Genomic DNA, 461,373 nt, shown 5'->3' with positions numbered 1-461,373 from the left:
CCTACTAAACGCACCAGACATAGTGACGGTGACAGCCTCTCCTTAATTCATGATCCTAAAGGCTCGCTTTATTGGGTAATGTCTTATCGCTACCAATCTGACAAAGATATTCAGCCAAAGCAAAAAACTTATCATATAGGTACTTACAAGCTCTCCTCACAAGTGATAGATACTAATTTCAAGCCCGAAGTTTCTTTGAAACAAGCAAGGCTTGAGCGTGATAGTGCCAAAAAACTAATTAATGATGGTATTGATCCCAACGAGCATAAGAACAGACATAAAAACAGCTACGAACAAAAAGATTTATTCGAAGTCCTAGCTAGAAGCTATATGTCAGAAAAATCAAAAACTACATCAAAGAACGTACAAAAGCTGCAAGGGTTTCTAGATAACCATATTCTAAAGCATATAGGTGAATATCCTATTGGTGCAATCACAGCGCAAGATATTATTAAGGCAGGACTTGCTATTCAAGCCACTTTTGAGCAGCAAGGCAAACATACCTCTGAAACCGCTCATAAATGCATGGGACTTATCAGCTCAATATTTGACTATGCTATTAACACGCTAGGTTATGACATTGTTAACATTGCCAGCGGACGTAATAAAGCATTACGACCTCATAAAGCTGAGCGCATGAAAGCCGTTGAGCAGCATCAATTCCCTGAACTACTTCGAAATATTGACAGCTATATAGAAAATCATCCAAACGGTCATCAACAAACTGTCGCTGGATTACAGCTAATGACACTATGTTTTGTTAGGACTAAAGAATTGAGGTTTTTTGAGTGGTCAGAAATTGATTATCATAAAAGCGTTTGGCGTGTACCAGCTCATAAAATGAAAATGCGTCAAGATCACATTATCCCGCTGTCATCCCAAGCAATGGCAATTATTGAAAGCTTAAGGCCACTAACAGAAAGTACTGGCTATGTTTTCTATAACTTTGAGTCAAACAAGCCATATAGTGAAGCATGGTTCAATCAGGCGTTGAATAGAATGGGCTATAGTGGCGATCCCTACCCTAAAATGACAGGTCATGGATTTAGACAGCTTGCCAGCACCGGCTTATACGAACTACAATTTTCCGAAAGCATTATCGAAATACAATTAGCACACCTTGAGCAATCGAGCGTTAAAAAGCGTTATGATCTGTCAGCACACTTAGCCCAACGTCAAGTAATGATGAATAAATGGGCGAACCATTTAGATGACTTGCGAGCTGGCAAGGCGGTCAGCTTTGACTTACTGACCCCTAATGAACTCGCCAAAGAAATGGATAGCCGTAACGAGCAAGCCACTGATATCGCGCTGCATGATAAAGATATATTGATAAACAGCTTACGGGCACAAGGCGTATCTCAACAGGTATTAGCCAAACTTGCCGAGCAACTTTAACAACACCGATTTACTAATTATCGTCAGCATTAGGCTGGCAAGCTAATATTGATAGCGTTAATCGCTGTCATAATCGATTGCAAGGCTAGGATTAATTACCCGAACGACAGCAATTGCACCCTTAGCTGTCAGCGCCTTGCTCCTTTTTTGCTTTAGGGGTGTGAGGGTGCGAGTCATGGGAATTATTTACGAAAAAATGCGAAATAATGAAGGAACGGAAAAAATTTTAGGTATAGAAGAAACTTACAAATTCATTAATTTTTATAATTTTATTGAGTTATTAAAACTTTATGCAGATGACAGCAAAGAAGTAACTATTAATTATTTAATTAATGATGATGATTTTCTCAAGCTAGATTTCTACCATTTAATAGAGGCAATGGCCGATAAAAATGGAGTTGTGCCTGATGAAGAAAGTATGTACGAAGACTACTCTACTAAGATCAAAGATTTTCCTTATACTAAATTGTTACATATTCATCGCAGCTATGACGACTATGCAACTGACGACCCAGTGAGCTACCCAACAGAAGATTTTTTAGAACATCTTTTAGAAGATACTCTAGACGATAATTTTATTGATATGTACTGGAAAGTTGAAGACATATTAGAGCTAGCGTGTATAGTCAGCATAGAGTTAAATGCAGAGATTTTTGAAGAATATATTGCAGCATTCAATAGTGACGCTCGTGAAACAGTCAGTTATATTAGACAAATAAAAAATCTTAAAGAAAAACTAACAGTAGAACAAGAAAAATCAGCTCAAAGCCAAAATTTTGATGCTAATGCGTATGATACTGCCATCAAAAAATTAGCTGAACAAAACAATCAAATCAAAGACTTACTAAGCAAAATAGAGAACTTGGAAAAAAAATCTATACCAAATAACGATAAGACAATGCATCCAAGAACGGCTAATGTTGCGAGTAAAATAATAGCTGCTCTTACCAGTGAACTTTTAAAAATGGACTTAACACAACCTTTTACCGCTGATACCAATGGAAGGATAAAAGAAGCTATCGAAAGACAAGGTAATACAGTAAGTAAAGATGTGATTGCACACTGGCTAAAACTTGCCCATGAAAATAGTATTTAATTCTAACTAGGTTCTAGTTAGAACTTCTATTTTTCTAACTAGAACTATCGAAAAGTGCCACCCCGTATTATCCACTCCATAGCAAAGCCAATTACTGGCTATAACCAACCATGCTATGGAGTGAGTCACAATGAAATTAAATGATCAATACCTAAGAATGGCAGACCTTGCCAACCAGCCAGCGCGTACCGCTAAGACCTACACTACAAAGTCAGGCCAAAAGCGCACCGTCACCGCCAAAACCGCTACACGCGGTATCACAGGCTTTAGTGCTAAGCACATCTATCATCTAATTAATGAAGATCAATTCCCCACGCCAATTAAAATTGGGCGCGCCAGCCTATGGCGCTTGTCTGATATAAATAGCTGGCTAGATAGCCACAACACTACTAATAGCCGCGAGGTATAAGCTATGACCACCTCAAAGCAACCTACCAAGAAAACTTATAGCCAAATAATACTCAATCACTTGCTGGCAGGTAAGAGGCTTTCAAATATGGAAGCTTATGACCAGTACGGCATGACTTGTTGCTTGAAACGCATTAGTGAATTACGGGCCAAAGGTATAGTCATTCAAGATGAAATGATTAAAAAAAATGGTAAGCGATACAAATCGTATTGGATAGAACAACCCGTCACCATGACTAATAATGACCACAATACGCAAGGCACACTCAAGGCAGGTGATACCCGTCTATGCCCAATCGTCTACGAGGGGGACTAGATGAATACTACCTTAACAGATATACATGAAAAAGCCCGTGCTGTGAACATGGGCGCTGACACTATATTACAAGGCTGCAAACCAGCCACACGGGAGCAACTGGTAGGCGATACTTTTTTAATCAAACTGTGTGACATATTAGAACCTGAACGGCTGATATCCGTTACAGACAATACTACTATATATCATGGTAATGAGATTGGCAAAACCGAATTAACCGCTGGCACGATAGCCCTACGTTTGCACGATAAACAAGGCGATATAGTAGGCGCGGTATTCTACACACCAAACAGCAAAGCAAAGCCCATTGTCATTGATCCTACAGGGTATGGCGCTATCGTCATTGGTGAACCAAACAAAACCAGTGAAGTAATAGCCTTTAACGATCCTGATAGCGGTATTGATGTTTACAGCTACCTGATGGACAGTGATAAGACAATCATTGTTAGCCCTCATAAAACAAAGCAATGCCTTAAAAAGATGGTACAGCACTGGAGCAGCGGATCACAGGTTACTGTACCTATGACACTTGATGACAAGGGCTTAATCAACCTATTAGCAGGTGTGAGGGCGCAAGCATTGGTCACAGTGGCTCATATCGTCACTATGCTACAGCATGACAGCTATGAAGCGATACTGTCCGCTGATGACACCCAGCTAGTTAATTTACAAGACACTGCCTATTATCCTGAGTGGCGCGATGATCCCCAGCTGAATGAACCAATGATCTACAGCGATGGGCGGTTTGAGCTTTACCATGATGGGCTATTTTTCGTGAAGTATAACGATGACGACCCAGCAAACATAACTTTCAAGTTTAAGGCGTTTGTTTGTTCACCACTTGAGGTTATCGCTAAGACACGGGACACAGGCAGCGGTACATGGGGGCGGTTATTACAGTGGCGTGATGATGATGGTGTGTTGCATACGTGGTCAATGCCTTTAGCACTACTGCAAGGTGATGCCCGTGAATACCGCAAAGAGCTGGCTAGTCAAGGCTTGAACATTACCACCAACCCCAAACAGCGCAGCTACTTAGACACCTATATTCAAAACTACCCTATTCACAAACGGGCGTTATGCGTGGATAAGTTGGGCTGGCATGATAAGCAATATATATTACCTGACAGAGCCATAGGCAGCGATGGTAAGCAGCTTATTGTCTATCAGTCTGCAAACAGCATTAACAGCACCCTAACCCAGCAAGGAGAGCTAGCACAGTGGCGTGATAACTTATGCAAACCATTAGCAGAACAAAGCCGTTTTGTTTTCTCTATTGCTTGCGCGTTTGCAGGGCAATTACTGGAGCTACTAGAATATGACGGGGGCGGTTTTCACCTCTTAGGCTCATCAAGCATGGGCAAGTCATTATCGCTTAAATTGGCTGCTAGTGTATGGGGCAACCCTGACAGGTACGTTAAGACATGGCGTAGCACTGATAACGCACTGGAGGGCACAGCAAGCGAGCACAACGACAGTTTTTTACCACTTGATGAGATTAGCGAATGTGATCCCAAAATAGTCGGTAAAACCGTTTATATGCTTGCTAATGGTCAAGGTAAAGGACGTAGTACCACCACGGGACACAATCGTATAGCCAAAACATGGCGCATTATCTTTTTGTCCAATGGTGAGGAGTCGCTACAAAACTTCATGGCGCAAGCAGGACAGAAAACTAATGCAGGTATTGAGGTTCGAGTGGCGCATATAGATGCTGATGCTGGCAAAGGGTTAAAGACGTTTGATAGTTTGGTACTGGCAGACACCAGTGAAGCCCAAGCCGATACGATCAACGAGTTATCACACGCTTACTATGGATCAGCTGGCATAGCATGGCTAGAACATATCACCAGTGACAAAACAGCGACCACAACCAACGCTGGGCAGCTTGTCAGTAGCTTTATGAGTCAGTACAGCGACCTAACAGCGCAGGCGCATAGAGTGGCTAAACGGTTCGCTATTGTAAGCGCAGCTGGAGAACTGGCAACACAGGCAGGTATAACAGGTTGGCAAGCAGGACAAGCAACTAAAGCCGTGATGACTTGCTTAGATAATTGGCTTGATAACTATGGGCGTGATGGTGAGCATGAGCAGCGCCAAATCATAGATCATATCAAAGCATTTATTGAACAACATGGAGCGAGTCGCTTTCAACCTTGCTATAAAAACACGCGCTTGAACTTTGAGGAGAGGACACCAAACCGCGTAGGCTATCGCAATATGGACACGGGGGATTATTATTTTTCTAAAGAAACTTTTGATAGCGTATGTGCGCCTTTTAGTAAAAAGAAAGTATTACAAGTGTTAGAGGAAGTCGACCTACTACTGCTCAATCAAGGTGATCGTAAAACCTATAAAACATCTGATACTTTATTTAATGGCAAGCACCGTCCATCTGTTTATGCGGTTACTGCCAACATACTTTCTTGTGAATCTATGAAAAAGAACGGGACAGACGGGACGAACGGGACAGGCTATATGCGTTAAAGGATTTCGCTGTCCCATTGCTAGAAACCGTAACGGGTCGAACGGGACAGGATTTTATATTTTGGCTTTTCTGTCCCGTCTGTCCCATTGCTAAAAACCGTGACGGGACGGCTGTAAGCTATACCAATTAAGTGCTGTCCCGTCTGTCCCGTTTGTCCCGTTTGTCTCAAGTAAAATAGCGAAGCGTAGAAAAATCAGGAAGCTTTATAAGTTATTCTGATAACAAAACCCCTCTACTCAGTAATATGGTAAATTTTTTAGATTATAAGTATAGGTTGTGAGATGGCTTGACTGTATTCTAAACCCAAGAGTTACATGCTATTAAACCCAACTTTTTTTAGCTAAAATATCAAATACATAAGTACGAAATTGTATTTTTTCTCTGTTTCTCTTCAGAATCTTACCAAATATATGGAAACAGGCTTGGAAACAAAACGCAGTAAACAGGAAAAAACGGAAACAAGATACCCCCACCTCTAAGTAAGATGGAAACAAGAAAAATTGACTCTTAGACCAAATAAATCAAGCCCCTTGATGGAAACAAAGATGGAAAAAGCAAAGGAAACGGAAACACAAAATTTTGAAAAAATCAATTTATTAATCATATTCTACAATGCCTAAGAGCCTCTTCAAAATACCTATTTCACATCCAAACACCTAAATTATTATTAAACATAAGTATATTAAAACTTAAAAAGTGATTCGGATTTGGCAGTAAGAGCAGTATCATTTTTTATGTGATCCTACCTATTTTTAATAGTATTTAACCAACTGTATAACTTTTGACCAAAATCCTTATTTTTGGGGGAGATTCAATTTTTGTGAACCGTTAATATATTGGTTGTAGGCAGTAAGCAACTGACTATATAACCTAAACACTTAACGGAGTAACAACTATGAAAATTTATATGAATAATAGTAGTCAAGGTGCAGGCTTTCCGAGCACAACAGACAATCCATCAGGTGGTGGTCGTGACAACAATCCACCCAAGGGTAAATAAACCAACTAATAATAAGGAGATTCAAATGTCTAAAAATATAGATAATAAATCGCGTCCTCAATACCCAGATAACAAACCTAGCATGGAAGAGTTTGAAAAATCAGGTAAAGGCCGTAGTAACAAGCCAACTTCCAAATAGTCTCTAATCTCGTTTTTCAACTCAAGCCACATGTTCAATACGTGTGGCTTGCTTCTTTAAATAATCTGGCCATTCGACACGTGGATTGTTTACATGTGCACTGACCATCTTCTCGTACTTAGCTGTCATAGACTCCCACAATCCATAATACTCATCACAGATAAAACAATGTTGTTCTTTGGTCTGCTTGTTAAGCTTATCCGTGTGCTCATAAATACTTTGAAAGAAAGCATATATGAACCATGTCATGCCTTCAGCAGTAGGAGGAAGTCCACCAAGTTCATTTATATTTGCACTTTTTATATATTTAATAAACGATTTCTGAAAATTAACCAATACTTTGTCAGGCTCATCTTCTGGAGAGTCTTCCATACCCAACAACCAATAAAACTCTTCAAGACTAATCCAGTTTCTCTTACTATCACGTTCGCTTTTTCTATCTAAAAAACTATACAGCTGACCTTCCTCATCATTTGTCTTCCAATTTATCTTACCTCGAAGACGATAGATGCTTTTTGGCATCTTTTTAGGTTTTAAGTTTTTATGAGAACCAGAGAAACAAAGATCTGTTAATATAAAGTGTATGAACGATCGTGAGGTACAAGTGAAAGGATTACCATTTTTGTTAGTTAGCTTGTATTTTTTAGTTACTGTGTCATATTCCCATTTATCTGGATCTCGCTTATGCATAAACAACCAACCCAGACTAATCGGCATAATATCTTTTGAGTAAAAATTAGCATGAACCACAACATCAAGATTAGCGATAAAACTAAGCACTATAAACGAATAGAAATCCCCTACTGGCATGTTTATATTAAGTACCTCATCTTCATAGTTAAAAGTCTTAAATAAGTAAGTCTTAAAATTTGTAATAAGCTTACTATTAAATTTCTGACTCAAACAGTCATCTACAATTCTAGCATGCTCAAGTAAGTGAGTTGATTTTTCAGCACCGAACGTACGTACCAATGACTCATAAGGATGGCTAGATAGCCCCCCTTCCTCTAATTTTATATCTTCTGGTTTAATACTTCCTTTTTCCTGCGTCGTAGCTATATTATCAAATATATCTGCAATCTGTATTTTCTGCTTTCTAGGTATTTTAGACAGCCCTTTTGTCAGCTTTCTCATTAAACCTTTGCCTTCAGGCATACCTTTCTTCAAAAGAAGCAAGGACGGGAACATACTGATGTTATAACGCAACTTCTCATCTTCGGTATCACAAAGGTTAATATTCTTATCTGTCATGCCATGTACCCTTTATTCTCTGTATGACCTATCCTAAAACTTCATCACCCAGCTTCGTATCAAGCATCAATCGAATAAACTGCTTAAACTGATTCGGGTTAGACAGTAGATGCATGGTCATGTCTTCAAACGTACCCTTGGCATCAAACATAGCGTCCTCGGCAGCATTGGGATAACCGCCCAGCATAATCTGATCAACACTGTTATTGGTGAACTGTTTGACCACGATCTCGTTCTCCGTGACTTTATCCCAAATGGTATTCATAAAGTTCACTTTATCTTTATCGGTAAAGTCCTCACCAGCAAAAACCTCGTTTAATCTATCAATAATCTGAGACAGCAGCGCTTCTTGTTTGTCTTTAGGTGTGGCCGTTCCCGCTCCACTGCCACCATCTAATTGATACTCAGACTTACCCTCTTGCAGCTTTAAGTCCTGCTGATGCAGCTTTGAGACGCGATAATGACTCATGACGATGTTACTTAGATCGACGTCTTCTTCATTGTCCACGCTTTCACGTAGCATCGGCTGTAGGTTACGCGCGTATAGGCTTAGTTTCTCTAGCTCTTTGTCGTCATAGTCCACGATTTGCGACATAAACTCATACTGGCGGGTAAAGGTACCTAAGTCCTTTTTAAAGATTTCCAGCGCGTCTTGATCGGCCTTAAAGCCTTTGTAGTCATTCTCAGCATTGGTCATCAGTACCACATCGCCCGTCACTTTAGTACGCTCAAGCATCACCTTGGCGTGCTGTGCTTGCTCACGTGCCAGCTTATAGCGCTTCTGCCAACGCTCGACCGCTGGCTTGCAGATATTACTGATGGCGGCGTTAGACTTGTTCTTACTATAGAAGGCCTCAACAAATTGCTCAACCTCATGCCATAAGAAAATTTGAGGTGCACGCAGTCTTTCAGAAAGATCAAACACCTTATCAGGGTCAGAGACATCCGCTAAGGTTGCGTTCTCATAGTATGGCTGGAAGGCTTCAAGAATATCGTTAGGATCATTAAAGAAATCGAGCACAAACGTGCCGCTCTCTGCTTTGCCCTTATAGGTACGGTTCAGCCGTGAGAGGGTCTGTACGCAATCCACGCCAGTTAGCTTTTTATCGACATACATGGCGCAGAGTTTAGGCTGATCAAAGCCTGTCTGGAACTTGTTAGCCACCAGCATCACTTGATAGTCGTCACTATCAAAGGCTTTACGTAGATCGCGGCCTTTTAACCCGATATTCATATTGTGCTCGGTGAACTTCTCGCCAAGTAATGCGCCGCTATCAGGATCATTATCGTTAAAGGTGACTTCCCCTGAGAACGCAACCATGGCGTTGATACGATGATAGCCATTCTCTGCGATATAGTTATCAAAGGCTAGCTTATAGCGTACCGCTTCTTTACGTGAGCCTGTTACTACCATCGCTTTGGCTTGGCCACCCAGTAAGCCTTTAATGTTGTCATTAAAGTGCTCAATGATGATCTTAACCTTCTGCGCAATATTGTGCTCATGGAGGCGCACCCAGTTATTAAGCTTAATCTTGGCGCGGCGTGCATCGACTTCATCATCAGCGGCGGCCAGCTTTTGCTTGAGCTGATAGACCACTTTGTAGTTGGTGTAGTTTTTAAGCACATCTAGGATAAAGCCTTCTTCAATGGCTTGACGCATTGAGTAGACATGATAAGCGGCTGGCAGGTTATCTTTAGAGGCTGGCAAGTCAGGGTTAGGCAGCCTTCCAAACAGCTCAATGGTTTTTGGCTTCGGCGTGGCAGTAAAGGCGTAATAACTTAGATTTGGACTGCTACGGCGTGCGGCAAGCGTGGCATCCAAGATGTCTTCGCTAGATAGTGGCGCGTCATTCTCAGTAGTATTATTCTCTGTATCACCTGAGACCAACACTTCTTTGAGCTGGCGTGCGGTAGAGCCTGTTTGTGACGAGTGTGCTTCATCGGCGATGATGGCATAGCGGCGCGACTTGAGCACGCTTGAGTCTTCGATCGCTTTAAGTACAAACGGGAAGGTTTGAATGGTCACAATAATGATTGGCTGCGAGTTTACCAATGCGGCCGCAAGCTGTTCAGACTTTGAGCCATCGCTCTCTTTTCTATTGATCTTACCGACCACGCCATCGGCATGTTCAAACTGATAGATGGTATCCTGCAATTGATCATCAAGCACGGTACGGTCGGTGATGACGATGACTGAATGAAACTGTTTATCGCCATCGCTGTTGTATAAGGTGGATAGCTGATGGGCAGTCCATGCAATAGAATTAGACTTACCCGAGCCAGCACTATGCTGAATGAGGTACTTTTGACCAGCGCCTTCAGTAATGGCCGCATTAACCAATTTGGTCACCACATCCCACTGATGATAGCGCGGGAACATCATGGTTTCTTTCTTAGACTTGCGTCCAATAGCGTCCTCTTCCTCATCGATCTGCAAGTGCATAAAGTGGCCGAGGATGGCGAGTAAGTTCTCTGGTGTGAGTACTTCATTCCATAGATAGTCAGTGGCATATTGGCTGATATCGTCAGGGGTATCATTACCCGCGCCGCCGTCACTGGTGCCTTTGTTAAACGGCAAGAAATAAGTACTGTCACCTGCCAGCCTAGTGGTCATATAGACTTCATATTGACTGACCGCAAAGTGAACCAGTGCGCCGCGCTTAAACGTCAGTAGCGGCTCAGGTTTCTTAGTATCAGGGTCTTTAGGCAGGCGTGTCCTCTTATACTGAGTAATAGCGTTTTGTACCGATTGCTTAAACTCAGACTTTAGCTCCATCGTCGTCACGGGTAAGCCATTGACGAATAAAACCACGTCAATACGGTTACGCTTAGCGACCTTGCCGTCAGTGCTGTCTTTTAAACTAGCATGCGGGCTATACACCACCTCAGGAACGACACGGCAGATATTGGCCTTATAGCGTGCCATAATTTCAGGATTGAGGCTATGCTCAGGCTTAAACTGGCAGAGAGAGAAACGAGCATTACGAATCTTTAGGCCATGACGTAATACACCAAGCGTGCCATAAGTGCGCGATGCTCTATCGGTGGCGTGCTCATCGGCTTTATTGAGCTGCTTAACCAGCGCGGTGATAAAGTAGCGCTCTGAATCGATAGGAAAGGTACGGCAAAACTTCTCCCACTCTTGTGGCTGGGTCGTCTGCACAAAGTCCAGCACATCTTGCTCATACAGCGCAGTCTCTGCCTGATAGCCGCTGGCATGACCCAATTGCCAGCCATGTGCCTGCATCTGGTCGATGATATCGGCTTGGAAGACAGATTCGTAAGCGATATCGTGGGCGTTGGTCATGTTAAGTCCGTTTAGTTTTATTATTATTTTGCTTAAAATAATTAGGTCGAAAGCGCTATAAGGTCTGAATACTCTCTAGCAAATATAAAAAGCAGCACTAGCAGAAACGTTAATAGTAGCGTTCTATATTTCTCAGCGACTGCTCTTTTGGAAGTAAGTGCCTTATAAGAAATAAACAGATAAGGAATAATTACAATCCAAACATAGGGAATCCAAAGGAACATTAAAGTAATGGTAATATCGTCCAGCATATACTTAGCGGTACTACTAAAAAACTCTAAAGAAACAGTATAATTCGAGTCGTGCTTTTTGTACCCGCTGTAAGTTAAGTAAGCATTTATTAGATAAGCAATAATAGGGCTATAAATGAGCGCCCAGAATAGCTGCTTGTAGCACTTAGTAATTGGATCGGGATGATTCATAATTATATCTATTAATATGCGGAAGTCATTTTAAGGCATATTTAACAGTTTAGAGCCAAGACATGATTGCAAGTCGCCATTGCCACAGCCTTTATCAAACCATTCCTTAGCCTGCACGTTGTCTTGCTTTACCCCTTGCGCCTTCATATACATCAGCCCCAGATTACGCGGGGCGAACGGATGATTTTGGGCGGCAGCTTGTTTAAATAACGTCATGGCGCGGGCATAATTTTGCGGTACGCCATTGCCCTCTAAGTACATCACAGCAAGGTTGTTTAGACCAGCAGCTTCACCTTGATTGGCAGATTGTTGTGACCACTCAAAGGCTTTAACATAGTTTTGCTCAACGCCTTGACCACTATAGTATGCCCAGCCCAAACCGCCCATACCCAATGCATTGCCATGGTTGGCAGACTTTTCATACCATTTAAAAGCCTCGGCATAATCACGCGCAACCCCATTACCGTTCTCATACATATAGCCTAAATTATTTTGCGCCAAATCATCACCTTGCGCGGCGGCTTTTCGTAGCCAATACAGTGCTTTGGTATAATCCTGCGTCACACCTAAGCCTTTTATATAAAACTGTCCAATATTGTTTTGGGCAATTGCATGTCCTTGATCGGCAGCCTTTTGATACCATTTGGCTGCTTCGCTATAGTCTTGCGTCACGCCTAAGCCTGCTTCATACATCACGCCGATGTTATTGTGAGCGTCAAGATCTCCTTGCTCAATGGCTTTTTGATACCAGTCATAGGCTTTGGTAAAATCCTGATCGACCCCAATGCCGCTTTGATACAACAAGCCCAAACTGTACTGCGCCATCACATTATCTTGTGCGGCGGCGCGTTGATACCACTCGACCGCTTTGGCATAGTCAGGCGTCACGCCCAGTCCTTCTTGGTACACCGCGCCCATGCTATATTGCGCGAATGGCTCCTCTTGATTGGCAGATTTCTCGAACCATGCGAGCGACTTGGCATAATCTTGCTCTACCCCTAAGCCTTCTTGATACATCGCGCCAAGATTATATTGCGCTATGCTGTCGCCTTGATTGGCAGCCTTTTGGAACCATTCTGCGCCGGTAGCATAATCCTGCGGCACATACTCGCCTGTCATATATATCGCGCCCATATCGTATTGCGCTGCCGCCACGCCCTGATCAGCGGCTTTTTTATACCACGCTACCGCTTTATTAGGGTCTTGGGGCACACCATCGCCCATCTCATACATCGCGCCCATGCTATATTGAGCGGCGGCATGACCTTGTTCCGCCAGCGCTTTGGTACTGCTAAAACTGGTTGCATGCGCGGATAACGATAGCGCTAAAGCAGCGCTCAAAGCTATTACTTTGTGTCTGATTCTTAGCGGTACGATTGACACTTTCATTTTGTCCTCTACATATTAGGGCGGAATGGATATAGGGTATTTTATTTATATCAAGTTATTGTATAAGGGCATTCCCGTTGCTTAATACTATAGTCATAAACCGCTGGCATGACTCAACTGCCAACCTTGCGCCTGCATTTGGCTGACAATATCGGCTTGAAAGACAGATTCGTAAGTGATGTTATGCGCGTTAATAGCAGTACTTGTCTGAGTCATGGTGAGATTCTTATTATTAAGTTATGAATTGGGCTTATGAGATCAACCACACTTTATCGATTTCAACGATCTGTTGCTCCTGCCCTTCAATGCTTTCTTTTCTTAAAAATCTAATAGGGTCAATGTCTTGCAACATCTCTACATCTTCTTCATCAGCCATATCATAATAGTCAAGCCTTCGATAAAGTTTCCATTCAAAATGATCTAAGTATTCAGCGGTTTTTGAATTATAGTGAATAGAGCTTTGAATACCATTTTCGGGCTGCTCATCTATTGGCTCAAACGTATTTTGATAAAAGTCTTTGTAATCCTCTATCGCACAAACTACTTGTGAGCGACTGATGTACGTTTCAAATAACCAGATTTGTAAATAATACGGGGTTTGCAACTTTTCTAGCGAATCTTTCCATGACTGATAGATATTTTGCACATTTTTAATCAATAGATATTCACAGTCGCCCATTGGCTCAGGATAGATACTATTAATCAAAGACAAGCGTGACCATGGAGCTACCAAAAACTTAACGTAATCTCGCTTTTCTTGATTTAACAGATCAACATCAAGAACTTTATTAGCTTCGCCCCATTTTTCAATAGCGCGCTTACGGCGGTTCAGGCCTCTTATTTTGCGATATTTTATGACATTATTTTTCATAGCTCACTCTATTTTTTGATACGCTTAAACCAACTCTACGGTTCCTCACACACCATCGTCAGGCTCTTACCAAATAACGTCTTATTCAGCGCTTGAGAGTCTTTAAAGACTTTTTCAGAGTCAGCATGATAAACCTGATCATTCACGCAATTACCAAAGCCAAAAGTTATCAAGTTTATTCTGGCATACTTAGCAGAGCTACTTACCTTTTCTTCCTGATAGCGCTGGGTCGCAATTTTACGATATCGTTCTAGTTCATCAGCCCCATACTCGCTTGTTTCCAGAATTTGCTCTTCAACAAACTGTTTCCATCTATTTTGCACCGCCGCTTCGTTCTGCATGAAAGGTTCAATATAGTTTTTACACATCTGAGGGCTTTGTTTGAGGGCTTCACTAGGGTTTAGATAGCCTAAAATGACTAATCGATCTTTTTCATACTCTGCGTCAATCGTTTTGAGTAAGTTTCGTTTATAGCCTTTCGCTTCAGGTACAACATCAAGACGCTCAGTATCACGCTTTACTTGCTTATACTCTTCGGTCGAGACATCTAAGTCTTTCATAGATAGTTTATCTAGCGCATCAACACTCATGGGTGAAGAGAAGCTTTCCAGATTTAATCTGGTTAAACGATCCAATACGAGATGGGAATTTTTGATTTGCTTGGCAGTGTATTTTTTATTATTAAAATCCCCCTTTATATCGCATAGTTCATCTTGCCATTTATAGACTTCGGCTTGGACAATGGTGGTGACTGTCATTGAGACAAAAATGGCGGTTATGATCATTGCTTTCATAAAGTAAGTCCTTTTATTAACTTCCTTAAACGCAAAGTACGATTGATATCTATTTACGACAACTCAGGTACTTGTCAGCCTTGCAAATTATTACCCGTAATCACTGATTACAATGCTAAGACTTAGGTCATTAATCCTTCTTTATTCGCCTCTAATAACATTTCAAACTGTTCCACACTCGTTAATATCCTTTGGACTTTGACTTGATCAGCCCTACTATCGAGCTCTTTAGCTGTTTGACTAATAGTCAGCGCCGTTTCATAGTCATCAAGTTCAACACATACAATCAGAATCTCGGTAAGGGCATGTAGAACATTTTCTAAAACATCAAAGTTCTTACTTTTACGATAGCGACTGACCATTTGATTAAACACAGCCAATCTATCATTGATATTATAGTTTTTTAATTTAAAGATGTCGGCTTTTAACAATAGGATCTTAGATGTTGTATATTCTATGCCATCATGTGTGTGAGTAATATGGTCGTCTACAACTGAGTCTATGAGTAAAAGTGCTTTGTCATATTCTTCTAAAGCATGAAGTGCTTCTATCTTGCTTCTAATCATCTGTTTAATATAAAAATCAAATTCAACTTCTCTTTCTATATCTTCAGATAGTTTGCTATCTGTAAAAACTTTGATAGTGTGGTCAGCGTGTACTATGACTTCTCTATATCTACCAAGCAAAAATAAACCTGGCGTCTTTCCTACTAGAGCAAGTCTAGCATGAGAACGTTCCTGTTGATCTTCACTATTAATATATTGGCTATACAGCTTATCAGCTACTTTAATAGCAGCTTCATGCTTTCCAAGTCTATTTAGTTTTAATAATTTTTTTGCCATTCTTGTAGCTTTATATTTTGCAGACCAGAACATTATTTATCCTTGTTGGTATAGAAACATTCGTTAGAATATAGAGGATCTTTTTTGAACCAAAGAGCGCTTCATTACATCAGTGATTAGGCGTTAGAAAAATATTATTTTCCTTACTATAGTCGAGATAAATCAGCTTCGACAATGGTATCAAAATAATACACAATTGACGAGATACATAGAAAGCTATCCTTAGTTATTAAGCAAAAAAGGCCTAACCTCATCATGATTGATAAGATTAGGCCTTTCTATCCGCTAAATTTAATATTGGTAGCGCGTGAAATACCTTTTGAGAACTGATTCAGCTACCAGCTTTGCGCTTGGATTTGAGTGACAACGTCAGTTTGGAGTACAGATTCTTAGGTGACGTCTCGGCTCATGGCATTTTCTTATTTTTACTTTTGTTAAACGGTATATAAATATAGCAGACAAAATATCAGCTAGCGCTGGCAAAACCCTTTGTATGTTCCATATATTATATATAGCCGATAACTGCTATTTCTATTCTTTAAACGATTCTTCAAATTTATCTATGTATGATAGAAAAGCTGGAACCTCTTCAGATTTTGATCTGATACTAATATTTTCAAGAATACGACGGACAATATGTAGGTTTTTAATATCCTTAAGTGTTATAAATATAAGCATCATGTCTCTAACGACAGGAATAACTTGCTCCAAAATTTTAGGGTTATCACTCAGCTGAAAACGAAAAGATATTTTATTTAGTACTATCAATCTATTAGAAAGATTCGGATCCATTTGAAGAATCTCATACTTTAATAATAATGCTTCAAGTACTGCAACCTCTGTCAATTCATCGGTACAATCAATCCCTTCATCCACTACTGAGTCTATAATTTTTAAAGATTTATTGTATTCTTTCAATCCATATAGTGCTCTGGCTTTATCAGTATATGCCGCTCTTATAATTTTTTTATTATAGCCATCATGAATATCTTCAGGAAGATTTCCATGAGTATAAATATCAATAATTTTTTCACAAACTGATATAGCATTTTGATATTCTTCAAGCATAATAAGGCTTGTTGTTTTCCATGTTAAAGCAGCTTTGGCATGGGCGCGCTCTTGTGAATCTTCGCTATCAATGTATTGACAATATAAGTTATCAGCCAGCTCAATAGCCTCATGATAACTATCTTTAAGAAAAAGTTTTTGAACATTTCCTGCCATTTTGGCAGATTTAGATTTTAAAAACCAAAACATCATCTAGCCTTTTTATACAGTCTATTTTTTCAATAACCAATAATATGTTAGTTGCTATATCATCTAGCATCTTTGGTATAAAAGCATGCTGGACGATGCTAGCATAAAAACAAAACAATTGTACATTAAGAATAAAAAATCATCCTACCTTTTGGGTCGATTATCTAACGCTATGTGCTTACCATAGAATATGTTATGTCTCATTGCTTTACTTTAATCAACCACACTTTATTCACTTCTGCTATTGTGTGTGGGCGTCCATTAATAACCACGTTCATTTAATCGTCTATATTGATCACAGCCATATTGATGACCCTTGTCACACGTTTTCCCGTACCATTCCTTTGCTGTAGATCGGTTTCGCTTAAGACCACCAAAACCTTCTTCATAAAAGTATCCAAGCATCCCTTGACCTTGTATGTTTCCCTGTTTTGCTGCCTTTTGAAACATTTTTCTTGCTAATACAAGATCTTGACGGACGCCTTCACCTTTGTAATATATTATACCAACCTTAACTTGGTACTCTTCATTACCTTGGTTTGCCCATTTTTTCATATCAGCCAAACTATCCTTAGCATCAGAGTATTTATTCTCATAAGATACATGGCTATTTAGCGAGGCAAGTTGATATTTTTGTTGCTTTGCATGAGCACTTAAATTATCAATCGCTTTACTGATTTCTTCATTAGTATATATATATGATCACCGCTCTTAGTGCTATAGAGATTGCGACTAGAACCATAACTTGCAGAAGTAGAATCATTGCTAGTCGTGTGGGTCAAAGTGTTATTTGGTTGAAAGGTAGTTTCGACAGCGCCACTCGCTTGGGCTGTACCTATTCCTAATAGTATCAATAGTAATCTTTTCATAACTTTCATACCTATGCCAGTCAACTTTAATAAAGTACTCTTATAGCTCGTAATTTTAGTCGTACATTACGAAGTTTTATTGTCAGCTGCCCTCCAACCCCTCACATCAATCTTACCCGTAACCGCAGCAGATATTAAAGCGGTGCGGCGTTCTTTAAGCAACTCGACTTGCTGTTCTGATTTGATGGATAAATTTTGAAAAACTGTTTCACTATTATTCAGAAAATCAACTATTTCAACCAATTCATTTTTAGGTGGCATAGGCAATGCCACTGACTCAATCCCTTCACCAGAAATATTAGGCTGATTGGTAATAGTCATATTATTTTTGAACTGTGCTTTAAAGCTGCTACTTAATGAAGAATACAAGATAAAATCGGCTAACAGCTCTGATTTGAGCTTTAAAAAACCCACTCTCTGATTAACTAAAGGCATAGCTTCTAGCTTCGGTATTTTTGCAACTTTTATGCCTCCTGAAATAATAGGACGAGTCATAGCAAAAACCAAATCGTTCTCTTCAACTTTATACTCTAAATGCTTTTCTACAAAGGATAACGGCAGAAAAGACTCATCATCAAAATTCAGTTGAAGATGTGACACATTTGATATTTTTAAAACAGGATAACCTGAGTCAATAAAATCATCGCTTTTGAAAGCAAAACCTCCCATAATTTTTCCATAATGTTTAATTCTTTTAACCTCCCAATGCTCCGGCACGCTCCCCAACCATTCCACACCCGAATCTTTCATCGGTGCATCAGGATTCAAGCCTTTGGTCACCGCATGACTAATCACGGCTTGGCGCTTTTCTTTTAACAATTGGATAAGGGTTTGCTGTTTTTCGATTAAGGTATCGATGTGGGCTGTTTCATGGTCGAGGAAGTTGGCAATTTGGGTTTGTTCATTAATGTCAGGAACAGCTATCGGATATGTATTAATGGTCTCAGCAGGAACACGTCGCAATCCTCCAGCACCTGTCATAGCAGCTGTAGCTACACTAATAAATATGGTTTCTAGTAAACGATAGAATAGGTAACGGTTATTAACCTTATCATTAACTCGTAAAACGAATATTTCAGACGATCCAAAACCAACCCCGTTGATAAGGTCGTTAGCTATAGTAGTGTTATTATTTTCAAAACACGGAGTCACTTTTGCAACTAGAATATCTCCATTTTCAAAATAGGTATAACCGTCATAAACGTCTTTTATGACTTTTTTTTCATCTAAAACAAGACTGTTGAATTTAAGCTTTTCCATTGGCACAAAACTACATTCATCAGACATTAAATCTTGAGATAGCGTAGACTTTTTTGGATTAAGAATTGCTAGATGTTTTATAGGTACAACGTCCCAATGACTTGGTATCCTCCCCAACCACTCAACCCCAGAATCCTGATATTCTGCATACTGCTCGTATTTCGCCATTACGAGTGCACCTCACCCAATAACTGCATAATCTCGCTACTGACCGCATCCAAGTCCGCATCAATCTCGGCAAGCGCGCGCGGTGGCTCATACACATAGAAGTGACGGTTAAAAGGGATTTCAAAGCCCACAATGCCGACCTCTTCATCGATAGCATCTGTCTTATCGGCGTTAATCCACGCATCTGGTACATGCGGCTGCACTTCACGAGCGAAGTAACTTTCAATCAGCGCGGTGGTGGTCATGCTTGGATCAAGCGGCACGTTTTCATAATCGCGTAGGTCGCTATCGGTTTGGAACTCAACGATTTTGGCAGGCTTGTCTGCTTTTTGATTAGTCGTGGTAGGTTTATAACTAAACGCACCATAGAGCGGATTAGCAACCTTGACCGCTTTTTTGATGACCGGTTCTGCTTCAGGATTTTTCCAAGTGATCGCATCTAGTAGTTGTTTCTTTTCTTTAGCATCCAAATTCACATCAGTATCTTTTAATGCTTGTTTAAAGACTTTATCGAACTCATTAAAGTCATCGGATTGGCGGTCACCAATAGCCGCTTGTAATGCCTTGGCTTTATTCATCAGCGTAAGTTGCGTTTGCCATATCTTGACATCAAGCACGTCTTTGACTTGGGCTTCTTTCAGCTCGCTAAAGTCCGCCTTTATCATCGCACGCGCATCAACCGTCACCGCTGATAAATCACCATAGCTATTGTTATCGCTGTCACTGTTATTATCAGTAGCCCAGTCGCTACCAAACTTCTCATATAGCGCTGGCATGACCATATCAAAAGGTTTAGCTGCATAGCGTAGGCTTTCAATGGCGTCATCAGATAGCTTGGCAGATAAACGCAATGGACGCTCAATAGTGATACGGCGATAGCCAAACTCATGGGTGGCAAATATCTTACTAGCAAAGGTTTTGGCAGGCTCAGCTTTAGGATTGGCAGATTGACGACCACGGTTCGATTTTACTTCCTCTGGTTTATCGAGTACGCGCGCATCGACCACCTCAAAGTTACCGAAGCTTTTGGTAATGGTTTTAATATCGTCTTCACTCATCTCATTACGCTTAGAGCCCAGTGATTTACGCATCTTGCTGTATAGATTGCTACCATCGATTAATTGCACCTTGCCACGGCGCTCATCCGCTTTCTTATTGCTTAGCACCCATACATAGGTGGCAATGCCCGTGTTATAGAACATATCGGTCGGTAGGGCTATAATGGCCTCAAGTAAATCAGCCACTAAGATGTAGCGGCGAATCTCACTCTCGCCACTGCCTGCGCCGCCTGTGAATAGCGGTGACCCATTTAAGATAATACCGATACGGCTGCCTTGATTGCTGTTTGCGCTGTTTAGAGTGCTGCTATCAGCCGCTTCATTCTCGCCTTGTCCAGTACTGACAATCGGACGCATCTTGCTAATCAGATGCATCAAGAACAATAGCGAGCCGTCAGACACGCGCGGCAAGCCCGCCCCAAAGCGACCATCAAAGCCTTTTTGTGTATGCTCGTCGTTGATCTCACCTGATATCTTTTTCCAATCCACCCCAAACGGCGGATTCGATAGCATGTAGTCAAACTTCTCAGCGACCAGCTGATCACTAGACAAGGTATTGCCCAGTTTAATGTTATTCACCTCTTGCCCTTTAATCAGCATATCGGCTTTGCAGATGGCATAAGACTCAGGGTTGAGCTCTTGCCCATAGGTACGCATGACCGCATCAGGGTTAAGCTCTAGCACGTATTCCATACCAGAGGATAGGAAACCGCCCGTACCTGCCGTAGGGTCATAAATGGTGCGAATAATGCCGTCTTTGGTCAGCGCATCATCATCTTCCATAAACACCAATGAAGTCGTCAGGCGAACGATATCACGCGGAGTAAAATGCTCCCCTGCAGTTTCGTTCGAGCTCTCAGCAAAGCGGCGGATCAGTTCTTCAAACACAAAGCCCATTTCATGGTTAGAGATAGCGTTAGGGCTAAGATCGGTATTGGCGAACTTCTGCACCACTTTATATAGCAAATTGGCATCCGCCAGCTGACCGACAAACTCTCCAAACTTAAAGTGCTCAAATATCTCACGCGCGTCTTTTGAGAAGGATTGCACGTAAGTATTTAAGTTGTCTTTAATATCGCTCTGACCCATCTTGCTCAAATCCATGGGCGAAGTATTATAAAACGCATGCTTGCTGGCACGAATGATGAACTTCTCTTGTGCTTCCTCTGGCAGACCTTTTTCAGCGATACGCTCACTCTCAGCAACTACAGCAGCTTTGGTGTCCGCTAATACGCACTCTAGGCGGCGCAGTAGTGTGAATGGCAAGATGATACGGCCGTATTGAGATTGCTTAAAGTCACCACGTAATAGATCAGCGACAGACCAGATGAAAGCCGCTGTTTGAGAGAAGTTTTTGGTCGTCATAGGAGAGTCTTATTATTTGAGGCTGATAAAGTAAAACTTATAAGGATAAACCAAAATATAGGAATACCGATAAAACGCTTGGGATTATATCAGTTCCATAGGTGAGTTATAAGGATGTCAGGTAATGAGTATAGAAGCTTATTATAGATAATAGCCCAATTCGCTAATAGCTCGGACACCAGTTGCACCTTACTCCAGAATTGCCATTATTGTGCTCGTTGTTGCGCGCCCTTTGCCCCATTTTCGCGCGCAATAAAAGTTTTTTATAATTTAATAGCTAATAAATACAATGACTTATATTTTTATTTTATTTAAAAAAGGTAAAAACGCGCGAAAATGAGCAATAATGTGCGCGAAGCGAGCACATTTGCGCGATAGCAGATATATTCACTTATCATTTTCAAAATTATATTAGGATTACTCTATGAAAAGAATTGGCTTCACCCTATCTTTAGTGACTGCCCTTTTATTATCAGCTTGTGATAGTACCAGCAATCAAACCGATAATAGCCGTAACGATCAAGCGCCTGAAAAAAGCGAAATTCAAGCTAATAATAAGGTGAACACACCAACTCTTGAAAAAATTGAAAACGCTCCTGAAGAACCAGCTGAAACAGTTAGTAATGATAATCATAAAAAAGACATCATTAAATTTTTATATCGCGATGCTGTGCTTTCGTTAAAAAATAACCCTAACGCTGAAGACTTAGATACGTTATTTGCTTACGCAGATAAAGACTTACAAAATGCGATTGCTCTTGTTAAAGCGGATTCTATGAATACTTATGATGGGTATGCTGATGAAATTTCAGACTGTAGTGAAGTTCGTTATATCTTGAACTTGAGCGTGGGGAACGGCTATTCAATAGATGAAGCGGCTGATGTAAAATATAAGGTGCTAGATAATGGTAATGTGCGCGCTAGTATCTTGCTTGACGGTGATGAAGATATTAGAGACAGTGAATTTAACAACTACAAGGACTTTTCATTGAAGTGTTCTGATGAAGGCTGTCAGATTACTGATATGCTTGATAGTTATGGAGACTCCGCATTGCAAGCAGTAGAATTAGCTTGCAGATAAAGAATAATAAGTTAGCGAAGATTCTCTACAGAAGACATCATGATAAATACATTTATATATCTAATGAACGCCTACTTCTATCAAAGTTGGTGGGCGGAGTATTCTGATCTAAAAGTGAATGACGCAGATGTTCTCATTCATTTTGCGAGTAAGGAAAATCTAGATATCTTAAATAGCTTAGTTCAAGACCTCGAGTATATATTGGCCAATGATTTAGCAAAAAAAGTTTTTGAAAACAATACTTTTGATTTCGATCCATTATTCAATGGTTATGCTAGTGAGCAAGCATGGATTGAGTCAGCTTATAAGACGCTAATGGCTGAAATTAGATAATTGACTTTCATCAGCATAATTATTTTGTAAGTAGCTATGAGTAAGCTTCCAAGTTATAAGCCGAGAGTAACGATATTAGAATGTTGTACATAACGTTGTACATATAATTAATAATTTATTTAAAACTATTTAATATCAAATACTTACCATAAATGATTGACTCCCGCCGAGCGCACCAATCATCGTATTTATAATATTTGTTTTATCCTTCCTTAGCATTACCCTAAATCTTGAATATCTATCAAATCCGCGCTCAAAATGTTTGCGGATTTCGCCGTGCATGCTCGTCTATTGATAGACACTTTTCTTATATGATGGGTATTTTGCTTATAACACTCGCCTATTCTGCTTGCTGCAAATTAGCTGCTAGCTGGGCACGGTTAGGCACACGATGATAATTAATCACGGGCACGTTACCCAACAGGCGCTGACCTGAAGCAATTTTCTTATCCATCGTAATCATTGCAATTTTTTTATCTTGTTTACTGAGCAATAAATGATTGGTCTTGCGTGTGACTCGATAATCAGGAAAATACTGTTTGATCAGCACGGAGGTTTTTTGCAGGTCGTCATTAATAGGTTTTTTCACGCTTTTAGACGATTTATTATGAATTGTCTCACCCACTTTTACGCCGCGTGACTTTGCCAACAACCATAAAGCGGCAATAACGGCAAACAATATGACAAGCCACCAAATTCCATCTATCATTAGAAGAGATATCCATTATTAGCAAGGGTTGGCTCATGTTAGCAGAATTATCACCAGCGTTAATAGCAGAAGTAGAACTTGCTGCTAAATTATTGACATCCAAACAGCATATTTGCATCTTAACGGGTGCAGGGATTTCAGCCGAAAGTGGCATTCCAACTTTTCGAGATAAGCAAACAGGCTTGTGGGAAAACTATGGTGTCGAAGACTTGGCGACACCTGAGGCTTTCACTCGTGATCCAAAACTGGTGTGGTCATGGTATCAATGGCGCAGGCAATTGGTCGCAGATAAAAAACCGAATCCTGCACATGTTGCCTTAGCGCAGTGGCAATACCATACTCAGTCGTCCAACCAATCATTAACGCTTATCACTCAAAATGTTGATGATTTACATGAGCAAGCTGGCAGTACGGTAACTCATTTGCATGGCAATCTGTGGCATAACCGCTGTAGTCAATGCGAGACAGTCTGCCAAAGTCAATCGAGGGGTTCGTATCATAGCGAGGATACAATCAATTTTGATGACACACTGATGACCTGTCGCCATTGCGATGGCTATATCAGACCAGATATCGTTTGGTTTGGCGAAGCATTACCAGTACAAGCATGGCAAACGGCAGAAGATGCGGCGGCGAACTGCGAGGTATTTATCAGCATTGGCACCTCCAGTCTCGTCTATCCTGCCGCTGGACTCGCACAGTTAGCGACGCAAAATGGTGCCAAAATTATTGAGATAAATCCCAATCCCACGCCGAATACTATTGTGGATATCCCCTTAGCAGAAAAAGCTGGTGTGATTATGCCGTTATTAATCCAGAAAATCACTGCGCTGTAGTCGCTTAAACTTAAGTCGCTTGAACCTAAAAAGCATACCGTGTAAAAAAGAAAAGGCTTAACGATTGATATCAACCGTTAAGCCTTGAATACTAAAACCTAGTCATAGTTGATTTACTTTAGTGCCAGATCAACTTTCGCCAAATATGCTGCTTTTAATTCATCACTAATAAATGAGGCATTAAAGGAGTTCTTTACCAAAGTAACAACATCATCTTCTGTTAGCGGTAAATTTTCGCATATATTTATAAAGTTCTGATTCATATAACCTTTGAAATAGGCTGGGTCGTCTGAGTTTATGGTGATATTTAGACCATAATCTAGCAGCTCTTTGATATTGTGTTCTTTGTAATGATCAAAGACTTTCAGCTCAATATTTGAGTTCGGGCAAACGGTCAGCGGCATTTGCTCATCTTTCAGTCTTTGCATCAACTCTGGGCTTTTTATCGATTGCACACCATGATCGATTCTATTGATATTTAATAAGTCCAGTGCTTCATAAATGTACGAAAAATCTGCCTCTTCACCAGCATGGGCGACCAGCTTAAAACCTGCTTCTTTAGCTTTTTTGAAGACATCTTTGAATTTCGATGGTGGATTGCCCAGCTCTGACGAATCAAGACCGACACCGATGATGTCATCTTTGAATACCAGTGCTTGCTCTAAGGTCTCAAACGCTTCTTCTTGCGATAAATGCCTTAGGAAACACATGATAATACAAGAGGTGATACCATATTTTTCTTTGGCATCTGCAAGCGCTTCTTTGATGCCTGTTATCACCACTTCAAAAGGTATGCCTCGTTCAGTATGCGTCTGCGGGTCAAAAAATATCTCTGTGTGAATGACGTTATCTTCAACACACTTAAGTATATATTCCCACGTTAAATCATAAAAATCATCTTTAGTGATCAGGACATTTGCGCCTGCATAGTAGATATCTAAAAAGGTTTGCAAGTTGGTGAAGTTGTAGGCGTTGCGCACATCTTCTATGTTTTTATAGGGAATCTCTATCTGGTTCTTTTTGGCCAATCTAAACATCAGCTCAGGTTCTAGTGAGCCTTCAATATGTAAATGCAGCTCAGCTTTTGGTAATTTCTTTATTAAATCAATCATAGGATTCCAGTGACGGCTTTTTGTAGTAGAGTACTTTTGAGAAGTGCTTTTGAGAAGTGCCTTTATAAAGGCAAAGCCTGTATAGACGCTTGAGCAATATATCAGTCACCCTCGATTTCTAGAGGCGCTATTATATTGTAATTGATGCCGAAACCCTATAAAAGAACACGATGCTAGCAAAATAACAAGCCATCAGATTCCCTCATCAACGCTACTTCAGAAACACCACAGTATCAGACAACTCGTTACCCGCTGGATCCTGCTCCAAATGATAATACTGACGCAGCACTTGCCCAACTTCATCTAACAATTCAGCTAGGCTTTCTTCGGTTTTTTGATTGGCAATACCCGACACAGCCTTATCACACATTGCCCGCCAAACGGTGGGGCTGACATGAGCACTGATACCACGATCAGCTACAATCTCTAACTGATGCTCGCAAATATTGACATACACCAAGACGCCCGTATTCTCTTCAGTATCCCAAACTCGATACTCACTAAACAGCTCAATCGCACGTTCGCGACAGCCAATATAGTACGCCTCTTGAATCGGCAGATGGTTTTCTACAATCAAAAACACCTCACCGCGATGCCCTCGCTCTGCACGGGTCACCTCGTCTGTCAAACGTGCTTTGGCCGCTGCTGTTAACCATTTACTATGCAATATAGGAATAAATAAGACTTGACGCCACCAGCGGGCAAAACTGGGATTTGACGCGTTGTTTTCTGACATTTTACTATTTCCTCAAATACGTCATTGCTGACGGTCGTTTAGTATCCGTTCTTACTTAAGCATCTACCAAGCGTCTACCACGAGCCACCAGCACCGCCGCCGCCAAAACCGCCGCCTCCACCACCGAAGCCACCGCCGCCAAAACCACCACCGCCAGAGCCGCCGCCACCGCCCATACCAGGTAGGAATATCATACCGCCGCCTCTACGACCGCCTCCAGATCCACCTTTACCACCACCGCCGCCACCTCGTGAAATCAAAAATAGCCATAAGAAGATAGCCATGATAACGGTCATAAAAAACCCACCGCCTAAGGCTAACGATCCCGCAAAAAACCCACCAGCAGTAATAATAGAACCAAATACACGACCAAAAATACTGGTAATAAAGCTTCCAAATATCATTGCCATGATGAATAAAAATATGGGCGATGGTAGCTCGTCTGAACCTTGTTGTGCACTACGCTCGGCTGCTTGCGCATCGGCACGAGCCAATACCTCAGGATCAGCAGTCAGCCGCGTTTTGAGCGCGTCAACGCCAGCTATTATCCCAGCGCCATAGTTATTTTGCTTAAATAACGGCGTGATATCTTCACGAATAATACGATTGACGGCAGCATCTGGTAAGACACCTTCTAGTCCATAACCCGTCAAAATGTACATATCACGGTCATTGACGGCGACTACCATGAGTAAGCCATCATCGATGTCTTTATTGCCCAGCTGCCACTTCTCAGCTACTTGTAGAGCATAGTCAAAGATAGGGACGCCATGGGTCGTAGGCACGATAACCACCGCTGCTTGGGCAAGACCTTGCTGATAAATATTTCTAAGCTGCGCCTCTAGACGCTGTTTTTCTTGCGGATTTAGAATATTAGCCTGATCAACGACAGGGTTATTTAATATGAGTTTATCGGCATCGACACTGGGTGCATTTGACTGTATAGGAGAAGGATTCGTGGCTGTTGACCCAACTGTTGCCTCATTATTAGCCACATTAGGGTTGATCGCCTCATTACCTAAAATGGCATCATTAATGGCTTCGTTACCCAATACAGCGTCATTGATCGCTTCATTAGACTCGCCCGCTTTGGCAATCGCTACCAAATCCTCAACACTACGACTTTGCATGTCTGAGGTACTATCAATGGCTTCATTAGGCGCAGCATACAACACAGACGCACTACTGATGCTGAGTGTGAATAGTAATACTGATAGGATTGCTTTTGAATTGTTCATCTAATCTATACCACCTCAAGTGACATCTGTACTGAGTGAATCTACGTGAGACCATTCACAAAAATTAGCATAGCAAAAAAACCAAATTTGACATAACTAATCGTACTTTTTGGATTTGATATTCATTTAATAGGCATTCATATCCATCAATACCTTTAAAAATGTGGCTAAGCAAACTAGTGGCTAACTAAGCTAAACGATAAAAATGTAAACAAACAGAGCGGCAAATCCCGCTCTGTTTTCATCTCTATTTAATCATCACTACTCAGCTGTCGCTGACTTATCATCACCGAAGTCAACACTTGGTGCGGTTGAAATAGCGTCTTCATTCGCCACGCTAAAGTTTGGCTTGGCATTCATACCAAATACTTTTGCTGTAATGTTGGTTGGGAATTGGCGCACCGTCGTATTATAGCTTTGCACTTCTTGAATATAACGGTTACGAGCGACGGCAATACGGTTTTCAGTGCCTTCGAGCTGGGCTTGTAAGTCTTGGAACAAAGCATCTGACTTTAACTCAGGATAACGTTCAGAGACAGCCATCAAACGTGATAATGCACCTGTCATCTGTTCCTGTGCCGCTGCATAACGCTCCATCGCTTCTGGATCATTCAGTACTTCTGGCGTCACCGTAATGCTACCAGCACGAGAGCGTGCCTCAGCTACTTGAGTAAACACTTCTTGTTCTTGCTCAGCATACTGCTGCACGACTTTGACTAAGTTTGGTACCAAATCAGCGCGGCGTTGATATTGGTTCACCACTTCTGACCACGACGCGGTAACTTGCTCATCTTGAGCTTGCAGGTTGTTGTAGCCACAACCGCTTAGACCGACGGTAGACGTCGCTAACACGGCCGCGAGCAATATGGGTTTTACAATTGATTGACGCGTCATCATTGTTTCTCCTAATAATGGTAAATAATAAATAACCAGTAACACTTTTTTAATAATTTTTTAAAGCTTGTATTTTGAAGCTGATAAATGAGGTCATGCAAATGTATATCTATTTATATTGAAGCCTTATATTTTTTATAATAAAGGCACATCACTTATATTAAAGCCACACTAAACATAAAAAAAGCAGTTAATGAGTACGATAGCAATCGTATGCCGCCCTATGATCTCGTCTTATCAACGAAACGAAACTATAGGATAAGATATCTTACACAATGATGGCGCTATCTCAGTATTTTTACAATTAGCCGTTACTAAAACACAACCGCAAAACCACACTGCTAGCCCATGACTATTGCTTGTTTTTATTATCTATCATTGACAACATCTACCTCACAAATATCATCGAACCACTGGCATTATCTTTAGTGCATACCTTATCCAGTATAGAGGAGTGACAGATAAGCGATGAATGACTGCTCTGTTTTTGTGTAGTCGATGTGGCTTTATCTATTGTTTCGATATCTAACAACGGTCAAAACATGCGATATTTTATCGTTATTTATAGTCATATCTGCCTGACTCAATATGAATATATATGCTTCTGTACAAAGAAAATTCTAGTAATTACTACAAAAATATGGCAAATTGCAGTTACGTAGCCGTACGGTTTGAATACATTTGGTAGTGGACTTATGGCTTGATTAGTATTAGCGAGTTGTTGATTTCTATGTAAAATATTACTCAATTATTAGAGATTCGCTTAATCGTTTCAATCAGCCACACCAACCCTGTAGTCAATCGATACCGCTCACAAAAAGTTGAATGCTATCGGCATGATAAGTATTTAATATTATAACCGCCTGTTTTATCCATTGGTCTACTGAACATTCATCTCAGATATTAAGTGATAAGATAAATGTCGCAGTAATTGAGACAGCTTACGCCTTGCAACTATGCTGATACACATATCATCGGTAATAAGCATAAGCAAACCGTCAATATTACTGATAAACCAAGCGGATAACTACAGACAACTACAGTCCATTCTTAGTGGCTAAGCGCGTATGAGACTTAACGGATATACATGAGTCAATGTAGATAATTTAACTGCTTAACTTAAATAAGTAAGTTAACCAGTTAGCTTACTCCTAGCATACAGAGCCACTTTGAGACAGTACTAGGAATATACATATGGAAGGTTTAGTTAACTTAGTAAACGGAATTATCTGGAGCCCCGCACTGATCTATCTGTGCTTGGGCGCGGGCCTATTTTATTCCATTATGACGCGCTTCGTACAAGTGCGTCTGTTCGGTGAAATGATCAAATTACTCTTTACTGGTAAATCTAGTGATCAAGGTATTTCATCATTTCAGGCACTTGCCGTATCACTCGCAGGACGCGTGGGTATGGGTAACATCGCTGGGGTAGCTGCGGCTATCGGCTTCGGTGGCCCAGGTGCCGTATTTTGGATGTGGGTCGTGGCCTTCTTAGGCGCATCTACTGCTTATGTTGAGTCTACGCTCGCACAGATTTACAAAGAAAAAGATGTCATCACTGGCGAATATCGCGGTGGCCCAGCTTACTATTTTGAGCGCGCACTTGGCCAAAAATGGTATGGCATTCTCTTTGCAATCTCATCTATCCTCGCTTGTGGTATATTTTTACCAGGTGTACAGGCAAACGGCGTTATCAATGCTTTCGCACAGGTAATGGGCGAAGGGTCTGTTATGAGCATTGGCGCCTTAGAAGTTGGCTCAATGCGTCTAGTAGCCTTAGCCATTATCCTTGTGGTATTAGGTATTATCATTTTTGGTGGTATCAAGCGTATCGCAACGTTTACCGAGTATGCCGTTCCTTTTATGGCATTGGGCTATATCGTTCTTGCACTGATCATCATGTTTACTAACTTTGATATGATTCCACAAGTATTCGGTCTAATCGTTAGCGATGCATTTACTGCTCAAGCAGGTTTTGGTGCAGCGATTGGTTGGGGCGTAAAACGTGGTATTTACTCAAATGAAGCAGGTCAAGGTACAGGTCCTCATGCTGCTGCTGCTGCTGAAGTTGAGCATCCATCACAGCAGGGTTTGGTTCAGGCATTCTCAGTATATGTCGATACCCTATTAGTATGTTCTGCTACTGCCTTCATGATCCTAACCATGGGTACCTATAACATTCAAGGTACATTACCAGACGGTCAGTTCATCGTACAGAATGTCGCTGCTACCACTGAAATCAACGCCCCTGCATTCACGCAAATGGCGATGGAATCTGTTTATGGTGGTTTTGGTAACACCTTTATCGCTATTGCTGTCTTCTTCTTTGCCTTTACCACTATCTTGGCTTACTACTACATCGCCGAAGTGAACGTTGCTTATCTAACGCGCTTTGTCGGTCGCAGTGCCAACAAGACTGGTCTATTCTTAGTCAAAATCTTAATCATGGTGATGGTTGCTTACGGCGGCCTAAACTCAGCTGGCTACATCTGGGCTATTGGTGATATTGGTGTTGGGCTTATGGCTTGGTTGAACATCGTTGGTATTTTGGTCATCTTCATTGTGGCTCGTCCAACACTTACCATGCTAAAAGACTATGAAGCACAGCGTAAAGCAGGTGTTGAGCGCTACAGTTTTGATCCTGCAAAATTCGGCATCAAAAACGCCCCTTATTGGGAAGAGCGTCATCTAAAAGAGCAACAAAGAATGGCAGCAGATCCACTACGTAAAGAGCATAAGTAATATTCTATAACGTAGCTACTATTCTTTAACATAATTGTTATTCAAACCTCCAAAACAAAAGCCCGAAACAATCGTTTCGGGCTTTTTTGTTTCAAACCTTTGCATTCATAAGCCTTCAATAGATATCTTACATAAGTCATCATTACTCTTTAGACTTGCATTAGTGTGAACCAATGAGAGGCTATTTATCTTACTCTCCACTACATTGAACCGTTTTCATGCGACTGACTTATATCAATGCTATGGTAAACATTAGGTATCCCCCAAACGCAAAAAAGCCCAGCTCAATAGCTAGGCTCCTTCGACGTCATTATTTAAATAATTCATTAATCATCAATAAAGAGGCTATAGAAACAACTTACTCAGGCATCAATACTGCATCGATAGTGTGAACCACACCGTTCGTTGCCATGATATCTGTACCAGTAATATTAGCCGTGTTACCAGTCGCATCAGTGATGACATTAGCATCGCTAATATTGATAGTAGCACCATTTACAGTAGCAACATCAGTACCATAAGGAATGTCAGCTGCCATAACGACCATAGGCACTACGTGATACGGAAGTACTTTTTTCAGTAGATCTGTATCGGCTAATAGCTCTTCTTTAGTAACGCCTAGCTTCTCTAAAACAGGAGCAAATGCATCATCAGTTGGTGCAAATACCGTATAAGTCCCAGCATCCATCATCATTGTATCTAAGCCAGCAGCTTGTAATGCAGCCGTTAGAATCGTTAGATTTTCGTTGCTAGCTGCTATTTCAGCAATGCTTTGCGTCGCAGCAGTATCGGCCATTGGATCAGATTCAGTCATTGGCTCAACTTCGGCAACGGGCTCTACAACCACTTCTTCAGTAGTCACTTCAGGCTCAACAGGATCAGTAGCTGCTTCTTTATCATTACAAGCGGCTAATGACATGGCAGCTGTAACGACAGCAATAGAAAGTAAGTTTTTCTTCAACATAAGTATTTCCTTATAAAGGGATGGTCTGTTAAGTGACTCGTTTAACAAATAACTTAACCCAGTTAATGTATATAACAGCGAACCACTTATCTGTTGCAAATGATAGCAACTAAACAATAGTAATAATGTCACCTCTGCTATACCAATAACTATAATTTTAACTGATTAATTTCGGATTAATGCTTACTTAGGTAGCAACACTGTATCGATCACGTGTACAACTCCATTGTTCGCTTGTATATTCGCTGTCACGATATTAGAGGTACGATTTCTCTCGTCGGTAATTTGTTTTTTAGCGTCAAATGTGATGCTGCTGCCTTCTAGCATCTCTTGACTGCCTGCCATAATTTCAGAGGCAAAGACGCGATCGTCTTCAATCACGTGATAGGTGAGCACTTTCGTCAACAACGGCTTATCTTGTAATAGCTGTTCTTTACTTATCTCAAGTTCAGCTAATAATTTAGCAAAAGCGGCATTGTTTGGTGCAAAGACGGTAAGGTCAGCATCTTCATCAGCCAGGGCATCAGCCAATCCTGCTGCTACCACTGCTTCTTTGAGGATACTGAGATCCTCTGTGGCAACGGCTAGATCCACTATAGACTTGTCAGTAGGTAACAGTACGTCGTCAATGAGGTGAATGACGCCATTAGTGGCTAATACATCTGTTTTGATAATTTTAGAGGTATCCCCACTTGCATCCATAATGACATTGGCATCACTAATAGAGAACGCTTGACCATTGACTGTTTCGATACTGTCGCCATAAGGAATGTCAGCAGCTTTGACTGTCATATTGGGGATAACATGATAAGTTAAGACCATGGTTAATAGCTCTTTGTCAGCCAATAACTCTTCTGATGTCACATCGAGCTCTTCCAATAATTCAGCAAATGCAGCATCAGTAGGTGCAAATACAGTAAATTCGTCCTCTGATGACATCAAAACTTTATCAAGTCCAGATGCCTTTAACGCAGCATTAAGAATGGTTAGATCTTTATTTTCAGCAGCAATTTCTGCAATATTTTGTGTTGGCGCTTCTACAACAACTGAAAAATCATTGTCGTCGTCATTACAAGCGGCTAGCGGCAAAACGGTCATGGCAAGCGCCAGAGATAATAGGGTTCTTTTTAGCATGAGTATATCCTTATGTATGAGTTCAGATGAACCATCTACTTTGTCAGTAGCATCCGTCGAATGATTGAAATTGTTAAATGATCAAAGCTTTCAACAAGAAACAAAGATGACTGTCGTTTATTGTCGTAGTGTTAAACAATAATGATGACACGCTTAAAAAATATCTCAAACATTCTAAATGCCAGCAGTGTCATCTAAAGGAGATTCATCTAAGACAGTTGGCAATTAAAATAGCGTGTATTTAACAATCATGTCATCAAAGACGGTAGCTGGTACTCATACCAACTGCATCATACAAAGTAATAGGGATATAATTCTTTAGCTGTAATTTTGAGATCAATCTTATTTGGGCAGTAATACTCTATCGATAACATGTACTACGCCGTTATTAGCAGCAATATCGGTTTTTATGATATTGGTAGCACGACCATTTTCGTCCATCAATTTGCCCTGATTGGTGACCATCAGAGTATCTTTACTAAACATAGTAATATTGCCCGGTTTAACGTCTTTCGCATATACTGGCGCAGCACCGTTAATCACGTGATAGCCTAAAATCTTAGTCAATAGTGGCTTGTTGGCAAATAGTTGTGCTTTGCTCATGCCTGTTTCTTGCAGAACTTGTACAAATGCGGCATTGGTCGGCGCAAATATTGTATAGTTTGCATTCGGGTTAGACAAAGCACCCGCCAAATCTGCCGCTACGACGGCTTCGACCAGTAGCGAGAAGTCAGGATTACTTTGGGCAACTTGTACCACATTCATTTTTGCCATAGATTGACTGTGCATAGGTGCTTTCATCGCTGCGCTTTTGCTTGGCATCATATTATTACAAGCGCTCAAACCAGCGATTGAGAGTGCTAATGTACCGATGGTAGCAATTTTAGTAAGCTTCATAACATTATCCTTAATGATTAAGTATTTATTGACTTTTCTATAACTGTCTTGCAGATTAGATCGTCTTCCCTTATAGCAAATACTAGCGCTAATAATAGTGATAAATGTTAGATGTCACTAATACAACTATTAACATTTACTAGTAAGTATTGCTTACGAAACACCAATACTTCTGAAATTAAATTAACATATAACCAAGCTTTATCAATTCCTCTTTACGCAACTTTTTGTAGTACAGGTGTAAACTCTGTCTGACTTTTAAGCACAATCGTTGTGCTTTCATTTATAGAAACAAAGCTTTATGTAATCTTTAAGCGAAATGATATTCATTTGTTCCTAATCGCTTAATGGCATAAACTTTGAACATCATGCTCACTCAATCAACAGGCAGATTTTTTGTCCAACATATTGCCAAAGAGGAATAAGTACTGTCCCACGTGAGATATGATTTTCATGCTAGAATAATGCGGATTTGCCCACGCCTTTTATGAATGTTGCACGCTATTTATTATTCTTATTCTTATTACTTCCCCTTTTATAACATTGACGATATAAGCAGCGCTCCTATGACTCAAACGATGACTTCTCAATCTGATCCTACTTCTAGTCCATCATCCGCTGATGACTTTATTTTAACGCCACCTGCCGCGTTTCCTTATAAAGAGCAGCAACTGACGGCACGTGCACGTATCACCGAGCAAATGGCATCACGCATCTTGATGTTAGATGGGGCGATGGGTACACAGATTCAGACCTATAAATTAGAAGAAGCCGACTATCGTGGTGAGCGTTTTGCCGATATCAATCAAGACGTACGCGGTAACAATGATTTATTGGTACTGACACAGCCGCACATGATTAAAGACATTCATCACGATCATCTGCTAGCTGGTGCCGATATCATCGAGACTAATACCTTTAACGGTACGCGTCTGTCGATGGCTGACTACGATATGCAGTATCTAGTGCCAGAGCTGAATAAGACAGCAGCCAAGATTGCCCGTGAAGCGGCGGATGAATTTACGGCAAAAACGCCTGAGAAACCGCGTTTTGTCGCTGGTGTCGTAGGGCCAACCTCACGCACGTGCTCGCTATCACCGGACGTCAATGACCCAGCTTTTCGTAACATTACCTTTGACGAATTGGTACTAAATTACCGTGAAGCGACCTTATGTCTGATAGAAGGCGGTGTCGACCTGATATTGATTGAGACCATCTTTGATACGCTAAATGCCAAAGCCGCAATCTTTGCCATTACGGGTGTGTTTGATGACATTGGTTTTGAGTTACCGATTATGATTTCGGGCACCATTACCGATGCCTCAGGTCGAACGCTATCAGGTCAAACCGCCGAAGCCTTTTATAACTCAATTCGCCATGCCAAGCCATTATCGGTTGGCTTTAACTGCGCATTAGGCGCTGATGCACTGCGTCCGCATATCCAAACACTGTCGAACATTGCTAATACCTATGTGTCAGCGCATCCGAACGCAGGTCTGCCCAACGAGTTTGGTGAATATGATGAAACAGCCGAACAAACCGCCGCCCTGCTCGAAGGCTTTGCCAAAGCGGGTATTTTAAACATCGTGGGTGGCTGTTGTGGTACGACGCCTGAGCATATCCGTCAAATCGCTAAAATGGTGGCAAATTATCCACCGCGCGTCATTCCAGATATCCCACCTGCCTGCCGTTTATCGGGGCTTGAGCCATTTACTATTAATTCTGATAGCTTGTTTGTCAACGTGGGTGAACGTACCAACGTGACAGGCTCTAAAAAGTTTTTACGCTTGATTAAAACCGAAGCCTATACCGAAGCACTCGATGTGGCGCGAGATCAGGTCGAAGGCGGCGCACAAATCGTCGATATCAACATGGACGAAGGCATGCTCGACTCCAAGCAAGCGATGATTCATTTCGTCAACCTCGTGTCTGGCGAGCCAGATATCAGCCGCGTACCGCTGATGATTGACTCGTCTAAATGGGACATCATCGAAGAAGGTCTTAAGCGTATCCAAGGCAAGTCCGTCGTCAACTCTATCTCATTAAAAGAAGGTCATGCTGAGTTCGTTGAGCGTGCCAAGCTTTGTATGCGCTACGGTGCCGCCGTGATCGTCATGGCATTTGATGAAGACGGTCAAGCCGATACTTACGAGCGTAAGATTCAGATTTGTCAACGCAGCTATGATGTGTTGGTCAACGAAGTGGGTTTCCCATCAGAAGACATTATTTTTGACCCGAACATTTTTGCCGTTGCCACTGGTATCACTGAGCATAACAACTACGGTGCGGACTTTATCAACGCCACCAAATGGATTACCGATAACTTGCCCAATGCGATGGTATCGGGTGGTGTCTCTAACGTCTCGTTTAGTTTCCGTGGTAACCCTATCCGTGAAGCCATCAACTCCGTATTCCTCTATCATGCGATTCAGAATGGTCTGACGATGGGTATCGTCAATCCTGCCATGCTTGAACTGTACGATGATATTCCAAAGGAAGCTCGTGACGCCATCGAAGATGTGATGCTCAACCGCAACCAAGGTGAGAGCGGTCAAGACGCCACCGAACGTCTGATGACTGTGGCTGAGAACTACCAAAACGGTGGTAAGAAAAAAGACAGCACCGTTGATATGAGCTGGCGCGAAGGCACAGTAGAAGAGCGCATCGCTCATGCACTGGTCAAAGGCATCACGACCTTTATCGAGGCCGATACTAAAGAAGCATGGGAGAAATACCCCAAGCCGCTAGAAGTCATCGAAGGGCCACTCATGGACGGGATGAATATCGTCGGTGACTTATTTGGTGCCGGTAAAATGTTCTTACCTCAGGTCGTGAAATCTGCGCGAGTGATGAAACAATCCGTTGCGTGGCTAAATCCGTATATCGAAGCAGAAAAAGTCGAGGGTGAAAAGAAAGGCAAAATCCTCATGGCAACGGTCAAAGGCGACGTCCACGATATCGGTAAAAACATCGTCGGCGTGGTGCTGGGCTGTAACGGCTATGATATCGTTGATCTGGGTGTCATGGTGCCGTGTGAAAAAATCCTCGATACCGCTATCGCAGAAGAAGTCGATATCATTGGCTTGTCAGGTCTGATTACCCCAAGTCTCGATGAGATGGTCTATGTCGCCAAGCAAATGCAAGAGCGCGGCATGACGCTACCCTTGATGATTGGCGGTGCAACGACCTCCAAAGCGCATACCGCGGTCAAAGTCGAGCCACAATACCAAAATGATGCCGTCATCTATGTATCTGATGCCTCACGCTCAGTCGGTGTAGTCACCAAACTGCTCTCCAAAGAACACCGTCAAGCGCTTATCGATGAAACTCGCGAAGAGTATGTCAAAGTACGTGAACGCCTTGCCAAGCGTCAGCCAAAGGCGGCGAAGGTCACGTATGCCGAATCGGTCAAAATTGGCTTTCAGTATGATTGGGAAAACTATGTACCACCAGTCCCCAATAAGCTGGGGCAAGTGATATTTGATGACTATCCAATCGCTAACCTACTGTCTTATATCGACTGGACACCATTCTTTATCTCTTGGGGTCTGGTCGGTAAGTATCCGAAGATATTGCAAGATGATGTGGTGGGCGAAGCGGCACGCGATTTGTTCGATAATGCCAATGAGCTGATGCAAAAGATGATTGATGAAAAATTAATCGTCGCTAAAGGGGTGTTTAAACTCATGCCAGCTCGCCGTACGGGTACCGATACTGTCACTGTCTATGACCATGCTACTAAAGGCGGCGCAGCAGAATATCAATTCGAACACTTACGTCAGCAAAGCGATAAAGCCAGTGGCAAGCCGAACTTTAGCTTGGCGGATTTCATCTCGCCATCAGAGACGCATACCGATCACTTGGGCGGTTTTACTGTCTCTATCGTCGGTACAGAAGCACTCGCTGAGCAATATAAAGCAGCAGGCGATGACTATAATGCCATCATGGTACAGGCGCTGTCTGATCGCTTAGCAGAAGCATTTGCCGAGCATTTACATGAGCTCATCCGTAAAGAATATTGGGGTTATCAGCCAACTGAATCACTCACCAATGATGAGATGATCAAAGAAAAATACGTCGGCATCCGCCCTGCACCTGGCTACCCTGCTTGCCCTGAGCATACGGAAAAAGGTAAATTGTTTGATTGGCTCGGTACGGTAGATGCGATCGGTACAACGCTAACTGAAAGCTATGCGATGTGGCCTGCGTCATCGGTCAGCGGATTTTATTACTCGCATCCTGATAGTGAGTATTTCAATGTCGGTAAGATAAGCCGTGATCAGTTAGAGAGTTATGCTAAACGTAAAGGCTGGGATATGAAAACGGCTGAGAAGTGGTTGAATCCGAATTTGTAGGGTTAGTTTTGGCTAAGATTCTATAAAAGTTACTTGAAGCGGTATTGGTTTTTATAGCCAATCCCGCTTTTGCTTCTATCTGCCAGTCTAGGTTAGGCGATGGTTAATTTTTGAGCCGTTCCTGTTTCCTCGATACCGTCTCAAAACGATCCATCGCAACTCGCCAAGCCCGTCAGGATATCCGCGACAATCGGGGCTAGCGGCAGCATCTTGTTCTTGCTACTATCCATCGCAACTAAACTTTAAATACTCCAATGGAACGACAAAATGATTGATAAAAATAATTTTCCAGATGTACTGAGGTTTTTAGGCTTTGAAGAACATAATAATGTTTTTCTCAATCAATACGATAGCAATGCTTATTTGAAAGTTGACTTCAATACTAAACATTTAATTTATCCAGAAGATCAAGGTCTGACTGTTAACGAGCGTCAAACTTGTAACTTTTCGCAGAATGAAAACTTTGTCGTCTTTGAATGTGTACATCGTTTGCTTGTCCAAGGATATAAACCTGAACATATTGAGCTTGAACCAAAATGGCAAGTGGGTCACGGTGCAAGTGGCGGTCGCGCGGATGTTTTAATTAAAGACAATCAAGGCGATACGTTGCTTATTATTGAATGTAAAACCGCTGGTTCCGAATTTAACAAAGCATGGAACCGTACTTTACAAGATGGCGGACAGTTATTTAGTTACGTCAAACAAACAAGTACTACGCAATTTATTTGTCTGTATGCCTCGAACTGGATTGATAATCACATCAAACCTGATTATTACCTAATCTCATTAAATGATAATAACAAGCTCCTACAAGAATTAAGAGAAGTTAGTGACGAGCCAATATTGTCTTATGCTGACAGTAAATCACGGAATGTAGAAGACATATTTGATACTTGGAAAGAGACTTATCAGCAGGACTATACAACGCGAGGTTTATTCGAAGACGATATTCAGCCATATTATATTGGTAAGGAAAACTACTCATTAAATGACCTTGTGACCATTAGTAGCAGCGATATTCAAGGCAAATATAATGAATTTGCAACTATTATGCGTCAGCATAATGTCTCTGGTCGAGAAAACGCCTTCGATAAACTGGTCAATCTATTTTTATGCAAGATTGTTGATGAAACTAATAACCCACAAGATCTAAAGTTTAACTGGAAAGGTATCAGCTACGATAGTCCTTTTGATCTTCAAGATCGTCTGCAAGCACTGTATCAACAAGGTATGAAAAAATTCCTAGATGAAGAAGTGACTTATGTACGAGATGATGAAGTTGAAACAGCTTTTCGATTTTATAAAAATGACCCTGTGGAAACCCAAAAAGCTATTAAGGCTATGTTTAGGCGTTTAAAATTTTTCACCAATAATGACTTTGCTTTTGTTGATGTACATAACGAAAGGCTGTTTCAGCAAAACTCAGCTGTCCTTCTTAAAATAGTAAAAATGCTACAAGATATTCGCCTCAAGACTAATGAAGGAAATCAATTTTTAGGAGATATGTTTGAAGGCTTTCTCGACCAAGGAGTAAAACAGTCAGAAGGGCAGTTTTTTACCCCGATGCCGATTGTAAAATTCATTATGAATGCGCTACCTTTAGATAACCTCATCGCTACTTCAGAAGACATTCCTAAAGTCATCGATTATGCTTGCGGTGCTGGGCATTTTTTAAATGAGTATGCAACGACAATAAGACCCACTATTGAGAGTGGTCCTGATAAAAACCTATCAGAATATTATGACAATATTACAGGCATCGAAAAAGAATATAGACTGTCAAAAGTTGCTAAAGTATCTGCTTTTATGTATGGGCAAGATGACATCAATATTATTTATGCAGATGCTCTAGGAAATAACGAAGATATCAAGAACAACAGTTATTCAGTATTGATTGCCAACCCGCCCTATAGCGTCAAAGGCTTTTTGGATACGCTAAAACCTAGCGAACGTAAGCAGTTTGAGCTGCTCAAGTATATTGAGGAAAAAAGCTATACCGTCAATAATAGCATTGAAACCTTTTTTATCGAACGTGCCAAGCAGTTACTCAAAACGGGCGGAGTTGCCGCTATTATTGTGCCGTCCTCTATTTTGACCAAAGGTAAAGCCAGTAGTACCTCATCATCTAAAAATATATACGTCGCTACTCGTGAAATCATATTAAAACACTTCGATATCGTGGCTATAGCAGAATTTGGTAGCGGTACTTTTGGCAAGACAGGTACGAATACTGTCACTTTATTCTTGCGACGCAAAACAACGGATGCGCCTGTTGAAGCTGACCACTATGCACAGAGAGTAGATAACTGGTTTAATCCTGTTCAAAATAGTAGCTTATCTTCGAATGAGGTTGTAGATACTGGTGCGGTATTTGCTGACAGTCACTTTATTGATGATTACTGTGCGCATCTTGAATTAGATGCTGATGATTATAAAACGCTACTGGCTGGTACTCCTAATGAAGCGCTGCTGAATAGCGAATACTTTGCAAGTTATGTCAAAGAGTTTGATAAATGGACAGAGATTAAAAGGCTAAAAAACAGTAAAACGTTTAAAGCATTCTCTAAAGATAAGCAAAAGGCAGAGTTAGATAGACGTTTGGTAAATTATCTAAAAGCGACTGAAAAAGACAAAGTGTATTATTTTGTCCTAGCCAGCCTAAACCCGCAACCTGTGCTTATAATAAAAAGCCCAAGCAAAACCAAAGAGATGAAAGCCTTTTTGGGGTATGAATGGAGCAGCGCCAAAGGTAATGAGGGTATTAAATATTTAGGCGGTTTCAAAATGGATGACCTAGAAGCAGTCGATGAGGACAGCGGAGAGGTGGCGATAGAAGAAGAGGACAAAAGAGTACTAAGTAACCTATATAATTTGGATAATATCAATACACCACTCTATAACCCTAAAGATAAAAGTGACGATACTAAGATTAATTATTTGATTAGCCAAAACTTTCAGAAAGAGAACTTCTTGATTCCAGATGAACTAGAAAGTTTTGTAACCCAATCTAGTTTGGTTGATATGTTAGATTTCAAAGTCGTAGATTTTAACAAAGCAATAAGTTTAGCTCCTAAAATAGATTTAAACATTGATACACAGTGGAATATTAGCTATTTAGGTGATGTAGTCGATGTGTTGATCGGTGGTACGCCTTCAAGAAGCAATAATAGTTATTTTGATGGTAATCACCTATGGTTATCAATTTCAGAGATGAACGGTCATACCATTATTGATACTAAAGAGAAGATCACTGATTCAGGTATTGCCAATTCAAATGTCAAACTTATACCCAAGGGTACAACTTTGCTTAGTTTTAAATTATCTATAGGTAAAACAGCAATAGCAGGACAAGATTTGTATACTAATGAAGCTATAGCAGGACTTATACCCAAGGATAATGCCAAGTTACTAAACAGTTTTATTTTTCAAATATTTAATGCAGGTATTATTCCATTAACTAAAAGTGGTTTAAATACTTTTGGACAGAGTTTAAATAAATCATTCCTCGATAGTAATGTCAAAATTCCATTACCTCCAATAAAAGTCCAAGAACAGATTATAAATGACTGTCAGATAGTAGACAACGAAGCTGAACAGGCTAAAGATCAAACTGAAGAATTAAGAAATGAGATTGATAAGATTATTAATGAATCAGCCAACTCTCTTAATAGCCAAAAAACTAAAATAGGTTCAGCATTAGATTTGAAAGCTGGAAAATTTATTTCTGCCTCTGATATAACTAATAATTATCACGAATCATTATACCCTTGTTATGGGGGTAATGGTTTGCGCGGATATACTAGAACGTTTACTCACGAAGGAGATTATTGTCTTATAGGTAGACAAGGCGCATTATGTGGCAATATTACTCGCGTGTCAGGCAAGTTTCACGCTACTGAACATGCTGTAGTCGTTACTCCTTTGATAGATATAAACGAAACTTGGCTATATTATAAGTTAGTCAATTTGGATTTAAATCAATATGCTACAGGCGTTGCACAGCCAGGATTATCCGTCACAAATATAGATAATATCGATATAGTTATTAACACTATTGAAGAGCAAAACAAAATAGCTAATGACATAAAGGTTTTAGAACTCAAGCTCGAAGAAGCTCAAGCTATCATTGATACAAGCACAGATAAAAAACACGCAATTATTAAGAGCTATTTATAGTTTCGTAGGGTGATTTTCATCGTATCGATAATGTAGATGTTTTTTAAGATTATGATTAGTGCGCTGGGCGCACTCTACTCCAACTTTTGCAGTGCGCGTGTTATTTGAAAGTTTGGTTTTTTGTAGGTTGGTGTCGAGGTACGAGACCCAACAATTCATTAGACTAGATTCTTAACTCAAAATCGTTGGGTGTCGCAAGCTCCGCCCAACCTACTCGAACCTTTTCTATAGAAAAATTCATTTGTTATTTAATGGCTGTTTTAGGGTGCGGTTTAGCCCTGATTGTAGCGGTTATCCTGCTTGGCTGAGCAAGTTGCAATGGCTTGGTTTGGGGTGGCGCGCGGAGCAAGTAACACATCAAACCTTGGCTAGTGATTCGCATAGATAAGTTGATACGAGCTAAAAGCAGGATTAGCTGTCTACTCATTTCGTCCTAGTTTAAACTCAATCTGCTTTACCTTTAGTCCGACGACACCGCTCAGAACAATAAATCACCTGCTCCCAGTCTTTCTCCCATTTCTTACGCCACGTAAATGGGCGCTGACAGACGGGGCAAGTTTTTTGCGGTAGGTTTACCTTTTTATGTGCCATCGTCTGCTCTCTTATGTCGATATAGCTCTACTTCATTACTAACGACTACTTGTCTTCTTTTTGATGATCCAGCCCTTCATACTTTTTAACGCGGCGGCATTGATCGGAGCAATAGACCATGCTCTCCCAGTTTTTATCAAGCTTCTTAGTCCAGCTAAACTCGCGCTCACAGACAGGGCAGAGTTTTTTGCGGACGTTCTTCTTTTTATGCGCCATAATTCTCTCATTGGTTTGTTTAATCTATAGTCGATTCACTACCATCGGATACGGTATTAGGCTTGATTGACCTACTGTTTGTAGCAACTTTATTCGCCGTCATCGTACCTAAAGTAGCTGTTGCCGACTATATTACCACTGTCTCTTACTCATCAGTCCTATTTATAGTGCTATTCATCAGCATTGCTCATAAGCGTTAATAATTAATCATTAGTTGTCAATCGTCAGCTATTAATCATATCTATTAGTCATAATCATCAAAGATTTTATTAAGTCTGTTGAGGCTATTGACGATTAGCTTGCCTGATTGATCGGTACTGCTATCGATGAGTAATTTCTCATCCATCCGCATCGTTAGCGGTGCAAGCGCCTCTTTTAATGCGTTTGCCATCAGCGCAGTCTGCTGAGTGATGTCAGGCACATCACTATCTACGGTTTGATGCTCTTCATTTTTAATCAGACTTTCAGTCAGACTACTAGACAAGCTACTCGCCATTTTCTGTGCCAGTTGTTCAACGGCATTGACTAGTTGCACCATGAGCTGTTTTTGTACCTCTTGATTTTTCTTGAAGTACTCGCCTTCCGCTTTTTCAGCATTGTGATCATGCTTATATATTTGCATCAGCTGATTCAGACTTTTCTCAAAGCCATTATCGATACTGTCGCTGACGACTTTGGCATTATTGAGCACGCTATCGGCAAGGATTTTCTGCGCTTCTAATTGGCTGTTTAGCTGGGCATCGAGTTGCGCTTGCTGCCCTGCTTCTCGTAAACGAGCAATTTGTTCAGGATCATTTTTTGTTAAGTATGTCTCAAACTGGCTACTGATGGCATTGAAGCCACTGGCCAAATCGACCAACTGGGCAACGATACGCGCGCCCGTATCGCCATCTTCACCGCCCATGGCTTTGTTACGTAAGAAGTCGGCTTTAATTTGCGCCCAACGCTCTGTTTCTGCTTCAGTCAATACGCCGCGCATCTCACCAAGCTTGAGCAAGTTGCTCTCTGCGCCTTGGGTCAATAGCTGCGACTCTCCCAAATAGTGATCGTCTATCAGCTGATTAAGCTCACTCTTATTCATGACCGCCGACAGCTTTTCGGTCATCTTATTCATATTACGATAACTGCCTTGCAGCTTAAATATTGGCTCAATACGATACTTGTCATCTTGCGAGGCGGAGGCAATATAGGCTTGGTTGACGTCTAAAATGACCTCTTGCACCCTAAACATATGGCGCAAGATAGCGATAATCTCGTTAACTTCTGAAGTGCTATACGGATACGTCAAATCGCCGCTTTGAGCTTGGGCAAGATTGGCATTGTCCGCTTTCGCCATTTTGATGAGACGATGGACATCCGCTAAGTCACGGTTGGCTAGTGGCGCGAGAACGGTGTTAGAAGTCAGCGAGTTCTCTATATAACTGAGCGCAAATACTTCTTCCATACCGCTCATGATATCGCCTAGGTTGTAGATATCGGCACGGTTGGCGAGCATGTCTGGCACTTTAAAGGCCTCGCCGCTCTCGGTATATGGGTTACCTGCCATGACCACACAGAACTTTTTGCCACGCATGTCATAGGTTTTCGTTTTGCCTTGCCAAACACCATCGATACGGCGCGTACCATCACCGAGTGAGATAAATTTCTGTAAAAATTCCGCATGCGTATGCTGAATATCATCGAGATAAAGCATGACGTTATTGCCCATCTCAAAAGCTAAGTTGATTTTATTCAGCTCTTCTCGTGCGGTGGCATTGGGCGCTTTTTCTGGATCTAAAGACGTCACATCATGACCGAGTGACGGACAATTAATCTTCATAAAGATTAAGCCCAGACGGTTTGCCACATACTCCATCAAGGTGGTTTTACCATAACCTGGTGGCGATATCATCATAAGGATACCCATCAAATCGGTACGCTTATCCTCGCCGACCGTGCCCATCTGTTTGGCAAGGTTGTCACCGATGAGCGGCAGATAGCTCTCATTAATCAGCCGGTTACGCACAAATGAAGACAATGGACGTGGCATAAACTCGTCCAGTCGCAACGTCTCTTTTGAATCATGCAAAATCTCTGAGCGCATGGCCAGATAACGTCTATAGGCAGGGATAACTTGGGTATCATGATGATGCAGACGATTTAAGAAGTCATCGACGGCAAAGGTTAAGGTCTGCTGATGAATACGCGGATGCTCACCCAGTAGGTAATTCACTTGTATTTCAAGCGATACCTTACCCGTGCTACGCTCAAAGCTTTGCACTTGATTGAGCGGATTATTAATACTGGTCAATGAAGGCGTTGACGTAGCCGACGAGGTAATTGAGGAAAATGATAAGGCAGATGGCGTGGCACTTGCGCCTGTACTGTTTAAACCTTGATTACTCAGATTTTTATTACCTAGCCTTTTAACACCTAATCCTTTATCGAAAGTCGCACCTGAATCAATCAGTCGTTGCACCAAAGCTTCACGCTGGGCATCGTTCAATTGAGTAAGTAAAACAGCAATCGCCTCCGGCACATAATGACGGCCACTTTCTAGCTGTTGCTTGCGTAGCGCCTCTTTTTCCTTACTCTCAGCAAGCTGCGCTTCACTGAGTGTCTCGCCTGCCTCATCTCTGCCATCAGCTGATGCATTATCTGACTCATTACCACCGTAAGTCTTATCAAGCAATGCATGAAACCAGGTTGCCAATAGCTCATAGGCTGATTTGGGCTGGAATCCAAGTTTGCCAATTGAAGACTGTAGTTGGTCAAAACTGGCCGTCGCTTGCATACTACCTGAAGCACTATTTAGCGTTTGGCTTAGCTGCTCACACAACTGCTGCGCTTGTTGGCTGGTTTGCCAATTTATTGTGCTGTTTGCGCCTGCACTTGTTTCAGCCGACTGCCCCATGACACTCACCAAATATTCACAAGCAAGCTGAACGTAGCTTGGTTTGAAGATGTTGGCGTTGTTATCAACGCTACCATCTTTATCACCGCTAGCACTTCCATCATGATAAGCAGCGACAAAGTCACGCATCACTTGGCTCATATCTTCGACCAATAGCGATTTGGCCATATCACTGCCCAATGCACGGCGCAGTTGCTCGGCAGTCGCGGCTCTATCCGTCCAGTTGCTCGCGCGCGTCAGCACGGATTCATTTAACCAAGCGTCATAACCGAACTGGCGTAAGCTGTCTAAGCCCAGCGCTTGTACGATATTGAGCTGCCAATAGAATAATTGCGCCAGCGCACGTACTTGCGGGGTATAAATGAGCAGTCCTGCCTCGCGCAAAGTCGGCAATATTTGCATCAATAATAGCGTGGCATCATGGTCATGAATGCCTTTGTCATAGCCGAGCTGGTAGCGAGGGGTGGCGTAAGCTTTGACCAGTTTGGACAAGGGGCTGTCGTTATCAATATCGCCATTAATATCGAGGGTAATGACCGTCGCATCGTATGCTTGATATAAACGCGCTTCGGTCAAACCCTCTTTGCTATTCTTAGCACTCTCGATAATGCTATAGGCTAAGTACTCCGCGCGGTAAACGGTATCGGACTCAGAGGCGATATTCATGTCCCAATACGGGCGCAAGGCGTTCAGCTCAGCATTATTAAGCACTTCATAATAGTCTGTGCCCGTTAGATGTAGATTTAAAACACGATTGCCATCTGACTGCTGACGGCTCAATAAGGTCAAATCTAATGGCTGAGTATTGACCGAAAAACGGTGCTTGCCCAGTTTAATAATCTGACCACCATCTTCAAACAAGTCCGACTTATCTTTTAGACTCTTATAACTCTCGATTTGAATGGCTTTTAGGCGGGCATCGATGTCATCGGCTTTGACACTAAAGCCCATCGCTTGTAGCTCTTTTGCAATATTACGAACTTTTTGTACCAGACCATCAGCCGCAAAATACGTATTTAGCGCCTCTTCCTCTGTAAAGCCTGTGACACCAGTGCTTTGCGTGCGTTTTTTAATACTCTCAAGCATTCGTAGCGCGCCATCACCTAAGTTTTGCGCTTTGCGATTGCGGGAATCGAGTAATTGCTGCTTATGATTTTCGAAGGTCTCGTAAATCTCTTCACGCTTACTGATGATATCGGCTAAAAACTGATCGCCACTATTGGTCTCTGGATCAGCGAACTGACTTTCTAATTCTTCTAGCTGCACCAATAGCTTAGCCATTTGCTCATCTGATTTCTCAGGCGTATTGGCAATAGATAATGCATTGGCAATAGATTGACCGAACAGCTTAAACTGCGCACCAAATTGTGCGACGGCCTCCGCTGAGCCTAGATTTTTGCGTTTGTGATTAAGCTTGGCTTTGCTCTGGTTCAGGCTGGCATAAATGGTCGATATGTCATCGATAATTTGCGTACGTACCGTGGCATCGGCTACATCTAGCGTCCCTAATAGCTCGGTTAATAAATCTAACCCTTGCGCCGTCTCATCAATTTTTTCTAATACAGGTTTTAGCTCGGCATTGGTTTCAGCGGTGTTTAAACGCTCACTGACATCGACCAATATACCTTCGTAACTTGATAGCGCCTCTTCACCACTTAAGAACAGCACAGTCTTTTCAGCCAGCTCGCTTTCGGCTTCTTCTAACTGCTTTTGCAATGCTTGTAGTTTATCGGCATCTAAATAACGCAACTCTTCTAAGCTAACCAAACTGCCTTTTTGACGTCTTAACGCTGACAACTGATCGACATAATCACTGGCAGACTCAAAGCTAGTGACGCGTATCTGCCGCAAAATCTCACTTTGCTGCGTATCAGCATCGGCTAGTGCGGTTTGGGTTTGCTTTTGAATACTTTGTACTTTGGCGAACTCATCAATCACCAGTTCAGCCGTGGCCGTTACTTCTTTAATACTACTGGCGACTTCGCTTAGCTCAGGCTCAGACAACCAGTAATAGCTGTCAAAGAGTCGGCTGGTATTATTGGTAAGCTCTTCATAGAGCTTTTGAGAGACGCTTTGATTGTCAATGAGACGCGTGATGCTATAAAGGTCTGAAATACCGCGTACCAGTTCTTTATTACCAATCTTGCCATAAAAACTCGTGCTCTCTGGCAGCTCACTCACATACTCGTGTGAGGCATAAGGCGTGTGCCATATCTGCATTGGATGAATACGAGACGGCTCGCTTTGGTCACTAAACAGCACCAAACGGCCATTCTCAGCCAAAGCCATGCCGTTACAATAGATAGGATTTGCCAATTGCTTTTTAATCAGGTTATAAGGGAACAGCCCCGTGACGCCCAAGTCTCTATCGTAAAATAAGAATAGAACATCTTCCCCATTCGGCGATACAATTTTACGCTTAAACCGTAAGTCAGTAGCACCAACGTTATTGGCCTCAAACAGCTTATACTCACCCGTCTGTAGATAATAACCACCCGGAAACATGATGCCGTGGTCTTCTGGTAGCTGGACACACGATTGACCAATCGCATCCAAACGCAGCACCGCTTCGGTCAAGGTGTTATAAACGAAATAACGGTAGTCCTCTTCACGATAAGGCAATATTTTAAGCAGTATTAGACTGCCGACTTTGGCATAAGCAATCTCAGCATCCGTCAGCGACTGAGTACGGTCATTGACTGGTTCGCTATAAATACCCTGACCGGACTGCGTATTGTCCTCAATCTTGATGGTCAAATCGCCACCGACCGTTTCCACAAATATCGTGTCTAAGATATTCATATGCGGATATTTGCCATTCACCATTTGATCGCGGGTGGTATCAATCCAGTCAAAATCATAAGCAGGCGGCAGCTCAATATCACGCTCGCCTCGATTGTCCACATAAGCGACTTGCGCCGACTCTGGTGTGCCTTGGCTAAAATCTAACGCAAAACGGAACACTCGAATATCGGTGATACGCTCGCCAATTTGAAACGCCAATAGCAATTTGCTGTCTTTAACCGTTATTTGGATCAGGCGCGTTTGCTTGTAGTATCGATACAGCTCATTGAAATCTTGGACAAAGGCGTCTTGAGCCAAAAAAGTCCCTTTTAGGTCTACTTCTTCGAGCTGATACTCTTCTTCATTACCAACTGGCTCGTTCAGACGATATAACGACAATACGTCCTTAATATTACTCGCGCGTTTGAGCCCCATAAAAACGTTGTAGCCAAACAGCAAATAATCACCGACCTGCACCATATCTTGCGCCACACAGTTGTGCTCGGTACGAATACGAGTACGGGCAATGACTTGCATCTGGGTGCTGCCAAACTCTTCGAGACGCGCATTATTTAGCGTCTGCGTTTGAGCCTCTAAACGACCGCCTTGTTCCGTCAGACGTTTTTTGATGAGCTCATAAGTATTGCCTGAAGCAACTGCCTGATCGGTCTGGTTGGCTTGATTAGCGTTATCGTTGCTTTCTGAATTTGTTGAGTTTTGCGTGTCCGCCATCGTTACTCGTCCGTTTCTGTTTTTACTTAATAAGAGAATTTTGGGCAATAAAGAATCATTGAAAGTAAAGAAGCACTTGGCTAATCTAAAAAAAACGAGTGGTCACTGCTGTTTTTTTAGATTAACCAACTCATCATGATTCGTCATTCCGAATCACCCTGAGTTAGCAAAAAAATCTGCCGCCTACACGACAGATTTTTTATTTTAGAAAATATTACTCATTCACACTGTTAGATAAAAACTTGCTCACTAATATTTGCCCATTAAGACTAGGCATTTTGACCCTATTAATAAGTCGTTTTATCATCATTTTGCTGGTTTGATTTCATGGCTTGACTGGCCATCACACCATTGATGATACCGCTCAATGTGTCCGACTTACCCGCTAGGCCATCAATGGCTTTACCGATAGACAGTGACTTGGCAAAGTTGTCAAAGAAATGCGCTTCGCCGCCAACAATATCGATTTTGGCTTTCTGTAACGCAACTGCTAATACTTCAGCATTCTCTTTCGCAATCTCTTTACCAGCATCGATTGAGGCAAGCGCTTCTTGCAATGCTGTTTCAAGACTCATGCGGAACTCTTCGTGCTCACGTGCCTCTTTGCTCATGCTACCCATGGCATTGAATTTCTCGACCAGACCATCTGCTTCGGCTTGGAAATGTGCACGAGTAACTTCGGCTTTTGCCAATCCAACTTCGCGTTCTGCTTTGGCGTTTGACTCACCGCGAGCCGCGATGACTTGAGCATCTGCCATGCCTTTTTCACGCTCAGCTCTGGCGGTAGATTCACCGCGAGCGGCGATGATTTCTGCATCGACCATACCAATATCACGCTCAGCTTTTGCCTTGGATTCGCCACGAGCCGCGATAACCTCAGCATCTGCCATGCCTTTTTCACGATCTGATTGTGCTTCAGCTTGTCCGGTCGCTTTGATAACATTGGCTTTCGCAATGCCTTCTTTTTCCAAAGACGCCGCTTTGACTTCTTGGATAGCCGCTTCAGCGAAGCCATGTGCTGACTCTTCTGCTTTGGTACCTTCAGCCATTTTAATTTTGGCTTCTGAATCTTTAGCGGATGCTTCAAGATTCGCAGCGGCAAGCGTGGTAATTTCGACGGCTTTATGCTTGGCTGATAACTCTTCAGCTTCGGCTTTTTTCACCTGACGTACTTTGATTTCTTCCGCATCGGCTTCTGCTGCAAGGACGCGCGTTTGCTTAGAACGCTCAGCTTCGCTAATTTCGCGGACTTCTTTGATACGCTCTTCTTCTTGCGCAACGGTTTTGTCCACTGCGATACGCTCACGAATGACGTTGGCGATTTCTTTTTTCTCAAGCTCAATTGCACGTTCAGCTTCGATGCGTTGCAAGTCAACTTCACGCTCACGAGAGACGATTTCTAAATCACGAGCACGCGTGACTTTTTCTTCTTCGATGACGACTGCACGCAGACGATTTTGACCTGCTACTTCGATTTCACGCTGCTGATTCTCACGCTGAATCGCCAAATCCTGCTCAACCGAGATAACAGCCGTTTCAGACTTTTTACGCTCTTCTTCTTCAATCTTGCGGGTTTCAGCCGTTTCGCGTGCAATCACTGACGAGATTTCACGTTGCTGTTTGGCTTCAGCATCAGCTTGCTGACGCTCTAGCTCTAGCATCGCCTCTCTGGTTTCAACATTCTTTTTCTTAACGGCTAGCTCTTCGTCACGCTCAAGCTCGTTGGTGATGACGTTCTGAAAGGCCGTTAATTGGGTAATCTTTTTGATACCTTCAGCATCTAAGATATTACTTGAATCTAATGACGCTTTTGGCGTTTGCTCTAAATAATCAATCGCCACATCTTCTAAGACATAGCCGTTCAGATCGTTACCGATTTCTTGAACGATGCTGTCACGAAACTCGCTGCGGTTTTCAAACAGTTTGACGAAATCAATCTGTTTACCAACTGTTTTTAAGGCTTCTGAGAACTTAGCATTAAACAGCTCGTTGACAGCGACTTTATCTGATGCACGCTCAACCCCAACCGATTTGGCGACTTTTAGCACATCCTCTTCGGTTTCATTGACGCGTAAATAAAATGCCACGGTGATATCAGCACGCATGTTGTCTGCGCAAATCAAACCTTCTTTACCGCGTCTGTCCACTTCTAAGGTGATAAGCGAGATTCTCATCAATTCTTTTTTGTTGATGACTGGCCAAACAAAACCACCATCAAAACGTACGGCAATTTTACTCACACCGTTAATAATGAGTGCTTTGCCCTGCTCGACCTTAAAGTAAAAGGCCTTGAGCATCAATAGTGCGACCATCATAAAAACAAACGCCAGCACTACAACCACGCCGACGATAATGAGTGTGTCCATATCCATTCCTTTAATTAAAACATTCCATAATCCATTCAATATAAATCAGATACGCTATCAGGCCTACTAAATCCACTATTTATGGCACTGTTTATAGCAAGTGTGCTTTATAGCCCTGTCATTCGCCTTCGATATATCTGAATTACCTTGAACCGACTATAATCAAATTTAAAACGATTCGTACTATTTCTAAAAACTTGCTATTTCTGACAATCAATTACTTCTAAAACAATTAGCTCTATTCATACTTTTACAATATTTTTTTATCTTCGACGACAGCAACTCGGTAGGTATTGGCTTCGTCTAAATACTCTATCAACATCACTCTATCACCTTGTTTTAGCAAACCATCATTGGTGTCTGAACGAATTTTGAGTATCAATCCTGCGCCGCCATCATTTAGCTCTGCTTCGCCATGCTTATCTGTGACACTAAGCGTACGCACAACAGCGATCTTACCCACATTATTAGACGAATTACGTTTGGGAATTTTGGCGATATTTTTGCGAATCGGCGAAATAATAATACCTGTCAACCACATAGAGACGACCAATACGAAAATGAGCGCCCCTGTACCGAATAAATAATACAGAACGCCAGTATCGAAATATTGGTGTAAAAAGCTGGTATATAAATAGCTGAGCAACCAACCGATCAAGCTAATTAAGCTTAGTATGATGATTAAAGGGACACCGTAAAGACCAAATTTGAGCATGAGACCGGTAAAAAAACCAGTCGATGATAAGGTAGAGACATCAGCATCACCGCCTGACTCACCAAGGTCCACGCTATCCATATCTGCCATGCCGAGTAAAGACACAACCCAATATAAAGTGACGAACATCACAAGCCCCGTAAAAATAATCGTGGGATATAAACTGATTTTAGTGATAAAGACTAAAAAAGCTTCTTGCATTGTGCGTATTCTCCTTTTGCTCACCCAATCTATTAGCTCAATGAATTGGTTATACAAATTGGTATTATGTGGATGATGCTCACTCGAATTAATGCTGCCAAGTTTACATTTTTTAAATCAACTTATGTTGCTTTATCAAGGATTATATATACATTCCATTACATAATACATAGGTTTTACCTTTAGCGTCCCCATATCGGCGAGCGTACAACTCCGCCCACCTTACTGCCAATGGCATAACTTGTATTACCAGATAATGAGTGAATGACCAAACTTCCACCATTTTGACCGCCCACTTGTGAAAGCTTTGTCGGATAGACAGCATACTGTGCAGATGGTGACAGACGCGCTGGTTCATCAAGTCCAGTCTCTGCTAGATTGATAACTTGCCCTGTAGCCAGCGTCATCACCGCAGCCTTACGACCATTGAGATAGGCCATGCGCTGACCGTCCAAGCTCAGTTGCGGACTGGCGACATAGCCACTTGTTAGCACAGGCGTGGCACTAGCAGTCTCGAATTTATAGCGATAGATACGTGGGCGTCCAGCGCGGACTTTATCACTGGTATAGACAAAACTTTGCCCATCACTGGCGTAGCTTGGCTGCACTTCCGTGCTCGGTAACGTAGTGAGCTGTGTGGTCTTACCGTCGCTCAGACGCATCTCATAGATATCAGCATTGCCGCCGACCGTTGAGCTATAGAGGAGTTTTTGACCATTAGGTGAGAACGACGCTGACATATTGCTGCCTTCAGTATTTACCGCAAGGTTACGGATGTTGCTTTTGCGATCATAGATATAAATCTTAGGATGCTGGCGCGGCGCTTGTTTACTATATGCCAGCAGTTGCCCATCAGCTGACCACGCTGGCGCATAAATATAACCATTAAGCTGATCGATTAACTGACGATCACTACCATCAGGACGAATGCTATAAAGCGTCGACATCTTTGCAGCTCCGACTCCTTGCTCCTCGACATAGGCAATGCGCCCATGCCGATCTATCGCTGACATCCGCGCCGTTAGTGGATTGCTCGCACTCATATTATTAGCAGGCGCTTGCATCGTTTTAGACATCGTACTAGGCAAGGTCTGACAACCCGTCAACAGAATAAAAGTCGTTAGTGCGGTGATATTACTTATCGTTCGTATATTGACGGATGATTTTGATACAAGCATTTTTGACATAAAATAACGTCCAATAAAGTATTGATTATTGCGTACTGAGAATCTTGACAATCAAGGCTAAAAGATTGAGTGCATTAAAATATCCTAGCCTAAAGACTTTACTTAATAGCAAATGACAGTGTAGCGTAAACCATGCCAAATTTTGGACAAAAAAATACCCCACTAGATAGTGAGGCGTTTTTAAAACTAAATCTGACTTTTATAAAAAAAAGCTTTTAGCGAATACTATTTAAAAACCATCTGTAATGATTGAATTATTTAGAAACGGCTTTGAAATGGGCAACTTGATTGCTATTGGTAATGGTCAAGATAGGCGTGTTATTGGCATTTTTACTGATGCTATATTTACCTTGTACGGTCGCTAAAGTCGCAGTATCAAAACTTGCTTGTGGCTCAGGGCATGCCATCATAGTAGATAAAACGTTGCCTAATACGACATTGCCATTCACAACCTTGTAGTCAGCGCCCATGTTATTACAGGTGTTCATAAAGGTCACACGGTCACTGCCGCTGTCTTTGAAGAACTTTAGCGTCAACGGCTTCGCTGGATCAAAGAACAATTGACTAACCTTATCGCCATTGCTGCGTTTGGCGTCAACTAGCTGCCAGTCATATGCTTGTAGCGTATTAGAAGTAATTGGTTGAGTCACTGGCGCTGTTACGCTGGGGGTGGTTTGGCAACCAGCAGCCAACGTACCTGTACCTACCGCAAGTGTCGCTGCCATCATCATTTTAGTCATGTTTTTCATATAAGCTCCTATAGTGGTTTTTTTAGAATAAAAAATAGCTCTTATCCTAAACATTCGTTTTTATTATGATTAATTTACTGTTTTATTCATTACTCTCAATAATGCGGTCATTATGCACAACTGGAGCTTAACTGTCATTATAGATTGAGTGTATGATTACCCTGTTATTTGTTGCGCTCTATAGTCTTTTTGCTAACCTCTATTGTTAGACGTTACATTAACTGCTAACACTTTTTCTATAACTTCTTGAATATACCCTGAAAACCGACAGTTTCTCGTTAAAATTACCGTTTTACTCATTTATGCTAGGTATTACTTTAGATTGGCGCTGTTCTGTTTTTGCAAAGCAGCATAGCCTACCAAACGCTTGCGTTCAGCCTCACTAAATAGCTGCTGTTCGATTTGATTGATTTGGGTTTGTGCTTGCGTTTTATCTGCACTTTGACTCAATAAGCGCTGTTTTTGGGCTTGATATTGGTCGAAACGTTGAGCAAAGTTAGCATCTTCTGCATCAACTTGCGCGAGGCGTGCGGCGGCTGGAGCACCTACCAGATCACGACGCATGTTATACAGTTCCTGAGCCGTTGCCCCTTTTGCTTGCATCTGTTTTGTGCGATTCATCAGCTCGTTCAGATTGGCTTGCTGGATGATACCGGCTTTGAGCGCATTATCTGGCATACGGCTAATGTAGTTCTGCCGTGTTGCCTCTTTTTGCACATCCGTTAGCTGCTGGTTTTGGTTAATTCTGACCATCTCCATACTATAATCATCATACTCCTCTTCTGCACCAAAGAAGGCGGTAATGGTTTCTTTAGTAAAATACTGCTGACGCAACTTGACTACATCTTGCTTTTGCTGCGCGACGACATTTAGATCCAGCTCACCGCTTTTTGCCGCTTGTAATTGCAGATTACCGTAACGTTGTTCTATTTCAGAAATGGCTTTAAGATAGGTAATATATTGGTCAAATATAGCGACCGCTTGACTAGCGGCTGGCTCTGGCGTGTGGTGACGAATATAGCTTTCAACACGGGCATAAATAACCGCTTCATCTTCTTCACCCAGCGCCGACAAAAAATAATCGAATAAACGCCGCAGACCTTCAGTGACGACCAACTGCTTATTTTCATCAATGATGATTTCGCCGTCAATTTGCGTGCCTTGTAATGAGCGCGGCAAACGCTCCAATCCAGTGACAAATAGAGACTGGTTTTGGGCGGCAGTTGTTTGCACTACTTGGCCATTATCCAGCGCATTTGATAGGCTAGCATTAGCCTCATTAGTGAGGGCACTGGATACTGGTTGCTCTGTAGCCATACGTGTATTATCAGGTTTGAACCACATAATCACCGCCGCCGTTATGGCTATGCTAACCAAGGCGATTATAACTATTGGTAGATAGGCTGGGCGGCGATTATTCGACATAGATGAGGGTTCTTTTTATAAGTCAGCTTAAAGGCTTATGTTTTTAAAAGCGTATGTTATTAAAGGTTAGCGTTTTTAAGACGATTGACCTGAGTACGATAGATAGATTTTGGCTCAGAATCGCCCCATGCCGTCAGACCCAATACTTGATCGGCTGAATCCAAATGATTCATTCTATAATTATCCCGAATCACATAACCAAGACGACTTGAGCAAGCAGACACCAACCCATCATTAGACTCGCCTGCAAACGGCACGCTCGTTGCTGCCAATAAATAATCACTAGGATCAAGTGCGCTTGTTATTTGCCCAACCCCGCTGAACGAATAGTATTTGATACCATTGATAGCAGTACTGGTCGGCTGACCACAATAGTTTTTTGGCATTGCCGCAGGAAATTTGGCATTGAACTTAGCCGCACCATCGGTTGATAGAGCTACGAGCGCTTGCCAGCCATCTTGCTCTTGTATCTCTTTAAAACTGATACCTGAACCAACGTCTGTAAAGCCACCAATCAAATTGAACACGCCTGAGACTAGCTGTGTTGTGACATTGGATGGATTACCTGTGGTGTTGTTTGGCTCAAGGGTGTTTTTGACAAAATCTGCCGTTTTTGACCCTTGTTCTGGGCTTGAGACTGCCGTAACTGATGCGACATATTTTGGCGCGACGCCAGCAACATAGCGGATATCTATACCGCCTTGACTGTGTCCAAATAAATTGACTTTAGCCTCACCTGAAATGGCAGTGATGGTTTTGACTTGTTGTAGCAGTTGCTCTCCGCGAATCTCACTGTTATTGACGGCTGACGTTTTGGTGGTGTATACCTCTGAGCCGCCTTTCATCAACTCTTGAGGAATGCCATTGAAGTAGTCGATAATCCCAAACAAGTTAGTGAAGCCGCCAAGACCATGTGCCATAACAATTGGGTATTTTGTATCAGTATGATTTGACGTCCAGTATTTGTTGCTGACCAGCTTACATCCGGTTGAATTGGCACAATTATAGTATTGACCAGCAGCTTGAGCTGAGGTGGTTTGTAAAGCCATTAAAAGTACACCGGCACCGATAACACCAAGTGAGGGGAGAAATGCGCTGGGCGTGAAAGCCGAAGCTAGAGAAAATTTTAGCGTCATAATAACGTCCTTGTTATCATTAATTTTGATTATCTTTACCTGATAATATCGGCAAAGATTGCTGCTAATTCCTTTAGCATGCAAAATTACATTACTTATATCTTCTGTAACATTCAACTAAATTGTCAAAATATGAATATATTATCGTGACTAGAGGGTCACAACTGCCCCTACTTCGCTGTAAAGCAATTATTATCAATAATAATGATAGGTTCACTATCACTTAACGTAAAACAGCGGCGTCTTCATTTATGTTATAATTCAAGCCATTAATTCCATAACTATAAGTAATATAATGATGACTAAAAAATCCCTTATCCAGTCCCCAGAAGCCATAGAAAAAATGCGCGTGGCCGGTAAACTTGCCAGTGATGTCCTTGTCATGCTCGATGAGCACGTTCGAGTTGGCATCAGTACCGAGGCACTTAACCAAATCGCCCATGACTATATCGTTAATGTGCAACAGGCTATTCCTGCACCGCTTAACTATAATGGCTTCCCAAAATCAATTTGTACCTCGATTAACCATGTGGTTTGTCATGGTATTCCAGCCGAAAACAAGCTACTCAAAGATGGCGATATCATTAATATCGATGTGACTGTGATAAAAGATGGCTACTATGGCGATACCTCAAAAATGTGGATCGTTGGTAACGGCTCTATCATGGCACAGCGTATCTGCAAAGTGGCACAAGACGCTCTTTATGCTGGTATGAGTGTCGTCAAAAATGGTGCGCGTCTAGGTGATGTCGGCGCTGCTATCCAAGCAGTGGTCGAGCCTGAGCGTTTTAGTATCGTTCGCGAGTTCTGTGGTCACGGCATTAGTAATGAGTTTCACCATGAGCCGCAAGTCATGCACTATGGCAAAAAAGGTACAGGCTTTGAGCTAAAAACAGGCATGACCTTTACCATCGAGCCGATGATTAACCAAGGTACATGGCAAACCAAGATTTTGCCTGATGAATGGACGGCGATTACTAAAGACCGTAAGCTGTCAGCACAGTGGGAGCATACGATGGTCGTGACCGATAATGGCTGTGAGGTGTTTACCACTCGCCCTGAAGAAGATTTGAGTTTTTTGACCCAGTAATATCAAAAAAGATCGCCTAGGCGGTCTTTTTTTTGGCCAATAATTAGGTCATATTGAGTATTGTGCTCACCCGCTTTTTATCTTTATACTCTGATGACTTAATAACTTATATTGGTAACTTCTATTTGTGAATTTTGTCAGCTACCAGCACACTGGTGATTCTACGCTTTTCAGCTGAAACGTTTTATTTTAAAACTCTTAACGGGATAACACTCATGTTTACTTGTGATGTCGCTTCTATCGATCTGACACCTTTACCTCTATTATCAAAGGATATAGCGACAAACGCGTCACTGCTAGCGGACACCCCTGTCACTGAAAAGTCGCTACTGGGTATTCCTCACTGGTTGACTCAAATTAATCAGGATATGAACCGTGCACTTGAACGCGGTGTCAATATTCGTCAATTGGTGGCGGCACGCTCTGGTGCGATTGACGAATTGCTGATTGCCTTGTTTAACTGGTTTGAGCTGGATAAGACAGATTTGGCTTTATTTGCCACAGGCGGTTATGGTCGCGGCGAGCTGTCGCTTTATTCAGACATCGACATTTTATTGCTCTCCCCTGATGAGATTGGCGCTGATGCCAGTGGGAAAATAGATCGGTTGGTGGCGCTATTGTGGGATATCGGATTAGAGCCTGCTCTCTCGGTACGTAGTGTTAATGACGCTTTAGAGGCGTCCCTTGATCACACCATTGCCAGTGCCCAGCTAGAAGCTCGGCTATTAATCGGTAATGAGGCTTTACAGGATGTGCCGGTTCAAATTGTCAATAAACAGTGGTCGCCGCGTGAGTTTTTTGAAGTAAAAATCGCAGAAGCTAAAGCGCGATACTTACAGCACAATGCCACCGAGTACAACCTTGAACCCAATATAAAAACCGCCCCTGGTGGTCTACGCGACATTCATATCATCGGCTGGGTGACCAAACGCTATTTTCGAGTGGGTAAGCTGTATGACTTAGTACAACAAAACTTTTTGACTGAAAAAGAGTTCGATGAGCTGAACTTTGCAGAAGGTTATTTATGGCAAATACGTCATTATCTGCATGTATTGACTGGTCGCAACGAAAACAAGCTGCTGTTTGATTATCAGCGTGAGATTGCCCAATTGATGGGTTATGAGACGCAGCCAGACGATCAGCCAAATGCCGCCGTCGAGCGTTTTATGCGCGACTATTATCGCTGTGCCATGCAGATATCAACGCTGTCTGAGATGCTGACCAATCACTACTACGAGACGATTATAGAGCCGCAGTTACCTGATGATGAGCGTCCAAAAAAGCAGCCAATCAATGCGCGCTTTAACCAAGTTGGTGACCAAATCGCCATGGCGCATCATCGGGTTTTTGCTCAGCACCCTGATGCTATCCTAGAGATGTTTTTACTGATGGGTCAGTACGGTATCAAAAACGTGCGTACTCATACGTTGCGTGCGCTAAAAATCGCCGCGCGTGGCATCGATCAAGTCTACCGTGATAACCCCGCTCACCAAGCGCTCTTTTTAGCCAATTTAAAAGAGCAGAATTATCTGTTTCATCGCCTGCGTGCCATGAATCGCTATGGCGTCTTAGGCAGCTACATTCCTGCGTTCGCCCAAGTGACCGGTCTAATGCAATATGATTTATTTCACCGTTATACGGTTGATGCGCATACCTTATTTTTGATTCGGATTTTACATCGCTTCACCGACCCACGGTTTTATGAAGATTTTCCACTGGTCAGCTCTATCTTTCAGCGTATCGAGCGCAAGGAAATCTTGGTACTGGCCGCCATGTTCCATGATATTGCCAAAGGTCGCGGTGGCAACCATAGTGAGCTTGGACAAACCGAGTCGACTGAATTTTGTTTGGCGCATGGTATGAGTCTGGCAGATGCCAATTTGGTCGGTTGGCTAACTCGCTATCATTTATTGATGTCAATGACTGCTCAGAAAAAAGACATCTCAGATCCAGAAGTGGTCACTATTTTTGCCAATTTAGTCGGTAACGTCACCCACCTCAATCATTTATATGTGCTCACTGTTGCGGATATGAATGCGACCAATCCACAGTTGTGGAACAGCTGGCGTGCCACATTAATGAAACAGTTATACTCACAAACTCGGCGCATTTTGCGCGCTGATATCGATGCACCTACTAATCGCCAAGATATGATCAGTGCCACACGTACCCAAGCCTTAGCGATGCTCGATAGCGTCAACAATCAACACATGAATCGCGATGAAGTCTTGAGGCTATGGGATGATTTGGGTGATGAATATTTCTTGAGAGAAATTCCTGAAGACATCTTATGGCATACCGAGGCCATTTTGAACCATCCACCGATTGGTCTTGCTTCTAATGCAGATAGCCCGCCATTGGTAGTACTGCGTGAGCATCGTGAGTTGGCCCTTGATGCGGTACAGGTCTTTGTTTATACCCAAGATCAGACGAACCTGTTTGCAGTCACCATGGCTGTATTCGATCAAATGAACTTGGATGTTTTAGACGCCCGTATTATTACTGCTACCCGCGATTTTGCTTTGGACTCCTATGTACTGCTTGATCCCAGTGGCACATTATTGGTCGATGAGGACAGTCAACAAGAGCTCAAACAGCGCTTAATCAATGCCTTTAAAGACCCGACAGTATTGAAGCTTACCAATAAGCGTATACCGCGTCAGCTTAGACACTTTGAAGTGACCACGGTGATTAATTTTGAGTTTAATGAGGCTTCTGATCAGCATATTATGAGCTTAGAAACCCTTGATCAGCCGGGGCTACTGGCAAGAGTAGGACAGGTGTTTTTGCAGGAGAAAATTGAGGTACATGCGGCGCGTATCACCACTTTGGGCGAACGTGCAGAAGATATGTTTTATATCAGCGATCAAAATGATGAACCGCTATCTGCTGCTAGACTTGAAGCGCTACGATCCGCCTTGATGGCAAGTCTCAGTATGCAAAGAGAGCAGCCTGCTGCTTACAGCAAATGTGATTGAACAAATGGGCTTACAAGATAAGTCTAAGATAAATATTCAGTGTGTATCATCCATTCATTGATGGCATGCTTTGTATTTTTTAACCCATTAATATCAAAAGCACCTTTTATAAGGTGCTTTTATATATCATTTCGCTAGCGTGCTCATTGAGCTCATCATCCGCAAGATCTGGTGGCAGAATCTCTGCTTCAATCTGTTTTTGCGTCAGTATTAAGCGCCCAGCGTTGACCTCTTTTTGCAGCAAACAATGCAAACTTGCTAAATGAAAATCTCTGCCAAAACACTCATAGATTTGTCTTAGAGAAATAGGCGATTTGGCATGCACATCGGGATAAAGGCTGTCCTCTGCTAAGATAATCATCTCATTCAGTGCCTCTTCGCGCATCAACTCATCTTTATCAATTTTACGTTGCAAGCTGTCTGCCATTCGACTTTTGGACGCGAGCATGGCCACAAAAATTACTGTCTGTACGACAAACAAGGCAATATATTGCCATAAGGGTAGTAAAATACCGAGCTGATTGCTAAGCAACATCAGCACCATCGCAACGATCACGTAACTGACCAGTTGCCACAGTAACCACATCATCAAGCTGTTTTCACCGTACCAAAACATTTTTCGTTCTTTATGGCTAATTAATTGCTGGCGAGCTTGCCACCAGCTTTGCTCCCGCTGTTTTAATAGCTCGTACAATTTGGCTCGCTGTTGCGCATCATCAAAATTTTCATCTTGAATGTCTGTCGCGTTAAGATCATTAGTTTTTGAGATACTAGGCATATCAAATTATCCTCGCCATAATCTATCATTAGGGCTGACAGCAGTTTTTTGTATTGTTATAAGTTATCAATTGATAAGCTTTTTTTAGGATTTTTAAATCTGTGACGGCTTCATTAGTTATTATAATTTATGGTTAAATAGCTAAGCAGCTTGAGCATGAGAAGTAAAAGACAAAAAATAAGAGAAGTGCTACACTGCTTAAATGTAATTTTTCTTTATAACTTTATTATTAATTGTCTATTATAGTTACCCTACTTATGAATCACAACTTAACGTACCTGCATCCTTATCCTTTTGCAAAGATGGCGACATTGCTTGCTAACAGTGTGCCAGCCCATGACTACAGTGAAATCAAGCTCGGTATTGGTGAACCAAAACATGAGCCACCAGCGTTGGTGCTGGACGTACTACGTGAAAATTTGGACAAAATAAGTCGTTATCCAACGACTAATGGCATGTTTGAGCTGCGCCAAACCATCGCGCATTGGCTAGAAAAACGCTTCTTTTTGAACCATGTCGATGCCAATACGCAAGTATTGCCAGTAATGGGCACACGCGAGGCTATTTTTAGTCTGGTACAAGCAGTCGTGGATCATAAAGTAAGCGATACAGAGAGTAGTCCTCTATCTGTCTCTGACCCGTTATCTGCCGTTTCTCCTATGGCTGCTCCTACAATAGTCATGCCCAACCCTTTTTACCAAATATATGAGGGTGCAGCGATACTGGCGCAAGCCAAGCCTTATTTTGTGCCTTGCACACTGGACGATGACTTTAAAGGTAACTATCGCGCCGTACCAAAAGATGTTTGGGCGCGCACGCAGTTGCTGTTTGTTTGTAGTCCGAACAATCCGACGGGCTCGGTCATGACGATGGAGGATTGGGAATATCTCATTCGTCTGTCAGATCAGTACGATTTTATTATTGCCAGTGACGAGTGCTATAGCGAGCTGTATTTTGATACGGCACCGATTGGACTATTGCAAGCCTGCGCTGCCCTCGGTCGTCATGATTTCAAAAACTGTATTGTCTTTCACTCTTTATCTAAGCGTTCAAATCTGCCTGGTTTGCGCTCAGGGTTTGTGGCAGGTGATGCCAATATTTTGCAAGCTTATCTGCAATATCGTACTTATCAAGGCTGTGCGATGCCGATACCACATCAGCTCGCCTCGATCGCTGCATGGCAAGATGAAAAGCATGTGGCACACAATCGCGCTCTGTATCAAGAAAAGTTTGCCTTGTGGATGTCTGAGCTTGGTGAACTACTAGAGTTACGAATGCCTGAGGCTGGATTTTACTTTTGGATAAAGGTCCCTGAGCCATTCGATGGGGATGATGAGCGGTTTGTCAAAGCACTGTACGAGCAGGCCAATATCCACGCACTAGCAGGGCGCTATCTGTCACGTGATATTGATGGCAAAAACCCTGGGCAAGGCTATGTGCGCATTGCGCTCGTTGCGAGTGTTGATGAAAGCCGTGAAGCAATAAACCGTATTCGAAAATTACTAGGCGCATAAGCAGTCGCTTTATACACAAAAGCTTTCAAAAAAACAGCAACCTCTAATAGCCACAATATTACTGTGGTTATTAGAGGTTTTTTGCTTTAATAATGCTATAGTAAAGTATCTTTTATCATCAATTATCTTTTACTCAATATGCCATCAAGGATGATGCCATGCCCCATCTTGATTTTACCCAGCCGCCCTTTGACGTATTGAGTCTGGCTGAACGCCAAAGCATCAGGAAAAATACTCAAATCCGCTACCTCGCCAAAAATGAGAATCTAACTGCCGAAGAGTTGCAATATCTGTATGTGGTCATTAAAGGGCAGATTGAGCAATTGCTTGATGATGAGTTTGTTGCCTCTTACTTGGGTAGTAATCACTCCGACCATCTCAATAATAACGACTGGTTCGACAGCCGTCGTCTGCCTGAATCATTGACTGAAAATAGCCTTAATACTAAAGCCCTGCAGACCTATCAGTTTCGAGCCGCTGAGGATACCTTGCTGCTCCAAGTCGCTGGTAGCGCAGTCGATAAAATCAGCGCCCAAAATCATCTAGTGCGCCAAATGCTGTCAGACAAATTGCCCGAACGGCTAAAGGCATTACAGCAGCGCCGCAATAATAAATCCATAGTCTCTGCTAGCTACAATGATCAACAAGAAGTGCAGCAAATCATGTTGCAGCCCGTCATTGACGTCAATCTATTGCCAGTCCATATCGTCAACGCCAATAACAGCTTGTACGAAGCCGCGTCTATCATGACGAAAGCGGGGCTAAAACATGTACTGGTGCAACCCTTAAACCACCTAAAAAACGAGGGCGAGGTGCAATATGGTACTGGTCATCTATTGGGTATTTTGACCGATACCGATATTTGCCGCGCCGTGAGTGACCAGCAAGATCCAGCCACTACCCCCTGCCAGCGCTATGCTAATTTCAACTTGCGTACCATCAAAGCCGGTGATGAGATTGGCGATGCATTATTGACCATGACCCGCTATCGTATCCATCGGCTACCAGTGATTGATCAAAATGGAGATGTCGTCGGTATATTGGGACAAAGCGATATGCTTGCGCATATTGGTCATCATTCACAGCTCATTAGTATCCAAATCGAGCAAGCAAAAGACTTATCGAGCTTAGATACTGCCGTCGAGCTTATCGGTCGTTACATTCGCGCCCAACATCAAAACGGTGTCAAAATCGGTAATATCAGCCGCATGGTACAGACCTTGAATGCACAGGTATTTACTAAGCTCTGGCAACTTATCGTGCCTGATGAGGTCATGACAAATACCTGCCTGATCGTGATGGGCTCCGAGGGGCGCGGTGAGCAAATCATGCGTACTGACCAAGACAATGCGCTCATCTTACGTGACGGCTATACTCACCCTGATCTACCAGAATTTGCGGATACTTTTAATCAGCATTTAGCAGACCTCGGTTATCCACTGTGCGATGGTAATATCATGATGACCAACCCTATGTGGCGACAGCCGCTAAAACAGTTTAATGCCCAGATTGGTTTATGGTTTAGAAATACGGATCCCATGCATGGTATTTATTTGTCCGCCATACTCGATGGCGAATATGTCTGCGGAGATGAGTCATTATTGACTCAGGTGCGTCAACATTTAAAGGTTGCCCACAGGCAGTCAGACCCTATGTTTGTACGCCAGTTCGCGCGCGCCGCGCTACAGTTCGGTGATGTCAATCAGTGGTGGCAAAAGTTCGTGCCTTTGCTTGGTGGTAAATCCGGGTCAGAAGACATTGACCTAAAGAAAGCCGGTATCTTTCCACTGGTTCATGGCATTCGTACCTTGGCATTAGAAAACGATATCTTAGAGCTGCCCAGTAGTAAAAATCGTCTGAAAGCTTTGGTACAAGCGCGCGCCTTGACCCAAGAGCGAGCGGATACTTTACTAGAAGCCTTGGAGTTTTTTATGGCACAGCGCCTATCAGTCGCCCTATCAACCGATGATAAACATGCACGGCAAGTCAACCCAATGACCTTGACCGCGCTTGAGCGCGACTTATTAAAAGAATGTTTGGCCGTTGTTAAAAGCTTTAAAAACCAGCTACGTCAGCATTATCAACTAGAGCTCGCATAAGTACAACAATCGCATAAATGGATGAGCGACAACTATGAGTTGGCTAACACAGTTATCCTGCGCTTGGCAAAAAACGCAGCTACAGCGCCCAGAATTGGCATCGATGTTTACCAAACCTGTGGCTAAGCAATGGATAGCGATTGACTGCGAAATGACGGGACTCAATCCAAAAAATCACCATTTATTGTCTGTCGCCGCGATTCATATCAATGACAATACAATCGACACTGGCAATGGCATGCATATCGTATGCAGACCACCTGTGATGCCAGACCGTGACACCATTGTGATTCACGGTCTACGTACTGCCGATGTTGAGCATGGTATGAGCTACGATGAGATGCTGGCGCTGTTGTTGCCATTTATAGGTAATCGCCCAATTGTGGGGTTTTGTACGAGTTTAGACACAGCGTTTTTAAACCCTCTGGTCAAACGCTATATGGGCACAGCACTGCCCAACGAAGTCATCGATTTACGCCATTTATATAGTCGGCGCATGAGTGGTCAAACCCAAGGGCTATCTAGCCAAGCGCAGCATCTGACCAATATTTTAGCGAACTATAATATACCCGATCTAGGCGCTCACGATGCTTATAACGATGCCATTATGACCGCCATGGCATTTTTACATGTGCGCTAGCGTGTGTGCGTATTTTAAAAATTCAGATAAAAACAGGTTTTCATCTACGCCTGCCATCTACGCGAAAACGGCAACTCATGTTACCATAGGCTGTTTTTGCCACCTGATGAAAGATGCTCATGCGACCCACCTCTAAACTCCGTCATTCCTCTGCTTTTACTGCCAAATTATTCCCTTTTTTTCGTTATCTGCGACCGTCGAAGCCGCCTGCTAAATACGCACCTATCATGGCGTTATTAGCAACGGCGACAATACTGCCCATCCATGCGCAAGCAGCACTACCAAAAGCCATCGAAGCAGCATTATCACGAGCCGATTTAACAGAGGCTGATATTAGTATTATCGTCACACCAGTCGGTGATAAAAATGCCAGTCACCTGCCCACTCCCATTCAGGTTATTGATAGCAGCAGCACGCACCGCTCACCTAAACCCGCTCTTCAGCCAAAACCGACTGCCAATATAAATGCTGATATAAAAAGTAATTCTCAAAAAACCACGCAAAATAATAATGACAAAACCAATAATAACCATGTGCGCCAACAGAGTACGCTGATTACTATTGAACAGCGTACCATTGAAAAGCATGAGAAAAAACTGCATGCCTACACCGATGATCCTTATACTTATCAAAGCTTAGAAAGCATCCCAACGATATTGGGTAATGAGGCAAAAACAGCTGTCATTAACGACAACAACGCCAGTAACAGTAACAATAAAACTGGTGACATCAGTACTGATAATACCTCCATAAAAATTTCATTTTCACCATTACTGAACCATCAAGCTGATATCGCTCGCACGCCTGCCAGCACCATGAAACTCGTTCCCAGCTTTATTGCTTTAGACACTCTAGGCGCTGATTTTTTTTGGCATACTCGTGTCTATCATACAGGCCTTGTCATCGGTGACCGTCTGCATGGCGATTTGATTATTCAAGGCAGCGGTGATCCAAAAATGACCCACGAGCGTTTAAAACAGCTCCTTTATAAAGTACAGTCGTCCGGTATCCATCATATCGACGGTGATATTATCATTGACAGTGGCGTCTTTAAAAATGTCAGTAAAGACCCTGCCGCCTTTGACAATTCGCCACTGCGTCCTTATAACGCCAGTCCCGATGGTTTTTTGGTGAATTTTAGTACCATCGGTATCAAAAGCTATCCGTTAAACGATGACCAAGCAAATCTGACTTATACACCAAAATTAGCAAATTATGCTTTGCCCAGCATCATAAATACGCGTTCGGCGGCCTGTGGACAAGCGCGTTATAGTCTCGCACCTGAGTGGCAAACAAAACAATTGGTGTTAAATACTCATTTGCCAAACAGCTGCCAAGAGCATGCTTTTTATGTGGCTTATCCTGACGCCAAAGATTTTGCGGCACGCGTTATTGCCGCAAAATGGCAAGAGCTAGGCAATACGCTGAGTGGTAGTGTCATCACTCAAGAAGCATCTTACACTACAACGAAAAGTACCAAATCAATGCATGGTCTGGCAGCACTACCTATCTCACCGTTACCTATTGTCAGCTACCCATCATTGAATTTGACGCAGCAGATTTACGATATCAATCACTTTTCAAACAATGTGATGACTGAGCAAGTGGCGTTATCGATTGGTGTTTATGATAAAATTGATAATAAAACACTCGATAAAGTTATTAGTAATTCACATAGCTTGTATCAATTTGGCAAGCCGACTGCGACGAGCTATCCTGTCGCATTACAAACTATTAATCAATGGTGGCAGACCAATCTAAGCACACAGCCGCCCTATTTGACCAATGGTTCAGGACTCTGCCGCGACTGTACCATCACAGCTGCCAACCTAAGCGAGCTATTAACTTATGCTTATAGCCATCCAAGTTTTGACGCTTACGTCAACTCGTTAGGTATCGCTGGCGTCAGTGGCACCATTACCGCTCATAGTGAACGCCTACCAGAATCAGCAGCCATTGGTCGCGCGTGGATAAAAACAGGTACCTTAAACAACGTCACTTCGATGGCAGGCTATGTCAAAGGATTGTCGGGACAGGATTATGTCGTGGTTGGACTCATCAATAGTGAGCAAGCACATAACGCTTATACAGCCAGACCCGTGCTAGATGCGATGCTTGATTGGACGGCGCAGCATTAAGTGTTTTTCAAATCCTATTTTCCACCTTTATAAAGGTTCACTTATGTCACGCAAGACAACCAATCTCAATAAATCCAAGACTCATTCAGGTGGCGAGCCGCTGCCGAAGAACCATGAGTCAGCGCAGCCTAAACTGACACAATATGTAGGATATTTCGCGATAGGCTATACGCTTGCCAGCGCAATATTTATGATGATTCAAACCAAGCTTGCTGTGAATTCGCAACTGGTAACGGTGTTGTCTATCATTATCGGGGCTTATATCGCGGTTCATAAATTTGTCAAACATCAGCAGCGCGCATTGAATAGCGGTGAAATCAATCGCTTAATGTTTGGCGGTGTCGCGGTGGTCTGGCTACTGACTGTCATTTACTTCTTAGCCATATGGTTTTGGTTGTTTGATGCGGTAAATCGCGAAGTCTTACTAGAGATGGCCGTCCAGCAACCACTGCCATTGGTCTCATCGCTGGTGATGATATTGGTGCTGACACTGGTCAGTGCTCGCATCAGTCTTTGGGCGATCAATCGCCTGCTTGACCCTAAACGCAAAACTATGTGAGCGAGGAAACCTCAGCCGAACCTCTACAAGGTGCTACAAATTTTTCTCCCTATTAATACATAAAATCCGTTAGGCTAACTTTAATGAGTAACCTTTTGGATGATTGTGGGTGATTAACGGTTTTATATTTTAATAGGAGCATTTATCATGGACATGGTTTTTTTTGACAATATAGACAAGCTTGGACGCATTGTTTTGACGACTGTCATGGTTTATGTGTTGATCGTACTGGTGACCAAAGTCTCAGGTAAACGCTCCACCTCGCAGCTCAATAATTTTGATTGGATCGTCACCGTGATGATCGGTTCACTTGGTGCCAGTACTATTCTGCTCAAAGACATTCCCTTTGTCGAAGGGATTTCATCGATTTTAGTACTTTATCTATTGCAGTTTTTAGTCACCAAATACGCCTCTATCTCACCGCAATTTAGCAGTTTCATTTTGTCAGAGCCGCGTATTGTTTTCTATCAAGGGCAGTTTTTGCCAGATGCCATGCGCGCTGAGCGGCTAACTCGTCAAGAGATTGAATGTGCGATGCGCTCTGAAGGAGTGCATCGTTTTGATGATGTTGAAGCCATCGTTTTTGAATCTGATGCCAAGCTTACTATTATTCCAAAACCCAGCCCAACTGATGCGAGCGGTAATGACCAAAATACAGAAGATAGTGTCTCGCAAACCATACAGCCTTTGATGTAATACCTATTGCTTATCGAAGATTAGTAAAGCATAAAAAAAGCTTCGTAAAATCTTGTTTGTTACGTTCACTTCAGCGTAAAATTCTTTTGTTACATTTGACTAATGAATAAAATTAAAGTGGTACTGGCTATGAAAGTAAGGATTTTAACCGTCGGTAATAAAATGCCTAAATGGGTACAGACGGGGTTCGATGAGTATTTTAAGCGTATCCAGCCTATGCTCAGTACAGAAATCGTGGAAATTGCTGCCGCAAAGCGTGCAAAAAACCCTTCTGATGCCAATTTGGCACAATACCGTGAGCAAGAAGGACAGTCAATACTAGCCGCTCATAATGCCTCAGGGCGTGAGCAACTATGGGTATTGGATGTCAAAGGTAAAATGATTTCAACAGAAGGACTGGCTGATAAATTAGCTGATGGCATGCAACAAGGCGATGATATTGCACTGGTGATCGGTGGTGCGGACGGCGTATCACCAGAAGTATTAGCCAAAGCTGATGTAAAATTGTCACTATCAGCGCTGACATTACCGCATCCGCTGGTACGTGTTGTACTAATGGAACAGTTGTATCGCGCAATGAGTATCAACAACAATCATCCTTATCATCGTGGCAATTAAGCAGTCGTTAAACACTGCCATACTCTGTGCTAATATTTTGTGCCGATATTCTGTGCTGATAGTTTATGGGCAACAATATCAATGATAGAAGCAATTGAAAAATCGCGGTGCGCCCTAATAAACGCTACATGAAATATCCAAAACATGCGACACCTAACGCCCCTCATGCAATTCATCAGCCTGATGACTCGTACTCTCATTCGCCAACGCCTATTACAGCGACTGGCGTTTGGACAGATGCGCCTATTTTAAAATCAAATGTGGCTAAGCTACCAGCATTGTTTATCTCGCATGGCGCACCCACGCTTGCCATTGAACAATCTGCCACGACCAGTGCACTGAGTCGTATCGGGCAAAACTTACCAAAGCCACGTGCCATCCTGATTATGTCAGCGCATTGGCAATCCGCCAAACTCGAAATAAGCAATAATCCGCAACCCAAGACTTGGCACGATTTTTCAGGTTTTCCGCCTGAGCTATATGAGCTTCAATACCCTGCATCTGGTCAACCAGCACTTGCTGAATCCCTTGCCCAGCAGCTCACTGCACGCGGTATTACTTGTAGTGTTAATCCAGTGCGGGCTTGCGATCATGGGGTGTGGGCGCCGCTCAGGCACTTATATCCAGAGGCTGAGATACCTATCGTACAGGTTTCTCTACCGCAGCATTATGACAGTATCGCCTGTTATCAATTGGGTGCGCAGCTAGCGCGCCTACGTGAGGAACAAATACTGATCATTGGCTCAGGTAACATTACCCATAATCTGCAAGCATTACGCTGGCAAGCAGATAGTGTTGACCAAACGGCTAAAGCATTTAAGCAATGGCTGCTACAACAGCTCAAAACAGACATTCCTAGTGCTTTAGATTGGCAGCAATACCCTGACTATAAAGATATTCATCCGAGTGACGAGCATTTGTTGCCATTGTTTTTTGCCTTAGGTACAGGTCAGCGTGTCTCAGTTGTTCATCAAAGCATGGCGCATCATAGCTTGGGTATGGATATTTATCGATTTGATTAAGTAATCATTACTTAATCGATAGAATACACACCTACTTCTCAAAGGCTGCCTTGGTAAACAACCCTACTCGTTCCATCTCCCCTGCCACACTGAATAATGTCGCTTCATCATTCATACGCCCAATCAGCTGCATCCCAATTGGCAAACCTTTTTTACTCATTCCTACCGGTAATGACATCGCTGGCAATCCCGTGATATTACCCAGTAGTGTAAAGGCCATTTTGCTCAGCACAGGCTGACTAAGCTTTTCGATCATACCTGAGCTAAAGGCATACTTACCCATATCGATGCCCTTATTGAGCAATCCTGCGCTACGCATGAGCATTTCATCCATACGACTTGGTGGCAGTACACCATGCTTAACTGCAGGTGTCGGCACGGTCGGACATAAAATCATGTCATAGGTTTCAAGTAGCAAGCCAGTTTGATACTGACTGTGATGCCAACCATGCTTAGCATGCGCCAAATCAACGGCTGATAACGAGCGACCTAGCAATGCCATATTGTAGGTTTGCGGTTCTAGGTTTTTGATATGTTCTGCCCCAAAGTCACGCTCGATATTATCAATGGTAAAAGCGGTATGGGTGCAGACCACCACCATAAAGTCATGCCAAAACTGCTCGATATTGATATTCGGCTCAGCGGGTATGACACGATGACCCATGGCTTCTAGCTGCTTAGCCGTTTGCTCTAATACGGCTAACACTTCTTTATCCACCACAGTATTGGCAATCAATGGCTGTTGATGCAAGGCAATGGTTAACGGCCTTGGTGCGCGCATCGCTGCTTGCAAAAATGTACCCTCAGGTGGCGCGATGACATAAGGCGCACCAATCTCTGCGCCATTTGTAGCGTCGAGCATCGCGGCACTGTCACGTACGCTGCGGGTAATCACGTGATCTGCGACTGCACCTTCCCAGCCTTCCCCGAATTTAGGGCCTATTGGGTTACGACCACGGCTGGGTTTGAGTCCAAACGCGCCGCACCAAGCAGCAGGGAAGCGTATCGAGCCACCACCATCACCCGCGCCCGCCATCGGTACGATACCGCTCGCTACTGATGCTGCACTACCGCCCGATGAACCGCCAGAGCTGTAACCTTTTTTAAAAGGGTTATGAGTCGCACCATGGGCTTTTGGTTCAGTGGTAATAATTAAACCAAATTCTGGCGTATTGGTTTTGCCAAAAGTATTCACGCCTGTGGCTTTCATGCGCTTGACGATTTCACTGTCGCTCTCAGAGATGATATTAACACTACGACTGCCCATCGTGATTGGCTCATTGGCAAAGCTAAATGACAAATCTTTGAGCAAATAAGGCACACCATTGAATATACCTGAGGGTAATCCCGCCTGTGCAGCATGATAAGCACGCTCATCGAAACGATGGATGATGGCGTTTAATTTGGGATTGAGTGTGTTGGCTTGATAGACGGCAGCATCTAACACCTCTTTAGCGCTGACTTCACCTGCATTGACCCATGCCGCCAATGCTATGGCATCATATTGAGTATATTCTTTAAACATAACCTGCATCCTTGCTGAGTAATGAACCTAAGATTTCTGAAAACTGAGTGATATTTATGCTATCAACAAAGGTCAGTTTAGTATAAAAAACGAGTGCTGATAATTGATAAAAAAACTGATTGGTCATTCAGACATGAGCGTTATCATATTTTTTCAATAAAAAAGACGAACCACTCTCGTGACTCGTCTTTTTTATTGTCTAATATAATCTAAACGCTACATTAATAGCTCACGCTTACCGCTTTTGCCCATTGAGCTGACCAACCCCGCGTCCTCCATAGAATCTACGATACGTGCGGCACGGTTATAGCCGATGCTAAATTTACGCTGAATACTAGAAGCAGAAACTTTCCGCGTCTCCATAATAAAGGCCACAGCATCATTATAAAGGTCGTCGTCCTCACCAGAGGCGTTAGCCGTACTACCACCGCCACTAGGACTAGATAGTTCAAAGTTGCCTGCCATATTATCAATATAATCAGGCGCACCGCGTTCGCGCCACGCGTCACAGACACGGTTGACCTCTTCATCGCTGACATACGCACCATGCACACGATCTGGCTCAATTTGCCCAGGTCCTAGAAAGAGCATATCACCATTACCCAGCATGTCTTCGGCACCACCACTGTCCAGAATCGTCCGCGAATCCACTTTTGAGTTCACACGTAGTGCCGCCCGCACGGGAATATTGGCTTTAATCAAACCCGTGATGACATCGACCGATGGACGCTGGGTAGCCAGCATTAAATGAATCCCTGCTGCCCGCGATTTTTGTGCAAGACGGGTGATAAGCTCTTCGGCTTGCTTACCAACCTGCATGATCATATCGGCAAACTCATCCGCGACAATGACAATCATCGGTAAGGTTTTTAGCTTCGGTGCTTGGCTGATACTCACACTGTCATTAGGTCGCCATAAAGGATCAAGCATCGGATTGCCCGATTTTTCAGCAGCAATGACCTTTTTATTAAACTCATTAAGCTTACGCACTTTGAGCAAACTCATCAGTTGATAGCGACGTTCCATCTCTGCCACGCACCATGACAAAGCACTGGCCGCTTCAGTCATATCGGTGACGACTGGTGTTAATAGATGTGGAATATCATTATAGTTGGCAAGCTCGAGCTGCTTTGGATCAATCAAAATGAGACGCAGCTCATTTGGCGTATATTTGAGTAGCATCGATAGTAGCATCGAGTTGACCAATACCGATTTACCCGAACCTGTCGTACCAGCAACCAACATATGCGGCGCGCGCGCAAGGTCAGTAATGATGGCATTACCACCGATATCCTTACCCATCGCCATGCTGATTTGGGCTTTAGGATCTTGGAATTTTTCGGTATTCAATAGCTCAATCAAACGTACCATTTCGCGCTGCTTATTGGGTACTTCGATACCGATATACGGCTTACCCGGAATCACTTCAACCACACGCAAAGACGCCATCGATAGCGAGCGCGCTAAATCACGTGAAATACCGGTAACCTTACTGGCTTTTACACCAGCAGCAAGCTCCACTTCAAAGCGGGTAACAACAGGACCCGGAATGGCGTTGACCACAGTCGCCTTTACATTAAACTCTTGTAACTTAATCTCTAGTAACTCTGATAATTGCTCAAGCTCGGCGACGGTATAACTGGGCTTACGATCAGGGTCTGGCTTATCCAAAATAGAAATCTCTGGAATAGGCGTTAGGCTACTGCGATAGGCAGCCGTTTGCATCGAGCGTGATTTTTGACTGAAGGCGGCATCATCACTAATATCTGGCATAACGGGCGCATTGACATCCTCAGCGCTATCATCCTCTGGCATCATGTCAGTGATATGATTGCTACTATCGCCCTCAGGTACCGCAAAACTTACCGTTGGTTTAGGCAAAACTATTGGTTCAATAGCTGATGCTGTGACGCGGGTTTCTACCGTAGGCGGCAGTTTAGGATTAGACGGTGGCGTATTGGTCGGCGTCATATCAGCGACTGACGCAACTGGTTCAACCACGTCTACTGCTTTGGCGACACTCGCTTCATTAGATATATAAGAAGGTTCGAAATCCTCTGACAGTTCAGGCTCTTCATCAAACCATTTATCAGTAAAGTCGTTCATTTCACTATTAGATGAGTCTGTCGCAGGCGCTGTGACTGCTGCTTGTCTGGGCAGCTCAGTCCTATTGGCTGCTTGCACTGTTTCTGAAGGTTGCCCTGTTTCTGCAGGCTGCATAGCTGTAGATGTTGAGACATCCGCATGCTCTGCCAACCATGCATCGGCCAGTATATCAACGGCCTCCACTTTATCCTCTAACTCGAACGATTTAGGCTCATTATCCGTTTCGTCAGCCGTCTCACCGTATACCAGCTCATTTATTGATGGCTGAGCTATTGACGGCAAGTTCTCTGTTGATTGAGCTTCGGACATCTCTACGGCTGATATCGCTGTAGAGTCTAGCACCACTGTCTCTAACGACTCAGTATTGCTATCAGCAGATACAGAAGTAGTAGCAGCTGAATCAGAAGTGTTCATATTATTAGCGTGATAAGCCATTTGCTCGCTGGCTAACAAGTCATCGACAGTATTGGCGTCATTCCAAGCAAAGCTTGGCTCGACTTTACGGATAGCAGTCATGGCAGGACTTGACGGCGTCGATGTATTCGTATGACTTGCTAGATTTTGAACAGTACTGCTAGGTGTTTCTACTGAGACAGGGACAGGCTCACTATTCTCACGACTAGATTTAGCAGCTGAATTAGGCGTCGCCGCTTGTGTTACGGCAACTACAGACGCTTTAACGCTCTCAGCCAACCCTGACGTTGCCAAGAACTCTGACAACACATTGCTGAACCGACCGCTGTTGTCTACGGCTTGAGCATTGCCAGCAACTTGCAATTCAAGTGGTAACTGCTCGTGATCGGCTGCGTCTTTTTTCGCGTTACTCTTAGCTATGTTTTCATCATTTTGCTTGGCATTGATATTTTCTGGCGTGGTTGACACACTATCATGCATCCTACCCTGACGCTTCACCCCTGAGCCAAGCCACGATAGCGCCTTAACCTTCTCATAAATTGCTAGCCAATGAATATTAAAGGCAAAAGTCGCGGTAATAATGACGAATGCCGTCAAGAAAATCACACTCCCCCACTGCGATAAAAGCTGTGCCAAACGCGCCTGTAATTCAAACCCAATTATGCCACCAGCCACGCTTTCCAGCCCTAGCGTTCCTGGATTGGTCAATTGCTGTACTAACGCCACCAATTGTGCAAACAACGCACTGGCACTTAATAATAAAAACACATAAGCAACCACTCGCATCAGCCAAAACGTTGGCTTGTTGTCCCACCAAATAAGGATAGACTCATAAACCACAAATGCCAGCAGCCACCATGCACCAAAACCAAAGAAGCTATAAAGCAAGTCAGATAACCAAGCACCCGATTCGCCGCCTACATTATTAATCGTGGTCATATCGCTACTGATATGCGACCAACTAGGATCATTACTGGTATATGTCATCAAAATGACAAATAGATAAACGGCCAGTATTAACCCAAGGAGGGTAAATATTCCCTTTTTTAAATACTCAATAAGCGGTGCTGATATCACGTAAGATCTGCCTTGTTATTAATACTAAATGGTCGCCAATGCATGACTAAGCCTAATCATGCTGACATAAAGCGCTGATAAAGGGTTGGATATAAAGTGCTGATACAAACGCACTTAGCGAAGTGTACAGAAAACATTGTCTATTATAAAAGCGATATACAACAGCCTTCTTTTTGCCTTTGGCACACTTGGCATAACTTCTTATAATAACAAATACATAGGGATAGTGGCGACCGTCTTACAAAGAAAGCGTGCAATAAAATCAGTCTGTATACGGTTTAGGCAAAAATCATACGGTTTAAGCAAAAACCTATGTCACTCGCAAAATATAACGAATAGAACAAGGACAGTCATATTAGATAAGACCTATAAAATACCAGCGGTTTCTAACCATAATATTTCAAGAGAAATATACTTTGATTGTAATCATACCTGTGTTTGTTTTAGCAAACTTGTACTTTTCGTCCAATGCCCTTATGTTATTATCACGCAGCGATTAGAAAATCCCATTAGCATCAATTTTGAAGACTGTTTTTTATTATATTGCTCACTCGTATTTTTAACATTTATATTTAGCAAGGAACAACTCATGGCAACTGACAATACCGCTCCACGTCACGAAAAACTCATTATCCTAGGCTCAGGCCCTGCTGGTTATGCAGCGGCTGTGTATGCAGCACGTGCCAACCTGAAACCTGTCATGGTCACGGGCATGGAAGTAGGTGGACAGCTAACTACCACCACTGAAGTCGATAACTGGCCGGGCGATGCGCATGACTTAACAGGTCCTGCATTGATGGATCGCATGAAAGCCCATGCCGAGCGCTTTGGTACTGAACTGGTTTATGACCATATCAATGAAGTCAATTTAAACGTGCGCCCTTTTGAGCTGACGGGTAATAACGGTAGCTACACTTGTGATGCGCTTATTATCTCGACTGGCGCATCAGCACAGTATTTGGGGTTGGAGTCAGAAACCAAATTCCGCGGTCTTGGCGTATCAGCGTGTGCAACTTGTGATGGTTTCTTTTATAAAGATCAAAAAGTTGCTGTCATCGGTGGTGGTAATACTGCTGTTGAAGAAGCCCTATATTTATCTAACATTGCCGCTGAAGTGACCTTGGTGCATCGCCGTGATAGCTTACGCTCCGAAAAAATCCTCCAAGATAAACTGTTTGAAAAGGTCAAAAACGGTAATATTAAAATCGAGTGGAATCATAAAGTCAAAGAAGTCGTCGGCGATGACATGGGCGTCAATGGCGTAATCATCGAATCTATGATTGATGGCAGCACTAAACAATTAGACGTGTTCGGCATGTTTGTCGCGATTGGTCATAAGCCGAATACAGACTTATTTAAAGGTCAGCTGGATATGAAAGACGGCTATCTTATTGTCAAAAGCGGCTTAGACGGCAATGCCACACAAACCAGCATCGAAGGTGTATTTGCCGCAGGTGATGTCGCAGATCATGTCTATCGTCAAGCAATCACTTCTGCTGGTACGGGCTGTATGGCCGCGCTAGATGCTGAAAAATACTTGGATGCGATTGGCGAAGCTACAGCCGCTGACCATACTTATGCGTCAACATTGACTGCTGATAAAGAAGCCTAAATGGGTAATTTCTCTCAATATAACAATGAGCACATCACGCCTGAGACCTTAAAAAGTCTTGGGCGTTATGACTTTCCTGACCCTTTGATGGTTGATCCTGACGGCATTGGTATCGTCGCTGTCGGAGGAGATTTGGCAGCCGAAACATTGATTTCTGCTTACGCGCAGGGTCTGTTTCCTTGGTTTAATGAAGATGAACCAATTGCATGGTGGTGCCCTGAACCGCGCTGTGTGATGGTGCCAACCAATTATAAGCCAAGCAAGTCGCTGCGTAAGCAAGCCATCCGCGAGCGTTGGCAATTAACCTTGAATCAAGCTTTTGATGACGTTATTCATGCCTGTAGTTTACCGCGCAGTGATCGCCTCAATAATGAACAGCCCGAGGGCGAACATACTTGGATTCATGATGAAATGATTGAGGCTTATACCGAACTGCATGCACAAGGATTTGCACATAGCATTGAAGTTTGGAATGATAAAGGGCAACTCATTGGCGGGCTTTATGGTCTAAAAATAGGTAGCATTTACTTTGGCGAATCGATGTTTCATATCGCCTCTAACGCCTCAAAGTTCGCATTTTGGGGTTTAATGCGCTTATGTGAACAAAGCCATGTGGCGCTGGTCGACTGTCAGCTACCAAATGAGCATTTGATGAGCTTGGGTGCAACCACGCTACCGCGTGCTGAATTTCTCACTCAATTGGATCTCTTAACGGCTAATAATATTGTCAAATGGCAAAATAACTCTCATAAACCACTCGCCGTATCGTTACTTGATACCATAGAACCTTGGCAGCTTATCTTAAAATAAATACGATGACGAAGTGATTGATGGCTTATGTCTGTTTGTTAATCGCTACTTTATTAACTCGTACCTTATCAACTGCTACCTACCGACGAGGTTATCATGGCACCCGACACATCGTTCTTACTGATTGGAACACTGGCAACAAAAGCTCAAACAACCAAAGACACCGTGCGTCATTATGACCAACTGGGCTTGCTAAAATCTCGTAAGCGTCAGGCAGGCTCGCGTTTATATACCGAGTTTCATCCAGAATGTATCGAACGTATTGAGCTAATCAAAAGTGCGCAAGCGATTGGCTTTACACTCACTGAAATCAGAGACAGCTTGAATGATTATTACGATGGTCAATTGGATGTTGATTTACAACTGATGCTTACTCAGCAAAAATTGGCGCAAATACAAAAACAGCAAGCCAATATCAGCCTCATGGTAGAGCTATTAAGCGAACGTATCGATGTTCTTGAGCGTATGAAAGTAGATAATGACTATAAACTCAATATTGAAATCTGCAAAAAGAAAATACCCACTCAATAATAATAAAAGTGCCGACCCATCTACTATTCTGCGGGTTTATTTGGTTCCATTCGATACCCTTCATTATTCTCGGACGTACAGGCGCTGCATAATCAGGGCATCAATAGCTGGTTGATGTGGAGTTTGGTAATACCCTTTACGCTTATGAATTAGAGCAAATTCTTGCTGCTCATATAAGGCTATCGCAGGCGCATTATCTGCGCGCACTTCTAATAAAAGGCTCTCCACCTGATGCGTTCTCAATTCTGTATTCAATCTGGCAAAAATTTGTGAGGCAATACCTTGACGTTGATAATCAGGATGGGTGCCAATACGTAAAATCTCCGCTTGTTCAAAAATCACTTGATATAGACAATAGCCTGTCACAGTATTATTAATAATAATATTGTCTTTTTGCTCATAAACGATCAGCAGATGCATGCTATCTTGTTTGAGTGATTCCACCAATGTCTGATAGCCCCAAGCATCTTGCGGTTGAATGATGGCTTCAATATCCGCTACTGCTTGCAGCACTTGCTCAAAATCTGCACTATGGGTTGATAAAATCTTTATCATCAACATTATGTATCCTCTTATTATTATTTATACAAACCCAAATACCATAGCACTTACTGTATTTCAAATATTTATCATTACAATATTGATTATGCCATTACCTTTTTATAGCCAAAAAAAAGCCACCCTTATTCAAGGATGGCTTTTTTATGACTAACTTACAATCTCATTACTGAGACTGATAGATTAGTTTAGTACGTTAGCAACAACACCAGCGCCTACAGTACGGCCGCCTTCACGAATTGCGAAGCGAAGACCTTTGTCCATAGCGATTGGGTGGATAAGCTCTACGCCCATCTCAACGTTATCACCAGGCATTACCATTTCAGTACCGTCTTGTAATTGGATTGCACCAGTTACGTCAGTAGTACGGAAGTAGAACTGTGGACGATAGCCGTTTAGGAATGGTGTATGACGACCACCCTCTTCTTTGCTCAACACATATACTTCAGCGTCAAACTTGGTGTGAGGCGTGATTGAACCTGGCTTAGCTAGTACTTGGCCACGTTGTACGTCTTCACGCTTAGTACCACGTAGTAGTACGCCACAGTTTTCACCTGCACGACCTTCGTCAAGCAGTTTACGGAACATCTCTACACCAGTACAGGTGGTTTTTTGAGTGTCACGGATACCGACGATTTCGATTTCGTCGCCTACGCGTACGATACCAGATTCAACACGACCTGTTACAACAGTACCACGGCCTGAGATTGAGAATACGTCTTCGATTGGCATTAGGAATGCTTTGTCAACGTCACGCTCTGGCTCTGGGATGTAGGTGTCAAGAACGTTAAGAAGTTCTACAACCGCTGGTTGGCCGTATTTTTCTTGTGAGCCTTTTAGGGCTTCAGTCGCTGAACCATGGATGATTGGGGTATCATCACCTGGGAAGTCGTAGTCATTAAGAAGTTCACGAACTTCCATTTCTACGAGTTCTAGCAATTCTTCGTCATCAACAACATCACATTTGTTCATGAATACGATGATGTACGGTACGCCAACCTGACGTGAAAGCAGGATGTGCTCACGGGTTTGTGGCATTGGGCCGTCAGTTGCTGATACGACTAGGATTGCGCCGTCCATCTGAGCGGCACCAGTGATCATGTTTTTAACATAATCGGCGTGACCTGGGCAATCGACGTGAGCGTAGTGACGTGCTGGGGTGTCATATTCTACGTGTGAGGTGTTGATGGTGATGCCACGTGCTTTTTCTTCTGGTGCTGAGTCAATAGACGCGTAGTCTTTGGCTTCGCCACCTGAAGTGATTGCTGCTACAGTTGCGATGGCAGCTGTTAGGGTTGTTTTACCGTGGTCAACGTGTCCGATTGTACCGACGTTGACGTGTGGCTTTACGCGTTCAAACTTGGCCTTTGCCATGGGTATTTCCTCTTTTTTTGGTGAATCTTTATCAATCAAAGATCGGTGAATAGCTGTTTGACGGCTCATGATGCATACAGAACCATCAAACCGTTGACGCTATGGCTTATCTACTAAAACTGTTTGATCACTTTACGACTGTATATATGTGCTCAGATCATGCATTTCAATGCTGCACATATAGGTTTAAGCATTATACGTATTTTTTAATCTAGTCAACATTACAAGATATTATACATTATCGCTGTTGCACTACTTTATCTTAGTGTAAATCATTAATAATATTGGAACCTGCCGAACCTAGATACTTTTATCTTAGATACTTACTCATGTATTGATAACTTAATAAATTGACAGCACTAAAAGGCAACACCTCAGTGTCACCCTTAAATATTATTTGCTACACTGTAATTTATAATTTTCAATATTTTGTAATTTCGATATCGACACAAACTGTTTAAAGATGGCAAAGCAAACACAAGAGGTTTAAACAATAAATGGAGCTCATATTGAGAATTGAACTCAAGACCTCTCCCTTACCAAGGGAGTGCTCTACCGCTGAGCTATATGAGCATGTTTTTAATAACCACAAAAAACAACTTATGGATTTACTAAAAAAAATATCACGATACAGCAATACTAAAACTGACTGTCGTGATGATTTATTGGTAATCTTTGCGATGTTGTATATATGGAGCGGGTGGCGGGAATCGAACCCGCGTCATTAGCTTGGAAGGCTAAGGTGTTACCATTATACCACACCCGCAATTACTCTTATTCAAGAAGACTCTAATCGAGAGTCATGAAGTATAAAGAGTATGCTTGGCGCTATGACAAACTTAAAAAATATGGTGGTGGGAGAAGGATTCGAACCTTCGAAGCTTTCGCGACAGATTTACAGTCTGTTGGGTTTGACCGCTCCCCAATCCCACCTTAGGTTGCTTTAAACAAAAATGGCTTTAGTTTAAGACAGATTCATAAAAAGCTACTTTAAGAGAGATGGTGCCGACTGCCGGGATCGAACTGGCGACCTACTGATTACAAGTCAGTTGCTCTACCAACTGAGCTAAGTCGGCTTGTTCTCTTAAAGTGGTGGCTATTCTATCAAATTTTTTGAAAGACGCAAGCCCTTTTTTGCCTTTTTTATGATTATTTCAATAAAAAAATATAACTAATTGATTGTAATGATGTTTTTTTAAATAAAAAATAGGCTGTTTTTCCACAATAACCGCATACTGTGTGTTTATGACTGGAGTCCCTATCGAATCCGTAAACCATTACACGCCATTTTTACCGCTTTGACCAACGCTAATGCTTTTTTGTTGGTCTCTTCCCACTCTGCTTCTGGGATAGAGTCAGCGACCACCCCAGCGCCCGCTTGGATATGAATTTTACCACGGCGCATCACGGCAGTACGAATAGCAATGGCGGTATCCATGTTGCCATGCCAGCCTAGATAACCCACTGCGCCACCAAAGACGGTTCGACGGACTGGCTCTATCTCGTCAATGATTTGCATGGCGCGTATTTTGGGCGCACCTGATAGCGTACCAGCGGGGAACGTCGCACAAAAAACATCCAACGCATCCTTATTGGGCAATATCGTCCCTTCAACATTAGAAGCAATGTGCATCACTTGCGAATAACGCTCGACAAACATCTTTTCGGTGACTTTGACACTGCCATATTCACAAACGCGGCCAATATCATTACGACCCAAATCGATAAGCATCAAGTGCTCGGCGATCTCTTTTTTATCATTCAACAGCTCTTTTTCAAGCGCTAAATCTTCCGCTTCATTTTTTCCACGTCTACGAGTACCCGCCAATGGTCGTACCGTCACTTTGCCATTGTCGATACGTGATAATATCTCAGGGGATGCTCCAATAATGTCGAAACGCTTGTGATTATCGAGGGTGTAACCATGCACCAGAAACAGATAAGGCGATGGATTTAAAAATCGTAGGGCACGATAAACTGCTAATGAGTCGCCAGTATAATCGGCCGTCAAACGCTGCGCAGGAACGACTTGCATGACATCGCCTGCTAAAATGTAATCCTTTATTTTATTGACATCATGACAATATTTCTGCGCGCCTGTTTGTGAGGTAAATGTCGGCGTCGGCATTACGGGTGCGCTCAGATTTGGCATTTCTGCCAGTTTTTCTTCAATTTTTTCTAGCTCGCGGATGGCGTTGCTATAGCCATCTTCAGTGTGACAATCAGCATAAACGATGATAGATAACGTATTTTCTAAACTGTCAAAAACAATCACGCTCATTGACAGCATCAGCCACATATCCGGCATTGTCATCGGATTGGGGGCGTCTGACAAACCCACGCTTGGCTCGATAACCCTCACCATGTCATAGCCAAAGTAACCTACTAAGCCGCCGCTAAAGCTCGGTAGCGTTGCAATATCCTCGACTGTTGGCATCTTATATTGCGCCATTAGCTGACGGATATAGTCAAACGGGTCAGCGACTGCATCGACATCGGTATGGTCATTTTTTTTGACGGTCATATTACCATCGGCATACTGCAAAATGAGATCACTACCTAAACCAATCATCGAATATCGTGCCCAACGCTCCCCGCCTACGACAGACTCAAATAAATATGCAGAGCCGCTTAAATCACGTACTTTAGAAAATACAGATACTGGTGTCTGTGCGTCCATTAGACGTTTTTTTATCAGTGGAGCATGACTAAAGCCACGGTCTTTAAAAGCTTGATATTCTTCAAAGTTCATCATAATAATGCTCTCTTAACAAAATATTGGCAAAAGATAAAACAGCAGACTGTTAAATAAAATAAGCGTCAACACTCTATTGAATGTTGACGCTATCAAAGTGGCATATTCGTGAGAGTTACTAGACTATTAGCCGATAGTAGCTAACAATTGGCTAATAATTATATCAAAACCCGCTTGGATTAGAGCATCTCAAACGCACTGGTCAGTACTTGGTTACGCACCGCCCATGTTAAATAACCACAATGCTAACGCAATAATAATGACGGCAATAAACACCCAAATAAACCAACCACCGCTTGGTTTTTTCTCTGCCTGTCCTGCATTGGCTGAATTACTGATAGCCTGATCCATCGCATTATTACCTTCTGTCCCAACATCACGAGATTGATCTAGATTGGCAGTGCCAGAAAATTGTGCGGTTGCCGCCTGCTTAGCTCGTAGAATATCGGGATCTGCTTCTTCTTGTAGAGCAGTTTTAGTCGTTTTGTCATGCTCTGATTCAACTGCTGGCTTTTCATGTACAGCTGACTGCTCTACTAATAACGTATCATGAGCAGGTGCTGTCGGTGCCGCCTCTGTCGCTGTGACGGCTTCTGGCTGACTTACAGCAGGTTGTGCATCTGCTACAGTTGCAGCAGCGACTGGTGCCGCGTCAGTTATGTCGGACACGGTATTGTCTATAGCCGTCAAAACTTCATCGACGCCAGTTTGTTTCACAATCGGCTCCTGAATTGGCTCCTGTAAGACTGGTTCAACTGTTTCATTAACACTGGTCTCAGTTACCCCTACTGAGTCTGCTACTCTATCCAAGGCGGTATCAACAGGTACTGTCTTCACATCAGCTATCACAGGCAGAATAGCTTCGATGCCCGTTTGCTTAACAATCGGCTCTTTTACTACTGATTCATGAACAACAGGTTCACTCACTGTCGAGTCTTCGACAGCCTGTGTTTCGGCAGTCGTTTCAGCAACCACTGTCTCAGTCTCAACCACTGACTCCTCTACTGCTACGGGCGCTAATACATCAGTATCTGTAGCAGCAAGTGGCGCGTTTACCTGAAAGCTGAAACTGGCAAATCCAATGGTATCATCTACCTGTAAAAGGCTCGATGTATTACCTTCGATACGCTGCTCGTTGATAAATGTACCGTTCGATGAGTCTAAATCTTTGACATACAATCGACCATCTAAGATCCTTAACACCGCATGATTACGCGATACTTGCTTGCTACCAAGTACCACGTCATTGTCGCTGCCACGACCAACAGACAGGCTGTCATTGACCGTCAACGTTAGGTCACCAAGCGCTTCTGTTAATGCATTAAGTTGCCAAGTCTCTGTGTCGACTGTCGCCTTCATACTATCTGTATTGTTCGTCATGCGGTAACTCCTTATTCTTTTATTAAATTTCAAATGGTTTTAGATAAATCATTGCCAATTTTTTAAGAGATTTTACGATTTTTTTAATATAAACCGTAATAAGTTATGCAATGACCCTCCGAACTATTTAGGTATAAAGTGCGGCTTTATGACGCCGTCGAGCTTACTGTACGGAATACTAAGTACCGGCATGCCATAAGCATATGGGCCGATAGAATAATGCTGATAACGGATATCGATGCCTTTGTCCGTCAGTGTCACATTGTCACTTAAGGTAAATGGCCAGTTTTTCTCATAACTGCTGACATCGTCGTCAACCGTTTTGACCCACGTTTTATAAGCATCATAAGCAAGCGCTTTAAAACGTGATTCCTTGCCTGATTGAAGCATATCCTCAAGCTTGATTTGTTTTTTGGTGCCAAGGTCAAATATTAAGTATTCGCTATAAGGCATGCCATGAGCGCCACCAGTAAAGACATAAGTATTGATTTCAAACAGTTCAAAATCACTGACATGACCTAAATACTCAGGCGTTACCATTAAACTATAAGCCCATGAACTGCCCTCTGGCATATCTATGAACTGTGAGCTGGCAAAGTCATCAATGGCGGCTTTCACCATTGTCTGATTGACATTCGTTTTGATAGGCGCAGATTCAGTCGGTTTACTATTGACAACTAAATTATTAATACGCGCATTGGCGATATCATTGATCCAACCGTGATTGGTCTTCAGATATTTGATGTCAATCTCTGGACAGTTATCGCGCTCAACACACTGTGCTTGCACTTTTTTAGGCAGCTCATATTCTAGATAATCCGTGCTACTGATGAGATTACCTGCATTGGCAGGCATCGCGATGCTACCTAGCAGTAAACTGCCGGCAAGCAGTCTCAGCAGACGACTACGACTTGCTGTCATCGATAAATGCGGATTCATTATTGGCTGATTGATATCAATTTGATTCGCAGCGTTCATATATCCTCTTTTATAAACATAAGATGTTACTTGATATTCTACCGTAACAATTACGATGTATTGTAGGAACACTGTTTGTGTTTTTAGGATTTTGCTGTCTCCTGCTAACGAATAGCTACCTACCCTCTCTCGTTTAATGCCTAAATCTAAGCTAATAAAAAAGACACGGCTGGCGTGTCTTAAAAGATAAACTAACTCGTGAAATGATGGATTTTAATGCTCACGAGTATTACTAAAAGTGACTTCTGGATAGCGATCTTGCATCAGCTGCAAGTTGACCCGTGATGGGGCTAGATACGTTAAATAACCACCGCCATCTAGCGACAACTGGTCATGGGCTTTGCGTTTGAATTTCGCCAATGCCACTTCATCATCACAATGAATCCAGCGTACGGTGGCAATCGATACCGGCTCAAAGATACACTGTACTTTATACTCTTCTTTGAGACGATGCGCGACCACTTCAAACTGTAGTACACCAACCGCACCCAAGATTAAATCGTTGTTAATCTGCGGCATAAAGACCTGTGTCGCGCCCTCTTCGCTTAGCTGCTGTAGCCCTTTTTGCAAGGCTTTCGATTTGAGCGGATCTTTTAGAATGACACGGCGGAACAATTCAGGCGCGAAATGCGGAATACCCGTAAAATTCAGCTCCTCGCCTTCGGTAAAACTGTCACCGATAGAGATGGTGCCGTGATTATGCAAACCGATGATATCACCCGGATACGCTTCTTCTAACGCTTCGCGATCCCCTGCCAAAAAGGTCAGTGCATCGGCAATACGTACATCTTTACCCAAACGCACATGCTTTAGCTTCATGCCTTTTTCATACTTGCCTGAACACACGCGTAAAAATGCAATGCGATCACGATGGCGTGGGTCCATGTTGGCCTGAATTTTAAAGACAAAACCACTAAAATCTGTTTCTGTTGCCGCTACTTCACGCTCATTGGTCGGATGCGACTTGGGTGGCGGTGCATATTTTATCAAGGTATCAAGTACCATGTTTACGCCAAAGTTGCCCAATGCTGTACCGAACAATACTGGCGTCATCTCACCCGCTAAGAACGCCTCAACGCTAAATTCTTCTAACGCCATTTGTACCAGCTCAAGTGACTCTTCGAAGGCATCAAACATCAATTGACCCAAACGCTCACGGATATCTGGATAATCATAGCCCGCGCGGGTCTCAGAGACTGTCATCTTGCCGCCATTACCTTTTTCATAAAGGTAGGTCTTATTTTCGGTCAGATGGTAGACACCAACGAAATCTTGTCCCATACCGATAGGCCAAGTCACTGGAATACATTTAATTTTTAACACTGCCTCAATCTCGCTAAGCAGCTCAAGTGGCTCACGAATTTGACGATCCAGCTTGTTGACAAATGAGATGATTGGCGTGTCGCGCATGCGGCAGACTTCCATCAGCTTGATCGTTCGCTCTTCGACCCCTTTAGCCCCATCAACCATCATCAGCGCGCTATCCACAGCGGTCAAGGTGCGATAGGTGTCTTCACTAAAATCGGCGTGACCCGGTGTATCCAATAGATTGACCACATGGTCTTGATAAGGAAACTGCATGACAGAAGTGGTGATCGAGATACCACGCTCTTGCTCCATACTCATCCAATCTGATGTCGCATGGCGATCTGTTTTGCGGCCTTTGACCTCACCTACTACCTGAATTGCCTGACCCCATAACAGTAACTTTTCAGTCATGGTGGTCTTACCTGCATCGGGATGCGAGATAATGGCGAAAGTACGGCGTTTAGCCACTTCTTTGTTTAATTTCTTTGGATCTACGCTCATAATTTTTGGCTTCAACCTTAACTTCAAAAAGGCTGTCTTTTAGACAGTAATCTAACTAAATAGAATAAATAATGAGCGTATTGTAGCGGATTTAGCGTCAAGGTGCAGAATTAGCGCATAAAAAAACACTCCCTAGATAGTCAAATAGAGAGTGTTAGTCATTTTTTTAACATGATGCGTTTTTAAGATTAATAGTAGCGTTTGATTTGTGCGGCCAAGAAATCTCCTGCGACTTCATTGACTATCGTACAATCCACCACACCGCGAATACTGTTGGTATTCGGATTTATCACACCTTTGGCAACATAGTTTGCTTCATAAATAGCATTTTTATCATCCGTGCTATCGTTATATTCGACCCCATTGTACTGATAAGCAGGCTGATTCCGGTATTCAAAGAACGTCACTTGTGCCGCTTTTTGCTTATTGCCTATGCCTACACCAAACTCAGAGGTTCTGTAGCCTCTATCATCGCTAAAGCGGTCTTCAGCTGCATCAATCCACTTATCGAGCGATGTATATCCCGTCTTGTTTTTGTCGTTAAAGGCTAAAAACGAGCGTTCGCTCTCGACTACTGGAATATAGCAAACAGAGCCTATTGGAAACTCTGCATTAGCTGGAATCTTAGGATAATTATTTAAGTCGGTGAGAATACCGCGACTGTTATTTATGTTGGTACCAGCGCTATAACTGTTTGCCTGCAAGCCTGATAGATTAAGCGTCTTATAAGTGGTTTCGTAGTCTAGCTTGTTATTACTGTCTTTTTCATAGATAGGACGTTTGACAGTGCGGTTATCAACTTCAATATTTTTATTATCCAGTCGCCCTTCAAAATTGTCTGATAATACCGTTCTGTCCAAAGTATTCAAACCTTGATTACTATAATTATTAACGATATTTTTTATCTTTATTTCACGCTCACCAGTACGGTAGGTCTCATCGATGCGTGCAATAGCACTATCTTTCGCTTGCTTATCATAGCTATTGTCAAAGCTGGTCAGCGTAATCTTATTACTACCCGAACCATAAATACCATCATCCTCCCCACCGCAGCCAGCAAGGGTAAATGTTAGCAAAGAAAGTGCAATAGGTAACACCATTGATTTATTCATCGAATAAGACCTTTATTGGTTAGATTTTTTATCATCTATTTTGATAACTTTATTTTTTACAGCTATATTCCTATATTACATTAATACTTCTGTTACTTATAGCGATTAAGCTTTTCTTGCGATAGTTAAATGCAGCTAAAGATTCTACTAACAGTTCACTTACAAATCCACAGTATATACTTACGACTGACCTATATTGCTCATGCACTGGTTTGTTATGCTGAATCCCCTATCAAAATTTATTGCTAAAACATAAAAACTCACAACAAAGGATATGTTATGAAAACACTATATTCCACCAAAGCAACAGTTACTGGCGGCCGTACAGGTAATGCCAGTCTGCAAGACAGTGATTTGACGATTAATATGGTCGCGCCGGGTTCCAGTAAAGACGGTAATAATCCAGAGCAATTATTTGCGATGGGCTATGCCGCTTGCTTTGATGGCGCACTTGCTGCGGTCAAAGGGGCAGAAAAAGCAAAGTTTGACTCTACCACTGAAGTATCCGTAGATTTAATGAAAGGTGAAGGCTTAGATTTTCAATTAGCCGTGAAAATTCATGTTACTGCTGAAAACACAGAGCTATCAGCGGATGAGTTCCAAAAGTTGGTCGAAAAAGCCAATAAAGTTTGCCCATATTCTAAAGCGACTCACGGTAATATCGATAGTGAAGTGACTTCAGAAGTGAGATAGATTTTTAACAATAACAATGTCGGCTTTATCTATAAGAGAGCTCAGTGAATACTGGGTTCTTTTTTTATGAGCGTCTGTCAGCAGTAGAAATATCATAACTATCGAGAAGTTCGGCAAGGTCTGATTTTATCGTTATAATGGAAGCATCGTTTTATCTGATATTTACTCTATCTGATACCTAATAATAAGTGACCTTTATGACTGACCATATGACCGACTCCTCCGCAGACAATAACCACAACTCGCATCAAGCGCTTGACCCTAAAGCCTTACCAAATTTTGATGCCATGCCCAACGTAGCGACTATGGACACCAGTCACGTGGACAAAAATCAGCCACCTTTTATTTTGGTTGATGGCTCTTATTATCTGTTTCGCACGTATCACGCCTTGCCAAAAACCATGCAAAACTCGCAGGGGCTGATAACGAATGCCATCCGTGGCACGCTCAATGCGCTACTAAAACTGATGCGTCGATATCATCCTACTCACATGGCGGTCTGTTTTGATACCAAGTCACCCACTTTTCGCCATCATATGTCTGCTGATTATAAGGCGGCGCGTCCACCCATCGACATAGAGCTGGTGGAGCAAATTCCTTATATCCATCGCTTGGTAACCGCTTTGGGCATTCCACTGTTACGCATCGAAGGTGCAGAAGCGGATGACATTATCGGCACACTGGCGCACCGTGCGGTCGAGCAAGGTCATCATGTGGTTATCTCAACCGGCGATAAAGACATGATGCAACTGGTCAATGACTGCGTCATATTGGAAGACAGCTTCACGGGTAAAGTAACGGACACCCAAGCGGTCATCGAAAAATTCGGTATTAATCCAAACCAAATGATTGATTTTTTGACCTTAATGGGTGATGCTTCTGACGGTATTAAAGGCGTGCCCGGTATCGGTAAAAAGACGGCGAAAGACTTGCTCGTTGAGTACGGTGATATCGACAATATGTTAAAGCATATTGGCTTTATTAAAGGACGCGGCGCTAAAGGTTTGATTGAGCACGCCGATGATATCCCGTTTAATGCAAAACTGGCCACTATCGTGACAGACTTAGATATCGGTCAAGATTGGAACGATTTAAAAATCGATACTGATCCTTGTGCCCATATAGATGAATTGCGCGAGTTATATAGCGAGCTTGAGTTTAGAAATGAGCTTGCTTCTCTTGACCACCCAAACCATCCAGCCAATGCTAATGGGAACGGCGCACAAAGTGTTGCAAGTAGCCAAGCAGATGCTGAATCACAAGCACAAGTTGCCAAATCTCTGCAATCATCCAATATTGAAAATGTCCAAAACGGTAAACAGCATGATAGAGCGTGGCATACTGTGCTCGACGAACCAGCTTTTGAGAGTCTGGTTCATTTACTCGAGTCTGCACCACATTTTGTCATCGATACCGAAACCACTAGCGTCCATTGGCGTCAAGCACAAATCGTCGGTTTGTCTTTTGCGGTACAAACGCATGAAGCCTATTACATACCACTGACACATGCGCTAGAGGGTGACGAGCTGACGGCTAAACAGCTCGACCGCGATAGCGTTTTAACACGTCTAAAACCTATTTTAGAAAACCCAAATATCGGTAAAATCGGTCAGCATTTAAAATACGATGCGCATATCCTCAGTCATTATGATATCGACCTCATAGGTGCATTACACGAGCAGCCCAATAACTGGGCAATGGATACCATGCTTGCCAGCTACGTGATTAATGCCGCTATCACTCGTCATGGCATGGATGATTTGGCACGCCATTATCTACAAACCCAAACCATCAGCTATGAAGATGTCGCTGGTAAAGGCGCTAAGCAAGTTACCTTTGATCAAGTCGCCATCGATATTGCTAGCGACTATGCTTGTGAAGATGCTGACATTACTTATCAGCTATTTGAGGTGTTCAGCGTTGAGCTGGCGAACGATGCCAATAATGCCAAATTACTACACGAGCTAGAAATACCAACCGCCGAAATACTTTGTCAAATGGAAGCAAGCGGCATTCTTATTAAGCGCCCATTTTTAAATGAGCTATCGAAACGCTTCGATGAAGAAATTATCGCGCTAGAAAAACGCGCTTATGAAGTGGCAGGAGAAGAGTTTAACCTCGGCTCACCGAAGCAGCTTGGTGAGATGCTATTTGAAAAACTCGGCGTTCCGGGTGGCAAAAAGACCAAATCAGGTCAATACTCTACTGGTGAAGCCGTACTGTCAAAAATCGATCACCCATTGGTCGATATCACCTTAGAATATCGCGGTCTATCTAAGCTCAAAAGCACTTATACCGATGCGCTTGATAATGTCGCAGATAGCGAAACTGATCGCGTCCATACCAGCTATCATCAAGCACTGACCAGTACTGGGCGTTTGTCTTCGACTGATCCCAATTTACAAAATATTCCGATTCGTACTGCGACTGGGCGCTTGATTCGTCAAGCCTTTATCGCCCCAGAAGGTCGCGTTATTTTAGCGGCGGATTATTCACAAATTGAATTGCGTCTCATGGCACATTTCTCAGGCGATAAAAACTTAACTGACGCCTTTAATGAAGGGTTAGATATTCACGCTGCGACTGCTGCTGAAGTACTTGGCAAAGATGTCGCAGACATCACGCCAACTGAACGCCGTAATGCCAAAGCCATTAATTTTGGTCTGCTATACGGTATGAGCGCCTTTGGACTTGCCAAGCAATTGCAAATGAGCCGCAATGAGGCACAAGATTATATCGATATGTACTTTGATCGCTATCCGGGTGTCAAAAACTATATGATTAATACTCGCGCCAGTGCTCACGAGCAAGGCTATGTCGAGACGATATTGGGTCGTAAGCTCTACACGCCTGATATCACTCATAGCAACCGTATGGTCAAGCAAGGCGCTGAACGTGCTGCGATTAATGCGCCACTCCAAGGCTCAGCGGCAGATTTAATCAAGCTGGCTATGATTGCCGTCGATAAAGTACTGCCAAAAGCGCAAGCCAAAATGCTGCTACAAGTCCATGATGAATTGGTGTTTGAAGTGGATAGTGACAAGGTAGATGAGATTAGCCAACTCATTACTAATGCAATGCAAGACGTCTTGACGACCACTGCCGTTGAAAAAGGCTGGAATGTGGACTTTGCTGTGCCGTTATTGGTTGAGACGGGTGCTGGCGAGAATTGGGATGAGGCGCATTAAGCGTTTTTGTATAATAAAACAGCTCAAGACCTAACGTTTTTATTTTATAGGATATGGGCTGTTCTTTAGATTGCCCATATCATACCCAATCGATAGTATCTAATTCGTAGGAGCTGACGTTGATAACTAAGGATTCTGTTATCAAACAATTATTGACCACACTCATCCTAGCTTTTAGCTTGTCTTTAAGTAATTACGCAATAGCATGCGGATTATTGCCAGGATATAAGTTGTCGAAGGGAGTAAGTTGGGGTGAGCTATGTGACTTCAATGAAGGTTTAGCAAGTGCTCAGAAAGATGGGAAATATGGTTTTATTGATAAATAAGCCAATATCATCGTTCCATTCAGTTATAACTTTACTGCTGAGTTTTCTGAAGGACTCGCCATCGTTAAAAAAATGAACATCATGGATACATCAACAAAAAAAACCAAGTCATTATTCCGATAATATATGATGATGTCAGACCTTTTTCTGAAAGTAAGGCGGCTGTTGAATACGAGGGTAAATGGGGTGTTATTAATGATACTGGCGAACTTACTATTCCATATCAGTTTGACGAAATCAGGTATTTCTCAGAAGGACTAGCACCTGTAAGAAAGGATGAACTGTGGGGTTATATTGATAGCAGTGGAAAGACTGTTGTACCCTTAAACTATCTGAATGCTGGTTCGTTTCATAATGGCTTGGCAGTCGTGGTAAAAGAGAATGGTTATGGCATGATAAATAAAGATAATAAAATAATCGTACCAACGGAGTATGATATGCCTATTTTCACTGGTAATGATTACATAGATACTTTTAAATTTATGAAAGGCAATAATTTTTACTATTTTGATTCACAAGGCAATCTTTTAGCTGTTAGCAATTACCTCGACACAACACCTAAAATGATACGTGTTCGGCAAATATTAAAACAGTAAACACTCAATATAATAAGTACTTTTCATCTTAACTTTTATCATCTGGCAAGTTAAACGTCTGTGTCTGCTCGTTGAACTCTACAATAAAGCTATCTGTACCTTTATCCAGACTAGAGGGTATTGGCTCGTAGTTGTTATCATAAAGACCGTGTTCGTAATCGACAGTGACTTTTAAGGGATAAAAGCCTTGAGTCATAACCCCACCTGTATTGATACTAACATCACTTTCAGCTTCACCATATGACGATTTACTCATAAGCTCATACGAATAATCTAAATCCAATCTTGCCACTTCTTCGACTTTACCACTTGTCATAGCAGCGTACATACTCCAAAAACAATTGGTTTGACCACCTGCACCGGAGCCACAAAACTTACCTACCCAACCGTACCTATCAGCACCCACTTCTCTTAAATCGAAACCTATCAGCTGACTTCGACCTGCTCCACCATTTCTTATGTAAGGCTCGCTTGCAGATACTACCCAAGAATTGCCTAATTTATAAAGTATGAATAAACCGCCAAATCCTGGTGTCACTCGTGCACCATCTTCCACCGTATCACCAGAAACCAAAACATATAAAGTATCTACTCCCTCGATGTTTTTAAATTCATAATGCTTAGGAGCAAGGCAATAGGTTTCTGAGCCGTCGTCATATAAGGTACAACCACGCAACTTATCATAGCTTGAACTGTAATAAACACTCATAATTCTTTCAACAGCTTGCCTGACATCAATAGATATTTCAGCATGTGCTGAAGACAAGACCATCAGAAACAAGCTTACAATGATTAAAAATTTCATATAATAGCGCCTCTATATGTATGTGCTTAACGACCTATGGCATAATACTTTTGTTTGTCCTTTTTAGCTACCCAAAGTAATTGAAGCTCTCCATGATTAAACCAGCAAATCTCAACACCATTACCCTTTACACACTTGCCAGCTTAAGTTTATGCACGCAAGCATGGGCGGATACTACGCCCACCACAGAGCCGAAAGTCGAACCGCTAAAATCTGACACAGCTTCGTTATCTCATGACGCTAACGCTAATCGAGATGAAAACCTCAATCAATTTGGCTATCTACCTCAATCTACCGAGCAGTCTGCTCCATCAGTACAAGGAGCACAAAACTGGACGGACGAACGCCGTGAAGATGTCCAAGAACAGCTGCATGAATGGGCACACAAAATGGACGGTTGGGTCGGCGAACCGGATCCCAAAAAACCCGCCAAAGCCAGTTTACGAGTTGTACTAGATACCCGCTGGGTCAACAATCCACAATCAGGCAGTGACGTGAGCGTTGAACCTAGAATTCGCGGCCGTTTACGATTGCCAGTGTTAGAAAAAAGATTGAGCCTGATTATCGGTGATGAGGATTTAGATGAAGATACTTTCTTAAAACAGAATGTGACGGGCGATACTTACCAAGCAAGTACCAATAACCAAGACGGACTCGTCAACAGGAGAAAAACGCGAGAAGACAATGGTTCTATCGCCCTTCGTTGGTCACGTTTTAGTCATGAGGTTGAGCAGCAGTTAGGGGTCAAAACAGATATCGATGTCGGGGTTCGCTCGCTCGATGACTTATACGTAAAAGTAAGCGTCGATAAAGACTGGTATGACAACAAAAAATGGACTGTCACTAGTGATAGTTACTATCGTTATGGACTCGATAGTGAGCACTATGCAAAAGGCGGGCTAAATCTGCAATATGGCACAAATGCTGAGCGGTTCATCAATAATCGCACCGCCATCCGTTATCGCAATCAAGACAATGAAGAAAGCACAGACTGGAGCAATGATCTCAGACAAGTGCACTATTTGGGCAATGAAAAACAGCTGGCTTATGGTGTCTCTACTGGCGGTTACTTTGACCATGAAAAATCAACATTAAACAGCTATGGCCCTGCTATAAGCTACCGCCAACCCGTTTGGCGAGAGTGGCTTTATGTACAAACAGAGCTAAATTATTACAATGATAAAACAGCGGATAAGGACCATTACCCGTCAGCATTATTACGGATGGAAGCCTTATTTTAACCCTACTATCTATTGAATTGGTTGTATCGTCATAGGTATAAATAGCCGATAGCAATGTGCATAATAAAGGGCATTTGTTTGCTATTGTTAACAATGACATATGACTTATTAGTTATATTAAATAACGTTATAGCGCTGACATTGGCGTTATAATAGCGGCTTATTGCGTTATATGTCATTGGATAATGTTCGGTCTAAAGTGAGCCTTTGTGCTCACTTTTTTTATTTTAAAAAATCAGGAGGTTTTTATTTTGAGTTCAGATGGCATCATTGAAATCCCTGGCATTATTATTTTATTCGCCTGTCTGCTACGTTGCGTGCAGTATTTACGACAGAGCTCTGCCACAAATACATTTAAAAAGATTCGAGCTTTTTGGTTGGCAGCGGTGCTGGTATTCTTTGCTGTGATACGCCGTGAGTTAAATTATCTACCAGACTTATTGGTTCCCACTGACTTTGTGTTGTTCAGCCATTCTTATGACTGGTGGGAAGACCTCGTCCTGACCATCGTTTATGTGCTGATCGTTGGTTTATTGGCTTATTCATGGCGTTATCTTTGGGCAATATTAAAAAAAGTACCCGTTTCTTTGTATGTTAGCGTCGCTTCCTTGGCATTATTAGAATATATGGGCGAAAACGCCATTATGATTCCCGAAGCTTTGGGCGTCATTACAGAAGAGCTGTCAGAGACTGCTATTTATGGCATTGCCTTGATTTATTTGTGGCGCTTAAACTTAAACGAGTACGACTGTCAAGTAGAAGAGACGAGCGAGCTGCATTGTCAAACGGCTTCACACTAACGCAGAGTGTCTCTGCTAACAGTGATAAATACTCGTTATATTAATTACCATGCGCTCTACATCAATAGTTATACTCTCTAGCAAAATATATTTAGACGAATTTGTTATACTACAGTCGGTTCAATTTAAAAATAGTACAAGGCAACCGAGTGTAGATGTATATTTAATACCTCAAGCGAGGCTAACGCAGTAATATTATTATAGTGGAATGACTATAATAATAAGTCCGAGGGATAAGCATCCTAATATACGACCTCGATTTACTCATGATTAATAACGATTAAGTCACTTATTATGAATATATTGATTACAGGCGCATCACGTGGTATCGGCTTGGCCACCGCCAAAAAGCTGGCGGAAAAAGGCCACAATATTGGGTTATTTGCGACCAATACTGCCACACTTGAAAGCGCCATTAAAGACAAATCTTTTAAGAAAGCCGTCAAACAACAGCGTGTTATCACAGGTCAGCTGGATGTCACCCAGCCTGACTCGTGGGACAATGCGATCAATCAAATGATTGAACATTTCGGTGGTATTGATGCACTCATTAATAATGCTGGGGTGCTAGTCAGTGGCGCATTACCAACGACCAACTTGGATGAGCAGCTGGCTTTAATTGACGTCAACTGTAAAGGTGTTTTGATTGGCTGTCATAAACTGGCGCCTTATCTGGCTGATAGCAAAGACGGCAAAATTATCAATGTGTCCTCTGCTTCTGCTATCTATGGTCAACCCGAAGTTGCGACTTATGCGGCCAGTAAGTTTTTTGTGCGAGGTCTCACAGAAGGCCTTAATATTGAGTACGAAAAATTGGGTATCAAGGTGATCGATGTGATGCCGCTGTGGGTCAAATCTGACATGACTGCCGATATCGAAGTGACCAGTATGGATCGCTTGGGCATCCATCTAACGGTCAACGATGTCGCCAAAACATTGTGTAAATTGACGACCAGTCCCAATCGTAAACTCAAAAGTACGCATTACTCTGTGGGCATGCCAGCAAAACTCTTTCAAGCAGTCTCGCAAGTCACGCCAGATTCTGTAATCCGCTGGGTCAATACCAAGGTTGGTGCGTAATAACAACATCACCTATTCGTTATACTGTTGTTTACCGATAACGCTTATTTAATATAAAACCACACTTACGGCTGCTCAATATGAGTAGCCGTTTTGCTTGCCTCACGAATTTTTATGGCTTGCTCAGCGCTCTTATCAATAAAAACATTATTTTTAATAACGGTATTTTTTATCGCCCCTGCTGCGCTGTCTTCCCGAATTTCAGAACCGACATAAATGGGCAAACGCACATTCGCTGCAAACTTATTGCCAGCTATTAGCGTGCCGTCATCCTCTACGATGATGCCCTGCTCGACTTGCTCAAATCGATTATCGATGATCTGATAGTCCTTAGCACTGTCTAAATGATAGCTGGCAAATGGCGTTTGCTTAAGCAAATAAGCGCCGCATTCAAAACCTTTGAGATTGCGTGACTGTCTTGATGCGACCCAAACCCCGACTGGCTCGTCGTTAAAAATATTGCCACGAATTATATTGTCTCGGCTCGACTCGGTACGCTTAAAATGATTGCCCCGCGTACTGTCATCGGCATGCTCAAAGCAATTGCGATACAGCAAAATACTGCCTGCCCCATTATGGATAAATTGATTGTTTTCGATACGGTTATTACTCGACGAATCAACTGCTATCGCCTCACGATTGGGCTTAAAGGTACGGAAACCATTACCGACAAACACCGAATTTTTAATCACGTTATCGCGGCTACCAAATTCCAGATATAATCCAACGGTGCCTGCATTTTGAATACGTACTTTATCAAAGCTCACGCCATGCACATGATCACCGACGAACATGCCACTATTGATACTGTTTTGACTACTCACATTAATCACACGAATATCGCTTGGTGCAAGCGCACGATTGGCAGCAGGGTCTATCAAGCCGCGCGCATAACGCTGGTTGGGCTGGCTATATTGGCGAATATGTAGCGCATGACCATAGCCATCCACATGACAATTGGCAACGGTAATATCTTCGATAGCGCTATCTGTTTTGGGCTTAATCATAATTGCGCTGGCCGTTGACGCATCATCAGTACTGGTACTGAGTAGTGCGCCCTGACAGTCAAGGGAGCTGTGCGAATCATTCAACTCAAAGCGTATCGACTTGGCTGTTAAATCACAGCTTGCACTGAGTACGCTGTGACCTTTTACCTTAACTATTTGCTTCGGCGTTAATTGTGCGCAGTCTATGGCTGTCGTGTCTTTTGGCAGTTTGGCATCGATAATTAACGGCTGTTTTAAATCAGCATTATCCAAGCTGCTATGGGCGCTGCTACCAGAAAAAGGTACACCTTCACAAGCAGTCAAACCTATTGTGGCACTGATTAAGGATATTGTGACGAACAACCTACTACTTGATACCATCGTATATTTCCTATTTTTATGTCTATCTTGTACTTGTCTTACATTTTTTGAACATCCTGTGACACCTTACTACTATTAGCAAGCGTCATAACACGTCACAATGTTTTTAATAAAGTCACAATGCTTTTAATAAATAAATCTTAATAAGTAAAATCAGTCACATCCATTAATAATAACTATCAATAATAAGGAAACCATGATGGACCATTCAAAAAGCCCATTACCAGAAGTAATGGATCACATTGAAGGTGATACGGACATCAATAATAACAGCCAAGAAATTGATTTGGCTGACCCTATGTTGCATACCATTGATAATGATGATGTCATTGACAATAGCGCAGGATTCGACAACTCACAAGCCGGAAGTGATGCAATTCAAGGGCTAACCCCTATCCATCATCAAAATATAGACGAATCGCGAATCGATGAAGTATTAGTGGACGATAATTTGGATGACAGCGATTACCCAGATATTGTCGATATCGCTGATAGAGATGCGGCGGAACGTAGTAATGATGACGATTTTTAACCACGCTCTTTCATGATAAAAAAGCTTTCAAACAATAAAAAAGCACGCTCGATATAATGGGCGTGCTTTTTTATTGTGCCTACTGTACTTCTGATACTAGGGTCTGTTAAACAACCAACTATAGCGCTGACAATGGCTGATCTGTCCAAACGTCTCGGTAACTGGTGTAGTAGGTAATCATACCTATTGGAAGCAGTGCTAACATACCTAGTCCTAGTGTAAAAACTACCATCAATATCATTATTATAGGAGCAATTAACCAAAAAACGAAAAATGGTAAGATATTTTTTAAACATCCTTTAAAACTCATTTTCATTGCCTGAACAGGCTCAGTGTTGTGAAGCACAATTAAAGCAGGTGCAAACCAGATAGCCATAAGTACAGGAAATAATAGTACAAAAACCAATAAAACACCCAATACCATACCTGCAATCGCAACGTCACTTGACTCCTGAGCTAAAGACAAAGCCATACCACCGAATATAATCAGCATAGGTATCATTGCAACAATAACAGCTACTAAATACAAGACGAATAAAATAACTAATGGCTTGAGATGCGTATAAAAAGCTGAAAAAAGATGGTCAAACCTCAGCTCATTACCTATAGCTTGATCGGCACAACCTTTTATTATTCCACCAACAAAAACAAAGGAAAGAAAAGGAAAAATGAAATTTATCACGGGTACGCTACTACCAATCATAGCAATGATTAAATAAACAACACCAATAGCTAACCATAATAAAAATTGATCTTTAAATATTGCAAATGCTTTGGTAATCCAACTTATACCCCATCCTGCTTGGCACATTCGAGGTTCTACCAATAACTGCGGTAATAGGCCGCCATACTCGTCAGTGGGCGGTAAGTTCGGTGGTTGACCGTTAGGTTTTTGTAGAGACACAGAGGGTTGTGAATAATTGGAGCTGGACATATTTATCCTCAAAAATAAAGTTAAGCAAACGTAAAATTGACAATGACACAAAAGTTTATTTGGCATAGTTTTACATATCAGTCACCAAAAATCCCAACTTTATTCTATTTTAATCAAATTCATTAAAATCATTTAGTCAAAAAAATACCGAACATGATATCCGGTATTTTTTTATGATTTAAAAAAAATGCTATTACGCCCAACCATCTAGCGTTCCCGCCCAGCCTTTGACCAATGGCGCACTGAGCGCTTCGAGCAAATCAATGTGCGCCTCATCCAAGTTCAATGCGGGAATATAGTGATATTCTTGTCCACCCGCGTGAAGAAAGTTTTCACGATTTTCGATGGCCAGCTCTTCTAGCGTTTCCAGACAATCAGCAGAAAAAGCTGGACTAATGACTTGTACCGAGCGCACACCTGACTTGCCCCAATCTTCTAGTACCACATCGGTATAGGGCTTGACCCATTCTTGCTTGCCAAAGCGTGATTGAAAACTGATAATCCATTCGTCATCCTTTAGACCAAGCGCGTGAGCCACTTGCGCGGCGGTACATTTACAACGCTTAGGATACGGATCACCTTTATCAGCATAAGGCTGCGGGATACCGTGGAAGCTAAACATCAGCTTGTCAGGCTTGCCATGCTCTGCTTGAAAGCGGCGAATCGAATCAGCCAATGCTTGAATGTACAGCGGATGCGCAAAGTAATCTTTGACAATAGTATAGTTCGGCAAATTGCGCTGCTTGAGCGTCCACTTCGTCAGTGCATCGTAAACAGCGCCACCAGAGGAAGCAGAATACTGTGGAAATAATGGCAAGATAACAAAGTGATCAACGCCTTCACCGCGCAAGGTATCCATCACATCAGGCAAACCAGGATTGCCATAGCTCATCGCCGGATGGACAGAAACCCGAAATGGTGCGGCACTATTTGCAAGCCGTGGTTCCAATAGCTCCACTTGGCTCTTTAGTATCTTACGAATCGGTGAGTCGCCTTCCCAAATACTGGCATAGGCTTTTGCCACACGTTTAGGGCGGCTTGGCAATACAAACAAATTGAGAATAATCGCCCACAAGAATTTCGGAATCTCGATGACACGGGGGTCAGACAAAAACTGTTTTAAGTAACGACGTACGGCAGGCGCTGTTGGCTCATCTGGCGTACCTAGGTTCACTAATAGGACGGCAATACGGGGAGGCAGTTCAGGTTTCATAGCAGCACTATTTTATTATTAGGTTAGTTAAAGAAGAATATGCGATAAAAGATTATTAAGTCATGATTGATTAAATGCTTTATTAGTGTAGCATTTTATCCATTAATAACGCATGGTAAAAGCACCCTTATACAATTTGATACTTAGTTGCTATTTATTGCTATTTATGGATAGTCATCAATCATTGATTCACCCTAACTCTTCTCTACCTACCACCCATCGTCCCTAAGAACCATGCTTAAAAGACTATGCTCAAAAGACTCGCTCGACGGTTGTACTCCTACGCGCATCACCATACAATAGGCAAGCACATTGTAAGAAAAACATTTAAAAAACAGTGTCGGCAAAGCAGTATTGGCAACACTGCCTATCGACAGTTTGCCCTTTTTATTTTATTGATAATTGTTGTCTTGCGAGGTAGCTTTGAACGCACGCCCTAATAATACCAGTGACCAGTCCCCGACAGATACGCTTCATTCGGCCAGCTTAGTGAATACCGTGGACTCAGTCGGTTCAGTCGGAATTATCACGCCTCAGATTTTTCATTTCGCTGAGCCGTTGACGTTAGAATGTAATCGTACTTTGCCATCGTTTGATTTAATCATCGAAACTTATGGCACGCTAAATAGCGACAAATCAAACGCGGTACTCATTTGCCACGCCCTATCCGGCAGTCATCACGCGGCAGGTTTCCATAGTGCTGATGATAAAAAGGCTGGCTGGTGGGACAATATGATTGGCCCTAATAAAGCGATCGACACCAATCGGTTTTATGTCGTATGTGTCAACAACATCGGCAGCTGTTTCGGCTCTACTGGTCCAACGACCATTAATCCAGATAGCAATGAACCGCAAGTTTATGGTCCTGACTTTCCGCTCGTCACTATTAAGGACTGGGTAAAAACCCAAGCGATGCTCTCAGATCGTCTCGGTATTGACGTTTGGCATGCCATTGTTGGTGGTTCTATGGGTGGTATGCAGGCGCTGCAATGGTCAGTTGATTATCCAAATCGGTTAAAACGCTGCGTGGTCATTGCCAGCACGCCAAAGCTCTCAGCACAGAATATCGCCTTTAACGAAGTGGCGCGGCAGTCGATATTGTCTGACCCTGATTTTAAAGAGGGACGTTACTTACAAGCAGGCACCTACCCTCGTCGCGGGCTAATATTGGCTCGGATGGTTGGGCATATCACTTACTTAACCGATGACGCGATGAAGGCGAAATTTGGTCGTGATTTAAAGTCTGGCAAATTTATGTATGGCTACGATGTTGAGTTTCAAGTGGAAAGCTATTTACGCTATCAAGGCGAGCGCTTTAGCGAAAATTTCGATGCCAATACTTATTTGCTTATGACTAAAGCTTTAGATTATTTTGATCCAACACGTGACTATCCATCAGCCATGGCAACAGATTCGACAGAATCAGCAGCACAGCTTAAGGACTCGATTGCCACATCAGTGGAATCTAGTAAACAAAGCACGCAACCTGCGTTAGAAGATACGGTGGCAACGATAGATGAGAGTGAACAGAATCGTCAGCTAGAGCTTTCTGCGCTCAAAGCGGCCTTTGCCCATACACAATGCCAATACTTGGTGGTCTCATTTACCACGGATTGGCGCTTTGCACCGGAGCGCTCACAAGAGATTGTCGATGCGCTGATGGCGACTGGCAAACCAGTTAGCTACATCAATGTCGATGCGCCGCATGGTCATGATTCTTTTTTATTTGATATTCCTCGTTATATGGGTGCCGTCCGAGGATTTTTGACTGCGCCATTTATCACCGACAGCAAATCAAAACAACCAGCACAAAGCACAAATCAAAGCAGCCAGCAAAAATCAGGAGCACGCTCATGAGAATGGATCATCAATTGGCTGAGCGCTGGATTGCGCCGCACTCACATGTACTGGACTTGGGCTGCGGCAATGGTGAGCTACTCGCGCATTTACAACAAAATCGCGGCGTCACTGGCTACGGACTTGAGATTGACGAAGAAAAAATCAACGATGGTATCGCCAAAGGCTTATCTATCATCGAGCAAGACTTGAATGATGGTCTGGCACGTTTCGCTGATAACAGTTTCGACACCGTCGTCATGGCACGGGCGCTGCAAGCGGTGAAATCGCCTGATGTGCTCTTACTTGACATGCTACGTGTTGCTCGCGAAGCCGTCATCACCTTCCCTAACTTTGCTCATTGGCAAAACCGCATTCATTTAGGACTTAAAGGGATGATGCCTGTCTCAGAGGCATTGCCTTATGAGTGGTATAACACCCCAAACATTCATCTGTGTACGTTTAAAGATTTTGAGCAGCTTTGTGCACAGCATGATATTCATATCGTCAACCGCTTTGCCGTCAGCGATTCTGAAAAAGGTCATACGCCACTTATGAAAGCATTGATACGCCAAGCACCCAACCTATTGGCAGACGTCGCTATCTATCGTGTCACCAAACAAAAATCTGAATAATAGGGTTATCTACTTAGGGCGTGTCTTTATTTTAAAAATGGTGATAAAAATGAGATAAATTGCCGTCAAACAAGGAAAGTAGCGCAAATAATATCGAGATATTGCTAAGCTATTTGACGATATTTGGCAAAATTTAACCATTTTTGCCCATTTAGAGGATAATGGATTGAATTGAGGACACGCCCTAACATTGATTGAAAGCGATAGCACAGCTCATAAATACAAATTTTAACCTTAATAGCTGGTTAATTTATTCTTACGCTTAAGTAACTCTATGATTTTATTGAGGACAATGAGGTATGAATACGCATTAAATCATGTAATTAGTATTTGAGTTTCGTAAGTTTGGGTGTTAAGCTAGCAAAATAGCGTCAATCGCACCCTGATTCTGACCGTTTATCGGTTCGATTAAAGGAATTTGCCACACTACATCGATTAATTATATTGCTAATGATTAGGTAAGTTGGTATCGCAAGATTTCACCTAATTGTTATCGCCATCTAAATTCTTTTAGCGGTGCAACTTTTTTTGCTTATTAACTGCCTAATTTTGGAGCTGCTATGAAATTATTAAAAGCTGCGTTGTTTACTGCCTTATTTTCTTGTGCAGGTCTAGCAAACGCTGAGTTAATATCAAACGTGCCACTTGATACGTCACGTTTTGAGCTAATGCCAGTCAGTGAGCTGTCTAACCGCGCTGCCCAAGGTAACGATCACGCTCAGTTTTATTTAGCCAAGCGCTTACAGAAAGGCGAAGGCATTGCAAAGAATACCCAACAAGCTATCCAGTGGTATACCAAAGCGGCTCAGCAAGGCGTTGCCCCTGCTCAGTTGAATCTTGCCATCATGTATTTGCGTGGTGAAGGTGTGCAGCCTAACTTGCAACAAGCGAAAGTTTGGTTAGAAAAAGCCGCTATGCGTGGCGATAACCGTGCCAGCTATACCCTTGCATTGCTCGATGAAAAGCAAAAAAATCTCGTCGATGCTTATAAATGGTACGATTTGGCTGCCCGTGATGGTATGCTTGATGAAAAAGTACGTAATAAAGCACGCGGTAAAATTGGTCAGTTGGCATTGAACTTGTCAAGTTCAGACATCGCTAGCGCTCGTAGCAAAGCCGATACTTGGTTCCAGAGTAAGTAAACACTAATTTTGCTTTACGCAGTGAATATAAAACAAGCTCAGTATTTTACTGGGCTTTTTTGTTGTCTATTTTTATTATCATTATCACCTATATCTGGCTTAAGAACGATAAAACCTCCAAAACTTCCCTAAAATTTGCTACACTACGCCCGCATTAGCCAATTCCACAATCGCGCTAGTGTTATAGCATTACCAATTAATTTCAACTGTTAATTTTAAAAAGCACCTTAAACCCAATGCACTAGGTTTGCGACCTAGCCAGCAGGAGAAAAACATGAGTACCATTCAAGACCATAATACAGCTAGCAATATCCAAAACAGCACTGTCACCGACAACAAATCAGCCCCAGCCTACGATAGCGTCACCAATAACATCGTCGTTGCCGCTCTATATAAGTTCACGCGTTTTGCTGACTTTGAGCAATACCGCGAGCCAATTTTAAATAATATGCTCGATAATGATGTCAAAGGCACGTTATTGATTGCTAATGAAGGCATTAATGGTACGATTTCTGGCACACGCCAAGGTATCGATAACGTCCTTGAGTATCTGCGCAGTATCGAAGCGATTGGCAGCTTTACCTTTAAAGAATCTTATACCGATGCTCAGCCTTTTTATCGTACCAAAGTGAAGCTCAAAAAAGAAATCGTTACCATGGGCGTTGAAAATATCGACCCATTGCAATCAGTTGGACGCTATGTAAAACCAAGCGAATGGAATGCGTTAATCTCAGACCCTGACGTCATTCTTATCGACACCCGTAATGATTATGAAGTTAAAATCGGCACGTTCCAAAATGCCGTCAATCCAAATACAGAGACGTTCCGCGAGTTCCCAGAATACGTCGCAAAAGAGATGGATCCAGCCAAACATAAAAAAGTCGCGATGTTCTGTACCGGTGGTATACGCTGTGAGAAGTCTACTGCTTATATGCGTGAGCAAGGCTTTGAAGAGGTGTATCATTTAGAGGGCGGCATCTTAAAATATCTAGAAGAAATTCCAGCCAGCGAGTCTATGTGGCAAGGCGATTGCTTCGTTTTTGATAACCGCGTGTCGGTCAATCATAACTTAGAAAAAGGCAACTATGAGCAATGCTTCGCCTGCCGTATGCCCATTACTGTCGATGACATGCAAAGCCTTGCTTACATCAAAGGCGAGTCATGCCCACACTGCATTGATAAAGCGACCGACGAGCAAAAAGCCAGATTTCGCGAACGTGAGCATCAAATGCAGCTGGCAAAGAAACGTGGCGAAGCGCATATTGGTAGCGATGTGATTGATGTGATTGAGAAACGCAAAGCCGCTAAAATTGAAGCACGTCGTTAAGCAGAGGAAGCCAATAAAGCTAACGCTGAATAAGTTTAAGATGGATAAAAGCAAAAAGGACGCCCCAATCAAATATTTGATTGGGGCGTCCTTTTTTGCTTTATTAGTACTGACTTATGACTTACTTAGTACGTAATATGGCTTAGCTATCGCATATGGATTAGCTACCGCGGTAAGTGCTATAGCCGTATGGAGACAAAGTGATTGGCACATGGTAATGGTTATCGCCTTCGATATTGAAATTGACTTCAACATACGGATAGAAAGACTCTAGACCTTGATTTCGGAAATAAGGAGTCGTCTCAAAAATCAACTTATAAGTACCATCATGCTCAACGCCGTCTTGATTCGGTAAGAAGTTGCCGATACGACCATTATTATCAGTCTTTTGCGCATCAAGCAATTTCCAGCTACCAGTTTTCTCTTGCATCATCAGTTTTACATTGACGTTTGGTGCTGGTTTGCCTGTACTAATGTCTAAAATATGACTAGATAATTGATATTTATCTTGATCACCAGCAGCATGGCTAGCCGTTGCAGTCATAGCTAATACGCTACCAAATGCAGCTGCCTTGAGTAAGTTGTTTTTCATGAATCATCCTATTCAGTCAATTGTATGTGTTAAATGAATTATCTTCTTCAGCAAGCTATTTACCATTTGTAAGTATGCCTGTCCGTAGAAAATAACCGTGATTTACCTCAAAAACATAGTTAATCATGTTGTTCATTAAAAATATATTCATCATTATAGGCTTAATGTACTGGTGTAGTTTAAATTGTTAATAAGACCGTATAATTAAGATAATGTTAACTTATATAAAAATGAGTATAGCGAATGTAAAACTTACATTCTCTATAATTTGGGTTACTCATAAATAAAAAGCATTAATGCCATGATTGAACATTGCAATTGCTTGATTTAAGACAAAAAAATAGCAGACTATCTGAATGATGGTCTGCTACTGTTACGCTAAAATTATGCTTACATGCAAATATTATTTAAAACAAAATACGCACGCGAATCGTCTCTTCTACGTCTTTTAACTGATCTAGCGCGGCAGTTGAATCATTGTAGTCAACATCCATGACCAAATAACCGACATCGCCTTCTGTCATTAGGCTCTGTGCTAGGATGTTAATTCCTGCTTCTGCAAACAGACGGTTGATCTGAGACAACACGCCTGGCACGTTTCTATGAATATGTAACAGACGATGCGAGTTTTCTTTGAATGGAATAGAAACTTCTGGGAAGTTCACGGCTGTCGCTGTGTCACCTTGGTCAGAGTATCTAACAAACTTATCAGCGACTTCAAGTCCGATATTGGCTTGTGCTTCTTGAGTTGAACCACCGATATGCGGCGTCAAGATGACGTTATCAAATTTACGCAGTGGTGATTCAAACTCTTCATCAGCTGATTTTGGCTCTTTCGGGAACACGTCAATCGCTGCGCCCAAAATTTTACCAGATTCAAGCACAGCGGCTAAATCATCAATCTCTACGCAAGTACCACGAGCGGCATTGATAAAGTAACTGCCGTCTTTCATATGCGCGAACTGCTCAGCTTTCATCATGTAGCGGGTGCTTGGTACATCAGGTACATGCAATGTCACGATGTCAGCCGTTGATAGTAGCTCTTCTAAGCTACCTACTTGTACCGCATTACCTAGTGGCAACTTGGTCACAGCATCATGATAAATGACTTTCATACCAAAGCTTTCTGCTAAGACAGACAGTTGCGAACCGATAGAGCCATAACCGACGATACCGATTGTCTTGCCACGTACTTCATGTGAGTTGGTCGCAGACTTGCCCCAACCACCGCGATGTACTGTGGCGTTCTTTTCAGGAATGCCGCGGTATAGCATGATGGCTTCGGCCAATACCAGTTCAGCCACCGAGCGGGTATTTGAGTATGGCGCGTTAAAGACGGGAATACCCAAATCACGAGCGGCGTCTAAGTCTACTTGGTTGGTACCGATACAAAAGCAGCCAATACCGATGAGCTTGTGCGCGTGCTCAAGTACTTCACGTGTCAATTGCGTACGCGAACGGATACCGATAAAGTGAGCGTCTTTAATCTTTTCGATCAGCTCATCTTGATCTAATGCGTGACTGATATTCTCGATATTATGATAACCAGCTCCTTCCAATACTTTTAAAGCATTGTCATGTAGACCTTCAAGCAATAAAAACCGGATTTTGTCTTTTTGTAGTGATAACGCCATATGAGAACTGTCCTATAATTGTCTTGTAAAATTATCTGAGGGATAATCTGTAGTCGAAGCCGTTTAAAGTAGGTACAAAGTAACCAAGCGCAAACCATACACTGAGTACATTAAATGAGGTTAACGTCGTAACCACTTACCAATGCTTTAACTATAGGGTGGGTGAAACGAAAACAGTCTGGATATCTTACACAAAATTGGGCGGCGATGTTAGCAGATTAGATGAATTATTGGTTATCAAGCCTGAAAACTTTTTATGCTATAGTAAATCACGCTGTTCGACGTTTATTAAACTATTTTTTGCCATTTACCGCCATATAAGCACGCAGCATGACATCTTTCTATCATTGCTTTACTGGCTCACTTATAATCATATAAATACGTACTATATAAACATACCTATGTAGCTATGTTTATATCCATTTAGCGATATAATAATCCCCTTTAGGCATAGCGCTTACGTTTATACCGAGATTTGACCATGACTTCTTTATCTAGCCAAAGTACCTCTGCAACCCATACAGCTGCTGTTCAAACTATTTTGAGCACTTTGATGGATGTTCATCAGTTTGACGCCAGCCAAATCAAAACCGACCCTGAGAGCTTAGAGCATTGGGGCAAAGATTGGACCAAGCACTTTGCCCCTGCTGCTGCTGCTATCGTCTTTCCGAAGACTACTGAGCAAGTACAAGCCATCGTACTGCTTGCCAATGAGTACAATGTGGTGCTAACGCCAAGTGGCGGTCGTACTGGTTTGTCAGCTGGTGCTGTCGCCGCCAATGGTGAGATTGTCGTCAGTATGGATAAGATGAACCGTATCGGACAGTTCTATCCGGCCGATCGAATAGTTGAAGTCGAAGCCGGTGTTATCACGCAGCAGTTGCAGCAATTCGCTGAATCGAAAGACCTCTACTACCCTGTTGACTTTGCCTCAGCTGGCTCAAGTCAGATAGGTGGCAATATTGGCACCAATGCAGGCGGTATCAAAGTCATACGCTATGGCATGACTCGTCAATGGATCATGGGGCTGACAGTGGTCACTGGTAAAGGCGATATCTTGCAGCTCAATCGCGGTATGGTAAAAAATGCCACCGGTTATGATTTGCGTCAATTATTTATCGGTAGTGAAGGCACGCTTGGCCTCGTCACCCATGCACAAATTAAGCTTGAGCGTCAGCCACAAGACTTAAATGTCATGGTACTTGGTATGGACAGCTTTAATGATGTCATGAATGTGCTATCAGCCTTTCAAGCGAAGATTGATTTGACGGCTTTTGAGTTCTTTGACGATGTGGCGATTGATAAATTGATGGCACATGGTCAAATACAAGAGCCATTTGAATCGCGTACCAAGTTCTATACGCTACTAGAGTTCGAAGCGCCGTACGAGCCGATCATGGATAAAGCCATGGCGATATTTGAGCATTGTATGGAACAAGGCTGGGTCGTCGATGGTGTCATGAGCCAGAGCTTGGCACAGGCTGAAGAGCTGTGGAAGCTGCGTGAATACATTTCTGAGACCATCTCAGTATTTACGCCTTATAAGAACGATGTATCCGTACTGATAAGCTATGTCCCTGAGTTTATCACCGAGATTGATCACATCGTCAGCAGCAACTACCCTGACTTTGAGGTTTGCTGGTTCGGGCATATCGGTGATGGTAACTTGCACCTTAATATCTTAAAGCCTGAGAACATGAGCAAAGATGATTTCTTTGCTGAATGTCAGGTTGTTAATAAGTATGTGTTTAAAACCGTGCAAAAATATGGCGGTTCGGTTTCAGCTGAACATGGCGTCGGTATGACTAAAAAGCCGTATCTACATTATAGCCGCAGCGAGACTGAGATTGAGTACTTACGAGAGGTGAAAAAAGTTTTTGATCCAAATAATATTATGAACCGTGGCAAGATTTTTGATATGTAAGTGCTTATTTAATAATTAAAGTAATAAATAAGCGAGTATGAAAAAGACGCTAAACGTAATGGTTTAGCGTCTTTTTTTGTCTTATAAAAGCGATTATCTATAAAAATAACAACACTAGCGCTACCACTAATAACACACTTAAAAAACCTTGAACGATTAAAAATGCTTGATGCGGGGCGGCGATATGACGAAACATGTTGCCCAGTGCATTATAGGTAATACCAGCTGCTTTAATATGTGGCGGCGTATCAAAGGTTTTGATGATTTGTAAAAAATTCTCGGTACGATCAGGCGACCAATTATGCGGCGCAAATGGCAAATATGGCGATAACTGTGCGGCTTGCTTTTTGCTCGCTGGTGACCATAACCAACGCTCTAAAAATAATAAGCGCATACGCCAATCCGCAAAACGGCGATGTTCTATCCTCTGCAACAACAATATTTCAGTATTCTTATGGCGCTTATCCGCAAATATGCGTTGCTTTAAGGCAAATACGTGCGCTTTCTCACCTTCGATGCATTGCAAAAAATGACCACTACCATAACATAGAGTACCTGTAATGCCATGCTGTTGATTATAGTTACGCGCATGACATTCTACTTCATCAAATATAGAGGCGCTTAAACGTGAGACAAGCGTCAAACTACTAACATACACCAATTGAACCAGCGCTGAGTCTTCTATCTCATCCCAGCTACTGACTCTATTGTTGTGACTTGAGGGCATAATAAAACAATCCTAAAAAGCCGATTAAATACGGCTAAACAAAACAAACACAACGACGCCCCAATGAAAAAAGACAGCGACTCACAAAAACGTAGCAAATAGTTACCACGTTAAACTGTCATTACTTGAGTAGCTTGTTATGATAACCAGCAAAACAAATAGATCAAAACGAAGCGCTCTAAGATATGCTATTTAAAAATAATGTTAAGCTAACAGAAGATCTATACTGACATCCTCAGGTTAGAAGCTGTACCAAACACTTGGCTTGTATTAACCCCAACGACTGTTTGTGAACATTATGAAAAATTTTATAGTTACTTCAATTTATAGCTACTCTCATTTACAGGCACTCTAATTTGTAGCTACTTTAAAATGATATGAAATTCAAAAAACACGTCAGTAATGCCAAAGCTGACAGAAGTCATAAGATAAATCATCTTCATAACTTATTGTAAATACAATGATAATTGATTGTAACGGTAATATTTTATGATTGGAATATTTTTATCACTTTTTTTATACAAAAAATTGCCAACTAAATTGTGGCAACGCATGCTATTTGATATCACTAAAATTAATAAAGATCCAAAACAGGAACATTATGAGCAAAATAGAAAAACTAGACGACTTTCATCTAACCATCGCTGAAATCAAGAAAAAAGACTATCCACAATTAAAAGCACTGATGGATCGTGTCTATGTCAACTTGGGCGGTGCATGGTCAAAGAACACTATTAATACCTTAATCGATGCCTTCCCTGAAGGTCAGATCGCTTTATTTGATCATGATCAATTGATTGGTATCGTGTTATCTATGCGTGTTGATTATGCCACGTTTTCTAACCCGCACACCTACGACGACTTGATTGGTCATAAAGAGATTATCAGAGACAACCCTGAAGGCGATGCTATTTACGGTTTAGATGCGCTGATCGACCCTGAATACCGTGGTTATCGCCTAGGACGTCGATTATACGATGCCCGTAAAGAGCTGTGTCGCCAGTTAAACTTCCGAGCTATTTTGGCTGGTGGTCGTATCCCGAACTATCATAACCATCAAGATCTCACACCTGGCGAATATATTGAAGCCGTCGCGGCTCGTGAAATTCATGATTCTGCATTGTCTTTCCAACTCTCAAATGGCTTTATCGTCAAGCGTATCTTAACGGCTTATCTGCCTGATGATAAACAATCTAAAGGTTTTGCTACTCTACTTGAGTGGGCAAATATTTATTATGAGCCACAAGACTATAAGCCAAACACTCGTAAGTCTGAGGTGCGTATTGGTGGTATCCAATGGCAAATGCGTGAAGTCGAGTCACCTGAAGAGCTGCTGCAGCAAGTCGAATTCTTTGTCGATATTATGGCTGATTACAATTCTGACTTTGCTTGTTTACCAGAGTTCTTTAACGCACCGCTGATGGGTCTGTGTGAATCGACGGATCAAAACGTCGCTATTCGATTTTTAGCCGGTTATACAGAATGGTTTAAAAATGAGATATCGCATTTAGCGGTCAGCTACAACGTCAACGTCATTACAGGCTCGATGCCGTACTTGGACGAGGACGATACGTTATATAATGTCAGTTACTTGTGCCGCCGCGATGGTACGGTCGAAGAGCAGCGAAAAATCCATATTACCCCGCATGAGCGTAGCGCTTGGGTCATCGAAGGCGGTGACGAGGTTAAGGTATTTGATACCGATGCCGGTCGTATTGGTATTTTGGTCTGTTATGACGTTGAATTCCCTGAGCTTGCCCGCCTCATGGCACTTGATGACATGGACATCTTGTTCGTGCCATTTTGGACAGACACGCAAAACGGCTATCTACGCGTGCGCCACTGCGCCCAAGCACGTGCAATTGAAAACGAATGCTATGTGATGATTTGTGGTTCGGTTGGTAACTTACCACAGGTTGAAAGTCTCGATATTCAATATGCGCAGTCCTCTATCTTCTCGCCATCAGATTTTGCTTTCCCGCATGATGCGATCATGGCAGAAACCACCGCCAACACTGAGATGGTATTCTTCTCAGATGTGAACCTAGACAAGCTTATTCATGTCCGTAATGAAGGCTCGGTACATAATCTGCTTGATCGCCGTGATGACTTGTATAGTTTGAAATGGAAGAGAAAATCTAAAGTATCAGCCAGTAAGCTAAGCGATGATGAGCGCCTCGAAAACTCTGGTAGCGTCCTGCTCGGTGACCCATTACAAAACCGTGCGCAAAAACCTTAATCAGTCACTTTAAAATACCAACACTGAGCACGGTTTAATAAAATTTATGAGTAATACGGCTGACATTTCAGCCGTTTATTTTTATCTATCAACAACCACTTATTAAAGCCATTTACACAATACCTATAGCAAAAAAGTAGCCATTATGACGATTGATACTGAAAAACCCATTAAAAAGCCAAAGAAAACACCCAAGCAAAAGGGGTTGTCTATCGCTAAAAATCTACTCATATATGGCTTGGTATTTGCTGTTATTTATACCGCTATTAATTGGTGGCGACAACCTATCATGCCCGCCAACCCGCAATTGCAACTGACCGATTATCAAGGGCAAGTCGTTGACTTAGCGGCGCTGAGCAATGAACAACCAACGCTGGTGTATTTTTGGGGCACGTGGTGTCCCATTTGTAGTATCACCTCGCCGACCATAGACAAACTTGCCGCCGCAAATGATTATCCGGTCGTTACGATTGCCATTAAATCAGGCACTGACCAAGAGCTGCACCGCTACCTTAATGAAAATAGCTATCGCTTTACGACGATAAATGATCAAGAAGGCAGCATCTTCGCTGATTGGCAAGGACAAGTGACGCCTTCGTATGTCATCTTAAAGGATGGCGAGATGACTCAAGGTTTGACGGGCATTCAACCCTTATGGTCGCTGAAATTGCGCTTATGGTTATCATCAGTTTTTTAACGCTTAGCCTGCTGTTTAGAGTCCAATTATTTAGAGTCCAGTCGGTAGACAATGGCACTTGCCATCCGTATGATTCAATAGGTGATGCATCACTCATATAAATGATTGGTTTTGGCTAAAATAAGGACAATACTGACCAGCTCTTTTTACCCTAGCCTTTTTGTCATATAATAGCTGCCAATCTCATTGCCTCTTTTTAGTTTATTGCTATCACGGTATTTTATTATCCATAAGCATATTTTATGTTGCATTCGTCTCGATAGCATTTATTATTGACGTGAGCATATTTATGACGTTGATGCACAGCGATATCTTATAAGTGAGAAAGCGATCATCAACGGTTAAGCAGCCAGCTAAGCATTACCCTAAATGTCACATCTGACTTTACATCGATTTTTAATCCATCTTCTAAAAAGACACCTTCTATGACTGATAAAAGTACTGATACGCCAAGCCAGGATTATAAAGACACGCTAAACCTTGCCGACACGCCATTTGCGATGCGTGCAAACCTTGCCAAGCGCGAGCCAGATTGGCTTGCTGCTTGGGAAGCGGATGATGTGTACGGCAAAATTCGTCAGGCACGTGCTGGGGCGACCAAATACATTTTGCACGATGGTCCTCCATACGCCAACGGTCAGATTCACTTGGGTCACGCGGTTAATAAAGTACTCAAAGACATTATCGTGAAGTCAAAAACGCTATCAGGCTTTGATGCGCCTTATGTCCCCGGTTGGGACTGTCATGGTCTGCCTATCGAGCAAAAGGTCGAAGCCAAAGTCGGCAAGGTCGGTCAAAAAATCTCTGCTACCGAATTTCGTGGTTTGTGCCGCGAGTATGCGAGCACACAGATTGAATTGCAAAAAGCAGACTTCAAACGTTTGGGCGTGTTTGGTGATTGGGACAACCCTTATCTAACGATGAACTTCCACCAAGAAGCCAACATCGTACGCGCCCTTGCCAAAATTTATGACAATGGTCATGTCACTCGCGGTATGAAGCCCGTCAACTGGTGCTTGGACTGTAGCTCCGCCCTAGCTGAAGCTGAGGTTGAATACCAAGATAAAGTGTCTGATGCTATCTATGTGAGCTTTGATGTTTTGGATACCGATAAGGTTGCCTCGTTGGCTGACGTAGCGGGTAATATCGCCGCTGTTATTTGGACGACGACCCCTTGGACACTACCTGCTAACCAAGCCATCTCTGTACATCCTGAGCATAACTATAGCGTGGTCGCGACTGAAAAAGGTAATTTGCTATTAGCCGCGGATTTGGTTGAAACAGCATTAACGGAACTTAAACTTAGCAATCAGGGCGTGTTAGCTACCGTATCTGGGCGCGAGCTTGAAGGCTTGCGTGCCCAGCACCCACTGATTGCAGACCGTCAAGTGCCATTAATTCTAGGCGATCACGTGACCACTGATAGTGGTACTGGCCTCGTCCATACAGCACCCGGTCACGGTCTTGACGATTATATCGTAGGTCTTAAATATAACTTACCCGTTGAAAACCCAGTCAGTGGTACGGGCGTTTATCTGGACAGCGCAGCGGTATTTGCGGGCGAGCACATTTATAAGGCCAATCCAAAAATCATCGCCGCACTGCATGACAATGGACATCTAATCAGTCATACCAAGATTGAGCATAGCTATCCACATTGCTGGCGTCATAAGTCGCCGATTATTTTCCGCGCAACGCCGCAGTGGTTTATTAATATGGAAACCAAAGGTCTGCGTGAGCGTGCTCTTGCTGATATTCCAGCAGTAAGCTGGACACCGGCATGGGGACAAAACCGTATCGAAGCCATGATGACGGGTCGCCCAGATTGGTGTATCTCACGTCAGCGTACATGGGGCGTGCCGATTACTTTCTTTACCCATAAAGAAACAGGCGAGCTGCATCCAAACACGCTTGAGCTGATGGAAGTCGCTGCACAAAAAATTGATGCGGGCGGCGTGGAAGCTTGGTTTGATGCCAGCTGTGAAGACTTCTTAGGCAACGAGGCTGCTGACTATGACAAAGCAACCGACACCTTAGACGTTTGGTTTGACTCTGGCACGACGCATTTTGCCGTACTTGAGCAACGTGATGAATTGACCAACCCAGCAGATATCTACTTGGAAGGCTCTGACCAACATCGCGGTTGGTTCCAGACTTCATTATTGACATCAGAAGCCATGTACGGTCGCCCACCATTTAAGCAAGTACTGACGCATGGTTTTGTGGTTGATGAAAACGGTCGCAAGATGAGTAAGTCACTGGGTAATATCATCACGCCGCAGGAAGAGATCAATAAAACAGGCGCGGACATGCTGCGTTTGTGGATTGCATCAAGCGACTATCGTTATGAGATGAGCGCGGGTAAAACGGTCTTTAAAGGCGCAATCGATATGTATCGCCGTATCCGTAACACCCTGCGTTTCTTACTTGCCAATACCGATGACTTTGATCCTGCGACCAACAGCGTCGATATCAATGAGCTGGTCAGCCTTGATAAATTCATCATTGAGCGCGCGCAAACCGTGCAAGCACAAATCATCAGTGCTTATGATGCCATGGATTTTCACCAAGTCACCCAGCATATTACTGCGTTCTGTTCGCAAGATTTGGGTAGTTTCTATTTAGATATTATCAAAGATCGTCAGTATACGACTCAGACTGATGGACAGCCACGCCGCTCTGCGCAAACGGCTATTTATCATATCGTTCAGGCACTCATTCGCTGGATTACGCCGATTTTATCATTCACGGCACAAGAAGCGTGGGAAGTATTGCATGGTGCTGACAGTTATGTATTTACTGAAGAATGGTATAAATTTCCAGAATTTGAGCTAAGCGCGATCAGCAACGATGACTGGCAACGTATCATGTTGGCAAAGGATATGGTCAATAAACATATCGAAACGGCACGTGGTGAAAAAATCATCAACGCTAACTTGTCTGCCGATGTTAATCTATATGCTGACGGGGCAATGCATGAAAGCTTGGCCAAGCTGGGTGAAGAGCTGCGCTTTGTACTAATCACTAGTAGCGCAACTTTGAAACCTATGAGCGACGCTCCTGCCGTTAAAACAAGCACCGATGAGCAAACTGACGCCAGCACGGATGAATCAGTAGACTTAGTGGTCAATGTGAGCGCCGCAACTGGCACCAAGTGCGTACGCTGCTGGCATATCCGTGATGATATCGGTACCGATAGTGCACATCCAGAACTATGCGCACGCTGCGTGACTAACGTCAGCGGTGATGGTGAGGTGCGCCACTATGCCTAACCATACGCCTAACTCAACAGAATCATCAGACAACAAGCCGCCATATGGTGAAGTCGATAAATCACCTGAACCAGCTCATGCAACCACAGGCAGCTCAACGACACCGAAAAGTCGTCTGAATAAGACGTCAAAAATGATTGCGAATGGCCGTCGTGCGTTTACGTGGTATCTCCTATCGTTGGTCGTGCTAATTATCGATCAATGGACGAAGTGGCTGGCTGAAACTAAGCTGACTTTTCATGAGCCAGTGCCTGTGATTGAGCCTTTTCTGAATTGGACATTGGCATACAACTATGGCGCGGCATTTAGCTTTTTGGCAGATGCTGGTGGTTGGCAGAAGTGGTTTTTTTCAGGATTGGCATTGATAATGTCGCTATTTTTAATCGGCTACCTAATAAAAGCCCCACGCCAAGCCAAGCTACTATCGACAGGTCTAGCACTAGTGCTCGGCGGTGCGGTTGGCAATCTCATTGACCGCTTGCTGCATGGTCACGTCATCGACTTTATCCATGTACATAACGCCGATGTCTGGCATTACCCTATTTTTAATATTGCGGATATGGGCATTAGTATCGGTGTGGCGTTAATTGTCATTGACATGCTGTTTTTAGAAAAAAAGCGTGAAATGCCGCGGTCATAATTTTAAATCGCATTATTAAGACAGTTAGATTTATAAATAAAAAAGGTGGATTACGCAGTCGTAACCCACCTTTTTTATTCATCATTTTTTCTGATAAAGGCTATTGGCATAGAGTATTGCGCCTATACGCCACTCTTAACAGCTGAAAGTCATGATTGATTATCTCTTAGGAAATTTCTCTCGCTTCGATAATTTTTTAAGATAATCTTGAACCTGCTCAGGCAACTCAACGCCCAGCATCTTTAACCATGAAAACAAATGCTGATAATAAATGTCTGCCAGCGTAAAGCTGTCCCCCGCTATATACTCCTGCTCATCTACCCAAGCATAAGCAATCGGCAGGGCTTTTTGGATACACTTCATGCAGTTGTTAGCGGTGCCCTCAGGCCAGTTTTCATAATTGTCTAATACCTTGATTTTGGTGAGTATCCATAGATAACTCTCAATTTCGATCATGCCAAATGAAATCACTTGGCGAAGTTTATAGTTTTTCTCAGCGAAGTTCTCATCTGCTGTGTTTGGTGTCAAAGGTTTGTCAGGGTGTAACTCATTGAGATATTCAATAATAGCCAACGACTCAGTAAAGTGTTTGCCTTCATGTGTGATGGTAGGGATTTTACCAAAGGGATTAACGGCTAGAAACTCAGGGCTTCGCTGCTCTCCTTTTTTGCCATCTATTTCTTTGGTCTCATATTCTAAGCCCAGCTCCTGCAATGCCCAAATGACCGTTTCAGCGCGACTTGGATGGGTGTATTTGTATAAAGTAATCACTTGCGTTCGCCTTTTATTATTAATTAAATCCATTTAAGGTTTATCCTGAAAAATCGTGCTTATTGCGTACAATTCATCATACTCGCACAAAATACCAATGCACGGCAACCAGCCACTCAAGATATAAAACTTTGATGTTTCATCAGCCGTTTATTTTAGACTTAAGCATTAAACATCAAAACTACACCGCTCACTATGATAAATAAACAAGTGCTTTTATACCAAAGAATCAAGTAATCCTTGCAAAAATTTCAAGCTTCCTCCTGTCAATATAAACAACAACCCCGCCATATTGATGAGAACAGTCAAATAATACGCCACTCGAAATTCAGGCTTTTGCGACTTGTGGCGTAGATACGTCTGCGCAACCATCGCGCCCACCCAACCGCCCAGCGCACTTAGCAGATGCAAGGTTGATTCAGGTGTGCGCCAATCATTATTCTGAGCAGCGGCTTTGTCTTTGGCATACATCATATAAGTAATGAGACCCAAAGCCACATACCAACCCACAACCAGCCAGCTGAGCTTGTTCATGGCAGCCAACAAGATTAATACGCCATAAAAGCCCACACCAAGGAACAAACGTTTCTTTTGTCCCGCTTCAAAGTCTGCTTGCATGCTACGTTTGTGATTACGCTGACGGATTTTCTGATTTTTTTGCGCCATTTTTTGCTGCACAAAGCTCAGCTCTTGTACATCTTTTGCTTGCATACGCCCTTGATTGTCCTGCCCAAATGTAAAAACAACGGGCTCACCGACCTCAGGGCGACGACGCGCTTTAAACTCATTGATATGAAAGAATATTGAATCACCATTCTGTGTTTCGATAAAACCAAAGCCTTTGTCGTCTTGCCACTTTTTAATGTGACCTTGTTGTTTATTTACCATAAAACCCCCTGCCTGCTCTTAGAATTGCCAAATATATTACACTATTTGCGTTACACTATTTACGCTTACATACTCTCCAAGATGGCTTATCATTTCTTATATTATTTGCCAAACCAATTCCTAATCCCGTAATAAATGGCTGTTGACTATGACCGACTCACAATTTATCAATCCCAATGAAGACACCCGTATCACTTTTGGTAGCCTTGTAAAGCTGCACTTTGAAGTATCACTAGAGAACGGTACGATGATTGATTCTACCTTTAGCCGTGATGCGCCTGTGACGCTCACCATTGGTGATGAAAGTTTGTTACCTGGCTTTGAGCAGGTATTAATGAACCTGCGCGCAGGTGACACGCGCTCTGCCCACCTTGAGCCAGAGCAGGCATTTGGCGATTGGAATCCTGACAACATTCAACATTTCAGCCGTACTCAGTTTGCGTTAATCGCTGATAATCCAGAAATCGGCATGATGGTAGAATTCGAAGATAAAGGCAAAAACACGCTGCCGGGTACGATTAGTGCAATCGATGACGATCAAGTCGAAGTGGATTTTAACCATCCCCTTGCCGGACAATCCCTGTTATTTAAAGTAAAAATCTTTAAAGTTACCCCGCCTGGTGTCACTGGCATAAAACTCATGTAATCGCTTAAAAACTGTCAGCTATAAAAATACATTTACAAAGGACATTCATATGCAATATCAAATGTTGCCACAACTCAATGAAAAAGTTTCTAAGATTTGTTTAGGCACGATGACATGGGGACAGCAAAATACCGAGATCCAAGCACATGAACAAATGGACATGGCGCTAAGCGAAGGGGTGAATTTTTGGGACACGGCGGAGATGTATCCATCGCCGCCAGATAAGGACAAGCAAGGCGATACTGAACGCTTCATGGGTACATGGTTTAATCAAACCAAACAGCGCGATAAAGTCATCCTTGCTAGCAAAATATCGCCGATGGATTTTTTGCGTGATGGGCAAACGCGTTTTAATGCCGAACATATTAGCAGCGCCATCGATGGTAATCTTCAGCGTTTACAAACCGATTATATCGATATTTACCAGCTCCATTGGCCTGAACGCCAAGCAAATTTTTTTAGTCAGCGCGGCTATACCGAAGAGATGGCATCGCAACCATTAGATGATTTGACGCCATTTCTAGAGACCATTCAAGCGTTAAATGATGAGATTAAAAAAGGGCGTATTCGCGCTTATGGACTATCGAACGATACCGCTTGGGGACTGATGCGCTATCTATGGGAGGCTGATAAAAATGGTTTGATCGCCCCTATCACGGTGCAAAATCCTTATAGTTTGCTAAATCGCTTATATGAAGTCGCTATGGCTGAGATTACGCACCGTGAAAATGTAGGTCTATTGGCTTATTCACCGCTTGGCTTTGGTGTCTTATCTGGTAAATATCTCGATGGCAAACGTCCAGCGGGTGCGCGTCTGACGATGTATGATCGCTTTGCGCGCTATACCAATGAAGAAGCGCTATCAGCCACTGCTCAATACGCCAAAATAGCGGCAGATGCAGATTTAGATATGGCACAGATGGCACTAGCTTTCGTTAACTCACGCTCATTTGTCACCAGTAATATTATTGGCGCTACTACGATCGAGCAGCTAAAATCCAACATCGATAGTATCCATTTAACCTTAAACTCAGAAGTATTAGAAGCGATTGAAGCGGTGCATACCCAGCATCCTAATCCATCACCCTAATGTTAGCTTGAGGTGACACCATGGTCTGATGAGAACCAGACTTTGGCGCATTGAGGCTGCTGTATTTTTAATCGACAAAAAAAGGCGCAAATCGCAGTCATAAACTGAGCGATTTGCGCCTTTTTTATTAGAGCGTGTTAAATATTCACAACTATTATGCTGTCACCGCTTTATATTTTAGCGACTTTCGTTAAGACTCGCGAATGTAATTCGGCCAAACCTTCTTGCATACGGGCTTGTAACAAGTCCGTCAATTCACTTTTGCTCAACCCTTTAGGATCTATTGGCTCCAGTGGCAATACATAGGCGGTCACATCTTTCGTATCGAGTACCTTTTTTAGGCTCTCTTTCATCGTAAGCTTGCCATAGTAAGGCAACTCTTCACTTAACGTGCCGTCTTTATTGACATAAGCAATTACCAGCGGGCGTACGGGCACGTCAGCATCTATGGCAGCTTGTAGCAACGTGCCATGAATACGCTTGATTTTCTTACCATCGGTGGTGGTCGCCTCAGGGAAGAATATGACCGAGAAACCTTTGGTCAAAAAACTGGCAATTTGGGCGGCGACCGATCCTGCATCACCGGAACCACGCTCAATAAATACCGTGCCTGCTGCATGAGCCAGCTTACCAAATACAGGCCATTCACCGATTTCGGCTTTGGATAAGAAAAAAGCAGGACTCAGTGTACCCACCACAGGGATATCCATCCATGACACATGATTGGATACCCATAATCCGTGGTGCTGCTCTACACGCTCGACTGCCACAACCTTGACGCCAAAAGAGCCTGCCATTTTGCGGCAAAAGGCTTGAATATAGCGTGGCAATTTTTCGCGTGGGGGCTGCTTAAATGCGCCAATACGTTGGGCGGCGCGCAATCCACCAGCGATAGTGGTGGTCATGCCAGCAATTTGTTTGCCGCGCCCCAACTGTTGTCTGAGTGAGAAGCCTGACTTAGATTGGCTCATCTGTGTCCCTCGTGGTTAAAAACTTATGATTATATATCGTAAACAAGCGCCATGAGTATAACAAAATTTATTCAGTCAGTGACGATTTGTTCACTGAGTTGCTGTTTATTCAACCAGTTCTGCTGCGTTCACTGATTTGCCTATGGCTTTCATTTACGCTGTAACATAAAACCATCGTTAATTGTGCTAGAACGCTTTAATATTAGGTGATGAGACCACATATATATGGTCATATGAACGCTATATCGACGTTTACTGAATGGATAATAGCGATATATTTACTTTATTAAATAGGTGATACTCTTTGGATTATTTTGAAAGACACGAAGGTGGCGAGCGCGCCATTATAGTACATTTAGACATCCGTCAAATTCAAGATCCTGATGATCTAGGTGAATTTGAGCTGTTAGCAGACTCAGCAGGGGCTGATCGTTTGGCTTTAGTCACAGGCTCACGCCAAAGACCCGATGCCAGATACTTCGTTGGTAGCGGTAAAGCAGAAGAAATAGCAGAATTGGTACGCGAACATGATGCGGATATCGTCTTATTTAACCATAGCTTATCGCCATCACAAGAGCGTAATATTGAAGCCTTGGTCAAATGTCGCGTACTGGATCGTACAGGTTTGATATTGGACATTTTCGCGCAGCGTGCTCGTACTTATGAAGGTAAGCTACAAGTAGAGCTGGCGCAGCTCAACCATTTATCGACGCGTTTGGTACGAGGTTGGACGCATTTGGAGCGTCAAAAAGGCGGTATTGGTCTACGTGGACCTGGTGAAACCCAGCTTGAGACCGATCGTCGCTTGCTACAAGTGCGCGTGAATCAGCTTAAAAGCAGAATCGAGAAAGTCAGACAGACACGTGCGCAAGGTCGAGCCCGTCGCCAAAAATCAGATGTGCCGACGATTTCGCTTGTCGGTTATACCAATGCGGGAAAATCTACGCTATTTAACCGCTTGGTCGACGAGAATATCTACGCAGCGGATAAATTATTTGCCACGCTTGATCCCACTTTACGCCGTTTAGACTGGCAGGGTGTTGGTCGTGTTGTTTTGGTCGATACGGTAGGTTTTGTCCGTCATCTGCCGCATGAGTTGGTCGAATCCTTTCATGCGACATTAGAAGAAACCTTGGAAGCAGATTTATTGCTACACGTTATCGATTCTTCTAGTGAAGATATGCATGAGCAAATTCAAGCGGTCAAAGACGTATTAGCAGAGATTGATAATGATGTACCAGTGCTCAATGTCTACAACAAGATTGATTTGACAGATGAGCCTGCACATATTGGTTATGCTAGCGAAGGACAACCCAATCGCGTCTATGTTTCTTCTAGAGAAAATCTAGGTATGGAAGCGTTGTCGTTAGCCGTCCAGCAGTTACTTACTGGTACACTCACCACCTTTGAGTTGACCTTACCTTATCATGCAGGTCAGTTAAAAAACGCCTTATATGAGCTGGGTGTTATTCAGGAAGAGAGCTACGATGACAGCGGGCATGAGTGTTTAACGATTCGCTTGCCAAGCGATACGCTAAGACAACTATTGGGTCAGGCCAATTTAGAGCCTTTAGATGTACTGCCATTAGCACAAGCCACATTATTGATGCCAGTACTTGAAGACTTCGAAAAGCCTGACGAGGTTGAAGAGCCGACGATGACCGAAGCAGAAGAAAAAGCGTTTGATGAGTTTGATGCGCTGAATTCTGAAGCCGCTAAGTCAGAGGAATTAGCAGTAGAAGCGGAAACTCCTGACTCAAAAATATAAATGACTGAATCTGTAAAATAGCTTTATAAAAGACAAAAGGATGATATCCATTGATATCATCCTTTTTTTTGGCACATAGCATTAAATTTTATAGGTTACCCGATCACGAAAACGCGCTACCATAGTTGACGTCGTTTAAAGTGAGCACAAGGTAGCCTGGCGCAAATGATACATTCATTATATTAAGCGAGCTTAACGCTGTTGCTATTTATAATCACACTGACGATATGCTATAAGCTTTATTAGTTTGCCTACTCTCTATATAATCATCGGCTATAGGTTCAACCAATATTCATATCATTGATAGATAGAACACACTCATTAGAATGTGTTCTATCTATTTTGTTGCTACTATCCTATCTCTTTCTAAATCGGCCAGTATTTCTTATGAAATCTACTCACTCCGCCCATTTGCCGCTATGGCTTGCCTTAGTCCTGACACTCACGATGGTCATCGTGGTTCGTGAATCAGCCGTTATCATCTGTCAATTAGTAGGAATAGAAAAGGCTGCCAACATCGTTGGATTGGTCGCCATGTTCTTTATTTTGATGGCATGGCGATTACTTAAAGGGTTGCCCAGTTGGCTCACCCAAGCCAGTAATACTTTATTGGTGGATAGCGGTTTTGCTTTTTTGCCCGTGTCTGCAGGTGCAGGTTTACTGCTATTCGCTTTAGGTGATGAGCTTTGGGGCGTTATGCTGACGATGATTATTAGCACACTCATACCGCTTTGGGGACTTGCCATACTTGCCAACCGTTCGCTCAATCACGATGTTAGCATCGATAGCACCACCGTTGAAGAGCACAAAGGACAGCTATGAGCTGCATGAACAAGGAAATGCAATGACTTTTGATAACGTGTTTGTGGCAACCTTTGCAGCGATATTATTAACGCTAATCGCTCATGTGACTGCTCGTGTACTGGCACGTAAGCTCTCATGGCTGCCGATGGTGATTACGGCGTTGGCGCTTGTTCTTTTATTTTTGTTTATCCTACAATGGGATTACAACGATTATTACGATGTTGCCAAGCCTGTATTTGATCACCTATTGGGATATGTCACCGTATTATTGGCAGTACCATTAGCAGCAATGAACTTTAAAGGTCTACCAGTCAAAAAGCTTACTCTCATAGTCATCCTTGCAAGTGTGGTTGGTGCATTGCTACCGATGTCATTGGCTTATTTATTTTCATTAAGTCACGACACTATACTCGCTTTCGCAACGCGTTCAGTGACCACACCAATCGGTCTGAGTGTCGCAGATTTAATTAAAGCACCACTTGCCATGGCTAACTTAATTATTATTGTCTCAGGGCTTATCGGTGGTACTTTGGCGCGCTTTTTATTTCGCGGTATCGATGATGACCGTGCCAAGGGCTTAGCACTTGGGTTGGCAGCACATGCTTTTGGTACCGTCGAAGCATGGCAAATTAGCCACACTGCTGGGCGTTATGCGGCATTTGGATTGGCAGTAAACGGGCTGGTCACCGCCGTTTGGGTGCCTATTTTTATCAGTGCACTTTCTATATAACCCTGTTCAAAGCAGTTTTCAGTGCTTTGAACAGCTTTTATTTCTCACGATTCATTCATTGCTACAGCCAGAATATTCACGTACCACATACGCCTAAAAATAATAAAGCCGATACTCAATCAACGTACTCAAAAACGGTAGTATGTTGATTTTTTTACAAATTAAAAATGACTTTTATACTTTGTACTGATAATCGTATGCGTCGAAAAGTTATTATATGTTATAGTAAGCAACTATTATTTTTTGTATCCAATGCGAGTGGTTTCTAGTTAGACGTGGTTTTTGCTAGGGTGCTATATCGTTTACAGCGATAAAATCCTACCAGCACGATAACCGCTTAAATGCGCAGAACGACGCGCCTATAGGCAAAGTAATTTGCTATTACTCGATGAAAAGTGATAACCCTATGATAAATGTTACAACCTTAGTGACTCGCTGCTTGTCTCCTGTTTTATTGACCGCTGTCGCCCTATCCAGCCTATCTCTATCTGTTGCTGCTCAAGCAGGTAATATGTATATTTACAAAGACAAAGGCGGACAAGTCTTACTCACTAACGTCAATCCAAGTGGTAATTTTGACAAATTCACCAAAAAGGTAAAAGTCACTTACTACAAAGATTCTAAAATGTATGACGGTAGTAGTGACAATAGCAGCAGTAATTACGGTAGTAGCTCTGCCAGCAGTAGCGGAAGCCGCAACTCATACGACAGTTATATTCGCGCCTCAGCTCAGCGTCATGGCGTAGATCCTGGGCTTATAAAAGCAATGATGCATAGCGAATCCGCATTTAACCCAAATGCACGCTCACCTGTCGGTGCGCAAGGTCTCATGCAGCTAATGCCAGCGACTGCGCGACGCTTCAAAGTCAGCAATCCTTGGAACCCTGCAGATAATATCGAAGGCTCTGCTAAATATATTGCATGGTTGATGAAGCGGTTTAATAACAACGTAGAATTTGCGGTTGCGGGCTATAATGCAGGTGAAGGTAACGTTGATAAATATAACGGCATCCCGCCTTTTAAAGAAACCCGTAACTATGTCAAAAATGTCATGAGCCGTTACCATAGCTTGTATAAAAACGACTCAGGGCTATCAGGCAGTACCATGAATGCTAGTAATCAAATCGCCAATCCTAGTCTCAGTAGCGGCTTACAAAACGTCAGCTATGGTACCAGCAGTAATAGCAATAGTGCCAGCTATGCCAATTCAGCATATGATGCGCTACGCTAAAATGAAGACTACATGAACCGTTGAATCCAAACGTAAAAAAGCCCGTTAATATAATTAACGGGCTTTTTTGTGCTAAGAGATTTTATCTATTCATTCATAATCTATCTTGTCATATTTTTTGAGTTCGATACAAGATTAACAATAAAGCTGATCGGTGAGTACCAAACCAAAAAGCTTAGCACTCACCATTCTTCTTAGCAAAATTTAAAAATTACTTGTTAGCCAGTGCTTGTGTTGCAGCAACTTCAGCAGCGAAATCTTCTTGCTTTTTCTCGATGCCTTCACCAACTTCTAGACGTTTGAAAGCAAGTACTTTTACGCCTTCAGCTTTTAGTACATCACCAACTTTCTTCTCGTTGTCCATAACATATGGCTGACGTAGTAAAGTCACTTCTTCTAGATACTTACGTAGGCCACCTTCGATCATTTTTTCAACGATGTTATCAGGCTTGCCAGACTCACGAGCTTTTGCTTCGATGATGTCTTTTTCGCGTGCTAATAAATCAGCATCGACACTTTCGTCATCAACCGCAACTGGGTTAAACGCAGCGATATGCATGGCAAGATTTTTGCCAGTATCTGCGTTGCCGCCTTCAAAAGATACCACAACACCAATACGTAGACCATGACGGTATGAAGCAAGGTTGCTACCTTCTAATACTTCAACGCGGCGTACTTGGATATTTTCGCCGATTTTTTGTACCAAAGATACACGAGCTTCTTCAACAGTCTGACCATTGCCATATGGCAATTCAGCAATAGCAGCTACGTCAGTCACATTGTTTTCTAATGCAATGTTCGCTACTGCTTCTGCAAATGCCGTAAAGTTTTCGTCTTTTGCAACGAAGTCAGTTTGGCAGTTTACTTCTAACAAGAATGCTTTGTTGTCGCCTTGAGCGATGATGATAGCGCCATCAGCTGCAATGTTACCAGCTTTTTTAGCTGCTTTGGCTTGACCAGATTTACGTAGGTTATCAATGGCAGTTTCTACATCGCCGTTTGATTCTTCTAACGCTTTTTTACATTCCATCATGCCAAGACCAGTACGGTCACGCAATTCTTTTACCATTTTGGCAGATACTTTTACTTCTGACATAAGAGTTACCTTTTATTATGTATGGGAGTGCTTAATTTCTATGAGATATATCTTTGCTATCTATTGGTACTATATCGCTCTTATAGTAATGGAAGCACTCATGGTTGATCGTGATAACAGACATCATTGTAATGACAGATATTGTGCATCACGAGGGCATATGTAAGCGATAATACTCGCTTATTAACGAGTGTTCCATCAACAATAAGGCATGACGAGTAAAACTACATCATGCCTATTGTAAGCTTATACGCTGTTAATAACTTTATATGAATGCTGACAAGATAACTATCAAGACACCGTTACAAAGTTAAACCTTTTTGGTCAGCCAATTATTCTGCTGGAGTCGCCGCTTCTTCTGCTTTGGCTTCAACTGGTGCTTCTTCAATAGCAGGTGCTTCTTGCTCAGCTTTGCCGCCCGCTTGAGTCTGTGCGTATTCTTTACCAGCGATAATCGCATCAGCCATAGAAGTCACATACAAGGTCACAGCACGGATAGCATCATCGTTTGCTGGGATGATGTAATCAACGTTATCTGGGCTAGAGTTAGTATCAACGATACCGATAACTGGGATACCTAGATTTTTAGCTTCTTTGATAGCAATCGCTTCATGATCTACGTCTACAACGAAGATTGCATCAGGTAGGCCGCCCATATCTTTAATACCGCCTAGTGAACGCTCAAGTTTTTCCATATCGCGAGTACGCTCTAACGCTTCGCGCTTAGTAAGCTTGGCGAAAGTACCGTCTTCTGCTTGTTTTTCTAGCTCTTTTAGACGGTTGATTGACTGGCGTAGTGTTTTCCAGTTAGTCAACATACCACCTAACCAGCGATGGTCAACGTATGGCATGCCAGCGCGTGCTGCTTGCTCAGCGATGATACCGCTTGCTGCGCGTTTAGTACCTACGAATAATACTTTGTTTTTCTTGGCAGCTAAGCCGTTAACATAAGTCAATGCTTCGTTAAACGCTTTTACTGTGTGCTCTAAGTTGATGATGTGAATCTTATTACGGGCACCAAAGATGTATGGTCCCATTTTTGGATTCCAAAAACGTGTTTGGTGACCAAAGTGAGCGCCGGCTTGTAGTAAGTCGCGCATTTCGATTTTGGTTGGATTCTTTGTAGACATGTGGAATTCCTATTGGTTGGGTTATGCCTCCACATCACAAAAACTGCCTATCTAGCGACACGCATCTGCTAACGGTTAATGTTTATTGGGGCAGCACTAACTTTTTTGCAAATTAATCAAGTCGCCAAACACCCAGCAATTCTTTGCCATGATGTGTGTGTCATTGGTTGATGGGTTGGTTTAAAAAATTGAGCTATCATTTGAACGTAAAAATACGATGTGATAAAAATAGCTGGGCTGTATTTTATCATATAATGCTTAGCGACTGCTAGCGCTATTATGCTGTTTAAGTGGATGATAACGCATAAAAAAACGACGCATTAACGTCGTTCTTTATACTGAATAAATGAGCAGCTGTAGATTAAGCGATACAGATACCAATGACCGCTTTATACCCACGCCACGTAAATGGCGTGACGTAACTTTGGCGATCTTTTGGCAAATAAGACACGCTTGGTGCGCTCTCAACAATATGCGGCGGCGAGATAATAAACTCTGAGCCAAACTCAGTACGAGCATTACCAGAGATAGTGTTGGCCATCTCACCGAGCAGATCTTTCATCATCGTGATCGATGAGTCAGGCTCGCCCATCACTTTTATGACCTCTCGTAACATCACGCTTGGTGCACTCACATACACACAGCCTTCCAAAGGCCCTGATATCTCGATAACGCCGCTATAATCATAACCAACAGCACTCTTGTTATGATTTAAATAAGGGGTATCAATGGACACTTCCGAGCCATCAATTTGTGCAAAAAATGCATTGATTGAGCTCAGAAACACACCCAATTTTTCTACTTTAACCATAATATATTAATATCCATCTTTATGACGCGGTGGCAGCAACGTTAATCCTGCAAACAGACCACAATCTCGCCTATCTGCGAGTTCCAAGTGATGGGAATGATAAAAGAACGCTCATCATTCGGCAACACAATACTTTGTGGAGAGCCTTTAAATACAAACGGCACAGAAATATGGAATTCTGAGCCAAACTCTTTACGCGCATTACCAGCGATTGTATTGGCCACTTCGCCAGCCAAATCGATATAATTCTCATCGCTTTTATCCGTTTCACCCATGCTATCCAGTATAGCGGACAATAGCTGACGGGTTGCCGAAAAATACACCACGCCCTTTTGTCCACCCGATATACCGATCACACCCGTATAATCATGAACTTTTGGCTGTTTGTTCTCTAACAGATATGGGGTGTCAGCGACAAGCTCCTCGCCCCCAAACTGATTAAAATAGTTACTAATAATACTTAAAAAAATCTGTAGCTTTTGTTCTTTCATAATGACATCTACTTAAGTCGTTGAATGGTTTAGTCTTGCATTAGCTCATACAAAGACTCTACAAGCTCTTCTTCTGAAAAAGGCTTGCACAAAAATCCGCTGGCACCCAACGACAATGCTTCAATGCCAGTGGCTTTATCAGACAGTGCTGACACCACTAAAATGCGTACTTCAGGGTCAATCGCAATGATTTTCTCAATGCATTCAAGTCCGTCCATTTGTGGCATGGTCAAGTCCATGGTGATTACGTCAGGACGATGGACATTGAACTTTTCAATGGCTTGGACACCACTGGTTGCCGTCGCAACCAGCATAAACTGCCCTGAATCGTACGCGCGTTGAATACGATTTCTAATAATATTTGAATCATCAACAATCATTAACTTATGCATAACTGATCTATTACCTTTAATGAAGTGCTTGTCATCCTTGACAATATACCTGCTGTTTCTAATTAAGCTTTTGGTAAAGTAATAACAAACCGTGTCATCTGACCAAATTCGCTGTTTACGTTAAGCTTGCCATCATAATCTTTTACTTTTGCTTTAATGATATCGAGACCGACACCGCGTCCGCCATCTTCATCTGCATGTTCTTTGGTAGAGAAACCCGAAGAAAACAGTTGTTTGAGCAGCTCGCTTTGACTGAGCTGGCTGGCTTCTTCTGTACTAAAACGACCGTCACTGCTTAACTTGGCACGAATGCTGTCATAATCAATACCTTGACCATCATCTTGCACCATCAGCATGAAATCTGAGCCGTTGTCTTTTATTTCTAAATCAATCGTCCCAACCGCAGTCTTACCAATCGAATGACGAACACTTGGCGCTTCAATGCCATGCACCACGGCATTACGTAGTAGTTGAATGCTAATCTCTTTAATCGGCTTTACTAGATGTGCTGGTATGTCCGCTTGCATCAGCGTATTACTCTTTAGCTCTACTTGCTTGCCTTGTCTTGCGGCAATATCTTTTGCAAATGCTTTATAAAAAGACAAATGATCATCAGGTGCTTCATTACCTAGGTCGATATCCTGACCGATATCAGTATCTATGATACTGGTTGAAGGATTTGATGTCTGACTGTCAGTCGCCACCGTTTTTGACATACTGTTTTGAGCACTATTGTCATCTAACCCATTTGCAGTTGGTGCAGTCGCTGGTGCTGAACGGTTAATGCGCTCACCCAAGGTCGCGATGGTATTTGATAGGCTTAATAAGTCATCCAAATGTACGGCCAATGGCAAGAAATCGTTACCAGATAATTGACCTTGGTTTTGCAATGCGTGCAGTTTGTCTTCCGCATCTGAGGCAATCTTGGTAAAGCTATGCAGTTTTAGCGCAGAAGCTTCACCTTTTAAGCTATGCATTTCGCGATAGATGGCTTTTAGTTTGCCCTCAAGCTCGTATTGTGAGCTACCAGGATTTTTCAAAATATTGTTCATCTTCTCAATGTGCATCTGCGTATTATCAATAAACTCATTAATAATCTTTGGATTTACATTTAGAATCGTGGTGAGCATCTCAATCTGCATATCATTTTGCGAACGCTCTTTTTCTAGACGCTGCTCTAAATATACGGCATCCGATACATCGTTGACGTTGACCAAAATACGGGCAATGTCTTTGTTGTCATAAACACGTGAGAACTTGAAGTCTAAGAAGCGATTATTCTGTGCTTTATCACCAGCGTTGTTATGTAGCATGACTTTGTGCAGCGGATTGAGAGAATCTACCAATTTTTCTTTAACGCGTGGATTGTAAAGCTGCTCAATAAATTGCTGTGTGGTTTTCAGATCTTTATCAGAAATACGCCCACGTAAAACGTTGGTAAAGTTCTCTCCTGACAATCTGTCTTCACCGATAATATCATTCAGTGCGCGAGAATGCTGCTGACCAATATTCAAGTCTTTATCAAGCAAGAATAGACCCGTATTTACCGTTTCCATAATTTCTTGCGTCTCGCGACGAGCAGCGAACGCTTCAGCATCGGTTTCACGTAAACGACGTACAAAGAAGAATACAAAGATTAGAAAGTAGGTAAAGATGGCGGCAACACCAAGCACCTGAATAAGACGAATGGTCGTCGCTTGGCGTTCAGCACTATTAAAAACATCTTTGGTCAAATTGTCTAACGAATCGTTAATCAATAGACTTGACGTCTTGGCTTGTTCAACGGCTTGGGTCAGATCATCTTCAGAGGAAACCATAATATTATCAGCATCTTTGAGATATGCTTGAATCTTAGGCTCTAACGCTTTCCACTGCTCATTAGCTGCGGTAATGTTTACTTGTGCGTTACTGTCAATCTTTGGCAGATCATAAGTTTTGCCATCAACGTCAGTGATCGTTGCACCTTGCTCAATAGCAGCAATAGAACTGGTAATCAACGCCGTATTTTCCTCCAAACGCTCCAAAACGCGCTGAATATGTGGAGAGTTCGTATCTTCGCCATAGCTATTATCTAAGTCAAATAAATCTTTAATTACCGCCTGCGCGCTATTAGCGACTTGGTTAGTTTGGTCAATTAACGCAGTATTTCTTTCTAATAAGTTTGAGGTATAGAACGTAAAGGCTAACAAGGCACCGATGAGCGATAAAAACAGTGCAATTGAAATAATCAGACCTTGATAGCGCTTATTGTCAACATTGGGAGTGGTTGCCATCTTCAGAATTCCTTAGTTCAATTGCGTAGTATTAGTATCAGAATTGCTCTTATCAGCAGATGCAGGTACAGCCTCACCTAACCAGCGCTCTTCAATTTCCTTAAATGTCCCTTTTGCTTTCAGTTTAGCAATACCCTCATTAACCGTATTAATCAACTGAGTATTTTCTTTCGCCATTAATACAACTTGTTGCGCTGAAGGTGCGTCTGCCGCTTCATAAGGTACAATCTTCACTTTATGTTCTGGATAACCTTTTATGATGTACTGCAGCACTGGCATGTCGTATAAAAAAACATCAGTCTTACCTTGTACTAAGTCCTGATAAGCCAAAAATGCAGTAGATCTTGAAACCAACTCAACCGAGCTACCCATCTGTTTCAGAGTATCTTCTTCTTTAGAACCTGCCAACGTACCAGTTTTTAGACCCTTTATATCGTTTAAGCCTTTGATATCAAACTTACCTTCCAAGTACATGATGGTAGCTGGGTTAAAAAAGTAAGGCGTTGATAGACCATATCTTACCGCACGATCATCTTTATAAGAGATACCAGAAATAGCTAAATCACGTTTTCCTGACTCCACACTATCGAACATATCTTGCCAAGTTTCTTTATAAAACTCGACTTTAAAGCCTTGCTCCTCGCCGATAGCTCTAATGGAATCAACGTCAGTCCCTTGCATGTTGCCATAGTCATCTTGAAACGAGAAAGGGGGTAAATCACCCGTCATAGCGACCTTTAATGTTGGTGCCGTATCAGGCAAATTACTGACAAAATTATCTTTATTTTCTGTTACTGGCGTACCAGTCGAATTGGCATTTTCTTGAGTGGAAGAGTTACCGCAGCCAAACAGGCCAACACTCAATACAATTGGTAACACTCGATATAACTGCATCATAATTTACCCTTAAAGCTTCACGTGGTTGTACATATTAATTAATGACAATCTAGCAAGGTTAGGTAATATCTTCACAATACTTACTTACAGAAAGTTACGTTTGATAATACTTGCCTAACTTTATGATTGCAATAATTATGTTTAGTTATTACGTACAATTTGTTATATATGGCAAATAAAGGATATTAAGGGCGTACTTAAGTCTATTTATATGACTAAAAACTTGTAATATGGTCTTGTTTTATGCACAGTTTTAGGCAGAAAATAAAATAAAAAGCACAAAAAAAGCATCCCTACATAATCAATGTAAAAATGCCTTTAAGATGCTAGTGCAAGACTTATAAAGTCTCTGGCTTACTCCGCATCGTCCAGATTTAAATTACGATCTATCTGCCAAATTAAAAAACAGCCAAGACTCATCAAAGCGAACATCGCAATACCAATTTTGAGTACAGGATTAACTGGAAATAGGTTTAATAATAATCCACCAAAGATACCGACTGAAAACATGAGCGAGCCTTGTAGCGCACTTGCCATGCCCGCTCGGCGTTTTTGAAAGGCCAGCGCAATAGCAGAAGCATTTGGCTGAGTAAGACCTAAGCCTGCGATACAGAAGAAAATACAAGCCAGTACCAGTGGAAGCCAAGCATCAGTACCCAAAAATAGACCTATTACAAATAGCACACCTGCAGAAATAACCTGCATCATCGCACCAAAGCGCAAAATACTCAAAATACGAAAGCGATTGGTAAGCCACTGATTCAGCTGAGTCAAACCCACAAAACCAGCAGCATTCATCCCAAATAACCAAGCAAAGTGGGTGGCGGATACCCCGTAGGTATCCATAATCAGCTCAGAGGCTGAACTGATATAAACAAACATCGCCCCCATCAGCAGGCCGCCACCAATCGCTGGATAATTGAACGTCGGGTCTTTTAATAAGTCCCAGTATTGACTCAGTACTTCTCTTGCAGGACGTACATTACGATTTTCTTCCGTCAACGTTTCAAAGAAGAAAAACTTTGTGAGTAATAAATTCAACGTGCCAAAAGCAGCCAAAAACCAAAAAATAGAGTGCCAGCTAAAAAACTGTAGAAATAGCGCACCAAGCGATGGGGCTAATATTGGCGCTAAACCCATCACCAAAATCATAATAGAAAAGGCTTTTGCGGTTTGCTTAGCAGTCAATCGATCGCGAATCGCGGCACGAGTGACCACCGCACCGACACACGCACCAAGCGCTTGCATCGTCCGCCCAACAAACAATACATACTCGTTATTAGTAGTGGCACAAACAATGGAGGCGATGACATATAGCGTCATACCGATATATAAAGGCTTAACACGACCAACACGATCACTAAATGGTCCATAAAATAACTGGCCAAATACCAAGCCTAAAAAATAGGCAGAAACAGAGTTGGCCATAAAGGCTGTGGAGACACCAAAGTCATCTGCCATCGATGGTAATGCAGGAAGATACATATCAATAGACAATGGCCCCACTGCCACGATAAGTCCAAGCATCATAATCCATGCAACAGGCAAATCAGCAGAGCGTACGCGCTCAGAAGCAATGGGTCGATTGGGTAGAGAGGATTTTGGAGCAGACATATTCAGACCATTTTATATAGAGTGTATTGAATCGTTATAAAGGTTCAATACACTCTAGTGATTGTTATTGTATTATTCAGGCTTCCATTGTCTTTAATATTTAGTCTTTACTCAATACTGAAAACAAGGGTCATTGCCACCATTAGTGCACATTTGCATACAGCGGCGCAAGTGGACAGTGTTATATCTTACTATCCACTCACATTTCAATAGAGGCATGACGTTAATAAAACAAACAATAACAACTAAAAACAATCACAATAATTTGTCAAAATAGGTCTGAGCGTCAGCATAGCGGCATAATTAGTAAAAGATATTTAGCGGAACTGGCGCTTACCAAATGCCGTACTGGCTTGCTTGGCTTTTCTTAAAGCAAGCTTGCGATTACGACCGAGCATCATTTTAAGCTGCCATACTTTTTCTTTATATAAAGTAGTGGCTGGCTGCTGGAACATAGCATTGACCACACGCTTACTCGCCAACACCGCATCAGGAGAGCGCTCTGCAAATTCGGCAGCGAGCTTTTGCGCCTGCTCAAGTGGCGTTTCACTGCAATGGCTGACAAGACCCAGTGCTTTGCCTTCACTGGCAGTCACGATACGCGCACTCATGGCAAGCTCTTTTAGCACATCTTCACGTACCACGCCAAACGCCGATTGCGTCAAACCCATGTCTGGTACCAGCCCCCACTTAGCTTCCATAATAGACAGTTTGCAATCTGGATGACTGATACGCACATCGCAAGCCAGCGCTAGCTGAAGCCCTGCACCGATACAATAGCCTTCTAATACGGCAATGACCGGTACAGGCACGTCGCGCCATACCAGACAAACACGCTGGAACGAGCTCTGCCATGGCTTTACCAGCTCCCAAACGGCGAACGCTTGATTTTTTGGATGATTTAAATCACCCAAGTCGATGCCCGCACAAAACGTGCCTTCAGCACCATTTAGAATCACCGCACGTATCGTTTTATCTTTACCAATGCGTTCTGCGACAGCTATCAATTCTTTCACCACTTTAAAGCTCATGGCATTTTTTTTGTGTGGGCGATTCAAGGTTACCGTGAGTATATTGTCAGTCATACTAACTTGTAAGGTTTCATATTGGTAAGTGGCAATCGCGTTCATAATAATCCTTATTCATGAATAAAATAGAAATGGCATCTAAATATGATGCCGATACGTCTAAAGCTGATGGCAACAATATTAACAGCCTTGTTACGACGCTACCTCATCAATAACTGACTGCAACGATTCGATTCACCGTTAATGTCATAAAACCATCATCTCTAAATCATTTTCCACGTCATATCATTTTCACTCAAACGATGATAATTGAGCTGAGGATAGGCTGACAAATCTAGCGCCTGCAAATTATTTAACGCTGTTATTAATGCGGCATAATATGGCTCAAGCATGGCAAACTGCGCAGGTGTGGTGTGTTGGACATTCAACAAGCACTTATCTTCTAGGTCTTGACTGGCCTGACGTAATTGCGGCACACCAGTATAACGACTGCCGCCTAAGATGCGATGGGCAATTTGCGCTAGCATACTGCGATCACGGGCGTCCCACGCTTGCGTCAGTGCCTGCTTTTCATCATTAATAGTATCAAGCATCATAATGATAAGCTTGGCTGCCAAGTCGGGCTTATTCGCTGAGCGGGTCAACGCGTCTTGCCAATCTAAAATAGCAAACCCATCACCTTCGTTAGCCCCCAAAGAGTGATGGCTTAAATGGTGGTGACTGCTGTCCCAACTCTTTGTTTCTTGCGCATATATGTGTGAATCTGTAGGCGTTGCTACTCCGTTATGAGCACTATTTATCGGTGTTTCCGATGGCTTTAATAGTGGCGACTGTCCTTGTTTATGTAAGCGCAAGTTCTCATAGCGTGGCTGGGTGTCACGCGGTGTTTCGCGTCTATAATCCTCGCGTGGTTGGCTATCTCGCAAGTAATTATCACGAATTTTTTTCAATGATAAAGGACGCGTTATTTTTGGCTGATTGATTGTATTAGAATCGCTATGACGGTTATTTTCATCACCTTTCACCATAGGATAAGCAATGGTTGTAGAGTCCGATGGCCACGTTGAATACGTTTCAGCATCCCTATTTTGTGAGTCGGTAGAGTGTGAGTTCTCTTTTGATAAATCGATGACCTGCACATCAGTATTGTGCACATCCGTACTGTGCAGATTGGTATCAGGCAACGCTGTTAACTGCGGCATTGTCGTTGTGCGTCCAAGCCATTTTTGCAGCACTTGTAACAACTGAGGCTGGCTAATGGGTTTACCCACATAGTCATTAATGCCACTAGCGATCAGTTTGTCTCGCTCATCAGCCAAACCATGTGCAGTCAACGCAATAATCGGGATACGGTTATCATCATTTTCAATATTACGAATTTGTCTTGCGGCTTCATGCCCTGACATACGCGGCATTTGGATGTCCATGAATATTAGATCAATATGACCTTTATCCTGAGTAGCAACTTTATCGTCGGTATTCATCTCTTCATAAAGCGTACTATTTGATTTCTTGTTCACCTCATCGCGCGTTTCAGCTTTAGAGATTTGCGTTTTATTCGACAGACTTTGCTTATCATTTTTCGTGGTTTTGATATTTTTGGTTTGTTGTTTGCTGATAATTTCTATGGCGTCAAAACCACTACTCGCTGTGATGACCTGAATACCAAGCTCACTAAGTAATGCATCGAGCACCAACAAATTGGGCAGATGATCGTCGACTGCCAGTACCGTCACCCCTGTCCAGCGCGGTTCTTGCACGCTTTTTTTGGTACTGCGATTTTGGGTGTCGAGCATGGCATAAAGCTGTCTTTTGTCTAAAGGCTCATACAAAATATTGGCATGATAACGATTTAGTAATGCTTGATCGGCAGCAACTTGATAACCAAATACCGCAAGCTTGCCTTGGTAATGCAGACGAATTTGTTTGAGTAATGCCATCATATCGTCTTGGGTATCATCATCGACGATGACCCAATCCCAATAATTACCATGCTCTTTTAATGACTCAAGTACCCCCGGTAACGAGTTGGCTTGGGTCAGTTTAATTGGTAAATACTGCAAACTGGCTTTGAGCACTTGGATAGAGGCGGTATGATTGATCCATACCAATACATTAAACTCATCGGTCTCACTCGCCAATGGAGCCAAGACTGGTAGCTCAATTGTCTGTCCTGTAGCCGCTTCCAATACATCGACATGTGCTGGCATCCGAAACCAAAACGTTGCGCCCTGATTGGCAATATTCTCTTGAGCATTATCATGAAAGCCAATATCACCGCCCATCAGCCGCGTTAATTGCTTGGAGATAACGAGCCCCAACCCTGTGCCGCCATACTGACGAGTGATTGAAGGGTCGCCTTGGCTAAAGCTTTGGAACAGCATCTTTTGATCGGCTAAAGAGATGCCCTTACCGCTGTCTTGCACACTGATCATGAGATAATTATCACGATGATCATCCAAGCTGACACGCACTACCACATCACCACTGTCGGTAAATTTAATCGCATTGCCCACGATATTGGTCAATACTTGCTTGAGGCGCAGGGCATCGCCATTGATGCGCATCGGTACATCATTATAAAACAGCACCGCCATGCGCAGACCTTTTTCTGCGGATACAGGCGAAAGCATATCGACCACGTCATAAATGGTGTCATAAAGGTCAAACTCATGACGGTCAAGTACCAGCTTGCCTGCTTCAATCTTAGAGAAATCCAAAACATCGTTAACCAAGGCAAGCAAGTGTGCTGATGACTTACGTATGGTTTGCACGTACAAATCTTGTTCAGGATTTAGTTCGCCATGCCTTGCTAGTAGATTGATAAAGCCATCGATACTGTTTAATGGCGTGCGCAGCTCGTGGCTAATATTGGCCAAAAACGCCGATTTGGCTTGGCTGGTTGAAATTGCCGCATCACGTGCATTACGAATAGAGATGTTTTGCATTTCCATCTCATCAAACGCAAGGCGCAAATCATCCTCGGTTTGCTCGGCATGGTCTTTTAATTCCTGAAAGCTCCTATGCAAGCGGCGCAAAGTTTTGACCAAATCTTGCTGTAATAAGTTCAGCTCACCATCTGACTCAACGGGAATAGGCTGATACAAATTGTCGACATGGGTACGCTGCAACTGCAAACGTAGCTCATAAATTGGTGCTATCCAGCGCTTTGAATAAATATTTAAACTCAGCAATAAAATCAAAATGGTGAACAAGCCAGTAATCACTAACGCCATGGCGATACGGTAGCGGGCGATGTAGAGTGGTTCATTGTCCATATCGACGAGCAGCCATAGCTTTTGTCCTTCAAACTCCCCTAACACACTGCCATAAGCGGTTCCAATAGGCGTTGGTTGCTGCGATAAAAACTTCTTTGTTGTGTCTATTGCAGGCCATGCTTCGTTCAGTCCATAGCCGACTGCGGCGAGCACTTGATTGCTTTCATTGATGATCGCAATACGCTGTACATGTTGCTCGGACTGCATACGACCCAGCTTATCTTGTATTTCCTCAAGCTTCGTGATGGTCGTTTGAGTGGCATCATTTGCTCTGACTTCGCCATCCGCATTGGGTTCGCCGTCTGCTTGCTGGCGCTCTTGTGCTAACAGCTCAGGGATTAGCTCTGCTATCGCTGGGGTATAACGAATCAGCACCGCCTCCGCCAATACTTCTTGTTCGGAATTGCTAGCACGCATGGTTTCGTAAAAGACCAAAATACCGCCCACCGCTGCCAAGATACAAATGGGTAGAAACACCAATATAATCAACTGACCATACGCACTGCTAGTATCAAAACGTTTTTTGTATGCCATGCTAGCTTTACTCTCTACAGAAAATTGTACTATGAATCAATAGCGGCGGTAAGCGGTGTTAGCCAATCATAATTTTTTTAGGGGCTGTGCTCATTTCAAAGCTATTCTCATTTCAAAGCTATCGTCATTTCAAAAATGATAACTGCCTACCCATGATAAAATTTAGTGGTTCTTTTTATTGCCGTACCTATATATTGCCATAACTATAACGCATTTCATCGATCATGGTGAGTGGCTATGACGCAAAGGCATTTTAACTGTCCAGCCCTTTTTAAACACCACTCATTTACCAAAATCTCTTGATGCCTTCAGCGTAGCCAAAAACAAAATGATATAATGACGCAACTTTTCATTTATTGCTATTTGGTTAAAGCGGTAGAAATGTCATTAATGATCAAATCACTCACTTCACTCAATAGCGGCCATATCAAGATATTTATTCAAAAATCAAAATGATAATTAAAAAATAAACGGTAATTAAAAATCAATTTTAAAAATTCACAAGGATACTTTATGTCCGCAATGGCTATCTCCACCCCTAATTTCATTACTCAAGTCACCAAACTTGCTGATTGTGTCGGTCAGACGCCATTGGTTAAATTGCAGCGCTTACCTGAGCAAGAGCAGCTGACCAATGGTGCTGCGTTACTGGCCAAGCTTGAAGGTAACAATCCAGCGGGGTCTGTTAAAGATCGTCCTGCTTTTAATATGATTTATCAGGCAGAACAGCGCGGTGACATCAAAGCGGGCGACATGCTGATTGAAGCCACGAGTGGCAACACTGGTATCGCTTTAGCCATGGTCGCCGCGATGCGTGGCTATCCGATAACGCTACTGATGCCAACCAATTCAACTCAAGAGCGCAAAGATGCCATGATTGCGTATGGTGCGACGTTAATCGAGGTGGATGAAGGCATGGAAGCTGCACGCGATTTGGCGCTGCAAATGCAAGCAGATGGCAAAGGCATCGTATTGGATCAGTTTAATAACCCTGATAACAGTCAAGCCCATTACCTGACCACAGGGCCTGAACTGTGGGCGCAAACCGCAGGAAAAATCACTCATTTTATTAGTTCAATGGGCACCACTGGTACCATTACTGGTGTATCGCAATATCTCAAAGAACAAAATCCAGATATCAAAATTATCGGACTACAGCCTGATGAAGAAGCTTCGATTGCTGGTATTCGCCGCTGGCCTGCAGCTTACATGCCGGGTATCTTTAACGCAGATTTGGTTGATGAAATCATGGATGTGGATCAGCGTATCGCAGAAGTTTATATGCGCAAACTGGCCAAGACCGAAGGTATTTTTGCGGGCGTTTCATCAGGTGCTGCAGCATGGGCTGCCGTACAAGTCGCTAAAGAAAACCCTGATGCCGTCATCGCCTTTATTGTCTGTGATCGCGGCGATCGTTATTTGTCGACGGGTTTATACAATATTGATGACGACAATATTGACGCCAGCAATGTCGATCGATAACCGCACATAAATTAATTAACGCACAGACAACACTGCTCAGTTTAGTTGGTTTAATCAGGATTTCTTATGTCACAAGCTCTACTATCCGACCCTATATTGGTCTTTGATATCGAAACTGTCGCTGATACCGATGCGGCGCGCCGTATCTATCCGCAATTGGCAGAGTTGAATGATGCAGATGCATTGAGCGCACTCACAGCGCTTCGAATACAAGAAGCTGGGCATGACTTTATGCGCTTGCCACTGCAGCGTATTGTCTGTATCTCAGCGTTATATATCAAAGATGGCAAGTTTTCGTTGTTCTCATTGACCGCTGATAAATTTAGTGAAAAAGATATTCTTGCCAAATTTTTTCGGGCATTTAGTGACCTTGAAAAGCTGCCACAGCTTATTAGTTGGAATGGCTCAGGTTTTGATATTCCTGTACTGATATATCGGGCTATGCAATACGACTTATCAGCGCCATGGTTATTTGAAGAAGGCGAGCGCATCAAAAACATGCGCTTTGATAATTACGTCAATCGCTTCCACACGCGTCACCTTGATTTAATGGACAGATTTAGCCAGTACGGTGCCAGCCGCCGCGAAGCCATGGATATTGTCGCAAGTTTATATGGTCTACCGGGTAAAACAGCTGTCAACGGTAGTATGGTTGGTGAGCTTGTCAGCACTAATGACTGGCAAACGCTGTCTATTTATTGCGAGTCTGACGTCATGAATACATGGCTAATCTATTTGCGCTGGTTGCGTTTAACTGGACAATTATCCTCACAAGATTTTGACGCTTGGCAGCAGCAGAGCTATGACTATTTAGTAAAATATACCCAAGCGGATGGTCATGCCCGCCATCAAGACTTCATCGCTGATTGGTCATCTGCGCCCACATCATAACAAATGAAGTTATACGAAGGCGCGTTATAAGACATCGCGTTTATCCTCATTTTTTTAGTTATTTATCATTTATTATTAAGGCAGGTTTATGCAACCCACCGATTCAAAAACGTCTACAACCTCTGATGTTACGCCACCAACGAGCGAGACCCAAACGATTACTATTCCGCCTAATAAGAAAAAATCTAAACCCTCATCAAAGACACGCCGCCGTCTAAAGGATGCAGAACCTCTGCCCTTCACCATTGATGGTTTGTCGCATGATGGTCGCGGCGTTGCCGTTTATGGTAATGGTTTTGGTATAGACGATGGCCATATCGAAGACAAACATGGCAAAAAAATCTTTGTAAGCTTTGCATTGCCGGGTGAAAGTGCCTTGGTCAAAATAACCAATAGCCGTGCCAGCTTTGAAGAAGGCGAGGCTGTCAGTATTACTGCCAACCCAAATTCTGAACGTGCCGTACCGCCCTGCCCACATTTTGGCGTCTGCGGCGGCTGTAATTTGCAACACTGGCAGCCAGACGGTCAAATCAACTTTAAGCAATCTGTATTGGCTGAAATGCTGATACACCAAGCCAATGTCACGCCTGATAACTGGCTTGCTCCAGTGGTTGGTGATCGTCTTGGTTATCGTACCAAAGCACGATTGGGTGTGCGTTATGTCACCAAAAAAGAAACCGCGCTTGTCGGCTTTCGTGAGCGCTCAAGTAACTTTTTGGCAGAATTAAATGAGTGTCATATTTTAGATCCAAGAATTGGTTTTGAGATTGAAAACTTAAAAACACTGATTAGTACGCTAGAGAGCCGTAACAAGATTGCTCAGCTTGAGTTGGCCATGGGTGAGGAAATGCCTGAGCTGCCAGATGGCAATCAGCCCGTTGCCCTTATCGTACGCAACTTGGAGCCGTTATCAGACGCTGATATAGAAAAGCTAAAAGTGTTTTTTGCCGCACGCAACTGGCAGCTATATTTGCAGTCTAAAGGTGCGGACAGCATCCAGCGTATTGCATTGACTGCAAATGATGACATGAGCCAGCAATTTGGTCGTTTGTATTACCAATTGCCAGAATACGATTTGACTTTCGAGTTTATCCCGACAGATTTTACCCAAGTGAACCTGTCCGTTAATCGTCAAATGACCAAGCTTGCTTGCGATTTATTAGACTTAAAAGCAGGTGAACGCGTACTTGATTTATTCAGTGGTCTAGGCAACTTTAGCTTGCCACTTGCGCGCCTCGTTGGTGAGACAGGTTCTGTGGTTGGTGTTGAAGGCAGCGAAGCGATGACCACACGTGCAGCCGATAACGCACGACGTAATGGCATCAATAATACAGAATTTTATAGCCAAGATTTGACGCAAGACTGTACTGATAAACCTTGGGCGAATCAGGGCTTTGATGCGCTATTGATCGATCCGCCGCGTTCTGGTGCTTGGGAAATTATGCAGTACTTGCCGAAATTTAACGCTGAGAGAATCGTTTATGTCTCTTGCAACCCTGCAACCCTCGCCCGTGATACAAAAGCATTGTTAGAGCAAGGCTATCGTCTGACTCATGCTGGCGTAATGGACATGTTCTGTCATACCGGTCATGTTGAGTCCATCGCTCGTTTTGAAAAAGTAGCGGTGTAATTCAATTTACGGTTAAGTGAGCGGTTCAGAGCATTAAATAGCCATGCTAAAGGTCACTGAGCTTGATTCAAAATTTGAGTCAAGCGGTGGCAAAAAATGATGGTTATTTATCCTGATTAACCGCAGACATTACATAGCCTCGCTTGATTTGTCTCTTTAAAGTGAGATAATAGTAAACAATATTCCTAGGCTGGTTTTTTCCATTCTTGTGAACGTTTGCACTCATAGCTTTATATATTTTACGCGCATTTTATGACTGCTAAAAAACAGATTTTTTAGCAGTTATATTGGTTTATAGCTGATACTTTATGAATCGTAAGTTCAACGTGTGTGCATAGTAGATGAGGTTATAATCAATTCAAAATAGCTAAGAGGAGTCGGCTATGGTAAAAATTCGTGAAGGATTACCGCTGGTGGATGGACAGACCACCCAAGCCGATAGTGCAGCACTTGCCGCTCAACTGGTCGCGAGCCAACGCTCGCACCAGTCTGCCAATAGCTATGCCCAAATCCCCCTCGATATCAAATACCAGCTGTCCACTCATAAGCTACACACCACTTTTGATCGCTCAGCACTACATGCCTTTCATAGTCATGATCCAAAGCTTGAAAACGAATATTCTGATAACCCGCTTTTAGATAAAAATAATGCTCTCTCAGATAAAGAGCTCGAAGCGATTGATTTAGATCAAGTCAATATTGATGTTCCTACTTGGTTAGACAATGTCGCCAAACGTATCGGACAAGAGTCTGTACCTCACTTGAGTGCTGCTTGTGAATTTATTCGCAGTCATATGAATACTAGCGAGTCTGAGCGTTCAGGCGCTTATGTCACGGGTATTGGCATGACAGACATATTAACTTATCTCTACCAAGACGAAGACGCTCTTGTGGCTGCAATGCTCTATCGTAGTGCGCGAAAATCAATCATAAGCCTCGCTGATATCGAGAAAAAATTCGGTGCAGACATATCGACCCTAGTCAAAGATACCTTGGCAATGGGTAAGCTGTCTGAGATTATTGAAAGCAATAAGCGTCTAGAAGATCACTTCGTAAACAATCAGCGCGACCAGCTATCTAATATTTATAGCATGCTAATTTCCGTCACCAATGATGTACGCGTCGTGCTTATCAAATTGGCTGAGCGTACTTTTGCCATGCGCGAATTGACCTTTTCTAATGAAGAGCGACAGAATCGTGTGGCGCGTGAAGTCATGACTATTTATGCCCCATTGGCGCATCGCTTGGGCATCGCGCAACTTAAATGGGAGCTGGAAGATTTAGCCTTTCGCTACCTTGCGCCTGAACGCTATAAAGAGATTGCCAAACTGCTCTCCGAAAAACGCAGTGAACGCGAATCCTATATTCAGCGCGTACAAGACAAGCTTAATGAAGCACTAGCAGAGGCTAATATCGAAGGTGAAGTCTCTGGACGTGTTAAGCATATCTACTCTATCTACCGAAAAATGAAGCTCAAAGGCTTATCGTTTGATCAGCTTTATGACATTCGCGCGCTGCGAGTATTGGTCACCAATCCATCAGACTGTTACCACGTGCTTGGATTGGTACATGGCTTGTGGCGATATATTCCAGAACAATTCGATGATTATATTACCAACCCCAAGTCCAATGGTTATCGCTCACTACATACGGCAGTCATTGCTGAAAACAAATCACTGGAAGTACAAATTCGTACTCATGAAATGCACTTCGAAGCTGAGCTTGGCATGTGTGCTCATGTTAACTACAAAGAAGGTCTAAAGAATAAAAAAGACAATTATCTTAATCAAAGAATCAGCTCGCTGCGTCAGCTGTTATCGATCAATAATGAAACCCGTAACCAACCGCGCTCATCTTTACTAACAGGTGAAGAAATAGAGGGTATGGAGTTTGACGAAGAAGAGCAACTCGTTGATTTTGACGAGCTCGAACGCATCTATATCTTTAGCCGTGATGGTGACATTACTGAACTGCCAAAAGGGGCGACCGTTCTTGATTTTGCTTATTATGTACATACACAAGTTGGTAATCGTGCTCAAGCTGCGCGAGTCAATCAGCGCTATGTACCATTAACCTATCAACTCAAAACGGGTGAACAAGTTGAAATTATCACCAAAGCATCACGTGAGCCCAACCGTGATTGGCTAGTTGCTTCACTTGGATACATTCATACCAACCGTGCACGTTCAAAATTGCGTCAATGGTTCAATAAGCAAGACCGTGATAAGAACATTGAAATTGGTCGTCAAATGCTTAGTAAAGAGCTTGAACGACTATCGGTACATCCCAATAGCATCGATTTAAACGACTATATTCAGCATTTCCATGTCAATACGACTGATGATATTATCGTTGGATTGGTCACAGGCGACATTGGTCTCAACCAACTCACCAGCCATATCTCTCGTCAGCTACACCTAGAACCTGAAAGACCGCCAGAAAATTTTGCGCCAAGTATAGATGCTAGAGAGGCAGGAAAAATCGATGCTTATAAAATTCGTATCGATGGGCTGGATAATATAGAAATCAATCTAGCAGGCTGTTGCCACCCTGTGCATGGCGAGCCAATTGCTGGTTACATCACCTTATCACGAGGTGTCAGTGTCCATAATCGTGGTTGCCCTGAATACTCACGCTTGATTGAACGCGATCCTGAGCGCGAAATAGAGGCTTCGTGGCGGGTACAAGCTGGTCGTTATCAACCCGTTGATATTCACGTAGAAGCCTATGATAGGCGTGGACTGTTGCGTGATTTGACGCAAATTATTGATAAAGAAAATGTCAATATTCGTCAAGTTGAGACGCTTAGTAATGATGATAACATTGCCTTTTTAAAATTTCATATTGAAGTCTCAGGATTGGCGCACCTATCTAAGCTTTTGGCGAAACTAGAGCAACAGCATGGTATCTTGCATGCTCGCCGCGCCGTCGCTTAGATATAAAATCACAAAACACGTCCACTGAATCATAAGGTTATTATAAAAATATCATGCCTGAACTGCCTGAAGTAGAAACAACCAAAACCAGCCTTGCACCGTTATTAGGGCAACGCATCATCGATATAAAAGTTTTCCAGCCAAAGCTGCGCTGGGCGATGCCAGATGATTTAGATGGCTTGATTGATTACATGCTAGATAGCATTGAGCGCCGCGCAAAATATTTAATTCTTAACTTTTTACCTTTATTACCCAATGATGATAGCGCTGCGGCTCAAACTGCTACGTTAGTACCGCGTCAACTTTTGGTACATTTAGGCATGTCGGGCAGCCTGCAACAGCAGAGCTACGGTACTGAAAAGCGCAAGCATGATCATCTCATCATTGTTTTTAAGGGCGTTAATAATACAAAAGTCCAGCTACATTACTATGACCCAAGACGTTTTGGGTCAGTGTTATGGCACAAGGATTATAGTGCTAAGCTATTAGATCATTTAGGTCCTGAACCATTATCAGATGAATTTACTGCAGACTACCTGTATCAACTGATTCAACGGTCAAACTTGCTTGATCACAGTGCTGATACTGTAGCAATTGGCAACGCCAAATCAAAGAAGCAGCCCATTGCTCGCGCTATAAAATCAGTCATCATGGAACAACAGGTCGTCGTGGGTGTCGGTAATATCTATGCGACTGAAAGCCTATATTTATCAGCTATTCATCCAGCCACCCCCGCTGACCAACTGTCCCATGCTCAGATGATTATTTTGGTCGATCATATTAAAGTTATTCTACAAAAGGCGATAGCGCTTGGTGGTTCGACACTGCGAGACTTCACCGTAGCAGATGGCCAAACCGGTTACTTCCAGCAGACATTAAATGTCTATGGTAGACAAGGGAAAACTTGTCCGCATTGTGACGCTGTGCTTGAGAATATCAAAATTAATGGTCGCGCCAGTATATTCTGTCCCAACTGTCAGCCAATCCTTTAAATATTATCTGAAACTATCACTATCTGTTTCGCCTTAAATACCAGAATAACTTAGGTATCAAGTCATAGAATATGGCAGCACAATACTCTTGACTGAGTGTCCTATTATTTTGCACTAATATCATTATATCGCGCGCCATTTTTGTTGCTTATTGACACACATCTTGCTTTAATAGTATGAGCACTTACATAAATAGTGCATAATGTTTATACATCTGTAATATATTTAGCTTACTTATCGTTGCGCATTATTTATATAGGGAAATTGTCTCTGTGTGGAAATAGCAGCAGCTAATAATCATACCAATTATGAATTTTAGGACATCGTTATGACTGTTAAAGCCAAAAACCAACGCACAGTTAAGCAAAAAGCCATTACTATAGCCGCAAGCTTAAGTTTAATGGCTGCTACTATGCAGCCTGCCTTGGCAGCCATAGAAATTGATGAGACAGACTTTGGACCTTCTTATGAGACAATGGTGGTTGATACTGTAGTGGGTAAACCTCTACAACTGGTCAGTGCCGTTGCTGGTACTGCCGCCTACCTAGTTAGTCTACCCTTCTCGCTTATCGGTGGTAATGCGGATCAGGCGCAGCAGAAACTTTTTGTTGAACCTTGGGATGCGATGGGACGTTGCTTAGGTTGTACTGTGGCTGAAGATAACTATTACAAATCACAAGTGACTAATGATAATGTTGTACGTATTGTCGTTGATCAACCATCTGAGATTTTGATTAATACCAACGATTATGTTGTAGTTACGCCATAGTTTTTATATTAACAGCTGGTTAAATGATACAACTGCGCTAAAGACAATGCATTTATGAATTATCCATAAAAAAGGCTAACACGACGTTAGCCTTTTTTGTGTTTTTAATCAAATCATCATATTTTATTTTGAAACAGCGGTATTACCTAATTTAGCACTAATTTCACGAAGCAATTGCACCTCTTCTGAAGGTTGTTTTACCAACTCTTGTACTTCTTCTTTACGACGCATTTTATTAACCATTCTAACCATCATAAAAATAATAAATGCTAGAATTAAGAAATTAATCAGTACGGTAATGAAACTGCCGTAGGCTAATACAGGAACGCCAGCCGCTTTGAGGGCATCATAGGTCATGGCAACACCTTCAGGCGCATCACCCAACACTAAGAACATGTTTTTGAAATTGATCTCGCCACCTGCTATGAAGGCCACTATTGGCATAATAATGTCTTCAACTAAGGACGTTGTGATAGTGGCAAATGCCCCACCGATAATGACACCGACCGCTAAGTCCATCACATTACCTTTTAGAGCGAATTCTTTAAACTCAGAAACCATACTCATTATTTTCTCCTCAAAATACCAATCTATAATCGAATAAGTATCTCAACAGTCGACCCAATCTTGAGCCTTAAGAGTAATAGTAAGAAACACTACTACTGTCAGTTATTCTGTCTATATTCTATGGAAATTACAACAAAAAAAAGCAGCATAAAATGAACCATATTTAGTTCACTCTATACTGCTAATTTTTTAGTTATCTTGATGCCCATTATTAAATAACAACAGCATCAAATGCTTCTATAAAATATCAGTCCAATAAATTACTCAGTGATTCATGGCTCAATATTAAGCACCTTTTTTACCACGGCCGTGACGCTTACGCTCACTTTCAGTCAAATAACGCTTACGCAGACGAATCGCCTTAGGTGTTACTTCAACCAATTCATCATCTTGAATGAATTCAAGCGCTTGCTCAAGTGTGAACTTGACTGCTGGAGTCAACGTCAATGCTTCATCAGTACCACTCGCACGAACGTTGGTTAACTGCTTAGCAGTCGTTGGGTTAACAGCCATATCATCGTTACGTGAGTTAAGACCAACGATCATACCTTCGTAAACTTCAAGCTGTGGCTCAGCAAACAATTTACCACGTTTTTGCAGGTTAAATAGCGCGAAACCTAAGCAAACACCCTTCGCCATAGAAACTAAGACACCGTTCGAGCGACCACCAACATCACCGATCTTTTGTGGACCGTAATGTGAGAAGCTTGACGTCATGATACCAGTTCCTGAGGTCAACGTTAAGAACTCAGAACGGAAACCGATCAAACCACGGGCAGGCATCGTCGCTTCGATACGCATACGACCTTTACCATCAAGCTCCATATTGGTCATCTCGCCTTTACGCAAGCCAACCTGCTCCATGATAGAACCTTGATGCTCATCTTCAATATCAAAAACAACGTTTTCATACGGTTCTTGTAATTTACCATCCACTTCTTTGACGATAACTTCTGGGCCTGAAACACCCATCTCAAAACCTTCACGGCGCATGTTTTCAATCAATACAGATAGATGAAGTTCACCGCGACCTGATACTTTGAATTTATCAGGAGATTCTGTATCTTCTACACGTAATGCTACGTTATGAATCAATTCACGCTCAAGACGCTCACGGATATTACGCGAGGTCACAAACTTGCCATCACGACCAGCAAAAGGTGAGTTATTTACTTGGAAGTTCATTGAAACGGTAGGTTCATCAACCGTTAATGCTGGTAACGCTTCGACAGCACTAGGATCACAAATCGTATCTGAGATATTAAGCGAATCAATACCAGTAATACAAACGATGTCACCAGCTTGTGCATCTTCAACATCAATACGATCAAGACCATGATAACCCATAATTTTCAAAATACGGCCGTTACGGGTATTGCCATTTTTGTCGATTACAGTCACTTGAGTATTGGTTTTAACTTTACCACGCTGAATACGACCAATGCCGATAACGCCAACAAAACTGTTGTAATCAAGGCTTGAGATTTGCATACGGAACGGTGCGTCAGCATCAACTTGAGGAGGCTGAACCACATCAACAATCGTTTTGAAAAGTGGTGTCATGTCATCAGCCAAATCGTCAGCTTCCAAACCTGCAATACCATTCAATGCTGAGGCATAAACAACTGGGAAATCAAGCTGTTCATCAGTTGCACCCAAGTTATCAAAAAGATCGAAGATTTGATCCATTACCCAGTCAGGGCGCGAGCCAGGACGGTCAATTTTATTGATGACAACGATAGGTTTTAGACCTTGCTCGAACGCTTTTTGCGTCACAAAACGGGTCTGTGGCATTGGGCCATCAACCGCATCAACGACTAGAAGCACGCAGTCAACCATAGACATTACACGCTCAACTTCACCACCAAAGTCGGCGTGACCTGGGGTGTCAACAATGTTGATACGATATTCAGTATCATCAGTCTTATCTGTCCAGCGGATGGCTGTATTTTTAGCCAAAATGGTAATACCACGTTCTTGCTCAATATCGCCTGAATCCATTGCACGTTCAGCAATGTTTGCACGGTCGCCAAAAGTACCAGACTGATGTAATAACTTATCAACCAAAGTTGTTTTACCGTGGTCAACGTGGGCAATAATTGCAATGTTACGCAGGTGTTTGATATCGTTCGCCATATAAAATGCTCGTTTCGTCTTAAAAAAATGCAGTAGCAATAAGCGCCGCTGGATAAACTTTTACCATCAACCAGATAGATATTGAGTACTTACTTTTGGAAGACTGCACAATAGATGCGGTTAATCAAATAATTTCAATATAATCAAGTATCTACACTGATAAATTCATCATACAGATAGCTATGCTAATGTACATTCTGTCAATTTACAGAATGTTTGGGCAGCTAGTATAACATTATTGCTCCACAAATTTATGTAATAACTTGCTTTTCTCAATCCATAAATAAAAAAAAGCCACCCATTAGGTGACTTTTTTTGTAACTATATATTTAGTAAAACAATCGGTCCAATACTATTTACTGAACAACCATATCTTTAGTTTGTTCAACAGTCATTGTTTTGTCACCAGTGATGATGGCATAAACACGACGGTTCATAGCACGACCTTCTTCAGTGTCGTTTGGAGCGATTGGTTGGTCATAACCATAGCCAACTGTTGATATACGGTTTGGAGCAATACCGAATTCGTTAGTTAACATAGATTTAACAGCAACGGCACGGGCTTCAGATAAACGTTGGTTATAACGTGCTGAAGGACCAGTTTTAGAAGCATGACCTTCGATACGTGCTGTAGAGTTAGGATACTCGCGCATCTTCTCTGCTACTTTAGCGATTTCAGGTTGATACTGAGATTTGATCGTTGATTTATCGTTATCAAAGAATACACGTAGTTCCATTTTCAGCTCATCAGTAATATCTACTGGTACTGGGCAACCGCGCTCATCTACTACGACATTCATAGGAGTGCCTGGGCATGCATCGATGCTATCAGGTACGCCATCGCCATCAGAATCAAGATCAGATTCAACTACGACTACTGGAGTAGTATCGATAACTGGCTCTTGCATTGGTGGTACTGCTACTGTAGGCGCTAAATGGCCACCAAGTACAACTTCTAGACCGGCCAAAGCCATGCCTTCCCACCAGTTATTATCAAAGTTATGAATCGCACGAGCTTCACCACGTAGGCTTAAAGCATCGTTGATACGATACATAGCACCTAGACCTAGGTTACCAATGGTATCTTTAGACTCTGCAACTTCAGTACCAGCTGATACAGGTTGACCTGCTGTAGTACCTTGCGCATTACCCGTCGCAACATATTGCTCTTGGTTCTCTACTTTAATCTTAGATTGACCAGCACCAACCAATACATATGGTTTGAATGCGCTATCAGTATAACCAGTAAATTCTTCAGTACCGATTAAGAAGTTACCAGAAAGCATGGTTTGTTCTACGTCAAAACGGTTAACACCAGCGTCTGCTGATCTTTCTGAAGCTTCGCCGTTTGCATTTGATACACCATACTCTACTTGGAACTGAGTAGAAGGAGTTAGCTCAATACCTAGTGCAGCACCAGTATATAGACTGCTTTCTTTAGCTACGCCACCGTTTAGATTTCCGTTACGACCATCAATTGGTTGTGATGGATTCTGACCATTCATATAAAGGTCTTTACCAGTCTTAAGGACTTCGCGTTGCTCGTCATGAGCTTCGCCAGTGTAATGATAACCTAGTAACAATGGGCTAATAGTTACGCCAGCATTAGCTGCTAAAGGTGCAGCTGCTACAGCAACCAGAGCTAGAGCAATTTTATTCAATTTCATGGACTTCCTCCAAAGGATAATTTGAGTGATGCATTAAGCAAAACCGCTTCTCAAGATGCTCTAAAATAGACATCTTTTACGAATTTTAAGTGACAAAGCAAAACCAATTAAGGAGTAGCTTAGCGATTATCAATTCAGTTTACAACTTTTTTCGTTAACGAGCTACACATTATTACACGATAATGTCGTAACTAAAACACAATAACCAGCTTAAGTTACTTAGAACTAACACACCTTACGCTTTTTATCTTTTGTATGTCAGTTCACAATAGATAGTAAACCTAACAGTATCTATTGTCTGGGCGTATTTTAGTACAGTTAGTATTTTTTCTCTATTATTAAAACCAGTCATTCACTAATTGAAACATTTTTTGACAGTAGACATATATTCTGTTTATATTATAGCACTCAACATTATTTCATACATCATAAATTTGATCATTACTCCAAAATTTCGCGCGCATATTGGCTCGATTTTACGCAATGATTGGATTGAATAACATTTAAAGAAGCGAGACTGTTTTATTGAACTAAACTACTTATTATAGGTAACAAGCCTCATGGCATTGCTGCATAAAACATTATCAAGTTACAAAGAGCTCTCAGCATTTATGTTATGGGTTTTTACTTCAAATAAGCACAGGCTAGCTCAAAGCCGATTGATTCTTTATGTGTATCACAGATATATAGTATCTCTCTATAAAAGAGCACCTAATACAAACACTAGAACAGACCCAAGCACTGTTAATAGACATAACAAGGGTTTTACGCTGGTTGAACTTATCGTCACTGTATGTGTATTAGCAATTATAGTGACGATCGCAGCCCCAGTCATACGAACGCAATTAGCACGTATGGAAGCCAAACGGATTCAAAGTCAGTTAGAGAATTCTCTTGCCTTAGCCAAGGCTGAGAGTTACATCAGAAGACAGAATGTGATTGTTTGCTTGTCTGATACTGGAGGGCGCTGCCATAGAGACAGCGATAAGACACTTTTGTTATTCATAGATAAAAATGACAATAATCACTTTGATGCTCAGGTAGATTCATTAGTCGTTCAGCAGTCTTTAAATCCTAAATACAGTAAGCTAAGTTTACGAGTTGGAAGTCGACGCCACTACACCAAATTTTGGGGTGAGAGTGGCAAACCACGAGGACATTTTGGCCATATAAAATACTGTCCCATCGTTGCTTATAATGAAGCAATGTATCTAATATCATTTAACCAAGGAGGTATTATTAAACAAAAACTTAATGAAGATCATCCCACCGAATGTGACGAATAAAAAACTACCACTGACATAAATTACCACTCACATTTTTTGATAGCTCTATATATCTATATACATTATACATTGCTTCTTTCATCATAATGACGGCCTGCTCGAGTCCTACAAATACAGCGTCTGCAATTAATGCATGACCAATATTCAACTCATAAATACCCTCAATTTGTGCGATAGCATTCACATTATCACGTGTCAGACCATGACCTGCGTTAATTAAGAGGTTATTATCACTGCGTCGAGCAGTAGCAACAGCTTGCTTAATTCGTTTCAGCTCAGCATTTTGTATGTCCATATCGGCTACCAAGCTTGCCTCAGCATAAGCGCCTGTATGTAACTAATAGCCTCAGCGCCGCATTCTCGCACCAAAGAGCGGCGGCTAAAGGGCTTGGATAACTAACCCCACGCGCTTGACGTAAAGTTGCTACGTGAGCAATGTTTACACTTAATAAAGGTTTTTGCAAAGGGTTGTTAGATGAAGGTAATGAAGCAGTGGTCATAAGAGATTTTTTTGATAACGAAACCCAATTGACTGATCAACGGTACAAGAATATGAAACTTTAGACAGTCTCAGTAGCAATCGGATTGGTTATAGCACTTTGAGGATAGTACTATTATTTATTGGTAACGCTGTTGCTGTTGCCATAATAAGCGGCTTTGCAAGGGTTGATAATCCAGTAAATGGTCAATAAGCTGTCGATGGATTTTTGACCAATTATTTAAGGTTTTGTCAGTAATACCTAACTGCGTCATTGCGATAATATCAGTACCTTTGAAAAAAAATTGCCCCATAGTATTGTCTAAATGCTCAGTCTGTATATCATTCTGCAAGACAGGCACTAAACCAACATCAGGTAAAAAGCGATAAGAATCGTCAGGCTGAATGATGTTTTCAATACTATCTTGCGTCAATATTAAGCTAAAACCCAACTCATTGAATAAATGCTTCTCAAATTGGCGCAAGCACAACCGTAATTCGTTGGCGCTCAAAGGTCGCCTAAGCTGAGACAGACTGTCCTGATAATGTAGCCATAATACTGGCATTGGATCTTCAGTCGACAACAACCGCCATAGTATTTCGTTTAAATACAACGCCGCATATTGATGTTGACCTGTAATATTTTCGTAGGGCAGTGCTTCTAAAACAGTGGCAATGCCATCATCTTTTGCTATGCCTGTTTGAGTTGTGTGTTGCGATGCAATATTGATCTGACTAAACGTTTTTAAATCGCGTTTACCAGTGGCAAAGAGCTGCAATGGCATGAACAATGGCGCGCCTTTTTTCCCAATACCATGGATCACGCCATGTTGCTGAGAAAACAGATAATATAAGGCGCGCTTTTCTTGATAAGGACGCTGATGCAATAAATAACCGACTAACGCTTCATTGCGCATTTCTTATTACCTCAGCATCGAGCATATAGAAAAGTGATTCAAGCGCTATTCTTCAATCAATATCCTAAGCTAGTCAATGCACGTTCGTCATCAGACCAGCCACGTTTCACTTTCACCCACAGTGTCAGCATGATTTTTTTATCAAACAACTGCTCCATATCTTTACGAGCATCCATACCAACTTGCTTAATACGCTGACCTTTATCACCAATCACAATGGCTTTTTGACCACTACGTTCAACATAAATAGTCGCATCGATGAAAGTACAAGCCTTACGTGGACGCCCTGTCTTTGGATCAGTGTGCGCAGGCTCATCTTTGAACCCATCAATCTGTACAGTTAAGTCATATGGCACTTCGTCACCAGCGCTACGCATGATTTTTTCGCGGATAATTTCACTGGCCAAAAATCGTTCTGAGCGGTCAGTAATTTGCTCGGTATCATAGATAGGAGCAGCAATAGGAAGATGCGAAGCAATCACTTCTTGTAGACGATCTAGGTTTTGGTTTTTTAAGGCAGATACTGGTACGATATCGGCAAAATCAAAACTGTCATTAAACGTCTCAATCAGCGGCAACACGCTGCCTTTATCTTTTAAGGTATCAGATTTATTAATAACCAATACCACATTTAAATTGGTGTCGCCAAGCTTTTGTAGAACTAACAAATCATCATCACGCCATTGATCTGAATCAACAACGAATAATACCAAATCAACATCTACTAATGCAGATACCGCAGCTTTATTCATACGCTCATTAATAGCACGTACTTCATTGCGATGAATACCCGGCGTGTCAACGAATACTGCCTGCATCTCGTGATTTGACAAAATACCGTGGATACGGTGACGAGTCGTTTGCGGCTTACGTGATGTAATAGACAGCTTTTGACCCAATAAGTGATTCATCAAAGTCGATTTACCAACATTTGGACGTCCAACGATCGCGACATAACCCGCTTTAAAATCATCAGCAATACCTGCATGAATACTAGGGGCAAAGAATTCTTCAATTGCCATATCGTTGTCTACAGTAATATCTTCTGCTTGATTGATGCCATCGTTAGTAGTATCGATATTATCTTGGTTTTGATTCAATTCTGTGTTTTCGGTCATATTTTTGGCATTATCTTCATCATTGGATGGCAAGTCAGTACGATTGCTCATAGGTTAATCCTATAGAATTTATACCCAGTTAAATGGTGCTTAATGATGTATTGGCTGTATCAGCACTAAAAAAGCAAAACCATCATCGGCTGGGAAATATTTAAGGTTTTGAAATGTGTGACGTTTACGCTAATTTAAATAAACGATTTTTAAAACGTCACTTAACATATATTGTCAAAAAAGTGGTATGTGCGATCCATAGGTTAATCCTAGTTAGGATCGCTTTTTAGCTGAACTCGGCAGTTTATGCAATTGGTTAATCATTAGTTCTGCTGCTTTTTGTTCAGCGATACGGCGGCTCTCACCAGATTCAGTAATATCAACACAGTTATTGATATTAACATGGCAACGTACAACAAAAATTTGATGCGGCGCGTTACCACGTGTTTCCATCAGCTCATAATGTGGCAGATCAAACTGCTTAGATTGTAGCCACTCTTGCAATCGACTCTTGGCATCTTTTAAGGCTTTTTGGTCATTAACGTTGTCAATCAAATCACCATACCATGAGAGTACACAATCGCGAGTAATATCCAAATTTTGGCTGTCTAAATAAATAGCACCAATCAAAGACTCCACGGCATCAGCCAATATAGAAGCGCGATTGCGCCCACCACCTTTACGCTCACCTATCCCTAATATCAAATGATTAGAGAGCTCTAAGTTTTGCGCAATAATGACCAATGATTCTTGACGTACCAAAGTGGCACGCATACGAGTCAAGCGACCCTCATTTTGGCTAGGATAGCGATGATATAAAGCCTCACCCACAATCATTCCTAACAGCGCGTCTCCTAAAAACTCTAAACGCTCATAATTTTTTTTGCTATCAAATGAGCGGTGTGTCAACGCAAGTTTGGGAAGGCTCAAGTCCTTAAACACATAGCCTAACTTGCGTGTTAATACGGCTAATTGCTGAATAAATTCTGAGCTAACAATCAGCGTGTCGACAGACGTGCTATTTTGTTGAGGAGTAGGAATCGCTTGGGAGTGCTGCAAAGTTGGTTTCATGCGTGGCTTGTGGTTATCCCTTCTGTTTTACTGATTTGGTTAGTAATAGTATGGATTAATAAATATTATAAAGACATTCAGATATTAAAAAGTTTAAGAGTGATCTAACACTCTTTTTAGTTACTCTGCTGTTGTCATATCGATATCACCTTCGAAGCGATTGACGATATCAACATTACCAAAGAAATTGTTGGTGACTGCATATTGTTTACGAATAGCCAATTGTCCCGTCTTTTTATCAATAAAAGTAAATACGTCTTCCGCCTGAGTATCGTAGTCAGCATTAATAGATAGCTGTCTATTAACACGCTCGACAAACTGCTTGGCCGTCTCATTATTATTATTTGCTTCCTTAAGCTGTGCGCTTAAGGTCTTGGTCAATTGATAATCACCAATCTGAGCAGGTACGATAGCAACCATCAATTTGGCAGCAACTCCTAACACAAGAATAATTAAAACGATACTCGTTACGCTAGCACCACGCTGTGTGGCGATTCCAGATAATTGCTGCACTATGATATCCCTCTACTGGTAAACAACTATTTTTAGGAGCTACCGAAATACTAGGTAGCCATTTATTAGATAGCAACAATATTAGCATAAAACTATTATCGATAAATCAACCAATAGAGCGTCTCATAATCTTAATTACATAATCTTAATCAATAGTACCATTGCGTTCAAAGGTTGGTAAATTAAGCCCGGGTGGCTTATGCATCCAGATATAAACCGCTTTACCCGCTAAATTCTCATCAGGAACAAATCCCCAAAACCGACCATCAGCACTACGATCACGGTTATCACCCATCACAAAATACTGACCTTCTGGAACGCTAATACGCCATTTGGTACCTGCTGAGCTAACCACCTCTGGCGATTGCTGCTGCAAAAATGGTGCATATTGAGAACTATTCATACCATTCAAGTAACGAACAAGATGCTTGTTTTCACCTTGTATTTCCTGAAAGTATTGCGCCTCACCCTCTTCTTGTTGACCCATCGCTGCCGCACTGTCTTCGGTCAGTACTTGCCCTGGACCAATTTGTCCTGGTAAATAAAGCTGTGAGGTCAACTCAGGGTTTGCCGCAAAATCGACAGGCTTAGTGTCAACTGGGACATCGTTGATAGAAAGTGTCCCTTGATCATAACTAACAGTATCACCAGGCAAACCAATGACACGCTTGATATAATAAATACTTGGGTTTTCAGGATAGCGGAATACCGCCACATCACCATGCTCAGGCGCGCCCGTATCCAGCACTTTGTTATACGTCAGCGGTAGGCGCACCCCGTAGGCATACTTATTAACCGCAATAAAATCGCCCGTATATAATGTCGGCACCATAGAAGATGAAGGGATATTAAAAGGCTCAATCAAAAACGAGCGTACTATTAACACCACTGCCAATACAGGGAAAAAATCATAAGCCCAGCGTACCAAGAGACTTTCTTGACCACGCCCGCGAGTTTTACGCTGTTTCAGGGTCAGCTTATCTAATAGCCAAATAATACCCAAACCAATGGTTAATGGTACTAAAATTAAATTAAAATCAAAATCCATACTCAATTGCCTATTAACGAGCGACTTATCTGGCTATCTATACTATCAACTGCGCCACTAATTACACCAAAAAAACTATCGTTGACCAGTCAATTAGTAATGACTTACTCAACCTGCAATACCGCTAAGAAGGCTTCTTGTGGAATCTCCACATTACCGACTTGCTTCATACGTTTTTTGCCGGCTTTTTGCTTAGACAGTAGCTTTTTCTTACGCGACACATCACCGCCATAACACTTAGCCAAGACGTCTTTACGCATGGCTTTCACTGTACTACGCCCAATAATTTGGCTACCAATCGCGGCCTGAATTGCCACATCAAACATCTGACGCGGAATCAATTCTTTCATCTTAGTCACCAAAGCATTACCACGATAGCGTGATTGGGTTTCATGAACAATCATGGCCAGCGCATCGACTTTTTCGCCATTGATTAATACATCTACTTTAACCAATTTATCGACTTGATAACGCTCAAAATTATAGTCAAGTGAGGCAAAACCGCGCGAAACGGATTTTAGACGGTCAAAGAAGTCCATGACCACCTCTCCCATCGGAATATCAAAGATCAGCTGTACTTGACGACCCATAAAACGCATATCTACCTGTACGCCGCGGCGCTCGATACAAAGCGTCATGACATTACCTAAGTAATCTTGCGGTACTAAAATCTGACAGCGGGCAATGGGCTCACGGAACTCTTCAATATTATTCGGCTCAGGGAGTCTTGATGGATTATCAACATACATGATATCGCCATTTTTCTTGACGATCTCGTAGATAACGGATGGCGCAGTAGTAATCAAATCCAAGTCATATTCACGCTCTAAACGCTCTTGGATAATCTCCATGTGCAGCATACCAAGGAAACCACAACGGAAACCAAAGCCTAGTGCATCTGAGGTATCAGGCTCAAAAAACAATGACGCATCATTGATTTGTAGCTTTTGTAGCGCTTCACGGAATTTTTCAAAATCAGTAGAATCAACAGGGAACATACCGGCATAGACTTGCGGAGTAATCTGTTTAAAACCTGGAATACGCTCAACGTCTGGCGTTTTAGAATGAGTAATCGTATCACCCACTGGAGCGCCAGCGATATCTTTGATACCAGCAATAATAAAACCGACTTCACCCGCCTCCAAGATACCCGTATCGACAGGCTTGGGCGTAAAGACACCGATCGAGCCGACTAAATGCGATTCTTTGGTTGATTTGATATAAAGTTTATCTCCTTTTCGGATAGTACCTTCACGTACCCGAACTAAAGACACAACGCCTAGATAATTATCAAACCAAGAGTCAATAATCAATGCTTGTAGTGGCGCCTCACGATCACCAGTCGGTGCAGGGATAAATTCAACCAATGCTTCTAGTAACTTATCGACGCCCAAACCCGACTTAGCAGAAACTCGTGGTGCATCAACAGCGTCAATACCGATGATGTCTTCAATCTCTTGAATGACACGCTCAGGCTCGACTTGTGGCAAATCAATTTTATTTAATACCGCCATGACTTCTAGACCCTGATCAACGGCAGTATAGCAGTTGGCCACGGACTGAGCTTCCACCCCTTGCGCAGCATCAACGACCAATAGCGCCCCTTCACAAGCGGCTAGTGAACGCGACACCTCATATGAGAAGTCAACGTGTCCTGGAGTATCGATAAAGTTGAGCTGATAGCGCTCACCATTAGGATGATCGTAGAATAAGGTTACCGACTGCGCTTTAATGGTGATACCGCGCTCACGCTCAATATCCATGGAGTCAAGTACTTGCGCCTGCATCTCGCGATCTTGCAAGGCACCGCACATTTGAATAAAACGATCAGCAAGCGTCGACTTGCCATGATCAATGTGGGCAATGATTGAAAAGTTACGAATATTTGCTAATGCAGTCACAAAGCGCCTACTAAATTAAGGGTGATAGAATAATAAAATTAAGAAATAAATGCTGTCAGGCGCAACCGCTAAAATAGCTGTCCATCGCTGAGGAGAAAATAATTAGAATCAGCTTATTTGCCAATATTATCATCTCCAATCAACCGCTCAGGACGTCAACTCTTACGCGCAGGCATGAAAGAGTATTCTAGCAGTTTTCTACCATAAAGTAAGGCGATTTTATTAGCAGAGGGATGATTTACAAGTGAAGTTACGAGCGGATAACTGTACAGATAGAAAGCGAGCGGCTTGATAGCACCTTATTCACTTCGACAAGACTCATGCTAACTGGATATGAACAATCAATAATCTACTGAGGGGTATTGGTTTTGGACAGATCCCTCTCTATGGGTTCACATCCTGCGCTATGCAGATATTTATGCATCCATGGTGACTTACCGTAAAAAGCTCCGTTGATCTGAGTTTGCTCTATCAAGTATTCACGAAATCTAAGATAAAACTCATTATCTGGGCGGTGAGGTTGTTGCCAAAACTCATTCAGTGGTTTTTGATCTATCAGTTTCGGCGTATCATAAATCGCGCGACCCATGATCTTGGTAGGTTTTTTGTGATATACCGACTGCAACCCTGTCGTGCTATTGATGGTCACCATCCCAATACTGTGTTTCATCAAGGTTGGCAAGTGCATGTCACAACCATAGAATACACGATCCGCCACTTGATAGCGTCTAGCCAAGCTAGATACCAGCTCGCGATAATCTCGATGACCACGATCTAACGGATGATGCTTAAATACCAGTAATTGCTGCTTATCAGCATACTCTGCAAAGCTGGCAATAGATTCATCAATAAACTGCACCACATCATGATAGTCACTATGATGGGTAATCTGCGAGTCATTATGCACTTGTAAACTAATCAAAAAATAATTATTACTTTGTTCTTTGGTCAGCTTATTTTGCAATCGCTTATCAGGTAAATACCCTCGCAATTTACGCCATGGTGCTTTGAGCCAAGCGATTGCTTCTTGCCACGCCGTCATACCGCGATAGTGCGAATAGTGCGGATAGCGACTTTTGTACACCCAAACGATAATATAGTAGACAATCGCAGCGATACTCAAACGATAAAAACGATTGTGAGTATACAGTGGTTTATCATTGGCTTTTTTGAGCGCTTTAATATCTGCCGTATTTAAGCGCGAATAGCCATTAATGCCATATTCTTGCAATGTAATGTAATCGGGACGCAAGTAGCCTTCTTCAAATACAAAAAAAGAGGTGCCCAACTGCTCACTGATATAAGCAGCTTGGGTGTGATGCGGACGACAATCACCAAAACAGACAATCGCATCAATGCTATTTTCTTCAATGAAAGCCTGCAACCAAGAAGAGAACTGCGCTAACGTATCGGTATATTCATAGGTATTATCATGATGATAAAAAAATGCATCACCTGCATTAAAGTTAATCTTACTAACCTTAATATTTTGAGTTTGCAGAAATGTCGAAAAACGGTTGAAGAATCCGCCCATCTTTCCTTGTAACAGCAAGACGTGTCGATGAGTAAGCAAGTGAGACATCGAAGCTGCCATAGTATTGAATTACCATTAATGAGAAGATGAAGAATAAAATCGAGAGTATTTATTAAATAACTTGAATATTAAGCCGTGTAAATACACACTAATCATCACTGATTATACCGAAAAAGCCCCTACTTGTCGCAATGGATTTGCGTCACAAGTTTAGAATAAACTAACGAGATAATTTACGCAGGCGCTGCTGCCATTGATGACGCTGCTGCATAAAACGAGTCGTCGCTTGGCGTTTAAAGTTTGCAGATAGCGTGGATAAAACTGAAGTCGCATGGTTAATCGAGCTATTTATAGGGCTAGATATTTGCGCTTGAGACGCTGTATTATGAATATCTTTAAGCAAAGGAGCGCTTTTAGGAGGGTATAAATAGTCAATCACTTGCTCTACTTGTGCAAGCCCATAGCCATTAGGCAAACGATATAAGGGATAGCGAATAAGCGCACAATATAATAATTGCTCAAGCGTTAATGCAGTGTCGCGTTTTCGTCTCTCTAAATAGTCAGCTTTCGGTGATAACTGGGCATCAATATCTGCCGTTAACCCCCAACCAGCATAAAACGGTAAGCCGTAGCAAGTAACGTCTAAACCACGCAGCAACGCCTCAAAGCCAGTCAATGAGCTAATCGTATGTACTTCATCGACACATTCTAAGCAATCAGGCATCGCGGTATCATAGGCGACGGCACTGACCTGTTGTAAAAACTCTGCGCTCACCTTACCAGTCCTTAGCCCTGCTTCAACGTCAGGATGCGGCTTATAAATAAGATAAGCCTCAGGATTGTCTTGGCATACACGCTCAATCAAGCCGCTGTTGGTTTTGATCGTTGAGCCGCAGTACTGCACCGATAAATCATCTTCGACTTGACCGATGATAAGCAGACGGCGCTTGCCAGATACCCTAGCATCATGCATCCATGAAGTATGCTGGTTATTGGCACTGGCGACATCAACTCCAACATTGTATTTACTCACCCGCTGATTCAGCAATTTATCTTGCAGCTGTTTTACACGGACACTTTGCTGTGGGTTCAATGCCTGACAATGGCGTAGCAACGTCTCTAAATCTGAAGGCTGGGTCGCATCATAATAAATGCCTTGCTTATCTATAACGACCGACAACGGTGCTAACAACGTCGCGCCTAAACCATTTGAGCGGATAAATCCATCTTCCATACAGTATATAGACGGTATGGAAAAATGCGGCTGTTTCTCAAGCTTACGCTGTAATTTATTTTGTAATTGTTGCCGCTTAGCCAAACCCCACACTAATAGAGGCTGCTGATAATCAACACGAAAATGATCAGGATGCAGTAGATTCTTGAGACGTGGCTTGGGTTTGATAAATAATGTCGTACGCGGTAGATTCGTAAAAGCTTTTACAAATGGTAATTTCCAGCGACTAAATTCATATATCGTGAGATCCCCTTCAAGATGCGCTTGCCAATACCGATTAGTCACTAGCCATTCTATCGCTGTATCAATATCACAGGCTTGCTTGGTGGCCGGATCTACATAACGACTATAATCTATATAGGCGCTATAAAATAACGTTTCTAACGTCGCAGATGTTTTTTTAGCAAATGATGTAGGAAACAACGCAGGATTTGAATGTCCCTGAGCCTCTAGCTGTTTGCTGACAAGTTTTCGACGACGTTTTTCGACCGCTTTAAGCAGCTTTTTGGGTGCGCCGCTGTCATCAGTTAGACCCCAGCCACTATACCAGTTGACCCCGAAGCAATGTACTGTTTTACCTAACATCAACGCTTCAAAGCCCATATGGGAGCTGACCGTATAAACATGGTCAACTTGCTCTAATAGCTGGATAGGATTGAGTGCTTGAGTTAATAGCCGAACCTGTTTAGGTAGTTTTAAACGGGTCAGGTATCCTGATTTTGACGCAGGATGTGTCTTTATCCAAATATGGGCATGAGGATGATTACGACACGCAGATTTTAACATCTTCTTAAACTGACGTTTATCCGCGCCCGCACCGGTGATAGAAGCATCACCAACCACTTGGTCAATCAATAAAACATGCGATTTCAAGGAATCTGCCGTTGTGTTAACGCCGTCTTGATTCATCAATTCATTCAAGGACGGACAATCGATCACTGCGTTATATTTACTGAGCTGCTCATTACAAATACATGCCATCAATTGCCGCGCACGCGCGTCATCTATTTCGTAATTATTAGGCGTAGTAGCGTTTTTAGTACGCTCAATAATCAGCCGCTCAAGGCGTGAGTCATGCGTCGTATCAAAATAAATACCAAGGTCATCAACGACGACACTCAGGCCATGACGGCTACTAATACCAGAATCTAATGAACGCAAAAAGCCATCTTCGACACTTAATGTCTCAAGCTTTTGCCGCTTAGCCACTTTATTAGCTCGTTGATAGCTTTTTTTACGACCCCAACCGATAAAGGCATTGGGTTGCTGAAAAGAGAAAGAGGAATTGGACAGATGAGTTATCTGATTTTTTACAACATTAGGTAATGGTAATGCAGACAGTAAGCGCGTTTTACCTGCATTGATGCGTTGCGGTATACCTGACCACGGATACCAGCGCTGAATATCTGCTTGCAATACCTGAGACAACAGTACATTGTTTTGACGCATGCCCTTACCAATGACCGCCAAATGCTGTGGCAATTGGTATTGGGATGATGGCAAAAGCAGGGCATTATCAGAGTGAGAGGTCACTGCCACATTGACATCATCTGCCGCGCTTTTTGCCATTTCTAACACCCTTATTCATTACTTTTACATCTATCTATGCAGATGACTTGTTCTCTTGTTATACAACTTTTCAATAATGGTTATAAATCGAGAACCACTTTAGCAGCGATGGCTAATTGATAAACAATTTGCGATAAGCCACGAGCAATTTCTACGCGCTTGGTTTTGACTTTTGGTAATACCATAATCTCATCGCCTTGCTGGATACGGTAAGCGGTATTGACCACCTCACTGGCGCCATTTTGATGGATAATCAAGATTTCTTTAACATCAGCATTGTCAGAGAAACCGCCTGAATTGGCAACATAATCACCAACGGTATAATCTGGGTTGAAGGTCAGCGCGCCTTGTGCTCGTACTTGACCATTAACGGTAATGACAGACGTTTGCGCAGGTATCTCAATGATATCACCTTGCTGCAGAATAATATCCTGCCACGAATTCGGGACGACAACAATTTGACCCGTCGTTTTAACATTACGTGCTTTGGCAACAAACTGCTTAACCAACGCTGCATCGTCTTGACGCAGTGCTGCTTCTTCACGAGTGGTCGACTGCGTGGCAAGCGTCAGCTCTTCTAGACGATCGAGCGACTCATTAATCATGCGTTTTTGTTGCTCAGCAACAGACTCACGATAAATGGTCAAATGCGTCAGTTTAGCGAGTGGGCTTGGCTGTAGCTGTGGCACGATGTCCTTTAAGCGAGCGCCATATGGCACAACCATGGCACCATTACCCGTATGTGCACCTTTTACTTGCACCGCGATTGTGCCCGCATAACGATCGGAGGTAACTACCATCTGATCACCATTATAAACAGGCACGTTTTGAGCTTCTGCCAACGAGTAATACTCTGCCGTCTGCGCACGTCCTGCACTACGAGTAATACTAACGTTGGTCGCATTCGCTGCGGGATTGGCCACTTGCAATACATCACCAATGGTCAGATCGTTCACATCAAATTCAAAGGTATATTCGTTTTGAACTTGACCGCCTACTTCAAAGGTTTTTTTCTGCGGCGCGACCGTAATCACATCGCCGTCACGAAAAGAGAATGCTTGTAATTTACCCGCTAGTAAAAAATCATACAGGTTGACTTGCTGTAGCATTTGCCCATTACGTTTGATTTGAATATCAATATAACTACCACGTGTTGGGTCAACGCCGCCTGCTCTATCCAAATAAGACAATACAGAGTCTGCTGCTAAACCGCCGTAATAGCCTGGTTGCTTGACGAAACCTGTTACGAACACCTTCACTGGCTGTGCTTGCTCTAATGAGGCATAAACGCCAACGTTCGAGCGATAAATACGACTGACAGCACTTTTTACCACATTTTGCAGACTGCCATTTTGCACACCTGAGACACGTACTGGACCGATATTTGGTAAGAAAATATTGCCTTGTGGGTCGACGGTCATGGTAGCCGCATATTGATAAGCGCCCCACATCCGTACTTGGACGTTATCACCCGGGTTGATCACGTAACTGTCATTAAAGGTAGAGCCAGAGGTAGTCGAAAATGCTCCACGGAAGAGCTGCTCACCAAACATCATGTCTTGCGTATTGATGTCTTGATAGGGGCGCGTGGTATTGATGACTGACTGACTTGGCAAGCTTGAGGCATTAACCGCTTCTTGCGCGGTCGCCTGTCCTGATACACCACCTGCAAATGCCTGTGTTGAGACATTGATGTTATTGCTGTTTTGGTCTTGACTCATGCTGTTATTACTGGTGCCAAAGCTAGATCCTGAAATTTGATCAGCATAACTGCCTGCTGCTAGTGCTGATACACTGCTGGCTGCCATGGCCAAACTTAACACTTTTATCACGGTCACAAGAGGACGTGGTTTCATATTCATGAGTGGTATTCCTTTGCTGATCTATCGATCATTACTGATATCTGGTGTGTTAAAACTAGCTACGATGATCACGAACAACTGCCATCACTAGGCGCACAAATCCATAAAGCATCAAAAGTAATGCTAGCGACGTCCAAATAATATAGGCGCGGCGTGGATAAGTTGCTTCTTCAGCCTGATATGGTGTTGAGATAACAATCAAATTCTTCATCTTTTTAAAAGCTTCTAAACGTGACTTTTCAAGCGAAGATAAAGAAAGCTTATACAGCTCAGTGGCGAAATCGACATCAGCTTTGATGGTTTCAAACTGTACTGCTTGTCGATTTAGCTTAGTAGTATTTGGCGAGGTCAGTTTGGTTTGCTCTTGAAGAATTTGCTCTTCGACTGCTTTGATCTGGCTTCTTAGTGACACTACTTGCGGTGCGTCTGGGTTCAGATAGCTGAGTAACTGACGCTCTTCGGTACGTAATGAACTTAATTGCGCTTGCAAACTACCAATCACCTGATTCACAATTTGAGCATTGGATTGTGGATCGTAAATCTCATTTTCGTTCTGATAGTTTAACAATTTCTCTTTGGCATCATTCAAGCGATCTTGTGATTCATCCAATTGCGTCTCTGCAAATAACAACTGATCACGAGCCACCTCTTGTGAAATACGGTTGACGAACTGCTCAGACTCATTGAGGATCGTTTTATTCAGCTCAAAAGCATACTTTGGATCAAAGGCTTCTGTCGATACTGACAGCACATAGCTTTGCTCGTCCAGATCGATGTGTACACGCTTTTTGAAGTACTCAAGTAATTCTTCTTGTGTGGCATCAGGCTCAATCTCATTGAGTGGATCTGAGCCATCAACATGATACGCTTCGCGGAACTTGAACTTATTATCAAGGCGCTTCACCATATCATTGGATAGAATATACTCGGTCAGATAAGTCGCATCTTCTTTACTGGTACTGTTCACACCCAGCAAGGCCGACAGTCCACCGCCAGAAGGCACACTGGTATCACTGACTTGTTTGACCACCACGTCAGCCGTCGAAATAAACCGCGGATGAGCAATGGTCATGACATAAAATATCACCAACGCCCAAGGGAGGACCACCAAGCCAATAAACAGCGAGAAGTCAATTATCTTATTTTTTCGCTTTGTGGACATGCTCTTCATATACCTCAATCGCTTCTGTTGTGTCTTCAAAGACGTGTGCTGTTTGATCCATTAGCACAATACCAATATCACAATTACGCTTAATATCACCGATGTTATGCGATACGATCAAAAACCCTGCTTGTTCACGGCGCGCGGCCAATATCTCTTCACTACGCTTACGAAAAGCCGCATCACCCACAGCGCCTGCTTCATCAAGCATATAATAATCAAAATCGAAAGCTAAACTTAAGCCAAACGTTAAGCGTGCTTTCATCCCTGATGAATAACTTTTTACCGGCATATCGAAATAGTTTCCGATATCTGCGAACTCTTCCACAAAACGAATTTTTTCGTCAATATAGGGACCGCTTGAATAAAGACGGCAAACAAAGCGGACGTTTTGACGACCCGTCAAACTACCCTGAAAACCGCCGGCTACCCCTACTGGCCAAGAAATCGTCGAGTCGGTAATAATCTCTCCGTGATCAGGCTTATCTAGTCCGCAAATAATACGCAGCAAAGTCGATTTACCCGCCCCGTTACGACCGAGTAAACCCACACTTTTTTTATCACCAATGGTCAGATTCAAATCTTTAAAGAGATAATGCCGACCCTGCTTGGTCATAAAGGACTTAGAAACATTTCTAATTTCAATCATTCACTTACCTGTCGTTATTTAGAACGTATTAAGTCTCTTTCTACTGCTTTATACATTAATAAACCTAAGAAATTTACTGCAACCATCCACTTTAAAAAGTAGCCTATATCAATATGATATGCAGGGTAAGTGGGAGATAGTGCATTTCTCATTAGCTCTATATTATGGACATATGGAATATATAATAAATAACTTAGATATGGCTCAGGAATAATATGAATAGAATACATAATCCCAGATATAAAATATAAAATAGTAAAAATCAAACCTATAATTTTGCTGATTTCACCACCATAATAGCCAACCACCATCATTATCATCGCTAGACCAAAACCAAATAAGAATAAGGTTAACCAACAAAACAATACTACATTCAAATGTGCAAGGCTGATAGGAATACCAATAAATGCAAGTATGACTAACAACAGTACAAAGGTAAAAAAATAAATCACTAACTCTAAAAATGAGCGGGCAATAATGACGTCAATGTGACGTACTGATCGATACATTAAAAGCCCTTGATTGGCCTCAACTGCTCCTAACGATCGTGTTGCTATGGTACTCATCATACGAAAAGGCACTAGGCCTGCCACCAGAAATAACATGTAATCCATCCCTGGCAGTACACGGGTCATAATAGCGCCAAATATTATTAAGTAAATAGCAACTTGGAACAGTATCTCTAATGGCGCCCACAGATAGCCCAAGCGATAACCACCAAAGCGGGTTTGCAGCTCACGCATCAGCAAGGCATGAAATGCAGCACCCATGACTTTTAAACCACTGCGATGCTTAATAGGACGATAAGGAGGTAGTTGTACAGACATGGCGTTACAGGACTTTACCGAAAACAGCCCCTATGATAAGTAAGCGGGACATAAGTTACAACAATTAATCTGTACCTAAACAGATAAAGCTATGATTTAGCAAGAAATCAGTAGGTAATTATTATGTTTTATGGTGCCCATTGAGCCATTCACCATATTCTTAAATAATTTATTTCAGGCAAAAAAAAACCAATCAAATAATGATTGGCATTTTTAATATTACAGGTATTGCTAAAAATGGTGGCGATGAAGAGACTTGAACTCTTGACCTCACGATTATGAGTCATGCGCTCTAACCAGCTGAGCTACATCGCCATTTTAGGATGCACATTTTACCCAAGCTGTTGACTCTCGTCAACCCCTATAAGGGCATTTTTTGCAGAAAATATGAAATTTATTCAAATTAGCTGCATTTTTATCACGAACAATAAAAAAGGTTTGGTAAACCGATAAGCCGGGTTCTGTCGTGGACAATCATTCCTCTAGGCGTACAATCGCTCGTACGCTCAAGCAACCTACCCGCATCGAACGCGGGCCGCGCCATGCCGATGCCTATTTGGTCTTGCTACGCGTGGAGTTTACCATGCCGTGAACTGTTGCCAGCCACGCGGTGCGCTCTTACCGCACCCTTTCACCCTTACCGATGACATGAACATCTTGCGATACTCATATAAGCCAAAGGCGGTCTACTCTCTGCTGCACTGGTCGTCAAGTTACCCTGCCCAGCCGTTAGCTGGCACGCTGCCCTATGTAGCCCGGACTTTCCTCCCCTGCATGTCTGTTGCCAGTGTGCAGCGGCGATTGCCTAGTCTACCAAGCGCGCTAGTATAGCAAAATTAATGAGGCTTTCGGAAAGTTTTTTTGTCTTATTTTTAGCACTGATTTATACAAAGTTTTTAGGGAGTATAAAATCCATATTGCCACTGCCATCATGCTCTTGTACAGATAAGGCTAACCAATGCACAATTGGATAATGCTGTGCTAGATAGTTTTGTAGAAAATCAATTGTGCTATTTGCAATCTCAACATCCGTCTGAGCAGCATCGTCATGGATATGATTATAAATGATGCTATGTACCGATAACCCACGTGCTTTTATTGCCTCTAAACTCAGTAATGTGTGGTTGATACTGCCCAAACGACCAGAAGTGACCAAAACAATCGGATAGCCTTGAGCTGCAATATAATCTAAGGTTAATAATTGCTCAGTTATTGGCACGAGCAATCCACCAGCACCTTCTAGTAATACCAAGTCATACTCAGCTTGCAATCGTTTGGTAGCACTAGTGATCAGTTCAGGATCTAGCACTTCCCCTGATAACCGAGTCGCTAAGTGCGGTGATGCGGGTTTTTCATAACGATATGGACAAGTGGAGCTATCAATATCACATGGCTGTAGTGGAATACCCATCAGCTGACGATGAGTGACAATGTCGTCCGCAATATTCATCTCGCCACTATCTGAATTGACACTAACGCCCGTTTGCACCAGCTTTTGGGTAATGACATTGACACCTTGATGCATCAGCGCTTTGGCAAGCAGTCCCGTCGCATAAGTTTTGCCGATGTCGGTATCGATACCGGAAATAAAGAGAACGCTCATTCTTGACCTTTTTGCGTTAAATAAATACTGACTACTTCTAATAGCGATTGACATAAAGTCAAAAGCTCAGTATTCGTGATGATATAAGGCGGCATGATATAAACCAGTTTCCCAAAGGGTCTGACCCAAATACCGTTTTCAATCAGCAAGGTTTGAAAGGTCGGCATATCAACCGCTTCATTTAGCTCAATGACGGCAACTGCGCCCAGACAGCGTACTTCCTTAACACCGTCTAGCTTTGCTGCTACAGCAAGTTGTTGTTCCATTATTGTTTGGATATTTGCTGTACGCGCTTCAATATCATAGGAGAGTATTAAATCAATCGATGCACAGGCGACGGCACAAGCCAGCGGATTACCCATAAAGGTCGGGCCGTGCATCAGTGCCGGATAATCACTTTGGCTAATGGTATCGGCAATTTTGCGAGTGCATAAAGTCGCCGCAAAAGTCATATAACCGCCAGTCAGCGCTTTGCCAACGGTCATGATATCAGGGCTGATACTCGCATGCTCACAAGCGAATAATTTGCCACTACGCCCAAAACCAGTCGCGATTTCATCGGCAATTAGTACTACTTTGTATTTATCACACAATTTGCGAAGCAGCTGCAAATACTGAGGACTATAAAAGCGCATCCCACCTGCGCCTTGAATAATCGGCTCGATAATAAATCCAGCCAACTTATCGCTATTTTTATCAAAGAAATCCGTTAATTCATCATATTCAGACTGGCTAATATCACGTTCAAAGCCCAGTGGCGGAGCTGGCACAAAATGCTGCATCGGTAATTGCTTGCCATAGAGACTGTGCATGCCATTGATAGGGTCGCAGACACTCATGGCATGCCACGTGTCACCATAATAACCTGAATGGGTCGAGGCAAATTGGCACTTTTGCGGACGCTTAGCGGCAATTTGATACTGCAATGCCATCTTTAATGCCACTTCTACCGCGATACTGCCACTATCGGCATAAAATATGGCATCCAGTCCAGCAGGAACGATTGCGAGTAGCTTTTTACCCAAGTCTATCGCGGGTTGATGAGTTAAGCCGCCAAACATGACATGCGCCATTTTACCCAATTGTTCAATCATCGCTGCATTTAGTTTGGGATGATTATAGCCATGGACGCTCGCCCACCACGATGACATCCCATCAATCAAGCGCGTGCCGTCTTCAGTAACGATATAAATACCGTCAGCGTGATCAATCACAATATTATGATAAGTCGGCGGTAGACTAGCATACGGATGCCAGAGATGTTGTTGGTCAAAGTCGTTCGTTGAAGGGTCTGATATCATCATATTTTATTGACCAGTAATGCGTTTATATTTGGACAACAAATCGCTTTCGGTCTCGACATGCTTGGGATCATGAGGAATACAATCGACTGGGCAAATGACCACGCATTGCGGCTCGTCGAAGTGCCCGACACATTCGGTGCATAAATCAGGGTCAATCACATAAATATCATCGCCTTCTGAGATGGCTTCGTTTGGGCAGGCAGGCTCGCACACATCACAGTTGATGCATTCATCAGTAATTAATAACGCCATAGACTGCTCCTTATATTTTTCTTATAACACTTGTATCGTTGGCTTTGACGATTTCGATGCGTTTAAATATTCAACACATCTTAATTATCAGCAGGTATTTTGCTATTTAAGATTGAGTTTTTCAGCAAAAGCTTGTGACACACATGGTGGGACAAATTTAGTCACATCACCACCGAGTTTGGCGATTTCTCGAATCATCGTCGAGGAGATGAATGAGTAATTCTGCGATGGCGTCAAAAACACCGCTTCAAAGTTTTCATCAAGCTCACGGTTCATATTGGCCAGCTGAAATTCATATTCAAAATCTGACATCGCCCGCAGACCTCGTAAGACAGCAGTGGCATTTTTTTCACGCATAAAGTCAACGAGCAAACCTTCAAAACCCACGACCGATACTTGTGGTAAGTCAGCAAATACTGTTTCAACTAAGGCGACGCGCTCCTCAAAGTTAAATAAAGGCTTTTTATGATGTCCTGAGGCAACCGCAATAACAACCTCATCAAACAGTTTGGTGGCGCGTGTGACCAAGTCCACATGACCATTGGTAATAGGATCAAAGGTACCAGGATATAAAATTCTAGTGTGCAGCTTTGAGGAGTTAGCAGAAGTAGAGTGGCTCATAGCGTGGCTAATAGGGTCAGTAATAGTAGGCTATATGCTAGCAAATTTTGCTCAAACTTAATACTTATCGTCGATGCATTTGTAAATAGTTACCGCGGTTAATCTCACTTAATGTACTCAGTCTTCTGTTTGCGCTCGATTGCTGTGTATCCACCTTAAATGACTCCGACTATATTGGCTACATTTGTCCTAATAGCCGGCTTACATTTTTATTAGAGGCTTTGCTACAATAGGCGGTTCGACTCATCCATTTTATAAACCAAATAAAAGACAATACCATTTATTGAGTTAGGATGAGGAATCAGTAGGACTAGTCAGATAAGGACTTTGTATTTGTAGGCAGTCCTTATGGAGAAATTATGTCAAAAAAATCAAAAAAACCAGAGAATCAAATTTGTGCCAATAAAAAAGCTCGACACGAGTATTTTATTGAAGAAACGTTTGAAGCAGGATTGTCGTTACAAGGTTGGGAAGTCAAGGCCATTCGCGCGGGCAAAATGACCATTACCGAAGCCTATATTATCTTCCGTAATAATGAGGCATTCTTATTTGGCGCGCATATTCAGCCGCTGCTATCCAGCTCGACGCATGTCAGTCCTGATAGTATCCGTACCCGTAAACTGCTGCTCAATCGCCGCGAAATCGAAAAGTTAATGGGTGCAGTCAACCAAAAAGGCTATGCCTGCGTGCCATTATCCTGCTATTGGAAAAACTCGTTGGTGAAATGTCAAATTGGCTTGGCACTGGGTAAAAAACAGCATGACAAACGTAAAACGCTTAAAGACCGTGATTGGGAACGTGATAAGCAGCGTGGTTTTAAGAAGGATTTAGATTAAAGCCATCTTTCAACAGATTGGTGTTAATCTTAAAAAAACGGACGATTCAACTTTATGCTGAATCGTCCGTTTTTATTTGTCCAATCTATTTTACTTATCAACCCTCAAACAACTGGCGCAATCTTTGTCGTTTTTTATTGTTGATGAGCGCTACGTAATTGGCGCACTCCATGCGCAATTAAGCAAGCAATTCCTAGCCAAATTAAACCGTAGCTATAAATCATCGCTGACTCAAAAGGATTGCCCAAAACGGTAATTGCTAAGATAAACAATAGCGCTGGCTCTATATAGCTCATCATACCGTAGACGTTGACGGGTAGCATTTGACTGGCATCGACGTTGGTTTTCATTGCCAGCACACTAAGCACGCCTAAACCTGCCAGCATCATAATAAAAAAGCCAGAACCGCCAACCAACCCTAAACTGCTTGGTGCAAATAACAATAAATAGGCTACAGCAAAAGGTACAAAGATGGTTAAATCAACCAATAACCCAGTCACCGCGCCAATCCCTTGCATGCGGCGTAAAATATAATACAGCGGATACGTGCCGCAGACCCAAAGCGTTGCCCAAGAGACACTTTGCGTACGAATGATTTCACTGCACACACCCACTGCTGCAAAAGCCACCGCTAGCCATTGTAAACGGCTTAATTTTTCGCCAAATAGTACGCAACCAAACACCACCATCATAAGCGGAAATAAAAAATAGCCCATTGCGGTTTGTACACCTTGCCCATTCACGGGTGCCCACATAAATAACCAAAACTGGCTTAAGAATATCGGTGTGGGCAATAGCAACCACGCCCACTGCTTAACTGTGCCTAATGCTTTGAGTTTATCGATGTGAAAACCTAAGCGCCCACTGATCAGCAAATATCCCACCAATGCCGCCCACATTGCCAGCATCCGCCAGATAAAGACTTGCGTACCTGATAGCGGCGCTAAAAAGCTGCTGTAAGCATAAAGTACGCCAAATAATAAATTCGACAAGATTGCTAGTATGATGCCCAATATTAATGTGCGTTGCTGGACGCTACCCGCCGTCCAAATCGCTGGCAATGGCAAGCGCGAGACAGTCGTTGCGAGCGTATTAGCGAAGACAGTAGTAAGCATTGAAGTAGACATAAAAGCACCGTAAGTTTAAATAGACATTAGAAAACCAGTTATTAGCTTTTATTTGTTATGGCTAAGTTTTGATTGTTAGACCTCGATTAATAGCACCTATTTTACTGAGTGTCGTTGATATATTATTGCTATAAAAATCTATTTATGAATAAATTTATCTTTTATAACCTTTAAAAATAAATATTTTCTTAAATTTTGACTTATAGTGATAATAATTATAAAAACCCAGTTAATGAAATGCTTTTCAAAAGAGAGAACACCATGAGCCAAGTTTTAGATGATATCGATAAAGCGATTTTAAATTTATTACAAGACGATGCGACCTTGCCATTAAAAACCGTGGCAGAACAAGTGCATGTGTCTATCGCTACTGCTCAGCGCCGTATCCAAGCATTAATCAGCAACGGCGTCATTACCAAGCAAGTTGCTATCGTTGACCCAAATAAGGTTGGTTACGGACTCACTGCTGTGGTAATGATAGAGATGGCGCGCTCAAATACCTCGATGCAACATCGGTTTGAGCGCTTGATGAATACACAGCCACAGGTGATGAGCTGTTATGAGGTATCCGGTGATGCGGATTTTATGTTGATGGTCAATGCCAAAAATATGAGTGATTACCATCGATTCACGACTGGTTTGCTCACCTATGAGAATAATGTGCGCAACTTTAAAAGCCAATTTGTGATGAACTTTACTAAAAGTGGCACAAAGATTTTGCTCGATTAATTTGATTGTGAAAACTGCTTGGCTGTTTAATTAAAAGTAGATAAGTCGCGGTCAAACAAGGTACGATATCAACGAAAGTTTGGCAGTAAATAATAGATGCCGCACCAGTAGTCCATCACCTAGTAGACAAGGAAGCCTTACCATGACTAAAAACATCCGTACCATTAGAAAAGAAGAAAGTAATAATCCAGTACTAAAAGGATTAAGCTTCAAAATAGTGATATCAGTTGCGTCCCTTTCGGCATTGCTCGCCAGCTCAGGCTGTGCAACCAGTTCATTATTAGACAGTGACAATCGAATCAGCACAACGACAACTAAAAGTGTGTTGTCAGAAGATCAAATCGTGGCTTTTGGTCGTCCTGCACAAGCATTGCCAAAAATGCCAAATGCGACCATGGTAATCGTCGGTGAAAAAAACAGCTATGTGCTGACCCAAGGTGGGACAGAGATGGTGGGTTTATTAACCAACTTAACGCCAAAAAATATCCAAGTCGATAACGAGATGAACTTTTATGTGCCCAATAACGATGGGTATTTTCAGGGTGAGATGAAGCTGTCTTATGCCAAACTAAAAGATGAATTTAAACGTTCTGACTATCAGTTCTTTTTGCAAAACAACGGCAAAGAATGTACCTCAGCCAGTGACCAACGTATCAATGCTCAGCGTTTTTGCTTTAGCGTTCCTGTCAAAGGCGCTATTTATCCGCAAGTGAGTAATCTCAGCTTAATCCAATCCAATTATCGCCCTTTAACTAAGCCTTATACGGTGAGCTTTTATACCCAAAGTCAGCAAAATCAAGTGTCTCGTAGTGGCGCAAATACGGCTCAAAAGCTGGTCTTACTGCCCTTTGCCTTAGCTTTTGACGTAGTTACTTTCCCATTTCAATTATTAGAGTAGTAAATCCTTACTAGAAATAATGATTTAGAACAAAAAGATTATTAGTTCCTAGAAGCCTTTTTATTCACAGATTACTTAAACTATCAATAACTTATCGTCAATCCTTTGTCATCGTTTATGACATCATGAAGACAATTCATGTTAAAATGAGCACTTTTAAATTAGCCGTTAATATTTTTAATGAATAACGGCTTTTTTTAGTGCCATTTTTCTAATTAACAGGTCCGCTCATGTCTGCCGATACCATCGCCCGCACCGCCTTTAAACAAGGCACCAAACCACTTTACGACTACGACAAACATTGGGCAAGCTGCTACGAGCCAGCGCCTTATTTGCCAATGAGCCGCAAAGAGATGGACGATTTGGGCTGGGATGCCTGTGATGTCATTATCATTTCAGGCGATGCCTATGTCGATCACCCAAGCTTTGGTATGGCGATTATCGGTCGTCTACTAGAGTCACAAGGCTTTCGCGTGGGTATCATTGCTCAGCCAGATTGGAAGAGCAAAGACGCGTTTATGGAATTGGGCAAACCTGTCTATGCTTACGGCGTGACCGCAGGCAACATGGACAGCATGATCAACCGCTATACCGCCGATCGCAAGATTCGTAGCGATGATGCGTACTCGCCGGGCAACGTGGCAAATAAGCGCCCTGATCGCGCCGCTATCGTCTATAGCCAGCGCTGCCGCGAAGCATATCCTGACGTGCCAATCATCTTGGGTGGTATCGAAGGCAGCCTACGCCGTATCGCGCATTATGATTACTGGTCGGATAAAGTCCGCCGCAGTATTTTGATGGATGCCCGTGCCGATGTCTTATTGTACGGTAATGCTGAGCGCGCCATCGTCGATGTGGTACATGGTCTGTCTAAAGGCTATAGCTTTGAGCAGATGAGCAAATTGCGCGGTACCTCATATCTATTGACGCCAACGCGCCGCCATTGGCAAGACGATATGACTGAAGTTGCTAGTAATGACGTCGATACCGTGGGCCGTGTTGACCCGATTATCAATCCGTATGTGATGACCGAAGACGTGGATCAATGCTCAATCGAGCAAGACAAACCCAGCGATTCACCAGTTGGGCAAGCGCTCTCAGGAATGGCTTCACAGTATCCGGGCTTTGTGTCTGAACCAGTTACCAATAAAATTCTAAATGCTGAGCAAGTTGACGAAGAAACGCAAGTGGTGCAAATGCGTGGTTTTGACAAGCCAATGACGGCGCGTAAACATAAAATAAAAATGCCACCACGTGAAAAGACGGTCATTCGTCTGCCTGATTATGAGCATGTCAAATCTGACCCTGTGCTCTATGCTCATGCCAGCCGTATCTTACATCTTGAGACCAATCCGGGTAATGCCCGTGCCCTCGTGCAACGTCATAGTAGCGGCGCTGGTAACTCACACACCTCCATCGATGTCTGGCTCAATCCACCACCTATTCCGCTCTCGACCGAAGAGATGGATTACGTATTTGACTTGCCGTACGCACGTTTGCCGCATCCAAGCTATGGCGATGCACGCATCCCTGCTTATGACATGATTAAATTTTCTGTCAATATCATGCGCGGCTGTTTTGGTGGTTGTACTTTCTGCTCAATCACTGAGCACGAAGGACGCATTATCCAAAACCGCTCGGAAGAATCTATCCTACGAGAAGTCGAAGCCATTCGTGATACCGCACCTAACTACACTGGCGTTATCTCTGACCTTGGCGGGCCAACAGCCAATATGTATCGTCTGAGCTGTAAAGACGAGACCATTGAAAAGAATTGCCGTAAGCCGTCTTGCGTCTATCCTGACGTCTGCGAAAACTTGATTACCGATCATAGTAATTTAACCAAGCTGTATCGCAAAGCCCGTGATATCAAAGGTGTGAAAAAGATTCTTATCGCCTCTGGCTTGCGTTATGACTTAGCGGTGAAAGACCCAGAATACGTCAAAGAATTGGTCAGCCATCATGTCGGTGGTTATCTAAAAATTGCACCTGAGCATTCAGAAGAAAACGTCTTATCGAAAATGATGAAGCCGGGCATGGGCAGCTATGATAAATTCAAAGCCATGTTTGAGCAGTACAGCCAAGAAGCGGGCAAAGAGCAATATCTGATTCCTTACTTTATCGCCGCGCATCCGGGCACGAAAGACGAGGATATGATGAACCTTGCGCTATGGCTAAAAAGCCATGGCTACCGTGCTGACCAAGTGCAAGCGTTTTATCCTAGCCCGATGGCAACAGCAACCACCATGTATCATACGCATAAAGATCCACTGCATAAGATCAGCCGCGATGAAGGTGACATGGATATCGTCAAATCTGGTAAACAGCGTAAATTGCATAAAGCGTTCTTACGTTATCATGATCCAAAAAACTGGGTATTATTGCGTAAAGCTCTGCAAGATATGGGTCGTGGGGATTTGATTGGTAAAAACCGTGGCTGCTTAATCCCGCCGTTCAACGCCAGTTTAGAAGGGCGCGATGCGGCACAAGACAGCTATCAATCAGCGCGTAAAAAGAACAGCCGCCTCGGTAATGATTCGGTGAAGCGTAATAATAATTCGTCAACCAATGGCGCATCAGCTCAAGGCGCTGCGGGTCAAAACACGGTCAGTAAAAATACCAAAAAGCGCGTGAGCAAAGGCAATTTCCAAACCCAGCATACTGGTCTGCCACCGCGTAAAACCAAGTAGTTAAAGCCCTGTATCTCATTGCTAAATGCAGATGCTTAAATGAGTGACGAACACTTATTTAAGCTCATCAAAAAAGCGTCTATCGGTCAAAAGGTCGATAGACGCTTTTTCATTTCAATCGGTTTATTTTTAATAAATGCGTAATCAAAGCTTAAATACCGACCAAAACGCGCCAAATGATGCGTTACATTAGTCAGTGATTACGTAACTTAATGAACACGTAACAAACAATTTCTAACATTCTTCAAGCGCTGTTTTCGTTACCATATGCGCTATATGCTTAACGCATTGTTAAAAATAAATACATTAAGATTTTTATATCTTTGGAGAATGCCATGAACACCCTAACCAAATTTGCTGTTGCGCTACCTACCCTTGCCTTATTAAGTGCTTGTGCGACCACGGCTCCTACTACGCCAAATGCATCAAACACGCCTGCATCAGAAAGCGTCACCGATGCCGCTTATGATCGTATGGCACCAGCACCTTATACCTGTACTGACGACAGCACCATCATGGCTAAACAATCTATTAATAAAAAACAAGTGATGCTCAATGCAACCTTGCCTAAAGTAAAATGGGCTGAGCAACCAATCATCTTAAATGGTGATGTACAAGGTGATACTGCAAGCTACGTTAATGAGTCAAATCCAGAAGCTGTCTATGCATGGCACATGAAAGGCGACAAAGGTATTTTTGCCATCAAATGGGCAAACGGTAAAGAATATCAAGTAAACTGCCAAATCTAATGAGCTAACTATAAACAGTCTGCCAGTTGTAAAAAACCAGCGACATATACAAGACAGTCATCATAGGATGGCTGTTTTTTTTGCGTATTGATTGAACAATATTGCATTGAATATCTGTATAAAAACTGACATCAAAACCATAGATTTAGGTAAAGCGTTGATTAGAATGAACGGTTTGCTGCTTTTGTCTAGAGAAGCATCAAGAAACCTGTCAAAATAGCGCTGATAGGATATTGTTTATGATTAATAATACTAAGGATACGTCGATGGCTAAGCGCCTAATAAATATGATGATCATCGCTACTGCCAGCCTGTGGGCACTGGCAGGCTGCGACAACAGTGCTGAAACTGCCGCTCAAGCTTCTGAGCCAGTGGTGGCGACCGCAGACTCATCAACGACAGCCACTAAGACTATCGACTGGTCAGTCATGGCGAGCGGTGAAAAGCCCGCTGACCCTGCCAATTATCAATATCCGTTTGCGCTCGATAGCCAAAATGTGCGCGACTACGCAGAGTATTTCAAGGTAGATAATGCGACGGCTCAGCATAATCTAACGGTAAGCATGGCAAGTAATGAGGCACTATCGAAAGCCTTGGATCAGCTGAGTGAAAGCTATGTCTCGCATGAGCTAACTGATGGAAATGAGATGAAACTCATTATTCATACCACGCCTGATGTCGCTGCTAGTAGTTATGATTACGTGCTGTCTGATGACTTTGCGAAAGGATTGGTATTACCAATTGAGATTAAACCTGATGGTAAGAAGGGTGATGTGAAGGCTCATGGAGAGGTGCAGGAGTAGAAAACTGGCATATCGTACAGGTGATAACCCATGAAATAAAAATAGATATAGAACATGGATTATCACTAAGTTAAGAATATATTTTTAGACTTAACTTACTAATTTGACTATCGAAATACATTCCCTGATACTTCAACTGGTACATCAACATCCTTTAGAATGTGATCAAAATACCTTTTATGATGAATAGCAGCAGGGGCTATATAAATTTTATCAAGATGACTTTTAACGTTAGGCTCATACTCAACATATAAAAAACTACCGTACTCCATTGTCACCTCAGACCTATCAATTGAAGTAATATAAATCATCCTACATTCTTGCTCCTCACGAAATGCTGAATGTTTGATTAAATACTTTAAAGGTAAGAGTATCTCGTCCAGTAATATGATTAATTCTTTATATATTGAGCTAGCAAGAGTAAGCTTTAGATTGCTAATTTCTGTTTCTACTTCTGTATAGATAGTCTTTAGGCTGTTATAAGCAGCTTCAAATTTGCTAGTTATTATTGCCATATAGTCTCTATAAAGACCCCACTCATATTCAGCTTGAGACTGCTCTGTACCGTTTTTTACTATCCTTTTTTCGCCAAATTCACGAAAAAACGTTAAACGATTTCGTTGTGCTAAATGAAAATACTCTGATGTTGGATCTAAATAAACACACCTCATCACAGAATATTTAGCTACCTCATTATCTACAGAGGCTTGCACCTTTACATTATCTAATTTCGTATCAGTTATAGTTGAAATATTTTTAATAATTTTTGAAGAGTTCTCAACCGGTAAATGAGATAGTCCTCCTATAAAGTTCTGAGATTGGAAAAACTCTTTCCTGAATACCAAGCTCATTCCAGAAGCTTCTTTGTTATCTTGCTTACCATAAAGTCTAAACTGATTAAGACTGTCATGGTTAAAAGTGAAACAGCTTATAAAAGCGTGAAATTCTTCATTGAAATCTAATGCAGTAAAATTATTATCTTTTACACCTTTCAGCTTTCTGATAAGCAATTGACCCTCACTAGGGTCATTAACATTATTAATTGTATTCAGTCTGAACAAGCTCGGAGGTTTTTCCTTGTGCTCGTTACCTAATAGCAAGTTACAAGTATATGTCGACGTGTAATGAGCGAGCTTCCTCTCGAAAGGCTTTTCTTCATCAGCGTGGTTATCAAAGTCCAAAGTTAAAATACTAACCATATTTAATACTGTATCTAATAAATTTAATGAACTTAGACCAAGATTATTCGTTTCAGAAGTTTCTAATAGCCCACATATTTTTCTATAACAATAAGTCTCATAGGGATAAGATAACCCAGCATTATTAAATGCTTGTTCAGCCTCTCTGTATTTTTTTGATTCATGGTCACAAATTAGAAGCTTACCGATTTCGTATTGAGCGGATATATATATCTTTAACTCATCTGACGATAGTATATTACTCCATATTCCAATAGCTTGTTTGGTATCGCCTTTGTTTTTAGAATCAAAACCTACCATTAATTGTGCAAAGGCATAATGTGTAGCATTGTCTTTACGTTTTACTCTACATAATGCGTCTAGAAACCCTATATCACTACCCATATCTTTCATCAAAGAAGCGATTATAAGCTCTGCTTTGGCATACACTCTTGAATCATCAGAACACTTAATATCACATAAATACTTTAATGCACTCTCATATTCATCTTGCTCTTTTAGTATTTGAGCAGCTAGATACCTAGATTTTGCATAGGCATGAGGACTATCTGAATGATCAATAGCTTCTAAAAGTGATAAAGCAGATTCTTTATCATCATTGATGTATAGCATTAGCCCGAGATTATATTGTGCTTGACTATATATCTCCAAATCATCTGCTCGGTTAATGTTCTTCCAGGCTACCTGAGCAGCATTCTTATCGCCCTTTGTATCCAAAGCGACCCCACTATCGAATTGTGCATGAGCATATGCCTTTGGATCATCTGTGCGCTTTATATTACTCCATGCAGATAACGCATTTTCGATATCTCTATTTTTTTCAAAAGCGATACCTGTATTCAATTGAGCATAAGCATAAGAATTTGGACTATCTTTCCGTTCAATATCTTTCCACACAGATAACGCACCAGAAACATTATTACCTTGTGCTAAGATAATACCAATATTAAACTGAGATTCCGCATATGCCTCATCCCCATCCTTCTCACGCGTCACCTTTTGCAACTCTTTAATTTCTTGCCGAGTTTCTTCGTCCAGACCTTCCATGTCATCAGTATTCATACCCTACTCCCCAACCATCGCCAAAAACTCATCCTCACCCACTACTTTGACGCCCAGCTTCTCCGCTTTTACCATTTTCGAGCCAGCTTTATCACCTGCCAGTAGAGCCGTGGTTTTTGCTGATATGCTTCCTGAGACTTTTGCACCGAGCGCTTGCAGCTTGGCTTTGGCTTCATCACGCGCCATGCTATCAAGTGCGCCCGTAATGACCCACGTTTGCCCATCGAGTGGCAGTCCTTCTGATGCGACTTGCTCAACCTTATCCCAATGTACGCCAGCTTCTCGCAATGCAGTGATGACTTCGATATTGTGCGGTGCGCGGAAGAATTTATAAGCAAGCTCAGCAGTGATCGCACCGACGTCAGGCGTTTGCAGTAGCTTATCGATATCAGCAGCCATTAGGCTATCAAGGTCGCCAAATTGCTGCGCCAAATTCTGCGCCGTCGTCTCACCGACACCGCGAATACCCAGCGCATAAATAAAGCGCGCGAGTGTTGTATGCTTACTGGCTTCGATAGCGCTGAGGATGTTTTGTACTGATTTTTCGCCCAGTTTCTCAAGCGTAATCAGCTCGTCTTGATGATTGTGCAATTGATAGATATCAGCGACTGTCTTCACCAAGCCATGCTCAAAAAAGCTAATCAGCCAACTTGCGCCTAATCCATCGATATCCATTGCCCGACGCGAGACAAAGTGGATGAGCGCCTCGACCTGCTGCGCGGGACAAAATAGCCCACCAGTGCAACGCGCCAACGCTTCATCTTTGGGTAACACCACAGGTGAGTCGCATACTGGGCAGGTCGATGGCAATGTAACGGGTTGAGAATTTTCTGGACGTTGATCTGTCCAAACACGGGTCACTTTAGGAATCACATCGCCTGCACGGTGGACGCTGACCATATCGCCTGCACGCACATCCAAGCGCTGAATCTCACCAAAGTTATGCAAGGTGACATTGCTGACCGTGACGCCACCGACTTTCACGGGTTCTAATTTACCAACGGGCGTAATCGCGCCGGTGCGTCCGACTTGCCACTCGATAGCATGCAAGCGTGTCATGACGGTTTCGGCAGGGAATTTATAAGCGGTTGCCCAGCGCGGCTCACGTGATAAAAAACCAAGCTGCTGCTGCAACGCCAAGCTATTTACCTTGATGACCATGCCATCAATCTCAAACGGTAGCTCGCCACGTGTCTCCTTTACCGATTCATAATAGGCTTGAGCCTCGCGTGGATTTTGTACCACCTCGACTGCACTGACGGTAAAGCCAATGGTTTTTAGCCAAGCAAGCGCTGCTGATTGGGTTTTGAGATGCTCAGGCAACCCTTGATTGACTGAATAACAGTAAAATGCGAGCGGACGGCTAGCAGCAATGGCGGGATCTAGCTGACGTAAACTCCCAGCGGCAGCATTGCGTGGATTGGCAAAGGTTTTGTCGCCCTTTTCTTCAGCAAGGCGATTCAAACGCTCAAAGCCCGCTTTCGGCATCAGCACTTCACCGCGCACTTCTAATAATGGAATCTCGCTTGCAGCCGCGAGCCAAAGTGGCAAATTGCGAATGGTTTTGGCATTTTGGGTGATATCTTCGCCCGTTTGTCCATCGCCACGTGTGACCGCTTTTATAAATTGTCCATGAGCATACTTGAGTGATACCGCCAAGCCATCTAGCTTTAGCTCCATCTCATATTCAGGGTTTTTCTGCGCATCATTGAGACGATCATTCACGCGGCGCATAAAGCCATGTAATTCATCATAATCAAAGACGTTGCCAAGCGAGAGCATCGGAATATCATGAGTGACTTGAGTAAAAGCCGATAGCGGCATGTCGCCAACTTGATTGATTGGGCTGTCTGGCTGTACCAAATCTGGATATTGTTCTTCAAGCGCCAATAAAGAGCGGCGCAACTGATCGTATTCGCTGTCTTCTAAAATAGGATTATCAAGCACATAGTAGGCATAATTGTGCTGCTTAAGCGCATCGATAAACGTGCGCATCTGGGTGACGATAGCATCATTATTTTTTATAGGGTTGGTAGTATTGATGTCTTTATTAATGTCTTTATTAATGTCTTTATTAATGTTTTTAGAGGTAAGCGGTGAGATAGGGTCAGTCATAGTCGGCGTCTTTTTCTTTGCAATTCAAGATGCCGATATGATAACAAGTTTGTAGGATGCTCGGATATAGTCGGTTCAAGATAATTTAGATACTGTGTCAGGCTCGCTCAGTCTACTATGTGTAGTACTTTCACTCACCTTCCTTGTATCTAAATTATCTTGAACCAACTCTAGCATTTTTCAGAAACTAAAGCCCATTAAAAAAGGCAAATAACGTCAAGCGCTATTTGCCTTTTAGAATACTGCTAATATGAATCAGCTTTTATTAATAAACCTGTATTCATACATTAAAACTAACCTTCATAATCGCGAACTTGGTTACGCAATTGCTGTTTATATTCAGGGGTGATTGGTTCGTTCTCTTCATCGAGCATAATGGCATCCAAATCACTTGCCATCATGTAAGCAATACTCATCATACTATCGAAGCTACGCAGCGCTTGTGGATGCGGCAGCGATAAGAATACTACCACGCCATTATAAGTATTGGTCGCCACGCTATGCGGATCAAAAGGCGCGATACCACTATCGGTGATACCCATCATGCTAAACCATAGCATACCTGTGCCGTCTTTTTGCTCATAACGATGGAACATGTTCATCGCGCCATAGCGCAGACCATACTTATCAATTAATGCCAATAAATCACGACCACGGATAATCGCGGCTGGACGGTCGCGATATTGATGCGGCAAAATAGTGATATTGATGTTGTCTTTGGCATTGATGAGTGGACCGTTTTGCGCTTCATCCACTGGCTCTGAGAGATGCTGATCGAGTATCGGACTGTTATTATCGAAGCTTGGCTCATCTGCGGTATCAATAGAGGGCATCAAGCTGTCAGTTGCGGACATCAAGCTTGAAAACGCATCCTGCTCTTGCTCGATATGCATTTGCTCAGCGGCTTCTGCAAACTCGCTGTTGTCAGCACGCTGCTGCTCTGCTTGCCAGCGCACATAGTCAGCATCATCTATTGTGTCAGTATCGCTGTCATTAACATCCGCATGCTCAGCTGTCAGCTGCGTATCAACATGGGTATGAGATTGAGTCAAAGGCTCGTCTTCGACCACCGCATTTAGATAACTGCGATCAGGGGCGATACTTGTTTCGCCAGCGACTGTATCATCCAAGTCTGGCTGATCGACGATATTGCGTTCATGACGCGGTATGATAGGAATACCGTTTTTATCATAATTGACCGCTACCGCTTCAGCATTGTTGCGGCGCTTAAAGCTACGAATGACCATAAATAGCCCTGCAAGCATGATAAATGCGGCAATGGCAATCAATATAAACTGAATAGCGGTCATAAGAGATACATCCTAATATATGACAAAAGGGAATACATAAGAGGGAATAAATGGCAATAGTCTAGCATGGCTAATGAATATCGTCACCATATAGTCATCGTTTACCGTGAGGCTGACACACTTGCGTGACGTTGTAATATTGGCACATCATTTCTAACTATACCACCGACAACTGCTACCAGTTATCAATTATTTTTGCTATTCAGCGCTGCTCTTAATCAGAAAGATAACGTGACGCCTCATCAAGCGAGACGCTGACCAAGATAGAAATGCCCGCGCTTGGCATAGTAACCCCTTTTAACTCATCGGCAATCTGCATCGTTAATTTATTATGGCTGATAAAGATAAACTGTAAATCGTCTGCTAATTCATGAATAAGACTGGTAAAGCGAGCGACGTTGGCGTCATCAAGTGGTGCATCCACTTCATCCAGTACGCAAAATGGCGCAGGATGCTGCTTAAATATCGCAAAAATCAAACTCAATGCAGTAAGCGTCTTTTCGCCGCCTGACAGCACAGCGAGACGGCTATTACGTTTGCCTTTTGGCTGTGCCATCAAGGTTAGCCCTGCCCGCCACTGTTCTGATTTTGGTGCACTAACAGGCATATCATCCGTATTGAGCGTTAAACTGGCTTGCCCGCCACCAAACACTTTGGCAAATAAATTGGCAAGCTCAATATTGACGGCATCGAGCGTCTGCATAAATAGCGTCTTGGTGGTCTCATCAATCGAAGCAATCGCCTCCGTTAACGTCTGCATACTGGCAGCAATATCGGCTGTCTGCTGCGCGAGTGGTTGTAGGCGCTCATTAACTTCTGCCAACTCTGCCACGGCTGCCAAGTTGACTGCGCCAATTTTACTTAGCTGCTGCTCAAGCTGCACGCGCTCAGACTCAAGCTCAGCGATTTTATCTGGGCGCACACGGCGGTCATGCGCAATAAAATCTGCCAATAAGTTTGAGACGCTCATCACTTGTTGCTGATGTTGTGGATGCTGCGCTATGTCTGATTGTGCTTTATATTTATTACTTATATTATAGTAAGCATCTAGCGCTTCTTGCGTATGGCTACTAGCATCCTCTAATTTTGCAGCGCTTAGTGCCAGCTCGGTCGAGTGGTTAGCAAGCGCATTTTGCTGGGTTTGCAGTGTGTTTTGTAAGCTATCTAGCTCTACTTGCTGCTGATTGTATTCTTGCTTGAGCACCGTTAATGCGGTCTCGCGTCCTGCTAATACAGCCTGCTGCTCATCGCGCGCGGTCTGTGCTGTTTGTAATGCAGCTTGCAGTGCTGGCAATGTATTTTGCTGCTGCTCATGACGCGTCTTTAGATTTTGCTCGCTTTGTAGCGACTTATCAAATTGCTCGGTTGCACGCGCAAGACTGCTAGCGCTGTGCTCTAAACGCATCTCACTTTGTTGAATACGAAGTTGCAAGGCTTGCCAAGCGTCATCATCCGCTTGACGGGTACGACTTAGCTCACTGCGCTCAGCTTGTAATTGATGAGTTGCCGCACGAGCATCGGCGATTTGTGGCGTTAGCGCTGCTATTTTGTTTTGGATATCTTGCTGCTCATGATTGAGCGATTGTTGTTCCTGCACCAGCTCCTGTTGCTCTTGCTCAAGGGCTGCTTTATCAGCATTGAGGCGGTGGCTGTCCGCTTGCAAACGTTCAGCGTTGGCGCGCTGAGTAGTGAGCTTTTGCTGATACTGATGCTTATCGCGGGTTAATTGCTCAGCTTGCGCGCGCGTTTCTTCTAAGCTGACAGTCATTGCATCATAGTTACGTTGGTTATTAGCAATCGCCTTTTGCTGGTCTTGTATCTTGGTTTCAAAACTATCGAGCAAATTCTCTAACGCTTGCAGACGGCTGCGCTGCTGCAAACGCTGGGTTAAAAATTGACTGTTGCTGTTATTGCTACCATTTTTCCCATCTTGCGCACCAGCGAATTTGCTTAGATTCATCGTACCCTGACGACTGATAAGCCAGCCGTCAGTCGTTAGTAAAATAGCTGAAGATGGCAATACTTTTAAAATCTCAGCAAGCGCTTCTAACGTTTGCTGATTAGCTGTCTCAGGCTGTGCAATATATAAATAGCACTGCTGCCAAAGCGCTAAGTTCGGTGCGCTAATCAGCTGTGATAAAGGCAGTATTTTATCAATCAAACTCTCAGGCAATTCGCTAACCAGTGGCTTGGTATTTACCTCATTTTTCTTAGCAGATAGCCATAAGCTATGACCATTTTCTAGCTGCGATTTATTTTCTTTAGTAGTAAGCCCATACTGCGCATTTTGATATACAAATAAATCTTTCAACTCATGCTCAAGCACCTGCCATAAGCTATCGGTTTTTTGAGAGTCATCATTAATCTTTTCACTGCTCGTTTGGTTAGAAATCAGCACATGGCTATCTAGCCACAATGCCAATACGCTATCAAGTAGCTCTGCATGCTGCTGCCCTTTCGCGCTTAACTCAATCTGGTCACGCAAGGTGGTAATGGCTAATTCGTTATAATCGCTAGCTATTTCATTTTCTAAATCACTTTTAACATCAGCAGTTTTTGCATGAACAAGCGGTTGCGATTTTGGTGTCGGCTTAGGATTCAATATTTGATGCAGGGTATCGTACTCACCCGCCAATACGGCGTGGCGCTTCTCACTCTCGCTTAACTCGCGCTGCTGCGTGTGTAATTGCTGTTGTAAATCCTGCGCTTGCGGTTGTAGCTCAAACAGTCGCTCATTCACACTGTCTTGTTGGCGTTCAATCTGCTGCAACTGTTTATTTAGCTCGGCAACTTGCGCCGCTAACGTCTGCTGTAGGTTTTGTGCATCCGTTGGCGCTTGTGCATCAGAGCCCTTATTATTGCTAGATGTTGATAGCGACTGTTGTAGTTGCTGCCATAAATGCTGCCAGTTTGTATGACGATGCTGCCACTTATCATGATTTTGCTGATAACGTTTTTGTGCTTGGCTATTAATGGCTTGCTGTTGTTCAAGCATGCGCGCATTATCTTGCAAGCGTGATAGCTGATTTTGCGCGTCATGGTAGGCGCGCTGCAATGGTTGCTCGTTGCGTTTATGCGCTTCACGTTTATTCGTTAATTCATTGAGCTTAGGACGCAATCCTTCTAGCACAGTCTGCTGCTCGGCTTGCTCAGCCTTTAAGCGATTTATCTCATCGACTGCTTGCTGACGTTGTTGATCCAAGCTGGCTAGTTGCTGCTCAATATCGGTCAGCTGTGACTTGGCATCACCTAATTGATGCTCTGCTTGTTGATAGCTTAGCTGCTGTTGATAATGGGCGCTTTGGGCATCGTCTTTTAGCCATTGCTCTTGATTGATATGAACAGCAAGCTTATCTTGCTTGGCTTTTAGGGTGTCATAGTTGGCTTGTAAAGTTGATACTTCAGTAGCGCTGCGCTCATGCGCTATTTTTTGCTGCTGCTGAGTATGCTTGGCTTGATAGAGCTGCTGAATGGCAAGCTGCTGCTTGATATCAGCTAGTGTTAGCGCTAATTCCTCATAACGCTCAGCACTGGCGGCTTGCTTAGATAAGCGCTTTTGTTGGCTGACCAGCTCGCTTTGCATATCGTGCAGACGTGCTAAATTATCTTTCGTTTTCTCGAGCTTCTTTTGCGTTTCTTCGCGGCGCGCTTGATAGCGTGAGACTCCTGCTGCCTCTTCGATAAACTCACGCAGCTGCATCGGGCTAGACTCAACGATACGCCCAATCATGCCTTGTTCAATCACCGCATAGCTACGTGCGCCAAGTCCCGTACCCAAGAATACATCGACCACATCACGACGACGGCAACGCGTACCATTGATAAAGTAATCTGAGCGACCTTCCTTATTTACCTGACGACGAACGGACAGTTCTTGATACAGATTAAATTCATGGCGAATACCAGTCTGCTCATCTTGCGTATGCTCAAAGGTCAGCTCAACACTGGCGACACTTTTGGCGGATTTATCTTGCGTGCCAGCAAAGATGACATCACTCATCGCGCCGCCACGCAGCTGCTTGGCAGAGGTTTCACCCAGCACCCAACGAATGGCATCAATGACATTAGATTTGCCACAGCCGTTCGGCCCGACAATGGCGGTAATACCATGACGAAAGGTAAAAGTCGTAGGATTGGCAAAGGATTTAAAGCCTGCCAGCTTGAGAGATTTTAGGCGCATGAAGGATCAGTAAATATGGCGAAAACAGGCGGCTATTCTACCTGAAATTGTGACGGATTTTTAGGGTTTGTGAAGGATGCTATAATAGGGCTGAAAATAATAATCATTCGTCTAAGTATCAAAAAATAAGAGTATAAAAATGCCTAACTATAATCCGCAAGAACTACAGCAAAAATACGAGCAATGGTGCAAACTGCATCGCCAGCAACTCGAAGCGCAGCAGCAGTTTTTGCAAGCTGAAGCATTGCAAAATGAGTTGAAAGATTATTATCTCAATCTGCAATGGATGACAGATCGTGAAACGGATCTGCCAATTGAACATTCAGGTGATGAATACTCTATCTTTAGTGAAGATGCGCTATGGAGTATGCTCAGCGACCATGATGAGCTAGCAAGAAAATGGATGCGTTTGGGGCTGGATGCGATTGATAGGAAATAATCATTTCATGCTTTCATCTGCTTTGATTAAAAATACAATGGTAGAGGCTGTCATGTGTAGCACATACTGAATAAGGTGTTCAGGAACTTCTATGTCATCATTACCTTTACCATGACCACTCAATTTGTTTCGAGGTGTACCTATACTCGAAGTAAGTATATTGCTTAATGAATTAAATTGATCTGTCCAGAACTTTGGTATCAATTCATTAGCTAAGCAACAATCAATAAGCTTCTTTGAAGCTGCATTTTTATCACATACCCAACTTCTCTTGTGGATTATGATTTTCATGGTACTTTCAAAAGCTTTAAGACAATCTGTTAGTGCTGAATCGTAACGACCATGACGATAATGTTCGTGAGCCTTTAAAAATTCTTCTTGTGCACCTTTATATATTGGATTACTTAGTAACTGTAAAGCTGGCTTAACTGCTTCAGCATGAATAAACTCAGAATCGACTCTAATAATTTGACCATTCTCGTATTGATAACCTACGCCATGCTCACGAAAACGTTGGTTCAATTCATTGATAGATTCATCAACGTTTATAGAAACTTTATACCTATATTCTCTAGCGAAGCTTGAAATAGTTTGCATCATCAACTCTATAACACTTAGAGCTTGTTCAGTATTGTCTTCACTTAAAAAATAGTTAGAAATACTTTCAAAGTAGGTGATATAAATTTCATTATCGCTATCTTCTTCATTTAGTTTAAATACACCTATTTCTTTGCATAGACTCTTGTAGCATTTTTTCAAATGTTCACGATTTAAGCTGCTAGGATTCCAACCACCGCCTGAATAGTCCGCTTTTATTGTTTCATCCCATAAGTGAACCATTTGGACTTTTAGTTTATCTGGTAATTCATCGTATTGATAAACATCAGGATACTCACCTCGGAGCTTCTTCTGCCTTTTATGAAATAAATCAACAATAGCCATATTAAACCCTCAATTTATTGATTAATAACTACTTTCCTAAACCAAAACTAAATCACCCCAATCCCACTTAACAATAGCTGCCCGCCTGCAAACAATAACAACACCCCAAAGGCACGCTTAAGCGTCAGCGCAGGCAACTGGTGCGCAAGCTTGGCACCGACTTTTGCCATCGCAAAGCTAGCGACGGAAATACATAAAAAACCCGTAATATGCACAAAGCCTATCGTGCCCTCAGGTAGGTTGACCACATCTTGCCCGAACCATGCAAACCCTGCCGCACCAGCCAATGCAATCGGCAATCCACAAGCGGCAGACGTGCCGACCGACTGCTTCATCGGTAACCCTGCCCAATTCAAAAACGGCACGGTTAAGCTGCCACCGCCAATACCAAAAATAGACGACGCCATGCCAATCCCTGTACCCGCGCCGAACTGTACGCCAGTTGACGGTAGCGGTTTACCCAGCTGCTCTTTATTGGACAAAAACAGCATTTTTAAAGCAACCAATAACGCGCCGACACCGATGATGGCTTGCAATACTTTTCCATCAATCATATCAGCGATACCTGCTCCCACCAAACTACCGATGACCAAGCCGAGTGCCATTTTGCGCCACACTTCCCAACGCACGCCGCCGCGCTTATTGTGCGCAGTCATTGAGCTGATCGAAGTCACAACGATGGTCGCCAGTGATGTACCAATCGCCAAATGGGTCACCACTTCTGGTGAAAAATCATAAGCGGTAAAAATCCATACCAATGCTGGTACGATAATCATGCCGCCGCCAACGCCAAATAGACCAGCACTGACACCCGCAAATGCCCCTGCAATCACAAACCATACATATAACATCATCGAATCAGCCCTTTATCGTACTTATTTTTATAAAAATTCTTTAGTTTTATAATCACTTGCCTATCGCATTTGCTAAATCATAATCCGACCTTTATGCTGTTTATTTGATACTGTCTAATCGCGACAATCTCATGACAATCGCCCAGTATAACAAAGATTATCCACGCCATATTAACCACATCGACGAAACTTATGCCGCCATTTTCCAATTTTTCTGACGACTCATTAGCGCTTCATCATTTACCACAGCTGAACCATCGCCACCTTGTCAGCAGTGCCTCTACCAATAGCGAGCTGATAGCAGACGTGCAACATGGCACGTTAAATGCTGCGCAGATGCATTTACTGACCGCTGAAACCCAAAGCGCAGGTCGTGGACAACACGGGCGCTCGTGGCAATCACCACGCGGCAATGTCTATCTGTCGTTATATCATCCTGTTCATCTGCCGATTAGCGGTTTACTGTCATTAATCATCGGTGTTGAACTGGCAAAAATGCCCGTTATTCAAATATTAAATGAGCAATTGCGCACGCAAGGATTGACGCCAATCGGCGTGAAGTGGGCAAATGATTTGGGCTTTTATCAACCACCATCTGACTCAGTGTTAAATGAGCCTAAACTGGCAGCACAGACCCTACCCTTTAATAAACTTGCGGGTATTTTAATAGAACCTGTTACCCAAACGGGCAAATTGGTCGGCGTGGTGATGGGCGTAGGACTTAATGTACAGGCAACGCCCAAACTCACTGCGCAAACCTGTGAAGGCATGAGTTATCAGGCGATTAGCCTACAGGATATTTATGAGAAGCTAAAACCAGAGACAGATATTGTGAGCCTACCAAGCCTAAAAATACTGTACCAACAAATGAGTAAAGCACTGCTAGCCGCGATGACTCGCTTTGAGCACCTAGGATTAGAGAAGCCCACTGGTCAAAGCTATAATTTGGACAGCTTTTTAAAACAGTTTGATTCGATGGATGCACTGGCAGGATTACGCTTGCACGTTACTCAAGAGCATAACGGTAAAACAGATAGCATCACAGGTTATGCTTGTGGTCTTGATACACATGGATGTTTGCAATTGCGTCAAGATAACGGTAAGATTTCTGCGCTTTTTACCGGACGCATCGACGTTATTGATAAGGCTTAAATCAAAGACCCAATGGGCACGATATAAAGGGATTTTTATGCTCTGGTTAGATCTTGGCAACACCCGTCTAAAATACTGGCTCACCGATGATATCGGACAAATAGTCGCGCATGATGCCAAACAACATTTGCAAGCGCCTGCCGAACTACTGATGGGTTTGACCGATCGCTTCGAGCGTTACGCACCTGATTTTATTGGTATCTCATCGGTACTGGGCGACGATTTGAATGTTAAAGTGTCAGAGACATTAGGTCGTCTGAATATTCCGTTTGAGTTTGTCCATGTCGATGCGGCGCACGCTTTGATGAAGAGTGCTTATAATGACAAACAGCTCGGTTGTGATCGTTGGCTACAGATGCTCGGCGCCGTGGATAAGAAGAAACGCCAGTGCGTGATTGGCTGTGGTACAGCAGTGACCATAGACTTAATTGACCATGCTGAGCATTTGGGTGGTTATATTTTCCCCAGTATTTATCTGCAACGCGAGTCACTATTTTCAGGCACCAAGCAAATTACTATCTCTAACGGCACCTTTGATAGTGTCGGTCAAGGCATGACCACACAAGACGCGGTACATCGTGGTATCTTGCTCTCTATTGTCGGTGCCATCAATGAGATTAGCCATCGCCATCCCAACTTTGAAGTCATCATGACGGGTGGCGATGCAGCGATTATCTCGCAGCATGTTAACCGTCCAGTGCGGCTGCGTGATGATTTATTGTTAAATGGCTTGGCACGCTATTTTGATCATACCAAACAGTCGTAATCACTTTATTAACCTTATAAAATGATTAATAAAAAAGCAGTACGTCTTAAGCGTACTGCTTTTTTATTATCGTTTAAGCTTTATTAATACTCAAAGACTATTGGGATGGTGACATTACCTACTACTGTCTTACTATCTTTTCTAAATGGTTTAAAAAGAGAACGACGTAGTTCTTTTTCAAATCCACTATCAATTCTATCGGAACCGCTACTCTTTAATACGGTAATATTGGCGACTTTGCCTTCTTGATTTACCCTTAATAAGAATTCCATTTGAACACGCTTCTTTTTGCAAGGTTCTTCCGGATCGCAATAACCCCCTAAAGCACGAATGTGGCGATTGTTAAAACTTGGCTGACGTAACCACTTCGCATCAGAAGTCGCAAACTGGATGACAGGTTGCGCTGGTGATAAGTCTGCTATTTCAGCATTTGCAATGTGTGCCGAAAATATACTCAGTACTAGCATCGCCTTTGTCAGCGCAGAAATGATAGTTAATCGAAGGCGTATTTTTAAGTGTCTTTTAAGCGCGGTAGTAGTAGTCGGCATCATAAGCAGTATCTGATAAATATGGCGGATAAAAAAAGCTAAGGGTCAGCTTTATTAATCGATTATTGTTAACCAAAAAATAAAACCGTACCTTAGCACAATTGTTTATTTTTTTCCAGCCGTTACCTCGCACAGCCCAAAGCCATGTTGATCAATCTAGCCTGTGTTAACGTTATTTAGTCTCATTAAACAGCTCACGACCGATAAGCATACGACGAATCTCACTGGTACCCGCTCCAATCTCATATAGCTTGGCATCACGCCAGTAGCGACCAAGTGGATACTCGTTGGTATAGCCATTACCGCCAAATATTTGGATGCCCTCACCTGCCATCCACGTAGCCTTTTCGGCACACCATAGAATCACACTAGCACAGTCTTTACGCACTTCTCGACTATGACCAGCACCGCGCGCGTCCAACATATCGAGATTTTTGCCGACGGTGTACAAGAAGCTGCGACCTGCTTGCAATATCGTATACATGTCTGCGACTTTACCTTGGATAAGCTGAAACTCACCGATCGCTTGACCAAATTGCTTACGATCATGAATATAAGGCACGACATTATCCATCACTGCTTGCATGATACCGATAGGACCAGCTGCTAATACCGCACGCTCATAATCTAGTCCGCTCATCAGTACCTTAACGCCTTCATTGAGACCGCCCAAGATATTTTCGCTTGGTACTTTTACATTGTTAAAAGTCATCTCACCAGTATGGCTACCGCGCATGCCGAGCTTATCGAGCTTTTGCGCGGTACCAAAGCCTTCCATACCTTTTTCAACGATAAAGGCCGTCATACCTTTGGCACCCATTTCAGGATTGGTCTTGGCATAGACCACCATCACATTCGCATCAGGGCCGTTAGTAATCCACATTTTGCTGCCGTTTAACACATAGCTACCATCTTTTTCTTCAGCTTTGAGCTTCATGCTGACGACATCTGAGCCAGCACCCGTCTCACTCATTGCCAAGGCACCGATGAACTCACCGCTGACCAGCTTTGGCAAATACTTTTGTTTTTGTGCTTCACTACCATTGCGTTTGATTTGGTTGATACATAGGTTTGAGTGCGCACCATAGCTTAGCGCGACCGATGCTGAAGCACGGCTGATTTCTTCCATTGCAACCATATGTGCGACGTAGCCCATATTAGAGCCGCCGTACTCTTCAGGAACGGTAATACCATGTAGACCGATGTCACCCATCTTTTGCCATAGATCCATTGGGAACTCATCGCTACTGTCAATTTCGCTTGCACGTGGTGCGATTTCATTTGCCGCAAACTGCTGCACGACATCACGTAGGGCGTCGATATCTTCGCCAAGCTGAAAATTCAATCCAGGTAAACTCATAACCATTCCTTGTGTTTTGATATTCTGACATTTTTAACGTTTGAATTCTAATTTGTTTTTTGAAGTCACTGTATTTCTGATGTCATTTTTTATGTCATAGCCAATCCACTATACTAATTAAGACTGACGTTTATTGATGATGGCACGTGCCACGTTTGAGCCATTTGGGCGCTTTAAGAACGCACTGATACGCTCGCCTGCCACGACCAGTTTATCCAAATCAATACCTGTACTGATACCCATACCATGCAGCATATACACCACATCTTCGGTTGCCACATTACCCGTTGCGCCTTTGGCATAAGGACAGCCGCCCAGTCCAGCCACTGAGGTATCAAACTCGCTAACACCCATTTGTAGTGCGACTAGCGTATTGCTCAATGCTTGACCGTAAGTATCATGAAAATGACCCGATAGCATAGAGATATCAGCATATTTTAATGCGGCTTGTAAGGCGCGTTGCACCTTGATCGGTGTACCAACACCAATCGTATCGGCAATGCCAATCTGCTCAGCACCAATCTCAACCAATCTTTTAGTCACGTAAGCTACTTGGCTTGGGTCAATGTCACCTTCATAAGGACAGCCAACTGTACAAGAGATCACGCCGCGGACTTTGATACCTTGCGCTTTTGCCGCAACGGCAACGGGCGCGAAACGCTCAATGCTCTCATCAATACTACAATTGATGTTTTTTTGACTAAAGGTTTCACTGGCTGAGCCAAAAATAACGATTTCATCAGGACGATGCAAGATGGCATTTTCAAAGCCACGCATATTTGGCACGAGTACAGAGTAGCAAATATCCGCATGCCGCGTCGGCGCTAGTGCGTCAAGCAGCGCGCTATTATCGCCCATTTGTGGCACCCATTTTGGCGAGACAAAACTGGTTGCTTCTAGCTTTTTGACACCTGCCGCAATCAAATCATTGATAAGCGCTTGCTTAACCTCAGTCGGTACCGTCATTGACTCGTTTTGTAGCCCATCACGCGGGCTGACATCAACGATTCTGACATGGCTTGGATACGAATGGCTCATGCTTATCATCCTTTTTATTACTTACCTGTTATTAAGCTATTCGCTTTCAGCATCAATGCGTAATAATTCGTCACCATCAGCGACCAAGTCACCTGCTGCAAATAGCAATTCTGCCACCACGCCATCCGTCGGCGCAGTAATAGTATGCTCAATTTTCATGGCTTCGATGACTGCTAACGGCTCGCCTTTTTTCACAGTATCGCCAACTGCCACTTTAAAGGCAACAACCTGTCCTGGCATCGGTGACTTTAAACTACCGACTGCTGCAGACTCTTCGCCTACGTGCGCCATGATATCAACAAGCGCAATCTCGTCACAACCACTGTCTGTGAACACATAAACGGTCTCATTAAGCACCCAGCTTTGCGCACTAGTACGTGCATCATCTAACCATAACGTATGATTGTGTTCGTCGCTACTGGCATAGCTCACTTGACCTTCATAGACCGTTTCGGTCTGAGCAGCGACATTAATATTGCTATTATCCTGCGTGTTAGCGATTTCCTTTTCAATAACAAGCGTAAAGCTACTAAGGTTATCGCTGCCTTTTTTGCTGTCAGAACAATTTGCATTGTGCCAGTTGCTCATGCGGGCCGTATAAGCACTCTCATCATAAACCAAGCTGAATGAGCGAGTGTAATCGTTATAAGCACGGAAGCCGGTAGGTTTGCTAAATGGATCGATACCTGTTTCTTGCGTCACCATCTCGCTCGCAAGCTGACGAGTAATGGCGGTCACAACCAGCGTCGATAATTCAAGCGGATGTTGATCAAATAACTCATCACGCTCGCGTTCAATCAACGCGGTATCAAGATTGGCTTGACTAAATGACTCAGTATTTAGAATGTAGCGCAAAAACGCTACGTTATTTGGCAAACCTACGATGCGCGTTTGTGCTAATGCACGATCAAGCTTTGCTAATGCCTGCTCTCGCGTTGGTGCATGAACAATAAGCTTGGCAATCATAGAGTCATAGAACGGGCTAATTATATCACCTTCGCGCACGCCATCATCGATACGTACACCAGTACCATTTTGATCAATCATAAAGGTGCTGTGTTCAGGTTTTTGATACGTAAACAACGTACCTGTCGCTGGCAAGAAGCTATTGTCAGGATTTTCAGCACAGATACGCGCCTCAATTGCATGACCGTTGATAGTTAGGTCGGCTTGAGCTTTTGGTAATGGCTGACCTGCCGCAACTAAAAGCTGCCATTCGACCAAATCGACACCGGTAATCGCTTCGCTGACTGGGTGCTCAACCTGCAACCGCGTATTCATTTCCATGAAATAAAAATCCATAGAATCTTCGCGCTGCTCAACGATGAACTCGACCGTGCCTGCGCCAACATAATCGACCGCACGTGCTGCTTCGATGGCAGCAGTTCCCATTGCTTCACGCATTGCAACATCAACGCCTGGAGCTGGCGCTTCTTCTAATACTTTTTGGTGGCGACGTTGCACAGAGCAATCGCGCTCAAACAAATGCACATAATTACCGTGCGTATCACCAAATACTTGGATTTCGATATGGCGCGGTTTTAATGCGTATTTTTCAACCAACACTTTATCATCACCAAAGCTGGTAATGGCTTCACGGCGGCATGAATCTAGCAAGTCAGTAAAATCGCTGCTTTGCTCCACGATACGCATGCCTTTACCGCCGCCACCTGCACTTGCTTTAATTAATACTGGATAACCAATAACATCTGCTTGCTGTTGTAAGAATGTGGCATCTTGATTGTCACCATGATAGCCCGGTATCAGTGGTACGCCTGCTATCTCCATCAACCGCTTGGATTCAGATTTGCCGCCCATGGCACGGATAGCATCAGCCGATGGACCGATAAATACCAGTCCTGCATCCTGACAGGCTTGCGCAAAGTCCGCGTTTTCACTTAAAAACCCATAACCCGGATGAATCGCTTGTGCGCCAGTCTCAAGCGCTATCGCGATAATCGCATCGCCTTTTAGGTAGCTGTCTTTCGGTGCCGAACCGCCTAAATAAATAGCCTCATCACAGACAACGACATGCTTGGCCTCACGGTCAGCATCAGAATAAACAGCAACGGTACTGACGCCAAGACGCTTAGCAGTCGCAGCCACTCGGCAAGCAATTTCACCACGATTGGCAATTAGAATTTTAGAAAACATAACTATCCCTGTGTGTTATCGTTTTTATTTGAGGTCTTGTCTATTGACTCATTTATCTCTCGTGCATTATCAATCTGCCGTCAGCCAATTGGGCTTACGTTTTTGCAAAAAGGCTTGCACGCCCTCTTTACCTTGCTCTGATGAGCGAATATCAGCGATGCCTTTTACCGTATCGGCAATCAGCTCATCAGTGATGGGCGCACCCGCGACATTGTGTAATAGCTGCTTACAGGTTTTAACTGCATCAGGGCTGTTTTTGACAACTTTGCTACAGAATATAGCAACCTCATCGTCAAGTGATTCTTCGCTAACACGCTCATGAATAAAACCAAGCTGACGTGCCTTTTTGGCATCAAACACTTCAGCACTTAAGAAGTAACGCTGCGATGCTCTAGCACCCAATGCTCGGATAACATAAGGGCTAATCGTTGCAGGGGCTAACCCTAAACGCACTTCGCTGAGGCAGAAGTTAGCAATTTTAACGGCGATGGCCACATCACAAGCAGCGACCAGACCCATGCCACCAGCATAAACATCACCTTGAATAGCAGCAACTGTTGGCTTAGGACATTCATAAATAGTTTTGAGCATTTGCGCCAATTTATCGGCGTCTGCTAGATTCTCTTCATAGCTATAATCTGCCATGGCACGCATCCAATTTAAATCAGCACCCGCACAGAAGGCCTTGCCAGCAGCGGCTAGCACAATGACACGTACCTCATCATCAGCGCCAAGCGTATTGAATGCATCGGTTAACTCGGCAATCATTTCATCGTTAAAAGCATTACGTATCTCAGGACGGTTTAACGTCACTGTAGCAACGTGCTGTTCGACTTTAACCAGTAAGCTTTTATAATTTTTATCACTGTCTTTTTGCATAACTTTCTCTATATTTTATATCTCATTATTTAGGCAAACTTTAGAATGACTACATTCTAAAAACACCAAAAGTCGTCTCTTCGATCGGAGCGTTATAGGCAGCGCTTAACCCTAATGCCAATACATGACGCGTATCAGCAGGGTCAATCACGCCGTCATCCCACATGCGCGCGGTGGCATAATATGGGTGACCTTGCTTTTCATACATATCGAGAATCGGCGCTTTGAATGCGGCTTCATCATCATCACTCCATGCCTCGCCTTTACGATCAAAATTGTCACGCTTGACTGTTGCCAATACTGATGCTGCTTGCTCGCCGCCCATCACAGAGATACGCGCATTTGGCCACATCCATAAAAAGCGCGGGCTATAAGCGCGGCCACACATGCCGTAGTTACCAGCACCAAATGAGCCACCGACGATGACCGTGAATTTTGGTACTTTAGCATTGGCCACTGCCATGACCATTTTGGCACCATGACGGGCAATGCCTTCGTTTTCGTATTTACGGCCGACCATAAAGCCAGTGATATTCTGCAAAAATATCAATGGGATTTTGCGCTTGCAACATAGCTCAATGAAGTGCGTGCCTTTTTGCGCTGACTCACTGAATAAGATGCCGTTGTTGGCGATGATACCGACTGGCATCCCTTCGATATGAGCGAATCCGCAAACCAGCGTCATGCCAAATCGCGCTTTAAATTCATCAAAAGCACTGTCATCGACGATACGAGCAATGATTTCTTTGATATCAAATGGCTTGCGCTTGTCCGTTGGAATGACGCCATATAGCTCTTTGGCATCATAGCGTGGTGGACGCGGTTTGATTTGATTGGGCACTTGCTTCGCAGGACGATTTAGATGGCTCACGATGTTGCGCGCAATCGACAATGCATGGGTATCGCTTTGTGCTAAGTGATCGACAACCCCTGACAGACGGGTATGCACATCGCCGCCGCCCAAGTCTTCAGCAGTAACTTCTTCACCTGTCGCCGCTTTGACCAGTGGTGGACCACCCAAAAAGATGGTGCCTTGGTCTTTGACGATGATCGACTCATCACTCATCGCTGGTACATAAGCCCCGCCAGCCGTACAGCTGCCCATAACCACAGCAATCTGCGGAATACCAGCGGCACTCATATTGGCCTGATTAAAGAAGATGCGACCAAAGTGTTCCTTATCAGGGAACACATCATCTTGATTGGGTAAGTTGGCCCCACCTGAATCCACCAAATAGACACAAGGCAAATTGTTTTCTTGCGCGATTTCTTGCGCACGTAGATGTTTTTTGACCGTCATTGGATAATAAGTGCCGCCCTTTACCGTGGCATCGTTACAGACGATCATACACTCAATACCATTGATACGACCGATACCCGCAATCACGCCAGCAGCAGGAATCTCTTCGCCATACATATCGTGTGCAGCCATCGGTGCCACTTCTAAAAATGGCGTACCCACATCTAATAAACGCTCGACACGCTCACGAGGCAAGAGTTTACCACGGGCTAAATGCTTGGCACGCGCACGCTCTGAACCGCCTTGCACGACTTTACGTAAGTGACCATATAAGTCATCAACCACCGCTTGCATTGCGGCACTATTTTGCTGAAAGTCGCTTGAGTTTGGACTCAGTTTACTGGTTATGATAGCGCTCATGATATCCCTTTTCTTTAATGCGTAAATGCAAGTGGCTTCTTTATCTTATGCTTTATTTTAGCTTTTACTTATATATCTTATTCATAAAATAACAGATAAGAGTGGTTAAATTTCTATAAACCCAGCTCTTCTTTCATCTGCTCAATGATTTTATATTTCTGAATTTTTCCAGTGATGGTCATTGGATATTCCGTCACGAAACGATAATAAGTTGGTACTTTATAATGGGCAATATGCTCGCTACAGAACTGGCGAACTTCTTCTTCCGTCAAGCTGTCTGGTTCTTTAGGAATGATCCACGCCGCTAATACTTCGCCATATTTTTTATCAGGAATACCGACGATTTGTACATCACGAATCTTTGGATGACGATAGAGATAGTTTTCGATTTCGACCGGATAGATATTCTCGCCGCCACGAATAACCATGTCTTTACTACGACCAACGATTTTGACATAACCATCTTCATCCATCGTTGCCAAATCACCCGTATGCATCCAACCATCTTGGATGGCTGCGCGGGTTTTGAAGCGACTGCCCCAATAGCCTTTCATTACTGAATAACCGCGTGTCAGTAACTCACCGGTCTCGCCCAATGCGACAGTCTCACCGGTTTCAGTATTGATGACTTTGACTTCAAGCGCAGGCTGTACTAAACCAACGGTCGATACTTGCTTATCAAGCGGCGTATGTTCATTGGTCTGGCAAGATACTGGACTGGTCTCTGTCATGCCATACGCAATGGTGACCTCACTCATGTGCATCTCATCGATGACGCGGCGCATGACTTCAATCGGACAACTAGAGCCTGCCATGATGCCCGTACGCAAAGTCGATAAATCAAAGTTTTTAAACTCCGGATGGTCAAGCTCAGCGATAAACATCGTTGGCACGCCGTGCAGACCCGTACATTTTTCTTCTTCCACTGCTTGCAATACGGTTAGCGGCTCAAAACCATCGTTCGGATAAACGATACAGCCACCATGCGTGAGAATCGCTAAATTACCAAGCACCATACCAAAGCAATGGTAGAGTGGCACCGGAATACACAGTTTATCCTCTTCTGTGAGATTCATAGACTCACCGATGAAGTAACCGTTGTTAAGAATATTACGATGGCTTAAAGTCGCACCTTTTGGCGTACCAGTCGTACCACTGGTGAACTGGACATTGATAGCATCGGTGTTTTTGAGCTGGGCTTGGCGCTCTGCAACACGCGGATCGTTGGCATCGCCTTCTGCCATCCATGCAGAGAATTTATGCATAAAGCCAAAGGTTTCTTCACTGTCAGGCTCATCAATCCAGATGATACGCTCAATCGTTGGAATCTCGACCAAATCAAGCTGGGTGTAGTCTTTGTGATAAATCTCAGGACACAGTTCACTGATGAGACTGGCGTAATCGCTGGTTTTGAAATGGCGCATGAGCACAAGCGCCGAGCAGCCCAATTTATTCAAGGCATATTGCAGCTCAAAGGTACGATAGGCAGGATTGATATTGACAAGAATGACACCGACTTTTGCCGTTGCTAATTGCATTAATAGCCATTCAGCATTGTTGTGTGACCAGATACCGATGCGGTCACCGATTTCGAGTCCCATCTCAATGATACTACTAGCCAGCTGATTGACTTACTGTTGCAGCTCGCGGTAAGTCCAGCGGATGTTTTGATGGCGAGACACCAACGCTTCGCGCTCTGGATATTTGGATACAATCGCATCAAAAAAGTCACCGATAGTCGCTTCAATGAGCGGCACATCAGGACCTTTGTCATAGCTTTGGGTAAGCGGTGCATTTGCTGAGCGTGCGCCCATATTAATACTAGGAATGCTATTTAGAATAGTATCAAAATCAATTTTAGTCGCATCAAAATCAGAAGTTTGCGTCATAACGAGTCCTTTCGTTTTACTTTTTATGGTGCTTATTAGTCGCCTATCACCGATTCATTCTTCCTTGAACAGGTATTAACTAGCGTTAGCTACTATACCGTCTTAAATCGAAGACTGTCAATAATAGTAATACAATATGTATCATTTAAAATGATAATATAAGATAAATTCATCAGTCATGATTAAGTGACGAATTTCTTGAATGACTTAAATCAAAAAATCCAGCCTTATCACACATAGAAAAAAGCTGGCTTTTACAGTGATTAATAATCTCAAATCACTCCAGACCCAACTCTTCTATCATTTGCTCAACGATTTTGAATTTCTGAATTTTACCAGTGATGGTCATTGGATATTCATCGACGAAGCGGAAATAGGTCGGCACTTTATAATGAGCAATATGGTCACAACAAAACTGCCTTACCTCTTCTTCGCTTAAGCTATTTGTCTCTTTTGCAATAATCCACGCCGCGAGTACCTCACCGTACTTTTTATCAGGAACACCAACAATTTATACATCGCGAATCTTCGGATGACGATAGAGATAGTTCTCAACCTCTACTGGATAGATATTTTCGCCGCCGCGAATGACCATGTCCTTGCTACGTCCAACCACAGTGATATATCCATCTTCATCCATCACTGCCAAATCACCCGTATGCATCCAGCCATCCGTAATCGCCGCGCGTGTTTTAAAGCGGCTGCCCCAATAGCCTTTCATCACCGCGTAGCCATAAGTGAGTAATTCGCCCGTCTCTCCAATCGGGACGACATCACCCGTTTCAGTGTCGACGATTTTGACCTCAAGCGCGGGCAGCACCATCCCTACGGTGGAGACTCTTTTTTCGAGTGGCGTTTGCAAGCTGGTTTGACAAGAAGCTGGACTGGTCTCGGTCATGCCATAAGCAATCGTCACCTCGCTCATGTGCATTTTATCCATGACGCGGCGCATGACTTCGATGGGACAACTAGAGCCGCCCATAATACCAGTGCGTAAGCTGGACAAATCAAAACTGTCGAAGTCTGGATGATCGAGCTCCGCGATAAACATCGTCGGTACCCCAAGCAGAGCGGTACATTTTTCCTCTTCCACCGTTTGCAATACCGTTAGCGGATCAAAACCATCGTTGGGATACACCGCGCAGCCACCATGGGTCAAAATGGCTAAGTTACCGCCTACCATGCCAAAACAATGATAAAGTGGTAATGGAATGCATAGCCTATCCTCCTCTGTCAGCCTCATACCTTCGCCAAGAAAATAACCATTATTCAAGATATTTCGATGCGTTAAAGTAGCGCCTTTTGGTGTACCCGTTGTCCCACTAGTAAACTGCACACTAATAGCATCGGTATTCTTTAGCTGGGCTTGGCGCGCAGCTAAACGAGGGTCGTTTGCGTTACCCTCTGCCATCCAAGCGGAGAATTTCTGCATAAAATTGAAATTTTCATCGCTTTCTGAGTCATCAATCCAAATGATACGCTCAATCGTTGGAATCTCCACCAAGTCTAATTGCTGATAGTTCTTATGATAAACCTCAGGACAAAGCTCACGAATCATTTGTGTATAGTCGCTGCTTTTGAAATGACGCATTAATACCAATGCCGAACAGCCCAGCTTATTCAGCGCATATTGCAGCTCAAAGGTACGATAAGCAGGATTAATATTGACGAGGATAACGCCGACTTTCGCGGTTGCCAATTGCATCAAGAGCCATTCAGCATTATTGTGTGACCAGATACCGATGCGATCACCAATCTCAAGTCCCATTTCAATCATGGCACTCGCTAACTGATTAACTTTCTCTTGTAGTTCGCGATACGTCCAGCGAATATTTTGATGGCGAGAAACCAAAGCTTCACGATCAGGATATTTATTGACAATGGCATCAAAAAAATCACCGATTGTCGCTTCAATGAGCGGCACATCAATGCCTTTATCATGGCTTTTGGTGAGTGGCGCATTTGCTGAACGCACGCCTATATTAACTTTAGTGATATTGTTGAGAATACTGTTATTAGGCGTACTTTCATTAATAATGCTGTCAAAATCGGTAATCTGAGTCATCACGAGTCCTTTCGTTTTGCTGTTTAATGTTTGTTATCAGAGCGGTAATAGACTACAAAGGTAAATGTCATATTCTTCCTTGAATATTCTCTGTCACCATAGACTATAATTAAATCAAGCCCTAACCAATATAGTCTCTTAAATGAAAGCCTGTCAATAATATTGATACAATACGTATCGATTACTATTGCTGCGCCATCTTATTAAGTTGATTATTCATATAAAAGATACGATAGATATAAAAAAGCCAGTGCTGCATTAGGATGGCAACACTGGCTATGATTTAGAGCTTTTTTAATCGTTACAATATAGGTGCTACAGGCGATTTAATCGTTACTGTTGCGCTGACTTCATCATTATCATTCAGCAAGTCCATGACCAGTTCTTCATCACTTTCTGTCTTGACCTGCCAATTACCAGTCGCTTTTGGCACACCTGTCACCATGACGGAGATTGCTTTGTTTTTTAGACGAATCATTGGCGGTTTATGCTCATAGCCATTATGATCTAGGCCCAACACATCATCAGCAATGGTAGCAGCCTGCGCGCGTAATGGGGCGACATAGCGACACGGTACGCCATCGATAGACATACAGTCACCAATCGCATAAATATTGGCTATACTGGTACGCAAGGTCGGCGCATCCACCACGATCCCAGTGCGACGGTCAAAATCGACACCAGCTGCGGCAGGTAGTTTGTCATCGACGGTCAGACCTGTACTGGCAATCACATGATCGACCATAAGTGGTTCGATTGGCTCAGCAGTACTGCTTTCTGTCGCTGATGCTAGCGCCTCATAACTGACCTGCAGTTTTCCATCACTGATACGAGTAATAGCAGATACCTGATACCCTCCTAAAAAGTTAATCCCTTGCGACTTGACCGCTTGTACGATACGAGAAGTTGCTTTTGGTGGTAGCATTTGTGATAGTGGTGCATCGTTTAAATCAATGAGTGTCACTTGATGACCCGCTTTTAATAAGTCTTCTGCAATCTCCGTCCCGACCATACCTGCACCAACGATAGCGACGTGCTGACTGCCAGTGGCTAGCTTTTCTTGCAACTGTCCAAAGCGCTCAATATGATTGACATGCCAGACTAGTTCCTCTGGCAAGCTTTTTGGGAAGATAGGATGCGCACCCATCGCTAGTACCAGCTTATCATAGCCAATCGTGGCGTAATTGGTATAAACGGGATCTGAGCGCAGCGCAGAGATAAGCTGCAACTGTTGAGTGGTCGTATCAACATCCGTCACTTGCGTGTTGGCAAGTAGCTTAACATTTGTAGCTTCTGCGGCATCAATGCCCGTTGCTCTGACCAAATCTGCCGCACTTTTCTTTTGGCTAATCGCCATGGTCAGCATTGGCTTGTGATAACGATCGCCACTGTCAGCTGTTACCAATGTAATTGGAATATCTTTGTCTTTTGCACGAATGGCATCGATGACATGCCAGCCTGCCAAACCTGCACCGATAATGACAATACCGTTATTTGATACTTCTGAGTTTTCAGCGATCATATTAACTCCCATATAGATAAGCAATTATTTTAGTTGTTAGAATATTGACCGCTATTGTATCAGTAAACAGGCATGCACTCACATACGCATCCAAATTGAAGGTATAAATCAACTTCCACAAAAAAAGCGCCTATTAATAGACGCTTTTTAGATCTGCTATTTATAAATAATGCGAATAACGCAGTAGAGAGTTTTAATGATTCAAAATCTTCGATAAGAACAGTTGCGCGCGGTCACTTTTTGCCCCTTCAAAAAACTCATCCTTACTACAGTTCTCGACAATATGACCTTCGTCCATAAAGATAATACGGTTGGCTACTTGACTAGCAAAGCCCATTTCATGGGTCACACACATCATGGTCATGCCATCACGAGTCAACTCGACCATAACATCGAGCACTTCTTGAATCATCTCAGGGTCAAGCGCAGAGGTCGGCTCATCGAAAAGCATCGCTACAGGATCCATTGCCAGCGCTCGTGCAATTGCAACACGCTGCTGCTGACCACCCGATAGCTCCGCGGGATATTTCGCGGCCTGTACCGTTAGTCCAACACGATCTAAATATGCCATGGCTTTTTGCTTGGCCTCGTTCTCTTTGCGACCCAATACTTTTATTTGCGCCACTGTCAAATTATCAATAATGGTCAAATGTGGAAACAGCTCAAAATGCTGAAAGACCATGCCGACACGGCTGCGTAATTTTGGTAGATTGGTTTTTGCCGCACCAACTGAGATACCATTCACCATGATCCCACCTTCTTGAAAAGGTTCCAGTCCATTGACCGTCTTAATCAAGGTTGACTTACCACTACCTGATGGCCCGCACACGACGACGACATCACCTTTATGTACATGCGCCGTACAATCACTCAATACTTGAAAATCCCCATACCATTTGCTGACATCGGACATTTGAATGACCATCTCATCACTAGCATGACCATTGTTGGTGACCAGTCCGCCAAAGGCATTTAAGTATGTATCAGCTTTGCTCATCACTGGCTCCTAACCACATTGTTTTTAATAATCGTCATTTAAAAAAAGTTAAATCAACTACTCAACCAAAGCCTCAACACTCAAAAAGCGCAAACCAAGATAAATATCTATCAAAATCGCAAACGCTTTTGCAATTGTTGTACACCCACGGAGGCACTGACACTGATGATAAAATACACCGCACCAGCACCCAAAATGTAAGGCGTCAGCAAACCCATCAGCTCACCGCGTACATAGGCGGCACGGAAAAAGTCTGTCAAACCAATAGCGAAAACCAACGTTGTATCTTGGAATAAAATAATACACTGCTGCAAGATTAGCGGCAGCATTTTGCGAAAGGCTTGTGGCAAAATAACCAGACGCATGGTCTGCCCATAAGTCATACCCAGCGCTTTGGCGGCATTGACCTGCCCACTACCAATCGATTGAATACCAGCACGCACCACCTCTGAAAAGTAAGCGGCTTCAAACATCATAAAAGCAACCACACAAGAGGCAAAAGCAGCATCAAGTTGTAAGTACTTACCCGCTATCCAAAAATAAATCATCGGTACGGCAAAGTAAAACCACAGTAGCACCAGTAGTAGCGGTACAGAACGAAAATAATTGACGTATAGCTTTGCTGGAATCTCAAGCGCTTTGATACCAGACAAGCGCATCAACGCCAATACCGTTCCTAAGCTAATACCACCAATAATCGCCAAAAACAGCACTTTTAAGGTGGTAATCATGCCGCCCATCAAACCAGGATAGGCTGTTGCCAATTCGGTCATCATGTTCATTTCTGACCTCCTGCAATGAGCCCAGGTACACGCAGTTTGCGCTCAATTAACCCCATAATAGCAATCAACGATAAGTTAAATACTAAATAAATAATCGTCGCGTAGGTATAAATCTCGATGCTGTTTTGGGTGTATTCGCTGATGGTTTTGGTTTGACTGATCAGCTCCATTACCCCCACTAACGAGGCGACGGAGGCGTTTTTGAAGCAGTTGGTCAGCTCAGAGCTGAGCGGTGGCAAAATAATACGAAAGGCCTGCGGTAGCAGCACTTCTTTATAAACTTGTGGAATACTAAAGCCTAGTGCATAAGCAGCATTGATCTGACCTTCGGGCAACGACTCAATACCTGTACGTACCTGTTCAACGATACGAGCGGCGGTAAATAAGCCAAGACCGATACTCGCTGAGAGCATGGCTGAAGTGTTAGGAGATAAATCCTTATACCACCACTCTTGTATCGTGGGCGTGAGCCAGCCAGGTGCAATATAAAACCAAAAGAACAACTGGACAAGCAGTGGAATATTACGAAAAAATGTCACATAAGCGGTGCCAATGGCACGAGCGGTCTTATTAGGCAAAGTACGCATAATGCCAAAGATAGTACCTACGACCATAGCAATGGCCCATGCGATACTACCAATCAATAGTAGCCAGCCAAGACCAGTAATCATCCAATGGATATAAAGCTCATTACCGATACCAGTCTGCTCAAAGAGCACACCCCAGTTCCAGCTATAATTCATGGTTGTCTCTCCGAGCAGCGACTGAAAATCCTACGTGTTCAGATTGACATCAACATCAGTCTGAACACGTAAGCAAGCTATGTTGCAGGACAATAATTACTGTGCCGTCGCAACTTTCGGCTGAGCGCTGTCATGCGGACTGGCAATCAAGGCTTTTAAGTTGTCAGACATCTCAAAGTTTAGATTGACGTTCTTTGGTGGGATTGGGTTTAAGAACCACTTGTCATAAATGCTGTTGATTTCCCCTGATTTAAAGACATTCGCTAACGCTTCATCGACCACTGCTTTGAACTCAGGATCATCCTTACGCATCATACAACCATAAATTTCAAACGATTGCGGCGTGCCGACGATGACCCATTCATCAGGATTTTTTGCTTTGGCTTTTTCGCCAGCAAGTAGTACATCATCCATCATAAAGGCATCCGCGCGACCATTTTCTAGCATAAGGAAGCCTTCGCCGTGGTCTTTTGCTGAGATGATATTCATGTCCATTTTGTTGTCATCATTATACTGACGAATATAACGCTCTGAGGTCGTGCCTGCGGTGGTGACTAAGGTCTTACCTTTTAGGTCTTCGAAATCTTGAATACCTGAGTCTTTTTTGGTCAATAGACGCGTACCGATTTCAAAGAAACCGTTGGAGAATGCCACTTGTTTTTGACGCTCTTCGTTATTGGTGGTTGAACCACATTCAAAGTCGACCGTGCCGTTTTGTACCAAGGGAATACGGGTTTGTGAGGTGATAAGGTTATAACGGACGTTGAGGTCTGGCATGTTTAGCTTTTGCTTAACCGCTTCGACGACTTTCATCTCTAAATCGTGCGCATAACCAATCGGCTGACTTGGGTCGTCAGCGATATAAGAAAATGGAATAGAAGAGTCACGGTGACCAACCACAATAGTACCCGAGTCTTTGATTTTTTGTAGAGTACCGTTGGTAGTGGTTTCTGTCGCTGTTGCATCATCTGCTGGCGCATCAGTGCTGGTTTGGCTACTGTTATTACACCCTGCAAGACCTAGCGCCATAAAAGCAGCGAGAGTTAAAGGTTTAGAGAAAGACCTAGAAGATAGATAGCTCATGAGATACATCCTTTTATCACATTATCACAAGATTGAATGAGTGCTTGGACGACACAGGTCTTATTCATTGACCTTATTGCCACGCATCCATGCGGTTGTTGTTGCTGTTATTTATCACAATGCAACTTAATGTTACTGTACAACAAATTAGCGGGTGTGGGTAAAAATTTTTTAATGAGGCTTATTTTTTAAGGATATCGGGTTTAGTATCACCATAACTATCCAATAAACGCCTTTAATCTGTTAAACAATATCTAAAGAGCAATTGATAAATCACGATGAATCCCCATAAAGCTAACAACTTCTTAATACTATAAATGACCTATGACACAAGATACTCAAGTCCCTAATACGGACAGCCAGAATGCTGGCAACCATAGTGACAATGACGTACGTCAACGTTTCTTTATTGAAGATTCGCCAGTGCGCGGTGATGTGGTGCGCCTATCACGCAGCTATGCCAGTACGATAGCCCAAAAGCCTTATCCTGAAGCGATTAAGCGCTTATTGGGTGAGATGCTGACAGCAGCGAGTTTGCTTATCGGCACGGTCAAAATCAATGGTCATCTGTCCATTCAATTGCAATCATCAGACAGCGATAGCTTGCTAAACTGGGCAATGGCAGAATGCAATCAAGACGGTATCATCCGTGCCCTTGCTAGCTGGAAGGGTGAGACTGATGAGCAAGTACAGGCTTGGGAAAATATGACTCATGCCAAAGAGGCATTTGCTGAATTGGGTGCGATGGGTCAAGGCGTGTTATTTATTAACATTCAACCTGAAGGCGGCGAAGCCTATCAAGGCATCGTCGAGCGCAGCCATGACAATTTGGCAGACTGCTTAGCGCACTACCAAAAGCAATCGGCGCAGATTCCAACCTTGATTAATTTGGCATCTGATGGTCTGCAAGCGGGTGGCATGTTGGTACAGATGCTTCCTCGTACTGCTGAAGAAACCTATGAAGTCGAGCAAAACCAAGATGCGGGTATCGACGATGACTTGTGGACGCGTCTGAGCGTTTTGACACGGACAGTGAAAGCTGAAGAGTTGACCACGCTTAATGCCAACGAAATCCTTTATCGCTTGTATCATGAAGAAAATGTCGTCGCGCCCGATCCTGTTGCATTATCATTTGGTTGCACCTGCTCACGTGAGAAATGTGAGATGGCCATTGAGCAAATCGGTGAAGCAGAAGTCTTAGACATCATTGATGAGCAAGGCGGTAACTTTGAGATGGATTGCGGATTTTGTGGCGAGATGTATAAATTTAATAAAGACGATGTGACCACGATATTTTCTGAGTAATTAGGATTTAGTGCAGCTCGCTTAGTAATAAAAAAACCCTCAAGTATCATGCTTGGGGGTTTTTAATGTCATGGCTTGAAATTTATGACTGACGATATAACTGGTTTCGAGCACGCTTAATTGGCTACTTCATCCACTTCTGGATAAGAATAGATACGACTATCAAGCCCATACTTTGCATCATGGGCATCGCCTAGCCTCTTATCCAACAGCCAAGCAATAACTTGCTCATGTACTCTATCGCTGTAGATTAAATTCATGTGATTGACTCCATAAAAAATCGCCTTATGTCCCTCTGGTACTGCTAGCGTATGCTCTTCGGTATATTCGCCGAGCGCTGACTCTACTGAGACCAACCCGTCCCCAAGCAAACTTGTGGTCTTAGATTCATAATGAGTTTCAATCAAAGCTGCCGCTACTAAATAGGTATTCACATGCAGGGGCAAACGCGTGGGATGACGAAACTCTGCTGGCAGCACACTGCGCCCTTCGGTAGACTTCCAATCAGCATCGCGAATACTGCCGTAACGTAAATCTATAATACCGGCGCTACGCAAGTCGCCTAATTTAGCCAATGATCCTGCAAAAGGCAGCTTAGCGATTTTATCTTGAACAAAATGTCCAATCTGCTCCAAGCTTGCGCCATGATGCGGTGAGCCTAAGGTGACAAGATTGCCCACGCGTTTGACCCAGCTAAAGCCTTGCTCTTTACCGTAAAACAACGCACTACGGCTCAACAAACCGCCCATACTATGACCGATTAAATCTATCTGAGTGACGTCGGGATTATTCTCAACCAAATCTTGCAAGACTTTTGCAAAGCTACGTCCGTTGCTAGAAATACGCCGACCCGTATTATAGTTTAAATACAGCACCGTCGCTTTTGGCAAGTGATTGACCAACGCTTCACCCAAATTGCCTTCTCCAGATACCTGCCAGCTCAAATGACTCATACAAAGCCCATGGCATAAAATAATAACACGCCCAGACAGCGCGCCACTTTGTACACGATTGTATTCATCGTATAGCACCATCGATACTGCCAATGGATTGTGATGAGTGATAAGATGATCGCCCATGACGCCATTTAGAATATTGACCAAGCGACGTAAGTTTTTGGGTAAAGGTTGTATTTTTTTGGGTTTAGAAACAGTGTTATAAAGACGCAGCCCTGAGGCAAGATTATTGCCCACCAATTGCATCGTATAACGCACCGTGCCATAAATCCGCCCCGTGATGCCGCGCTGCCAGTGCTCAATATTGCCTTTATTAAACCGCCCTAAAGGACGCAGCAGAATCTCACGATGGATAGCCTCTACAATATCAGTGACTTCCACCACGCCCATCGTTGCCAACTGAGCCAAGCCTTCAAAAAAATCAACCAACGTAATAGGCTGATGCGGTTTGCTATAGCTGTTGTCCACCGTCTCGGCGCTCAGCTCATCGACATAGATATATTCGAGTTTCGCCAACTCTTCATAGACATCGCCCTGAAAACCTTCACCAGTATCCGACTCAACAGCAGTTGGACGCCGAGTGGTGGCAAATAAATCATGAATGGTTTCTAAAGGTTTTGGACTGGGCATAGTGTTAACATATCAAGCAGTTGAAGGAATTTTCCATACTATCCTGTAATTGTCATAAACAGAAGAGAATGATTTAACTATCAAGTATTTTTATTGTCAAAGAAAGGCGCTATCCTTTAAGACCCATGCTTGCGTATTAATAACCATCCTCTAAAATACAAAATCCCAAGCCATGACTTGGGATTTATGTATTGAGTAAGACACATCATTACTCATGCAAATATCTAACTAGACAAACGACTCTGCCAGTATGACGTCGCCATCTTCACGCGTAATCATCACGGTCGCTGAGCGCGGCGTACTGCCTCCAGTAATAGCGCCCCAAGTATTACCCGGATGCTGAATATTGATAAATAAGGTTTTAAAGTCAGGAACCATGGTAATACCTGTGACTTCACAGCCTTCAGGACCGACAAAAAAACGTTTGATATTGTCATTACTAGCAGGCATGCCGACTCGGGTCTGTTGCCCTGCTGAGGTCGTTATGGCTGTCCCATCACTGACTTTACCCGGCAGAGCCGCCAGCAACATACAGCTGGTGGTATCGGTATAAGCGCCGTCATCGGTCTGAATCCACAATACGCCACGCGGATCAAAGTACAAACCATCGGGAGAAGACAAATCATTGCTATCATTTAACTGTGACAAATTTTCTGCGGTCAGATCATAAGGCGTGGCAAACAGATAAATATCCCACTCAAAACTCATGGCCGCATGATCGCCACCTGCTTCTGCCCAGCGAATGATATGACCGTTGTCATTACCTGCCGCTTTTTCACCTGCTTGATAGCTACGCGGATTAGAGGCTGACACAGGTTGATCTTCGCGTACGCCGCGATATTTATTATTGGTCAATGTGACGTATACCTCACCCGTCATAGGGCTAACCGATACCCACTCTGGTCTATCCATTTTGGTTGCACCGACCACATCTGCTGCGGCACGAGCAAAAACCAACACCTCATCTTGCCCATTAAAAGGCAATACCGTATTGGAGGCATTCAGTCCGTTTTGACTATGGACGAGTGCTTTCCATTCACCGCTGCCATCTTCATTGAAGATAGCAACATAGAGCGTGCCGTCATTCAAATACTTATCGCCCGCTTTTAAGCCACCGCCGATATCACTATTTGACCATGTGGCTTTGGAGACAAACTTATAAATATATTCGCCGCGAGCATCATCGCCCATATAAAAGACCACCGGTTTGCCTTGTTCAACGGGGGCATAAGCACAGTTTTCATGGGCAAAACGTCCCAGTGCCGTACGTTTTTGCGGCATAGAGTTTTGGTCAAAAGGGTCAATTTCGGTGATATAGCCAAAGGTATTAAAGCCATTACGATAATCGTCAGCAGCACTGATACCGACGGCGGTCATATCCCAGCGCGAAAATTCATCGGCTATCTTGGCATCTTTGGCTTCAGGTGTGTGCCACAGATACTCCCAGCCTGGGAAATCCTCTGTTGCACCGTAGCGCTCGCGACCATAGTTTTGCCCATCACTTAATTGGCTAGCATCTTGCCCACGGGCGAATACCCCTAAAAAGTTCTCTTCGGTGGTCAGATAGGTGCCCCAAGGTGACAAGCCTGCACCGCAGTTATTATTGATGCCGCGCGTCTGAAAGCCTGTCGGATCAAACTTAGTCTTGACCAAATCAGAGCCAGCAACGGGCCCTGTCAACTGCGCCGTACTACTACTCGTGAGACGGCGATTATATTTCGAATCAGCTACCATCTCATAACCCTTACCATCAGCGCGGCGTTTCATCTCGACCACCGCTACCCCATGGCAATTAACCTCCCTACGCACGTCACTCGCGAGGCGACGATTTTTAAAGATGGGAGCAGCATTATCATCTTGGGTCACATAGTAGCCAAACGGACTCAATTCGTTACTATTCACGTATTCATGATTCATCACTAGCAGCCCATTCTCTGCCGCTTTGGCATCATAAGCGCCGCCCTTTTTACCAAAGAACCACATGCCATCATGGTTATCACCCATGCGCCACTCGAATGATTCTGCCGACTGCTCTCGGTTGTCTTTCCAATCATCGATACCCGATATCAGCGGCGTACCAAGTGGTAATATCATCTCGGCTTTATAGCCTGCTGCCACACTCATCGTTTCGGCAATTGAATGCGCCACTGCCGTAAACTTCAAAGTTTCGGGACGTTTGAGATCGCCCTGTGCAGGGATAGCCGCGTTATTATCAGTATTCTTGATAGGACTGCTGTCATCATCATCGCTACAGCCAACCAAAGGTAGCGCCCCAAAAAAAGCCGCCGCCGTCAATCCTGTGCCACCCTTTAGGATACTACGACGGTTCAAACGACGACTAATAATGGTTTGAAAATCGATATTGTCAGTCGGATTAGAATCTTCAACGACTTCATGGGCAAGTGGTTGTTTATTATTCAATAATGTCATTATCAGTCACCTTGCTGTTAGGCTGGATTGGCGGAGAGTTGATCGCGGCTTTACAATTATCACCACAAAAATACGAATTACGCCTAAGTCTACCGAGAGTTTATGACAGAACGTTGAAACATAGATGACAGTCTCATGACAGCACTTTCTAAGCACCTCATAAAACGAAAAAAATCCCAAGCGTTAACTTGGGATTTTTTGATGACGTCGCTGCATTTGACGACTGATAAAATAGTGCTGCTATAAAAATTTATTGAACCTGCGCCTGCCATTCATGGGCACCGAGCTTCAATTTTAACGCATCGCCTGCTTGTAGTATGCCAACGCCGCTTGGCGTTCCAGTCATAATTACATCACCTGCTTGTAAGCTAAAGGCATGGCTAATCTCTGCCAGTAATTCATAAACTGGAAATAGCATCAATGCACTATCACCATCTTGCTTCAACTCGTCATTGATATAAAGCTGATATTCGACATGACTAAAATCACCAAACGCTTGCGGATCAATCCAATCAGCAAGTACACAGGCACCATCGAAACACTTAGCACGCTCCCATGGATGACCTTTTTCTTTGAGCTTACTTTGCAAGTCACGTAGGGTCAAATCCAGCCCCAAAGTCACGCCACCTATCGCTTGCTGTGCTTGTTCAAGCGTGGCTGCCGATAAGTCTGCTGCTAATTGCACACACAGCTCAGCTTCATAATGGGTCTCACCATATATTGCTGGATTGGGACGGACGATATCATGACGCACACTGACCACTGACGATGCTGGTTTCATAAATAAGATGGGTGATTTTGGTATCTCATTGCCAAGCTCGCGGGCGTGTTCCGCATAATTACGACCGACACAGACCACCTTGCCGATGGATGCACGTACGCTATCGTTAACCGTTGCGATGCTCGCGTCATCATTGACGCTGGCAGCAATCGCATTGATTAAAGACATATGGGGTGATTGGCTCATACTAGGCACTCACAGCAGATTATTGATAGTTTGGTCATACATACTGCACTATCTATCGCTATTTTTCTAGGGCTTATCTTCATTTTAAAAATAGCCATAAAAATGAGATAAATGGCAGTTAAACAAAGTAATAGCGGGTTAATATTAAGATATTAACCCGCTATTTCATTGATTTTTTAGCATTATTTTTAGCCAAACCATTAAGGTATGGTGTTGGTCATTACATCGGGAGGTACATAGCTTGTGTGGCGGTTCATTCTTTTTTCAAACAACCTAAAGCTAAATAGAATCACCCATGATAACAGAAGATAAATAATACCAGCAGCAAAGAACAACTCCATCAAGGTATAAGTTCGCGCACTAATGGTTCGAGCGACACCCGTAATATCCATCAAAGCGATGGTTGACGCAAGCGCACTGCCTTTTAGCATAAAGATCACTTCATTGCTATAAGCTGGAATGACAATGCCAAAGGCACGGGGTAAAGTAATACGCGTAAGCTTCTGCCATTTCGACATACCGATAGCGTCAGCTGCTTCGAGCTCACCAACAGGAATGGTCTGAATCGCACCGCGAATGATTTCTGCCAAATAAGCACTGGTATTCATGGTAAAGGCAATGATGGCACACCAATACGCTTGACTGAGCACAGGTTCCCATAAGAACGAATTCCGTATAGCCTCAAACTGTCCTAGACCATAATAAATCAAAAATATCTGTACCAGCAGCGGCGTGCCACGGAAGAAGAAGATATAAGAAAATGGTAGTATTTGTACCAGCCAGTTTTTTGACAAGCGCAACTGGGCTAAAACCAAACCAAAAAATAGACCGATAATACCTGAGATAACCACCAGCTGTACGGTCAATACTGCCCCGTTTAATAAATCAGGAATACTATCAAAAATAACCTGCCAATTCCAATCCATAGTATCTCTCCTCTATCCTATGGTCGATTGACGGTGGGTTGACTGACGGCTCAGCTTTTTAGCGTAGCGTGCCGCTGGATTGGCGCGCCATTCGAGCCACATCATAAAACCAGTAATCAACATGGTTAAGCCAAGATAAATAATCGCCGCTGCCATATAAAAAGTAAATGGCTGCTGCGTTGATTGGGCGGCACGTGACGCCTGATACATGATGTCTTTGAGACCCACAACTGATACCAATGCGGTATCTTTGAGCAACACCAAAAACAAATTGCCCAATCCTGGCAACGCAATCTGCCAAACTTGTGGCAAGGTAATGCGATAAAACGTTTGAAAAGGACGCATACCAATCGCTTGCGCCGCCTCCTTCTGCCCTATCGGAATCTCTTGGATCGACATGCGAAAAATTTCAGTCGCATAAGCGCCAAACGCGATAGACAACGCCATCACGCCACCCCAAAAGGCACTAATCTCAACATATTCGTTATAGCCGAATTTCTTGAGAATCGTCATCAGCAGCATAGAGCCACCGTAATAGATAAACAGTACCAATAGCAACTCTGGAATACCGCGCATTGTCGCTGTATATACAGTCGCAATTTTACGCAGCAGCCAGACGTTGGACAGCTTAGCTGTGGCACCGAGCAGCCCTAAAGCCATGCCGATGACTAAACTGGTCATGGCAAGCTTGATGGTGACGGTAGCGCCGCTCAGTAGTAGCGCGCCAAATCCTTGTAAATCAAACACAATTATCCACTCAGTCTCTTTATATTAGCAATTTGCAAAATATGAGTTAAAAGAATCAGCATCAATCGCTGAGCGCTGCTGATAAGCGTATTTTATACCAAATAGACCTTGGTGCTTGGCGTCATAGATCGACGTCAAATCAATACGATTATTGCGGCGGAAATTGACACAGTAGAAATGAGCGCTGATTTTATCATATTCGCTGCCAGCTATGTTAATACTCACACGTAAAAGCAGTGCTTAAATAGACGCTTATCTTCTTAAAAACACATTAGATTAGTCATATTTTTACAAACCGAACAGTCAATATCACAAGACCGAACTATTTTTTATAAAAAACAAAAAAAGGATATCGCTATTGAAGCAATACCCTTCCTATGAAATGGAATTCAAATTAACCTATTAAAATCACTACTCTCACGGTTACGATGCAACAGTGCTAAACATATTTTAAGACTTATTCAGCAGGTTTTTCTGTCGGCTCAGTAGTGACCGTCGAGCTTGACGCTGGAATCGCAAAATATTTTTGATTGATTTTATCGTAAGTGCCATCGGCTTTAATATTGACCAATGACTTATTAATTTTTGCTTGCAATGCATCGCCGGGGCGCACCGCGATGGCAAAATTATCGTTTATGTCAATCTCTTGACCTTTGAGCGCATACTGACTGCCTGAGGTGGAGCCAAGCCATTCTAGCGCTGGCAGCTTATCAGACACCATCGCATCGACACGATTCGAACCCAAATCCAAAAATGCATTACTGAGCGTGTCATAAAGCTTCATATCAGCATTCGGATAAACCTTTTCTAACCACTGCGAAGAAATGGTCGAGCGCTGAGCGGCAATAGAATGCGCATTGATATCATCGCTATTGCTAGGATCGAAGCTGCTGTCTTTTTTGGCCAAAAACACCAAGGTATTGCTAAAGTACGGCTCTGTAAAGCTGACTTGTTGCTCACGCTCAGGCGTCACCGACATGGCGGCCACAATCGCATCGTACTTACCCGCTTTTAGACCCGGGATGATACCGTCCCAATCTTGCGCCGTGATTTCACATGTTACCTTCATATCGGCACAGATAGCGTTGGCAATATCAACATCAAAACCACCAAGGGTGCCATCCGCATTGGTATAGTTAAAGGGGGCATAAGCGCCTTCGGTACCAATACGCAACACATCACCCGTCGCTGCGGTCTCAGCGGCGTCTGGGCTGACATCATCATTTGCATCATTTTGACCATTGCTACACCCTACTAAGGTTAAAAGCGCCGCCATCGCAAGCAAGGGCGCTGAAAAACGTCGCGCCTTGATGCCATTGATAACGGATGCGTTCGCGATTGCACGGTGTTGGTCAAAATGGTTATTCATGATCATCCTTGGGGTTTGTGAGTAAAATAACACTCATCTCTATGAGTGAATATCGCCATACGTGACAGCCATATCAGCCGAGCACAGAGATGAGCTATGATATTAGTTAGTCGCCGCTTCAGCTGATTCTTCTTTCACTTCAACAGCATCATCACCTTCAACCACCATCACTTCTTTTACGTCGGTGGTTGCCACGGCTTTTTGCGCAGCAGCAGTAGAGCTGGTGCCAAAATAGCTGCCTGTGATTTGGTCATAAGTACCGTTTTCTTTTAATTCAGCCAACGCTTTATTGAACTTAGCGACCAATGGATCGCCTTTACGCAGTGCGATACCCATGGCATCTTCGTCGGTGCTGATTTCTTGTCCTTTCACTTCATAGTCTTTGCCAGCATCCGTTTTTAGCCAATCGATGCCAGTGACTTTATCGGACATCATTGCCCGTACGCGACCTGAAGTCAGATCCAGATACGCATTATCTTGGGTATCATAAAGCTTGATATCAGCATCTGCATGTTCATCCTGCAAGTACTGTGAAGCGACGGTTGAGCGCTGTGAGGCAATGGGCTGACCTTTTAATGCATCGATGCGAATGTCATCACCTTTTTTACCAATTAAGATAATGCCAGTGTGAAAGTACGGGTCAGTGAATTCAACCACTTCTTTACGCTCAGGGGTGATCGACATACCTGCGATAATCGCATCGAATTTTTGGGCATTTAGACCAGGAATGAGACCATCCCAATCTTGTGAGATGACTTCACATTTCGCTTTCATTTGTGCACACAGAGCATCGACCAGCTCAATCTCATAACCAATTAACTTGCCATCAGCATCGGTATAACTGAACGGCTTATAGCTTGATTCGGTGGCAATTTTTATGTTCATAGGTGCATCGGCTGTGGTGTCAGCTGCCGCACCATCTTCTGGCGTGGCGCTATTATTACAACCAGCCAGCATAAGCATCGCGGCACTTAATGGCGCAAGCCAAAGCGCCTTAGTTTTTAATGATGATGTCATTGATATTGTCATGTTTGCTATTCCTTCATTTTTCAATCAGAAGATTATTGACCAAAGTTCGCTTGCTCAAGACGGGCCAGCTCACCGTTACTACGGATTTCGCTGAGTGCTTTATTAAAGTCGTCTCTGAGTGCGTCACCTTTACGAACAGCAATGGCAATATTGTCGTCATTGTCAATTTCGTCACCAACGATACCAAAGCCTTCAGGGTTGTCTGCCAACCATGATTTGGCAGAGACTTTTTCCGCCAATACTGCATCGCTACGACCAGACTTTAGATCCAGATAAGCATTGTCATAATTGTCATACAACTGCACAGTGTTGCCGTCTTTGCCTTCATAGTTATCTTGTAAATAAGCGCCAGGCGTGGTTGAACGTTGACCACCAAGTGTCAAATTTTTGATCGCCATAGGATCAAAACTGCCTTTGGTATCGGTCAGCCAAACCATCGTATTGGCAAAGTAAGGCTCGGTAAAGTCGACTTTTTCTTGACGCTCAGGTGTAATAGACATACCCGCAATCACTGCATCATATTTTTGTGCTAAAAGACCCGGAATAATACCATCCCAATCTTGAGCGACGATTTCACATTTGGCTTGCATCTGTTTACACAAGGCATTGGCAACGTCAATATCGTAGCCTGCCAAGCTGCCATCAGCATTGGTGTAGTTAAAAGGAGGATAAGCACCTTCGGTCGCGATACGAATGGTCTTGCCAGCCGTTTCTGCTGCAGCGGCGTCAGTGTTGCTATCAGTAGTTTCATTAGCCGGTTGACTACAGGCGCTCAGCATCAATGCGGCGGTAACGGTCATCGATGACCACAATAGGCGAGAATTCGACATCATACATTCCTTAAATTCTGATGGGTTTTTAATGTAGGGTTCTGATATTTTGTTCTCTGACGTCCCTGCCAGACAAGCAATATAGATAGCAGAATACACAAGCAGCCGTCATTATCGACCACCTGTAAACCTTTTGATAATACCTGAGTAAAATATCAAAAACAAACGTTTTACATACCGACTGTTATTAACGAGTAATAAACAGTCAACGCTGCTTACTAAGCAGTAATTTTATGCTTAAAATAAAATGACGATAGGGTGGTAAGAATATTACCACCCCATTTTTGCATATAAAACGGATACTAAATACGAGGCTAGTTCTGACGATGCGATGCCATAAAGTCTTTGACACGCTCAGAGGTAGGATTATCAAAAACTTGCTCAGGCGTGCCAATCTCTTCAATCACGCCTTGATGCAAGAACACCACTTTGCTTGATACTTCTCTCGCAAAACGCATCTCATGGGTGACGATAAGCATAGTACGCCCCTCTTCTGCCAACTCACGCATGACGGCGAGCACTTCATTGACCAGCTCTGGATCTAAGGCTGAGGTTGGCTCATCGAATAGCAGCACTTGTGGCTGCATGGCAAGCGCACGGGCAATTGCCACACGCTGACGCTGACCACCAGATAAATTCGCTGGATAGGCGTCTTTTTTATCAAGCAAACCGACTTTATCGAGCAGTTTTTCAGCATCGCTAATGGCTTGATCTTTTTTAATCTTTAAAACTTGCGTTGGCCCTTCGATGATGTTTTGCAAAATCGTTTTGTGCGGCCACAAGTTAAAGTTTTGGAAGACAAAACCCACGCGCGCGCGCAAGTTTTCCAATTGCTTAATATCGACCGCTTGCAGCTCACCTGACTTGGCAGGCTTGAGCATCAGCTCATCATTACCGATAATAATACGACCTTGATTGGGCTTTTCGAGCAAATTAATGCAGCGCAGCAAGGTAGATTTACCTGAGCCTGATGAGCCCAAAATAGAGATGACATCACCGTCATATGCGGTAAGGGACACTCCTTTTAGCACTGCCAATGAGCCATAGCTTTTATGGACGTCTTGTAAATCTAAGGCGATAGGCCGAGTCGGATCTTTTGCAATATCAAGCATGGTTCAGCAGACTTCCAATAAATATGAGTGAAAACACGAATAAAAATAAATAAAAAATAGCGGCATAGGCAGCATAAATAGTATCAGCATCAATCATAGCATTATTGTGATAAGGCAATGATTCGTGATACAAATAGAAAAAAATGCCACATTGTCTCTTATTACACAGCAAAAAGGCAAATCCTGTATTGAAACAGATGCTCAATCAACGCTGAATCAATGCTCAATCAGTGGTAATTAAATATTAATAAGCCACTAAATAGCTAACACAAAAAAGCCCAGACTGTATTTACAGCGCTGAGCCTTATTTTATCACTTTCGTGTACTGGGCGTAGTTTTATCTGATTATCTAGTTTTATTCGCTTATATCATCAACTAATGATAACCAGTTAATCAAAGTAGCGATTTAATACGTCGAGACATGTTCTTCGCTCTCAGTACCATCCAGCACTTCGGCCTCATCTGCTGTTGCCACCGCCACATCGTCATTATTACCCATTGCCATGCCATCATCGGCACTAGCAACTGCAATATCATCGCCATCGCCTGCTGTCGCAACACCAGTAGCTTCATCCTCTACTGCTGTTTGTGCATCAACGGCTGGAGCAGTTTCCATAGGGGCTTCTTCTTTCTTACCGCAAGCGCCCAATGTCAATGCCGCGGCAACCAAACCAACTGTCAGCAAGCTTTTACGCGTGGTGTTGTCGATAGTGTCATTTCTAATAGCCATTTTTATTCTCCATCATTATTTCATTTGTTAAGTTGTATTTGACGAGCAACCATTCGTACATGAATGTCTGCCCTTTAATTGCTTTCTGATGCACCGTTAAGCTCTACTATACGTATGATTAATGCTAGCTACCTTAGTAGTTACAACGCAGTTCTGTTAAAACCACGTAACCGAAAGCTTGTGTTTTTGCTTTCTCTAAAACGGTACTTGTATCATGAAGTGGCAAGGACTCAGTAATAGTAAAGTCAGTAAAATGACGCGACGACAATGCTCATAAACGCTATGTAAAGCAGACACTGTTCACAAAATCATCTTTACTATCGCCTCAATCTCCTCTATGTTAAATAGCATAATACCTGACAGGTATCAAAATCATCTTTTTGCCACATTTTCGCCTTTTTGGGCGCTTTCATTTGCTTAAAACATTTATAACATAAGGAAAATAATTTATGAGTCAATCGAATACCACAGACGTTACTGCGTATATGCAAGCTGTCGGCAAGCAAGCACGAGCGGCTTCTCGTGTGCTGGCTGCAGCAAACACTGGTGACAAAAACTCAGCATTAATGGCGATTCATGATGTGTTAAAAGAGGCCAAATCAGATATTTTGGCCGCCAATAAAATCGATATGGATAATGGACAAAACAACGATTTAGAGGCAGCCTTACTGGATCGCTTAGAGCTAAATGATGCCCGCTTTGACGGCATGCTCCAAGGGTTAAAAGACGTCGCCTCATTACCAGACCCTATCGGCGAAGTCACTGACATGACCTATCAGCCATCAGGGATTCATTTGGGTAAAATGCGGGTGCCGCTCGGCGTGGTCGGCATGATTTATGAGTCGCGCCCTAATGTGACCTTAGAAGCGGCTTCATTGGCGCTAAAATCAGGCAACGCTATTATCTTGCGCGGCGGCTCTGAAGCGTTTGAATCCAATCAAGCGATTGCCAAGTGTATCTTGGAAGGACTACAAAAAGTCGGGCTGTCTGAACACAGTGTGCAAGTATTACAAACGACAGATCGTGCTGCTGTCGGCGAGCTGATCACCATGACAGATTATGTCGATGTCATCGTCCCACGCGGTGGCAAAGGATTGATTGAACGTATCAGCCGCGATGCTCGCGTTCCTGTCATCAAGCATTTAGATGGCAACTGCCATACCTTTATCGATAGTGATGCGGATGCCGAAATCGCCATCAAAGTCAGCGTCAATGCAAAAACCCATCGCTACGGTACGTGTAATACCATGGAGACGCTATTGATCGACGAATCAGTCGCGGGTGAGCTATTACCTAAGATTGCCGAAGCCATCATCGCCGCTGACGATGCGATGCAATTGCGCCTTGATGACAAGTCACAAGCCATCTTAAATGACAATGCTAAGCTTGCTGGACATTTGTCTGCGGCCACTGCTGAGGATTGGGATACCGAATATTTAGCGCCTATCTTAGCGGTAAAAGTCTTGTCAGGTATTGACGAAGCCATTGAACATATCAATACTCATGGCAGCCATCATACTGACGTTATCATTACCGACAACTATACCAAGTCGCAACGTTTTATCCGTGAAGTCGACTCGGCGAGCGTTATGATTAACGCCTCTAGCCGTTTTGCCGATGGCTTTGAGTATGGATTGGGTGCCGAGATTGGCATCTCGACCGATAAAATCCACGCTCGTGGTCCAGTAGGACTTGAAGGTCTCACCTCACAAAAATGGATCGTGTATGGTCATGGTGAGACTCGCGCCTAACGTCTTGTCGCTTAGCCTATCATCCACTCTCTCATTTAACGTATAATCCACAAAAAAACGCCAGCTCAGTTGCTGGCGTTTTTTAGTAGTGTCAAATATGTTATATATGCGGCATCAGAACCATATGTATGGTAGAAGTCATGCGGCACGATAATAAAACAGGCGATAGGAAAGTGGGCTTATGCAGAGTGGTAAAATCAAGCACTGGAATTCAGATAAAGGCTATGGCTTTATCGATGTAGACAACCAAAGTGAAGACGTGTTTTTTCATGTGAGTAAAGTGCGATTATCACAGCCGATAACCGTTGGTCAAAGCGTCTATTTTAATAGTCAGCGTAATGATAAAAACCAACTACGAGCCACTGAAGTCACTTCCAACGAATTGAGTATTTTAGCCACTCCAGACTCAAATATAACCAATCCCTATTCAAATACTGGCAGCCGAAACAACCCTACTGATAATAACAAAAACCCGCGACACACTACCCCTGACAATAGCCATCATCAGCGTGGCAATCAAAACAAGAGAAGCTTAGGCTCTACCCTATTTAGTGTGATTGCCCTTATTGCCGTCGCTGTTTACTTTTTTGGTGATTTGTCGTCTGGGTTTTTGACCAATAGTATTGACCCAACGACGGTATCACAAACCTCATCCGAGACCCAGCCAGCAAAGACAAGCGGCGTCACGGGCGATGCTCAGATAGACAATACCATTGCCCTTATACAACGAGGCGGGCCTTTTCCTTATCCTCATAAAGATGGCACGACATTTTATAATCGTGAGGGCAGATTGCCCACGCAGTCACAAGGCTACTACCGCGAATATACCGTGCCGACCCCTGGCGTGTCACATCGCGGTGCACGGCGTATCGTCACAGGTGGTCATCCGCCGACCGTATATTACTTAACCGTTGATCACTATGATAGCTTTCGCAGACTGGACGTAAAATAATATGAGTAAAGCCATCTACTATATTAATCTGGGTTTTGACCAAGATATTAACCAAAAAACTACAGCACTAAATGCTAGCATGCCCGCTCAGACTGTTAACATACCGGTAGACGAGATACTCAATAAAGCCACATTATTAACAAACTTAGCCAATGCCTGTGATTTTCCCAGTTATTTCTCACATAACTGGGATAGCGCATGGGACTGTTTAACGGACAGCGAAGTGACTCACCTGATGCTGGATCTAACAGCGGTGAAAAAAATAAACACCGAAGATTTTAATGTTTTCAAAAGCATCATTGAAGATGCCTACAGAGATTTTGGCAAGCCGCAATTATGGGTTATTATGCCGTCCGTGGATGATGCCTAGTCGACAATCACCACACAAACCTGAATTCGAGATAAAACCATATTTATCCCGAATTCAGGTTAATTTATTTTTATAGAAAGGATTAATATATGGAAATTACCCTAAACGGCTATTACACGCTGATACTAGCCACTCTAGTGCTGCTACTTGGGCGCTTTTTGGTCAAGAAAATTAAATTCTTAGAAGATTTTAACATTCCAGAGCCTGTTGCTGGTGGTTTGGTCGCAGCAATAGTGGTCTATATTCTAAATATCATTTGGGGATATAGTTTTAACTTTCATCAAGGATTACAGACGGCGACCATGCTGATGTTTTTTGCCTCTATTGGTTTGAGTGCTGATTTTAGTAGACTCAAAGCTGGTGGTACGCCATTGTTAATTTTTACCATCGTTGTGTCCGTTTTTATCGTCTTGCAAGATGTCGTTGGTGTGGCCATGGCAAGCGCGTTGGGACTTGATCCACTACTTGGATTAGTGACAGGTTCTATCGCCCTGACTGGTGGTCACGGTACGGCAGGCGCTTGGGGTATCACCTTGGAGCAAGATTACGGTGTGGTCGGTGCAACGACACTTGGTATCGCCGTTGCCACCTATGGCTTAGTCGCTGGTGGTATCATTGGTGGTCCTGTGGCCCGTCGCCTGATTCAAAAGCTGGGGTTAAAACCAACACCCGCCAATCCCAATCCTAGTGACATCGAAAAAGTCGCTGGTGCGCAGTCGCTTTATAGCACCAAACATGACGAAGATTCAGCGAGTAGCAATAAAGAAATTTTTGAAAGACCTGACAGCATGCGCTTTATCACTGCCTCTTCTACTATTGAAACATTGGCATTGTTTGCCGCAGCGTTGGCCTTCGCCGATGTCATGACGCTTGTTGCCCAAGGCACGTGGTTTGAGCTACCTACCTTCGTATGGGCGTTGGCAGGTGGTGTGATTATTCGTAATGTCTTAACCACTATCTTTAATTTTGATATGTTTGATCGCTCTATCGACGTATTTGGTAACGCTTCTTTGAGTCTGTTCTTAGCCATGGCGCTGCTGTCATTGAAGCTATGGCAGCTGACTGATTTGGCAGGCCCTGTGTTGATTATCTTACTAGTACAGACGGTCATTATGGTTGTTTATGTCTATTTCATAACCTTTAAGGTGATGGGTAAAGACTATGATGCAGCGGTCTTGTCAGCTGGACATTGTGGTTTCGGTATGGGTGCGACGCCAACGGCGATTGCCAATATGCAGGCGGTCACGGATCGCTATCTGCCTTCGCCTAAGGCGTTTTTGATTGTGCCAATGGTTGGTGCATTCTTTGTCGATATCGTCAATGCAACGATCTTGCAGATATTTACTAAACTGCCGTTTATGTAATTTGATAAGCAATAAAGTCGAATTAACCTGAATAAGGCTGGGCTACGCTATCGTAACCCAGCTTTTTTATTGGTTATTCAACCTTCCTATAAAGGTATGATTGAACTAAGCTAGATCATTACCTAGTATTGAGAGAATAATATGAGTAAAGACAAACTTATCAAGTTATCGAAGGAAGAGGAAGAAGCGCTGTTAGATAATTTGAGAGATTATATGAGCGAAGAGTTTGATTTGGATATCGGTAATTTGCCTGCCAAGTTCTTATTCGATTTTATGGTGGACTTGATCGGCTATAAAATATATAACCAAGCCATCGATGATGCTGAACCTTGGCTATATGAGAGATTTATGGGCATATTAGAAGACAGTCATGCGTTGAAGAAGGATTAGCTACTATTTTCTACGACACAAAAAAACCGCCTAGCCATTCAGCAGCTAAGCGGTTTTTCACATCAAACTAAGACGCTCAAGTTTTAAAATACTTCAAGTAACAAATACTTAAAGCAAGTTTATATATATTAAAGCGTAAACCCAACCACATTGAGCTTGTCCTCTTCTGCAAACTCAAATAACTTATGAACATGATTTAAATTCTCAAGAAACGTATTCAAACCTTCTTGGCTCTCTGCTTCGTGGTAACCGATGTCGTGTACCAATTTTTTTAAGTCTGTCGCGGCAAACGCTTTGACAATCTTAGGCACGACGGCCACATCATATAATAGCCCGTCATGCTGCTCATGCAGAGGCGTGTTGTCTGCCAAAAATAACAGATCGCACAAGGCGTAATGTCCTTCTCCCAACAGCTCAATCAATTCTTCCGTATAGTGTTCAAAAGATGCTTGTTTCACATCCAAGTATTGGTTATCGCGATTTTCTCTTAGCTCATCAAGTGTAATACTACCATTGAACATACTTGCTAAATTTTCCTCACGAACACTACAAAAAAAATGACATAGATGTAGAAATAGGCATCGTACTCCCCTTATCTGTTATTACAAATAAGAACCACCTAGCAGAAGCTAAATGGTTCTTTCTTCAGTTCAATGAGATTGTATAAAAGATAGGTCGCAGGTTAAGTAATCAATAGCGAGTATTATTATGTAAGTAAGATAAGTAAAACCCACAGTCTTGACTGGTTTGCTCATCTGTCATTTTAGCGCTTTTCTTTATACTGAATTTTCACCTGCTACAGATTATTAATCGCGTTTCACTGAATTATCTAGCTAGTTTATCTAGCATGGTCGAGAGCCATGCATTGTTATCTGCAATATACGTGTCCCCTAGTGCTAGGATCTCATCAGCCGCTTGCACAGAGTCAGGATGATCAATCATCGCTTCTTGTATATACGTCTGTCCATGTGACACCATATCTACCATACTCTTGTTAGTCACTTCAAAATGACATTGCCAACCAAGCACCCACGTACCTAATTCTTTATGCTTTGATGTTTGATAAACAAAACCTTGATTGGCCCAAGTATGTGACGTTGCAATTGGCATCGCGCCTTTGGGACACTCAAAACCATCGCCATGCCAATGAAATACAGTGAATTCATTCTTTGGCAAATCTGCTAGCAGCGGATGCGCAAGCCCCTGTTCGGTCAATTGAATGGGCAGCCAGCCAACCTCTTTTATGCCTGATGGCGCAACTTTCGCCCCCAAGCTATCTGCAATCAGTTGTGCACCCAAGCAAACACCAATCACGGTTTTTCCGTCATTAATACTTTGCTGAATGAAAGATTTTTCATCAGCTAACCACTGAAAGTCACTTTCATCATGAATGCTCATTGGTCCACCCATAACGACTAACCAATCAAAACTGTCTTGCGCGGGTAATGGTTCATTTTTATAAAAACGTGTGACCGTAATACTATGGCCTCGATTATCTGCCCACTGCTTGATATGGCTGAGCTCTTCAAAATCAACATGGTAAAGAGCATGAATTCGTAGCATCATCAAATTATCCTTTTATTAAAAAAATAAAAACCGCCTAGCAAAAGCTAAGCGGTTTTTGTTATACAGCTCTCAAAAAGAGTCAGTTAAGACTTACTGATTTTTTTCGTAAACTGGTAACTCTTTGCAGATAGCTTCTACTTTACCGCGTACTTCAGTAGCGACCGCTTCATCACCGCGGCTATCTAGTACATCACAAATCCAACCTGCCAAATCACCCGCTTGCGCTTCGTTGAAGCCACGAGTAGTGATTGCTGGCGTGCCGATACGGATACCAGACGTCACGAACGGCGATTTTGGATCATTTGGTACAGCATTTTTATTCACAGTAATATGCGCATCGCCAAGCCATTTGTCCGCTTCTTTACCCGTCATTTCTTGCTTAACGAGGCTGATCAGCATGAGATGGTTTTCCGTACCGCCAGAGATGATTTCATAGCCGCGGTCTTGAACCACTTTTGCCATCGCTTTAGCGTTTTTAACCACTTGCTGCTGATAAGTAGAAAAGTTATCTTCTAACGCTTCTTTAAAGCAAACCGCTTTTGCCGCGATGACATGCATCAACGGGCCACCTTGGTTACCTGGGAATACGGCAGAATTGAGCTTTTTAGCAAGTACTTCATCACGCGCCAAAATCATGCCTGAACGTGGGCCACGTAGGGTTTTGTGCGTAGTCGTTGTAACCACATCAGCGAACGGTACTGGGTTTGGATAAACACCACCAGCAACTAGACCAGCAACGTGCGCCATATCTACTAGCAAATAAGCACCAACTTCATCAGCGATTTCACGGAAACGTGCCCAATCGACTACCTGTGAATACGCTGAAAAACCAGCAATAATCATTTTAGGCTTATGCTCTTTTGCCAAACTTTCAACTTGGTCATAATCGATAAGACCAGTGCCTTCGACCAAGCCGTACTGTACGGCATTGTAGTTCAGACCTGAAAAGTTAATGTGTGCGCCGTGAGTCAAGTGACCACCTGCGTCTAAGCTCATGCCTAGTACGGTGTCATTTGCTTCAAGTAACGCTAAAAATACGGCAGAGTTTGCTTGGCTACCAGAATGTGGCTGGACGTTGACGTACTCAGCACCGAACAACTCTTTTGCACGATCAATCGCCAATTGCTCTACAACGTCTACATGCTCACAACCACCATAATAACGCTTGCCAGGATAGCCTTCAGCGTATTTGTTGGTTAGATCTGTGCCTTGCGCTTCCATCACTGCTTGCGAGCAGTAGTTTTCAGACGCAATCAATTCGATATGGTTTTCTTGACGAACGCTTTCTGCAGCCATCGCTTCAGCAAGTACTGGATCAAAATCTTTGATAGAAATATCTTTAAACATAGTGATGTCCTAGGTAGTGACTGTCATTGAAAAATGTCATTGAAAAGAAGCTTATAGGCTGCCCACAATAAAACAATTACTGTGTCAACGTCGCTCAAAGTACCAGCGGTACTTTTAAGCTCAGTTTTATGGTATGACCATTATTGTGAATTGAGTCTATTAGCAAAGGTAAGTAGGAGTAAGCAGAGGCAATAGGCCTGTCATTAACTTGTCCAATTCGGCAATAAACTCGATACGCGTTGGCATCAAAATCATCGCTAAACATTAAGTGTAACATGAAAATTTGTGCGGTGAGCGCAAAAAAACCTCACTGTAAGCTGAGTGAATTAAATGGTGATATAACTCAGATAAATAGCCAATAAAATAAATGGTTTACCGCTATCATAATGCTCTTAACCTGTTGTTGGTCAGCAGATTAGTAGCGATATTTATCTACTGACTGGCTACTTAACGGATATTCAACTGTCAGTAGCGAAAAATGCTGGCAAAAAAGTTTCGCTGATCAGCAACTGGCGACCATACCAATCATAACGTGTTTGCCGTTGCCAACCCTCAGCAGTCTGCTGGATAAAACGCTGATTGGGCAAAGTCCGGCTGCGTTTAAATAACACATAACCGATGGGTGTGCCTTTGAGCTGCTGTAGACGGCGGGCGTTACCTTTGAGACTGGGTAACGGAAAGATACTTTGCGCGGCCACCCACGGATGCTCGTCATTACCATATAGTTGCGCTTCACGCACCCATGCTAGCATGGGACGATTTAGCATGGCACCTGTGACATTCAATTGTTTTTTTTGTGCCAATGACAGCAATCGGTAGCCCTCAAAGCTACGCTCCACGCGCAAGGGCTGCCCTGCTTTCACTTCCAACACTGCCGTGAGAGAGCCTGCGACATTGAGCCACGAGAGTAGCTCACTAGGAGGAGAAAAATGGGTAAGACAAATAAAAGGAGTACTGGACATAGTTAACGGCTAATAGTGACATAATAATAAAAAAGAAAGCGAGCGTTAGGGGTATTAAGCAAAGCCTATTGATTGGTATCAAAGGCTGGCATATTATCCGCATTAAAGGGCAATGCCTCAAACGCTTGCTGACGATACTGCGCCATATGCTCACGGTCTTGGGCGCAAAAATTGGCGATAGCTGGCACAAAACGTGGGTCATAAATACGGTGGATAGAGTGTGTCGTCGTTGGAATAAAACCACGAACCAGCTTATGCTCCCCTTGCGTACCCGGATCAAAATACTTAAGCCCTTGCTCGACAGCAAACTCAATACCTTGATAATAACACAGCTCAAAGTGTAAGCTATCGTACTCACCCAGTGCTCCCCAATAGCGACCATAAAGAGTGGCATTTTCGCTATGGCGATCATCGTATAAAAATAAGCTACTGGCGATAATTTCTCCAGAGGCATCTAACGCTTGTGCGAGCATTAAGTGCTCAGACATAGTCGCTGCCAGTGCCATAAAAAAATCTATCGTCAGATAAGGCTGTTGTCCACGTACTGCATACGTCATCACATAACAATGATAAAAGGCTTTCCAGTCCTCGTCAGTAATAGCGGCACCGCATTTACGTTGGCAGATGATGCCTTGCTCGGCGACCTTACGACGCTCAGCACGGATGGTTTTGCGTTTTTTGGCTTTTAGCGTCGCTAAGAATGCTTCAAAATCAGCAAACGGTTGGCAGTCTTGTAGCAAGTCTTTATTTTGCCATAAGAACTGGCAGCCTTGACGTTCCAGTATGGGCATGTCAATTGCGGTTGATTCTAAACCATTATCTTGAGCGGCTAGCAAATGCGCTACATCAATATCAGTAGGCATAGATGCCGTGGCAATTGTAGCCAATTCAGGCGTAATGAATAATCCGTGCCAGCTTGAGGCACCTACTTGCTGAGCAATATCATCGACGCCTGCGATAGCTGTCTTTATGATATCGGTGGTTAACGTCTCACCTTTTGCCAACCAAAGCCGCTGACCCGTAATCGGTGTATAGGGCACGCTGGTAACCAGCCTTGGATAATAATCCACACCATAACGCGCATAGGCTTCTGCCCATGAATGATCAAACACAAACTCGCCACGATGATGACCTTTGAGGAATATTGGCAACACCGCCACAGGATGCGCGACTGTTTGCGCAGCTTCATTAATCGCAGAATGGTTTTCGCTATGGTTTTCACTATGATCAGCGTGGTCTATCGAGCTGTCGCTTTGACTATCTGCGACACGATGTACCAACACAAATATCGGCAACCAGCCTGCCTGCTCACCAATCGCGCCAGTGTCGGCTAACGCTTGCCAAAAGGCAAACGACATAAAAGGGGTATCGGGGGTTTGCCAGTCTGTTTGACTCTGCCAGCTGGTGTCATTGAGTAATGCATATTGTAAACTCATAATACTCACTATTTATTTTTATATGGGCGTAGTTTTTTATACCTTGTTTCGTATATGACTAGCCTAGCAAAATTCTACTCAAACTCTGTCACAATTATGCTCTCATAATTGTCAGATATTATGGATAAAATAGGTAACAATGCACTCTCGATAATAAAAGCTATCCCAATACAGTCACCTCTAAAAACATAGATAATTTGGTTTGTCAGCTCATATCTGCAAGAAGAGTAAGAATCACTTAGTCACGATTCATATCTATGATATGACTGGCAGTTTTTTGAATAATGATTGTATTATTCATCGTTTTATGACGAATATTAGCAGGCAGTGTTTGTATAGAAAGGATGAAATTTTTATCGATGACTGGTAGAATAAGGCTCTTAACAGCTTAATGTAATTAAGACATATTAGAAACAACCGAAAACACTACACTTAGTTCATTATGCGATATTGACATCGTATCAGATTTATAATCAGTTAACTATGATGTAGCGTCCGCACTCTATTTTTAAGTCATTCATATGAGCAGGTCGTTCAGACAAGACAGTCAAACTGCCGCTTAACGAAGAAAAATTCTAAGCAGACTCGATGGTTTTCAAGGAACTGGCTACAAAAAACTCGCGACACATTATTTAGTATCGTTGCATGATCCATTATTACATCAGAGCTGCATGGAATTATTAACTTATATTTGAGCCTTATTATTAATTACAACTAAAAGGAATGCCCAACTAATGTCTAAAATTATTTATACAAAAACTGACGAAGCACCAGCGCTAGCAACCTTATCATTTTTGCCAATTGTAAAAGCTTTTACTCAAACAGCAGGCATCGAAGTTGAAACCAGCGATATCTCTGTTGCTGCCCGTGTGTTGGCTGAGTTTCCAGAGTACTTAACGGAAGAGCAGCGCGTCCCTGATAATCTAGCTGAGCTGGGTCGTCTGACTCAAGATCCAGACACCAATATCATTAAACTGCCTAATATCAGTGCTTCTGTTCAGCAGCTAAAAGCTTGTATCAAAGAACTGCAAAGCAAAGGCTACGCTATTCCTGACTTTCCAGATGATCCTAAGACAGAAGAAGAAGAAGAGATCCGTAAGCGTTATGGCAAAAGCTTGGGCAGTTCTGTCAATCCAGTATTACGTGAAGGCAACTCAGATCGCCGTGCACCAAAAGCGGTTAAAAACTATGCACGCAAGCATCCACACTCTATGGGTGAATGGAAGCAATGGTCACAGACCCACGTATCGCATATGCACAGTGGCGATTTCTATGCTGGTGAGCAATCTATCACTTTGGATAAAGCACGTACTGTACGTATGGAACGTGTCGCTGAAGATGGCACTATTCATGTCTTCAAAACAGGCATTGCCTTGCTGGACAAAGAAGTCATCGACTTAATGTTTATGAGCAAAAAATCATTACTTGAGTTTTATGAGCGTGAAATGGAAGATTGCCGCGAAGCTGGTATCTTGTTTTCACTGCACGTAAAAGCCACGATGATGAAAGTATCGCATCCTATCGTGTTTGGTCATGCGGTCAAAACTTACTATAAAGATGCCTTTAATAAGCATGGCGCTTTCTTTGACGAGTTAGGTATCAACGTCAATAACGGCATGGCAAGTTTGTACGAAAAAATCGCTGAGCTACCTGCCAGTAAGCGTGAAGAAATCGAACGCGATTTACATGCTTGCCAAGTGCATCGTCCACGCCTAGCGATGGTTGATTCATCAAAAGGTATCACCAACTTCCATTCACCAAGTGATGTAATTGTTGATGCGTCTATGCCAGCGATGATTCGCTCAGGCGGTAAAATGTGGGGCGCTGATGGCAAAATGTATGACTGTAAAGCCGTCATGCCTGAGTCTACCTTTGCTCGTATCTATCAAGAAATGATTAACTTCTGTAAATGGCATGGCAATTTTGATCCAACCACCATGGGTACTGTTCCTAACGTTGGTTTGATGGCGCAAAAAGCCGAAGAGTATGGCTCGCATGACAAGACTTTTGAGGCGAGTGGTTCAGGATTGGCTCGTATTGTCGATGAAGATACTGATGAGGTATTGCTTGAGCAGCAGGTTGAAAACGGTGACATTTGGCGCATGTGTCAGGTTAAAGATGAGCCTATCCAAGATTGGGTAAAACTTGCCGTACGCCGTGCCCGTGAATCAGATACGCCTGTTATCTTTTGGCTAGACCCTTACCGTCCGCACGAAAACGAGCTGATCAAAAAAGTTCAAACTTACTTAAAAGATCATGATACGACAGGCCTGCATATTGAAATCATGTCACAGGTTCGTGCGATGCGTTATACGCTAGAGCGCGTTGCCCGTGGTCTGGATACCATCTCTGCGACTGGTAATATTTTACGTGATTACTTGACTGACTTGTTCCCAATTTTAGAATTAGGAACCAGTGCGAAAATGCTGTCAGTCGTACCACTCATGAAAGGCGGCGGTTTGTTTGAAACGGGCGCTGGTGGTTCTGCACCTAAACACGTTCAACAGCTACTAGAAGAGAACCATTTACGTTGGGATTCATTGGGTGAATTCTTAGCCTTGACCGTCTCTCTGGAGCATTTGGCCAGTCACGATAACAATGCTAAAGCGCAAATCTTGGCGGATACATTGGACACGGCGACAGAAAAACTGTTGTTAAATAACAAAGGTCCATCACGTAAAACAGGTGAAATCGATAACCGTGGTAGTCATTTCTATCTGGCGATGTACTGGGCACAGGAGCTTGCGGCACAAGATAAAGATGCTGATCTTAAAGCAAAATTTGCACCGCTGGCAGAAAAGCTTGAGAGCAACGAAGCTGCTATCGTCAAGGAGCTAAATGAAGCTCAAGGCAAGCCTGTAGACTTAAAAGGTTACTACTTGGCAGACGAAGCATTGGCTGAACAAGCGATGCGTCCAAGCACGCTATTCAATGCAGCAATCGCCTCATTGTAATTGAGTTATGTGCTCATACAGCAGACAGTTGGGCTTAATTTTCTTTACTTATAAAGACTTTTGAACCCAGTTAAGTAAAATAAAAACGCCGCTTAGGTCTCAGACTTAAGCGGTGTTTTTTATGCTTGAACATAAGATAGTACGTTTAAAACGTTACTTTTAAAATATAGTCAGAGCACTTTTAAACCGCTACGGTGTTACCCACCCTAGATGTACTCAGTGTACTATCTGCGGTCGGTCGCCTTGTAGCGATTCTAAAATTCCTTGACTATATCACTTATAAACAGCAAAAAAATGTCAATAAAAAAACCACCTACATAACTGTAGATGGCTTTATAATATTTATATGTTCAGCGATACTTTTGTGAATATTGATACTTTTATCAATACTATAAAATTCTGATAACTGCTGACTCAGCTCTATATACTTTTTAAACATCCATGTGCTTGATAACCGCTTTACCAAACTCAGAAGTACTGAGCAAGATAGCATCTGGCATGAGGCGCTCAAAGTCATAAGTGACAGTTTTATTAGCGATAGCACCTTGGATACCACTGATAATGAGATCAGCGGCTTCTGTCCAGCCCATGTCTCGTAACATCATCTCAGCCGATAAAATTAATGAGCCAGGATTTACTTTATTCTGACCCGCATATTTAGGTACTGTGCCATGAGTTGCCTCATAAACCGCAATTGCACCGCCTTTGTTAGCGCCCGGTGCGATACCAATACCGCCCACCTCGGCTGCTAGGGCATCTGAGATATAATCACCGTTTAAGTTTAGCGTCGCAACGACTGAATAATCCGCAGGACGCATCAAGATTTGCTGCAGAAAGGCATCAGCAATAACATCCTTGATAATAATATCATTGCCTGTTTTTGGATTTTTCATTGTCATCCAAGGACCACCATCTAATAATTCTGCATCGAAGCGTTCTGCTGCCAGCTCATAGCCCCATTCCTTAAATGCGCCTTCGGTATACTTCATAATATTGCCTTTGTGCACTAAAGTCACACTGGGCAAATCATTATCGATAGCATGTTGAATGGCTTTACGCACCAGACGCTGCGAGCCTTCTTTGGATACTGGCTTGATGCCGATACCGCAATCATCATCGAAGCGGATCTTCGTAACGCCCATCTCTTCTTTTAAGAATTTGATGATTTTATTAGCATCCTCACTGCCCGCTTTCCATTCGATACCTGCATAGATATCTTCTGAGTTTTCACGGAAAATGACCATATCTGTCAGCTCAGGATGTTGAACAGGACTTGGTACACCTTCAAACCAACGAACTGGGCGCTGACACACATAGAGGTCAAGCTCTTGACGTACCGCTACATTCAATGAGCGAAAACCACCGCCAACTGGCGTGGTCAATGGGCCTTTGATACTGATAACATAGTCTTTTAAAATCTCTAGCGTCTCGCTTGGCAGATAGTCACCATCATATATTTTAGCGGCTTTTTCGCCGAGATAAGCCTCCATCCAAATGATGGACTGTTTGCCATGATAAGCTTTCTCCACGGCCGCATTGACGACTTTTATCATGACAGGCGTGATATCGACCCCGATGCCATCGCCTTCAACGAACGGGATGATAGGGTGATTGGGTACATTTAGCGACAGATCAGCATTTACGGTAATTTTTTCGCCGTCTCTTGGGACGATAACCTTCTCATAAGACATAGATAAAACTCCTTGGTTGTATGTTAGATATCGCAAGCATCCTTAGCATTCTGTTATGCTAGCCACTCTATTATGATTATTTATACCGCTTTAAACGCGGGTTAGCCAAACTAAAAACTCTGAGCAATAGGTAAGTTGCGATATACTGATAAATGGTTTAAAAAATGAATAAGTGAAATAGCGATGCACTGAATAATCATTTATTGACTTAACGATTTATTGACTTAACGATACTGTAAAAATCCCTTTAGTAAAATAGCATCCACACAGACTGTTATAATAACGCGCAAAATAACAAAGATACTTTATATAAAATCAACAAATTTGCAGCTTATAGCGTTGATTTAAAAAAATAACGTTTTATTAGGGTGTGTCCTCGTTTTAAAAATCGTAAATTGAGGACACGCTCTAACCTCAAAATACGCACAAAACAATGATTAAAATTTAGGAAATCCCAAACCATGTCGACCTCTAGTCTGATTTTATTCAACAAACCTTATGGGGTGCAAAGTCAGTTTCGTGATGACAGCAACAATGATCACACCACCCTATCACAGTATTTTACCGATAAGTCTTTACGGATTGCTGGTAGGCTTGATGCCACCTCAGAGGGCTTGCTGATTTTAACGAGTGATGGTCGAGTCAATAAAGCCATTACCCAGCCACCTTCTGCTGCTAATTTTGCAAAAAACCGTCATAAGCAGGGCAAAACTTACTTGGTGCAAGTTGAAGGTACAGCAACGCCAGCGCAGTTGAATGAGCTTGCCTCTGGCGTACAATTAAAAGATGGCAAGACACTACCGGCGACTGCTCTCATGGTAGAAGAGACAAACTTACCCATTGATTTATGGCAACGTGAGCCGCCTATTCGTGAGCGTAAGAACGTACCTACTTCGTGGCTCATGCTGACGATTTATGAAGGTAAGAATCGCCAAGTCAGACGTATGACAGCGCAGGTTGGACTGCCTTGTCTACGTTTGATACGCTGGTCAGTAGCAGGGTTTGAATTGGGTGACTTAGCCGTTGGTGAGTTTGTGCGCATTCATCTCACTAGCGAACGCTGTCAGCAATTAGGCATTCTTGATTAATTGTTACTACCAATCTACTGGTATCTCATTGCTGATCGCTCGTGACTGGCATCTACTTATTAAGACATATCCTCATTTCTATCAGTTTTTTAGATAAGAATACGTCTTAATCATTGGCTTTGATATCCATTAAAATCAATTACGACTTGCTAAACATCGCGTCTCGAACGAGCAAGGTTTATCTGCTAAGCTTCAGAACACTATTATTTAGGTATCATAAGTCTCATCCACTTATCATTTGGTTTTTTATTATAGGGATATGTTATGTTTGTTTCTCGTCGTTGGATCTTGTTGGCCACTAGCGTTTCTACAGCGCTTATACTGAGCGCCTGTCAGCCGACAAAAGACAACGATGACACAGATCCTAATGCAGCGACCCCACCTGTGACTGATATCGTTGATGCTCCAAATGACGTCGACGCTGATAACGAACTAGTAGCTGGCGAAAACATCGCGGATGAGAGCCAAATGACCGACATACTCAGAGACTATACAAGGTCGATGACTAGAATGCATGATGAGATGATGATCGGTATGGGTTATAACGATCCTGATACAGCCTTTGCTAAAGCGATGCTTGGACACCACCGCGGTGCCGTAGAAATGGCAAAAATTCAGCTGAAATATGGTACTGACGAAGAGATGCGTCAATTGGCACAAGAGATTATCGCCGCTCAGCAAGTTGAAATCGATATTTTGAATAAATGGCTTGCTAGCCACCCTGATACAGCCAAACCTAAATCCAACACTGAAGCGATGCAGCAAGCGTATGCCAGAAGCATGGATGCCTTAAATGGCGAGATGGTATTGGGTATCGCCAATCCTGTGCCTGACATGGCATTTGCACGTGGTATGTTGCCGCATCACATTGGCGCGGTAGAGATGGCAAACATTCAGCTGAAATATGGCACTGACGAAGAGATGCGTCAATTGGCACAAGATATCATCGATGGTCAGCAGACTGAGATTGAGCATATGCAACAATGGATTGCAGATGCTAATACCGATAACAAGGCTAAAGAGACACAGAGCACAAGTGAAGCGGATAATCATCAGCAACCTGAGCAAGCTGCTTCTTAGGTGCTGAATTACTAAACGCTGACTGAGCTGTTAATTTTTAACAAACCTTAAAAGGCTGCCAGTCATTACACAAAGCCCCTGCCAAATAATATTATTTGGCAGGGGCTTTCATTTTTAATAAATTATTGAACAGCATAGTGAGAACAAATACATTCACATTAATATATTTAGCAATGTATTTAACCCTGATAACACTCTATAGCGTTAAGCCATGCTTGCCAGCCTGCATCGACTAGAGAAGAGTTATCACTGACTCCTGACGATTGATTTGCTTTTGTTAAGTGCAAGCTCACTTTATGCGGAGATGCTTTGTCAATGGCTTCATTAGCCGCTTTAGGCAGCACATTAACACGCATCAACTCATCACGGCGAAACAGGTGACACTCAATGTCGCGCTCCACATTACTCAGCAACGCCAATTGTTTACTGTCAGCCTTGATACCGTCAAGCGCCACAATGACATCGTTCGCTGAAATACCCGCTCTAGCAGCGACACTAGCACGTGTCACGCGATTGACTTTGAGTCCAGCAGGTGTTTCAGTACAGCGCATGCCCCAAGGCACATGCTTGTCAGCCGTCTCTTTGCTATTGCTATGCATGCTAATACCGTTTGCCGCCAGCAGCGCTTCGATTGGCAACTCTTCAACACCATTGACATAACGATACTCAAAGTCTTCCCAATCCTCTATGGGCATGAACTGCCCAATGACTGTACCCATATCAGCACTACTGATGCCAATGCGTTTATTGTCGTTTTTCTTTGCTTGAGTATAAAAAGCCTTGACCACATCAAACAGACGATAGCGACCATTGCTCTTTTGGAGCAGTGTCAAATCCAAGCATAACGCCACCAATGCGCCTTTGTTGTAATAACTGATACCAGCGTTGCCTGTATTTTCATCGTTACGGTATAGCTTAATCCACGCATCAAAGCTCGACTCTGCAACGCTTTGATACGCGCGACCCGCGGTTTGATAGTAACGATTAATTTGCTCAGCCAATAGTTTGAGATAGCTTGGCTTATCAATCACGCCCGATGCTTGCAACATAAAGTCATCGATATACGAAGTAAATCCCTCAAATACCCATAGCAGTGGTGTAAATGCCTCGCGGCGCAAATCAACATCCAACATAACATCTGGGCGTACCGTTTTGACCCACCACGAATGAAAATACTCATGGCTGCATAAGCCCAAAAATCGCTGATAATCGGTGCTTGGTATTTTTGGCTCATCAAGAGTTGGTAAGTCTCGGCGCGGCGTAATGAGACTGGTCGAATTGATATGCTCAAGCCCACCATAATCCTGACCACTGGCAAAGGTCATAAACGTATAATCATTAAATGGCGCATCACCCAACCAATCTAAATAGCACTGACAGATCTGAGTGACATCCTGCTGTAGCCTGCCCATATTGGCACTGTGCTTACCTGAGAGATAAAAACGATGATGTAGCGTCTGATGCGTACTGTCTTGAATAATAAAGTCAAACTTATCTTGTTCTGCAATCTCAAACGGGTAATCAATAAGGTCGTGATAACTGCCTGCTTGTAGTCCATAGCTATGCTGCCCATCAAGACGTAGATGAGTAGACTCTAACCCACATGCCAATAGTAGCCGACTCTCATCTTTACCTGCTAAAAATGCTGCTGGCACTGCTAAACTGACTTGTACAGCTCGATGCTCCTGCCCTTCTACAGCCAATGCCAGTGAGGTGAAATTCCCATACAAACGCTGCTGATCGACATAGGCAGTACGTACCGATAAATCATAGCAATAAACTTCATAGTGGACACTGATGGCTTGCCCTGCCTTAGCTTTTGGTAATTGCCACGTGTTTTTATCTATTTTGTGCGCGCGATAAGTCTCGTGAGTATCGTCATCCATGATTTGGCTGTCTAATGCTTTACTATCTAGCATCTGGCTGTCTAACACCTGATAATGCACCGCGGTAATGTTGCGCGCGAACTCACGCATCAGATAACTGCCTGGTATCCACGCCGGCATCCAAAGTTGAGGTGCATCATTTACTGCCGTAAAATTGAGTGACACATCAACCAAGTGCTCAGAAAAACGCTCGAAATTGAGTCGATAATTGATATCAGCTTTAGCTTTATGGTGATCGCTGATTGTATTAGCATCTGATAGCTGACTGCGTGAATTATTGGCAAATGAAGTCATTGTTTTTTTATCCTTATTTATATCATTATGGTAAAAGCCATTGTCCAAAAACGCAACTGGCAAACCCCGAATATCCATTTACGGTCTTCAAACCACAAAAAACTGTGTTTATTTTCATAAAAAACGACATTTATCAGTATAAAATAGCATTTTTTATTGTTTTTACCTTGAAAGTTATATGAGCCATCTCAATTAAAGATGCTAACTGCTAAAGTTACTTTAATAAACTGATGATAATTGACTAATGACGTGGCTATTTGGCTTGCTGATTGGATTTTTTAGGTTTATTGCAACCGTATTTAATTTTTTACATAGATATATTTAGGATAACTTATGACTATTATTGCAAAAGACACTGCCGTCAAATTCAATTACACACTAAAAGACGACGAAGGCAACATTCTTGACCAATCACCAGAAGGTCAACCACTTGCGTATTTGCATGGCCACAGCAACATCATTCCAGGCCTTGAGCAACAGCTAGAAGGTAAATCTGCTGGCGAACAAGTCAATGCTGTTGTTGAACCTGCTGATGGCTACGGCGAATATCAAGAGCAAGCGGTACAACATGTACCACGTGATAACTTCCAAGGCGTTGACGATATCCAGCCGGGTATGCAGTTTCAGTCAGAAGCTGGCGGCCAAGTAATGCTAGTTACCGTTACTGAAGTAAATGACAAAGAAGTGACCGTTGATGCAAACCATCCATTGGCTGGTAAGCGTTTGACGTTTGATGTTGAAATCCAAGAAGTGCGTGCAGCGACTGAAGATGAACTAAACCATGGTCATGTCCATGGCGCTGGTGGCGTTGAGCACTAATCTCTTCTAGAGTATAGTGAAATGTTAAATGGTAGTCTTTATTAAGACTACCATTTGGTCAAAAAAGGTCAGTGGCTTTGTCTACTGACCTTTTTTTATGGCTATTATTTATCACAATCACCTTTTTAAAATATGAGCCTCTTAGGCTTACATTAAGCAACCTGACAGGCTTACAAACTATTCAATGCTACTGTATTACCTATTAGCATCTATTAGCTAGTTAGTCGTGTTTCTCAATTAATATATAGCAGACGTAACAAAGCCGCATAACGACAAGCGTTATGCGGCTTTTATCACTAACCATCCATGTTATCGTTATATGATACCTAATCCCGGAGTATCCTATAACTGACAGGCATCTAGCCTTATCATCCTTAATCAGCAAACCACCTATCCCTGATGCGACCTTTAAGATACCAATCCCTAGTATCAATGAACCGTTTCGTTCAATCGTGCCGTACAGTTATAATCGCAGATTGCCTCATGGTTAGTAAGAGGTATAAACGTCAATCCATGTAAGCATATGCTTACATGGATTTTAATCACAGCCTTTTTGGCTGACAATACTGACCGTTTATAGCTTCTCTTCAGGGCTTAACAATGCTTTGGGTTCAGCGCTTAGCATAATATAGGCCGCTTCATTGATGAACGCTTCGTCTTCAGGTAGCTCTGGGCGCTCCTTGGCTTTCATGCGGCTGCGTTCTTCAAATTTTGCATCCATTGCTGCTTGATAGGTGTTCCAATTGGCATAAGGGCGCTCACCCGTTGCAATAAGACGTTTATTTTCAGCCTCTAATGAACGCTTTTCAATCAACTGCATCTTAGCTCGGCGGCTATTGATATCAAGTGGAATTGGTTTTTTCTCGTCTTCCATATCGCGAATGTTGTTTAGCGCTGAGAGATAAACAAACTGTGGGTTTTGCTCTTGACGAATTTTAGACTGCTGGTTAAGTGTCGCTAACGTCGTATCAGTGAACTTACCTTCAGGCTTGTAAGGCGCCGTTTTGATGGTATCCCAAGGTAACGCTTTTTTCTGCGCACGTTCGCCAAAAGTGGCGTCATCGTAGATATTGACCAACTCTACATCAGGTACCACACCTTTATTCTGTGTACTACCACCAGTGATGCGATAGAATTTGCGCTGCGTTAAAGTGGCTGAACCCAATGCCAAATTATCGAGTTGAATCTGCGCTGAACCTTTACCCGTTGTCGTACTGCCAACCACTAGCCCACGACCGTAATCTTGGATAGCCGCAGCAAATATTTCACTGGCTGAGGCAGACGCTAGGTTGGTAATAACGACCACTTTGCCATCATAAAGTTGCTCACCGCCATCATCGTCACGGTAGACCTGAATGTTGCCGCGATTATCACGGATTTGCACCATCGGCCCGCTCTTGATAAAGAAGCCAAGCATTTTTGCTACTTCATCCAATGAACCACCTGGGTTATTGCGCAAATCAACCACGAGGCCATCAATATTTTCTTTATTCAACGCTTTCAATGCTTTTTCGGTATCGATGCTGACGCTGCGATAATCCTCACCGTTACGGCGTGCCTGATAATTCAGATAAAAGCTTGGTATCTCAAGGACACCGATGCGTTTTGGCGTTTTATCAATATTAGGGCGCTGTACTTCCACCACGCGCTGGGTAACCCCTGACTCTTCTTGTTGAATAATGTCACGAACCACCGTCACGTTACGGGCACTGGCATCAGGCGTATTTGGCTGACGCACTTTGATGGTCACTGACGTACCACGTTTGCCTCGAATCAAGCTCACAATCTCACGCGTTGACCAGCCAACCACGTCTGTCATGTTCTCGCCATCTTTGGCAATACCGATAATCAAATCGTTGGGTTTAATCTGACCAGATTTGGCTGCTGGACCACCATCGACCAAGGTCACGATGCGAGTATAATCTGGGTTTTTACGATCAGGACGAATAGAGACGCCAATGCCTTCTAATTGCAAGCTAGATTGGATTTGCAATTCGTTGGCTTGAATCGGTGCGTAATAATTACTGTGCGGATCGTAGGTCAACATCGCCGTATTTAAGATGGTTTCCATGATTTCATCGTTTGTGAGACGCTTAAACTGCTCTTGCTGTCGCGATAAACGATTTTGTAAAATCTCACTTGGTGTACGTTGGTCGTTGCGCACCAAATCTTGTCCACGAGTAATATCTGGATTGCTTAGGAATACTTTTTCTTTGGCTTTTTCATCTTCTTGACCCAAGGTAATACTCATCAGCTGAAACTTAAGCTGACGCGTCCAATAATCACGCTGCTCTTTTTTGGTTTTAAAATGATTGAGTTTTTCACGGTCAAGTACAATCGTATCATCACTCGTCAAATCAATATCCGTTTTTAGCATCTTGCTCGCCATCGCGAAATACTCATTTGAGCGTTTGCGATAGCGTTCAAAGACCTCTACTCCTGCAGATAAGTCGCCACGCTTGAGGCGAGCACCGAATTCATCGGCGTATTTTTTCTTAAACTCATCCACATCAGACTGCAAAAACAACGTATGGTTTGGGTCAAGGCTATCGATATACATAGACAAGATTTCGCTGCCCGTTTTGCTATCTAGCGGCTGATTCAAATAGTGGCTACGATCCAGCAATGCGGCTACTTGGCGAGTGGTGACTTTTTGTTCAGGGGTTTGTACAAAGCCTTCAGTATTGGTGTCGGCCATTGCCGTCCCGTAGCTCTGGGTGAGAATAATACCGGCGATGCCCACTGACGCTGCACTGAGTAACCACTGTGCTGGTTGTTTTTTCATCATATATACCTAGTTATTTTACGTTAATAATATTATTTGTTTTATAAAAATCAAAAGTGACTGAATCAGTCGCCGCCTATAAATGCTTTATCTTTAAGTCACGAAATACTTATCTACCATTATCAATCGAATATTTATTCAATGATACTTTCTAAAATCTAAAACGATACTTTCTAAAATGCTATTTTCTGAATAATTATGGTCACTAAATGCCATTGCTGTTTGCTAATATATTGTTAAAAATCACTCAATATTATCATGCACATAGATATCCAACTGTCTCAAACTGTATAAGCAATCTTACACGCTACGCCTGCACATACCAAACTTTCTATTACATTTATTGTTCATCATTATTTGGGTCATTTATTGATGATTCAATGCCCACTGGCGAATTGATTTGAGTCTATTCATCTGCCACATTATGCTCATTTGCTAATAACTGTCATAATAAAGCAGTTTTGATAATAGGGGCACACTGCCAGTTATCATCATTTATTTATTTGAAGCTGAACCGATCATATAACAATATATAACACCATAAGGATTACGCAATGTACGGCGTTTTAATGATTGATATCGATAGTACCGCACTGACAGCAGAAGATGTCAGCTTAATCAAACAGGCACAGGTGGGCGGGGTGATTTTATTTGCCCGAAACGTTGCAGATGCCGCACAAGTACGGGCGTTGTGTGACGACATACGTTATCACAACCCAGATATATTAATCGGCGTCGACCAAGAAGGTGGACGAGTCGCACGCCTGCGCAATGGCTTTACCCCACTACCCGCCATGGGCAGGCTTGGGGAATTATTTAATCAAGAGCCTAGCCATGCGCTAAGCTGTGCTTACGATTGTGGCTATCTAATGGCAACAGAAGTGTTGGCAGTGGGCATTGATCTCAGTTTTGCCCCAGTACTTGACAGAGATGGCATCAGCCAAGTCATTGGGGATCGTAGTTTTCATCAAGAGCCGCAAGCGATCACTGCGCTGGCGACGCAGTTTATGCGCGGTATGAAAGCCGCTGGCATGGCAACCACAGGCAAGCATTTCCCCGGTCATGGTGCGATTGCCCCTGATTCCCATGTGGCTGAGGCCATCGATACGCGTAGCTTGGATGAGATTATGCATAGTGATATGCAGCCTTTTGCCCAAACGCTACCGTGGCTTGACGCGTTAATGCCTGCCCATGTTATTTTTTCGCAAGTCGATGACCAGCCAGCAGGTTTTTCTAAAATTTGGCTCAAGGACATCATACGGGATCAGCTAAAGTTTGATGGGGTCTTATTCTCTGATGATCTATGTATGGCAGGTGCTCAAGCCGCAGGCGATGTCAGCGCACGTGTGAAAGCCGCGATTGAAGCGGGTTGTGATATTGCGCTGGTTTGTAATGACCGCGTCGCCGCCCATGAAGCCGCAGAGACCGCACAAGAGCTGCCTTATCCCAATCAAAACCGTATTAAAACAATGTGCGGACAGATACCAACATGGCAAGGTGACCTGGAATCAACTTGTCAACAATTCGACTATTGGCAACAGGCAAAGCAAAACGTGACTCAAACCTTTTTTAATCCTCAATCTGAGGCACAAGCGACTCGCAGCGCTACTGAATTAAAAGATCCGACCGCTTATAAATAATCGCTTATCATTAGATACTTATCATTAGCCACCTATAAACAACAGCCTTAACAAAATAAAAAACCGCACCTTATAAAGGTGCGGTTTTTTAAATTAGTAATGACTCAATCAATCTTCTGTGCATTAATTGGTAGGATCTACTGCCGTATCTTGAGTGGCATCATCACCATCAGGCAATAAATCATCGTTATTGCTATCCAAAGGGTTTAAGTCTGGGTCAAGCGCGTTATTACTAATAATCATACCATCGTTTGCACTGGCCATCTCGTCATTAACTATAAATTCAATACGGCGATTACGGAAGCGACCCTGCTCCGTTGAGTTATCAGCGATAGGTTCTGATTCACCCATGCCTTTCGTCATCAGTTTACTGGCATCAACACCTTGAGATACTAAATACTCTTTCACTGCCTCAGCGCGATTACGAGACAATTCTACATTGTAAGAATCCGATGCCTGACTGTCAGTATGACCGATAATCGTCAGCTTCATATTCGGTACTTCGTTGATAATCTTAGCAGCGCGGTCAAGCAGCTCTTTATTGACATCAGGAATGACCGCTTCATCCACTTCAAAGTTGATAACCTGAATACTCAATGCACGAGCCACATCACGTGGATCTGGGTTTTTACCAAGATTGGTCATAGCAACATCCGCAGCTGCCAAACTATTATCAATCTCACCCTGCAAATCTAATGGCCCTTCGGCTTGTATGGTCATCGCAGGAACAGCCGCTTGTAAGTCAGCCACTAGCTTATCTAATGCCGCTGCATCAGGCGCATTGACAGTGATCACATCGCCTTTGATGATCATGCTCGCATTTGGTACATTTTTGACGATAGGTAAGATAGTAGCTAGCTGAGCCGCCGCTGGCATATCTACTGCAAAATTATCATCGACATCAGCACGGCATTTATTGGCTTCTTCACCAAATGCACTGGTTAACGCATTCATTACATTGGTCTGCAAGGTCTCGTCGCCCACATTCATACGGCAAGCATACAGTTCACTATTTTCACCAGTCGCAATGCGCAATGATGCAGGCTCGATATCACCTGCCACTGCCAACTGACCCTCTCCCTGCGCTGCTTGTTGGGCAGTAGCCACCGGTGTAGCGACAGGCTCAGGATTCTCTTGGCAACCACGAAGTAAAGCCCAAGCCAATGCGCCTAAAATAATCAAACCAATAATGGGGAGCAATGCTTTCATAAAGCTGCCTTGCTGCTCTTCTTCGCGTTGCAATGGAGCGGTGCTCACCGTATCAGAGATACGCGCGCCAGCAGCAGGCGTCGCTGCCAACATACCGACTGGCAGAACGGCGCTTGCCCAGGCAGGAATATAACGCTGGTAACTGTCGAGATTATCATTTAAGAACTGCGGCACTGGTGTGGTACCTGCCAAGCTTTTGATTTCGTGAAAAGCCAGTGGCGCTGCCATCGCTATCAGTCCGCGCGAAGACGTCGCATCAACATTATGCTTGCCTGCCAGCTCACGAGCGATTTGATCACGTTGCGAATCATCGCTCCATACACGGTCATAAAACCCTTGGTCGTCACGAGTGATATTTTCATTTGCAAAACGATTATAAGTATCGTTATCCGCTAAGCGAGCCGCAAAAATAGCGTAGAACTGTTCAAGCAGCCCCTTTTTAGCGGGACTATGATCATCTTCCAGCACGGCTGGGCTGACTGTACGCGTCAAATGACTGATAATATCCATAATAAAATTCTCCTATTAATGCCTATATTAGTATCGATTTATATAATTAGAATATTCAAAAAATGCCAGATAAAATAATGATTTGAAATAAGAACCATGACAGCTAAAACCATCTTGACCCTATTCAATTTTCATCATTATAAAAGTATTAAGTCAGTGTTAACAATCAACAGGTTGTTGTACAAATGATACGTTAGGTAATATTTCAAGTGTCACACGTAACCAAAAACATGGAAAATAACCAATCATTAACCCAGTGAGAAGCCATAAAAGAATCAGTAAAACTTATGTATAAATGGAGAAAATATATCCTTTTTTCAGATACTTTATGGTTTTTTAAATAATTCTGACTGGGTATCAACAGAAAAAATGGCGGTATAAGTTACTTATACCACCATCCTTACTTGATAACTTGTTTCAATGGATAAATGATTAAACAATCGTTAAACACCTCTATTATCCAATCATTTATTCCTTACTTGCGCAGGTTCAGCGATGATGAGTGTGCTTGCCATATCATCTACCTCCGATTCTGAAATAGAACCTGACGGTATGTTATTCATCGGTGCATTGTTAGGGGTATTTTTAGGAATGTTACTGGGAATATTGTTGGCATTGTTACTATAATTGTTGGGTGCAGGATTAGGTACGATACGATCGCCTGTATCATCATCTGCTGCTTGGAATTCTCCAGACCCACTGTTGTTATAGTCATTAGCATACTGATTATTGGCAGCTCCCTCATTCTCAAACTGGTTATTCGTATTATTCATTACATTGGCATCGTTATTTTCAGGCAATGGTAATGGTGCAGTACTATCGATGACCATGGCAGGTATCAAAGTACGTATATCCGTAACCAGTCGTTGCAATAGCATACTATCTGGCGCTTCTAACATAAGACGATCATTCTGCAAATGTAGGCGTGCAAATGGCGTAGACCTCATCATCGTCAAGACATTGGGTAGTACTTCCTCAGGTAAATTGGCAATACTACTGGCAACTCCAGCCTGTACTGTTAATTCGCAAATACTCGCTTGCTCACCAAAGCTGGTATTGAGCGCTTGTTGCAAGGTGCTTTGTAACGCTGCATCGCCAATGGTAGCACTACAGGCATACAGACTACCGCTGTTATCTACGCCAACGATGAGCTCAATGGGAGTCATTACCTGCGCTAGTGGTGCAGGCGCTGGTGCTACCACAACAGGCACTGTCGCAGCGGCTTCTACAGGCGGCGCGTTGTTCGGTCTAATTAATATTGCCCAAGCAGCAAGCCCTATCGCGGCAATGGCTACTATTAACAAACCCACCCGTACCACTAAATCATTACGTTGATTGCGAGTACGCACTTTTTCTTGCTTCATACTGCTATTTTCTGCCAAATAATGCGCGGATGGATTGGCATGAATGGCGCCAGTATGAGCGCTAAAATGGCCATCGGTATCGCCTATCTTCATATTTTCTACATCAGTATTTCCAATATATTTTTTATCTGCTGTATCAGCATTTTGCCTATAAGCGGCTGTCGCTGCGGCAATCTTACTGGTATCTATATGAGAATTTTTTCGTCCATCTAAGGAGGTGTCACGCACTGGTACGCTATCAATATCTGCGACGATGTGTGGGTGTGCTTCTGATGCGCTATTGACGTTTTGAGGAGCAGTAATAATAGGTGCTGACCACATCGGTAAATACTGACGCAGTGCCGCCTGCTCTCCCTGCAAAAACGCTGGCAAAAACTGTCCGTTTGCCAATACTGTCAGCTCACGATAAGCCAGTGGCGCGGCATTGATGAGCAGCTGTAACGTAGCAGACTCATCAATATGATGGGTAGCAGACAGCTCTCGGATCATAAGCTGTTGTATGCTTTTATCTTGCCACAGTTGTTCGAACAGTGGACTTTCTGTGACTCTATCAACCATCCCTTGCTCGGCGCGGATAAATTGTGAATACACTTGCGGCAAGGCGAGACGTGATGCCAAAATGGCATAAAACTGCTCCAGTAAGCTGATGTAAGCCACACTATCATGACTGTTACGCTCAACTATGACAGCTCGCGTTACGGTCTTTTCTAATTGGTCGATAATACTCATAGATTACTGCCTCTTTCGGCCTTTATTTTAAATTTACCAACGCATGAAACGTTTATTTTACTTGTCGTTAGTGCCTGTATTCTTGGATACCGCTCTCATTTAACCCGCCATTACTGTCAAGATACGAAGCATTACTCAATTTGCCTGACAGCCTGCTATATTATTCACTATAAAAGCATATAAATGCACTATTTTGTCACATAATAAGTTTTTGCATTGTCATAACTACTGTTAGTATTACTTTATTATAAATAGCTCATGCTTAATAATTGCTTGTCAGTCCTATTTAGTTTGCACTCAGCCATAATGCGTAGGCTTTGAACATTGTTATTCATCACCTTGTCACATATCAGGCGCAGCCTAAGGATTTTCCTTTGTTCAATCATACGACCCTTATTATTATTATCACGGTTATTGTCAGCTTAGTGGCATGGCAAAACAAAACAGTATTTAATCGACTCATTTTTTATCCGCCAGCGGTAAATAATGGGCAGTGGGACCGTTTTGTCACGCATGGCTTTATTCATGCCGATAGCATGCACCTGCTCTTTAATATGTTTACTTTATATTTTTTTGGTCGTGCTATTGAAGGGCTGTATCAGCCGTTCTTATTTGGTTATGGTTTTGTGGTCTTTTACGTATTGGCTATTATCATTGCGATGATTCCAAGCTACCTCAAGAATAAAAACAATGCGAGCTATTTGAGCCTTGGCGCGTCAGGCGGTGTATCAGCCGTATTGTTTGCTTTTATTTTGCTGGCACCGTGGGAGAAAATCTACCTATTCGCGATTGTTCCTATACCTGCGATATTATTCGCCGTCGCTTATATCGCTTATAGTATCTATGCAGACAAACGGGGCGGCTCTAATATCAATCATATGGCGCATATGTGGGGCGGCGCGTTTGGGGTTATTGCCACGATTATTTTAGAACCGCAAGTCCTACCGCATTTTATCAATGCGCTATTATCACCTGGGCTTTAAATTTAGTAATAAAGCTTAGCAATAAAGCTCAGTGGTAAAAATTGAAATAAAACTCAGTGATAAAAAGTGAAATGAGCACTTGGTTTATGATGGCAGTTTAAGTCACTAAGCGATGATTAACGTCGCGTTATGTTTTGCACAAACTTATACTCAACAAACTATTTAAGAATTTGATAATTATTATGATGATAGATGTTATCGGTGATATTCATGGCTACGCAGACAAGTTAATTGGCTTATTAGAGCAGCTAGGTTACGTTCATAATGGCACGTACTTTGTACCGCCAGCAGGGCATCGAGCGTTATTTATCGGTGACTTGATTGACCGAGGACCACAGCAATCGGCTACCTTAGAGATTGTTTTTGCCATGTTAGATGCTAACGTGGCAGATGCGATAATGGGTAATCATGAATATAACGCCCTCGCCTTTAGCACACTTGACCCTGATAACTCCAGCCAATATCTGCGCTCGCACAATGACATACATACGCGCCAACATGCCGCATTTTTAGCCGAAATAGCTTTTGGCTCAGAGCGTCATCAATATTGGCTTAATCGGTTATATGAGCTGCCTTTATGGATTGAAACAGACGTCGCTTGTTTTGTTCATGCCTGCTGGGATGTCGATAGTATGGCGGTATTGCAGCCATTATTGACTGACGATAACTGTTTAACGCCGCACGGGCTAGTCGCCACTGCCAAAGAAAACACGGCGCCATTTGACGCGCTAGAGCGGGTGTTAAAAGGTGTAGAAACAGCATTACCCGACGGCATGGTCATGGTCGATAAAGAAGGCACTGAGCGCAAGCGCGTGCGAGTATGCTGGTGGCTTGACGGGCTTAATAAGCGCCGTCTTTATGAGGTGGCGCGTGCGCCTGCATCAGCATTGGCGCAGATTCCAAAAGAGGTGTTGGCTGAAAATATTGATTTCGCTCTGAAAACGGATAAAGCAGTATTTGTCGGTCATTATTGGCTAACTGGCACGCCTGAGCCACTGAGTTCACAAGTTGCCTGTACTGATTATTCAGCGGCGGTAGACAGCGGATATCTGACTTGTTATCAGCTCGATACTGAGCAACCATTGCCACTAAAAGCCAGTAACTTTGTCCAATATCGCCATGATAAAACGGTAAACCCCAATCCATAAAATTAGTACTATTGCCCCCGCTTTCTTATTAAAAATCAAACTTGGCTTTACGAGAGCAACAAAACTTTTGTATGATGGTCTTTTTGAGGATATCAAAGCATGAGCACCACAACAGCTACTGTTAACACGATGGATCAAAACAGCCCTATCGCCTCCCCTGCTGGTCAACCGAAAGTTGGCATTATTATGGGATCACAATCTGATTGGGCAACCATGAGTGCGGCAGCGCAATTGCTCGCAGACTTTGATATCGCTTTTGATTGTGAAGTAGTGTCAGCACACCGCACCCCTGATAGATTGTTTGACTATGCAAAAAGCGCAAAAGATAACGGTCTACAAGTTATCATCGCTGGCGCTGGCGGTGCTGCTCATCTGCCTGGCATGTGTGCCAGTCAAACGCCGTTACCTGTGTTTGGTGTTCCTGTAAAGTCTTCCATGCTCAGCGGTTGGGATAGCCTCTTGTCTATCGTACAGATGCCTAAAGGCGTCGCAGTTGGCACATTAGCGATTGGCTCAGCAGGCGCTTACAATGCTGCTCTGCTTGCGATTCAAGTGTTAGCATTGAATGATGAGACCATTGCGGCCAAGCTGGACAATCTGCGCCAAATGCAAACTGATACCATCCTTGCTAGCCCAACGCCCGGCATTATCAATAGCTAATTACATGTCTTTGATAACGGTTCTTGAATCCCATCATTGAGATATAGCGGCTATTTACTTGATATTTATTTTTAGATGGGTTTTACTTAATACAAGGTGCATGTAATGCACCTTTTCCTATTTCAATAGATGACTTTTTACCTTTTATTACACCCAAAATATTATTCATTTTTAACTCAAAGAGCCTGCCATGACTACAGCGAACGCTTACCCTGTTACCCAAACCATTCGTACCATCGGTATTTTAGGCGGTGGTCAGCTTGGTATGATGCTTGCCGAAGCGGCGATGCCACTGGGCTACCAATGTGTGTTTTTAGAAGACAGCGCTGACTGCCCTGCTAGCCTATACGGTCGCGTCTTTCATAGCGATCAATTGGAAGACTTCATCGCAGCAGCAGACGTTTTCACCTTAGAGTTTGAAAACACACCGACTGCGACAGTTGAACAGCTGACCGATCTGCCAAAATCAGGTAGTAAACAAGGTATGTTTCCGCCATTGATTGCGCTTGATATCGCTCAAGACCGCTTAAAAGAAAAGCAAATGTTCAATTCACTTGATATTTCTACCGTGCCCTTTAAAGCCGTCAACTCTGAAGCGGATTTGCAGCAAGCCTGTCATGAATTAGGACTGCCTATCGTCCTAAAAACCAGCCGTGGCGGTTATGATGGCAAAGGTCAGTTCGTGATTAGACAAGACAGTGATATCAAGGCGGCATGGCAAAATCTTAAAGATGCAGTTACGGGTAAGGGCTCACTAACGCCAACGCCTGCACCTTTGATTGCAGAAGGTTTTATTAACTTTAGCCGCGAGCTTTCTATTATCGCCGCACGCGCACAAAATGGTCAGGTTCGTTGCTACGATTTGGTCGAAAACCATCATCATAATGGTATTTTAGCCAAGACCCAAGCGCCTGCCGTTGGCACCAGTCATTTATTCAAACAAGCAACCGATGCCATCACCAAGATCATGAACCATTTAGACTATGTTGGTGTGATGGCACTTGAGCTCTTTGTGACCAAAGATGCGCGTGGTCATGACACGCTACTCGCTAATGAAATTGCGCCGCGCGTACATAATTCAGGACATTGGAGCATTGAAGGCGCTGTCACTAGCCAATTTGAAAATCACATTCGAGCCGTCGTCAATCTGCCATTAGGTGATACCGACAACGTGCATCCAGCGATTATGCTCAATGTCTTGGGGCAATATCCAGATATCAGCGCCGTACTAAATATCGATGGCGCACACTATCATAGCTACCACAAAGCAGAACGCGATGACCGCAAAATTGCGCATATTACCTTGATGCCCAATGATGTTGCCGACTTAGAGCCTGCTTTGGCCAAGCTCGTCGCTACGCTACCCAATAAAATGGGACTTGAGAAAAAACCATCTGCAATTGATAGCCAGCCAAAAGCGGCAAATAGTCTAATCATTACTGACAATGACAATATTTTAGAGAGTATAGAAGTCCATATCGATGACAGCCAAACAACTAAAGTTATCGACGCTAAGGCAAAAACAGAAAAGGTTAAGAAATAATGCAGATTTGGGTAGATGCCGATTCGGTGCCATTGATTGCCAAAGATTTGATTATCAAAACCGCTGAACGCACACAAACCATGGCAATATTCGTCGCCAATCAGCCGATCAAACTGCGTAAGTCACCACTGCTGGTCATGACAGTGGTGCCATCAGGGTTCGATAAAGCCGATGATTATATCGTTGAGAAAATACAGCCAGGCGATCTGGCTATTACTAGCGACATTCCTTTGGCTAATGACATTTTGGACAAAGGTGGTATGGTCTTGACCTCTCGCGGCATGGTCTATGACAAAAATAATATCAAGCAAAAGCTCAATATGCGTGATTTTATGGATACCATGCGCGGTACTGGCGTGCTCGAGCTACAAGAAATGAGTGGTCAAAAACCTTATGGCGATCGTGACAAAAAAGCTTTTGCTGATGGATTAAACAAGTTGGTACGCTAGTTTTCACACGCTTTGTCTTTTGTTTTTTGATCTTATCCACTTTGCAAACTGTATACACGCCATAACCAAACACTATGCAATCGGCACGCTTCATAACGAAGTATGCCGTTTTTTCTTGATACGCTATAGTCAGTTTTTACAACAACGATAACGTATATAAGAATAGGAATGACAATGAAAATTTTAGTAATTGGGGCAAGTGGTCGAGTGGGAACGGATTTGGTCAAGCAGCTATTAGCGGATAACCATCAAGTTATTGGCACGACACGCCAAGAAGAAAAACTGTTTACCGATGACAATTATAGCCAACTCGATTTAGATATCACTGCCGAAAAAGAGGCTATACAAAAGCAAATTGATCAAGACATTGACGCTATCTATTTCGTTGCAGGGTCTGGCGGTAAAGACGTCTTAGAAGTGGATTTACATGGGGCGGTCAAAACCATGCAAGCCGCAGAGGACAAAGGCATTAAGCGCTATATCATGCTCAGTACCGTCTTTTCATTAGACACCAGTAAATGGGACAATGCTGGTATTGCTGACCTAAAAGAATATTATATCTGCAAGCATTATGCGGATCAGTGGTTAATTAATAACAGTAACCTTGATTATACCATCGTTCAAGCAGGGGCACTAAAAGAGCGCGAAGCGACTGGTACAATCACTGTCAACGATGATAATGCTGGAGAAAATTCAATTGCCGATGTGGCGACTACTCTGGCAGCCGTCCTAAATGCCAATAATATCATCAAGAAAGTCTTTAGTATGCATAACGGTGAGACTGCGATTGATGAAGCAATTGCAAAATTATAAGAATCAACTTTACAGCGATTAAAACGAAAAAAGCGAGTAATTCTAATGGGTTACTCGCTTTTTTCTAATAGGCTTGTCAAATAAGTGGCAACTATATTAAGTCTATCAATAATCGACTAGGCCAAACCGCTTGGAAAAGAAATCACAGCTTCTAAGCTATTCGCGCCTGTGATTACCATGAGTAATCTATCGATACCAACGGCGATACCGCTACAGGGAATTAAAGCATCAGATGCTGCTAATAAATGCTCATCGATTGGCATTTGTGGCAGGTTATGACGCTTACGCAGTTGATTGTCTCGCTCAAACCGTTCTCTTAACGCTTGTCCATCTGCTAGCTCATCATAAGCGTTGGCAATCTCAATGCCATTGATATACAGCTCGAAACGTTTAGCGACTGTATTGCCCTCTTTATCAACCGCTGTTTTTGCCAGTGCCGCCGTAGCAGGTGGATATTCTATAATCAAGGTCGGTAAGTCGTGACCCAAGTTTGGCTCGACCGCATGACTAAACAGCAAATCCAGCCAGCTTTGACGAATATCTTCTGCTTCGCCATCTTCTGTGTTATCCAAGTCGCTATTAAAATCAAAAACTGTTAAACCCTTATCTTCTGCTACCGCTTGCAAGGCATCAAGACTAGCTGTCAACGGATGTATGCCGACAAAATCCATAAACGCATCAACATAGCGGTAATGACTCATCACCACCGAATGCCCATAAAGCGCCGCTAATAATTCACCTAATTCAGCCGCCATATCATCCAGACTATAATTCGGCTGATACCACTCAAGCATGGTAAATTCGATATTATGGCGTACGCCTATTTCATTATCTCGAAATACGGAGCAAATTTGATATATAGGCATTTGCCAGCTGGCAAGTAAACGCTTCATGGCAAACTCAGGTGAAGTATGCAGATAATAAGTACAAGGTTTATCTTGGTAAGTCACTTGTGCGGCGACTGATTGTAAGAAAGTATCGGTATTACCAGCCTGCGATAGGAGCGGTGTTTGCACTTCAAGCACTTGATGCGTGGCGAAAAACTGACGAACGGTGCTCATCAAGTGCGCACGCTGCTGAGCCATTGCCAATGTCATGGTCGGCGCATAGCTGGGTTTTGAAGAAGAGTTACTTGCTTGGGTCATTATTATTTACTGCAATTAAAGGATAAGAATAAGTTCTCAGATGCTACTTTAGGGTTGAAGGCTACCTAACTTTTACCACTGCCACTCACGGCGTAAGTGATAATCTCGGCGCAACTGATCAAAGTCAGCGCCCTTTACTTGACCGTCAGCCAGCTTGCTTCTTAGTGCAGCATCATCGTGCATGATGTCATAAAATTTCTGTAATCTGTCTGGATGTGCTTTTAACTCAGACCAGAGATAAGTATTGAGCGGTAGCAACTGATGCATCGACAATACAGGCAAGACTGCTAACTTTTCACAGAGCGCATCATAGATAATTTGCGTACCACGCAGCTTACCTTCGACCGTATAGCCTGCGATATGCGGAGTAGCGATAGCCAGTTTGGACAATAAGTGCTCAGAAATCTCTGGTTCAAACTCAAACACATCGAGCACTACTTGGCGATCTGTGCGTTCAATATCTGCTTCTAAATCACGCGCATTAATGACTGGTCCGCGCGCGCTGTTAATCAGCAAAGTATGCGCAGGCATCACTGCCAGCGTAGTTGCGTCAATCAGATGCTTTGTTGGATAATCACTGCCACTAGGGTTTGTAGTATCTTTATCGGTTAAAGGCACATGTAAGCTCACTACATCGCTTTGGCTAAGCACTTGCTCAAGGCTGGCATTATTCGTATTCGATGCAGGCAGTAGTGGATCATAGCCTAGTACTTGCCAGCCTAAATCATTGGCATACTGAGCGAGCGTACTACCAATATTACCAAGTCCGATGATGCCCAATGTTAATGGCTTCGTGGATTGCTGCCAATAGTGCGGACGCAACGTCAAAATCGCCGTCAAGACATACTGCGCAACAGAATGCTTGCTACATCCAGCCGCATTGGCGAAAGTGATATTTCGCGCCGCCAAATAATCTTGATCGACATGATCGGTACCGATAGTCGCCGAACCGACAAATTTTACGCTGTTATTATTGGCTAGCAATGCCTCGCCTACTGGTGTCACCGAGCGTATCAACAGCACATCAGGCTGAACGTCTGCGAGCAACTGCGCATTGATATCACGTCCAGCGACGGTGATTATATTGACCGTCTGCTCAGACGCCTGTCCAAGCATCGAAGCATTAAAAAACGCATCCAAGCTTGCGATATTACTATCGGCCACGATAGTAATGCTGTCAATAGAGTTCGCTCTATTTTGCATAGCGTTTGCAGTATCCTTATTTAACATGACTATGTGCCTCTACGTGCCTCTACTCTGATTCATTGACTGGTGGCAACGTTTGGTTGTCAGACAACACCAAATCCTGCGGGGCAAATATCTCATTTTTATGCTGCGATATCCATTCTCGCCATACCGCTAATCCGATGGCTAGCACTACAGGACCGATAAACAAACCAACAAAGCCAAAAGCCGTTAGACCACCTAATACACCAATAAAAATAATAATAAAAGGGATTTTGGTCGCGCCACTAATCACAATAGGACGGATGAGATTGTCAACCCAGCTGATAACCAAAGTGCCCCATAGTGCCAAGCCAATCCCTTCTACAGTATGACCTTGGCTTAACAACCAAATGGATACACCGCCCCAGACAAATGGCGTGCCAAACGGAATCAGGGCGATAATAAAGGTTATGATAGTGAGTAAGATAGGACTTGGTGCACCAGCGAAGTAGTAACCCACACCTGCGAGCAGTGCTTGTGCCAATGCCGTCAAACCAATACCATAAACCACCGCACGCGTGGTCGTACCCACAGAATCAATATAGCCATCGATGCGATTGCCAATGATATTACGCAGTGCTTGGCGAATTTGACGCACCAAACTGGTACCATCACGATAAAAGAAAAACAACGTCATCAGCGCCATACCTAACTTGGCAAGACCGCTAAACACCACATCAAACGCTACTTTGCCATAATATAAATGTGACTGTACCCAGATACGAAACGCCTCTAACGTCCCTTCTGGGTTTTTATTGATTCTCCACAGCACATCTTTCACTTGCTGACCGATGATAGGCATATCTTTAATAGAATCAGGCACATCTAAATAGCCCACTTTTATACGATAAATCAAGTTACTGATTAGGCTCAAGGCTTCTTGCTGTAGAATAAAAACACCGATAACCAGTGGCACACCTATCATTAAGGAGATACTCACCGTCATAATAGCAGCGCTAAAATTAGGACTCAGCTTTACTTTTTCGTAAAAAAAGTTATAAATAGGAAAGGTAACATACGCTAAAATCGCCGCCCATAATGCGGGTACAATAAAAAATTGTACCACTTGAAAACACAGTACGAACAGCACTACCAACAGAGTAATAGCCAATAAGCGCTGAATAATAAATTCTTTTGTCCAATTTTCAATCATAGCGTATAAACCAAGAGCAGACAGCGAAGATCTATCGCGACCTTGCTGGCAAGTTTATAAATGTGTGATGAATATCAACTCACAGACCGTGCCCATAAAAAGACCCTGTCCATTAGCGGTATTCATTAGCGAGGGGTGTAAACAATCCGTACCAGTAAACCTGCTTTGAGAGCATCAAATCGTAGCATACCGTAACATACTTACGGACGATAGTTTTGACTAACGCAAGATAAATATCAAGCGATTATCACGGCTTATTATGCCGCAAAATATGATAATGATATAACGATATGTTGTAATCTTTACTTACAACTTTCTCTGTATAAGCTTACTAGATGATGACATTAATAGATAGAAGTTGACACATAGATTTAACATGTAAAAACAATGCACTAAAAGGATATTTTACATTCATACTGTAAACTGACCTATTGAAAGGTAATTCACTGGCGCGTTCTATTTGCAACGATAATTGATGCTATACTAAAGCAATTATTTTAAGCTTTTTAATAGCATTAAATTCGTTTGTTCTTATTTATTTGGATCATTCTACATATATAACATTTTTCAGACGATGCGCTACAGCCCTCTTTTAGCGTCCTTCTATAGACTATCATAAGATCAAACCTGTAGAGGGGCGTTACAACGTTGGATACTGTGCGTAAGCAAGCTCATCATCTCGGTTCACTATTAGAATTCGATATGACAGAGTGCTATTTTGAGTGAATTTCGGACCTACTTTGATTTTATTTTAAATCAACAACGACCCAACAAATTTTAAACCATATATCGATAGGAACAATAACAATGTCAAAAGACAATGATAATCCCAATATAACTCCCTCAACTGAGGCCAGTAAGACCAATAAAACCCAAGAAACCGTTACTTTTGCATTGGCTCAGTCGCATTTTTTGGTTGGTGATATCACTGCCAATGCTGAAAAAATGCGTGCACTCGCATTGCAAGCTCGCGAGCAAGGTGCGGATGTCATTATTTTCCCGGAACTTGCTTTATTAGGTTACCCACCGCAAGATTTATTACTACGCCCAAGCTTATCTGGTCGCATCAAAAGCGCCTTGTCTACTTTAAGTGATATCGATGACATTGTGATGATTGTCGGTTATCCACATGTCGACCATCATGGTACTTTCAACTCTGCTGCTATCTTGCATAATGGTCATCAAAAAGGCTTTTATCATAAGCAAATCTTGCCAAATTATGGCGTATTTGATGAGCGTCGTTATTTTGATAAAGGTCGTAACCAAGTTTTATTTGACTATAAAGGCATCACAATCGGTCTGCTCATCTGTGAAGACTTGTGGGAAAAAGGCCCTATTGCCGAGCTTAAAAAGCAAGGTGCTGATCTGATTATTAGCTTGAACGCCTCACCTTTTGAGATCGAAAAACAAGACAATCGTAAAACGATGCTGGCCAAGCGTAGCCGTGAGAATAATTTGCCTATCGTGTATGTCAACGCCGTTGGCGGTCAAGACGACTTGGTATTTGACGGTGGTTCTATGGCGGTGCAAGCTGATGGTAGCGTTGCCCACGAAGCACCACGTTTTATGAATCAGTTACTTCTTGCCACTTTAGACGTCAAAACTGCCAAGTTTAATAGTCAAACTAAAGCGCCATTAACACTGAGCCGTGAGTCAGAGATGTATCAAGCACTGGTCGTTGGCCTGCGTGATTATGTCAACCATTCAGGATTCACTGGTATTATCCTTGGGCTATCAGGTGGTATTGATTCTGCCTTAACACTATGTATCGCTGTTGATGCTTTGGGTGCTGACAAGGTATATGCGGTGATGATGCCTTATGAATATACTTCTCAGATTAGTCTAGAAGATGCTCAAGCACAGGCTCGCCGCTTAAATGTTTCTTATACGGTTTGTCCTATTTTTGATGCGGTTGAAGGCATCCGTCATACCTTAGCGCCACTATTTAACAAATCGCCAGCAGACACCACTGAAGAAAATATCCAAGCGCGTGCGCGCGGTGTGGTACTGATGGCGCTGTCCAATAAGTTTGGGCACTTGGTCATCACCACTGGTAATAAGTCTGAGTTAGCAGTCGGCTATTCGACATTATATGGTGATATGGCAGGCGGCTTTGATGTGTTAAAAGACGTTTATAAGTCGCAGGTTTATAAATTGGCCAGTTATCGCAACCGCTTGGAAGACACCCCAGTCATCCCTGAGCGCGTCATCACTCGCCCGCCATCTGCTGAGTTACGCCCAGACCAAAAAGACCAAGACAGCTTGCCTGACTATGATGTATTAGATGGCATCTTAATGTCATACATCGATGAAGACATGGGCTATCAAGACATTATTAATAAAGGGTTTGAGGCTGAACTGGTCGCAAAAGTCATCCAGATGGTAGACAATAGCGAATATAAGCGTTTACAAGCGCCAATCGGTACCAAAATTAGCCATAAAGCCTTTGGACGTGAACGTCGTTATCCATTAGTGAATAAATGGTCAGTAAAAGGCTAATTTAATACTTTTATAAAAAATCAATTTTCTTATGATTAGCTGGGTGCTTACCCAGCTTTTTTAGTTTCTATCAACCGATTTTTAATGCCAAGCTATTATAAACAACACTTTCTTTTTGTACTTCTAACATCTTTTTTAACTTCAATTATTTTAATCCCTATATTTTTTACCGAGTATGTCATGAGTTTGCTAACCGCTAGTATCTTTCTTCTTTTATTGCTTGCCCTCAGTGCCTTCGTATCTGCTGCCGAAATAGCCATCGCTGCTGGTCGCAAAATTAAGCTACAAATCATGGCAAAAGAAGGGGATGTCCGCGCATTTGACGTCCTTAAAATGCAAGAGCACCCTGGCAGTTTTATTACTGTCGTACAAGTGGTTTTGAATGCCGTCGCTATCTCAGCTGGTGCGGTAGGTGAGTCAGCTATTAGCCCTTATCTAGAGCTTTTGGTGAAGAATGAAGCAGTGTCATCCGTCATATCATTTGTGCTGATCACCAGTTTATTTTCTCTGCTCGCTGATTTAATGCCCAGACGATTGGCGATGTCGAACACTGAAGCTATCGCTGTACGTCTCGTACGACCAATGATGCTATTGATTTTTATATTCAAACCCGTGATTTGGATATTTGATGGTGCAGCAAATGTCATCTTTGAATTACTGGGTATTTCAACCATACGACAAGACGATATGACGCCAGAAGATATTTATGCTGTCATGGATGCTGGTGCTGAAGCTGGTGTGCTCAAAAAACAAGAACATCATCTGATAGAAAATATCTTTGATATGCAAGAGCGCACCGTAACGTCGGTGATGAATCCACGTGAAAATATTGTTTATTTTGATACCAAAACGAGTACTGAAAAAGTCGTTGAAGTGATGATTGAACAACCACATAACAAATTTTTGGTCTGTCAGGAAGATGATCTAGAGCACATTATTGGTTATGTAGAGTCGCGCAGTTTTTTGGCATTGGTTCTTAACCAGCAAGAGGTCAGCTTAACTGACAAAGCCCTACTAAAACCTGCACTCTTCGTTCCTGATACCTTGTCCTTGTTTGAAGTATTAGAGATGTTTAAATCTACAGGCGCTGACTTTGCCGTCATTGTGAATGAGTATGGATTGGTAGTGGGTGTCATCACGCTTAAGGATGTGATGAGTATCGTCATGGGGGAGCTTGTCACCTTGGAGGAGCAGCCTATCGTTCAGCGTACGGATAACTCATGGTTGATTGATGGTATGACTCCTATCGAAGACGTCGTACGCGCTTTAGATATCGTTGATCTGCCACGCAGTCAGAACTATGAAACCATTAGTGGCTTTATGATGTACATGCTACGCAAGATTCCAAAGAAAACCGATACTATCGAGTATGCCAATTATCGATTTGAGATTATCGCAACGGACAATCTCAAAATCACTCAGATGTTGGTGACCAGAATGGATGAGACTGCCTGATAAATAAAAATTTAAGCTCGTGCGCCAAATATGGCGCTACCAACGCGCACCATCGTTGAACCACTGGCTATCGCCTCTGTCATATCACCGCTCATGCCCATGCTCAGTGTATCCCAAGTATCTAGCTCTGCATGAGTCTCTTTAATCTCATCAAATAACTGCTTGGTACGGGTAAAAGCATCCGTACCTCCCTTAGCAGGAATAATCATCAAACCACGCAGCTGTAACCTGTCATACCCCTTGATAGCAGTTATCAAATCAGGTAGCTGTGCTGGCAGGCAGCCTGATTTGCTTTCTTCGTTATCGATATTGACTTGGATTAGCACATTAAGCGGTGGCAGCTCAGCTGGGCGCTGGTCGTTTAGACGCTGAGCAATAATGTCACGCTCAACCGTTTGTACCCAATCGAAATGCTCAGCAATATCACGGGTCTTATTGCGCTGGATACTACCAATATAATGCCAAATAATGCCTTTAGTTTCTGGCTGTCGTTTTAGCGTATCGATTTTTTCGATGGCTTCTTGCAGATAATTTTCACCAAAGTGCTGCTGTCCTTGCTGAGCCAAAGTAGCAATCATATCAGCTGGTTTAGTCTTGGAAACTGCCAGTAACGTCACACTATCTGCTTGTCGTGCCGCATGCTCACACGCTTGAGTCATTTGCTTACTCACTTGCTGCCAGCTCGCAATAAGATTTTGGCTATCAATGTTATTTTCTATTTCTTTCATATATTACTCACGAGAATAATTTAATCCATTTTTTAATCAGTCACTTTTAATGACTTATATTTTTACTCACTTATATAATGAACTTTTATTAGGGCGTGTTGAACATTCAAAGTTTCAACCAAAGATAAGCACAAGCGAGAGCCACCGTATTCTCATAACTTTGCTTGAGCTTATCAAATCTAGTTGCAACCGCCCTGTAGTTTTTTAACTTAGCAAAAGCATTTTCTACTAAGTGTCGAGCCTTGTACAAGTGCCAGTCCATATGGTTATTGGTGGACTTAGTATTCTGTTTTCGAGGAATATTATTGAAGCAACCTGCTCGTTCAATATGCGCTCGCAGTGGATCAGAATCATAGCCCTTATCGGCACATAGTATGTCTGTACTACTTAAATTAATCTCATCAATTAAGTCTGGAGCCACCTTTACATCGTGAGTCGTGCCATCTGATAGGATAAAAGTAATAGGGTTGCCATGAGCATCAACTGCTAAATGAATCTTGGTTGCGCGTCCTGCCACACTTTTACTAATGGCTTGTTCCACCTCATTGCTACCATTACTGTGCTGATGTGCTTTAATGTGTGTGCCATCGATAAACACCCATTCACAGTCTGAGTCTTTAGTTAATAAAGCGAACAGTGCAATCAGTTTATTGCTACGAAACCAGCGCTGATAAGCCTTGTAGACGGTATTAGGCTTACCAAAGTAAGGTGGCAGATCACGCCAAGGACAGCCAACACGCATCCGATATAATACGCCTTCAAAGGTTTGTCTAAGATTCCCTTTGTCATAGATATTAAGTTCTAGTAATATAGGTCTTAGTCTTGTCCAGTGTTGATCTTTGAGCATTGTACGAGGCATAGCAAACGATGTCTTTTTTGTGTGAGAACTTAAAGACTAACCGTTTGCTATTTTTTTGCTACTATTTTATTCCCAATGTTCAACACGCCCTAGCTATGGTTAAACTTTTTATAAATGTCTTCTAATATAAAAAACTCAATAAGCATCAATCTATAAATCGACACTCATAATGACTAATTTTACATTTTATTGGTGTAGTAGATGGTTAATTGTTGGTAGTCTTGTTATTATATTGTTACATGGTTTAACATATGCTACTGAATATAATAGTAATGGTAAAGACCATCGCTACTCCTTTATTAACGTGACCGACTTTAATCAGATCGTTTATCGATTGATAATCACTCCCCTTTTTTGCTCTTTTGTCCTACCCTTATTGATTGATAGGAATATCCGATTATGGCTGAAAAAAACAATTTAAGCATCGAAGACTTGCTGCGCTTTACGGTTAAGCATAAAGCATCAGATTTACATATTTCAGCCGGTATGCCAGCAATGATACGTGTTGATGGTGAAATGACCCGTATTAATATGCCAGAGATGACTCATCAGGTTGTGCACCAGCTTATCTATGACATCATGAACGATAAGCAGCGTGCTGATTTTGAAGAATTTTATGAAACGGATTTCTCTTTTGAGATTCCCAATCTAGCACGTTTTCGGGTAAACGCATTCAATCAAAACCGTGGGGCGGGTGCTGTCTTTCGTACCATTCCGTCCAAAGTCTTAACGATGGAAGACCTCGGTATGGGTGATGTATTCAAGCGCGTGTCAGACTTTAAACGTGGTGTGGTTTTGGTCACAGGTCCGACAGGTTCTGGTAAGTCCACAACGCTAGCTGCCATGATTGACTATATTAATGAGTCCCGTAAAGAGCATATCTTGACCATTGAAGATCCGATCGAATTTGTCCACGACTCCAAAAAGAGCTTGATTAATCAGCGTGAGGTGCACCGCGATACCTTAGGTTTCGAGCCTGCATTGCGCTCGGCCCTACGTGAGGATCCCGATGTAATTCTGGTTGGTGAGCTACGTGACCTTGAGACTATCCGCCTCGCATTGACAGCAGCAGAGACTGGTCACTTAGTATTTGGTACCCTACACACCAGTTCAGCCGCTAAAACCATTGACCGTGTCATTGATGTATTCCCCGCAGCAGAAAAAGACATGATTCGGGCGATGCTATCAGAGTCACTACAAGCCGTTATTTCACAAACGCTTTTGCGTCGTCAAGCAGGCGGACGTGTAGCAGCACATGAAATCATGCTCGGCACACCTGCTATCCGTAACTTGATACGTGAGAATAAAATCGCTCAAATGTACTCTGCTATCCAAACAGGTGCAGGTGAAGGTATGATTACTCTGGATCAAACGCTCAAAAATCTAGTAGCAAAAGGCACCATTAGTAAAGACGTAGCCCGTCCTTATGCCAAACAGCCTGAGGCATTTTTGTAATATTATTAATCGTGCGTCACTGGCTGATAGTGATTGATATGTGAGTCAATAATACAAGCATTCATAAGCCATGATACGCCTTACTTTTATTGCTACTGGCGATTTTTAAAACATGATTTTAAATAATTTTTTAATCGATTTACATCGAATGCAGGTACGATATGGACATTGATAAACTATTGCAGTTAATGATCAATAAAAATGGCTCGGACCTTTTTATTACCGCTGATGTAGCGCCTTCCATGAAAGTGAATGGCAAAATTCTGCCTGTCGGTAAAACGCCTTTAACCGCTGAGCAAACCATGCGATTGGTCAAAGGCGTCATGACACCAAACCAGCAAAAAGAGTTTGAAGAGACCAACGAGTGCCAATTTGCCATTGCTGATGAAGCACAGCAAGCACGTTTTCGGGTCAGTGCCTTTATACAGCGTGATATGGCAGGGATGATTTTACGGAAAATTGAGAATAAAATTCCGACTGTCGAAGAGCTGCGTTTGCCGCCCGCGTTAAAAGAGTTGGCAATGAAAAAACGCGGTATCATTCTGCTTGTGGGTGCAACAGGTACAGGTAAATCAACGACCCTTGCTTCTATGATCGGACACCGTAATCAAAACTCGCATGGTCACATCATTACCATCGAAGATCCTATCGAGTTTGTTCACAAACATCGTGGTTGTATTATTACCCAGCGTGAAGTTGGTATCGATACCCATTCATTTGAGGCAGGGCTAAAAAACACATTACGCCAAGCACCTGATGTTATTTTGATTGGTGAGATTCGTAACCGTGAAGTCATGAGCTACGCGATCCAGTACGCTGAGACAGGGCATTTGGTGTTTGCAACCTTACACGCCAACAACGCCAACCAAGCGATTGACCGTATCATCCACTTTTTTGAAACCAGTCGCCACAATCAGTTATTTATGGATTTGTCGCTCAACTTGCAAGCCATTATTGCGCAGCAGCTCATCCCAACTCCTGATGGTAAAGGACGCCGTGCGGCTATTGAGATTTTATTGAACTCACAGCTGATTAGTGACTATATCCGTAAAGGCGAGGTTCATGAAATCAAAGATGTCATGACACGATCGCGGGATAGCGGCATGCAAACCTTTGATCAGGCTCTTTTTGACTTATATGAGCAAGGAGAAATCACCTATAAAGAAGCGATTCTTCATGCTGACTCTCCTAATGATTTGCGCCTAAAAATCAAACTCAGCAGTAAAAATGGCACAGCCAATCTGGATGAAGGTGCGGATAACTTATCATTAGATATCAGTTAAGCATGGCTTTTGAGCATTATTATTCGTTTTTGCCATAAAAACTTATAAGAAAGCCCTCATATTATTATGAGGGCTTTTCCTATTTTATACATGGCGATAACGTACTCAAAACGATATCAAAGGTAGATCATGCTCACCAATTAAAAATTACTTGATGCTATCCTGACACTCTTGGTCATTACAAATACCGTATAGCACCAATGAATGACCTGATAACTTAAATCCATGCTTTTCTGCGACTTTAAGCTGCTCTTCTTCGATGACTTCATTATGAAATTCTATAATCTTGCCACAAACGTCACAAACCAAATGGTCATGATGGCCTTCTTGGGTAATCTCAAACACCGATAAATTATTTTCGAAGTTATGACGCTCGACGATACCAGCTTGCTCAAATTGCGTCAGCACTCGGTAGACAGTCGCTAAACCCACATCCTCACCTTGCTCTATCAGTGCTTTATAAACCTCCTCAGCACTCATATGATGCAACTCTGCACTCTCTAGTAGCTCTAAAATCTTGATGCGAGGTAACGTGACTTTTAATCCCGCTTTACGTAAATCTTGATTGGTAAAAGAAGCCATAATATCCCTTCTGACTGTGACAGTCTTAGCAAATAAAGAACCAAAAATATGAGATAAATAATCGTTAACGATTATTTTTTATAGTATATGAAACATTTTAATAACAGCAGACTGGCTGATTTGACCTGATTTCCAAGCCTGTTATTTTCTATAATAATCCTAACGCAAGTCTATGAATTTAAAATATAAATAATAAAATGACTCAGGTAGCATTTGGTAAATAATGTCGTAAGTGGTAGGAAATTGCAAGTAAATGACGTATCATTTGTCCAAGATTGTCGGCCAGACTCGCATTAACAACCTCTGGCTGCGCCTAATTCATTTCTTATGAGTCATCTTACCATGATAAAGACATTAACTTTTCGTCCGTTAAGCCCTGCAAGCGTATTACGCAAGATTGTCATAACCAGTATGCTTAGCGCTACTGTCGCCATGTCTGGCTGCTCATTATTGAGTGTTTATAAGATTGATTTGCCACAAGGCACTGCCATCACTCAAGCGCAAGCGCAAAAACTGCAAGTGGGTATGAATCAAAACCAAGTCCTTTATATCCTTGGTAGCCCAGCTATTAGAGACACCTTAGAACCTAAGCGTTGGGATTATATTTACGATTACAAAGCAGGGACAGAAGGTAGCCGCAAGGGTATTGCTGATGTCAAAAATGCCAGTCAGCACTTAATTATCTACTTTGATAATAATGGTTTGGTCAATCGTATTGAAGGTATCGAAAGCCTGCCTGCCTCATAATCAAGAACGGCAACTGGCTTTAATGATAGATGACGCAACATCGCTTAAACTCGAGATTTATTTTTGCGCTGAGACATGGGATCAGCGCTTAAGCTGCGATATACTTCGATACGATCAAAAGGCTGCAAGCGATAGCTGAGCGGCTGTTTTTGTGCATAGATACCCACATGCCAACGCTTCGCCGTTGGCGTTGCAATATCTGCCACTTGCTCACACCAACGTGCTAACGCTGGAAATTTCACCAACCATCCTGCCTGCCTCAATGCCTCATACAAACTTGTTTCATCATTAACTTGTAGGGTTAAATAATGCTGACATTTTGCATCTTCAGCATATGCCAAATAAACAGTCATTAGCATGGTCTGCTCAGATGACGGCGCACAATTATTATCAGATTGAACGCCATTAGCAGTTAACTCAACCACTGCATCACCCAACCTATCAATGCCAATAACAGTGCTAGTGGCACAATCAAACGAATCGCTATTCGCCATAAGTTATAAAACGCTTCATTGCCAAAATTTAATGACTTACGCAGATGACTAATTTTCATCTGCCAACCCGCAAAGATAGACAGCAACAATACCGCTATGCTGCTAATAATCACTAAAAGTCCGACCAGCCAAACAGTTGGTATGATAACGACTAATAAAAGCGCCAAAACAAAGGTTAATACCAAACTGACCAGTAGTCCAAACTTGTGCGCTAATTGCTGGCTACTATAATGCAGCAAATAGCTGGCGACAAATAACACCCCTATCCAATATGATAGCTGTCCAATCGGTGGCAGCGCCATGCCACTAATAAATAACGCCACAACCCCAACGATCAATTGCAATATCCAAATCGGGAGTACCAATTTGGTTGCCCGATACTCACTCGGCGCACGGCTGCGAGCAGGTTTTTGTGCATTGATATTGTCCGTGTCTACTGCTGTTGCCACTTGGTTAGTTACCAAGTTTTGACCAAACCAGTATAAGCCTGTGCCTGCACCCACACTAACCAACGCTAACGCGACTGCACGTGCCCATTCATTTAAGCTGATATCAGTCATCGCAAAGTCAATATTGGGTAGGCCATTTGCCACGCCGAGCAACAAGCCTATCACCATTAATCCCAGGCCAATCGGTAACGGTGCAACGCCCAATAAACTGAGTAACACAGCAATGACCATCAGGCCAGCAGCGATCGCAAAATCTGGTATAGCAGGAGCGCTATTAAGCTCCGTCAATGCTGCCAAAATACCTGTGCTCGCGCCTGAGATCACTAACGCCGCAATCAGAATAGAGACCAGCGCGGCGAGCCAACCAAAACTACGCCATATTGGGCTGGCATCTGCTTCGCGAGTAAGCTTTTGCATCCCTGCTAATGGCGCATCAACACTACGGTAGGCTAAGGCAATTTCCGCATAAACAACGGGCAAGGATACCAATACCATAGCCAATAGCCAGAGTAACCAAAAGTCAATCTCACCAATGGATGCTGGTGCAAACCAACGAAACAGCAGTAACGGTAGCAATGCCGCGATAAAATAAGAAGCATAACGGATCATCATAATCTAAATCCAAACGATCTAATACCTTTCACAAAAATGAGAATAGCTAGGAAAACGAGTGTCCGTACTGCGCATTGTAGACGAAACAAGTTTGACACCGCCAATCATACTCTGTGGGTTTGGTATAAAGTGAATAACGATAATTTATCATGATACAGAGCAATGATAGGCCTCTGTAAGCAGTTTTATTCTATATAGTCGATTCCATTTAAAAGAAGCACAAGGTAACCAGAAGCAAATATATATTCAATACTTCAAGCGAGGTTAATGCGACGACTCTTTTATAATGGAATGACTATAAGGTCTCTATAATATAAGGGATAAACAGTTATAAAAAAACCCCGAAATCGGGGTTTAATAATGAAACAATGGCGGATATATGGTCAAGTGCTTATTAATTTCAGTGAGGCAATTTGCATTAGGCACTCGTAGCTGATACCAATGAATTAGTGAACAGCACTGATATAGTCTGACAATATACGAATATCACGATCCGACAGTTTCGATGCGACTGTCTGCATCATGCCCATATCGCCTTCTTTCGCAGCATCATTGACACGTTTTTGCTCATCACTATCAACATCATCAACACGGCCAGCCGCACGGAAGAGTTTTAGCTGAGTTGCGATGTACTGTGCATGCTGACCACCTAAGCGTGGAAATGCCGCCCAAGTATTACCAGCAGCATCTGGACCATGACAGCCTGCACAACCGATGACACCGCGTGACTTATCACCACCTAAGAATAGCTTAGTGGCTTCTTGGTTGGTCGCAGGATTACCAAATCCAACACCCCAAGGCGCTTGGCTAGCATAATAACCAGCAACGTTGGCTAAATCTTGCTGCGATAAGTTTGCAACTTGTGATTGCATAATACCATTCTTGCGATAACCTGCTTTAAAGTTGACCAACTGTTTGTAAAGATACTTTACGTTTTGGCCACCCAAGTTAGGCTGCGCAGGGACAACACTGACACCATCAACACCATGACAAGCAGCACAAACCGTTTCTGCAATTTGCTTACCGGCATTGACGTCGTACTCAGGAACAATAATAGCAGCTTGTACGCTGAAACTTGCAACGCATAAGCTGGCAGCAGCGATTAACTTTTTCATTGATACAAATCCTACTAGCTCGGCGTAAGCATTATTTAGAGTGATTGCACTGATAAGATACCTCATATAAACCACCCTACTATTGATTAGGTAGGTATATGTTTTAAGGTCTTGGCCACAAGCAGTCTGAAAGTACTTACTAACATCAGGGTTTATTTTCGATTATTATAGCAAGACTTTGTAGCATTTGCCTACTTAATCGTCACATCCATCAGTTTTTCTAACACATAGACAAGTATGCCAACAAAAAACAAAAAGCGCTTACAGGCTAAAAAACCCAGCGCTTTTTTAAGTTGTTTTATAGTGTGTCGTATTGTGTTGCTTTATCGGTCAGCGTCTCACTTACTCATGTACTCAATCAACTTACGATAATCATCGTCGCTACAACTGTTACAAAGACCACCAGCAGGCATCTGCGTCATACCACTTTTAACGGAATTAATAAGTGTCGGCATGCTTTTTTGTTTGATAAGCTGTTGCCATTTGGCACTATCACCTTTTTTGATGGCGTTCAGCGCACCACTATCGTGACAGGCAGCACATGAGTTATCATAGGTGGCTGCAATATCAGCAGCATTAGCGCTAGTCATGATAGCACTACTGAGCAGTAATGCCGCTCCGCTACCTATTAAAACTCGGTAGGTCTGGCTAAAAAGTGCATTGATTGAAACCATAGAACACCTCCTTTTGATGCTTCTCTCGTTTAATCAATCTTGCTATTAAACGTCGTTCGTTCAGTATATCTTATTAAACATTGTAACAATGTATGTCGTATAAATATAGATAAATATAGTTTGGCTTTGGTAACGCATGAATAAAAGCGGCAACTTGCTCTAATGAGCGCTTATTTTAATGGTATTCTGTCATTTATGTGATGCTAATCATAGTTATTTCAATAAGTAAGATAAGTAATAGTATAGAATAGTCGATAACTTGAAATGACTGTGTTTATGACCAATAAACATTAAAAGTTATGATGAATAAATTCGTAACGATTTTTTGTCTAATGCACTGTCTTCTCGACAACCAGTTGATTAAAATTTTATAACCGTATCCAATTTCTTAAAGATTAATGAGCCATTTATGAGTACCCCGTTTACTGATGTCGCCGCCGAACATGCATTGTTCAACACTAAATCTCGTCAAAAAATTCAGCAAACTGAGTTTATGATGTCAGCGCCTACTTTTCGTCTCTGCCCACCCGATATGGGCTTAGAAGTTGCCTTTGCAGGACGCTCAAACGCAGGTAAATCCTCTGCTATTAATGCCTTAACCAACCAACGCCAACTAGCACGCTCATCTAAAACGCCTGGTCGTACGCAGATGATTAACTTTTTTAGTATTGGTGATGCTGATAGACGTTTGGTGGATTTGCCAGGTTATGGCTACGCAGCGGTACCGCTTGAGATGAAAAAAGAATGGCAGGTTGAGCTAGAAGAATACTTGGTGGCGCGCTCAAGCCTTGCAGGTTTGGTGCTCATGACTGATATTCGTCATCCATTGAAATTCTTTGACGAGCAAATGCTACGTTGGGCAAATGATGGTGAACTGCCGGTGCATATCTTGTTAACCAAAGCAGATAAGTTAAAGTATGGCGCATCTAAAAATGCGTTACTTAATACTCGTAAAAGACTAAAAGAACTGGGGTTGAACTGTAGCATTCAGCTATTTTCAGCACTAAGAAAAGAAGGTCTTGATGAGCTGGCTGGTATCATGGGCAACTGGTATGAGTATCAGCTCGATGCAGACAAAATCATTGAATCCTCTTTTGCGTTACTAGAAGGCGCTGAGTTGGAAGAAGCGATCGAAAAAGATAGCATTGAAAAAGGTGCTATTGAAAAGGAAAGTGCTCAGAAGGATAGCACTCAATAAGGATAGTGCTCAAAAATAAAACAAATAAATATCATCGTCTCCAAGTAAAAAGGGTTTATCGCTATTATCGATAAACCCTTTTTTTATTATCATTTTTAGCATCTAAAAAGATTTTTATTTAAGCACTTTTATTTAAGTACTTTTATTTAATTGCATAGTAGCTCAGCCAACGCTTGTGGCGTGTCAACCTGATAAGTGGGTTGCTGTGCGGCAAGTTCGCTACTGCTAGCTGTACCATAATTCACCGCAATACTGGTCATGCCTAGTTCCGTTGCCATTTGGATATCGTAGATACTGTCACCGATGAAAACAGCATTGGCGATTTGCTGCTGCGTATAATCCAAAATATCGGTCAACATCTGCGGGTCAGGTTTTGAGCCTGCCTCATCGGCACAGCGGGTCATCACAAAATAATGGTGACTCTCTGAAGCATCTAATACGCGGTCTAAGCCCTTTCGCTTTTTACCAGTTGCAACCGCGAGACTTTTACCTTGGGCTTGTAGGGTCTGCAACATCCCTTCTATCGGCGCAAAAAGCGGTGTACTGTGGCTGTTGGCAATATAGTGGTCTGCATAGCTTTGCTGAATCGCAAGCTTTTGCGTGTCATTGGCTTGCGGATACAAAATCTCAATGCCATTCATTAAGCTCAGCCCAATGATGTCTTGTACAGCTTTATCGGTGGTCTGGAACCCATGCGCCTCTCCTGCCACATGCATTGACTCAACGATTAATCCAATGGAATCCATCAGCGTCCCATCCCAATCAAAAATAATCAGCGTCTTATCCGCTAAACGATGGCTGGCTGATAACTGAGTTCCTTTGGAAGCGCTAGAGATACTAGCGACAGATAGATTGCTCATAAATAGACCTTAACGAATATCAATAATAAATGGTAGATACAAAAACGTCACGGCGACTTATTAAGAAAAATAAGCGTTCGTGACGTTTAAAGTTAATGCTTAAAAATTTTATTTGGCGACTTATTCAGGCAATTTAACTTGCTCTGGCAACCAATCTGCCATGTCATCTGGTAGCGGTGCAGTAATAGTTTCATAGCCTGGAATGTCTAAACGCCACGCATGCAGACACAGACGATGGACGCCTGATTTATCATGCACATTATATTTATCATCACCCAAGATAGCGTGACCAATATGAGCCAAATGCACACGGATTTGATGAGTGCGACCGGTCAGTGGTTTGGCTTCAATTAAACTAACTGGCTGATCAGCAATCATAAAACGACCATGAACGACGATATCCGTCTGGCTGTCTTTAGATTGCGGATCTTGCGCATCTACTTTGACGCGGCGTTCACCACTAGCAACTGTATAGCGTAGCAATGAGGCATCAATGCGTTGCTCATTTAATGCTGGCTGACCTTTGGCGATACATAAGTAATGCTTTTGGATGGTTTTATCGACGAGATGCTGTTGCAACGCTTTTAGCGCTGAGCGTTTTTTAGAAATCATCAATAGACCTGAGGTGTCTTTATCAATGCGATGTATCAGCTCTAGGTATTTTTTACCTGTCACTTCACGCATGGCTTCGATAACACCAAAGTCCAAACCACTACCACCGTGAACGGCGATGCCAGAAGGCTTATTCAGCACTAGCATTCCTTCGTCTTCATATACTACGCGCGCTAACAAGCTTTTAGCAAACTCGGCACTGATAATTGGTTTTTCGCGGGTAGCAAGTACCACTGGCGCGATACGTACCACGTCTTCACGCTGTACTCTATCATGCGCTTTGCAGCGTTTATTATTGACCCGAATCTCATCTGAGCGAATCATTTTATAGATATGCGGTTTTGGCAAACCTTTTAAACGGTTCAGTAAGAAATTGTCCAAGCGCTGATCGTGTTGATGGCGGGTTACTTCAAGATAATTTACCTTACCAAAGTTGCTGATTTCATCATCAGCGCTTTGCGGGCGTGTTTTACTATTAAAAATAGCAGGGGCTTCATGGGTAGGTGCGTCGTCAGTCATTTTTGGCTTCGTCATTTTTAGTTAGGTATTTACAGAAAGATTTGCTATAGTTTAGCATGTTGAGCGACAATTAAGCAGAGACTGCAGCAATAATCATTGTTGTTGTCCTAAATAGCGCATTACCATTTTTACGAACTTTTAGTGAAAAGGTATTAGCGGTATACCCTGCCAACATTGTATGTTTAATCGGATTTTAGGGCGCAGTATCTGTTTAGAAATATCACTTGTAGATATTTATAGATATGTCCCCATAAATTGTAAAATGAAAGTATCGTACTGACTTTACTCAGTACCATAGAATAAATAGTGACACTAAATACCTTTGTGTTCATAAATTCAGCGTTGATAAGTTTGGCTAAATGCCTATTTATTGACCGATAATGACACTACATTGACTCACAACCTGCATGACAACGACTTTATTTGATAATTATTCATGATTTAATGACTGGTTATCTGGCGGTCCTTTAGGCAAGTGTAGTTGAGCAAGTATGGGTTGTTTAGCATTAGGATCGAGAAGTATATCGATAGCTGCCTACGTATTGGTGGTCAAACAGATAACGATAAAAAAGATATGAATACAGCACCACACCGATAGTTTGGTCATTTATTCTGTTTGCCAAGTACGCCCCGCTGATCACCGGAGCCGCGACACCTAACCGTAAAACACCCAAGATATTATTGACGTTATACCAGAAAGAACGATAAATAAAGAGTGACCAATTGCTTTACCTAAACAAATAATTGCTGAATATCACCATTTCATATAATGGTATTTATAACAGCGATATTATTGCTAGACTTTGATGGATGGATTGCAGCAGCACAACGCCTTTTGAATATCAGTATATTGAATCTCGTCACTGCCCGTCGCCTGCTCTTACAAAGTAAGCTGGCATGACTACCAATAAAGCTTGCTGATAGTAAAACTGAATCGCATGCTGAAGCATTAATATTTGTACCAAACCTATCAATAATAGGATATAAATAGATAGCCTTACACCCTATAAATTTTATATTTACGTTAGTTCTTCTAACACACTTTAGGTAAAAAACAAGCCATTGACAAAGCCCAAGTGCTTTATTAACCCATGATTTACGTTCTATCGTTGATTAACATCTGCCCATGCTAATTTAAATATTAGCCATACTTGCCATTGCGCTCTAAAGCCCGTCTCGTCGTTGTTATGCGTACTCATAGGATACAAATATGAAACGCATTTTGATCAACGCTACTCAAAACGAAGAAATTCGCGTCGCCTTATGTAAAGGCAACCATCTTTACGATTTCGATCTTGAAAACCGTACTCGTGAACAAAAAAAATCCAATATATATAAAGGTCATGTGACCCGTGTCGAGCCATCGCTTGAAGCGGTGTTTGTCGAATATGGCTCACAGCGCCAAGGTTTTTTACCCATTCGTGAAATCTCTGCTGAATACTTAAGCGGTAATCCACGTGACGAAAACATCAAAAAGCTGATCAAAGAAGGCGATGAATTAATCGTCCAAGTCGAAAAAGAAGAGCGCGGTAACAAAGGCGCTGCCCTATCGACGTATGTCTCATTAGCTGGTCGTTATCTGGTATTGATGCCAAACAACCCTCGTGGCGGCGGTATCTCACGTCAAATTTCAGGCAAACTTCGTGAAGACATGAAGCGTATGCTAAGCAATCTTGATTTGCCAAAAGGGATGAGTGTCATTATTCGTACCGCGGGTATTGGTAAAACTCAAGAGGACTTACAGCACGATTTAAACCACTTGCTGAATATCTGGCAAGCCATTCAAGAACAAAACCAGAAATACCCTTCACCGCGCTTGGTACATCAAGAAGCAGGCGTCGTAACCCGTGCTGTCCGTGATTATCTACGTGATGATATCGCTGAGATTTGGATTGATAATGAAAACGCTTACATTGAAGCGGCGGGTTTTATCGATGCGGTTATGCCAAAACAAGCAGAAAAGCTACGCAAATATACCGATTATGAGCCCATGTTTTCGCGCTTTAATATCGAAAAGCAAATCGAAACCGCGTATCAACGTGAAGTGCGTCTGCCATCAGGTGGCTCAATCGTTATTGATCAAACTGAAGCACTAGTCTCTATCGATATCAACTCAGCCAAGTCGACCAAAGGTTCAGACGTTGCCGAAACTGCATATCATACCAACCTTGAAGCAGCCGATGAGATTGCCCGTCAGCTACGTTTGCGTGATATGGGTGGTTTGATTGTCATTGATTTTATTGATATGAATGACAATAAGCATCAAAAAGAAGTCGAAAAACGTCTGATCGATGCCACCAAATATGACCGTGCACGTGTGCAATTTGGTGATATTTCTAAGTTTGGTTTGATGGAGATGAGCCGTCAGCGTCTACGTCCATCGCTAGAAGAGTCAACCGGTTATATCTGCCCACGCTGCCATGGTAATGGCATGATTCGCGATTTGCGCTCATTGTCACTGTCAATTATGCGTCAGATTGAACAAATCGCGCTAAAAGAACGTCAAGGCGAAGTACAAGCAGAAGTTCCAACAGATATCGCCGCCTTCTTATTAAACGAAAAACGTGATGCCTTAGTTTATCTTGAGCAAGACAGTGGCACGCGTATCACGATTTTGCCACACGCGCATTTAGAGTCGCCTAATTTTAAACTACACTTTAACCGTGATGGCTTTGCGCCTTCAAGCTATGAGCGTATTACGGATACAGCCCAAGAACATAGCGATTTGGGTTATGAAGTTGACTGGCAAACGGCTGAAAAAGAGCGTCCAGAGCAACAGCCAACGCGCCAGCCACGTCAGGTAGCGAGCAATGATACTAATACTGCTAGCCAATCAAACAAACCGACTAGTACAGCTGAGCATAGTAAACACAGCAACGACCATCGCAACAATAAAAATACGACCAACGTTTCATCGGCGCGCGCGCCACAAGCAAACAACAACCAGAGTGTGGCAGCCCCTGCCCCTGTTGCTCCAGTAGAAGCAACTACAGCTCCTGCACATGTTGAGACAGCAGCTCAGCCACAAGCAGTGGCGTGGTTATCAAACCTATTTGCGCAAGCACCACAAGCCTCAACGACGCCTAGCGTCAGTAGTCGTGATGCAGCAGAAGCCATTGAAGCACTAGTAAATAATGGCGCACAAAGCTTAGGCTCATTTGGACAAGTTGATAGCAGTGCCCTGAGTAATACATCAACGGGTGCATCGAACAATGTACCAGCAAATCAGCAGAACAGTCAGAAAAATAACGAACAACCATCCGACAACAATGCCAATCGTCAACAAGCGCGTCGTAGCTCAGACAGCGACACCGATGATGATAGCAGTAATGAAGATAGAAGAAGACGTAAGCCACGTAAATCTAGATCTTCTAAACCTCGTCAAAGAAAAGATCAGGCAGAAGAGTCGAGCAATGAAGTAAGCGGCGATACCGAGAACAACACCTCAAATAACGCTGATGACAAGCAGGCTGATAATCAAAACAAACGTCAGCAGGATACCAGACGCACGAATGAGCGTAACCGTAACAATCGTCAAGACAATAACCAGCAAAACAGCAGTCGTCAAGACAGTAGCCACCATGCAAACGAGCGCAATAATGATGCTGATAAAGACAGTAATACGGCAGATGAGCAAACTCGTGCGAAGCGTAAATCGCATAGTCAACGCGGTTCACGTGGCAAGTTAGAGCGCGGCGAGACACTAACAGCTGAAAATATTAAGCAACCCAATCAGCAAGCGACGACAGGTGCGAACAGCCGAAAAAATCACTCTAACACGCGTCGAAGTCAAGACCCTAATGAAGTCGTGCTACAGGTCAATGAAGCAGCCGTTGAGCTGAAATCGCCAGAAGTCGTGCACTTGTCTCTAGATGACAGTAAGTCTACACAGACAAAACCTCAGTCTACTGAAAAGCAAAAGTCAGCGAATGATGTTAATAAAGAAAGCATTACAAAAGAAGCTAGTACACAGCAAAGTGATAATCAGCAGAGTAATGACAAAAAAGTTGCTCCTGAAACAGCTGCTGTGAAAGGTAACGACGAAGGCACTGTAGCGACTCATGATGTTAATGTTGATGATGTTAACGTTAGCACCACTGAGGACAAGGGACAAAATAATGCCCCGAAAACAGACAGTAACACTGCTGACAAAAAACCTGCTCTAGATGAGCAACCAGCATCTAACAGCGTTACCAAAGACCAAACTGACCATTCAAAATCTGTGGATACTGACGTGGACAGCGTAGCAATAACGCCAAAACAGCCCGAAGCAGAATCGACAGAAAAAGCGAATAGTGACACTGTTGACGCTACCGACAGTGACGCCGATGTTAGCAATGCCAATGACAGTCATAGCGCAAGTGGTCATAGCGCAAATGATAAGAACAACTCAGCACTGGCACTAACGCACGAAGCATTATTTGCCAAGCGCTACGTGACTGCTGAGAAGTTTGGTCAGGCTAGCAATGATCCACGTGTGGTTCGTAGTCAGCAAGTGCAAGCAACTGAACAACCACCAGTAGCTGAGCCTGCAGTAGTAAGCCCATCGACTATTCGTGGCACCGTTGGTGATTTTGTTCGTAAAGCATTAGTAGATGCAGAAAGTCGTTTGAAAAATGACGGTGTCATTAGTTGCTTTATTGCTGCTATCGATGCACATACGCAGCAAGCAAAATCAGCTAACAAATCAGCCAACATTGAAACGAGCGTCACACCGACTGCTGATACTAACGTTGAGGACAGCAATTTCGACTTTAGCAACTATGGCTATCAGCCATTGGCGGCAGATTACCTGACTCGCTTTGAAACGATGACACAAGCGGTCAGTCAGTTTGCGGCAACGCAAGGTAAAACAGACGTCGAACCACGCGCCATTGGTAAGCGTGCTGGCAACGATCCACGTGGTCAACATCCTAGTTATCAGGAGCCCGCAGTGTTGAGTCTACCGACCGAACAAGCGGCTGATACTGAGCAAGCGGTTATTGAACATGATGATAACAATGTGGATGCTCATGATGTTGAGGCAAATGCTCTAGCCAATCAAGCTCAGGCTGATAATATCAGTGCTCACAGCGAACAATTACTAGAAGCAGATCAAGCGCTAGTAGAAGCAACTAACGAGCCGTCGAATGAAGGCACTGTTATTGCTGAGCGCGTAGCAGCTGAAAAGATTGACGGGGCACATGACGATAGCGAAGCTGCTGACATTGAAGAGGCTAATACTCAAGAAGCTGACGTCGAAAAAACTAAGCCAGCAGATGAGCCTAAGGTAGAGCAACCTATCAATACCAAAGAAGCGGGCAAAGACGACAGTCAGGCAGCTAAGTCAAAAACCACGATTGCCAGTTATAAAAACATGATTGAGAATGTGGCTGAACAACTGCTGCCGCAAACTGGTATGTTTAATTTGACCACGCCAAAAGTACCAAAGGCACGTAGCCGTAAGCCTAAAACGGAGCATAAAAAGCCCACGCAAGCTGAAAAGCTAGAGGCTGATGACTCAGATAGCGAAAGCTAATCGTATAACGCCCAACGCAAAAGCCCCAAAGTTGTCAGCAACTTTGGGGCTTTTTTACGAAATAAAATTACAAAAAATATAAAGCTAAAGCACAGGTAACTGACTTAGTGTGCAGATGACGCTGTGTCGTCCTTTCCACGAATTTTACTAATAACTGTTAAGATAGCCACAACCGCAGCACCAATAATAAAACCAATGACGCCATTTAATATCGTTGTCGTTAAGCTTTCAAAGATACCCGTTAAATCAGCGATATCCTCTACTCCATGATGTAAGAAGCCGATACCGTGTACTAAGATACCACCGCCTACTAAAAACATTGCCAACGTGCCAGCGATAGATAGAAACTTCATCAGTTTTGGTGCCGCTGCAAACATTAATTTGCCCAATTTTTGCTTGAACGCCCCTTCTTGTTCCATTAAATGCAGACCTGCATCGTCTATTTTCACGATACCAGCGACCAAGCCATAAATACCAATCGTAATACCGATGGCTAAAATAGACAGCACCAAGCTTCGTTCTAATAAAGTGGCGCTTGCCGTTGATCCCAAGGCAATCACAATAATCTCAGCTGACAGAATAAAATCCGTACGTACTGCACCTTTGATCTTTTCCTTTTCAAAAGCGACCAAATCTATAGTCTCATCAGCATTGGCTTGCCGACGCGCTTCTTGCTCCTCATCATGCGGCAAAGCATGCGGCCAAAATCGATGAATGACTTTTTCAGCACCTTCATAAACCAAAAACAAACCACCACACATTAGTAAAAAAGTGACCAGCGGTGGATAAACAGCACTAATCAAGAGTGCCGCTGGTACTAGAATAAGCTTATTAATAAATGAGCCTTTGGCGACCGCCCAGACCACTGGTAGCTCACGATTGGCTTTGACACCCGTGACCTGTTCTGCGTTGAGCGCCAAATCATCGCCCAATACACCAGCGGTTTTTTTAGCAGCGACTTTGGTCATGACGGAAACATCATCTAATATCACACTGATATCATCAAGTAGGGTTAATAAACTGGCACCTGCCATGTGTGCTCCTTAGCAAAAATTTATTGAAATAAAGGGTTAAAAATAACTGATACCAATAGTTTTATAGGAATTTTTATAAAAACACTGTTATTAGCCGTAGACTACAAGGGCAAGCGTCGATATTAAATAGTACAAATGTATCTTGTTTTTTTGAATTGACGTTTATGCCTACTACTATTATTGCTGCCCTTACCTCCCTATATCACCTCATAGCCTGTGGCTGTTATTTGCCATAAATATGTTAATATAGGCGACATGATTACTTACCTTTTATAATTATTAAATTGTAAAAAAACCTTTTAATTTTAAACCTTTAAGACAATATCAATACGTATTGCTTTATATAGAAATTTAGTATCATTTTTCTTAAAACGACTTCACGATTAGGCACGATGCCTACAGGACACCTATATATGTCATCCCCGATTGCAAAAAACACCTTTGCTCAAAACCGTTTTTCTCGAAATAATTTATCTCGTTTTATGATGAGTGCACTGCTTGTTGTGATTGCTGCGGGCTGCTCAAACAATGCAGCAGATGCGACCAGCAACACCAGTATCGTCAATAATACCGATGCTAAAACCAGTACAAGTAAGGCATCCGCTGATAGCGATGCTGCCGTGGTAAAGGCGTTGCAGGCGAATTTGAATACGTCTGGTATTGAAGAAAATATCATTTCAGCCGTACCAACAGATATGGATGGTATTTATTGGGTTACAGCGGAAGGACTGCCTTCTTTCTTTACTGATAAGTCTGGCAAACACATTATCCAAGGTCAGATTATTTCTGTTGGCGAGGCTCTGCCTGTCGATATCAGTGCGGCATTGGTTGCTAGTACCGCACAAGAAGCCCTAAAAGCCGTCGATAAAAAAGACATGGTGATTTATCCAGCAATAGGCGAAACGAAGTCAGTGGTCTATGCCTTTACCGATGCAGACTGTGGTTATTGTCGTAAATTGCATGAAGAGATGGATGATATCAATGCACGTGGTATCGAAGTACGTTATTTGGCATGGCCGCGCAGTCAGGAATCGGTGCCAAAAATGGAAGCCATTTGGTGTAGTCAAGATCGTAAGGCTGCCATGAATCAAGGAAAAATGGGCGCTGATGTACAAGCGCCTAGCTGTGCCAGCCCTGTACAAGAACACATGGCACTGGGTGCAAAACTTGGTGTGCGTGGTACTCCCGCTATCTTTACAGAATCTGGTCAGCAAGTAGGCGGTTATCTACCTGCGGCGGAGTTGGCTCAAGCTGTCGGTGCTAGCTAAAATCTGTTATTGTTTCAGGTATTTGTGATATCTATGACGATGGCGACATTGTGTAGACGTCACAACTGCTTGTCGGTATGATACGATAAAGCGCTATGAAAAATCAGCAGCATACTTTTTATTTGAGTATTTTTTATTCAACTGTAATGAAAAATCGATAAAGCTGCGACTGTCAAAGTGCACGCAAATACTACAGCTAGTAGCGCATGTGCATTTGACTCTATGACAGCGTTATCATTGGTTCATTATATTTAACCTCTTGAGGATACTGTGAGTAATTCCATCAAACTAGCGATACTTGGTCTGGGCACCGTCGGAACGGGCGTGATCAATCTAATCAATGACAACTTAAATGAGCTAAAACGCCGTAGCGGACGCGACATTATCATTACCGAAGTTGGTACGCGCCGTCATCGTGATGATATTGATCCCAATATTATGCAAAACAGTGACTTGATGGCAACTGCTGCAAGCGACAATGTCGATATCGTCGTCGAGGTGATTGGCGGTACGACCCTTGCCAAAGACGTAATTATGCACGCCATTAAAAACGGCAAGCATGTGGTGACTGCAAATAAGGCGCTATTGGCAGAACATGGCAACGAAATCTTTGCCTTTGCTGAAGAGCATAACGTCCATGTCGCTTATGAAGCAGCAGTCGCAGGCGGTATCCCCATTATTAAAGTCATGCGCGAAGCGCTCGCTGCTAATAAAATCGATTGGCTAGCAGGTATCATCAACGGTACTGGCAACTTTATCATGACCGAAATGCGTGACAAAGGTCGCCCGTTTGCCGACGTGTTGAGCGAAGCACAAGAATTGGGTTATGCAGAAGCAGATCCGACTTTTGATGTTGAAGGGATTGATGCCGCTCATAAACTGGCTCTACTTGCCTCGATCGCGTTTGGCATTCCGCTGCAATTTGACAAGGTCTACTGTGAAGGTATCACTGGCATCACCTTACAAGACGTTAACTATGCAGAAGAGCTTGGCTACCGTATCAAGCATTTGGGCTTTGCCGTACGCCGTGATGGTCAAGGTAATGATGAGGCTTCTGGTATCGAGCTGCGCGTACACCCAACGCTCATTCCGCAGGATGCGTTACTCGCCAACGTCAATGGCGTAAAAAATGCGGTATTGGTAAACTCCCATCCGCTTGGACAGACGTTATATTGCGGTGATGGTGCTGGCGCTGGTGCGACGGCTTCTGCGGTGATGGCCGATGTGATGGACTTAGTGCGTGTTCTAGGTAGCAAAGACAGTCACGATGAAAGCAACAGTAATCAAAACAATCACGGTCACCATGTGCCGCATTTAGCATTTATCCCTGAGCAGCTATCAGACACGCCCATATTGCGCGCTGAGCAGATGATTACCGGTTATTATTTACGCGTACACGCTTATGACAGCCCTGGTGTGTTGGCAGATATTACTCGCATTCTAAGTGATGCTGGTATTAATATCGACGCAATTTTACAAAAACCTGCGCACAAAGTTGGTCAAGTTCCAGTTATTATTTTGACGCTGCCCGTGGTCGAAAGTCAGATGAATCTAGCCATCGAAAAAATTGAAAAACTAGATACCATTACTGATAAAGTAGTACGCATTCGCTTGGATGAGCTAGCATAAAGCCTGCAGTTATTGAGCCTAAAAGATGCTATCTAGTCCGCGTTTGGTTTTAATTCAGACAAACTCATTTAAAATACGTAAAAAGGAATAATAACGATGTCAAATGATGCAATTGTAATTTTAAACGGCGCACGTACTCCAATGGGCGGCTTCCAAGGCGCACTAAAAGATATGAGCGCAACGGAACTTGGTGGTGCTGCTATTAAAGCCGCTGTCGAACGCTCAGGTGTGGCAGTCGATAGTATTGACGAGGTCATTATGGGCTGTATCTTGACCGCAGGCTTGGGTCAAGGTCCTGCGCGTCAAGCGATGCGTAATGCAGGTTTATCTGATGCAACTGGCGCTGTCACTATTAACAAGCTTTGTGGTTCAGGGCTAAAAGCAGTCATGCAAGCACATGACGGCATCAAAGCTGGTAGTTTCAATGTGGCAGTCGCTGGTGGCATGGAATCAATGACCAATGCGCCATACATCATGCCAGGGTCACGTGGCGGCTACCGTATGGGACATAAAGAAGTCAAAGATCATATGTTCCTAGACGGTTTAGAAGATGCTGAAACTGGCAAACTGATGGGTATGTTCGCACAGGAAATGGCCGATGAAAAAGGCTATACCCGTGAGAAAATGGATGCGTTTGCTATCGAATCGCTAAATCGTGCGCTCACTGCTATCAAAGACGACCACTTCAAAGATGAAATCACGCCAGTGACTTTTAAAACCCGTAAAGGCGAGCAAACCGTCGATACCGATGAGCAACCCGCGCTTGCTAATGCCGAGCGTATCCCTACTCTACGTCCAGCCTTCGCTAAAGATGGTACCATCACGGCAGCAAACGCCAGCTCAATCTCAGACGGTGCGGCAGCGGTTGTGGTCATGAAAGAATCGCAAGCAAAAGCTGAAGGCCTTGATTATCAAGCGCGTATCGTTGCAACCGCATCAAACTCTCGTCACCCAAGCGAATTTACCATTGCTCCGATTGGTGCAATTGAAAAAGTATTGGCTAGTGCTGGTTGGTCAGTCGCTGATGTTGACCTATGGGAAATCAACGAAGCGTTTGCAATGGTAACTATGGCGGCGATGGACGAGCTAAAAATCGACCATGCCAAAGTAAACGTTGAAGGCGGCGCTTGTGCACTCGGTCATCCAGTAGGATGTTCAGGTGCTCGTATCTTGATCACGCTTATCAACTCTCTCAAGCGTACTGGCGGCAAAAAAGGCGTTGCGACACTTTGTATTGGTGGCGGTGAAGCCGTGGCTGTTGCTATTGAACTTGCTTAACACTCAAGTAGATTAATTAATCGATTGATATGTTAAATTAGCCTCTATCATTATTGCTTATTATAAAATTTTCAACATATCAGGAACCGCATCGCTATTTGCTTTGCGGTTTTTCTGTGTCTATGACTCTTAAATAAGCTAGAAATATTGCTCTGTGTAAAGACACGTTAGTCTTTGACCCCAGCTATGTTATGCCATTTACAGCCTATTACACGCAATTACTTCAAGCGCACACTTTGCTACCTTGCTCATATATCTCATCGAAAATCATGATGTTAAGATTCTTACAAGTCGATGTAGAGGCTACTCACATGGCTTGCTACACCTTTTATTATAAAAATATTTTTACTAGAAATTTAACTTTTCCAAAACAACGATTGTTTTTAAAATAATTAATAATGATTAACTCATAAAAAAGGAAGACAACAATGAGCCAACTAATTCGTTTAAAAGATATTCAAGCTACTCATAAAGATTTAATCGGTGATGATTATTATGACCCAACAGGTAAAACTGCTTATGGTGTCAATGAAGAAAAAATCGGTAAAATTGAAGGTGCATTAGTAGAAGACACCACTGGTCGCATTCGTTATTTGATCGTTGATGCTGGTGGCTGGTTCAGCTCAAAAGAAGTGTTAGTACCCGCTGGCTTGGCACGTATCGTTGGTGATGACGTATTCTTTGACAGCTTGACCAAGTCTCAAGTCGATGCCATGGAAGTATATGACCATGATTATCAGTATAGCTATAAAGACCAGTATCAAAAGGATCGTCAAGCATTTGTCGCTGATACTGTTCCAGTTGCAGAGCGTATGGAGATTGCAGACCATGCCTATGACGCACCAAACACACTAGAGCTACTAGAAGAGCGCCTGACCGTCAATAAAGATCGTATCGTGGCAGGTTTGGTTAAAGTTGGTAAGCATATAGTGACCGAAGAGCGCAATGTCGATGTCGAGCTAGAAGAAGAGCATGCTAATATACAGCGTACTAACGTAGATCGTCCAACAGATCGCCGTATCGGTGACATTGATGGCAATCAAACCATTGAAGTTGAACTAGAGGCTGAACGTGCTCGCGTTGGTAAAGACACTTACGTATCTGAAGAAGTGAACGTCGGTAAAACTACTGAACGTCATACTGAAACTATCGTTGAGACTATCCAACGTGAAGAACTAGATATCGATCGCGATGGTAACGTAGTAGACCGCGAAGGCAACATAATCGACCGTGATGGTATTACTGCAGAAGACGTACGCCGTGCTCGTGGTATGTAATACGCTAAACCGTCATACTGTTTGGCTGTCATTAAAAAGTAAGAACGCCAAGCAATATATGACCGTAATAAGCAGCTAAGTATTTTTACTTAGTGAATTAAGACCAGAGCATGCCTCTGGTCTTTTTTTGCTTATTATACTCAAAAATACTTAGGAATTAAAAATACTTAATGACATCTGATAAGGCTAACCTTGCAAAATCTGCAAAAATGGCTCTAAAATATTGTATAACGATTTTTTCTTAAAGATAAGGACATTATGATGACTAGCAATCACGACGACAACATCCCGAACGATAGCTTTCTAAAAGAGGGTTTACATAACAAGCAAGTGATACCAAACGCTATGACTGCCCCAATTGATACTCATAATGGCACAGTAGCTAATGACATAGAAAGTAATGATATAAGCAGTAATGACATAGATAAGAGCAATCTTAATGTTGGACACTTGGAGCTATTAGAAGAGCGCCCTGTCATCAACAAAGAGCGTTTAGATGTTGGTAAAGTAACGGTGACCAAGCACGCTCGTACTAAGACCATTGATGTGCCTATTGAGTTGGTAGAAGAGTATATTACTATTCGCACTGAATACCACGATGCGAAAAGTCAGGAATTATTGTCAGGCAATTATGATGAAAAGGATATATTGCGCCATGTCGAGCCATCGTTAGATAGCAAGGCGGTCGTTACCGTGAATGGCAAACAGATCGAAATTGGTGATGAACCGATTGAAATTGTCCTATCACGCCAAGTGGCTACCATTACTAAAGACACTTATGCTATCCAAGAAATCGATATCAATAAAACCACTCATACCCATACAGATAGTATCCAAGTAGTGCTTAAGCATGAAGAATTAGATGTGAAGGAAGAGGGATTTTTGGCACATGAGTCTAGCGCCCCTCCTCATAAATAATTTTGCTGACTCATTAAAACCAGACATAAAAAAAGCAACGTTATCGTTGCTTTTTCCTTGATTGCTTACTTATTATGAGGTTTTTTTACATTCATAAGTGCTGACATTAGCCGCATCTGCACCTGCTGTACGCATCACACCCGTCTCACGCGCTTCATGTGCTACACGCCACTGGGTAAAGCCCTGACTGCCATCAATAGCGGTTGCTACTTCAAACACTTCTGGATTACTGGCATCATTAGTTTTATTTAATGTCACTGTACCCGTATCAGTCGCGATGACTACTTGTTTGGCATCTTCTTTATAAGTTGCATTAACTTTCAGCTCAGGTGAGCACAGATAGGCTATTTGACTGACGCCACTATTTACCGAAGCTACGGTATCATCCTGTACTTCACTGAGCGATGCATCCGCTGTATCAACAACCACCTCATTAGGCTCAGCAGGTTCAGCGGACATCGGCACCGTTTCTTCGCTATGAGCACCATCATCTATACCCGCTTCTGTCTCTGACTGTTGCTGACAAGCACTAAGCGTCAGAACGCCAGCAAGTAAGCCAGTCAGCGCCACAGAAGTACGCAATTTTTTTAATAATTCTATAGTCATAACACTTTCCCCAATGAATATGTTAAACACTATAACGTGCCCATAAATTCACGCCTATGTTGAATTTGTAAGTAATCAATACGAAATATAGCCAACACATTTGTGAAGAGTCAACTTTACTGCCTACAAAAAATATAGTCGATTCAAGATAATGTAGAGACAAAGAATATGAGCAAATACAGAAAAGCCCTTATCTACTTTAGATAAGGGCTTTTGAAACTAACGAATATTAAAGATATATGAGCAGCAATGCTTAGCTGTTTATTATCAATATTCGCTTATGAATGCTATATTTTACCATGACATTGCTTGTACTTAAGGCCTGAACCACAAGGACATGGGGCGTTACGACTGATATTCATACCAGCGTATGGGTCTGCCTCATTGGCATTATTACCACTACCCACAATAGCACCTGCGACCGCACTACCAGCAAGATTACGATTTTGCGCGGCGGCTTTTTCAGCTCCGCTATCCATATTATCAATATCACTATGCTCGAACTGCATTTGCATATGAGCAGCATTCTCACGCTGCTGTATTTCCAGCGCTTCTAGCTCTTCTTTAGTCGGAATATGGACACGTGATAAATCTTGAACGGTCTCAGATTTAATTGCGCCAAGCATCATTTGGAACAGCTCAAATGATTCACGCTTATATTCTTGCTCAGGGTTTTTCTGTGCATAACCACGCAGATGAATGCCTTTACGCAGCTGATCCATTTGGGTCAAATGTTCTTTCCAGTGCTTGTCTAAACTTTGCAGCATAAAGTGACGCTCAAGCTGGGCAGCATCTTTTTCGCCCATCTGCTCACGGCGGCTATGATAGCGATCGATAGCCGTTTGGATGATTTTGGCACGTAAGCCTTCTTCATCTAAGCGACGATCTTCATCGAGCCAATCATTGATCGGCATCGCAATCTTAAATTCATTTTCAAGCTCGTCTTCTAAGCCATCAATATTCCATTGGTCATCGATAGAACCTGGCGGAATAAACTGGTTAATCATGGCGTTATAAACTTCTTCGTGCATAATCTCAATGGCTTCAAGCAAGTCCATCTCTGCTAGCAAGTCATCACGCTGACCATAGATCACTTTACGCTGCTCATTGGCGACGTCATCATATTTCAACAGATTTTTACGCGCATCAAAATCGCGGCTTTCTACTTTACCTTGGGCATTTTCAATCGATTTTGAGACCATCTTATGCTCAATGGCTTCATCTTCTTTAAGACCCATGGCACGCATCATATTTACAACGCGGTCACCAGCAAAGATACGCATCAAGTCATCTTCGAGCGATAAAAAGAAACGCGACATCCCAGGATCGCCTTGACGACCGGCACGACCACGTAATTGGTTATCGATACGACGTGATTCATGGCGCTCAGAACCAATGATATGCAAACCGCCAGCCGCAACCACTTGGTCATGTTTGACTTGCCATTCTGCTTTTAGGCGTGCCATTTCTTCAGGACTGACCGAATCGATATCTTCAATAAACGACTGCCAGTTACCACCAAGGATAATATCGGTACCACGACCTGCCATGTTGGTCGCGATCGTCACAGCCTTTGGACTACCCGCCTGCGCGATGATTTCGGCTTCACGTTCGTGTTGTTTGGCGTTGAGAACGTTATGCTTGACGCCTTCTTGATCGAGCAAGTAAGACAACTCTTCACTGGCTTCAATCGTCGCCGTACCAACCAATACTGGGGCACCTTTTGCTTGAATCTCTTTGATTTCGCGAATGATACCTTTGTATTTGCCTAGCTTGGTTAAGAAAATCTGGTCATCCATATCGATACGAGCAATCGGCTCGTGCGTTGGAATCACGATGACATCTAAGTCATAAGTTGATTTAAATTCTGCTGCTTCGGTATCAGCGGTACCTGTCATGCCTGATAATTTTTCATACAAACGGAAGTAGTTCTGGAACGTCGTGGTCGCAAGCGTTTGGTTTTCTGCTTGAATTTCGACGTTTTCTTTGGCTTCTACCGCTTGATGCAGACCTTCTGACCAACGGCGACCCGGCATGGTACGACCCGTGTTTTCATCAACGATAACCACTTCACCATCATCGACGATATAGTGGACGTTTTTAACAAATACATGATGGGCGCGAATGGCAGCTTGTACGTGAGCCAATAATGGCAAACGGCTTGGGCTGTATAAACTTTCATTTTCACCCAACTCACCGACTTCGATTAAGAAGCGCTCAATTTTTTCATAACCTTTTTCACTGATTTCGATTTGACGATTTTTTTCATCAATCCAGAAATCTTCTTCTTCGTTATTCTTATTGGCCTCTTCGTCTTTTGAGCGAATCAGCACCGGGATAATGGTATTAATCAGCGCGTACATACGTGAAGAATCTTCAGCTTGACCTGAGATAATTAGCGGCGTACGAGCCTCATCGATTAAGATAGAGTCAATTTCATCGATAATACAGAAGTTTAATGGACGCTGCTTTTTCTCTTTTAAACTAAAGACCATGTTATCGCGCAGATAATCAAAGCCGTATTCGTTATTGGTACCGTAAGTGATATCCGCTTGATAAGCGGCGATTTTTTCTTGCGGCGGCTGCTGCGAATAAATGACACCGACGGTCATGCCCAAAAAGCCAAATAATGGACGGTTCAATTCAGCATCACGCGCCGCCAAATAATCGTTGACCGTAACCAGATGCACGCCCTTGCCGCTGATGGCATTGAGGTACATCGCCAAAGTACCCATCAGGGTTTTACCTTCGCCCGTTTTCATCTCAGCGATTTTGCCTTCGTGCAAGGTGATACCACCGATCAGCTGCACATCATAATGACGCATACCATTGACGCGTAATGACGCTTCACGGCAGACGGCAAACGCTTCTGGTAGTAGTGAATCTAAGCTTTCACCTTGTTGGTGTCGTGCTTTAAACTCTTCGGTTTTTTGTTGTAATTGCTCATCAGATAGGGCTTGTACCGCAGCCTCTTGTGCGTTGATTTTGCTGACCACTTTGCGCATGCGCTTTAATTCGCGGTCATTTTTAGTGCCAACCACACTGCCTATAATCTTTGATAACATAATTTTTTGACCTATGGAAATATTCGATAATTAGTGCGCATTAGCCAAAGCTTCGCCCGCTGCCGCCTTGTCATTACAGTCATCACCTGACTAAGTACCTTTTGTTAACAAAGCACCTCTTAACAAAGTACTGATTAATAAGGTACTGCCCAATGAAGTGTCGCCTAATGAAGTATCGCCCAATTAAGTGTGACGTCATTATATATGGTTATGACGCCGATGGATACAAGGGCAGCGAGTAGATATTTGCCGACGTAAAAGCGCGGCAGGACGTGCTAAAATAGTAATTACACTTTCACACTTCTTAGTTTTTCGACTGCTAAATTTGCGCGCTATGATGACCCTTTAATAAAGCTATTTTGGTAAAAATCAACCAGAATCTTGCAAATTAACCACTCATAAGCGAGTGTTTTTCTCATCTATTTTTTTACGCTGATCTGTATATACCGTCGTCCATTTAACGCCAGCTGACTAAAAACCCATTTAAGCATTATAAGAGACTCTGCATGACCGCTAAGCCATCCGCTCAAAACCTTAACGCCGAAAAAACTACTCCGTCGAAGTACGCAATATCAAAACAACAGACCGCGACACCTTTGACCTCCGATCAGTTGATGGTAGGCGATGCCGTTTATCACTTGGCAGATCATACGCCGATGATGGTGCAATATCTAACCATGAAAGCCAACTATCCACAAGCGTTACTGCTGTACCGCATGGGTGATTTTTATGAGTTATTTTTTGATGATGCCAAGCGCGCGGCACAAATATTAGACATCACCTTGACTCGCCGTGGTACGGATAAAGCGGGCAATACCATTGCCATGGCAGGTGTGCCTTTTCATGCGGCCGATAGCTACATGGCAAGGTTGATAGCTGCTGGGCAAACCGTCGTTGTGTGTGAGCAAATTGACGAATCAGCCACTGGCACTGACAACACGAATAACCCGTCCAATGCTCCGACGATGGGCGATAAGCAGAAAAAAGATAAAAGCAAATCTGCTGCTGGCAGTATTATGCGCCGTGAAGTGGTTAAAACGCTGACCGCAGGGACAATTACTGATGATGCTTTAATTGCGCCCAATCATACGCCAACTGTGGTCGCCATTGATATCGAAATACCTAAATCGAACAGCAAACAACCTGTGCACGCTGCCATTAGCCAAATGGATTTAGCTGCTGGAACACTAACGACGCAAACGCTTAGTGCCAGCTATAATAACAGCCCTGATGATATCAAAAATTTGCAAACACAAATGCTGACGGTGTTGGCACGCTTTGCGCCTAGTGAATGTATCATTAGCGAAGCACTTAACGACCGTATCGGCGAAGATTGGACGCTGTGGCTACGTCAACATCTCGACTGTCCGATTATCGAAGTGGCGGAAAATGACTTCCACCGTGAGCATGCCAGCGCAACTCTTTGCCAACAGTTTGACGTGCAGCGCCTTGAGGGACTAGGAATCAATGACGCACTTCTTGCCCAATCTAGCTGTGCGGCGCTCATACATTATGCGCGGCAAACTCAGCAGCGTCATGTGCCACAACTTAATCAGCTGATCATTGAGTACAGTGACGATTATTTAATTATTGATGCCAATAGTCAGCAAAATCTTGAGCTATTTACCCCCGTTAGCAGTAATGGTACGTCATTAATATCTGTCCTCAATCATTGTCAAACACCGATGGGTCGACGCTTACTGGTGCAGCAAATGAAACGCCCATTGCGTCAGCATTCGCGCATTAATATGCGCTTAGATGCGATAGCTAGTTTACTAAAGAACAGTGATCTCTCTGTCAATACTGAATATTCTGCTCAACACCTAGAAAATAGCGTATCCGTTCAAAACATACGCGAAACCTTAAACGCTATCGGTGATATGGAACGTATTAGTAGCCGTATTGGGCTAATGAGTGCTAAGCCGCGTGACCTGCGTAAACTTGCTGAGGGTATTGCTAGTAGCGCCCAGCTTACGACGCTACTGACAAATGCAGGTATTTGCCATAAGCAAGCAGGACTGTTGCCGATGCTAATGCAACAATTGCCTGCGCAGTTACCTGCCATACAGTCCCTCGCTGAGCTGATTGAGCGCGCTATTATTGCCGAGCCGCCTGCTCATATTCGTGATGGCGGCATGCTCGCCGCAGGTTACGATGCTGAGTTTGATCGCCTGACGCATCTGCATGACAATATCCAAGTGACTTTGGATGAGATGGTAGAACGCGCGCGTCAAGAGAGTCAATTACCCAGTCTAAAAGTAGGCTTTAATAAAGTGAGCGGCTTTTATTTTGAATTGCCTAAAATGCAAGCAAAGAATGCACCAGCGCATTTTATCCGGCGGCAAACGCTGAAAAGCAGCGAGCGATTTATCACTGATAAGCTAAAAGAAGTTGAGACAGAATATCTAAGCGCGCAAAGCTTAGCATTGACTCGTGAAAAGCAGCTGTATCACGAACTCTTAACTGAGCTCAGCAACCATTTAGCCGAACTGCAACAACTAAGCGCTGCGGTTGCGCAAATAGATGTGCTCAGTAATTGGGCACAGCTTGCAATTATTTATAACTGGCAGCGTCCAGTCATGAGTAACGACTCAAAAGAAGATAGCGGCTTAAAAAACAGTCACTTAAAAAATGGCTTGAATAATAACAATCAAACCAGTATCGATATCAAAGCAGGTCGTCATGTCGTCGTCGAAGCCGCACTAAACCCTGTTCATACTCACAGCAATACTCCTGCCAAGCATAGCTGCCATTTTGTCGCTAATGATTGTGCATTAGGCAGTGATGAAAACCCTGAAAGACTGTTGATGATTACTGGTCCTAATATGGGTGGTAAATCCACCTATATGCGCCAAACTGCATTGATTGTCCTGCTTGCTCATTGCGGCAGCTTTGTGCCAGCAGCGCGTGCACATATTGGTGATATCGACCGTATCTTTACCCGTATTGGCTCGGCTGATGATTTGGCGGGCGGCAAATCCACCTTTATGGTAGAGATGATTGAGACGGCTAATATTCTCAATCAAGCAACCAATAAATCGCTGGTACTGATGGATGAAGTCGGACGCGGCACAGCGACCACTGACGGTTTAGCCATTGCTCATGCTTGCGTTAATCGATTGGTCGAGATTGGCTGCCTGACATTATTTGCCACCCACTACTTTGAACTGACAAAATTGGCGGAAGACTATAAAGAAAGCAGTGGCAGCAATGACAAACTTATCCGCAACGTCCATGTCGCCGCCAGTGAAATCGATGGTCAGCTGCTCCTACTGCATCAAATCAAAGATGGTGCCGCAAGTTCTAGCTTTGGTCTGCATGTAGCAAAAATGGCAGGGATTCCTACCCAAGTACTGGATGAAGCCAAGCGCTACTTAGCAGATAACTTAAAATTAGACCCTATTAAGGCAGAAAGCGTAAGAACCGTTGATGACAAAAATGAATTAGCTAAGTCGTTAAACGATAAACAGCTGCAAAATCATGAGAGTAAAGTAGAAGGTGTAAGTATCAGTAATACTACTCAAACTCAAAAATCAGGTAATATTCCACAACAAAATCATTTGTTTAGCTTACAAGATGAACTAAATGCAATTAATCCTGATACCTTAACGCCAAAGCAAGCCCATGATTTGCTCTATCATTTGAAGAAAATCATTAGTCATTAAAGGGAATTGTCAATTAGTCGTAAAGGCGTTAAAATGTGCCTTATTTTCCAACTATTCTATGTAGCCCTTATCGTTGATTCACTTTAAAAGAAGATCAAGGCAACCAAGTGCAGATGTATCAATAATACTTCACGCGCGGTGAGCACAGTAACTCTTTTAAAAGGGATGAACTATATCAGCCAATCCAATAACAGGTAGACCTCACTATGACCTTTGTCGTTACAGATAACTGCATTCTTTGCAAATACACCGACTGTGTGGAAGTCTGTCCTGTGGACTGCTTTTATGAAGGCCCGAACTTCCTCGTCATCGATCCTGACGAGTGCATCGACTGCGCACTATGCGAGCCTGAATGCCCTGCCAATGCCATCTTCTCAGAAGATGAGGTGCCAAAAGGGCAAGAGATGTTCACACAGCTAAACGAAGAGCTGGCGCAAAAATGGCCAAACATCACTGAGATGAAAGGTCAATTGCCAGAAGCTGAAAAGTGGGATGGTGTGGAAGGTAAGATTCAGTATTTAGAGAAGTAACTTATAATCAGCAATTTTTAGATACTAAAACCATTTAATGGTAGGATAACGTTGAATGGTTTTTTATTCTTCATAATTTTATCGAATACAATCTATGCCATGATCTTTTTGGCCAATGGATAACATAAGGCTGTCATTACTCCCCAGATCATCCAGCTATACTGTAAAATGCTGTCAGAAGGTATAACACCAATACCGTTTACAAATAAAGCACCTAAAAAGAAAATAAGAGTGCTAATCAGTGCCGCACCGATAATATAATTCATGACTATTCCTAAATATATAAAACCACTTAATAGCAATATGTTGTTAACTGGTTTTATACTGCTATCTATAAGCTTGCATCGTATGTACAAGAACTGGGTAGGTAAATAGATCCAATATTGCTAATACAGCGCCAAGAGCCCTCGTTGTTACGTAGCCAAACTAACTTCCTTCCTACTATAGCTGGAGTAACTTGAGTAGATACAGTGGCGGTAACACGTGTCGTCGCTATAAGAGGACTGCTTATCTGTGCCACACCCATATTGTCAGGTAAAGTAATTCCTACTTGTGAGCCACCGATTATAAGATTCGACGCAGTTGTACGCGGATCACATTCGTCTGTATTTAATCCTATCCTCACCCTTCCTGATTGTAAACACTCTTCCACAGACAAACGCAATTGTCCCAATTCATTGACTAATCTAGTAGCTTGAGTCTTGCCAACATAAATTTGATACTGAGGAATAGCAATCGCCGCTAAGATACCGATAATAGCCACGACAATCATCATCTCAATAATAGTAAAGCCGAGCTGGTTAGATAGGTAACTATTTTTGATCGGTTTCATAATGGTATTACCTAATGAGTAAGATAATATCGATAGTGCACAACGTATGCCATGATTAATTTAGAGATAAAAAAAGCCAAACATTAAGTTTGGCTTTTTTATTGAGATTAACTGGAATTTATTTAAGCCAGCTTCTCTCTCAGAAAACATCTATTAACCGTTACAGCCAGCTGGTTTATACTTATCTTCAACAGCAGTAGTACAAGCCCATGAACCGTCAGTTGTACGTGTCCAAGTGAGTGTATTTTTACTAGCTTTTTTCACATCCGCAGCTGCACCATTATCAAAGGTCGCTATGATAGTTCCGCTACCGTCAGCATTAATCGTGGCTTGTGGCACACCAGTACCAGCTGTGACAGCAGTTGAGCCATCTTGCTTAGCACCACTTAATAAGTTAGAGCCAGTAGCATCTAGTTGACACTCTGTAGCAGCAGCTCCGATTGTAGTTTTACCATTAAGCAAACAGTTATCTACAGCAGTTTTTAAAGAGCCTGCTTCACCCATTACACGGGCTACTTGTGAACGTGCAATATAGTTCTGATACTGAGGAATAGCGATCGCAGCCAAGATACCGATAATAGCAACAACGATCATTAGTTCGATTAAGGTAAAACCTTTTTGAGCAGTGTTCATATGAACTCCTTTAGGGTATATAAAGATAAGTAGCTACTATTGATACAGCTGCATTTTATCTTTAGTAATATAATATGTTTGTTTCTCTTGTAATAGATGTTGCATATAACGTGCCAAAACTAATGGCTATAATGTACATGCGTGCTAAGTACTCGATTATTATTACTATTTTTGCATAACAAATGATGATTCTGATAGTAACTGACAGTTAATGTTACGCTTAAGCTACTGAAAATTGTCAGTTAACCCATTATAGGTAGTAAAAGGTAAGTGTTACTGACAATTTTTGTCAGCTTTATTTACCTTAAACATATTGTTTCTAATCATTCCAGTCATCTGCAGTCCCACAAACGCTGCCGCGACACTTATTATTTTGATAATTAAGACTAAGCGTTCCATCATTAGACATTTGACTGCCCGATTTTGGCGTGGCAATGATGCGCCACTCGGAAGTGAGCGGATTGGGGGTAAAGCTGATGGTATAGAGCGCATTGCCTTGCTTGGGATAATCACCACCCAGTCCCGTCACTAAAGCATTGCTGTAGCTACCTTGGATCAGTTTACGACTTTGAATCTCGGCCGCGACATTATGTAGCTCACTCATCATATCCGTGCGTTTAGACTTTATGACATAGCGCTGATAGTTTGGGTAGGCGATGGCAGCGAGTACGCCTAAGATAGCGACGACAATCATGACTTCAACCAAAGTAAAGCCACGTTGAGAGACGGTTGTCTGCATAGATGATTGCTGAGTGTCTTTATATATCAATACCATTACCAAGTTTCCTCATTCGCACCGCAGTTGGCATCAGCAATAGCTATCGTATTGGTTTTATGCGCACAGCGTATGCCGTTGCTGCTTAGCATGATCGTACTGCCACCCTTTGCAGGTCCTGAAGTATTTGGTATTGCTAGCATTTTCCACGTGCGACCAGTGATAATAGAAAACCCTGTCGATACTAACGACTTACTCGTATCACCGCCATCGACGAGGGTAATCTTATATCGGTAGTTGGACGCATCGCTGCCATTCGGTACATAGATGGTTTTGTTATCTGTCTCTGCATAGGCATAAGTGACTTTATTGCTCGTATCAATTTTCTGCGGCTGAAAGCCTTTATAGCTTAGTGCTTTAGAGCGCCAACTCTCAAGCTGTATCTGTAATTGCTGCATTTTGGCTTGTGTCTCACGCTCAGCGTTCAGCACTGCGTAACGGCGATAGCTTGGGATAGCGATGGCGGCCAGTATCGATATAATGAAGATGACAATCATCAGCTCTATCAGCGTAAAACCGCGAGCACCATTCGCTGTGATCGTATCTCTTATCTTGGTCATGTGTGACGTCCCATAATCTAATCATAAATATGTCGCACTACTCATTCTTTGTAGTGCGACTATATCCATACAGTGTCATTAATGCTGTGCCAGTCTTAGTGAGTGGCGCTACTATTTACGTTCATACCATATACGTGGCTGCATTGTATAGCGCTCATTGAAGATATACTCGCCAGCAGTACCGTCGCCACCGACTTGTGTCGGACGACTTTCCTCACCCGGATATAAATCTTTGATATTACTATCATTTTTAAAGGTGTCTGTGCCATAACCAGCTCGATTGATTTCTAACGCGCGTTCAGTAATAGTCCTATTACCAATGAGTACTTTGAGGTCAGTATTTTCCTCATTATAAGCACCTAATGTCAGCTCTTGAATACCTTGACCTGCAGGTAAATAGCCACCTGTACCTGTTCCTGAGCTGGCTTCCATACAGATGCCATAAGGTAGGCAATATAACTGGCGCTCTGAGCCACCCGATATTTTTGCAGAACAGCTTGAAACCGTGCCATAGAGCTTATCGGGGTTATAAACCGTGGTATACAGTAGATTGTTAATGACCACACTGTCGCCTACGCCTTTATTGTAGCGGACATTATTGTAGCCATCAAAGCGAGTCAACGGATAGTACCAACCTTGCTTAGTACCCTCTACCATTGCTGACTTAGCAGCGATTTTTGCGGCTTCATTTGGAGCACTACCTAGCGCTGTGGCTAGATTGGTTAGCTTACTCTCGGTTAAATCTTTTACAGAAGTGGTAAAGTCATTCTTATAAAGATCTGCGTTAGTCACATCGTTATCAATAATGCCATATACGCGGTTGGCATAAGTGTTATCGCTACGCAACGTCGATAGTGGTGCACTGCGATTGCCTGATATAACGTTTACTAGCGCAAATAACTGGCCATTATTACTGCCAGTGCTTTTGTTACGATAGAAGCTGACTACTGGGCGCTCATAAAAACGATAGGCGGGTTTGCCACTCGGCTTACTATTTAATACGCGCGTGACACGCTTATTTGAGAATTTAGTTACGGCTTCAAAACCAAACTTCTCAGGGCGAGCATTTTCAAAATCTGCACGAAATACTTGCCCACCTAAGTCAGCCACGTATATATGATCCATTAGACCATCGTTGTCTCTATCCAGTACGGCAATCTCGCCCGTAATACTATGAATCATGTCCGCTGTTTTAGTATTTAAACTACCGCCAGTTTCGCCACTGGTCGACCATAATAACTTACCATCACTGGCATCAATCATATAAACGGCATTGCCTTTGGCTGGTGCCTTTGTGGTAGCCATATATTCATCATTTTCGTAAGCGATATCATAACCGCCACCAAATATAAGGACATTGGTGGGTTTGTCGTCCTTTTTCAGGCGAATCTTAGCAGCCGTTGGCTTACTCCAGATTTGACCTAGGCGCGCAAAATCATTATTACCTGTGGCGTTGTTACGCCCTTCTGGAGTCAAAGTAAACATGACTTTTGGGGTTGCTTTATCGGTGATATCAATACCGTAGAATGCTTCACCGCCCATACGTAAGCCACCATAGGCAAACATACCTTTGCCAGACGATGCATCAACCTTCACCCGTTTGGCAGCCAAGTCATAATTATAATCAGTGACCACCAACCAAGGGGCATCTACGCCAAAGTAAGGTTCACCAACTTTGGCTTTGCTTGAGTTATCAACCAATGCCGTTGGCTGATCTTCCAACATTTTCTTAGGAATGATAGCGTAGGTCTCTTCTCCTTTATCGGCATCGACTACATGTAGCGCACCGTCCATAGAGCCAAATAATACGTAATCATCTCGGGTATTGGTAATACGACCGTTATCATCTAAGGTAGCACTATAAGAGATTGCGGCAGGTTTTGAGTGGACAACACCGCCCAACACTTTCACTTCTTTAGTGGGCTTACTAAGCTTTAGTTTTTCAACCTCTGTTTCTTTTCCATTGTCAGTTAATACTACGTCAAATCCTAAAAAGCTGAGTAAACGGCGTTTATTAATCTCTGTATAAGTACCTGTATCTATCAGCTGATCGAACCCTTGCGGTTTACCATTACCATCAACACTAACTTTACGTAAAGTCGGTATCTTACTATCCTTTGAAGTATAGTCTTCCACATAAAGGGTGCGTAAACTACTAAGACCTGAGCTTGGTGATTTTAATTGAGCATAGACACCACCCGCTGTGATATTGTTGTTGGCTACTTTTCCATCTACGGTAAAATTGGTTTTTTGCCATACATCTTGGGTGTTTTCGTCCAAGTTACCAGCAATATCTTTGTACAGTAACTTACTACCATTGCCGAATAAAGTGCCCTGATCTAGCTTATATTTTTTGAGGTTACCTTTCCAAATGCTGTCCGAGGTAGCAACTTCAGGATTTAACATTGGTAAATAAGCATAAGCTAGCTGGTTAGAGGCGCGATATGGGTCGTCAGGGATAGTAATCGTACCTGACGGTGCCGTATTGATAATTTGCACTAAACCTGATGCAAAGTCGACGATACTATTGGCAATATCCTCAGACTCTTCAGTATAGTAAAAACCGCCATCACCAAAGGTTTTGGTATCCGCATCACCTCTACGCTCACCAAGCTTACAAAGATTACGCGTATTGTCATTTGCGCTACCACTATCGCAATCAATAATTTCTTTTGACTCACCGTTAACAATAATTGTCTTTTTCTTTGTTAATCCAGCAAATGTTGAACCAAAACCTACTGTTGCGGTTTTAATAGATAGATTAAGTTTGTTGTTTACAGGATTGCGTAGTAATGCGGCATAGTCTCCCATACATCCCCAAGCCTTAGAGGCACCACCTGTTAACCCACTACAAGTACCAACAGATAAAGGCTTTGTACCCCCTTTTAGGGACAAATTCATTAAATCTTTACCATCAGTATTATTAGGTACACCATCTGTTAATAAGTAAATACCATTACCACTACATTCATTAGTGCTTAATGGTGATATATAATTATCTCCATCTTTAGAGCTACTGATAGAATCTTTAAATCCACTATTATTTCTGGTACTCCAAGAATAAGTAGTAGTACCCATCATGTAAGCGCCAGACTCTGCTAATGCATAAGCACTTGGGGTGCCACCACCTGCTCTCAACCCCTCAACACTCTCAATTAGTTCTGCACGCTGCTCAGGGGTCAGTGCTCGAGTAGGCACTTTAACTCTACCATCACTATCAGTATAACTACCTATACCTACTTCATAATCATCTTCTAATGAACCCGTCTTTTTCAAACTACCATCTGTTCCTGTCTTATAAACTTCATCTGCTAACAACTCGATGAGTGCTATTTGTAAACGAACAAGTCTGGAGTATCGCGTAGGACTACTTTTAGTGCAACCTTTAGGTGTAAAGCTATATTCTTTATAGATATTATCAAGGTCTTTAATTTTTACCAAATTGCCATCATCATCTCTAAACAAATCACCTGTTATCGTACGTTTATACTTGCGTTTATAAATAACAGAGCGAATTTTTTCAGATTTAATTTCACTGACGTTAGATGAGCTACAGCTACTATACTTGCTTCCATAATCCTCATCTATAAAGCTATCCCCCATACTTCCTGATATATCAAGCATCATAAATAGAGTCGCTGTACCTGGTTTGGCAGGTGTATAAATTTCTAAATCACCAATAGGTTTATGGTTGGGGTTAGCCGCCTGTACCATGGTACCTGTCATACCGATGACTACTGCTGCCGATAGCAATTTGATAGGCCATGTGCGTCGACTAAAGCTGTTATTCTGTAATTTTTTCATGGACTGACTCCTTAAATGGATTGAGCTATCGAGCGAATAATCATTAGCAGTCATTCAATTGCCATTTAACAATTATATGCTTACTATTAGGCGTGCTCTAACAACTTTAAACGATTCGATACTGCTATCTATCCTTAACTACAGCAGACTAGGTAGTAGGAAGGGTACAAACAACGCCTTTCCCTTTACCAAAGTCGACACAGTTCTCACGTAATGACAAGTTTTCTACATTGGCTACTTCATATAACACAGTATTGGGCACACCCTCTTCTATCATACAGCCGCCAATAGCATCTTCAGCATCCGTCACTGTTCCTACTCGACTGGTCTTTTTAAAACAGTCTTTGGCAGCATCTGTTTTGCCAGAATAGGCTGGTAGTATCGCAGTACTAGTGATATCGAACATAAACGCTTGGCTTGATATCTCACTGCTGTCCTGTCCAATCGTGTAACTACTAAATGCTTCATTGCTAGCACTTGGCGCTGTCAATGAAACGTTTACTTGAGTCATGCTCGCATTACGATCACTGACATAGTCGGCAGGCGCTGATGGATTGCAGTAACCAATATCATTGCCTAAAATATTACCGCCGTTTTCTGTGTTAATAGTGGTTTTATTAATATCAAAGAAGCGCCCACGTGGACGAAAACAAAATATGTATTCATGTTCAGCGCTATTGGTATCTAGAATAAAGTGTCCAAATGGCCCGCCACGCGATAGCATATCGGTATATACCTCAGCATCACTACTACCGTTGACCCCTTGCTCGATATTTTGATTGGCATTGTCTGCCGATTGCAATAGCAAGGTGTTTATCTGGTCACTAGTTGCTAGGCGCAAATCAGTGGTACTTTGTTTAACCGCGATAGCACCGACCAAGATGATCAACACTAAAAACAATAGCACTACAATTAGTACAGCGCCTTGCTGTGTTGATACAGAGCTTTTAAGGGACTGGTGATGAGGTATATTTGACATGTTGTCCTCTTTTTTTGTGGTGCTACTTGCTACTAGATGTCATACCCGTTACCGACATAACACGAGCGTTACGCAATAAATTTGTTGACTCATAACTGCGGCGATAATATTTAGTCTTCTCGGTTTTCAATGTCTGTGCTGTGCCAAATACGCTAAAGTCAGTTTTGTCTACACTACTGATTAGTGGCGTGCTACTACGAACGATGACACCAATTTTGACTGTCGTGATTGCAGGCTTATCCGTGAGTAAAGGTTTATCTAAATTGAGATAAATGCTTGATGGCAGATACGTTAAATTATTTACATCTGTTAGCGTCCCTAATAGCACCTTAAATTGGTCAATAGCCGGTATCATTACCTCACCATTATCACCCAAATCACTAACAACACCTGCACTACTCAGACGTCCCGCATCACAAGCCAACACTAAGTTTTGTGAACCTGTTACTGCTGTTTTTCCTGCTACTGGGCGCACAAAGTAGCGCTCGATAACCCAATCGCTACTACCGGCAACAATCTCTGCACCCTCACAGTCAAACAAAGCATTTTGCGTAATATTTTTATATTGAATAGTCAGCTGATCGCTAGCAACATTCGTATTTGATATGCCTGTCCAACCGTTGGTACCCTTCGTTCCTGTCTGACCAGCACTGACCGTAAGATAACCAGTATTAGCGTAGCTACTGTCTCCTAAATTATTACCTGTTAAAACAATCCCACCATTTCTTGTGGTGTCGTTAACATTGGTAATAGGGTTTCCTAAATTGGCAATACGAATCTGATCTTCTAGGGTTTGTAATGCAAATATTGTACTGTCTTGAACTTCTGAGGCGCCCTGCTGTACGGTCACGGTACGGGTACTAATGATATAAACCTGTATTACTGCGGCAGATATCAGTAAACCTAAGACTAACGAGATCATCAGCTCAATAAGCGTAAATCCTGAGGCAGAAGAAGGTGAAGTGTGATAAGGATGGCTTCTATTACTGTAAATATACATTAATACGCCTCCGATATTAGGCACTGACTGCCTGTTTTATAAACACCATTAACACCGGCACAGGCTTTAACGTCTGTATCATCTAATAGTGCTTTGGTACCGTTCCATGCAGTGACAATACACATTTGCTGCTGAATAGCTTGTTTGGTCGTCCCTGGACAAGTAACCACGGCAAGCTCTACACCTTCATCTTTTGCTAACTGTTTGACCATCAATGCGTCACGAGTTGCCAATTGGCTGATGTTACATAGTTTATTTGGAATTTTTTTACTATCAGCATTAGTCGTTGTGCCATTTGATAAGCAGTTGTTAGCACCATTACGGCTTATGGTTTTTGTATCAACCTTAATATTGTCAGTTGCAGTGCTGCTGATAACCGCTTGGATAGTAGGTATAGCAAGCGCGGTGTCAGGTGTAACACTGACGAAAGCAGCGCCGCCGCCAGTGACATAAGCCTCAGGATAAGCACGCATAATCTCAGCCAAATTTCGAACGAGTGTCAGTGATTTAGTACGGACAAGACTCTCATCAGTGGCGCTGACCGCTCGCACTTGTAAGGCACTAAAACCTAAGACAGCAATAGACAAGAGTAATACAGCAACTAAAACTTCAACCAGACCTACACCATGCTGTTGACCAAATTTTTTCATGAGCATGTTCCCCCTGACTGAATGGTGATAACCCCGATGGCACTAACTAAAATTTGACGCGGACTAATGCTTTTATTATCATCACAAATCGTAAACGTCATTGCATCTGCCGTTTTATTTGGCTTAAATTCGATATTATTATTATCAGAATTAATAGTACTTTTGGCGTCATAACCGTAATTAGCAAACGTTGAATCGTCATCTTCAAGTTCTATTTTACCTGTATTACTACCGTTATTATCATAAGATAACTCAACTTCCTGTCGCCGAATCACACTCTCTACCTTAGCTTCTTTTAGTGCATTAACGAGCGTCGCAGTCGTTGACTTCACTCTTTGATTAGCCAACTGATTACTGATACTAGGCGCAGCAATACCGACAATAATAGCCAATACTGCAATCGTTACCATCAGTTCAATCAGGGTAAATCCTGAGTTGGTTGTTCGTAGCGTAAGTGGTAGATTATTTGTAGATGCGTTCACATCAAATCCCTATTTATAACGGCAATTTTATAATAACTATTGTTTGTCTAATACCAATACTGGATCAAAAACATTAACAATGAATTCATATTTTCATATCATTTTTGCCCGTCTTTTTATTGTTATTTAATCAGAATACTGCAATTTTTGTTCCATAATATTTGACAAAAGTTTTGCATAGAAATAACAATAGCCATAACAGTTATGCAAGCTATTTAGAAAATATCATTTTACAAGCAATGCTATTGAGTGATAAGCATCATATCTTGGATATTAATAACAAATAAACATATATTATTTTAATAATATAGCGTTAAGGCAACAAATTAGCAACATATTAGTGATTACCAATAGAGAGCAACAGATTTTAAGACTGATTTCCATGCGCCACAGCATAGGCAGAAAGATGGTATTTATGATTGGCTTGAATATCTGACATGGTGACTGTCTCAGCCGAGGTAAGCAGTGTACGTCCCAATGCTTGTAAACTAGCACCCGTGGTCGCAACATCATCAAACAATAATAAGCGTTTCACAGTAGGTTTTTCGATTAAAACAAAAGCATTGTCTAGATTACTCAGGCGCTCAGCACGTGTAAGCCCTTGCTGACTGACAGTGTCGTCAATACGCTTTACACCATGCCATAAAGGTATCTGCCAATGCTTAGACAATTGCGCCGATAAAATACTGACAGGATCGAAGCCACGCTTGACCAGTCGTTGCTCGGTTGTTGGCATAGCGACAATCACGCTATTATCATGATGACAACCATGAGGACGTGGTAGCTGACGTATAGCATGCAACAATAACGGTAATTTGGTCATGTCTTCATGGTGCTTAAAAGCTCTGATCGCTTGACGTAGCGGATACTCATAATAAGTCGCCGTTTGGATAGATAAAACCGTATCAGAAGCAATATCAACATTGAAGGGTTTCGGCAACCACGCGATACTGTCATGACAATGTGAGCAAAGTAGTCCGCTGTTAAAACGGTGGTTAAATTGCTGGCGCAAATTAGCAAAAAACGAAGGATTGTTTGGCAAGGGGTTTAGAGAGTGCGGTATAGAATCAGCCGTTGGCAAGCTACTAATATTTGATAAGAGGTAATTTTGAGATAGCTGAGATTGTGGCGTGCTGCGATAAACACGGCACAACTGGCAGCGTATATCGAGATACTCTGCCAGCCATAGTCCGGTTTGATAAGGCGCTAAAAGTCGCATGGACGATTATCAAAATGTGCGCTGATATTAGAAACCTTTCCAATCATTCAGTACGATACCAAAGCCAATAGAGGTATTTTCGTGATTATAATCGATGATGGATTCGCCATAGCCTTGGAAAACCTGAACAAAGCCATTAACATTCTCTGATAATGGATAAATATAATCGACTTGCGCCGCCCCTTTATTGGTGCTTGGATTGTAGCGGAATGTACCGCTCAGACTCTGTTGATCAGGCAAGTCATATAAGAATTTGATATCACCGTAACCCATGTAGTCTTCGATATCTGGATTGTCTTCACTGCTGCTGCTTTCACTATTCACTCGAGCCCACAGGCGCGGTACGATTGATAGCTTACCCCACTCTGCCCCTGCCATGAGATAAGCACGGTTCCATGAGCGTGATAACGGATCATCTTGTCCATTAGAATGATGAATGGCACCAGCACCAAGCATACGAAGACGACCACCAAAAGGTAAATCTGCGGTCACTGGCTGAGTCAAAAATATTTCAGGCTGATAGTCGGTGGCACGGAATGGTCGCGAGTTATCTTCGTTATAAACTTGCCAATGTGACTCTTGGGTATAACCAAACCACAAATCAGCACTGGTATCGAATAAGTCTTCGGCAACTTTGGTCTTCAAAGACAACTGAAATTTTAGTTCAGTATTGCGTATGTCATTAGAAGTAAAAGACTCCGTTTCCTGTGACGGCGTGCTTGGATTTAGGTTAGGGTCAAAGGTATAAAATACTGGCAATACATAGGTTGGTCGGTATGGCCTTACCGTCCAAGTCCCACGCTCACTATTTTTATCGAGATCATAGGATAAACTAAGCGGTGTATATTTTTCGATATCTTTTTGAGTGACCCCAACATTTTCTAAAACTTGTGCTTCTCTTTGCGTCAGTCCAACGGTGTCTAAACCTTCATTAGTGGCAGGCGCGCGCGCGACTGAGCCAGTAGCGGCATTATTAGCACCAGCAATGGTAGATTTTTCTTCTACAAAGACAACTTGCGGATTACCTGAAAGCGTACTTTGAAAGGTTTTTGCCAAATCTACTGGCTGCTTAGTTGTGGTGTAGCTGGGTGTTTTACCTTCTTCAGCCACTTTGTCAAAGCAAGCCAAACGGGCGGCACTGGTCTGTACTTGAGTACATTCAAAAAACAATTTTGCTTGCTGAGCAATAAATTCTTTACTGACTACTTGGCGATCTTGCGAAGCTGTATTGGCATCCTGTGACACCTGATAATCTTCAAACTCAAACGCTGCCTCCGGTACTGGTAACTCATTATCGCTCTGAGTTTTATCGGCAGCTTGGACTTGCACGGTAAAGCAGGTTAGCGCTAGACCAACAGCAATATTCAAATAATGCTTTCTTGTCTGAAATAAAGTGTTTTTGCGCGCTGTAATAAGAGGCATAGGGCGGCGCTGTGCGGTGATATGGGAAAACATAAGTGTCCTTTATCTAACTGACATTATCGCCAGCAGAGTATATAAGATAATGAGTATGACCATCAGCGTCATCGCTAAAATAAACCCAATGACATTCAGATATAGAAGTGAGCAGTTACAACGAGTAATGCGCCTTCAGCATTGTTGCTTTATTGTAATGAAAATGTGTGTACTATACTAGCGTTATCGCTGCCCTATACCAATGTAAATATCAATAATCAACGCTAAACCAAATGCTTAGCGTCAGGATGTCAGGTAACCATTGATAAAAATAAAAGAGCCAACGTACTGTATGAATAGTACATTGGCTCTTTTATATTGTTAAGCCTTTAGAAAAGACTTATTCGTTTTGTTAAGTATCAGTTATTAAGATATCAGTTATTAAGATATCAGTTATTAAGCATCGTCAACGTTTGCTCAAACTCTGGACGAGCAATCTCGCCTACTTGTTGATTGGTCAACTGACCGTCTTGATAATACAGCAATGCTGGCGGACCAAACAATTTATAGCGCGCTAAGATTGCTTTAGAATCCTTCGTAGTTTCTGTTATATCCAGTCTCACCAACTGCCAATCCTGCATCTGCGCTGGACGATTATGGAATAAGTTTTTATCCATAATACGGCACTCGATACACCATTCAGCAGTGACATCGACAAGCACTTTAGGGTTGGCGGTGATAATGGCATCTAACTCAGTCAGCGTCGTGACGGTTTTATCTGTTGTATTACTCATGGCTGGCTGACCAGTCGCCTGCATCATCGGAGCAGCACTTAAAGATGCCAGCGGATGCAAACTATCATCGTTACCCAACGCCGCGCCGATGATTAAACAGGTGGCCCAAATACCAGCGATTAATCCCAATGCTTGGGTCAGCATACGACCTTTACCCAACCAACTCCACGCCCACATCGCTACAACCATAAACCATAACGCCCATACCATTAGCATCACGGGTGAGATAAAGACGCGCTCAATTAATAATAAAGCAACGGCAAAGAGCAATAAGGCAAAACCTTGCTTGACCCAGTTCATCCACGCGCCCGCTTTCGGCATAATTTTACCTTGGGTGGCACCGATTAAGATAAGCGGTGCGGATAAACCAAAACCCAGCATAAATAAAGCTGCAAAACCCAGTAATGGACTACCAATCGTCGATACGGCAAGCAGCGCTCCAAACAATGGCGCAGAAACACAAGGCGATACTACGAGCGCAGATAAGAAACCCGCGATTAAACTACCGCCCGTACTACCCAGCTTACTATCCCCTGCTTGACTCAAGCCTTGCATTTTATTACTAATAAATCTCGGTAAGCGGATACTAAACATACCCAGCATATATAGTGCAAGTAGGACAAATACAATCGCAAAACCAATCAGGATAATGGGGTTTTGTAGCCAGCCGATAATGCCTAATGATTCACCAAACACAGCAATAACTGCGCCCAAAATACCATAAGCCGTTGCCACGCCAATAGCGTAACTGGTGGTGAGAATAACACCGCGTTTCACCGTTGGGTTTTCCTCACGGGCAACGATATTGGCAACGATTGGCAACATTGGTAGTACGCATGGTGTCAATGCCAAACCCAGCCCTGCTAAAAACAATAATACCAATGCCAACCAAGGATGAGAAGCCAAACCAAAAGGATCGCTATCAGTGGCATTATTTCCAGCAACAGTATTGTTGGTTGTCGCAGAAACCTCACTTGTCGCAGTGCCATCGACGCCTTGTTCATCTGCGCCAGAAATCGTATTGGTAGCGCCAAGCTCTCCATCTAAAGCCTCATCATCCAACAAGGCGTAATCAATCACCCCATCATCAGTCAGCGCTTGCTCTGCTGCAAGACTATCGGCAACCGTTTCACTTGACTCGGCGGTGTTGTCATTATCTGTCAGACTATTATTAGCAGCCTCTTGAGTAGAAGTACTGGCGCTATTTTCTGCAATTTGTGGCGTTGTAGCAGCGATATCAATCGTCGTTTTAATTTTTTCAGGTGGATAGCATAGTCCTGCTTTGGCACAGCCTTGCCAGCCAATCACCACGGCGGCATCGTTCACGCTTTTACCATTATTACTGCTCAAGATCGTCGTCGCCACCATATTCGCTTGGTCAAACACCAGTACTTTTCCGAATGTCGGATCATCGATTGAAACTGGCTTTTGACTAAAGGTAAAAGGCGCGGCGGTCACGCCAGCTGGCAACGTCAGTTTGATTTGGTCTTTATAAACATAATGCTCAGGCGTAATATCAAAATTAATGGCTAAGCGCGTGCCATTATTGGTAGCTTTACTGCTATCACTGACTTGGAAAGCTTTGTCCACTGGTAAAAACTTCGTCTGTGCCGCATTTTTATCACTGCTAAATAAATCACCCAGCCCTGCCGCGTGCGTCATCATGGGCAGCGCAGCCAGTCCTGTAAATAACGAGCTACTAGCGACCGCAAATGCTAGTAGATAAGATTTTTTGGACGAGCGATGTACCGTTAGCGATGGTTTTTTTTCTATTGTCTTGATGGACATGAAGAGCTACCTATTTATTACCTAATATGCTATTTATTACCAATATTTGAGTCGATCGGCTTGTGGTCTATTTGCGTGTCACGGCGATATCAACCGTGGTTTTGATTTTCTCTGGCGGATAGCACAGCCCAGCTTTTGCACAGCCTTGCCAGCCAATGACAATCGGTGCATTTTTTGCGCCTTTACCATTGTTAGTAGTCAGAGTCGTGGTTGCTACCATGTTTTTTTGGGTAAAAACGGGAACCTTACCAAAGGTTGGGTCGCCAATGGAGACCGGCGACTGACTAAAAGTAAAGGGGGTTGCACTCACGCCCTTAGGAAAACTGAGAGTAAGCTGATCTTTATAGACATAATGACCTGGCGTAATATCAAAATTAATAGATAAGCGCGTGCCCTTAGAGGTAGCTTTCGTGCTGCTAATAACTTGAAACGCTTTATCGACAGGCAAAAACTTCGATTGGGCGGCACCATTATTAGCAAATAACTCGCCCAAACCTGCAGCTTGGGCGCTCATAGATGCCATTGACAACCCTATCATCAATGAAGTACTCATAATTGCAAGTGCGTGAGGCAACTTAGAGACTCGTTTATTTGTAATGACGGCTTGTGAGTTGAGTTTGTTGGTAAACATGAGTAATGACCTCTACTGGCTGATTTTAATGACAAATGAGCGGGGCGATATGACTGGTATCAAACGTATAGCTTGTTGGAAAAATGGATGGTTTGACATTATCTATGGAATGCCACGCCATTTATTTACTGATATAAAAATATCAACCAATAAGGTCTTATTGGTTGATATTTAAGAGCATTAGAGCGGCCGTCACCAATAAACATACTATTGAGTAAGGGATTGTTAGCTACCCATATTTTAATTACCCGTCAAGCTAGTGCTTATAATTGGGCATAAAGATCAGCATCTTGACCTTCGCCGCCTTGCTGGCCATCTGCACCCAGCGAGAATAAATCATAAGGACGACCTTCACTGCCTGGGGCGACATATTGCATCTCGTTTTCCCAGCCATCTGTTGGATAGCCGCCTTTGATATAACCACCATCTGGGTAGTTTTTGGCCTCTGCTGGCGGTGTGGTTAATGCTTCTAAACCTTGTGCGGTAGTCGGATAGCGCGAATTATCAATCTTATACATATCAAGGGCGTTGGATACTGTAGCGAGCGCTGTTTCAGTAGTCTTGACGCGAGCTTTATCACTTTGTCCCACCACTTTCGGGACAACTAAGCCTGCAAGAATTGCCAAGATTACAATCACGACCATGATCTCGATCAGAGTAAATCCAGACTGGTTATTACGCATAGGCAGTGGCTGACGGGCTCTCGTAGGAGCTGGCTTGTTGTCACTCATAGCACTTATTGGCATAGTAGTTACTTGAATTTTGTCAATTATAGTCATCGCTTTTGTCATCGCTTTTGGCATCAGGGTGATGTAAATAGGAAAAGTGGCGTTCAAATAACATTAATGATCGGCGTATTAATGAGCACTGAAACGATTATCACTATAAACCATGATTTTATTTTTATCTAGGGCGTGTCCTCAATTCAATCGTTTACTTTCTAAATGGCCTAAAAATAGCTAAATTTTGCCAAACATCGTCAAATAGTTTCTTAATATCTCGATATTATTTGCGCTACTTTCCTTGTTTGACGGCAATTTATCTCATTTTTATCACCATTTTTAAAATAAGGACACGCCCTAGCACCGCAAGTATATTGTTATGAACCTTGACTTTTATAAGCATCAATACTGAAGCACAGCATGACGAGTAATATAGTCGTTCCTATATAAATTAGATACTGTGTCAGGCTCGCTCAGTCTACTATGTGTAGTACTTTCACTCACCTTCCTTGTATCTAAATTATCTTGAACCGACTCTATTTATAAGGATAACTTTTGACTGACGCTTACTATAGCTTGATGGCTGGCTTTACCCTAATAAAAACGTGACTCAGTCAACAATCTACAACAGTAAGCAAATCTTAAGAAAGCTAGCGTAATATTTAGTAAGATGGCTACAATAGAAATGTGAGCGGGAGGCACACAAGCTCAGAAGGCTTAAGTGCTCATTATCCTGCCAGATCATTCATATTGACAATCGGCAGCATCACTGCCATTACGATAATCATCACTACCACGCCCATCAGCACTAGCATCAACGGCTCAAGTAGCGACAATAAGGTACTGATAAAGTTGGTGGCTTCTGCTTCCTGCATATTGGCGGCGCGGCTGAGCATGTTTTCAAGCTCACCTGAGTTTTCGCCACTTTTAATCATTTGCACCATCATCGGCGGAAAGTAGATAGACTTTTCTAATTGACTCGATAAACTTGAGCCTTCCGTCACCCTATCAGCTGCAGTGATGATGGTTTTTTGAATGTGTAAATTGGTCGTCACCGCCGCACCAATATGCAATGCCTCAATCAACGGCACCCCTGAGCGTACCAATATCGCCAATGTACTGGCAAAACGTGCTGCATTCAGCCCTTTTGATAACCGCGCCAATATCGGCAGTCTTAGCACGATGCTGTCTATCGCTAACTTACCCGCTTGCGTCTGCGCAAAACGATAAAACAAAAACGCTGTTCCGGCCAATACTAGCAGCATCAGCCACCACCACTGCGTAATAAGATTAGATAGGCTAAGAACAATTTGGGTAATCAGCGGCAATGCCTGTTCAGACTGCTCAAACACTTTGACAATTTTGGGCACCACAAAACTCATCAAACCCATAATAACGCCAATTGCCATCACCATCAGCACAATCGGATAAACCATTGCGCCTTGGATTTTCTTTTGCAATGCAAAGCGGTTTTCGGTGTAATCTGCCAACTGGTTCAAGATTAAATCCAAGTGACCTGACTTTTCCCCTGCCGCAATGGTCGCGATATATAGTGGTGGAAAACTGGCGGCTTGCTGCAATGCTCGCGCCAAGCTCAAACCTTCTAATACATGAGAGCGCACGGCAAGCATGAGAGATTTAATGTGATTTTTTGGTGACTGTTTGGCGACGGCGGCAAGCGTTTCCTCTAACGGAATACCCGCTGCCAATAATACCGATAATTGACGGGTCAGCAATGCTAACTCGTAAGCAGACGGTTTTTTATAGCGGTTTTTATTCTGGTTTTGTCTATCATTGACGGCACTGACTTCAACGGGCGTCCATTGTTTATCACGCAGCTGCTGGCGAACTTGCCGCGCAGAATCGCCTTCGAGCAAGCCTTTTTGCACACTGCCATGGTCATCTAACGCTTTATAATGATAAGCGGGCATAGCAGCGAATATCCTAAAGTGATCAATAATAAAAGGTAATAAACAAGGACTTATAAAGGCGGTCTATCGAGATTAAATGGCTTAAAAAAGCGGCGTAGAATCGCTACTGTCTGGCATCAAACCTTGCAATAACAAAACATCTAAGTGCTGCTGCTGCAGTTTTTTATCGAAGTCGTTGACCTCAGCAATGAGCATTCTCTCGATACGCTTGTCACTGGCAAAGACACTCAATCGTGCACAGATAACTGCCAATTGATAAATACGTTTTTTACAGTAGCCATCCAGCCCTTGTAGCAGTCTAACCATATATGGCGTCTCAAGACTGGCGTAATCGTAATCAGCTATAACCTGCGGACCAAGTGCCGTAACACCATAGCTAATAGATAGATGGGCACAAAAATAACAGCTGAATAAGTAGCCAACGACATGTCCAATATAATAGCCGCGGTCATAGGTAAAACTACTCACGCCGAAGTGCCCAAGTACATAGCTATTTAGACTACCTTGATCACGAATAGGCTTACTGTTCTTTAATTTGCCAACGGTGGCAAAGCATAGCGGATTTCGCCCATCTTGAGTAGTCAATTGCCAACCTGCTGGCTGCTGAGCTGGCATATGACGGACAATATCAGCGATGATGTCATCGACCACATGCAGCTGCTGCCAAAGACGCTCTAATCCATCGGTATCCATCAAGCCGCGTTTATCAAGCTGCTGTGCCAGCAAGTATTGCTGATGTTCTGCGAATTGTGATTTGAGCGTTTGTACCAAATAAGTAGGTCGCGTGGCAGCGGATGCCATATATAATAATCGCGTACGCTCATGCTGGGTACGATACAGTGCCACACGCTGCTCGGCAATATTCATCTCGCTAGCAGCAGATTGTTGCACCGCGCTATGGGTACTAGATAACTCATCAGCTGCGCCTTTGACAACTGTCTCTTTAACACCTACCTCTTCAATATCTGGCAGCGTAAACAGTGCCAATAACATCGCTTTGTCAGGTGTCGCACCCGTCTTGTCTTTTCGACCATGCTTGACGTTGCTTAGATTCATATCGCTTTGTTTTTTAGCGGACATAGCTGAGCCTTGTTGGCTATTGGCTCCTGCGCGTGGCTTTGCGGTCGGTTCAGTCATAACATACCATCAGCAGCAAAAATAAATATCATTTAGAACAAACGATCTGACCACCATACAGTGACATATCTTACGCTAAAAACAAGCGTTTGCGCCTAAATGACTCATTATTCCATAGTACCTGAACACAAGCACATTGTCAGCTGTCCATCGTCAAAATACTCCGTGTCGACACCTTTTAACCATAGACGAAATATCTTCATAAAAGTCTCATACTTCACTATGAGAAAACAAAAAAGCGTTAAGGGCCTAATGGCAACCTTAACGCTTTTATGGTGTATTAACGATACGTTATGCGATGTTTTCTTGTTGATATTGTTGGCGATAGGCTTTTGGTGATACCCCATAAACGCGCTTAAATGCTTGACTAAAGGTCGAGTCTGACGCATAGCCAACCAACTCACTGATACGGCCAATACTGTTTTGCTGCAAGCGTAGATAACGGGCCGCCAAGCGCAAGCGATAATCAATGAGATAGGTCAACGGCGGCATACCAACTGTATCTTTAAAGCGCTGCGCAAAGCTTGAGCGTGACATTCCTGCGACTTCAGCCAGCTTATGAATGGTCCAGTTTTGATTGGGCGCTTGATGCATTGCTGCTAACGCCTTGGTCAAAAACGGGTCTTTCATGGCTTTTAGCCAGTTTTCTGTGGCCTCAGGCAAACTTTCAATATAAACCCGCAAACATTCAATCATCATAATACTTGCCCAATGATTGATGATTGCGGTCTTGCCCATGCGCTCACGCTCGGCTTCTAAGGTCAGCAGCTTAATCTCAACATCAATGACCTCAAACCTACCGTCAGACTCATCATTGATTTCAGGCAAAATCGCAGGCAGCACAGACAACAAAGGACGTATCATTTCTTTATCATACTTGCATTCAATCAATATCAGAGACGAGTTAGGATCACCGTTGCCATCGATATCAAGGGTGTTTTCTTTACAATGCGTCAGCAACTCATCTAGCGGTAGCGCATCGTCACCATTATGATCTAAAGCATAGCTCACATGCTTATGGGCACTGGGAATCATAATCATATCGCCTGCGTGCGCCTGTCGCAAACCATTGCCGACATCGATACAAAAGCTTCCAGACATCACTAAATAAAACAAAATCGTATCTTGTCTAGTAATGGAATAAGACCAATTACCAGTCCCATTCAAACGATAATACTTGGTTTCAAACAAATGCACGTTTTGTAGCAATACGCTCAATGCGTCCATCAATCACTTCCTCAATAATATAAGATCCATAGCAGCGCATCTCAGACAAACACTCACATCCCTACTACGGTCTTAGGCTTACTTAATCTATTCAATATATTTTTTAACTGATCTTTGGTTTTCTTAACACTCGTATCATCTTCAATGAATCACTTCTTAATGGATGGCCTAATATATCAACGGGCTTTAAGACCTTATCATGATGCATCACTAAAAGCGTTGCCTTTGTTATTCTATATTTTGTTATCCTATATAAAGGCGATTAAAGAATAACAAAGCAGGTTTAAGGCACGTACAGAGATAGCGAGCGTCTAAAAAGAGAACCTATAATAAAAATAAATGAGACAAAAGGCCAGTAAATCAATAGACAATCAAAGGGCTGATGAGTCTACAAATTTTAATCGCAGGGGGTAAGATAGGTTAAAACCAATCATACAGGCACAAAAAAAAGCCAAAAATGGCAAGTATTATTATTTAGAATAAGGTTTTTATGATGAGGTAAAGCAAGAAGAGGATAATGCAGAATAAAATATGGGGCGACTGATGGGACTCGAACCCACGACAACCGAGATCACAACCCGGGGCTCTACCAACTGAGCTACAACCGCCATAACTATTGCCTGATGAGGCAAGATTTTCAGGCTAAATGGTGCGCCTGGCAGGATTCGAACCTGCGGCCACCTCCTTAGAAGGGAGATGCTCTATCCAGCTGAGCTACAGGCGCTCTTAGAGGACTTTTATATACTAAAGCAAGTTTTAAATATATCAGAAACTAAACCATTATACATAAAAAAAAGCCTGTAAGGCTCTTAAAAATAGATGGTCGGAGTGATAGGATTCGAACCTACGACCCTCTGGTCCCAAACCAGATGCGCTACCAAACTGCGCCACACTCCGAAATTTCTATTATCACGATAGCTTGTTGATTAACTCGTTGTTGGCAATGCCACTAACTTGTTAACGTTCCTTGCTATCGAGGTGCACATATTAAGGGGAAAAGCCGATGGTGTCAACACCTATTTTTAATTAATTTAAAAAAACTGCTAAATTACTTAAAAAATGCCCATTTATCATAAAAACCACTATGACAAATCCTTTTCTCCACGATGCTCAGTGCCACTTACTCATCGACAGCGCTCATTATACTCTATTCCTATCAGGAAGCAAGCCGCCGTTTATCTTACCAGTCAGAACATTGAAGGGTACGAGCCACAATGGCGCAGGACTCACTTTTTCACCAGCAATATTATGGCTCTTATCATGGTTGTTAGCACCATCAGTTTTTTTATAATCATGCACTTGTTGGCTGAGCACAACTGGTAACCGCTCATTATCTTGTACTGGATAAACCAGCCACACCTGCCCTGCTTGATAGGCCTGAGCGTAACTCATCAGTTGATAAGCATCACTGGCACTAATGCTGGCTGTCTGCGATAAATGCTTCCATTTAATATCAATGACATGACTATAGTGACCTTTTTCTCTAGCTTTAATAACCTCAGTGCTACTCTGATTTTGACAATTATCATTAGCATCAGTTTTATATATGAGCAAATCAGGTCGTATAGACAGACATGCGCGCCCTTCTGCATCCGTTAGCCAGATACTTTGCGTTTGATATAACGGCTGATATTGTTGACTCACTTGCTGAAACATCGAGGCTATGCGCAGGCTTGCCCATTGCTCAAAGGCTTGATTCATATCAATCAGCAAGCATAAACGCGGAGAGGACAGATTTTGCTTGAAGGGTTGTTTTGGCGCAATACCATTACCTGTTGCCACATTGGACTGCCTTAGTAACCAATAAGCCATATCTAACAACTGCTGAGCAGCTTGTAGTTGCGGTGCTCGAAGCGGTTGAGCGGCTAACTGACGCTTTGCTTGCTTGTATATCGACTCTAACTGTGTCAGCTCTTGATAACTCAACGCCGCTACTCGCTGCCAAGCCTGCAAAAATTTAGGCGCATCTGCTTTCGATAGCGTTGATTGAAAAAATAAAGGTGTCATCAAAACCAACGTGCTCTTAATCAGCCGATTACCTAGCATGTCTTGGCTCAGTATACTGCTCTCACAGACAAACTTATGCGGCTGCATGCTGTTGTGGCGCAATTGTTCTTTGATGAGCAGTCGACCTTGTAGCGATGCTTGATTATCGACCTGCGTCTGATAGTGTTTGCTTGGTCGATAATGTGCCAGCCGCTGCAAAAACTGCATGATAAGCCAATCTGACAATGGCAGTACAGCTATCGATAGCGGCGACAATTGACTGCTAAATTGACCTAGATTTTTTGTATTGGGTAGCTTGTTTTTGGCATGACTGCTATTGGTCAAATCCGATAGCATGTCCTGCACCCATTGGCGAGTTTGCCTGATATCGGGGCGATGACTGGCATGGCGACGACTGGCATTCTGTGAAAGGTATGATTGCTGCGCGACTTGAGCCCTAGAAGTTTTTGCCACGAGTTTGGGTAAAATCTCAAGCGTCATGCCGCTAGGCAGTAAAATAATCCCTATATAATGTCCGACTTTTAACTGCCACTGTCCTTGTCTGCGCTTAATGCTAAAGACCGCAAACTCTTGCGCCATCAACCAATGGAAATCAGATACCCGTAAGAAGTCATGCACTGTTAAACGCTGGTGTTCAAACACAGTGATGGTATTTACATCAAACGCATTAACGTTAGCACTATCAATATTATTGGCTATGACTTTATGACTAAAGCTATTATTTATCAACGCTGAGTACCTTATGGATATAAACGTTGATAGACAGCGGGTTTGGCAAACTCGCCTACCCTCGCGATGAGGTCGGTATTTATCTTATAGCCAGATGTGCTCATAGACTGACCGAAAAATGCATTTTGACCAGTAAACAGCGGATTTTGACTACTAGCATTCACTTGGTCATTCACACTGTCATTAATGAATGCATGACTATCATGAATAAACTGCGCTCGCAGTGGCTGCTGCTCGTCTCTAAAGATATATTGCAAAGTACCCTCTTGCCCACCCGTCGCTTGCATTAACTGCGGAATGATTTGTTCAATCAACACCGCTTGCAATTGTCCAAGATCCGTTACTGACCATAAAAAAGCATGACCCAATTGCGCTTCCATTCCCAATGTTTGCGTAATGCGATTATTCAAACCGGCTAATAGCTTTGCCAAATCTACCGTCGCTGCTGGACTGTCAGTTTCTGATTTTTGGGGCACATGAATGATGGGTAATAATTCTGGTTGCGATGGACATTCGATAAAACGAAAGCGCCGACGTAATGCCATATCAAGTGGTGCTAACGAGTGATCTTGGGTGTTCATCGTGGCATAAATATCGATGTTGGCAGGGATGCTAAAAGCCCGTCCAGAATAGGCCAAATGAACAGTCATCGCATTTGTCATGCCAGCCCGTTTGTCTGGCTCAATTAGACTGAGTAGCTCGCCAAATACTCGTGACACGTTGGCGCGATTGATCTCATCAATTAAGATGGCATAACACTGCTCTGGATCATTTGCTGCCCGTTGACACAATTTTAAGAATGCACCATCTTGAATGGCGTAATTCATTTGAGATGAGCTATTCATTGTATGATTAGACGCTGCCATGACAGGGCGAATGCCTTCGACAAACTCTTCATAGCCATACGCTTGATGGAAGCTGACCATGGTAAAGCGCTGCTGGCTAAAACCTTGATTTGAGTTAGCTTGGCTTTGGTTGACACTATTATCACGCTGCGCTTGCTGAAATTCAGCAAGTTGCTGCGATAGCTCTGTTAATAACTCAAAGCTTTCTGGCAGCAAGTACCACGCACCGCCCTCATCTTTATCAAAATAGGCTTGGCTGGCACGGTTTTTAACATTAACGGTCTTCGAGTCTATAGGGCTATGCGCTTGTAGTGTTCCCCACGCAGTATTTCTTAAGCCTTTCTCACGTGCATTCTGTGCGGCTTTCGCGACAAAGAACGCATGATTGACGATTTCAGGCACTTTTACCAAGTCTTGGTGTTTAGATTGAAAATCCAAAAGTACCAAGCATATGATTTCACGCCAGCTAAGCTCTTGCAATAGCTGCCCCAACAACTCTGCCTCATCGGCTCTCGGCAGATAGTCGGTATATCGCTTAGCAATTTGTAACAGTCGATAGGTTTTCCCCGTACCAGCAACGCCTGTATAAATGATATTGGTCGGCACATGAATTGACGTGTCAGGCATAGCTTCATCCAGCATAGAAAAAGGAAATAAGAAAAATGATCAATAAGATACACTAAAATGTCATCATTATAGCGTGGCTGTCTTTATGGCATCCAGCAGCACTGTTTATGAAAGCATCTGAGTGATACGATATTGCATTGAGCGATAGCATTCCTAGCATCTAGGGTATCATGACGTTAGCCCTATTTTATAAGCGCAGCAGTTCATGCTAATAATAGTAGGCAGACGGCGGTTAATGTACCATAGTGAGCATGGCAGCTTGCACAATTGATAATCCTATCAGCTGCTATGATGAAATATATAACACTCAAAGCGTCATTTAATCTATCTACATTAAGGAATTTTGTATGTCAGGATTATTAAAAAAACTCCCTAGCAAGCTAACCAATAAATTGCCAGCCAAAACCTCTGACAGCACAAGATCGCCCGTCGAAAAACCCAACAGCTCGCTCAAGCCCATCAGCAATCAATTTACCAAACTGCTATCTATCACCAAGTATTTACCTGCCAGCGCACGTTCGAGCATCTTATCCAAAGCCTTTGGTAAAGTGGTGCCATATGTGGGCACAACGGGCGTCTATTATGAAACGGTCGAACCCAACCAAGTGGTCGTGAGCTTAAACAACACCAAAGCGGTGCAAAATCATATTGGCTCTATTCATGCGGTCGCCATTACCTTACTTGCCGAAACAGCGACTGGTTTTATTTTGGGTTTAAACCTACCCTCTGACCGCGTACTATTGATTAAATCGTACTCGGTTAATTTTTATCGCCCGATTAAAAAAGGCCAAATTGCAGCAGTGGCATCTTTATCGGATGAGCAGCGCTTAGATATCCTAAATACACCAAAAGGCGAAATGGTAATTCCGTGCGTCATTCATGACCGTGAGTCTGACAGTGATCGTGACCCTATCGTGGTTGAGATGACATGGGCTTGGATACCCAAGTCTGAATTAGAAGCACGCCGTCAAGGCAAGACCAGCGACAAGCCGCTAGAAGCTGATACTGAATCTAAAACAGAAGTCGAAGCTGAGCAAAATGACCAATAACTGGTTAAGCATAAGTAAGACATAATGTGTCATCTAGTGTGATGAGACATTATGTTTGTTAAACTTGTATAGTGAATTTAGAAAAATTGTGAAAAAAACTTATAATAAGGAGACAGCGATGTCCAAGATTACCCATAAATTGACCGCCCATTTAACTAAAGCGTTGCTCGTGGGCGCGTGCTCACTAGGCCTTGCTATGACAGCGAATGCGGCGCCAATGGCAAATACCGCAAGTGTGACTAAATCTAGCCCTGTGTTTCTTGGTGATGGCGGTAATTATCCTTTTTCAGAAGCAGTACGGGTGGGCGATACGCTATACATGTCTGGACAAATTGGTTTTAAAGATGGCAAATTGGTCAAAGGTGGTGTCAAAGCCGAAGCCAAGCAAGCATTGGATAATATTAATGAAACCCTGTTAAAGTACGGCTATCAAAAATCAGACATCGTCAAATGTATGGCGATGCTGACAGACATGGATGACTTTGACGATTTTAATAAAGTCTATAAAGCGGAATTGGCCAAACCTTATCCGGTACGTTCAGCCTTTGGCGTCGCTGAATTGGCGGCAGGTGCCAGCGTTGAAGTTGAATGTATCGCTGCAAAATAATAGCGATTTCACAAGTTAAATTATTAAAAGCGCTGAAGTATTCAAAGCACTAAAGTATTCAAAGCACTAAAGAATGACCATCAAATAACTGGCTACCATAGCCAGTTATCTTTTATCTGCTGTGCAGACCCTTTATCTGAGGTAGATTAAACAATCACCAATGCACTCTAGGCATTTTATACAAGTATCGTGTCATCAGCTAAGGCACTCTCTTTCGTCACTCGTAGCACTTCCTCTAACGTCGTACGACCTGCAATGACTTTATGCAACCCATCCGCACGAATCGACGGTGTCTGCTGACGTGCGTACTCCTCTAGCTCGTACTCGGCGGTATTACTATGAATCATACGGCGCAAGGTATCATCAACGGGCACCACTTCATATATCGCCGTCCGTCCCTTAAACCCTGATTGATTGCATTTATCGCAGCCAACTGGTCTGGGTAGATTGATAGGTGTAGTTGTTAAAGTTTCAGCACCATTCTCTGAGACTGGCACAATACCAATCTCAGTAAATAATTTAGCCTGTTCGCTATCAGCCACTTGCCAGCCATGGCAATGCGGGCATAACGTACGCACCAAGCGCTGGGCGACGACACCAATCAGCGATGACGATAATAAAAATGGCTCAACGCCCATATCTTGCAGACGCGTGACGGCACCAATGGCGGTGTTGGTGTGTAAAGTTGATAACACCAAATGTCCAGTAAGCGACGCTTGTACGGCAATCTCTGCCGTTTCTAAATCGCGAATCTCACCAACCATTACCACGTCTGGATCTTGACGTAACATCGCACGTAAACTTTTGGCAAAAGTCATATCGACTTTATTATTAACCTGCGTTTGCCCAATACCATCGAGCTGAAACTCAATCGGATCTTCAGCGGTCAAGATATTACGGGTTTGGTCATTGAGGTCGGTCAGTGCTGAATATAGTGTGGTGGTTTTACCCGAGCCCGTTGGCCCTGTCACCAAAATAATGCCGTGTGGGCGATGAATCAAGCGTTTTAGCTCGCTATAATCGTTATCAGACAGCCCTAAATACGTCATATTCAGGCGACCTGCTTGCTTATCTAATAGACGCATGACCACGCGCTCACCAAAGCTCGATGGCAATGTCGATACCCTCACATCAACCTCACGCCCTGCCAAGCGCAAGCTGATACGTCCATCTTGTGGCACACGCTTTTCGGCGATATCGAGCTTGGCCATGACCTTAATACGCGATACCAATAATGGCGCTAATTGGCGTTTTGGCGTAATGATTTCTTTTAATTCACCGTCAACGCGAAAGCGAACTACCAAGCGTTTTTCAAAGGTTTCAATATGGATATCTGAGGCGTTTAGACGTATGGCTTCGGACAACAGCGCATTAATCAGACGAATAATAGGCGCATCATCTTGTTGATCCATCAAATCTTCAGTTTCAGGGACACTGTCTGCCAAACTATCGAGATCAGGATGATCTTCGAGTCCAGCGGCAATATGTTGCGACTCACCAGTATTGCCTGCATAAGCGGCGTTCATGCGCTTTTCAAAGTCATCGGCGCTGATGCTTTCATAAGTGGGCACACCGCGTACCCCTTGCTGCTGTAAAAATCGCACTGCCTCATTAATCGCTGATAATGGCGTGGCTTTGGTCAGCACCAAAGTCGCTGGCAGCTCAGGATCAATGGCAAGTACGGCCAAAATTTGATGGCGTTTCGCAAAACTGTACGGCAGTTGCATCATAAAAGCGACCTGATAGATAAAGATAAACTCAGAAAGAAACTCGTGTCAAAGCGTGGCAAACGTATTATGCTTAACTGGCTAAACCAAAAAAGACTGCAAGTAAGATTGCATGATTTTGTTATAATAGCATTTTGTTTTACTCGCCATTAGGATTTTCAGTTATGTCAGAGAACACAAGCACTGCTACTCATCCGACGCCCCTTTCACAAGACACTTTTACGGTCGGGAGTCGTACTTTTTCTTCTCGCCTGTTGGTCGGTACGGGCAAGTATAAGGATATGACTGAAACGGGCGCCGCCATTGGCGCATCGGCAGCAGAGATTGTCACCGTTGCTATTCGTCGTACCAATATTGGACAAAACAGCAATGAGCCCAATCTACTTGATGTGATTTCCCCCGATAAATACACCATTTTACCCAACACTGCTGGTTGTTTCGATGCCGAGACTGCCATTCGTACCTGTAAGCTTGCTCGCGAGCTGTTAGGCGGGCATAATCTGGTTAAGCTTGAAGTATTGGGCGATGAAAAAACCCTCTATCCGAATGTGATGGAAACGCTAAAAGCTGCTAAAGTATTGATTGATGACGGCTTTGAGGTGATGGTTTATACCTCAGATGACCCTATCGTCGCTCAAGAATTAGAAAGTATGGGCTGTGTGGCAATTATGCCACTTGGTAGCTTGATTGGTTCAGGTCTTGGTTTGCTGAATCGTCACACCCTCAGTCTTATTATCGAGAATGCCAAAGTACCGGTATTGGTTGATGCAGGCGTTGGCACGGCCTCTGATGCAGCGCTGGCTATGGAGCTTGGCTGTGATGGCGTCCTGATGAATTCGGCGATTGCCAATGCGCAAAACCCAGTCATGATGGCTCATGCCATGAAGCATGCCATCTGGGCAGGGCGCGCGGCGTTTTTGGCGGGTCGTATGCCAATGCGTAAAATGGCGACTGCCAGTTCACCACAAACAGGATACTTTTTTCAATAGTTTTTAAATTTAATGACCATTATTAAATTGATAGTATTTAATAAAAAGTCAGCTATAAAATAATAATAAAAGAAGTAACTTTTACTCAACTTATCGTCATAAAAGGATTTATTATGCGGCTTCTCACAGCAGTCGACCAGTTGTTTTTACTTCTTGAGTCGCGTAAACAGCCCATGCATGTTGGAGGTTTATTCCTATTCGAATTGCCAGGGAATGCGGGTAGCGGTTTTGTTTGCCAATTGGTCAAACAAATGCAAGATTCTGATGTGTCGCCTACCTTTCCTTTTAACCAAGTGCTTGAGCATTTGGCTTTTTGGAAAAAGGACAAGCATTTTGATGTTGAGCATCACCTGCATCATGTTGCCTTACCAAAGCCTGCACGGGTTCGCGAATTGTTGATGTATGTTTCAAGAGAGCATGGTCGGCTGTTGGATCGTGCCATGCCATTGTGGGAATGTCACGTGATTGAAGGTATTCAACCAGAAAATGAAGGCGACCCTGAGCGTTTTGCCCTATATTTCAAAATTCACCATTCATTGGTTGATGGCATTGCTGCCATGCGCCTTGTCAAAAAATCATTATCGCAATCGCCCACTGAGCCAGTAACGCTACCGATTTGGTCATTAATGGCACGCCATCGCAATCAAGTCGATGCGATTTTACCCAAAGAGCGCTCCGCATTACGCATCATTAAAGAGCAAATATCTACCATTAAACCTGTATTTACCGAACTGCTGGATAATTTGAAAAATTATGGTGATGACAGTTATGTCGGTACTTTTGATGCGCCGATGAGTGTGCTTAATAAACGTATCTCAGCATCACGGCGTATAGCCGCGCAGTCTTATGATATTCAGCGTTTTAACGATATTGCTGAGCGACTAAATATCAGTAAAAACGATGTGGTGCTGGCGGTATGTGCGGGTGCCATTCGTCGTTACCTGATATCCATGGATGCGCTGCCTAGCAAGCCGCTCATTGCTTTTGTACCGATGTCGCTGCGTACGGATGACAGTGTGGCAGGCAATCAATTATCCTTTGTACTGGCCAATTTGGGCACGCATTTAGATGATCCTTTGAGCCGAATCAAACTGATTCATCGCAGTATGAATAACGGCAAACGCCGCTTTCGACGCATGAATCAAGCCCAAGTGATTAACTACAGCGTGATTGCCTATGCTTGGGAAGGTATCAACTTAGCGACCAGTCTATTTCCCAAAAAGCAGGCGTTTAACCTGATTATCTCTAATGTGCCTGGTTCTGAAAAACCACTATATTGGAATGGTGCACGTTTACAATCGTTGTACCCTGCATCTATTGTCTTCAATGGTCAAGCAATGAATATCACCCTTGCTAGTTATCTAGATAAGATTGAATTTGGGATTACGGCTTGTAGTAAAGCACTGCCGCATGTGCAAGAAATGCTGACGCTTATTGAAGAAGAGTTACAACTGTTGGAAACCACCAGTAAAGCGCTTAAGTTCCAAGGCATTACGGTTGAAGACAAAAGTGGCTATAAGAATAAAGGGAAAACAAAAAAGCTGGCTCCATAATGGAACCAGCTTTTTTGTTTTAAGTTGTCTTAATAATTATGCTTAAGTGGTGCTTAAAATGCATCACCCCACGTTGGGACAACCACTTGCATCAATGGCTTCAATAACTTAATGTTACAGGCGAAAATAGAGCCTGAAGTCATTGAGTTATGTGCGCCTGTATGGTCAACCACCACGCCACGTGCTTCGGTCACGATAAGCTCACCGGCAGCAATATCCCAAGGCTTAATTGACATCTCAAAATAACCGTCAAAACGACCAGCAGCGACATAACATAAATCAAGCGCAGCTGAGCCTAAACGACGAACTTGACCGCCTGCTTCAGAGATCTTTTGCAAGCTCTCAAAATGCTGCTTGGCATAAGAGATGATTTCGCCATTGCGTTTACGCTCAAGCGGATGACCAGTGGTAAATAGACCGCCATCAATGGTTTTGCGCTCGCTCACTTGCATGCGGCGATTGTTCAAGCGCGCGCCTTTACCACGGCTAGCAGAGAACATCTCATCACGGACAGGGTCATAGATAACACCATGTTGGGTCACGCCTTTATGCTGCACGGCGATAGACACACAAAACTGCGGCACACCATGGACGAAGTTTTTGGTACCATCTAGCGGATCAATAATCCAGCACCAGTCTGCATCTTCACCGCGACCTTCTTGCATACCAAACTCTTCACCCAAGTACGAGTGATTTGGATAGCTGGCTTTTAGGGTTTCAATCGTCAGCTCTTCGCTAAAGCGATCAATACGCGTAACCAATCCATCAAGCCCTTTTGACTCAATATCCAATTCAATTTTATGGCGGTTTTGATGCGCATATAAAATCTCTTTACCAACTTTTTCAGCAGTACGTGCTGCGATGACGACCATGGGTTCCATAAATAACCTATTTGCTTGATGAATGAATGTCAAAAATAAGACGAACTCTGTGCCCACAACATGCCAATCAGCCGCTGCATCACACTGTATTTATACAATTAAAAAAATGCGCCATTTGAAAGCGATGATCGCATTATACTAAAATTGTTCGATAAAAAACGAAAAAAACCATGACGTTCGCCAAACCAACCCAAATTTTGGTGGTCATCACAAACTGCGTAAGTTGTAAAAAAGTCAGCACCTACGACTAAGTAGGCGTTCGCGCTATCGATCGAGCTTTTATCTATTTAACCAATACTCTGTCCAAATGACAGATAAAAACTTTAAAAACGTTCAAAGGTATAACTTAAACTTACAACAGCAACTGTTCAAGCTGCCTTACCACACCATTAACATCTAAACCACAATCAGCCATTTGCTCTGCTTGTGAGCCATGGGCGACAAAGCGATCTGGAATGCCGATATTAATAACGGCAGGACGGTTATCTTTAAAGGCTGGTGATTCGTTAAGCAAATACTCATTTACTGCACTGCCCGCGCCGCCCATAATCATGTGCTCTTCCAAAGTCGCAATGTGTGTAATACCTTGCTCTAACAACTTTTCTAATAATGCCGTGTCTAAAGGTTTTACCCAGCGCATATTAATGACATGTACCTGACAATCTGATTCTATATCATTGTCAATTAAGCTTTCTGCCGCTTGCTGAGCCGTCGCAACCATGGTACCAAATACGAGTAGCGCCAGCTTTTTAGGCGCATCCTCACTACCTAATACCGACTCTATCACTGCCTCGCCAACGTTATAAGTCTGTGCTGGCGATGCGATAACTGCGCCAGTACCGACACCACGCGGATAGCGTACTGCCGTGCAGCCTTGATATTCATAGCACGTATTGAGCAAATGGTAGCATTCGTTTTCATCTTTTGGCGCGGCGATCAGCATATTGGGCACGCAGCGTAAAAAGGCAAAATCGAATACGCCGGCATGCGTTGCACCATCTTCACCGACTAGGCCAGCACGATCAATAGCAAACATCACATCAAGGTTTTGCAAAGCCACATCATGAATCAGCTGATCATAGCCACGTTGCAAAAACGTCGAATAAATCGCCACAATCGGTTTGACGCCTTGGGTTGCCATACCAGCAGCCAGTGTGACTGCATGTTGCTCAGCGATGGCTACATCAAAAAACCGCTCCGGAAATTGACGGGCAAAATCAATCATCCCCGAGCCTTCTTCCATAGCAGGTGTGACAGCAAGCAGTTTATCGTCTTCAGCAGCCTTATCACATAAGAATTGCCCAAATACTTGCGAGTATTTTAACGCAGGTTTGGTGTTGGGCAGTGATTTTTCTGTGGCGACAGCCTGAGCATCAGTCTTGATTTCGACAGGGAGCTTGCTGATAGCATGATAGCCGACGGGATCTAACTCAGCTGGGGCAAAACCTTTGCCTTTGGTGGTATAAATATGGACTAAAACAGGCCCTTTTATCTGCTTGGCAAGTGACAATACCCGCAGTAGCTCAGGGATATTGTGTCCATCAAACGGACCAAAGTAGGTAAAACCAATCGCTTTAAATAAATTGTCTTCTAACTGCGGCACATCACGCATCTCTTTGTGACGCTTACGGCGATCAAAGCCTTGCATATCAGGGCGCTGGCATAGTACTGGCTCGCCTGCATCAGAGATATCAACCTGATACCCTGACTCCCACAGCATCGCTAAATGCCGTGAAAAACCACCGATAGAACAAGAGATCGACATGTCATTGTCATTTAAAATGACCAATAAATCCGCATCTTGTTGCACCGCATCATTCATCGCTTCAAACGCCATACCGCCGGTCATTGCACCATCACCAATGATACAAGCAACAGTTTGCGCGCGACCTTGATAGCGCAGTGCTAAGCTCATGCCTAGACCAGCTGAGATTGACGTCGATGAATGACCAACGCCAAAGGTATCGTAAACGGATTCTGCACGCTCAGGAAAAGCAGTCAAACCATCTTTCGAGCGAATCGTCGCCAACTGGTCACGGCGACCCGTCAAGACTTTATGGGCATAGGCTTGATGACCCACGTCCCAAACGATTTGATCTTGCGGCGTATCTAGTAGGTAATGCAGCGCAATGGTCAATTCAACCACGCCCAAATTAGCACCAAAATGTCCACCGCTTTGACCTGCTGAATACAATAGAAATAGCCGCAGCTCATCAGCCAAGGTGATAAGTTGAGCGGTTGTCAGGGCATTAAGATCAGCTGGCGCTGCAATGCTATCCAGCAAAGGCGTATCAGGACGGACGCGTGGAATCACAGTATAAGTCTGCTGTAAATTCGACAGCTGGGCAGCAGAATCGACAGCTGGCATAGATACGGACTGAGACTGTGGGGAATGAGGTGACTGCTGCATAAACCGTACGATACCTACCAATCTGCTGACAAGACAGCCTCTTAGTGCATAATGCTACCTAAGTGACGTCAATAATATCTACACCATTATTGGTGTAATCGACCATATAACTGTTCATAAATTTATTCAGGCAGCCTTTATGTCTTTATATAAACATATAGAGGCTGCGCCGAATAGCACATACGCTGCCGTCATAGACAGCGATAGAGCTTTGCTTTGGCGCTTTCATAACAAGGGATAATATTATGCCTTATTATTGTGTATCAATATCGGATGTTAGTGACGACATAGTAATGTAAGGGCAAAGACTTGTCACTGTATCCGTCAAAATAGTATGGCATAATAGCATTTATTTTTAATTGTCGCTTTAATCATCGTGCGTCGTTTGTGAACTTTGTGTGTTTTTATAATAAAGACAATCAGCATGCACTCTTTACGAATGAATTATACTGGCATTATCCTACTTTCATCATGCAGCTAGGATGTCATCGCTGTTTTAATATGGTTAAAAAAGACCCTCTACCGCCACGCTTATCGGCTTATGCAGGACATTAATGTCATATCAATTTATTACCAGTGCCAAACTACCTACTCGTCACGGCGAGTTTGATATTCATATCTTTGAAAACGACGAAGGTCAAGAGCATGTGATGCTGACTGTCGGTCTGCCTGTCGTCGATCAACATACGGCGGACAACTCACCGAGTCAAACGGACGCCACGCGAGCAGAAAGAACCATTCCATTGATTCGTATTCATTCAGAATGCTTGACGGGCGATGCTTTTAGCTCATTAAAATGTGACTGTGGGCCGCAGCTCAACACGGCGATGCAAGCAATACAAGAGACTGGCTGCGGGGCTATATTATACTTGCGCCAAGAAGGTCGCGGTATTGGTCTGACCAATAAGATTCGCGCTTACGCCCTGCAAGACCAAGGTCATGATACTTTAGATGCCAACCTCATGTTGGGCTTACCTGCTGATGCGCGCATTTATGATATGTGCGGCCCGATGCTCGCTCATATCGGTGTTGACGCCGTCAGACTCATCACTAACAATCCAGACAAAGTGGCTTATCTAACCGAGCACGGTATTAATGTCGTGGAACGCGTGCCTTTATTGGTTGGGGTGAATGATATGAATGCTGAATATTTAGCGACCAAGCGCGACCGCATGGGTCATTTATTAGATAAAGATTTCAATACCGCGTTACATCTTAATAAGTAGACATCAATACACTAAATAAATAGATATTTTATGAGTATTTCAAATACAGATAATAAGACAGAGCTATCAGCGACAGACTTAACAGTGCCAGCCAATAACGACATCATGCGTGTGCGTGAGTTTTTGGTCGATTTGCAGGCTCGTATCTGTCAAGCCTTAGAAGCGCAAGAACGCGATGGTGGCGGCAATGCAACCTTTGTCCCTGATGACTGGGAACGTCCTGAAGGCGGCGGTGGTCGCTCGTGTGTCCTAGCAGATGGTGAGGTGATTGAAAAAGCAGGTGTGATGTTCAGTCATATTCACGTGCATAACTTGCCTGCTTCAGCCACTGCACGCCATCCCCATATCGCTGGTCGTAAAGCCCAAGCCATGGGTGTCTCATTGGTTGTCCATCCCAAAAACCCGAACGTCCCAACCAGCCATGCCAATGTGCGTTTGTTCGTTGCTGAAGCTGAGGGCGAAGACCCTATTTGGTGGTTTGGTGGTGGTTTTGATTTGACGCCGTTTTATCCCGTACTCGCTGATTGCGTGCATTGGCATCAAGTCTGTCATGATCTGTGCGCGCCTTTTGGTGACAGCGTCTACCCTGATTTCAAGCAATGGTGTGATGAGTATTTTCACCTACGTCATCGTGATGAGCAGCGCGGTATCGGTGGCTTGTTTTATGATGATGTCAATACAGAAAGTCGCGGCTGGGATTTTGAGACCTGCTTTAACTTTATGAAGGCGGTCGGCAACGGTTATCTTGACGGTATCATGCCCATCTTTGAGCAGCGTAAAGATGCCCCTTATACCGAGGCACAGCGCGAATTTCAGCTCTATCGCCGTGGTCGCTATGTTGAGTACAACCTTGTTTATGACCGCGGCACGCTATTTGGACTACAAAGCAATGGCCGTATCGAGTCTATCTTAGTCAGTATGCCGCCGCTTGCCAGCTGGCATTATCGCTTTGAGCCGACTGAAGGCTCGCCTGAGTTTGCATTGACCGATTTTTATCTGAAACCACGCGATTGGTTGACTCTATAGTTTGTGTGAATATAATAAAGGCTAAGGTATTTGTTAGCTTGTCTTTAGAGAGTATCAAGAAGGTCAGCTATCCATGCTGATCTTCTTATATGAGCGCAAATTTATATGAGCGAAAGTCACTGACTCAAAAATTACGATGATATAACAACTAAATTTACGTCCACTGCACAGATAACCGTTACAATGAAAAATATTGTTGGAAAAATCCTTTAGAAGCGAATGCGTTTCCAAAAGATGATGAGGTAATTTTTATAACAATACGCTTTATTTAAAAGCAGTATTTAGAAGAAGCCTTTTAATTTAGAAGAAGTTTTTTTAGAAGAAGCCTTTAAGGGCAGATACTTAAAAACAGTATGTAAAGCCAGCGTTTATAAGCGCGCCTACTACTAACCAATTTTACAGGAGTAATTCACATGGCACAGGTTCATACCAACCAATCATTAAAATCTATCTTTGGCATCACATTGATGGCAGCCGCCCTAGGTCTAACAGCGTGTAGCACTGCCACTGACCCTGATGTAAAAGCCCGCCAAGATAGCATGAAAAGCTATGGTGATGCGATGGGTGTCATGGGTGATATGATGAAAGCACCTGACACCTTTGATGCCGCCGTATTCAAAGAGCAAGCCGCATTTTTAGCAGAAGACGCTGCTACGCCTTGGAGTCATTTTGAAAATAAAGAAGCCGTTGGCAATGCGACTGATGCCGTTTGGTCAAATGCCGATGGTTTTCGCGCAGAAGCAGAAAACTTTCAAAAAGTCACTGCTGAGCTGAACGCTGCTGCACAAACAGCCACTAGCATCGACGATGTCAAACCAGCCTTTGGTGAAGTTGGTGCTAGCTGTAAATCATGTCATACCGACTTTAAAGTCAAAACTGACTAAATTGTCATAAATTGATATTGTAAAAAATCCGCCATGTCATTTGATATAGCGGATTTTTATTTCGAAAATATTGTGTAAAAGGCCGTTCTTTAAAATAACGTGCTAAAAAAATTACCCTGCCGCTGCTTTATTAACATCGTTATTAACATCGATCGCCTTTTGCTCATGCAATTTACTCACAATCGATGTCACTGATGGATCACTCAAATCTATCGTGCGTATCGGGAATGGAATGTTGACGCCTGCTGCATCGAGTGCGCTCTTAATCTCAACGATCACTTGATGAATCGAGGTCACTTTGTTGGCTTGAGTGCCATCTTCGATAAACCAACGTACCATCAAATCTATCGTTGAATCACCAAAGCCCGTAGCAATCACACTTGGCTGCGCTTGCTTCGATACGCTTTCGACTTTATCTAACGCTTGTAGAATCTCAGCTTTTGCTGCTTCGATATCATCTTCATAGCCAATACCAACAGCCACTTGCAAACGGCGCTGCTTATAGGCGGTATTGACAGTCAATGCTGAGGTATACAAATCAGAGTTGGGAATAACCACTTGCCGACCGTCATACGTCTTAATAGTCGTGGCGCGTATTTTAATATCCTCAACCGTCCCTTCATAGTCGCCTGAGACAATCTGATCACCGATACGAAACGGCTCTGAGATCAGCAGCAAAATACCAGAAAGCAAGTTTTGAAAAATATCTTTAAAGGCAAAACCAATAGCGACGGAACCAATACCGAGTGCACCAATCAGCTTAGCAGGGGTAAATCCTGGCACGGCAATCACCATAGCAATCATAAAGCCGATAAAAATGATGAGTGCGCCACCTACTCGCTGAAACACTTTAACCAAGTTCTGATGCCGACTGCGACTGCCTAAAAGTTTGTATACCACTTTTTTGAAGACAATCGATAGAAACCAAAAAATCAGAATAACAATAATTGATGCGACAAAATAAGGAATGCGTTCAACAAAGCCAACCACTATCTCATTTGCTGAATCAATGATGCTTTGATATGTCAGCACATCAGTTGTCACTGGTTCAGCCGCTATATTGGTATTTACTGTCGTTTCTGCCTCAGAGGTAGGCATCTAGATGTCACTCCTTTGGTTGGTTGGCTTTATGCTTCCATTCACTCGATTAATTGATTGTTTGACTGGGGCATGTCCTAGATTAACTGACGTATTGACGTACCAGCCTGTCAAGCTAGCCCATTAAATCTGCTTGTACAATTTCAATCCAGTAACCATCAACATCTTTGATAAAGGCAATGTTTTTCATGCTGCCATCTTCTGGACGTTTTTTGAATTCGACATTATTTTTATCAAACCAAGCAACCGCTTCGTCGAGACTAGGTACGCTAAAGCAGATATGTCCAAAACCTTGTGGCTCACCATTACCATCATGATAACTAAAGTCAGCTTTCGTTTCCGTACCATAATTATGGGTCAATTCTAAGATGCCGCGTTGACGGAAGGCAAAGATTTCCAAATCATCACCCGCGGGCAAATTGTCGCGCTCGCTTTCGGTTAACTTGGCTAAAAAGTACAAATCAAAACCCATATCAGGGAATTTTTTGACCGCCAGTAAAGTCATACCAAGGACACCAGTATAAAACGCCAACGACTTGGCAGGATCTTTGACACGTAGCATGGTATGGTTAAAAGTAAAACCTGTCGTCTGTACTGAGATAGGCTGCACACCATCGGTATTGACGCTGCTCATTGGTTGAGCGATAAGTGATTCGTTATTATTATCAGTGGCTGAGCCAGTATTTGCTATAGACATAGTTATCCTAATATTGACAAAATAGAGAGTTTAAAAACAAGCGCGTGAATATTTTTTACGCGCTTGACCCTTTTATCATAATAAAAAATCGCGAAAGCATTGAGTGGGTTTTGTAAGAGCGCACACTTGGTGCTGCCCATGTAACCGATTAATTAGCTGTCTAAGAAACGTACTTTTCCTGTCTCTAAATCATACTCTGCACCAACGACCAGCAATTGACCACTATTGGTTAAGTCCTCTAATGCCCGCGAGCCATGTTTGAGCTGGCTAACTGACATACGGACGTTGGCGCGGATAGAGCGATCGACCAACTCGTCTGCGTCGACATCTTGACCATTGGCAGTGGCAAGCTCATGCAAGTTATAAACGCTTGGGCGAATGCGATCGACAATCGACTGCAAGTTGGGTGAATAGTTTTTCTCAGGATTGATCAGTGTCTCAACACAAGCCGTGACAGCGCCGCAATGTGAGTGCCCAAGCACAACCACCAATTTTGTACCGAACTTTTCGGCCGCAAACTCAATCGAGCCAATCTGTGAAGGCGCGACGACATTACCAGCGACTCGAATAACGAACAAATCACCCAAGCCTTGATCAAATACAATCTCAACTGGTACTCGTGCATCCGAGCAACCCAAAATAATGGCCAAGGGATCTTGGTCTTTAACCAATTCAGGTCGTCTTTGCATTGTTGGATCAGTAGTGGTCAAACTATCTATGTAGCGCATATTGCCTTCTTTTAAAAGCGCAAGAGCTTCTTGACCGGTTTTCGGGCGTGTATCGTTAGGCATAAGACATCCTTTATCATTAATAATATTAGCGTTATAAACAGCTTTACACACATGTATTCAAACATAGATTTGCGAATGGCTACTAACCTATCAGGCGCATTGTGTTTGTCTGCCATACCGTGATTGTATAGGAATAAAAACCAAAAAATGATAAAAAATTTTGTTTAAATATCGTCATAGAATGGCAGTTATTGCCAATCATACAGAATTATAAAGTTGGAAGTGAAACTGAAAAACAGAAATGCATTAGCCAAAACCGAGCATCAAACAGACAACACCGAACTATCAAACATCAACAGCCATTGACAGCATAACCGTGTTGCTCGCAGAACTTATAACGAACTTGCACTGATTTATACCAAGGGTTTGTTATAATACGCGGCGACCAAATCGGGTTTACACCCATCGCTTATATCCATATCAAATCACCTTGACCACAGTGTCCTAAATAAATAGCTGTACTGCGATGTCGGACACGTAGGAATAAATATTATGACCAATTCACCGCCAAATATGCACAGAGCCTCTGCATCACCTCAAGATGACAAAGTACTACTGCAACTGACTGGTCTAAAAAAAACCTATGATCAAACTGAAGTATTAAAAGACATCAATCTTGATATCAAGCACGGTGAATTTTTGACGCTGCTTGGCCCATCAGGCTGCGGTAAAACAACCTTACTGCGCCTAATCGCTGGTTTTGAGCAGCCAAACGCTGGGGCAATTTATCTAGACGGCGTACAGATGGCAGGCTTGCCAGCGGATAAACGTCCCGTGAACACAGTATTTCAGCAGTACGCCTTGTTTCCGCATATGAGTGTCGCGCAAAACGTTGCTTACGGGCTTAAGCTCAAAAAAGTACCGAAAGATGAGATTCAAACCCGCGTGCGCGAGATGCTCGCCATGGTACAGCTGGAGCATTTAGCCAATCGCAGACCACAAGACTTGTCTGGTGGTCAGCAGCAGCGTGTCGCCATTGCACGAGCCGTCATCAATCGTCCTAAACTGTTGCTACTTGATGAGCCACTATCTGCACTCGATCATAAGCTGCGTTTACAAATGCAATCTGAGCTTAAAAGGCTGCAACGAGAGCTTGGCATCACTTTTGTATTTGTCACCCACGATCAAGAAGAAGCGCTATCGATGTCAGATCGTATCGCCGTGATGAAAGATGGCACTTTTCAGCAAATCGGTACGCCTATTGAGATTTATGAAACGCCGGCGAATTTATTTACCGCCAAGTTTATCGGTGAGACCAACTTGTTTAAAGCGGAAGTCAGAGGCGTTTATCCTAACCAACCAGATCGCGACGGTCGCGTGACCAATGGCCGTATCGAAGTCGAAGTTTGTGAAGCACAAGCGCAAGACGGTCCGACCACCTTACGCAATTTACGCCGTCCTGATTTTGCTAACGATGTACAAGTGGGCGATATCGTTAATTTATTGCTACGCCCTGAAGATTTGCGAATTTATGACCCCAATGATAAAGAACATGGTGGCTTACTCGGCCGAGTGATTGAAAGCAACTATAAAGGTAGCACCCTAGATTCGATTATTGAATTAGCAAACGGTCACATTATTAAGGCCTCTGAATTCTTTGATGAGGATGATCCAAGCTTTGATTACAAATTAAATGAAGGTGTCAAAGTATCATGGGTCGATGGCTGGGAGTGGGTACTACCAGAAGACGGTACGCTTGATGATGAAGCCAATCATCAAGCTGCCAGTTTAGCTACTCAAAAGGATATTAGCTGATGGCAGGTCATAGCTTAGGCAGCAAAAGTCCTTTTCGTACCGTAACGCTCTGGCTGATTTGGGGTTGGTTATTGATATTTGCGCTATTGCCAAATATCTTAGTCATCGCTGTCAGTTTTTTGAGCCGTGATAGCAGTGCTTTTATTAGCTTGCCTGTCAGCATCGACAGCTATATACGCATGATTGATCCGCTATATTTTGGCGTATTTATTCACTCGTTATGGATGGCAGGCATCACAACCATCATCTGCTTGTTACTTGGCTACCCTTTTGCTTGGCTGATAGCCAAAGCCAAAACCCGTTGGCAACCGCTACTCATGATGCTGTTAATCCTACCATTTTGGACCAACTCGCTCGTGCGTACTTATGCGCTCAAGTTACTGTTTGCCAATAACGGTTTGATTAATAAATCGCTGCTGGCAGTCGGTATCATCGATACTCCTATCGATATTTTATACACGCAAGTGGCGGTGATTGCTGGTTTGACGTATTTACTGTTCCCATTTATGGTGCTGCCGTTGTATGCGGTCTTTACCGATCTGCGCCATGACATGCTACTGGCATCACAAGACTTAGGTGCATCAAAGACCCAGACTTTTTGGCATATCGTATTACCATTGACGACGCCTGGTATTATCTCAGGGGTATTATTGGTGCTGCTGCCAGCGATGGGAATGTTTTACGTCGCAGACATTTTGGGTGGCTCACGCAATTTATTGGTCGGCAATATCATCAAAAACCAGTTCTTGGATGCACGTGACTGGCCATTTGGCGCAGCCGCCAGCGTGCTATTGACATTAGCAATGGCGGTACTATTACTCGCCTACCGTGCCAGTAGTCGCCGCATTGGCAAGACCGACTTTAATGAGGTGGCCTAATGTCTGATAGTTCACTGAATCATCAACTCAATAGCTCGGCAACTAAAAAAAGATCGTCTATTAAGATTGGCAGTATCGCGGCTAAAGGCTTTCTTAGCCTCATTTATACCATGCTGTATTTGCCAATTATCGTCTTAGTTGTCATGTCCTTTAATAAGTCAAAAGTCGGCTATAACTGGGGCGGCTTTAGCTTAAAGTGGTATGAGTCGCTGTTGAATAACCAAGCGATGCTCGATGCTTTTTGGCATTCTATTGTATTAGGATTGGTCGCAGCCACCGTCTCAACTTTGATAGGAACATTGACCGCCCTCGCGCTACATCGATATAACTTTCGCGGTAAAGGCTTATTAAATGGGTTGTTATTTGTATTAATGATGTCGCCTGAAATTGTACTCGCTATTTCATTATTGGCATTGTTCTTATTAATAGGGTTGCAATTAGGGTTCGTCTCGCTGCTATTGGCGCACATTACTTTTTGCTTACCGTTTGTAGTCATCACGGTGTTTGCACGATTGAGCAGTCTAGATGAACGCTTGATGGAAGCCGCACGCGACTTGGGCGCCAATGAATCAACAATGGTGCGTACCGTGCTCATCCCTGTCATTCTGCCCGCAGTGATGGCAGGTTGGCTACTGGCATTTACCTTATCACTCGATGATGTGGTGGTTTCTACCTTTGTCACTGGGCCCAGTTATGAGATTTTACCGCTGCGGATTTATTCAATGGTACGAGTAGGACTCAAACCAGAGGTCAATGCCATTGGGACAATTTTACTGGTTGCCTCGCTGATATTGGTGATTATTTCGCAGCTATTATTACGTCGACGCTAGTTTGCCATTGCTCATTTAGCATTGCTGATTAAAAATCAGACTTTGAATGAAAATCAGCGCTATATCGATTATAATGAATTTTTCTCACTTTAGCGGTTAGGTTGTCTTATGTTAGAGCTTCGTCATCTCAATACCTTAACCGCGCTGCGAGCGCATGGTTCATTGGCAGCGGCTGCCGATGAATTGCACGTCACGGCTTCCGCGGTCTCGCATCAGCTAAAAGAGCTAGAGAGTTATTACGATATCAGCTTGGTCAATCGCCGAACACGCCCGCTGACTTTTACGCCAGCAGGTAAAACGGTACTGGCATTGGCAGATAGCATCATGCCACAAGTGACTCGCACCAAATCCAATCTTAAGCGCTTAGCTCACGGTCAAGCGGGTAGATTACGGCTAGCCTCTGAATGTCACAGTTGCTTCGATTGGCTAATGCCGATACTCAATCATTACCGCCGCGAATGGTCAGATGTAGAGCTAGATTTTGCGACAGGTTTTGAGCCAGAGCCGCACCACTTATTGATGGAAGGTGATATCGATTTACTCATTACCACCAGCGATTTACCGATAGACGGCATCAGCTATCAGCCGTTATTTGAGTATGAAAGTCGCTTGGTGCTATCACCAACGCATGATTTGGCGGCGCAGAAATTTATTGAGCCAGATAATTTAACCAATGAAACCCTGATTGCGTATCCAGTGGAAGCCAAGCGCCTTGATATTATTGCCAATTTTATGACCCCTGCGCAGGTAAGCTTTGATAGTATTCGTACTACAGAGTTGACGGCGATGCTGATTCAATTGGTTGCTAGTGAACGCGGTGTCGCGGCGTTACCTGATTGGGTGGTTGCTGAATATGAGAAAAAAGGCTGGGTCGTCTCGCGTCCATTGGGTACGGGTGTGCATTGTCAGCTATATGCAGCGACGCGCACATCGAGTCAAGATACCGCTTATATGCAAGGTTTTGCGAATTTGTTAGAAGGTATTGTGAAGCCGGTGTAATATTTCACTATCTACTAAATTATTCCAATTAAGAAATATCATCCGCTCTCTTACGCTATGACGAGCGTTATGGTAAATAACGGTACCCTAGTGAGGACTTGAACCTTTGGCTGTAGGCTAATGATGGTAACGAATTTAGTTATCTAAATAGTGGCAGTGTACTTTCTGAACAGTTTAAGGCTGTATCTACAATAAAGTACTTATTATAAAGAGTGTGCGAAATTTCATTTAAGCATTAACACAAGTCAGCGATAGGGACACCTTTTATAAGTGTTCTTATTTATCGTGGGTGATTACCGTTTGCGACTATTCTACAAACTCAATCATACTTCATAAAATTTGACTGCTTTTTAAGGTCAGATTTATGCTTATATTCATTAATGGAATTTGAGGATGTTGCTCTCTCACTGGAAGCAATAATCCTATGATTTTCAATTGTTATACTATTTTCGGTAGAAAAAACATCATCAGCCGTTAGGATTTTTTCATCATTAAACGCAGTGAAAGATGACTCAGATTGGAAGATTTCCGATGCCATGGGCAGGATGGCAAAAGTAGAGGTGACGGGCACCATGGCTAAAATGAATAATGTTAAGCTAAATAATATTTGGGGTTTTATACGAACCAAATTATTCTTCATGAGCGCGATCCTTTATATATACCATTGCTCATCATAATGCTGATAAAACAATATTTTAAGCCAAACCTGTCTTTTTTAATTAACGGTGACGGTTGTGGTTCTGATTTTGATTATATTTACCTTGGTTGTGACCATTTTATTTACCACGTTTTGCTCTATTTCCAGCTCTCATTTTTTCTAACTGATTACGCTGTGATACGGTCAGTACTTTTGAGATTGCCGCATGGTTATTTTTATAACCGTTTTTACCATTGTTATGATTTGATTTTTGAATCGCTTGAATTTGGCTTTTTTGTTTTTTGGTTAGGTTCAGTTTAGACAATGGACCATTATTTACATCCATTCCATAGTGAGTAGGGTTATACGGTGCCGCGTTTGCCTGACCAACCATAGCTAGGCAGGTAGAGATTGCTAATACTGAGCCTACGGCAATTTTTTTAAACATAATAATTTTCATCGTTATTTCCTTTTTAATTGACACTGGCTATAAATCTTAGTTTTTGTTATCCATCTTTTTTTGAGAGAAAGACGCTCAAATAGTATGATCAAACTTCGTTCTGTCGACAAAGGAAATGATAACGGATTATGGTGTTGCGTAGATTTATGAAAGTTAAAGAAGAGTAACGACTGTGGCTGAATAGCGCGTACTTATTACCTGTTTGATAATGTCTCGTTAAATATAGGTAATAGGTGAATGAGGGTTTGGTTTTGTAATGATAAAAGAGAGATGCGGCTTCATAATATGGTACTTATATAACATACATAATACTAATAATACGGCGACAACCGACACGGAATTCACTTGTACCATTTTTGCCGCATAGCGACCAAACCAAATATCGAAGTGATTGGGACTAATAATATGGACAAGATCGAAGGTAACTAAAAGTATACCCCAAGGGAACCAGCTAAAAAGTCTCGAAAACCTATTAATAGACCACTTAAAACAGACTGATATAAGGGAACCACTTATATTAGACCATTATGCGAATGACATCTATCGAAGCTTATAAAACCAGCTTAAAAAAGTAAAATCCGATAGCGGTTGCTAGTAACGTCAGTCCCACATGTAGCCCAACCAATCCCAAACCTGCTAGTAGTTTACCAGCATTGATAAAGGTAAAAACTTCTGCACTAAAAGTACTAAAAGTGGTCAATCCGCCCAAAAAACCGGTAATCACAAATAGTCGGACATTGGGCGATAGACCGCTACCCACGCGCTCAAACCACACCAGTGCCAACCCTATTAATAGTCCACCCAATACATTGGCACCAAGCGTCCCAAGGGGTATCCAGTGATGCAGCGGATTAAAGCGAGCCAACCACGCCCTCAGGCAAGCCCCAATGGCAGCCCCTAGTCCAATAGCAAGCCACTGCATAGTTCGTCCTTAGGTTAATAAAGGTTAACGGAGATAGTATTGAGCAAAACCGTCTTTACACTGCTGGTAGCTCAGTCATCGGCCAACGCGGCACACAGCTCACCGCTAAATCATCAGACTGCCCTGCCTGCAGGCGCTCATAACCAGCATAAGCAATCATCGCCCCATTATCAGTGCATAATGCAGGCGGCGCATAATGCACAGTGGCATTTATCTTAGCAAGCTCGCTCTCCAAAGTTTCACGTAAATGAGTGTTGGCACTGACACCGCCCGCGATCACCAATCGACTCATCTCTACTTGCTTCAGTGCTTTCACGCACTTTCTCACCAGCGTATCGACGACTGCATGCTGAAAGCTGGCGGCGATATCGGCGCGAACTTGCGAATCGCTATCCGCATTATTCCCTGAGCCACCTGAACCATCAGTGTCTTTAATCAGGTTATGCACGGCTGTTTTCATACCGCTAAAAGAAAAATCTAATCCGCGATGTAGCATCGGTCTTGGCAAATTGTAAGCAGTTGGGTTGCCTGTTTCAGCCAATTTGGCAATATTGGGACCGCCCGGATAAGGCAAGCCTAGCATTTTGGCGGCTTTATCAAAGCATTCACCTGCTGCATCATCAATCGACTCACCCAATATCTCATATTGCCCGACACCACGTGCGGCGATAAGTAATGTATGCCCACCTGAGACCAATAACGAAACAAACGGAAAGGCGGGTGGATTTGCGCCCATCAGCGGTGCGAGCAGATGCCCTTCCATATGATGGATACCAATCGCTGGTATATCCAAACCATACGCCAAACTGCGCCCAAATAATGCGCCCGTCATCAAAGCGCCAATGAGTCCAGGCCCCTTGGTATAAGCAATGGCATCAATCTCGCTTTTTTTCACATTGCACTGCTCTAACAACTCATTAAGCAAAGGCACCAACTTACGAATATGATCGCGGCTGGCAAGCTCAGGCACAACGCCGCCATATAGTGCGTGCAGCTCTATTTGTGAATACAGAACTTGTCCAACCAGCCCTTGATTGTCACTATTCATCTGCTCACTGTCAAAAATCGCCAGACCTGTCTCATCACAAGAAGTCTCTAAACCCAATACTTTCATATTTTTGCCTTTATCATACTTTGGTCTGCGTATTATTTTTTACAACGTTGCTATCTTTTAGGTCGTGTCGTCTTTTTAAAAATGGTGATAAAAATGAGATAAATTGCCGTTAAACAAGGAAAGCAGCGTAAATACTATCGAGATATTAATAAGCTATTTGACAATGTTTGGCGATGTTTGGCGATGTTTGACAAAATTTAGCCATTTTTAACCCATTCAGAGGTTAATCGATTGAATTGAGGAGACGCCCTAGTATCTGCCAAAAAACGTGCATAAAAAAACCGCCATTGTCAGTCACAATGACGGTCAGTTTAACAAATTTCAATGGTCAATATCTCTTAATATATCAGATCAGCTAACTGCTTCAATCATGTAATCTACAGCTGCGTAAACTTGGGCTTCACTGACCTTATCGGTGGCTTGGGCTGGCATCTTATTAAAACCTTTTGCCGAATGCATGTGCAGCGTCTCTGTGCCTTTAGCCAGACGCGGCTCCCACGCGGCTTTATCACCATATTTCGGCGCGTTCAGCAGCCCTCCTTCATGACAAACCTTACAGTTGGTCTCATAAAGCTTGGCGCCTGCATCGGCAGCCAACACTTCTGGCTCCGCAGAGATTTCCTGCACTGGCTCATCTTCAATGACCGTCGTCTCGGTATCTGCCACAGGTTCAGGTATAACGACTTCAGGTTCGACTATAGGCGCGTCTTCTACCACTACCGTTGTATCGACAGGTTCATTGACAACAGCAGGCTCTTCAACCGCTGCATTGTCACCACTACAAGCAGTGATTGCTAATAGCGCACTCAAACTGATGGCAGATAAGACCAGTTTATTCATACGCTGCTGTTTACTTATCATGATCACACCTCTATTCGATATTTCATGTTAGCGACTGTTTATGACAGCGCATAAATTCAAAACCTATCAACACACAAACCGTGATTAGTTCGTAGCTGGTTCAGCGTCAGCAGTAGGCGTTGCCGCCGTATCAGCAGCTGGCATATCTGCACTATTAGCTGGCATAACTGCACTATCAGCAACAGCAACAGCGACATCGCTATCCGTTGCATCTGCAGTAGCAGTCGTCCCTGCTTCAGCAGTTGCAGCACCATCTACTGTGCCATCAGCTTCAGTTACTGGCGCTGGAGCCGTTTCTGGGAACTCCATTTTTTCAGCTTCAGGTGCGTTTTTGCGAGCCAGCTCAGCAGCTTCATCAACACGATCTTTTGCCAATACTTCGTGTGATTCGCCTTCTTTTTCACCACCACAAGCGCTAATGCCAAAGCCAAGAGCAATGATAAATGCGGTGCTTAGCGCTGTATTTAGTCCTGTTTTTTTCATTCCAACATCCTCAATAAAATACACATAAAATGGTTAATATGCTGACTATTATATGCAAATTATCATAGCATAAACTCCAACCAAACCGTTATAGACAGTAGGGTTTTTTATTCATAGTAATTTTATACTTTGCATTTATAGTTTCATTAAAGCTGGAGCAAAAACCTGCGTTCTAACTACTTTTAGAATTGTCTCTGCACATTGCCCCTTGCAACTTAATGATAAATATGGATTAATGTGCTAAAATCATTGACTTAACTGACATTTTTTATTAAAATGCTTGCCCTTGTGCTCATGCGCAAGATTATCCTAGTTTGAGCTGATGCCTGTAATCTTGAGATATTACGGCTAAATACTAATACACAGCCAGACTAATGCCCTTATATCTCACCCTAATCGAGGAGTCTTCATGCCTGCAGTTAAGGTTAAAGAAAACGAACCAGTTGACATCGCTATCCGTCGTTTCAAGCGTGCTTGCGAAAAAGCTGGCGTATTATCAGACGTACGTAAGCGTGAGTTTTATGAAAAACCAACGCAAGTACGTAAGCGTAAAAAAGCTGCTGCCGTAAAGCGTTATAAGAAAAAATTACAACGCGAAACTATTCGTACCACTCGTATGTACTAATCGATAATTCGATTAATTAAGTACAAGTGCTACATTAACGCCACTGTTATCCATTGATATCAGTGGCGTTTTTTATGCTACAATTTTTATTATTATTGCTTAAAAATTTGAATAAATACCTCTTAACAAATAAGGATAATAACAATGAGCCAACTGAAACAGACTTTATCAGACAATGTCAAAGTGTCTATGAAAGCGCGTGAGCTTGAGCGTGTCAAAGTACTGCGTAACGTGCAAGCGGTTATCAAGCAAATTGAGATTGACCGTCAAATAGAGCTTGATGATGCGCAAGTCTTAGATATACTGCAAAAGCAGCTAAAACAACGCCATGAGTCATTGACTATTTTTACCGAAAACAACCGTGATGATTTGGCAACCAAAGAGCAGTTTGAGATTGATATCATCAATGAGTTTATGCCAAAACAAATGGATGATGCTGAACTTGCGGCCTTGGTCAATGCGGAAATCGCTACACAAGGCGCGACATCTATGCGTGACATGGGCAGTGTGATGGGTGTATTAAAGAACAAAACCGCAGGACGCGCAGACCCTGTGCTCATCTCTAAGCTGGTGAAAGATGCGCTGCAAGGCTAGTAATTAGTGTCATCAAAAGCTAATGACGACATCGTAAAAATAACCGCCTAAGGCTCAAAGTCTTTGGCGGTTTTTACTGCTTTGACTTCTGCATTGATATTGGCAAGCAATGGACGGGCGCTACTGGCTTGAGCCGTGGTTTGTAGTTTTTCCGCCAGTTGTTTGGCTTGGGTCAGTGACGTCAACGCACTCTCATAACGACTACTCCATAGTTGGTCATGACTGCGATAGCGTAGCGCGTTAATGGTGGCAATATTTTTCAGGGACGCAGAGTCGGTCGTTTTTGCCAGTTTTTCATTGGCCAGTTGCAGACTTTGCCAAGCATAACGGTCGCTTGGCTGCTGCTCGGTCAGTGGTTTGAGTAATGCTTGGGCTCTGATTGGCTGATTGCTATTGGTGAGCGCTTCTGCCAAATAAAGACGCAGATCACGACGCTCAGGATAAACACGCTGCTGGCTGGCTAATACGTCCGCCGCTTGTGACCATTTATTCTGTTCCGTTAGAATTTGGCTATGAGTAATCGATAGTAAAGGCTCTAAATTTTGGCGCTGCGTAGGCGGCAGTCGATTGATTTCAGCCAGTAAATCGCTTGCCTCTGTAAAGCGTTGCTGTTCGCCATACCAGTTCATCAAAGCCAATTTGGCACCTACGCTATTTTTAGCAGCCGTCATTAGCACTGTCTCTGAGGCATGTTTACCTGTACTTTGGACACGCCAGTAGAGCAGATCAAATAAAGCCTGATGGCGCTGCTGCTGATTTAGTGACAATGAGGGATAATGCTGGGCACGACTTTGCGCTTCACTTAAGCGCTCGTTACTCAGTGGATGCGAGCGTACGAAGCTTGGTAAAAATCGATTTTCAACTTGGTTGAGCTGGCTGCGTTGGTTCATCGTGGCAAAGAATCGCGGCATCGCCCTTGGGTCATAGCCTGCTTGGGTCATGATTTGCATGCCCACCCGATCGGCCTCGCGCTCATTATTTCGACTAAATGCCATCGTGCTGTTCATCGTTGCCGTTTGGCTACCCATCATCACTGCCGCCGCTGCATCACCATCAACCGCCGATGCTGCAATCGCTGCTAGCATACCGCCTATCTGCATTAGCAATGCCTTTTTGCGCTCATCAGCACCACTTTCATAATGGCGCTGGCTGATGTGAGCAACTTCATGCGCCACCACACTGGCAAGCTCATCCATACTGCTAGCGGCCAGAATCGTCCCTGTATTAAGTCCAATGACCCCGCCTGGTGCTGCAAAGGCATTGATACTTGGGTTATCAATGATAACCAAACCCATCGGCGCTTGCTGCCTTGCTTGCGCATTGAGACGCCAAGTCATGTCTTTAACCGTTTCTTGAATCCAAGGATCATGCTCCATTTTGATACGACCATTGACGTTCCGTAACGACCATTCGCCGAGCAATTTATTTTGATATTGCTCAGCGAAGCTCAAGCCTTGTCCGCGCAAATTGGGCAGATTTAGCTCTTCTGAGCCGGTGGTTTGCCATGAATTATAATTGGATGCCATCGCTTTGCTGCTCGTATTAGCATTATTAAGACTATCCTCACTCATGGCAGCAGTGGTCATCGTCATTAGTACCGCCGACAATGCCAATTTAATAGCGCTCGATAATGCCATCGAACGCTCGGCACTTTTACATTTTTTTTCCTGGGTCATGGGCGCATTACCAAGTATCGATTGTCTATTAAAATGGTTCAAGTGCGTATCCTATGCAAGTGAGTAATGATACTGTTTTTGAAATAAGATATTTTTGAAATAAGGTTTTTTCGACTGATTTTTTAACTAAACGTTTTTCGACTATACGAGCTTGCTGATATAAGGTCAATTCTAGTCTGCATTCGACTACCAATAACTCAGCTGCCCGTCACTATTGTGCAACATGGCTTTAGTCAATCCCCTATATCATGGATATGATATCAGGCGCGCGCAGTCTACTATTTTTAGTACTTTTGCTAGCCTTCCTTGTATCTAAATTATCTTGAACAAACTATAGGTGATTCTAATGAACTGAATGTGACGTTGATTATATTCAACTTCAACTACATATCGGCTATTTGGTATAATGGCATTTCATGATTATAGGGTCTGGTCACTGCCGAGTGTCTTTTATGAATTACAGGCACTGTCATTGTGTTTGCGAATGTTCAATACAATTTAGTACAAATCAAAATATTTATAAGGTTTATTTTATGTCTGCTGATCGTCAGTCAACCACCGTATATTCGCCTTATTCTATAAACTTATCAGCAGATTTGTCTGATACTGAGCAGCAAGACATCAACAACCTGTTAGACTTGTTACCAGCGCATACTGTCACTACAGATAATGAGGCGAATGAAACGCAGCCTATTCATGTTCAACGTTTCGTCGATGGTCGCGGACTTGCTTGTCCAATGCCGCTATTAAAAACCAAAGTAGCACTACGTGACGTCACAGCTGGCAGTTCATTATATGTGGTCGCAACTGATGCCAACTCACAGGCTGATATCACCGCTTTTTGTCAACAAAACCAGCAAGCAAATGCCGCAAGTCAACTGCGATTAATCGTTAATAGCATGACGGATCAGCCATCAGCGGATAGCTTATCAGCACAGCGTTTCGATACAATATATCACTTCATCATTACTAAAACTGATAGCAACTAAGTGTCGCTATCCTTTACAATTACAACTATAAAGATTTTTATCTGACTATTTGCGTCACTATTTAATCAAGGTCAAGAATATGGCTAATAATTCTACTGATACTGCAAAAACGAATAAAAAAGATGAGGCCGCTCCTATAAAAAACGAAGCACGTGATGCCGCATTAAAAGCTGCCGCCCAACGTCCACCTTATGATGCTAGCGCCTTAGGCGATACTAGCACCCGTGACTTAGTGCCAGCGATGCCGACTCATTTGTCAGCGCCTGGGGTCAATTTGGGCGCTTATATCAACACGGTGCACCAAATCCCAATTTTGACACCAATCCAAGAGCAAGAGCTGGCGCATCGTTATTATGATGAAGGCGATGTAGAAGCGGCGCGTCTGCTCGTGATGTCGCACCTGCGTTTTGTGATTCATATTGCCCGCAGCTACTCGGGTTATGGTTTGCCGCAAGCAGACTTAATCCAAGAGGGCAATCTGGGACTAATGAAAGCTGTAAAACGCTTTGACCCGAATAAGGGCGTGCGTTTGGTGTCATTTGCTGTGCATTGGATTAAAGCAGAAATCCATGAATTTGTGATTCGTAACTGGCGCATTGTCAAAGTCGCGACCACCAAAGCGCACCGTAAATTATTCTTTAACTTACGTAGTCTCAAAAAAACCAACAACCAGCTCACGCTAGAAGAGGCTGATGCCATTGCCAAAGACTTAAATGTCACACGCAAGCAGGTGTTAGAAATGGAATCGCGGCTTACCTCTTATGACGCCTCGTTTGAGGCGCAATCTAGCGATGACGACGATGGACGTTATGCGCCGCAGCTATTTTTGGAAGATGGTATCGATCCTGCCGAGCAGTTAGAAGAAGCAGATTGGGAAGAAAGCAACTCATCTGCATTGATTGCGGCAATGGATACCCTTGATGAGCGCTCACGCGATATCGTGGAACAGCGCTGGCTCTCTGAGCAAAAATCAACTTTACACGAATTGGCAGCCGTCTACTCTATCTCAGCCGAACGCGTGCGCCAAATCGAAAAAAATGCCATGGACAAAATCCGCGAGGCAATGACCATTGATAGCGTTATTTTGCCAGATGATATTCAGTAGTTATTACTTGTCAATAATTACTACCTGTAAATAGCTGTTACCTGTAAATAGTCACTACCTGTCAGGAATAATTGGCTTTCAACAGCTATAGTTTTCAATAATACGAGTTTGTCATGTTAAATTGGATAGGTATTGCGGCGATCAATATGGCCATCGCCGTCGCTTTAGGGGCGTTTGGGGCGCATGGCCTAAAAAACATCGCCAGTGCTCAACAACTCGAATGGTGGCACACTGCAACACTTTATTTGTTTATACATGCGCTGGGTTTATTACTGGTTGGTCTGTTTATTCGCATGAAATATGCTACTCAAATCACTGCATGGCTATTACAAATTGGCATTATCATATTTGCTGGTAGCTTATATGCGATGACACTTGGCGCACCACTTTGGTTTGGCGCGATCACGCCTATTGGAGGCGTACTAATGATTGCAGGCTGGCTATGGCTAGCAGTGTCATCATTTAAGATGAACAAATTGGTCGCAAAATAACCAATCGATCAAACAATAAGTAAATTGCACTCTATAGCGTATCCTCATTTTGAAAATGGAGCTAAAAATGAGGATACGCCTTAGTACGTACAAAAGGATAAAAAATCATTAAGGAGTATATTTTATGAGTACCATTATCGTTAATGGTAAGAAACTACAGACTACCCATCAGACCGTGCAATTAGTCATCAATGAGCTTGGTCTTAGCCAAGGTCGTTACGCAGTAGAAGTCGATGGCGAACTGATTCCAAAGAGTGAGCTTGCCCAATTAAGTATCGCTGAAGGTATGAATATCGAAGTGGTGCAAGCAGTCGGTGGTGGCTAATTAGCTAAAATAATGATCTATTGATTTGAAAACAAATGTGCTTAAAGAAATGTATTTAAAGATGAGTTTTTAAAAAATAATTGCTCATAAAAAAGACCTCAACGTAGCAAACGTTCGAGGTCTTTTTCCGTTTTAGGCAATGTCATTTAGAGATATCTAAAAATGCGGCTACTTATACTATTTATTATTTCATCAGCCAGTAATCATTAACCTTTAAATATCCTAAACTCTATAACATTAAACTGCTGGAGCAGCATCGTCTGTCATCAGCTCTTCATAGCGTCCATCACGCCCAGCACCTTGAGTCTTTTTGCTCTCCAACTTGGTTTTGTACTTGCGTACTTGTCTATCAAGTTTGTCTGCCATCTCGTTAATGGCTTTATACATATCATCGTCAAGCGCTTGGACAAACATCTCTTTACCCGAGACTCGCATAATCGCTTCAGCCTTATGGCTCTTTATAGCACCGCTGTTATCTAATGATAAAATGACTTGAATACTTTGAATTTGATCAAAATGACGACCAATTTTATCAAGTTTTTCTTGAACAGCTGTGTTCATAGCGTCGGTAACACTGATATGGTGACCACTGATAGAAACATTCATATTATTGTCCTTTTATTATGACTTACATTGTTGCCTACGTTGTTGCTTACGTTGTTGCTTACAATCAACAGATGAGCCAGCATTCCTGCTTTTTCACCCTGCCTTACCAACAATGAATGGGGTATCTTTATTGATCAGCGCCTTTAGTAATCGATGTCTTTAGCAAAAATCGAACGTGTCCTTTCGTTGTCATTTTGATTAATGAGATAAGTAAATACGCTAAATCGACACTTAGATTTCGTTGTTGGTATGACTCTAATTTGTCATGAATATCGAATAGTAGCAAGACAGTAAAGTGTAATTAAATGTAATAAAAGCGGTTGTTTCCTAAATGTTTCTATATAATCAGAAAATTTTATTTTTTATATTTATCAAGAAATATATTAGCGATAGCACGATTCTTCTCTTAACTCATTGAATTGTGACATTTAATATTTCTGTTTACGCTGAGTAGACGAGCCAATATTCATTGCTTCACGATATTTGGCCACGGTTCTTCTGGCGATATCGATACCTTCGGATAATAAACAATCTTTTATGCGACTGTCAGATAATGGCTTTTTGGCATCTTCATCGGCTATCAATTGCTTAATCATGGCACTAATGGCAGTCGATGAAATATCGCCGTCGGTACTGCTGACATGAGATGAAAAGAAATGCTTAAGTGAAAATAATCCCTGCGGCGTCAAAATTGTTTTACTGGTGGTTAGACGCGAGACGGTCGATTCGTGCAAATCCACTTCTTCCGCAATGGCTTTTAGGATGAGCGGTTGCATGGCAGTCGCGCCATGCTGCAAGAACTCTTGCTGATAACGCACGATACTGGTTGCCACTTTTAATAAGTTTTGATTACGCTCTTCGATACTACGAATAAACAAGCGGGCATCGGTGAGGTTTTCACGCAGATATTGATTGTCGGGGCTGTCATCACCGCGCTTCACCAAATTGGCATATTCTTGATTGATTCTTAGCTTTGGCATGGTGTCAGGATTGAGGCGCACATACCAGCCGTCCTGCTGCGTCGATGTATCTGAAATCGTCTGACTCTGATGCCGACGCATAGGCGTGACCAAAACATCAGGAATATCATAGCTGGCTGGCGACTGAGTATAGTCTGGTTGGCTGCTTTGAAATAGCAAGCCAGGTGACGGATTCAAGGTACGCAGCAAGTTAAGCGCGGGGGTAATCTGTGCAGGCGCGAGTCCAGTCCGCTCAGTCAATGCTTTGATGTTATTGCTCACCAAATGCTCACTGGCTGACAATAATGCTTGCGCTTCTTTTAGATGGTCAGTATTTGCATCGAGCTTGGACAACTGAATCGCTAGGCACTCACTGAGATTTCGCGCCCCGACACCCAGCGGATCGCAAGACTGAATAACCCGTAAAACAGCCATGACTTCATCGTGCTCAACAGATTCATCCCATTGATAAAAACTTGCCATGGTATCGAAGCTTTGCAACAGCTCATCGATATCAAGCCGCACAAAACCCATGTTATCCATAGAATCCATCAGATAGGTTGCAATCAACATGTCCGCTTCTGAGAGATGCTTGAAGTTCAGCTGCCAGCGCACATGGTCTTGTATGGTGGCAGAGGTGCCGCCCTGATAACTATCAAAATCCTCGTCACTTTTGCTCCCCGAACTGCTCGGCGTAGATGCATAGTTGCTGCTATCAACACTACTTTCAAAGCTACTATAGTCGTCACTATCCATCGTATGATTGTCTATGGCACCATCATCGATACTGGTTTGCTGTAATTTGTCCAAGCTATCACTAAAGTCTTCATCTGGTTCAGAGGTATGGGTATTACTCTCAGGGCTTACGCTAAATGAATCAGTACTCTGGTTCCAGCTATCAAGTGTCAATGACTCATCTACTCTATCGCCGCTGCCATAATCGTATTCATCTTCATCATCCTCAATACGTTCAAGCAATGGATTACTATCCAGCTTGGCCTGAACTTCTTGCGCAAGCTCAAGACTAGAGAGTTGCAGCAATTTAATGGCTTGCTGCATTTGCGGGGTCAGTTTTTGTGAGGTGCTCAGCGTGGTCGCCAATCCGAAAGACATACTCATGGGTGGCTTATTACACTCCGATACTGGTGATAGTCTATATATGTTGCCACTTAAAGTAGCGATTTAACGTTATCAGGACATGACGATAGCATTTTTCGTGGCAATTTTGCTATGATAATTTATAGACGACCCAATACGCTTATTGCTCTCTACTTATAAAACTCTATAAATTTGACCGTTTTAGCATGAACTGCTAAACAATAAACAACCAAATCTTGTTGATAATAATAAGGCTGTATAAAAAATACAAGGTACATGACACAAAACCTTCGAGTCAATTGAATCACTCTCAACATTAACCGAGAATAATACGATGAATGACCAAGCAAATAAACCGCACCTTGTCACTGCTGCGATTCAAATGAATAGCCAGCAAGACATCGAAAAGAACATAGCGACTATAAAATCTGCCATCAGCGATGCCAGTCATCAAGGTGCTCATCTTGTTGTCTTACCTGAAAACTGCTGTAGCATGGGCGAGCAATTTGCCACCGCAGAGCGCTTTGATGCGCTATCAGCGACGATAGCAAACTATGCCAGTACTTACGGTGTCTATGTGCTGGCAGGCTCACTGCCCTGCCCTTATCGCCCTGATGGCGTCATCGTGCCTGATGGCAGACTGCGCCAAGTCAGTCAGCTATTTGCCCCTGATGGCACGCGAGTGGCACGCTATGACAAAATTCATCTATTCACGGCGACGGTAGCAGATAAACATGGCAGCTATAATGAAGCGGCGACGTTTGAGCCCGGTACACAGACTGTAGTTGCAACAGTAGAGAGTGATTATGCTGCTTATCAACTGGGTATGATGGTTTGTTTTGATTTGCGTTTTCCCGCATTGGCACAGCGCTTACGTCAAGCAGGCGCTGACCTATTAAGTGCGCCATCGGCATTTACTTACTTAACGGGGCAAGCACACTGGTCGCTGTTACTTTGCGCACGGGCGTTAGACAGTCAGTGCATGGTCATTGGCGCAGCACAAGGCGGCGACCATGTTTACAAAAACGGTGATATCCGTCAAACGTGGGGGCATACCACTATTACAGCTTTTGATGGCACAATTATTAACAGCTATGATGCAAGTGCACTAGATAAAACCACGGGTAACGAAAAAAACCAAGATTATGCTATGGTATTGGCAACCTTAGATAAACAAAATCAACAGCAAGGCCGCCAAAAAATGCCCATTTTTGATTGTCATCGTTTGGCGTAAGTCAATTTCAATATTGAATAGTAAGTATTGAATATCGAATATTAGGTGTTGTTTTCTTCGGTCCGTGTATGAGTCGCGCGCGGATGAGCGCGATCATAGACTTGCGTGAGCTTAGCAAAATCGACATGGGTATAAATTTGCGTGGTACTGATATCGCTATGCCCAAGCATTTCTTGCACCGCGCGCAAATCGCCACTGCCCGACAGCATGTGCGAGGCAAAACAATGACGCAATAGATGCGGATACATATTTTGTGCGATGCCGGCACGGGTAGCCGCAACCTTGAGACGCTGCTGCACTGCCCGTGTCGATAAACGCGTACCCAATTTTTCACTAATAAATAATGCGCTGTCCATTTGCTCCACCCACAGATTACGATGCGGTAGATAACGGCTAATCGCTTCTGCTGCCTTGACACCTAACGGCACCAAACGCGTTTTATTGCCTTTACCTGTCACGCGCACGCGCAGGTCTGACAAATCTACATCGACCATATCCAACGCGACCAACTCACCTACGCGCAGACCGCTGCTATAAAGCAATTCAAACATCGCCTTATCACGCAGCCATAGGCGCGCTTGTTCCGGTGTATCAGGCATCTCTTGGTCAAGCAGCTGAGTGAGCAAATCAACATCAGCGATAGACGGTAGCGGTCGAGGACTACGTTTGAGCTGATAGCCAGTCGTTGGGTTAATACGTGCTAAATCCTCTTCTATCAGCCAGCCATAAAAATGGCGAATGGCTGACAGCTCTTGCTGGACGCTAGCAAGTGCCAGCTTGTCTTCATCCAAGCGTTGGCTAATATGCTGGGCTAATTGGCGTTTATCACAGCGCGTCCACGTCAGGCGTTTCCCACGTAAAAATAGCGCCAATTGGTTCAGTCCTGCAAAATAAGCGGTCAACGTATGCGGCGAGTGATTGCGCACCGACAGGACATTAAGCCAACGATGCACGGGCGCTAACAAATCACGTAACGCATCATCCGACTCTATAGCTGCGGCGTGCTCGACTGATAGCCATGCTTTTGCCTCAGAATCTGAAGTAGGTTCCATCGTATGATTGTTTTTATTGGACATAGCCCTATTATCCATTAGCCTTCTGGATTGGGCTTGATGCCCGCTTGTGCCATCAGACCATCTGGGCTAAATACGCCTTCGTAAACAAAGGCGGTCGGACCGGTCATCATCACTGAATAACCCGGCTGCCATTTGATAATCATACTGCCACCATAAAGCTGCGCGCGTATGTCTTCGCCTTCATCGAGCCAACCTTCACGGATACCAACAGCCACTGCGGCACAAGCGCCAGTACCACAGGCTTGTGTCTCACCGACACCGCGCTCATAGACACGCAGACGAATGTGACGCTGATTCATCACTTGCATAAAGCCAACATTGACACGGTCAGGAAAGGCGGGATGCGATTCGATGGCTTTGCCTAAGGTTTCAACGTCGGCATCGAGCACGTTATCAACTTTGATAACGGCATGCGGGTTGCCCATATTGGCAACATAAAGCTGTACAGGAGTGCCATTTACATCGAGATGATAGGTATTTTGGATTTTGGTCGTGGCTCTGGGGGTAAAAGGAATCTCGCTTGGTTCAAACTTAGGCTTACCCATATCGACTTCGACCCAGCCATAACGATCAGTGGTCAATGAAATGATGCCGCTCGCCGTCTCAACACGCAAACGCTGTTTAAATGACAGTTTACGCGCTTGCACAAAACGGGCAAAACAGCGCGCACCATTACCGCACTGCTCAACTTCTGACCCATCAGCATTAAAAATGCGATAACTAAAATCAACGTCAGGACGCATCGGTGGCTCAACGACGAGCAGCTGATCAAAGCCAATACCCAAATGACGGTCACCCAGTAACTGTACCAAATCCTTGGTCAAATCTAAGCGCTGAGTCACCAAATCGATGACCATAAAATCATTGCCCAGACCATGCATCTTCGTAAATTCTATTAGCATATCCTTGTTATCCTATCCTATTTTTATGTATGTCTTATATTAGCACGCTGCCAGATACAATCATAACTATCATAACTATCACCGCTATCAAATACTAAGTTAACACGATGCTAAATCCACCTTGTAAAGCCAAACTGACATCTCTCATTAGAGCACGCCATAAAAAAGCCCATCATCAAAGACAACGGGCTTTTTATCTAGGGCATGTCATCAATCTGAACGAAAACGCCTAAATGGGCTAAAAATGGCTAAATCTGTTGGTCACCGATTTATTTACCTTGCCACAATACTTCGTCTGCATATAACGCTTCAATGGTTTCGCGTTTGCGAATCAGTTGATGGCTATCATCGGCGACCATTACTTCACTAGCACGCGGGCGTGAATTATAATTACTACTCATGGTAAAGCCATACGCACCAGCGCCTGTGATTGCTAAAACATCGCCTACCGCGAGCGACAATAAACGGTCTTTCGCTAAAAAATCACCCGTTTCGCAAATAGCGCCAACGATATCCCATGGCTGCGTGCCATCAGTGCCGATGCCATTCTCAGGCAAAACACTTGGAATGACTGCCATTTCAGCTTGATATAACGCCGGACGAATCAAGTCATTCATTGCTGCGTCAACAATGGCAAAGTTCTTATGCTCCGTTGGTTTTAGCACATCAACCTTGGTCAATAATACCCCAGCATTTGCCACAATACTGCGACCTGGCTCAAAGAATACCGTTAAGCCAAGCTCACTAAGTTTCGGTAATAACGCTTGAGCAAACTCGTCGATAGATACTGGTGTCTCATCGATATAACGCACACCCAAACCACCGCCTAAATCAATATGACGCAGCTCGATACCTTTATCACGTAAGTTGTGTATCAGCTCAATCACTTTATCCAGAGCCGCGACAAATGGCGCAACTTCAGTCAACTGTGAACCAATATGACAGTCAATACCGACGATATCAATATGGGATAACTGTGCCGCTTGCTCATAGACGGCAACCGCGTCTTCGTGGGTGATACCAAATTTATTGTCTTTTAACCCTGTTGAGATATACGGATGCGTTTTGGCGTCGACATTAGGATTAACCCGTAGTGAAATTGGCGCAGGCTTATCCAATTTCTGTGCTACATCATTAATCAAAGTCAGCTCGCTGATTGACTCAACGTTAAAACAACCAATACCTTGGGTCAGGGCATACTCGATATCGCTATCAGTCTTGCCCACACCTGAGAACACCACACGTGAAGCAGCACCACCTGCCGCCAATACGCGCATGAGCTCGCCACGAGAGACGATATCAAACCCTGCGCCTGCTTGCGCCAATATACCAAGTACTGCAAGATTAGAATTGGCTTTTACCGCATAACAAATCTGGTGCGTTAAACTGGCAAAGCTATCGCTATAAGCTTGATAGACATCCAAAATGGCTTGTTTCGAGTACACATAACAAGGCGTACCATAGTGTTTAACCACATCATCAATACTCACTTGCTCCATATACAATGCACCATCGCGATAATCTAGCGCGGGTAAATAAGCGGTTAAAGCTTGAGGATTAACATACAAGCCTTGCTCAGTTTGGATCGTGACAGATTCGCCAGTTTGTTGCTCAGAATGACTCATATAAACATCTCTAATTTCATCAGGTTACAAAGTTAAAAAATCTTAGGGTGCACACCGAAATCTCGTTGACGGCATTGAGTTTTTAATCAAAATCAATAATCATTAGGGTCTTCACTGGGTTCCGGTAGCTTAAAATCATCCATTTCTTGATGACCATCATCTTGTGTCGAATAGATACTACCCTGTATGCCAGCGCTATCCGTAGCTCCTTGAACCGTCTGGCTACTAGCGTCGGCGAGGTATAGATTGCCTTTTTGACCGCAACCCGTCAAACCCATCATAATCACCCCACTGATAATAAAAGGGGAGATAACACGGCGACCAAGATCAGCGACATTAGTGTGCTCAGTTTTCGAAAAGCGGTTAATAGTAAACATAGAATAGAGAACCTGTGACTTTGCAATGGCATGAGGATGATAAAAAGCACAAGTCATAAAAGCGATAGATCAAACCCTATAGACAGCTAAATAAAAGCTATCGCCATCGCTAAAAAATGACAATATGACTGCTTTGGATAATAGCATTATTACATAATGCTGTGTGCATACTGAATGTCCCTAATCAATAAATTTGGACGAGTTTGGTTTTGCTAAGTTTTGCTAAGCTTTACTAGACCGTGCGACTGCCATTTACTAAGCGAGCGTTGATACTAGCGGTCTTAATGTATCGCTATAATGGTAAAACAGCCTATTATATTTACTTAGACAAATTTTCTTACAATTTATTATGAGCTACTATATTTGGCTGTAGCAGCCGACAAACCCTAGCGACACTCGGTGTACAGTTGTATTGTCTATACCACATTCTATCAATTTAACCCTTATAGTTATCGTGGTATAGCCATAAAACTATGGTACATTATGTGTAGACCTTGCGACTGTGTTGAGGCGCTAGCATGCGACTTAACAAGCACTGATCAACAGTGCCAGCCCAAGAGTGACCAGAATCAGCAATGTACTTGCTTGACCTATGTCGGCATGGATGCGGCTGGTTTTTGTTTATTCAACCGGTACTCGTCTGTGATGAGTCACCCTTTACAAAATACAATCTAAGGACAGAGTATGAGCGCCAGCCTAACCACCACTTTTGATGACAAAAATACCGAAACATCGAATCTAATCAATCCCACCTTAGTCCTCAACTGCGGTTCCTCATCTATCAAATACGCGCTGATTAGCGAAGACAATTCTATTCGTATCACTGGTTTGGCCGAAAACTTAGGACTCGATACTGCTCGTATCAAACACACGACGTTGAATGGTGATAAGCTGGAAATTTCTATCTCAGGTGGTCGTCATCAGTTAGCACTACAAAAAATCCTTGAGCTATTAGAACAGTATCATTTCATCGCCGTTGGTCATCGCGTGGTTCATGGCGGCCGTGAGTACTCTGCAGCGGTCCGTGTCGATGAGCATGTACTGGACGAAGTAAAACGCTTAAAAATACTCGCGCCCCTACATAACCCTGCCCATGCTTTAGGTATCGAAGCGGTACAGGCGATTTATCCTGATATTCCTCAAGTCGTCGTCTTTGATACGGCCTTTCATCAAACCATGCCTCCTGTTGCTTTTCGCTACCCACTACCAAAAGCCCTGTACGAAGAACACAAAATCCGCCGTTATGGCTTTCATGGTACCTCTCATGCTTACGTCTCAGAGCGTGCCAGTGAAATTACAGAGTCTAAAGGCCCACATGGTTGGCTTACAGCGCATCTGGGCAACGGCTGCTCGGCGACTGCCGTTTATGATGGCAAAAGTTTCGATACCAGTATGGGTCTGACCCCGCTTGAGGGGCTCATGATGGGTACGCGTAGTGGTGATGTTGACCCAAGTCTACACATACACCTAAAGCGCCAGCTTGGTATGAGCTTGGAAGAGATTGATGCCATGCTCAATAATGAAAGTGGTCTATTGGGTGTCTCAGGATTGTCTAATGATTTACGTACCGTCGAACAAGCGGCGAACGAAGGTCATGCAGATGCCAAACTCGCTATCGAGATGTTCTGTTACCGCGTCGGTAAATATCTTGCCAGCTTAAGCTGCGCGTTACCAGTATTCACAGGTATTGTCTTTACGGGTGGCATCGGTGAAAACTCAGTCACCACCCGAACCAGTATCCTAGAAGTGATGCGTCATTTCGGCATAAAAGTAGACGCTGACAAAAATGCGAGCTTGTTTGGTGGTAGCGAAGGCAGCTTCCACGCAGACGATAGCAGCATTGAGCTATGGGTTGTGCCAACCGATGAAGAGTGCCGTATTGCTCAAGAAACACGTGAAGCATTGGGCTTACTCTAAGCTCGACACTTTTTATAAGTTGCTTATATTATAAATTGCTTATAATTTTCTCATAAGCTTCTATTCGTCTTATAGGCTTTTATTCATTAGACGTGTTAAGTTATTTTTTGCCCAGCGCTTCTTATACATAGCCTATGATGAGAAGCGCGACGTTTTACTCATTCCAGCAAGGATGAAGTGAGCTTTAAAAATATAATAAACCGTAGGATACTTTATGCAAACCATTTTACTAGTTCCCATCAGCCGTGGTATCGGCGTAACGTCAGCAGCGCTTGGATTGATTCGCGCTCTTGATTACAACGGTATCAAAGCGGGCTTTATGAAGCCGTTTTTGCAAGATGATACACTTGATAAGCAAAACAGTTTAGACAGCTCAAGCGCGTTAGCAATGCATGCTTTTGGTCTGACGCCACCTAAATCTATCAGTCGGCAGCGTGTTGAGCGTATGATCGGTGATGATAACCTTGATGACTTGATGGAAGAAGTGGTCGTCAATTATCATACTCTTGGCGATGATTATGATGTGGTGATCTGTGAGGGCTTAGTACCGACCACAGAGACCTCTTATGCCTCACAAATCAACCGTGCGATTGCCCATGCATTAGATGCTAGAATCGTCTTTGTTAGCACTGCTGATACCAGTAAACCTGCTTATCTGGCTGATAAGCTTGACGTTCACGCTCGTGAGTTTGGCGGCATCGCCCATGAGCGCACGCTCGGCGCGATTTTGATGCGTGTACATGACTTGCCAAATGCGCAAAGCACCGTAGAAAATCAAATCGTTGCCCCTGGTGAAGCGGTTGTGAGTTTAGATGAAGGCTTTATGCAAGAAGTCCAGCGCCTATCACCGCATTTTAATACTGACGCGTTCCGTTTAATCGGGGTAGTGCCATTCAGTGATTCACTGTCCGTGCCTCGTACGTGGGATATCGCCACTGAGCTTGATGCCAAATGGCTCAATGTCGGTGAAGCTAAGTCACGCCGTATTAACCGCATTAGCCTAACCGCACGCTCGGTCGCACGCGTCGATGAGGTGTTTAAACGTGGCACCCTTATCGTCGTACCGGGCGATCGAGATGATTTACTATTAGCAGCTGGACTGGCTTGTATCAATGGTATACCGCTGGCAGGATTGGTATTAACCGGCGGCGTCGAGCCGAGTGCAACCGTCGCTGAGCTATGGCAATCTGCCCTCAAAACAGGTATCCCTGTCATGAGTGTCGAAAGCGACAGCTATGAGACCGTACAAAGCCTCATGCACATGAGCGCAGAGATTCCAAGTGATGATACCGAACGTGCTGAAGAGGTGGCTCGTTATGTCGCCGCCCATTTAGATCTTAGCTGGATTAAAGACTATTTTAGTCAAAATCATGAGCCGCGCCTCTCACCATCTGCATTCCGTCATCAAGTGGTTAAAAAAGCACAAGACGCCAAAAAACGCATCGTGCTACCAGAGGGTTCTGAGCCGCGTACGGTTGAAGCCGCTTGTATCTGTCAAAGCCGCGGCATCGCCAACTGTGTACTACTCGCTAAGCGTAGCGATGTCGAGCAAGTGGCTAAAAATCTTGACTTAGTTTTACCAGAAGGTCTTGAAATAATTGACCCCGATACGCTTGATATGGATAAGTATATCGCTGCAGTGGTCGAACGCCGTAAAGGTAAAACCAGCGCAGAAGTCGCGGCTGAATACTTAAAAGACACCGTATATCTAGGCACGACCATGCTACAGATGGACGAAGTCGACGGCCTCGTTTCTGGCGCGATTCATACCACTGCCAATACTGTCCGTCCAGCGTTTCAGTTGATTAAGACCGCACCGCAATACTCGCTCGTATCATCAGTATTTTTTATGCTGCTGCCTGAGCAAGTGGTGGTCTACGGTGACTGTGCCATTAATCCTGATCCAAATGCCGAAGAACTGGCTGAGATTGCCATTCAATCAGCACAGTCTGCTGCTGCCTTCGGTATTGATCCAAAAGTTGCGATGATTAGCTATTCTACAGGCTCATCAGGAACTGGCGCGGACGTCGAAAAAGTTACACGCGCGACCCAAATCGTCCGCGAGCGTGCGCCACACCTAAAAGTCGATGGACCGCTACAGTATGACGCCGCTTCTGTCATGAGCGTCGGCAAGCAAAAAGCGCCTGATTCACCTGTTGCTGGGCAAGCCAATGTCTTTATTTTCCCAGACCTCAATACGGGCAATACCACTTATAAAGCCGTACAACGTAGCGCCAATGTAGTGAGTGTTGGCCCAATGCTGCAAGGTTTGAATAAGCCAGTAAACGATTTGTCTCGTGGCGCCTTGGTCGATGATATTATCTACACCATCGCCCTTACCGCTATTCAAGCTCATAGCGACGCGATTTAATTGCATTAAAATGTAGGACTAATTGCGCCATAGGTAACCGACTATCAAAATGATGGTCGGTTTTTTATTGGCTATATTTATAACTGACTTTTTTAAAAATTTTCATTACGGATAGCTAAGCGCTCATTTTACCTAGTATTTCAGCGCTTTTAATGACAGATGCTCGCTTGCCCTCTACAATAGCGCTACCATCGAAGCATTTAACCTAAAAGGGTCAGCTGATAAAAGGGTAAAATGCATCAACGACAACGTGCCTCTTATCTATTTTTACGCATTTATTTATGCCAAATACCAGCAAAAATCCTCAAAAAAATACACCTGCGCCAGCCATTCGTGCTTATCTTGGCGGCTCATTTGATCCCGTACATGATGGTCATCTGCAAATGGCGATGACTGTTTATCAATGTTTGCTACCGATAGCCAAGCAGCAACAGCGCGCGCTGCACGTGTCACTATTGCCCAATGCGCGCTCACCCTTTAAAGAAAAAAGTACAGCTCCTAAACATCGTCTGGCGATGTTAAAGCTTGCGACACTCCATACACCGCTACAAATTAATGAACTTGAGCTGTGGCAAACACCGCCTGTCTATACCATCGATAGTGTACGCACGTTGCGCCAACGTTATCCGCATGACAGTCTAATATTCATCATCGGTATGGATAGCGCGCTGAGTTTGAGCAAATGGAAAAACGGTTTAGAGCTTACGGATTACATCAATCTTTGGGTGTTTAATCGTGATGACCTGTCTGATATTAATCATAAAAATAATCGCCTGTTGACAACCACGACTCATTGCGCCAACAAAACGTTAGTTGCGCAGGATACGATGAACTTGCACGCCCAATTACCTGCGCAGCTGCAATCTTTACGCATCGATGCGCCTATTGATTTATTACAGCCCACCTCTCAAGCATCGACCGATAGCCGTCTCTTGAAAAACACCCATCAAGGCCACATTTATATAGACTCGCGTCCTATCGCCACGATATCCAGTACACAGATACGCCAACAGTTGCAGCCGACAGACAATCGATCGAATATAATATCCGCAGCGGCAAGGCAAATGACATCTATCGCACCAATAAATGATATCATAGACAATACTGCACCCAATCCATTAGCTAAATGGCTAAATCCTGCTGTTTATCAATATATTATCGCCCATCAGCTATATTCTGCTGCTCAATTCCGTTAAAATCGCCTTATCTTTGTCATTTTGCCCATCCAGTCTCTACAGCTGACTGGCGACATCTAGTCCATTCGACAATGCCAACGCATGCAAATTGACGATTTACCTTTTTATTTTTAATATTGACGATTCAAGAGATCAAAATTTATGACCAACACCATGACTGAAGAACGCTTAAAAGAATGCTTAGCCGTTGTTGAGACCGCTCTAGACGATATGAAAGCGAAGAACATCACCGTAATGAATGTAGAAGATTTGACTGATGTAACCGAACGCATCGTTATCGCTGACGGTACTTCTAAGCGCCATGTACGCGCGATGGCTGACAATGTCGGCGCTGAAGCGAAGCAAGCGGGCTTTATGCCACTTGGTCGCGAAGGCGGTATCGACTCTGACTGGACATTGATTGATCTGGGCGCTGTCGTCGTGCATGTGATGACGCCACAAGCCCGTGAGTTCTATGACTTAGAAGGTCTATGGTCATCACCTGAGCAATTGGCTGAGCTGGTCGCTGTACCGCGTGAAAAGAAAACCGCTGGTCGCCGCAATAAAAATAAATAATTTTATTTATTTTTATAACGCTGTGAAAACCAAAAAGACCAGATATCTATTCTGGTCTTTTTTTGTCTAAAATTTACCGTTCTAATACCCTTTCACCTACTGCTAAATATTAAGCGGCTGAATGCTTAGCATTAGATGAATGATTAAGCTAAGATAATACGCATTATTAATACCAGTATTAAAGTAGCCTCTCCCCTAATAAATCCCTATAGATTAGGAAAACCTATGAGCTTAGAACCTGTAAATATAGCAACGCTAACATCCTCTACCCAAAAAAATGTAGCCGACTTTAACCAAACCCTGCCGTTACATATTGCGAATCTAATCTGCGTCCGCGCTAGCAAAGCCATGCCATTCACCCGTGAAGAAATGAGTGCTATTGATAAAGCACCGATTAACGCACCTGTCGCGGTCAATTTTATGGGATTAATTACTGACGAACAAGCCGATCGTAAGCATCATGGCGGCCCACTCAAAGCCGTGCATCAACTGGCACCTGCAACTTATGAGAGGATCAATACAGAATTTGGTCTAAAGGTACGCGTCGGTACATTGGGCGAAAATCTCACGACCGAAGCAGTAAATGATTTGCCTGAAATGACCGAATCTACGGTTTGCATTGGTGATGTTTATCAGTATGGAGGAGAGTATGGTGATACGGCTACTAGTACGGATGATGTTGATAATTTACAACTGCGCATCGTCCAACCGCGCCGTCCCTGCTACAAAATCAATGACCAAATCGGACAGTTTACCAAAGTGCCAAATATCGCGGCATGGATCAGCAAACAAGGCATCGCTGGTTGGTATTTCAAAGTGGTGCGTGATGGCATGATTAGCGCTGATTTGCCCGTCTATTTAATCGAACGTCCCTATCCTTTTGCGACACTTGAGACATTATGGCAGCTATCAAATTCAAAAGAAAAATTTGCAGCGGAAGTCATTGAACCTTGGCTTGCGATTGAGTGTTTAGAAGACAGTTGGAAGAAAGTGTTGGCGAAGAAGGTTCGCAAGGATTAGAAAAGCTTTCAAAGATATCTCGAACTCATCTATCTACTATCAATAAAAAAATAAAGGCAAGTATAGTCAATCCTATATAAATCAAATACGGTGTCAGGCTCGCTTAGTCTACTATTTGTAGTACTTTCGCTCGCCTTCCTTGTATCCAAATTATATTGAAACGACTATATCAAAGCTCACCTTTATTCACACAGAGCATTTCATGGTAAAAAACATCTTCTTAGCATTTGGCTTAACACTGCCCTTGATTGGCTGCGTGACCACGACCTCTCCAGTAGCGACCACCAAGAGCTACATCGTGGACAGTAAAACCTACCAAGCCACTGGCAAAAGCGAACGCATCAAAACCATTGTGCTGCACTATACGGTGTCAGATAATGACCGATCCATCAAAACACTGACCACAGGCAAGGTCAGCGCGCACTATTTAGTGTTAGATAATGACGATGATAAAATTTATAATCTAGTCCCAGAAAACGAGCGAGCTTGGCATGCAGGTGATGGTGGCTTTGCAGGTAGAACTATCTTAAACGATACCTCTATCGGCATAGAAATCGTCAATGCAGGAATTGCACCTGAATATAAAGATGCTCTAAAAGACGGCAAGTTGGCGTATCATCCTTATGACCATTATGTCGCCTTTAATGAGTGGCAGATTAAAAAGGTCGCGGAGTTAGTGCAAGATATCACCGCCAGATATGACATCTCACCAAAGAATATCATCGGCCATTCTGATATGACACCCTCACGTAAAATAGACCCCGGTGCAAAGTTCCCTTGGGAGCAGCTGTATAATAAATACGGCATCGGCGCTTGGTATGATGACGCTGATAAGCTTGCTTTTATGGATACAAACGCATTTGCAGCGGCCACGATACCTGAGCTTAAGCAGCAATTTCGTGATTATGGCTATCAGGTTAACAGTAGCGACGAGTGGGATAAAGCCAGTCGTGATGTCGTCTATGCGTTTCAGCTGCACTTTAGACCCCGTAACCCAATAGGAACGGTAGACTTAGAGACTTATGCTATTTTAAAGGCATTGAATAAGAAGTATGCTGATACCAACGATTTTTATTAACCCTTTTATGTCATTAATAATAAACGAGCTGTACAAGGAATTTTATGAGCACATTGTTTAGCGTAAATTTGAATAAATTGGCTTTGATCCGTAACTCTCGCGGTACTGACTACCCTAACTTGCTGTACTTTGTGAAAAAGCTGATTGACCTAGGTGTCAAAGGCTTTACCGTACACCCGAGACCCGATGAGCGTCATATCAGATACCAAGATGTCTATGATATCAGTGCATTCTTAAAGGACTATCCAGAGATTGAGTTCAATATCGAAGGCAATCCAAATGAGCAGTTCTTAAAGATTATCCGTGAAGTAAAGCCGCATCAATGTACGCTCGTGCCAGACAGTGATGATCAGCTGACCTCCGATCATGGCTTTGATATCATCAAACATCATGAGTTTTTATCGACACTAAGCAAAGAGCTGCAAGCATTCGGTACGCGCTGTGCGGTGTTCATCGACCCTGATATCGAACAAATCAAAGCGGTCATCGAGAGCGAGGTACAAACGATCGAGATGTATACCGAAGAATGGGCACGCGCCTACAGTAATGGTAAGAGCGATGACAATATTGATTTCGATGAAGTCAAGCAACGCTTTAGCGACTGTATTAATCTAGCCAATCAAAACGGTATCCGCGTCAATGCGGGTCATGATTTGAATTTGGATAATTTGGCTGATTTGCTCGCGCTTAGTGATATCGCTGAGGTGTCGATTGGTCATGCATTTACGATTGAATCGCTGGAGCAAGGCATGGATAATGTCGTGCGTCAGTATTTGAAGATTTGTGGTTAACCCGCCTTAATAATAAATAATTTAACGCTATCATCAATCCTAATATCTGCATTATCAAGCAAACTGCAATAATTTTAAAAAAGGAATCTTTATGTATCAAGACTTTCAGAAACACCTACAACAAGAAATCAGTGATATACGCGCAGCAGGACTGTATAAAACCGAGCGCGTGATCACCTCTCCGCAAGATGCACTCATCAAGATCGCGGATGGCCGTGAGATGCTTAACTTCTGTGCCAATAATTACCTTGGATTGTCTGACCACCCTGAGATTAAAAAGGCGGCTATCGGGGCTATAGAAAACTCAGGTTATGGCATGTCATCGGTGCGTTTTATTTGTGGTACGCAAGATTTGCATAAGCAATTAGAGGCGGCGATTTCTAAGTTTTTTAATACCGAAGATACGATTCTTTATGCGGCCTGTTTCGATGCCAATGGCGGTGCCTTTGAGCCACTGCTGACCGGCGAGGATGCCATTATTTCTGATTCGTTAAATCATGCCTCAATCATCGACGGTGTGCGCCTGTGTAAAGCGGCTCGTTATCGTTATGCCAATGCAGATATGCAAGATTTAGAGACGCAATTGCAAGCGGCGCAAGCACAGCGTTTTCGTTTGATTGTCACCGATGGTGTGTTTTCAATGGATGGTAATGTCGCGCCAATGGATGAGATTTATGCGTTGGCACAAAAATATGATGCCATGGTGATGATTGATGAGTCACATTCAGCAGGCGTGGTCGGTCACACTGGTGGCGGCGTGACTGAATTGTTCAACCTACGTGGTGATATTGAGCTTATCACTGGTACCTTGGGCAAGGCGTTTGGCGGTGCTATTGGCGGCTTTACCACGGGTAAAAAAGAAATCGTTGAGATGTTGCGTCAGCGCTCACGCCCGTATCTGTTTTCAAACTCCATTCCTCCTATGGTGGCGGCAGCTGGGGTAAAAGCGTTTGAAATGCTATCGCAAGACAATACCCTACAAGATAAATTGCATGAAAATACTGCCTATTTTGTCAAAAAAATGCAAGATGCAGGCTTCGATATCAAGCCCACTGCATCGGCAATTTGTGCGGTTATGCTTTATGATGCCAATGTCTCACAGCAAATGGCAGACGCACTGCTGAAAGAAGGCATTTATGTGATTGGCTTCTTTTACCCTGTCGTACCCAAAGATGAGGCTCGCATCCGTGTCCAACTCTCTGCCGCCCATACTCGCGAGCAGCTAGACAAGTGTATCGCCGCCTTTATCAAAGTCGCCAAGCAAATGAAGGTGATTGATTAAGCATCGTCCGGCATTTATCTAAATTCAACAATTAAGTACAACACCGTTAAATAAGAGAAAAGTATGAAAGCACTGGTTAAAGCCCATGCCAAGAAAGGCATCTGGATGCAAGACGTGCCAGAACCTACAGTCGGCATCAATGACGTTAAAATTAAAATTAAAAAAACCGCCATTTGCGGTACAGATTTGCACATTTATAAGTGGGATGAGTGGTCAGAAAAAACCATAAAGACGCCGATGATTATCGGACATGAATACGTCGGTATCATTAGTGAAATGGGCGATGGCGTGAAGCATTTTGAAGTGGGTGACCGAGTCACAGGCGAAGGACATATCGCTTGCGGGCATTGCCGTAACTGCCGCCGTGGCAAGCTACATGTGTGCGAAAACACCATCGGCGTGGGCGTCGACCGCGATGGCGCGTTTGCCGAATATTTGGTGATACCTGCCGATAATGCTATGAAACTCGATGAGCGTATCAGCGATGAGATGGCAGCCATCATGGACCCCTTTGGCAATGCCACGCATACCGCCCTTTCATTTCCCGTCCTTGGTGAGGATGTACTGATTACGGGTGCGGGACTGATTGGTTCTATGGCAACAGCGATTTGCCGCTTCGCAGGGGCGCGTAATATTGTGGTCAGTGATATCAGTGATTATCGCTTGGAACTTGCCAAAAAAATGGGCGCGACGATGACCATCAACCCAGCCAAAGGTGAAACCATCGAAGGCGCCATTGCTGAGTTAAAAATGCACGGCTTTGATATTGGGCTTGAGATGTCAGGCTCGCCTCAGGCCTTTGATTCGATGATTAGTAACATGTATAACGGCTCTAAAATCTCTCTCTTGGGCATTTTGCCTAACACCACCACTGTGGATTGGAGCAAGATTATTTTTAAGGCGCTAACCCTAAAAGGTATTTATGGCCGTGAGATGTGGGAGACGTGGTATCAGATGGAGCAAATGCTGATCAGCGGTATTGATCTCTCGCCCATCATTACCCATCGCATGCACATTGATGACTTTCAGGAAGGCTTTGATATCATGGAAAGTGGACAATGCGGTAAGGTGATTTTAAGCTGGGATTGATAACGTGGTACGTCAGTATTTGATGAGTCGTGGTTAGGGTTTAAATTGTCACGACTGATAAAACGGTACTGATTTCAGTGCCGTTTTTTATAGGGTAAAAATTATACGAGGGATAAACTATGGGCGATTCTGAAGCCGAAAAACTTGAAAAGTATCTCGCAGAAAAAGCCAAGCAAGATCAGGAAAAAGAGCATGAGTCTGAGCCGCTGTCTGCTTATGATGCTTGCGTGTTGAGAGAAAGTGATAGGGTTTGGGAGTTGGTGGCTGAGGCTCGGAAAGAGATTAAGAAATAATTTGAGAGATTAGTAGTTAGTTAACTTTAAACTCAGTTCTTAAGAACCTTATTAACTATCTATTTATTATATTATTTTTTGAATAGTATAATAAACACTGCATCATATATTCAGCATCCATATACGTAAAATTTTACTATAGCTATGAGTATTTCGCTAAAAGCTTGTTATATCTATTGATAAAACTATCACTATCTAGGAAATAATTTGGATAAGCTTCTTCAATTTTATTAACATCATCAACCGAGACCAAAACAACATCAAATTTATCACTGCCTTTGTAAGTCTTCTCTAACCGATAGTAATTTTCATTTGCTTTTTTACCGTCAAAATAATGCAGCACTCTGGTCTCACGAGACTCTAAGTCTAACTGGATTAGATAATACTTAGCCTCAGGACTTTTTTCTAATAAATTAATAGAATTGACACTTTTTAGCTTTTCAATAACTTTTAATTCTTTATCAAGTGCAATTAATTTAGTACATATTTCTGTCGAAGTTAATTCTGCATAATTAGAAATAACAGGAGCATTTTCTTCAATAGAAAATAACACACTTGTTAGTTCAAGAAACCTTAAGTACCTTTTATCTCCTTCTCCTGCTTTAAATGAAGCTTTATATAGAGAACCAAGTATCTCTACAATTGTAGCCCACTCATGTTGTACCTTCGTGCGGATCTGTAGTTCCAGTCGAAAAATCTTATTATCGACCTTACACTTAAAAATCTGGTGTATACCCCTATAGCCATCAGGTTTGGGTCTACTTATATAGTTATTTGTCCTTGCTTCATTCTCAATATGATCTGAGTTATATATTTCACATATTTCTCTATCATTAATAAAACGCTCAACTGCTTGCATATTAGGTAAAGTAACTCTGATTCCCACTATATCTTCCATTTGAGAAAGTCTAGTTGAAGGAAGTCGAACTAATTTCATGGAAATTGATTCTAACCTTTTCGTGCGAGAACCAACAATACTTTCCTTATCAACCTCTAATCTTTCCAACTTCTCTTTTAATAGATTTGAAAATATCTTAAGACAAGGTGCATGATTTTCTCGATATTTTCTAAGTATAAGTAATGCGTTTGTAAACTCTTCTTCTCTTTTAGTATCTAGATTTGAACTTTCCATACAAGAACGTATAACGTCTCCAGCCCTTGTTACATCTGAATTAGAGATAGGAAAAGAGAGTGGTACATCCTTACTGATGCCACTCTCTTCAACGTTATTAAAAGTTGTCTTTATATCTAACATTACAATTTAAATATCATACTTTACCGTTAATCATATCTTGCGAATTGATAATCGTACCTAATTGCCCATTCGACCACGCAGTTTCTGGCTGATGTGTCATCCAAGATAATTCAGTTCCAGTATAGTTGCCATAGGCATCAACTATTTGTTTTAGGAATTCAGTCACTTGATAGTCATAAGTATCTATCTTATGAAACTCGTTCCACATATTAGAACCAAGTTCATGAATACTTCTATAACCAAACTTCTTAAACTCATGATAAATTTCGGGTAAAACAGGACCATACTGCCAGCGTTCGAAGTTACCATCAAATAGTGGCATATTAGTTGATTTCAAATGCCATGATTGAGCGAAAAACATTAACTTTTGCAGCTTCATAGGAGTTAAGTTATTAATTTTTCCATTATTAGCTTGTTCAATAAAAGCATTTGCAATTGCAATTGCTGAATATTTCATAATAACCTCCTCATATTGGCTAAAGACTACTTTGGGCAGTATATGGTTTTGTTAGAAAGGAAAAGTAGCATAGAATTACAGTATGCTATTTTTTTCAAAAAATACACTTAGAAAGTGTAAAGATGTTGGGTGCGATATTTCATATAGGATATGTATCATATCATATCATATCATACCGAAGATTGATATATATAACATATACTTAAAGACTAATCCAAAGGTCGTCACACGAATCTATACATTCTTAGCGACCATCCTAATCGACAATTAAGATACTGGCGAAACAGAAAATTCTCTTTAAGGAATTTTCACTTGCGAAGCTAAAATTGCAATGCAATTTTTTAACGCTTCTCAGGAAATAGCTCCCCTAAACCGTTGGGTGTCGCAAGCTCCACACTAACCTACTCTACATCACTTAATAGCAAAATTAAGGCGTTACTTTAAACATTTAAATACTCAAACTCCAAACGCAAAAAAGGTGAGCCTAAGCCCACCTTTTTTTTATGTCTAAAACTATAAGCAATTACTAGAGGTCTGAGTAGCGGCTAGCGCAACCAAGCACGAGCGTTACGGAACATACGCATCCACGCGCCGTCCTCGTCCCACTCTTCTGGTTTCCAGCTGTGGTTATAGGCTTTTAGGTTACGCTCAGGATGCGGCATCATGATCGTCACGCGACCATCGGTGCTACACAGACCCGTGACACCGCCGACCGAACCGTTTGGATTGAGCGGATACGTCTCAGTTGGATGACCTTGGCTATCGACATAACGCATCGCAAGCTGACCGTGTTTGGCCATACCGTCAATCTCTGTGTTGTCTAGCGTGGCATAGCCTTCACCATGCGCCACAGCGATTGGCAAGATGCTATCCTGCATACCTTTGAACAGGATAGACTTGGTACGCTCGATTTTCACATTGACCGTACGCGCTTCAAAACGAGCGGATTTATTGGCGATGAAGCGTGGGAAGTTGTCCGCACCTGGGATGAGGTCTTTTAACTGAGCCATCATCTGACAACCGTTACAGACGCCTAGTGAGAAGGTCTCAGGACGGGCAAAAAAGCGGACAAACTGCATGCGTAACTCGTCATGGAACAAGATAGAGTTTGCCCAGCCAGAGCCAGCGCCCAGTACATCACCATAACTAAAGCCACCACAAGCGACTAAACCATCGAAGTCACGTAGATTGATACGACCATTCAGCAGATCGCTCATGTGTACATCGACCGCTTCAAAGCCAGCTTGGGTAAAGCCTGCTGCCATTTCCGTCTGACCGTTGACGCCTTGCTCGCGCAAGATAGCGACTCTTGGCTTATTCTCGCGACTATTTAGATATGGCTCTTCAACTTTTTGGTTCAAATCAAAGTTTGGAGCAGCGATCAGGCCTTGATGGCTTGCATCAGCGATTAAGTCATACTCTTGCTGTACGCACGCTGGGTTATCACGGCGACGCGCGATTTGATAGCTGACCTGAGTCCACGCTTGCTGCAATTCAGTACGGCTAAAGCGTAGGGTGTCATCACCCATGAGCGTTGGCGTTTGGATAAGTAAGCTGTCTTCTTCCGAGCTTTGACCAACGAGGCTGAGCATATCAGCAATGTTAAACTCTTCTGCCAATTGCATTAGAGCCGCGACGTTTTCTGGCAATACTTGGATGACCGCACCCAACTCTTCACTGAACAGCTGACCTAGTAAGTTATCATCTGTCAATGACAGCTTGATGCCTTGACGGCTGGTGAACTGCATCTCAGCGATAGTTGCCAATAGACCACCATCACCGATATCGTGATAGGCGCTGATGACGCCTTGCTCGTTGCCCGCTTGGACAAAGTTAAAGAAGTCGACCAAGTCGCTTGGCTGTGCCAAATCTGGGCAATCGTTACCCAATTGGCTAAGCGTTTGCGCAAGGATTGAACCGCCTAGACGTAGCTTGCCTTTAGACAAATCAATACGGTAGAACGCGCTGTCGCCATTGATTAGCTCAGGGGTTAGCGTTTTTGCCACATCAACCACAGGAGCAAAGGCAGTAATCACAAGGCTCATTGGTGACACGACTGATTTATCCGTCTCACCTGCTTCACTGCTGTCAGTCCAGTTGGCACGCATCGATAGCGAATCTTTACCGACTGGAATAGCGATACCCAATGCTGGGCACAGCTCTTCACCGACGGTATATACCGCGTCGAACAATGCTGCATCTTCTGCATCATCACCACACGCTGCCATCCAGTTCGCTGACATCGTAATATCAGACAACTGAGCAATGCGCGCACCAGCGATGTTGGTAATCGCTTCACCAATGGCTAGTCGTGCTGACGCTTGTGGGCTGATGAGAGCAACTGGTGTACGCTCACCGATACTCATGGCTTCACCGCTCATCACCTGACCATCAAGCGCAATCAAGCCTGACGCTGTCACTGCACAATCAGATACTGGCACTTGATAGCGACCCACATACTGATCACGCACGACCATACCCGTGATAGAACGATCACCAATGCTGATCAAGAATGATTTGCTAGCGACCGTTGGGTGACGCAACACGTCTTTGATAGACTCAGCTAAATTGACTTCGCCTAACTCTAATGCAGGTAAGCTGCTGTCATGACGCTCAAAGCTACGCTTCATCTTTGGCGTGCCACCGAGCAATACTTGCATTGGCATATCAACTGGCTGCTCAGCGAGCAAGGTATCATCAACGACCAGCTGACGCACATCGGTGGCTGTTCCCAAGATGGCATACGGGCAACGCTCACGCGCGCAGATGGCATCGAATTGGGTTTCGCTTTCTGGACGAATCGCAAGGACATAACGCTCTTGCGCTTCGTTTGACCAGATGGCCATTGGTGACATGCCGGCTTCTAACGATGGAACTTTACGCAGATTTAGTATCGCACCCATCTCGTGGTCATTGACCAGTTCAGGCATTGCATTAGAGATACCGCCCGCCCCTACATCATGTAGTGAGACAATTGGGTTACCATCTTTACTGTTGTTACTCACATCGACATCGTTGCCCGCTAGTGCCCAGCAGCGATCTAAGACTTCTTGGCAGCGACGCTCCATTTCAGCATTGTCACGCTGAACTGAGGCAAAGTCCAAGCCTTCATCAAGTGAACCACTATCGACCGAAGATGCTGCTCCACCGCCTAGACCAATTTGCATGGCAGGGCCACCAAGGACGATTAATAAATCACCTTGTTGAATGGTATTTTTTTCAATGAGGTTGCGCTTGATATTGCCGTAACCACCTGCCAGCATGATTGGCTTATGATAGCCGCGCATCTCGCTGCCATCTTTTGCCGCTGAGGTATCAAGCTGAAAACTACGGAAATAACCGCATAGATTAGGACGACCAAACTCGTTTGAGAAGTTGGCTGAACCGAGTGGTGCTTCGGTCATAATCTCAAGACTGGTTGCCATACGATCTGGCGTGCCATAAGCCTGAGTACTCAATTGACCTGACTGCTCCCATTTCTCAGCGAGCTCTGGGATATGCAAATGTGATACGTGAAAACCTGTCAGACCTGCTTTTGGCTTACCGCCACGACCAGTCGCGCCTTCATCACGAATCTCACCGCCCGCACCTGTCGCTGCACCAGAATAAGGGGCAATCGCTGTTGGATGGTTATGGGTTTCGACTTTCATTAAAATATCGATTTCTTCTTGATGAAAGTCATAAGGATGAATTGAATTGGCATCCATCGCGTCGGTAGGAATTGGATAAAAACGCATACCCTCAGAACCTGCCATTACCGCGGCATTGTCTTTATACGCTGACAAGATACCTTGTGGATTGGCTTTATAAGTGTTCTTAATCATTTGGAACAGTGACTTTGGCTGAACTTCACCATCAATTGTCCATTCAGCGTTAAAGATTTTATGACGGCAATGCTCTGAGTTTGCCTGTGCAAACATCATCAGCTCAACGTCCGTTGGATTGCGTTTTAGCTCATTGACATAAGCATTCATCAGATAGTCGATGTCTTCGCTAGATAATGCAAAACCAAACTGGGTGTTGGCTGCTTCTAACGCTGACTGACCTTGTCCAATAACATCGATATGATTCAGTGATGCTGGCGCTTGATCGTCGAACAATTTACTGACATCGCTCAAGTCATAGACCAAGCTCTGCGTCATACGGTCAAACAACACCTGCTCAGCGGCAGTAGATAGCTTTTCACTGACTTCACCATCGATTGTTAGGGTATAGACAACGACACGCTCAACGCGATTGATCGCAATTTCACAGTTATTAAAGATATCGGTCGCTTTACTTGCCCATGGCGAAATCGTGCCAAAACGTGGACCTACGATGACTTGTAATTGATTGCTTTTTGGGGCTTCAAGGACAGTGCTACTATCGACAGCAAGTAAGTCTAGCGCTTTTTTATGCTCATCACCTTCTAGTTCTCGTGATAACACATACACTTGCTGGGTATGGATTTGGCTGACATTTAGCTCGGTTTTTTGCTGGAACTGACTGATGAGTTGCTGCGTCTGAAAATCGGTAAGAAACGGTTGTCCGGCGATGGTCATCATAAAGGCATAATCCGTAAGATCAAGGCATCTCTGCCATGCAAAGTAAATGGTCTGGGTATTATAACAAGAAGCCCTGTAATAAGCAGGTCAAAACCAAGATAAATTGCTGATGGTTGCTATTCCATAATAGTGAAATCTTTGCCATCGTTGAAACCCTTGTTACTTTTAAAACAGGCTACTTTCACAACAGAAACTTAACAGCGATGTCGTCACAATTTTTACCTAAAGCTTATAGTCCTTACAAACCCTCACATCGCCTTACGGGCAACCTATATAAACACAAGGTCACAACTAGGTATTCTAGTTTCAGTTGTTAAGGCGACGATCGTTTTTCTCAATTCATCTGGTTTTCGATACTTGGAAAACGCTTAATTTGAAAAACGCTTAGCCTGAATAAAAACTACTATAACCAATCAACTATTTAATCACTACGACTTAATCAAAATAAAGAAAGGGAAATTTACTATGAGTAGACAAGACCACATCAATAAAGTGCAAGAATTGGTAAAAGACATCAAGTTTGCCATGATGACAACTCGTACTCACGAAGGCCATCTGCATGCCTGCCCAATGACAACGAGCGAGACGAGCATCGGTGCAAAAGAGATTTGGTTCATCGGTGACAAGAGTACCGAAACCGTCAGCGACATTGAGAAAGATCCGCAAGTAAACTTGGCTTATGTCAGTCAAGATGCCAAAAGCTATGTCTCAATTAATGGTAAAGCGGAACTGGTCGAAGACCAAGAGAAATTAGACGAGCTATGGTCGCCGATCTACAATGCTTTTTATGAGCAAGGTAAAGAAGATCCAAATGTACAACTGATTAAAGTCGTACCACATGGCGCAGAGTACTGGCTCAGTGGTAGCTCAGTCGTCAATATGTTTAAGATGACTACTGCTGCTGTAATGGATGGCAAAAAAGCGACTAATTTGGGCGAAAATAACTCTGTGACGTTATAAGTTATCTAAAGCAGAAATAGCAAAAACAAAAACGCCAGTGGCTGATTCGACTGGCGTTTCTTTATGCGTTATCTATATAAATTATCTATTGATACATATTACTGCGGTGGTTTCGCATAGCCATTGTCTGCTGGATAAGCCTGTGGCTGTTGAGGCTTCGGCTTAGATGGATCATATAGGCCATAAACTGCTGTACCTATTACACCTGTATTATTGATAGAGCCTGAGCTGGTATTGGCAGCATAGGCACTTTCTGGTTTGCTAAACATAAAGGATGCCACTGAGCTTTGGCTCTTACGGAAACCTTCAATCACCAAATTATCATTTGGATTTAGCACATATCCACTGTCATAGCGACTGGCAGCGCTGCCATTGAGGACATTGATTCCATCGACACTAGCGACGATTTCATAAGTGTTGTCGCTGTTATTATGATACACCAAACGGTAGGCCTGACCCGCTTGACCTTGCACGTAGTAATTGCCCGAGTCTCGATAAAGGGATAGTGCACCCGTATCTGTTTCCATCGAAAAATCCACCTTGCCCGCCAGTAGTGACATGCTATTAACCGCACGTCCATTATAAGACTTATCAGCATAACGGACTTGCATCTGCTCGATAGGCTCACTGCTCGTACGGCGCAGATCAACAGTCGTCACTTTTGAGTCGACGTCATCGCCCCACTTTGTGCCCAAACGCTCCGATTCTGCCGCGTCCTGAGTGGAACGTTCTGCAGTAGCGTCTGTTTGGATAGATTTTTCTCGCTGGATGGTTGAGGTGGACTCTTCCTGCATGTTTGAGCCAGAAGAACACCCCGTTAATAATGCCAACAATAATACGGCAACGCCCGACTGTGTCCGATGTAATGTCATGCTTATTTCCTTATTTGAATGCCGTTTCATGATAGCTTGACCAATTCTCTTGTATTTTATTCAGGGTCTGTTGAACATTCAAATGTGGTGCTGGCAGTCATTATTTTTTAGACAATATGCAGTGAAATTTTTGATGCCTAGTCATTCTAGGTTAAACAATTTCACTGCATATTGGCAAAAAAGAGTATTGCCCTGAAAGGCTGATGCTAAAATTACCCCAAACGTTGTTGCAAGCCTAGCTAAGGTCTCGACATTATCATCGGTTTGCGCCTAGTTTGGTGCAATTTTAGCAATCAGCAGCCCTAATATTTGAATGTTCAACAGACCCTAATAATTTTGAGTATATATCAACCATACAAACAATGTCTAAGGCAAATAGGCAACATCAGCGGTATTTCAAACAGACCATAAAAAATGCCAGCGGCTAATGCGACTGGCGTTTTTTGTTGTCTATGTTGTTTGTTGACCATATCTGCGTTATATATTTACCCGCTTTGCTTTAGGTACGGCCAAGCCGCTTTGAGATAAATCATCATCGACCATAGTGTCAAAATAACAGCAGCAACCATCAGCACATAACCGATCGTTTCGAGCGATTCCCAATTGAGCAATAACACCGTGATGGCAACCATTTGAAACGTCGTTTTTAGCTTGCCGACATACGACACTGCCACACTGGTACTTTTGCCCAGCTCTGCCATCCATTCACGTAGCGCTGACACCGCAATTTCGCGCGAGATAATCACAATCGCGGCGATTGCCATAATAATATTGGGATGCCATTGCACCAAGATAATAAGCGCCGCCGCCACCATTAACTTATCAGCGACGGGGTCTAAAAAACGACCGAAGGCTGACATAACATTAAGCTTACGGGCAAAATATCCATCAAGCCAATCAGTAATCGCTGCAATAATAAAAACGCTAGTCAAAAGTAAATGGCGTAACAAGCTATCACTAAATTCGCTCATGCCGACCCGCGCAATCACATTGTCTGAGATGGCAGGCATGCCAATCCCCATAGCAGGTGGCCAATAAGCAATCGCGACAAATAGCGGAATCATTAAAATCCGCGCGATAGTAAGGTTATTAGGCAAATTAAAAATACTCTTGGTATTTTGCGGCTCCTGCGTATGCAAATGCGTATTCTCAGTCATGGCAAACCCAGTTTTATATAAACATATTAATGGTAGATAGCTTAGCATTTTTCACGAAGGTCGTCATGCCATCTCTTTAGCTATTCAGTTATCGATATGATGTCGGTTGAATTTAAAAATAGTACAAGACATCCGAGTGTAGATGTATCTTTAATACTTCAAGCGAGGTTAACGCAGTAATATTTTTATAGTGGAATGACTATTAAAATTAATCAATCTTTCATATATAACTACAAAACTTTGATACGCATTTTTCAATGTTAGATATGACACGACTAAAAGACTCATCTACTGGAGATGAAATACGACGTTAATTTTCTCTCTCATAAGCTCTAAACGTAATGTCATGTAACCAAAATAGCCAAACCGCTGCCAATTGCGCTATGATAGCGATTCTGATAAAAACACTTGTACACTTAAATATGTAAGTAAATATATGCAATTATTGAATTAATCCCAACCACCCTAATATTAGTTAATATAGAAAAACTCATAATAACAATAGGTCACAACCACTGCCTCTGTAGTTCCTTTACACGATCAGTTTTCCTCGGCCCACAGTTCCTCCTCTGTGGGCTCTTTTTTTGCCTACAATTTATGCTTAGTTAAAGATTTTTGTTATATACAAGTATAACCATTTGCAAAAATCTGTATCGTTTCAGCAATAATCTAAGAAGCGGCATATTGCTTATAAGGAAAAACCCACCATAAGGTGGGTTTTTATAATACAAATAATGAATCGGCGATGGCTTAATAACACAGAGAAAGGTATTTAGAGCTTTACATCACTCAGTGTCATCGCCGTTATTTTAATTGGCACAGCGAATAGCCACGCAGTACCAGCAGTACAATAGAATCTGTTGTTATGATAAGACACGATTTGGGCAGTAAAATCGTTTAAATCTTGATCACACATAGCTTCTTCATCACTATTATCATCTACCGCACACCATATCTCATGGCAGCCATGCTCAAGCATTACACGAGTCAGCTCACTTCCTCTAAGCACTATATTCACCTCTAACTTCGTACTATTTTGTATATTATGTTATACGAATATAACTGTTTCTTAGCAATTTGGACAGCTTTATTTTCAATTAAAGTATTACAAATTAATATACAAACTTTCAGTTATAAGCGGCTATAGATTTAGATCATCATAAAAAATTTCTACTTTTTTTACTGGTATGGCGCATTGCCATTCAACGCCTTCTTTACAGGAGAATTTATCGTTATCAAAAGAAATAATGTGCCTTAGCGAATCATATTCAGCGCTATCGATACTAGCCATCGCCTGCTCGTCGCTCTCATTACTGACCGCACATAAAACCTGCTTATCCCCTCGTGCGAGCATGGCACAAGTCAGCCCACTTCCTCTCAATCTGGTACTCATAAACTATCCTTTATTTTCAACAATTTATAGATTTCTTGCTATATCATATAGATATAGAGATACTATATAGTATTTATTTATAGTCTCTTTAGTATTTAAGTGTATATGCAGGTTAACTCGTCGCACCCATCGCTTAGTGTTTTTTAACTTTAAAGGGCTCTGAGAATTGTAAAATCAAAAAGCCAACGACCGATAATATAATGGCAATCTCATAACGACCGTAAGCCACCGAAATACCGATGGCACCCGTATTCCATAAGCTCGCTGCCGTGGCAGTGCCCTTTGAGCCTTTTTCATTTTTAAAAATCGCCCCACCACCGATAAATCCCATACCTGTGATGATGGCATACATGATTCTCGCTTCACCAGTAGCATCATAAATATCCATACCAACCAACATGAACGCGCATGACGCAATGGTTACCAGTGGAAACGTCCTTAACCCCGCGCCGTTGTCTTTCATCTCACGATTAAGGGCAATCGGTAATGACAATATAAAGGCGATGCCCAACTGGAAAAAATGATAGCCCATCAGCTCTAAATCTATATCGAATCCAAACATCGTTATCACCTTTTCATATTAAGAAAACACCCTTAAAGTCCAGTTCCGGATAGCGTCAGTCGCTAAGTAAACTTTCGCCATCACTTTGCCTTGTTGATTGCCTCAACCGTCTGTTGTGCCATTTGATAGCAACTTTCGATATTGCCTTGTCCGCACCAATCACCACTGACAATCCATTGATGAGACTCATCTATCAAGATGCCTAATGCTTCTTTATCACTATCAGAAACAGTGGCGGCATAGCGCCAACGATGGCAATCTATTTGGCTAGGAGCATGGTCATCGTTCCAATTCAATGCTTGCTTGGCAGCTGTTAATAACTGCGCTTTGATCGTCTCCATATCGTCATCGACATGCTGCTCTGACCAGTCGTTGCGCGCATGAATAGTGACACTGGGTAGCAGGTTATCGCGAGCAGGTTTTTGGTGCTCGATAAATATTCTATCGAGTATAGAGTCATTCAGATAAGCCACATCCCAGCGTGGCGCTGCTTGAGCGCTTAACATTTTTGGTAATGTATCAAAATTATCCCACCCCAGCATCAGCGTATAGCACGCCAGCATTGTTGGCTTAGAAATCTTGGCTTGCTCAGCAAAGCCGCTCTCTGCCATTAACTCTATGGTCTGACCGTTTGGCACGGTACATATCACCCAGTCAAAGTGACCTATACTCGCGCCAGTCTCGTCAAATAGCTCAGTTTTTTTATCAGCCTTTTCCGCTATAGAATTATCATATTGAGCCAATGGTGCAACGCGGGTTTTAAATTCTATGGTGCTGTAATGCAACTCATCAGCCAGTGTACGCCCCCAACTGGTCATTTTTGGCGTACTGATATAGCGGGCTTGCGTGGTGTTCCATTGCTCCTTACTCTGAATATCGGGCGCTTGGATATCAGGCGATTGAGTATCATGATTCGCTGGTGTTAAATCGATCACCTGCGCGCACCATGGCTGTAGCAATCCCGTCTCTAACCAAGGCGTAATGAATTGCTTAAAACTTGCCGTCTTAGCCGTAAAAAACTGCGCCCCAAATGCCCATTGCCAGTTTTTGCCAGTGTGGCTATCAGTACGATATCGAGTGGCTAAACGCCCTACGCTACGTGACTTTTCAAAGACAGTAATTTGCGGTAAGGGTGTTTGCTCACTATCTTGTGCTATGTTTTGAGCAAAGGCGCGCTCTAATAATGTAGCGGTAAACAGCCCAGTCAAACCACCACCAATGATAGCGATTTTTGGTGATTCTGTAGCGACAGCGGGCAAAGAGTGATTGGTCATAATGACAGCAGGCCTCATATAATGTTGGATAAAAAAGGGAGTGATAATAGTAGGAACGTTTTAGATAATATGGTTATCGTTAGATAAGATGGTTATAGAAAGTATTGAACCTTTAAATTTTGTTGATATCAATATCGTCTGCGTAAAAAAGCCATGCTAGTTTTCATAACATGACTTTTTTGAACGCTAATCGTCTATTTACTGAACGTGCTTTTAATCGATAATTTAGCCTACTCTCCTCGCGCAGCTTTGACTACCTCAACCAGCTGATTAATCACCGAGCTATCCGCAAGAGTAGACAAATCACCCAAACCAACATATTGACCTGCCGCAAGGTTACGTAAAATACGGCGCATGATTTTGCCCGAGCGGGTTTTGGGTAGTGCCTCAACGATATGAATAGCATCCAAATTGGCAATCGGACCAATCTCAGCGCGAACATGTCGATTCAGCTCAGCCTTTAGCGCCTCTGTCTCTTTTTCACCCGATTTCAAAATGATAAAGGCACAAACGCCCATGCCGCGAATCTCGTGCGGCATCCCGACAATAGCGGCCTCCGCTGTCGCAGGATGCGCGACCACGGCGCTCTCAATTTCTGCTGTTCCCAGACGATGCCCTGCGACGTTAAGCACATCATCGACGCGACCCGTGATCCAGTAATGTCCATCTTCGTCACGCTGCGCCCCATCACCAGTGAAATAATAACCGGGATACTCACTAAAGTACGTCTGTAAAAAACGCTCATGGTCATTATAAATAGTACGCATTTGCCCCGGCCAACTGCTGTTAATTGCCAAGTTTCCTTCAGCAGAGCCTTCTAGCATAGTACCGTCACTATCAACAATCTCTGGTTTGATACCGTACAAAGGATTCATCGCTGCGCCCGGCTTGAGGGCGACCGTGCCTGGTATCGGTGCCATGAGGATGCCGCCTGTCTCAGTTTGCCACCAAGTATCTACAATCGGACACTTGCCGCCGCCGACGACATGGTAATACCAGTCCCATGCTTCTGGATTGATCGGCTCGCCGACTGTTCCGAGTAGTCGCAAACTTGAACGATCAGACTCCCGCACAAAGACATCGCCCTCCTTCATCATCGCTCGAATCGCCGTCGGTGCAGTGTACAGAATGGTCACATCGTGCTTATCGATAATATGACCGATGCGTGCCCATGTGGGATATTCTGGTACACCCTCGAACATCACCGTCGTCGTACCATTGGCAAGCGGTGCGTAAGTTGCATAGGTATGACCTGTGATCCAGCCTACGTCCGCAGTACACCAGTAGACGTCATCGTCTTTAATATCGAACACATCTCGAAAAGTAGAGAGAGCATAGGTGATATAGCCGCCCGTGGTATGCAGCACACCTTTAGGTTTGCCAGTAGAGCCAGAGGTATACAACAAAAATAGCGGGTCTTCGGCATTCATAACTTCTGGCTCGCAATGTTCTGACTCGCCATCGACCAAGTTATGATACCAAACATCACGGCGACCACTCATCGGTACAGAATTGCCCGTACGATGAACGACTATGACGTTGGTCACGCTATCAGTGCCATCCATATCTAGTGCCCGATCGACATTGGCTTTAAGCGGCGTATGCTTATTACCACGTAAGCCTTCATCAGCCGTAATGATGATTTTTGAGCGGCTGTCTATCAGGCGATTGCCCAAGCTCTCAGCAGAAAAGCCACCAAAGACCACGGAATGTACAGCGCCAATACGTGTACATGCCAGCATCGCTATCATTGCTTCAGGTATCATCGGCATATATAAGGTCACGCGATCGCCTTTTTTGACCCCAAGCTTACGCATAGAATTACCCAAGCGACAGACCGCTTGATGCAGCTCTTTAAAGGAGATGATTTTGTGCAGTGAAGGGTGATCGCCCTCCCAAATAATGGCAGGCTTGTAAGGATTTTTTTTGACATGTCGGTCGAGACAGTTGACAGAGATATTCAACTCGCCGTCCTCAAACCATTTTATGCGAAAATCATCCAAATCATAGTTAACGTCGCTGATTTTGGTCGGTTTTTTTATCCAATCGATCAGCTCGGCACGCTTCGCCCAAAAAGCATCATTAGCCTGAGGTGATTCGATAGATTTTTCATAGTCTTCGCGGTATTGTTCAGCGGTAGTATTGGCAGCAGCGATAAATTCGGCCGCAATGGGGAATGATTTTTGAGTCATCGTATTTGTCCTTTTTAATTATTATGACCTGCACGCATAACGGTCGAAAACGACTGCCTGTACAGGTGATAAGGGTCATCTTCCATAATGTGTGACACTCACGGTTAGTTTGACAAATAAGCAGAACGGTTGCAAGGTATCAACAGCCATTCATAACAATATGCCTATATAGCGGTATACTTGATCACCCATGATAAAATTCATTGACGAGGTGTGGTTTTGCATCTACTCGCTTTTACTATTGGTATTGGTATTGGTATTGGTATTGGTATTGGTATTGGTATTGGTATTGGTATTGGTATTGGTATTGGTATTGGCCAATTTAAAACATGTTTTGATTTTGGCATAAACTTTTATTTTGGTATAAATAAAGGCATCACCGTCCAGATATCAGATAATGATATGACATTTAATCCTTGTAACCTTGTATGAAATATGGACAATAGCTACACGCGAGATACGACGCCAAAATACACCCTTCACTAAACCCTCTTATTGACCTGCTGCTATAAAGATAAGCAATCGGCGTTGTTGATTCGATGACGGATTTGGTGGCTGGTTTTTAAACCTATTATTTTATGAGACTACCATGAGCAATCTGCGCAATGCATCACAATACACCCACTATGATGTCATCATCATCGGCGCTGGCGCGTCAGGGCTATACTGTGCGCTCACAGCGGGTCGCCGTGGTCGCCGCGTACTGGTATTAGACCATGCCAATAAAGCGGGCAAAAAAATCCTCATGTCAGGTGGTGGACGCTGCAACTTTACCAATTACTATGTCGAGCCTGAGCACTTTATCGGTGCCAATCAACATTTCTGTAAATCAGCGCTCAGTCGTTATCCCAGCTGGGAATTTATCGGTATGGTGGCAGCACATAAAATCCCTTACCATGAGCGCGAACATGGTCAGCTGTTTTGTGATGATTCAGCGCAAGATATTTTGACCATGCTCCTCGCGGAATGTACGGCAGCTGGTGTACAAGTAAAGCTAAATGCGCAGATTGACAGTGTGCAAGCTATCGAAAATGACAAGAACGCCAAATTTGAATTACTGACCAGCAAGCAGCTTAGCAAAAAAGAAAAGCAAGAGAGAAAAGAATCCGCCAATCAAACCAGACTGCCGCAAACAGGCTACCGCTGTGAGTCACTCGTGGTCGCCACGGGCGGACTGTCTATTCCAACGATGGGAGCCAGTGGTTTGGGATATGAATTGGCGCAGCAATTTGGGCACACGCTGATTGCAACCGATGCCAGCTTAGTGCCTTTTACCTTTACGGATAAAACGGGTGAGCTTATTCGATCTTTGGCTGGTATTAGTTTGCCAGTCATCGCTAGTAATGAGCGCATCTCTTTTAAATTGCCTATGTTGTTTACCCATCGCGGACTGTCAGGCCCTGCTATGCTACAACTATCAAACTATTGGCACACTGGCGAGACCATTAGTATCAACCTGCTGCCAAATATCGACATGACAGCGCTGCTCCTTGCGCACAAAAAATCGCACCCAAAGCAACTGATTCGGACGGTCGTCGCGGATTATACCGATAGTGGCGATGACAGTCATAAGCTACCAAAAAAGCTGCTTGCCGCGCTACAAACGCACCTTTGGGACGATATCAAAGACACCGAACTTGCCAATATTAAAGATGAGCGGCTGACGGAGCTTGGCGCGACTTTGAATGGCTGGCAGCTCAAACCCTCTGGTACAGAAGGCTATCGTACCGCCGAGGTAACACGTGGCGGCGTAAAAACTGATGAAGTCTCCTCAAAGACCATGCAAAGCAACATGCAAGAGGGCTTATACTTTATCGGTGAAGTGCTGGATGTTACTGGTTGGCTCGGCGGCTATAACTTCCAATGGGCATGGGCCAGTGGCTTTGTCTGCGGTGAAGTGGTTTAACCTCAATCATAACGATTTGGCATTGTTTAATCATAAACAGTGCTTATCGGCAGCACTTACAGATAGCGCTTACAGACAGCACTTATAAACAGCATTTATAAACAGCATTTATAAACAGCATTTATAAACAGCATTTATAAACAGCGCCATGGCTAAATGCCCACCACCCCCTAATGAGATATCACTATTTTCATTCTACTTAAGTTGCCTTTTATCGACATTAGACCTTGATAAATTATTAAAATAAACACAATATAGGTAGCTATAAATGTAGCGTAACTTAACAGAACTTTTTTATTGGAAAATATGTTTTGTCTGACGAGGTAATAAATGCGTCCTATTAAAAATATTCATGGTGATAAAGCGCCGCACTGGGTAGGTGACGGCTTCTATGTAAAGACTTTAATCAACCATCTTGACGATAATCCTCATTTTAATTATAGCCATACCGACCCGTTTTTGTTATTTGATTATGGCAAACCGACGACCTTTGATCCGAACCCCAATTATAAAACACAGCCGCATGGAGTCGGACAGCATCCACACAAAGGCTTTGAAACCGTCACTATCGCCTACGAAGGTGAAATCAGTCATGCCGATTCAGTGGGCGGGCAAGGGATTATTCAAAAAGGCGATGTGCAATGGATGACCGCAGGTCGTGGCATCATGCACGAAGAGTTCCATTCCGAGGCTTTCGGTCAACGCGGTGGGGTCTTCAGTATGGTGCAACTGTGGGTTAACTTGCCAAGTGCGCACAAACTAACCGACCCAAACTATCAAAGCATCAAACGGGCAGATCTGCCTATCGTTGAGTTGATCGACAGCAGTAACCCAGACCACCAAACGACGATTGGTAAGGCGGCTATCATTGCTGGTGTGTGGCAAGAAATAACAGGCGCGGCAAATACCTTTACTCCGATTAACTTATGGAATATTGAGCTGCATACTGCGGGTGCAACAACGCTAAAAGTGCCCAACACCCACAATACGCTACTGCTAGTACAAGAAGGTGAACTACTGGTCAATGGTACGTCAGTCAGTGCCGGTAATTTGATTCAATTTGATGCGCCAACTCAGCACCGTACTGATGACCAAGCTCAGCAAACACTGGCTACTGATAACATTGAGCTGCATTATCCTGCTACCGAAAATGGCGAGCAAGCACCAGTCAAGCTTTTACTATTGAGCGGCGAACCTATCGGCGAACCAGTCGCAGGTTATGGACCCTTTGTAATGAACACCCAAGAAGAGCTCCGCCAAACGTTTCGGGATTACCAAACGGGCAACTTTGTTAAATAGTTAAAATACAGGCATCAAAAAGCCACCTGACGGTCTGCGTCAGGTGGCTTTTTATTATGTGCTTATGTATCGGCTAACGCTGAGGGTGTTTTTAACACACCTTAAGGTTAGCTAATTATAAGGGCAGCTGATTATCCATTATGCTTGGTTAAGGAATGGATAATCGGTATAGCCTTCATTGCCACCACCATAAAAACTCTCTGGGTGCTGCTCATTGAGCGCCGCCCCTTCTCGGATACGCTCAACCAAATCAGGATTGGCGATATAATCACGGCCAAAAGCAACCGCATCGATATAGCCGTCTTTGATGTTTTTCTCCGCTTTTTCAGCCGTATAGCCACCAGCAGCGATGATCATATTGTCAAAAGCATCACGGACACGCTGACGGAATGCATCACTATAAGGCCTGCCACCTGCCCAATCAGGCTCAGAGAGATGCAAATACATCAGACCACGCTTGTTGATCTGTTCAACTAGCCAGATGTTTTCGTCTTCATTGTAGCCTGCTTCTACATTGTTAAACGTGCCAAGTGGCGAGATACGAATACCCACATGATCAGCATCCCACGCATCAACACAAGCATCGATGACATCAAGAGTCAGACGCGCACGGTTGTCGCGGCTACCGCCATACTCATCATCACGCTGATTGGTTTGCTCAACCCAAAACTGATGCAATAGATAACCGTGTGCACCATGTATCTCCACCCCATCAAAGCCTGCTTCTTTAGCATTTTTGGTCGCTTGGGCAAAATCAGCGATGACTTGCTTAATCTCATCAAGTGTCGCTGGACGTGGCGTGGTCGCTTCAACACGGATGGCGTGGTTATTGCTATCACGCAATGACGTACGCACACCGACATGCACATCAGACGCTGAGATCGGCGCTTTGCCATCAGGCTGCACGCTTTCATGCGCGACCAATCCTGTGTGCCATAGCTGTACGACAATTTTGCCACCTTTGGCATGGACATTATCAACGATAGTTTTCCACGCAGTGATTTGATCTTGGGTATGGATACCCGGCGCGCCAGCATAGCCTTTTGCCTGAAAAGATACCTGCGTCGCTTCAGTAATAACAAGCCCAGCACTCGCACGCTGTGAATAATACTCTCCAGCAAGTGCCGTCGGTACATCACCAGGTTCGATCGAACGCAGACGTGTCAACGGTGCCATAATGATGCGGTTTTTTAGGGTTTGCGTACCCATTTTTACGGGTTCAAATAAATTATCGTGTGCCATAAAAAGCCTTATTTGTTGTTATAAAACCATAATGATTGGTTTGTTATTAATGAATAAATAGCGCGCTCGTTTTTTAATACGCTATTTATAAGCCGTAGTCTTTATAGGGGGCAAACATGATAATTCCAAGGAAAAATGACCAACAAAAATATCAATATGGCATGATATCGGTATTGATAATACTCATTATTCAACGCCTCTTATCAGCCTATTAAGCGAATGGCTTTAATCATTTAAAAACATAAATAGCAAAATAATATTATTTATCAATAACCTGTACTCATAACCTCTCAGTCAAAAGTCTACTTAGGGCGTGTTGAACGATGACCCAATCGAGATTTTTATAACTTGAGCATCTTTTTAATGGACAACTCTAAAGACAAGTAAGTGCCAAACAATATCACCATCGAGCCGATAATCGCTGGCGTGTCTAAAGCCTCACCAAGCAGCAGATAGCCTAAAATAATGGCAAAAATCGGAATCACCAAGGTAATACTGGTTGCGCGCATAGGACCAATACTTTTTATCAATTGATTCATAAAAATCAAGGCAATGGCTGTTGAAAATACGCCAATACAAATGACTGAAACCCAAGCAGTAAGGCTAATGCTTTTACCATGTGGGAATTCGTAGACTGCTATCGGCAACATGATAATACTGGCAATGATGAGCGAACCTGCGGTAATAGCGACTGGTGAGACATTGTATAAGTAGTTTCTGGTGATATTGGCACCGACGGCATAACCGACACAGGCCAATAACGCATAGCCCATTGGTAGCAACCCTGAACTTGACTCAGCGCCCTGCCCGCTACCGCCAAATAAGTTTTCACTCATCAAAATAATCACACCGATAACACCGATGACTAAACCGAGAAGTTGTGTTCTTGACAGTCTGTCTTTAAAAAAGGTACTGGCGATGAAACCACTCATCATCGGCACAGACGCATTAAGCACCGCCAACACCCCTGCGTTTACCGAGCGCGCTGAAAAGGCAAACAGGATAAAAGGAATAGCCGCAGAAAATAATCCAACCAGCGTCAACACTTTCCAATTATCCCGTATGCCCTCTCTATTTTTTGGGCTGATCAAAACAAAAACCAGCATGGTCAGCCCAGCCAAGACCACACGAAGGCTCGCAAAAGCTAACGAGCCAAACTCAGGCACGCCGATACGATAAAAAATAAAAGACAGCGACCACATAAAGGATAAGGTGATAAAAATAATGAGGTCGCGGTTAGACATGGGGTGATCCTATCAAGCGTTAGACGATTGCTCCTTACTTATAAAATGGCTATTTATGAACTTCTCGTTATGAAATGATTATTAACAGACATTCATCATAAAAGCGCAGTTATAAAAGGCTCAGTCGTAAAAAGTATCGTGTGATAAAAAACCTCGATGATAACTTTTTAATTGCTCGATTGATGTTGTATTTTCTGTATTTATCGCTGATTTCTTCTACAAATTCACTTTATCCAAAATAAAGTCAATATCTTTATCGCCGCGACCTGACAAATTGACCAAAATCGTCTCATCCGCTGACATATCCTTGGCAATTTTCATTGCATAAGCGATGGCATGTGCCGACTCTAAGGCAGGAATAATACCCTCAAGGCGCGACAATGCCATAAACGCTTCTAGACATTCAGCATCAGTCGCCGACTCATAAGTAGCCAGTTTTAAATCTCGCAGATGCGAGTGCTGTGGTCCAACCCCAGGATAATCTAGACCTGAGGCAATCGAATGTACGGGAGCTGGCTCGCCTTTTTCATCAAGCAGCACGTAACATTTAAAACCATGAATCTCGCCTTTCACGCCCAGTGACATCGTTGCGGCATGATTAGGCGTATCCAAGCCCTCACCTGCGGGTTCCACGCCTATTTTTTCTACACTTTTATCATCAAAAAAGCCGCTAAACATACCGATAGCATTAGAGCCGCCGCCAATACAAGCAACCACTTTATTAGGTAGCTTACCCGTCGTCGCTAAGAACTGCGCCCGCGCTTCATGTCCGACCACTGACTGAAAATAGCTGACCATTTCAGGATAGGGTGCAGGACCTAATGCCGAGCCAATCGCAAACATACTGGTATCGAGCTCATTCAAATAAGTCTCAAAGGCGCTATCGACTGCTTCTTTTAGCGTACCAGCACCGCGTGACACTGGTACGATATTGGCACCCAAAATCTTCATACGACTGACGTTTGGATGCTCCTTTTTAATATCCACCACACCCATGTGAATCTCACACTCCAAGCCCATCAATGCCGCTGCCGTTGCCAACGCTACGCCATGTTGCCCCGCACCCGTCTCGGCAATTACTTTGGTTTTGCCTAATTTCTTGGCTAATAACACTTCACCCAAACAGTGATTAATCTTGTGCGCGCCCGTATGATTTAAATCTTCACGCTTAAAATAAATCTGCGCGCCGCCGCAATGCTCGGTCAAACGTTGCGCATGATAAATAGGACTTGGACGACCAACATAGGTCTCACGCAAGCGCTTCATCTCAGCGATAAAATCGTCATTTTTAATGATTTCACGAAAGCCTACTTCGATTTCTGCCATGGCTTTGGCCAGCTCAGGATGACCAATTTTGCCACCAAATTCGCCATATAAACCATCGTTATTTGGTAGTATTGATTGATGTAATCCATAGCCAGCTGCTGTATTTTGCGTTGTCATAGTTAACCCTTATTATTTTAAATGGAGTATTAGTATTGGCATTTTTGCCGAATTATTTAGCGTTTTTAGTAATGAAAATATTTTGATGTATTTGTGTTCTAGTACATTGAAACAAGATGATAAGCGAAATTCTCTATTCGGTCAAGTTTACACGCCACTCTGAAAACAATTGACTAAGTGACTGACTAAGACATTGACTAAAAGCTGGCAAAAATAATCGGAGAATGGAAGCGCGATTTGCCTATAAGTATTACAGCAATCGTGTGACTGAAATAATAACGCAACCTATGTTTGCTAATATGATGCTCGCTTGGCTTAGCGCATCTCTGCGGTCAAAAGCTAATATTATTTCATACGGGCTTTTTAGCTTAAATATCAAATTAGGATACACCATGCAACGACGCCAACTGATTAAAGCCATGGGTTTAAGCTTAGGCGCTATCAGCACCTCCGCGGCAGTGAGTGGTTGCCAAACGCTTGCCAAGCAGCCAAAGCTACCAAGCAAAATTACTCAAGCTGGGCATTTTCCTAATATCATCGTCGGTAGTGGCTATGGTGGTGCGGTATCGGCGCTGCGATTGAGCGAAAAAGGTCACAAGGTTTTAATCCTTGAGATGGGGATGCGTTGGGATAGAAGCTCCAAACACGATACCTTTTGCAAAATGATTAGCGCTGATAAACGCTCAAGCTGGTTTAGCAATATGCCAAACGCTCCTATTCCCATTCCAATCCCGATTAAAAAATATCCTGGGGTTTTAGACTTAATCGAATATGAGGATATGAAAGTCTTCGCTGGGCGTGCTTATGGTGGCGGCTCTATCGTCAATGGCGCGATTGCCATTCAGCCAAGACGCTCGCACTTTGAAGAAACGTTCCCTTGGATTGATGCTGATGAGATGTACGACACTTACTTCCCTCGTGCTATGCGAGAATTAAAAGTCAGCCAAATTCCGGAGTCATTTTTTAATCAATCCGAGCACTACGAATTTACTCGTTCAGCTGAACGCCAAGCTTCAAGGGCGGGACTAAAAACAGAGTTTTTCGGTAATAGCTACGATTTTGACTATATGCAAAAGGAAGCGCGCGGCGAAGTGTATAAATCCGCGCTCGGCGGTGAAGTCATCTATGGCAACAATGCGGGCAAATTTTCATTGGATTTAACCTACCTAAAAGACGCTGAAGCCACGGGCAATGTCACGGTCAAAACCTTGCGCAAAGTTAATACTATTCAAGCGCTTGATAACGACCAACTGCGTTTAGAAGTCCATGTTATCAATAAGACTGGCGGTGTGGATAAAGTTGAGCATTATACCTGCGATAAGCTCTTCCTTAATGCTGGCAGTACGGGCACCTCAGAGCTACTATTAAAAAGCCAAGCCGAAGGGAGGCTAAACAACCTAAACGAACACATCGGCAAACATTGGGGACCCAACGGTAACATCATGACGGGACGCAATTTCGTCCATGCTGCTGGCACCACACAATCTACCATTCCGGTCAAAGGCATCAATATGTGGGACGGCGATAGAGACGGCTCGAAGTACAAAATCTTTGCCGAACTTGCGCCCTTACCATTGGGACTTGAAACGTGGACAACGCTATATCTCGCCATCACTGACAATCCCGAACGCGGCAACTATTACTATGATAAAACCTCAAAAACCGTCAAACTCAATTGGAAACGTGAACAAAACGACTATTCCGTAAATGCTGCTAAAGAGCTGATCGAAAAACTCGCCAAAGTAAATGGTGGCTCAACTTCAAGTTTGCTGTTTACCAAAGGCTTCGGCGATAACTTCTGCTATCACCCACTTGGCGGCTGCGTACTTGGCAAAGCGACTGATGAATTTGGACGCGTCAAAGGGCACGAGAATATCTACGTGCAAGACGGCGCGTTAATCCCTGGTAGCGCTGGCGTGAATCCATATGTGTTTATCACAGGACTTGCCGAACGAAATATGGTGGCTATATTGAAGGAAGATTTTGGATAGGTTGTTGAAATTGTAGAATTTAGAAGTACGAAAAACGCTCTTTAGGAGCGTTTTTTTATGGCTTTTAGAATTTTCTATATTATGAATCTTAAACATAAGTTTAACTATGCTAGAATCGTTTATATTAACCATGAAATAGAGGAAATTAGAATGGCAGGTGAACAGTCAAAGGAAATTGGTGAAGAAGGAGAAAGAATAGCCAAAAACTTTTTGAAAATTATTGGGTGGGGAAATCCAAATAGTAATGAGCAGTTGGCATGCATCCATTCAAAAGAGCATAAAAGACCTGAAGCTAAAAATGGAAGGAAAACTCACGGCATAGACTTATCCTATAATTATATTTCTCCTTTAGAGAGTGATACTCTTCAAAACATAATAATATCTGTGAAACATACATCCAAACCTTACCCTAACTCTCCACAAAACATTTTTAAAGAACATTTCAAAGATTTGGCTCAGACAGTAGAATGCTATAGACACTCTGATGTTAAACAGGAACATCTAGGTATTCACAAAAGATATAGGAACATAAGAGATGTAGGCGTCTTACTTTGGATAACTAGTGAGAACTCTGATTCTGAAGTTACATCTAAAGTAGAAAACGTTATTTTAGATAAACAATTGAGCTTTGATACAATCTATCTTGTCGACAATAAACGCATGAACTTTATATTTGACGTTTTAAAATTTATTGGATCAAGTCACAGTAACTCAGATATAAATTTTTATTATCCTGATACTGCTCTAAATTTTGATAACTCAGGTGAAAGATTTGGAAAAAAACTACCTGTGGAATATTTGAACTCACCTATATTACCTCTACTTTTAAAGCAAGGTAAAGATCAGGTAGATATATTTTGTTTGGCTACAACAGCTAACTATGATTCTGTTGAGTTTAAACAGCTTTTATATATTGCTAAAGAATATACTAACGGACTAAATTGTGAGTTTTTATTCTTATTTCCGGATTACATAGAGTCTGAACATTCAAAATCTATCAACTCTGCCCTCAGAGAATTAGATGTAACAAATACAACTAGCGTCAAGAATTTCAAGCCAGATTTTAGGAGTTTAAATACATAATGGAAAATCACATTGTTCCTACTAATGATTACTTAAGACAGATAATAGGTAATTCATATATTACAGAATCTAACTTGAAGAAAATTCTAAGACAAAGAGGTGTATTTACTAGCTCAAGTTCAAAAAAATTATCGCTCCCATAATTATAAAAACAGGGATTTCACCAAATGAATATAATCAATTAGCAGACTCTTATAAATCAAGTGAAAGCCAGTTAAAATCTAAGAATAGAAGCATTTCATGGCAATCAGAAGATTCGTTAATTGACTCGATTCCCGATAACTTTGACTATAGCAATCTTTTAGAAGATGATTTTGGAACTTGTAATTTAGTCTCTCAGCCTTATTTTGTGGCTATTGAAAACGACCCTAATTGCATTGCATTAGATTTCGAAATTGAACGTAAAGATTTAACAAAAAACTTAGGTGAAAATATAACGCATCACTTTGGTCGTCTTGAACTCAAAAAATGTGGTCAAGAAATGCAAGTTAACATAAATATAAATCACACCTCGAAAGAGACACTAAAATTTATCAATATATTAACTAAAGATATAATTAAACATTTTAAAAATGAGGGTAAAATAGATAAGAATGCAGAGATTATAAATATAAAATTCTATGACTTTGACAATAAAAATAGAATTTTATTTCTTTTACAATTATCTCAGAAAGTACTATATACAAGCCTCATATTCAAAGATACTAAAAATGTGCAAATATGTCCTGATGATGACATCTCTAACCCTCCAGATGAAATAAAATGGATGAGAGATAAAATTGAAAATTCAAGATTATCAGGTAAAGAGCTTCATAATACTTTCTTTATTAAGGAAAGCAACTATCTCGATTATATCCTTATGTTTGGTATTACTTGTAGTTATTATTTTGAAGGTGATGACTTTAACGCTAATTGCGAAATAGAATATGAGTTTAGCAGTCGGAAAGATCTTTTAGATGGTAGTGAATTGACCTTAAATATTAATGTTACTGATATAAAAACTAACGATAACAAAAATATATCTAAGAGCAAAGCATCTAAAGTGATACTTGATTCACTTGAAAAATACAAGCTCGAATCCTATAAGGAGTACAAGAAAACATAAATACAGCTACATAATGTACATTTATATAGCTGTATTTATATCCAGATTATTAAAATTTATTTCTCTTAGTCTAATTTCAAATAGTTTATAAATATAAATCTTAGGCTGGGCATCTTGCCTAGCTTTTCATTATTCGTAATTCTATAGGCCAAAACGTAAATCTATTAGTTATCACGAATAAACATAACTTCAATCACGATAGATTTATAGAAGTTAGCAGATCTCACCGCTAGCCCTGATAGCAGCGGTATCCTGACGCCGACGATGGCGATGCGGACTATGGCTGGAGGTGGTCGCTCGAATGTTGGAACGCCACCAGACAAACCAGTTCGCACGCCATCGACAAGTTAGATACAAGCGCATAGCAGGATCAGCTCCAACAACTAATCATTCCTTAAAAAACCTTCTTCTTAAAATCTAATCAAAATACCCCACTCTACCAAAATATTCAAACCCTCTTCCCTATCACACCCCCATTGAATTAAACCCCTGTATCGGCAACAATACCCCTATTAATAAGAATTTCCATAATAAAAAGGATAACTAATGAAACTGCGCATCTTAAAATCTGCCGTGACCAACCCTTGGTTTAACCTCGCGACCGAGGATTGGATATTTAACACCCTCAATCCCGACTCGCACACGCTATTCTTATGGCGCAATAGCGAGACCGTGGTCATTGGGCGCTCGCAAAACCCATGGGTAGAATGCAAAATCGATAAGATGGAAGCCGATGATGTATTTTTGGCGCGGCGGCAGAGTGGCGGTGGCGCGGTGTTTCATGATTTGGGCAATACCAACTTTACCTTTTTATCACCCAAAGATGACTACGATCAAGAAGCGAACTTTACCATCATTATTAATGCACTAAAAAAATTGGGCATAGACGCGGATTTATCTGGTCGTAATGACATGCAAGTCGGTGATAAGAAAATATCAGGTAGCGCCTTTAAACATGCCACCGATCGTAGCTTTCATCATGGTACGTTACTGGTGAACGCTAATATGCAAAAGCTTGGTGAGTATCTCAATCCGCATCCGCTTAAGCTGAAAGCAAAAGGTATCAAGTCTGTGCGTGCTCGCGTGGCAAACTTAGTAGAATTTAACGATACTATTAATCACGAAACGTTATCTGAGGCGATTATCGAGGCGTTTTGCGAATACTATCGCGACAAAGATTATGGCGACAATACGCCAGTCGAAGAATTGGATGAAGCCAGTCTCGCGCAGCAGCCGACACTCAATAAATATTATCAGCAAATGGCGGATTGGGATTGGCGCTTCGGTAAAACCCCTGAATTCACTCATCACATCGAGACGCGCTTTGATTGGGGCATCATTGATTTGCACCTTGATGTGAAGCAAGCAGTGATACGCGATGTGGTTATCTTCTCTGATGCGCTAAACGTTGAATTAATTGACCTATTAAAAGACATATTGACAGGTATTAAATATGACAAACATGAGATTAAAGCTAAGTTTGACGAGTTATGCAAAGCACATCCTGAGTTGGCAGTACAAATTGATGACGTGTCTAAATGGCTGACTAGTGAGATGGAAGGTTAGATTTTTGCTTGTTATTGATAATTAGTAAAGAGTCTCAATTTCTTATTGACGTCAATATTTCAATCGCCTTTATACTTTGTACAGATTAGGCTTGCTGTCTAGGTCACACCCTTAGACAAACTTAAGTTTGATATTTTACGCTTTAGCCATCTATAATGTCAGGCAAATAATAGTTCCGCTATAAAAGTCCAAACTTTAAACGTTTAAGCAAGGTAGCACTATGGCAGCCTATATCACCGTCGGCGCAAAGACCTCTCACGGTGGGACGGTCATCTCCGGCTCAGCGCACACCACTCATAACGGTATCCCTGTCGCGCGTAAAGGCGATAAAGTCATCTGTAAAAAATGCAAAAAGGTCACCACTATTGTTAGTGGTGATGCCTCCTTTATTGTCGATGGTGCGCCTATTGCACGTGGCGGTGATGTGACCAGCTGCGGCGCGAAGTTGATTGCTAGTCAGCAGTCATTTGCGGAGTCGGGTTTTGATGTCGGTAATATTGCGCAGGCAGCGCCTTTGCAGTTTGCGAAGTCGGATATGAGTAATTCCTCCGAAGAACAATATGACGAACAATTTCAAGTTTTAGACGAAAATGATCAACCTATATCTAACGTGGACTATCAAGTTCTTGACACTGAAACGCAAGAAGTTTTGGCTACTGGTACAACCGATTCAGAAGGCTTGACTAAACGCGTAAGTACTGACATCGGAAAAAGTATAGATATTATTTTTATTTAATATTTTAAGTAGGGATTGATTATGGATGGGCTTTTAAAAACTTTAGGTATTAGAGCAAAGACTAATACTAATACTGGTTCTAGACAGCAGGTAAGTCCAGTAAGATTTATTAAATCCACTAAAGAAAGTGACGGGACTGATAGTGGCTGGCTTCGTGTTAGATTGGATAATTCAAAATCTGCATCTCTTTGTGAAAGAACAAAAATTCAGATTACTAACAGTAAAGAAGGAAGAACTTACTTTAGAATAATGGATGGGAGTTTTAAGGGTAAGTTAGCTTCACTTACTGATGGAAATGCGAAGCTATACCTTTCAGGAGAAAAACCTACCATATCCTCTTCTGGTGCTGTGATAGAAGTTATATATTCGGGCAAAGAACGTACCATATATTCTGTAATTCGTAAAGATATCAGGCAAATTCCTGCACGTTTAAGTTTTACGGGAAATACAGCAACCGTTTCGTTAACTACTATAGGAGCTGATTCACTGAATCCTTTGCCCGAGGGAACATACAATATATTAGTCCCTGATGTTCCTCATGATAAAGAGTATACAGAACAATATAAACCTGCGTACCCTGCTTTAAAGTGTCATCAAGTATGGTTCCCTATAGAATATCAGACTAATAACCGTTACGTACATGTAGGTGCTATCTCTGAAGGTTGCGTTACTGTACTAGATCTTAAGTTATGGAATCAAATATACGATTATTTAATAAGTCATCGTCGAACTGATCTAAGATACGTAGGCAAGCTGATAATTAGGAAAATATAATGATAAAAGTCGCCTTCACTTTATGCGTACTAATAACGCTTGCCTCATGTACCTCTAATGATGATATTGATCATGAGCAGACACGTATTGTTTCTCAAGACCATGACAAGTCCATAATAGACAGCGAGCTCTCATCATCAGAAAATTCGACAGTTTACGAATATGAAGATTCTGAAGCCATTTTACGTCATGTCGTTGATGGATGGAAAGCTCCTAAAAGCCTCGCTAAAAAAGAAGAAAGCTATCAATTTTTGCTTAATCTTGAAAAAAAGGGAGACATTGAGTTTGCTCAGCAGAACTATGGTACAGCATGGAATAGATATAGTACGGCTTCTATTTACTATCCTTCGCCTAAAATACTAGTAAAAGCTGGTGACGCACAGGTACTTCATATTCTAAATAGGTATGAAACTATATGTGATTGTGATAGTAATGATTTACCAGAAGACATAAGAAGAAAAAATTTTCAGTTAGATTACTTGCAGTATATTATTAGAAGAGAATATGGTTTAGCACTTGATTTCAACCGCTACCCTAAGAAAGACTACAACGATGAACAGAGTCTAAGTAAAGAACAAGAACAACAGTTGATTAGCAAAATTGAATGTTTAAATCAGAAACTTGATTTTGAAGGTGACTCAGCTGATGTTTCAATTTTGAAACCATGTCTTGATTGACCAATCGCAAAAAGAGGTCGATTGTATACCTGTAGCAGAAGGTAAAACTTATGAGCAAGTGAGTCCGAATCAGCCTGTTCAATAGCATTTTCTAACGAGGTTTTAATGTACCAAAGAAAAACTACTACTCTCATTCAGTCTTTACTATTAGCTACTTTATTATCAAATATATTAATCGTTTCCGCTTGTTCAGCTGAATCATCAAACGCACCAGTACTATCAAATCAAAGCACTCCTGCTGAGACCTATGATCTTGGCCTTGCCTACTATGAAGGCAACTCAGTTCCTGAAGATGATAACAAAGCTTTTGAACTATTTGAAAAAGCTGCCAATCAAGGCTATGCCCCTGCTAAACATTATCTAGGTATTATGTATTATGAAGGTTTAGGCGTAGATCAAAATTATCAAAAAGCATTTGAATGGGTTAAGCAAGCTGCTAACCAAGGAAATTCTGATGCTCAATTTGATTTAGGTGTTATGTACCACGAAGGTATTGCTGTTAAGCAAGATGATTTCAAAAAATTTGAATGGTTTCAAAAATCTGCTAACCAAGGAGATTCAGATGCTCAATATCGTATAGGCATCATGTATTATGAAGGTAGTGGTGTTGAGCAAAATTACCAAAAAGCAATGGAATGGTATCTATTAGCAGCTAACAATGGATCTTTTGACGCTCAAAATAATATTGGTAATTTTTACGAATACGGTTATGGTGTGACGCAAGACTATGACAAAGCTTTTGAGTGGTATACCAAAGCGGCTGACCAAGGACTAGATGTGGCACAACTTAATATTGGTGGTCTCTACGAGAATGGCTATGGCGTCCCTCAAGACTATGACACAGCTTTTGAATGGTACAAAAAAGCCGCCGATCAAGGCAATCAAGAAGCCAGCAATCGCATTGGTAGATTAGTCATGAATGGTAAAATTGACGATGAAGGTATCGTTATTTATAGCACCCAAGAAACTGGTCTCACATTAGGTGATATTGAAAACATGAGCCAATGATAATGATGAGCCAGATATTAACTTAGGTAACCTAACAGTCATATGTTTCGTGATACGTTATCTTAGACTTAATTATTTTTTCAATATGCTCAACAAATACTTTTGTCTCAGATCTACTATCTTCGTCAATAATTAGCAGACCTCCTATCGAAACATAGCAGACACCAAAAGACTTAGTGGGTAATAGATTAGTCCACTTAGATGAAATATCATTATCTAGTTTTACAGTTTGCCAATAGTTCGATAAATAATAATCTCCTGTCATAGATTGCCACGTGCAAACTTCAGATTCAGTTATGATTGAGCTAACAAGTAATGGGGTTTGAAAAAGTATGTCTTTGTGCAGCCCATCAAATGCTCGGATAACGAAAGCCGCAGGATGGTTCGGAAACTCTTCTCTTTCCCTTGACCGTCGCATACTCTGTGCTTGCTGTGTCTGAAAAGATTGGATAGTGCTGATATCAACCTCATCAGCCATTTTATACTCTACATCACGTATAGGCTTTGAATACAATGAATCTAGAAGCTCTACATCACTTAATGATATAGATAAACAGCCAATAATTCTTTCGTCGTCTTCCTCTCGTACGCCACCATACATGCTAACGCCAATGACACAATTATCAAATATCCATTCACAGTGTTCTACTACGTTGCCACTACAGTAATGGCTATCGGAGGAGTAGTTTGACTCTGATCCTAAATATGCTATTAGCTTTTTAATCACTGGTTGTCTATTAAATAGTTGTGCTGGGATGTTGATCCATATTGAATCTATCAATCGGTCATCATCTGCTGCACTAAAATGACAGTAAGCAACTTTAAGAGACCACATTTCAGACAGTTTTATAGTGACTGTTTCAGGCATATAGCTTTCTTCATAAGAATGCATTACCGTATCTTTTTCAGGAAGCTGAGCTTTTATATCAGATACCTTATCACCCCATTTAAAATTTACGTCACCAAATTGAAAGTGTTCCTTTCTCATACCTCTTAGCCTTTATCCAAATAGTAATTTAAAGATACTTATAGCTTTTTACGATCATCTATACACTGAGCAAGTCTATATTATCTAACAAAAAAAGCGGCAAGATAATCTATCTTGCCGCTCTCATTACTTCTGAACTAAACCCTAAATCGCTGCCGCAACCTCAGCACCATCTCTTATAGCACGCTTAGCATCCAGCTCAGCAGCAAGTTTTGCACCACCGATTAGATGGTATTGCGCATCTGGTGCATCACCAACATTTGGCATCAGCTCTACGACCGACTCTTGACCAGCACAGACCACGACGCTATCGACACGTAGCAACTGGCTTTGACCTTGGTTATTGGTGATCCAAATGCCTTCATTAGTGATCTTATCGTACTGAGCACCTGAGACTTGGATGACGCCGTGTGATTTAACATGAGCACGATGTACCCAGCCCGAGGTTTTATTCAGCCCACTACCCAAGCGACCTTTGGTACGCTGCATCAAGTACACTTGGCGGATAGGTTTGATGGCTTCAGGCTTAATCAGTCCACCATCAGTTTGATAGTTAGTATCGTTAGTCACGCCCCACTCTTCACGCCACTCGCTAACTGACTGCGCTTTTGGACGGTAGTTTGTGTCTTTTAATAGCTCAGGACCTAGCTCATCAAGCGGCTGACCATGTTTGGCGGTCAGATATTCACTGACGTCAAAGCCAATACCGCCAGCACCAATGACGGCAACCGTATCACCAACGGATTTTTCACCAGAGAGTAATTCAGCATAGCTCATCACTTGTGGCAAATCCGCGCCTTCCAGTTTGCCAGATAGGCTTCTAGGAACAACACCAGTTGCAACGATGACATGGTGGAATTTGGCTTTCTCAAGCATGGCTTTATCGACTTTGGTATTAAGTTTAATCTCAACGCCTAAATGCTCAAGCTCGTTGATATAGTAGCGAATGGTTTCAAAGAACTCTTCTTTACCAGGGATAACTTTGGCGTAGTTAAACTGCCCGCCCAAGATATCTTTTGCTTCAAACAAGGTTACCTCATGACCACGCAAGGCAGCAACGTGCGCCGCTGACATACCAGCAACACCGCCACCGATGACGGCGACTTTTTTAGGTTTCTTGGTTTTCTTATAAACCAATTCTGTCTCATAACACGCTTGTGGATTGACCAGACAAGTCGAGCGTTTGTTTTCAAAGGTATGGTCGAGGCAGGCTTGGTTACAGGCGATACAGGTATTAATACGATCGGCTTGACCATCTTTGGCTTTATTGACCCAATGGGCATCGGCTAAAAATGGACGCGCCATTTGAATCATATCCGCCTGACCACTAGCCACGATTTCTTCTGCCGTTTCTGGCATATTGATACGGTTGGCCGCCATCATGGGGATGCTGATATGCTTTTTAATCTCAGCGGTGAAATCAACAAAAGCGGCACGCGGTACGCTGGTGACAATCGTCGGAACACGCGCTTCATGCCAGCCGATACCAGTATTCATGATGGTCACGCCCGCTTCTTCTAGCGCTTTGGCAACGGTAATAACTTCGTCCATCACGTTGCCGTCTTTGACCAGATCAATCACTGACAAGCGGAATAAAATAATAAAATCTTCACCAGCAGCTTCGCGTACGGCTTTGACGACATCGACCGCCAGCTTCATACGACCTTGAATATCACCGCCATATTCATCGGTACGTTGATTTACATGACGCGATAAAAACTGATTGAGCAAATAACCTTCTGAGCCCATGATTTCCACACCGTCATAACCCGCTTGCTTGGCAAGTTTAGCCGAACGGGCATAATCCTTTACCGTTTGTTCGATGTTTTTAATGCTCATCTTACGCGGCTTAAAGGGTGAAATTGGTGATTTTATTGGACTAGAGGAGACGACAAACGGATGATAGCCGTAACGACCGCTGTGCAAAATTTGCATGATGATTTTGCTGTCATATTTATGCGCCGCACGGGTCACACGCTGATGGTTAATGACGTCAGCACGCGTATTCATGGTACCGCCAGCAGGCAGCAACCAACCTTCACGATTGGGCGAGATACCGCCGGTAATCATCATCGCTACGCCACCTTTGGCACGTTCTGCAAAATACGCCGCCAGTTTACCGTAGTTATAAAAACGGTCTTCAAGCCCAGTATGCATTGAGCCCATCACCATGCGGTTTTTAAGCGTCGTAAAGCCCAAATCTAATGGCTCAAATAAATGTGGGTAGTGTTCATTGGTGCTAGCAGTTTCGATGGTATTGGCAGTGCGGCTGGCGGACATATCATTTTCCTTATGAATGGTTTGTGGAAATGCTTGTTAAAGCTGGCTGGGCTTTTTAAAAGTTAAGATTTTTAAAAATGAGGCTTTTAGAAATAGTTAAGCGATAGGATTTAACATCACTGGTATCGTAACACACCGCTATTATCATCAGCTATGCAGACAAGCGACTGATGAGTGAACACTATGTGAATTAGGCTAACTGATCATGCCATCCAATATAAGCAAGCGCTAAAAACATACTCGCTTTTCACAGAGCATTGTCTATAATGGACGAACAAATATTTACCGTGAGTCACCTATCGGCGAGTTGCTACAAGGAAGGTCAGCAAAATATTAATAGCTTAGCAAGCAGTGATAAATAACGAAGCCAACTTTATAGCAGGTTTGTAGCGTATTCACCGAATTATAACAGCAAGATAAAGGACTATCCCCATGACAGACTTCCACACAGGTCTTGGCAAAAATGCTGCCAACCATCAACCGCTTACCCCTATTGACTTCATTATCCGCAGCGCTCAGGTCTATCCCGATAAAACTGCCATTATTTATGACGATTTAGAACACAATAACCTCACGCAAACGTGGCAACAGACTTATGATCGTTGTCGTCAATTGGCGGATGGTCTGCGCAAATTAGGCATCGATAAGAACGACACTGTCGCCGTCATGATGCCAAACACCCCAGCGATGATCGAATGCGCCTTTGGTGTACCGATGTCAGGCGGGGTACTTTGTACACTGAACACCCGCCTCGATATCAACGCCCTTACCTTTTGCCTACAACATTCTGAAGCCAAAGTGTTGATTCTAGACAGCGAGTTTGCTGAACATGCTGAAATTATCGATGAAGCATTTCCTAATCTAATCGTCATTCATGCGACCGATGCGGCGCTCGATATTGAACATTTTGGACAAATGAGCTACGAAGCATTAATCGCCAGCTCAGACAGTTTGGATAATTGGGAGAAACCTTTAGACGAATGGGATGCTATCGCCCTCAACTATACCTCTGGCACCACTGGCAAGCCAAAAGGCGTGGTCTATCATCATCGCGGCGCGACACTCAACGCTGTCTCCAATATTTTAGATTGGGATATGCCCAAGCACCCCATGTATCTATGGACGCTACCATTATTTCACTGTAATGGTTGGTGTTTTCCCTGGACGATTGCCGAACGTGCGGGCGTCAACGTCTGCTTGCGCAAGATTGATGCTGATTTGATTTTGCAGCTGATTGCCAAGCATAAAGTCACGCATTATTGCTCAGCGCCTGTGGTACACAATATGATTGCTGGCGGCAAGCCTGAATATAAAGACGCCATCAATCATGAAGTCAAAGGCTGGGTCGCTGGTGCACCGCCGTCTGAAACCATGCTCGCCGCCATGGAAGCAATGGGCTTTCATATCTCGCACGTTTACGGTCTCACCGAAGTCTATGGTCCAGTCACCGTCTGTGCGGAACAAGCAGAATGGGATGAACTGGATGTCGCTGCGCGCGCGCAAAAGAAATCACGTCAGGGTGTAACGTCACATTTGATGACTGGCTTTGAGCTGTTTAAACAAGGCACCACGGAGCCAGTTGCCGCTGATGGTCAAGAGATGGGCGAGCTGGCACTACGCGGTAACATGGTGATGAAAGGTTATCTAAAAAGCCGTAAAGCCACCGAGGAAGCCTTTGCTGATGGTTGGTTCCGTACTGGTGATTTGGGCATTAAATACCCTGATGGTTATATAAAAATCATGGACAGGCTTAAAGACATCATCATCTCAGGTGGTGAGAATATCTCTAGTATCGAAGTCGAAAACGTCTTATATAAAATGCCAGAAATCCAAAGCTGTGCGGTCGTCGCCGCGCCGCATGATAAATGGGGCGAAGTGCCCGTCGCCTTTATCGAGATTCATGAAGGCAGCACCTTGCAGCGCGACCATGTGATGGAGCACTGCAAGCAGCATTTGGCGGGTTTTAAAGTGCCCAAATATATTATCTTTGCTGAAATTCCAAAAACCAGCACCGGTAAAGTGCAGAAATTTGAGCTGCGCCAAGCGGCCAAGTCATTAGCACACGAAACGCCAAAAGTAACGGCTAGCGCCAAGTAAGAATTTATCATTAAGCCTTAATAATACGGAAGTATCGTTAATATTAATGAAGCATCATTGATAAAAAAAGGTCAGCCTAATTGAATTAGACTGACCCTTTTATTGCGCTAAAAAAACCAAACCAATATTAATTAAGCTTAGGTTCTAGCCACTGATACACCAACATCCCGACTATCATCGCTGGGATAAAGACATAAGCCTGCCACTGTCCTGTACCAAGCAGCACAATACCGGGTCCTGGGCAAACCCCAACCAAACCCCAACCGATACCAAATAGCATCGCGCCGATTAACAATTTTTTATTAATAGTGGTTTTGGTTGGCATCTCAATTAATGATCCAATCCAGCTGGTCTTTTGACGCTTAGCCAATTGTACACCGACTATCGCTACCATTAGACCGCCGCCCATCACCAGTGCCAGAGAAATATCCCATGCACCAAAGACGTCCAAAAAGCCTTGTACTTTAACAGGATCGGTCATGCCTGATATCAGCAGTCCAAAGCCAAATAATAACCCTGCCAGTAATCCAATTATATTTTTTAGCATGTTTTTTCTCGCACCTAATGTGTTAATCCAAGCGGTTATAACTATCCGATATAAACAATAGTCATCGCTATCTTCGCAACGTACGGTCTATGTGGTTTTTAAATCAAACCCAAGACATGACGACCAATATAAACGGTCACAATACCAAACAACATAAAGGTAACCGTCGCCGCCATCGAACGTGGCGACAGTCGCGCATTACCGCAGATACCATGTCCACTGGTGCAACCTGAACCCAAACGTGTCCCAAAACCAACCAGCAATCCTGCCCCAATAAGCAGTGGCAAAGAGCTACTAATCTCTATATCGGGCAACGGTTTTACCAGACCATAAAGTAATGGCGAGATAACAAGACCAAGTATGAATAACACCTGCCACATCTCGACGCGCTTGGGTTTTAAGAGACTTGAGAAAATACCACTAATACCCGCAATACGACCAATGCCCAATAGCAAGATGACCGTTGCAACGCCTAGCATCAGCCCGCCTACCAAGGAAATTGGCGTAAAGGCCTGCCAATCTATTTGTATACTCATAATATTTACCTAAGCCAATTTTTATCAAAACAGTTTTGAATTTCGTTTTATATAAATACATTATATTATAAAATATAATAAATAGGTAAAAAAATACCGAACCTTCGTTACAAGGGCTCAGTATTCTTCTTACTTAAAGAACATCTTACGAGATAAAGATATTATTTCGCCAATACTTCATCAAGTGCAGTTTCAAAACGCTGTACCGCTCCGTCTACATCAGTCAATTTATCTAGACCAAATAAACCTAAGCGGAACGTTTTAAAGTTATCCGGCTCACCAACTTTTAGCGGTACACCAGCAGCGATTTGCATGCCTGTTTCGGCAAACGCACTGCCTTTATGCATATCATCGCGATCGGTATAAGCCACCACGACGCCTGGCGCTTCAAAACCTTTCGCCGCAACGCTTTCAATGCCTTTGGCTGCTAATACTTCACGAATACGGTTGCCCAATTGCCACTGCGCGTCACGCAATTTATCAAAGCCAATCTCTTTTGACTCTAAAATAGTATCGCGGAATTGACGTAAGCTGTCGGTTGGCATGGTGGCATGATAAGCGTGACCGCCATTTTCATAGGCACGCATGACATTTAACCACTGCTTTAAGTCTAAGCTAAAGCTATCTGACTCTGTATTGTCTACTTTTTCGATTGCCGCAGCGCTTAGCATGACTAAGCCTGCACACGGAGTGCTGCTCCACCCTTTTTGCGGGGCGCTGATGAGAACATCAATACCCAAGTCTTTCATGTCCAACCACACACAACCTGAAGCGATACAATCAATGACCAATAAACCGCCAACGCTATGTACAGCCGCGCTTAGCGCTTTGATATAGTCTGATGATAAAATAATACCCGATGAGGTTTCGACGTGCGGCGCAAAGACTACTGCTGGTTTCTCTGCTTTAATTTTAGCAACGGCTTCATCGATATCAACAGGGGCAAATGGCTTTGGTGACTCACCCTCTTCACGATGTGCCGTCAATACCGTAGACGACTTGGCGATTTTGCCTTTTTCTAAAATTTGCGTCCAGCGATAGCTAAACCAACCGTTACGAATAATGAGGCAATCTTCATCATTAGCCAATTGGCGCGCAACGGCTTCCATTCCATAAGTACCAGCACCGGGTACAATGACCACTGCTTCGGCGTTATACACGGACTTTAGGTCGCTAGATAAGTCATTCATCACTTGCTGAAAGACTTTTGACATGTGGTTTAAGGCGCGGTCAGTATAGACCACTGAGTATTCTAATAAGCCGTTTGGATCAATATCTTGACGTAATGCAGTCATAGGAAGCTCCTAGTTTATAGTTAGATAGTTTAATTTTTCTCAAGCATTGGCTATAGCAAAATCCAGATACTCTCTTAAACCAACCTGCCTTAATAACGCTAACCAATCTAGACACCTACTGTTCGCCAACTTAGCCAGATAATGCTTCTATTAGATAACATGGTCGTTAAATAACGTCTTTGTTAAATAATATGGCTGACCAATAGCATTGCTGACCAATAGCATAGTCGTTAGATTGCATAGCAGCTAGATACTACTATGGGTAGTATTAACTGAATATTAATATTGGGTAATAGTCGAGAGCATGACGCAGGGTTGACGATATAGCACTTTATCCTAGCGCTATTGCCGTTGGTGATTGTGTTTTGCACGCCGTGTTTTTATTGATTTTAGACAAAGTCGTACAGAACAGGTGCGCCACTATAGGGGCTACGCGGTGGTAGGCTAATAATGGTCACTAACAACTGATGAGATGAATAGGCATCAAGCGAGAACATATACACTAAGTTTTGAAGAATAACCGCTCGCGTATAACAAAAGATTATCGTCGCTTAATATACTCATAACAGCTTGATATTAGCACTGATAATGCAGGTTGACAACGATATGTTTGCGCAATAATAAGGTTTGCGCCACTTACGTTTTTTTGATCAGTCAATAATAACTATCGACGTCCGCGATGAGCCTCTTGCAGCCCAGACACCACAAAGTCTAGCAACTCACTATCCCCTTCACGGGCAGCCTTGCGCATAAGCTTCGATGGTGCGTGGGTTAACGTCTGCGTCAGCCGGCGTGACAGCTCAATGATAATATCTTCAGGACTGGCATTATCCTGTTGTAGCTTGGCAATGGATTCATGCAGGAGTTTATCTACTTGATCCTGCGTATGCGCGCGATACTGCTGAATGTCTTTACCGACTTGGCGTACTTGAAAGCTGCGATCCATCTCAACGACTAATTGGCTAACGAGCAGTTCCGCATCAACTGCCGCTTGTCTACGCTGTTCGATATTGCCAGCGATCACGTGTTGTAAATCATCGACAGAATAGAGATAAACATCATCAATACGACTAATGGTCGAGTCAATATCGCGCGGTACGGCTAAGTCAATCATCAACATGGGCTGATAACGACGATGTTTCAGCGCGCGCAAAGTCATGGTTTTATCGATCAACACATCCATACTACCGCTACAGCTACTAACGATGTCGGCTTCTGCTAAAACTTGTGGTAACTCTTGTAAAGGTCTGACTTCTACCAAGTGACCTGCGCGGCGCAGCTCCACTGCCAGCGCTTCAGCGCGCTCAGGGTTGCGGTTGCAAATAATCACGCGACCTACACCAAGCCCAGCAATGTGGGTGGCAACCAAACGGTTCATCTCGCCTGCCGCGACCACCAGCAATGTGCGACTGGGTAAATCATCAAATATTTGCGTCACCAATTTGGCGGCTGCATAGCTAAGCGATACCGCTTGAGCACCCACTTGGGTCTCATTACGTACGCGTTTGGCAGCAGCAAATACTTGATCGATAATCCAGCCAAGCTGATTACTCAGGGCTTTTTGTTCTTGCGCGAGCTGTACTGAGCGCTTGATTTGACCGAGTATCTGCGGCTCACCCAATATCATAGAGTCAAGCCCTGCGGCGACCCTAAGCCAATGAGTCAGCGCGTGAGTATCACGGTGTACATAAAGATAGGGATCAATCTCAGACAGTGACAACTGCTTAAATTCAGCAAGCCATGCTTTAATTTTTAAGATATGAGCACTAATAGCCGCCGAAGATGTCTGAGCACCGGCCGCGCCATTAGCAGACATAGAGGGGACATCTTGCGGCTCTGCTAGCTGCGGCACGAGCGCATAGATTTCAGTACGATTGCAAGTAGAAACAATCACACTGCCATCAGTAAAGGCCTCTAATTGTTTGAGAGCGATATTCACATCGTCACCCACAAGCGCCAAGCGCTCTCTCAGAGCGACTGGTGCAGTTTTGTGATTGACCCCAATGACCACTAATCTCATTATTGATAGACCATAAACATGACGCTCACCTGCCAGCCCACGCTATCTCATTATTTTTAAAAGACAGTTGTAGACGACAGCGCTGAAAGGAAGACTCTAAAAGCCGCTTATTATATCATTATTGCCAGCTTTAATTAACACTCAGCTATCGATGATAGCTATTTGCTTGTATCTGGGCACATGAGTAACAAATCAACTACCGATACGATTGTTAAAACCAATATCTATGTTTTAACGAGTGCTTATAAAAATGGATAGAAATCATTCGCTTACTTGACGTTAACTTGTTATATTTTCATAATATTTAGGCTACGATTCACAACCAATGAAAGAGCCCGTTGATACAGGTTATCAGCCAATCCTACTTTGTTAGCAGAAATTTGATAGAGCGGCTGCTATTAATAACGGAGTAACACGGGCACTATTGTTTATCCCATCAGTCTGCTTTTATAATGTCAGGCATGGGTACTCGTTACCAATAGTTAGTTTGAAATGATTAAAATAAAATTGTCTTATCGATATAGATGAACAATGGGCGAATACGGTTATCTATGATTTTTTTTGGGTCATTATTTCGATCACAACTTGCGCATGACGACCAATCTAATCTGCGTGCTCTATTGCATGCGGTTATCGAACGTCTGTGCCAGCGTTATAAGCTAACCTTGTCGTTGGCCTTTTGCCTATGCTTAGGATCGTCTTCCGTTCATGCCAGTCATCCTGATATCTCGCTCGAAGCCAATGTACCCAAACTATCCATTGCTGATAAGAACGACAAGGCAGTCCGTAGCGACGGCAATGATAATAGCCGCTCAACGCTACCAGCAACTACTCCTACCAACGCACAACCAATAGAGAATGTCACCAATATTAATGGATTAGCGCCAACTACCTTATGGCAACCTGAGCTCAAAGAGCCTAGCCTGTATGCGCTGCTTGATGCAGAATTCGCAGCAGATCGCGGTGATAGACAACGAGCGATTACTATCTATAAACAGCAAGCATTTAAAGAAGATGCAACTGCCGTATTTGAAAGAGCACTCAGCCTTTCTTTACGCACTGAAAGGGTTGAGAAATCGTTACAATTTGCCAAGTCATGGCAAGACCAAAATCCGGATCACGTGCCTGCTTGGTTTTATGTGGCGCATTTGGCTCTGCGAGCTCACGATTATCTGTTAGCTGGCGAAACCTTGAATCGTATTCTGCTTTATGACCCTCGAGCGGACTTAAGCGAAATCCTTATCGGTATCTATCCAAACAATGATGAAGACAAACGTGAATTACTTGCCGCTTTGCAACCACTAGATAGCGAGCAGAATGCCTCATTGTCGGTATTGAAAGCAGGGTTGCTTTACCAATTTAACGAGCCTGAGATTGCCATTGTCCATATCAATCGGGCGCTAGAACGTCAGCCTGACTATGTACCTTTTATTACGCTAAAGGCAGACATACTGCGCAAAATCGTCACGGCTGAAACCGTCGTCAATTATGTGAGCCAAGCGCGCCTGCGTAATCCCGATAGTAAAAGTCTCTATCTGTACGAGATTCGCTACTTACTTGACTTAAAGCAAAGCCAAGAAGCGTGGCAATTATTGCTGGATGCCCATAGTCGCTTTGCTGATGATGCCGAGATTACTTTGTTGGCTGCATTGGTGAGCTTGGACATCGAAGAATATAACAGTGCCGATGAGCTACTCAATATGCTCGCAAAAAACCCCGCTTACCTTGATCAAGCTTATTATTACCTTGGTATCAGTGCCGAGCGTCAGCAGCGCTTTGACCAAGCCAAATACTATCTCAACGGTGTCATGCAAGAAGACTTGGTATTAGAGGCTCGTAGAAAAGTAGTGGCTTTTGAATTGCTTAACGATGACGTAGATGCGGCGATTGCTACTTTAGAAAAGCTGCGTAAAGACTTTAACGTCTTTGCGCCTGATACCTTTGTACTGCAAGCCGATATTTTATGGCAGCAAAATGAGTCCGAAGAAGCCCTGCGCCTACTAACCAAAGCTGCTCGCAAATATCCTGATAATGAAATGCTCTTGTTCGCACGCGCCCAGCTGCTTGACGACAAAGACGACTATATCGTTAAGCGCACCTTGCTCAATCATCTGCAAACACTTGACCCAACCAACCTCTCCTACCAGCTCAGTTACGCGCAGTTATTGCTAGCCAATGAACGCAGCTCTGAACAAGGTTTGGCATTGGCCACCGCCATCATTCAGATTCGCTATGATGATCCACGTTATGATAATGAACTGCACCTGCAAGCGCTGAATGTGCTGGCTGGCAATGCATTGGCCAATGAGAACTACCAACAAGTCATCGACTACCTGCAAACCCCTTACGATGTGTTTCCTACCTTGCGCTCTGGCAGCTTACTACTACGCGCTTATCAAGGTTTAGGCAACAATGACAAAGTCGAGGCATTACTCGCAGACTTGCAGCAGCGCTTCTCATTTGGGCAACACAATATCAATGACCGCATACAGCTTTACTGACCCGCCGTTTTATAGTGGATAAATCGTTGCGTGCTATGATTACAAGGCACTCATAAGATACTAACAGCCACGCATAACTGAGTAACATACAACCATTAAGCTAATCTATTTTCGAAACAATGATTTCGTAAATTTGTCTATCTTTGAGGAAACATCATGTCAGTATTGGTCCATGCTAATAAGCCTAATAAATTGGCGCTATTCGCTGCCGTGACAACCGCACTCGTCATCACGTCTGGTTGTCAATCACTAAAAACAGCCAACGCTACTAACCAACCCAGCACGACTTTACAAGATCAAAACGCTGAGTCACCGCAAAAGCTTGAGAACTTTAATATCACTGGCAAAATCGGTGTAACGATGCCCGCCAATGACACCACAGGCACTCAAGGTGGTAGTGCGTTCTATGCATGGGGGCAGCAGAATGATCGCTTTGCCATTGAGCTGATCGGCGCGCTCGGCATTGGTAAAACCAACATCGAGTATAATGGTCAAACCGCCACTTTAGTCAGCGAAAAAACAGGTACCTTAACTGCTGATGATCCTGAGACTTTGCTCAAAAAGGCCACAGGGTGGCAAGCGCCTATTTCACAAATGCCCTATTGGATATCTGGTCGCCCAGCGCCTTCCGATAGCGCACCACAGCTCGATGATCAGAATCGTTTAATCAGCTCAGTCAATGGTGAATGGACCGCAAGCTTCACCTATAAAGGGTCCGATAAGTTACCAAATAAAATCAGTGCCGTGCTGCCACAAGGCAATAAGGTAGTAATGACGATCAATCATTAAGACGTCATTGAATGATGAATAAATATAGTTGAATTCAAATGATTCCGATACAAGAAAGCCGAGTGCAAGCTATACATTATTATGATTAGCGCGGCTGACGATGTAGCGGCTTTATATGAACTTGACCATAACTATCGAATCGTCAATATTTATTAAAATAGCTGTCTATGACTGATCATTATGGCGAAAAATTATAATTAAAAACTATCACTGAGAACAATCATTAAGAACTATGATTAAAAACCTAGCCGCTACGCCTACTTCCACCATCACCCGCTTATCACCGGCAAAGATTAATCTGTTTTTGCATATCATAGGTAAGCGTGCTGATGGTTATCATAATTTGCAAACCGTGTTTCGCCTGCTTGATTGGGGCGATTATTTGCATTTCTCAGTCATAGATGAAGCCGTAATTTTTACAGTAGATAGTGAATCTACGGAAAATAGTAAATTGGATGCCAATAAGCTCTGTCATCAACTGCTAATATTGGCTGGTGCAGAGACTATAACTGTCGATATAGAAGACAACTTAATTTTTAAAGCAGCACGTGCATTGCTAGCGTCTGCCATACAGTCAGACACCTTACCTGAGCATTTAGCACCTGTGCATATCGCTTTAGATAAGCATTTGCCGATGGGTGCAGGCTTGGGTGGCGGCTCATCCAATGCCGCAACGACATTGATGACACTTAATGAAATTTGGCAGCTTAAATTGACGCAAGATAAGCTGATAAAAATTGCTGCCGCTATTGGCGCAGATGTGCCGATTTTTATCTTTGGGCAAGATGCGATTGCGATGGGTATTGGAGAGCAGTTAACCGCAATCAAGTTGCCCGACCAGCAATATTTAGTATTGACCCCCAATGCTCATGTTAATACTGCCAAGCTGTTCGCGCATCCTAAATTACAACGTGATATCGCTGTGCTATCGGTTGAGACAATTAAAAATAAGCAAGCCGACTATGTACAACATTTAAACACGCCCTATCACAATGTCTTTACGCCAGTGGTGACGAGCCTCGCCCATACGGTCAGCGAAGCATTACGTTACTTGCAAGGGTTAAAAGCGCAAGCACTCGGCACAGCACGAATGACAGGCTCTGGTAGCGCGGTGTTCTTGCCTTTGGATGCAAGCGTGGCTACTGACAAAGCACTTTTAGCAAAGTGGATTGAAGAGGCGCCTTGTTCTGCATATTTAGTTCGTAATCTATGAGTTAGATTTGAGCTGTAGTGCGAAGATAAAATGATTATAAATACAGCGTAAAGCGCTTTGTTGACCCGATATTCGTTTTTTTTGACCTATTTTTTAATAAAAGCCATAAAAAGGCGCAAATGACTTGCAAAATCTGAAAATTTAATTATAATAGGTCGCCTCAATAGGGGTATAGCCAAGTTGGTAAGGCATCAGGTTTTGATCCTGACATCCGTTGGTTCGAGTCCAGCTACCCCTGCCATTTTTTAGTACGAAGCGTTTGATATGCAGTGATCATAGGTGGTTTATAAATAGCCGCTTATCTTATTGACATTGACAACGTTATCCCAGTTTCGGTATAGTTCGCAATGGACACCGCTAGGGAACAGTTATGTTTTAAATGGTTTATCCGTTTATAATATAGCGAACAGGTCGTGACGCTATTCTAACAATGACTTTTATTAAAAGTTGCTATTAGATATCGACGTACACAGCCTAGACATTACAGGGGTATAGCCAAGTTGGTAAGGCATCAGGTTTTGATCCTGACATCCGTTGGTTCGAGTCCAGCTACCCCTGCCATTTTTTACTGTAATAGTAGTCATCAAAACTTTTCACCACTCTTTTCTGAATTTGAGCAGTTTGACACTGCTTAGCGGTCGCTGCTTGAGTCAATCAATAGGACTTCTGTCATGCCTTATTTGGCGATTTTTACGGGTAATGCCCACCCTGAATTAGCAAAAACCGTAGCCGATCATCTCCATATACCTCTTGGTAAAGCTGACATCACGCGTTTTTCTGATGGCGAAATCGCCGTAGAAATCAAAGAACACGTGCGCGGTAAAGACGTGTTTATCATGCAGCCAACTTGTGCACCAACCAACGACAATTTGATGGAAATCATGATGATGGCGGACGCTTTGCGTCGCTCTAGTGCGGGTCGCATCACAGCAGTCATGCCCTACTTCGGTTATGCCCGTCAAGACCGTCGCCCTCGTTCAGCTCGTGTGCCTATCTCTGCTAAAGTCGTCGCTGACATGCTAAATATCGTGAGTATCGATCGCGTGATGACGGTTGATTTGCACTCAGATCAGATTCAAGGCTTCTTCGACATTCCTGTAGACAATATCTACGGCACGCCTGTGCTATTGAATGACCTACAAAAACAAGATTATGACAACATCATGGTTGTTTCACCTGATGTCGGCGGCGTGGTGCGTGCGCGTGCTATGGCTAAACAGTTGGGCGATACTGACATGGCGATTATCGATAAACGCCGTGCCCGTGCCAATGAGTCGCAAGTCATGCACATCATCGGCGATGTTCGTGATCGTGATTGCGTCATCGTTGATGACATGGTTGATACCGCAGGTACGCTATGTAAAGCAGCTGAAGCATTGAAAGCAAATGGTGCACGTCGCGTATTGGCTTATATTACGCACCCTGTCCTATCAGGCAACGCACTACAAAATATCAGCGAATCTGCGCTAGACGAAGTCGTTGTTACCGATACGATTCCATTGTCTGAAGCGGCAAAAGCCTGTAGCAAAATCCGCCAAGTGAGTATCGCACCGATGCTTGCTGAAAGCTTACGCCGTATCAATAACGAAGAATCTATCAGCGCCATGTTTGACGCTTAGATTTTTAATGAGCACTTGTCCTACTTTCTGTTGGCAATGCTCGTTATAAAACACTGCTTAAGTTTAAAAAAAGCGTCAAGTATCTTTACTTGACGCTTTTTTTGCCTATTGGTGTTGCACAGTCATTTTGCGTAGGTCTTTATTATTACTACAAAATCACGTATAATGCGCGCCTGTGCCAACCATTTGTTCGATTTAATTAGGTTGGCATTCTCAAAAGTGCTGATCATGCCCAAAAGTAACGATTGTCATGATAATGACTATCCAAAAAAATCGTTATGATGAGCAAATGGCTACATTTAGCAATTGTGAATTTTATTAGCAATCATAAATGTTAGCTATCATCACGTATTAGTGGATTGGTCGCAAATCCACTTTTTTATGACCAGACACTTCATCATTCTTTTTATAGGATTATATCCATGAGCATTAATCATTTTGAACTAAACGCTGTTGATCGTTCTGCTGAGCAACAAGGTAAAGGTGCGAGCCGCCGCCTACGTAAGCAGAATCTAGTTCCTGCTATCATCTATGGTGGTAACGAAGAGCCAACGTCTATCTCAATCAAGATCAACGAGCTAGTAAAGTCACTTGAATTCGAAGCGTTCTTCTCACACATTTTGACAATCAATGTTGATGGCGTAGAGCATCAAGCGGTTATCAAAGACTTGCAACGCCATCCAGCTAAAGGCTTCCCAATGCATGCTGATTTCCAGCGCGTTGTGAAAGGTCAGAAAATCAACATGAACGTTCCTGTGCATTTTGCTGGTCGTGAAGAAGCGCCTGGTACTAAAGCTGGTGGTGTTCTATCAACACTAGTATCTGATATCGAAATCGTTTGCCTACCATCACAATTACCTGAATACCTAGAAATCGACGTATCAGGCATGGAAATCGGTGATCTATTCCGTCTATCAGACATCAAACTACCTGAAGGCGTTATCATCTTTGATCTTGACATGGAAGATGCTCACGACCGTACTATCGTCAACATGCAGCCACCAACGGTTGAAGAAGTTGACGCAGACGCTGAAGAAGTTGATGCTGCTGACGTACCTGCTACTGAGCAAGGTACTGAAGACAAAGACGGCGAATAATAAACCACGGTTACATAGAGCACGCAATCTAGCGTCTGCTATGTAATACAAGGTTTGTTTAGTCAAAAAACAGCAGGTGATAAATATCTCCTGCTGTTTTTGTAAGTAAGGTTTGAAAAATAACAGATATGCTATGAATAAATAGCATAATCACAAACCTTATGCCTCATTTATTCAATTTAAGCAGGGTGTTTTTATGGCCATAAAGCTTATTGTCGGTCTTGGTAATCCTGGTCAGCAGTATATGTTTACACGTCATAATGCAGGGTTTTGGTTTGTCCATCACTTGGCTCAGCAGTTCAACATTACCCTCTCTCATGATAAAAAATTTCATGGAATCACAGGACGTGGGCAGATTCATGGGCATGACGTACGTCTATTGATGCCGCTCACCTTTATGAATAAGTCTGGTCAGTCAGTGGTGCCGATGGTGAAATTTTATGGCATTGAAAATGATGAGTTACTGATTGCTCATGATGAGCTCGATATTCCAGCTGGCAGTATCAAACTTAAGACGAATGGTGGTCATGGCGGTCATAATGGTCTGCGTGATATCACCCCTCATATCGGCAACGACTTCCATCGTTTGCGTATTGGTATTGGTCATCCTGGTCATAAGTCTAAAGTTAGTGGTCATGTGCTCTCAAAAGCTGCGCCCGATGAGCAAATTGCCATTGATAGCGCTCTGACAGCAGCGTTTGAGGCGCTACCATTATTACTAAATGGCGATATTGAAAAAGCACGTGCACAAATTAATGGCTTCAAACTGCCAGAATAAAATCATGCTTTAACTATAATAGCCTTTTATTTTAGCAAGTTATTCCCCATTAACCTTTTGATTTGAATCATTAATCTCAGTTACGCTAAGGAAGCAACCTATGCTACTTAATATGCTTAAATGCAAATTACACCGTGCTCGCGTCACCCATGCCGAACTTCATTACGAAGGCTCATGCGGTATCGATGGTGATTTATTAGATCTTGCTGGTCTGCGCGAAAATGAGTCTATCGATATCTACAATGTGACCAATGGCAAGCGCTTTCGCACCTACGCTATCCGCGCTGAAGCGGGTTCTGGTATCATCTCGCTAAATGGTGCGGCGGCTCACATGGCAGATTTAGGCGATATCGTTATCATCTGTGCCTATGCTCATTTTGATGAAGTAGAAGCGGCAACCTACCAGCCAAAACTGGTGTATTGCAACGAAGATAACACCGTAAAAGACACAGCAAACATCATTCCGGTACAAGTGGCTTAAAGCACCGGAACATTGAAGATTTTTGGATAAAGCAAGAATAAATAATCGACTAAGCTGTTGAAGTTATTCTTATTATCCAACCAAAACCGCTATGCTAATATGAGAGCTGAATCTCCATTCTGATTCAGCTTTTTTTATGCCATTTTTATATGGCAAATTCACATTTTATACCACTCTTAAAAGATGAAGTCGTCAGAAAAATAAATGTCAGCGCTATGTTTTTAGGCTAAATGAATTTGACACGGCTAAGCGTATTTTTAGGTTTGGTATTAACACTAATAAGGAAACAAACTGATGTGGTTGGCAGTTATTGCAGTATTGATCGGACTAGCTATTCTTGTTTGGAGTGCAGACCTTTTTGTTGATGGCGCCACTGCCTTAGCAAAAAAATTCAACGTTCCCAGTTTCTTAATAGGTGTGTTGATTTTGGGTGTCGGTACATCCGCCCCTGAGATGGTCGTGTCGGTATTGGCGGCACTAGAAGGCAGCCCTGATTTGGCATTAGGCAACGCTTATGGCTCAAACATCATCAATATTGCGCTGGTATTGGGTGCAACCGTATTGATTAGCCCTATTATCATTCGTAAGGGTATCATCAAGCGTGATTTACCTCTATTAGTATTGATTACTATGGTCGCCGCATGGCAGCTGCGTGATGGGCAATTAGACCAAGCAGATGCGATTGTATTGATAGCACTGCTGGTCGTGACTTTAGGCATTCAGATTGTACTAAGCTTACGTGAAGGCAACCATGAGCACGAAGGAGAACCCATAGCAGAAAGCGTTGATGCTGAACACATCGAGCAAACCCTAACACGGGGACTCATCAGCTTAGTTATCGGCATGCTTTTACTGGTCATTAGCTCGCGGGCTATAGTTTGGGGTGCAGTAGAATTGGCAACGCTGTGGGGCGTGAGCGAACTGGTGATTGGATTGACGATTGTTGCTGTGGGGACATCGTTACCTGAGCTGGTATCGAGCCTATCAGCCGCCCGTAAAGGCGAACACGACATGGCACTGGGTAATATTATTGGCTCTAATATATTTAACACCTTGGGTGTCGTTGGTCTCGCAGCGCTTATAGCGCCAATCACAGTCAGTCCAATTATCTTATCACGCGATATAGTGGCGATGGGATTGGTCACCTTATTACTCTTGGTATTGTGCGGGTTTGCCTTTATGAGTAAGCGTCCATTCGGTCGCACTTCTGGGTCGACTTTGGTCTTATTCTTTGTCGGTTATACTTTATGGCTGATACAAACCGTCAACCTGTAACGCTTAGAGTGTATTAACAGACCTCAAAATGCATGAACAGACTATGGCGAAGATAATGTGGTTTATTTTCCTTGCTTGCGATTTCTAATCACCCGCCATAGTCCTTCATTCTCTGTCTTTGGCATTTTTAAGGTAATGGTATTCGATAGCATATCTTGCACTGCGAGACCACGTGGGTTAAAGAGGCAAAAAGCATAGTTAAAGACAAAGCCCAAAAAGGAACTGGTCAATAAAACAGCACGCGAGCCATCGATGACACTACCAATGATACCAAATATAAGTGGCATGATACTGGCCGCTAAAATCCGCTTAAATGACTGTCCCCACGTTAGCAAGTGACCATTACTATTGACCGTCTTTAACCGCCAAGTCTGCATACCTAATGTCTGCCCACCGCGACGCCAAAATATCCCATAGAATCCCACTAACGTTAGTATAAAAGACGGCGTCATAATCACGTTTTGATACCACGTTGGCAGCGACTGCGCTTGTGACGACTCGCTACCCGTCTCCATCGTGATAAGTGTACCAATCACGGTTAGCAGGGTACCGACCAAAAACAACAACGCTAAAATTAACATGCCATCATAAAGAATGGCTGCCATACGAGTGCCAGGTTTAGCAATCGTTAGCTCTTCACTTTCAGCGGCATGATATGCTGATGCTTTAGTTTGAGCAGCAGATTTGGTAGGTCGTTTAGGTAAACTCTTTGACATGGTACAAGCTCATAGCAAGCAGTGAATAATGACTCTATTGTACCGTAATTCACGGTCTTATCGTACATTATCCTAAGATGCCGTAAGTCATATAACAATGTGGTATAACCATGTCGTATGACTCATCAGCTCATAAGACTATCACACAGAAATTGCAGACATAAAAAAATCGCCAAATTGTCATAAGACAGGCGATTATTTTAAGGTTTCTCTAACTGGGTTAAAGAAGTGATGATGCAAATGGTGCGCTTGGAGAGATTCGAACTCCCGACCCCTTAGTTCGTAGCCAAGTGCTCTATCCAACTGAGCTACAAGCGCGTACTTTGCACATCATTTACTGCGTTGTTAAGAAACAATTGCAGCAAATTAGGTTGGTTATTATATAGATAATTTCGCTTGTGTCAACATCTTTTTTTATTAAAATCAAAATAGTTTTTGCTTTAATAAAACAGAAGGTTATTAACGCTTTTATATCGCGTCACTACTCTACTAAAAACCGAATAAATGGAGGTGAAGGAGGGATTCGAACCCTCGATACGCGCAAACGTATGGTTCCTTAGCAGGGAACTGGTTTCAGCCACTCACCCACTTCACCAAACGACGTAAGACTTTTTAAGTTCTAAAAAATAGTATTATTGCTGATAATACGTCTTATCCCGTGGGCGAGTATTATAGCAAAGCCAAAACGAATTGCAAGCACTGTCTACAAATTTAATGCAGTTTTTATCATATTTATTTGTTTATATGGTTTCATAGCCTCTTAAGCAGCTCAAATATCAATAAAAACTAGTAAAAACGATATTTAAGTTGGTCGGCACGCTCTGGGTTGTTGTTAATTAATTGATGGATTGTCTATGTACCATCTCTCACCTACTATGGCTTTTTTAGCAGTGGGTGTCTATAGTATTTGTTACTCATTGTAGATTATGTCAAAGGAATTTTTATGCGACCAGTGGTACTGTGTTTTTCAGGATTAGACCCCTCAGGCGGCGCTGGATTACAAGCGGATATAGAAGCCATCGGTCAAGCAGGTGCGCATGCTGCCATTGCTTGTACAGCTATTACCATACAAAACTCGCAGCAAGTCTTTGGTTTTGAAGCTTGTGCAGCAAATTTGGTAAAGGATCAGGCCACCGCAGTGCTCGATGATTTGCCTGTTGCAGCTATTAAGTCAGGTATGTTGGGTACAACTGATAATATCGCTATGCTGACTCAATTGTTTGCCAAGCGCCTTATCGCCGCTGATACGCCATTTGTATTAGATCCCGTATTGGTTGCCAATAGTGGTGGCAGTTTGGGCGATGAAAAGACGCTCGTTAGCGCATTTAGAGAGCTGTTACCATACGCGACCCTTATCACACCGAATACTCATGAGCTACGCGCATTAAGTGGTGAGCAAGACTTACATATTGGCGCGCAAAAACTATGCGCCCAAGGCACCTATGCCGTATTGGTAAAAACCTCACACGACTTTGATAGCGGCGATATAGAGCAGTATTTGTACATAAAGGGTGAGATGGTACATAAAAGCACCTTGCCGCGCTTAACGGGCGAATTTCATGGCTCTGGCTGTTCGCTTGCCAGCTTTATCGCTGGGCGCTTAGCAATGGGTGATGCGCTTATCGATGCAGTAAGGGCAGCAGACAGCTGGATTACCCAGACGCTGCGTGCCGCTGATACACCGCACCCTAATAATCACCAAGCCCAATTAATACCCAATCGTTTTATAGACTTTCAGCATAACCTCTAAATAATCAATAAAAAAAGGGCGCTCTATATCTCGTAGAGCGCCCTTTTTTTAGATAGCTACTGGTAATTTTAGATAGCGGCTTTCAAGTGACCATTAATCCAACTCAACCCAACATCGGCATGAAGCTCGCGGCAAAGCCACCAATAAACATCTCAAGCAAAATAAAAGCAATGAATGCGACCATTGGTGATAAATCAATCATACCCAAGTTTGGTGTGATTCGACGAAATGGCGCCAAGATTGGCTCCGCTAAATTGACAATGATACCAATAATCGGATGCTGAGATTGGGTAAATACCACAATCCAGCTGACAATGATGGAACCAATGACGAGATAGCGACACATACGTAAAAAGTCTAATACCAAGCTGATAGTACCAGTGAAAAATAACGGTACAGGAGCGATACCTTTATGGGTCAGTGCTGCTTTTCCAGAGATATCGATCAAACGAATCAAAAACATCAGGACGATAGCCGCAATACTGATACGCCCTTGCCCGACGGTTGGAAAAATACGTCCAAACACATCGACAATGTGCGTCGCTTTATAAGCAGGCGCAATCATGGGGTTGCTGGCATCCATCCCTGCAAATTGCAGCATAAAACGAATAAACACCAACATCATGGCGAAGGTGGTGACCAAATCAAAGATTTGAAATAACATGTTGTTCATGAAGTGCTACTCAATGTGACATTATTAACAGGTTTTGGGATGACGACTGTCATTGCTTGGTATTGGTGCTTGGTATTGATGCTTAGTATTACGGCTCAGGCGCGTCATGCGCTTTTAGCAAATAACGCGCCTGATACATGGATGATTATTTACTCATCTCTTCACTCAAGGCTTGGCTACGGTCATAGCAAGCCTGCATAGCCTCAACGATTTGACCACCGATATCATTGGCTTGCATTGACTCAACGGCGGCTTGGGTGGTTCCATTTGGCGAGGTGACCTTGCGACGCAATTCAGCAGGTGCGTCTTCACTATTCATTGCCATTTTTGCCGCGCCTAACATGGTTTGCATAGCGAGCGCTGAAGCCTGCTCTTTATCCAAACCTAAAGCCACTGCCCCGTCAATCATGGATTCAATGAAGTAAAACATATACGCTGGTGCTGACCCTGATACGGCGGTTACCGCATGCATGTGTTCTTCATTATCGACCCACATGACCAATCCTGATGCTTCCATCACCGCCGTTGCTAACTGCTTTTGTTCAGCAGAAATATTATCAGTACCGTACAGACCCGTTGCGCCCATTTGAATCATTGCAGGGGTATTTGGCATCGCACGGACGATATTGTCATAGCCACCCAACATGTCAGATAAAAGCTCAGTCGACAAACCTGCTGCCACTGAAATTACCAACTGCTTGTCTAAGACATCCGCAAAGCTACTGACTACCGCTTTCATCACTTGCGGCTTGACCGCCAGCACCACAATGTCAGCATCGATAACGGCAGCTTTTGCATCAGCAGTTGGATCGACCGTGTTCAATCCTTTAGCAGCCAATTGCTCGCGCGCTTCACTGCTAGGATCAGCAACGGTAATTAAACTCGGTTTGACACCGCAGCTGACAAGCCCGCTAATCAAAGCCTGCGCCATATTACCGCCACCGATAAAGCTGATTTTCTTATTATCTAATACTGACATACATGTCTCCTATTCAAAAATCCAAAGGTATTCAAACTAACATAATGATAGGTAAAATGACACTCAGTTTACCATACTGCTACTGGCATCGTTTGATAAATTGACGGCATCTAACCCGGCTGTAAGCTCCGTTGAATCACTTAATTGCCATGGACTATTGCACAACCAAACGGTTAGATTAACAAGGGCATTATATAAAATCAGTGACGGAGAGTACTATGTTTTTCATTCGTAAAGCCAACCCTGAGGATTATGCAGATATTGCTAACATTCACTTCAAAAGTTGGCATGCCGCCTATTTAGATTTGCTACCAGTGTCCTATATCAATAATAAAAACAACTTATGTAATAAGACAAAAATGTGGCAGGAGTTAATGGCGCATCCTGATGTTATTGTCTGGATAGCATATGATGCTCATCATCATAATTTGGGGTTTATTGGCTACTTCATTAACAATAAAAATTATGAAATTACCACGTTGTATGTTTTGCCCGACTACCAAGGATTGGGTATAGGCACTCAATTAATGACAGCATCATTACAAGCTCTCTTAGAATCTCATATCCATGCCCATTTTTATTTATGGGTATTAGAAAATAATGTGGCTGCTATTGATTTCTATCAAAAATTTGGCTTTGTAGCTAATGGCGAAAAGAGTGAAGAATGCTACAAAATCATGCAAATAATAGATATCAAAATGGTTAGAAAACTTGATGACCTGATGACTTGATGGCCTAGCCCTAGATAACCTGACCTCCTAGAAGGTTTAGGTTGCAAATATTAAAAAGCGTTATTGATGCTTAGACTGTTTCTAATAACATTGTTTGTAATAACATTGCTTCTAATAGCACTGTCTAAAATGCCAATATTGTCTGTCGTGTCTGTTAGCGATCTACTCGTCCCTAGTATCCAGCTCTCAAAAGGTGATACCAGCAATAATGGCCATTCTTTATCCTGCTGTACGGATACGGCACTGACCACCACCAAACTCTCGCGCAACCATACAGGTACACCAAGCGTTTGATATAGTTTTTTGCCTGCTTGTGGACGTGATGCCAAGGCAGTTTGCACACGCTGTTGACGACCTAATGGTGCAAAGGTAATCTCAAACTTCTCATCACCATCTTGGTCGCTGTCTAATAGCTCTGCCAAGGCATTTGGCATCATTTGCGCTTGCCAAGTCAATTTATTATCCCTGCGTAAGGTAACTGACACAGGCTGGGCAGCCGCTGAATCAGCATCAGCCACAACAAAATCAGATAAGGGTTGAATCTGTTTGGTAAGCGGTAATGCTAACCACTTGCGCCACTCACTGCTTAAACGATAAAGCTGCTGACGGTAGCGGCAAATCGTATAGGACTGCTTGCGAGCTTGCCAAAAAAGCGCCGTTTGGTGATCAGCATCTCCACGTTGGCTTAGCATAAATACATCATCGACCAGCTGCTTAGCAGGCGGTAATGGCTCATCTTGACCCAACCAATAATGCAATAATTGGCGCTTCCGATAAAGCGGTAGTTTCTGTAGCTCATCAATATTTAGCACACGTTGTGCGGATGGTAGCTGTAAAGAGTGAATAGCTGTGCGATGCATGTCTTTTGCTGATTGAGCGCTGACAGTCGCTTGCGCGTCACTTAGTAGCTGCGCACTACGAGCAATGTTGTCAATGACGTTGGGATTATATTTTGTCAGTGCTGGCATGACATCACGGCGCAGTCCACTCCGCACATTATCGCCAGCATCATTGGTCGGGTCGTCGATATAGGGCAATTTCAAGCGTTGGGCATAAGCGCTGATAGTGGCTCGTCGTACAGTGAGCCAAGGCCGCCATAATGTCATACGATGTGTGCCCTGCGTTTGGATACGCCACGGCTGCACACCCGACAGACCATTCACCCCAGCGCCTTGTATCAGCCGCATCAGCACCGTCTCTGCTTGGTCATCGGCATGATGCGCTAAGAGCAATACATCATCTTGATTGAGTTGCGCTCGCATGACATCATAACGAGCCTGCCTTGCGGCTTGCTCATCATGACCATTCACTTGCGCACGTAAAATCCGACATGGTATCTGCTGCACTGCTGCCCAATGAGCGACATGCATCGCCCAAGTGTCACTATCTGCTTGCAAACCATGGTTGACATGCAGCAATTGTGGCAAAAATGGCAACTTACCTTGTCGATAGAGCTGCACACACAGCGCAGCCAATGCTAATGAATCACGACCACCACTACACGCCAGCCAAAGCCGTCGACCGTGCAGCTGTTCACCATATTCAACCATACTGCTCAATAATGCTTGTGCCAGATCGGCATCGACAGGCAGGTCTGCGATTGGCTTCATAGGATGCGAGAGGATTGCACTGCTGGTCATAATCAGCCTTATTTATTTAGCATGTATACATGAATTGACATATCAATGAATCTGCTCATACGTCAGCTACGACATCAGTTACAGCGTCAGTTACAGCCTATATTAACAGCCACAAAAAAACGCGCCATAAAATGACACGTTTTTATTTTAGCATTAAGACTCAGTCTCTAATATGAAAAGCTTTGTGTCCATGCATAGAGGCTTAGTAACAGAGGTGTGATAGCGACCATTAAGCAGGTAACATCACTTCTGAGTTAAAGGTTTTCAGCTTCTCATAACGCAGCTCACAACGCGCGTGTGCGTCTAAATCTTTAATCTCATCTAACTGCTCAGTAATAAGTGCTTTCAAGGCGATCATGACTGGTTGCGGCTTGATATGCGCGCCTTCACCTTCTTCAATGACGGCATCAATCAGCCCCATTTGATATAAATTAATCGCATTTAATTTCAAGGCTTCACTAGCGTCTTGTGCTTTTTCAGCTGTTTTCCACAGGATAGAAGCACAACCTTCCGGAGAGATAACCGAATAAATACTATTTTGTAGCATATTTACTTTGTCACCAACGCCAATAGCCAACGCCCCACCTGAGCCGCCTTCACCGATGATAGTCACGATAATAGGCACTTTTAGGCTAGAAAAAACGGCGATACTTTCGGCAATGGCTTGCGCTTGTCCGCGCTCTTCAGCGCCGATACCCGGATAAGCGCCTTGGGTATCGACAAAGGTCATCACAGGGATATTAAAACGCTCAGCCATTTTGACCAAACGAATCACTTTGCGGTAGCCTTCAGGATTGGCCATGCCAAAGTTATGGGCAATACGCTCACGGGTGCTGCGACCGCGATGTTGACCAATCACCATCACAGGCTGACCATCAAAACGCGCCAGACCACCAAGAATAGCCTTATCATCGGCAAAAGCACGGTCACCGTGCAACTCATCGAATTCGGTAAACAGCTGATTAACATAGTCCATAAATAATGGACGCTTGGCGTGCCGTGCAAGCTGCACACTATCCCAGACAGTGCTCATAGACGCTTCCCTTTAATAATTATACTTAATGTATTTATGTTTAAGAATAATATCGTTATCGATTTTTAGATAATGAAAGTACAGTTGTAAACTCAATAGAGGCTATAGTAGCACATCTTAAATGGCATGACATTACTGACAAAGCCGCTTTTGTTACGTTAATCTATAGCATACTCATTACAATAGTAACGGCATCGTGTTGATCGTCAGTGCAAACCAGCGCTGTCTAGCCCTCAACCACGCTCAGCGTCACGCCCCATTTAGCAAACTGCTCAATCTCAGTATGCAGATCCGGCAATAAGAAAGCATAATGCTCACTACTATCGGCAACGGTGATTTGCCAGCAATGATCATCCATGGCTTGTAACTGTAATTCTGGTAATTCATAATCGCTGCGGCTGTGATGCGCTAGTACGGATAAGCGTAGCAACAGGCAAAGATAAACGAGCTGATTACCACCGATAGTACAGGTCTGCTCTAACATATCAGCCTTGAGCTTACGACGATGATTGAGCATCAGCTGTGCCATGCGCTTTTGATCGACTTGCGAGAATCCTGGAATATCAGAATACTCAAGCAAATACGCGCTATGCTTATGATAACTACTATGACTGATGGCCAATCCTATCTCATGCAAGAAAGCCGCACGCCTGAGTAAATCACAATCATCATTGGTAAGGGCGAGCTTCTCCTTTACTTGCTCAAATAAATGACGACTGGTTTTCACCACTTGTTTGGCTTGTTTTTTGTCCCCTGAATAACGCTTAATCAGCGCCAGCACACTGCGGTCACGAACATCTTCGCTAGCAAAGCGTCCAAGCATGTCGTACATCACACCTTCACGTAGTGCACCATCTGAGTAAGTAATGGTATCGACACCCAGCACTTTCATGACCGCACGCAGTACCGCAACGCCTGCAGGGAAGACGGCTTTGCGATGTTCCTTAACACCTTCTAAATCGATGTCATCGACGTTGCCAATTTTAAGCAACAGTTTCTCTAACTTTTTGACACCTTTATAAGTGATGCGCTCTTGCTCATCAGCCCAGCCCTTAGATACCAGCACATTACGTACCGCTTTAATCGTCCCACTCGAGCCAACCACACTACTCCAGCCCAATTTTTGATAACGACCCTGAATCGCTAACACTTCTTTGCGAGCGGCTGATATCGCATTATTAAAGGCTTCTTTCGTGATTTGACCATCGGCAAAGTACTTCTGGGTAAAGGCGACACAGCCCATCTGCAAACTCTCGGTCAATAGCGGATCGAACTCTTGACCAATGATGAACTCGGTCGAACCACCGCCGATATCGACGACCAAACGCTTATCACTACTGGCATTGGTGTGTGACACGCCCAAATAAATCAAACGTGCCTCTTCTCGTCCCGCGATAATCTCAATAGGTTTCGGCAATATTTTATTGGCACGGGCAATAAAATCATTAGCATTTTTGGCTTGGCGTAAAGCGTTGGTCGCAACCACGCGAATGCGTTCGGGTGGTACCGAATCCAAACGCGCCACAAATCGGCTCAAACAGTCAAGACCTCGCTGTGCAGCTGCCGCACTTAAGATATTGTTTTCATCCAAGCCTGCGGCGAGCTGAACTTTTTCAGACATAGAAACGACTTTTCGCACCTCACCATGGTCAAGACGCGCAATGGCCAGATGAAAACTATTGGAACCGATATCAATGGCTGCCATCATTTCATCATCAGCAAGCGGCGGATTTGTAAGGTAGTCAATAGGCATAAGAGGAATCGTTACCGTGTTGGATAAAAGGGGGGAGGATATGGGCTAAAAATTAGACGATTGAGTCATATAAACATCGTAGCTGCACCAAATAGAGCCATTTACGCAAAGCGGCTCACGTATTTGACGTAATTTTCGCCATTAAAGCATTTATGCCAAACACTGGCAAGTGACCCAAATGCTAATTAAGCAGCAAGCGCATCATTCACAAAATAACGAATGCGCCATAAATATCCATTGCTTGTGTTAAGGATAGCGTTTTGCTACATTAAAAACGACCAATATTATAATAAATAACAGTTACTTAATGACCGCCTAGCCGTTTTAGTGAAACAGAAAGCCCCCTAATGACTCGCCCTAATATCTATACTCAATAAACGATTAGCAAGGAAGCTAAACAAATGAATCAAACGACCACACAAAACACTACCAAAAACGCCGATACTCAAGCGGTCAGCAATGCTAAAAAAACATGATGACAACCGTCAGCCCAACAAAGCAGAAATTTTATGACTTCTACTTAGCTGAACATCAAAACATGGCTTGCCGCCGCTTACATTTCGCCGGTAGTAGCTTTGGCTTATTGGGACTCGCAAAGTCGGTCAAAACCGCTTCGCCAAAACCATTACTCAAAGGCCTCGCTGCTGGATATGCTTGCGCTTGGGTCGGTCATTTTTTCTTTGAAAAAAACAAACCTGCCTCGTTCAAATTCCCGCTAAAAAGCTTTGTTAGCGACTTTCGTATGTACAGTGATGTCCTACGCGGTAGACTCAGCTTAAAAGACCGTAAATTTGATAAAATCGGACGATAATAACTCGCCACTAGCCCAACTAACGTAAAGACTTACGTAATATTTTTCCTACCGCCGTTTTGGGCAATTCATCGATAAACTCGTATGACTGCGGGCGTTTATAACCTGTTAAACGTTCGCTTGCGAAGCTTTGTAACTCTTCTACCGTTAGGCTCGAATCTTTTTTGACCACAAACGCTTTGGGTACCTCGCCGCTGTGCTCATCTACAATACCAACCACCGCGACTTCAAGTACTTTCGGATGCTCTGTCAATGCCGCTTCCACTTCGTTTGGATAGACGTTAAATCCTGAAACCAGTATCATGTCTTTTTTGCGATCCACCAGCGTCAAAAATCCATGTTCATCTAGCACACCAATATCACCTGATTTAAAGTAGCCATCCTTTGTAAAAGTATCTGCATTGTCTCGTTGCCAATAACCACGCATGACCTGCGGGCCTTTAATACAAACCTCGCCCCGTGTACCTATTGCACAAGTTGCACCTTGTTCATCAATGATTTTAATATCCATCATCGCAAGTGGCAGACCAACGCTACCGTTGAAACGATCTATATCAGGTGGATTAAAAGAGATAACTGGTGCAGTTTCAGACATGCCGTAACCTTCATTGATAATCATACCAGTGACTTGTTGCCACTGATCAGATACGGCTTTGATGATTGCTGTGCCGCCACCAATAGACAGTGCCAAGCGACTAAAATCAAGGTTGGTAAACTTTGGACGATGCAGCATACCAATAAATAAGGTATTAACCGAAGGAATGACATGCGGACGATGCTGCTCGATGGTATTGACTAGTCCATCGATATCACGCGGATTGGTGACCAGTATGTCTTCCCAGCCGCCATAAATGCCTAGTAAGCCGCAAACGGTAAATGAGAAGATATGATAAAGCGGCAACGGATTGAGTATTTTGATCTGCTCGCTACGACCCGCTTCAATCGCATGACCAAACATCGCATAACACTGACAGACATTGGCCATGACATTGTAATGCGTGAGCATCGCGCCTTTTGGCTTGCCGGTCGTGCCACCCGTATATTGCAATAAAGCTAAATCTTCACGCTCAATAGTAACAGGCTGATATTGCTCAGCGTGGTATGCACTCATAATATGGGCAAAGCTTATATTCTGCTCTGAGATATAGTTTACAGCATTATCGGCTGTGGTTTGGTTGGTTTGATTGAATTGACGAGTAGTATCGGCTGACGGTTCAAGTTGGGTAAGCAAAGCAATATCGTTATCAGCAGGTGCAGCATTCGGATTGACGGAACAATGTACAACCAATGACAGTTGCGCTTTGACTGCATCATCTAACTGATCGTAAGCAGAGGTCATACCATCGAGGACAATCAGCACACTAGCTTGAGCATCCGTCAGCTGATGCGCCAATTCATAATGGGTATACATCGGATTGACATTCACCAATACCGCGCCTGCTCGCAGACAACCAAGTAACACCACGGCATACTGCAATATATTGGGTAACTGCACAGCGACACGGTCGCCTTTATTGATTCCTTGTGCTTGCAAAAAAGCAGCAAAGCGGCGGCTGGCAATATCCAATTGTGCAAAGGTAAGGGTGGCAGGCCCCATACTAAAAGCTACAGAATCACTATGCTGATCTATCTTAGGTTGCAACAAATCTAGCAGGTTGTGCTTGTTATCTAATACATCTAAATTATTTCTTATTCCATATTTCTCATATGAGGCTTGCCATAACGGTGGCGTATTACTGCTAGGTATATCATTAGTGCTTGTAGTCATCAGTTGGCGTCCTTGCTCAATTGTCTTGATTCATCTCAGAATAGCATAATTTATTGTTTATTTTGCAATCACCCAAAGAAGGAATTGTCTTCGTCCTAGTTTTTTAATTTATGCAATCATCGTCAGAAAATCTTTATCTTTTATAGTAAAAATCACAAAAGGATAAATATTGGGCACAAAAAAACCAGCATGATCTCTCATACTGGTTCTTGTAAGTACATACATTTTAAACAAGGTCTTAAATAAACAAGGTTCTGAATAAATAATATCCTGAATAAACAGTTACGCTTTTGCCATTTCTGCAAAAATCTCGTCAGCAGCTTTAATCGACGCATCAATATCTTCATCGCTATGCTTGATAGACATAAAGCCTGCTTCATAAGCAGAGGGTGCCAAATAAATTCCGCGATCTAGCATGCCGTGAAAGAACGTATTAAACACTGTCATATCGCACTCTGTCACGTCATCGAAGTTCTTTGGCGTGTCAGTCTCATTGTCTTTCACAAAGAACATGCCAAACATGCCGCCCAATTTATTGGTACGCATGTTGATGCCGTGTTTGTCAGCCGCCGCTTGAAAACCGTCTACTAGACGATCAACTTTCGCTGCTAACTCAGCATAAAAACCATCTACGGTTAAGTCTTCAAACATCGCGATACCCGCACGCATTGCCAGTGGATTACCTGACAATGTGCCAGCTTGATAGACGCCGCCGAGTGGCGCAATGCAAGACATCACTTCTTTTTTACCACCGAAAGCGCCAACTGGCAGACCTGCACCGATGATTTTACCAAAGCACGTCAAATCAGGATCAATGCCGAAATGTGCTTGTGCGCCGCCCAGACCAACACGGAAGCCCGTCATCACTTCATCAAAGATCAGCACTGAACCGTTGGCAGTACATTCTGCACGCAAGGTATCATGGAATTCTTGGGTCGGAATGACCATATTCATGTTGCCAGCGATCGGCTCTAAGATAATGCAGGCGACTTCTTCGCCCCATTTCTCAAAGCAATCTTTAATCGCTTGCGGATCATTATAAGGAATGGTAATGGTGTGCTTAGCAAAATCCGCTGGCACACCTTTTGAGGTTGGCTCGCCAATATCTAGCATGCCCGAACCTGCTTTTACTAATAAGCTGTCTGAATGCCCATGATAGCAACCTTCAAATTTAACGATTTTGTCACGTTGGGTATAGCCACGAGCCAAACGAATTGCACTCATGGTCGCTTCTGTACCGGAGCTAGTCATGCGAATCATCTCAACGCTTGGGACAATTTCGCAAATTTTATCGGCAACAGTGGTTTCAAACGGCGTTGGCGTACCAAAGCTTAAACCATCATCAGCCGCTTTTTTAACGGCATCAATCACTTTAGGGTGCGCATGACCCAAAATCATTGGACCCCAAGAGCCGACATAATCGATGTAAGCATTGTCTTCGGTGTCATAAATTTTGCTGCCGTTAGCACGGTGCATAAAAATAGGCGTGCCACCAACACCAGCAAAGGCACGGACGGGCGAGTTTACGCCGCCAGGAATATGTTTGCGAGCTTGCGCAAATAGCTGTTCGTTTTTAGTGCTCATAATCATTCTCTACTTATTATTTCTTTAATATTGGTTCTGTCTTATTTTATTAAAAATAATTTTGCGGCTTATTGTTAATGCTTAGCAGATTTTTAAAGCACATTTAATAATTTATGCTTTTTTAACAACAGATGATTTAAGCTTCATTGGCCCAAAGCCATCAAGTTTACAGTCAATATCATGACCATCAGAGGCATCGGGCAGCAGGCGAATACCTTTTGCTTTGGTACCAACTTTAATAACAATCGATGAGCCTTTGACTTTTAAGTCTTTAATCACGGTGACGGTATCGCCATCTTGCAGCTCATTACCGACCGCATCACGAATGACCGCGTCTTGCTCTTCAGCTTGTGCCGCATCGGTTTCAGCCGCAGTCCATTCATGAGCACACATGGGACATACCAGTAACGCACCATCTTCGTACGTATATTCAGCATCGCATTTTGGGCAATTGGGTAAGCTCATAATTTCCTCGTCAGCCGTGATAAATTGGGTGTATTCTAGAGCTAACATTGTACCGTAACTCGCCAGCTTTAACCAATCGCTTCGCTTGTAAATGCTGTGCTGTGACTAATTGATAGATTCACTCATGTCTTACAGCGGACGTTTTTTATCACACAGTGTTTTGTGGTACTCTGCTTTAACTAAATTTGGTTTGATGACCATGTATCTTTAGATGGTAAAACCTCAATATTTACTTTAACAATTACTTTAACAACTCAGTATTCACCACAATATCTGAGGCTATGGCTACTGATAACGATAGCGACTTATGAATAGGATAATAATAATGACTCAATCAAACGTATCGACCCTCCCATCAACATTGCCACACTTTGTTCAACTAACGATTCAAGGTGAAGATGCAGAAAAATTCTTGCAGGGGCAGCTAACCTCTGATGTCACCAAGCTCGGACTCAGTTATCAAGCAACGGCGCTTAGTAATCTAAAAGGTCGCATTGATTTTGGTTTGTGGATAAAAAAACAAGCCGAAAAGCATTATGATGTGGTTATCAGTGCCGATTGCGCTGAGGCTTTTCAAGCCCATTTAAAAAAGTTCGGTGCCTTTTCAAAATTTGACACCAGTACGCCGGCGCCCATTTATCCTTGCGTGCTTGATGACGTGCCAACTTTTAGTCATCAGGAAGACCACAATACGCCAACCGATACCCAAGCATGGATGCAAGCGAGTCTTGCCATTGGCAACTATTGGATAGTTGCTGCCACGCAAGGTCTGTTTCAGCCACAAGAGCTGCGTCTGCATCAGCGCGGCGGTATGGACTATGACAAAGGCTGCTATCTTGGTCAAGAAGTGATTGCCCGTATTTATTTTAAGGCAGCGCCAAAAGCGTTTTTACATTATGTCAGCGGCGCAGGTGACGTGCCAGCAGCCGGTGACAAGCTAGAAAAAATTCAGGTGGTCAATGCGATTGCCGATGACACTATTAATGGTAATGGTTTTAAAGCATTGGTCATTGCCCGTCCAGAGCATTTAGCCGATAGTGAGTTTACGATATTAGACTTACCGCCAGCGCTGCAAGCCGATGTTGCGCGTCAAAAATAGTACGACATGATGAGTGACGCGTAATAAGCAGTACTCTTCAAAACATTTTTACTAAAAAAGCAGCAGAGTAATCTATGACCCATATTGCGGTACTCGGAGCGGGCGTGGTGGGCGTGACCACCGCATGGTATCTTCGCCAAGCAGGCTACGATGTGACCGTCATTGAGCGTGAGCCAGCCGCCGGTATGCAGACCTCATTTGCCAATGGTGGGCAAATATCTGTCTCGCACGCAACCCCTTGGGCCAATCCAGCGGCTCCAATGAAAGCGCTTAAATGGCTGTTTCGCGAGGATGCACCGCTGTTGTATCGCTTGCGTGCTGATAAGGCACAGCTTAAGTGGGCGATGCAGTTTTTGCAAGAATGCCGTGCAGATAAAGCCGATGCCAATCTGGTACAAATGGTACGTTTAGGCTTGTATTCACGAGATACACTACAACAGCTGCGTGCTGATATTGGTATTGATTACGAGCAGCAAACGCGCGGTATTATGCATTTTTATACCAATCAAGCGGAATTTGATGCCGCCATTGCGCCAACGGAGCGCATGCAAGCGTTAGGCTGTGAGCGTCATGTCATCGATATCAATAATGCCGTAAACCTAGAGCCTGCGCTTTACCCTATTGCTCATAAGCTAAAAGGTGCGACTTATACCAGCCGTGATGAATCGGGTAATGCCCATTTATTTACCCAGCGCTTAGCCGAGCGCTGCATCGAGGCTGGCGTGAAGTTTTTATACGATACCGAGATTCTGGCGTTAAACACTGACGCCCATTCTGCTCGCCCGCATATCCATAGTATTACCATTAAACCCAAGGGCGAAAACGCGCAAACCTTTAGTGCAGACAGCCATGTACTGGCATTGGGCAGCTATAGCGTATCGCTCATGAAACCGCTGCATATTCATCTACCTATTTTCCCTGCTAAAGGCTACTCGGCCACTTATCAAATCAACCCCCGCGCCCCGCATCTAGCACCCTTTGTCAGTCTCATTGATGATGAGTTTAAGCTGGTGACATCACGCCTTGGTGACAAGTTACGCGTCGCTGGAACGGCAGAATTTAACGGCTACAATTTGGATTTAAATAGCACCCGCTGTGCTGCCATTACCCGCCGTGTGCAGCAGTTATTTCCCAAAGGTATCATTGCCAATTCTGTGCAATATTGGACAGGACTACGTCCGATGACACCTTCTAATGTACCGTTAATTGGGCGCGCGCACAGAGGTCAAGTCCGTCATGGCAGTCATAATGTGGATGCTAGTTTTGATAATTTATGGCTTAATACTGGTCATGGTACGCTTGGTTGGACCCATGCTTGCGGTTCGGCAAAGGCGATCAGCTTATTGATACAGGGTGAGACACCGCCAGTCGATTTTGATTTTGTTGGCTTAGAAATGTAAAAAAAGGCGCTGATATAAGCGCCTTTCTTATTTGTAAAAAAATTTTATGCTAAAACTATTTTATGCAGCGCTCCCTGATTCAATATCAGAATTAACATCAGAGTCAGCCATCTCCAAGTCAGTCGTCTCCAAATCAACCACTTCTGGCGCGATTGCTTGCAGTTGTACCGGTACGCCATTGACTGCCGCATTGCCACTTAGCTGATCGATTAAGGTATCGTCCGTCAAATCGTTAACACTAACGCCAGCATGCGCTTGCGCAATCTTTTGCTTCACACCTTTACGGCCGTGACCCCACCCATGAGGGATACTCACCACTTTGGGCATCAGCTCATCCGTCACTTCTGCTACGATCGTCACACTACCCACACGCGACGTTACTTTCACGTTTTGACCATCCTCAATACCGTACTCTTTCGCTGTTTCAGGATGCAGCATGAGCGTACAGCGCGGCTTACCTTTTACCAAGCGATAGCTGTTATGCAGCCACGAATTATTGCTGCGGACATGACGACGACCAATCAATAGAATTTGCTTGTCATCATAGTCCTGCATCATCTCCTGCACCCGCTCTAAATCTGCTTGATAAAAATCAACATTAAGATGAATCTGCTTGTCTTTGTGTTTTAACGCTTGTGGCAGCATGGTTTTGAGCGATCCCAAATCAATACCATGCGGATTTTTCTTCAATTGCTTTAGATTGAGACCCTTATAAGGCCCACGTTTTAGACCTTGATTAAGCACAAATTTCGGACCCAAAACTTTTATTAATAGACGTTCAACTTTGGTTGCAAGTACGGCTTTTTTATCCAAGCGTTTTGCCAGCTCTAAGTAGATTTGCCAATCATGTTTGGCGTTTTTTTCTTTAGCAAACAATGCTTTTGAATATTTAGCCACATTATGAACGGCGAAATTATTAAAGGTAACATCATAATGGTCACGTTCTAGCGGCGATACTGGCGGCAAAATAATATGCGCATGACGGCTGGTTTCTGTGACAAAGTAGTCAATAGCGACCATAAAGTCTAAGTTGGCAAAAGCCGTATCTAACTTTTCACCATTGGGCGTGCTGAGTACAGGATTGCCCGCGACAGTCATAAATCCTTTTAACTGTCCTGCCCCTTCTACCAGCATCTCATCCGCCATTGCCACCACTGGATAATCACCGTTAAAATCAGGCAAGTTACTCACGCGGCTATGACGCTTACCTAAATAACCTGGGCCAGAGTTATTGACCACATCAACCGCAGGATTAGGGAACATTAGACCACCCACTTCATCCAAGCGACCTGTGACAATATTAATCAGCATAATTAGATATTGGCTTAATAAGCCAAACTCTTGCACCGATACACCCATGCGACCGTAGCAGACCGAGCTTTCTGCTTCGCAAAACTCTTTGACGAGTCGTTTAATCTCGCTTGCCGCAATGCCAGTAATCTCAGCAACGGACTCGGCGCTATAGTCTTTGGCAAAGTCTGCAATGCGCTCAATCTCTGGCGCGAGCGCTGCCGCTCTATTATTGTTAGCACGTGCCTTGCCTGCATAACCTTGTAAATAGATTTCATTGAGCATGGCAAGCAAGAGTAAGACATCTGTCGCTGGGCGGATAAAATGATGCTCGCTAGCAATATCTGCCGTTTCGGTGCGTCTTGGATCAATGACTACCACTTTACCATCACGCGCTTTGATATCTTTTAGTTTTTGACGCATATTTGGTGCGGTCATAATACTGCCATTAGACGCCAGCGGATTGCCACCAATGATGAGCATATATTGGGTACGATTGACGTCAGGCACAGGGATGCGCAGCATATGCCCGAACAGATGCATGCTAACAATGTGATGCGGCAACTGGTCGATGGAAGTCGCAGAAAAGCGACTGCGCGTCTTAATACTGGTTAATAGATGCTTAATGGTTAACATGCCGCCCAAATTATGGACATTAGGATTGCCTAAATAAATCCCGAAAGCGTTTTGACCATGTTTTTTCTGTACCGACTGAATACCAGCTGCCACCTTATCTAACGCCTCAGCCCAACTAATCTCTTTCCAACCGTTAGCGGTTCTCTCAACGGGATGACGCAGGCGATCACTGTCTTCATGCAAGTCTTGCAAAGCAGTCGCTTTTGGACAAATATACCCTTTAGAAAATGGATCGTCTTTATCGCCTTTAATCGATAATACCTTTTTACCATCGTGCTTGATGACAATACCGCACATCGCTTCACACAAATTACAGGTTCTAAAATGTGTTTGTTCTTCCGTGTGACTCTTTTCACTAGCCATGGTCGCGCTCCCTGTTATTTTTTACTATAGTCACTCAACTACAAAGGTATTACTGCGTTAACCTCGTTTGAAGTATTAAACATACATCTAAACTCGGTTGCCTTGTACTACTTTTAAGTTGAATCGACTATATCGCTTTCACTATATCGCTTTCACTATATAAATTCCGTTTTATGAGGTTAATACATTTGCTCATTTTAAAACTATTGAGCATTAGTTAAAGCTAAGCATTACTAAAAATTAATAAGCTAAATAACTAGCCATCTACTCTGCGCTTGTCTTTGGCGAAAAAACTGTTAAAAAGTCCATCAAAGTTTTTGCACAACATCTCAATGGCTTGCTGCCGTGAATAACGCTGTTGATGACATCCCAATATCAATTCATGTACTTGGGCGGCAGTGATATCGACACAGAGATGAATGTCAGATTCGTCAAAAGAGCACTCAGCTGACTGCAATCCCGCTATAAATATTTTAGTCCATTCTTCTCTTATCTCTATGATTAGACTTCCCAACCCGTTACGTTCTATGTTTGAATCAAAGCGCAGACTGTCTTCGAGCAAACGCTGAAATAAAGTGATGTTTTGAAAGGCGGTATCAAAAATCAATGTTAGACATTCCTGACAACGCTCATTGAAACCCTCTTTAGACAGTGTTAGATAGTCTTTAAGCATATCTACCCACGCCATGCGCATTGGCGATAAATAGTTGTCTTTAAGTTGCTCGCCTAACACCTGCTGCAACGCATCTAAACTATCAAAATGATTATAAAAACTTGGCTGAGCAATACCTGCGCCTTTCGCGATTTTATTCATACTCATACCAAAAGCGCCCTCTACGCTATACAGCTGCAAGGCACTTTTTAGTAACGTATGACGCGTTTTCGCCTTTGCCAGCTCTCGTTTTGTTTCCGGTTTTGTAGCACTTACACTATCAAGTACATTCACTATCAACCTGCCCCAACTTAATCTATAAAACAATTGTTATTTCAACTATAAGGCTATAGCCATTTAGACAAGAAGTCTATTACTAAATATTTAACCTTACTTATTCTTGATGATTCGTTTTAACCCATCCTAAAACAATCATAAAAAAATAGCCGCCACATTTATGATGACAGCTACTTTTTTTATTCCTATATTTACAGCGTGTTACTACGTCATTTTTTATAAATCATCGCCAGACTTGTTAATCCTCTTTACGTATGTCACTGATAAAACACTTCATTCATTACACAAATGGACGCTGCATAACATAGCTGTGCAGATCTCAATAATGGAGCAACACTCTCAACATTGCATATACAGACATGGCGATGGTGAGCACTTATATTAGATATCATCAGTTAGCTGATTCATAAGTACTGATAGCAGCTGAGTAAAATGTCGATTAAAGACAGATGGAATAATTGTCTCAATAACCAACTTTATAATAAAAGAAGGAACATAAAAATGAACGAACATACTCTAAAAGGTGAATGGAACCAAATAAAAGGCTCAGTAAAGCAAAAATGGGCTGATCTTACTGATGATGATTTATTACACGTTGAAGGTAGCCGTGATAAATTGGTCGGAAAAGTTCAAGAACGTTATGGTCATAGCAAAGATGATGCTGAACGTGAAGTAGATGCATGGCGTACTGAACATAAATACTAAGTTATTGTAATTTCAAAAAACAAAAAACCGTATATTGCCTATACGGTTTTTTTATTGCTAGCACTTCATCTAAATTTCGACAAATATATTTAGCGAAGTTTCTAGAAGCTAAATCAAATATCGATTACTTTAGGGATTAGGCTTTTCTCAAAGTCCAGACACGATAAAACCGCATAGCAATTAACTGTTATGCGGTTTTATTGTTAACCATCCATGTTACCTATCACCACTGTTTCCCATGCATCCTTGCATAATATTCAGCATATTGTGATACTGGGCATCCTGCCCTTTTTACTACAACTACCAGCATTAACTACTGATAGCAGCAAAGGGTATGCGTCCTTACTCCACTTATCATTATCATCCTGATGCTAATAAGTGAATCATTATCCTTAATGCGGTCAACTCAATCCTTGAGTCACATTCCCTAATGCCGTGTGACTATAATGCCTAATTCCTAACCTGATGTTAAGTCGCGTAAGCGTCATTACGTGTAAGCATATGCTTACATGATTCATATTCGTTACCCTGATTACAACTTACTAACGCAAAAGACACTAATCATCAATCTTCGTCCATTATGATAGATAATGTAAGAAAATATTTCAAAGCGCATAATGGTAATGACGATGGTAATAATTAAGTTGCCAGTAAGTTATGAATACGATTATATGAACAATTTACAGAGTGCGTACGTGCTCGGCTATCACCAGCAATGATGCGACGGGTAATTTAAAAATATTATAGGATATTGGATCATGAAAACTCTAAAGCCTTTCTCATTTAAGACCGTTATATCTACTGGTCTTGCGGTTGCATTATTGGGTACTACAGTTGGGTGTGCCGTCGTCGGTCCAGGGTATGATAATTACCCAGTATATGGTGGTAATGATGATTATGGTAACGCTGACTACAACCGTATTAGTCAAAAGCTACGCGCTGATCTGCGCCGTAAAGGCTATCAGGTTATGGATATCAAATCCGATAACTACCGTGGCAATCGCATAATGACCGCTTATGCCAAAAAGAACAACCAAGCATACGAGCTAAAATACACGTATCCCGATCTAAAACTGATTAGCTCAAATAAAAAAGCTTGGTCTAATGTTTGGCAAGACGATAGATATGACAATGACCATTACAACAAAGACAAATATAAAAATAATGGCAAGCATAAGAATAATAAGCACTATAAAAATGATGATATCGAAGATAGCATTAAAAGAGACTCGCGTTATCCAGCAATTAAGCAACGTGCAATCAATAAAATACAAGGCATGGGCTATCGGGTCAAAGACATTGAGTTGGAAGAAAAAAACGGACGCGGCGTGTTCGAGATTGAAGCCAAGCGCGGCTCGCAAGAATATGAAATACGACTTGGTTACCCAAATTTAAATGTGATTAAGATTGAAAAAGACTAGGGCATGTCCTCCATTCAATTGATAGTTATAGTCAATCCTATATAAATCAGATACGGTGTCAGGCTTGCTTAGTCTACTATTTATAGTACTTTCGCTTGCCTTCCTTGAATCTAAATTATATTGAACCGACTATATTTAAGTGCATTAAAAATGAGATAAGTAAAATAAAGCTATTAAATAAAGTTTTGGCATCATTGACTACTTGATGCCTTTGGTCAAATAAGCCAGCCCTTGGTTTATTTGACCCTTTTTTATAAGATCAGCAAAAACACCTTTGACATCATAAGAGGATTTGATGAACCACCATACTTTATTAAAAACCACTCCTACCGCCAGTATGATTGCAGTGTTGCTGACGATAACGACTGGCTGTGTCACCGCACCTGGTTATAATGCTTACGGCGACCTTTACGAAGATGTTTATAAAGACAGTAAGGTCTACAAAAAGCACAAGAAGACCATCAACTCCATTGATAAAGAGCTTTATCAGCCTGCTATCGAGCAAAGGGCTGCGAATAAAGTCAGCAATATGGGTTATCGAGTCAAAGACGTCAAATACAAAAAAGGTGACAGTAAAATAAAAGTAAAAGCCAAACGCGGCAGTGAAGATTACAAAATCGAGCTTGGCTATCCGAGTTATAACGTGATTAAAATTAAAAAAGACTGAGAGCTGACCCTAAAAATCTAATACTTCAATCACATCATAGGCGGGCGTTTCATAAGGATGCGCCTGCTTTAACGCCTCGACTACCTGTTTAATATCAGCATCAGCCGCTACCATTTCTACCCGCCATTCCTCAACGGTTTCCAGTCGATCATGTGCTCCAATATTCGGATTACTGCCTGCCAGTGGCCTAAATTGCCCTGTCCCCTGCACTTGCCAACAGCACTGTTCATAATTGCCAATTGTCCCAGCGCCCGCCGAAAATAAAGCGGACTTTACCTGCTCTAATGCTGTATCTGGAATAAAAACGGTCAGTTTATACATGTGTTACTTCCTTCAAGTCTATTTAGAAAAACAGCCATCAGCCATCAACTATCAATCTTATTATTTTTTGGATAACGAAGGATGGTCAGTCCAAATGTAGCGTAATAACCACTCTTTTGCCTCGCCCGCATAATCAATGCCAATCCGTGGACGCAGCGATACTGGCGGCTTGCAGCCGTCTTCTTCTATCCAAACGGCTGATGCTGGATGAATAGATTTGCCATACAAGTCACGGTCGATTTGTAAACACTTAGTCAGCTTACCGGGACCAGCGAACTGTTTGGGATGAATCAGTTGTTGATCTAAGCTCAATAATTGCTCATCTCGCAAGCAGTCACTATCTTCTGCTAAAAACCCCGCACGTATCAGCACCGACTCAGGGGAGTCGATAGCACCACTGATTAAATTGAGCATATGATGGACGCCATAAGTCAAATACACGTAAAAAACACCACCTTGCTCATACATGATTTCAGTGCGCGGCGTTCGGCTGCCTGCATGTGAATGACAAGCGGGATCGCCCGCACCGATGTAAGCTTCGGTTTCTGAGATACGCATACGTAGTATTTTAGGCGTGCCATCCGTATCTAACAGCTTTCTACACAGCACTTTACCTATTAAGTCAGCAGCGACCACACAGGTTGGTCGAGTAAACCATGATGGCGCTAAAATAGTAGGCTGCGCCGTGGAAGTTTGAGACGTTGACATTAGTAATGACCTTTTATGCTTTTATATCATTGAATAATTAATAAGTTATCATAAAATTAAGAAAAGGTATGGCACACAGTGTTTAAGGAATGTTTAAACAAACCTTGCAAGGTCGATATAGCATTCAAAAAGATGATTTCTGCTGAATGAATAAGCATAAAAAAGGAAGAATGAGGTAACATTGGAATGAGGAATGAAACGTAAACTTAGACAAAAAGGAAGTCAAAAAATGAAAGGGATTACACGCTTCTCGAATAGCTTGATGGAAAAATATTTACCAGATCCATTTCTGTTCGTCATTATTTTAACCTTGGTTATTTTTGTAATGGGCTTAGGTTTAACCGACTCTTCACCGGTACAGATGGTGGCGTTTTGGGGTGAAGGCTTCTGGGCTTTGCTGGCATTCTCAATGCAAATGGTGTTGGTGCTAGTAACTGGTTTTGTATTAGCAAGCAGCCCCATATTTAAAAAAGGGCTGGGTAAACTTGCCAGTTTCGCAAGCTCGCCAGGTAGTGCGATTATACTGGTCACCTTAGTATCGCTTGCAGCAAGCTGGATTAATTGGGGATTTGGCTTGGTCATTGGGGCATTATTTGCCAAAGAGCTGGCGAAGCGTGTCGAAAATGTCGATTACCGTTTATTGATTGCCAGCGCCTATTCTGGATTTATCATTTGGCATGCCGGATTCTCTGGGTCGATTCCATTATCCATTGCAACAGCAGGCCATCCCTTCGTTGATAAAATCGGTGTTATTCCAACAAGTGCGACCATCTTTGCTAGCTATAACCTAATTATCGTCGCAGCATTGGTTATTATCGTCCCTTTATTAAACCGTCTGATGATGCCAAAAAAAGAAGATACGATTACGGTAGATCCAAAACTTCTAGTAGATCCTATCCCTGAGGATCTGCCAGCCAAATCGGATATGACACCAGCAGAACGCTTAGAAAACAGCTGGATTTTATCAATGGTCATTGGCGTATTGGGCATCGCCTTTATCGTGTATTATTTCGCACAGAACGGTTTTGCTCTAACGCTCGACTTGGTTAACTTTATGTTCTTGTTTCTTGGTATTATATTTCACGGTACACCTCGCAAGTATTTGATTGCAGTTCAAGAAGCGGTTAAAGGTGCAGGCGCTATCATCGTCCAATTTCCTTTTTATGCAGGCATTATGGGAATGATGACAGCTTCGGGGTTGGCAGGTGTGATGTCAGAAGCGTTTGTCAACGTTTCAACAGCGGAGACGCTACCACTTTTTGCTTTCCTCAGTGCAGGACTCGTCAACTTTTTTGTTCCTTCAGGTGGTGGACAATGGGCAGTACAAGCACCAATCATGTTAGAAGCGGCGGAAATGTTGGGTAGTGATCCGTCACGAGTTGCTATGGCTGTAGCATGGGGTGATGCTTGGACAAATATGATTCAGCCATTTTGGGCATTACCAGCACTGGCGATCGCAGGTCTAAAAGCCAAAGATATCATGGGTTTTTGTGTCATCGTGCTGATTGTCAGTGGTGTTGTGATTGGTTTAGGACTCTTGTTTTTATAATAAATCCTATAACTCCAACATTAACTATTTTAATAAAGAGGTTGTTCTTATCTTTAGATAATAATGAAGTAAATCAAATAGCAGTGGAGCTATTCAGAATAGCCATATTTGATAATAACGACTACCTTTAGGTCAAAGCCTTTATATTATTAGTCGTAAGATAAACACGAAGATTAATTTAAAATCACAAAAAAACTGAGCACATGGCTCAGTTTTTTTTACGCTAAAGATTGACCTGCAGTGCAGTGCCAATCAAACATCTAGCTTAATGGTACACCAATACGGTTAGCCACTTCTTCATAAGCTTCAATGACATCGCCTAATGATTGACGGAAGCGGTCTTTATCCAGCTTCTTCTTAGTCGTCTTGTCCCAAATACGGCAGCCATCTGGTGAAAACTCATCCCCTAAGACGATACGGTCATGGAACACACCAAATTCTAGTTTGAAATCAACCAGTATCAAATCACCTGCTTCGAATAACGCATTTAACACTTCATTTACTTGATGAGTCAGCTCTTCCATTCTTGCCAGTTGTGCTTCGGTTGCCCAGCCAAGAGACACAGCAAGTGACTCATTGACCATTGGATCACCCAGCGCATCATCTTTATAAAACAGCTCATAAGTAGGTGGCGTCAATGCTTGCCCTTCTTCTAAGCCTAAACGACGCACCAAACTGCCCGCAGCAAAGTTACGCACCACGCACTCAACCGGAATCATATCCAAACGCTTGACCAATACTTCATCTTCAGACAATTGCTTTTCAAAATGCGTTTCGATACCAGCATCAGCCAATTTTTGCATGATGAAAGCATTAAAACGATTATTGACGACGCCTTTGCGGGCTAACTGTTCAATACGCTTGCCATCAAGCGCTGAAGTATCATCACGGAAATGTAGAATCAAAAGATCATTATCTTCAGTTTCATAGACAGATTTGGCTTTGCCTTTATACAGCAGTTGTTGCTTTTGCATTATGGGAGTTCCTGTTCGTTCAAGCTTATGTGGTAAAAACGCGCAGCGACCGCTGATTTTTGTATGACAGAATGAATAATATTTACATTAATCACTGTAAAATGTCAGCGGTATAAATAGGGAATAGCTTTAATTCGAAGGACTACTGACAGCGCGCTCAGGCTTTGGTAGCTGGTATTGATTACCTGATTCGTTCTGTAATTTCAGCGTATTTGCACCAGCATTAGGAGTTGCATACAAAGGTACAAAAGGCGCTGGTTCTTTGTTAGCAGGCAGCTCTATTGGCACAAGCTTCTTGCTTTGCTGATATTCTAAGCTACCATTGTCACGCTTACCAAGTAAGTTTTTAGCACTTTGGCAACCGCTCAATACTAAGGTGCTTCCCAATACTAAGGTCAGCAGCGCAGGGAATATTTTTGCAGTCGGTGATGATGTTTTCATCATATTATCTCTCTGAGTTAGCATTTACACGCATCATTTTATAATAAGTTCGCACGCACCAAGGCTTCATCAATAGTGGCATGATGTTGTTCAGCCAACCATACCAAAGGCAGACGAATACCAGTATCTATCATACCCATTTTATGAAGCGCATATTTGGCTGGGATAGGACTTGACTCAATGAACAAGTCACGGTGTAAATGCTTGACCACATCATGGACTTTATGAGCCGCGTCAAAATCACCACGAAGCGCCGCTGTAAAAGTCTCGCTCATCGCTTTTGGGGCGACGTTGGCAGTGACTGAGATATTACCTTTACCACCGAATTGCATCAAATCAAGCGCCGTACCGTCATCACCAGATAGCACGACGATTCTATCGCCCACTGCTTTGATCAATTGCTCACCGCGAGCGATAGAGCCTGTGGCATCTTTAATCGCGACGATATTATCGATATCAGCCAGACGTTCTACGGTCTCTTGTGCAATATCAACGACCGTACGTCCTGGCACATTGTAAAGCATCTGCGGGATATTCACCGCGCGCGCGATAGCCTTATAATGTTGGTATAAGCCTTCTTGTGGCGGCTTGTTATAATAAGGCGCAACCAATAGCGCACAATCTGCACCAGCGTCGGCAGCATCTTGGGTCAGCTTAATGGCTTCCATCGTATTATTGGCACCTGTTCCAGCAATCACTGGTACACGACCTTTGACATGCTGAACAAAGTAGCGAATGACATCGCTGTGCTCTTGCATAGATAATGTCGCTGACTCGCCAGTAGTACCAACGGCAACGAGACAATGCGTGCCTTGCTCAATCTGCCAATCTATGAGATCCGCCAGACGTTTATAATCGACCGTGCCGTCAGGATGCATGGGCGTTACCAAGGCTACCATTGAGCCTTGTAGTCGGGTTTTGATCTCGTCGTATGCTGTGCTCATAACCGTGCCTTACTGTATTATCCTAGCTTTTTTCAAAGCTGTCACATGATAGGTCGTTGGCAAGTGTCAATGATTACGTCTACACCTGTACTCATATTGTGTACATTCATAGGCGCCATTGGCAATATCTTGCTTGATATTAATGCTGAGTATTTTTTATGATCAATCTTTTTCTATGATAAAAGCGTTCGCAATATAGGTGCTCAAAGCCGTCTTGGCCTTATTTTTGCCAATGACCGACAACGCTTATTTAATACTAAAAATAGAATAATAAAAACGCCTGCTAGTGTAGCATATTTTGATTTGACCGCTATCAATCAATTAACGTTCAATCAATTGAATTGCTGACATGCCATTACAACCTACAAACCAACAGCCTTATTATTCAACTCTCAGTTTAGCGCAATGAATCAGCGCTGATAAGTCTTTTGAATCATGTTAACGAATCGTCAACACATCGATAGTGGGGCGATACAAGCGAAAAGGCAGCCCTCGTGTACCGATACCGCTACTGACAAATATCTGCGCACTGCCATGTTGATATAAACCCCGCTGCTTGCCCATGCGGCTATTATTTAACAGGGTTGACTGCTCGCTACTACGTGCGATATTTTTTTGTTTTTGTGCCAACCATATATTTTTTTGAATCGCCTTTGCTGCACCAGTAATCAATAGTGGTCGTGGCTGTAAGGATTTTGGCAAATCGCTAATACTATCAAATCGTGAAGCCAATATGATGACGGGCTTCGTGGTATTAGCAATTTCAGCACCAAGTGCGGCTTTATCAGACGCATTTGCCTTTTCAATATCAGCAAATTGTTTAGGAACATCTTGCCAGCCGCAAAGCACGGCGACGGTTGGGCTATTTTCCAAATTTTGCTGTCTAAAACCCTCTTTATTATTTTTAGAATAGCTCGCACTGGGCATTACTGGAAGCGCATTAATAGCCCCAGTACATTTGAGTGGCAGTGACGTACACTGCTGACCAATATAGCTGATATCAAGCACATCAAAGGCACTAGACAACGTATCTTCTAATAGCGGCTGTCCTTGCTTAGTCGTATTAATCGATTGATAACGCAAATCTGAGGTACTCATCACTGTATAAATAGGCTTATTAACCCCTTTAAACAACATGAGCTGACCCACTAAATCAGCACTTGGGTAATACAACCAGTCGCCCGTAATCAGCACCGCATCTGCTGGTAACGCATTGATGGTAGCAACCAGTTTACGAATATGACGCGGCTTGCCGCTATACAAGCCTATACGTAAATCAGCCAATACGGCAACCGTCAGCGGTGTGGATAAATCTAAGTCGATTGCATGATGATCTAAACGTAAACGATTGGGTTGTATCACCACAGTATAAAAATAGAACCCCATTGCAAATACGGCCACTAGCACGAGTGGCAGTGATAGCTGCGCCAGTATCGGCAACATGTCTTGCGACCAACCTATCACCAACAGCAAAGCCCAAACGGGCATAGTATAGGCAGCATAATATAGTGCCAATTTAAACCAAATACGCATAAAACGTTTGGTAGGATTGGCATTGAACGTTTGTAATCCTGACCACAGTATAATATACGCAAGCAATACTGCTGTCGTAGAGATACTTAGGATATAAAGAGCATGGTCAGTCATAATTACCTGATGGTTACGAGAGAGTATGAGCCGAGCAACTGGCTTACCCTATATTAGAACGTATAGAGCGATAAATAAATCGCTCCATGAATAAGTTAGTGACAGTGTTAAATTATTTTAAGTCATGGTTAAAAAAATCAGCCATTATAGGGGTCGAGCTCTATCATAGACAAGTAGAATTATTGACGCGCCGTTATGCCATGCTCAGTTGCTGCCCCGACTACCCATTACCCCTACCAAGCTATCAAAGCTATCAAGGCTTACTCAATACGTAAACCAATAATCGCGGGAATACCTTGACGAATAATTTCAATGGTCACTACGCCTTTTTTGGGCAATGACGAAATTGCGCTTGAAAAATCCGTGACCTTTTTAATCGGCTTTTGGTGAAAATTGGTAATCACATCACCTGCCAACAGACCTGAACGCGCCGCCAATCCCGTTGGGTCAACTGTGGTGACCAAAATACCTGTCGTATTATCCACTGCGATTTCTGCTTGCTCATCGGCGGTCAAGTTACGTAAACGCAAGCCTAACTGCACCTCATCATTCTGCTGATCGCCGCCTTGTGCTCTCACATCATTGGGCGCATAAGTGAGTTTGCCGCTGATGGTCATCTGCTTACCATTACGCTGAATCTGTGCGCGGAAGCTATCGCTCGGTTTGGCACGATTGAGCAAGTTTAATAAATCTGAGGCGCGCATAATTTGCACTTCATTATATTGCAAAATGATATCGCCAGGTTTTAGACCAGCTTTTTGTGCAGGTGAGTCTGGTGATACTCTTGTCAGTAGCGCACCTTGAGGACGATCTAGATTATAAGCTTCTGCTAAATTGCGATCGATGTCTTGCGGATAAATACCTAAATAAGCACGCACCACTTCGCCATCGGTTTTTAGCTGCTCGTAAATATCCATCGCCGCATCAATCGGAATGGAAAACGACAGACCCATGTAACCACCTGTACCACTAAAGATACGCGAATTAATACCAATCACTTCACCGCGCTGATTAAATAGTGGACCGCCTGAGTTACCAGGGTTCAATGCCACGTCTGTTTGGATAAATGGCACGCTGGTATCGCGTGAAAAACTGCGTGATTTAGCACTGACAATGCCCGCCGATGCTGAGTAATCAAAACCAAATGGCGAACCAATAGCTAGTACTGGCTCCCCTACTTTCAGAGCATTCGAGTCGCCGATAGGCAAAGCGGGAAATTGGTTGCCCGAGACTTTTAGCACTGCCACATCAGAGCGCTCATCACTACCAACCAAGGTTGCATCAAGCTCCGTTCTATCGTTAAGAGTAACAGTGATTTTATCAGCGCCCTCCACCACATGATGGTTGGTTAGCATATAACCATCGGCTGTGACAAAAAAAGCCGTGCCATAAGCATGCTCAATTGCTGGCGTGGCAGCCTGATCAGGAATACGTAAACGATCACCAAAGAACTGCCGCAACAATTCGGCTGTTTGGGCTTGGGCAAGCTCAGCCTCGCTGACGGTCTTGGTGACATTTACGCGGGCAACGGCTGGGGTAACTTGCTGTACTAATTCAGAAAAATCCGCCGTGGTGACGACAGCTTGAGCGCTCGCCATGGCGGTGGCAGTGACGCCAGTAACCATCGAGGTACTGACAGCAAGCACCAGCGCACTACGTTTTAACCAATGCGGCACATAAAACTTAGATTGCGATGTAAGCGTATTGATAGGCATGTTGTCCTCCATATAAGTAATCATTGTTATTTTTAATGGTTATGTTTAGGCTACTATCGCTAGTGACGTGTATACGATGTTTTAATTTTAACCAAGTCCGTATATGACAAACGTTGCATCGGCACTGAATGTTATGGCGGCCAACCTTTTTAGTCGCCATCTAGTCGTTTATTAGATTACTGTTTTTTATACCCTTATGCCATCGACCATTCACCTTTCCTTATATAAACACCCCAAAACAATGATAATCCTCGTTAGGTGCATGATAAAGACGGCTACTGTATGATAAGTCATCGTGCTATTTTGTCATTATTTCAATCATGAAGGATAACCCAAGGCGCGATTATTTGACCCAGTTATTGTATGTTTTTACTACTGCACACTGATATCGTGCTAGATACGGCCTTGCTCAGCATGAAATAAAAGCATGTTATGATAGCAAGCCAAATAACTTTTTAAGCAAACTAAAGTCTATAATTAATCATTATTGACTATTGTTTTATAAAGCTGGCTATTATCACCCTTATTTTTCATCTTTTGCATCACTAGAATAATGCGATGGTCGATTCAAGATAAATGGATAAAAAAAGTCGCGTGACAGTACTATCAATAATAGACTGAGCGAGCTTGATGCCATATACGATTTATATAAGATTGACGATTTTTCTAGCAATGCTTTTGTCTTTACTACTCTATAGTAGTTATATCATATCTGGCTCATGTTGTGATTCATGATGGATACCATTGTCGTCGCTTACGTTTCATAGAGATGTGTCTCTATAGCGAGTAGCGTCAACTTATTACTATACTACTGGCAGCCGCGACTCCAAAAAAGCGGTTGATAGCTATAAAATACGACAAGATTATAAAAGGATCAATTTATGGATACCGCCCTATTATTATCTGGCGTGGTTGGGATTGGCATTGCTGCCCAATGGTTGGCTTGGTATTTAAAGCAACCGTCCATTTTATTTTTATTACTGATTGGCATTATCGTGGGCCCAGTGCTGGGAGTCTTCGATCCTGACTTGGTTCTGGGAGAGCTGATGTTCCCCTTCATCTCTTTGGGCGTGGCGATTATCCTATTTGAAGGCTCGCTGACGTTAGAGTTTGACGAGATTAAACAGCATGGCACCGTGGTGCAAATGCTGGTGTCGGTCGGTGTACTTATCACCATTGCTATCGTGGCGTTATCGACTTATCTCTTATTCGATGTCGATCCACTGATTGCTTTGCTGTTCGGTGCGCTCGTGTGCGTCACGGGTCCAACGGTGATTATGCCGCTATTACGTAGTGTGCGTCCCAATAAGACGATCTCTAATATCCTCAAATGGGAAGGTATCATCATTGACCCAATCGGCGCTATTGCCGTGGTTTTGGTCTATGAATACATCATCTCAGGCGGCGAAGCCAGCAGTATCTTATTGTTTGCCAAAATCGTGGTATTAGCGACAGCGATGGGTATGGCAGGCGCTTGGCTGCTTGCCTTCTTGATGCGTCGGCATATGATTCCTGAATTTTTACGCAATGTCTTTACGCTCGCTTTTGTCTTGGTGTTATTTTCAGTATCGAACCATTTAGAGCATGAATCTGGGCTATTGACAGTCACCGTGTTGGGCGTGGCATTGGCGAACTGGCCAAAATTCCCACGCGATACGATTTTAGAGTTCAATGAATCTTTAACCATCCTTCTTATCTCTGTGCTGTTTATTATCCTTGCAGCACGTGTAGAGCTGGAAAGCTTACTTAGCGTGGGTTTCGCAGGTCTGGTGTTACTTGCTATCGTCATGTTTGTGGCGCGACCCTTATCCGTTTGGGCATCGTCTATTGGCTCAAACTTAAAGACCAATGAAAAGCTGATGATTAGTTGGATTGGGCCACGTGGTATCGTCGCTGCGGCTATTTCATCGTTGTTTGCGATTCGTCTGCAAGAGTACGATATTCAAGGTGTTGAGCTGCTCGTACCGTTAGTATTCATGGTCATCATTGGTACGGTCATGATTCAGGGCTTGGGGGCGAAAATAGTCGGCAACTTGCTGGGCGTCCGTGAGCCTGAGACCAATGGCATTCTTATCGTCGGCTCAAATCCCATTGCGCTTTTGGTAGCAACTTCTCTAAAAGACCAAGGCTTTGATGTCATCGTCGCACACAATAACTATACCAATATTGCCCGCGCACGCATGAGCGGTCTACGTACTTATTTTGGCAATCCCATCTCTGATCATGCCGATCATCATCTTGACCTGATCGGTATCGGTCGTCTGTTTGCCATGAGTATGGACAAAGAGATGAATACCTTATCTGAGATTCATTATCGTCATGAATTTGGTGAGCGCAAATTGTACCGTCTCAAGTTCAGCGACGAAAAGGTCAAAAGCGAGCGCGATGATAAGCAAGGCAACTTCCACTCGCAGTGGCTGTTTGGCAAAGACGTCACCTATACCAAACTTGCCAGCATGCTGTCGAAAAAAGCCCGTATCAAGATTACCAATATCACCGACAGCTACAGCTTTGAGCAATACAAAGCCGACAATAAGCAATTCGTGCCGCTGTATACAATCGACAAAGAAGGCAAGCTACACGTCATTACCGATAAGTTTGATGGCATCGTGCCACGCGATCGCAAGCTCATCTCACTGGTAGTGGAAGATGAAGTACAGCCAAAACCTGTCGACGTGACACCTAAACAAGAGCAGGCGCGACTGGCAGCTGATGCTAACTTTGAGTCCAGCTCAAAAGCACCTGAAAAGCGTAAAGAAAAAGAGCTGAGCGATGATAGTGTTGATGCAACAGGACAATCCACTGCCACTGATAGCGACAGCGCTAAAGAAATAATTGCTGAGCAGAAAATCACTGAGCAGAGAGTCGCTGAGCAAAATGCAGATACTGAGGTATCAAACCATTCAAGCAGCAGTGCTGGAACTAAAACCACGCCAGACACCTTGAATGACAAAGTAATAACGTCAAAAGATAAGTCTATTGACGTCGTTAATAAAGGCGTCATATCAGCCAACTCGACAGCGACTTCGAAGGCAATTCCTAAAAATAAGGTGTCTAACAATAATAGTACGAATGGTAATGGCAACGCACCTAAAACTAAGAAGGGCGCGCTTGATCCAAATCGTCTACCCGACTCTGGTCAAGATAATACAACCAATGCAAGCTTCGATGGCGATATTACTAAAGGCGATATCACTAAAGACAATATTAACAAAGACAATGTTCAATAAATTTCAGATAATAAAGCTGTGAATAAACAGGATAAATGATCATTGCCACAGCTTTGATTTAACAAAGTTTTGACAATATCTTGATGACTGTTTTGATACTTTATAGAATATAACAGTTTATAGAACACAAAAGCCCCAACGCAATGTTGGGGCTTTTTATTTGGCTAGGTGATGGCTTTATAAAATCCGTTACGAAACATCAACTCTGCCTTGTACCGTCTGCCATACTCGCGCGCCCACCTCATCGGCTGTGCCTGATGCGTCAATGCGCTGTATCCGTTCGGGGTGCTGAGTCGCCAGCGTGTTAAAGCCTTTATGCACCCAAGTAAAAAACTCGGTCGCTTGCTGCTCAAATCTATCAGCGGCGCTACGTTTATTAGCGCGTGTCATACCTTCTAATACGGGCAAATCCAGCCACAATGTCAGCTCAGGTAGTTGCGGCACAAACTGCTCGATAAGTGATTCAATTTTGGCTCGTACCACCGCATCGCCATGTGCCCGCCCAAAGCCCTGATAAGCAATGGTAGAATCGGTAAAACGATCGCATATTACCCACGTCCCACGTTGTAACGCTGGCAAAATCACTTGCTGCATATGATCGCAGCGCGCCGCAAATAGTAGCAATAGCTCTGTATCATCATTGATGTCGGTCGCAGGGTCCAATAATATAGCGCGCAAACGTTCTGCAAACGGGCTACCACCCGGCTCACGGGTATGCAGATACGCAATATTGTTATCGTCTAAGCGTGTGCACAGCTGCTCAATGGCAGTCGTTTTGCCTACGCCCTCAGTACCTTCAAAACTAATAAAGCGCCCTTGATTGAGTGCGATATCATTGATGTCATTGCTTGCTTTGGGCTGACTTGCTTGCGACTGGAATATTTGAGATACATGGTCTTGTATAGATGCTGACATGATATGACCTTATGTCATTGATGAGCGTTATGTCGTTATGTAGACAGTTGCATAACGCTCATTTCTCGATAGGTTTTGAAAAAAGATAGAGGATTAAATTACTGCGGCGGGGTTTGTGATTTTTTCTCACGCATGACACCGAGATATTCTTTTACCGCTTGATTGTGCGCCGCCAAGCTATTGGTAAATTTGTGCCCGCCATTACCCGTCGCTACAAAGTACAATGCGTCACTATCTGCTGGATGCAAGGTCGCTTCGATAGAGGCAGCCGATGGTAGCGCGATAGGTGTTGGCGGTAGGCCATCAATTTGATAGGTGTTATAAGACGTTCTTTCATCAATGTCTTTACGGCGAATGTTGCCTTCATAGCGACTGCCCATACCATAGATGATGGTCGGATCGGTCTGCATTCGCATGCCTTTATCTAAACGATTTCTAAACACCGCAGAGACCAAAGGACGCTCTTCTGCCACACTGGTTTCTTTTTCGATGATAGAGGCCATCACTAACGCCTCAT

General features: G+C 43.0%; 362 protein-coding genes, 12 tRNA genes, 1 other RNA gene and 3 pseudogenes (2 of these 378 only partly in view). 154 read left to right on the top strand and 224 right to left on the bottom strand.

All coding sequences use genetic code 11. The features are described 5' to 3' along the window. The 5 genes from AK822_RS02840 to AK822_RS02820 all read left to right on the top strand — a co-directional run. Positions 1–1,398 carry the 3' portion of a tyrosine-type recombinase/integrase gene (locus tag AK822_RS02840; protein WP_060490503.1) on the top strand. Its footprint begins 66 nt before the window's first position, so the window shows 1,398 of its 1,464 coding nt (coding positions 67–1,464); its start codon lies beyond the left edge, outside the window; it ends in the stop codon at positions 1,396–1,398. 175 nt (positions 1,399–1,573) lie between these two features. Continuing rightward, a complete protein-coding gene (locus AK822_RS02835) occupies positions 1,574–2,494 on the top strand; it encodes a hypothetical protein (protein WP_060490502.1) in 921 nt (306 codons plus the stop codon). A gap of 130 nt (positions 2,495–2,624) precedes the next feature. Next, entirely contained in the window at positions 2,625–2,903 is a 279-nt protein-coding gene (locus AK822_RS02830; protein WP_060490501.1) for a helix-turn-helix transcriptional regulator, read from the top strand. A gap of 3 nt (positions 2,904–2,906) precedes the next feature. Continuing rightward, a complete protein-coding gene (locus AK822_RS02825) occupies positions 2,907–3,218 on the top strand; it encodes a helix-turn-helix domain-containing protein (protein ID WP_060490500.1) in 312 nt (103 codons plus the stop codon). Beyond that, positions 3,219–5,705, top strand: coding sequence for a DUF927 domain-containing protein (locus AK822_RS02820; protein WP_087945541.1), 2,487 nt, complete (start codon positions 3,219–3,221; stop codon positions 5,703–5,705). It abuts the gene before it with no gap. 1,161 nt (positions 5,706–6,866) lie between these two features. Here the strand turns inward: AK822_RS02820 and AK822_RS02815 are convergent. The 11 genes from AK822_RS02815 to AK822_RS02765 all read right to left on the bottom strand — a co-directional run bounded on the left by AK822_RS02815 (position 6,867) and on the right by AK822_RS02765 (position 21,698). Then, entirely contained in the window at positions 6,867–8,096 is a 1,230-nt protein-coding gene (locus AK822_RS02815; protein ID WP_060490499.1) for a hypothetical protein, read from the bottom strand. A gap of 28 nt (positions 8,097–8,124) precedes the next feature. Next, positions 8,125–11,403, bottom strand: coding sequence for a type I restriction endonuclease subunit R (locus AK822_RS02810; RefSeq protein WP_060490498.1), 3,279 nt, complete (start codon positions 11,401–11,403; stop codon positions 8,125–8,127). A gap of 452 nt (positions 11,404–11,855) precedes the next feature. Next, complete coding sequence (locus AK822_RS02800) at positions 11,856–13,166, bottom strand: SEL1-like repeat protein (protein WP_167541664.1); 1,311 nt, start codon at positions 13,164–13,166, stop codon at positions 11,856–11,858. Between the two features lie 141 nt (positions 13,167–13,307). Next, positions 13,308–13,430, bottom strand: coding sequence for a hypothetical protein (locus AK822_RS15170; protein WP_265089044.1), 123 nt, complete (start codon positions 13,428–13,430; stop codon positions 13,308–13,310). Positions 13,431–13,464: 34 nt separating this feature from the next. Then, positions 13,465–14,085: a hypothetical protein gene (locus AK822_RS02795; protein ID WP_060490496.1), complete on the bottom strand. Its 621-nt coding sequence runs from the start codon at positions 14,083–14,085 to the stop codon at positions 13,465–13,467. Positions 14,086–14,120: 35 nt separating this feature from the next. Next, entirely contained in the window at positions 14,121–14,879 is a 759-nt protein-coding gene (locus AK822_RS02790) for a hypothetical protein (RefSeq protein WP_060490495.1), read from the bottom strand. A 122-nt stretch (positions 14,880–15,001) separates the two neighbouring features. Beyond that, positions 15,002–15,754: a hypothetical protein gene (locus AK822_RS02785; protein ID WP_060490494.1), complete on the bottom strand. Its 753-nt coding sequence runs from the start codon at positions 15,752–15,754 to the stop codon at positions 15,002–15,004. Positions 15,755–16,252: 498 nt separating this feature from the next. Then, positions 16,253–16,978 (bottom strand): hypothetical protein, encoded by a 726-nt coding sequence (locus AK822_RS02780; RefSeq protein WP_060490493.1) that lies wholly within the window; start codon positions 16,976–16,978, stop codon positions 16,253–16,255. A gap of 261 nt (positions 16,979–17,239) precedes the next feature. Then, a complete protein-coding gene (locus AK822_RS15035) occupies positions 17,240–17,533 on the bottom strand; it encodes a tetratricopeptide repeat protein (protein WP_060490492.1) in 294 nt (97 codons plus the stop codon). 380 nt (positions 17,534–17,913) lie between these two features. Next, positions 17,914–19,275, bottom strand: a complete 1,362-nt coding sequence (locus AK822_RS02770) for a restriction endonuclease subunit S (protein WP_060490491.1) — start codon at positions 19,273–19,275, stop codon at positions 17,914–17,916. After that, entirely contained in the window at positions 19,275–21,698 is a 2,424-nt protein-coding gene (locus AK822_RS02765) for a type I restriction-modification system subunit M (protein ID WP_060490490.1), read from the bottom strand. The genes AK822_RS02770 and AK822_RS02765 overlap by 1 nt, the downstream gene beginning before the upstream one ends. Before the next feature lie 424 nt (positions 21,699–22,122). On the opposite strand from AK822_RS02765, the gene AK822_RS02760 reads away from it, so the two are divergent. Continuing rightward, positions 22,123–22,779 (top strand): hypothetical protein, encoded by a 657-nt coding sequence (locus AK822_RS02760; protein ID WP_060490489.1) that lies wholly within the window; start codon positions 22,123–22,125, stop codon positions 22,777–22,779. A 39-nt stretch (positions 22,780–22,818) separates the two neighbouring features. Further along, positions 22,819–23,112, top strand: a complete 294-nt coding sequence (locus AK822_RS02755) for a contact-dependent growth inhibition system immunity protein (protein ID WP_060490488.1) — start codon at positions 22,819–22,821, stop codon at positions 23,110–23,112. Between the two features lie 340 nt (positions 23,113–23,452). On the opposite strand, the gene AK822_RS02750 is transcribed toward AK822_RS02755, so the two are convergent. Next, a complete protein-coding gene (locus AK822_RS02750; RefSeq protein ID WP_045454568.1) occupies positions 23,453–23,821 on the bottom strand; it encodes a hypothetical protein in 369 nt (122 codons plus the stop codon). A gap of 35 nt (positions 23,822–23,856) precedes the next feature. Between AK822_RS02750 and AK822_RS02745 the strand changes: the two genes are divergently transcribed. Continuing rightward, positions 23,857–24,657 carry an NAD-dependent deacylase gene (locus AK822_RS02745; protein WP_060490487.1) on the top strand — a complete coding sequence of 267 codons (801 nt, stop codon included), beginning with the start codon at positions 23,857–23,859 and terminating at the stop codon, positions 24,655–24,657. Positions 24,658–24,770: 113 nt separating this feature from the next. Here AK822_RS02745 and AK822_RS02740 read toward each other — a convergent pair whose 3' ends face one another. The 4 genes from AK822_RS02740 to AK822_RS02725 form a co-directional block, all read right to left on the bottom strand. Then, positions 24,771–25,769: an adenosine deaminase gene (locus tag AK822_RS02740; protein WP_060490486.1), complete on the bottom strand. Its 999-nt coding sequence runs from the start codon at positions 25,767–25,769 to the stop codon at positions 24,771–24,773. 211 nt (positions 25,770–25,980) lie between these two features. Continuing rightward, positions 25,981–26,505 (bottom strand): TPM domain-containing protein, encoded by a 525-nt coding sequence (locus AK822_RS02735; protein WP_045456157.1) that lies wholly within the window; start codon positions 26,503–26,505, stop codon positions 25,981–25,983. 74 nt (positions 26,506–26,579) lie between these two features. After that, on the bottom strand, positions 26,580–27,743 hold the full coding sequence (locus AK822_RS02730) for a TPM domain-containing protein (RefSeq protein ID WP_060490485.1): 1,164 nt from the start codon (positions 27,741–27,743) through the stop codon (positions 26,580–26,582). 261 nt (positions 27,744–28,004) lie between these two features. Then, on the bottom strand, positions 28,005–28,637 hold the full coding sequence (locus AK822_RS02725) for a LemA family protein (RefSeq protein WP_045456163.1): 633 nt from the start codon (positions 28,635–28,637) through the stop codon (positions 28,005–28,007). Between the two features lie 1,194 nt (positions 28,638–29,831). Here AK822_RS02725 and AK822_RS02720 point away from each other — a divergent pair. Next, positions 29,832–31,379, top strand: a complete 1,548-nt coding sequence (locus AK822_RS02720) for an alanine/glycine:cation symporter family protein (RefSeq protein ID WP_055125213.1) — start codon at positions 29,832–29,834, stop codon at positions 31,377–31,379. A 358-nt stretch (positions 31,380–31,737) separates the two neighbouring features. Here AK822_RS02720 and AK822_RS02715 read toward each other — a convergent pair whose 3' ends face one another. The 3 genes from AK822_RS02715 to AK822_RS02705 all read right to left on the bottom strand — a co-directional run bounded on the left by AK822_RS02715 (position 31,738) and on the right by AK822_RS02705 (position 34,374). Next, complete coding sequence (locus AK822_RS02715) at positions 31,738–32,343, bottom strand: fasciclin domain-containing protein (protein ID WP_060490484.1); 606 nt, start codon at positions 32,341–32,343, stop codon at positions 31,738–31,740. Positions 32,344–32,526: 183 nt separating this feature from the next. Continuing rightward, positions 32,527–33,477, bottom strand: a complete 951-nt coding sequence (locus AK822_RS14805) for a fasciclin domain-containing protein (RefSeq protein ID WP_157292346.1) — start codon at positions 33,475–33,477, stop codon at positions 32,527–32,529. A 342-nt stretch (positions 33,478–33,819) separates the two neighbouring features. Then, positions 33,820–34,374 carry a fasciclin domain-containing protein gene (locus AK822_RS02705; protein ID WP_060490483.1) on the bottom strand — a complete coding sequence of 185 codons (555 nt, stop codon included), beginning with the start codon at positions 34,372–34,374 and terminating at the stop codon, positions 33,820–33,822. A gap of 566 nt (positions 34,375–34,940) precedes the next feature. On the opposite strand from AK822_RS02705, the gene metH reads away from it, so the two are divergent. After that, the gene (gene metH / locus AK822_RS02700) at positions 34,941–38,729 is read left to right on the top strand and encodes a methionine synthase (RefSeq protein ID WP_060490482.1); all 3,789 of its coding nucleotides are present in this window, start codon (positions 34,941–34,943) and stop codon (positions 38,727–38,729) included. 267 nt (positions 38,730–38,996) lie between these two features. Beyond that, complete coding sequence (locus tag AK822_RS02695) at positions 38,997–42,905, top strand: restriction endonuclease subunit S (protein WP_060490481.1); 3,909 nt, start codon at positions 38,997–38,999, stop codon at positions 42,903–42,905. A 444-nt stretch (positions 42,906–43,349) separates the two neighbouring features. Here the strand turns inward: AK822_RS02695 and AK822_RS14600 are convergent, their stop codons facing one another. The 9 genes from AK822_RS14600 to AK822_RS02660 all read right to left on the bottom strand — a co-directional run bounded on the left by AK822_RS14600 (position 43,350) and on the right by AK822_RS02660 (position 57,900). Further along, positions 43,350–43,496: a DUF2256 domain-containing protein gene (locus AK822_RS14600; RefSeq protein WP_087945540.1), complete on the bottom strand. Its 147-nt coding sequence runs from the start codon at positions 43,494–43,496 to the stop codon at positions 43,350–43,352. 45 nt (positions 43,497–43,541) lie between these two features. Continuing rightward, a complete protein-coding gene (locus AK822_RS14595; protein WP_010196547.1) occupies positions 43,542–43,712 on the bottom strand; it encodes a DUF2256 domain-containing protein in 171 nt (56 codons plus the stop codon). 244 nt (positions 43,713–43,956) lie between these two features. Further along, positions 43,957–50,121: a DNA repair ATPase gene (locus AK822_RS02690; protein ID WP_060490480.1), complete on the bottom strand. Its 6,165-nt coding sequence runs from the start codon at positions 50,119–50,121 to the stop codon at positions 43,957–43,959. A gap of 287 nt (positions 50,122–50,408) precedes the next feature. Beyond that, complete coding sequence (locus AK822_RS02685; RefSeq protein WP_060490479.1) at positions 50,409–52,487, bottom strand: flotillin family protein; 2,079 nt, start codon at positions 52,485–52,487, stop codon at positions 50,409–50,411. Positions 52,488–52,737: 250 nt separating this feature from the next. After that, positions 52,738–53,403, bottom strand: a complete 666-nt coding sequence (locus tag AK822_RS02680; protein WP_060490478.1) for an OB-fold-containig protein — start codon at positions 53,401–53,403, stop codon at positions 52,738–52,740. A gap of 182 nt (positions 53,404–53,585) precedes the next feature. Next, a complete protein-coding gene (locus AK822_RS02675; protein WP_060490477.1) occupies positions 53,586–54,590 on the bottom strand; it encodes a PD40 domain-containing protein in 1,005 nt (334 codons plus the stop codon). 254 nt (positions 54,591–54,844) lie between these two features. Then, positions 54,845–55,339 carry an META domain-containing protein gene (locus tag AK822_RS02670; protein ID WP_060490476.1) on the bottom strand — a complete coding sequence of 165 codons (495 nt, stop codon included), beginning with the start codon at positions 55,337–55,339 and terminating at the stop codon, positions 54,845–54,847. A 312-nt stretch (positions 55,340–55,651) separates the two neighbouring features. Beyond that, on the bottom strand, positions 55,652–56,764 hold the full coding sequence (locus AK822_RS02665; protein WP_060490475.1) for a lipase secretion chaperone: 1,113 nt from the start codon (positions 56,762–56,764) through the stop codon (positions 55,652–55,654). A gap of 59 nt (positions 56,765–56,823) precedes the next feature. Further along, the gene (locus AK822_RS02660) at positions 56,824–57,900 is read right to left on the bottom strand and encodes an esterase/lipase family protein (RefSeq protein WP_060490474.1); all 1,077 of its coding nucleotides are present in this window, start codon (positions 57,898–57,900) and stop codon (positions 56,824–56,826) included. Between the two features lie 298 nt (positions 57,901–58,198). On the opposite strand from AK822_RS02660, the gene map reads away from it, so the two are divergent. Both map and glnD read left to right on the top strand, forming a co-directional pair. Further along, a complete protein-coding gene (gene map / locus AK822_RS02655) occupies positions 58,199–58,990 on the top strand; it encodes a type I methionyl aminopeptidase (RefSeq protein WP_372815769.1) in 792 nt (263 codons plus the stop codon). A 215-nt stretch (positions 58,991–59,205) separates the two neighbouring features. Continuing rightward, the gene (glnD, locus tag AK822_RS02650) at positions 59,206–61,968 is read left to right on the top strand and encodes a [protein-PII] uridylyltransferase (protein WP_060490473.1); all 2,763 of its coding nucleotides are present in this window, start codon (positions 59,206–59,208) and stop codon (positions 61,966–61,968) included. A 106-nt stretch (positions 61,969–62,074) separates the two neighbouring features. Here the strand turns inward: glnD and AK822_RS02645 are convergent, their stop codons facing one another. Further along, positions 62,075–62,746, bottom strand: coding sequence for a DUF1097 domain-containing protein (locus AK822_RS02645; protein WP_045447700.1), 672 nt, complete (start codon positions 62,744–62,746; stop codon positions 62,075–62,077). 257 nt (positions 62,747–63,003) lie between these two features. On the opposite strand from AK822_RS02645, the gene dapC reads away from it, so the two are divergent. From dapC to AK822_RS02605, 8 genes are all read left to right on the top strand, one after another. Next, positions 63,004–64,260, top strand: coding sequence for a succinyldiaminopimelate transaminase (gene dapC / locus AK822_RS02640; RefSeq protein WP_060490472.1), 1,257 nt, complete (start codon positions 63,004–63,006; stop codon positions 64,258–64,260). A gap of 158 nt (positions 64,261–64,418) precedes the next feature. Beyond that, complete coding sequence (locus tag AK822_RS02635; RefSeq protein ID WP_060490471.1) at positions 64,419–66,359, top strand: DUF294 nucleotidyltransferase-like domain-containing protein; 1,941 nt, start codon at positions 64,419–64,421, stop codon at positions 66,357–66,359. Between the two features lie 34 nt (positions 66,360–66,393). Beyond that, positions 66,394–66,999, top strand: coding sequence for a 3'-5' exonuclease (locus tag AK822_RS02630; RefSeq protein WP_060490470.1), 606 nt, complete (start codon positions 66,394–66,396; stop codon positions 66,997–66,999). Between the two features lie 119 nt (positions 67,000–67,118). Beyond that, on the top strand, positions 67,119–69,137 hold the full coding sequence (dacB, locus tag AK822_RS02625; RefSeq protein WP_228139052.1) for a D-alanyl-D-alanine carboxypeptidase/D-alanyl-D-alanine endopeptidase: 2,019 nt from the start codon (positions 67,119–67,121) through the stop codon (positions 69,135–69,137). A gap of 43 nt (positions 69,138–69,180) precedes the next feature. Continuing rightward, a complete protein-coding gene (locus AK822_RS02620) occupies positions 69,181–69,696 on the top strand; it encodes an ABZJ_00895 family protein (RefSeq protein ID WP_060490469.1) in 516 nt (171 codons plus the stop codon). Positions 69,697–69,843: 147 nt separating this feature from the next. Beyond that, entirely contained in the window at positions 69,844–70,392 is a 549-nt protein-coding gene (locus AK822_RS02615; protein WP_060490468.1) for a DUF421 domain-containing protein, read from the top strand. A 129-nt stretch (positions 70,393–70,521) separates the two neighbouring features. Beyond that, the gene (gene rlmH, locus AK822_RS02610) at positions 70,522–71,010 is read left to right on the top strand and encodes a 23S rRNA (pseudouridine(1915)-N(3))-methyltransferase RlmH (RefSeq protein WP_055125193.1); all 489 of its coding nucleotides are present in this window, start codon (positions 70,522–70,524) and stop codon (positions 71,008–71,010) included. 128 nt (positions 71,011–71,138) lie between these two features. Continuing rightward, on the top strand, positions 71,139–72,032 hold the full coding sequence (locus AK822_RS02605; protein ID WP_087945539.1) for a DODA-type extradiol aromatic ring-opening family dioxygenase: 894 nt from the start codon (positions 71,139–71,141) through the stop codon (positions 72,030–72,032). A gap of 31 nt (positions 72,033–72,063) precedes the next feature. On the opposite strand, the gene AK822_RS02600 is transcribed toward AK822_RS02605, so the two are convergent. Beyond that, positions 72,064–73,557 carry an amidase gene (locus tag AK822_RS02600; RefSeq protein ID WP_060490467.1) on the bottom strand — a complete coding sequence of 498 codons (1,494 nt, stop codon included), beginning with the start codon at positions 73,555–73,557 and terminating at the stop codon, positions 72,064–72,066. A 216-nt stretch (positions 73,558–73,773) separates the two neighbouring features. Continuing rightward, positions 73,774–77,154, bottom strand: coding sequence for a DNA translocase FtsK (locus AK822_RS02595; RefSeq protein ID WP_060490466.1), 3,381 nt, complete (start codon positions 77,152–77,154; stop codon positions 73,774–73,776). A gap of 589 nt (positions 77,155–77,743) precedes the next feature. On the opposite strand from AK822_RS02595, the gene trxB reads away from it, so the two are divergent. The 3 genes from trxB (at position 77,744) to AK822_RS02580 (ending at position 80,107) form a co-directional block, all read left to right on the top strand. Beyond that, positions 77,744–78,766 carry a thioredoxin-disulfide reductase gene (trxB, locus tag AK822_RS02590; protein WP_045456114.1) on the top strand — a complete coding sequence of 341 codons (1,023 nt, stop codon included), beginning with the start codon at positions 77,744–77,746 and terminating at the stop codon, positions 78,764–78,766. Further along, the gene (gene aat, locus AK822_RS02585) at positions 78,767–79,576 is read left to right on the top strand and encodes a leucyl/phenylalanyl-tRNA--protein transferase (protein ID WP_060490465.1); all 810 of its coding nucleotides are present in this window, start codon (positions 78,767–78,769) and stop codon (positions 79,574–79,576) included. It abuts the gene before it with no gap. Positions 79,577–79,672: 96 nt separating this feature from the next. After that, a complete protein-coding gene (locus AK822_RS02580) occupies positions 79,673–80,107 on the top strand; it encodes a MerR family transcriptional regulator (protein WP_045447676.1) in 435 nt (144 codons plus the stop codon). A gap of 63 nt (positions 80,108–80,170) precedes the next feature. Here AK822_RS02580 and rimI read toward each other — a convergent pair whose 3' ends face one another. The 11 genes from rimI to AK822_RS02525 form a co-directional block, all read right to left on the bottom strand. Continuing rightward, a complete protein-coding gene (rimI, locus tag AK822_RS02575; protein WP_060490464.1) occupies positions 80,171–80,668 on the bottom strand; it encodes a ribosomal protein S18-alanine N-acetyltransferase in 498 nt (165 codons plus the stop codon). 180 nt (positions 80,669–80,848) lie between these two features. Further along, positions 80,849–82,039 (bottom strand): elongation factor Tu, encoded by a 1,191-nt coding sequence (gene tuf, locus AK822_RS02570; protein WP_055124836.1) that lies wholly within the window; start codon positions 82,037–82,039, stop codon positions 80,849–80,851. A 498-nt stretch (positions 82,040–82,537) separates the two neighbouring features. Beyond that, positions 82,538–82,612: transfer RNA gene (locus AK822_RS02565), tRNA-Thr, on the bottom strand. A 119-nt stretch (positions 82,613–82,731) separates the two neighbouring features. Further along, positions 82,732–82,805 (bottom strand) — tRNA-Gly (locus tag AK822_RS02560). A gap of 83 nt (positions 82,806–82,888) precedes the next feature. Beyond that, positions 82,889–82,972: transfer RNA gene (locus tag AK822_RS02555), tRNA-Tyr, on the bottom strand. A gap of 67 nt (positions 82,973–83,039) precedes the next feature. After that, positions 83,040–83,115 (bottom strand) — tRNA-Thr (locus AK822_RS02550). 182 nt (positions 83,116–83,297) lie between these two features. Then, complete coding sequence (locus AK822_RS02545) at positions 83,298–84,794, bottom strand: anthranilate synthase component I family protein (protein WP_060490463.1); 1,497 nt, start codon at positions 84,792–84,794, stop codon at positions 83,298–83,300. Between the two features lie 213 nt (positions 84,795–85,007). Next, positions 85,008–86,174 carry an FHA domain-containing protein gene (locus tag AK822_RS02540; protein ID WP_060490462.1) on the bottom strand — a complete coding sequence of 389 codons (1,167 nt, stop codon included), beginning with the start codon at positions 86,172–86,174 and terminating at the stop codon, positions 85,008–85,010. A 123-nt stretch (positions 86,175–86,297) separates the two neighbouring features. Beyond that, positions 86,298–87,152: an RsiV family protein gene (locus AK822_RS02535; protein WP_060490461.1), complete on the bottom strand. Its 855-nt coding sequence runs from the start codon at positions 87,150–87,152 to the stop codon at positions 86,298–86,300. Between the two features lie 213 nt (positions 87,153–87,365). Next, on the bottom strand, positions 87,366–88,961 hold the full coding sequence (locus AK822_RS02530) for a peptide chain release factor 3 (protein ID WP_045453786.1): 1,596 nt from the start codon (positions 88,959–88,961) through the stop codon (positions 87,366–87,368). Positions 88,962–89,149: 188 nt separating this feature from the next. Continuing rightward, a complete protein-coding gene (locus tag AK822_RS02525) occupies positions 89,150–90,073 on the bottom strand; it encodes a hypothetical protein (protein ID WP_060490460.1) in 924 nt (307 codons plus the stop codon). 279 nt (positions 90,074–90,352) lie between these two features. Here AK822_RS02525 and AK822_RS02520 point away from each other — a divergent pair, with 279 nt between their 5' ends. The 3 genes from AK822_RS02520 (at position 90,353) to AK822_RS15235 (ending at position 94,876) form a co-directional block, all read left to right on the top strand. Continuing rightward, positions 90,353–90,766 (top strand): organic hydroperoxide resistance protein, encoded by a 414-nt coding sequence (locus AK822_RS02520; RefSeq protein ID WP_060490459.1) that lies wholly within the window; start codon positions 90,353–90,355, stop codon positions 90,764–90,766. Between the two features lie 197 nt (positions 90,767–90,963). Continuing rightward, the gene (gene polA / locus AK822_RS02515) at positions 90,964–93,954 is read left to right on the top strand and encodes a DNA polymerase I (RefSeq protein WP_416202328.1); all 2,991 of its coding nucleotides are present in this window, start codon (positions 90,964–90,966) and stop codon (positions 93,952–93,954) included. Positions 93,955–94,369: 415 nt separating this feature from the next. Then, positions 94,370–94,876, top strand: a complete 507-nt coding sequence (locus AK822_RS15235; protein WP_087945673.1) for a WG repeat-containing protein — start codon at positions 94,370–94,372, stop codon at positions 94,874–94,876. A 28-nt stretch (positions 94,877–94,904) separates the two neighbouring features. On the opposite strand, the gene AK822_RS02500 is transcribed toward AK822_RS15235, so the two are convergent. Continuing rightward, positions 94,905–95,681: a hypothetical protein gene (locus AK822_RS02500; RefSeq protein WP_060490456.1), complete on the bottom strand. Its 777-nt coding sequence runs from the start codon at positions 95,679–95,681 to the stop codon at positions 94,905–94,907. A 92-nt stretch (positions 95,682–95,773) separates the two neighbouring features. On the opposite strand from AK822_RS02500, the gene AK822_RS02495 reads away from it, so the two are divergent. The 3 genes from AK822_RS02495 (at position 95,774) to AK822_RS02485 (ending at position 98,802) form a co-directional block, all read left to right on the top strand. Continuing rightward, entirely contained in the window at positions 95,774–96,922 is a 1,149-nt protein-coding gene (locus AK822_RS02495; protein WP_060490455.1) for a hypothetical protein, read from the top strand. A gap of 251 nt (positions 96,923–97,173) precedes the next feature. Further along, a complete protein-coding gene (locus AK822_RS02490) occupies positions 97,174–97,722 on the top strand; it encodes a hypothetical protein (protein ID WP_228139051.1) in 549 nt (182 codons plus the stop codon). A 294-nt stretch (positions 97,723–98,016) separates the two neighbouring features. After that, on the top strand, positions 98,017–98,802 hold the full coding sequence (locus AK822_RS02485) for an SDR family NAD(P)-dependent oxidoreductase (RefSeq protein WP_060490453.1): 786 nt from the start codon (positions 98,017–98,019) through the stop codon (positions 98,800–98,802). A 65-nt stretch (positions 98,803–98,867) separates the two neighbouring features. Here the strand turns inward: AK822_RS02485 and AK822_RS02480 are convergent, their stop codons facing one another. Next, positions 98,868–100,169, bottom strand: a complete 1,302-nt coding sequence (locus tag AK822_RS02480; protein ID WP_060490452.1) for a right-handed parallel beta-helix repeat-containing protein — start codon at positions 100,167–100,169, stop codon at positions 98,868–98,870. 199 nt (positions 100,170–100,368) lie between these two features. Here AK822_RS02480 and AK822_RS02475 point away from each other — a divergent pair, with 199 nt between their 5' ends. Beyond that, positions 100,369–100,701: a hypothetical protein gene (locus tag AK822_RS02475; RefSeq protein WP_060490451.1), complete on the top strand. Its 333-nt coding sequence runs from the start codon at positions 100,369–100,371 to the stop codon at positions 100,699–100,701. Between the two features lie 118 nt (positions 100,702–100,819). Here AK822_RS02475 and AK822_RS02470 read toward each other — a convergent pair whose 3' ends face one another. Then, a complete protein-coding gene (locus AK822_RS02470) occupies positions 100,820–101,635 on the bottom strand; it encodes a BPSS1780 family membrane protein (RefSeq protein WP_060490450.1) in 816 nt (271 codons plus the stop codon). A gap of 193 nt (positions 101,636–101,828) precedes the next feature. Next, positions 101,829–102,848: a ferrochelatase gene (hemH, locus tag AK822_RS02465; RefSeq protein ID WP_060490449.1), complete on the bottom strand. Its 1,020-nt coding sequence runs from the start codon at positions 102,846–102,848 to the stop codon at positions 101,829–101,831. A 498-nt stretch (positions 102,849–103,346) separates the two neighbouring features. Between hemH and metX the strand changes: the two genes are divergently transcribed. From metX to AK822_RS02445, 4 genes are all read left to right on the top strand, one after another. After that, positions 103,347–104,705 (top strand): homoserine O-acetyltransferase MetX, encoded by a 1,359-nt coding sequence (metX, locus tag AK822_RS02460; protein WP_060492150.1) that lies wholly within the window; start codon positions 103,347–103,349, stop codon positions 104,703–104,705. Beyond that, positions 104,702–105,319, top strand: coding sequence for a methionine biosynthesis protein MetW (gene metW / locus AK822_RS02455; protein WP_060490448.1), 618 nt, complete (start codon positions 104,702–104,704; stop codon positions 105,317–105,319). The genes metX and metW overlap by 4 nt, the downstream gene beginning before the upstream one ends. Positions 105,320–105,879: 560 nt before the next feature. Beyond that, complete coding sequence (locus tag AK822_RS02450) at positions 105,880–106,461, top strand: tetratricopeptide repeat protein (protein WP_045443681.1); 582 nt, start codon at positions 105,880–105,882, stop codon at positions 106,459–106,461. 274 nt (positions 106,462–106,735) lie between these two features. Next, positions 106,736–107,788, top strand: a complete 1,053-nt coding sequence (locus AK822_RS02445; RefSeq protein WP_167541663.1) for an oxygen-dependent tRNA uridine(34) hydroxylase TrhO — start codon at positions 106,736–106,738, stop codon at positions 107,786–107,788. A gap of 160 nt (positions 107,789–107,948) precedes the next feature. On the opposite strand, the gene uraH is transcribed toward AK822_RS02445, so the two are convergent. Further along, on the bottom strand, positions 107,949–108,380 hold the full coding sequence (gene uraH, locus AK822_RS02440; protein ID WP_205628056.1) for a hydroxyisourate hydrolase: 432 nt from the start codon (positions 108,378–108,380) through the stop codon (positions 107,949–107,951). 407 nt (positions 108,381–108,787) lie between these two features. Next, entirely contained in the window at positions 108,788–110,014 is a 1,227-nt protein-coding gene (gene serA, locus AK822_RS02435) for a phosphoglycerate dehydrogenase (protein WP_045453737.1), read from the bottom strand. Between the two features lie 553 nt (positions 110,015–110,567). Between serA and AK822_RS02430 the strand changes: the two genes are divergently transcribed. Then, on the top strand, positions 110,568–111,938 hold the full coding sequence (locus AK822_RS02430) for an FAD-binding oxidoreductase (RefSeq protein WP_228139078.1): 1,371 nt from the start codon (positions 110,568–110,570) through the stop codon (positions 111,936–111,938). A 97-nt stretch (positions 111,939–112,035) separates the two neighbouring features. Here the strand turns inward: AK822_RS02430 and AK822_RS02425 are convergent, their stop codons facing one another. Then, positions 112,036–112,665, bottom strand: coding sequence for a BLUF domain-containing protein (locus tag AK822_RS02425; RefSeq protein ID WP_060490446.1), 630 nt, complete (start codon positions 112,663–112,665; stop codon positions 112,036–112,038). 601 nt (positions 112,666–113,266) lie between these two features. On the opposite strand from AK822_RS02425, the gene AK822_RS02420 reads away from it, so the two are divergent. The 4 genes from AK822_RS02420 to lspA all read left to right on the top strand — a co-directional run bounded on the left by AK822_RS02420 (position 113,267) and on the right by lspA (position 119,513). Continuing rightward, positions 113,267–114,904 carry a carbon-nitrogen hydrolase family protein gene (locus AK822_RS02420; RefSeq protein WP_045453728.1) on the top strand — a complete coding sequence of 546 codons (1,638 nt, stop codon included), beginning with the start codon at positions 113,267–113,269 and terminating at the stop codon, positions 114,902–114,904. Between the two features lie 145 nt (positions 114,905–115,049). Continuing rightward, a complete protein-coding gene (locus AK822_RS02415) occupies positions 115,050–115,601 on the top strand; it encodes a protein disulfide oxidoreductase (protein ID WP_060490445.1) in 552 nt (183 codons plus the stop codon). 425 nt (positions 115,602–116,026) lie between these two features. Next, positions 116,027–118,873: an isoleucine--tRNA ligase gene (gene ileS, locus AK822_RS02410; protein WP_060490444.1), complete on the top strand. Its 2,847-nt coding sequence runs from the start codon at positions 116,027–116,029 to the stop codon at positions 118,871–118,873. Beyond that, positions 118,866–119,513, top strand: a complete 648-nt coding sequence (gene lspA, locus AK822_RS02405) for a signal peptidase II (protein ID WP_087945538.1) — start codon at positions 118,866–118,868, stop codon at positions 119,511–119,513. The genes ileS and lspA overlap by 8 nt, the downstream gene beginning before the upstream one ends. A gap of 159 nt (positions 119,514–119,672) precedes the next feature. Here lspA and AK822_RS02400 read toward each other — a convergent pair whose 3' ends face one another. Beyond that, positions 119,673–120,317 (bottom strand): glutathione S-transferase family protein, encoded by a 645-nt coding sequence (locus AK822_RS02400; protein WP_060490443.1) that lies wholly within the window; start codon positions 120,315–120,317, stop codon positions 119,673–119,675. 183 nt (positions 120,318–120,500) lie between these two features. After that, on the bottom strand, positions 120,501–121,172 hold the full coding sequence (locus tag AK822_RS02395) for a DUF1294 domain-containing protein (protein WP_060490442.1): 672 nt from the start codon (positions 121,170–121,172) through the stop codon (positions 120,501–120,503). Between the two features lie 148 nt (positions 121,173–121,320). Here AK822_RS02395 and AK822_RS02390 point away from each other — a divergent pair, with 148 nt between their 5' ends. Both AK822_RS02390 and AK822_RS02385 read left to right on the top strand, forming a co-directional pair. Beyond that, positions 121,321–121,818 carry an FKBP-type peptidyl-prolyl cis-trans isomerase gene (locus AK822_RS02390; RefSeq protein ID WP_055125711.1) on the top strand — a complete coding sequence of 166 codons (498 nt, stop codon included), beginning with the start codon at positions 121,321–121,323 and terminating at the stop codon, positions 121,816–121,818. Between the two features lie 49 nt (positions 121,819–121,867). Further along, entirely contained in the window at positions 121,868–122,908 is a 1,041-nt protein-coding gene (locus AK822_RS02385) for an aldo/keto reductase (RefSeq protein WP_060490441.1), read from the top strand. A 170-nt stretch (positions 122,909–123,078) separates the two neighbouring features. Here AK822_RS02385 and AK822_RS02380 read toward each other — a convergent pair whose 3' ends face one another. Next, positions 123,079–123,879, bottom strand: a complete 801-nt coding sequence (locus tag AK822_RS02380; protein WP_060490440.1) for a lysophospholipid acyltransferase family protein — start codon at positions 123,877–123,879, stop codon at positions 123,079–123,081. Positions 123,880–124,183: 304 nt separating this feature from the next. Between AK822_RS02380 and hflX the strand changes: the two genes are divergently transcribed. The 4 genes from hflX to AK822_RS02360 all read left to right on the top strand — a co-directional run bounded on the left by hflX (position 124,184) and on the right by AK822_RS02360 (position 128,412). Continuing rightward, positions 124,184–125,647 (top strand): ribosome rescue GTPase HflX, encoded by a 1,464-nt coding sequence (hflX, locus tag AK822_RS02375; protein WP_060490439.1) that lies wholly within the window; start codon positions 124,184–124,186, stop codon positions 125,645–125,647. A gap of 387 nt (positions 125,648–126,034) precedes the next feature. After that, a complete protein-coding gene (locus AK822_RS02370) occupies positions 126,035–126,469 on the top strand; it encodes a hypothetical protein (protein ID WP_060490438.1) in 435 nt (144 codons plus the stop codon). Between the two features lie 22 nt (positions 126,470–126,491). Beyond that, positions 126,492–127,181 carry an LrgB family protein gene (locus AK822_RS02365; protein ID WP_055125716.1) on the top strand — a complete coding sequence of 230 codons (690 nt, stop codon included), beginning with the start codon at positions 126,492–126,494 and terminating at the stop codon, positions 127,179–127,181. Positions 127,182–127,587: 406 nt separating this feature from the next. After that, positions 127,588–128,412: a lytic transglycosylase domain-containing protein gene (locus AK822_RS02360; RefSeq protein ID WP_045443853.1), complete on the top strand. Its 825-nt coding sequence runs from the start codon at positions 127,588–127,590 to the stop codon at positions 128,410–128,412. A 211-nt stretch (positions 128,413–128,623) separates the two neighbouring features. Here the strand turns inward: AK822_RS02360 and tsf are convergent, their stop codons facing one another. From tsf to AK822_RS02310, 10 genes are all read right to left on the bottom strand, one after another. Beyond that, entirely contained in the window at positions 128,624–129,508 is an 885-nt protein-coding gene (gene tsf, locus AK822_RS02355; RefSeq protein ID WP_045443645.1) for a translation elongation factor Ts, read from the bottom strand. A 332-nt stretch (positions 129,509–129,840) separates the two neighbouring features. Beyond that, positions 129,841–130,638 (bottom strand): 30S ribosomal protein S2, encoded by a 798-nt coding sequence (gene rpsB, locus AK822_RS02350; protein WP_060490437.1) that lies wholly within the window; start codon positions 130,636–130,638, stop codon positions 129,841–129,843. A gap of 361 nt (positions 130,639–130,999) precedes the next feature. After that, on the bottom strand, positions 131,000–131,449 hold the full coding sequence (locus tag AK822_RS02345) for a chemotaxis protein CheX (RefSeq protein ID WP_045443639.1): 450 nt from the start codon (positions 131,447–131,449) through the stop codon (positions 131,000–131,002). Positions 131,450–131,490: 41 nt separating this feature from the next. Then, positions 131,491–131,940, bottom strand: a complete 450-nt coding sequence (locus AK822_RS02340) for a chemotaxis protein CheX (RefSeq protein WP_045443636.1) — start codon at positions 131,938–131,940, stop codon at positions 131,491–131,493. A 29-nt stretch (positions 131,941–131,969) separates the two neighbouring features. Continuing rightward, on the bottom strand, positions 131,970–132,332 hold the full coding sequence (locus AK822_RS02335) for a response regulator (RefSeq protein WP_045443633.1): 363 nt from the start codon (positions 132,330–132,332) through the stop codon (positions 131,970–131,972). A gap of 62 nt (positions 132,333–132,394) precedes the next feature. Next, positions 132,395–134,605 carry an ATP-binding protein gene (locus AK822_RS02330; protein ID WP_060490436.1) on the bottom strand — a complete coding sequence of 737 codons (2,211 nt, stop codon included), beginning with the start codon at positions 134,603–134,605 and terminating at the stop codon, positions 132,395–132,397. 12 nt (positions 134,606–134,617) lie between these two features. Beyond that, complete coding sequence (locus AK822_RS02325) at positions 134,618–135,502, bottom strand: transporter substrate-binding domain-containing protein (RefSeq protein WP_060490435.1); 885 nt, start codon at positions 135,500–135,502, stop codon at positions 134,618–134,620. Positions 135,503–135,856: 354 nt separating this feature from the next. Then, a complete protein-coding gene (locus tag AK822_RS02320; RefSeq protein WP_060490434.1) occupies positions 135,857–137,116 on the bottom strand; it encodes a multidrug effflux MFS transporter in 1,260 nt (419 codons plus the stop codon). 317 nt (positions 137,117–137,433) lie between these two features. Next, entirely contained in the window at positions 137,434–138,246 is an 813-nt protein-coding gene (locus tag AK822_RS02315) for a crotonase/enoyl-CoA hydratase family protein (RefSeq protein ID WP_060490433.1), read from the bottom strand. A gap of 161 nt (positions 138,247–138,407) precedes the next feature. Beyond that, complete coding sequence (locus AK822_RS02310; RefSeq protein WP_060490432.1) at positions 138,408–141,956, bottom strand: ATP-binding protein; 3,549 nt, start codon at positions 141,954–141,956, stop codon at positions 138,408–138,410. A gap of 522 nt (positions 141,957–142,478) precedes the next feature. Between AK822_RS02310 and cysM the strand changes: the two genes are divergently transcribed. The 6 genes from cysM (at position 142,479) to AK822_RS02280 (ending at position 150,656) form a co-directional block, all read left to right on the top strand. Beyond that, complete coding sequence (gene cysM, locus AK822_RS02305; protein ID WP_060492147.1) at positions 142,479–143,438, top strand: cysteine synthase CysM; 960 nt, start codon at positions 142,479–142,481, stop codon at positions 143,436–143,438. 66 nt (positions 143,439–143,504) lie between these two features. Further along, the gene (locus AK822_RS02300) at positions 143,505–144,329 is read left to right on the top strand and encodes a 3'-5' exonuclease (protein ID WP_060490431.1); all 825 of its coding nucleotides are present in this window, start codon (positions 143,505–143,507) and stop codon (positions 144,327–144,329) included. 88 nt (positions 144,330–144,417) lie between these two features. Continuing rightward, positions 144,418–145,959 carry a 23S rRNA (uracil(1939)-C(5))-methyltransferase RlmD gene (rlmD, locus tag AK822_RS02295; RefSeq protein ID WP_060490430.1) on the top strand — a complete coding sequence of 514 codons (1,542 nt, stop codon included), beginning with the start codon at positions 144,418–144,420 and terminating at the stop codon, positions 145,957–145,959. Positions 145,960–146,342: 383 nt separating this feature from the next. Next, complete coding sequence (locus AK822_RS02290) at positions 146,343–148,895, top strand: RelA/SpoT family protein (RefSeq protein ID WP_045453697.1); 2,553 nt, start codon at positions 146,343–146,345, stop codon at positions 148,893–148,895. A 53-nt stretch (positions 148,896–148,948) separates the two neighbouring features. After that, positions 148,949–149,887, top strand: a complete 939-nt coding sequence (mutM, locus tag AK822_RS02285) for a bifunctional DNA-formamidopyrimidine glycosylase/DNA-(apurinic or apyrimidinic site) lyase (RefSeq protein WP_060490429.1) — start codon at positions 148,949–148,951, stop codon at positions 149,885–149,887. 328 nt (positions 149,888–150,215) lie between these two features. Then, positions 150,216–150,656, top strand: a complete 441-nt coding sequence (locus AK822_RS02280; RefSeq protein ID WP_060490428.1) for a hypothetical protein — start codon at positions 150,216–150,218, stop codon at positions 150,654–150,656. A gap of 123 nt (positions 150,657–150,779) precedes the next feature. Here the strand turns inward: AK822_RS02280 and mscL are convergent, their stop codons facing one another. From mscL to AK822_RS02265, 3 genes are all read right to left on the bottom strand, one after another. Then, positions 150,780–151,223, bottom strand: coding sequence for a large conductance mechanosensitive channel protein MscL (mscL, locus tag AK822_RS02275; protein ID WP_060490427.1), 444 nt, complete (start codon positions 151,221–151,223; stop codon positions 150,780–150,782). A 285-nt stretch (positions 151,224–151,508) separates the two neighbouring features. Continuing rightward, on the bottom strand, positions 151,509–153,359 hold the full coding sequence (gene typA, locus AK822_RS02270; RefSeq protein WP_055125731.1) for a translational GTPase TypA: 1,851 nt from the start codon (positions 153,357–153,359) through the stop codon (positions 151,509–151,511). A 356-nt stretch (positions 153,360–153,715) separates the two neighbouring features. Continuing rightward, positions 153,716–155,026 carry an OmpA family protein gene (locus AK822_RS02265; RefSeq protein WP_060490426.1) on the bottom strand — a complete coding sequence of 437 codons (1,311 nt, stop codon included), beginning with the start codon at positions 155,024–155,026 and terminating at the stop codon, positions 153,716–153,718. A 560-nt stretch (positions 155,027–155,586) separates the two neighbouring features. Between AK822_RS02265 and AK822_RS02260 the strand changes: the two genes are divergently transcribed. Further along, on the top strand, positions 155,587–156,312 hold the full coding sequence (locus AK822_RS02260) for a GspH/FimT family pseudopilin (RefSeq protein ID WP_228139050.1): 726 nt from the start codon (positions 155,587–155,589) through the stop codon (positions 156,310–156,312). A 4-nt stretch (positions 156,313–156,316) separates the two neighbouring features. Here AK822_RS02260 and AK822_RS14790 read toward each other — a convergent pair. The 20 genes and pseudogenes from AK822_RS14790 to coaD all read right to left on the bottom strand — a co-directional run. Then, positions 156,317–156,649 (bottom strand): annotated as a pseudogene (locus AK822_RS14790) (pyridoxine 5'-phosphate synthase); the annotation flags it as partial. Further along, on the bottom strand, positions 156,627–156,812 hold the full coding sequence (locus tag AK822_RS15230; protein ID WP_372885812.1) for a pyridoxine 5'-phosphate synthase: 186 nt from the start codon (positions 156,810–156,812) through the stop codon (positions 156,627–156,629). The gene AK822_RS15230 and the pseudogene AK822_RS14790, both read right to left, overlap by 23 nt. A 118-nt stretch (positions 156,813–156,930) precedes the next feature. Further along, positions 156,931–157,707: a DNA repair protein RecO gene (recO, locus tag AK822_RS02250; protein ID WP_060490424.1), complete on the bottom strand. Its 777-nt coding sequence runs from the start codon at positions 157,705–157,707 to the stop codon at positions 156,931–156,933. A 56-nt stretch (positions 157,708–157,763) separates the two neighbouring features. Further along, positions 157,764–158,729 (bottom strand): GTPase Era, encoded by a 966-nt coding sequence (gene era, locus AK822_RS02245; RefSeq protein ID WP_060492145.1) that lies wholly within the window; start codon positions 158,727–158,729, stop codon positions 157,764–157,766. Between the two features lie 360 nt (positions 158,730–159,089). Then, a complete protein-coding gene (gene rnc / locus AK822_RS02240) occupies positions 159,090–159,887 on the bottom strand; it encodes a ribonuclease III (protein ID WP_060490423.1) in 798 nt (265 codons plus the stop codon). 120 nt (positions 159,888–160,007) lie between these two features. Beyond that, positions 160,008–160,400, bottom strand: coding sequence for a DUF4845 domain-containing protein (locus AK822_RS02235; RefSeq protein WP_227690139.1), 393 nt, complete (start codon positions 160,398–160,400; stop codon positions 160,008–160,010). Between the two features lie 145 nt (positions 160,401–160,545). After that, positions 160,546–161,448, bottom strand: a complete 903-nt coding sequence (gene lepB / locus AK822_RS02230) for a signal peptidase I (RefSeq protein WP_060490421.1) — start codon at positions 161,446–161,448, stop codon at positions 160,546–160,548. A gap of 104 nt (positions 161,449–161,552) precedes the next feature. Then, a complete protein-coding gene (gene lepA / locus AK822_RS02225; protein ID WP_060490420.1) occupies positions 161,553–163,349 on the bottom strand; it encodes a translation elongation factor 4 in 1,797 nt (598 codons plus the stop codon). 349 nt (positions 163,350–163,698) lie between these two features. Continuing rightward, on the bottom strand, positions 163,699–164,943 hold the full coding sequence (locus AK822_RS02220) for a capsule biosynthesis protein (RefSeq protein ID WP_060490419.1): 1,245 nt from the start codon (positions 164,941–164,943) through the stop codon (positions 163,699–163,701). A 160-nt stretch (positions 164,944–165,103) separates the two neighbouring features. After that, entirely contained in the window at positions 165,104–167,686 is a 2,583-nt protein-coding gene (locus AK822_RS02215; RefSeq protein WP_060490418.1) for a capsular polysaccharide biosynthesis protein, read from the bottom strand. A gap of 80 nt (positions 167,687–167,766) precedes the next feature. Further along, positions 167,767–169,548 (bottom strand): polysaccharide biosynthesis/export family protein, encoded by a 1,782-nt coding sequence (locus tag AK822_RS02210; protein WP_060490417.1) that lies wholly within the window; start codon positions 169,546–169,548, stop codon positions 167,767–167,769. Positions 169,549–169,603: 55 nt separating this feature from the next. Further along, complete coding sequence (locus AK822_RS02205) at positions 169,604–170,710, bottom strand: KpsE/RkpR family capsule polysaccharide export protein (RefSeq protein ID WP_228139049.1); 1,107 nt, start codon at positions 170,708–170,710, stop codon at positions 169,604–169,606. Further along, positions 170,688–171,359, bottom strand: coding sequence for an ABC transporter ATP-binding protein (locus AK822_RS02200; protein WP_060490415.1), 672 nt, complete (start codon positions 171,357–171,359; stop codon positions 170,688–170,690). The genes AK822_RS02205 and AK822_RS02200 overlap by 23 nt, the downstream gene beginning before the upstream one ends. A 14-nt stretch (positions 171,360–171,373) precedes the next feature. Next, on the bottom strand, positions 171,374–172,186 hold the full coding sequence (locus AK822_RS02195) for an ABC transporter permease (RefSeq protein WP_060490414.1): 813 nt from the start codon (positions 172,184–172,186) through the stop codon (positions 171,374–171,376). A 238-nt stretch (positions 172,187–172,424) separates the two neighbouring features. Continuing rightward, a tRNA-Met gene (locus AK822_RS02190) sits at positions 172,425–172,501 on the bottom strand. A 119-nt stretch (positions 172,502–172,620) separates the two neighbouring features. Next, an RNA gene (gene rnpB, locus AK822_RS02185) (RNase P RNA component class A) lies at positions 172,621–173,003 on the bottom strand. A gap of 66 nt (positions 173,004–173,069) precedes the next feature. Continuing rightward, entirely contained in the window at positions 173,070–173,789 is a 720-nt protein-coding gene (gene bioD, locus AK822_RS02180) for a dethiobiotin synthase (RefSeq protein ID WP_060490413.1), read from the bottom strand. Further along, the gene (gene bioA, locus AK822_RS02175; protein WP_372887866.1) at positions 173,786–175,093 is read right to left on the bottom strand and encodes an adenosylmethionine--8-amino-7-oxononanoate transaminase; all 1,308 of its coding nucleotides are present in this window, start codon (positions 175,091–175,093) and stop codon (positions 173,786–173,788) included. Before bioA ends, bioD begins: the two co-directional genes overlap by 4 nt. Before the next feature lie 3 nt (positions 175,094–175,096). After that, entirely contained in the window at positions 175,097–175,345 is a 249-nt protein-coding gene (locus tag AK822_RS02170; protein ID WP_060490412.1) for a YfhL family 4Fe-4S dicluster ferredoxin, read from the bottom strand. Between the two features lie 102 nt (positions 175,346–175,447). Then, a complete protein-coding gene (gene coaD / locus AK822_RS02165; RefSeq protein ID WP_060490411.1) occupies positions 175,448–175,966 on the bottom strand; it encodes a pantetheine-phosphate adenylyltransferase in 519 nt (172 codons plus the stop codon). A 359-nt stretch (positions 175,967–176,325) separates the two neighbouring features. Between coaD and smpB the strand changes: the two genes are divergently transcribed. Further along, entirely contained in the window at positions 176,326–176,802 is a 477-nt protein-coding gene (gene smpB, locus AK822_RS02160) for an SsrA-binding protein SmpB (protein WP_011512728.1), read from the top strand. 134 nt (positions 176,803–176,936) lie between these two features. Here the strand turns inward: smpB and rarD are convergent, their stop codons facing one another. Continuing rightward, a complete protein-coding gene (gene rarD, locus AK822_RS02155; protein ID WP_060490410.1) occupies positions 176,937–177,929 on the bottom strand; it encodes an EamA family transporter RarD in 993 nt (330 codons plus the stop codon). A gap of 261 nt (positions 177,930–178,190) precedes the next feature. Between rarD and AK822_RS02150 the strand changes: the two genes are divergently transcribed. The 5 genes from AK822_RS02150 (at position 178,191) to AK822_RS02130 (ending at position 183,798) form a co-directional block, all read left to right on the top strand. Then, positions 178,191–178,658, top strand: coding sequence for an Lrp/AsnC family transcriptional regulator (locus tag AK822_RS02150; protein WP_045453648.1), 468 nt, complete (start codon positions 178,191–178,193; stop codon positions 178,656–178,658). A gap of 142 nt (positions 178,659–178,800) precedes the next feature. Continuing rightward, on the top strand, positions 178,801–179,556 hold the full coding sequence (locus AK822_RS02145; RefSeq protein ID WP_087945534.1) for a YidX family protein: 756 nt from the start codon (positions 178,801–178,803) through the stop codon (positions 179,554–179,556). A 230-nt stretch (positions 179,557–179,786) separates the two neighbouring features. Next, entirely contained in the window at positions 179,787–182,246 is a 2,460-nt protein-coding gene (locus AK822_RS02140) for a YgiQ family radical SAM protein (protein ID WP_060490409.1), read from the top strand. Positions 182,247–182,581: 335 nt separating this feature from the next. Further along, the gene (locus tag AK822_RS02135) at positions 182,582–182,995 is read left to right on the top strand and encodes a hypothetical protein (RefSeq protein WP_045443583.1); all 414 of its coding nucleotides are present in this window, start codon (positions 182,582–182,584) and stop codon (positions 182,993–182,995) included. Between the two features lie 239 nt (positions 182,996–183,234). Next, positions 183,235–183,798, top strand: a complete 564-nt coding sequence (locus AK822_RS02130) for a hypothetical protein (RefSeq protein ID WP_228139048.1) — start codon at positions 183,235–183,237, stop codon at positions 183,796–183,798. Positions 183,799–183,905: 107 nt separating this feature from the next. Here AK822_RS02130 and AK822_RS02125 read toward each other — a convergent pair whose 3' ends face one another. The 4 genes from AK822_RS02125 to AK822_RS02110 all read right to left on the bottom strand — a co-directional run bounded on the left by AK822_RS02125 (position 183,906) and on the right by AK822_RS02110 (position 193,664). Then, complete coding sequence (locus AK822_RS02125) at positions 183,906–186,059, bottom strand: tetratricopeptide repeat protein (protein WP_060490407.1); 2,154 nt, start codon at positions 186,057–186,059, stop codon at positions 183,906–183,908. Between the two features lie 3 nt (positions 186,060–186,062). Beyond that, complete coding sequence (ligA, locus tag AK822_RS02120; RefSeq protein WP_060490406.1) at positions 186,063–188,174, bottom strand: NAD-dependent DNA ligase LigA; 2,112 nt, start codon at positions 188,172–188,174, stop codon at positions 186,063–186,065. A gap of 293 nt (positions 188,175–188,467) precedes the next feature. Then, positions 188,468–189,484: a cell division protein ZipA gene (locus AK822_RS02115; protein ID WP_060490405.1), complete on the bottom strand. Its 1,017-nt coding sequence runs from the start codon at positions 189,482–189,484 to the stop codon at positions 188,468–188,470. Between the two features lie 214 nt (positions 189,485–189,698). Continuing rightward, positions 189,699–193,664, bottom strand: coding sequence for an AAA family ATPase (locus AK822_RS02110; RefSeq protein WP_060490404.1), 3,966 nt, complete (start codon positions 193,662–193,664; stop codon positions 189,699–189,701). A 139-nt stretch (positions 193,665–193,803) separates the two neighbouring features. On the opposite strand from AK822_RS02110, the gene AK822_RS02105 reads away from it, so the two are divergent. Further along, positions 193,804–194,103 (top strand): DUF4298 domain-containing protein, encoded by a 300-nt coding sequence (locus tag AK822_RS02105; RefSeq protein ID WP_060490403.1) that lies wholly within the window; start codon positions 193,804–193,806, stop codon positions 194,101–194,103. Here AK822_RS02105 and AK822_RS02100 read toward each other — a convergent pair whose 3' ends face one another. After that, the gene (locus AK822_RS02100; RefSeq protein ID WP_060490402.1) at positions 194,104–195,045 is read right to left on the bottom strand and encodes an STM4504/CBY_0614 family protein; all 942 of its coding nucleotides are present in this window, start codon (positions 195,043–195,045) and stop codon (positions 194,104–194,106) included. A 47-nt stretch (positions 195,046–195,092) separates the two neighbouring features. After that, on the bottom strand, positions 195,093–195,896 hold the full coding sequence (locus AK822_RS02095) for a sulfite exporter TauE/SafE family protein (RefSeq protein ID WP_060492142.1): 804 nt from the start codon (positions 195,894–195,896) through the stop codon (positions 195,093–195,095). A gap of 195 nt (positions 195,897–196,091) precedes the next feature. Between AK822_RS02095 and AK822_RS02090 the strand changes: the two genes are divergently transcribed. Together AK822_RS02090 and AK822_RS02085 are read left to right on the top strand one after the other, a co-directional pair. Next, positions 196,092–197,051, top strand: coding sequence for a biotin--[acetyl-CoA-carboxylase] ligase (locus AK822_RS02090; protein ID WP_060490401.1), 960 nt, complete (start codon positions 196,092–196,094; stop codon positions 197,049–197,051). Between the two features lie 37 nt (positions 197,052–197,088). Continuing rightward, positions 197,089–197,817 carry a pantothenate kinase gene (locus AK822_RS02085; protein ID WP_060490400.1) on the top strand — a complete coding sequence of 243 codons (729 nt, stop codon included), beginning with the start codon at positions 197,089–197,091 and terminating at the stop codon, positions 197,815–197,817. Between the two features lie 83 nt (positions 197,818–197,900). Here the strand turns inward: AK822_RS02085 and AK822_RS02080 are convergent, their stop codons facing one another. The 13 genes and pseudogenes from AK822_RS02080 to AK822_RS02020 form a co-directional block, all read right to left on the bottom strand. Continuing rightward, complete coding sequence (locus tag AK822_RS02080; protein WP_060490399.1) at positions 197,901–198,368, bottom strand: energy transducer TonB; 468 nt, start codon at positions 198,366–198,368, stop codon at positions 197,901–197,903. A gap of 169 nt (positions 198,369–198,537) precedes the next feature. Beyond that, positions 198,538–199,725, bottom strand: coding sequence for an isovaleryl-CoA dehydrogenase (locus tag AK822_RS02075; RefSeq protein WP_060490398.1), 1,188 nt, complete (start codon positions 199,723–199,725; stop codon positions 198,538–198,540). Between the two features lie 117 nt (positions 199,726–199,842). Next, positions 199,843–200,763, bottom strand: coding sequence for a hydroxymethylglutaryl-CoA lyase (locus tag AK822_RS02070; protein WP_060490397.1), 921 nt, complete (start codon positions 200,761–200,763; stop codon positions 199,843–199,845). 36 nt (positions 200,764–200,799) lie between these two features. Continuing rightward, positions 200,800–202,917, bottom strand: a complete 2,118-nt coding sequence (locus AK822_RS02065) for an acetyl/propionyl/methylcrotonyl-CoA carboxylase subunit alpha (protein WP_060490396.1) — start codon at positions 202,915–202,917, stop codon at positions 200,800–200,802. A gap of 69 nt (positions 202,918–202,986) precedes the next feature. Further along, on the bottom strand, positions 202,987–203,796 hold the full coding sequence (locus AK822_RS02060) for an enoyl-CoA hydratase/isomerase family protein (protein WP_060490395.1): 810 nt from the start codon (positions 203,794–203,796) through the stop codon (positions 202,987–202,989). Positions 203,797–203,845: 49 nt separating this feature from the next. Then, positions 203,846–205,456, bottom strand: a complete 1,611-nt coding sequence (locus AK822_RS02055; protein ID WP_060490394.1) for a carboxyl transferase domain-containing protein — start codon at positions 205,454–205,456, stop codon at positions 203,846–203,848. Positions 205,457–205,569: 113 nt separating this feature from the next. After that, positions 205,570–207,345: pseudogene (locus AK822_RS02050) on the bottom strand (AMP-binding protein). 277 nt (positions 207,346–207,622) lie between these two features. Continuing rightward, positions 207,623–209,410 (bottom strand): annotated as a pseudogene (locus AK822_RS02045) (AMP-binding protein). Between the two features lie 301 nt (positions 209,411–209,711). Further along, entirely contained in the window at positions 209,712–210,932 is a 1,221-nt protein-coding gene (locus tag AK822_RS02040; RefSeq protein WP_060490393.1) for an FAD-dependent oxidoreductase, read from the bottom strand. A gap of 193 nt (positions 210,933–211,125) precedes the next feature. After that, positions 211,126–211,857, bottom strand: coding sequence for an amino acid ABC transporter ATP-binding protein (locus tag AK822_RS02035; RefSeq protein ID WP_060492141.1), 732 nt, complete (start codon positions 211,855–211,857; stop codon positions 211,126–211,128). A 182-nt stretch (positions 211,858–212,039) separates the two neighbouring features. Then, positions 212,040–212,711 carry an ABC transporter permease subunit gene (locus AK822_RS02030; protein ID WP_060490392.1) on the bottom strand — a complete coding sequence of 224 codons (672 nt, stop codon included), beginning with the start codon at positions 212,709–212,711 and terminating at the stop codon, positions 212,040–212,042. After that, on the bottom strand, positions 212,708–213,454 hold the full coding sequence (locus tag AK822_RS02025; protein WP_055123453.1) for an amino acid ABC transporter permease: 747 nt from the start codon (positions 213,452–213,454) through the stop codon (positions 212,708–212,710). Before AK822_RS02025 ends, AK822_RS02030 begins: the two co-directional genes overlap by 4 nt. 96 nt (positions 213,455–213,550) lie before the next feature. Continuing rightward, the gene (locus tag AK822_RS02020; protein ID WP_060490391.1) at positions 213,551–214,537 is read right to left on the bottom strand and encodes a glutamate/aspartate ABC transporter substrate-binding protein; all 987 of its coding nucleotides are present in this window, start codon (positions 214,535–214,537) and stop codon (positions 213,551–213,553) included. Positions 214,538–214,861: 324 nt separating this feature from the next. Here AK822_RS02020 and AK822_RS02015 point away from each other — a divergent pair, with 324 nt between their 5' ends. Continuing rightward, a complete protein-coding gene (locus AK822_RS02015; RefSeq protein WP_060490390.1) occupies positions 214,862–215,842 on the top strand; it encodes an Hsp33 family molecular chaperone HslO in 981 nt (326 codons plus the stop codon). Between the two features lie 116 nt (positions 215,843–215,958). Here AK822_RS02015 and AK822_RS02010 read toward each other — a convergent pair whose 3' ends face one another. The 11 genes from AK822_RS02010 to AK822_RS01960 all read right to left on the bottom strand — a co-directional run bounded on the left by AK822_RS02010 (position 215,959) and on the right by AK822_RS01960 (position 227,568). Further along, positions 215,959–217,428 carry an esterase/lipase family protein gene (locus AK822_RS02010; RefSeq protein ID WP_060490389.1) on the bottom strand — a complete coding sequence of 490 codons (1,470 nt, stop codon included), beginning with the start codon at positions 217,426–217,428 and terminating at the stop codon, positions 215,959–215,961. 228 nt (positions 217,429–217,656) lie between these two features. Continuing rightward, positions 217,657–219,858, bottom strand: coding sequence for a PhoX family protein (locus AK822_RS02005; RefSeq protein WP_060490388.1), 2,202 nt, complete (start codon positions 219,856–219,858; stop codon positions 217,657–217,659). A gap of 250 nt (positions 219,859–220,108) precedes the next feature. Further along, entirely contained in the window at positions 220,109–220,825 is a 717-nt protein-coding gene (locus tag AK822_RS02000; protein ID WP_087945530.1) for a fumarylacetoacetate hydrolase family protein, read from the bottom strand. 200 nt (positions 220,826–221,025) lie between these two features. Further along, a complete protein-coding gene (locus tag AK822_RS01995) occupies positions 221,026–221,751 on the bottom strand; it encodes an ABC transporter permease (protein ID WP_045443544.1) in 726 nt (241 codons plus the stop codon). A gap of 12 nt (positions 221,752–221,763) precedes the next feature. Beyond that, positions 221,764–222,498, bottom strand: a complete 735-nt coding sequence (locus AK822_RS01990) for an ABC transporter permease (protein WP_045453595.1) — start codon at positions 222,496–222,498, stop codon at positions 221,764–221,766. A gap of 24 nt (positions 222,499–222,522) precedes the next feature. Beyond that, on the bottom strand, positions 222,523–222,723 hold the full coding sequence (locus AK822_RS01985) for a hypothetical protein (RefSeq protein ID WP_045453591.1): 201 nt from the start codon (positions 222,721–222,723) through the stop codon (positions 222,523–222,525). A gap of 232 nt (positions 222,724–222,955) precedes the next feature. After that, positions 222,956–223,867 carry an ABC transporter substrate-binding protein gene (locus tag AK822_RS01980; RefSeq protein WP_372814685.1) on the bottom strand — a complete coding sequence of 304 codons (912 nt, stop codon included), beginning with the start codon at positions 223,865–223,867 and terminating at the stop codon, positions 222,956–222,958. 102 nt (positions 223,868–223,969) lie between these two features. Next, positions 223,970–224,896, bottom strand: coding sequence for a transporter substrate-binding domain-containing protein (locus AK822_RS01975; protein ID WP_060490387.1), 927 nt, complete (start codon positions 224,894–224,896; stop codon positions 223,970–223,972). Positions 224,897–224,928: 32 nt separating this feature from the next. Beyond that, entirely contained in the window at positions 224,929–225,729 is an 801-nt protein-coding gene (locus tag AK822_RS01970; RefSeq protein ID WP_198329618.1) for a transporter substrate-binding domain-containing protein, read from the bottom strand. A 311-nt stretch (positions 225,730–226,040) separates the two neighbouring features. Beyond that, positions 226,041–226,838, bottom strand: coding sequence for an ABC transporter ATP-binding protein (locus AK822_RS01965; protein WP_045443533.1), 798 nt, complete (start codon positions 226,836–226,838; stop codon positions 226,041–226,043). A 406-nt stretch (positions 226,839–227,244) separates the two neighbouring features. Continuing rightward, positions 227,245–227,568: a hypothetical protein gene (locus AK822_RS01960; RefSeq protein WP_060490386.1), complete on the bottom strand. Its 324-nt coding sequence runs from the start codon at positions 227,566–227,568 to the stop codon at positions 227,245–227,247. 449 nt (positions 227,569–228,017) lie between these two features. On the opposite strand from AK822_RS01960, the gene AK822_RS01955 reads away from it, so the two are divergent. From AK822_RS01955 to AK822_RS01935, 5 genes are all read left to right on the top strand, one after another. Then, positions 228,018–229,319 (top strand): glutamate-5-semialdehyde dehydrogenase, encoded by a 1,302-nt coding sequence (locus tag AK822_RS01955; RefSeq protein ID WP_060490385.1) that lies wholly within the window; start codon positions 228,018–228,020, stop codon positions 229,317–229,319. 181 nt (positions 229,320–229,500) lie between these two features. Further along, positions 229,501–230,271, top strand: a complete 771-nt coding sequence (locus tag AK822_RS01950; protein WP_060490384.1) for a ribonuclease domain-containing protein — start codon at positions 229,501–229,503, stop codon at positions 230,269–230,271. A 1-nt stretch (position 230,272) separates the two neighbouring features. Further along, positions 230,273–230,641, top strand: coding sequence for a barstar family protein (locus AK822_RS01945; protein WP_060490383.1), 369 nt, complete (start codon positions 230,273–230,275; stop codon positions 230,639–230,641). A gap of 89 nt (positions 230,642–230,730) precedes the next feature. Then, complete coding sequence (gltS, locus tag AK822_RS01940; protein WP_045453577.1) at positions 230,731–232,005, top strand: sodium/glutamate symporter; 1,275 nt, start codon at positions 230,731–230,733, stop codon at positions 232,003–232,005. A gap of 141 nt (positions 232,006–232,146) precedes the next feature. Further along, on the top strand, positions 232,147–232,395 hold the full coding sequence (locus AK822_RS01935) for a DUF2164 domain-containing protein (protein WP_060490382.1): 249 nt from the start codon (positions 232,147–232,149) through the stop codon (positions 232,393–232,395). A gap of 128 nt (positions 232,396–232,523) precedes the next feature. Here AK822_RS01935 and AK822_RS01930 read toward each other — a convergent pair whose 3' ends face one another. The 5 genes from AK822_RS01930 to AK822_RS01910 form a co-directional block, all read right to left on the bottom strand. After that, positions 232,524–232,916: a hypothetical protein gene (locus tag AK822_RS01930; RefSeq protein WP_060490381.1), complete on the bottom strand. Its 393-nt coding sequence runs from the start codon at positions 232,914–232,916 to the stop codon at positions 232,524–232,526. Between the two features lie 304 nt (positions 232,917–233,220). Beyond that, a complete protein-coding gene (locus tag AK822_RS01925; RefSeq protein WP_055123465.1) occupies positions 233,221–233,961 on the bottom strand; it encodes a type 1 glutamine amidotransferase in 741 nt (246 codons plus the stop codon). 90 nt (positions 233,962–234,051) lie between these two features. Beyond that, entirely contained in the window at positions 234,052–235,308 is a 1,257-nt protein-coding gene (glyA, locus tag AK822_RS01920) for a serine hydroxymethyltransferase (protein ID WP_055123466.1), read from the bottom strand. Between the two features lie 458 nt (positions 235,309–235,766). Next, a complete protein-coding gene (locus AK822_RS01915) occupies positions 235,767–236,270 on the bottom strand; it encodes a chorismate--pyruvate lyase family protein (RefSeq protein ID WP_060490380.1) in 504 nt (167 codons plus the stop codon). A gap of 65 nt (positions 236,271–236,335) precedes the next feature. After that, a complete protein-coding gene (locus AK822_RS01910; protein ID WP_060490379.1) occupies positions 236,336–237,706 on the bottom strand; it encodes a GNAT family N-acetyltransferase in 1,371 nt (456 codons plus the stop codon). Between the two features lie 734 nt (positions 237,707–238,440). On the opposite strand from AK822_RS01910, the gene AK822_RS01905 reads away from it, so the two are divergent. Then, positions 238,441–240,660, top strand: a complete 2,220-nt coding sequence (locus AK822_RS01905) for an NADP-dependent isocitrate dehydrogenase (RefSeq protein WP_055123469.1) — start codon at positions 238,441–238,443, stop codon at positions 240,658–240,660. 431 nt (positions 240,661–241,091) lie between these two features. On the opposite strand, the gene icd is transcribed toward AK822_RS01905, so the two are convergent. After that, positions 241,092–242,351 carry an NADP-dependent isocitrate dehydrogenase gene (icd, locus tag AK822_RS01900; RefSeq protein WP_060490378.1) on the bottom strand — a complete coding sequence of 420 codons (1,260 nt, stop codon included), beginning with the start codon at positions 242,349–242,351 and terminating at the stop codon, positions 241,092–241,094. Between the two features lie 461 nt (positions 242,352–242,812). On the opposite strand from icd, the gene AK822_RS01895 reads away from it, so the two are divergent. Both AK822_RS01895 and AK822_RS01890 read left to right on the top strand, forming a co-directional pair. After that, complete coding sequence (locus tag AK822_RS01895) at positions 242,813–243,439, top strand: pseudouridine synthase (RefSeq protein WP_060490377.1); 627 nt, start codon at positions 242,813–242,815, stop codon at positions 243,437–243,439. A 264-nt stretch (positions 243,440–243,703) separates the two neighbouring features. Next, the gene (locus AK822_RS01890; protein ID WP_087945529.1) at positions 243,704–244,519 is read left to right on the top strand and encodes a CopM family metallochaperone; all 816 of its coding nucleotides are present in this window, start codon (positions 243,704–243,706) and stop codon (positions 244,517–244,519) included. Between the two features lie 179 nt (positions 244,520–244,698). Here AK822_RS01890 and AK822_RS01885 read toward each other — a convergent pair whose 3' ends face one another. Further along, positions 244,699–246,699: a M61 family metallopeptidase gene (locus AK822_RS01885; RefSeq protein ID WP_060492138.1), complete on the bottom strand. Its 2,001-nt coding sequence runs from the start codon at positions 246,697–246,699 to the stop codon at positions 244,699–244,701. A gap of 333 nt (positions 246,700–247,032) precedes the next feature. On the opposite strand from AK822_RS01885, the gene AK822_RS01880 reads away from it, so the two are divergent. After that, on the top strand, positions 247,033–247,518 hold the full coding sequence (locus AK822_RS01880; RefSeq protein WP_060490376.1) for an FKBP-type peptidyl-prolyl cis-trans isomerase: 486 nt from the start codon (positions 247,033–247,035) through the stop codon (positions 247,516–247,518). 574 nt (positions 247,519–248,092) lie between these two features. Here the strand turns inward: AK822_RS01880 and AK822_RS01875 are convergent. Beyond that, a complete protein-coding gene (locus AK822_RS01875; RefSeq protein WP_045443512.1) occupies positions 248,093–250,303 on the bottom strand; it encodes a carboxy terminal-processing peptidase in 2,211 nt (736 codons plus the stop codon). Between the two features lie 554 nt (positions 250,304–250,857). On the opposite strand from AK822_RS01875, the gene nagZ reads away from it, so the two are divergent. Beyond that, positions 250,858–251,943, top strand: a complete 1,086-nt coding sequence (gene nagZ, locus AK822_RS01870; RefSeq protein ID WP_060490375.1) for a beta-N-acetylhexosaminidase — start codon at positions 250,858–250,860, stop codon at positions 251,941–251,943. A gap of 123 nt (positions 251,944–252,066) precedes the next feature. Here the strand turns inward: nagZ and AK822_RS01865 are convergent, their stop codons facing one another. Both AK822_RS01865 and AK822_RS01860 read right to left on the bottom strand, forming a co-directional pair. Further along, on the bottom strand, positions 252,067–253,662 hold the full coding sequence (locus tag AK822_RS01865) for an OmpA family protein (RefSeq protein ID WP_060490374.1): 1,596 nt from the start codon (positions 253,660–253,662) through the stop codon (positions 252,067–252,069). Positions 253,663–254,126: 464 nt separating this feature from the next. Beyond that, the gene (locus AK822_RS01860; protein ID WP_060490373.1) at positions 254,127–255,755 is read right to left on the bottom strand and encodes a hypothetical protein; all 1,629 of its coding nucleotides are present in this window, start codon (positions 255,753–255,755) and stop codon (positions 254,127–254,129) included. A gap of 374 nt (positions 255,756–256,129) precedes the next feature. On the opposite strand from AK822_RS01860, the gene AK822_RS01855 reads away from it, so the two are divergent. The 6 genes from AK822_RS01855 (at position 256,130) to AK822_RS01830 (ending at position 261,351) form a co-directional block, all read left to right on the top strand. After that, positions 256,130–256,738, top strand: coding sequence for a rhomboid family intramembrane serine protease (locus AK822_RS01855; protein WP_045443506.1), 609 nt, complete (start codon positions 256,130–256,132; stop codon positions 256,736–256,738). Positions 256,739–256,920: 182 nt separating this feature from the next. Beyond that, positions 256,921–257,886 carry a metallophosphoesterase gene (locus tag AK822_RS01850; RefSeq protein ID WP_060490372.1) on the top strand — a complete coding sequence of 322 codons (966 nt, stop codon included), beginning with the start codon at positions 256,921–256,923 and terminating at the stop codon, positions 257,884–257,886. A gap of 99 nt (positions 257,887–257,985) precedes the next feature. Further along, positions 257,986–258,546: a 5-(carboxyamino)imidazole ribonucleotide mutase gene (gene purE / locus AK822_RS01845; RefSeq protein WP_087945528.1), complete on the top strand. Its 561-nt coding sequence runs from the start codon at positions 257,986–257,988 to the stop codon at positions 258,544–258,546. Positions 258,547–258,736: 190 nt separating this feature from the next. Beyond that, the gene (locus tag AK822_RS01840; protein WP_060490371.1) at positions 258,737–260,089 is read left to right on the top strand and encodes a 5-(carboxyamino)imidazole ribonucleotide synthase; all 1,353 of its coding nucleotides are present in this window, start codon (positions 258,737–258,739) and stop codon (positions 260,087–260,089) included. After that, positions 260,089–260,538, top strand: a complete 450-nt coding sequence (locus AK822_RS01835; RefSeq protein WP_060490370.1) for a YaiI/YqxD family protein — start codon at positions 260,089–260,091, stop codon at positions 260,536–260,538. The genes AK822_RS01840 and AK822_RS01835 overlap by 1 nt, the downstream gene beginning before the upstream one ends. Positions 260,539–260,712: 174 nt before the next feature. Then, a complete protein-coding gene (locus AK822_RS01830) occupies positions 260,713–261,351 on the top strand; it encodes an NAD(P)H-binding protein (RefSeq protein WP_060490369.1) in 639 nt (212 codons plus the stop codon). Positions 261,352–261,467: 116 nt separating this feature from the next. Here AK822_RS01830 and epmA read toward each other — a convergent pair whose 3' ends face one another. From epmA to AK822_RS01815, 3 genes are all read right to left on the bottom strand, one after another. Further along, positions 261,468–262,496 carry an EF-P lysine aminoacylase EpmA gene (gene epmA / locus AK822_RS01825; RefSeq protein WP_060490368.1) on the bottom strand — a complete coding sequence of 343 codons (1,029 nt, stop codon included), beginning with the start codon at positions 262,494–262,496 and terminating at the stop codon, positions 261,468–261,470. A 72-nt stretch (positions 262,497–262,568) separates the two neighbouring features. Continuing rightward, positions 262,569–263,678, bottom strand: a complete 1,110-nt coding sequence (locus tag AK822_RS01820) for a 4-phosphoerythronate dehydrogenase (protein ID WP_060492136.1) — start codon at positions 263,676–263,678, stop codon at positions 262,569–262,571. A gap of 70 nt (positions 263,679–263,748) precedes the next feature. Next, positions 263,749–264,876 carry an AI-2E family transporter gene (locus AK822_RS01815; RefSeq protein ID WP_060490367.1) on the bottom strand — a complete coding sequence of 376 codons (1,128 nt, stop codon included), beginning with the start codon at positions 264,874–264,876 and terminating at the stop codon, positions 263,749–263,751. A gap of 807 nt (positions 264,877–265,683) precedes the next feature. Here AK822_RS01815 and AK822_RS01810 point away from each other — a divergent pair. Both AK822_RS01810 and AK822_RS01805 read left to right on the top strand, forming a co-directional pair. Further along, positions 265,684–267,375, top strand: a complete 1,692-nt coding sequence (locus AK822_RS01810) for an NAD+ synthase (protein ID WP_060490366.1) — start codon at positions 265,684–265,686, stop codon at positions 267,373–267,375. A gap of 180 nt (positions 267,376–267,555) precedes the next feature. Beyond that, a complete protein-coding gene (locus tag AK822_RS01805) occupies positions 267,556–268,830 on the top strand; it encodes a polyamine export protein PaeA (protein WP_060490365.1) in 1,275 nt (424 codons plus the stop codon). A gap of 11 nt (positions 268,831–268,841) precedes the next feature. On the opposite strand, the gene AK822_RS01800 is transcribed toward AK822_RS01805, so the two are convergent. Together AK822_RS01800 and AK822_RS01795 are read right to left on the bottom strand one after the other, a co-directional pair. Next, positions 268,842–269,558, bottom strand: coding sequence for a YggS family pyridoxal phosphate-dependent enzyme (locus AK822_RS01800; RefSeq protein ID WP_060490364.1), 717 nt, complete (start codon positions 269,556–269,558; stop codon positions 268,842–268,844). A gap of 106 nt (positions 269,559–269,664) precedes the next feature. Continuing rightward, entirely contained in the window at positions 269,665–270,417 is a 753-nt protein-coding gene (locus tag AK822_RS01795; RefSeq protein ID WP_060490363.1) for an IS5 family transposase, read from the bottom strand. 399 nt (positions 270,418–270,816) lie between these two features. Here AK822_RS01795 and AK822_RS01790 point away from each other — a divergent pair, with 399 nt between their 5' ends. Both AK822_RS01790 and AK822_RS01785 read left to right on the top strand, forming a co-directional pair. Further along, complete coding sequence (locus AK822_RS01790) at positions 270,817–271,872, top strand: type IV pilus twitching motility protein PilT (protein WP_045443495.1); 1,056 nt, start codon at positions 270,817–270,819, stop codon at positions 271,870–271,872. Positions 271,873–272,033: 161 nt separating this feature from the next. Continuing rightward, positions 272,034–273,155, top strand: coding sequence for a PilT/PilU family type 4a pilus ATPase (locus AK822_RS01785; protein ID WP_055123483.1), 1,122 nt, complete (start codon positions 272,034–272,036; stop codon positions 273,153–273,155). A 147-nt stretch (positions 273,156–273,302) separates the two neighbouring features. Here the strand turns inward: AK822_RS01785 and fur are convergent, their stop codons facing one another. Beyond that, a complete protein-coding gene (fur, locus tag AK822_RS01780; protein ID WP_055123484.1) occupies positions 273,303–273,737 on the bottom strand; it encodes a ferric iron uptake transcriptional regulator in 435 nt (144 codons plus the stop codon). Positions 273,738–274,064: 327 nt separating this feature from the next. On the opposite strand from fur, the gene AK822_RS01775 reads away from it, so the two are divergent. Further along, positions 274,065–274,484: an outer membrane protein assembly factor BamE gene (locus AK822_RS01775; RefSeq protein ID WP_045455336.1), complete on the top strand. Its 420-nt coding sequence runs from the start codon at positions 274,065–274,067 to the stop codon at positions 274,482–274,484. 44 nt (positions 274,485–274,528) lie between these two features. Here the strand turns inward: AK822_RS01775 and AK822_RS01770 are convergent, their stop codons facing one another. The 4 genes from AK822_RS01770 to AK822_RS01755 all read right to left on the bottom strand — a co-directional run bounded on the left by AK822_RS01770 (position 274,529) and on the right by AK822_RS01755 (position 277,828). Continuing rightward, positions 274,529–274,909, bottom strand: a complete 381-nt coding sequence (locus AK822_RS01770) for an RnfH family protein (RefSeq protein ID WP_045455380.1) — start codon at positions 274,907–274,909, stop codon at positions 274,529–274,531. After that, a complete protein-coding gene (locus tag AK822_RS01765; protein WP_060490362.1) occupies positions 274,897–276,039 on the bottom strand; it encodes a hypothetical protein in 1,143 nt (380 codons plus the stop codon). The genes AK822_RS01770 and AK822_RS01765 overlap by 13 nt, the downstream gene beginning before the upstream one ends. Positions 276,040–276,485: 446 nt before the next feature. Beyond that, positions 276,486–277,154 carry a c-type cytochrome gene (locus AK822_RS01760; protein ID WP_045443487.1) on the bottom strand — a complete coding sequence of 223 codons (669 nt, stop codon included), beginning with the start codon at positions 277,152–277,154 and terminating at the stop codon, positions 276,486–276,488. 338 nt (positions 277,155–277,492) lie between these two features. Continuing rightward, on the bottom strand, positions 277,493–277,828 hold the full coding sequence (locus tag AK822_RS01755; protein ID WP_045443485.1) for a c-type cytochrome: 336 nt from the start codon (positions 277,826–277,828) through the stop codon (positions 277,493–277,495). A gap of 409 nt (positions 277,829–278,237) precedes the next feature. On the opposite strand from AK822_RS01755, the gene yihA reads away from it, so the two are divergent. Beyond that, complete coding sequence (yihA, locus tag AK822_RS01750; RefSeq protein WP_087945527.1) at positions 278,238–279,026, top strand: ribosome biogenesis GTP-binding protein YihA/YsxC; 789 nt, start codon at positions 278,238–278,240, stop codon at positions 279,024–279,026. A gap of 146 nt (positions 279,027–279,172) precedes the next feature. Here yihA and AK822_RS01745 read toward each other — a convergent pair whose 3' ends face one another. Together AK822_RS01745 and AK822_RS01740 are read right to left on the bottom strand one after the other, a co-directional pair. Next, positions 279,173–279,886, bottom strand: coding sequence for an HAD family hydrolase (locus AK822_RS01745; protein ID WP_060490361.1), 714 nt, complete (start codon positions 279,884–279,886; stop codon positions 279,173–279,175). A gap of 120 nt (positions 279,887–280,006) precedes the next feature. After that, on the bottom strand, positions 280,007–281,017 hold the full coding sequence (locus tag AK822_RS01740; RefSeq protein ID WP_060490360.1) for an RluA family pseudouridine synthase: 1,011 nt from the start codon (positions 281,015–281,017) through the stop codon (positions 280,007–280,009). 1,210 nt (positions 281,018–282,227) lie between these two features. On the opposite strand from AK822_RS01740, the gene AK822_RS01735 reads away from it, so the two are divergent. Next, positions 282,228–286,535, top strand: coding sequence for an Rne/Rng family ribonuclease (locus AK822_RS01735; RefSeq protein WP_060490359.1), 4,308 nt, complete (start codon positions 282,228–282,230; stop codon positions 286,533–286,535). A gap of 104 nt (positions 286,536–286,639) precedes the next feature. On the opposite strand, the gene AK822_RS01730 is transcribed toward AK822_RS01735, so the two are convergent. Beyond that, the gene (locus AK822_RS01730) at positions 286,640–287,569 is read right to left on the bottom strand and encodes a DUF808 domain-containing protein (protein ID WP_060490358.1); all 930 of its coding nucleotides are present in this window, start codon (positions 287,567–287,569) and stop codon (positions 286,640–286,642) included. Between the two features lie 413 nt (positions 287,570–287,982). On the opposite strand from AK822_RS01730, the gene AK822_RS01725 reads away from it, so the two are divergent. From AK822_RS01725 to AK822_RS01705, 5 genes are all read left to right on the top strand, one after another. Further along, entirely contained in the window at positions 287,983–288,837 is an 855-nt protein-coding gene (locus tag AK822_RS01725; RefSeq protein ID WP_060490357.1) for a DsbC family protein, read from the top strand. 270 nt (positions 288,838–289,107) lie between these two features. Further along, on the top strand, positions 289,108–290,466 hold the full coding sequence (locus AK822_RS01720; protein ID WP_060490356.1) for a homoserine dehydrogenase: 1,359 nt from the start codon (positions 289,108–289,110) through the stop codon (positions 290,464–290,466). A gap of 96 nt (positions 290,467–290,562) precedes the next feature. After that, a complete protein-coding gene (locus tag AK822_RS01715) occupies positions 290,563–291,744 on the top strand; it encodes a thiolase family protein (RefSeq protein ID WP_060490355.1) in 1,182 nt (393 codons plus the stop codon). A gap of 428 nt (positions 291,745–292,172) precedes the next feature. Further along, on the top strand, positions 292,173–293,021 hold the full coding sequence (locus tag AK822_RS01710; RefSeq protein WP_045443477.1) for a DUF2382 domain-containing protein: 849 nt from the start codon (positions 292,173–292,175) through the stop codon (positions 293,019–293,021). 261 nt (positions 293,022–293,282) lie between these two features. Further along, the gene (locus tag AK822_RS01705; RefSeq protein WP_060490354.1) at positions 293,283–293,939 is read left to right on the top strand and encodes a YsnF/AvaK domain-containing protein; all 657 of its coding nucleotides are present in this window, start codon (positions 293,283–293,285) and stop codon (positions 293,937–293,939) included. Positions 293,940–294,011: 72 nt separating this feature from the next. Here AK822_RS01705 and AK822_RS01700 read toward each other — a convergent pair whose 3' ends face one another. Continuing rightward, positions 294,012–294,545 carry a hypothetical protein gene (locus tag AK822_RS01700; RefSeq protein ID WP_060490353.1) on the bottom strand — a complete coding sequence of 178 codons (534 nt, stop codon included), beginning with the start codon at positions 294,543–294,545 and terminating at the stop codon, positions 294,012–294,014. Positions 294,546–294,832: 287 nt separating this feature from the next. After that, positions 294,833–297,610, bottom strand: coding sequence for a preprotein translocase subunit SecA (gene secA / locus AK822_RS01695; RefSeq protein ID WP_060490352.1), 2,778 nt, complete (start codon positions 297,608–297,610; stop codon positions 294,833–294,835). A gap of 506 nt (positions 297,611–298,116) precedes the next feature. Here secA and mutS point away from each other — a divergent pair. Both mutS and fdxA read left to right on the top strand, forming a co-directional pair. After that, on the top strand, positions 298,117–301,275 hold the full coding sequence (mutS, locus tag AK822_RS01690; protein WP_060490351.1) for a DNA mismatch repair protein MutS: 3,159 nt from the start codon (positions 298,117–298,119) through the stop codon (positions 301,273–301,275). Between the two features lie 206 nt (positions 301,276–301,481). Then, positions 301,482–301,805: a ferredoxin FdxA gene (gene fdxA / locus AK822_RS01685; protein WP_055123496.1), complete on the top strand. Its 324-nt coding sequence runs from the start codon at positions 301,482–301,484 to the stop codon at positions 301,803–301,805. 92 nt (positions 301,806–301,897) lie between these two features. On the opposite strand, the gene AK822_RS14785 is transcribed toward fdxA, so the two are convergent. The 23 genes from AK822_RS14785 to AK822_RS01575 all read right to left on the bottom strand — a co-directional run bounded on the left by AK822_RS14785 (position 301,898) and on the right by AK822_RS01575 (position 326,572). Continuing rightward, positions 301,898–302,071: a hypothetical protein gene (locus tag AK822_RS14785; protein WP_157292343.1), complete on the bottom strand. Its 174-nt coding sequence runs from the start codon at positions 302,069–302,071 to the stop codon at positions 301,898–301,900. 65 nt (positions 302,072–302,136) lie between these two features. Continuing rightward, positions 302,137–302,637, bottom strand: a complete 501-nt coding sequence (locus AK822_RS01680) for a pilin (protein WP_060490350.1) — start codon at positions 302,635–302,637, stop codon at positions 302,137–302,139. 153 nt (positions 302,638–302,790) lie between these two features. After that, positions 302,791–303,270: a pilin gene (locus tag AK822_RS01675; RefSeq protein WP_060490349.1), complete on the bottom strand. Its 480-nt coding sequence runs from the start codon at positions 303,268–303,270 to the stop codon at positions 302,791–302,793. A gap of 319 nt (positions 303,271–303,589) precedes the next feature. Further along, positions 303,590–304,045, bottom strand: coding sequence for a type IV pilin protein (locus tag AK822_RS01670; protein WP_060490348.1), 456 nt, complete (start codon positions 304,043–304,045; stop codon positions 303,590–303,592). Then, a complete protein-coding gene (locus AK822_RS01665) occupies positions 304,045–304,605 on the bottom strand; it encodes a type IV pilin protein (RefSeq protein WP_060490347.1) in 561 nt (186 codons plus the stop codon). The genes AK822_RS01670 and AK822_RS01665 overlap by 1 nt, the downstream gene beginning before the upstream one ends. 111 nt (positions 304,606–304,716) lie before the next feature. Next, a complete protein-coding gene (locus tag AK822_RS01660; protein WP_060490346.1) occupies positions 304,717–308,409 on the bottom strand; it encodes a pilus assembly protein in 3,693 nt (1,230 codons plus the stop codon). A gap of 148 nt (positions 308,410–308,557) precedes the next feature. Beyond that, positions 308,558–309,388 (bottom strand): PilX N-terminal domain-containing pilus assembly protein, encoded by an 831-nt coding sequence (locus tag AK822_RS01655; RefSeq protein WP_060490345.1) that lies wholly within the window; start codon positions 309,386–309,388, stop codon positions 308,558–308,560. A 22-nt stretch (positions 309,389–309,410) separates the two neighbouring features. Continuing rightward, complete coding sequence (locus AK822_RS01650; RefSeq protein ID WP_060490344.1) at positions 309,411–310,388, bottom strand: PilW family protein; 978 nt, start codon at positions 310,386–310,388, stop codon at positions 309,411–309,413. After that, positions 310,388–311,038 carry a type IV pilus modification protein PilV gene (gene pilV, locus AK822_RS01645; RefSeq protein WP_060490343.1) on the bottom strand — a complete coding sequence of 217 codons (651 nt, stop codon included), beginning with the start codon at positions 311,036–311,038 and terminating at the stop codon, positions 310,388–310,390. Before pilV ends, AK822_RS01650 begins: the two co-directional genes overlap by 1 nt. Beyond that, positions 311,035–311,520: a pilus assembly FimT family protein gene (locus AK822_RS01640; protein WP_060490342.1), complete on the bottom strand. Its 486-nt coding sequence runs from the start codon at positions 311,518–311,520 to the stop codon at positions 311,035–311,037. Before AK822_RS01640 ends, pilV begins: the two co-directional genes overlap by 4 nt. Before the next feature lie 367 nt (positions 311,521–311,887). Continuing rightward, entirely contained in the window at positions 311,888–312,739 is an 852-nt protein-coding gene (locus AK822_RS14980) for a ComF family protein (RefSeq protein ID WP_060490341.1), read from the bottom strand. A gap of 27 nt (positions 312,740–312,766) precedes the next feature. Further along, positions 312,767–314,194 carry a phospholipase A gene (locus tag AK822_RS01630; RefSeq protein ID WP_060490340.1) on the bottom strand — a complete coding sequence of 476 codons (1,428 nt, stop codon included), beginning with the start codon at positions 314,192–314,194 and terminating at the stop codon, positions 312,767–312,769. 389 nt (positions 314,195–314,583) lie between these two features. Then, a complete protein-coding gene (locus AK822_RS01625) occupies positions 314,584–316,716 on the bottom strand; it encodes a cytochrome c biogenesis protein CcdA (protein ID WP_060490339.1) in 2,133 nt (710 codons plus the stop codon). A gap of 67 nt (positions 316,717–316,783) precedes the next feature. Next, the gene (locus tag AK822_RS01620) at positions 316,784–317,347 is read right to left on the bottom strand and encodes a protein-disulfide reductase DsbD domain-containing protein (protein WP_060490338.1); all 564 of its coding nucleotides are present in this window, start codon (positions 317,345–317,347) and stop codon (positions 316,784–316,786) included. Between the two features lie 263 nt (positions 317,348–317,610). Beyond that, positions 317,611–318,078 (bottom strand): type II secretion system major pseudopilin GspG, encoded by a 468-nt coding sequence (gene gspG, locus AK822_RS01615; protein WP_060492134.1) that lies wholly within the window; start codon positions 318,076–318,078, stop codon positions 317,611–317,613. 719 nt (positions 318,079–318,797) lie between these two features. Then, positions 318,798–320,000: a type II secretion system inner membrane protein GspF gene (gene gspF, locus AK822_RS01610; protein ID WP_060490337.1), complete on the bottom strand. Its 1,203-nt coding sequence runs from the start codon at positions 319,998–320,000 to the stop codon at positions 318,798–318,800. Positions 320,001–320,081: 81 nt separating this feature from the next. Then, on the bottom strand, positions 320,082–321,137 hold the full coding sequence (locus AK822_RS01605; RefSeq protein ID WP_060490336.1) for a hypothetical protein: 1,056 nt from the start codon (positions 321,135–321,137) through the stop codon (positions 320,082–320,084). Between the two features lie 291 nt (positions 321,138–321,428). Then, positions 321,429–322,364, bottom strand: coding sequence for an AraC family transcriptional regulator (locus AK822_RS01600; protein ID WP_045452534.1), 936 nt, complete (start codon positions 322,362–322,364; stop codon positions 321,429–321,431). Positions 322,365–322,896: 532 nt separating this feature from the next. Then, positions 322,897–322,972, bottom strand: a tRNA-His gene (locus AK822_RS01595). A 39-nt stretch (positions 322,973–323,011) separates the two neighbouring features. Continuing rightward, positions 323,012–323,088: transfer RNA gene (locus AK822_RS01590), tRNA-Arg, on the bottom strand. Between the two features lie 96 nt (positions 323,089–323,184). Continuing rightward, a tRNA-Pro gene (locus tag AK822_RS01585) sits at positions 323,185–323,261 on the bottom strand. A 243-nt stretch (positions 323,262–323,504) separates the two neighbouring features. Then, on the bottom strand, positions 323,505–325,100 hold the full coding sequence (locus AK822_RS01580; RefSeq protein WP_228139047.1) for an McrC family protein: 1,596 nt from the start codon (positions 325,098–325,100) through the stop codon (positions 323,505–323,507). A gap of 11 nt (positions 325,101–325,111) precedes the next feature. Continuing rightward, on the bottom strand, positions 325,112–326,572 hold the full coding sequence (locus AK822_RS01575) for an McrB family protein (protein WP_087945525.1): 1,461 nt from the start codon (positions 326,570–326,572) through the stop codon (positions 325,112–325,114). 347 nt (positions 326,573–326,919) lie between these two features. Here AK822_RS01575 and AK822_RS01570 point away from each other — a divergent pair, with 347 nt between their 5' ends. Then, a complete protein-coding gene (locus tag AK822_RS01570; RefSeq protein WP_060490334.1) occupies positions 326,920–327,621 on the top strand; it encodes a DUF4442 domain-containing protein in 702 nt (233 codons plus the stop codon). Positions 327,622–327,739: 118 nt separating this feature from the next. Further along, complete coding sequence (locus tag AK822_RS01565; RefSeq protein WP_060490333.1) at positions 327,740–328,228, top strand: RidA family protein; 489 nt, start codon at positions 327,740–327,742, stop codon at positions 328,226–328,228. 176 nt (positions 328,229–328,404) lie between these two features. Here the strand turns inward: AK822_RS01565 and gspE are convergent, their stop codons facing one another. After that, entirely contained in the window at positions 328,405–329,958 is a 1,554-nt protein-coding gene (gene gspE / locus AK822_RS01560) for a type II secretion system ATPase GspE (protein ID WP_060490332.1), read from the bottom strand. Between the two features lie 161 nt (positions 329,959–330,119). On the opposite strand from gspE, the gene AK822_RS01555 reads away from it, so the two are divergent. Both AK822_RS01555 and AK822_RS01550 read left to right on the top strand, forming a co-directional pair. Further along, positions 330,120–330,944 (top strand): thiazole synthase, encoded by an 825-nt coding sequence (locus AK822_RS01555; protein ID WP_060490331.1) that lies wholly within the window; start codon positions 330,120–330,122, stop codon positions 330,942–330,944. A gap of 113 nt (positions 330,945–331,057) precedes the next feature. After that, on the top strand, positions 331,058–332,497 hold the full coding sequence (locus tag AK822_RS01550) for a WS/DGAT/MGAT family O-acyltransferase (RefSeq protein ID WP_060490330.1): 1,440 nt from the start codon (positions 331,058–331,060) through the stop codon (positions 332,495–332,497). 53 nt (positions 332,498–332,550) lie between these two features. Here AK822_RS01550 and AK822_RS01545 read toward each other — a convergent pair whose 3' ends face one another. Both AK822_RS01545 and dxs read right to left on the bottom strand, forming a co-directional pair. Further along, entirely contained in the window at positions 332,551–333,378 is an 828-nt protein-coding gene (locus AK822_RS01545) for an inositol monophosphatase family protein (RefSeq protein ID WP_045443417.1), read from the bottom strand. A gap of 352 nt (positions 333,379–333,730) precedes the next feature. Further along, entirely contained in the window at positions 333,731–335,788 is a 2,058-nt protein-coding gene (dxs, locus tag AK822_RS01540; RefSeq protein WP_087945524.1) for a 1-deoxy-D-xylulose-5-phosphate synthase, read from the bottom strand. Between the two features lie 554 nt (positions 335,789–336,342). On the opposite strand from dxs, the gene ribA reads away from it, so the two are divergent. From ribA to AK822_RS01525, 3 genes are all read left to right on the top strand, one after another. Next, positions 336,343–337,014 carry a GTP cyclohydrolase II gene (gene ribA / locus AK822_RS01535; protein WP_045443414.1) on the top strand — a complete coding sequence of 224 codons (672 nt, stop codon included), beginning with the start codon at positions 336,343–336,345 and terminating at the stop codon, positions 337,012–337,014. Positions 337,015–337,044: 30 nt separating this feature from the next. After that, positions 337,045–338,040, top strand: a complete 996-nt coding sequence (gene hemF / locus AK822_RS01530; RefSeq protein ID WP_045443411.1) for an oxygen-dependent coproporphyrinogen oxidase — start codon at positions 337,045–337,047, stop codon at positions 338,038–338,040. 413 nt (positions 338,041–338,453) lie between these two features. After that, positions 338,454–338,924 (top strand): c-type cytochrome, encoded by a 471-nt coding sequence (locus AK822_RS01525; RefSeq protein WP_045443409.1) that lies wholly within the window; start codon positions 338,454–338,456, stop codon positions 338,922–338,924. Between the two features lie 111 nt (positions 338,925–339,035). On the opposite strand, the gene AK822_RS01520 is transcribed toward AK822_RS01525, so the two are convergent. The 3 genes from AK822_RS01520 to AK822_RS01510 all read right to left on the bottom strand — a co-directional run bounded on the left by AK822_RS01520 (position 339,036) and on the right by AK822_RS01510 (position 341,510). Next, positions 339,036–340,022, bottom strand: a complete 987-nt coding sequence (locus AK822_RS01520) for a mechanosensitive ion channel family protein (RefSeq protein WP_060490329.1) — start codon at positions 340,020–340,022, stop codon at positions 339,036–339,038. A gap of 115 nt (positions 340,023–340,137) precedes the next feature. Beyond that, positions 340,138–340,719 (bottom strand): lactoylglutathione lyase, encoded by a 582-nt coding sequence (gloA, locus tag AK822_RS01515; protein WP_060490328.1) that lies wholly within the window; start codon positions 340,717–340,719, stop codon positions 340,138–340,140. Between the two features lie 152 nt (positions 340,720–340,871). Beyond that, on the bottom strand, positions 340,872–341,510 hold the full coding sequence (locus tag AK822_RS01510; RefSeq protein ID WP_045443399.1) for a carbonic anhydrase: 639 nt from the start codon (positions 341,508–341,510) through the stop codon (positions 340,872–340,874). 492 nt (positions 341,511–342,002) lie between these two features. Here AK822_RS01510 and potA point away from each other — a divergent pair, with 492 nt between their 5' ends. The 4 genes from potA (at position 342,003) to AK822_RS01490 (ending at position 345,972) form a co-directional block, all read left to right on the top strand. Then, positions 342,003–343,265, top strand: coding sequence for a spermidine/putrescine ABC transporter ATP-binding protein PotA (gene potA / locus AK822_RS01505; protein WP_087945523.1), 1,263 nt, complete (start codon positions 342,003–342,005; stop codon positions 343,263–343,265). Next, positions 343,265–344,143: a spermidine/putrescine ABC transporter permease PotB gene (potB, locus tag AK822_RS01500; RefSeq protein WP_060490327.1), complete on the top strand. Its 879-nt coding sequence runs from the start codon at positions 343,265–343,267 to the stop codon at positions 344,141–344,143. Before potA ends, potB begins: the two co-directional genes overlap by 1 nt. Continuing rightward, the gene (gene potC / locus AK822_RS01495; protein WP_087945522.1) at positions 344,143–344,973 is read left to right on the top strand and encodes a spermidine/putrescine ABC transporter permease PotC; all 831 of its coding nucleotides are present in this window, start codon (positions 344,143–344,145) and stop codon (positions 344,971–344,973) included. Before potB ends, potC begins: the two co-directional genes overlap by 1 nt. Positions 344,974–345,081: 108 nt before the next feature. Then, on the top strand, positions 345,082–345,972 hold the full coding sequence (locus AK822_RS01490) for a LysR family transcriptional regulator (RefSeq protein WP_060490326.1): 891 nt from the start codon (positions 345,082–345,084) through the stop codon (positions 345,970–345,972). Between the two features lie 319 nt (positions 345,973–346,291). On the opposite strand, the gene AK822_RS01485 is transcribed toward AK822_RS01490, so the two are convergent. The 6 genes from AK822_RS01485 to AK822_RS01460 all read right to left on the bottom strand — a co-directional run bounded on the left by AK822_RS01485 (position 346,292) and on the right by AK822_RS01460 (position 350,449). After that, entirely contained in the window at positions 346,292–346,612 is a 321-nt protein-coding gene (locus tag AK822_RS01485; RefSeq protein WP_060490325.1) for a hypothetical protein, read from the bottom strand. A gap of 136 nt (positions 346,613–346,748) precedes the next feature. Beyond that, the gene (locus AK822_RS01480) at positions 346,749–347,069 is read right to left on the bottom strand and encodes a hypothetical protein (RefSeq protein WP_060490324.1); all 321 of its coding nucleotides are present in this window, start codon (positions 347,067–347,069) and stop codon (positions 346,749–346,751) included. 550 nt (positions 347,070–347,619) lie between these two features. Beyond that, positions 347,620–347,991 carry a CrcB family protein gene (locus tag AK822_RS01475; RefSeq protein ID WP_060490323.1) on the bottom strand — a complete coding sequence of 124 codons (372 nt, stop codon included), beginning with the start codon at positions 347,989–347,991 and terminating at the stop codon, positions 347,620–347,622. A gap of 55 nt (positions 347,992–348,046) precedes the next feature. Continuing rightward, positions 348,047–349,105 (bottom strand): tRNA (adenosine(37)-N6)-threonylcarbamoyltransferase complex transferase subunit TsaD, encoded by a 1,059-nt coding sequence (gene tsaD, locus AK822_RS01470; protein WP_060490322.1) that lies wholly within the window; start codon positions 349,103–349,105, stop codon positions 348,047–348,049. Between the two features lie 351 nt (positions 349,106–349,456). Then, positions 349,457–349,966, bottom strand: coding sequence for a c-type cytochrome (locus tag AK822_RS01465; protein ID WP_060490321.1), 510 nt, complete (start codon positions 349,964–349,966; stop codon positions 349,457–349,459). Between the two features lie 84 nt (positions 349,967–350,050). Then, the gene (locus AK822_RS01460) at positions 350,051–350,449 is read right to left on the bottom strand and encodes a hypothetical protein (RefSeq protein WP_060490320.1); all 399 of its coding nucleotides are present in this window, start codon (positions 350,447–350,449) and stop codon (positions 350,051–350,053) included. A 409-nt stretch (positions 350,450–350,858) separates the two neighbouring features. Here AK822_RS01460 and rpsU point away from each other — a divergent pair, with 409 nt between their 5' ends. Together rpsU and AK822_RS01450 are read left to right on the top strand one after the other, a co-directional pair. Further along, a complete protein-coding gene (gene rpsU, locus AK822_RS01455) occupies positions 350,859–351,074 on the top strand; it encodes a 30S ribosomal protein S21 (protein ID WP_010195908.1) in 216 nt (71 codons plus the stop codon). 144 nt (positions 351,075–351,218) lie between these two features. Then, on the top strand, positions 351,219–351,668 hold the full coding sequence (locus tag AK822_RS01450) for a GatB/YqeY domain-containing protein (RefSeq protein ID WP_060490319.1): 450 nt from the start codon (positions 351,219–351,221) through the stop codon (positions 351,666–351,668). A gap of 47 nt (positions 351,669–351,715) precedes the next feature. Here AK822_RS01450 and AK822_RS01445 read toward each other — a convergent pair whose 3' ends face one another. Then, a complete protein-coding gene (locus AK822_RS01445; protein WP_060492129.1) occupies positions 351,716–353,344 on the bottom strand; it encodes a M48 family metalloprotease in 1,629 nt (542 codons plus the stop codon). Positions 353,345–353,877: 533 nt separating this feature from the next. Here AK822_RS01445 and AK822_RS01440 point away from each other — a divergent pair. The 4 genes from AK822_RS01440 to thiS all read left to right on the top strand — a co-directional run bounded on the left by AK822_RS01440 (position 353,878) and on the right by thiS (position 356,254). Next, positions 353,878–354,333: a sulfurtransferase TusA family protein gene (locus AK822_RS01440; protein ID WP_060490318.1), complete on the top strand. Its 456-nt coding sequence runs from the start codon at positions 353,878–353,880 to the stop codon at positions 354,331–354,333. A gap of 241 nt (positions 354,334–354,574) precedes the next feature. Continuing rightward, a complete protein-coding gene (rpoH, locus tag AK822_RS01435; protein WP_198329691.1) occupies positions 354,575–355,438 on the top strand; it encodes an RNA polymerase sigma factor RpoH in 864 nt (287 codons plus the stop codon). Between the two features lie 113 nt (positions 355,439–355,551). Further along, positions 355,552–355,929, top strand: coding sequence for a DUF423 domain-containing protein (locus AK822_RS01430; RefSeq protein WP_060490317.1), 378 nt, complete (start codon positions 355,552–355,554; stop codon positions 355,927–355,929). A gap of 124 nt (positions 355,930–356,053) precedes the next feature. After that, the gene (gene thiS / locus AK822_RS01425; protein ID WP_045443372.1) at positions 356,054–356,254 is read left to right on the top strand and encodes a sulfur carrier protein ThiS; all 201 of its coding nucleotides are present in this window, start codon (positions 356,054–356,056) and stop codon (positions 356,252–356,254) included. A 237-nt stretch (positions 356,255–356,491) separates the two neighbouring features. On the opposite strand, the gene hpf is transcribed toward thiS, so the two are convergent. Beyond that, positions 356,492–356,860 carry a ribosome hibernation-promoting factor, HPF/YfiA family gene (gene hpf, locus AK822_RS01420; protein ID WP_060490316.1) on the bottom strand — a complete coding sequence of 123 codons (369 nt, stop codon included), beginning with the start codon at positions 356,858–356,860 and terminating at the stop codon, positions 356,492–356,494. 428 nt (positions 356,861–357,288) lie between these two features. Then, positions 357,289–358,938: an RNA polymerase factor sigma-54 gene (rpoN, locus tag AK822_RS01415; protein WP_060490315.1), complete on the bottom strand. Its 1,650-nt coding sequence runs from the start codon at positions 358,936–358,938 to the stop codon at positions 357,289–357,291. Between the two features lie 313 nt (positions 358,939–359,251). Here rpoN and AK822_RS01410 point away from each other — a divergent pair, with 313 nt between their 5' ends. Then, complete coding sequence (locus AK822_RS01410) at positions 359,252–360,151, top strand: nitrilase-related carbon-nitrogen hydrolase (RefSeq protein ID WP_060490314.1); 900 nt, start codon at positions 359,252–359,254, stop codon at positions 360,149–360,151. A gap of 41 nt (positions 360,152–360,192) precedes the next feature. Here the strand turns inward: AK822_RS01410 and AK822_RS01405 are convergent, their stop codons facing one another. The 4 genes from AK822_RS01405 to lptM all read right to left on the bottom strand — a co-directional run bounded on the left by AK822_RS01405 (position 360,193) and on the right by lptM (position 364,131). Beyond that, positions 360,193–361,227, bottom strand: coding sequence for a tyrosine recombinase XerC (locus tag AK822_RS01405; protein ID WP_060490313.1), 1,035 nt, complete (start codon positions 361,225–361,227; stop codon positions 360,193–360,195). Positions 361,228–361,241: 14 nt separating this feature from the next. After that, positions 361,242–362,129: a diaminopimelate epimerase gene (gene dapF / locus AK822_RS01400; protein ID WP_060490312.1), complete on the bottom strand. Its 888-nt coding sequence runs from the start codon at positions 362,127–362,129 to the stop codon at positions 361,242–361,244. Positions 362,130–362,398: 269 nt separating this feature from the next. After that, positions 362,399–363,754 (bottom strand): diaminopimelate decarboxylase, encoded by a 1,356-nt coding sequence (lysA, locus tag AK822_RS01395; protein ID WP_060490311.1) that lies wholly within the window; start codon positions 363,752–363,754, stop codon positions 362,399–362,401. Positions 363,755–363,846: 92 nt separating this feature from the next. Beyond that, positions 363,847–364,131 (bottom strand): LPS translocon maturation chaperone LptM, encoded by a 285-nt coding sequence (gene lptM, locus AK822_RS15075; RefSeq protein WP_060490310.1) that lies wholly within the window; start codon positions 364,129–364,131, stop codon positions 363,847–363,849. A 684-nt stretch (positions 364,132–364,815) separates the two neighbouring features. Here lptM and AK822_RS01385 point away from each other — a divergent pair. The 10 genes from AK822_RS01385 (at position 364,816) to AK822_RS14780 (ending at position 375,723) form a co-directional block, all read left to right on the top strand. Beyond that, positions 364,816–366,048 carry an acetate/propionate family kinase gene (locus AK822_RS01385; RefSeq protein ID WP_060490309.1) on the top strand — a complete coding sequence of 411 codons (1,233 nt, stop codon included), beginning with the start codon at positions 364,816–364,818 and terminating at the stop codon, positions 366,046–366,048. Between the two features lie 214 nt (positions 366,049–366,262). Continuing rightward, positions 366,263–368,419, top strand: a complete 2,157-nt coding sequence (pta, locus tag AK822_RS01380) for a phosphate acetyltransferase (RefSeq protein WP_060490308.1) — start codon at positions 366,263–366,265, stop codon at positions 368,417–368,419. Between the two features lie 281 nt (positions 368,420–368,700). Beyond that, a complete protein-coding gene (locus AK822_RS01375; RefSeq protein WP_060490307.1) occupies positions 368,701–369,615 on the top strand; it encodes a nicotinate-nicotinamide nucleotide adenylyltransferase in 915 nt (304 codons plus the stop codon). A gap of 141 nt (positions 369,616–369,756) precedes the next feature. Then, positions 369,757–370,170: a ribosome silencing factor gene (gene rsfS, locus AK822_RS01370; protein ID WP_045443355.1), complete on the top strand. Its 414-nt coding sequence runs from the start codon at positions 369,757–369,759 to the stop codon at positions 370,168–370,170. A 225-nt stretch (positions 370,171–370,395) separates the two neighbouring features. Beyond that, positions 370,396–371,190: an MOSC domain-containing protein gene (locus AK822_RS01365; protein WP_087945521.1), complete on the top strand. Its 795-nt coding sequence runs from the start codon at positions 370,396–370,398 to the stop codon at positions 371,188–371,190. A gap of 202 nt (positions 371,191–371,392) precedes the next feature. Then, a complete protein-coding gene (locus AK822_RS01360) occupies positions 371,393–372,268 on the top strand; it encodes an N-acetylmuramoyl-L-alanine amidase (RefSeq protein WP_060490306.1) in 876 nt (291 codons plus the stop codon). A gap of 44 nt (positions 372,269–372,312) precedes the next feature. Further along, entirely contained in the window at positions 372,313–373,059 is a 747-nt protein-coding gene (locus AK822_RS01355) for a pyridoxine 5'-phosphate synthase (RefSeq protein WP_060490305.1), read from the top strand. A gap of 91 nt (positions 373,060–373,150) precedes the next feature. Further along, the gene (gene kbl / locus AK822_RS01350) at positions 373,151–374,341 is read left to right on the top strand and encodes a glycine C-acetyltransferase (RefSeq protein WP_060490304.1); all 1,191 of its coding nucleotides are present in this window, start codon (positions 373,151–373,153) and stop codon (positions 374,339–374,341) included. A gap of 63 nt (positions 374,342–374,404) precedes the next feature. Beyond that, positions 374,405–375,430: an L-threonine 3-dehydrogenase gene (gene tdh / locus AK822_RS01345; RefSeq protein ID WP_060490303.1), complete on the top strand. Its 1,026-nt coding sequence runs from the start codon at positions 374,405–374,407 to the stop codon at positions 375,428–375,430. 119 nt (positions 375,431–375,549) lie between these two features. Then, entirely contained in the window at positions 375,550–375,723 is a 174-nt protein-coding gene (locus AK822_RS14780) for a hypothetical protein (protein WP_157292341.1), read from the top strand. A gap of 142 nt (positions 375,724–375,865) precedes the next feature. On the opposite strand, the gene AK822_RS01340 is transcribed toward AK822_RS14780, so the two are convergent. From AK822_RS01340 to purL, 3 genes are all read right to left on the bottom strand, one after another. Further along, positions 375,866–376,978: a RelA/SpoT domain-containing protein gene (locus AK822_RS01340; RefSeq protein ID WP_060490302.1), complete on the bottom strand. Its 1,113-nt coding sequence runs from the start codon at positions 376,976–376,978 to the stop codon at positions 375,866–375,868. A 13-nt stretch (positions 376,979–376,991) separates the two neighbouring features. Then, on the bottom strand, positions 376,992–377,435 hold the full coding sequence (locus AK822_RS01335; RefSeq protein ID WP_060490301.1) for a Panacea domain-containing protein: 444 nt from the start codon (positions 377,433–377,435) through the stop codon (positions 376,992–376,994). 545 nt (positions 377,436–377,980) lie between these two features. After that, positions 377,981–381,979: a phosphoribosylformylglycinamidine synthase gene (gene purL / locus AK822_RS01330; protein ID WP_060490300.1), complete on the bottom strand. Its 3,999-nt coding sequence runs from the start codon at positions 381,977–381,979 to the stop codon at positions 377,981–377,983. Between the two features lie 465 nt (positions 381,980–382,444). On the opposite strand from purL, the gene AK822_RS01325 reads away from it, so the two are divergent. After that, positions 382,445–382,939, top strand: coding sequence for a pyridoxamine 5'-phosphate oxidase family protein (locus tag AK822_RS01325; protein ID WP_060490299.1), 495 nt, complete (start codon positions 382,445–382,447; stop codon positions 382,937–382,939). A 98-nt stretch (positions 382,940–383,037) separates the two neighbouring features. Here the strand turns inward: AK822_RS01325 and AK822_RS01320 are convergent, their stop codons facing one another. The 7 genes from AK822_RS01320 to acs form a co-directional block, all read right to left on the bottom strand. Beyond that, entirely contained in the window at positions 383,038–383,811 is a 774-nt protein-coding gene (locus tag AK822_RS01320; protein ID WP_060490298.1) for a hypothetical protein, read from the bottom strand. A 485-nt stretch (positions 383,812–384,296) separates the two neighbouring features. Further along, complete coding sequence (gene pgsA, locus AK822_RS01315) at positions 384,297–384,968, bottom strand: CDP-diacylglycerol--glycerol-3-phosphate 3-phosphatidyltransferase (protein WP_045443785.1); 672 nt, start codon at positions 384,966–384,968, stop codon at positions 384,297–384,299. A gap of 772 nt (positions 384,969–385,740) precedes the next feature. Next, on the bottom strand, positions 385,741–385,977 hold the full coding sequence (locus AK822_RS01310) for a hypothetical protein (RefSeq protein WP_228139046.1): 237 nt from the start codon (positions 385,975–385,977) through the stop codon (positions 385,741–385,743). A 132-nt stretch (positions 385,978–386,109) separates the two neighbouring features. Beyond that, positions 386,110–386,361, bottom strand: coding sequence for a hypothetical protein (locus AK822_RS01305; RefSeq protein WP_060490296.1), 252 nt, complete (start codon positions 386,359–386,361; stop codon positions 386,110–386,112). Between the two features lie 133 nt (positions 386,362–386,494). Next, entirely contained in the window at positions 386,495–386,923 is a 429-nt protein-coding gene (locus tag AK822_RS01300; RefSeq protein ID WP_055123559.1) for an MgtC/SapB family protein, read from the bottom strand. Between the two features lie 80 nt (positions 386,924–387,003). Beyond that, a complete protein-coding gene (locus AK822_RS01295) occupies positions 387,004–388,197 on the bottom strand; it encodes an NAD(P)/FAD-dependent oxidoreductase (protein ID WP_060490295.1) in 1,194 nt (397 codons plus the stop codon). Positions 388,198–388,427: 230 nt separating this feature from the next. Continuing rightward, positions 388,428–390,389, bottom strand: a complete 1,962-nt coding sequence (acs, locus tag AK822_RS01290; protein ID WP_060490294.1) for an acetate--CoA ligase — start codon at positions 390,387–390,389, stop codon at positions 388,428–388,430. Positions 390,390–390,579: 190 nt separating this feature from the next. On the opposite strand from acs, the gene AK822_RS15025 reads away from it, so the two are divergent. The 3 genes from AK822_RS15025 (at position 390,580) to AK822_RS01275 (ending at position 393,594) form a co-directional block, all read left to right on the top strand. Then, on the top strand, positions 390,580–390,738 hold the full coding sequence (locus AK822_RS15025) for a hypothetical protein (RefSeq protein ID WP_205628055.1): 159 nt from the start codon (positions 390,580–390,582) through the stop codon (positions 390,736–390,738). A 240-nt stretch (positions 390,739–390,978) separates the two neighbouring features. Continuing rightward, positions 390,979–392,295, top strand: a complete 1,317-nt coding sequence (locus AK822_RS01280) for a BaiN/RdsA family NAD(P)/FAD-dependent oxidoreductase (RefSeq protein WP_060490292.1) — start codon at positions 390,979–390,981, stop codon at positions 392,293–392,295. A 330-nt stretch (positions 392,296–392,625) separates the two neighbouring features. Beyond that, positions 392,626–393,594, top strand: a complete 969-nt coding sequence (locus tag AK822_RS01275; RefSeq protein ID WP_060490291.1) for a pirin family protein — start codon at positions 392,626–392,628, stop codon at positions 393,592–393,594. A gap of 138 nt (positions 393,595–393,732) precedes the next feature. Here the strand turns inward: AK822_RS01275 and AK822_RS01270 are convergent, their stop codons facing one another. The 3 genes from AK822_RS01270 to trpB all read right to left on the bottom strand — a co-directional run bounded on the left by AK822_RS01270 (position 393,733) and on the right by trpB (position 397,523). After that, complete coding sequence (locus tag AK822_RS01270; RefSeq protein ID WP_060490290.1) at positions 393,733–394,836, bottom strand: alkene reductase; 1,104 nt, start codon at positions 394,834–394,836, stop codon at positions 393,733–393,735. A 341-nt stretch (positions 394,837–395,177) separates the two neighbouring features. Continuing rightward, a complete protein-coding gene (locus tag AK822_RS01265; protein ID WP_060490289.1) occupies positions 395,178–396,080 on the bottom strand; it encodes a DMT family transporter in 903 nt (300 codons plus the stop codon). 216 nt (positions 396,081–396,296) lie between these two features. After that, a complete protein-coding gene (gene trpB, locus AK822_RS01260; RefSeq protein WP_060490288.1) occupies positions 396,297–397,523 on the bottom strand; it encodes a tryptophan synthase subunit beta in 1,227 nt (408 codons plus the stop codon). A 392-nt stretch (positions 397,524–397,915) separates the two neighbouring features. Here trpB and AK822_RS01255 point away from each other — a divergent pair, with 392 nt between their 5' ends. The 8 genes from AK822_RS01255 to AK822_RS01220 all read left to right on the top strand — a co-directional run bounded on the left by AK822_RS01255 (position 397,916) and on the right by AK822_RS01220 (position 406,463). Then, complete coding sequence (locus AK822_RS01255; RefSeq protein ID WP_060492127.1) at positions 397,916–399,514, top strand: GMC oxidoreductase; 1,599 nt, start codon at positions 397,916–397,918, stop codon at positions 399,512–399,514. Positions 399,515–399,571: 57 nt separating this feature from the next. Next, positions 399,572–400,597 carry a GapS4a family protein gene (locus AK822_RS01250; protein WP_060490287.1) on the top strand — a complete coding sequence of 342 codons (1,026 nt, stop codon included), beginning with the start codon at positions 399,572–399,574 and terminating at the stop codon, positions 400,595–400,597. A 349-nt stretch (positions 400,598–400,946) separates the two neighbouring features. Continuing rightward, on the top strand, positions 400,947–401,702 hold the full coding sequence (locus AK822_RS01245) for a hypothetical protein (protein WP_060490286.1): 756 nt from the start codon (positions 400,947–400,949) through the stop codon (positions 401,700–401,702). A 546-nt stretch (positions 401,703–402,248) separates the two neighbouring features. Next, positions 402,249–403,268 (top strand): lipoate--protein ligase, encoded by a 1,020-nt coding sequence (locus AK822_RS01240; RefSeq protein ID WP_060490285.1) that lies wholly within the window; start codon positions 402,249–402,251, stop codon positions 403,266–403,268. A 220-nt stretch (positions 403,269–403,488) separates the two neighbouring features. Next, a complete protein-coding gene (locus tag AK822_RS14580) occupies positions 403,489–404,004 on the top strand; it encodes a PAAR domain-containing protein (RefSeq protein WP_087945520.1) in 516 nt (171 codons plus the stop codon). Positions 404,005–404,025: 21 nt separating this feature from the next. Then, positions 404,026–404,778 carry a hypothetical protein gene (locus AK822_RS01230; protein ID WP_060490284.1) on the top strand — a complete coding sequence of 251 codons (753 nt, stop codon included), beginning with the start codon at positions 404,026–404,028 and terminating at the stop codon, positions 404,776–404,778. Further along, positions 404,778–405,455 carry a hypothetical protein gene (locus AK822_RS01225; RefSeq protein WP_060490283.1) on the top strand — a complete coding sequence of 226 codons (678 nt, stop codon included), beginning with the start codon at positions 404,778–404,780 and terminating at the stop codon, positions 405,453–405,455. Before AK822_RS01230 ends, AK822_RS01225 begins: the two co-directional genes overlap by 1 nt. 105 nt (positions 405,456–405,560) lie before the next feature. Beyond that, positions 405,561–406,463 carry a tetratricopeptide repeat protein gene (locus AK822_RS01220; RefSeq protein WP_060490282.1) on the top strand — a complete coding sequence of 301 codons (903 nt, stop codon included), beginning with the start codon at positions 405,561–405,563 and terminating at the stop codon, positions 406,461–406,463. 31 nt (positions 406,464–406,494) lie between these two features. Here the strand turns inward: AK822_RS01220 and AK822_RS01215 are convergent, their stop codons facing one another. Together AK822_RS01215 and AK822_RS01210 are read right to left on the bottom strand one after the other, a co-directional pair. Beyond that, a complete protein-coding gene (locus AK822_RS01215) occupies positions 406,495–407,451 on the bottom strand; it encodes a hypothetical protein (RefSeq protein ID WP_060490281.1) in 957 nt (318 codons plus the stop codon). Between the two features lie 144 nt (positions 407,452–407,595). Beyond that, positions 407,596–409,731 carry an NADPH-dependent 2,4-dienoyl-CoA reductase gene (locus tag AK822_RS01210; protein ID WP_060490280.1) on the bottom strand — a complete coding sequence of 712 codons (2,136 nt, stop codon included), beginning with the start codon at positions 409,729–409,731 and terminating at the stop codon, positions 407,596–407,598. Positions 409,732–410,163: 432 nt separating this feature from the next. On the opposite strand from AK822_RS01210, the gene AK822_RS01205 reads away from it, so the two are divergent. Further along, positions 410,164–411,828: an AMP-binding protein gene (locus AK822_RS01205; protein ID WP_060490279.1), complete on the top strand. Its 1,665-nt coding sequence runs from the start codon at positions 410,164–410,166 to the stop codon at positions 411,826–411,828. A gap of 127 nt (positions 411,829–411,955) precedes the next feature. Here the strand turns inward: AK822_RS01205 and AK822_RS01200 are convergent, their stop codons facing one another. The 4 genes from AK822_RS01200 to hemA all read right to left on the bottom strand — a co-directional run bounded on the left by AK822_RS01200 (position 411,956) and on the right by hemA (position 416,226). Then, positions 411,956–412,375 (bottom strand): DUF6691 family protein, encoded by a 420-nt coding sequence (locus AK822_RS01200; RefSeq protein WP_060490278.1) that lies wholly within the window; start codon positions 412,373–412,375, stop codon positions 411,956–411,958. A 98-nt stretch (positions 412,376–412,473) separates the two neighbouring features. Next, positions 412,474–412,911: a YeeE/YedE family protein gene (locus AK822_RS01195; protein WP_055123579.1), complete on the bottom strand. Its 438-nt coding sequence runs from the start codon at positions 412,909–412,911 to the stop codon at positions 412,474–412,476. A gap of 161 nt (positions 412,912–413,072) precedes the next feature. Further along, a complete protein-coding gene (locus AK822_RS01190; protein WP_060490277.1) occupies positions 413,073–414,206 on the bottom strand; it encodes an aminotransferase class V-fold PLP-dependent enzyme in 1,134 nt (377 codons plus the stop codon). A 664-nt stretch (positions 414,207–414,870) separates the two neighbouring features. Beyond that, positions 414,871–416,226, bottom strand: coding sequence for a glutamyl-tRNA reductase (gene hemA / locus AK822_RS01185; protein ID WP_060490276.1), 1,356 nt, complete (start codon positions 416,224–416,226; stop codon positions 414,871–414,873). A 551-nt stretch (positions 416,227–416,777) separates the two neighbouring features. Between hemA and AK822_RS01180 the strand changes: the two genes are divergently transcribed. The 10 genes from AK822_RS01180 to AK822_RS01135 all read left to right on the top strand — a co-directional run bounded on the left by AK822_RS01180 (position 416,778) and on the right by AK822_RS01135 (position 425,979). After that, positions 416,778–418,727 (top strand): tetratricopeptide repeat protein, encoded by a 1,950-nt coding sequence (locus tag AK822_RS01180; RefSeq protein WP_060490275.1) that lies wholly within the window; start codon positions 416,778–416,780, stop codon positions 418,725–418,727. Between the two features lie 156 nt (positions 418,728–418,883). Beyond that, entirely contained in the window at positions 418,884–419,516 is a 633-nt protein-coding gene (lolB, locus tag AK822_RS01175; RefSeq protein WP_060490274.1) for a lipoprotein insertase outer membrane protein LolB, read from the top strand. 232 nt (positions 419,517–419,748) lie between these two features. Beyond that, positions 419,749–420,729 carry a 4-(cytidine 5'-diphospho)-2-C-methyl-D-erythritol kinase gene (gene ispE, locus AK822_RS01170; protein WP_060490273.1) on the top strand — a complete coding sequence of 327 codons (981 nt, stop codon included), beginning with the start codon at positions 419,749–419,751 and terminating at the stop codon, positions 420,727–420,729. Between the two features lie 165 nt (positions 420,730–420,894). Further along, positions 420,895–420,970: transfer RNA gene (locus AK822_RS01165), tRNA-Gln, on the top strand. Positions 420,971–421,214: 244 nt separating this feature from the next. Further along, positions 421,215–421,290: transfer RNA gene (locus tag AK822_RS01160), tRNA-Gln, on the top strand. 110 nt (positions 421,291–421,400) lie between these two features. Next, positions 421,401–422,348, top strand: a complete 948-nt coding sequence (locus tag AK822_RS01155; protein WP_045452669.1) for a ribose-phosphate pyrophosphokinase — start codon at positions 421,401–421,403, stop codon at positions 422,346–422,348. A 422-nt stretch (positions 422,349–422,770) separates the two neighbouring features. Further along, positions 422,771–423,445: a 50S ribosomal protein L25/general stress protein Ctc gene (locus AK822_RS01150; RefSeq protein ID WP_045443278.1), complete on the top strand. Its 675-nt coding sequence runs from the start codon at positions 422,771–422,773 to the stop codon at positions 423,443–423,445. Positions 423,446–423,641: 196 nt separating this feature from the next. Further along, the gene (pth, locus tag AK822_RS01145; protein ID WP_060490272.1) at positions 423,642–424,223 is read left to right on the top strand and encodes an aminoacyl-tRNA hydrolase; all 582 of its coding nucleotides are present in this window, start codon (positions 423,642–423,644) and stop codon (positions 424,221–424,223) included. A 100-nt stretch (positions 424,224–424,323) separates the two neighbouring features. Next, entirely contained in the window at positions 424,324–424,704 is a 381-nt protein-coding gene (gene panD, locus AK822_RS01140; RefSeq protein ID WP_045443274.1) for an aspartate 1-decarboxylase, read from the top strand. 294 nt (positions 424,705–424,998) lie between these two features. After that, positions 424,999–425,979 carry a calcium/sodium antiporter gene (locus tag AK822_RS01135; RefSeq protein ID WP_060490271.1) on the top strand — a complete coding sequence of 327 codons (981 nt, stop codon included), beginning with the start codon at positions 424,999–425,001 and terminating at the stop codon, positions 425,977–425,979. A 62-nt stretch (positions 425,980–426,041) separates the two neighbouring features. Here the strand turns inward: AK822_RS01135 and AK822_RS01130 are convergent, their stop codons facing one another. From AK822_RS01130 to AK822_RS01120, 3 genes are all read right to left on the bottom strand, one after another. Then, positions 426,042–426,695: an RDD family protein gene (locus tag AK822_RS01130; RefSeq protein WP_060490270.1), complete on the bottom strand. Its 654-nt coding sequence runs from the start codon at positions 426,693–426,695 to the stop codon at positions 426,042–426,044. 241 nt (positions 426,696–426,936) lie between these two features. After that, positions 426,937–427,013: transfer RNA gene (locus tag AK822_RS01125), tRNA-Arg, on the bottom strand. 187 nt (positions 427,014–427,200) lie between these two features. Next, positions 427,201–427,290, bottom strand: a tRNA-Ser gene (locus tag AK822_RS01120). Positions 427,291–427,638: 348 nt separating this feature from the next. Here AK822_RS01120 and AK822_RS01115 point away from each other — a divergent pair. Continuing rightward, positions 427,639–428,445, top strand: coding sequence for a hydroxymethylpyrimidine/phosphomethylpyrimidine kinase (locus tag AK822_RS01115; protein ID WP_060490269.1), 807 nt, complete (start codon positions 427,639–427,641; stop codon positions 428,443–428,445). A gap of 103 nt (positions 428,446–428,548) precedes the next feature. On the opposite strand, the gene AK822_RS01110 is transcribed toward AK822_RS01115, so the two are convergent. Both AK822_RS01110 and proC read right to left on the bottom strand, forming a co-directional pair. After that, a complete protein-coding gene (locus tag AK822_RS01110) occupies positions 428,549–429,118 on the bottom strand; it encodes a YggT family protein (RefSeq protein WP_060490268.1) in 570 nt (189 codons plus the stop codon). A gap of 145 nt (positions 429,119–429,263) precedes the next feature. Beyond that, a complete protein-coding gene (gene proC / locus AK822_RS01105; protein WP_060490267.1) occupies positions 429,264–430,097 on the bottom strand; it encodes a pyrroline-5-carboxylate reductase in 834 nt (277 codons plus the stop codon). Positions 430,098–430,315: 218 nt separating this feature from the next. Between proC and AK822_RS01100 the strand changes: the two genes are divergently transcribed. Continuing rightward, positions 430,316–430,828 (top strand): GNAT family N-acetyltransferase, encoded by a 513-nt coding sequence (locus AK822_RS01100; RefSeq protein ID WP_060490266.1) that lies wholly within the window; start codon positions 430,316–430,318, stop codon positions 430,826–430,828. A 50-nt stretch (positions 430,829–430,878) separates the two neighbouring features. On the opposite strand, the gene tilS is transcribed toward AK822_RS01100, so the two are convergent. The 3 genes from tilS to ppx all read right to left on the bottom strand — a co-directional run bounded on the left by tilS (position 430,879) and on the right by ppx (position 435,254). Continuing rightward, the gene (gene tilS, locus AK822_RS01095) at positions 430,879–432,468 is read right to left on the bottom strand and encodes a tRNA lysidine(34) synthetase TilS (RefSeq protein WP_060490265.1); all 1,590 of its coding nucleotides are present in this window, start codon (positions 432,466–432,468) and stop codon (positions 430,879–430,881) included. Between the two features lie 229 nt (positions 432,469–432,697). Then, positions 432,698–433,501: an acetyl-CoA carboxylase carboxyltransferase subunit alpha gene (locus tag AK822_RS01090; protein ID WP_060490264.1), complete on the bottom strand. Its 804-nt coding sequence runs from the start codon at positions 433,499–433,501 to the stop codon at positions 432,698–432,700. Between the two features lie 226 nt (positions 433,502–433,727). Further along, entirely contained in the window at positions 433,728–435,254 is a 1,527-nt protein-coding gene (gene ppx, locus AK822_RS01085) for an exopolyphosphatase (protein WP_060490263.1), read from the bottom strand. Positions 435,255–435,726: 472 nt separating this feature from the next. Between ppx and AK822_RS01080 the strand changes: the two genes are divergently transcribed. Further along, positions 435,727–436,065: an Mpo1-like protein gene (locus AK822_RS01080; RefSeq protein ID WP_060490262.1), complete on the top strand. Its 339-nt coding sequence runs from the start codon at positions 435,727–435,729 to the stop codon at positions 436,063–436,065. A gap of 19 nt (positions 436,066–436,084) precedes the next feature. On the opposite strand, the gene AK822_RS01075 is transcribed toward AK822_RS01080, so the two are convergent. The 3 genes from AK822_RS01075 to AK822_RS01065 form a co-directional block, all read right to left on the bottom strand. Beyond that, entirely contained in the window at positions 436,085–437,833 is a 1,749-nt protein-coding gene (locus tag AK822_RS01075; RefSeq protein WP_060490261.1) for an AMP-binding protein, read from the bottom strand. A gap of 282 nt (positions 437,834–438,115) precedes the next feature. Beyond that, positions 438,116–439,417 carry a glutamate-1-semialdehyde 2,1-aminomutase gene (gene hemL, locus AK822_RS01070; RefSeq protein ID WP_055123597.1) on the bottom strand — a complete coding sequence of 434 codons (1,302 nt, stop codon included), beginning with the start codon at positions 439,415–439,417 and terminating at the stop codon, positions 438,116–438,118. 111 nt (positions 439,418–439,528) lie between these two features. After that, positions 439,529–439,882 carry a zinc ribbon domain-containing protein YjdM gene (locus tag AK822_RS01065; RefSeq protein WP_055123598.1) on the bottom strand — a complete coding sequence of 118 codons (354 nt, stop codon included), beginning with the start codon at positions 439,880–439,882 and terminating at the stop codon, positions 439,529–439,531. Between the two features lie 325 nt (positions 439,883–440,207). Here AK822_RS01065 and AK822_RS01060 point away from each other — a divergent pair, with 325 nt between their 5' ends. Further along, positions 440,208–440,981: a CAF17-like 4Fe-4S cluster assembly/insertion protein YgfZ gene (locus AK822_RS01060; RefSeq protein ID WP_060490260.1), complete on the top strand. Its 774-nt coding sequence runs from the start codon at positions 440,208–440,210 to the stop codon at positions 440,979–440,981. Between the two features lie 74 nt (positions 440,982–441,055). Continuing rightward, positions 441,056–442,381 carry a D-amino acid dehydrogenase gene (locus tag AK822_RS01055; protein ID WP_060490259.1) on the top strand — a complete coding sequence of 442 codons (1,326 nt, stop codon included), beginning with the start codon at positions 441,056–441,058 and terminating at the stop codon, positions 442,379–442,381. Positions 442,382–442,441: 60 nt separating this feature from the next. Here the strand turns inward: AK822_RS01055 and AK822_RS01050 are convergent, their stop codons facing one another. Continuing rightward, on the bottom strand, positions 442,442–444,670 hold the full coding sequence (locus AK822_RS01050; protein ID WP_060490258.1) for a molybdopterin oxidoreductase family protein: 2,229 nt from the start codon (positions 444,668–444,670) through the stop codon (positions 442,442–442,444). A gap of 256 nt (positions 444,671–444,926) precedes the next feature. Beyond that, complete coding sequence (locus AK822_RS01045) at positions 444,927–445,616, bottom strand: TetR/AcrR family transcriptional regulator (RefSeq protein ID WP_060490257.1); 690 nt, start codon at positions 445,614–445,616, stop codon at positions 444,927–444,929. A 504-nt stretch (positions 445,617–446,120) separates the two neighbouring features. On the opposite strand from AK822_RS01045, the gene AK822_RS01040 reads away from it, so the two are divergent. The 3 genes from AK822_RS01040 (at position 446,121) to AK822_RS01030 (ending at position 448,412) form a co-directional block, all read left to right on the top strand. Next, positions 446,121–446,324 carry a CsbD family protein gene (locus tag AK822_RS01040; RefSeq protein WP_045443240.1) on the top strand — a complete coding sequence of 68 codons (204 nt, stop codon included), beginning with the start codon at positions 446,121–446,123 and terminating at the stop codon, positions 446,322–446,324. 758 nt (positions 446,325–447,082) lie between these two features. Further along, positions 447,083–447,745, top strand: a complete 663-nt coding sequence (locus tag AK822_RS01035; RefSeq protein WP_060490256.1) for a PepSY domain-containing protein — start codon at positions 447,083–447,085, stop codon at positions 447,743–447,745. Positions 447,746–448,040: 295 nt separating this feature from the next. Continuing rightward, positions 448,041–448,412, top strand: a complete 372-nt coding sequence (locus AK822_RS01030) for a hypothetical protein (protein WP_060490255.1) — start codon at positions 448,041–448,043, stop codon at positions 448,410–448,412. Positions 448,413–448,421: 9 nt separating this feature from the next. Here AK822_RS01030 and AK822_RS01025 read toward each other — a convergent pair whose 3' ends face one another. Continuing rightward, complete coding sequence (locus AK822_RS01025; protein WP_060490254.1) at positions 448,422–448,733, bottom strand: YqfO family protein; 312 nt, start codon at positions 448,731–448,733, stop codon at positions 448,422–448,424. Between the two features lie 60 nt (positions 448,734–448,793). Beyond that, positions 448,794–449,441: a DNA-3-methyladenine glycosylase gene (locus AK822_RS01020; protein ID WP_060490253.1), complete on the bottom strand. Its 648-nt coding sequence runs from the start codon at positions 449,439–449,441 to the stop codon at positions 448,794–448,796. A gap of 229 nt (positions 449,442–449,670) precedes the next feature. Here AK822_RS01020 and AK822_RS01015 point away from each other — a divergent pair, with 229 nt between their 5' ends. Beyond that, positions 449,671–450,990 (top strand): short-chain fatty acid transporter, encoded by a 1,320-nt coding sequence (locus tag AK822_RS01015; RefSeq protein WP_060490252.1) that lies wholly within the window; start codon positions 449,671–449,673, stop codon positions 450,988–450,990. Between the two features lie 260 nt (positions 450,991–451,250). Here the strand turns inward: AK822_RS01015 and purC are convergent, their stop codons facing one another. The 5 genes from purC to AK822_RS00990 form a co-directional block, all read right to left on the bottom strand. Then, the gene (gene purC, locus AK822_RS01010) at positions 451,251–451,964 is read right to left on the bottom strand and encodes a phosphoribosylaminoimidazolesuccinocarboxamide synthase (RefSeq protein ID WP_060490251.1); all 714 of its coding nucleotides are present in this window, start codon (positions 451,962–451,964) and stop codon (positions 451,251–451,253) included. 129 nt (positions 451,965–452,093) lie between these two features. Further along, on the bottom strand, positions 452,094–452,408 hold the full coding sequence (locus AK822_RS01005) for a hypothetical protein (protein WP_228139045.1): 315 nt from the start codon (positions 452,406–452,408) through the stop codon (positions 452,094–452,096). A 35-nt stretch (positions 452,409–452,443) separates the two neighbouring features. After that, entirely contained in the window at positions 452,444–453,349 is a 906-nt protein-coding gene (gene dapA, locus AK822_RS01000; RefSeq protein ID WP_060490249.1) for a 4-hydroxy-tetrahydrodipicolinate synthase, read from the bottom strand. 438 nt (positions 453,350–453,787) lie between these two features. Further along, positions 453,788–454,996, bottom strand: coding sequence for a metallophosphoesterase family protein (locus tag AK822_RS00995; RefSeq protein WP_060490248.1), 1,209 nt, complete (start codon positions 454,994–454,996; stop codon positions 453,788–453,790). A gap of 260 nt (positions 454,997–455,256) precedes the next feature. Further along, on the bottom strand, positions 455,257–456,621 hold the full coding sequence (locus AK822_RS00990; protein WP_416202329.1) for a Do family serine endopeptidase: 1,365 nt from the start codon (positions 456,619–456,621) through the stop codon (positions 455,257–455,259). A 971-nt stretch (positions 456,622–457,592) separates the two neighbouring features. Between AK822_RS00990 and AK822_RS00985 the strand changes: the two genes are divergently transcribed. Next, positions 457,593–459,941 (top strand): cation:proton antiporter, encoded by a 2,349-nt coding sequence (locus AK822_RS00985; protein WP_060490246.1) that lies wholly within the window; start codon positions 457,593–457,595, stop codon positions 459,939–459,941. A 189-nt stretch (positions 459,942–460,130) separates the two neighbouring features. On the opposite strand, the gene tmk is transcribed toward AK822_RS00985, so the two are convergent. Together tmk and mltG are read right to left on the bottom strand one after the other, a co-directional pair. Continuing rightward, positions 460,131–460,856, bottom strand: coding sequence for a dTMP kinase (tmk, locus tag AK822_RS00980; RefSeq protein ID WP_087945518.1), 726 nt, complete (start codon positions 460,854–460,856; stop codon positions 460,131–460,133). Positions 460,857–460,954: 98 nt separating this feature from the next. After that, positions 460,955–461,373 carry the final stretch of an endolytic transglycosylase MltG gene (gene mltG, locus AK822_RS00975; protein ID WP_060490245.1) on the bottom strand. The gene runs 874 nt beyond the window's last position, so 419 of the gene's 1,293 nt are visible here — the last part of the coding sequence; the start codon falls outside the window, past its right edge; the stop codon is at positions 460,955–460,957.

The organism is Psychrobacter sp. P11F6 (assembly GCF_001435295.1).
GTDB lineage: Bacteria > Pseudomonadota > Gammaproteobacteria > Pseudomonadales > Moraxellaceae > Psychrobacter.
This window is presented reverse-complemented; position numbering and strand designations above follow the sequence as displayed.

Bases quoted from the DNA above. Each gene is read 5' to 3' on its own strand.
- AK822_RS02835 (WP_060490502.1), top strand. From the start codon at position 1,574: ATGGGAATTATTTACGAAAAAATGCGAAATAATGAAGGAACGGAAAAA.
- AK822_RS02830 (WP_060490501.1), top strand. From the start codon at position 2,625: ATGAAATTAAATGATCAATACCTAAGAATGGCAGACCTTGCCAACCAG.
- AK822_RS02825 (WP_060490500.1), top strand. From the start codon at position 2,907: ATGACCACCTCAAAGCAACCTACCAAGAAAACTTATAGCCAAATAATA.
- AK822_RS02820 (WP_087945541.1), top strand. From the start codon at position 3,219: ATGAATACTACCTTAACAGATATACATGAAAAAGCCCGTGCTGTGAAC.
- AK822_RS02815 (WP_060490499.1), bottom strand. From the start codon at position 8,096: ATGACAGATAAGAATATTAACCTTTGTGATACCGAAGATGAGAAGTTG.
- AK822_RS02810 (WP_060490498.1), bottom strand. From the start codon at position 11,403: ATGACCAACGCCCACGATATCGCTTACGAATCTGTCTTCCAAGCCGAT.
- AK822_RS15170 (WP_265089044.1), bottom strand. From the start codon at position 13,430: ATGACTCAGACAAGTACTGCTATTAACGCGCATAACATCACTTACGAA.
- AK822_RS02795 (WP_060490496.1), bottom strand. From the start codon at position 14,085: ATGAAAAATAATGTCATAAAATATCGCAAAATAAGAGGCCTGAACCGC.
- AK822_RS02790 (WP_060490495.1), bottom strand. From the start codon at position 14,879: ATGAAAGCAATGATCATAACCGCCATTTTTGTCTCAATGACAGTCACC.
- AK822_RS02785 (WP_060490494.1), bottom strand. From the start codon at position 15,754: ATGTTCTGGTCTGCAAAATATAAAGCTACAAGAATGGCAAAAAAATTA.
- AK822_RS02780 (WP_060490493.1), bottom strand. From the start codon at position 16,978: ATGTTTTGGTTTTTAAAATCTAAATCTGCCAAAATGGCAGGAAATGTT.
- AK822_RS15035 (WP_060490492.1), bottom strand. From the start codon at position 17,533: ATGAAAAAATGGGCAAACCAAGGTAATGAAGAGTACCAAGTTAAGGTT.
- AK822_RS02770 (WP_060490491.1), bottom strand. From the start codon at position 19,275: ATGGCGAAATACGAGCAGTATGCAGAATATCAGGATTCTGGGGTTGAG.
- AK822_RS02765 (WP_060490490.1), bottom strand. From the start codon at position 21,698: ATGACGACCAAAAACTTCTCTCAAACAGCGGCTTTCATCTGGTCTGTC.
- AK822_RS02760 (WP_060490489.1), top strand. From the start codon at position 22,123: ATGAAAAGAATTGGCTTCACCCTATCTTTAGTGACTGCCCTTTTATTA.
- AK822_RS02755 (WP_060490488.1), top strand. From the start codon at position 22,819: ATGATAAATACATTTATATATCTAATGAACGCCTACTTCTATCAAAGT.
- AK822_RS02750 (WP_045454568.1), bottom strand. From the start codon at position 23,821: ATGATAGATGGAATTTGGTGGCTTGTCATATTGTTTGCCGTTATTGCC.
- AK822_RS02745 (WP_060490487.1), top strand. From the start codon at position 23,857: ATGTTAGCAGAATTATCACCAGCGTTAATAGCAGAAGTAGAACTTGCT.
- AK822_RS02740 (WP_060490486.1), bottom strand. From the start codon at position 25,769: ATGATTGATTTAATAAAGAAATTACCAAAAGCTGAGCTGCATTTACAT.
- AK822_RS02735 (WP_045456157.1), bottom strand. From the start codon at position 26,505: ATGTCAGAAAACAACGCGTCAAATCCCAGTTTTGCCCGCTGGTGGCGT.
- AK822_RS02730 (WP_060490485.1), bottom strand. From the start codon at position 27,743: ATGAACAATTCAAAAGCAATCCTATCAGTATTACTATTCACACTCAGC.
- AK822_RS02725 (WP_045456163.1), bottom strand. From the start codon at position 28,637: ATGACGCGTCAATCAATTGTAAAACCCATATTGCTCGCGGCCGTGTTA.
- AK822_RS02720 (WP_055125213.1), top strand. From the start codon at position 29,832: ATGGAAGGTTTAGTTAACTTAGTAAACGGAATTATCTGGAGCCCCGCA.
- AK822_RS02715 (WP_060490484.1), bottom strand. From the start codon at position 32,343: ATGTTGAAGAAAAACTTACTTTCTATTGCTGTCGTTACAGCTGCCATG.
- AK822_RS14805 (WP_157292346.1), bottom strand. From the start codon at position 33,477: ATGCTAAAAAGAACCCTATTATCTCTGGCGCTTGCCATGACCGTTTTG.
- AK822_RS02705 (WP_060490483.1), bottom strand. From the start codon at position 34,374: ATGAAGCTTACTAAAATTGCTACCATCGGTACATTAGCACTCTCAATC.
- metH (WP_060490482.1), top strand. From the start codon at position 34,941: ATGACTCAAACGATGACTTCTCAATCTGATCCTACTTCTAGTCCATCA.
- AK822_RS02695 (WP_060490481.1), top strand. From the start codon at position 38,997: ATGATTGATAAAAATAATTTTCCAGATGTACTGAGGTTTTTAGGCTTT.
- AK822_RS14600 (WP_087945540.1), bottom strand. From the start codon at position 43,496: ATGGCACATAAAAAGGTAAACCTACCGCAAAAAACTTGCCCCGTCTGT.
- AK822_RS14595 (WP_010196547.1), bottom strand. From the start codon at position 43,712: ATGGCGCATAAAAAGAAGAACGTCCGCAAAAAACTCTGCCCTGTCTGT.
- AK822_RS02690 (WP_060490480.1), bottom strand. From the start codon at position 50,121: ATGGCGGACACGCAAAACTCAACAAATTCAGAAAGCAACGATAACGCT.
- AK822_RS02685 (WP_060490479.1), bottom strand. From the start codon at position 52,487: ATGGACACACTCATTATCGTCGGCGTGGTTGTAGTGCTGGCGTTTGTT.
- AK822_RS02680 (WP_060490478.1), bottom strand. From the start codon at position 53,403: ATGCAAGAAGCTTTTTTAGTCTTTATCACTAAAATCAGTTTATATCCC.
- AK822_RS02675 (WP_060490477.1), bottom strand. From the start codon at position 54,590: ATGTCAAAAATGCTTGTATCAAAATCATCCGTCAATATACGAACGATA.
- AK822_RS02670 (WP_060490476.1), bottom strand. From the start codon at position 55,339: ATGAAAAACATGACTAAAATGATGATGGCAGCGACACTTGCGGTAGGT.
- AK822_RS02665 (WP_060490475.1), bottom strand. From the start codon at position 56,764: ATGTCGAATAATCGCCGCCCAGCCTATCTACCAATAGTTATAATCGCC.
- AK822_RS02660 (WP_060490474.1), bottom strand. From the start codon at position 57,900: ATGACGCTAAAATTTTCTCTAGCTTCGGCTTTCACGCCCAGCGCATTT.
- map (WP_372815769.1), top strand. From the start codon at position 58,199: ATGACTAAAAAATCCCTTATCCAGTCCCCAGAAGCCATAGAAAAAATG.
- glnD (WP_060490473.1), top strand. From the start codon at position 59,206: ATGTTTACTTGTGATGTCGCTTCTATCGATCTGACACCTTTACCTCTA.
- AK822_RS02645 (WP_045447700.1), bottom strand. From the start codon at position 62,746: ATGCCTAGTATCTCAAAAACTAATGATCTTAACGCGACAGACATTCAA.
- dapC (WP_060490472.1), top strand. From the start codon at position 63,004: ATGAATCACAACTTAACGTACCTGCATCCTTATCCTTTTGCAAAGATG.
- AK822_RS02635 (WP_060490471.1), top strand. From the start codon at position 64,419: ATGCCCCATCTTGATTTTACCCAGCCGCCCTTTGACGTATTGAGTCTG.
- AK822_RS02630 (WP_060490470.1), top strand. From the start codon at position 66,394: ATGAGTTGGCTAACACAGTTATCCTGCGCTTGGCAAAAAACGCAGCTA.
- dacB (WP_228139052.1), top strand. From the start codon at position 67,119: ATGCGACCCACCTCTAAACTCCGTCATTCCTCTGCTTTTACTGCCAAA.
- AK822_RS02620 (WP_060490469.1), top strand. From the start codon at position 69,181: ATGTCACGCAAGACAACCAATCTCAATAAATCCAAGACTCATTCAGGT.
- AK822_RS02615 (WP_060490468.1), top strand. From the start codon at position 69,844: ATGGACATGGTTTTTTTTGACAATATAGACAAGCTTGGACGCATTGTT.
- rlmH (WP_055125193.1), top strand. From the start codon at position 70,522: ATGAAAGTAAGGATTTTAACCGTCGGTAATAAAATGCCTAAATGGGTA.
- AK822_RS02605 (WP_087945539.1), top strand. From the start codon at position 71,139: ATGAAATATCCAAAACATGCGACACCTAACGCCCCTCATGCAATTCAT.
- AK822_RS02600 (WP_060490467.1), bottom strand. From the start codon at position 73,557: ATGTTTAAAGAATATACTCAATATGATGCCATAGCATTGGCGGCATGG.
- trxB (WP_045456114.1), top strand. From the start codon at position 77,744: ATGGCAACTGACAATACCGCTCCACGTCACGAAAAACTCATTATCCTA.
- aat (WP_060490465.1), top strand. From the start codon at position 78,767: ATGGGTAATTTCTCTCAATATAACAATGAGCACATCACGCCTGAGACC.
- AK822_RS02580 (WP_045447676.1), top strand. From the start codon at position 79,673: ATGGCACCCGACACATCGTTCTTACTGATTGGAACACTGGCAACAAAA.
- rimI (WP_060490464.1), bottom strand. From the start codon at position 80,668: ATGTTGATGATAAAGATTTTATCAACCCATAGTGCAGATTTTGAGCAA.
- tuf (WP_055124836.1), bottom strand. From the start codon at position 82,039: ATGGCAAAGGCCAAGTTTGAACGCGTAAAGCCACACGTCAACGTCGGT.
- AK822_RS02545 (WP_060490463.1), bottom strand. From the start codon at position 84,794: ATGATGAACTTTGAAGAATATCAAGCTTTTAAAGACCGTGGCTTTAGT.
- AK822_RS02540 (WP_060490462.1), bottom strand. From the start codon at position 86,174: ATGACGAACAATACAGATAGTATGAAGGCGACAGTCGACACAGAGACT.
- AK822_RS02535 (WP_060490461.1), bottom strand. From the start codon at position 87,152: ATGAACGCTGCGAATCAAATTGATATCAATCAGCCAATAATGAATCCG.
- AK822_RS02530 (WP_045453786.1), bottom strand. From the start codon at position 88,961: ATGAGCGTAGATCCAAAGAAATTAAACAAAGAAGTGGCTAAACGCCGT.
- AK822_RS02525 (WP_060490460.1), bottom strand. From the start codon at position 90,073: ATGAATAAATCAATGGTGTTACCTATTGCACTTTCTTTGCTAACATTT.
- AK822_RS02520 (WP_060490459.1), top strand. From the start codon at position 90,353: ATGAAAACACTATATTCCACCAAAGCAACAGTTACTGGCGGCCGTACA.
- polA (WP_416202328.1), top strand. From the start codon at position 90,964: ATGACTGACCATATGACCGACTCCTCCGCAGACAATAACCACAACTCG.
- AK822_RS02500 (WP_060490456.1), bottom strand. From the start codon at position 95,681: ATGAAATTTTTAATCATTGTAAGCTTGTTTCTGATGGTCTTGTCTTCA.
- AK822_RS02495 (WP_060490455.1), top strand. From the start codon at position 95,774: ATGATTAAACCAGCAAATCTCAACACCATTACCCTTTACACACTTGCC.
- AK822_RS02485 (WP_060490453.1), top strand. From the start codon at position 98,017: ATGAATATATTGATTACAGGCGCATCACGTGGTATCGGCTTGGCCACC.
- AK822_RS02480 (WP_060490452.1), bottom strand. From the start codon at position 100,169: ATGGTATCAAGTAGTAGGTTGTTCGTCACAATATCCTTAATCAGTGCC.
- AK822_RS02475 (WP_060490451.1), top strand. From the start codon at position 100,369: ATGGACCATTCAAAAAGCCCATTACCAGAAGTAATGGATCACATTGAA.
- AK822_RS02470 (WP_060490450.1), bottom strand. From the start codon at position 101,635: ATGTCCAGCTCCAATTATTCACAACCCTCTGTGTCTCTACAAAAACCT.
- hemH (WP_060490449.1), bottom strand. From the start codon at position 102,848: ATGAAACCTGAACTGCCTCCCCGTATTGCCGTCCTATTAGTGAACCTA.
- metW (WP_060490448.1), top strand. From the start codon at position 104,702: ATGAGAATGGATCATCAATTGGCTGAGCGCTGGATTGCGCCGCACTCA.
- AK822_RS02450 (WP_045443681.1), top strand. From the start codon at position 105,880: ATGAAATTATTAAAAGCTGCGTTGTTTACTGCCTTATTTTCTTGTGCA.
- AK822_RS02445 (WP_167541663.1), top strand. From the start codon at position 106,736: ATGAGTACCATTCAAGACCATAATACAGCTAGCAATATCCAAAACAGC.
- uraH (WP_205628056.1), bottom strand. From the start codon at position 108,380: ATGAAAAACAACTTACTCAAGGCAGCTGCATTTGGTAGCGTATTAGCT.
- serA (WP_045453737.1), bottom strand. From the start codon at position 110,014: ATGGCGTTATCACTACAAAAAGACAAAATCCGGTTTTTATTGCTTGAA.
- AK822_RS02430 (WP_228139078.1), top strand. From the start codon at position 110,568: ATGGATGTTCATCAGTTTGACGCCAGCCAAATCAAAACCGACCCTGAG.
- AK822_RS02425 (WP_060490446.1), bottom strand. From the start codon at position 112,665: ATGCCCTCAAGTCACAACAATAGAGTCAGTAGCTGGGATGAGATAGAA.
- AK822_RS02420 (WP_045453728.1), top strand. From the start codon at position 113,267: ATGAGCAAAATAGAAAAACTAGACGACTTTCATCTAACCATCGCTGAA.
- AK822_RS02415 (WP_060490445.1), top strand. From the start codon at position 115,050: ATGACGATTGATACTGAAAAACCCATTAAAAAGCCAAAGAAAACACCC.
- ileS (WP_060490444.1), top strand. From the start codon at position 116,027: ATGACTGATAAAAGTACTGATACGCCAAGCCAGGATTATAAAGACACG.
- lspA (WP_087945538.1), top strand. From the start codon at position 118,866: ATGCCTAACCATACGCCTAACTCAACAGAATCATCAGACAACAAGCCG.
- AK822_RS02400 (WP_060490443.1), bottom strand. From the start codon at position 120,317: ATGGATTTAATTAATAATAAAAGGCGAACGCAAGTGATTACTTTATAC.
- AK822_RS02395 (WP_060490442.1), bottom strand. From the start codon at position 121,172: ATGGTAAATAAACAACAAGGTCACATTAAAAAGTGGCAAGACGACAAA.
- AK822_RS02390 (WP_055125711.1), top strand. From the start codon at position 121,321: ATGACCGACTCACAATTTATCAATCCCAATGAAGACACCCGTATCACT.
- AK822_RS02385 (WP_060490441.1), top strand. From the start codon at position 121,868: ATGCAATATCAAATGTTGCCACAACTCAATGAAAAAGTTTCTAAGATT.
- AK822_RS02380 (WP_060490440.1), bottom strand. From the start codon at position 123,879: ATGAGCCAATCTAAGTCAGGCTTCTCACTCAGACAACAGTTGGGGCGC.
- AK822_RS02370 (WP_060490438.1), top strand. From the start codon at position 126,035: ATGAAATCTACTCACTCCGCCCATTTGCCGCTATGGCTTGCCTTAGTC.
- AK822_RS02365 (WP_055125716.1), top strand. From the start codon at position 126,492: ATGACTTTTGATAACGTGTTTGTGGCAACCTTTGCAGCGATATTATTA.
- AK822_RS02360 (WP_045443853.1), top strand. From the start codon at position 127,588: ATGATAAATGTTACAACCTTAGTGACTCGCTGCTTGTCTCCTGTTTTA.
- tsf (WP_045443645.1), bottom strand. From the start codon at position 129,508: ATGTCAGAAGTAAAAGTATCTGCCAAAATGGTAAAAGAATTGCGTGAC.
- rpsB (WP_060490437.1), bottom strand. From the start codon at position 130,638: ATGTCTACAAAGAATCCAACCAAAATCGAAATGCGCGACTTACTACAA.
- AK822_RS02345 (WP_045443639.1), bottom strand. From the start codon at position 131,449: ATGGTTAAAGTAGAAAAATTGGGTGTGTTTCTGAGCTCAATCAATGCA.
- AK822_RS02340 (WP_045443636.1), bottom strand. From the start codon at position 131,940: ATGAAAGAACAAAAGCTACAGATTTTTTTAAGTATTATTAGTAACTAT.
- AK822_RS02335 (WP_045443633.1), bottom strand. From the start codon at position 132,332: ATGCATAAGTTAATGATTGTTGATGATTCAAATATTATTAGAAATCGT.
- AK822_RS02330 (WP_060490436.1), bottom strand. From the start codon at position 134,605: ATGGCAACCACTCCCAATGTTGACAATAAGCGCTATCAAGGTCTGATT.
- AK822_RS02325 (WP_060490435.1), bottom strand. From the start codon at position 135,502: ATGATGCAGTTATATCGAGTGTTACCAATTGTATTGAGTGTTGGCCTG.
- AK822_RS02320 (WP_060490434.1), bottom strand. From the start codon at position 137,116: ATGTCTGCTCCAAAATCCTCTCTACCCAATCGACCCATTGCTTCTGAG.
- AK822_RS02315 (WP_060490433.1), bottom strand. From the start codon at position 138,246: ATGAACGCGATTGCCACTTACCAATATGAAACCTTACAAGTTAGTATG.
- AK822_RS02310 (WP_060490432.1), bottom strand. From the start codon at position 141,956: ATGGCATACAAAAAACGTTTTGATACTAGCAGTGCGTATGGTCAGTTG.
- cysM (WP_060492147.1), top strand. From the start codon at position 142,479: ATGGCTATCTCCACCCCTAATTTCATTACTCAAGTCACCAAACTTGCT.
- AK822_RS02300 (WP_060490431.1), top strand. From the start codon at position 143,505: ATGTCACAAGCTCTACTATCCGACCCTATATTGGTCTTTGATATCGAA.
- rlmD (WP_060490430.1), top strand. From the start codon at position 144,418: ATGCAACCCACCGATTCAAAAACGTCTACAACCTCTGATGTTACGCCA.
- AK822_RS02290 (WP_045453697.1), top strand. From the start codon at position 146,343: ATGGTAAAAATTCGTGAAGGATTACCGCTGGTGGATGGACAGACCACC.
- mutM (WP_060490429.1), top strand. From the start codon at position 148,949: ATGCCTGAACTGCCTGAAGTAGAAACAACCAAAACCAGCCTTGCACCG.
- AK822_RS02280 (WP_060490428.1), top strand. From the start codon at position 150,216: ATGACTGTTAAAGCCAAAAACCAACGCACAGTTAAGCAAAAAGCCATT.
- mscL (WP_060490427.1), bottom strand. From the start codon at position 151,223: ATGAGTATGGTTTCTGAGTTTAAAGAATTCGCTCTAAAAGGTAATGTG.
- typA (WP_055125731.1), bottom strand. From the start codon at position 153,359: ATGGCGAACGATATCAAACACCTGCGTAACATTGCAATTATTGCCCAC.
- AK822_RS02265 (WP_060490426.1), bottom strand. From the start codon at position 155,026: ATGAAATTGAATAAAATTGCTCTAGCTCTGGTTGCTGTAGCAGCTGCA.
- AK822_RS02260 (WP_228139050.1), top strand. From the start codon at position 155,587: ATGGCATTGCTGCATAAAACATTATCAAGTTACAAAGAGCTCTCAGCA.
- AK822_RS15230 (WP_372885812.1), bottom strand. From the start codon at position 156,812: ATGACCACTGCTTCATTACCTTCATCTAACAACCCTTTGCAAAAACCT.
- recO (WP_060490424.1), bottom strand. From the start codon at position 157,707: ATGCGCAATGAAGCGTTAGTCGGTTATTTATTGCATCAGCGTCCTTAT.
- era (WP_060492145.1), bottom strand. From the start codon at position 158,729: ATGGCAATTGAAGAATTCTTTGCCCCTAGTATTCATGCAGGTATTGCT.
- rnc (WP_060490423.1), bottom strand. From the start codon at position 159,887: ATGAAACCAACTTTGCAGCACTCCCAAGCGATTCCTACTCCTCAACAA.
- lepB (WP_060490421.1), bottom strand. From the start codon at position 161,448: ATGGATTTTGATTTTAATTTAATTTTAGTACCATTAACCATTGGTTTG.
- AK822_RS02220 (WP_060490419.1), bottom strand. From the start codon at position 164,943: ATGGCAGCTTCGATGTCTCACTTGCTTACTCATCGACACGTCTTGCTG.
- AK822_RS02215 (WP_060490418.1), bottom strand. From the start codon at position 167,686: ATGGCAAAAAGCGCGGCAGATGATGTCAATGTGGCAGTGACCTCTCAC.
- AK822_RS02210 (WP_060490417.1), bottom strand. From the start codon at position 169,548: ATGAATATGAAACCACGTCCTCTTGTGACCGTGATAAAAGTGTTAAGT.
- AK822_RS02205 (WP_228139049.1), bottom strand. From the start codon at position 170,710: ATGTCCACAAAGCGAAAAAATAAGATAATTGACTTCTCGCTGTTTATT.
- AK822_RS02200 (WP_060490415.1), bottom strand. From the start codon at position 171,359: ATGATTGAAATTAGAAATGTTTCTAAGTCCTTTATGACCAAGCAGGGT.
- AK822_RS02195 (WP_060490414.1), bottom strand. From the start codon at position 172,186: ATGTCTGTACAACTACCTCCTTATCGTCCTATTAAGCATCGCAGTGGT.
- bioD (WP_060490413.1), bottom strand. From the start codon at position 173,789: ATGAGCGTTCTCTTTATTTCCGGTATCGATACCGACATCGGCAAAACT.
- bioA (WP_372887866.1), bottom strand. From the start codon at position 175,093: ATGATGATATCAGACCCTTCAACGAACGACTTTGACCAACAACATCTC.
- AK822_RS02170 (WP_060490412.1), bottom strand. From the start codon at position 175,345: ATGGCGTTATTAATTACTGATGAATGCATCAACTGTGATGTGTGCGAG.
- coaD (WP_060490411.1), bottom strand. From the start codon at position 175,966: ATGAGCCACTCTACTTCTGCTAACTCCTCAAAGCTGCACACTAGAATT.
- smpB (WP_011512728.1), top strand. From the start codon at position 176,326: ATGTCAAAAAAATCAAAAAAACCAGAGAATCAAATTTGTGCCAATAAA.
- rarD (WP_060490410.1), bottom strand. From the start codon at position 177,929: ATGTCTACTTCAATGCTTACTACTGTCTTCGCTAATACGCTCGCAACG.
- AK822_RS02150 (WP_045453648.1), top strand. From the start codon at position 178,191: ATGAGCCAAGTTTTAGATGATATCGATAAAGCGATTTTAAATTTATTA.
- AK822_RS02145 (WP_087945534.1), top strand. From the start codon at position 178,801: ATGACTAAAAACATCCGTACCATTAGAAAAGAAGAAAGTAATAATCCA.
- AK822_RS02140 (WP_060490409.1), top strand. From the start codon at position 179,787: ATGTCTGCCGATACCATCGCCCGCACCGCCTTTAAACAAGGCACCAAA.
- AK822_RS02135 (WP_045443583.1), top strand. From the start codon at position 182,582: ATGAACACCCTAACCAAATTTGCTGTTGCGCTACCTACCCTTGCCTTA.
- AK822_RS02130 (WP_228139048.1), top strand. From the start codon at position 183,235: ATGATTAATAATACTAAGGATACGTCGATGGCTAAGCGCCTAATAAAT.
- AK822_RS02125 (WP_060490407.1), bottom strand. From the start codon at position 186,059: ATGAATACTGATGACATGGAAGGTCTGGACGAAGAAACTCGGCAAGAA.
- ligA (WP_060490406.1), bottom strand. From the start codon at position 188,174: ATGACTGACCCTATCTCACCGCTTACCTCTAAAAACATTAATAAAGAC.
- AK822_RS02115 (WP_060490405.1), bottom strand. From the start codon at position 189,484: ATGACCGCTATTCAGTTTATATTGATTGCCATTGCCGCATTTATCATG.
- AK822_RS02110 (WP_060490404.1), bottom strand. From the start codon at position 193,664: ATGCGCCTAAAATCTCTCAAGCTGGCAGGCTTTAAATCCTTTGCCAAT.
- AK822_RS02105 (WP_060490403.1), top strand. From the start codon at position 193,804: ATGCCTAACTATAATCCGCAAGAACTACAGCAAAAATACGAGCAATGG.
- AK822_RS02100 (WP_060490402.1), bottom strand. From the start codon at position 195,045: ATGGCTATTGTTGATTTATTTCATAAAAGGCAGAAGAAGCTCCGAGGT.
- AK822_RS02095 (WP_060492142.1), bottom strand. From the start codon at position 195,896: ATGTTATATGTATGGTTTGTGATTGCAGGGGCATTTGCGGGTGTCAGT.
- AK822_RS02090 (WP_060490401.1), top strand. From the start codon at position 196,092: ATGCCGCCATTTTCCAATTTTTCTGACGACTCATTAGCGCTTCATCAT.
- AK822_RS02085 (WP_060490400.1), top strand. From the start codon at position 197,089: ATGCTCTGGTTAGATCTTGGCAACACCCGTCTAAAATACTGGCTCACC.
- AK822_RS02080 (WP_060490399.1), bottom strand. From the start codon at position 198,368: ATGATGCCGACTACTACTACCGCGCTTAAAAGACACTTAAAAATACGC.
- AK822_RS02075 (WP_060490398.1), bottom strand. From the start codon at position 199,725: ATGAGTTTACCTGGATTGAATTTTCAGCTTGGCGAAGATATCGACGCC.
- AK822_RS02070 (WP_060490397.1), bottom strand. From the start codon at position 200,763: ATGAGCCATTCGTATCCAAGCCATGTCAGAATCGTTGATGTCAGCCCG.
- AK822_RS02065 (WP_060490396.1), bottom strand. From the start codon at position 202,917: ATGTTTTCTAAAATTCTAATTGCCAATCGTGGTGAAATTGCTTGCCGA.
- AK822_RS02060 (WP_060490395.1), bottom strand. From the start codon at position 203,796: ATGCAAAAAGACAGTGATAAAAATTATAAAAGCTTACTGGTTAAAGTC.
- AK822_RS02055 (WP_060490394.1), bottom strand. From the start codon at position 205,456: ATGAGCGCTATCATAACCAGTAAACTGAGTCCAAACTCAAGCGACTTT.
- AK822_RS02040 (WP_060490393.1), bottom strand. From the start codon at position 210,932: ATGATCGCTGAAAACTCAGAAGTATCAAATAACGGTATTGTCATTATC.
- AK822_RS02035 (WP_060492141.1), bottom strand. From the start codon at position 211,857: ATGGTCATTCAAATGTCCGATGTCAGCAAATGGTATGGGGATTTTCAA.
- AK822_RS02030 (WP_060490392.1), bottom strand. From the start codon at position 212,711: ATGAACATGATGACCGAATTGGCAACAGCCTATCCTGGTTTGATGGGC.
- AK822_RS02025 (WP_055123453.1), bottom strand. From the start codon at position 213,454: ATGAATTATAGCTGGAACTGGGGTGTGCTCTTTGAGCAGACTGGTATC.
- AK822_RS02020 (WP_060490391.1), bottom strand. From the start codon at position 214,537: ATGAGCTATCTATCTTCTAGGTCTTTCTCTAAACCTTTAACTCTCGCT.
- AK822_RS02015 (WP_060490390.1), top strand. From the start codon at position 214,862: ATGACACAAGATACTCAAGTCCCTAATACGGACAGCCAGAATGCTGGC.
- AK822_RS02010 (WP_060490389.1), bottom strand. From the start codon at position 217,428: ATGCCCAGTCCAAAACCTTTAGAAACCATTCATGATTTATTTGCCACC.
- AK822_RS02005 (WP_060490388.1), bottom strand. From the start codon at position 219,858: ATGACATTATTGAATAATAAACAACCACTTGCCCATGAAGTCGTTGAA.
- AK822_RS02000 (WP_087945530.1), bottom strand. From the start codon at position 220,825: ATGAGCCAATCACCCCATATGTCTTTAATCAATGCGATTGCTGCCAGC.
- AK822_RS01995 (WP_045443544.1), bottom strand. From the start codon at position 221,751: ATGGATTGGAATTGGCAGGTTATTTTTGATAGTATTCCTGATTTATTA.
- AK822_RS01980 (WP_372814685.1), bottom strand. From the start codon at position 223,867: ATGAATAACCATTTTGACCAACACCGTGCAATCGCGAACGCATCCGTT.
- AK822_RS01975 (WP_060490387.1), bottom strand. From the start codon at position 224,896: ATGACAATATCAATGACATCATCATTAAAAACTAAGGCGCTTTGGCTT.
- AK822_RS01970 (WP_198329618.1), bottom strand. From the start codon at position 225,729: ATGATGTCGAATTCTCGCCTATTGTGGTCATCGATGACCGTTACCGCC.
- AK822_RS01965 (WP_045443533.1), bottom strand. From the start codon at position 226,838: ATGCTTGATATTGCAAAAGATCCGACTCGGCCTATCGCCTTAGATTTA.
- AK822_RS01960 (WP_060490386.1), bottom strand. From the start codon at position 227,568: ATGGCTATTAGAAATGACACTATCGACAACACCACGCGTAAAAGCTTG.
- AK822_RS01955 (WP_060490385.1), top strand. From the start codon at position 228,018: ATGAGTCAATCGAATACCACAGACGTTACTGCGTATATGCAAGCTGTC.
- AK822_RS01950 (WP_060490384.1), top strand. From the start codon at position 229,501: ATGCAGAGTGGTAAAATCAAGCACTGGAATTCAGATAAAGGCTATGGC.
- AK822_RS01945 (WP_060490383.1), top strand. From the start codon at position 230,273: ATGAGTAAAGCCATCTACTATATTAATCTGGGTTTTGACCAAGATATT.
- gltS (WP_045453577.1), top strand. From the start codon at position 230,731: ATGGAAATTACCCTAAACGGCTATTACACGCTGATACTAGCCACTCTA.
- AK822_RS01935 (WP_060490382.1), top strand. From the start codon at position 232,147: ATGAGTAAAGACAAACTTATCAAGTTATCGAAGGAAGAGGAAGAAGCG.
- AK822_RS01930 (WP_060490381.1), bottom strand. From the start codon at position 232,916: ATGTTCAATGGTAGTATTACACTTGATGAGCTAAGAGAAAATCGCGAT.
- AK822_RS01925 (WP_055123465.1), bottom strand. From the start codon at position 233,961: ATGATGCTACGAATTCATGCTCTTTACCATGTTGATTTTGAAGAGCTC.
- glyA (WP_055123466.1), bottom strand. From the start codon at position 235,308: ATGTTTAAAGATATTTCTATCAAAGATTTTGATCCAGTACTTGCTGAA.
- AK822_RS01915 (WP_060490380.1), bottom strand. From the start codon at position 236,270: ATGTCCAGTACTCCTTTTATTTGTCTTACCCATTTTTCTCCTCCTAGT.
- AK822_RS01910 (WP_060490379.1), bottom strand. From the start codon at position 237,706: ATGAGTTTACAATATGCATTACTCAATGACACCAGCTGGCAGAGTCAA.
- AK822_RS01905 (WP_055123469.1), top strand. From the start codon at position 238,441: ATGTCTAAAATTATTTATACAAAAACTGACGAAGCACCAGCGCTAGCA.
- icd (WP_060490378.1), bottom strand. From the start codon at position 242,351: ATGTCTTATGAGAAGGTTATCGTCCCAAGAGACGGCGAAAAAATTACC.
- AK822_RS01895 (WP_060490377.1), top strand. From the start codon at position 242,813: ATGTCGACCTCTAGTCTGATTTTATTCAACAAACCTTATGGGGTGCAA.
- AK822_RS01890 (WP_087945529.1), top strand. From the start codon at position 243,704: ATGTTTGTTTCTCGTCGTTGGATCTTGTTGGCCACTAGCGTTTCTACA.
- AK822_RS01885 (WP_060492138.1), bottom strand. From the start codon at position 246,699: ATGACTTCATTTGCCAATAATTCACGCAGTCAGCTATCAGATGCTAAT.
- AK822_RS01880 (WP_060490376.1), top strand. From the start codon at position 247,033: ATGACTATTATTGCAAAAGACACTGCCGTCAAATTCAATTACACACTA.
- AK822_RS01875 (WP_045443512.1), bottom strand. From the start codon at position 250,303: ATGAAAAAACAACCAGCACAGTGGTTACTCAGTGCAGCGTCAGTGGGC.
- nagZ (WP_060490375.1), top strand. From the start codon at position 250,858: ATGTACGGCGTTTTAATGATTGATATCGATAGTACCGCACTGACAGCA.
- AK822_RS01865 (WP_060490374.1), bottom strand. From the start codon at position 253,662: ATGGATATTATCAGTCATTTGACGCGTACAGTCAGCCCAGCCGTGCTG.
- AK822_RS01860 (WP_060490373.1), bottom strand. From the start codon at position 255,755: ATGAGTATTATCGACCAATTAGAAAAGACCGTAACGCGAGCTGTCATA.
- AK822_RS01850 (WP_060490372.1), top strand. From the start codon at position 256,921: ATGATGATAGATGTTATCGGTGATATTCATGGCTACGCAGACAAGTTA.
- purE (WP_087945528.1), top strand. From the start codon at position 257,986: ATGAGCACCACAACAGCTACTGTTAACACGATGGATCAAAACAGCCCT.
- AK822_RS01840 (WP_060490371.1), top strand. From the start codon at position 258,737: ATGACTACAGCGAACGCTTACCCTGTTACCCAAACCATTCGTACCATC.
- AK822_RS01835 (WP_060490370.1), top strand. From the start codon at position 260,089: ATGCAGATTTGGGTAGATGCCGATTCGGTGCCATTGATTGCCAAAGAT.
- AK822_RS01830 (WP_060490369.1), top strand. From the start codon at position 260,713: ATGAAAATTTTAGTAATTGGGGCAAGTGGTCGAGTGGGAACGGATTTG.
- epmA (WP_060490368.1), bottom strand. From the start codon at position 262,496: ATGACCCAAGCAAGTAACTCTTCTTCAAAACCCAGCTATGCGCCGACC.
- AK822_RS01815 (WP_060490367.1), bottom strand. From the start codon at position 264,876: ATGATTGAAAATTGGACAAAAGAATTTATTATTCAGCGCTTATTGGCT.
- AK822_RS01810 (WP_060490366.1), top strand. From the start codon at position 265,684: ATGTCAAAAGACAATGATAATCCCAATATAACTCCCTCAACTGAGGCC.
- AK822_RS01805 (WP_060490365.1), top strand. From the start codon at position 267,556: ATGAGTTTGCTAACCGCTAGTATCTTTCTTCTTTTATTGCTTGCCCTC.
- AK822_RS01800 (WP_060490364.1), bottom strand. From the start codon at position 269,558: ATGAAAGAAATAGAAAATAACATTGATAGCCAAAATCTTATTGCGAGC.
- AK822_RS01795 (WP_060490363.1), bottom strand. From the start codon at position 270,417: ATGCCTCGTACAATGCTCAAAGATCAACACTGGACAAGACTAAGACCT.
- AK822_RS01790 (WP_045443495.1), top strand. From the start codon at position 270,817: ATGGCTGAAAAAAACAATTTAAGCATCGAAGACTTGCTGCGCTTTACG.
- AK822_RS01785 (WP_055123483.1), top strand. From the start codon at position 272,034: ATGGACATTGATAAACTATTGCAGTTAATGATCAATAAAAATGGCTCG.
- fur (WP_055123484.1), bottom strand. From the start codon at position 273,737: ATGGCTTCTTTTACCAATCAAGATTTACGTAAAGCGGGATTAAAAGTC.
- AK822_RS01775 (WP_045455336.1), top strand. From the start codon at position 274,065: ATGAGTCATCTTACCATGATAAAGACATTAACTTTTCGTCCGTTAAGC.
- AK822_RS01765 (WP_060490362.1), bottom strand. From the start codon at position 276,039: ATGATGATCCGTTATGCTTCTTATTTTATCGCGGCATTGCTACCGTTA.
- AK822_RS01760 (WP_045443487.1), bottom strand. From the start codon at position 277,154: ATGAAAAAGTTAATCGCTGCTGCCAGCTTATGCGTTGCAAGTTTCAGC.
- AK822_RS01755 (WP_045443485.1), bottom strand. From the start codon at position 277,828: ATGGTTTCAATCAATGCACTTTTTAGCCAGACCTACCGAGTTTTAATA.
- yihA (WP_087945527.1), top strand. From the start codon at position 278,238: ATGAGTACCCCGTTTACTGATGTCGCCGCCGAACATGCATTGTTCAAC.
- AK822_RS01745 (WP_060490361.1), bottom strand. From the start codon at position 279,886: ATGAGCAATCTATCTGTCGCTAGTATCTCTAGCGCTTCCAAAGGAACT.
- AK822_RS01740 (WP_060490360.1), bottom strand. From the start codon at position 281,017: ATGACTGACGACGCACCTACCCATGAAGCCCCTGCTATTTTTAATAGT.
- AK822_RS01735 (WP_060490359.1), top strand. From the start codon at position 282,228: ATGAAACGCATTTTGATCAACGCTACTCAAAACGAAGAAATTCGCGTC.
- AK822_RS01730 (WP_060490358.1), bottom strand. From the start codon at position 287,569: ATGGCAGGTGCCAGTTTATTAACCCTACTTGATGATATCAGTGTGATA.
- AK822_RS01725 (WP_060490357.1), top strand. From the start codon at position 287,983: ATGTCATCCCCGATTGCAAAAAACACCTTTGCTCAAAACCGTTTTTCT.
- AK822_RS01715 (WP_060490355.1), top strand. From the start codon at position 290,563: ATGTCAAATGATGCAATTGTAATTTTAAACGGCGCACGTACTCCAATG.
- AK822_RS01710 (WP_045443477.1), top strand. From the start codon at position 292,173: ATGAGCCAACTAATTCGTTTAAAAGATATTCAAGCTACTCATAAAGAT.
- AK822_RS01705 (WP_060490354.1), top strand. From the start codon at position 293,283: ATGACTAGCAATCACGACGACAACATCCCGAACGATAGCTTTCTAAAA.
- AK822_RS01700 (WP_060490353.1), bottom strand. From the start codon at position 294,545: ATGACTATAGAATTATTAAAAAAATTGCGTACTTCTGTGGCGCTGACT.
- secA (WP_060490352.1), bottom strand. From the start codon at position 297,610: ATGTTATCAAAGATTATAGGCAGTGTGGTTGGCACTAAAAATGACCGC.
- mutS (WP_060490351.1), top strand. From the start codon at position 298,117: ATGACCGCTAAGCCATCCGCTCAAAACCTTAACGCCGAAAAAACTACT.
- fdxA (WP_055123496.1), top strand. From the start codon at position 301,482: ATGACCTTTGTCGTTACAGATAACTGCATTCTTTGCAAATACACCGAC.
- AK822_RS14785 (WP_157292343.1), bottom strand. From the start codon at position 302,071: ATGAATTATATTATCGGTGCGGCACTGATTAGCACTCTTATTTTCTTT.
- AK822_RS01680 (WP_060490350.1), bottom strand. From the start codon at position 302,637: ATGAAACCGATCAAAAATAGTTACCTATCTAACCAGCTCGGCTTTACT.
- AK822_RS01675 (WP_060490349.1), bottom strand. From the start codon at position 303,270: ATGAACACTGCTCAAAAAGGTTTTACCTTAATCGAACTAATGATCGTT.
- AK822_RS01670 (WP_060490348.1), bottom strand. From the start codon at position 304,045: ATGGTATTGATATATAAAGACACTCAGCAATCATCTATGCAGACAACC.
- AK822_RS01665 (WP_060490347.1), bottom strand. From the start codon at position 304,605: ATGACCAAGATAAGAGATACGATCACAGCGAATGGTGCTCGCGGTTTT.
- AK822_RS01660 (WP_060490346.1), bottom strand. From the start codon at position 308,409: ATGAAAAAATTACAGAATAACAGCTTTAGTCGACGCACATGGCCTATC.
- AK822_RS01655 (WP_060490345.1), bottom strand. From the start codon at position 309,388: ATGTCAAATATACCTCATCACCAGTCCCTTAAAAGCTCTGTATCAACA.
- AK822_RS01650 (WP_060490344.1), bottom strand. From the start codon at position 310,388: ATGTATATTTACAGTAATAGAAGCCATCCTTATCACACTTCACCTTCT.
- pilV (WP_060490343.1), bottom strand. From the start codon at position 311,038: ATGAAAAAATTTGGTCAACAGCATGGTGTAGGTCTGGTTGAAGTTTTA.
- AK822_RS14980 (WP_060490341.1), bottom strand. From the start codon at position 312,739: ATGCGACTTTTAGCGCCTTATCAAACCGGACTATGGCTGGCAGAGTAT.
- AK822_RS01630 (WP_060490340.1), bottom strand. From the start codon at position 314,194: ATGTTTTCCCATATCACCGCACAGCGCCGCCCTATGCCTCTTATTACA.
- AK822_RS01625 (WP_060490339.1), bottom strand. From the start codon at position 316,716: ATGTCCATCAAGACAATAGAAAAAAAACCATCGCTAACGGTACATCGC.
- AK822_RS01620 (WP_060490338.1), bottom strand. From the start codon at position 317,347: ATGTTTACCAACAAACTCAACTCACAAGCCGTCATTACAAATAAACGA.
- gspG (WP_060492134.1), bottom strand. From the start codon at position 318,078: ATGAGTGACAACAAGCCAGCTCCTACGAGAGCCCGTCAGCCACTGCCT.
- gspF (WP_060490337.1), bottom strand. From the start codon at position 320,000: ATGCCCGCTTATCATTATAAAGCGTTAGATGACCATGGCAGTGTGCAA.
- AK822_RS01605 (WP_060490336.1), bottom strand. From the start codon at position 321,137: ATGACTGAACCGACCGCAAAGCCACGCGCAGGAGCCAATAGCCAACAA.
- AK822_RS01600 (WP_045452534.1), bottom strand. From the start codon at position 322,364: ATGGACGCATTGAGCGTATTGCTACAAAACGTGCATTTGTTTGAAACC.
- AK822_RS01575 (WP_087945525.1), bottom strand. From the start codon at position 326,572: ATGCCTGACACGTCAATTCATGTGCCGACCAATATCATTTATACAGGC.
- AK822_RS01570 (WP_060490334.1), top strand. From the start codon at position 326,920: ATGTCAGGATTATTAAAAAAACTCCCTAGCAAGCTAACCAATAAATTG.
- AK822_RS01565 (WP_060490333.1), top strand. From the start codon at position 327,740: ATGTCCAAGATTACCCATAAATTGACCGCCCATTTAACTAAAGCGTTG.
- gspE (WP_060490332.1), bottom strand. From the start codon at position 329,958: ATGATGCAACTGCCGTACAGTTTTGCGAAACGCCATCAAATTTTGGCC.
- AK822_RS01555 (WP_060490331.1), top strand. From the start codon at position 330,120: ATGTCAGAGAACACAAGCACTGCTACTCATCCGACGCCCCTTTCACAA.
- AK822_RS01550 (WP_060490330.1), top strand. From the start codon at position 331,058: ATGCGGCTTCTCACAGCAGTCGACCAGTTGTTTTTACTTCTTGAGTCG.
- AK822_RS01545 (WP_045443417.1), bottom strand. From the start codon at position 333,378: ATGGAACCCATGGTCGTCATCGCAGCACGTACTGCTGAAAAAGTTGGT.
- dxs (WP_087945524.1), bottom strand. From the start codon at position 335,788: ATGCAGCAGTCACCTCATTCCCCACAGTCTCAGTCCGTATCTATGCCA.
- ribA (WP_045443414.1), top strand. From the start codon at position 336,343: ATGTCATATCAATTTATTACCAGTGCCAAACTACCTACTCGTCACGGC.
- hemF (WP_045443411.1), top strand. From the start codon at position 337,045: ATGAGTATTTCAAATACAGATAATAAGACAGAGCTATCAGCGACAGAC.
- AK822_RS01525 (WP_045443409.1), top strand. From the start codon at position 338,454: ATGGCACAGGTTCATACCAACCAATCATTAAAATCTATCTTTGGCATC.
- AK822_RS01520 (WP_060490329.1), bottom strand. From the start codon at position 340,022: ATGCCTACCTCTGAGGCAGAAACGACAGTAAATACCAATATAGCGGCT.
- gloA (WP_060490328.1), bottom strand. From the start codon at position 340,719: ATGTCTATAGCAAATACTGGCTCAGCCACTGATAATAATAACGAATCA.
- AK822_RS01510 (WP_045443399.1), bottom strand. From the start codon at position 341,510: ATGCCTAACGATACACGCCCGAAAACCGGTCAAGAAGCTCTTGCGCTT.
- potA (WP_087945523.1), top strand. From the start codon at position 342,003: ATGACCAATTCACCGCCAAATATGCACAGAGCCTCTGCATCACCTCAA.
- potB (WP_060490327.1), top strand. From the start codon at position 343,265: ATGGCAGGTCATAGCTTAGGCAGCAAAAGTCCTTTTCGTACCGTAACG.
- potC (WP_087945522.1), top strand. From the start codon at position 344,143: ATGTCTGATAGTTCACTGAATCATCAACTCAATAGCTCGGCAACTAAA.
- AK822_RS01490 (WP_060490326.1), top strand. From the start codon at position 345,082: ATGTTAGAGCTTCGTCATCTCAATACCTTAACCGCGCTGCGAGCGCAT.
- AK822_RS01485 (WP_060490325.1), bottom strand. From the start codon at position 346,612: ATGAAGAATAATTTGGTTCGTATAAAACCCCAAATATTATTTAGCTTA.
- AK822_RS01480 (WP_060490324.1), bottom strand. From the start codon at position 347,069: ATGAAAATTATTATGTTTAAAAAAATTGCCGTAGGCTCAGTATTAGCA.
- AK822_RS01475 (WP_060490323.1), bottom strand. From the start codon at position 347,991: ATGCAGTGGCTTGCTATTGGACTAGGGGCTGCCATTGGGGCTTGCCTG.
- tsaD (WP_060490322.1), bottom strand. From the start codon at position 349,105: ATGAAAGTATTGGGTTTAGAGACTTCTTGTGATGAGACAGGTCTGGCG.
- AK822_RS01465 (WP_060490321.1), bottom strand. From the start codon at position 349,966: ATGATAAGTAAACAGCAGCGTATGAATAAACTGGTCTTATCTGCCATC.
- AK822_RS01460 (WP_060490320.1), bottom strand. From the start codon at position 350,449: ATGAAAAAAACAGGACTAAATACAGCGCTAAGCACCGCATTTATCATT.
- rpsU (WP_010195908.1), top strand. From the start codon at position 350,859: ATGCCTGCAGTTAAGGTTAAAGAAAACGAACCAGTTGACATCGCTATC.
- AK822_RS01450 (WP_060490319.1), top strand. From the start codon at position 351,219: ATGAGCCAACTGAAACAGACTTTATCAGACAATGTCAAAGTGTCTATG.
- AK822_RS01445 (WP_060492129.1), bottom strand. From the start codon at position 353,344: ATGACCCAGGAAAAAAAATGTAAAAGTGCCGAGCGTTCGATGGCATTA.
- AK822_RS01440 (WP_060490318.1), top strand. From the start codon at position 353,878: ATGTCTGCTGATCGTCAGTCAACCACCGTATATTCGCCTTATTCTATA.
- rpoH (WP_198329691.1), top strand. From the start codon at position 354,575: ATGCCGACTCATTTGTCAGCGCCTGGGGTCAATTTGGGCGCTTATATC.
- AK822_RS01430 (WP_060490317.1), top strand. From the start codon at position 355,552: ATGTTAAATTGGATAGGTATTGCGGCGATCAATATGGCCATCGCCGTC.
- thiS (WP_045443372.1), top strand. From the start codon at position 356,054: ATGAGTACCATTATCGTTAATGGTAAGAAACTACAGACTACCCATCAG.
- hpf (WP_060490316.1), bottom strand. From the start codon at position 356,860: ATGAATGTTTCTATCAGTGGTCACCATATCAGTGTTACCGACGCTATG.
- rpoN (WP_060490315.1), bottom strand. From the start codon at position 358,938: ATGAGTATGTCTTTCGGATTGGCGACCACGCTGAGCACCTCACAAAAA.
- AK822_RS01410 (WP_060490314.1), top strand. From the start codon at position 359,252: ATGAATGACCAAGCAAATAAACCGCACCTTGTCACTGCTGCGATTCAA.
- AK822_RS01405 (WP_060490313.1), bottom strand. From the start codon at position 361,227: ATGTCCAATAAAAACAATCATACGATGGAACCTACTTCAGATTCTGAG.
- dapF (WP_060490312.1), bottom strand. From the start codon at position 362,129: ATGCTAATAGAATTTACGAAGATGCATGGTCTGGGCAATGATTTTATG.
- lysA (WP_060490311.1), bottom strand. From the start codon at position 363,754: ATGAGTCATTCTGAGCAACAAACTGGCGAATCTGTCACGATCCAAACT.
- lptM (WP_060490310.1), bottom strand. From the start codon at position 364,131: ATGTTTACTATTAACCGCTTTTCGAAAACTGAGCACACTAATGTCGCT.
- AK822_RS01385 (WP_060490309.1), top strand. From the start codon at position 364,816: ATGAGCGCCAGCCTAACCACCACTTTTGATGACAAAAATACCGAAACA.
- pta (WP_060490308.1), top strand. From the start codon at position 366,263: ATGCAAACCATTTTACTAGTTCCCATCAGCCGTGGTATCGGCGTAACG.
- AK822_RS01375 (WP_060490307.1), top strand. From the start codon at position 368,701: ATGCCAAATACCAGCAAAAATCCTCAAAAAAATACACCTGCGCCAGCC.
- rsfS (WP_045443355.1), top strand. From the start codon at position 369,757: ATGACCAACACCATGACTGAAGAACGCTTAAAAGAATGCTTAGCCGTT.
- AK822_RS01365 (WP_087945521.1), top strand. From the start codon at position 370,396: ATGAGCTTAGAACCTGTAAATATAGCAACGCTAACATCCTCTACCCAA.
- AK822_RS01360 (WP_060490306.1), top strand. From the start codon at position 371,393: ATGGTAAAAAACATCTTCTTAGCATTTGGCTTAACACTGCCCTTGATT.
- AK822_RS01355 (WP_060490305.1), top strand. From the start codon at position 372,313: ATGAGCACATTGTTTAGCGTAAATTTGAATAAATTGGCTTTGATCCGT.
- kbl (WP_060490304.1), top strand. From the start codon at position 373,151: ATGTATCAAGACTTTCAGAAACACCTACAACAAGAAATCAGTGATATA.
- tdh (WP_060490303.1), top strand. From the start codon at position 374,405: ATGAAAGCACTGGTTAAAGCCCATGCCAAGAAAGGCATCTGGATGCAA.
- AK822_RS14780 (WP_157292341.1), top strand. From the start codon at position 375,550: ATGGGCGATTCTGAAGCCGAAAAACTTGAAAAGTATCTCGCAGAAAAA.
- AK822_RS01340 (WP_060490302.1), bottom strand. From the start codon at position 376,978: ATGTTAGATATAAAGACAACTTTTAATAACGTTGAAGAGAGTGGCATC.
- AK822_RS01335 (WP_060490301.1), bottom strand. From the start codon at position 377,435: ATGAAATATTCAGCAATTGCAATTGCAAATGCTTTTATTGAACAAGCT.
- purL (WP_060490300.1), bottom strand. From the start codon at position 381,979: ATGATGACCATCGCCGGACAACCGTTTCTTACCGATTTTCAGACGCAG.
- AK822_RS01325 (WP_060490299.1), top strand. From the start codon at position 382,445: ATGAGTAGACAAGACCACATCAATAAAGTGCAAGAATTGGTAAAAGAC.
- AK822_RS01320 (WP_060490298.1), bottom strand. From the start codon at position 383,811: ATGACATTACATCGGACACAGTCGGGCGTTGCCGTATTATTGTTGGCA.
- pgsA (WP_045443785.1), bottom strand. From the start codon at position 384,968: ATGACTGAGAATACGCATTTGCATACGCAGGAGCCGCAAAATACCAAG.
- AK822_RS01305 (WP_060490296.1), bottom strand. From the start codon at position 386,361: ATGAGTACCAGATTGAGAGGAAGTGGGCTGACTTGTGCCATGCTCGCA.
- AK822_RS01300 (WP_055123559.1), bottom strand. From the start codon at position 386,923: ATGTTTGGATTCGATATAGATTTAGAGCTGATGGGCTATCATTTTTTC.
- AK822_RS01295 (WP_060490295.1), bottom strand. From the start codon at position 388,197: ATGACCAATCACTCTTTGCCCGCTGTCGCTACAGAATCACCAAAAATC.
- acs (WP_060490294.1), bottom strand. From the start codon at position 390,389: ATGACTCAAAAATCATTCCCCATTGCGGCCGAATTTATCGCTGCTGCC.
- AK822_RS15025 (WP_205628055.1), top strand. From the start codon at position 390,580: ATGATAAAATTCATTGACGAGGTGTGGTTTTGCATCTACTCGCTTTTA.
- AK822_RS01280 (WP_060490292.1), top strand. From the start codon at position 390,979: ATGAGCAATCTGCGCAATGCATCACAATACACCCACTATGATGTCATC.
- AK822_RS01275 (WP_060490291.1), top strand. From the start codon at position 392,626: ATGCGTCCTATTAAAAATATTCATGGTGATAAAGCGCCGCACTGGGTA.
- AK822_RS01270 (WP_060490290.1), bottom strand. From the start codon at position 394,836: ATGGCACACGATAATTTATTTGAACCCGTAAAAATGGGTACGCAAACC.
- AK822_RS01265 (WP_060490289.1), bottom strand. From the start codon at position 396,080: ATGTCTAACCGCGACCTCATTATTTTTATCACCTTATCCTTTATGTGG.
- trpB (WP_060490288.1), bottom strand. From the start codon at position 397,523: ATGACAACGCAAAATACAGCAGCTGGCTATGGATTACATCAATCAATA.
- AK822_RS01255 (WP_060492127.1), top strand. From the start codon at position 397,916: ATGCAACGACGCCAACTGATTAAAGCCATGGGTTTAAGCTTAGGCGCT.
- AK822_RS01250 (WP_060490287.1), top strand. From the start codon at position 399,572: ATGGCTTTTAGAATTTTCTATATTATGAATCTTAAACATAAGTTTAAC.
- AK822_RS01240 (WP_060490285.1), top strand. From the start codon at position 402,249: ATGAAACTGCGCATCTTAAAATCTGCCGTGACCAACCCTTGGTTTAAC.
- AK822_RS14580 (WP_087945520.1), top strand. From the start codon at position 403,489: ATGGCAGCCTATATCACCGTCGGCGCAAAGACCTCTCACGGTGGGACG.
- AK822_RS01230 (WP_060490284.1), top strand. From the start codon at position 404,026: ATGGATGGGCTTTTAAAAACTTTAGGTATTAGAGCAAAGACTAATACT.
- AK822_RS01225 (WP_060490283.1), top strand. From the start codon at position 404,778: ATGATAAAAGTCGCCTTCACTTTATGCGTACTAATAACGCTTGCCTCA.
- AK822_RS01220 (WP_060490282.1), top strand. From the start codon at position 405,561: ATGTACCAAAGAAAAACTACTACTCTCATTCAGTCTTTACTATTAGCT.
- AK822_RS01215 (WP_060490281.1), bottom strand. From the start codon at position 407,451: ATGAGAAAGGAACACTTTCAATTTGGTGACGTAAATTTTAAATGGGGT.
- AK822_RS01210 (WP_060490280.1), bottom strand. From the start codon at position 409,731: ATGTCCGCCAGCCGCACTGCCAATACCATCGAAACTGCTAGCACCAAT.
- AK822_RS01205 (WP_060490279.1), top strand. From the start codon at position 410,164: ATGACAGACTTCCACACAGGTCTTGGCAAAAATGCTGCCAACCATCAA.
- AK822_RS01200 (WP_060490278.1), bottom strand. From the start codon at position 412,375: ATGCTAAAAAATATAATTGGATTACTGGCAGGGTTATTATTTGGCTTT.
- AK822_RS01195 (WP_055123579.1), bottom strand. From the start codon at position 412,911: ATGAGTATACAAATAGATTGGCAGGCCTTTACGCCAATTTCCTTGGTA.
- AK822_RS01190 (WP_060490277.1), bottom strand. From the start codon at position 414,206: ATGACTGCATTACGTCAAGATATTGATCCAAACGGCTTATTAGAATAC.
- hemA (WP_060490276.1), bottom strand. From the start codon at position 416,226: ATGAGATTAGTGGTCATTGGGGTCAATCACAAAACTGCACCAGTCGCT.
- AK822_RS01180 (WP_060490275.1), top strand. From the start codon at position 416,778: ATGATTTTTTTTGGGTCATTATTTCGATCACAACTTGCGCATGACGAC.
- lolB (WP_060490274.1), top strand. From the start codon at position 418,884: ATGTCAGTATTGGTCCATGCTAATAAGCCTAATAAATTGGCGCTATTC.
- ispE (WP_060490273.1), top strand. From the start codon at position 419,749: ATGATTAAAAACCTAGCCGCTACGCCTACTTCCACCATCACCCGCTTA.
- AK822_RS01155 (WP_045452669.1), top strand. From the start codon at position 421,401: ATGCCTTATTTGGCGATTTTTACGGGTAATGCCCACCCTGAATTAGCA.
- AK822_RS01150 (WP_045443278.1), top strand. From the start codon at position 422,771: ATGAGCATTAATCATTTTGAACTAAACGCTGTTGATCGTTCTGCTGAG.
- pth (WP_060490272.1), top strand. From the start codon at position 423,642: ATGGCCATAAAGCTTATTGTCGGTCTTGGTAATCCTGGTCAGCAGTAT.
- panD (WP_045443274.1), top strand. From the start codon at position 424,324: ATGCTACTTAATATGCTTAAATGCAAATTACACCGTGCTCGCGTCACC.
- AK822_RS01135 (WP_060490271.1), top strand. From the start codon at position 424,999: ATGTGGTTGGCAGTTATTGCAGTATTGATCGGACTAGCTATTCTTGTT.
- AK822_RS01130 (WP_060490270.1), bottom strand. From the start codon at position 426,695: ATGTCAAAGAGTTTACCTAAACGACCTACCAAATCTGCTGCTCAAACT.
- AK822_RS01115 (WP_060490269.1), top strand. From the start codon at position 427,639: ATGCGACCAGTGGTACTGTGTTTTTCAGGATTAGACCCCTCAGGCGGC.
- AK822_RS01110 (WP_060490268.1), bottom strand. From the start codon at position 429,118: ATGAACAACATGTTATTTCAAATCTTTGATTTGGTCACCACCTTCGCC.
- proC (WP_060490267.1), bottom strand. From the start codon at position 430,097: ATGTCAGTATTAGATAATAAGAAAATCAGCTTTATCGGTGGCGGTAAT.
- AK822_RS01100 (WP_060490266.1), top strand. From the start codon at position 430,316: ATGTTTTTCATTCGTAAAGCCAACCCTGAGGATTATGCAGATATTGCT.
- tilS (WP_060490265.1), bottom strand. From the start codon at position 432,468: ATGACCAGCAGTGCAATCCTCTCGCATCCTATGAAGCCAATCGCAGAC.
- AK822_RS01090 (WP_060490264.1), bottom strand. From the start codon at position 433,501: ATGAGCACTGTCTGGGATAGTGTGCAGCTTGCACGGCACGCCAAGCGT.
- ppx (WP_060490263.1), bottom strand. From the start codon at position 435,254: ATGCCTATTGACTACCTTACAAATCCGCCGCTTGCTGATGATGAAATG.
- AK822_RS01080 (WP_060490262.1), top strand. From the start codon at position 435,727: ATGATGACAACCGTCAGCCCAACAAAGCAGAAATTTTATGACTTCTAC.
- AK822_RS01075 (WP_060490261.1), bottom strand. From the start codon at position 437,833: ATGACTACAAGCACTAATGATATACCTAGCAGTAATACGCCACCGTTA.
- hemL (WP_055123597.1), bottom strand. From the start codon at position 439,417: ATGAGCACTAAAAACGAACAGCTATTTGCGCAAGCTCGCAAACATATT.
- AK822_RS01065 (WP_055123598.1), bottom strand. From the start codon at position 439,882: ATGAGCTTACCCAATTGCCCAAAATGCGATGCTGAATATACGTACGAA.
- AK822_RS01060 (WP_060490260.1), top strand. From the start codon at position 440,208: ATGACTCAATCAAACGTATCGACCCTCCCATCAACATTGCCACACTTT.
- AK822_RS01055 (WP_060490259.1), top strand. From the start codon at position 441,056: ATGACCCATATTGCGGTACTCGGAGCGGGCGTGGTGGGCGTGACCACC.
- AK822_RS01050 (WP_060490258.1), bottom strand. From the start codon at position 444,670: ATGGCTAGTGAAAAGAGTCACACGGAAGAACAAACACATTTTAGAACC.
- AK822_RS01040 (WP_045443240.1), top strand. From the start codon at position 446,121: ATGAACGAACATACTCTAAAAGGTGAATGGAACCAAATAAAAGGCTCA.
- AK822_RS01035 (WP_060490256.1), top strand. From the start codon at position 447,083: ATGAAAACTCTAAAGCCTTTCTCATTTAAGACCGTTATATCTACTGGT.
- AK822_RS01030 (WP_060490255.1), top strand. From the start codon at position 448,041: ATGAACCACCATACTTTATTAAAAACCACTCCTACCGCCAGTATGATT.
- AK822_RS01025 (WP_060490254.1), bottom strand. From the start codon at position 448,733: ATGTATAAACTGACCGTTTTTATTCCAGATACAGCATTAGAGCAGGTA.
- AK822_RS01020 (WP_060490253.1), bottom strand. From the start codon at position 449,441: ATGTCAACGTCTCAAACTTCCACGGCGCAGCCTACTATTTTAGCGCCA.
- AK822_RS01015 (WP_060490252.1), top strand. From the start codon at position 449,671: ATGAAAGGGATTACACGCTTCTCGAATAGCTTGATGGAAAAATATTTA.
- purC (WP_060490251.1), bottom strand. From the start codon at position 451,964: ATGCAAAAGCAACAACTGCTGTATAAAGGCAAAGCCAAATCTGTCTAT.
- AK822_RS01005 (WP_228139045.1), bottom strand. From the start codon at position 452,408: ATGATGAAAACATCATCACCGACTGCAAAAATATTCCCTGCGCTGCTG.
- dapA (WP_060490249.1), bottom strand. From the start codon at position 453,349: ATGAGCACAGCATACGACGAGATCAAAACCCGACTACAAGGCTCAATG.
- AK822_RS00995 (WP_060490248.1), bottom strand. From the start codon at position 454,996: ATGACTGACCATGCTCTTTATATCCTAAGTATCTCTACGACAGCAGTA.
- AK822_RS00990 (WP_416202329.1), bottom strand. From the start codon at position 456,621: ATGGTTACTGGCGTCACTGCCACCGCCATGGCGAGCGCTCAAGCTGTC.
- AK822_RS00985 (WP_060490246.1), top strand. From the start codon at position 457,593: ATGGATACCGCCCTATTATTATCTGGCGTGGTTGGGATTGGCATTGCT.
- tmk (WP_087945518.1), bottom strand. From the start codon at position 460,856: ATGTCAGCATCTATACAAGACCATGTATCTCAAATATTCCAGTCGCAA.